This window comes from Sphingomonas sp. NFX23 (assembly GCF_049887795.1).
Classification (GTDB): Bacteria; Pseudomonadota; Alphaproteobacteria; order Sphingomonadales; family Sphingomonadaceae; genus Sphingomonas.
The window spans coordinates 230,687-566,969 of record NZ_JAGEKH010000005.1; the positions used below are offsets into that span (position 1 = coordinate 230,687).

Genomic DNA, 336,283 nt, shown 5'->3' on the forward strand with positions numbered 1-336,283 from the left:
TCGACGGCGTGTTGATCGTCTCGCCCTTGAACACGCCTTCGGTAAGCTTGCCCTTCGAGACCAAGCGGAACACCTTCGGCAGCGGCCAGGCCGGCGTATAGCTCTCCAGCCGCTCGACCGCACGCGGCCCAAGGATCAGCACGCCGTGCGCGCCCTCCCCGCCGAGCACCTTCTGCCACGAGAAGGTCGCCACATCGATCTTGGTCCAGTCGATATCGTACGCAAACACGCCGCTGGTCGCATCGGCGAACGACAGACCCTCGCGATCGTCCGGGATCCAGTCCGCGTTCGGCACGCGCACGCCGCTGGTGGTGCCGTTCCAGGTGAACAGCACGTCGTTCGACCAATCGACCGCGTCCAGATCGGGCAGCTGGCCGTAATCGGCGCGCACCACCGTAGGGTCGATCTTGAGCTGCTTCACTGCATCGGTGACCCAGCCCTCGCCGAAGCTTTCCCACGCCAGCGCGGTGACGGGCTTGGCGCCGAGCATTGTCCACATCGCCATCTCGTACGCGCCGGTGTCGGAACCGGGGACGATGCCGATGCGGTGCGTGTCGGGGAGCTTCAACAGCTCGCGCATCAGGTCGATGCTGTACTGGAGGCGGGTCTTGCCGATCTTCGAGCGATGCGAGCGACCGAGCGAATCGGTGGCGAGCTTGTCCGCGGACCAACCCGGAGGTTTCGCGCAGGGACCGGAGCTGAAAAAGGGACGTGCCGGCTTCGTAGCGGGCAGCGCAGGCGCATCTGTAGCGGGTGCGTAGGTCGTATCAGTCATGTATCTCTCCTCACAGAGAGCACGCGCGGCGTTGGGACCGCGTGGCCCGTCGCCGGCCCTAACGGCGTTCGGCGGGGTGTCAACCGCGTTCGATTGCAAGCGCGCGGCGGCGGGACTCGCCCCACCGTGCGCCAAACTCGCTCCGTCACCCCGGGCTTGTTCCGGGGCCCACCGTGCCGCACGGCCGTCGGCATGGGGGACAAGATTGCAAGTGAATGCCGGAACGAGGCTCTCCTGAGCGTGGCCGAAGGGCCCGGCATGACAAAGTGGTTGGGGCTCGTGTGCCTGGCCCTCACACTTGCCGCCTGCGGACGTGCCGATCGCCCCACGGCGCCAACCAAGACCCGCCCCAACCTCTCCGTTCCAAGCAACCGCGAGACCGCGCAGTGCCTCGCCGACCTGCGCGAGCTCCACGTCTCGTTCCAAGTCCTGCCCGACCGCGAGACCGGCCCCGGATGCGGCCTGAACGGCACGGTGAAGCTCGTCGATATCGGCGTGCCCGTCGCCAATCTCACCGCGGTCCGCTGCGGCGCGGCACGTGCGTTCATCGGCTGGACGCGCAACGCGGTGGCGCCCGCCGCGTACCAGATGCTCGGCAGCGAACTCGCGCGGGTCGACAGCATGGGGAGTTACGCCTGCCGCAACGTGGTCGGCTCGGCGCGCAACGTCAGCCGCCGCTCGGGCCACGCGATCGCGAACGCGATCGACGTCGGCGGGTTCGTACTGAAGGACGGGCGGCGAATCACCGTGCTCAACGACTGGAACTCGTCCGACCCGCAGGTCCGCCAATTCCTCCAGACGATCCGCGCCTCGGCGTGCAAGCGGTTCGGCACGGTGCTCAGCCCCGACTACAACGCCGCGCACCGCAACCACCTCCATCTCGAAGACGATCACGCCAATTTCTGCCGCTAGCGCACCGCTCTAGCCCTCCCCTCGCGTTTCCTCTAATCGCGCCTGAATGACCGATACACGAGTACCATCGCGCGTTTTTCCGAACGCCAGCCAGGATGCCGAGTCCGCCCGCGACTCCGTTTCTACCCCCCAGACGCAGCACCCGCATTACCGGCTCGCCTTCCAGGACATGGACTTCCTGTTGCGCGAAGACCTGCGGCCGGTGCGGTTCCAGCTCGAACTGCTGAAGACCGAACTCGTCCTCGACGAGGCGAAGATCGGCTCGACCTTCGTATTCTACGGCTCCGCACGCATTCCCGAGCCGTCCAAGGCGCAGGCGTTGCTGAAGCTCGCGACGGACGAGAAGTCGAAGAAAATCGCCGAGCGGCTGGTCGAGAAGTCGAAATATTACGACGTCGCGCGTGAGCTGGCCGCCAAGGTCAGCGTGCTGCCCCGCGACGAGCGTGGCTGGCGGCAGTTCGTAGTGTGCTCAGGGGGCGGTCCGTCGATCATGGAAGCCGCCAACCGCGGCGCGGACGACGTCGGCGCCGAGTCGATCGGTCTGAACATCGTCCTGCCGCACGAGCAGGCGCCAAACCCGTACGTCACGCCGTCGCTGTCGGTGCAGTTCCACTATTTCGCGCTGCGCAAGATGCACTTCCTGCTGCACGCGCGCGCGCTTGCCGCGTTTCCGGGTGGGTTCGGGACGTTCGACGAACTGTTCGAGCTGCTGACGCTGATCCAGACGGGCAAGATCCAGCCGATTCCTGTGCTGCTGTTCGGGCGTCAGTTCTGGGAGCGGGTCGTGAACTTCGACGCGCTGGTCGAGGAAGGCGTCGTCAGCGAGAAGGACCTGGGGATCTTCCGCTATGTCGAGACAGCCGACGAGGCCTGGGACGCGGTGCAGTCGTTCTATCGCGAGCGTGCCGAGAAGGAAGCGGCCGAGGGCTGAGCCTTCCGGAGAGGGGAACCTTCTGCTCCCTCTCCCCCTTCCGGGGAGAGGGCTGGGGTGAGGGGCTGTTCCAGGCGCCGCACTGCTTGGCAGCCCCTCACCCCGACCCTCTCCCCGCAGGGGAGAGGGAGAAGCGGCTACTTCTCCGAGCGGGCGCCCTTGCGAGCGGCTTCGGGATCGACCGACGGCGCGCCGGAGGCGGGTGTGCCGGTGTTGGCGATGTCCGCGGTGGGTGCACCCTTCGTTGCCGCTGCCTCCGCCGCATTCGCGGTCGCGGGCTGATCCTTCGCCGCGGCATCCTTGCCGGCCGCCGGAGCAGCGCCAGCCGCAGGAGCCGCCGGCAACGGCAGGTTCGAGCCCTGCTGGTTCAGATACAGGATCACGTTTGCGCGATCCTGCGCATTCCCGAGCCCCGCAAACGTCATCTTCGTCCCCGGCGCGAACTTGCGCGGCGAGGTCAGCCACGCGTTCAGCTTGTCGAAGTCCCACTTGCCGCCGACCCCTGCCAGCGCCGACGAGAAGGCGTACCCGGCCTTGCCCTTGGCGATTTCCTCGCCGACCGTGCCGTACAGGTTCGGGCCGACGCCGTTCGCGCCGCCCTGGTTGATGGTGTGGCAGGCGGCGCACTTCTTGAACACTTCGGCGCCCTTGGCGGCGTCGGCGGTCGGCAGCAGCGAGGCGATCGGCACTTCGGCGGCCGCACCCTCGCCGCCCTCGGCGACGACGCCCTCGATCGCATAGCCCATCTTCTCGGGGCGCTCGCCGTGGAACATCATCCCGCCGACGATCGACAGCCCGAGCGCCGCACCACAGCCTGCGAGCACCCAGCCGGCGATCGTATTGGTCCGATTGTCCATCTTGTGCATCCGCCCTGTTCTGTTTGGGATAGCCATAGAAAACGCGAGCGCGCACCGCAAGCCGCGCTTGAAGGGCGGGTATATGGCGGGCGGCGGCGCTTTACGCGGCTTGAACAGGCAGGCAGCGCGCTTTAGGCGCTCGGCGCATGGAAAACTTCGCCGCACCCGCCCGCCCGATCGTCGCGCGGATGACCGACGCCGCCGCCGCCGAGCCCGCGCGCGCCGTCGCGTTCCAGGGTGCACCGGGCGCGAACAGCCATGTCGCCGCGGTCGAGGCGTTCCCGGACGGCCTGCCCCTGCCCAGTTTCGATTTCTCCGACGCGATCGACGCCGTGAAGGACGGCCGCGCCGATTGCGCGATCATCCCGATCGAGAATTCGCTGCATGGCCGCGTCGCCGACATCCACTTCCTGCTCCCCGAATCGGGCCTCGTGATCACCGGCGAGCATTTCCTGCCGATCCGCCACGCACTAATGGCCTGCGGCCCGCGCGACGGCATCCGCAAGGCGATGAGCCATCCGCAGGCACTGGGGCAGTGTCGGCACTGGCTGAAGGCGCACGGGATCGAGCCGGTGAGCTATCCCGACACCGCAGGCGCCGCGGCAGTGGTGGCGGAGTTGGCCGACCCCGCGATCGCCGCACTCGCACCGCCCGCTGCTGCGGCGCTGTATGGTCTCGAACTGCTCGCGACCGACATCGCCGATGCGGACCACAATACGACGCGGTTCGTCGTGCTGGCGCGCGGCGGCAAGCCTCCCGCGGCACAGGAACCGGTTGGCGGCGAATGGATGACGACGCTGATCTTCGAGGTCAGGAACGTCCCCGCCGCGCTCTACAAGGCGGTCGGTGGGTTCGCGACCAACGGGGTGAACATCACCAAGCTCGAAAGCTACCAGCGCAACGGCAGCTTCTCCGCGACGGAATTCTATGCGGATGTCGTGGGGAAGCCGGGCGACGCGAACCTCGACCATGCGCTGGAGGAACTGGGGTTCCACTCGAAATGGCTGCGCGTGCTGGGGACGTATCGGCAGGCGCGCTCGCGGGGGTGACCATACGGGGGGAGTTCTAAACCCCCGTTCGTCCTGAACGAAGTCGAAGGACATGCCCAAAACGACGGTGCTTCGACTTCGCTCAGCACGAACGGAAATTAGGCGTTTGACGGGCCGATTTAATTAGCTGCTGGCAACCTCAGCCGCACCAGCAACCCACCAAGATCCTCGCTCTCCTCAAGCGCGACCGTCCCCTCGTAGATCTCCGCCACGTCCCGCACGATCGCCAGCCCCAGCCCGGTCCCCGGTTTCCCCGTATCCAGCCGCACACCCCGATCGAAGATACGCACCCGCTCCTCTTCCGGAATGCCGACGCCGTCGTCCTCGACCAGGAACTCGACGAAGCCCGACTGCGCGCCGACCGTCACGAACACGCTGCCGCCTCCGTACTTCGCCGCGTTCTCGATCAGGTTGCCGAGCATCTCGTCAAGATCCTGCCGCTCGACATGGACCTGAAGCCCACGCGGCCCGGTCACGTCGATCCGGACATGCCGGTACAGCCGACCGACAGCCCGCTCGACCGACTCCAGGCTCGGCCAAACATCCGCACGGCTATGCGCAGACCCACGACGCCCTACAGCCCGCGCCCGCGCGAGGTGATGGTCGACCTGCCGCCGCATCGTCCGCGCCTCGCGGATGACCGTGTCGGCCAGATCGTCCGACTGCGCCGTCGCCGCGTTCATGATCACCGTCAGCGGCGTCTTCAGCGCGTGCGCGAGGTTGCCGGCATGGCGTCGCGCCTCCTCCGCCTGCCGCTCGTTATGCTCGATCAGCGCGTTGAGTTCCTCGACCATCGGCGCGACCTCGACCGGCATCGCGCTCGACACGCGGTTCGACTGGCCCGCCCGCATCCGCGCGATCTCCTCGCGCACCCGCCGCAGCGGCCACAGCCCGTAGAACGTCTGCAGCGCCGCCATCACGATCAGCCCGAGCGCGAGCAGCGCGAAGCTCCGCACCAGCGTCCGCCGCAACGTCGTGATCTGCGCATCGAGCCCGTCGCGGCTCTGCGCCACCTGGAAGCGCCAATGCACCTTCGACCCGGGGATCACCGCGTCCCGCTCGACGACGCGAAGCTTCTCGTCCGGAAACTGTGTGCTGTCGTAGAAATGCGCGTTGCGGTCGTCATGCGTCCCGCCGAACGCGAGCCGCCGATCCCACAGCGAACGCGACGGGAAATCCTCGCGACCCTTGCCCGACACCTGCCAGTACAGCCCTGAATACGGCTCGACGAAGCGCTGGTCGGCCGCCGCCTCGCGCGAGAAGATCACCTCGCCGTCGGGGCCGATCTCGGACGAATTAAGCAGCGACCGCAGCACATATTCCAGTTGGTCGTCGAAATTGCGCGTCACCGCCGCGGACAGCACCCGGTCGAGCGCGAACCCACCGCCGCTGAGCAGCACGCCGATCCACACCGCCGCGATCAGGATCATCCGCCGCGACAGCGATCCCTTGACCGCGGCAGGCACGCGGATCGGCCCGTCCGCTATCGGCGTGTCTGTGACCGGCGCGCTGTCCATCGTCAGCCGATCAGGCGTCCGGATCTTCGAGGCTGTAGCCAAGCCCACGGATCGTCGTGATCACGTCCTGGCCAAGCTTCTTGCGGATGCGCGTCACGAACACCTCGATCGTGTTCGAATCACGATCGAAATCCTGGTCGTAGATATGCTCGATCAGCTCGGTGCGGCTGACGACCTTGCCCTTGTGGTGCAGCAGATAGCTCAGCAGCTTGTATTCCTGCGCCGTCAGCTTCACCGGCTCGCCGGCGCGCGTCACCTTGCCGCTGCGCGTGTCGAGGCGAATGTCACCCGCAGTCAGCTCGGACGAAGCATTGCCCGAAGCACGACGGATCAGCGCACGAAGACGCGCGATCAGCTCCTCGCTCTGGAACGGCTTGGCGACGTAATCGTCCGCGCCCGCATCGAGGCCCGCGACCTTGTCCGACCAGCTGTCGCGCGCGGTCAGCACCAGCACGGGCATCGTCTTGCCCTCCTTGCGCCAGCGATCGAGCACCGTCAGCCCGTCGATTTCCGGCAGGCCGAGGTCGAGCACGACCGCGTCGTAATTCTCGGTCGAGCCGAGGAAATGCCCTTCCTCGCCATCGACCGCGAGATCGATCGCATAGCCGGCCCCTTCCAGGGTATTCTTCAATTGCTGGCCGAGATTCGGCTCGTCCTCGACGATCAGAACGCGCATGACAATCCTCTCGATTACAGTGTTCAGCGACCCGTGCGGCCGACGATCTGGCCGTTACGGCCATCGACGTCGACCCAGATGACGGTTCCATCGCGCAGGAATTTCAGCGTGTAAATGGCGCTGCCCGAATCATAGTCCGAGCCGAGATACTGCGCGCCCCGCATCGTCGGGATCACACGCGACTCGATCTCGCGCAAAGACGGCGCTCCGGTCTTGCGCGCCTGCAACGCCGACATCTGGTCGCTGCGGCGCTGCGGGGGCTCGCCCGCCAGCATGGGTGCGGCACCCATCAGAAACGGCGCAGCGGCCAGGGTTGCAAGGAAAAGCAGCATCTTCATGGCGGTGGCATAGGCCTCCCGCATTGAACAGCCTGTGAATGATCGCGACAGGCCGCCGACAGCACGATGCCCGCGCGGTGTAACTTGCCTGCATCACTTCGCCCCCCTACGTGGCGCGAACATGGCAGCACCAATCTTAGCATTCGAAGGCCTCGGACTCGTCCAGGGCTCGGGATGGCTCTTTCGCAATCTCGACATCCATATCGGACCGCGCGACCGGCTCGCGCTGATCGGCCGCAACGGCGCCGGCAAGACGACCTTGCTAAAATTGCTCGGCGGCAGCGTCCAGGCGGATGAGGGCCGCAGGACGATCGTCCCCGGCACTCGCGTCGTCATCCTCGAGCAGGAGCCCGATCTGCGCGGTTTCGCCACGCTGCGCGATTACGTGATGGCGGGCGACGATGCGCCGGTGAACTACGAGGCGGATTCGATCGCCGACCAGCTCGGCATCGACCTGTCGCGCGAGGCGGCTTCCGCGTCAGGTGGCGAGCGGCGCCGCGCGGCGATCGTCCGGGCGCTGTCGCAGGACCCCGACGTGCTGCTGCTCGACGAGCCGACCAACCATCTCGACATCGGTGCGATCGAATGGATCGAGGACTGGCTCAAGCGCTTCCGCGGCGCGTTCGTCGTGATCAGCCATGACCGCACCTTCCTGACCCGCCTCACCAAGCAGACCTTGTGGCTCGATCGCGGTGCGATCCGTCGTGCGGAGATCGGCTTCGGCGGGTTCGAGGCCTGGACCGAGCAGGTCTATGCCGAGGAACAGCGCCAGGCCGAGAAGCTCGACGCGCGGCTCAAGCTCGAGGAGCATTGGCTGCTCCGCGGCGTCACCGGCCGGCGCAAGCGCAACCAGGGCCGCCTCACCAAGCTGCACGAAATGCGCGCCGAACGCGCCTCGATGATCGGGCCGCAGGGCTCGGCAAACCTGACGACCGCCAGCGACGACACCAAGTCGAAGGTCGTGATCGACGCGAAGAACGTCACCAAGGTATACGGCGACCGCACGATCATCGGCGACCTGACGCTACGTGTGACCAGAGGAGACCGCATAGGAATCGTCGGCCGCAACGGTGCGGGCAAGTCGACCTTGCTCAAGCTGCTGACGGGCGAGATCCAGCCCGACAGCGGATCGATCAAGCTCGCGCAGACCCTGGACGCGGTGGTGATCGACCAGCAGCGCAGCCTGATGGCACCCGAGAAGACGGTCCGCGAAGTCGTCGTCGATGGCGGCGAATGGATCGACGTGCTCGGCGTTCGGAAGCACATCCACGGCTATCTGAAAGACTTCCTGTTCGACCCTAACATGGTCGACGCGAAGATCGGCTCGCTGTCGGGTGGTGAGCGCTCGCGGCTTTTGCTGGCGCGTGAGTTCGCCAAGCCGTCCAACCTGCTGGTGCTCGACGAGCCGACCAACGACCTCGATCTCGAGACGCTCGATTTGTTGCAGGAGGTGATCGGCGATTACGACGGCACCGTGCTGATCGTCAGCCATGACCGCGACTTCCTTGACCGCACCGTGACGATCACGCTCGGTCTCGACGGTTCGGGCACGGTCGACGTGGTCGCGGGCGGCTACGAGGATTGGGAAAAGCGTCGCGTGTCGACGACGACCGGCAAGCGTGCTTCGAAGAAGGTCGCGGCGACCGCCCCCGTCGCTGCGGCGCCCCGCGCGAAACTGACCTACAAGGACCAGCGCGACTACGAGATGCTGCCCAAGCGAATCGAGGAACTCGACGCGCAGATGGCAGCCGATGCGGTCAAGCTGGCGAAGCCCGACCTCTACATGCGCGACAATGCGACGTTCGCGAAGCTGACCAAGGCCATGGATGCTGCGCGCGCCGAAAAGGAGGCCGCGGAGCTGCGTTGGCTCGAGCTTGCAGAAATGGTTGAGGGAACTTCTTGAACTAGATTTAGCTGGACGTTTCCCTCTTCGGTCAATACGGGAACCACGGTGCGATTGCTGCGTTGCGGCAGTTCTGTTTGTTTAATGCGGAGATGTATATGAAGCTCAAGGCCCTTACCGGCGGCGCACTTGCCGTTGCAATGATGACCACCTCGGTTGCAGCGTCGGCTGCTCCTGCCAGCCTGTCGGTTGCGAACGCACGCGTTGGCTCGGCAACGTCCGGCAAGAACGAGCTCGCAGGCGGCGGCGGCATCTTCGCCCTCCTGATCGTAGCTGGCGTTGCAGCGATCGGCGTTATCGCCATCGTCAACGACAACAACGACGATTCGGACAGCAACTGATGTTGCCGGGCCGGTGCTTCGGCACCGGCCCACCGTTTTGAGATTACAACGCCTTGCCGGCGCGACCGGCTAGATCGACGATATATTGCCACGCGACGCGGCCCGAGCGGCTGCCCCGACGTGTAGCCCAACCGATGGCCTCGCCCGGTTCGAACTCCAGATCATGTGTCGCCGCATAGGCCGCAACGATCGCAAGATACCCTTCCTGATCAAGTGCATGAAAGCCAAGGCTGAGGCCAAAGCGATCCGATAGCGCCAGATGATCGTCCGCCGAATCGCGCGGATTGATCGCACGTTCCTGTTCGGCGAGGTCCCGCGGCGCCAGATGCCGTCGATTGGCGGTCACCAGCAATCGGACATTGGCAGGCCGGGGTTCCGCCCCACCCTCCAGCATTGACCGAACCGCCCGCGCCTCGGCCGGCACGTCGAACCCTAGATCGTCGACGAATACGACGAACGCGCGCCTCACCTGCGTCAAGGCTGCGAACAGCGTCGGCAGTCCGGCAAGCTCGGTGACCTCGACCAGCGCAATGTCGCCGCCCGAACCCTGCACGTCAGCCACCGCACTTTTAACGAGCGCCGACTTGCCGGTTCCTCGCGCGCCCCACAGCAGAACGTCCTGCGCGGCATGCCCCGCCGCGAGATGGCGCAGATTGGCCAGCAGCGACGCCTTCTGGCGATCGACACCGATAAGCATATCGAGCGGCAGCGGCGCAAACCCGCGCGCCGGCTGGAGCACCCCGCCACGCCAGACATACGCAGGATGCGCGCGCGGATCGGCAGCCGGCGGCGGGGGCGGCGACAAGCGCTCAAGCGCGGCGGCGATGCGGTCCAGCGGATCGGTCATGCGCGGCTTCTGACGATACGCCTTCCCAGAGGCAAGGGTTCCGAAGGCAGGACCGGTAGCGTTCAGCCGAGTTGTCGGCGATGGCCCGCGATCGCAGCGTCCCCCGGCGCGAGTCGGACGGCCTTGTCTAGCAGTTGGCGCGCACCATCACTATTCCCGCTCGCGGCAAGGGCGACGCCGTAAGCATCCGCCGCGGCCGCGTTCATCGGCGCGAGGCTGTACGCAGCCTTGCCGTAGCGCACCGCGATGGCGCCATCGTCACTGCCCGCATAGGCAAGCGCCAAATCGATTAAGACGCCGCCATCGCGATTGCCGACCCGTCGCCGCACGCCTTCCAGCGTCTCGATCGCCTTGTCCCAATCCCCCGACGCAACCTGCCAATGCCCGAGCAGACGCAGCCCGGTCAGGCTTTGCGGGTTCTGCGACAGATACAGCGCCAACGAGGCCGCTGCGTCCTGCGCGCGCTCGGCTCGACCAAGCGCATCGACCAGACGCAGCATCGTCGGTTCGTCGAACGACAGATCCGCGGCACGCGCATAGACGCCGGCCGCCTCGGGATAGCGCCCGGCAACGACCAGTGCGTCCCCAAGTGCCAGCTGCGCGGCCGGCGCACCGGGGCCCGCCGCGACGAGCGCACGCGCCCGAGCGATCGCGCCGGCAGTATCCCCACGCGCGATCTGGCCGCGGATCACCCCCAGCACATAGGTCGGGTCATTCGACGCAGCATCGGCCACGGCCAACAATGCGCCGACCGAATCGTCCGTACCGAAGATCGCAGAAGGCGCCGTCCGCCCCCCCGTTGCACGATCAAGGAATTGCGCCGCGGTCGAGGTATCCCCGGTCGCCTCGAACGCCCGCGCGATCACCGTCAGCGCGTAACTGTCCGCATCGGAGCGCAGCCCGATCGGCCGCAGCACGCCCAATGCCCCTTGCGCATCCCCCGACCGGAGCAGCGCCGCGCCCAGCAGTCGGCGCGCGGTCACGTTGAGCGGCTGGATCGCGACCAACTGTCGCCACGTGACCGCCGCCTGTTCGAACTTCCCCTCCGCATAGTCGAGACTGCCCGACAGCAGCATAGCACCCGGCAAGCCGGCAACCGCGCCGCCAGTTCGTTGCAGTAGCCCGCGCGCCAGATCGACGCGTCCCGCGCGTGCTGCCAATACCGCCTGGAGGTACAACGCCTGCGGGCTGCCCGGCCGCGCCAGCAGCGCGCGACGCGTCGCCGCCAGCATGTCGGCATTCCGCCCTGCCTCGCCCAGCGTCGCGGCATATTCGATCAGCGCGGGGTGATAATAGGCGTCGCGCTGCAACGCCGCCTCGAACCACGGCAGCGCGGCAACCAGGCCGTAGCGGCTGCGGATCACCTCCCCCTGCAACGTCAGCGCCGCCGGTTCGCCCCGCGCCAGCGTCACCGCGCGCGCCGCAGCGACCGACGCACCGCCGACATCGCCCGCCGTCAACCGGATACGGCCAAGATCCGTCCACGCCGCGCCATCGTTCGGCACCCGATCGAGCAGCGCCCAAAGCACCGCCTGCGCCTCTACCGGCTTGCCTTGCGACGCGAGCGCCCGCGCCTGGATCCGCGCGGCGTACCCGGCATACCGCGGTTGCGCCTGCGCCGCCTCGTCGATCGCGCCATCGGGGTCGCCCTGCAGCAATCGCGCATGTGCCTGAAGTTGATGCAGGCGATCCGCGGGCAACCCCGCGTCGGTCGCCCGCGCCAGTTCCGCCTCCGCCGCAAGCCCGTCGCCCAGTTCGAGATACGCGCGCGCCAGCACCGCATGCGCGATCCCCAACGTCGGGGCAGCCTTGATCGCGGCCTGCGCGTTGGTCCGCGCGGCACTGTAGTTCCCTGCTGCCAGCGTCGTCAGGCTGTCGACCAGCGACCGGCGCGCATCTGGCCGTGGCGGACGGGTCGCGAGGGCGATCGCGATACCGACGATCAGCAGACACAGGACGCCGATCGCAACCAAGCGTGTATATCTCGCGGTAACGACGCCGCGCATTTTCAGGCGCCGACGCCGGCCCCGGCTCAGCAACGGATAACGATGCGTGTGCGTCGCCGCGGATCCGGTCTCAGGCATGGAGATCATAGCTTTTCAGGAGGTCGTACAAGGTCGGACGGCTGATCCCAAGCAACCGCGATGCGCCCGAGATATTGCCGTCGGCGCGCGCCAGCGCATGGCGGATCGCCTTCCGGTCGGCAAGTTCGCGAGCCGCACGCAGGTTGAGCGCGGCGGCCTCCTCGCCCTTGCCGTCGAGGTCGAGATCGGCCGCCGTGACGAGCTTGCCGTCGGCCATGATGACCGCGCGCTTGATCCGGTTCTCCAGCTCGCGGACGTTGCCCGGCCAGCCCCAGCCGTCGATCGCGGCGCGCGCATCGGGGGCAAGGCCGGTGACGACGGGGTTCATCGTCCGAGCATAGCGCGTGACGAAGTGCCGCGCGAGCAGCACCGCGTCGCCGGTCCGCTCGGCCAATGTCGGTATCCGCACGACGATCTCCGCGAGCCGGTAATACAGATCCTCGCGGAACCGTCCGTCCGCGACCATCGCGTCGACATTCTGGTGAGTCGCGCAGACGATGCGCGTATCGACAGGGATCGCTTTGCGCCCGCCGACCCGCTCGATCACGCGCTCCTGGAGGAACCGCAACAGCTTCACCTGCAGCGCGAGCGGCACGTCGCCGATCTCGTCGAGGAACAGCGTCCCGCCCCCAGCCTGCTCGATCTTGCCCTCGGTCGTCTTCACCGCGCCGGTGAACGCGCCCTTCTCATGACCGAACAGCTCGCTTTCGAGCAAAGTCTCGGGGATCGCCGCGCAGTTGATCGCGACGAAATTCCCCCGCGACCGCGGCGACGCATCGTGCAGTCCACGCGCCAGCAGTTCCTTGCCGGTGCCGCTCGCCCCGAGCAGCATCACCGAGACATTGGCGGGGGCGACCCGCTCCAGCGTGCGCGTGACCACCACCATTTCGGGCGAAGCGCTGATCAACCCGCCGAACCCGCCCGCGTCGATCCGCGCGGCAAGCCTGCGGTTCTCGGTCTCAAGCGCATGGACATGAAACGCACGGCTGACGATCATGCCAAGCGCGTCGATGTCGATCGGCTTAGCATAGAAATCCCAGGCGCCGTCGGCGATCGCCTGCAACGCACTGTCGCGCGCGCCGTGCCCCGAGGCGACGATCACCTTGGTATCCGGCTTCATCGCGAGGATGTCGTGCAGCGTGGCAAACCCTTCGGTGACTCCGTCCGGATCGGGCGGCAGGCCGAGATCGAGCGTGACGACCGCAGGCTCATGCGCGCGCACCGCATCGAGCGCCTGCGCCCGATCGCTCGCGACGACGATCTCATAGCCCTCATACGCCCAGCGCAATTGCCGCTGCAACCCGAGGTCGTCCTCGACGATCAGCAGGACGGGGCGCTCGTTTCCGCTCACGCCGCCACCTCCAGCGCCGCAACTGCGGGCAACAGAATACGGAAGCGCGTGCCCTCACCCTCCCGGCTCGCGACGTCGAGCGCGCCACCCATCGCGTGCACCAGTTGCCGCGCCTCGAACGCGCCGATCCCGAAGCCGGCGGGCTTGGACGACACGAACGGCTTGAACAGCTGGTCACGGACGAAGCCCGGCGTCATGCCATAGCCCTGGTCGATCACGTCGATCGCGACCTGTTCGCCGATCTTCTCGACCGTCAACAGGATGGGCGCATCCGCAGCGCTAGCCTCGACCGCGTTTTGGACGAGCTGCCCTAGCACCTGTTCGAGTCGGGCCGCGTGCCCCAGCGCGCAGGCGGGACCGCCGCGCGCGACGATCGGGTGCTGCGCCTTTCGGCCGGTCGCGACCCGCTCGACGATCGCGGTGACGTCGAGCGGCTGGAGCGGTTCGCCCCGGACGGGTCCGTGCTGCGAAAGGCGGGCGAGCAGCGCGTTCATGCGATCGGACGAGTCCTTGAGGGTGGCGACCATGTCGACGCGGAAATCGGGGTTGTCAGCGTGCCGCTCTGCGTTGCGCGCAACCAGCGTCAACTGGCTGACGAGGTTCTTGATGTCGTGCAGGATGAACGCAAACCGTCGATTGAACTCATCGAACCGCGCCGCATCCGCCAGTGCCGCATGCGCGCGATCCTCGGCAAGGTAACTCGCAGCCTGCCGACCCGCGACTCGGAGCAGGTCGAAATCCTCCCAGTCGAGCGCCCGGTCGACCGGTGGGCGCGCCAGCACGATCGCGCCAACCAGCGTGCCGCCGTGCACCAGAGGCACGATCGCCCACGCCTCGGGACAGTCGCGGAGCCAGCCCGGAACGCTCGTCACGTCGCCGCCTGGCGCGGTACCGGCGCGGACGCGGTCCAGTTCGACGATCCGCGCGTGCTGCGCGAGATACCGCGCCAACGTCTCGTCACGCGGACCATCGGCGATGCCAATCCAGTTCCACGTCGCGCCCGGCCCCAGCGACGCTCCATCGGGCACCAGCAACAGCCCCCCGGGCGAGTCGGTCAGGTCGGCGATCGACTTCACCACGCGACAATCGAGCGACTCCGCGCCGGAATCGGGTCGGCCCAGCGTATCGGTGAAGCGCTGCCACTCGGCACGGTAGTCATAGCGGTGGCGAAACAAATGCTTGGCCACCTTCACCTTGGCCCATGCCCGCAACCAGGGCGTCGAAAGCAGCGCCACCACCATCGCCGTCGCGCCGAACACGATCGCCGTCTGCGCCACCCGCGCATAGGGCCCGGCAAGGCTGGCGACGACGGCAGTCGCTAGCGCAGTGATGCCCGCGTAGAGGACCAGCGCGATCGCCGACAAGGCTCGCACCGCGATCGGTCGCGACAAGGCGAGCGTCCACTCGCCGCTGCGGTGCACGCCGACGACGAGCAGAGCCGCGACACCGATCATCACGACGCCCCGCGCGACGAACGCGATCGGCGCCGCCACCGTCGAGGCATAGGCCAAGGCCGCCACCAACAGGTCGACGCCCCACATCGCGGCAAGCGCCAGCATCACCAGCCGCACGCCGCCCCGCGATGCCGGCGCGGCCTGATACAGGTGATGCGTGAGGACCAGCGCGCTCACCGCCCCCATCATGCCAAGCATCGCGCGCGCGGATGCCACCGCGGCGAACGCCTCGTCATGTACCACGGCCATTTCCACGAACGCGAGCAGTGCCGCCGCACCGGCGAGCGTCATCACCACCAGATACACCGCGTCCAGCGCCCGGTTGCCCGTACGGTCGCGCCGCACCATTGCCAGCATGAACCCGAGCCAGGCGACATCGCGAACGCTCGCCGCGACGCGAGTCGCGATGTCCTGCGCCCCGATCCCCGCGACTGCGAGCGCCCACAGGCTCGTCGCGACCAGTGCCGCCAGCAATGCGCGATGCGGCCAATGCCCGCTCGGCCGCCGCATCTGCCCAAGCGCCACCGCGCCGAACAGCAACGCGGCAAGCGCATGGCTCCACAGGACCAGGGTCGCGATCACGCGCGGTCAGCTACGAAAATCACCGCGCCCCCGCCGGCCACAACACCACGCGGAGAGTCTGCAACAGGATCAGCATGTCGAGGAACGGCGAATAATTCTTCGCGTAATACAAATCGTATTCAAGCTTGTGCCGCGCATCCTCGATCGACGCGCCATAAGGATAATTGATCTGCGCCCAGCCGGTGATCCCGGGCTTCACCATATGCCGCTCGGCGTAGAACGGCAGCTGCTCCTCGAGCTGCTGGACGAACTGCGGGCGTTCGGGGCGCGGGCCGACGAAGCTCATCTCGCCCTTCAGCACGGTCCAGGTCTGCGGCAGTTCGTCGATCCGCACTTTTCGGATGAAGCGACCGATCCGCGTGATCCGCGGATCGTCCTCCGCCGCCCAGACCGCCTTGCCCGCGACCTCGGCGTCCTGCCGCATCGACCGCAGCTTCAGGATATCGAAGCCCTCGTTGTAGAGCCCGACACGGCGCTGGCGATAAAAGGCTGGCCCCTTCGACTCGAGCTTGATCGCGATCGCGGTGAGCAGGATGATCGGCAGCGTGACCACCAGCAGCAGCCCGCTGGCGACGATGTCGAACGCGCGCTTGAACACGCTCGACAGCATCCGGCTGGAGGCGAACCCGTCGGAGAAGATCAGCCAGGACGGGTTGACGCTTTTCAGGTCGATGCGTCCCGTCTCGCGTTCGAGGAAGCTCGATATCTCGCTGACCTGCACGCCGGTGGTGCGGACGCGGAGCAGATCCTTCATCGGCAGGGCGTTGCGGCGTTCGTCGAGCGCCAGCACGACCTCGCTCGCATTCTGGTCGACGATATGCGCAGCGAGATTGGGGATGTCGGCGCGCGGCATCGCGCCTTGGACGACCGGGTCCGCCTCGCCCATCAGGACGAAGCCTGCGACGACGAAGTTCACGCCCGGTTGCGCAGCCAGCGTCTCGATCCGAGCGGCGCGCGTCCCGGCGCCGAGCACGACGATCCGCCGCTTGAACGTCTCGCCGCCGAGCGTCTTGCCGAGCACCGCGCGAACCGTGACGAGCAGGACGGTCGCAATCACCGTCGCGTACAGCAGGTTCGATCGCCACAGCGCGAGCGGGGGGACGAGGAAGAAGATCAGCGACAGGAACATCACGCCAAGCGACAACGCCACCGCCAGCCGCGCGGCGGCAAAGCGCAGCGACAGGAACGACGCGACGCCGTACGCCCCGACCGCGACCAGCGAGACCTGCAATGCGAGCGCGAACGTCAGCAACTGCGCGATCCGGGTGTGGATCGGCCCGACCTCCATGCCGATCTGGTGTGCGCGGACGATCCAGCCGATCTCCGCCGACGCGATCAACAACACCGCATCGACAAGGCCGAGCAGGAGGACCGCATAGGGTACGTAATGCTTGAAGAGCCGTATCATCGTCCGCTATCCCGACGCACCAGTGTAAACGCTTCCGACACCTGAACGCCACGTTTCGCAGTAAAACACCAAAAAAGCCTGAAGACTGCATGCCAATCCGATCATTCGGCGATTGGCGCGCGAAATTGCCACGTTATAGCTCGGCGCCAGCAGGAGGCTTCATGACCGCACGTAAGATCGTTCCCGTTATTCTTTCAGGCGGTTCGGGCACGCGCCTCTGGCCGATGTCGCGCCCCGAAATGCCCAAGCAGATGCTGGCGCTGACCGCAGACGAGACGATGCTGCAGCTGACCGCGGGCCGCGCGTTCGGCGATCGCTTCGCCGCGCCGATCGTGGTCGCCAATGCGCGTCACGCGGACCTCGTCGAGCAGCAGCTGGCCGAGGCCGGCGCAACCCCGCAGGCGTTGATCCTGGAGCCGATCGGCCGCAACACCGCGCCCGCCATCGCGCTCGCCGCGATTGCCGCGGGTGGCGGCGGCGACGCGTTGCTGGTGATGCCATCGGACCACGTCATCGGCGACATTCCGGCCTTCCATGCCGCGATCGAGGCGGCGATGCCGCTCGTCACGCAAGGCTGGCTCGTCACGTTCGGGATCGCACCCGATGCGCCCGAAATCGGCTATGGCTGGATCCAGATCGGCGATGAGCTTCAGCCCGGCGTCAACCGCGTCGCGCGGTTCGTCGAGAAGCCCCCGCTCGACAAGGCGCAGTCGATGCTCGCCAGTGGCGATCACGCCTGGAACGGCGGTATCTTCCTGTTCCTCGCCGACGCCTATCTCGAGGCGCTCGCGCAGTTCGATCCGGGCATCCTGACCGCCACACAGGAGGCGATGGACAAGGCGCGTACCGAAGGGACTCGCATCTACCCCGACGCGGTCGCGTTCGCCGCCTCACCCGACGATTCGATCGATTACGCGGTGATGGAAAAGGCCGACCGGGTCGCGGTCGTGCCGGTCGCGATGGGCTGGAACGACGTCGGCAGCTGGGACGCGCTCCACGCGATCAGTGACACCGACGGCAACGGCAACGCGCACCGCAGCCACGGCGACGGCGATGTGCTGGCGATCGACACGAAGAACTGCTTCGTCCGCAGCGACGGCGTCCGCGTCTCGCTGGTCGGCGTCGAGGACCTGATCGTGGTCGCGAGCGGCAACGACGTCCTGATCATGCCACGCGGCCGCAGCCAGGAAGTGAAGAAGCTCATCGAGGCCATGAAAACCGCTGCGAAGAACGCCGCGCCGACAACCTGAGGTCAGGACATAGAATCGGTCCGGCTCCACGCCGGGCCGATCGAACTACGGTTTCCTGCGGGTCTTCGGCACCTGTGACAGGCGCGTGAGCAGCGTCGGGATGTCCTCGGTGATCATCGTGTCCGTGGGAGTCTGCCAGGACGAGCGCAATCTTTCGCCGACATCGTGCAATCGTGCGCCGGCTTCACGCCTGCCGGCTTCACGCCTGGATGTCTCGTCTCGCACGTCTACCTCACCTACGCATACACCCGACGGCATCCTTCGGGGGGGTAAGGACACCGCCGGGCTCTCGGGTCAAACCGACGATATCCGCGCTTGTTCCGGCAGTTTCCCGCGGTTTCGCCATATGCGCGTGTTTCGCGCCGGTTCCGGCCGCAGACGCGTCGAGATTCCGATCCCGGAAGCGCTGGCGATCCGCGCGCCGATACGCTTAAATGCGCCAAAGTTCACGGGAGAATTCGTCATGGATCGTCGCCAGTTCCTCGCATCGGGGGGCGTCGCCGCGCTCGCCACAACGCTGCTGCCGTCGTCGGCCTTCGCGCAGTCGAGCGGCGATACCGCGCTCAACGCCGATTTCGAGCGGATCTTCCAAGCGAGCGTCGCGCGGTCGCCCGAGCTCGCGACGTCGCTTGGCCTCGACAAGGGACCGATCGCACGCCTGAAGGGGCAATTGTCGCCACGCACACCCGACAAGCGTGCACGCGACGTCGCCGAGACCAAGGCCGCGCTCGCCAGTCTCGCTCGCTACGATGGCGCGGGCCTGTCGCCCGCCGCCAAGCTCAACCTCGAAGTCGTGCGCTACTCGCTCGCCACGCAGATCGCCGCGCCCGAGAAATTCGGCATGGACAGCCCGATCCGCCCCTACCGGATCTTCCAGCAGGGCGGCGCCTATTTCCAGGTGCCCGACTTCCTCAACACCGCGCATACCATCAACGCCACCCCGGATGCCGAAGCGTATCTGTCGCGGCTCGACCAGTTCGGCACGGTGCTCGACCAAGAGAGCGCAATGCAGCAGGCCGAGGCGGCACGCGGCCTGCTCGCACCCGGCTGGTCGCTAGACCTGACGCTCGGCCAGATGCGGAAACTGCGCAGCCAGCCGGCGGCCACGTCAAGCATTGTCCAGTCGCTGGTAAAGCGTGCAGCGGCGAAGGGCCTCACCGGCGACTGGCAGACCCGCGCCGCCAAGATCGTCGACGCGAAGGTTTATCCCGCGCTCGATCGCCAGATCACGCTGATGGAACGGCTGAAGCCGACCACCAAGCCCGGCGACGGCATCTGGCGCGTGCCCAATGGCGACGCGATCTACGCGATGGCACTGAACCAGGCGACCACCACGACGATGAGCCCCGACGAGGTCCACCGCATCGGCCTAGCGCAGGTGGCGGAGATCACCGCGCAGCTCGACACGATCCTGAAGTCGCAAGGGTTCACTACCGGCACGGTAGGCGAGCGCTTGGCGAAGCTGAACGTGACGCCGGACCAACTCTACGCGAACACCGCGGAGGGCCGCACCGAGCTGATCGCCGGCCTGAACGACGGCATCAAGGCGATGTACGCCAAGCTGCCCCAGGCCTTCTCCGAAGTGCCGACGCAGCCGCTCGAAATCCGCGCGGTCCCGGTCGAGATCCAGGACGGCGCATCGAACGGCTATTACAACCGCGCCTCGCTCGATGGCAGCCGCCCGGCGATCTACTTCGTCAATCTGAAGGACGTCGGCGACTGGCCGAAATACACGCTGCCGTCGCTCACCTATCACGAGGGCGTGCCGGGACATCACCTCCAGATCAGCGTCGCGCAGGAATCGAAGGACATCCCGACGCTGCGCAAGATCGGCTTCTTCTCGGCCTATTCGGAAGGCTGGGCGCTGTACGCGGAGCAGCTCGCAGATGAACTCGGTGCGTATGCGTCGCCGCTGGAACGCGCCGGGTATCTCCAGTCGTTCCTGTTCCGCGCAACGCGTCTGGTGGTCGACACCGGCATCCATGCGAAGCGCTGGAGCCGCGAGAAGGCGACCGATTACATGGTCGCGACGACCGGCTTCGCCCGGCCCCGTACGCAGCGCGAGGTGGAACGTTACTGCACGCAGGCCGGGCAGGCGTGCAGCTACAAGGTCGGACACATGGCGTGGACGCGCGCACGGATGAAGGCGAAGGCGGCGCTAGGCGACAAGTTCGACCTGAAGCAGTTCCACGACATTCTGAAGGAAGGCGCAATGCCGCTCACGATCCTGGAACGCCGCGTCGACGAGCGGATCGCGGCAATGAAGGCGCGGGGATAACCGAGCGCCCTTATCCTCCCCCGCAAGGGGGAGGTGGCGCCGAAGGTGACGGAGGGGGAGGACACGCAACCCCGGTGATTCTTTACCTCCCCCTCCGTCTGGCAAGCGCCAGCCACCTGCCCCTGGCGGGGGAGGATCAGGTAAATCGATCGGGATCGCTTCCACCCTTCCCTCTCCCAACGAGAGAGGGGGACGAATACGGTACGACGTAAGGGGGGTATTCGCCTGGCGACGGCCTTCACCCTATGCCGCTTTCCGGCAGCGTCGCCTCACCCGATCTGCGTCGAGTCAGGCACACCGCTCCACACCCGTTCGTGCCGAGTAGAGACCGAGTAGCCCTCTTGGGCGTATCGAGGGCTCGTATCGAGGTATAGGTTCCGCGCGACACCCCGTCCCTCAATACGCCGTCTCGATACGCTCCTACGAAGCTACTCGTCGCCTACTCGGCACGAACGGGCGAGCCCTCACTTCCCCCCACGATCCAGCGTCTGCGCCGCAACCCGCACCGTCACCGTCTGCACGACATCCGCCGCCGACGTCGCCAGCATCACCTTGTAGTCGCCGCCAGCGATCTTCCACCCACCGCTCGCGACATCGAACGTCGCCAGCAATCGCGGATCGATCGTCACCGAAACAGCCTGCTCGGAACCCGGCGCGAGATCGACCTTGCGGAAAGCCCCGAGCCGCTTGGGCGCCTCCCAGCCCGCACCCGACACATAGACCTGCGCGACAGCCTTGCCCTGCACTGCACCCGTGTTCTTCACCGAGAACCCCGCCTTGATCCCCTTGCCCTGAGGCGCGGCGGTCAAACCACCCATCGCGAAATTCGTATAGGAAAGCCCATAGCCGAACGGGAACAGCGGCCTCGCGCCGGTCTTATCGAACCACTTATAACCGACCGCGGCGCCCTCGATGTCGTAATTGCCCATCGGATGCGAATCGCGGTCGAGCTTCGGATCGCCCTCGAGCTTGGGCCGCGGCAGCTGTGCGAGCGAAGCGGGGAAGGTCGCGGGCAGATGCCCCGACGGATTGACCTCGCCGGTCAGCACGCGCGCAATCGCCTCGCCGCCCGCCGTGCCCGGGTACCACGCCTCCAGCACTGCGCCGACCTTACCGAGCCACGGCATCACCACCGGCCCGCCGGTTTCGAGCACGACCACCGTCTTCGCGTTCGCCCGCGCGACCGCATCGATCAGCGCGTTCTGGCCAGCCGGCAGGTTCAGGTCGGGCACGTCGAACGACTCGCCGGTCCACTGCTCGCCGAACACGACGACGACGTCCGCTTTCCGCGCCGCCGCGGCAGCCGCCTTGACGTCCTTACCGTCGAGATACGTCACGGTCGCACCGGTCAGCGCCTGCAACGCCTTCATCGGCGGCGACGCGTGATACGTCTTGGGACCCGGGAAGCCACTCGGGAACTCGTCCGCCACGATCAAGCCGTTGGTCGGCGCATTGTGCGAATAGACCTGGCTCGAACCACCGCCCGACAGAACGCCGACATCGGCATGCGCGCCGATCAGCAGGATCGACCTGGCCGTCTTGGCGATCGGCAACAGCCCCGCGGTGTTCTTAAGCAGGACGATGCCCTCCTCCGCATCCGCGCGCGTCACTGCAGCATGGGCGGCGTAATCGATCGTCGTCGCACGATCGCCCGCCACGACCTTGTCGAACGCTCCTACGGAAAACATTCCCCACAGTACGCGCCGCGCCATATCGGTCGCGCGCGCCTCAGTCACATGCCCGTTGTTGACCGCCTCGCGCAGCGCATCGGCAAAATACGCCGAGCGATCGAACGCCCAGCCCGATTGCTGGTCGAGCCCGGCATTGGCCGCCTCGCTGGTCGAATGCGTCGCGCCCCAGTCGGACATGACATAGCCCTTGAAGCCCCAGTCGCGCTTCAGCACCGTGTTGAGCAGCCAGTCGTTCTCGCACGCATAATGGCCGTTCACGCGGTTGTACGAGCACATTACCGAGCCGGGCTGGCCGACCTCGTTGGCGATCTCGAACGCGAGCAGGTCGGACTGGCGCGCAGCCTGTTCGCCGATCTTGTGATCGATATTGTTGCGGTTCGTCTCCTGCCCGTTGAAGGCGTAATGCTTCATCGTCGATACGACGTGCTGCGACTGGATTCCCTTGATCTCGTGCCCGGTGATGACGCCCGCCAGCAACGGATCCTCACCGCCATATTCGAAATTGCGGCCATTCCGCGGTTCGCGCGTCAGGTTCATCCCGCCCGCAAGCTGCACGTTAAAGCCCGACAGGAACGCCTCGTTGCCGATCATCGCGCCTCCGGCCTGCGCCAGTTCGGGGTTCCAGGTCGACGCGGTAGCGATCCCGGAGGGCAGCGAGGTGCGCAGGCGCGGCGTCGGCCCCCGCTGGCTGGCGACACCGACGCCGGCATCGGTCTGCCACTGGCTGGGGATGCCGAGCCGCGGGATACCCGGCACGATCCCGGCGGAAGCGGCCAGCCCGTCCTTCGGATAGACCCAGTTCTTGACCGGCGTCTTCAGCCAGTCGGCATTGGTTGCAAAGTACCCGAAGGTGAGCTGCAGCTTCTCGTCGAGCGTCATCTCTTTGAGGAGCAGATCGACGCGCGCATCGGCGCCCAGCGCAGTGTTCATCCACGGCTGCGCCTTGGGAGCCTCGGTCCGCGCCGCCGCCGCACCGGGTGCGTTGTTGGTCGTCTGCGCCACGGCGGGCGCTGCGATCGCCAGCACCGATCCCGCGAGCAAGCGGGCGAACAGGGCGCGGGAACGGGATGCGGTCATGGGCTTCACTTTCAGGCTGATCGAATGCCGTGTGTGCCGCGTTCGTCGCGTTACCGCAACCAGCCGTCGCAAGGTCTCCCCTCCCTGAAAGGGAGGGGTTGGGGGTGGGTCGGTTTCCGGATCGTGGAACGTCCACGACCCAAGCCGGCCTACCCACCCCCGCCCCTCCCTTTCAGCGAAGGGGGGCAGAAGGAGGCGCAATGCTCTACCGAACGTCGGCAACCGCCTCCGCCATCAGCCGAAAGTCCTTCCCCGCGTGGCGCGAGTGCGATCAGGCCTGACGGAAGCCACCCCCGCCGGGCGTCTCGATCACGAACACGTCGCCGGCGTGCATGTCGACCTTGGCAGTCGAGCCAAGCCGTTCGACGCCGCCATCCGCGCGCTCGACCGATGCCGAGCCGAGTCCGCCACTGTCACCGCCGGCCATCCCGAACGGCGGGATGCGGCGGCGGTTGGCGAGGATGCAGGCAGTCATGTCCTTGAGGAACCGGACTCGTCGCGTCGCGCCGTCGCCGCCGTGGTGCGCGCCTGCCCCGCCCGAGCCGCGGCGGATCGAGAATTCCTCCAGCAACACCGGGAAGCGCGTCTCAAAGATTTCCGGGTCGGTGAGGCGGCTGTTGGTCATGTGCGTCTGGATCACCGACGCGCCGTCGAAGCCGGGGCCAGCACCTGCTCCTCCCGCAATAGTCTCGTAATATTGGTGCGTGTCGTTGCCGAAGGTGAAGTTGTTCATCGTCCCCTGGCTCGCCGCCATCGCACCGAGCGCACCGAACAGCGCGTCGGTGACGACCTGGCTGGTCTCGACGTTGCCGGCGACGACCGCAGCCGGATATCGAGGGTTGAGCATCGAGCCCTCGGGCACGCGGATCGTCACGCCGCGCAGGCAGCCGTCGTTGAGCGGCACGGCCTCGTCGATCAGTGCGCGGACGACGTAGAGCACGGCCGCGCGGACGATCGAGACGGGGGCGTTGAAGTTGGTCGGACGCTGCTCGCTGGTGCCGGCGAAGTCGATGACCATTGTCCCGGCCTCGCGGTCGACTCGGACTGCCACGCGGACGACTGCGCCGTCGTCCATCTCATAGGCGAACGCGCCATCGTCTAGCGTTGCGATCAGGCGGCGGACTGCGGCGTCGGCGTTGGCCTGCACGTGCTCCATGTACGCTGCGACGACGTCGGCACCGTACTCGTTCGCGAGCCGTGTGAGACCGGTCGCGCCGCGCGTACAGGCGGCCAACTGCGCGGCGAGATCGGCTATGTTCTGGTCGATATTGCGCGCGGGATAAGGGCCGGACGCGAACACCGCGCGCAGTTCCGCTTCGAGGAAACCGCCTTCGTCGACCACCAGCACGTCGTCGAGCAGCACGCCCTCTTCCTCGACCGACCGGCTTTCGGGGGGCATTGATCCTGGGGTGATGCCGCCGACGTCCGCATGATGACCGCGGGCTGCGACGAAGAAGGCTGGGGCGTCGTTATCGTCTGTGAAGACCGGCATGATAACGGTGATGTCGGGCAGATGCGTGCCGCCGCGATAGGGGGCGTTGAGCGCGTAGGCGTCGCCGCGGCGGATACCGCGGCCGTCCGCGCCGCCGCCTCGCGCGTCGATGATCGTGCGGATGCTTTCGCCCATCGAGCCCAGATGGACCGGGATGTGCGGCGCGTTGGCGACGAGTTTGCCGTGCGCGTCGAACAGCGCGCAGCTGAAGTCGAGGCGTTCGCGGATGTTGACCGATGCGGCGGAGCGCTGGAGCGCGGCGCCCATTTCCTCGGCAATGCTCATGAACAGACCGGCGAAGATTGCGAGGCGCACCGGATCGGATTCAGTACCGATACTCGCGCCGACACGGGGCGCGATGCGGTCGAGGATCAGATTGCCGATCGGATCGACGCGCGCGCGCCAGCCGGGCTCGACGATGGTGGTCGAGACGCTGTCGAGAATCAGTGCCGGGCCATCGATGGCGTGGCCGGCGGGGAGGCCTGCGCGAGCCAGGACGGGCGTGTCGTGCCATGCGCCCGCCATGTAGACGGGGGCGACGGACAGGGGCGCGGCTAGCTCTTCGGGGAACGCGACCAGCGCGGCATCGATCGGCGGGCTCTCGGCGATCGCCTCGGCGACGATCCGGTCGGCGACCAGCGGTGCCTCGCTGGCGAAACCGAACTGCGCGATGTGCGCGGCATCGAATGCGGCGATCATCGCTGCCGGTTCGTCGAGATCGAGTTCGATGGTGTGGTCGGTCTGGCCTCGACGCAGATGCACGCGGCGTTCGATCCGAACGTCGTCCGCCGTGACACCCTGCGCCATTAGCGCGTCGCGCGCTGCTTCCGCCAGACTGTCCAGCGCCTGCGTGATCCCGGCATAGTCCGCGAACGCCGCCCCCGACGTCGCTTCGCGGAGGACCCGGCGATCGGCGAGCCCCATGCCGTACGCCGACAGCACGCCGGCCAGCGGGTGGATCATCACTCGGTCCATCGCCAGCGCATCGGCGACGAGGCACGCATGCTGCCCTCCGGCTCCACCGAAGCATGCTAGCGTATAACGCGTTACGTCATGCCCGCGCGCGACGGAGATCGTGCGGATCGCATTCGCCATGTTCGCCACCGCGACCGCGACGAACCCCTCCGCTGCGACCTGCGGATCGAGCGGCAGCTCCGCAAACCGAGCGGCCACCGCCTCCGCATCAAGCGGCTGGTCGCCCGCCGGTCCGAACAGCGCCGGGAAGAACTCTGGCCGCACTTTCCCCAGCATCACATTGCAGTCGGTCACCGTCAGCGGCCCACCGCGGCGGTAACACGCCGGCCCCGGCACCGCGCCTGCGCTCTCGGGGCCGACGATCAACCGCTCGCCATCGAACCAACAGATCGAGCCGCCGCCTGCCGCCACCGTGTGGATCCGCAGCATCGGCGCGCGGATGCGGGCGCCGGCGATCAGCGTCTCGGTGTCGCGCTCGTACGTCCCGGCATAGTGCGACACGTCAGTCGAGGTGCCGCCCATGTCGAAGCCGATGACATGCTCGAACCCGGCCTCGCGCGCGGTCGCGGCCATGCCGACGATGCCGCCAGCGGGACCCGACAGGATCGCGTCCTTGCCGCGAAAGCCTGCGCCGTAGACCAGTCCGCCCGACGACTGCATGAACAGCGCGCCCTGCCCCAGAGCGTTGCTCAGGCCCGCGACATAGCGATCGACGACCGGCGACAGATACGCATCGACGACGGTCGTATCACCCCGCCCGATCAGCTTGATCAGCGGCGCGACGCGGTGGCTTACCGAGATTTGCGTGAAGCCGATCTCGGCCGCGATTGCCGCCAGGGCCTCCTCGTGCGCGGTGAAGCGGTAACCGTGCACAAGAACAATCGCGACGGCGCGCAGTCCGCTATCAAAAGCAGCCTGTAAGCCCGCGCGCGCCGCATCGCCGTCGAGCGGCCGGAGCACATCGCCCTTCGCCCCGACCCGCTCGTCGATCTCCACCACCTGCGCGAACAAAGGCGGCGGACGGTTCACGTCGCGCGCGAAAATATCGGACCGCTCCTGGTGGCCGATCAGCAGCGCGTCGCCAAACCCGCGCGTGATCGCGAGGCAGGTCGGCTCGCCCTTGCGCTCGAGCAGAGCGTTGGTCGCGACCGTCGTGCCGATCCGCAGTTCGAGCGGCACATCCGCCCCGTCGGTCAACCGCCGGATCGCCTCGACCGCCGCATCACCGTAGCGCTCGGGATCTTCGGACAGCAGCTTGGCCGTGACGATCCGCCCGTCCGGTTGCCGCGCGACGACGTCGGTGAACGTACCGCCACGATCGATCCAGAACTGCCATGTAGTCATTGGTTACTCAGCCCAGAAATTGCGTCATCCGCGCCGCCGCTCCGGTCCACGCGACCCCGCGATCGTCGAGCCATGCGTCGTCGTAATAGGTGCAGCCATAGCGATCGCCGCCATCGCACAACAGCGTGACGATGCTGCCCGTCTCGCCCGCCGCCGCCATCTCCTCGACGATCTGCGCGCAGGCCCAGAGGTTGGTCCCGGTCGAGCCGCCGACGCGCCGGCCGAGCCGGTCGGACAGCGCGCGCATCGCACCGATGCTGTCGGCGTCCTCGACCGCGATCATCCGGTCGATCACGCTCGGCACGAAGCTCGGCTCGACCCGCGGCCGTCCGATCCCCTCGATCCGCGACGCGCACCCCTCGGGCAACGCGACCACCGAGCGATCCTCGAAATAGCGGTGAAACACCGAGTGCACCGGGTCCGCGACGCACAATTTGGTGTCGTGGCGGCAGTATCGGATGAAGCGCCCGATCGTCGCCGACGTGCCGCCGGTCCCCGCGCCGCAGACGATCCAGGACGGGCACGGATGCTCCTCCTCGGCCATCTGCGCGAAGATGCTTTCGGCGATGTTGTTGTTGCCGCGCCAGTCGGTCGCGCGCTCGGCATAGGTGAACTGGTCGAGGTAATGCCCGCCGGTTTCGGCCGCGAGCCGGTGCGAGACCGCGTAGACGGTGCGCGGATCGTCGACCATGTGGATCTCGCCACCGTGAAAGCGGATCGCGTCGAGCTTGGGCTTGGCGGTGGTCGCGGGCACCACCGCGATGAAGCGCAGCCCCAGCATCCTGGCGAAATACGCCTCCGACACCGCGGTCGATCCCGACGAGGATTCGATCACCGTCGTCTCGGGCCCGATCCATTCGTTGCACAGCGCGTACAGGAACAGCGACCGCGCGAGCCGGTGCTTGAGGCTGCCCGTCGGATGCGAACTTTCGTCCTTCAGGTAGAGGACGATGCCGGGATACCGCGGCAAATCCACCCGGATCAGATGCGTGTCGGCGGATCGGTTATAGTCCGCCTCGATCCGCCGCACCGCCTCCGACAACCAGCGCCGGTCGACGCGCTTCGTCACCCTTGCAGCCCGTGACGGACCAGCATCGCGGTCGGCTCGGGATCACGCCCACGGAACGCGCGGAAGCTGTCCGCCGCGGGCCGCGTCGCCCCGCGCGCGAGCACTTCCTCGCGGAACCGGTCGCCGGTCTTGCGATCCACCAGGCCCGCCTCCGCGAACGCCTCGAAGCCATCCGCCGCGAGCAGTTCCGCGTAGAGATAGCTGTAATAGCCCGATGCATAGCCGCCCGCGAAAATGTGGCTGAACGCGTGCGGGAAGCGGTGCCATGCAGGCGGGCGGATCACCGCCACCTCGTCGCGCACCGCCTCGATCACCTCGATCGGATCGCTGCCCATCGTGCCGAGATGCAGCAGCAGGTCGAACAGCGCGAACTCGACCTGGCGCAGGATGAACATCCCCGCCTGGAAATGCCGCGCCTTCACCATCCGCTCGAACAGGTCGGCGGGGAGCGTCTCGCCGGTCTTGTAGTGGCCGGACATGCCGGTCAGCACGTCCTTGTCCCAGGCGAAATCCTCCATCAGCTGGCTCGGCAGCTCGATCGCATCCCACTCGAAGCCATTGGTGCCGGCGATGCTCGGCCGGTTCACCTTGGTGAAGAGCAGGTGGATGCAGTGGCCGGTCTCGTGCAGCAGCGTCGTCACGTCGTTGTGGCTCAGCAGCGACGGCGTCTCGCCGCCATCGGGTGCGAAGTTGCAGACGAGATACGCGACGGGCACCGTCACGGTATTGCCGTCGTGCAACCGCGGCCGCGCTTGCGCCATCCACGCACCGCCACGCTTGCCGGTACGCGCGTGGAGATCGAGATACAGGCCGGCGAACACCGTTCCGCTCTCGTCCACCACATCGAAGAACCGCGCATCGTCATGATACAGCGACACGTCGTCGCGCTCGACGAGCTTGATGCCGAACAGCCGCTGCATCAGCGTCTGCCAGCCCTCCATCACGCGCTCGACCGGGAAATACGCCTTCACCACCTGCGCATCGACCGCATAGCGATCCTGCCGCAACCAGTTCGACACGAAGCCCGCATCCCAAGGCTCGAAATCGGCGATCCCGAGTTGCTCGGCGGCAAACGTCTTCAGCTCGGCCAGGTCGCGCTCCGCCGCCGGCTTCGCGCGCCGTGCCAGATCGCGCAGGAACGCGATCACTTCGGCACCGTTGGGGGCCATCTTGGTCTCCAGCGACCACGCGACCGGATCGGTGAAGCCGAGCAGCTTGGCGCCCTCGTGCCGCAGTTCGAGGATACGCGCGATCCGCGCACTGTTGTCGAACTCGCCCGCGTTCGGTCCCTGGTCCGACGCGCGCGTCGCGAACGCGCGGTACATGCGGGCGCGCAACTCGCGGTTCTCCGCGAAGGTCAGCACCGCGTTGACGCTCGGCTGTTGCAGCGTGACCAGCCAGCCCGCCTGCCCCTTCGCCTTGGCGGCATCCGCGAACATCGCCTTGTCCGCATCCGAAATGCCAGCGAGATCGGCCTCGTCCGTCACCAGTTCCGACCACGCATCGGTCGCGTCGAGCACCGCGCTGCCGAACTCGTTTGACAACCCCGACAGCTCGACCGAAATCTCGCTGAACCGGTCGCGCGCCTCGGGCTCCAGTGCCACGCCCGACAGCGTGAAGTCACGGATCGCCTGCTCGACTGCTACCCGGTCTTCATCCGACAGCGACGCAAACTCGGGCGACACGCTCAGCGCCACGAACACCTCGTACAAATCGCGGTTCTGCCCGACCTTCATGTCGTTCTCGACGAGCCGCTTCTGCCCCTCCGAATACGCCGCGCGCAGTTCGGGCGTATCCGCGACGCCGTGGAGATGCGACACCGCCGACCAGATCGCACCGATCTCGGTATTCGCGCGCTCATACGGCAGCCACGCGCCGGCGAAATCGGTCGGCCGCGCGGTCGTCAGCGCCTCGACCATCGCCTCATGCCGCGCGATCGCCTCGTCGAGCGCAGGCGCGATCTGATCGGGCGAGAGCTCCGCGAAACGGGGCAGCGACAGCGTATCGAGAAGCGGGTTCGTCGGGGCAGTCATGGGAAAATCCTTCAGCATTCGACGACGTTGACGGCCAGGCCACCAAGCGACGTCTCCTTATATTGCGAGCGCATGTCCTCACCGGTCTGGCGCATCGTCTCGATCACCGCATCGAGGCTGACGATATGGCGACCGTCCCCCCGCAGCGCCAGATACGCGGCGTTGATCGCCTTGATCGCGCCCATCGTATTGCGCTCGATGCAGGGGATCTGGACCAGCCCGCCGATCGGATCGCATGTCAGCCCGAGGTTGTGCTCCATGCCGATCTCGGCAGCATTCTCGATCTGTTCGTTGGTCCCGCCGAGCGCCGCGACCAGCGCGCCAGCGGCCATCGAGCACGCGACGCCGACCTCACCCTGGCACCCCATCTCCGCCGCCGAGATCGACGCGCGCTTCTTGTAGAGAAACCCAATTGCCGCCGCGGTCAGCAGGAAATCGTGCGCGCCCTTCGGCGTCGGATCCTTGGTGAAGGTCTCGTAGAAGCGCAGCACCGCGGGCAGCACGCCCGCCGCGCCGTTGGTCGGCGCGGTCACGACGCGGCCCCCCGCAGCATTCTCCTCGTTCACTGCGAGCGCATACAGGCTGACCCACTCGAACACCGCGGAGGGATCGGCCGCGGTATCGCGCGCCTGCAAGCCCTCGAACAGCGCCTTCGCCCGACGCGGCACCTTCAGCCCACCCGGCAGGATACCCCCCTGCCGACAGCCGCGATCGATCGACGCGAACATGGCACCACGGACGGCATCGAGGAACGCATCGGTCTCGCTCTCCGGCCGCCACGCGATCTCGTTCTCGCGGACGATGTCGGCGATCGTCATCCCCGTCGCATCGCCGGTCGCGAGCAGCTCCGCCCCCGACGAGAATGGCCGCGGCAACAGGATGTTCGCCTTCACCGGCCCCGAGCCCGCCTCGACGATCGCCCCGCCGCCGATCGAGAAATAGGTCCGCTCGACGCTGCGCCCGTCACCGAACGAGGCGGTGAAGGTCACCGCATTGGGATGCCCCGGCAGGAAGGTCTTCGAATGAAACAGAAGGTGCTGGCTTTCCTCGAACCCGATCTCCACCCGTTCGGCGAGCATCAGCCGCCCGCTCGACCGGATCGCCGCCAGCCGCACCGGGATCAGGTCGGGATCGATCGTCTCCGGCTGCGCACCGCTCAGGCCCAGCATCACCGCGCTGTCGGTCGCATGCCCCCGCCCGGTCAGCGCCAGCGAGCCGTAAAGATCGACGCGCACCGCCACAGGCTTCTCGTCCGCGACCAGATCCGCGAACAGCCACGCCGCGCGCATTGGCCCGACGGTATGCGAACTCGACGGCCCGATCCCGATCGTGAACAGGTCGAGGATGCTGATCGCCTGGTGGCAATCGGGGCGAGCGCGAGTCTGCTCGTCCGGGCGATCAAAGGTCAGCGGAGTCATGCATCGCCGTTACGAGACTATACCCCGCGCCGTCCATCCGAAGCTGACGCAGCGCCTATTCCCCCGCCCATTCCTTGAGCAGCGTGTACGCGATCGCATAGGGCGGCGGCGCGACGAACGGCCCCTCCTCTCCGCGCAGCACCGCCCGCACCATCTCGCGCGGCACCCACATCGCATCCTCGAGCTCGTTCACATCGAGCGTGATCGCATCGTCCTCGGCCTCCGCAACGCATGCCATCATCAGCGACGACGGAAACGGCCAGGGCTGGCTCGCAACATACCGCACCTTGCCGACCCGCACGCCCGACTCCTCGAGGATCTCGCGCGCGACCGCTTCCTCGATCGACTCGGCCGGCTCGACGAAACCGGCCAGCGCGGAATACCGCCCCGGCGGCCACCCCTTGCCACGCCCGAGCAGCGCCCGCCCGTCATGCTCGGCGATCATGATCACCACCGGATCGACGCGCGGGAAGTGCTCGGTCCCGCAGTTCGGACACTTCCGCGCCCACCCCGCCCGGAACATTTCGGTCGGCGAACCGCACTTCGCGCAAAAACCATGCCGGACATGCCAGTCGATCACACTCCGCGCACCAGCGTACGTCGCCGCCTCACCGGGCGCGAGCGCTGCCAGTACCGCCATCAGCGCGGGCGAACGCATCGCCGGCGCGTTGTCGACGCGCATGCCCGCCAGCAGCGCCGCGAAATGCGGCCGTCCGCTGTCGTCGAGTCCAAGCAGGATCGGCTCGGCATCGTCGGGCATGTCCGCCATCGACGTCCAGGCGAGATGCCCGTCATCGGTCGTGCCCGGCAATAGCCCGTCGAGCACCAGCAGCCGCGCACGCCAATCGCGCTGCGCCGCCGCCAGCCCTTCCGGATCGTGACGCAATGCATCCGACCGGTCGAGCGTCCCACCGGTAAACCCAGGTGCCTCCATCACGCTCATCGGCGCAACCTCGCCGCATCTTGGAGCAGCGCCGCGACCACCTGCTGGCGGAGCGGTATCCGGTCCGCCGGGAAGTAATTGACCATCACGTTGCCGCGCGAATGCCTCGACGGATCGACCCACGCGATCGTCCCCGCCGCACCGCCCCAGGCATAGGTGCCCTTGCCCGGTCCGTTCGGCGTATCCGCGAGCACGACGGAACCGCCCGCGCCGAAGCCCATGTTGCTCCCCTGCGTACCCCCGGTGCCGCCACCGACTCCGCCGAATACCACGCCCGCCGGCAACAGGTTCGACGTCGCCAGCGCGATCGTCTCGGGCTTCATCACGCGCACGCCGTCGAGCGTGCCGCCGTCCTGGATCATGTGCAGGAACCGATCGTAATCGCGCGCCGACATCACGAGACCAGCACCGCCATACGGAAAGCTCGGCTTTTGCAGGAACACCGACGTCGCCGCCGGATCGAGCGGCGTCCGCGTGTCGCCGACGAACGCATAGTTGGTCGCGAGCCGCCCGACCTCGCTCTGCGGCACCTGCCAGAAGCTCGACCGCATCTTGAGCGGATCGAACAGCCGCGTCTGCACGAACCGCTCGAAGCTCATGCCGCTCGCCACCTCGATCACGCGGCCCATCACATCGAGCCCGATCGAATAGCTCCACTTGGTGCCAGGATCCGCAATCAGCGGCAGCGTCGCGACGCGGTTCGCGAACTCCTCGAGCGATTTCGGCCGGACGGGCCGCATCTTCTCTTCCATCGCCGCGCTGACCGACAGCGGCAGGATACCGAGCCGCTCATATTCCTTGAGCAGCGGCCCCTTGGTGACGATCGTGTAGCCGAGCCCGGCGGTGTGCGTCAGCAAATTGCGGATCGTGATCGGCCGCACGGCGGGCCGCGTCGCGAGCGACGTGTCGGGGCTGGTCGCCACCTTCATGTCCTTGAACGCCGGGATATATTTGCTGACCGGATCGTCGAGGTTGAGCTTGCCGTCCTCGACCAGCATCATCGCCGACATCCCGGTGATCGGCTTGGACATCGAATAGACGCGCCACAGCGAATCGGGGCCTGCCGCCGGAGCATTGGGGGCGTCGCTGATCTTCCCCGCGGACGGGAACAACGTCGGACCATCACCAGCCCCGAACGCACCGACGATCCCCGGCATCTTGTTCTGTGCGACATAGTTGTCGAACAGCGCGGACGTGGCAGGCAGGAGCGCGTTGACCGGGATCGTCATCCGCGGCGTAGGACGAGCCTGCGGGCTCACCTGCGGACGCGGCTGCGCCTGCTGGGCATAGGCCGTGGCAGCGGCCAGCGCGGCAAGTCCGCCCGTCGAAATCCAGTGCACCAGTTTCATGCAGCTCTCCGTATGGTCTTGCCGGCCTTGGCGAAAACGGTCGGGAGCCCGGCGGTATCCAGCTCGTCGATCGGCCACCATTTGCTTGCCGTTGGAACGCGCGGTTGATGCGCCTCGACCGCCGCCACCGCAAGCGTCAGTTGCAGATCGAAATGCGTAAATCCGTGTGCGACGGTTGCGTCCAGCATCCGCCAATCCGCCTGCGCCGGCGCGTCATCGAAACCGGGGGGAACATCACCCCAAGGCCCGGTCGGAAACGCGCGCATCCCGCCGAGCAGCCCCTTGTCCGGCCGCCGCACCAGCAACACCTGCCCGTCGCGCTCCAGCCAGAAGATCGTCCCGTACCGCCGAGGCTTGGCCGCCTTCTTCGCCTTCACCGGCAACCGCTCGGGCGCGCCCTGAGCAAAGCCCTCGCAATGCGCGCGGATCGGACACAACAAGCACTTCGGCGCGCGCGTCGTGCAGATCCCCGACCCCAGATCCATCATCGCCTGCGCGAAATCACCCGCCCGAGCATCCGGCGTGATCAAATCCGCCGCCACCCGAATCGCCGGTCGCGCAGCCGGCAAAGGCGTCTGAATCGCAAACACTCGCGCGACCACCCGCTCGACATTCGCATCGACCACCACCGCGCGCTCGCCAAACGCGATCGCCGCCACCGCCGCCGCTGTATAAGCGCCGAGCCCAGGCAAAGCGCGCAACTCCACCTCCGTCCGCGGAAATTCCCCGCCGTGATCTGAAACCACGGCCTTTGCCGCCTTCACGAGATTGCGCGCTCTCGCGTAATACCCAAGCCCAGCCCAAGCTGCCATCACATCGGCATCGTCCGCCGCAGCCAGACTCGCGAAATCCGGCCACCGCGCGGTCCACGCGAGGAACCGCGGCGTCACCGCGGCCACCGTCGTCTGCTGCAACATCACCTCGGACAGCCACACCCGGTACGGATCGACCGCCTCGCCCGGCTTCGCGCGCCACGGCAGGTCGCGACGATGCGCGTCATACCAGTCGAGCAGGGCCCGAGAGACCGAAGAGCGCTTGGCGTTCACGCGTCGCCTATGGCATGGGTTCGCAGATGAGCAAGCCGCCCGTTTCTGTGCCCAAACCTGCGACGCCCAAGCCGGCGACGAAGCGCATTAAAGGCAGGACCGACCCAGACGCCCCGCGCGAGAACCGCTCACGCGCGGTCGCCGAGCTGCTGCCCGCGATCGGCGGCGCGGCGTTCCGGCGATTCGGCTTCGTCCAGTCGTCGATCGTCAGCCGCTGGCCCGAGATCGTCGGCGCCAAACTGGCCGGTGCGAGCATCCCCGAATCGATCCGCTTCCCAGTCGGCAAGAAGCAGGACGGCGTCCTGACCCTTACCGTGCGCGGCGCACACGCACCGATGATGCAGCACATCGCGCCCGAGATCATCGAGCGCGTGAACCGCTTCTTCGGCTACGCCGCGATCGTGAAGGTAGCGATCCGCCAGGGCGAGGTCGCCGCGCCCGTCCCACGCAAGGCGCCCCCTTCGTTGCGCCCAGTCCCCGTCGATCTCGGTATGAGCCTGAAGGGCATCGCCGATCCGGAACTGCGCGCCGTCCTCGAATCCCTCGCCGCCGGCGTCGCCTCGACGCACGGCCTTCCCAGGATCAACTGATGCGCGTCTTGCTTGCCGTCTTCGCCCTCTTCCTGCTGACCGGCGCCGCGCCCAAGCGCGACTGGTCGCAGTCCGCGCGCATCCTCCCCTCGGGCGCCTACCTGATCGGCAACCCCGCCGCGCGCGTGAAGCTCGTCGAGTATGCGAGCTACACGTGTTCGCACTGCGCCGACTTCTCGGTGAAATCCGAACCCGTGCTGAAGCGCCAGATGATCGCATCGGGCTCGACCAGCCTCGAAGTCCGCCACTTCATCCGCGACCGGCTCGACCTGTCGGCGGCGATCCTCGCCCGCTGCACCGGCCCGAAAGGCTTCTCCGCCACCTCGTCCGCGATCTTCGCCGCACAGCCGCAATGGCTCGAGCGCGGGATCGAATACCAGCAAGGCAACGCCGCGCGCCTGAACATGTACCCGGCCGCCGCCCAGATCCGCGCCAACGCCGACGGCTCCGGCCTGACCGCGTTCGTCAAGGCGCGCGGGCTGTCGGACGCGGCCATCAACGCGTGCTTCGCCAACCAGCCCGAGATCGACCGCATCGTCAAACTGACCGCCGACGCGCCGAAGGAGATCGACTCGACGCCGACCTTCTACCTCAACGGCAGGCCCTTCCCGCACGTCGGCTGGGAACAGCTCGAACCCGCGCTCCGCAAGGCCGGCGCCCGTTAATTCACGTGATCCACTGGAGTAACCCGATGAAGTTCCTGACCACGCTCGCCGTCCTGCCGCTCGCGCTCGCCGCCTGCTCGAAGAACGATTCGACCGGTAACGTCGACCAGCCCGCTGCCGCGCCGGTAGCAGCCGCCGCAGCCCCCGCCGGCCAGAACTGGACCGAGACGGTCGTGAAGACCCCCGAGGGGTACCTGATGGGCAACCCGAACGCGCCGATCAAGCTCGTCGAATACGGCGCGCGTTCGTGCCCGACCTGCGGCGCATTCGGCCGCGAGGCGTACAAGCCGCTGACCGAGAAGTACGTCTCGACCGGGAAGGTCAGCTTCGAATTCCGCGACTTCCTCGTCCACGGCGCACCCGACGTGGCGCTGACGCTGCTTGGCCAGTGCGGCGGCGTCGCGCCGTTCTTCCCGATCCTCGAGCAGATGTACGGCAACCAGATCGCCTTCCTCGACAAGCTCCAGGCGATGACCCCCGACCAGCAGAAGGCGCTCGCCAACCAGCCGCCGACGGTCGTCGCGACCAAGCTCGCCGAACAGATGGGCGCGATCGATTTCGTCAAGCAGCGCGGGATCCCGGAAGCCAAGGCGCGCGCGTGCCTCGCGGATCAGAAGCAGCTCGAAGTAATGGCCAAGCCGACCGAGAACGCGATGCAGGCGGGCACCGTCACGGGCACGCCGACGTTCCTGATCAACGACAAGAAGCTCGATCAGGTCGTGAGCTGGGATCAGATGGAGAAGGCTCTGAAGGCCGCTGGGGCGTAAGCTAATCGCTCCACAAGTAACTACCCCGGCGAAGGCCGGGGCCCAATTGGAAAGGTGGAATTAACGAAGCGCAACCTTCGTTAGCGCCGTCTCCCAATTGGGCCCCGGCCTTCGCCAGGGAGGTGCAATGTTGGCGCACTCAGTCGAATGGCAGCACCGCCTTCCTTGTTCTCCCGCGAAGGCGGGAGCCCAGTCTGGGTCCCCGCCTTCGCGGGGAACCAACAGCGCAACGGTCCGGGGTAAGATCCAACTTTAGTCGTCGGGGGGCGCCAAGAATGCAGATCAAGCGCCTCCGCATCACCGGCTTCAAGAGCTTCGTCGACCCCGCCGATCTCCGCATAGAACCCGGCCTGACCGGCGTCGTCGGCCCCAACGGCTGCGGCAAGTCCAACCTCCTCGAAGCCCTCCGCTGGACGATGGGCGAGGCCAGCGCGAAATCGCTGCGCGGCGCCGGCATGGAAGACGTCATCTTCGCCGGCACCGCCACCCGCCCGCCACGCGACTTCGCCGAAGTCTCGATCCTCGCCGAAATAAGTGGTGACGAACGCGAGATTGTCCGCCGGATCGAGCGCGGCGCCGGCTCCGCCTACCGGATCGACGGCCGCGACGTTCGCGCAAAGGACGTCGGCCTGCTCTTTGCCGACGCCGCCACCGGCGCGCACTCGCCCGCGCTCGTCAGTCAGGGCAAGATCGGCGCCGTCATCGCCGCCAAACCCGCCGACCGCCGCGCCATGCTGGAGGAAGCCGCCGGCATTGCCGGCCTCCACGTCCGGCGGAAAGACGCTGAAGGCAAACTCCGCGCCACCGAAGCCAATCTCGCCAAGCTCGACGAGATCATCTCCGACCAGGACGCGCGCGCCGCCACGCTGAAACGCCAGGCCCGCGCCGCCGAACGCTATCGCCTCATCTCCGCGCAGATCCGAGTCGCCGAAGCGCGCACGCTCTTCGCCCGATGGCGCGAAGCCGCCACCGCAGCCGATGCCGCCAAGGCCGAAGCCGCCGCTGCCGAAACCCGCGTCCACGCCACGACCGAAGCCGAACGCGCAGCCGCCGCAAACCAGCACCGCGCGATCGAAGCCGTCGCCACCGCCCGCACCGCAGCGCTCGCCGCGCGCGACCTAGTCGGCGATCTCGCCCACCGCCTCGCCGCGCTCAAGACCGAAAAGGCCAGCGTCGAGCGCAGGATCGCCGACCTCGCCGACGCCCGCGCCCGAATCGCCGACGACCGCGCCCGCGAAGGATCGCTCGCCAGCGACGCCGCCGCCGCGCTCGCCCGCCTCGCCGAAGAGGCCAAGACGCTGGACACCGCGATCGCCGACGCCACCGCCGCGATCCCCGACCTCGACGCCGCACTCGCCGAAACCGAACGTCGCGCCCGCGACGCCGAAGTCGCGCTCGCCCAGGCCCTCGCCACGCAAGCCCGCGACGCCGCCGAAGTCCGCGTCGCCAGCGCAGCCCTCGCCGCCGCCCGCACCCGCGCCGACCGCGCCGATCGCGACGCCGCGCAGATCGCCGCCGCTCTCCGCGCCCTCGGCGACCCCGCGCCGCTGGCCGCAGAGCGCGAGACCGCCGCCGAAGCCCGACGCACCGCGACCGCCGCCGCAGAGTCCGCCCGCCAGGCCATCACCCAGGCAGACACCGACGAAGCCGCCGCGATCAGCGCGCGAGACGCCGCCGAAACCACTCGCGCGACCGCCCGCGCAGACCTCGCCGCGATCGACAGCGAAGTGACGGCGCTCACCAAGGCAACACAGCGCAGCGGTCGCGACCGGCTGCTCGACCATGTCTCGGCCAGCACCGGTTACGAACGCGCACTCGCCGCCGCACTCGGCGACGATCTCGAGACCGGCCTAGACGCATGGGCAGGCGCCGCGCCCCGCGAAGACGATCCCGCCGCGCCCGCCGACGCCGAACCGCTGGCAAAGCATGTCGACGCGCCCCCCGCCCTCGCCCGCAGGCTGGCGCAGGTCTTCGTCGCCGACACCGACGGCCAGCAACACCTCGCCGTCGGCCAGCGCATCGTCACCCGAGACGGCCGACTCCGCCGCTGGGACGGCTTCACCGCAACCGGCACCGGCGCGGCCGCCGCCGAGCGCCTCGTCCGCCGCAACCGCCTCGCCGCGCTCCAGGCTGCCCGCCCCGCCGCAGCCAAGGCGCTGGACGACGCCGAACGAACCCGCGCCGCGATCGACGAGCGGATCGCCCAGGCTAGAGGCCAGTCGCAAACCGCCCGCGCCGCCCTGCAACGCGCCGAAACCGCCGCGCGCGACGCCCTCCGCCAGGAAGACCGCGCCGCCGCCGCGCTCGAACGCCTCGCCACCCAGCGCACAGACCTCGACATCCGCGCGCACCGCATCGCCGACGACGTCGCCGACGCGCATGCCGACCGCACCCGCGCCGAAGCCGCGATGGCCGCCGTCCCTGACGGCACCGCCAACGCGCGCAAGGTCGCCGCGCTTCAATACGACGCCGAAAATGCCCGCGCCGCCGTCGCGCAGGCCCGCGCCGACCGCACCACGCTCGACCGCAGCATCGCCACCCACCGCGAACGCCTGTCCGCCGCCCAAGCAGACACCCGAAGCTGGCGCGCGCGCGCCGGTGAAGCCGCCAAACGCATCGCCGCCATGGACGCGCGCGAAACGACGCTGGGCGCCGACCTCGCCGCCATCGCCGCACGCCCCGCCGCCCTCGACGCTGAAATCGAGACGCTCGACGCCGAACACCATGACGCGCGCACAACCGCCGACGCGCTCCTCGCCACCGAACGCGCCGCGGAAACCGCCGCCCGCACCGCCGACGACGCCCACCGCGCCGCCACCGAAGCGCTCGCCGTCGCCCGCGAAGCCCGCGCCGGCGCGATCGCCCGCGTCGAAAATCACGAAGCGCGTCGCCTCGATCTCGGCCGCCTCTCAGGCGAGCGCTTCCAGTGCCCCGCCCCCGTCCTCCCCGAACGCCTCGGCTTCGCGGTCGCCGACGTCCGCGCGCCAGCCGAGGAGTCTGCCACGCACGACCGCCTCAACACAGATCGCGAACGCATCGGCCCGGTCAACCTCGTCGCCGAAACCGAACTCGCCGAACTCGAAGAGTCCGCGCGGGGCAACGCGGTCGAGCGCGACGAACTCGGCCAAGCCGTCAACCGCCTGCGCGGCTCGATCGGCACGCTCAACCGCGAAGGCCGCCAGCGCCTGCTCGCCGCGTTCGAAGCGGTGAACGGTCATTTCCAGCGCCTCTTCACCACGCTGTTCGACGGCGGCGCCGCGCATCTGGAACTGATCGATTCCGACGACCCGCTCGAAGCCGGCCTCGAGATCATGGCGCAACCACCCGGCAAACGCCTCCAGTCGCTAACGCTGCTGTCGGGCGGCGAACAGGCACTCACCGCGGTCGCGCTGATCTTCGGCCTGTTCCTCACTAACCCCGCGCCGATCTGCGTCCTCGACGAGGTCGACGCGCCGCTCGACGACGCCAATATCGAGCGCTTCTGCGACCTGCTTGACCGCATGTCGCGCGACACCGAAACGCGCTACCTCGTCGTCACGCACAACGCCGTCACGATGAGCCGCATGCACCGCCTGTTCGGCGTGACGATGATCGAACGCGGTGTCAGCCGCCTCGTCTCGGTCGATCTGCAGGCCGCGACCGGACTCATTGCAACCGCGTAGGGAGACAATCCCCGTTCGCGACGTTGATCCTCGATGTTCCTCGACGAATCCAGCATCTGGCCGCGCAAGGAGGACCTGCCTCCCCGCAAGCCCGTGTATCGGCACGAGAAGGCGCTGACCCGCCTGATCTTCGTCTATCTCGTCCTGTTGCTGCTCCTGCCCGTAAGCCTCGGCGGCATGGTCGACCTGATCCGCTATCTGTTCGGCTGATTTTCGGGTGTCCTACACAACCCGGTCCTGCCACCGTCGTGAATCCGCAATCGTCCACGTCTGGGCCTAAGTGCAGACATCGGAAAAATGCTCCCAGCGTCTGCACTTTGTGCACTTCCAGCATCGGGGCCGACCCGAAAGGTGGCCAGTACAACGACATAGCAACAAGTTGATCTCCATCACTCGACACCCCTTTTCGCGGAACGTAAGACGAACGAATGGCCCAACTCGACACCCGTGAAAAGCTCGAGATCCTCGCCGACGCGGCCAAATACGACGCGTCGTGCGCGTCGTCGGGCACGACCAAGCGCAATTCGAAGGACGGCAAAGGGCTCGGCTCGACCGAAGGCATGGGCATCTGCCACGCCTATGCGCCCGACGGCCGCTGCATCTCGCTGCTGAAGATCCTGCTGACCAACAGCTGCATCTTCGACTGCCATTACTGCATCAACCGCAAGAGCTCGAACGTCCGCCGCGCACGGTTCACGGCGAAGGAAGTCGTCGACCTCACCATCGCCTTCTACAAGCGCAATTATATCGAGGGGCTGTTCCTCTCGTCGGGCATCATCGCCTCGTCGAACTACACGATGGAGCAGATGGTCGAGGTCGCGCGGTCGCTTCGGGAAGACCATCATTTCCGTGGCTATATCCACCTCAAGACAATCCCCGACGCCGATCCCGAACTCGTCCACCAGGCCGGGCTGTACGCTGACCGTGTCTCGATCAATGTCGAACTCCCGACCGCAAACGGCCTGAAGCGCCTCGCCCCCGAGAAGGACGGCGTCCGCATCGAGACCGCGATGGCCGAGGTGAAGGCCTCAATCATCGACGGCAAGGACGCCAAGGCCAAGTACAAGTCCGCGCCCCGCTACGCCCCCGCCGGCCAGTCGACGCAGATGATCGTCGGCGCAGACGCGGCGACGGACGGCGATATCGTCCGGAAGGCGTCGACCTTGTACGACCGCTTCGGCCTGCGCCGCGTCTATTATTCCGCGTTCAGCCCGATCCCCGATGCGAGCGCCGTCCTTCCGTTGCAACGCCCGCCCTTGATGCGCGAGCACCGGCTGTACCAGTCCGACTGGCTGATGCGCTTCTACGAGTTCCAGCCGCACGAGGTGGTCGCCGCCGCCGACGACGCGACCGGGATGCTGCCGCTCGACATCGACCCCAAGCTCGCCTGGGCACTCAAATTTCGCGGATCTTTCCCAGTAGACGTCAACCGCGCCCCCCGCGAAATGCTCCTCCGCGTCCCCGGACTTGGCGTAAAGGCAGTCAACGGCATCCTCACCAGCCGCCGCTGGCGCCGCCTGCATTTGGCGGACATCGCCCGCTTGACCGTGTCAGTCGCCAAGCTTCGCCCCTTCATCATCGCCGAGGACTGGCGCCCCGTAGCACTAGCGGACAAAGCCGAACTCCGCCCGATCGTCGCCCCAAAACCCAAGCAAATGGAAATGTTCGCGTGAGCCCCGCACATTCCTCCCCGGCACGGGGAGGGGGACCAGCACAGCTGGTGGAGGGGGGCTTCTACGAGCGTATCATTGGTGGTGAACCCCCTCCACCACGCCGCTACGCGTCGCGGTCCCCCTCCCCGTGCCGGGGAGGATTATGCGCGTCGTAACCCTGTCCGAACCGGACGACTTCGACGGCTGGCGCGACGCTGCGCGCGGCCTGATCGCCGAAGACGTCCCCCCCGACGACGTCGTCTGGCAAGTCGGCGACGAGCCAGTCGACCTGTTCGCAACCGTCGCCGAACCCGCCCCTGCCCCGCCCCCCGGCGCGTTCTCAGTCCCCCGCGCCTTCATCGACCTGGCCCGCAGCGCCATCCTCGGCAGCGACCCAGAACGGTTCGCCCTGCTCTACACGCTGCTTTTCCGCCTCCGCCGCGAACCCAAACTGATCGAGGATCGCGCCGATCCGCTCGTCCGCCGCCTCGACCGAATCGCCAAGGACGTCCGTCGCGACATCCACAAGATGCGCGCCTTCCTCCGCTTCCGCGAAGTCGAGGAAGACGGCGGAATCCGCTTCGTCGCGTGGTTCGAGCCCGATCATCACATCGTCCGCGCGAACGCTGCGTTCTTCGTCAACCGCTTCGCCAGCATGCGCTGGTCGATCCTGACGCCCGGGGTCTCGATCCACTGGGACGGCAAGGCGCTCAGCGAAGGCCCCGGCGCGAGCAAGGCCGACGCCCCCGATGGCGACCCAACCGAGGAAGTCTGGAAGACTTATTACGCCAGCATCTTCAACCCAGCGCGCGTGAAGATCGGCGCGATGCTGAAGGAGATGCCGAAGAAATACTGGAAGAACATGCCTGAAACCGCGCTGGTGCCCGGCCTGCTGGCGGCGGCACAGGCACGGGAGAGCGGGATGATCGCGAAGGCGCGCGACACGGTCGGCGGCAACAGCCTGATCGCATGGGAAGCGCTGCGTGACGAAGCTGCCGGCTGCACCCGCTGCCCTCTGTACAAGCCCGCGACGCAAACCGTGTTCGGCGAAGGCCCGGTCGACGCGCCACTAATGTTCGTCGGCGAGCAGCCGGGCGACCAAGAGGATATCGCCGGCCGCCCGTTCGTCGGCCCCGCCGGCCAGATGTTCGACAAGGCGATGACCGAAGCCGGCGTCGACCGCTCCCGCGCCTACGTCACCAACGCGGTGAAACACTTCAAATTCGAACAGCGCGGCAAACGACGCATCCACGCCAAGCCCGGCGCTGGCGAGATCGACGCATGCCGCTGGTGGATCGAGCAGGAGCAGATGCTGATCAAGCCAAAGGTGACGGTGGCGCTGGGCGCGACGGCGGCGCGGTCGCTGTTCGGCAAGGTAATGACGATCGGGCGCGAGCGTGGGCGGGCGTTGCAGTTGCCGGATGGCGGCGAGGCTTGGATCACGGTGCATCCGAGCTATCTGCTGCGGCTACCGGACCCGGCGCAGGCGGCGGAGGAATATGCGCGGTTTGTCGAGGATTTGCGGGTCGTAGCCGGGCGGATCAGCTGATTTTCTGCGACATCGTTGCCAGTTGAACTTGCCCCGCCCGTCCTCCTGACGAAAGTCAGGACCCAGAGCCGTAACCGCTCTCCCTCGTAACCCTAGGTCCTGACTTTCGTCAGGAGGACGGGCGAGGCTGGATAGCCATATTCACCGATCACATCGAGTTTGGTTCTGGTCCCAACCGGCCAGCAGGGTCGTCGAGCGCTTCGATCGCAGCCATGTCCTCGTCGTCCAGCGTCAGATCCAACGCCGCGAAATTGTCAGCGAGATGCTCCGCATCCGACGCCTTCGGGATGACCGAAAAACCATTCGCCAGATGCCACGCCAGGATAACCTGCGCTGTACTCCAACCATGCTTGTCGGCGATCCGAACGATCGCGCTGTCCTGCAACAGCGTCTTGCCCTGCCCCAACGGGCTCCAGCTCTGCGTTATGACGCCATGCGCTTCATGATACGCACGCTGCTCGCGCTGCTGGAAATTCGGGTGGAGTTCGATCTGGTTGACCGCCGGGGTCACGCCGGTTGCGGCGACGATCGCATCGATATGCTCGGGCAGGAAGTTCGACACGCCGATCGACTTGGCCTTCCCGGCATCGCGCAGCGCGATCATCGCCTGCCAGGCTTCGATATACTTGTCCTGCTTCGGCACCGGCCAGTGCATCAGGTACAGGTCGACCGACTCGACACCGAGCAGCGCAAGGCTCTCGTCCATTGCTGCCTCGGCGTCACCCTGCCGATCATTCCACAGCTTGGTGGTCAGGAACGCATCCGAGCCCTTGTAGCCATCGCCGACACCGCGTTCGTTGTCGTAGATTGCGGCGGTGTCGACCAAGCGGAAGCCGATATCGAGCCCGGCGCGGACGATCGCCGCGGCTTGACTGTCGGGGATCTGCCATGTGCCCATGCCGAGCTGGGGCATCGTGCGGCCGTCGTTGAGTGTGAGATCTGTCATGCCGCACCAGCGAACGAACCGCGTGCCGGTTCCGATTGGCTCTTCCCTTCGTCGCCCGGTTCGCGCAATCGACCGAGCCATGTTCGAAAAGATTCTGGCCGTGCTGGCCACCTTCACGATCGGCGTCATCTCGTCGGGTGGCTATGTCGGCATCGCCTTGCTCATGGCGATCGAGAGCGCATGCATCCCGCTGCCGTCCGAGATCATCATGCCCTTCGCCGGCTATCTCGTCTCGACCGGGCGCTTCGACCTATATCTCGCCGCGACCGCGGGCGCGATCGGGTGCAACCTTGGCTCGATAGTAGCCTACGAAGTCGGCAAGCGCGGCGGCCGACCGATGGCCGAGCGCTGGGGTCGCTTCGTCCTGATCGGACCGGGCGAGCTTGACGCAGCCGACCGGTTCTTCGCACGCTGGGGCTCGATGGCGGTGCTGATCGGCCGCCTGCTCCCGGTGATCCGCTCGTTCATCGCCTTCCCCGCCGGAGTCGCGCGGATGAAGCTGGTGCCGTTCCACGTCTACACGTTCATCGGGTCTTGGCCGTGGTGCTTCGGGCTGGCGTGGGTCGGCATGAAGCTCGGCGACAAGTGGGACAGCGATCCGCGCGTCAAGGCCGCGTTCCACAGCGCCGACCTGCTGATCGGCGTCGCCCTGATCGCGCTGGTCGGCTTCTATGTCTGGCACCGGGTACGCGGTCTGAAGCGTCACTCGTAACCACGGAGCTTTGCTAACGCGCGCAGATCGTCGTCGCGGGTGGGAACGATCGACTGCATGCGGCGCTGATACGCCGCGACGATCTTGGGACCGGCCTTGGCGGGTGAACCGCTGTCGAATGGCGGCGCGGGGTCATATTCCAGACCGAGTTGCACCGCTCGAGCATGTGCCTCGCCACGGATCATCGCGGTCAGCGTCAGTGCGAAGTCGATCCCTGCGGTGACACCGCCGCCGGTCACGCGGTTGCGATCGACCACGGTCCGCGCGTCGACCGGGATGGCGTTGAACAGAGTCAGCATGTCGCGTTGCGCCCAGTGGCAACTGGCGCGGTAACCATGGAGCAACCCCGCCGCGCCGAGAATCAGCGAGCCGGTGCACACGCTCGTAACCCACGTCGCTTCGGCGCCGACCGTCTGGACCCACGCCATCGCCTCGTCGTCGGCGATCACGCCGTTTATGCCGAAACCGCCGGGCACGCAGAGAATGTCGGCATACGGCACGTCCGCAAAGGTCGCGGTCGGCAGGATCGAGAAACCGGCGTCGGTCGGGACCGGCTCCAGCGTCTTCCAGACAAGATCGAGCCGAGCGTTGCCGAGCCGCGACAGAACCTGCGCAGGGCCGGTCAGGTCAAGCTGCGTCACGTTCGGGAACAGCAGGAAGGCGATGCCCAGCGGCTCGGTCATGTGATTGCTCCTTGCGATAGGTTCTTACGATCAAGCATCGCGAAATCGCTCCGAATCGGCCTAACTCGCTGAAAAACAGCGCGAGTCCGGCAACGTGCAATGATCGCGCTCGCCCGAAGTGCAGAAAGTGCAGACGCTGGTGCAGTATTTTCGGTTGCGCCCGACGCACCGTAGGGGGCGGTTTTAGCGAATGCACTCCGGATGGCTGCCGACGTCATTCGCGCATCATGCCACTCCATCCGCCTGTAGGACAGTTACGTCTAAAACAGCGCGCGCGGGTGTCAGGCGAACAGCCACGTCCCGAGCATCAGCGCGGTCATGACGGCGGCAAGAAAAATTGCAGAGTAGGCGAGAAGTCTTTTTCGTAACCATCGGCGCGGATCGGGCGGGGACGGTTTTCGATTTCCGGATGTTAGCCCATCCGTTTGCCCCCTTTTGTGCGCCAGGGGGACGGTAAGCGGTGCGAAAAGCCGACCCACCCCTGCCTCTCCCTTTCAGGGAGGGGGGAAGTAATGGCGTTGTCGTTTACGACGGGTTTACGGGAGGACGGGGACTTCTGCCGCGCGCGTCTTGTTCTCAAGCCGCGATTCTCGCACCCGCTGACCGAAGCAGCCGGTGGCGCCGCCTGCGCCGACCGCCGAGCAGCTTCCGATCGTGCTGACGCCCGACCCGGCGTCCATCGTGCCCTGTGCCTTGGTTGCCCAGCTTGCATTTTCGGGCGTGACGACGAACTCGCGGAGTTCCTTGGGGACGCGGTATTGCTCCTGCGCGCTGCGACGGACGCAGACGACGATCTCTTCACCGTTCTGGTTGGTCGGGCAGCGCTCGTTGCCGAATAGCGTCAGGACGCCGTTGACAGGCGCACTGCGCGAGACTTCGCCGGGGGCGGAAATCGGTTTGGCCTTGCCGGTAGCACCGGGCAGAGCCGGTGCCAGCGTCGGTCCCTTGGCGGGTATCTGCGCCAGCGTTGGCGGCGCTACAGGGCGAGCAGATTGCGCCGTCTGCGCCGCAACGGGTCCGGCGACGAGCAACGCCGTCGCAAAAAGCATTTTCATACGCATCACTCCCACAATCCGTACTTCAGTCACTGGCCGTATCTCATTGTATCGGCCGCATCTCAGATCCGCTTGGCAGTCGCGATCGCAACCTTGCAGCCGAGCCGGATCGCGGCACTCAATACCGGATAACCCGGCGTCTCCTCCGCCCCTGCGGCGATCGCGGTGGCCTTGTGCTCGAGTTCCTCGGCCTGAAAATCGAGAATGGCTGCCGATAGCTCGGGGTCGCTGGCGCCAAGCTGAACGAGTTGCTCTTCGTAATGCTTGTCAATTTCAGTCTCGACCGCCGCCGTGCACGCCATCGCCGCTCGTGGGCTGATCGCCGCGGTCACCGCGCCAAGCGCGAAGCCAGCGACTTTCCAAATCGGCTGCAGAACGGTCGGCCGCACGCGGCGATCGACGATCATCTTGTCGAAGAAAGCGCGGTGGCGTTCCTCTTGCTGCGCCATGTGATGGATCGAGCGCGACGCCGGGTGGCGGTCGCCAAGCACAGCCAACTGACCCGCATAAATGCGGATCGCGCCGTACTCTCCGGCCTGGTCGACCCGGATCATTGAGTCCGTCGCCCGCTTGGCGTCTCCTGGCTTCCAGCCGCTCATCTCGTCTTCCTCATGAGTGCGAATATGGTGAACGCACCGACGAGGGAAAAGATGGCGTTGAAGCCGGCGAGCGAGATTCCGAGCAGTTTCCACTGTGGCGAATCGCAGCGCACCATCGGCGCATTCATGATCGCGGCGAGTCGCTCGGCGGCGGTCGTGCCGGCCATCGAGACGGTCGTGGTGCAGGCGGTGAAGCCGTTCCACCAGTAATATTCGACGCCGGCATGCGCGACGCCGATCAGACCGCTGAGGCCGATCAACAGCCCGGCGATGATCACCAGCGACGCCCGCAGCGAACGGCCGGGGACGAAGAACGTCGCGCCCGCGATCAGCACCGCGGAATAATGCGGCCAGCGCTGCCAGTGGCACATCTCGCACGGATACAGCCCGCCGAGATATTGCGAGCCGAGCGCACCGAGCAGCAGGAACGCCGGCAGCAGGAGCGCGATGGCACGCGCGATCTCTTCGTTCTTGGTCATGCCCAACCCGCGACGCACGCTCACTTGGTGGCTGCCTTGGCGGCGTCGGCATCGGGCTTGATCGGCCGCGGCTTCGTCGCGGCGGCGACCTGCACCGGGCCACCGAGGCGCGCGACGGTCTTCAGCGCGTAATAGAGCTGGAAATCGTCGATGCCCTGCTTCTTCAACTGGTCGGGCGTCTGCGAGAAGCGCGGATCGGTCTTGGTATCCTCCTCGAGCACCGCGTTGTCGGCCTTCACCTCGTTGATCAGGTGTTTCCGGAGATCGGCCTCGCGGAACACCGGGCGCGACTTGTAGTCGGGGTCGGTGAGCTGCGGCACCTTGATGTCGGGCTCGATCCCGCCCTCCTGCACCGATCGGCCGGACGGCGTGAAGTAGCGCGCGGTGGTCAGCCGCAGTGCGGTCTCGGGGCCGAGCTGGAGCACGGTCTGGACCGAGCCCTTGCCGAAGCTGCGCTCGCCCATGATCAGCGCGCGGTGGTGATCCTGGAGCGCGCCGGCGACGATCTCGGACGCGGACGCGGTGCCGGGATCGGTGAGGACGACGACCGGCAGGCCGTGCGCGTCGTCGCCGGGCTTGGCGTAATAGCGCTCGATATCGGTCTTCTCGCGGCCGCGCTGCGAGACGATCTCGCCATGATCGAGGAACGCGTCGCTCACCTCGATCGCCTGGGTCAGGAGCCCGCCGCCATTCTCGCGGAGGTCGACGACATAGCCGAGCGGGCGGTGGCCAAGCGACTTGTCGATCGCCATGATCGCCGCGCGGGTGTCGGCGCCGGTGTTTTCGCTGAACGTGTTGATGTTGATATAGCCGACGTCGCCGCGGACTTCCCACTTCACCGGCTTCTGGACGATGATCTCGCGCATCATCGTCACGTCGAGCGGCTTGTCGCGGCCTGGGCGGACGAGGCCCAGCGTGATCTTGCTACCGGGCTTGCCGCGCATCTTGCCGACCGCCTCGTCGAGCGAATCGCCGTAGATCAGCTTGCCGTCGATATGCGTGATGTAGTCGCCGGATTTGACGCCGGCGCGGGCAGCGGGGGAATCCTCCTGCGGGGCGACGACCTTGATCGCACCGTCCTCCATCTGCACCGTCAGCCCGAGACCGCCGTAATTGCCCTCGGTCATAATCCGGAGGTTTTCGTAGTCGAGCGCATCGACATAGCTGGAGTGCGGATCGAGGCTGGCGAGCATGCCCTGGATCGCGCCCTTGATCAGCGTCTTGTCATCGACCTTGTCGACATATTCCGCCTTCACGCGGTTGAAGACGTCGAGGAACTGGTCGAACTCGCGGTACGTGTCGGTGTCGACTGCCGCCATCGCGGAGGTGGCCAATGGGATCAGCGTCAGCGCGCCGACGATCGCAGTCGCGGCAAGGAACGGGGTACGCAGTATAGGACGAGGCATCGATGGTCCTGCAACCTGAGAAAAGACGTGTCGTACGGTCGTGACGGCGTAGCGTAGCGGAACGCTGGCGGCAACGCGCGCGCGGAGTGAAGGCGCGTGGGGGTTAATGAGGGCTGACTGGGGGGGCTTTCGATCCTCCCCCGCCAGGGGGAGGTGGCTGGCACTTGCCAGACGGAGGGGGCGGTAAGAGATTACCGCTGCTCCGTGTCCTCCCCTTCCGTCACCTTCGGCGACACCTCCCCCTTGCGGGGGGGGATCGAAAGCTGCGCCCATCGGATTTGGCTGATCAGCTGGGTCCTATCAACGAAGCGACATCGACCGGGCGACCCCGGCGGCGGAGTTCGACGGTGATGCGCGGGTCTTGGCGGGGGGCGGTGCCGAGCGGGGCGCCCATCGTGACACGGTCGCCGGGCTTTGCGGAGGTTGCCGCGAGGCCGGTGACGAGGCTGGTCCAACCATCGGCGTGGTCGACGATGACGATAACCCCGTAGTCGCGAAAGCGGCGGGCGTAGCGGATCGTCCCTGCAGCAGGCGCGACGACGCACGCACTGGGAGCGGTGGCGAAGGTCAGGCCGCGCGATCGGACTCCGGCGTCCGAGACTTCGTCGAAACCGGTGACGAGCCTGCCCGCTACCGGCGTGCGGTACACCCCGCTCGGTGGCGCCGGGGGCGTCGTACCGGGCGCGATCGGGCGGGGGAGCGGACCGGGGAGCGCGATCAGGCTGGCTGCGGTCGCCTTGGCGTTGGTGGTGGCGGCCATCCCGTCGACCAGATCGCGCGCGCGTTCGCCGAGCGCCAGCGCGCGATCGGACTCGCTTAGCGCGCCGCGGCCGAGCGACTGGCTGCGCTGGCGATGACGCGCCTCCAAGGTGGCCAGCGCGATGCGATCGTTCTCCAGACGCGCACGGCCGTCGGCGAGCGCCTTGGCGGCGAGCGTCGCGCTGGCCTGCAACCGCCGCGTCTCGGCGAGTTCGGTGCGAACGGCCTCGGTACGCTGGCGCACCACGGGAAGCGCGCTGCCGAGCACTGCGCGGACATGGACGAGGTCGTCGACCGATCCCGGCTGCGCGACCGCGACGATCGTCGGGCGGCGGGCCAGCGATTCCAGCGCCGCGAGTAGGCGGGCGACGGGGGCTTGCGCGCGGCCGAGCTTGGCGCGCTGATCGGACAGGAGGCGGTCGACTAGCGCCACGCGGGCGCTGGCGGTTGCGAGGTTCGCTTCGGCGGCGGTCACGCGTGCAGCGAGCGCCAGTTCCTCACGGCGCGCCTTGTCGGCCGCGTTGCGTTCCCGCGTGGCCGCGGCGACGAGTTTGGCGGCATGGGCAGTGGCGATTACCGCATCGCGTTTGGCAGCGACCAGGCGTTGCTGTTCGCTCGCCAACTCGGGCGCGTCAGTCTGTGCAGTTACGCCCGCCGCCGCGAACAGCGCCGCGATCGCGAGAACGCCCCCCATCCTCATGCATCACCCTTCGCGGTGATAGGGGTGGTTGGCAAGGATGCTGGTGGCGCGGAAGAGTTGTTCGGCGAGCATCGCGCGCGCCAGCAGATGGGGCCAGGTCGCGCGGCCGAACGAGAACAGCAGGTCCGCCTCCTCGCGCGCCGCGTCGTCGAAGCCGTCAGCCGCCCCGATCATGAACCGCGCCTCGCGCACGCCGTCGTCGCGCCAACGCTCGAGCTTTTGCGCGAACTGCGTCGAGGACAGCGTCTCGCCCTTCTCGTCGAGCAGGATGCGCCTAGTCTGCTCGCCGACGAGCGGAATCTTGCCGCCGGTGTCGGGGAGCTCGCTGACCTTGGTCGGCCAGACGATCCTCTTCAGATAGCGGTCGACGAGGTCGGCCTCGGGCGAGCGCCCGATCCGACCGCGGGCGACGATGTGGAGCAGCATGATCCGACCTGGGGCCGCCTCGAAGTCAGTTTAGTCTTCGTCGGTGAAGGTCGGCACGGGTGGCGGCGCCGGTGCGTCGCCGAATGCCCACATCCGCTCCAGATTGTAGAAGCTGCGGACTTCGGGGCGGAACAGGTGGACGATTACGTCGGTCGCGTCGATCAGCACCCAGTCCGCGGTCGGCAGGCCTTCGATCTTAACCGGGCGCTTAAACTCGGCCTTGATCCGCTCGGCCAGCTTCTGCGCCATCGAGGCGACCTGGCGGGTCGAACGACCGCTGGCGATCACCATGTAATCGGCGATGCTGGTCTTGCCCGCGAGCGGGATCGAGATGGTCTCGACCGCCTGGTCGTCGTCGAGCGACGCGAGGATCAGGCGATGCAGCGCCTCAACCTCTTCGGGGTCGGTCGCGCGAGGGGCAGTAGGGGAAGTGGCCAAGTCAGCTCCTGGGTAAGACTACCGAGCCAGCAACGTGCTGGGCCCAGTCGGGATTTTCGGCGCGCAGGCCGGTTGCGGAGGTCGGGTCGGGTCGGAAGCGCAACAGCACGAGGGCCGGCAATCTCCACGTCGTCCAGCTCTTCGCATGGTCTGTGCGCCGTTGGAAGCGCCGCAGCCAACCCATCGCGGGGGCCGCGAGTGCGCGCCCGTCATATCCCGGACGCGCGATTACCGCAATCGGAACCTCGCGGGCGATCTGCCGCCAGTTCTTCCACCGATGGAAGTCGGCGAGATTGTCCGCCCCCATCAACCAGATGAACCGGATCTTGGGGTAGCGCCGCTTGAGCTTGCGGATTGTGTCGAGCGTGTAGCGGGTGTGGAGCCGCGCCTCGATATCGGTCGCGCGGATCGGCGCGCGGCGAGCCATCCGTCGCGCCGAGGCGAGACGCGCGGCGAGCGGCGCCATGTCGTTCGCCGCGTCCTTGAGCGGGTTGCCGGGCGACACCAGCCACCACGCCTCGTCGAGCGCGAGCGCGTCGAGTGCTGCCAACGTGATGCCGCGGTGGCCACGGTGTGCGGGATTGAACGACCCGCCGAGAATGCCGACGTCGGTCAAAGCTGGAAAGGCCGGTCTTGCTTGGCGTGCATTAGGCGAACCACGTCGACGCCGGTCGCCATCGGACGGTAAAGAATCAGATACTCCGTTCCACGGATCGACCATTTCCTGAGATCGCCGTTAGCGACTGGCCCCAGATACGGGTTGTCAGCCAACAGACGTACCGCAGCGACTGCCATGCCGCCGACGCGGCGCGCATGATCCGCCGAATACTCTCGAAGATACCGATCGACTTCACCGAGATCCGCGAGCGCCGACGCGGACCAGATCGCACGCCTCACTCGGCCGCTATGTCGCGGTGACGCGCCTCGAACCACGATTCGACTTGTTCCTGGGTGTAGGAACGACCGGCATCGATATCGTCGATACCTTCCTGCACAAAGGCTGCGAGCTGGATATCCATTTGCGTGGCGGTCTCGACGACCGACTTCACATACGCATCGACCGTCATGTCGCGCCAAGCAGCCGCGGCCTTTAGCGAAGCCAGCGAAGCCGTGTCGAGTTCCAGGGTCAGCGAAGCACCTTCCGTCATGCGGCGAGGATATGCCTCTGACCGGGCTTTATCAACCGCGCACCTGGCCGGTGCCGCGGCCGATCCATTTGTAGGTGGTGAGGCCCTCGAGCGCGACCGGACCGCGGGCGTGGAGGCGGCCGGTGGCGATGCCGATCTCAGCGCCGAGGCCGAACTCGCCACCGTCGGCGAACTGGGTGGAGGCGTTCCAGAGGACGATTGCGCTGTCGATCGCGGCGAGGAAGCGCTCGGCGACGGTCGCATCCTCCGCGACGATCGCATCGGTGTGATGCGAGCCGTGGCGAGCGATATGCGCAACCGCCGCGTCAATGCCGTCGACGATCGCGACCGAAGCGATCGCGTCGAGATATTCGGTGTCCCAGTCGGCGGCATTGGCGGCTGCGATCTCGGGAACGAGGGCGCGCGCGCTTGCGTCGCCGCGGACCTCGCAGCCCGTTGCTGCAAGACGTCGAATCAAGGCGGGTGCGTTGGCATAACCCCGGTCGATCAGGAGCGTCTCCATCGAACCGCAGACGCCGGTGCGGCGCATCTTCGCGTCGACGACGACGGCCTCGGCCATCGCCGGGTCCGCCGACGCATGCACGAAGACATGGTTGATGCCGTCGAGATGCGCGAGGACGGGGACGCGTGCTTCGGCCTGGACACGCGCGACGAGACTCTTGCCGCCGCGGGGGATGATCAGGTCGATCACCCCGTCCGCCTTCAGCATCGCGCCGACTGCCGCGCGATCGGTGGTCGGCACGAGTTGCACCGCGTCGACGGGCACCCCGCCCGCCTTCAGCCCCGCGACCAGTGCCGCGTGGATCGCGCGATTGCTCTTCACCGCTTCCGACCCGCCGCGCAGGATCGCCGCGTTACCGGCCATCACGCAGAGCGCGGCAGCGTCGGCGGTGACGTTGGGGCGGCTCTCGTAAATGATGCCGATGACGCCGATCGGCACACGGACGCGCGAGAGCTTCAGGCCATTTGGGCGCGCGCTCGAGCCAATAACCTGCCCAACCGGATCCACCAGCGCTGCCACGGCCGCGACGCCGTCAGCCATCGCCGCGACCCGCGCTTCGTCAAGCCGCAAACGATCGAGCAGCGCACCCGACAGACCTGCCTCGCGCGCGCGCGTCATGTCCTCGGCGTTCGCCGCAACGATCTCAGCAGATGCCGCCCGGATCGACTTTGCCGCCAATGCGAGCGCCGCGGCTTTAAGCGCCGACGATATCGCTGCCAGAACCAGCGCGGCAGAGCGCGCGCGTGCGCCCATTTCGGCGATCATTTCGGTCGGATTTTCTGCGTCGGCCATGCCGCACGCGGTACCATGCGAAGCCTCTCGCGCCAACGTCGCGAACTCGTTACGCTGCCGATATTGCAGGGGGACGCATGACTGGGGATATCGGGGCAGCGGCGGATGTCGCCACGGGTACAATCGTCGGGCGCGCGTTCGAACCGAGCGCGGGGGAAGCCCATGGCACGCATACGGGCCATGGGCCGGCCGATGCGCTGTGCCTGAATTGCGGGACGCGGTTGTTGGGCGAGCACTGCCACGCGTGTGGTCAATCGGCGCATGTCCATCGCTCGCTCGGCGGGATCGGGCATGAGATCGCGCACGGGGTTTTCCATTTCGAAGGCAAGATATGGCGGACCTTGCCGTTGCTGGTGCTGCATCCGGGTGCGCTCACGCGGCGGTACGTCAATGGCGAGCGGGCGCGGTTCGTTTCGCCGCTGGCGCTGTTCCTGTTCACCGTCTTCCTGATGTTCGCGACGATCGGCGCGGTCGGCGGGGAAATGACGAAGGACTTCATCCGGGACGAGCGAACCGGCAAGACGTCCGACTATGCACACGAGGCCGCCAGGGCTCGTCTCGCGCTGAACAAAGTCGAGGCGCAGCAGCAGGTTGCGAAGCGTGCACCCGCCAAATATTCGGGGGAACAGCTTGCGACGCTCGATCGTCAGGCGAGCGCGCTGCGTACCACTGTCCGAGCGCTCGGGGTCGCCGCGGATATGCAGAATGGCGGCGCCAACGGTACGCTGGTCGACCTGGGCGACTTCAAGACCGGCTGGGAACGGCTCGACCACGGGATCGCCAAGGCGAACGGCAATCCGGGCCTGATGTTCTACAAGCTGCAGACCAGCGCGTATAAATACAGCTGGGGCCTGATTCCGTTATCCGTGCCATTCATGGCGCTTCTTTTCCTCTGGCGACGCCAACATCACCTTTACGACCACGCTATCTTCGTGACCTATTCGCTAGCGTTCATGATGCTGCTGACGATCGTGCTGATCATCGCGGGCGTAATCGGCGTCGCTGAGGGCTGGATAGTGATGGCGGCGATGTGCGTGCCGCCAGTCCATATGTTTGCGCAGCTTCGTGGGGCGTATTCGCTGCGGAAGCGGTCGGCGGCGTGGCGGACGGTCGCGCTGCTGACGTTCGCGTTTACGGTGTTGCTCGCGTTTATCGTGCTGTTGTTACTGCATGGGTTGACGGACTGAACGTTATCAGGCGAGCTCTACCAACTCCCGTTCGTGCTGAGCGAAGTTGAAGCGCCTGCGTGCGGGGCATGCCCTTCGACTTCGCTCAGGGCGAACGGATGAAAGAAGACCTCTTCAACCTCCCCCACCCACCTCAGCGGCAGGGGTAGAGGTTCGCCAGGACGCGGGCGTAGCCGTCCTTAAGCGGGCGCTTCTGGTAGCTGGCGGGGAGTTCGTTGAGGCCGTCGAGCATGTCCATGATGCCGACGGACTCGCCTTCCGGAACGCAGGCGATCGGTGGCTTGCCGGCGGCGGCGCGGGCGGCGCGTTCTGCCTTCAACTGATTGGTTGCGGCCTTGGCTTCGGCCTTCAGTGCGGGAAGGTCGGGTGACATGAGCGCCATCGGGCCCTGGTCACGCAACGCGTTGGCGCGGGCCAGGAAAGTGCCGACGGTCATCGCCGCGCTTGCCGGCATTGCCGCGCCGACCATGAGCAATGCTGCGACGACAGCCTTGGAACGCGAATACGACATGGGCGGCCTTTCCGAGAAAAGACCGCCCATAGAGCTACTTAGGTGACTGCCCGGTGAACCGGATCACGCCCCTAACGGTGTTGGCGTACCGAACGGACCCGAGGGGCGCCGGGTCTTGGGGATCGACGTACCCGCACGCGGGACGGTCGACGCCTTCGCACCCGGATCCGGACGATCGAGATCTTCGCCGGCGATCAGCTTCTTGATCTCGTCACCGGTCAGCGTCTCGAATTCGAGCAGGGCGCCGGCCACGGTGTGAAGCTGGTCGACATGATCGCTCAGCACCTGCTTGGCGCGGTCGAGACCGCCTTCGACGATCCGCTTGATCTCGTCGTCGATCAACTGCGCAGTCTGGTTCGACATGCGCGACGGACGGCTCGACGAGTAACCCAGGAACGACTCGCCCTCGGGCTCGCCGTATTCCAGCGGGCCGACCTTGTCCGACATGCCCCAGCGCGTGACCATGTCGCGTGCCAGACCTGTGGCGTACTGGATGTCGCCCGAGGCGCCGCTCGAGACCTTGTCGTAGCCGAAGATGACTTCCTCGGCGACCCGGCCACCCATCGATACCGCGAGGTTCGCGTACATCTTGTCGCGGTGGTAGCTGTACGAGTCGCGCTCCGGCAGACGCATGACCATACCCAGCGCACGACCGCGCGGAATGATCGTCGCCTTGTGAATTGGATCCGAAGCAGCCTCGTGCATCGCGACGACCGCATGACCGGCCTCGTGATACGCGGTCATCCGCTTCTCGTCGTCGGTCATGACCATGCTGCGACGTTCTGCGCCCATCATGACCTTGTCCTTGGCCTCCTCGAACTCCGCCATCGCCACCAGACGCTTGCCCTTGCGCGCGGCGTGCAGCGCCGCTTCGTTGACGAGGTTGGCGAGATCGGCACCCGAGAAGCCGGGCGTACCACGAGCGATGACTCGCGCGTCGACGTCGGGCGCGAGCGGCACCTTCTTCATGTGGACTTCGAGGATCTTGATGCGACCCTCGATGTCCGGCCGCGGCACGGTGACCTGGCGATCGAAACGGCCCGGACGTAGCAGCGCGGGGTCGAGCACGTCGGGACGGTTGGTCGCGGCGATGATGATGATGCCTTCGTTCGCCTCGAAGCCGTCCATTTCGACGAGCAGCTGGTTCAGCGTCTGCTCGCGCTCGTCGTTACCGTTGCCGAGACCGGCACCGCGATGACGACCTACAGCATCGATTTCGTCGATGAAGACGATGCACGGCGCGGACTTCTTGGCCTGCTCGAACATGTCGCGGACACGGCTCGCACCGACGCCGACGAACATCTCGACGAAATCGGAACCCGAGATTGTGAAGAACGGCACGCCAGCTTCACCCGCGATCGCGCGGGCGAGCAACGTCTTGCCGGTACCGGGCGAACCGACCAGCAGCGCGCCCTTGGGGATCTTGCCGCCGAGGCGTGCGAACTTGGTCGGATCCTTCAGGAACTCGACGATCTCCTCAAGCTCTTCGCGAGCCTCGTCGATGCCAGCGACGTCCTGGAAGGTGACCTTGCCTTCCTTCTGCGTCAGCATCTTCGCGCGGCTTTTGCCAAAGCCCATCGCGCCCGAGCCAGAGTTCTTCTGCATCTGCTTCAGGACGAAAAATGCGATGCCGAGGAACAGCAGGAACGGCAGCGACTGATAGAGGAGCAGCGCCAGCATCGACGGGCCCTCTTCTGGCTTCGCGCTGATCGATACGCCCTTCTCGCGCAGCTTTGGCACGAGCGTCGAGTCCGGAATCGGATACGACTTGAACTTCTCGCCCGAGGACAATGTCCCCGAGATGATATCGCGCGAGATGTTGACGTCCTTGACGGTGCCCTCATCGACCTTGTCGAGGAACGCCGAATACGCGATCGTATTGCCACCCGACGCCGCGGTGCGGCCGTCGAACATGGTCACGAACAGCGCCAGCGCGAGCAGGATGCCGACCCAGATCAACAGGCTCTTCATCCAAGGATTGCCGCCGCCGTTCTCGGGGCCGCCGTTTCCGGGGCCCTGGGGCTTCTGACCGCGGTTGTCGTTGTCGCTCATGGGTGCACGATACCTTTCACCGCACAAGATAAGCGTGCGCAGGTTAATGGCAATGGAACAACGCGCGACTTGCGTTGATCAGTGTGAACGGACGGGCGCGCTAAGCGGTTCTGCGCGGTGGTGCCTCGCGGAAGCGCCAGACGTCGCCGCGACCGCTGGCGATGATACCGGCTTGAGTGGTCCGTTTGCCGGCCATCAACGAGTCGAGGAGGCTTTCGATGTTGGCGGCCTCGGTCCATTCGGGCGCCACGATGCCGGCGTCGGTGCGGACCGTGCCGATCGCGCGACGGGCGAGGCGGCGGAGGATTTCGCGGGGCAGCTTCTCGACCGCGAGCTTCACTTCGCTGCCGCCGACCTTCGCGCGTTCGGTCCAGATCCAGTCGACCATCGCGCGGACGTCGGTGTCGGTCTCGGCGAGCGCGGCGGCGGCGCGCGCGAGGTTGGGCGTGCCGAGCCATTCGTTCTGGTCGAGCAACCGGCGGAAGCGGGTGCGATCGTGGCGGTCGTCGTGGTTCGAGGGATCGTCGAAGAACGGTACTTCCGCACGGCGGACGATCGCGCGGAGTTCGGCGCGGCGCCAGTCGAGCAAGGGGCGGATCACGGTGACGCCGTGGACTTCCGTGCGCGCTCGGACCCCAGCCAAGCCGGCTAACCCTGACCCGCGGGCGGCGCGCATGAGGAAGGTTTCGGCCTGGTCGTCGGCGTGATGGCCGGTGACGAGCGCCCCTGCCCCGATCGCGCGGGCGTGGTCGGTGAGGAGGGCGTAGCGGGTGGTGCGGGCCTGCGCCTGGATGCTGGCACCGGTGATCGGTTCGCTGGGGGCGAGCGTGGCGTGGGGGATGCCGAGCGTTGCGCAATGCGCGGCGACCATCGCGGACTCCTCCGCCGCTTCGGGGCGGACGCGGTGATCGATGCTCGCGACCGTGAAGCCGGGAGGGAGTGCTTCGTGCGCAAGCGTGAGCATCGCCATGCTGTCGGGGCCGCCGGAGACGGCGAACAGCGGGTTGGTGATGTCGCTTGCGAGGCGCGCGAAGTCGGCGGCGAAGCGGCGGCCTTCTTCTGTCATGCGGTGGGGGCCGTGACGAGGATGCTGATCCTCCCCTGCAAGGGGAGGTGTCTGGCGCTTGCCAGACGGAGGGGTGATCCGCTCTCGATGGCGCGATACCCCTCCGTCAGCCCGATGGGCTGCCACCTCCCCTTGCAGGGGAGGATTTCAGAGGGACTGCTATTCATCGAGGACCTGCTTACTTGCACTTCGCCGCGCTGCGCCCGGCGGCAACCTGCCCCTTCATCGCCGACGCCATCTTGGCGCCGTAGACGTCGTTCAGTTCGTCATACACCTTGCACGCATCCGCCGGCTTGTTGAGCTTGGTCAGCGCCTGGCCGAGATACAGCAGGCTGTCCGGCGCGCGCTCGCCTTCGGGCATCTTCTTGTAATTGTCGTAGAACGCCATCGACGCGAGGCTCGGCTTGCCTTCGTCGAGATACGACCGGCCGAGCAGGTTCTGCGCATAGCTGGCGCGCTTGCTCTTCGGGTATTCGGCGACGACCTTCTTCAGTTGCGCCTCGGCCTGCGGATATTGCTTGGCCGCCCAGAGGCGGTAGCCGTACATATACTCGTCCTCCGCCGGATCGCCGGTCGATGGCTTTTCGACCGAGACCTTGGTCGGTGTGGCAGCGCCGGGCTTGCTAGCGGCTTCGGGGCGTGTGGTCGGGCGTGATGGACCACCTGACTGGTCATCGGATTCGATCGGACCACCAGCCCCCGCCCCCGTCGCGATCGGTGCAGGGCCGGTCTCAAGCGTCTTCAGCCGCGCATCGTTCGAACGGCGGTAATTGTCGAACGCGTCCTGCAGCTGGCGGGTGCGGTTCTGGTTCTGCTCGATCTGCTCGGTGAGCGAGGTCATCTGCTGTTCGAGCGAGGTGACGCGCTGGTTCACGTCGGCGAGCGCGCTGGTCGCGGGCGAGCCAGGTCCGGGGCCCTGCTCGCTCTGTGGTGCGCGGACTTCGGGCTGGAGCATCTGGCCCGCGCCACCGGGGAAGACCTTCCGCTGGACCGCGCGCATTTCGCTTTCGAGCTTGCCGACGCGGCCCTCGACATTTTGTGCCTGTACGGCAGCGGGCAACAGCGCCGCGAGGCAGACGCCGACAAGAATTGACTTACGCATGGGCCACACCCCCCGGTGGATTGGTTAATCGTCCGGGTATAGCTGCACTACCCATCCTGTCGCCAGCCTTAAGACCCTGGCGCCTTAGACCTTGGCGGTCCGCCGCCATCACGGATTGGGCGTTGCCGTAGCGGCGGGTGGTGGATTGGCGGCTGCGTCCAGATTGGCGCGCTGCGTTTCGCTCAACGGACGACGCGGCGTGCGGGGACGGTTGGCGGTGCGCGACCGCTCCGGCGACCGCGTCGGCGTCGGCGTCGCTTCGGTCGCGGTCGGCGTGGCCTGAGGCTCGGGCGTGCCGGCGATCCGCGCGGCGATAGCCGGCGCACCCACGGACACGTCCTTGATCGCGCGTTCGCCGGTGCCGAGCGCAGGAGCCGCGGCGCCGTTGAGCGTAACCGCAAGCTTGTCTGCACGACCGATGTTGATCTTCGGATCCTTGGCATCCTTCGGCACGTCGAACTTCTCGCCGGGCTTCATCGTGCCCAGGTACAGCGTCTTGTTGTCGGCATCGTAGACTCGCATCCACACCTCGTCCGAGGCAGTCAGCGTGACCTGCCCATTGGCGGGCGTGGCCGGCGCAGGGACCGGTTGCGCGGTCTGGGCGGCGGGGTTCGGCGCGGTCTCGGCGATCGGCGTCGTGATCGAGGCGTTGTTCGAACCGCGGAACATGTCGGTGCCGTACCACAGCCCGACCAGCACCAACACCGCGATCGCGATGCCCAGCGCGACGATCGCGAGGCCACGCGAGGGCACGCGCGACGGATCGGTCATCTCGTACGGTTCGTATTCGGGCTTCTTGCTGCCCAGCTTCGCAACGTCGCTACGGACGATGTTGGCGATCTGCACCTCGTCGATGCCCATTGCGCGCGCATAGGCGCGGCTGAAACCGACTGCGTAGGTCGAGGACGGCAGCGTGGAATAATCGGACGCCTCGATCGCTTCGAGATGACGCAACGGCACACGGGTACGCGTCGCGATATCCGCGACGGTCAGGCCCTGCGCCTCGCGCGCCTTGCGGAGAATGTCGCCAGCACGCTCTGGTTGAGCGGGTGCTGCGTTCTGGCCGGTTTCGACCTCGTCCATTCTTATCTCCGAGCGCGGGCGCGTAGCGTTGCCCGCCATGGCACCCGTCTTTCAGAGGCCCTTAGCCGTGTCAACGCACCGAACGTCTTAACCGCAGCTTTCCGCCGATCAGACGATTTCGACGCCGTTCTCGGTTGCCCAAGTGGTCAGCGCACCGCGCATATCGCGCGGCGGGTTGGCCAGCAGTCCTGCCATGTATGCGGTGAGCGCGGCGCGATCTAGCGAGCGCGTCATCGCCTTGATCGGGCCGACGGCGGCGGGGGTGATCGACAACCTCTCAATGCCGAGCCCGATCAGCGCCATCGCCTCCAGCGGACGCCCCCCCATCTCGCCGCAGACCGCCAGATCGACCGACGCCGCGCGAACCGGTGCGACCAGCCGCGCGATGAAGCGCAGGATCGACGGGCTGAGCCAGTCGTAGCGCTCGGCGAGCTTGGGGTTGGCGCGATCGGCGGCGAACAGGAACTGCGTGAGGTCATTGGTGCCGATCGACAGGAACTCGATCTTCGGCAGCAATATGTCGAGCATCTCGGCGAGCGCCGGCACCTCGAGCATCGCGCCGTAGCGGATCGCCAGCGGCATCTTCCGACCGCGCCCTTCGAGCCAGGTCCGCTGCGCCTCGAACAGCGCACGCGCCTCGTCGAACTCCCACGGCTCGCTGACCATCGGGAACATCACGTTGAGCGTGCGGCCGGCGGCGGCTTCGAGAAGCGCGCGTGCCTGCACCTTCATCAACCCGTCGCGCTCCAGGCCGAGGCGCAGTGCGCGCCAGCCCATCGCCGGATTCTCCTCGTCGGAATCCTCCTTGTTGAGATACGGCAGCGCCTTGTCGCCGCCAATATCGACGGTGCGGAAGATCACCGGGCGATCGCCGGCCGCGTCGAGCACTTCGCGGTAGAGGCGCTGCTGGCGCTCGCGCTGCGGCAAGGTCGCGGAGACGAGGAACTGGAATTCGGTGCGGAACAGGCCGATGCCGTCCGCGCCGGTCACGTCGAGTGCGGCCACGTCGTCGCGGAGGCCTGCGTTGACCATCAACGTCAAGCGGTGGCCGTCCTTGGTGATCGGCGGGACGTCGCGCAGCGCCGCGAACGCCGCCTTGCGCTTCTGGCGCATTGCCAGCCGCGCCTCGAACGCCTCCTCCATCGCCGCGGAGGGCCGCGCGACGACGTTGCTCTCGGCGCTGTCGAGCAACAGCATGTCGCCCTCTGCGACCAACCGGCGGATGTCGCGAACGCGGCCGAGCACGGGCACGCCCATCGCGCGCGCGACGATCGTGACGTGTGCGGTGAGCGAGCCCTCTTCGAGGATCACGCCCTTCAGCCGGCGCTTGTCGTATTCGAGCAGTTCGGCAGGGCCTAGATTGCGCGCGATGAGGATCGTGTCCTGGCGAAGGCCCATCTGCGCGGCGGTGCCCATCTGGCCCGAGACGATGCGGAGCAGCCGGTTCGACAGATCCTCGAGATCGTGCATCCGGTCGGCGAGCAGCGGATCGTCGATCTGGCGCATGCGCTGGCGGGTACGTTGCTGGACGCGCTCGATCGCTGCCTCTGCGGTGAGGCCGGAGTCGATCGCCTCGTTGATGCGCCGCGCCCAACCCTCGTCGTACGCGAACATCTTGTAGGTCTGGAGCACCTCGACATGCTCGCCGCCGACACCGAATTCGGCCTCGCGGGTCATCCGGTCGATGCCTTCGCGCATCTTGTCGAACGCCGCATAGACGCGGTGGCGCTCGGCATCGGTGTCCTCGGCGACGGTGTGCTCGATATGGATACGCGGCTGGTGGTAGACCGCGAACCCCGCGCCCATGCCGTCGACCAGCTTTTGGCCGGGGATGCGCATTGCCGCGGTCGACTGCGGCCGATCCGCGCCGCCGCCGGTCGTGTCGATCAGCCCGGCATTGGCGATCAGTTCGGAAAGCACCATCGCCACCGTCTGCAACGCCTCGATCTCGACGTCAGCATATCTGCGACGGTCGGTGTGCTGGACGGCCAGGACGCCCACGGAGCGTTCGCGGCGGATGATCGGGACGCCGGCGAAACTGTGGAAGCGGTCCTCGCCGGTCTCGGGCTTGTAGGCGAAATCGGGGTGGCTGGCGGCTTCGTCGAGGTTGAGCACCTCGACGTCCTCGGCGATCGTGCCGACGAGACCTTCGCCGAGCGCGAGCTTGGTGACGTGGACGGCGGCCTGATCGAGCCCGCGGGTTGCGAACAGTTCGAGCACGCCTTCGCGCAACAGGTAGATCGAGCAGACTTCGCTGTCGATCGCGGTGGCGATGATGCCGACGACGGCGTTGAGCTTGGCTTGCGCGGACGTGCGCGACGCCATCACGTCGTGAAGGCTGGTGAGGATTTCGCGGGCGGAGGCGGCGGCCGAAAGGGGCATTCGCGTTGGCTATCAGATGAAACGCTTGGGTGCCACGCAACAAAAGCAGTGTTGGGGTGAAGTTCGATCGATCTGAAGGTGTGGATTCTTACAAAAGGGATTGGTGCGGATCGCGGCGCGTAAATCTCATCGGCTACGGTTGCCCTCTCCTTCTTGTTCTCCCGCGAAGGCGGGAGCCCAGTCTGGGTCCCCGCCTTCGCGGGGAAACACGGTAGCGCGTACGCAACCCGTTACGCGTCGAACAAGCCGTCCTGGCTGCCGGCTGGTGGGTTCAGACCCAGGTGTTTCCAGCCGCCGGCATTCAGGAACCGGCCGCGTGCCGTTCGCGCGATCAGGCCGAGCTGGATCAGATACGGCTCGATCACTTCCTCGATCGTGTCGCGCGGTTCGCTGAGGCCCGCCGCCAACGTCTCCACGCCGACCGGGCCGCCGCGGTAGATGTCGGCGATCATCATCAGGTAGCGGCGGTCCATCGCGTCGAGCCCAAGCGAATCGACCTCCAGCCGGTTGAGCGCCGCATCCGCCGCGCGTGCATCGACCGTTTCGTGCCCTGCGACGTTGGCGAAATCGCGCACTCTTCGCAGCAACCGCCCGGCGATGCGCGGCGTACCGCGGGCCCGGCGCGCGATCTCCATCGCGCCGTCCTTGGCGATGCCTAGCCCGAGCAACCCCGCTGCGCGCGTAACCACGCGCTCCAGTTCCTCGACCGTGTAGAATTGCAGCCGCACCGGAATTCCGAAGCGATCGCGCAGCGGCGTCGTCAGCAAGCCCTGTCGCGTGGTCGCGCCGATCAGCGTGAACCGCGGCAGGTCGATCCGCACCGACCGAGCGGATGGTCCCTCGCCGATCATCAGGTCGAGCGCACGGTCCTCCATCGCCGGGTAGAGCACCTCCTCGACCGCGGGCTGCAACCGGTGGATCTCGTCGATGAACAGCACGTCGCCATCCTCGAGATTGGTCAGCAGCGCGGCGAGATCGCCCGACTTGGCGATCACCGGGCCGGAGGTGGCGCGGAACCCCACCCCCATCTCGCGCGCGACGATCTGCGCGAGCGTCGTTTTACCGAGCCCCGGCGGCCCGAAGAACAGCACGTGGTCGAGCGCATCGCCACGCGACTTCGCCGCCTGGATGAAGATGCGCAGGTTCTCGCGCGCGGCCTTCTGCCCGACGAATTCATCGAGCGTCTTCGGGCGCAGCGCGGCGTCGACGTCTTCGGGACGCTTGGCGGCAGTCAGGATGCGGTCTGTATCGGTCACACCCTGCGATAGCGCGCTCGCGGTGAAGGGGGCAAGGCGGCTATGGGTGTGGGATGACCAACGACACCTCGCACCCCGATTTGTATCTGCTGGGCGGAGTCTCGCCCGCGTTGGAGGCGACGCTTGCCGAGCGCTTCACGTTGTACCGCGAGGATCCGCCGGCGACGACGCGCGCGATCGTGGGTGGCGGGAGCAGCGTGGTCGATGCGGCGTTGCTCGACCGTTTTCCGGCACTGGAGATCATCGCGATCCACGGGGTCGGCTATGACGGAATCGACCTCGCCGCTACCAAGGCGCGCGGCATCGCGGTGACGACGACGCCCGACGTGCTGACCGACGACGTCGCGGACCTGGCGATCGGGCTGATGCTGGCGGTGCAGCGGCGGATCGTTGCGAACGATCGTGCGGTGCGGGACGGCGGGTGGCAGGTCGATCTCGCGCGCCGGGCTAGCGGGCGGCGGATCGGGATCTTCGGGCTGGGACGGATCGGCAAGGCGATCGCCGAGCGCGCTGCGCCGTTTGCGAGCGCACTTCATTATACCGCACGCTCCGCCAAGCCGGATTTCGCCGGCGTATTCCAGGCCGACATCGCCTCGCTGGCGGCGGCGTGCGACGTGCTGATCATTGCCGCGCCTGGTGGCGAGGCGACGTCGCATATCGTGGATGCGGGGGTTCTCGCGGCGCTTGGCAAGGACGGTATCCTCGTCAACATCGCTCGGGGTAGTCTGGTAGACGAACCGGCTTTGGTGGCGGCGCTTCAGAACGGGACGATCGCTGGGGCGGGGCTCGATGTGTTCGCCGACGAACCTGCGGTTCCCGACGCGCTCAAGGCGATGAACCAAGTAGTCCTGTCACCGCATCAGGGAAGCGCGACGGTCGATGGGCGGGCGGCGATGGCGGCGTTGGTGATTGCGAACCTTGATGCGCATTTCGGCGGGAAAGCGCTGCTCACCCCGCTTTGAACCGAGCTGGATAGCAATCCTCCCCCGCCAGGGGGAGGTGGCACCGCAGGTGACGGAGGGGGAGGCACGCAACAAACGTGTCGCGTGCCTCCCCCTCCGTCTGGCAAGCGCCAGCCACCTCCCCCTTGCGGGGGAGGATCGTTAGATACGCGACCTGCAATTTGCGCCGACTCTAAGTCTTAGACGCCTTGCGCAACGCCAGCCGCACCAGCGCATCGAGCGAAGCCCCCGGCCCCAGCTCCTCGTCCGCCGCCGCCACCGCGACGCTTGCCTCGTTCGGGCGGAACCCAAGGTTGAGCAACGCCGACACCGCATCCGCCGATGCGCCCGGCGCGGCGTTGACCACCGCCGGCCCGAGCCCGAGCGCGATGCCGCCGACCTTGTCCTTCAATTCCATCACGATACGCTGGGCGAGCTTCGGCCCGACGCCGTTGGCGCGCGCGACCATCGCCTTGTCGCCGCTGGCGATCGCGCGTGACAGGTCGACCGGCTCCAGCGCCGACAGGATCGCGAGCGCAACGCGGGCGCCGACCCCCTGCACGCCCGTCAGCAACCGGAACCAATCGCGCTCGTCTGCGCTGGAAAACCCGACAAGCCGCTGGAAATCCTCGCCTACCAGCAGTTCGGTGAACACCGTGCAGGCCTCGCCGATCGGGCCGAGCGCCGACAGCGTGCGCGCCGAGGCGCCGACCAGATAGCCGACGCCGCCGACGTCGATCACGGCATGGTCGATGCCGGTCGAGTCCAGCCGTCCTTTGAGATGCACGATCATTGGGCCACGCGGTAGAACATCGACGGCGCGGCGTCATCCCGTCAAAATACGGGCTTTCCGGCTCGATCGACGCGCAGGCCGGTCAGGCGTTTGGTTGCGGACGACCCTGCTCGCCCGTCGGACGGTTCTGGACGGGCGCAGCGGCCTTCGCGGTTTCGTGCAGCGCTTGGGTCGGCGCGCCGATCACCATCGCGCGGGCACGCAGGCTGGCGCGCAGGAATACGGTGTCGGACGCGATGAAGCGGCGCGGGGTCGTACTGAGGAACGTGCCGGCATCGCGGAGGAAATGCGAGGCGTCGAAATAGCTGCTGTCGATCTTCGAATAGTCCGCCATGCCGTCCGTCCGGATCAGGCTGATGAACGAGCGCAGGAACCGTGCGCGCCTCAGCAACAGCTTTGGCGGCATGCCGAAATGGCGCGTCGCCATGCGGCGCAGTTCATGCGTCGGGATGTCGAGGCGGTCCGCGACGTCCTTCATCTCGATCACACCGTCGGTGACCGTCAACGCGGTGAACGCGCGGATCAGGTCTTCGCGCGGATGCGGGCGAGTGAAAAACGCAGCGAACACCGCATCGAGCAGCGGCTTGATCATCGTGTCGTCGTCGAGCGCGTCGAGCCCTTCGACCAGCCGCGCGGAAAGGTCCGATCCCAGCGCCGAACCGAGCGGCACGACGCGGTTGTGGAATTCGCCCGCCGACCGCGCGGTGAGCCGCGACCAGCCGAGCGCGCTGAGGCCGATGCCGACGGCGATCCCGCCACGCGTCTCGGTCCGGAAGGCACGGCTGGTCGGACCGTAGAAGCTTGCACGATCGAGCGGGCCGAAGCGGTGGTTGCCGACCGACACGGTCAGCGGCCCGGCGTCGACCAGCACGGAGATCATCGCCGGTGCCGGCAGATACCAGTTGAGCATCGGCGCGCGGTCGTTCGAGGCGTAGATCGCGTACCCCGTCAAATACTCGGACAGCGCCGGATCGGGCAGGTCGTACCGCATCGTCATGCCCGCGGGCATCGCGAACGCCGAGGCCGGAACATTGTTGCTGTTCGTTCCACCTCGTACGTGTTCGACAAGCATCGCGCCGCCTTTAATCTAAATTAAAAAATCACGGGCGGCGCTGCCACAGCAATGCAGGCTTGGCTATCAAAACTTGATTGAGGTGTAATTATAGCGCTCAGGCGCCGATCTCATTCAAAATGAACCAAGTTTTGTCCGAGCGGATATTGGCTAGGGTTGAGATTTGTGACGCGGCTAGCCGTGGTGCGCGTCTTCGGATGCTACGCCGGAGAAACGGCGTTACCTCGCGTTAGTCGGATCGCCGGAGAGGTCAGGCGCCTACGCCGCTGCGTCGTGCCAGGGCGGCGGCGCTGGCAACGTGATGCGCATGCGTGATCGCGACGGCCAGCGCGTCGGCGGCGTCGGGGCCGGCGAGCTTGGCGCCTGGCAACAACACGGCCATCATCGCCTGAATCTGCTTCTTGTCCGCGCCGCCGGTGCCGACCACGCCTTTTTTGACGGTCGAGGGGTGGTATTCGCCGATATGCAGCCCTGCGCCCGCCGCGGCGAGCAGCACGACGCCGCGCGCTTGCCCGAGCTTCAACGTCGACTGCGCGTTGGTGTTGCCGAGCACTTCCTCGACCGCGGCGCCGTCTGGGCGTTCGGTACGGATGACGTCGATCAGCGCGTTATACAGTGCGGTGAGGCGGCGGGGGAGCGCCATCGACGGGTCGGTCTTGATCTGGCCGTTGGCGATATGGCTCAGGCGATTGCCGTCGGCGCGGATGACGCCCCAGCCTGTGGTGCCGAGGCCGGGGTCTAGGCCGAGGATGATCATGAGTAGGTAGAAGAAGGTTGGTTCGCGCGGAGACGCGGAGACGCGGAGGGGGCGCGTTCCTGGCGATCGTCTCGCGCTAGCGGGACTTTCAGTTCTCCGGGCTGGCCGACAGAAATGAGGCCGCTGACGCGGAGTACGTAGGCACTAAGCACAGCTCTCCGCATCTCCGCGTCTCCGCGTGAACCAACCTTCTTCATCTCAACCGAGCGACTCCATGATCTCGTCGGAGATCTCGTAATTGCCCCACACCGTCTGCACGTCGTCGTCGTCGTCGAGCGCATCGATCAGCTTGAACAGTGTCGCCGCATCGTCCGCACCGACCGCGACCATCACCTGCGGGCGCCAGGCGAGCTTGGCGCCTTCGGCCTCGCCGAGCTTCGCTTCCAGAGCCTTCGCCACCTCGTGCAGGTCGCCTTGCGCGGTCCAGACTTCATGCCCGTCCTCGCTCGACGTGACGTCCTCGGCACCAGCCTCGAGTGCCGCTTCGAACACCGTGTCGGCATCGCCCGCGCTCGCCGGATACGAGATCAGCCCGACGCGATCGAACGCGTGGCTGACCGAACCGCCCGCGCCCAGATTGCCGCCGTTCTTGCCGACCGCGACGCGCACGTTGGTCGCGGTACGGTTGCGGTTGTCGGTCAGCGCCTCGATGATCAGCGACACGCCGCCGGGGCCGAAGCCCTCGTAGCGGATCTCTTCGTAATTCTCGGCATCGCCGCGGCTAGCCTTGTCGATCGAGCGCTGGATGTTTTCCTTCGGCAGCGACGCCGCCTTGGCCGCGTTCACCGCCGCGCGCAGGCGCGGGTTCATGTCGACGTCGGGCAGGCCCATCTTGGCCGCGACCGTGATTTCCCGGCTGAGCTTGCTGAACGCCGACGAGCGCTTCTTGTCCTGCGCGCCCTTGCGGTACATGATATTCTTGTATTTGGAATGGCCTGCCATCGGTGCCTCTTTAGCTGATGGCCCCGCTCTTAGGCGTCAGGCGCGGATTTCGCCAGACCGTCGGTTTCCAAGCCCGCAAGGGCGTCGATCTTCGCTTCGATCGCGTCGAGCCGGGCCAGCACCAGATGATCGATCTTGTGATGCACGCGCAGGATGTCGAGCTCGGCGCGCAGGTTGGTCTCGTAGTCGAGGCTCGCGGCCAAGCGATCCTTTGCGGATTGCCGGTTCTGGCTCATCATGATCACCGGCGCCTGGATCGCGGCCACGGTCGAGAGCAACAGGTTGAGGAAGATGTAGGGATACGGATCGAACGCGCGCCCGAAATGCGCGAGGATGTCCGAATTCAGCAGCATCCAGCCGATCAGCACCGCGCTGAACGCGATGATGAACCCCCACGACCCGCCGATCGCCGCGACACGGTCCGACAGCCGCTCGCCGAACGTCGATCGCTCGTCCGAGACGTCGGCAGCGTCGCGGCTGACCGTGGTGCCAGCCTGGATGCCGGCGAGGACGCGGCGCTCCTCGTCATCGAGATCGCTCGGCGCCTTGCCGAGCAGTCGCTGCGAAAGGTCGGCGAGCAGGGATTGTTTCGTGGCCATGAGTCGCGCCCTAGCCCGGATTGCGGATTATTCCAGCGCAAAGCCCCGCTTGCGACGCAAGCCGCAAAGACTCCTTGCTCCCACACGCCCGCACCTGCCAAACGCGCGGCATGACGGTTAGCGTGAATATGGGCACCGACGGCAATGGTACTGCCGTCGGCGTCGACCTGGAGGAACTACTCGCCACCCGCCTGTTGGTGCAGGGCAATTCGGGATCGGGAAAATCGCATCTGCTGCGCCGACTGCTCGAGCGATCGGCGGGGCATGTCCAGCAGATCGTGATCGATCCGGAGGGCGACTTCGTAACGCTCGCGGGGCCGCATGGTCATGTCGTGATCGAAGCCGGCGACTATAGCGAACGTGAGATTGCGCGGATCGCGACGCGGTTGCGCGAACATCGGACGTCGGCTGTGCTGAGCCTCGAAGGGCTCGAGGTCGAGGGGCAAATGCGCTGTGCCGCGTCGTTCCTCTCAGCGCTGTTCGATGCGCCGCGCGAGCATTGGTATCCGGTGCTGGTTGTGGTCGACGAGGCGCAGATGTTCGCGCCGGTGACCGGCGGCGAAGTGTCGGAGGAAGTCCGCCGCGCATCGCTGGCGGCAATGACCAACCTGATGTGCCGCGGGCGTAAGCGCGGCCTCGCCGGGGTGATCGCGACGCAGCGTCTGGCGAAGCTTGCGAAGAACGTCGCGGCGGAAGCGTCGAACTTCCTGATGGGCCGCACCTTCCTCGACATCGACATGGCCCGCGCGGCCGATCTGCTCGGGATGGAGCGGCGCCAAGCCGAAGCGATTCGCGATCTCCAGCGCGGCACGTTCATGGCGCTCGGACCGGCAGTGTCGCGCCGACCGATCACGGTGAAGATTGGCGACGTCGCGACCTCCGCACGCAGTGGCAGCCCCAAGCTCACCCCCCTCCCCAGCGCCGCGCCGATGGACCTGCAGGACCTGTTGTCCGAGCCCGTGGTCGACGCGCCCGAACTCGGCCTGATGTTCGATTCGCGCCCGCGTCGCGTGCCGGCTGAGGAACTGCTCGACGGCATCGCCCGCCCGCCCGAGCCGCGCACCGCCGCACCGCCTCCGCCCGAGAAGACCGACGACGAGGTCGAGGCGGTCTACGCGGACGTGTTCCGCGCGATCGTCGAGGATCCTGAGTCGACGCTGCGGCCGCCGTCGGTGCTGTTCCAGGATTTCCAGGTGCGCTGCCGGATGGGCGGCCTCGCCAAGCCGCCGCTCGATTTACCCGGTTTCGTGCGGCGGCTGAGCTGCGCCCGCGCCGGTATTTTCGACATGACGGACGAGGCGTGGACGGCGGCACTCGACGTGGCGAGCGGCCTCCCCGACGACATGCTCGGCGCGTTCCTTTTGGTGGCCCGCGCGGCACGTGAAGGCGAGCCCTGCCCGTCTGACGCGCGCATCGCAGCGACGTATGGTACGAGTTCGCTTGGCCGTGTGAAGCGTCTGATCGGCTATATAGAGAGCCGCGAACTGATCGTGTGCCGCACCGATCTCGCCGGCAAGCGCTCGATCACGATCCCAGGGCTGGGCTGGACGACGCTGCCGGCGGAGGCGGCGTAGATCGTCATCCGCGGATCGGGGTGAACTGCAACGACACGAACTGCCAGTCGCCCTTGATCCGTCGCGCGACGAAGCCGGCCCGCAGCGCGCGCGTCTGCATCTGGCCGTCTTTGCCGGGCATGGTGTAGGCGATCCGCATCGTGACGACACCGATCGTGCCAGCGGGCCGCGCGACGGTTTCGGTGATCGTCATCGGCGGTGCCGCCGATTTCTTGTCGGCTGCGTAGAACCCGATCAAGCGTTCGCGGGAATCGACCTCGCCGACCGGAGACACCTCCTGGTATTCGGGTGCCATCATCGCGATCATCGCCGCCTGATCGAACTGGTTGCGGACCCGGACGAACGCCTCGGCCCGCTGACCGAGTTTTTGGGTATCGACCTCAACCGATTGCGCCGCGACGGGAGCACTAACCAACGCCGCCGCCGCTATCCCCAAAAATACCCGCATGCTTGCCCCCGATGCAATGTTGCATAACGGCAATACACCTAAGCTTCGGGTGCAGCAATGACGCTGCCGGTTGCCGAACCTAGAATGCGAACGCGATGGCGAGACCTGCGACGACGCCAACTTGTACCATCGCGATGAGCTGGAGCCGACCGACGAATGGTTGCTTCCGTGTCTTGTGCCGGTAGCGATTGCGCGCCCAGAACGCGCCCGGGCCGCCGCCAAGTGCGGCGAGCCAGAGCAAGCGGGATTCAGGAATGCGCCAGGCGCCAGTCGATGATCGCCGCTTGTCGAGCGCGAACGCGGCGACCGTGATGACGTTGACCAGCACCAGCAAGAGGACGCCCATGACGACAGCAAGCGCACTATTCGGCGCGGTCAACGGTCCTCGCAACGGATCCGCATTTTAACCATGCGGACCTCTGCACGCTCGCCCGGATTCGCGCGCATCTTGACCATGTGGTCTTTCACACCAATCTGGAATTCCGCCGGCCCGGTAACAGTGCATACCATCCCGTTGGCGATGCTGGCACACGCATCGACATATTGGCGTGCGTTAGTGATGACCGAGTCTTCAGCCGGACCGAGTCCCATCGAAACATAGCTCGATCCACCGAACAGCGCGGTACCAAGGCCGCCGAGCGTCTTCAGCTCCCATGCGGCGTGGCCGTCAGACGGTTTCGCCGTCTTCATACCGAGCTCGGTCGCGATCCGCTGGCAGAAGCTGGCGTTGGCCGCCCCCTCATCCGACTGGGCGGGGGCGGCCATAGTGGCCAGCACGAGGGCGGCGAGAAAACGGATGTTCATAGTCGGATACTAATCCGCAACCGATGACAGTTCTGTTAAACGCGTCAAAACCGACGCGTTTGGCCGTCTCACCGCCCTGGCGAAACTCAGATCATCCCCAGCGCCTGGAGATACACCTCGAGGATCGCCTCCTCCTCCTGATACTCTTCCTTCTTCTTCTTCCGGATCGACAGGATCTTACGGATCGCCTTCGGATCGTAACCGCGGCCCTTGGCTTCGGCCATCACGTCCTTGATGTCGTCCGAGATACCCTTCTTCTCTTCTTCGAGACGCTCGGCGCGCTCGATCAGCAGGCGCAGTTCGTCCGCTGCGACCGCGCCGCCGCCCATGCCGTGTTGCCGTTCGTCAGACATCGAAAATTCCCCACTCGCCAGCGCCCACGCGCCGGTCAAAAGCCAATCAAGATACAAGCCCGCACCGGTGATCGCCGTCCGGAGACGTCCTGAATCATGCCGAATTGGGTGCGGGCCAGCGTCTAGGCGTTTACCGTGTTCGGCTCAAGCGACCCTGCGGGGGATCGTCGCGAATCAATTGCAGCCGTTCTCAGACCACCGCGTTCTTCGCGACGCTCGCCTTCATCCGTTCGAGCTGCTCGGGCGTCGCGTCGCCTTGGTGATGCGCCTTCCACTCTGCGTACGGCATCCCGTAGACCGTCTCGCGTGCGGCATCCTTTGACAGACCGCCCGCTTCCTCGACCCAGTCGGACAGGCAGTTGCGGCAAAAACCGGCGAGCCCCATCAGGTCGACGTTCTGCGCGTCCTCGCGGTGGCGGAGATGACGGATCAGGCGGCGAAAGGCCTGTGCCGCTACGGCATCGTCCAAAGTATCGAGGCGATCGGGGTTCATTACTATGCTCCGTGGTTGATCCCGCGGAGATAGGGTTTAAGGCCCGTCGCGGCAAAGACCTCCCCCAGGAAACGCCGAGGAAGACGCACCGCATGACCAAGGCCATCGCACCCCGTTCGCGCAAAGTCCGCATTCTAGCGACGCTCGGCCCTGCCAGCAGCACCCCCGAGATGATCGCTACCCTCTTCCGTACCGGCGCGGACGCATTCCGCATTAACATGAGTCACGGCGACCAGCAGTCGAAGATCGCCGTGATCCAGGCGATTCGCGCGCTGGAGCAGGAATATGGTCGTCCGTCGACCATCCTTGCCGATCTCCAGGGTCCGAAGCTGCGTGTCGGCAAGTTCGACGGCGGCCGTACGGTGCTCGAGACCGGTTCGACTTTCGTGCTCGACCGCGATCCGACGCCAGGCAATGCGACCCGCGTCGAACTGCCGCACGACGAGATCTTCGCAGCGATCGAGCCGGGCGCCCGCCTGTTGCTCGACGACGGCAAGCTCGTGCTGCGCGTCGTGTCGCACAGCCCGCGCGAGATCACGACGCGGGTCGAGGTCGGCGGCGCGTTGTCGAACAGCAAGGGTCTGAACGTCCCCGACGTCGTGCTGCCGATGGCGGCACTGACCGAGAAGGATCGCAGCGATCTCGACTTCGCGGTCGACCAGGGCGTCGACTGGATCGCGCTGTCGTTCGTCCAGCGCCCGGAAGATCTTTGGGAAGCGCGCAAACTGATCGGCGGCAAAGCGGCGCTGATGGCGAAGATCGAGAAGCCGGCGGCGATCGAGCGGCTCGAGGAGATCGTCGAGGCGTGCGACGGCGTGATGGTCGCGCGCGGCGATCTTGGCGTCGAGCTACCGCCGCAGCAGGTACCGCCCTTGCAGAAGCGCATCGTTGAGGTTTCGCGCCGGATGGGCCGCCCGGTGGTGGTCGCAACGCAGATGCTCGAATCGATGATCACGTCGCCTTCGCCGACGCGCGCGGAAGTGTCCGACGTCGCGACCGCGGTGTATGACGGCGCGGATGCGATCATGCTGTCGGCGGAGAGCGCGGCGGGCGCGTGGCCGGTCGAATCGGTCGCGATGATGGATGCGATCGGCGTGTCGGTCGAGGCCGATCCCGAGCACGGCGACCGGATGCACTTCACCGTGATGAAGCCCGATCCGACGACCGCGGACGCGCTCGCCGAGGCAGCAAAGACCATCGCCGCGACGGTGTCGGCGGTGGCGATCATCTGCTTCACGACGTCGGGCTCGACCGCGCGCCGCATCGCGCGCGAGCGGCCGTCGGTGCCGCTGCTGGTGCTGACGCCGAGCCAGGAGACCGCGCGGCGGCTCGGGCTGCTGTGGGGGACGCATGCGGTGCATACGCGCGACGTCGAGTCGTTCGAGGACATGGTCGCGAAGTCGAAGCGGATGGCGTTGCGGCATGGGATGGCCAAGGCGGGGGATCGCGTGATCGTGCTGGCGGGCGTGCCGTTCCGGACGCCTGGGTCGACGAACGTGCTGCATGTGGTTCGGATCGTGGGCGATGAGCTGAAGGGGCATCATTCGCAGGTTTGAGTTTTTGGCGACCTGAACTGGCGGTGCGCGCGGATTGTCGATCACTGCCACGCAGATGCAGTCCTGTGATGGGTAAAGTGGGCCCCGCCCCAACCGTTCCCCCGCGAACGCGGGGGTCCAGGGTACCAAAGCGCTACGGTATTTAGCTGTGCACCCGCGTCCGCGGGGGAACTGCCTTGGTTTAGGTCGCGTCCGCCTCGTGTCGGCACTGCATTCAGGCCGGAGCACCAACGAACGCCACCCCTGCCCCGTCATGCCGGGCCCGCTCCGCATGCTCGCCGCCCCGTGAAGTATGCGGAACGGTGGGCCCCGGCGTCCGCCGGGGTGACGGAAGAGAGGTGTATGTCGGGCTTTAAGTAAGGTGCCTCATGGTCTCGCGGCACTTTAATCAGCTCGCTATTCCGACGAGTTTGCCAGAACCGTATTACTTATCACCAACCATCGGCTCCACCCCGGCGAAGGCCGGGGCCCAGTTGGGGGACAGTGATGACGACGCTCTCCGCTCCGTTACTCCGACCTTTCCAACTGGGCCCCGGCCTTCGCCGGGGTGAAGCATCACCGGCGGTGCGCAGCTCGATCTAGGCTAGCGCTCGCCCCCCGAATACGCGATGCCGCGCAGAACGGACCGCACGGGAGGGCGAACGCTATGACTTTACGCGAGAAGATCGGTTGGGGCGCACTGGCCCTGCTCGCGGCCTGCGCGCTCGCGGTCGTCGCGTTCGAGCGTGGCGAGCATGTCAACGCGCTGTGGATCGTCACTGCCGCCGTGTCCGTCCAGCTGATCGCGTACCGCTTCTACGCGCGCTACATCGCGCGGCATGTAATGCAGCTCGATCCGTCGCGGCCTACCCCGGCGCTTCGCCGCGCCGACGGCCTCGATTACGTCGCGACCGACCGCAACGTCCTGTTCGGCCACCACTTCGCCGCGATCGCCGGTGCCGGACCGCTGGTCGGGCCGGTGCTCGCTGCGCAGATGGGCTATCTTCCCGGCACGCTATGGATCCTCGCCGGCGTCGTCCTCGCGGGTGCGGTGCAGGACTTCATGATCCTGTTCATCTCGATGCGGCGTGACGGGCGGTCGCTCGGCGAGCTTATCCGCATGGAGATGGGTGCGGTTCCCGGCGTGATCGCGCTGATCGGTGCGTTCGCGATCATGGTCATCATCCTCGCCGTGCTCGCGCTGATCGTGGTGCGTGCGCTCGCCGGGAGCCCGTGGGGGCTGTTCACCGTCGCCGCGACGATCCCGCTGGCGTTCCTGATGGGCATCTATACGCGCTGGATCCGCCCCGGGAAGGTTGGCGAAGTCTCCGTGCTGGGCGTCATCGGGCTGCTTGCCGCGATCGTCTATGGCGGCACCGTCGCCGCCTCGCCGACGCTCGCGCCGCTGTTCACGCTGACGCCGGTGCAGCTCTGCGTGCTGATGGTGGGATACGGCGCGGTCGCGTCGGTCCTGCCGGTGTGGCTGCTGCTCGCGCCGCGCGATTACCTGTCGACCTTCCTCAAGATCGGCGCGATCGTCGCGCTGGCGATCGGCATCGCCGTCGTCGCCCCGCCGCTGCGGATGCCGGCGCTAACCCCGTTCATCGACGGTAGCGGCCCGGTCTGGTCGGGCGGGCTGTTCCCGTTCCTGTTCATCACGATCGCATGCGGCGCGGTGTCGGGCTTCCACGCGCTGATCGCCAGCGGCACCACGCCGAAGCTGATCGCCAGCGAAGGCGACGCGCAGTTCATCGGCTATGGCGCGATGCTGATGGAGAGTTTCGTTGCGATCATGGCGTTGGTCGGCGCGTCGATCCTCGATCCGGGCGTGTATTTCGCGATGAACAGCCCGGCGGCGGTGGTCGGTACCGACTTCGCCTCCGCGGCGACCGCGGTGACGGCGATGGGCTTCCCGATCACGCCCGAGCTGCTCGCGCAGACCGCGAAGGACGTCGGCGAGACCACGATCGTCTCACGCACCGGCGGCGCACCGACGCTGGCGGTGGCGATGTCGGAGATCTTCAGCCACCTCGTCGGCGGGCAGGCGATGAAGGCGTTCTGGTATCACTTCGCGATCCTGTTCGAGGCGCTGTTCATCCTGACGGCGGTCGATGCGGGGACGCGTGCCGGGCGGTTCATGCTGCAGGACCTGATCGGGCTCGCGGTGCCGTCGTTCCGTAATGCCTCGGCGATCGTGCCCGGGCTGATCGCGACCGCGCTCTGCGTGATCGCGTGGGGCTTCTTCCTGTACCAGGGCGTTACCGACCCGTTGGGCGGCGTGAACACGCTGTGGCCGCTGTTCGGTATCTCGAACCAGATGCTCGCGGCGGTCGCGCTGGTGCTGGCGACGGTCGTGCTGTTCCGGATGAAGCGCCAACGGTACGCGTGGGTGACGATCCTGCCCGCCGCATGGCTGTGCCTGTGCACGATCACCGCCGGGCTGATGAAGCTGTTCGCGAGCGATCCGAAGGTCGGCTTCCTCGCGCATGCCTCCAAGTTTTCGGACGCGGCGGCGCGGGGCGAACTGCTTGCGCCCGCCAAGACGATGGCGGAGATGCAGCGGATCGTGTTCAACGACCGGATCGACGCCGGGCTGTGCGCGCTGTTCCTAGCGGTGGTGCTGTCGATCGTGTTCTTCGGCATCCGCACGTGTCTGACGGCGCTGAAGATCGACCGGCCGACGGTGACCGAAGTCCCGCCGCAGTTGGTGGCCGCAGAATGATCCGGACACTCTACGCCAAGGTTCGTGAGACCGCGCTGCTGATGGTTGGCGTGCCGTCCTACGCGGCCTATTGCCAGCACATGGCCGAGCGGCATCCGGACCACGCACCGATGGACGAACGCGCGTTCTTCCGCGATCGGCAAGAGGCGCGCTATGGCAGCAAGGGTGGGGGACGCTGCTGTTGACCAAGGCGAATACCACGGTCGCCCGCCTGCGCGCGGCAACCGCGAGCGATCACGATGCGGTCGATGCAGGGTTCGGGCGCTATGACCTGACCGACGCGGCCGACTATCGTGCGTTCCTGATCGCGCATGCCAAGGCGTTGCCGGCGGTCGAGGCTTGGCTGGCCGCGATTCCGGGGCTGGCGGCGGTTCGGTCGCGGAGGGCAGCGCTGGCCGAGGATCTTGCCGCGCTGGGTGAGGATATGCCCGCGCCGATGACGTTCGACGTCCCTGCGAGCACGGCCGCCGCTTGGGGCGCGATGTATGTTGTCGAGGGGTCGCGGCTCGGCGGCATCATGTTGTCGCGGTCGGTGCCCGAAGGGATGCCCTCGGCCTATCTCGGGGCGAAGCATCTGTCCGGCGAATGGCGCGCCTTGCTCGCCGCGATTGATGACGAGCCTGCCGACGAAGCCTGGATCGAGCAGGCCATCGTCGGCGCAAAGGCGGCGTTCGACCTGTATCGACGCGCGCCTGCCTGAGGTCAGCGCAGGAGCTTTGGGGCTTCCTTGCGGATCATGTCCTGCACCTTGCCTGCGAACAGGCCGAGGATGCCGGGCAGGTCGACGACCGCGTGGACGTTGGTCTCGAACACGGTGACCGCGCTCGCGATCGTCTGGCCCATCGCCTGGACGGTGAAGTGCAGCGTATCGCCCTCCCAGCGCTGCTCGGTCACCGACCCGCCGGGGATCTTGTCGCTGATCTTGCCGATCCCGCCGTCGAGCCGCGCGCGGACCGCGGTCTTGCCGAGCTGATGGGGGACGTCGACGGTGATGGGGGTGCCCATGTCTATTCCTTAAGTCGCGAAAATCATGTCGTCGTTGGCGAACGCCTTGAACTCGAGTGCGTTGCCGCTGGGATCGAGAAAGAACATCGTCGCCTGCTCGCCAGGCTCGCCCTTGAAGCGGATGTACGGCGCGATGCCGAACTGGACACCGGCTGCGGTGACGCGTTCGGACAGCGCGGTCCAGTCGTCCATCGTCAGCACTACACCAAAATGCGGGACCGGGACGGCGTGGCCATCGACTGCGTTCTCGACCGCGACGGGTTTCGCTGAGGGGTCGAGGTGCGCGACGATCTGGTGGCCGAACAGGTCGAAGTCGATCCAGTGGTCGCTGGAGCGGCCTTCACGACAGCCGAGGGTGGCGCCGTAGAAGGTGCGTGCGGCGGCGAGGTCGTGGACCGGGAAGGCTAGGTGAAAGGGGCGTAGGGTCATTTGGGGAAGATAGATCGGGCGATCCGGTTCGTCACCCTTGGGTTTATGAGCTTTGCCTGCGGTACGTGGGACAGCCCTTCCTTGTTCTCCCGCGAAGGCGGGAGCCCAGACTGGGCTCCCGCCTTCGCGGGAGAACAAGGTTTGTCGTGGGCGCCGTTCATACACTGCACCACCCCGGCGAAGGCTAAGACATTGCCCGGCCCCTTCCGCCACGCCATAGCGCGAGCGTGAACCGTTACCCCGCCCTCGCCTGCCTCGTTCTCGGTGCGCTTGCCGCGACCGGGTTCGCTCCGCTCGATCTCTGGCCGCTAACGCTGATCGCGTTCGCGGTGTGGATGAAGATTGTCCACGACGCAGAGACCCTGCGCAGCGCACTGTGGCGCGGGTGGGTGTTCGGGGTCGGGCATTTCACCGTGAACAACAACTGGTTCCAGCACGCGTTCGACTTTCAGGATGCGATGCCGCCGGTGCTCGGGTACTTCGCGGCAGTCGGTCTCGCGCTGTATCTGGCAGTGTTCCCGATGCTTGCAGGAGGCTTGGCATGGCGGATCGCACGACGGCCCGGCACCCCCGACGCGACGTTCGTGTTCGTCTTCGCCGCGGTTTGGATCGCGACCGAGTGGCTCCGCGCGACGCTGTTCACCGGCTATGCCTGGGATCCGCTGAGTGTCGTCTGGCTCCCCGCGATCGGCGTCGCGCGGCTGTCCGCATGGATCGGGACCTACGCCCTGTCGGGAGTGACGATCCTTGCCGCGGGCGCGTTGCTGATGCTCGCGGTACGGCGCTGGACACTGCCAGCCGTCGCCCTTCCAGCGCTCGGCCTCGCCGCACTGTCCGCGCTCTGGACGAATGCGCCGCCCCCCGCCCCCGGCACGCCTCTGGTCCGCGTGGTCCAGCCCGATATCGGCCAGGAAGACCGCAGCGAGACCGACGGCGAGCGCGTGCTCTCCGCACTCGAAAAGCTTAGTGGCCAAGGTGGCACCACCCCGCGCCTCGTCGTCTGGCCCGAGGGCGTAGTCCGGGACTACGTCGAGGATGGCTACCCGTTCTACGCCTATGGTTGGTCGAGCCCGCTCTACCTCCGCCGCCGCATGGCGCGGTTGCTGGGCCCAGAGGACATCCTGCTGATCGGCGGCACTGCGCTCGAGTTCAACGCCAAGGATCAGATCTCGGGCGCGGCGAACTCGGTATTCGCGCTCGACGCACAAGCGCGGTTGCGCGGCCGCTACGACAAGGCGCACCTCGTGCCGTATGGCGAATATCTGCCGATGCCGTGGCTGCTGAAGCCGCTCGGGCTTGCGCGGCTCGTCCCCGGCGACATCGACTTCACCTCGGGCAAGGGCCCTGCGAACCTGACGCTGCCGGGCTTCGGTTCGATCGGGATGCAGATCTGCTACGAGATCATCTTCTCGGGCGAGGTCGTGGATCGCGCGCATCGTCCGCGCATCCTTTTCAATCCCTCGAACGACGCGTGGTTCGGCAAATGGGGTCCGCCGCAGCATCTCGCCCAGGCCCGGATGCGCGCGATCGAGGAAGGGCTGCCGATCCTTCGCGCCACGCCGACCGGTATTTCCGCGATCATCGCTGCCGATGGTCGCCTCGTCGCGACCGTCCCGCACGAGACCGCCGGTGCGATCGAGCAGCCAATGCCGTCCGCGCTGCCTCCCACGCTGTTCTCGCGCGTCGGCAACGCGATGGCGGCGATCGTCGCCATACTCATGCTCGTCACTGCGGTTGCCCTGCGCCGTCGCCAGCGCTAGGGTCATATAAAGCTTTCCTTATATGACGCTCGCTCCAGAGCATGGCAAAGAGGCCCGCATGCGCAAGTCTTTCCTCTTCACTTCCGAATCGGTCTCCGAAGGCCATCCCGACAAGGTCGCCGACCAGATCAGTGACACGATCGTCGACTTGTTCCTCGCCAAGGACCCGCAGGCACGCATTGCCTGCGAGACGCTGACGACCACGCAGCTCGTCGTCCTCGCCGGTGAAATCCGCGGCAAGGGCATCTACGAGAACGACCAGTGGGCCGACGGCGTGCTCGAAGAGATCGAGGCGGCTGTCCGCAACACGGTCAAGGAAATCGGCTACGCGCAGTCGGGCTTCCACTGGGAGACCTTCCGCTTCGAGAACAACCTCCACGGCCAGTCCGCGCACATCGCGATGGGCGTCGACGAGAGCGGCAACAAGGACGAGGGCGCCGGCGATCAGGGCATCATGTTCGGCTATGCGACCGACGAGACCCCCGGCCTGATGCCCGCGACGCTGTATTACAGCCACAAGATCCTCGCCAAGATGGCCGAAGATCGCCACTCGGGTGCCGCGCCGTTCCTCGAGCCCGACGCGAAGAGCCAGGTCACGCTGTCGTACGAGAACGAAGTGCCGGTCGGCGCGACTGCGTTGGTCGTCTCGACGCAGCACGCGCCGGGCTATTGCGAGAAGGGCGACAACGCCGATCCCGCCAAGTACGCCGTGCTGCGCGACTATGTCATGGGCGTGTTCAAGGATGTGCTGCCCGACGGTTTCATCACCGACGAGACCGCGATCTACATCAACCCGACCGGCCAGTTCGAGATCGGTGGCCCCGATGGCGACGCTGGTGTGACGGGTCGCAAGATTATCGTCGATACGTACGGCGGCGCGGCGCCTCATGGTGGCGGCGCGTTCTCGGGTAAGGATCCGACGAAGGTCGATCGTTCGGCGGCTTATGTGGCACGCTATCTGGCGAAGAACGTCGTCGCTGCCGGCCTCGCGCGTCGTTGCACGATCCAGCTGAGCTATGCGATCGGAATTGCGGAGCCGCTGTCGGTGTATGTCGACACGCATGGCACCGGTACCGTCGAGGAAGCCAAGCTCGAGGCGGTCCTGCCGAAGCTCGTTCGCCTGACGCCGAAGGGCATTCGCGAGCACCTGAAGCTGAACGCGCCGATCTACAAGAAGACGGCGGCGTATGGGCATTTCGGTCGCGAGCCAGAGGGTGATACGTTCACCTGGGAGAAGACCGATCTGGTCGATGCGCTGAAGGCTGCCGTCGCCTGATAGCGACGCCTTTGGGGTTACGAAAAAGCCTCCCGCGGACCAGTCCTCGGGAGGCTTTTTTAGCTGATCTTCCAGTCCCTCGCCCCGTCGGGGAGAGGGAGGGAGGAGCCGCTTGGCGACGGAAGGGTGAGGGGTTTGGGGGAGAGGGTCCGAGCCTCACTCCCCCTCACCCTCCCACCCGGCTTCGCCGTGCGGGCCCCTCCCTCTCCCCGGGGGGAGAGGGTTATCAAGGACGTGTCGCGTTCCGCTTGCCAAGCTGTCCTTCGATACGCTGCTTCGACAGGCTCGGCAGCTACTCGGGACGAACGGGGGAAATCTGGGCATGCCGCTGCTCGGTCAGGATCTGCCACGCGGTCAGGAACAGCGCCGCGACCAGCGGGCCAACGACGATACCGCTTAGCCCGACTACCTCGATCCCGCCCAGCGTCGTCACCAGCACGATATAATCAGGAATGCCGGTGTCACGCCCGACCAGGATCGGCCGAAGGATGTTGTCGGCAAGACCGATCACCACCACGCCCGAGACGATCACGACCACGCCCTGCCAGATCGCGCCCGTCGCCAGCAGGTACACTGCAACCGGCACCCACACGATCGCAGGCCCGAGCGCAGGCAGCAGCGACGTCAGCGCCATCAGCAGGCCCCAGAGCAGGGCCGCCGGCACGCCGACGATCCAGAAGGTCAGGCCCCCAAGCGCACCCTGGACGAGCCCGACGATCACCGATCCCTTGATCGTCGCGCGCACCACCGCGACGAACTTGTCGACCAGCTTCGCCGCCACCGAATGCTCGAACGGCAGTGCGCGGCGGATCGCGGGACCAACCTTGTCGCCGTCGCGGAGCAGGAAGAACGTCACGTACAGACCGACGCCGAACGACAGCAGGAACGCGGCCGCGTTGCGGCCGATCGACAGTGCCTGCCCCGCGATCGAGCGGACGCTGTTGCCGAGGATGTTGGACACCCGCGACTGCGCCTGTTCGAAGCTGTTGAGCCCGGCCTTGTCCAGCGCACCCTGGATCCGGTTCGGCATCGCATCGTGGATCTGCTGGAAATACGCGCCAAAGTTGATCTGGCCGCTTTGCAGCTTCGCATAGACCGAGGCGGACTGGTCGATCATCAGGCTGCCGATGAACAGCGTCGGGATGATCACCGCGACGAAGATGATTAGCAACGTCAGCGCGGCGGCGAGATTGCGGCGGTCGGGCCAGCGCTTGAGCAGCCACTGGTACAGCGACTGGAACAGGATCGCTGCCAGCGCGCTCCACAGCAACGCCGCCGCGAACGACGACACGACTACGCACAACGCGATCGTGATCGCCACCAGGAAGGTGATGAAGCCCCCCGTTTCCAGTCGACGCCTGTCGATCATTGCCGTGTCCCCCGTCATAATAGCGGCCGGTCGAGCCGGTCCTTTCAAAACGTCAAAGCCGCCCCCCGGTGTGTACCGGAAGGCGGCCAAGACGCCGGCGCTGGTGTGCGCCTAGAAGATCAGCGGAGCTTTTCGCTGCCGTTGACCAGTGCGTCCTTCTGCGCCTGCGGCATCGCCAGCGCGTTCACGTCGGCGTCGTCGATCGCGTCCGACTGGCGATCGCCGTCCTTGCGGACTGCCTTGGCCTGCTCTTCGAGATTGTCGGCGGTCGCTTCGAGTGCATCGGCGCGGTTGTCCGCGGCCTTCTCGACCTGGCTGCCGAGCTTGTCATCGCCCTTGCCGCCGCATGCTGCGAGCGAGACGGCCATGGCGGCGAGCGTGACGGCGATGGAAAGCTTCTTCATGGGGATAGTCCGTTCTGGTTACGATGCGGTGGCAACCGTCACGCGGGCGTAACGGTTCCGCTATCCCCTTGCCGATCCTTACAAATATCGATTTCGCCGCAATCTGTGGTCAACGGGTAACACTCGGGTTGCGTCAAACCGCTCAGGCCTTGGCATGCTCGATCAGCAGGGGCGCCTTGCTGGCCACCGCAGTCTCGACCACGGGCGCGACCCGGTCGAAGACCGCGCTGACGAGCGCTTCGGCGATCCAGCCGACCGCGGCGCCGACGACGAGATCGGAGAGGTAATGCTTCCCGTTCACGGGTTGCGCCGCCGCGACGGCGCCGGAGATCAACGCTGCCGGACCACCGGCGCCCGTGATGTCGCGCGACGCAGCACGCGCAACCGCGACCGCGCCGGCAGTGTGACCCGACGGGAACGAGGTCTGGTCGTGATCGTCGCTCTTGCCGGGCTCGAACCGCGCCTTGCCGTCCTCGATCGCCTTTTCCGGGCGGGTACGGTCCACCGACGCCTTGATCGCCGACTTGACGAAGGTCGCCGCCGCATGCGCCGCCAGCATCCGCACGCCGCCACGGATCACGTCCGGCCTGCGCGCGATCAGGCCGATCACGACCGTGCCGATCGACGTCGCCACGAGCTGCGGCTGGTCGCCAATCTCGGCGAGGAACCCGGTCGCCTTGACCAGCGGCTGGTCGCGGTGCTCGGCGGCCTTGTGCGTCGCCTTGCGGTCCGCCTTCTCGACGGCCTTCGCGGCGTCCTTGGTCTTGCCCATCAATTTTCGCCCTGTCCGTCCATTTCACCGCGCACCTGTGCATGCGCGAGCAAGGCGAACAACCCCGCACCGCCCAGCAAGTTGCCGAGGATCGCCGGCACCATCAGGCCGCCGAGCGCCTCGGCGACGCCAACCTTACCCGAAAACAGCAGCAGCCAGGCCTCCACCGATCCGACGATCGAATGGCTGAACGCGGCGATCGCGACGACATAGGTGATCGCGACGATCACGAGGAACGACTGTTCGCGCGCATTCGGCAGCGACCAGGCGAGGATCGCGATCATGAACCCGGCCGGGACCGCGTTGACGAACGTCGCACCGGGCGAGAGTTCGGTGATCGCCATCGACACCTCGATCATCGCGGTACGAAGCTCGCTGCCGCCGAGCAGGCCCGCCGCGATCATCCCGCCGGCGAGCGCCGTCCCGATGAGGTTGGCGACCAGCACCACGCTCCAGAGCCGCAAGGTGCGCCGCAATGCCCAGCCCGACGGCTTGGTCACCAGCGGCAACATCGCGGTGATCGTGCTCTCGGTGAACAACTGCATCCGCCCGAGGATCACGACCAGGAACCCGATCGGATAGCCGAGCGAGACGATGATCGTCCGCCACGGCGTATCGGGCAGCGCGTGGTGCAGCGCGCCTTCCGCGATCAGCGAACTGGCGATCGCCATGCCCGCGGCGAGCCCGGAAAAGAACAGCGACGATACCGGACGATCGAGTTCTTCCTCGCCCTCCTCGCGAACCGCCTTGTGCAGGTCCTGCGCATCGGCGGCCTTGAGATCCTCGACGTCTTCGCCGGGCGGATTGGAAGCGTTATCGACCATTACGAGAGTGCAACGGTCCGCGTCGCGCTTTGCTCCGGCGCAATCGCCCGCTAGAGCGCGCGGCGATGAACGATCCTTCTGTTATCCGCCGCCTCTATGGCCGTCGCCAGGGCCACAAGCTGCGCCTCGGCCAAGCCGCGCTCGTCGAGGAAACGCTCGCCGACCTGTCGGTGCCCGAAGAAGGGCCGATCGATGCGATGACGTTGTTCGGCGACAACCGCCCGCTGCACGTCGAGATCGGCTTCGGCGCAGGCGAGCATCTGGCGGGACAGGCCGCGATGAACCCCGACGTCGGCTTCATCGGCTGCGAACCGTTCCTCAACGGTGTCGTCGGTGCGCTGGCGCACATCCGCGACGGCGAACTGACCAACGTCCGGCTGCACATGGGCGATGCGTTGGAGGTGATCGAACGCCTGCCCGACGCGAGCCTCGACCGGCTGTACCTGCTGCATCCCGATCCTTGGCGGAAGGCGCGCCATGCCAAGCGCCGCATGGTCAACCACGGCCCGCTCGACACGATCGCCGCCAAGCTGAAGCCCGGCGCGGAATTTCGGCTTGGTACCGACGACCCGACCTATTGCCGGTGGTCGATGATGATCATGAGCGCACGTAGAGACTTCGAATGGCAGGCGAAAACGCCGCATGACTTCCTGACCCGTCCCGACGACTGGCCCGAGACGCGGTACGAGCGCAAGGCGCGGCGGCAGGGTCACGAGGTCTGGTATTATCGCTACCTGCGGGTCTGACCCCGCGGCGGCGGTTCGATAGTCAGGTCGCGATACCGCCGCCGATCGCGCGGACGGTGTCGACCGCGATCTGTAGCCGCGTGCTCTGCACCTCCAGCAACAGGCGTTGCGCGTCGAGCGCCGCGGTCTGTGCGGTCACGACGTCGAGATAGTCGGAAGCGCCGTCCCGGTAGCGGATGAGCGCGAGATCACGCGTGCGTTCGGCGGCTCGGGTCGCGGCCAGCTGGTCGCGTTCTTGATCCACCAGCGCGCGCGAACGAGCGAGGTCGTCCTCGACTTCGCGGAAGGCGGTGAGGACGGTCGAGCGGTAGGATGCGGCCGCCTCGTCATATTGCGCGCGGCTGATGCGGACGCGGGCGCGCCGTGCCCCGCCGTCGAAGATCGCGAGCGCGGCGGATAGCGGCCCGAGTGCCCAGAAGCTGTTCGAGGCGCGGAGGATGTTGCCGTTGCCCGCCTCGAACCCGCCCGAGCCGCCTAGCGTGAGCGACGGGTATTGGGCCGCGCGGGCGACGCCGATCTGGGCGTTGGCGGCGGCGATCCGGCGCTCGGCCGCGACGATGTCGGGGCGGCGTTGCAACAGTGTCGAGGGTACGCCGACGGGTATCGCGGGCGGACGCTGCAACGTGTCCGCGACGGGGATCGCGAAGGTCGAGGGGGTCTCGCCGACCAGCGCCGCGATCGCGTGCTCGAACGCCGCGCGTGCGCCGGCGACCGCCGACAGTTCCGCGCGTGCGCTCGACAGCAACGCGGCCGAGCGGCTGACGTCGATTCCCGAGGCTATGCCGCCGGTGTGGCGCGTATCGGTGAGGTCGTAGGCGCGCTGGAACGCCGCGACGGTCTGGCGCAGCAACACCGTACGCGCATCGAGACCGCGCATCTGGAAATAGGAATCCGCCAGTGACGCCTGGAGCGCGAGACGAACCGCGACGACGTCCTGTGCGCTGGCCTGCGCCGAGGCGGCATCGGCGCGGACCGAATTGCGGACGCGGCCGAACAGGTCGATCTCGTACGCCAGCGACGCGCCGACCGAGAGATTGTTGTAGGTCGCGGCGTTACCCGGAGAGAGCGGCCGGCCGGCGGATACGCGCGAACGGCCGCCGTCGGCCCCTACCGATATCGACGGCAGTAGCGCGGCACGGGACTCGCCGAGCAGACCGCGCGCCTGATCGTAGCGGGCGACGGCGGAAGCGAGGTCGGGATTGCCCGCCTCGATCCGCGCTTCGAGCGCGGTCAGCGTCGGATCGTCGAACGCGGTCCACCACGCAGCGGGGAGCGACGTGTCGGTGGCGGCTGGCTGCCAGGGCCCCTGCCCTTGCGGTCCGAGTTCCTTGTACGCCGCCGCGGCCGGGCTCGGCGGGATGCTGTACGGCGGCGCGAGCGAGCACCCGGCCAGGCTTGCCGCCGCCGCCGCCATACCCAGCCTAGCGCTTCGCACGGGCCGGTCCTGTCGAAGGCGCGATCCGGACCGGGTCGCCGGTCTGGAGCGAGTCCGGCGGGCTGTCGATCACGCGATCGCTGGCGCTGAGCCCTGCGCTGATCGCGACGCTGTCGCCATCGTCGCGGCCGATCGTGATCGTCTTGAGATGCGCCTTGCCGTCGCTGCCGACGACCGCGACCTGCGTGCCCTTCGCGCCGATCACCAGCGCGCTCGACGGCAGCCGTACGCCGGTGCCGCCCGCACCGACCGGGAACTTGACCTGCGCATAGGCGCCCGGCTTCAGCGCACGATCAGTGTTCGCCGCCTGCAACTCGACCAGAACGGTGCCTGACTGCGGATCGACCGCGTCGGCGCTGCGGGTCAGCGTCACGTCGAAGGCGCGTCCCGGATATTCGGGCACGGTCAGCGTCGCGTGCATCCCCTGCCGGGTCTGTCCCGAATAGGCCTGCGGCACGCGGACGTAGATCCGCATCCGGTTGACGTCGGCGATCGTGAACAGCGGGGTGGACGCGGCCGTCCCTGCGGTCACCAGTGCGCCGACCTGCGTCGAGCGGCTCGTGACGACGCCCGAGAACGGCGCGGTCAGGCGGGTGAAGCCCTGCAACGCGCCGAGCCGGCGGACGTTGGCGGACGCCGCGTTGGCGATCGCGGACTTGGCGGCGAGGTCGCCGATCTTCTCGTCGGTCTCCTGCTTCGACACCGCATCCTTGGCGAGCAGATCGCGCCAGCGGGTCGCGGTCGACGCGGCGAGCGACCGGTTGGCGCGCGCGGTCTGGAGATCAGCCTGCGCGGCGGCAACCTGCTGGTCGACTTCGGGGGCATCGAGGATGGCGAGCGTCTGGCCGGCGCGGACCGGATCGCCGATGTCGACGAACCATTTGCGGATATAGCCCGTGGTCCGCGCATAGATCGCGGCGCTGTTATACGCCTGGACGTTGCCCGGCAGCGTTAGCGCGTCGCTCGCGCCCTCGGCGGTCGGGCGGATCACGGTGACGATCGGCGTCGACTGTGCGGTCGTCCAGGTCGCGAGTTGCGAGTCCGAGCGGTGCCGCGTGAAGATGCCGAACGCCACCAGCGCCAGCGCGATCACCGCCGCGACGATGCCGACTTTCTTGAGCGACCCGCGCTTCGGCTCGGTGGCGACGGGATCCGGATGAACGATCTCAGACATGCGCTTCCTCTAAAATCTCGTCGCGGCGGGCTTTGGCGGCGGCGCGCTCTGCGTCCTTGCGGTGCACGAGGCTGAAGATGACGGGCACGAACATCAGCGTCGCGAACGTCGCGACGATCAGCCCGCCGATCACCGCGCGGCCGAGCGGCGCGTTCTGCTCGCCGCCCTCGCCGAAGCCCATCGCCATCGGCAACATGCCGATGATCATCGCGAGCGCGGTCATCAGCACCGGGCGGAAGCGAGTCATCCCCGCCTCCATCGCCGCCTTGTGAGAATCCCCGAGTTCGGCGAGTCGCTCGCGCGCGAAACTCACCACCAGGATCGCGTTGGCCGTCGCGACGCCCATGCACATGATCGCGCCGGTCAGGGCTGGCACGGACAGCGGCGTTCCGGTCAGGAACAGGATCCAGACGATCCCCGCGATCGCGCCGGGCAGCGCGGTGATGATGACGAACGGATCGAGCCAGCTTTGAAAGTTCACGACGATCAGCAGGTAAATCAGCACGATCGCGCCGATCAGCCCGAAGAACAGGCCTGAGAACGCGCTGTTCATCGTCGCATACTGGCCGCGCAACGCGACCGTCGTGCCCTTCGGTGCGGAGGCCTTCGCATCGGCCAGGACACGCTTGATGTCGCCCGCCACCGCGCCGAGATCGCGGCCGTTGGGGGTCGCATAGATGTCGATCGCCTGCGCGATGTTGTAGTGCGAGACGACGGCGGGCGAGGTGCCGCGGACGACCGTTGAAAGCCCGCCGAGCACCTGCGACGTACCGCCCGCATTGGTGCCGGTGACGGGGATGTTCGACAGGTCGCTCATCGAGCCGACGCGGTATTCGGGGGTCTGCGCGACGACGCTGTACGACACGCCGTTCTCTGGGTTGAGGTAATAGACCGGCGCGGTCTGGATCGTGCCGGCGAGTGACGATCCGACACTGGCGGTGACGTCGCGCTCGGTGAGGCCCAACTGCCCGATCCGGCTGCGGTCGATGTTGACGCGCAGTTCCGGGTAGCGCGCGGATTGCTGGATGCGTGCATCGGCGACGCCGGGGATCGCCGCGATTTTGCGCAACAGCGTCCGTGCGTAGGCGTAGTTGCCCGCCGCATCCTTGCCGGTGATCTGCACGTCGATTGGCGCGGGCGCACCGAAGTTCAGGATCTGGCTGGTGATGTCGGCGGGCAGGAACGAGAAGGTCGCGCCGGGGAACGCACCGGGCAGCGTCTCGCGCAGTTTGCGCACGTAATCGGCGGTCGGTGCGTGCTCATGCGCGAGCTGGATCAGGATGTCGCCGTCCTGCGGACCGATCGTGCCGGAGTTGTTGTAGGTCGCGTTGATCGAGCTGACCGGCAGCCCGATGTTGTCGACCACCGACACGAGTTCGTTCGCGGGGATGATCTGGCGGACGCGACGCGCGATCCGGTCGAACTGTGCCGACGTGCTCTCGATCCGGCTGCCGATCGGCGCGCGGACGTGCATCGTGATCTGGCCCGCATCGACCGCGGGGAAAAAGTTTTGGCCGAGGAACGGGATCAGCAGCATCGACAGCGCGACCACCGCGAGGAAGCCGAGCAGGAACGGCTTGCCGGTCGCTAGCGCGCGTTCCAGCAACCGGCCATAACCGCCACGAAACCGTTCGAACCGCGCCTCGAAACCGCGCTGGAACCGGACGAGCGGGTTGCGCGAGGTCGGCGTTCCTGCAGCATGGACGTCGCCCGCGTGCGGCTTGAGCAGGTACATCGCCATCGTCGGCACCAGTGTCCTGGAGAGCACGAACGACGCGATCATCGCGAACACCACCGACAGCGCGAGCGGCACGAACAGGAAGCCCGCGACGCCCGGCAGGAAGAACATCGGCACGAACACGATGCAGATGCACAGCAGCGACACGAACGCCGGCGTCACGATCTGCGCGGCGCCGTCGAGGATCGCCTGGCGGACGCTCTTGCCCTGCTCCAGATGCCAGTTGATGTTCTCGATCGTCACCGTCGCGTCGTCGACCAGGATGCCGACCGCGAGGCTGAGGCCACCGAGCGTCATCACGTTCAGCGTCTGGCCGGTCGCCGACAGCGCGATGATCGCGGCGAGGATCGCCAGCGGGATCGAGATCGCGATGATCACGGTCGAGCGCCACGATCCGAGGAACAGCAGGATCATGAGGCTGGTCAGCGCGGCGGCGATCGCGCCTTCCTTGACGACGCCCTCGACCGCCGCCTTCACGAACAGCGACTGGTCGCCGATCGGCACGATCTTGAGGCTGTCGGGCAAGGTCGCCTGGATCGCGGGCAGCGCATCCTTGATCCCCTGGACGATCGCCAGTGTCGAGGTCGATCCGTTCTTGAGGATCGTCATCACCACCGACCGCGACCCGTCGACATGGACGACGTTGGTCTGTGGCGCGCTGCCGTCGCGGACATGCGCCACGTCGCGCATGTAGATCGTCGCGCCGTTGACGACCTTCACCGGCAGGTTGTTCAGCTCGTCGATCGAGCCCGGCGCGTTGTTGAGGCGGACATTATACTGGAAGCCGCCGATCTTCGCGAAACCGGCCGGGTTGATCTGGTTCTGCGCGGCGATCGCGAGGCCGACGTCCTGCGCGGACAGGCCCTTCGACTGCAGCGCCTGCGGGTCGAGATCGATCTGGACCTGACGCTGGCGGCCGCCCGACGGATACGGGATCGCCGCCCCCGGCACGGTGACCAGGCCCGGACGGATCTGGTTGACGGCGGTGTCGAACAGCTTGCCCTCGGACAGTCCGACGCCCGACAGCGCGAGCTGCAGGATCGGCACGGTCGAGGCGCTGTAGTTGAGGATCAGCGGCGGGGTGACGCCCGGCGGCAACTGGCGCAGCACGGTCTGCGACACCGACGTGACCTGCGCGGTGGCGGTGCGGATGTCGGCGCCTGGCTGGAAATAGATCTTCACGACGCCGATGCCCGGCATCGACTGGCTCTCGATATGGTCGATGTCGTTGACGGTGGTCGACAGCACCCGCTCGTACGGGGTGATGATGCGCCCCGCCATGTCGTCGGGCGACAGGCCCTGGTACGTCCAGGCCGCGGCGATCACGGGCACCTTGATGTCGGGGAAGATGTCGACCGGCGTCCGCACGGCCGCGAGCACGCCGACGACCGCGATCAGGATGGCCATGACGATGAAGGTGAGCGGGCGCGATAAGGCGACCCTGACGATACCGATCACGGAGAAACTCCAATCCGAACGCGGCACGACTGGTGGCGACTCCCGGAGCCGCCAGACCTGCCCGACGATTCCCCTTTGCGGCAGCGCAGCAGGGAAATGCAAGGGTCAATGTTGCTTACGTTTCTACCGTGATGTCCGCGAACGCACGCGTGATACTCACAGCTGGTGCGGTTCGACGATTTCGGTCGGGGGTTGGAGCGGGTAACGGGAATCGAACCCGTGTATTCAGCTTGGAAGGCTGCTGTACTACCATTGTACTATACCCGCATGCTATTGAAACCGTTGGGTTTCCAAGCAGGCTCCCGGTAGTGTTCCAACCCGGGAGCGGTGCGGCGATAGCGCGGGCGGGTGATCGGTGCAAGCCGCTAGCCGTCGCGGCGCGCCACATACCGGTCGACGACCGGCGCGCGTCCTGTGCTAGATCGTCCGCTCAATCCTGAACCGGAGCGCTGCCATCGTCGGGCCAAGTGTCATCGTCGCGATCCTGACCTATGGCGCGTTGCTGTTCGGGATCGCCTGGATCGTCGACCGGCGCGGGCTGTCGGCGCGGCTCCAGCGGATCGCCTATCCGCTGTCGCTGGCGGTGTATTGTAGCAGCTGGACGTTCTTCGGCGGGGTCGGCACGGCGGCGACGCGGGGATGGGATTACCTAGCCATCTATCTCGGTCCGGCGCTGGTGTTCCTGCTCGCGCCGAAGTTTCTCGCGCGACTGGTAAGGTTGGCGCGCGAGGAAGGGTCGAGTTCGATCTCCGACTTCATTTCCGCGCGCTATGGGCGGAGCCGGGGAACCGCGGCGATCGTCGCTGGCACGGCGTTGCTCGCGTCGGTGCCGTATATCGCGCTGCAGTTGCGGTCGGTGACGCTGAGTTTCGGCGCAATCGCGGGCGTGGGGAGTTCGGCGGAGGTCGGCACGCTCGTCGCGTTGCTGCTCGCGGTGTTCGCGATCGTGTTCGGCGCGCGGCGGTATGAGGTCGCCGGGCGCAACCCCGGCGTTGTTGCGGCGATCGCGGCAGAGTCGCTGATCAAGCTGTTGTGTTTCGTGGTGCTCGGGGTGGTGACGGTGGCGCTGCTCGCCGACGTGCCGGCGGAGATGCTGGCGCCGCCGATGGCGCGGCTTCGGTCCGGCTTCACCTGGGACGCGCTGACGTCCGATTTCTGGGTTCGGACGCTGCTGTCGGCGCTCGCGATCCTGTGCCTGCCGCGGCAATTCTATGTCGGGGTGATCGAAGCGCAGGGTCCGGAGCCGGTCGCCAAAGCGCGCGGGCCGTTCATCGCGTACATGATAGTGATCTCGCTGCTCGTGCTGCCGCTGGCGCTCGCCGGGATGACGCTGTTGCCGGGCGATGCCGAGCCCGATCTGTACGTGCTGGCGGTGCCCTTGCAGCAGGGACATCACCTCGTCGCGCTGCTCGCGTTTCTCGGCGGGTTTTCGGCGGCGACGGCGATGGTGGTGGTCGAGACGATCGCGCTGTCGACGATGGCGACCAACGACCTGCTCGCGCCGCTGTTGCTTCGGCGGCACGGCGAGGCGGGCGAAGGCGAGCTTGGTCGACGGATGCTGCGCGTGCGGCGGGTGATCATCGCGGCGATCGTCGCGGTCGCGCTGGTGTATGGACGGAGCCTCGGCGCGGACCTGCCGCTTGCGTCGATCGGGCTGATCGCGTTCGCCGGGGTCGCTCAGTTCGCGCCTGCATTGATCGCAAGCGTGGGGTGGAACTTCGCCAACCATACGGCGGCACGCGCCGGGCTGATCGGAGGCGTGATCGTCTGGATCTACTGCCTGTTGCTGCCGTCGATCGGCGAGGGTGTTGGGCCGGCGCTGGCGCAGTTCACGCGGGGGTGGCTCGATCCCGACGCATTGCTTGGCTGGCGGATCGGCTCGCCGTTGGTCAACGGGACGGTGTGGAGCCTTGGCGTCAATGTCGCGCTGATGGCCGGGCTTCACATGCGCGAGCGGCATCGGGGGAACGCTGCGCTCGACCACGTCACCACGTTGGCCGAATTGCGAATGCTGGTCGCGCGGTTCGTTGGCGACGGCGAGGCGGAGGCGATCGGGGTGGCGTCGGTGGATCTCCGCGCGCCGATCGATGGCCCCGCCGCGCGCACCGCCGAGCGGCTGATCGCAGGCGTGATCGGCGCACCGTCGGCGCGGAAGATCGTCGCGTCGAGTATCGCCGGGTCGGCGATCGACGTCAGCGACGTGGTGCGCCTGCTCGATCAGCGCGGGCGATCGCTGCGGTTCTCGCGCACGCTGCTGTCGGCGACGCTGGAGACGATCGACCCGGGGGTCAGCGTGATCGATGCGGACTTGCGGCTGGTCGCGTGGAATCCGCGCTATGTCGAGATGTTCGATTATCCCGAAGGCTATGTCGTGGTCGGGCGCTCGATCGCCGACCTGATCCGCTACAATGCCGAGCGCGAAGGCATCGCAGGCGATATCGCGGCGCATGTCGGGCGGCGGGTGGCGCACCTCGCGCGCGGCACGCCGCATAGTTTCGAGCGGCAACGGCCATCGGGGCGCTGGATCAAGATGGTCGGGCGGCCGATGCCGGGCGGCGGGTACGTCCAGAGTTTCACCGACATCACGGCGGAGAAGGAGGCGCAGGCCGATCTCGAGGCGCGGGTGGCGGCGCGGACGCAGGACCTGGCGCGGTCGAACCACATGCTCGGCGAGGCGCGCGCGATCGCCGAGACCGCGACGCGCGACAAGACGCGGTTCCTGGCGGCGGCGAGCCATGACCTGTTGCAGCCATTGCACGCGGCGCGGCTGTTCTGCGCGGCGCTTGCGGAAGACAGGGCGCCGCATCAGGCGGAACTGGTGCGCGCGATCGATGGTGCGATCGGGTCGGCGGACACGTTGCTGCGCGCGCTGCTCGACGTGTCGCGACTCGATGCGGGGGGCGTCGTTCCGAAGGTCGAGCGGTTTGCGCTGGGGGCGTTGATCGACGAGCTGGCGGTGCAGTTCCGGCCGTTGGCGAGTGAGCGCGGGCTAGTGCTGGCGGCGCATCCGGGGGCGTTCAGCGTGGCGACGGATCGGTCGCTGTTGCGCTCGATATTGCAGAATTTCCTGTCAAACGCGGTGCGCTATTCGGCGGATGGGCGGATCTGGATCGGCGCGCGGCGCAGGGGCGACGATGTGCTGATCGAGGTGCGCGATAACGGGCCGGGGATCGCGGCTGGGGACCGCGAGCGGATCTTCGAGGAGTTCGAGCGGCTGGAAAGCAAGGGAAGCGCGGGCGGTGGCGTCGGGTTGGGGCTGGCAATCGTGCGGCGGATTGCGCGGTTGCTCGGGGCGGCGGTGGAGTTGCGGTCGGAATTGGGGCGGGGGACGACGTTTGCAGTGCGGGTGCCGCTGGCGCCGGCCGGGCTGGACGTTTTGTTGCCGACGCCCCTGGCGAGCCGTGCGTTGGTGCCGGGCTTGCGGGTGCTGTGTCTCGACAATGATGCGACGATCCTCGCGGCGCTCGATGCGGCGTTGCGGGCGCGGCGGTGCGTTGCGTTGCTGGCGGCGACGATCGCCGAGGCGATGGAACTGGCGGCGGACGAGGAGCCGGATGTGGCGCTGGTCGACTTCCACTTGGACGAAGCGGAGGATGGGCTGGATGTGGTTGCGCGGTTGCGGGCGATGGTGCCGGCGCCGGCGATCGCGCTGGTGACGGCGGATCGTGCGGTTGCGGAGGATCCGCGCTGTGTTGGGTTGGTGGTGTTGACTAAGCCGGTGGTGCCGGCGGATTTGTGGCGGTTTGTCGAGGATGCGTCTGCTGCCGCGGCGCTGGGAAGTTGAGGCTTCTCGATCCTCCCCCGCAAGGGGGAGGTGGCTGGCTCTTGCCAGACGGAGGGGGAGGATAGGGAAACGGGCGTTGTGGGGGCCGCCCCCTCCGTCGCCTTCGGCGCCACCTCCCCCTGGCGGGGGAGGATTGAAATGGGGGCAGCATTCAGCCGGAGTGGCTGCCTGTCGGAACCAGTCAGTATTCGACCTTTCGAGCAAGGCATGTTTCCCCGCGAAGGCGGGGATCCAGACTGGGCTCCCGCCTTCGCGGGAGAACAAGGAATTATGTGCTGCCGTTGGATTGCGGACTGGGTCTTGTCCGAGTGGCATGATCTGCCTTAGTCCGCGAAGTGGATGTCCATTGCCCGCGCCGCGAGGACGGCTTGCGTGCGGTTCTGGACGCCGAGTTTTCGGAGGATGGCGGTCATGTGGCCTTTGACCGTGCCTTCGGAGATGCCGAGGTCGAACGCGACTTGCTTGTTGAGGCGGCCGGCCAGGACGCCGAGGAGGACTTTAAGTTCGGTTGGGGTGAGGCTCGCAACACGCGTCGCCATGTCATCGACGGAGGCACCTTCGATCGGCGCGTCGCGTTCGCCGGCGAGAGCTCGGGCTACGGCATTTTCCAGCGTGGCGAGGTCGGCGGTTTTCGAGACGAAGCCGATTGCGCCATAGGCCCTCGCACGGGGTGCAGCTTCGGCTTCGTCGGCCGATGAGATCACCATGATCGGCGTATCGGGGCGTTCGGCGTGGAGCAGCGCGACACCCGCGAACCCTTCCGAGCCCGGCATGCGCAGGTCGAGGAGGATCAGGTCGAGCCGTTCCGCCCCCCGCACCGCATCGACCGCTTCGCAGAGCTGCCCCGCCTCGATCACCACCGCGTCGGGCGCAGCGCGGCTGACCGCCAGTTTTAGCGCCTGGCGGAACAGCGGGTGATCGTCGGCGATGAGGATCGTGCGCGTCATGCCGGTACGGGAATAGCCTCCTCGCGGCCGGCGATCAGCGCGTCGACCACCGCGGGATCGGCGAGCGTCGAGGTGTCTCCGAGCTGGTCGAGCTGGTTCTCCGCGATCTTGCGCAGGATGCGGCGCATGATCTTCCCAGAGCGCGTCTTGGGCAGCGCGGGTGCGAACTGCAGGATGTCGGGGGTCGCGATCGGCCCGATCTCGCGGCGGACCCATTGGACGAGTTCCTTGCGCAATTCCTCGCTCGGCTCGGCGTTCGCGTTCAGGGTGACGTAGGCGTAGATGCCCTGGCCCTTCACGTCGTGCGGCATGCCGACGACCGCGGCTTCGGCGACCTTCGAATGCGCGACGAGCGCGCTCTCGACTTCGGCGGTGCCCATGCGGTGGCCGCTGACGTTGATGACGTCGTCGACCCGACCGGTGATCCAGTAATAGCCGTCCTCGTCGCGGCGGCAGCCGTCGCCGGTGAAATACTTGCCCGGATAGGTCGAGAAATACGTCTGGAAGAAGCGCTCGTGATCGTTCCACACGGTCCGCATCTGGCCGGGCCAGCTGTCGGCGATGACGAGGTTACCCTCGACCGCGCCGTCCAGCACCTTGCCGTCGGCGTCGACCAGTTCCGGCATCACGCCGAACAGCGGCTTGGTCGCGCTGCCGGGCTTGAGTGCGGTTGCGCCCGGCAGTGGCGAGATCATGTGGCCACCCGTCTCGGTCTGCCACCAGGTGTCGACGATCGGGCAGCGGCCGTCGCCGACGACATTGTGATACCAGTTCCACGCTTCCGGGTTGATCGGTTCGCCGACCGAGCCGAGCAAGCGCAGCGACTTGCGGCTGGTGCGCGTCACCCAGTCGTCGCCCTCGCGCATCAGCGAGCGCAGCGCCGTCGGTGCGGTGTAGAGGACGTTGACCTGGTATTTGTCGACGATCTGCCAGAAGCGGCTGTGATCGGGATAGTTGGGCACGCCCTCGAACATCACGGTGGTCGCGCCGTTCGCGAGTGCGCCGTACAGCGAATAGGTGTGGCCGGTGACCCAGCCGACGTCCGCCGCGCACCAGAAGATCTCGCCGGGGCGGTAGTTGAAGACGTATTCGTGCGTCATCGACGCCCACACCAGATAGCCGCCGGTCGAGTGGAGCACGCCCTTGGGCTGGCCGGTCGAGCCGCTGGTGTAGAGGATGAACAGCGGGTCCTCTGCGTTCATCGGCTCGGGTGCGCAGTTGGTCGACTGGCCTTCGACGCACTCCGCATACCAGCAGTCGCGGCCTTCGGTCATGGTGACCTTGCCGCCGGTGCGGCGGACTACGATGACAGTCTCGACCGCGAGATCGCCGTGGTCGAGTGCTGCATCGACGTTTGCCTTCAACGGCACGGTCTTGCCGCCACGCAGGCCTTCGTCGGCGGTGATGACGATGCGGCTGTCGCAGTCGTGGATGCGGTTGCACAGGCTCTCGGGCGAGAAGCCGCCAAACACGACCGAATGGATCGCGCCGATCCGCGCGCAGGCGAGCATCGCGAACGCCGCCTCGGGAATCATCGGCAGGTAGATCGTGACGCGGTCGCCTTTCTTGACGCCCTTCGCCTTCAGCGCGTTGCCGAGCTTCGACACTTCGTCGCGGAGTTCGGCATAGCTGATCTTGCGGTCGTCGGCGGGGTCGTCGCCTTCCCACAGGATCGCGACCGCGTCGGGGTGCGCGTCGGCGTGGCGATCGACGCAGTTCGCGGCGACGTTGAGCTGGCCGTCCTCGAACCAGCGGATGTGGAAGTCGCTCTCGTCGAACGACGTATCCTTGATCTTGGTCGGCGGCACGATCCAGTCGAGGCGCTTGGCCTCCTTCGCCCAGAACGCGTCGGGATCGGTCGCGGCCTCGGCATACATCCGGTCATAGGCGGCGGCGTCGATCAGGGCGTCCTTCGCCCATTCCGCGGGGACGGGATAGCTTGCCTCGGTCATCTGGCTCTCCTTTTGCCGCGCTGTACGCGGTCGTGTTCGGGCGATCATCCCTAACCAAAGTAAGGGATGGACGCAGGTTCGCAATGCGCCATGATGACGGCGCTGCTATCCACGCGTCAGATCAGTGGAAGAGAGCAGAGACGGGGATGACACGTATGGCGTTTACGAAACGGCTGGCCTTGACGGCCTTGTTGGCTGGTACCGCGCTGGTGCCGGGCATGGCGCAGGCGCAGACCGCGCGTGAGGTCGAACTCGAGACGCGGTTGAAGGCGCTGGAGGCGGCGGTGCAGGATTTGCGCGGCGAGCTGAACGCGGCGCGGGCAACGGCGGCGACCGCGCCCCAGCCTGCTGCTCCGGCGACATCGACCTCCGCACCGACCGCGGTCGCGTCCGCGCCGAACGATCTGCATCCGACCGCGCCGATGGGCCCGACCGCGCCGACCGCGCTTGCCGAAGCGAAGGCACCGGGCGCGGCGCCATCGACCGACGGGTTCAAGGTCGCCGGGACGACGGTCAAGCTCAACGGCTTCATCAAGACCTGGGCATCGGTCAGTCGGTACAGCGGTGGCAACATTGCCCCCGAGTCGGTCGGTCGCGATTTCTATTTCCCGAGCATGACCCCGGTCGGTGGCCGCAACGAAGGCAACAGCGTCGAGGCACACGCCAAGCAGACCCGCATCGTACTGGGCACCGAAACGCCGATCGCCGGGCATACGCTGAAGGGTCTGCTCGAAGTCGATTTCCAGGTCGTGCCGGGGACTCAAGGCAACCAGCGCGTCGTCAACGGTTACAACCCGGGCCTGCGCCGTGCGTTCTTCACGTTCGATAACTGGCTGTTCGGGCAGGAGTGGACCAACTTCCAGTATATCGGTGCGCTGCCCGAGACGACCGACTTCATCGGACCGTCGGAGGGCACCGTGTTCGTCCGCCAGGCGCAGATCCGCTACACGCGTAAGCTCAACGACACGCTGTCGCTGTCGGTCGCGGCGGAGAATCCGGAGACGGCATCGACCAGTCTGGCTTCGGCGACGATCGTCGAGAATGCCGACGATCGCCTGCCCGACGTCACCGCACGGCTGAACTACAAGACCGAGTTCGGCGAGTTCTCGCTGGCTGGCCTCGCGCGCCAGCTGACGATCGATACGGGTGCGCTCAAGGACAGCGCCACCGGCTGGGGCGTGTCGTTCGCGGGCAAGGTGCCGCTTGATACTAAGGGCCGCTCGGATATCCGCTTCATGGTGACGCACGGCGACGGCATCGGGCGCTATGTCGGTCTGGATCTCGCCCCCGACGCGGTGTTCGTGCCGGTGGTCGGCGCGCGGCTGTATACGCCGAGCCTGACCGCAGGGTTCGCGGCGTTGAAGCTAGGCTGGACCGACAAGCTGCGCTCGACCTTCATCGGCAGCGTCCAGTCGATCGATTACCCGACCGGCGGCGAGCCCGTCGGCGCGAGCGACTCGGCGTGGAGCGCATCCGCCAACCTGTTCTACTCGCCGATCAAGAACATCGATCTCGGCGTCGAATTCCGTCACGCCGAGCGCGAACTGGTCGACGGGCAGGTCGGCAAGATGGACCGCGGCGAGCTTGCGGCGCGGTACTCGTTCTAGCGCATGATTTCACGATCCTCTCCCGCAAGGGGGAGGTGTCGCCGAAGGTGACGGAGGGGGAGGATGCGGAACAATGGTCATCGCGTTCCTCCCCCTCCGTCAGGCTAGTGCCTGCCACCTCCCCCTGGCGGGGGAGGATCAGCGGGCCGCCAATCGGCATTTTTTCGCGTTCATAAGTCGGCGGAGACCGGCTGTTCCACCCAATTTTCCTTCTGAGAGGATACTGCCATGGCGACTACAACAGGGGATGCTTCGCCCCTCGGGCACGTGAAGCAGAGCCAGCCGCTCATCATCATCGCGTCGTCGCTCGGCGCAGTGTTCGAATGGTATGACTTCTATCTCTACGGCCTGCTCGCGACGATCATCACCGCGCAGTTCTTCTCGGGCGTCAACGAGACCACCGGGTTCATCTTCGCGCTCGCGGCGTTCGCGGCGGGGTTCGCGGTGCGGCCATTCGGGGCGCTCGTGTTCGGGCGGATCGGCGATGTCGTCGGGCGCAAGAACACGTTCCTCGTGACGATGGCGATCATGGGCCTGTCGACCTTCCTGGTCGGCCTGCTTCCCAGCTACGCCTCGGTCGGCGTCGCCGCGCCGATCGCGCTGGTCGTGTTGCGCCTGTTGCAGGGCCTGGCGCTCGGCGGCGAATATGGCGGCGCTGCGACCTATGTCGCGGAGCACGCGCCCGACAAGAAGCGTGGGCTGTTCACCAGCTTCATCCAGACCACCGCATCGCTCGGGCTGTTCGCGGCGCTGTTGATCGTGATCGGCGTGCGGACCCTGGTCGGCGAAGAGGCGTTCGCGGCCTGGGGCTGGCGTATCCCGTTCATCGTCTCGATCGCGCTGCTCGCCGTGTCGCTCTGGATCCGCATGCAGCTCGAAGAGAGCCCGGTGTTCCAGAAGATGAAGGACGAGGGCAAGACCTCGAAGGCGCCGCTGACCGAAGCGTTCGGGCAGTGGAGCAACCTCAAGGTTGTGCTGATCGCACTGTTCGGTGCGGTCGTCGGCCAGGGCGTCATCTTCTATACCAGCCAGTTCTACGCTTTGTTTTTCCTCGAGAAGAACCTGCGCGTCGACGGGCCAACCACCAACATCCTGATCGCGATCGCACTCTTGATCGCGACGCCGGCGTTCATCTTCTTCGGCTGGCTGTCGGACAAGATCGGGCGCAAATACATCATCCTGACCGGCTGCGCGCTCGCTGCGCTGACCTACATGCCGCTGTTCCATGCGCTGTCGAAGGCCGCCAACCCGGCGCTTTATGCGGCACAGGCCAATTCGCCGGTGAGCGTCGTCGCCAATCCCGACGAATGCTCGGTGCAGTTCGATCCGGTCGGCAAGAACAAGTTCGACAGCAGCTCGTGCGACATCGCCAAGGCGTATCTGGCGAAGGCCGGCATCTCCTACGCGAACGTGATCGCACCCGCGGGCACCGTCGCGCAGATCCACATCGGTGGCACGACCATCCCGGTCGTCAACCCCGCGGTCGTGTCGGGCCCTGACAAGGCAGCGGCGATCAAGGCGTTCGGTGCCGAGGTGAAGACCGCACTGACCGCGGTAGGCTACCCCGAAAAGGCGGACCCGGCGCAGATCAACAAGCCGATGGTGATCGCGATCCTCGTCCTGCTCGTGCTGTACGTGACGATGGTCTACGGCCCGATCGCCGCGCTGCTGGTCGAGTTGTTCCCGACGCGGATTCGCTACACTTCCATGTCGTTGCCTTATCATATCGGCAATGGCTGGTTCGGCGGGTTCCTGCCGACCGCGGCGTTCGCGATGGTCGCGGCGACGGGGGATATTTACTACGGCCTTTGGTATCCGATCGTCGCCTGTGCGGTGACGGTGCTCGTCGGGCTGGTGTTCCTGCCCGAGACGTTCCGTCGGTCGCTGCACGGCTGAGGTCTTCGGCCTGTAGTTGAACGACGAAGGGGTCGGTTTGGGTGAACCCAAACCGACCCCTTCGCTATTCCGACACTGTCACACCCGCCGCCCGATACGCTGACGGCAAGGATCATGACGGCGTCGTTCAGTAGGTCGTCGAGTTGGTCGACGACACCGAACCATAGCGGCCACGCTCGGCAACGACTTCGTCGCGCGTGTACGCGGGCGCTGCCTCGTCGAAGCGCGTCCAGCCGTCCTGGCGATACGCTGCACCGCGAGTCGTCGCGTCGACCGAACGATGACGATCGAGAACCGCTTCGGCCTCGGTCGCGAGGCTGTCGTCGACGCGTGCGCTGAGCAACGTGCCGCCGCGACGGACGCCTTCCGAATAGACATGCGCCTCGTCATCGGTGTGACCGGCGTCCTTCAATGCGCCGACGATCGTGCCGGTGGCGGCACCGCCTGCTGCACCGATACCGGCACCGACGACGGTCGACGCGAGCCAGCCGGCCGCGACGATCGGCCCCAGGCCTGGGATCGCTAGCAGGCCAAGACCGGCGAGCAGGCCGCCGACGCCGCCAACTGCCGCACCGGTCGAGACACCGCGGCTGACATCGCCACGATCGTTGACGTCGTCCAGCGACGTGTCGTGATCGCCATGCGCGCCATCGGCATTGTTCGCGACGATGCTGATCGAGTCATGTGGCACGCCGAGACGCTCGAGATCGTTCAACGCCGACTTCGCATCCGAATAGTCGTCGAACAGGCGGGTAAGGGTCTTGGTCATCGTTTCTCTCCTGGAAAAATGGATCAGCGTGCGGTCACGTTGCCCTTGTAGTCGAGCCCGGCATTGACCTTCTTGCCGGCCTTGGTCGCGCTGCCACGCCAGACGCCGTCCTTGTCCTTCGCCAGGCGCGAAACCGACTGGTAGCCGGCCTTGGTCAGGCGACCACGAGCCTGGTCCTCGGAGAAGGAATTGGCGCCCTTGGCCGGTGCCGCGACATGGGCTGCATCGTTGTTCTTGACGGCGGGGTTGTGCGCGCCGGCATGCGTTGCGGTCTGCGCGACGGCGCTGGAGGCCAACAGCATTGCGCCGCATGCCATGAATGCTCGAACGGTCATGATACTCTCCTGAGTTTCTGGTTTTGGAAACGGGGACGTTCGCGGGGTGGGAGGCGGCATGTGAGCCACGCCGCCTCCCGGTCGGATCAGCGAACCGTACCGCGACGAAACATGTTGACGATCGCGAGCAGGATCACCGCGCCGACCAGCGAGATCAGGATCGACTGGATGTTGAGCGCGCCGTCCATGATCGATGCGCCACCGATCAGCGGCGTGATCAGGAAGCCGGCCAGCAATGCGCCGACGATGCCGACGACGATGTTGAGGAAGATGCCCTGCTGCGCATCGGTGCGCATGATCATGCTGGCGACCCAACCGATGAGCCCGCCGACGACGAGAAGAATGATGAGGTTCATGATGAGGCTCCTGGACGATGATGATACTGGGTGATGGTACAGGGGGCTCAACAGTCGGGATCGCCGATCCGTTCAGTTTCGGCGCCGCGCCCGGATTTTCCGATTGGTGCTCACATACCGGTCGTATTGGTACAAATGTAGCGCCAGGCACGGAACCCGAGCCCCCTTTTGGTCGCTGGACAGGCATGACCAAGACCAACGGCAAGCCGCTCCACGCCCCGACGCTGCATCACCTGGAACAGCTCATGACGGGGTTGCTCGAAGGGGTGATCCTGATGGATCCGACCGGCATGATCCTCAGCGCGAACCCGGCGGCGTTGAAGATGCACGGCGTCAAGGCGTTGGCCGACCTGGGCGAGACCGCGGACGATTACGCGGCGCGCTTTCGGCTGCGGTACCGTGACGGTCGCAAGCTGCCGCGCCGCGAATATCCGTTGATGCGCCTTCTTGCCGGCGAAAGCTTCCCCGACCTGATCGTCGAGGTCTCGTCACCGGATGCGGACGAGCCGCGCTGGGTTCATCAGGTCCGCGACATCGTCATGGACGAGGATGGCGGCGATCCCGATTGCCTGGGTATGGTCATCAACGACGTCTCCGAACGGTTCGACGCGGAGGACCGGTTCCAGGCCATGTTCCACGCGAACCCCGCCCCTGCCCTCATCATGCGGGTCGCCGACCAGCGCTATGTCCTGGTCAACCAGGGGTTTCTCGACCTGTCCGGCTACGACCGCGACCAGATCGTCGGCAAGACGCTGTTCGATCTCGACTTCCTCGCCGAGGTCGAGCGCAAGCCGTTCGTCAAGGAACGCGTCGCCGCCGGCAAGACCGTGCCACAACTGGAGGCGGAACTGCCGCTTGCGGGGGGCGACAAGACGCTCGTCATCCTCGCGGGCCAGCCGATCGAGCTCGCCAACGAAGACTGCCTGCTGTTCACCTTCGCCGACTTGGAACCCCGACGGCGCGCGCAACTGGCGTTGCAGGCCAGTGAACGTCACTTCGCCTCGGTGTTCGAGATGGCCCCCGTCGCGATGGTCATCACCAAGGGCGACGAGAACCGCATCGTGCAGGTCAACGCCGCGTTCAAGAGCCTTACCGGCTACACCGATCACGCGGTCGTCGACCGGATCGCCGACGATCTCCAGCTGTGGAACGACGCCGCGCAGCGGGTGGAGCTGGAAACCGAGATCCGCGAGCGGAACGGCATTCGCGGCCACGATGTCCGCCTGCTCCACAAGAATGGCGAAACGCTGGACTGCCTGGTGTCCGCCGAACGGATCAGCGTCGACGGCACGCCCTGCGTCCTGTGGCTGTACCAGGACATCACGGCGCGCCGCCGCGGCGAACTCGAACTCGTCGAAGCGATCGACGCGGTGATGAAGGACGCCAACTGGCTCAGCCGGTCGATCATGGACAAGCTGGCGACCTTGCGCAATCCACGCGCCAGCTCGGGTGCCACGCCGCCCAGTACCGAACTCAGCAAGCGCGAGCGCGAGGTGCTCGAACTGATCTGCCAGGACCTCGACGATGCGGCGATCGCCACCCGGCTCGACCTGTCGCGCAACACGGTGCGCAACCATGTCGCGCGGCTTTACGCGAAGATCGGCGTCAACCGGCGCAGTGCCGCGATCGTGTGGGCGCACGAACGCGGCGTGGGGGCGTAACGCGTATCAGGCCTTGTGATGCGCGTGGAACAGCTTGCCGCCTTCGACCACATACACCACCGCCAGCACGCCCAGCCCGATCGCGAGATAACCGATCGCCAGCGGATAGGTCGTGCCGTTGTACGACTGGCCGATCAATGAGCCGACGATCACCGCGCCGACGCTGGTGATGAACCCCTGGATCGACGATGCGGTGCCGGCGATATGCCCGACGGGCTCCATCGCCATCGCGCCGAAATTGGAGCCGCACAGGCCGATGCACGTCATGCTCAGCGCCTGGAACAGCATGTAGGTCCAGAGCGATTCCGACCCTGCGGCGATCACGCCGATATGGACTACCGACAGCGCGATCAGCCCCAGCACCGCGGCCTGCGATATGAGGCGCGTGCCGAGGCGCTCGACCAGCCGGCTGTTGGCGAACGACGCGCACCCCATCGAAAACGCGCAGACCGCGAACAGGATCGTGAACCGCTCGCCCGCATGGAACTCGTCGACGAAGATCTGCTGCGCGGACGAAACGAAGGCGATGATCCCGCCGAACGTCATCGACGCCGCGACCGCATAGCCTGCCGAGTACCGGTTGGTCAGCGTCAGCGTGTACGCCTGGCGGAGCGACGCGAACGACAGTGGCGACCGGCGCTCGACCGGCAGCGATTCCCGCAACCGCGTCACTGACCAGGCAAGGACGAACGCCGCAAAGCCGGCCAGCGCGTAGAAGATGAAACGCCACGGACCGAACTGGAGCAGCACCTGCCCCAGGCTCGGCGCCATGATCGGCACCAGGAAGAAGATCATCTGCGCGACCGACAGCGTGCGCGCCATCTGGCGACCCGAATACCGATCTCGCACAATCGCGACCGCGAGCACGCGGGTCGACGCGGACATCAGCCCCTGCAGAACACGGGCACCGAGCAACGCCGCGAACGTCTGCGATCCGGCGGCGAAGATGCTCGCCGCGACGAAGCCCGTGAGCGTGACGAGCAGGATGATCCGGCGGCCGTAGCGATCGGCGAGCGGCCCGTACACGAGCTGCCCTGCGCCGAAGCCGAGCATGTACGCGGTGATGATCCACTGGCGATGGTTCGCGGTGGCAATGCCGAGCTGGTGGCCAATATCGGCGAGTGCGGGCAGCATCAGGTCGACGCCGAGCGCGTTGACCGCCATCAGTGCGGCGATGAAGGCAACGAATTCGCCTGGACGCATCGATGGGGCAGCAATTTTGTCGTTCATCGACGTCGCTTAGGACTGTCCCGGCTCGAACGCCATGCCCGAGCGCTGGACTCGATCGCGATGACGGAAAGGTGATGGCGACTGATCGAACGACGAGGATGCCGCCGACCAGTCGCCGATGCGCTTAGGGCTTCTTGAACTTGTAGACGAACTGGTCGGTCGTGCCGCGGATCGCGGGGTCGAATACCGGCTTGGTGTGATCGTCGGCCGGATTGCGCAGTGCGGTGGACTCGCCAACGAACTTGAACCCTGCCGCCTGGACCTGCGCCTTTACCGCCGCCGGGTCGATCCGGTGCCGTGTCTCGGTCCCGCTCAGGCCGCTGCCGGGGGCATCCGCATGATCGATCACGACGTAGATGCCGCCGCGCTTCAGCATGTTGAATACCGCCTTGTCGAACGCCTTCAATGCGCCCTCGCCGCCGCCGTTATTGGCGATGTCGTGGTAGTTCTGCACGGTCCAGAACAGGTCGACCGGCTTGGGCGAGGTCGGCAGGTTGGTGGTCTGGACGACGGCGGTGACGTTGGCGAGGTTGCGCGCCTGAAGTGCCGGCAAAGTCTTCTCGGCGTATTTCGCGCCGGCCGCTGGCCAGACCGCGTAGACATGGCCCTTGGGTCCGACCACGCCAGTGAAAATGCGGGTCCAATACCCCGCACCCGGCAGGTAATCGACGACGACGTTGCCCGGGCGCACGCCGGAGAAGGAAAGGACGTCGGCGGCCTTGCGGCGGGCATCATCGCCTTGCTGGTCGGCGCGCGCCGGATCGGCAAGCGCGCTGGTGACCGCGGGGCTGACCTTCTGTGCCTGCGCGGCCGTTGTGCTCGCCGCGATCGTCATCGCCACTGCAACGCTCGTCCAGATCGTTTTCATCATCCGTCTCCCACCGTCCGGACGACAATGCCGGCTCGGTGGGGAGGATCGACCCGAAGCGGCCGCTAGTCCAGATCGTTTTCGCTGATGACGACGATCTCCTGGTCGGGATCGCGCGCCAGTGCGACGACGCCGAGCTCTGCGATCTCTTCGGCATGCTGCTTGAAGATCGCCACGGCGTCGCCTTCGGGCGATACCGTGCTCAGTGCTTCGAGCACGTCGTACTGGACCGCGAACTGATAGCGCTCCTCGCTCACTTCGGCCTCGAACTCGACCTGACGCAGGTCGCTATTGTCCTCGAGGGTCTTGGTATCGATGTTCAAACGGTCTTCGGCCATGTCTTCGCTCCTGCTATGCGCCGACAACAGTCCGGGGGCGGAATCGAGCCATTCCACCCCGAAAAGTGCGGTTGCTTAAAGCCCGATCTGAAGGTTGGCGCGCAACGACAGCGCGACGCGGCCCTGTTGCTGCTCGGCGTTGAACTCGCCGCCCATCCGGAAGATGCCGTTGCCGCCGACGCCGCGCAGCTTGCCGACCCAGCCGCTGGTACGCTTGTCGGGGGTCAGCGTGAACGACTGGCCACCTTCGAACGACGCGGTGGTCGCGCCCAGACCACCACCGACGATCTGGCGGCGCCCGCCTTCGGCTTCGACGCGGAACCAGCCATTCTCGAACTTGGGTCCGCCGAAGTTCAGCCCGAGTGCGCCGCTGCCGGTGACCGCCAGCTCGTCGCTGGTCCGCGACCGCACGACGAGGTCGATCGCCTTGCCGCCGCCGGTCTCGCTATAGCCGTCCTCCTTGAGCTTGTAATAATCGATCGCAAGGACCGGGCGGAAGGTGAGCATGCCGGTGCCGGCCTCGTACGACAGGCCACCGGACGCCGCGTACAGCGTGCCGTCCCAGTTGCCTTTGGCGGTCCGGGCAACGGCCTCGGCACCGATCGCGCCGGCGAACTGACGGACACCGTCGAACTTAACCTTCGCCCCCGACGCACGCGCGTTGGCCTGGAGGCCGCCCCAATGCCCGCGCCAGTATCCGGCCAGCTCATACTGGTCCGAATTCACCTCGTTGTCCGTGCCGTCGTCGGCATCCTGGCCGTGCAGATAGGCGAGCGAGGTCCCGAAATTGCCCACGCTCGTCTTGTATTCCGCGCCCGCCGAGACGCCCCAGCCGCTGATGTCGTAGCCCGCCGTATCGGCGACGCTTTTCGACGTGCCCCACGCGACCTGCGTCACCCAATACCCCCATTTGCCTTCATCCTTGAACGGGCCGTGCGGGTCGGCGAGCAGGCGGGCGGTGGCGCGCGAGCCCATCGTCACGGTCTCGAACGTGCCGCCGGCATGGTCGGGCAGCATCTGGCGGACCGAGCCGCGGAACGCGTCGGCTTCGGTGATGTTGAGGAACGCGCCACCGACCTTCGAGTCGTTGCCGAGCGCCTTGTAGATCGCGTCATACGCCGACGCCTGCGAGCGGTTGAGCCCGAGTTCGGTCGACGATTTGCGCGCGATGTCGACGGCCAGGTCGTTGCCCGTACCGGTCGCGATGCTGCCCTTGTAGAGGAACGGAAGCGTCGTCGTGGTCGCGGTCAGGTTCGCGGCACCGGTCAACGTGCCCGCGCGCAGGACCGTGTAGCGGCCCTCCGCATCGACGACGCTGGTGAGCTTCAGGGCAAGCTTCGAGTCCTTGTCGAACGATGCCGTGCCCGCGACCTGGATCGCCGTGCTGGTGCCGCCGGTCTTGTCGAGTGTCACGGCGAGGATACCGCCGCCGCCGACCGACAGCGACGCGATCGACGCAGCCTTGGTGATGTCGAGCGTGCCGCCGTTGACCGCGACCGCGAGGCCGCCCGAATTGGCGAGCGTGCCGGAGAAGCGCGACGTGCCGCCGAGCGTCAGCGTGTCGGTACCGCCGCCGAAGTCCGCCGCGCCGCTGAACACCGAAGTTCCCGCGAGCGTGAGCGCGTCGTTGCCAGCGCCGAACACTGCGCCGCCGGAGAAATTGGCATCGCCCGACAGCGCGAGACGGTTGTTGCCGCTGCCGAAGCGCGCGGTGCCGGTGACGGTACCGTCCGCGACGTCGAATACGTCGTTGCCGCTGCCGAAGCGGATGTCGCCGACGATCGCGGGCGACGCGATGCCGGTCGCGACTGAGGTCTGGCGAACGATCGTGCCGGTGGTGTTCGCCGAAAGGTCGATCGCGACGTTGCGCTCGGACGTTGCCAGTGCACCCGATGCGCCGATCCCGCCGCTGTTCTCGACCAGCGTAACGGTGCCCGAGCGATCGAGGATGGCGATCGCGGTACCATCGGCGGCCTGCGCGGTCGCCTTGATCGTGCCGCTGTTGCGGATCGTGGCGACGGATGCGCCGGTGTCGACCAGGACCGCCGTCGAACGCGATGCGGTCGTGCCGCCGCCTGCCGCGGCGATCGTGCCGGCGTTGCGGATTTCAGGCGTCGACGCACCTGTACCGAGCTTCAACGCGGTCGCACTCGCGCCGTTCGCGGCTGCCGCTACGGTGCCGTTGATGCCGATCCCGCCTGCGATCGTCACTGTGCCGCCAAGGCCACCGATCGCCAGGCCATTGCCCTCGACGCCGCCATAGACGCCGCTGCCCGCGATGCCGCCATCTACGATCAGGCCGAAGCCGGTGCCTGTCCCCGCAACCGCGCCGATGGCGACGGCGCGCGTGGCCGATCCGATCTGCACCGCCGGGGCCGCGCCGAACGTGGTGATCGCGGCCGAGCCTTCGGTGGCGTCGGGAAGACCGTCCTTGTCCTCGTCAGTGTCGGTCGTGCTCGCGTCCTTCGGCGGGACCGCGAAGATGATTCCGCCCGATACGTTGCCCGCGACGATCAATGCCGAGCCACCCTGCAACAGGTCGTCGGCGTCGAGCTTCGAGACGTCGGCGGGTGCCGTCGCATAGCGATAGCCGGTCGAGCCGAGCGCGCCCTGCACCACCAGCGCACCCGCGATGTCGCCATCGACGCGTGCGGCGACCGCGCCCTGCCCGATCGCCGCGATCGTGCCCGCGAGCCGGACGTTGCCGGTGACGTCGGCGATCCGCACGCCGGTCGATCCGTTGCCGGTGACCGAGGTCTGGCCGTCATGCGTGAAGGCGCCGGTCAACGGTCCGCCGAGCCAGATACCGGCGGAGTTGTTGCCCTTCACCGTGATCGCGCCGCTGTTGACGATCGCGCCCGTGTACGCGCCCACGGTGCGGATGCCGGTGCGTCCGGTGCCCGCCGCAAACGGGCCGTCGAGGTCGCCGTCCTTGTCCGTGTCGGTCGCGACATAGCTTTCGTCGATGATGATCTTGCCGGTCGTCGTGTTGGTGATCCCGCCGCTGGTGCCGACATTGGCGAGGATGCCAGTCGAGCCGTCGGCGTTGGTGACCTGGATCGTGCCTTCGTTGGTGACCGAGTTGACGCTGTCGACGGTGACCGCAGTGCCGGTAGTCGGCGTCACCGAGCCGGCGGCGGCGATGCGGATATTGTCGGGGGCGCCGGCCTTGATCGTCGAGGTCCGCACCGTGTCGGTCCGCTTGGTGTCGATCACGGTCTGCGCCTGGGCGCCCGTCGTTACCGCGAACAGGCAGGTGGTGGTCAGCAGGAGACGACGCATACGGAACCCTTTTCGATGTGTTTTCGAGAAGAGGACGGAGACGCGGCCTGCGAACCTTGAAGCGCGCTATATTATCGTGCGGCACAATGACCGAGGCGGCGCGTTGTGCGGCGGATATCTTCAGGGAAATGCCAGCATGATCACCACCATCGCCGAACTCGACCGCATCCGCGACGACAGCAAGCGCCTCGTCACGACGCGCTCGATGATGTCGGCGGGCGCGGCGGTCGTGCCGATCCCCGGCGCGGACATCGTCGCGGACATCGGCCTGCTCACCAAACTGCTGCCCGAGATCAGCAAGCGCTTCGGGCTCGATCACGAGCAGGTGAAGAAGCTCGAGCCGCAGCTTGCGCAGCAGGCGCTGGTGATGGCGTCGAGTCTCGGCAACACGATGATCGGCCGGATGGTGACGAAGCGTATCGTCGTAGCGCTCCTCCGCCGCGTTGGTGCTCGCATCGCGGTGGGGTCGATGGCGAAGTTCGTGCCTTTTGCGGGCTCGGCGGTGGCGGCGACGATCAGCTTCGGCGCGATGAAGCTGGTCGGTAATTCGCACGTGGAGGATTGCTACAAGACGGCGCTGGCGTTGTTGCCGGCCGATCAGCGGGCACTGGTGAACGCGAAGGGGTGAGCGTCGGGACCTTCTAGCTCCCCTCCCTGGAAGGGAGGGGCTGGGGGTGGGTCGGCCCGCCTGAGCCACCATTGTTCGAACACGCGGAAGCCGACCCACCCCCGACCCCTCCCTTCCAGGGAGGGGAGAAGTTAGAAGGCGGCGTCCAGGCCGATGCGGATGGTCCGCGGACGCTGTGGCGTGATCTGCCCGCTCTCGACTTGGAACGGCGTTCCGAGCGCGAACCGGTTGCCGACGCTATCCGTCAGGTTCGTAACCCCGAGCGTCACGCCCAACGATGGCCGCCCGATCCGTGCAGTAAGCGCCGTATCGAGATAATCGCCCTGCTCCTCGCCCAGCACCGGCCCGACACCCAATCGCGACCGCCCGACATAACGCGCCCAGCCATACACCCGCAGCTCCAGATCCCGCCCGATATCACGCCGGTAATCCGCCCCCAGCCGCCCGGCATAGCGCGCGATGTTCGGCACCTGGCTCATCCGCGCGAGCGCCACGAACAGCGCAGCACTCGGTTCGGTCACGCGGCTGTCGTTATAGGTAAAGCCCGCGTCGAGCGTCAGCCCGGCGATCGGTTTCCACCCGCCCGCCGCGCTGAACGTCCAGATCCGCCCGTCGCCGATGTTGGCGGTGCTCGGCAGGCCGGTCGCGTCGATGAAGTCCGCCTGGATATCCTGCCAGATCGTGTGCGACACGCTCGCCGTCAGATAGGCGCGATCGACCCCGGCGAGCCCGACGCGCACGCCGGTCTCCAGCGTCCGCACGCGATCATTCTCGAACCGCCGCACGAAATCGCTCTCGATCGCAAGCCCGCCGGGCCGAAATCCCTGCTGGTAGCGGCCGTATAGCGACACCTTCGGCAACACTGCGGCGATCAGCGAGGCGGACGGCAGCACGCTCGTCTCGATCCGGTCCGCCGTCACGCGCGCACGGGCCAGCGCGACCGCTTCCAGCCGTGCCGGTGCGATATCCTCGCCGGTCCCCGCGAGCGACGCCCGCGTGACCCGCGCGCCGGCGGTGGCGGTCAATCCGCGCACCAACTGCACGCTCCCCTCGCCGTACAGCGTCGCCTCGTCGATGCTGTTGGTCACGCCCGTCACCGGCGCGGGCGCATCGACCGGGCCGAGCGAGCGCGATAACCGCGTGCGATTATGCGTGTAACTGCCGCCGACCACCCAGCCGAACCCGTTTCGCATCGGCCGCCATACCCGCGTCTCGTTCGCGATCATGTCGGTCGCGTTGCGCTGGGCGAACACGCGCGGACTGCCCGCGGCCGCCGTCAGGGGGCTGCCGAATGCAGGCCAGTTGGTAATCGGTAGCGTCGGATCGACGGCCGGCAGGGTCGCGTCGTACCGTTCGGTCAGCGTCTGGCTGACGATCCCGGTCGAGGACTTGACCTTCAGCCCGCCGATCGTGCCCGAGACGACGACCTGCCCCATCGTGTAATCCGCGGAGAACCCCTGCACGATGGCGCTCGACCGCGTCAGCGGCGGCGCGTCGCGGTCGGCATATTGGCTGTCGTCGCCCTTTGTCCATTGCCCGATCCCGCCGAGATCGACCGTCCAGCCATTCCCCGCATCGAGCCGTAGCGCCGCTCGCCCGCCACCGATCCGCGTCCGGTTCACGTCACGGCGGTCGAGCACCGGGTTGTCGATATACCCGCCCTCGCTCACGCCGTAGCCGACGACGCGCAGCGCGACCCGCTCGCCGAGCGGCATGTTCAGCGTCGCGCCGAGATCAGCCCCCGGATCGCCGTGCCACGTCGCGGAGAGACCGCCCGCGATCGACGCCGACACCGCGCCCAGTTCCGGCGCGTTCGGCACGGTGCGGATGATGCCGCCGAGCGACCCCGCGCCGTACAACGTCCCCTGCGGCCCTTCGAGCACTTCGACCGAGGCGACATCGTAGAGCCGCAGATCGGGATCGGGCGCATTGTAGCTCAGCCGCAGGTCGCCGAAATACTGGCCGACGGTGGTCTGGGTCGGTCCGGTAAAGCTGGAGTCGGCGATGCCGCGGATGAACAGCTTGTTGCGGCCGGCGCCGAGATGCGTCGACGATACGCTGGCCAGCCGCGCGAGGATCGCCTCGGTCCCGCCCGCGCCGCCGAGCGCGAGGTCGACGCCATCGAGCAACGCGACCTGGCCTGCGAAATCACGGAGTCGCACGTCGCGCTTGCTGCCGGTGACGACGATGTCCGCACCCTGTACCGCCGGCGGTGCGGCGATCGGCACGACCTTCGGCCGCTTCACCCGAACGACGCGGGGCGTGCGGGCAGTCAGGCGCCACCCGAATGCGCCCGCCGCGACGACATCGGCATTCGCCGCAGTCGCCAGCCGGTCGAGTGCCTCGCGCGCGCTCATTCGTCCGCGTACCGCGGGCACGCGCCGCGCCCACAAGGCCGGATCGCCGACGACGATGCTCGTCCCCGACTGCCGCCCGAGCGCCAGCACCGCATCCCCAAGACGCCCCGGCGGCAAGTCGACCGCCCCCTGCCCCGCCTGCGCAGGAGCGGCGACGGCGAGCGCCGCGACGACCAGACATCCGCGCATCCTCACGAGCGCGAGGACATCACCCAGTGACCGCCACGCTTGCGGATCGCGACACCCAGCAACGGCGCGGCACGCCGGGGATCACCCGACAGCTTGGCCGTCGCGATGCTGCCGCTGAACGCGCGCTTTGCGACGCCCGGATCGGCGCGCAGGTCGACGCCGAGTGCGCGCGACAGGTCGTCCGCGACCTCCGCCAACGTCACGCCTTCGTACGCCAGCACGCTGTCGCGCCACGATCCGACGCTGGCGACATCGACCGCGGTCACGGTCGCCTTGCCGTCGCGCACCACCAGCCCCTGCCCCTTCACGAGCCGGATGCCGTCGCGGCCCGGATTATAGTCGACCGCGCCTTCCGACACCGCGACGCGCGTTTCGCCGCGCGCACGCTTCACGTCGAACGCGGTGCCGACATCGACCAGCCGCGCGCCGCCGACGCTCACCTCGAACGGATCGCTGTCGTCGTGCCGGACGACGAACATCGCCTCGCCGCGCTCGAGCGTCGCGACCCGCGGGTCGTCGCGATCGAGCAGCAGCCGCGTCGCGCCGCCCATCGCGATCGTGCTGCCATCGGCGAGCCGAACCGTCCGCATCGCGCCCGCCGCCGTCTCGACCGCATAAGGATGCGCGCGCGTTTCGATCGACTCATACCCTACGAACAGCGCGAGCGACGCGGCGATCGCTCCACCGGCCCAGACCGGCCAGCGCCTCCGCGGAGGCTGCATAACGATCGGCGCGGCCTGCACGGGCGGCACCGTCGCCGCCATCTCCTCGATATCCATCGCCATCGCATGATACGCAGCCGCGTGACGCGGGTCCGCCTCCAGCCAGGCGTGGAACGCCGGCCAGTCGTCGAACGCATCGCCGCCGGTCCGGACCACCCAGTCCAGCGCGGTCTCGTTCAGCGTGCGTGCTTCGATGTCGTCATGCTCCGCCATCATGGCCTCCTATAGCCGAAGACGGAGACGTTGCGATCAAGCCTCATCGTAACGTCGCTTTGCATCGATCATCGCACGATAGGCTTTGCGCAGGTCGCCCTCGACCGTGCTGAGGCTTACGCCGAACTCCGCCGCGACCACACGCTGCTCGACGCCGTCGATCCGGTGCCGTCGGAAGATACGCGCCGCCCGGTCGCCAACCGACTGCAACGCCGACTCCGCCAAGGCCGCCTGCTCGCGGGCGATCACGACGCGTTCGGCGGAGGGCTCCTCGGAGCGGTCGAGCGACGGTCCCCCCGTCGCCTCGGTCCATTCGCGATCACGCTTCTCCGCCTGCCGTACCGCGCGGTGGCGATCGAGCATCAGGTTGTTCGCCATCCGGTAGAGATATGACAGCGGCGACGCGATTGGTCCGGTCGGGGCGGTCTGGATCCGCACCCACAGTTCTTGCAGCAGATCCTCCGCATCGCCCGCGCCGAGCGAACGGATGAACCGCAGCAGCGTATCGCGATTTGCTAGGAAAACGGCCTCAAGGCCCGAGGAGTCCATGTCATGCCCGTGTCGATAGGCCGCCGATCGGCGCTCGGCGGCACCGTGTTCCCGGCGGGACGTACAGCGCTTGGCGGGGAGACACAATCAGCGCGCCCCGTACCGGGTTACTGGTGCAACAGCGTCCAGCCCTGCGGCAGGTAGTCGGTCGACATATAGTAGTAGAAGAGGCACGTCCCGTCGCGGCGGTAGGTGCCGCCCTTGACGAGGCCCAGCGCGGTGCTGCCCTCGAACACCGGCGCGCCGCTGTCGCCGGCCTTGCACGTCGGCCCCTCGACCGCGACCCAGGTCGGCAGGCACGCGCCACCGCACAGATCGCCCGCCGGTGCGAAATCGACCATCGCGATCACCGCACAGCTATAGCCGGTACGCTCGCCGCGATGACACACGAAGTCGCCCGCGCGCGTGCTCGTGCGGTAGCGCCACGTGGCGACGGGCCGCGCGAGCGTCTTGGCGGTATCCGCGTAGAACAGCGGTGCGTAGCCGACGTCAGGCGCGGTCGCGACGTTGACTTGTACGTCCTGATACCCCCAGCCCCATTGCCCGACGAACGCCAGCGGCCATTCCTCGCGGCTGCCGTCCGAAGGGCGCTTGCCGACGTAAGAGAGCGTGTCTGGGCAATGCGCCGCGGTGACCACGCCGTTCCGCACCCCGTCGGACACGACGAAGCCGGTCGTGCAGGCATAGCGCTTGCCATCGACCGTCCCGACCACGCGTCCGCCACCCTCGATCGCGCCACTGCCAACCGGGGCGGGTATGAGCGTGGGGACTGGAACGACCTGATCCTGCGCCATGTTGACTGGCGGCTTATCAACGGCTTCGATCCGCACCGGAACGCCGGTCATCGTCGCAATTCGGGTGCGTAGCGCGCCATCGCGGTCGAGATCGGCATCGCCCGACGCGATCATCACGACCAGTTCGCCGGTCCGCTGGTCGACACCAAGCCCGGGCGGGTGCGGGAGGGACTCGCGGATCTTGGCCTGATACGCCGTGATCGCGGCGAGCACCGCCTCGCGCGTCGCAGGTGCGCCAGTGCGGAAGACGATCGGCACGACCATCCCGCCCGCCATCACGGATTGGTCCGCGACCGGATCGGTGCCGGTCAGCAGCACGACGATGCGGTAATTCGGCTGATGCTCGATCGCGACGCCGGCCCAGCGATCCTTGTAGGTCTCGCGGAGCGCGTCGGTCGTCGGCACGGTGGCGCCCTGCGCGCGCATCCGCCGCAGCGCCTCGTCGAACGAAACGCCGAACCGGGTCGCATACTCTCCCGCGTCCTGCATCAGCGCATCGACCGGCAGTTGCACCTGCGCCGCCGATGCCGGCCCCGCCCCGAGTAAGAGCAACGCCGCCGCCAGAAGCCATCGAACCGAAATAGTGAACATGAACGACGAAATCCTGGGCGCGCGGGTATTCTGGGGCGTCATACCGTCATGATCTGAACCAGTGCTTTCACGCAAGCGATCGAGGTGATTGCGCGCGATCTCGCAAGCGTCCTATCAAGCACGCCATGAAGATCATGCTCTCCGCCAGCCTCGCCGTGCTCGCCTTTGCGAGTGCCCCTGCCGCCGCCCGGCAACTCACCATCGACGACGTGACGATGCTCAGCCGCGTCGGTGCGCCGACCGCGTCGCAGGACGGGCATTGGCTCGTCTGGGCGCAGCGCGAGACCGATCTCGCGGCGGACAAGGGACGCTACGATCTCTGGCGGCTCGACTTGAGCAAGCCGGGCGCGACGCCGGTGAAGCTGCTCGCCGATCCGCAGGTCAACGAGAACGACCCGCAGATTGTCGGCAACACCGTGTATTTCACGTCCGACAAGAGCGGCGAGGATGCGGTCTGGTCGGTGCCCGTTACCGGCGGCACACCGCGCAAGCTGACGAGCTTCAAGGGCGGGTTCAGTGGCTTCAAGGTCGCGCCGACGGGCGACAGGCTGCTCGTTTGGGCGGACCGCAAGCCCGGCGCGCCGAGCCTCGAGCCGGCGATGGTGAAGAAAGATCCGAACGCGGGCGCCGGGCGGACGTACGACCAGCTGTTCGTGCGGCATTGGGATACGTGGGCGGACGGCACGCGCTCGCAGCTGTTCGTGTTGCCGCTGACCGCCGCGGGTGCAACCGGGAACGGCGTTCCGCTGGTTGGCGCGCTGGTCGGCGATGCGCCATCCAAGCCGTTCGGCGGTGCCGAGGAAGTTTCTTGGAGCCCAGACGGCCGCACCGTCTACTTCGCGCTGCGCGAAGCCGGCCGGATCGAGTCGCTGTCGACCAACCTCGACATTTTCTCGGTCCCTGCGGACGGCTCGGCGGCACCGGTCAACCTGACCGCGACGAACAAGGCGACCGACAACCTTCCGACGGTATCGCCCGATGGCCGCACGCTCGCCTATTTCGCGATGCGCCGGCCGGGGTTCGAGGCGGATCGCCAGGTGCTGACGCTGCGCGATATCGCCACCGGCAAGACGGCGTCGCTGACCGAGCGCTGGGACCGGTCGGTCGGCTCGATCGCGTGGGCGCCGGACTCGAAGTCGCTCTACGTGACGGCGGACGACACGCAGGAGACGCCGCTGTTCCGTGTCGATGCGACCACCGGCGCGGTCACGCGGCTGACGCAGGAGGGGCATGTCGCCGCGGTTGCGATTACCCCGCGTGGTGCAGTGGTGGCGATCGACAGCCTGACCGCGCCGGACGATTTCTACCGTGTCGCCGGGTCCGGTGCGCCGCAGCAGCTGACGCAGGTCAACGCCGCCAAGCTCGCCGGGATCGACATGCCGACGGTCACGCGGTTCAACTTCAAGGGCGCGAACGCGGACACCGTCTGGGGCTATGCGGTGAAGCCGTACGGTTCCACGGGGAAGGTGCCGATCGCGTACATGGTCCACGGGGGCCCGCAGGGATCGAGCAACAACAGCTGGTCGTATCGCTGGAACCCTGCCGTGTTCGCCGGTGCGGGCTACGGTCTGGTCGCGGTCGATTTCCATGGGTCGACCGGGTACGGACAGGGCTTCACCGACGCGATCAGCAACAACTGGGGCGGCTGGCCGCTGGAGGATCTGAAGAAGGGGCTGGCGGCCGCGACCGACAAGTTCGCGTGGCTCGATGCCGACAACGCGTGTGCGCTCGGTGCGTCGTACGGCGGCTATATGATGAACTGGATCGAGGGGCAGTGGCCCGATCGCTTCAAGTGCATCGTCCAGCATGACGGCGTGTTCGACGCGCGCGCGATGGCGTACGAGACCGAGGAGCTCTGGTTCGACGAATGGGAGCATGGCGGGAAGGCCTATTACGAGGACCCGCAGGCGTTCGAGAAATGGAACCCGGTAAATTATGTGGCGAAGTGGAAGACGCCGATGCTGGTGATCACCGGCGAGAAGGACTTCCGCATTCCGTACACGCAGGGGTTGGCGACGTTCACCGCGTTGCAGCGACGCGGGATCCCGTCGCGGTTGCTGGTCAACCCGGGCGAGAACCACTGGGTGCTGAAGCCGAAGAACTCGCGGCAATGGTATGGGGAAGTGTTGGGCTGGATGGGGAAGTGGACGGCTAAGTAGGGGCTGCCTCTTTCAGCCTCAAAAGCACCACCCCGGCGAAGGCCGGGGCCCAGTTGGAAAGGTCGGAGTAACGGGGGACTATCCGCCGTTACCTCTGTTCCCCAATTGGGCCCCGGCCTTCGCCGGGGTGGTTGCGCGAGGTGACGGTTTCCTCTGGCTTACCTTGTTTCCCCGCGAAGGCGGGGACCCAGACTGGGCTCCCGCCTTCGCGGGAGAACAAGGTTAGAGCGGGCAACGCTCTCCCGGTCAGTGCGCCTTCGGCTTCTTCACCGCATGCAAGCCCAGCGCGATCGCGCCGCCCAGGATCAACCCGACGGTCCCCGAGAAGAACGCATTCATCACCCAATTCACCGCGCCCTTGGCGAACGGCACCGCATGCGAAGCTGCCTCCGCCGTATCGTGGATCCAGTGCGGCAAGGCGGTGAACCCGAACTCCTCAATCCCGTGAACGATGATCTGCCCCCCAACCCAGACCATCGCCGCCGTCCCGATCACCGACAGCGCCGACATCACGATCGGCATGCCCTTCACCAGCCCACGCCCGATCGCCTGCACGACCGCGCTGCTGCGCTGCGCCAGATGCAGCCCGATATCGTCCATCTTCACGATCAGCGCGACCACGCCGTAGACGCCGATCGTGATGACGATCCCGACCAGCGCCAGCACGATCGCCTGCTCCCAGATCGGCTTGGTCGCGACATCGGACAGCGCGATCACCATGATCTCCGCCGACAGGATGAAGTCGGTGCGGATCGCGCCCGAGACCTTCTGTGCCTCAAGCGTCGCTGCGTCGACCGGCTCGGCGACGACCTCCTCGGCATGACCGCCGCCGAACGCCTCGAGGATCTTCTCCGCGCCCTCGAAGCACAGATACGTGCCGCCGATCATCAGCAACGGCGTCAGCAACCACGGCGCGAACGCGCTCAACGCCAGCGCCGCGGGCAGGATGAAGACCAGCTTGTTGCGGAACGATCCTAGCGCGATCTTGCCGATCATCGGCAGTTCGCGCTTGGGCTCGAACCCGACCATGTAGCGCGGTGTAACGGCGGCATCGTCGACCACCACGCCGATCGCCTTGCTGCCCGCCTTGCCGGTGGTCGCGGCGATATCGTCGAGGCTGGCGGCGGCGAGCTTGGTGATCCCGGCAATGTCGTCGAGCAGTGCGACCAATCCTGTCGGCATCGATGGTGTCCTTCGCGTAAGTATCGGCGCTCGGTAACGTGACAGGATTGTCATGCAACGGCTTTCGCACTTGCGGTAGTGCGTGGCGGGCGGAATGGTTGCAGCCGACGCAGCCCAAGCGACAGGACGGATCATGACCCCCTCCCCGAACGACGACTTCATCACGAACCTGCCAAAGGCCGAACTCCACCTCCATATCGAGGGCAGCCTGGAGCCGGAGCTTATGTTCGCGCTCGCCGACCGCAACAAGGTCGCGATCCCGTTCAAGAGCGTCGAGGACGTCCGCGCGGCGTACAGTTTCACCAATCTTCAGACCTTCCTCGACATCTATTACGCGGGCGCCGCCGTGCTCCAGACCGAGGAAGATTTTCGCGATCTCGCAGTCGCCTATTTCGACCGCGTCGCGCAGGACGGCGTGGTGCATGCCGAGATCTTCTTCGACCCCCAGACGCACACGCACCGCGGCATCCCGTTCGACGTCGTCGCGCGCGGTCTGTTCGCGGGGATCGACGAGGCGCAGGCGAAGCACGGCATGTCGGTCGGGCTGATCATGAGCTTCCTGCGCCATCTTGACGAGGAAGACGCGTTCAAGACGTTCGCGCAGGCCGAGCCGTGGCTCGACCAGTTCATCGGCGTCGGGCTCGATTCGTCCGAGGTCGGCCATCCTCCGTCGAAGTTCGCACGCGTGTTCGCGGCGTCGGCGGATGCCGGACTGATGCTGTGCGCGCATGCCGGCGAGGAGGGCCCGCCCGCCTATATCCACGAGGCGCTCGACATCCTCCAGGTGGACAGGATCGACCACGGCAACCGCGCGCTGGAGGACCCGGCACTCGTCGCGCGGCTCGCGCGTGACGCGATGACGCTGACCGTGTGCCCCTTGTCGAACGTGGCGCTCCGCAACGTCGACCGACTGGAGAATCATCCGATCGACCGGATGCTCGACCTCGGCCTGCGCGCGACGATCCATTCGGACGATCCGGCCTATTTCGGCGGCTATATCGGCGAGAATTTCCGCCAGACCGCACGCGCGAAAAACTTGTCGCGCGAGCAGGTCGTGACGCTGGCACGCAACAGCTTCCTCGGGAGCTTTCTCGACGACGACGCGCTGAGCGGCCATCTCGCGACGCTCGACGCCTATGTGAAGGCGCATCCATGATCGGGCGGTTCCTGGCGGTCTTCGAGCCGTTCATCCTGATGCTGCTCGGCACCGTCGTGCTGGCGAGCCTGCTGCCGGCACGCGGCGAGATGGCGACGATCGTCGGTTACGCCGCCGATATCGGCATCGTCCTGCTGTTCTTCCTGCACGGCGCGAAGCTGTCGCGCGATGCGATCTGGGCGGGGCTGCGCAACTGGAAGCTGCATCTGGCGGTGCTGGCCATCACCTTCGTCGCGTTCCCACTCTTCGGGCTCGGGCTGACCGCGTTGCCGTTCGTCACCGGGCCGCTCGCCGCCGGGTTGTTGTTCCTGACGCTGCTCCCCTCGACCGTGCAGTCGTCGATCGCCTTCACCGCGATTGCGCGCGGCAATGTCGCGGCGGCGGTGTGCAGCGCGTCGTTCTCGAACCTGCTCGGCATCCTCGTCACGCCCGCGCTGGTCGCGCTGCTGATGAACACTTCGGGCAGCGGCGGGATCTCGATCGAGAGTATCGAGGCGATCGTGCTACAACTGCTGGTGCCGTTCGTCGCCGGGCATCTGTTGCGGCCTTGGATCGGCGCGTGGGTGACGCGCAACAAGAGCCTGCTGACCGTGGTCGATCGCGGTTCGATTCTGCTGGTCGTCTACAGCGCGTTCGGCGCCGCGGTGGTCGAGGGGCTTTGGACCAAATTGTCGCTCGGCGACCTGATCCTGATCGGGCTGTTGTGCGCCGCGCTGCTCGCCTTCGTGCTTGGGCTGACGTTTGCCGTTGCCCGGCTGATGAAGCTGCCGCGCGAGGATGCGATCGTGCTGCAGTTCTGCGGTTCGAAGAAGAGCCTCGCGTCGGGCGTGCCGATGGCGGGCGTGCTGTTCCCGCCCGCGCAGGTCGGCGTGATCCTGCTGCCCGTCATGCTGTTCCACCAGTTGCAGCTGATCGCCTGCGCGGTGATCGCGCGCCGCTATGCCGAGTCCGCACCGCGCGATATTGCTTCAGATTAATATCGTAACCCGCTGCGGGTATTTGCTTTGTTCCGCCGGGGGCTGCATGATCGAGGCTCGATAGGAGAGTTTCGGGTAGATGAACGCGTCGAGCGATATTGCCGGTTCCACCGATGGCGTGGGGCTGGACCTCAATGCGTGCGACCGCGAGCCGATCCACATTCCCGGTGCGATCCAGCCGCATGGCCTGCTGCTCGTCGCCGATGCGACCAGTCTAGCGGTGGTCGCGGGTGCGGGCGATCTCGAGACTCGCCTGACTCCCGACTGGCTTGGCAGCGACCTGTCGACGCTGTTGGCGCAGGACATCGATGCGACACTCACGGCCAATGACACGGTCGCCGGCGTGGCGCTTGCCGGACTGCCGGTAGCGGGCCTGACCGAGCGGTTCGACGTCACCCTCCACCGCAGCGCGGAGCATGTGCTGGTCGAACTCGAGCCCGTCGAAGCGGAGCCCGTCACCGCGGCCGGCATGCTCGGTCGGCTCAACGCGATGGCGATGACGTTCGAGCGCGCGAGCAATCTCCAGACGTTGTGCGAGCGCGCCGCGACCGCATTCCGGCAGTTGACCGGATGCGACCGCGTCATGGTCTATCGCTTCCTCGACGACGAGGCGGGTCGCGTGATGGCGGAGGACAAGGCGACGGGGCTCGGCACCTTCCTCAATCACCATTTCCCCGCGTCGGACATCCCCAAACAGGCGCGGGCGCTGTACGTGCGCAACCGGACGCGGACGATCCCGACGATCGCCTACGCGCCCGCGGTGCTCCGCCCGGCCGGGTTCGAGACGCTCGACCTGAGCGACGTGGCGCTGCGCAGCGTGTCGCCGATCCATCTGCGCTATCTCGCCAACATGGGCGTGGCGGCGTCGGCGTCAATCTCGATCGTCAAGGACGGGCTGCTCTGGGGCCTGATCGCCTGCCATCACGGCTCGCCGAAGGGCCTCACCCCCGACATCCGTGCGGCGTCGGCGACTCTGGCGGGCGGGCTCGCGCGCCAGATCCGCGCAAAGGAAGAGGCGGAGACGTACCGCGAACGGCTGCGGCTGCGCGCGGCGGAGGATGCGGTCATCCCCAAGCTCGCGACCGAGCCGGCCCCGCGCAGCATCGTCGCTGCGTTGCGCGACGATCTCCGGCGGATGCTCGACGGCGACGGCTTCGCCTATGTCGAGGGCACGATCGTCGATACCGACGGGCCTTGTCCCGGCAAGGACGACATTCTCGATCTCGCCGCATGGGCTCGCACGAGGGCCGTGATCGAGCCGTTCACGACGCATGAACTGTCGGCACTGTTGCCCCGCGCCGAAGCTTACCGTGCGCAGGCGAGCGGCCTGCTCGCGCTGCCGCTGGTCGACGAGGGGGCGGTGCTGTTGTGGTTTCGTGCCGAGCAGATCGAAGAGGTCGAATGGGCCGGCAATCCGCACAAGGCGGTGTCGGTCGATCCCAATGCGGTGCTGACGCCGCGCACGTCGTTCGAATCCTGGACGCAGGCGGTCAGCGGTCGATCGCGGCGCTGGACCCGGGAAGAGATCGAGGCCGCGCACCGACTGCGCCGCGCGTTCCATGACGCGCATATCAACCAGCGCCTGCGCCTGCTCAACGCCGACCTGCAACGGACGCTCGCCGACAAGGACGCACTGATCGCGCAGAAGGACGTCCTGATGAAGGAGGTCAATCACCGCGTGCAGAACAGCCTGCAACTGGTCGCGGCGTTCCTGTCCTTGCAGGCGAAGTCGTCCGACGACGCGAAGGTGAAGGAGCATCTTGCCGAGGCGCAGGCAAGGCTCGCCGCGGTCGCGCTGGTGCATCGCCGCCTGTACCGCGACGATCAGGTCGAGTCGGTCGACCTGTCGCGCTATATCGAGGAACTCGCGGGCGACATGCAGACCTCGCTCGGCGAGGAGTGGGCGGCACAGATGACGCTCGATCTCGCCCCCGTGCTCGTCGCCACCGATCGCGCGGTGAACATCGGGCTGGTGCTGACCGAACTCGTCATCAACGCGAGCAAATACGCCTATCGCGGCGATGCCGGCCCGATCCACATCATCCTCGAACAGCATCGCAACCGACTGCGGCTGATCGTCGCGGACCAGGGCGTCGGCAAGTCGGGGACGCGGATCGGCTTCGGCAGCCGGATGATGAACGCCATCGTCGCCGGGCTGTCGGGCACGATCGAGCAGGACGACAACATGCCCGGCTTGCGCGTGATCCTGACAGCGCCGGTAGACGACGTCCGCTGATCACCAGTTGAAGCGGAGCGATCCGACGACGGTGCGCGAGGCGCCGAAGTAACAGCTGTTGACGAAGAAGCAGCTCGCGATGTGCCGCTTGTCGAACAGGTTGGCGACGTTCGCAGTCAGGCTCAGGCCCTTGAGCGACTCGTCGAACTTGCCGAGATCGTAGCCGAGCACCGCATCGACCAGCACATAGCCCGGCGACTGGAACCGCGTGGTGAGCGTCTGGTTCGCCTCCACGCGGGTCGCGGTGCCGTCGGACTTGCCGACATACCGCACGCCGCCGCCGATATTGAACCCGGACAGCGCGCCGCCGCCGGTACGTGACAGGTCGTAGTTGACGAAGCTCGACGCGCTCCACTTGGATATGCCGAGCGGCTTGGTGCCCGTGACGCCGCTCAGCTGGTCGCCGGTGCCGACGACCGGCGTACCTCGCGTGACTTCGGGGACGGTATAAGTGCCGGCGACCGTGACGGTCAGGCCCGGCGTGATCTCCCCTCGCCCATCGAGTTCGATGCCCCGCACCGCGACCTCGCCGATCTGAATCGAGAAATTCGCGTTGGCGGGATCGGTCGTCGGCACGTTCTGGCGGCGCAGGTCGAACGCGGACAGCGTGAACAGCGCGTTGGTGCCGCGTGGCTGATATTTCAGCCCTGCCTCGTACTGGCGGCCGGTGACCGGCACGAACGATGCGCCGTCGAAGCCGGTGCCGGTCTGCGGCTCGAAGCTTTCCGAATAGCTGACGAACGGCGCGAGGCCGAACTTGGTCTCGTACAGCGCGCCGAGGCGTCCGGTGAACGCGGTCTGGTGGAGCCGCGTCACCCCGCTCGCCGCCCCTGCCGCGGCGTTGCGGTTCACCGTCGTCTGGTCGTACCAGTCGTAGCGGCCGCTCGCGATCAGTTGCAGCCCGCCGATCGCGATCTGGTCCTGCACATAGGCGCCGACCTGGTCGATCTTGCGGAAACTGCGCGTCTGGGTGAGCGGGAAGTTCGGCTGCACGCCGCCATAGACGGGCGCGAACAGGGTCAGGTTCGGGATGCTGGTCGCCGGATTACCCGTGACGCCGGTGTTGAACTGCTGGTCGTTGTTACCCTCGTTGTTCTGCCAGTCGACGCCCGCGAGCAGCGTGTGCTGCAACGGTCCGGTCGCGAACTTGGCGGTCGCGTGGTTGTCGATCGTGATCGTCCGGAACGACTCGTCCGACCCACCGCCGCCGCGCACGATCGTCGAGAAATCGGTGTTGCGATTGGCGCCCGTACCGGTGGTCGCGAACGCGGAGAGGTATATCTGGCGATAATGGAGATCGACGTCGAGGTAGCGCGCGCTGGTCGCCCAGCTCAGCCGGTCGTTGAAGTCGTGGCGGAACAGCAGCGTGGCCGATTTCTGCTTGCGATCGAACGCCTCGTACGCCGGCTCGCTCACGTTGAAGTCGGTCGCGAACTGGCCAAGCGGATTGGCGAGCGCCGAGCCGTAGACCGGCACGCCGCTGTACGACGCAGATTCCGGATCGCGCTGGTAATTGAGGATCAGCGTCACGCTCGTCGCCTCATCGGGCGCAAAGGTCAGCATCGGCCGCGCGTAATAGCGCCGATTGCCGGTCATCGCGACGAACCCGTCCGATCGCTCCGCGCCGGCGATGACGCGGAACAGCCACTTGTGATCCTTGTCGAGCGGCTGGTTCACGTCGATCGCCGACCGCAACAGGTCGAAATTACCGCCCGCCAGCTCGATGCGCCCACCGGACTCCGCATAGGGGACCTTGCTGGTGAGATTGACCAGTCCGCCCGGCGTCGAGTTGCCATAGAGGACCGAGGCCGGGCCCTTGATCACGTCGACGCGCTCGACGAGGTGGAAGTCGATCTGCGGCGTGGAATAGACGCCGCCGAGCAGTCGCATCCCGTCCATATACTGGCCGGGCGCGAAGCCGCGGACGTAGAGCTGGTCGTAGCGCGTGGCGACGTTGCCGCGCTGGTTGGGCGAGACGCCCGCGACATAGCCGAGCGCCTGGTTGATCGACAGCGCGTTGCGGAGCGTCAGTTCCTTCTCGTCGATACTGGTGATAACCTGCGGCGTGCGGATCAGCGGCGTCTCGGTCTTGGTACCCGTGCTGCCGGTCTTGCGGATCCGCTCGCCGTTGACGACGATCTCGTCCTTGCGCGTCTGGATATCATCCTCCGCCATCGCGGGTTCGACCGTGGCAACGACGGTGGGAGCCGGCACATGCTCGGCCGCGAATGCCGGCATCGCGATGCTGCCCAACGCTGTCCCCAACAGCATCCCGACCATGAAACGTCCCCGCATAAGCGATACCCACTTTGATATTGATAATGACTCGCAAAGCCCGCTAAAGGCGGTTTGGAAGCGCGGCAAGGAAAAATGACAAAATGTTCATGCACGGCCGGATCCTGAAAGCCGGCCCTTTTCCCTCGGGCCGAAGAGTGCGCCCGTTCGTCTGGAGCATGGCGTTCCGAAGCCTTACGGCACTGGTCGGCGGCTATGCCGCGGCGGCCGTGCTGGCGACGTTGATTGCGCGCCTGCTGCCCATCGCGCGCGTCGAAGCGACGAGCTGGGGTATGATCCTGTCGTTCCCGATCTATGCCGGCATCGCCTTGTGGTGCTTCCACGAACATCGGCTTTCGCGAGTAGCGGCCGCAGTGTGGGGCGTCGCGATCTCCGGCGGCGGCCTGCTCTGGTTGCTCGGCGTTCGTCCATGACCTCGGCGGTCGGAACTACGCTGCGCCAGAGCATGGCGTGGATCCACGGCTGGCTAGGGTTGCTGGCGGGATGGATCCTGTTCGCGATGTTCCTGACCGGCACCGCGAGCTATTTCCGGCCCGAGATCACGCAGTGGATGCAGCCGGAATTCCACGCGACGCCTGTGTCGACCGCACACGCCGCGCAGACTGCGGTAACGCACCTGCAACGCGTCGGCGCAGACGACCTGCAATGGTATATCTACCTTCCCGATGCGCGGACTGCGGTCACGCGGATCTTCGAACAGCGCAAGCCGGACCCGAAGGCTGCCAAGCGCCGTGCACCCGAGATCGTGCTCGATCCCGCGACTGGCGACGACGTGCACGCCCGCGAGACACGCGGCGGGGAGCATTTCTATCGCTTCCATTTCCAGCTGCAATTGCCGCATCCCTGGGGACGCTGGCTGGCCGGGCTGTGCGCGATGTTCATGCTCGGCGCGATCGTGTCGGGCGTGATCACGCACAAGCGCATCTTCGCGGACTTCTTCACGCTGCGCTGGAACAAGGGGCAGCGTAGCTGGCTCGACGCGCACAACGTCTCGGCGGTCCTCGCGCTGCCGTACCACGCGATGATCACCTATACCGGGCTGATCACGCTGGTGGCGATGTACATGCCGTGGCCGGTCGTCGCGAACTACGCAATGCCTGCCGATTTCGCGCAAGCCGCGTTCGGCACGCCGACCGAGCGCGAGGCAACGGGTACGCCGGCTCCGCTGGTCGCGATCGGCCCGCTGGTCGCCGATGCGGAGCGGCGCTTCGGTGCGCCCGTGGCGACGGTCGTGGTGCGCAACCCTAACGATGCCGCGAGCACCGTCACGCTGTACCGTCATTCGAGCGCGTCGCTCAACGGACGCGGGCCGTCGGTCACCTATGCGGGCAGCGACGGACGGTTCCTGGAGGGCGCCGCCGATGTTGGGCCCGCGCTCGCCACTGCGGGCGTGATGCTCGGGCTGCACGTCGCGCAGTTCGCGGGCCCGGCGTTGCGCTGGGCGTATTTCGTGCTGGGGCTGACCGGCGCGGCGATGGTCGGAACCGGGCTGCTGCTGTGGACCGCCAAGCGTCGCAAGCCGGGTGCGACGCCGTTCTTCGGACTGAAGCTGGTCGAGCGGCTGAACATCGGCGTCATCGCCGGCCTGCCGATCGGGATGGCCGCCTATCTGCTCGCCAACCGCCTGATCCCGGCCGACGCCGCGAACCGCGCCGACGCCGAAGTCGCGACGATGTTCTGGCTATGGGGCGGCGTTGCGGTCCTCCAGTTGCTACGGCCGGCGCGCCGCGCGTGGACCGAGGGGTTCGCGATCGGCGCGCTCGCGTTCGCGGCGATCCCGGTGGCCGATACGCTCACCACATCGCGTGGGCTGCCCGGATCGATGCTGTCCGGCGACACGCTGTTCGCAGCATTCGACGTCGCCATGCTCGCGGTCGCCGCGCTGCTGGCGCTCGGTGCATGGCGCTCGGCCCGGAGCAAGCCCGTCGCAAAAATCCGCAAGACACTCTCGGAGACCGTACATGCTTGAAGCCACGATATTGTGCTTCTTCGGCTGGTTGCTGCTCGCGGCGACCGCGTTCAAGTATCGCCGCGACCTCGGTATCGTTGCCCCCTCCGCGATCCGCTCACTGCGAATTGTCGCGGCGCTCGTGCTCGCGGTGGCGCTGTTCCACTGTGGCGCGCCGCTGACCGGCGAGCGGTTCGTGCGGTTCCTGGGTGCGGCGTCGATCGCTGGAGTCGCGCTGGTGATGCTGCTGTCGTTCAAGCCGGTCGAGACGATGCAGCCGGTCCGTATCGCGCTGAAGGTCGCGCGCGTTCGGCGTTGACATCACAGATCGGAACGGGCGCGATCCGCTGACGTTTCAGGGAGATAGCGTCCCGTCGGCACATCCTCCCGAGAAGGACATCACCGTGCGCCGAACCAAAATCTTCGCTCGCCTCTGCACGATCGCCCTTGCGGCATCGGCCCTCACCGCCGGATCCGCTACCGCGCAGACGATCGCGCTGACCGGCGTCCGATTGATCGACGGGCGCGGCGGCGCACCGGTGGACGATGCGACGATTGTGATCGCGAATGGACGGATCGTTGCGGCGGGCAAGGTCGCGGTGCCGGCAGGCGCGGAACGGCACGACTATCGAGGGCGGACCGTGATCCCCGGCCTCGTCTCGGACCATAGCCATGTCGGCCAGGTGAGCGGCACCGAGACGGGCGCAAAGAACTATACCCGCGCCAACATCGTCGCGCAGCTCGCCCAGTATCGCCGCTACGGCGTGACGACGGTGACGGCGCTCGGCAATAACGGTCCGGCGTTCGTCGGGATACGCGCAGACGCGCATGCCGGGCGGATCGACGGCGCGGACCTGTTCGGCGTGATGCAGGGGATCGGCGTTCCCAACGGCGCGCCACCGCAGGCGATGCTGAAGGTCGGGCCCGACCAGCTGTTCCGTCCCTCGACGCCCGAGGAAGCGCGCAGGGCGGTCGCGATGATGGCAGCCGAGAAGACCGATCTCGTGAAGCTGTGGCTCGACGATTTCGGCGGCAGCGTACCGGTCAAGATGAGCCCTGCCATCTACCGCGCGGTGATCGCCGAGGCGCACGCGCGCGGGCTGCGGGTGGCGGCGCATATCCACGATCTCGCCGATGCGGAGGCGATCGTCGCGGCGGGTGCGGACATCATCGCGCACGGTATCCGTGATACGCCGGTGCCCCCTGCGTTCGTCGCGACGCTGAAGGCGAAGGGCATCTGGTACATCGCCACGCTGCAACTCGACGAGGCGACGTTCGCCTGGGCCGATCGCGCACCGTGGACGCAGACGCCGTTCGCCCGCGCCGCGCTGTCGCCTGCCCTCGCGCAACAGGTCGACGATCCGGCGTGGCGTGCCAAGATACTGGCCGACCCGAAGACGGCCGATGCGCGGAAATCGCTGGCGATGAACCTGCGTAACCTGAAGACGCTGTACGACGCCGGCGTGAAGATCGGGTTCGGCACGGACAGCGGAGCAAGTGCAGTGCGCGTGCCCGGCATCGCCGAACACCGCGAACTCGCGCTGATGGTCAAGGCGGGACTGACGCCCGCGCAGGCCTTGCGGGTTGCCACGGCTGCGGGTGCGGACCTGCTCGGATTGCGCGATCGCGGCGTGATCGTGGCCGGAACGCGTGCCGATTTGCTGGTCGTCGATGGCGATCCATCCCGCTCGATCGCCGACGTCGACAAGGTCGTGGAAACTTGGGTCGCAGGACGCGCTGCACCGTTCTAATACGATAGAGAGCGACTTCGGCGGTCAAAAACACGTGCGAAAAGCGTTGGTTACGTGAACCTGCGGGAACGGAAACCCGATCACGCGGTTCTAAGCGGCGAGTGGGGGCACTCGAAACAGGATACCATACCGCATGACCAACCGTTCATCGCGCACGCTGATGGCGCTCGCCACCGCGACCTTGATCACGACATCGGGTATCGCCCTGACGAGCGGCGCGATTGCGCAGTCCGCACGGTCGGTCGATGCGCCACCACCGCCGCCGCCCGCACCGACTGCGACCCAGCCGGCAAAGGCTGCGCCCGACATGCAGGCCGTGCTTGACCAGCTCGCCGCGCTCGGTGGCAAGCCGATCGAGACGCTCACGCCAGCCGTCGCGCGGATGCAGCCGTCGGCAGCCGATGGCGCCAAGCAGGTCATGATCAAGCATGGCCTGTCGGCGACGCCCGACGCGACCGTGACGACGCGCGACGTGCCCTATGGCAGCGACGCGAACCAGTTCGCGCGAATCTACAAGCCGGCATCGCTTGCCAACGCCAAGAACCTGCCGGTCGTCGTCTATTATCACGGCGGCGGCTGGGTGATCGCAACGGTCGACACCTACGACGCGGCACCACGTTTGCTCGCCAAACAGCTCGGCGCGATCGTCGTGTCGGTCGAGTATCGCCATGCACCGGAGTTCAAGTTCCCGGCACAGCATGACGATGCCGCGGCGGCGTATCGCTGGACGCTGCAGAATGCGGCGAGCTGGGGTGGCGATCCACGCAAGATCGCGATCGCAGGCGAGAGCGCCGGCGGCAACCTGGCGGTCGCGACGGCAATCTACGCGCGCGACAATCGCCTGACCACACCGCTGCACATCGTGTCGGTCTATCCGATCGCGAACAGCAGCATGACGCTGCCGTCGCGGATGGATTCGGCGAACGCGAAGCCGCTGAACGGCGCGATGCTCAAGTGGTTCGGCTATTATTACCAGACCACTCCTGCCGATGCTCAGGACCCGCGGTTGAACCTCGTGAAGGCAAACCTGCGCGGCCTGCCGCCGACGACGATCATCAACGCGCAGATCGATCCGCTGCGCTCCGATGGCGAGACGTTGGCAGCGGCTATGCGCGCGGCTGGCGACAAGGTCGAGCAGCGCACCTTCCCGGGTGTGACGCACGAATTCTTCGGAATGGGCATGGTCGTCCGCGGTGCGCAGGATGCGAACATGCTGGCGATCGTGCGGCTGAAGGCAGCATTCGCTGCCAAGCCTAAGCGTTGATCGAGATGGGCCGGGGTGAAGCGGATCACCTCGGCCCTTTTGTTGCTGCTCCGCTCAAGCCGGTTGGCCAATTGCGAACATCCGCAAGTTACCCGCACGACTATTGATAAGTACCCGTTATCAACGACTTTCGACTCATCAAGCTCGTTGATGTAGGATAGTTTTATCTACATAACCCGGTTAGTTGATATTTCTCTAATATCGGTATTCCGCCAATATTAGGACAGCTTACTCAGAGAGTTACGTCTTAACTTGAGCATGAAGCACAATTTAATTACAAATCGGCCTGATATTTGATACTCAGTCTATTGGAAGCGGGGCCGATAGATGAACGTTCAAGTCATGGTTGCGGGCGTTATACTCGTTGCCGCCATTGCAGGCGTGGTGCGGTGGCAACAAAAGCTTGCGCGTACCAGACGTTACGGCGCGCGGCGCCATCGGCATCGCAAGCCGATCAAACGCGACAACTGGGCAACGAAACTGCTGCGGGAAAATCCCGCAAGACGCCTGATGGAGCGACGCCATTACCGGTCGCCGGGCAAGACCGACCAGACATTGTAATCTTGCAACCGCGGCCGACAAGGGTCGAAGACTTCTAGCAGCCGTAGAAGACCTTGCCGGCCGATCCGGTATCCTACCGCTCGCGTGTCGCGGCGAAGCGGATCTTAGCGTAGCGCTCGGCAATATAGTTCACTTCCCAGGCGCTCTTGGCGAGGAAGACGGGGTTGCCGTCGCGGTCCTTGGCCATCGCGCCGCGGTTGATCTCGGCGAAGGTCTTGAGTTCGAGCGGATCTTCCGCCGATATCCAGCGGGCGGTCTCGTAAGGGGCAGGTTCGAGGCCGGCAGCCACCTTGTATTCCGCGTCGAGGCGCGAAAGCAGCACTTCGAGCTGCAGCTGGCCCACCACGCCGATAATCCAGTTCGAGCCGATGTCGGGATAGAACACCTGCGTGACCCCCTCCTCGGCCATGTCGTCCAAGGCCTTGCGCAACTGCTTTGTCTTGGTGAAGTCCTTGAGCACGACGCGACGCAGGATTTCGGGCGCGAAGTTCGGCAGGCCGGTGAAGCGGATCGTGGCCTTCTCGCTGAGCGTGTCGCCGACCCGGAGCGTGCCGTGGTTGGGGATGCCGATGATGTCGCCGGGGAACGCCTCGTCCGCCAGCTCACGATTCTGCGCGAAGAACAGGATGGGGGAATGGACCGCGATCGGCTTGCCGTGGCCGGTCGGGGTGAGCTTCATGCCGCGCTTGAACACGCCAGAGCATAGCCGCATGAACGCGATGCGGTCGCGGTGGTTGGGGTCCATGTTCGCCTGCACCTTGAACACGAAGCCGGTGACTTCGGGCTCGTCCGGCGAGACGGGCGCAGGCTCGGCCGGCTGCGCGCGCGGGGGCGGGGCGTAGTCGGCGAGCGCGGCGATCAGTTCGGCGACACCGAAGTCCTTCAGCGCGGACCCGAAATAGACCGGCGTCAAATTGCCCGCACGATAGGCCTCGGGGTCGAAGCTCGAATAGCCGCCCTGGGCGAGTTCGGCCTCGTCGTTCAGGCGGATCATGGCTTCGGGGCTGAGGATCTTGGCGAGGTCGGGATCAACGATGCCGGTGAACGGGATCGCCTTGCCCATGAATTCGCGGCTGTCGCCTTCGGGGCGGCTCAGCGTGTTGGCGTAGAGATCGTAGACGCCCTCGAACTCGCCGCCCATGCCGACCGGCCAGCTCATCGGGCACACGTCGAGCTGGAGCATCTCGGCCACCTCGTCGAGCAACGAGAACGGATCGCGGCCCTCGCGGTCGACCTTGTTGACGAAGGTGATGATCGGCACGTTGCGCAGGCGGCAGACCTCGAACAGTTTCCGCGTCTGCGGCTCGATGCCCTTGGCGGCGTCGATCACCATGACCGCCGAGTCGACTGCGGTCAGCGTGCGATACGTGTCCTCGGAAAAGTCTTCGTGGCCCGGCGTGTCGAGCAGGTTGAAGGTGATGCCCTGGCGCTCGAACGTCATCACCGACGACGTGACCGAGATCCCGCGCTGCTGCTCGATCTTCATCCAGTCCGAGCGCGCGCGACGGGTCTGGCCGCGCGCCTTCACCTCGCCGGCGAGATGGATCGCGCCGCCGAAATAGAGGAGCTTCTCGGTCAGCGTGGTCTTGCCGGCATCGGGATGCGAGATGATCGCGAAGGTGCGGCGGGGGAATTGGGTCATGGCGTGGGTCCGGTGAGCCGAGTCGTCGGACTTGGCTGGGAAAAGAAGGTTAGGCCGGGTTAGGCCAAGATGCAGTCCGCGCGAGGTACGGCGGGATGCAGTGGGAAAACGCGGCGGGCTTGGCGCCGCTCTTGGCAGATGTGAGGCGTGGAGGACAGAGGGGCGTGCGAGCGAGGCTGTGTTGCCGTGCGGCGCGAGCACCTCTTGGTGTCCTATAGGGAACGCTAGGTTTGCCCGAACCGGAACGCTCTCCCCTCCCTGAAAGGGAGGGGTTGGGGGGTGGGTCGGTCAGCTTTGACCGCGACCGTGCCGTGATACGGAAACCGACCCACCCCCCGCCCCTCCCTTTCAGGGAGGGGAGTTCGTCAGTGCTCCTGGACCAGCGTCACGCTCATTTCGATGCGCTTCGTGCCGCCGGCGGGGATCTCGAACACGCCGGGTTTGTCGCGATAATCGCCGGTATAGCCTTCGGGGTCGGCGATACCGTGCCAGGGTTCGACGCAGACATAGGCCGCGCCGGGCTTGGTCCAGATGCCGAGCTTGGGCGTGTCGGGGAAGGCGATCCTCAGCTGCAGGCCGGACTCGGTGCCATAGGAGACGGCGTCGGAGTGGACCGGGTCCCACACCAGCGCATCCTTGGCGAACAGTTCGTCGCGCAAGGCGATGACGCGGTCCTCGACCGGTGAGGGGCGTTCGTCGACCGCGATCTGGCCGTCGGGGCTGATCGCCTTCAGCTTGCCCGGTTCGTCGGCGTCGAACGTGATGCGGTGGTCTGCGCGCGGCTCGCCGTAGGGGAGCGGCCAGGCGAAGGCGGGGTGGAAGCCGAAGCTTGCCGGCATCGCAGCGTCGGTGCGATTGAGGATATGCGCCTCGAGCGTCAGCGTCGCGCCGTCTAACGTGAAGACGATGTCGAGGGCGAACGCGAACGGGTAGGCCTTCCGGGTTTCCTCGCTGTCGGTGAGGCGGAAGGTGGCGGAGGTTTCCGACTGCGCGATCACGTCGAACGTCGAATGACGCGCGAAACCGTGCTTCTGCATCGGGTAGGCCTGGCCGTCGAGGCGGATGACGCCTTCGTTGACGACACCGACGACGGGGAAGAGGATCGGGGCGTGACCGGTCCAGAACGCCGGGTCGGCGTTGGTCATCAGCTCGCGGCCATCGGCGTCGTGGAGATGGGTGAGCTCGGCCCCGTGCGGGTTGATCTGCGCGGTGAGGTGGTCGTTGGCGATCGTGATCAGGTCGGTCATGGGGTTCCTTCCTTCGAGTGTCGTGCCCTCACCCTCGCCGCCTTCGGCGTCTCTCCCTCTCCCCTCGGGGGAGAGGGAAGGGGCCCGCGGCTGCTTAGCCGTGGGAAGGGTGAGGGCACGCTTATGCGCGCAGGCTCGCGCCTTGCTTGGCTGCCGCGGCGACGACCTTGTCGGCAATCGCCTTGATTTCTTCGTCGGTGAAGCTCTTGGCGGTCGGCTGCAGGACGATCTCGACCGCGACCGACTTGTGGCCGTCCTCGACTCCTGCCCCGGTGAACACGTCGAACACGCGGGCCGAGACGATCGCGACCTTGTCGGCGCCCTTGACCGCTCGGACCAGCGTGTCGGTGGCGAGCGCCGCCGGCACGAGGAAGGCGAAGTCGCGGCGGACGGCTTGCAGCGCCGGCGGCGTGTAGGCCGGACGCGCGAAACCGGTGGCGCGCTTTGGCGGGATCGCGTCGAGGTAGACTTCTACCGCGGCAACCGCGCCGTCGAGGTCGAATGCTTTCAGCACCGACGGATGGAGCATGCCGAAGCTTGCCAGAACCGTCTTCGGCCCGAGGCGTAGCGTGCCGGACTGGCCGGGGTGCCATGCATCGCCGGCCTCCCCCATCACTTGCAGGTTATCGACCGGCGCGCCCGAGGCCGCGAGAAGCGCTAAAGCTTCGGCCTTGGCGTCATACGCATCGAAGCTCGCCGCCTTGCCCTCGCGCCAACCGCGCGGGCGGCGGTCGCCGGCGAGGACTACGCCTAGCGTCGCGCGCTCGGCGTCGGCCAGGTAGCGGCGGCCGATCTCGAACAGGCGGACGCTCTGCTGGCCACGCTTGAGGTTGCGGCCGGTTGCTGCGAGCAAACCAGGGAGCAGCGATGGGCGCATGACTTTCAGGTCTTCGCTGATCGGGTTGGCGAGCGTCCACGCGCCGCCGCCGAACGGTGCGGCTTCGGCTTCGGAAAGGAAGCTCCACGTTACCGCCTCGTCGAGCCCTCGGGCGGCCGCCGCGCGCCGCGCCCTACGTTCGAGCTTCTGCTCGGGCGTGGCGGTCGGCTTGGCGACGCCGGGCATGCGGGGGAGCGGCGTCGAGGGGATATTGTCGATGCCCTCGATGCGGACGACTTCCTCGACGAGGTCGGCGGGGCCGTCGACGTCGCGGCGCCACGTCGGGACCGTGACCGGCCATTTGCCCTCGATCGTCGAGAACAACGCGTCGCTGAACGCGTCGGCGGACTGGATCGCGCCGATCGTAAAGCCGAGCGACAACAATGTGTGCGCCTGGCGTTCGGGGGCGACGTGGAGGCCGCCGAGGTCGGCGCTGAGGCGGGGGTCGTAGTGGATTACGCGCGGTTCGAGCGGGGGTTCACCCGAGCGGGTGACGTCGCTGGCCGTGCCGCCGCAGATGTGGAGGACCAGCGCGGTAGCGATCGCGAGGCCGTCTTCGAGGAAAGCCGGATCGACGCCGCGTTCGAAGCGGCTGCGCGCGTCGGAGGTGAGCGTCAGCTTCTGGCCGGTGCGGGCGATGTGGTCGGGATCGAAATACGCGCATTCGATCAGGACGTCGGTGGTGTCCGCCGAGACGCCAGAATGCTCGCCGCCCATGATGCCGCCGATGTCATGCACGGCCGCGGCGTCGGCGATGACGGTCATGGTCGCGTCGAGCGTGTAGGTCTTGCCGTTGAGCGCGACGACCTGCTCGCCGTCCTTTGCCTTGCGCGCGACGAGGCCGCCGGAGAGCTTCGCGCGGTCGTAGACGTGCAGCGGGCGGCCGAGGTCGATCATCAGATAGTTGGTGATGTCGACGAGCGCGGAGATGGGCTTCTGGCCGATCGCGAGCAGGCTGCGGCGCATCCACTCGGGGGAGTCGCCGTTGGTCACGCCGGTGACGGTTTGCGCGAAGAACGCGGGGCAGCCGGCGGTGTCTTTGGTGCGAACGTCCGGAGCTGCGCCCTCACTCGTGAACGCGTCGAACGTCAGCGGCGTAAGCGTGCCGAGGCCGGCGGCGGCGAGGTCGCGCGCGATGCCACGGACGCCCATGCAGTCCTGCCGGTTCGGCGTGATCGCGACGTCGATGACCGGGTCGGTGAGGCCGGCATAATCGGGGTAGGCGGTGCCGATCGGCGCGTCGGCGGGCAGTTCGATGATGCCGTCGTGATCCTCGCCGAGTTCCAGTTCGCGCGTCGAGCACATCATGCCGTTCGATTCGACGCCGCGGATGCTGGCCAGCTTCAACGTCACGTCGAGACCGGGGACGTACGCACCGGGCGCGCCGAACACGCCGACCAGGCCGGCGCGGGCGTTGGGCGCGCCGCAGACGACTTGCAGCGGACCGTTACCGGCATCGACCGACAGGATCTGGAGCTTGTCGGCTTGCGGATGGCGTTCGGCGCTGAGCACCTTGGCGATCTTGAACGCGGCGAGCTTCTCGCCGGGGTTCTCGACGCCTTCGACCTCGAGGCCGATGCGGGTCAGCGCTTCGACGATCTGGTCGAGCGTGGCGGTGGTTTCGAGGTGCTGCTTGAGCCAGCTGAGGGTGAACTTCATGCGCCGACTCCGCCGGACAAGGTGGGGACGTCGAGGCTCGAAAAGCCGTAATGCTTGAGCCAGCGGATATCGCCGTCGAAGAACGGGCGGAGGTCGTCCATGCCGTATTTGAGCATCGCCAGCCGGTCGATGCCGCAGCCGAACGCGAACCCCTGCCATTCGTCGGGGTCGAGCCCGCAGGCTTCGATGACCTTGCGGTGGACCATGCCCGAGCCGAGGATCTCAAGCCAGCCATCGGGCTCGGCGCCGCCGACGACGCGCTTGCCCTTCACCAGTGTGTAGCCGACGTCGATCTCGACCGACGGCTCGGTGAACGGGAAGTAGCTGGGGCGCAGGCGGAGCACGATGTCGTCGCGCTCGAAGAACGCCTTCACGAAGGTTTCGAGCGTCCACTTCAGATGGCCGAGCGTGATGCCCTTGTCGATGACGAGGCCCTCGACCTGGTGGAACATCGGCGTGTGCGTCGCGTCGGAGTCCGACCGGTAGGTGCGGCCGGGGGCGATGATGCGGATCGGCGGTTTCTGGCTCAACATCGTGCGGATCTGGACCGGCGAGGTGTGCGTGCGGAGCAGAGTCCGCTTCGTGCGGGCCGCGTCGTCGGCAAAGCCGTCGCCGTCGGACGACGGGCTTTGCCCGTCGCCGGCCGTTCTCGGTTCCTCGAAATAGAAAGTGTCGTGCATCGCCCGCGCGGGATGCGTCTCGGGGATGTTGAGCGCAGTGAAATTATGCCAGTCGGTCTCGATCTCGGGCCCCGTTGCGACCGCGAAGCCGAGGTCGGCGAAGATTTCGGCGAGTTCGTCCATAACCTGGCTGACCGGGTGGATCGTGCCGGCGGGCGTGGCGTCGGCGGGGAGTGTCATGTCGAGCGTTTCGCTGGCGAGGCGCGCGTCTAGGGCGGCGCGTTCGAGCGTGGCCTTGCGCTCGGCGATGCCGTTGGCCACTGCCTCACGCAGCCCCTGGATCTGCGGGCCCTGCACGAGGCGTTCTTCCGGCGTCATCTTGCCGAGCGTCTTGAGCAGCGCGGTGATCGCGCCCTGCTTGCCGAGCGCCTCGACCCGGCACGCATCGAGCGCATCGAGCCCGGATGCGGCGGCGATCGCCGTCAGCATGTGGTCGCGCATCTGGTTCAGGTCTTGCGTCACGTCATACTCCCAGGGCGGGTTCGGTTAGGCGGGGCAGCCCGAGGCCGATACCCAGATCGTCCCAATTTTCGTTGCGCGTTTCGATCAGCTCGATCTTCCACGCTCTTCGCCAGTCCTTCAGCCGCTTCTCGCGAACGATCGCGGCCTCCATCGTGTCGAACATCTCGTAATAGGCGAGACGCTTGATGCCGTACCGGCGAGTGAAGCCGGGGATCAACCCCTCTCGGTGCTGAACGAGGCGTGCGAGGAGATTCGATGTCACGCCGATGTAGAGCGTGCCGTGGCGGCGGGAGTGGAGGATGTAGACGCACGGCTGGAAGGTTTCGCGCATTTTCGTGCTCCCCTGTGCCCGTGTGCCGGATCGTTTGATCCATCATCAACACCCCCGTCATCCCGGCGGACGCCGGGACCCACGGTAGCGGGCCGGGTGATGGTAGCACGTTATTGCCGGGTCCGCCGTAACCGTGGGTCCCGGCGTTCGCCGGGATGACGGATAGGGGGTTGGGGACCACGGAAGTTCGGGAACTCAGGTATTTACCCACCCCAAACGCAGAAAGGGCGCCGGTGGTCTCCCACCGACGCCCTCCCGAAACTCAACCTCAGTCGCGAATTACGCGGCTTGTGGCAGAGCCGCCTTCACCTGGGCGACGATCGCGCTGAATGCAGCGCCCTCGTGCATGGCGATGTCGGCCAGGACCTTACGGTCGAGTTCGATCCCTGCAAGCTTCACGCCGTGCATGAACTGCGAATACGTCAGACCCTCGGCGCGGACGCCGGCGTTGATGCGCTGGATCCAGAGGCCACGGAACGTGCGCTTCTTAACCTTGCGGTCGCGGTAAGCGTACTGTCCGGCCTTCTCGACGGCCTGACGGGCGATGCGGATGGTGTTCTTGCGACGGCCATAATAGCCCTTCGCCTGAACCAAAATACGCTTGTGCTTGGCGCGGGTGGTAACACCCCGTTTTACGCGTGCCATTGTCTAATTCCTTCTCAGCTCAACGCAGGCCGTAAGGCGCCCAGGCCTTCACTGCTGCGGTATCGGCCTTCGACAGCAGCTTGGTGCCGCGGTTCTGACGGATGTACTTGCCGTTATGATGCGCCAGACGGTGACGCTTGCCGGCGACGCCGTGCTTGAGCAGGCCGGTGGCGGTGAGCTTGAAGCGTTTCTTGACGCCGCTCTTGGTCTTCAGCTTGGGCATTTTTATCCTTTCGGTTACGAAGGAGGACGCTGAAATCGCCGCGGCAGCCCACACTGGCCGGGCGATTCGTCGAACGCGTTCCCTTCGAGGAAGCGGGGCCGATAGCTGCATTGATCGGGAATATCAACCGCTGTGGAACTGCCGCCGCAGCCATGCGATAGGGCTTGCATGGACGACAGCCCGACGCAGCCGATCGACGCCCCCTCCCCGGCACCCGAACCCGTCGACTCGCAAAAACGTCGCAAGCGGCGGATACTGCGCAACATCCTGCTCGGGATCGTCGCGGTCATCGTCGCGATCTGGCTCGTGCTGTACATCACCAAGGGGCGCTTCCTGAAGCATCCGTTCGAGCGCGTCGTCGGCTCGCTCACGCACCGGACGCTCACCGTGCGCGGCGATTTCCAGCTGTACTTCGCGCCGTTCCGTATCAAGCTGTACGCGGAGAACTTCACGCTCTCGAACCCCGACTGGGCGAGCAGGCCGAACCTGTTCCAGGCGGACAAGCTGGACACGCGGATCGCGCCGCTGTCGCTGATTTTCGGGAAGCGGCGGCTGTACTGGCTCGACCTCGTCAACGGCGCGGTCGATCTCGAGTGGAACGCGGCACATTCGGCCAACACCTGGACGTTCTCGAACAAGAAGGGCGGCAAGCCGCTGGAGTTTCCGCGGATCGACGTGGCGACCGTGACGGGCACGACGGTGCGCTATCTCGATCCGCGGATGCGCGTGCTGGCGGACCTCAAGGTTGCAGACATCCGCTCGGTCGATGCGACGATCGGCCGTGCGGTCGGGTTGACGGGCAAGGGGCGGTTGCGCGAGACGCCGTTCACCGTGACCGCGCAGTTGCTGTCGCCGGACGCGACCGCCAATCGCGGGCAGAACAAGCTGGTTGCGCGGGCGCGGGCGGCGGGGAACATCATCGACGTCGCGGGCACGCTGCCGAGCATTGCCGATGTCGAGAACGTGCCGCTCGCCGTCACCGCGCGCGGCGCGAACCTGTCGACGCTGCTGGGGGTGATCGACGTCGCGATCCCGAATACGCGGACCTACAAACTGCGCGCGCAGCTCATCAAGCAGGGCGACGAATACGCCTTCACGCACCTGCGCGGCTTTGCGGGCCGGACCGATCTCGCGGGCAAGCTGACGATTACCAACGGCGCGCGCATCCATCTCGATTCGGTGCTCACGACCAAGAGCCTCGACATCATCGATGCGGCACCGTTCATCGGTTTCAATCCCGACATCGTCGAAACGAAGGGCGCGGTGGCCGCCGCCGCCGCGACGGGCGCCGCACCGCAACGCCTGTTGCCCGACGGTAACCTGCCGGTCGCGACGATGCAGATCTTCGATGCCGACCTGAAATGGACGATCGGCACGGTGAAGTCGCGCAACCTGCCGATCTCGAACATCGACCTAACGCTCGACCTAGAGCGGGGGCGGTTGGCGCTGTCGCCGCTGACCTTCTCGATGGCGCGCGGCAACGTGGCCTCGGACGTCATCTTCGATACGCGCGCACGGCCGAGCGCGGTGTCGTACGACATCCGGCTTGCGCCGACACCACTGGGGCGGCTTCTCAAGGGCTATGGCCTGACCGAGGCCGGGACGACCGGGACCGTAAAGGGTCGCATCAAGCTCGACGGACGCGGCGACTCGATCCATGATTCGCTGGCGTCGTCGCGCGGACGGATCGCGTTCGTGCTGCCGTCTGGCGCGCTTTCGGTGCGCAACGTGCAGCTTGCAGAACTCGACATCGGCACGTTCGCCCAGCGGATGTTCCAGGGGAAGCTGGACGAGCCCGTACAGATCAATTGCGGGCTGATCGGCTTTACCGTGCGCGGCGGCGTTGCGGCGGCGGACCCGATCCTGATCGATACGCGCAAGAACGTGATCGTCGGCCGCGGCGGTTTCAGCTTCCGCAACGAAGCGGTCGACTTGGCCTTCCGTGCGGATTCGAAGAAGTTCAGTCTGTTTGCGGGGCAGTCGCCGGTCGGGGTCGGCGGTTTGTTCGCGGCGCCGAAGCTCAACGTGATCTCGAAGGACCTGCTTGCGCGGGTCGGCAGCGGGCTCGGGCTGGCGCTGGTGGCGACGCCGGTCGCGGGAATTCTCGCGTTCGTCGATGTCGGCGATGCGAAGTCTACCGCGTGCGGGCCTGTCCTCTCCGGGGCTACGGCGGCGGCGCAGCGGACGACCAAGGGCCAGCCGCGTGATGACGTAGGGCATGGGACGACCGCCAAGGCTGAGGACGGGAAGACGAATGCTGCGGAGAAGAAGGGACAGCGGAAGAAGTTTTTGGGGATCTTCTGAGGGCGCGGGGAGATGGTACGCCCCCCTTCCCTAGCTCGCTTTTTCTAGCGTCACGCGAGCGCCGGCTCGATGGCTGGGCGCTTTTAAAGGGCTAGCGTTGTGTGTCCGTGGGTCCCGGCGTCCGCCGGGATGACGGATGGGGGTGTGAGCGGAGCTCGGTGGTGGACATGCGGGTCGGATGTTGCCCGTGGTAGGTTGTTGCCGGTGCCCGTTGCTGCCTGTGGCCGGTTGCAGCCTGTGGCCGGTTGCAGCCTGTGGCCGGTGTCGCACGTAGGTGTGAAATACATACGCTGCTGGAGCTGGATAGCGGCTTGGCTACGACGCAGCCGTCGCTCAGCACTTACTCCTCACCACACCAACCCCGTCACCCCGGCGGACGCCGGGGCCCATGGTTGGGTCCGCTCAGAGGGCTAGCGCTCCGTGTCCGTGGGTCCCGGCGTCCGCCGGGATGACGGATGGGGGTGTTGATGTGGGGGCGTTGCGGTTTGCGATGACGCCTTTTTGATCCCTTCCCACTTGCGAGAAGGACTGATCGCGTGCCGGACGCCGGTACGTACGTCGTGCCCTCCCCTAGCCCCTCCCGCAGGTGGGAGGGGAATCCTTATCCGTGGTCGTGGCCGTCATGCGCATCGTGATCGTGTGCATCCTGCAACCGGTGCATTGCCTCGAGCACGTCGTCCATTCTCGCAGGGTCGCCGATCGCGAGCACGTGACCTTCGCTGTCTGCGGTCAGCGGGTCGCCGTTCCAGTCGCACATCCGGCCGCCAGCGCCTTCAACTACCGGCACCAAGGCCGCAAAGTCGTAAAGCTTCAGGCCTGACTCACAGATCACGTCGAGATGCCCGCTAGCGAGCAGACCATAATTGTAGCAGTCGCCGCCATAGACGGGTCCCTGCCGCGGGTTGCCGCCCGAGATCGCGGCCACGAGTGCCAAGTAATGCGGCACGTCGATTTCGTCGAACAGATGCGGGCTAGTGGTGGCGATCGTCGAGCCTGCCAGTTCGCGGCAGGTGCGGGTACGGACCGGTACGCCGTTCAAAGTCGTCGGACGCCCCGCGACACCGACCCAGCGTTCGCGCTGGATCGGCTGGTCGATGATCCCGAGTACGGGCCAGCCATCCTCGACAAGCGCGATCAACGTCCCGAAGATCGCGCGCCCCACGGTGAAGCTGCGCGTGCCGTCGATCGGGTCGAGCACCCATTTACGGTTGGTGACGCCCGTCTTCTCGCCATACTCCTCGCCGACGATGCCATCGCCCGAGCGCTCGGCGTCGAGCAGCCGGCGCATCGCCGATTCGGCCTCGCGGTCGGCGCGGGTGACGGGGGACTGGTCGTCCTTGATCTCGACGCCGTGCTCATGGCGGAAATAGGGTCGGATGACGTGGCCCGCAGCATCCGCGAGGCGGTGCGCGAGATCGATATCGGCTTGGGTTACTGGCATATTTCCAGCCTATCGAGCGCGGACGTCACGGGCAATGGACGGATCGTTCGTGCCAGCGTAGGTCATTGCAATCCAACCGGAGTATCATCCATGCGCCTCGTCTCGACACTTGCCACTGCCGCTGCCCTCCTCGTCGCGGCGCCTGCGCTGGCGGCCCTCGCGCCCGGCGCCAAGGCTCCGGACTTCACCACGCGCGGCGCGATCGCTGGCAAGGTGTTCACCGTCCACCTCGCCGAACAACTGAAGAAGGGCCCGGTCGTGCTCTACTTTTTCCCGGCGGCATACACCGGCGGCTGCAACGCCGAGGCACATGCTTTTGCGGAAGCAATCCCGGCGTTCACAAAGGCGGGCGCGACTGTGATCGGCATGTCGGCCGACAATGTCGAGACACTCAGCAAGTTCTCCGCCGAGAAGTGCGCGGGCAAGTTCGCGGTCGCCAGCGCCGGGCCGAACGTGGTCAAGGGCTACGACGTCGCGCTCGGCAAGCAGATGGCAGGGCGCGACATCACCAAGCGCACCAGCTACGTCATCGCCAAGGACGGCCGCATCGCGTTCGTGCATGACGAGATGAACCCCGAGGCGCATGTCTCGACGACGCTTGCTGCGGTCCAGAAGCTGACGGGCAAGTAATCGATCGAAACCGGACCGGCAAATACCTGCCGGTCCGGTGACATTATGATAACGCTTTCGGGTCTATCGCTTTGGCGGGGACGCGGGGGATGACATGCGCGACGTACGAGTGGCCGGATCGATACGGGGCGCAAGACCTGACACGACGCTGTTTGAGCGGATCGGCGCGTTCCTCGACGAACAGAAGCTGAGCCCCGATCCCGCGCATTACGCGTTTGCCTATGCCGTGATGTCGGCACCTGGGAGCGATTTGGCCGCGCAGGTTGCTGCGCTGACGCAGGACGGCGTTCGTCTCACCCGATCGGATATCGAGCGACTCGGGGGAACGGTCGTCGACGAGCCCCCGTCGGGCCGATCGCGGCGGACCAACGGCGCTGCAGACACCAACCCCGATCAGACACCCGATACCGCGATTGCCCTCGTGATCGAGACGCAGCAGCAGGTCGATGGCTTCGTGCAGATCGTGCGGACGATGCAGGCCGAGACGCATGGCTTTGGCCGCGAATTGGCCAGGAGCGCGGCATCGATCACGCAATTGGCGGAGATCGACGAGATCGCCGAAATCACCAGTGCGATGATCGCTCGGATCCACGACAGCGAGGTGCGGCTGGCGGCGGCGACCGCAGAGACGGATTCGCTGCGGTCGAAGCTGATCGAAGCGCGCGATACGGCGCGCCGCGACGTGCTGACCGGCCTGCCCAACCGCCGCGCGTTCGAGGAAGCATTCGCGACGCGCGACCGGAACGCGGGGCCCTATTGCCTGGCCTTGTGCGACATCGACAGGTTCAAGCGGATCAACGACCTGCACGGCCACGGGGTCGGCGACCGGGTGCTCACCGCGATCGGCCAGGCGATGACGGCCGAATGCGCCCCGCACCTCGTCGTCCGCCACGGAGGCGAGGAGTTCGCGGTGTTGATCGGCGGGATCGCCTTGGCCGAAGCTGCCGACATGCTCGATGCCGTACGCTCGACGGTCGCTGGCAAGCGCTTCCGCAACCGTGAGACAGACACTGCGCTTGGCGTCATCACCGTCTCGGCGGGCGTGACCGCGATCCATGCCGACGAAGCCGCCGAAACCGCGTTCCAGCGCGCCGACCAGTTGCTCTACACCGCGAAGAAGGACGGTCGCGATCGGGTCTGCGCGGGTTAATCCCTAGAGTTGGCGCAATTTCCGACGAAGACATGGTGCGTTCCGCCAATTCAAGCTTCGCCCAAACAAGAAATCGCGAAAAATCAACAATTTAAGAAACTGGCACGCGCCATGCAATTCATTCGATATCGGCAGCCGGATGGTCCGGCGCCCGACCATCGAAGGACTATTTCATGTCGATCCGTTTCGAAACCGCTCAGCGCATCGCCTTCTCGCTCGTCGGCGCATTGTTCTTCGCAGCCATCGCAGTCGGCACTGCCGTCCCGATCATCCCCATCGCCTGATCAGGACGCTCATCATGAACCGCGGCATTCTCATCGGCCTTATCGCCTTTTCCACCACCATCCTGCTGATTGCGACACAGGCCGGCGGCGCGCTCGCCTGACCGACGAGACGCCTGCCGAACGTCACGGTCAGGCGGTCGAAGTCAGTCCCACCGGCCCTACGGGGGCCTCTTCTTCACGCGAATAGGTCCCGATCAACAGCCCTGCCGCCAGCACATGCCCGGTAATGGCCTCGATCACCGCAGAGCGCCCAGGTGTCGCGCCGACATCCCCTGCGCCTGCGCCGATCGCGAAGACCTGGAACGCATAGCGATGCTCGCCGTGTCCGCTGGGCGGATCGGGCGGCAACCAGCCTTCGCGTAGATAGGAATTACGACCGACATCGCGACCTTTCGCGTCACCTTCACCGTCCGCAACGATCGCGCCTTCAGCTAGCTGGCCCGCATCCGCTTCGAGTCCCCAGATGATTGCGTGCACCAGGGGTTGCGGCGCCGGAGCATCGGCATCCTCGACGATCAATACCATGCGCTCGGTCCCGACCGGCGGCTCGCTCCACACGAGCGGTGGCGACACACCCTCCCCGTCCGCAGTGAAGCGAGGCGGCATCCGTGCTTCGTGCGCGAACGCCGGACTGGTCAGGGTCAACGTCTCGAAGTTCTCGCCGAGCTGGACGATCGCAAGCTTGTCGATCCCGGCACGCAAGCCGCTCATCGCGTGGCCAAGCCAGGCGGGGATGTGTTCGAGCATGGCTTATCCTTCCGACGGGCAGGTTTCGGCACGACGGGCGGGGGCTGCGCCGTCATACCAGTCGCTCTGCGGACCCATCTTGGCTGCGTCATGGTAGCAGACCTGTGTCTTGCCGCGCTTTGGGTCGACGATCACCGTCCAGTTGTGGTCGCCGCAATTATGCTCCTCGCAGCCCCAGGAGGCGACGCGGTCGCCCATCTTGAAAACGGGCGTTGCAGGCCCCGATCGGCCGCGGATCATCTCGCGCAGCTTTGCATCGCCGACCGCGTTGACGAGGCCGGTCGCGACATCAGTGCGATCGAAGAAATCCACGCCGTCGACCGCATCGTGCGGGTATTTACCGACATAGGCGGTGATCGGCGTTGTCTGCGCCTGGCCTGCTATCGGGGCGGGCGCGCGCGTTTCGGGCGGGGTGAAGCCGCTGGGCGCGGCGGTCTTGGTGGGATCGTCGTTGCGACCGCATCCGCCGACGAGAAGCGGCGCCGCGAGCAACGCGACCGCGATTGCCGTCCTCATGATCGCACCGTCGTCATCACCTGATCTCCTCAACCCCCTTTGCAACGCATCGACCGGCATCGTGGTTGCGGAGGGGGGGCGATGCGACCATCTCGGGTCCATGGAGCATGATCTCGATCGTTTCGTCGCGGCGCAGGACGGCGTCTATCCGCAGGCGCTGGCGGAGTTGCAGCGCGGGGCCAAGCGCACCCACTGGATGTGGTTCATCTTCCCGCAAATCGCCGGACTGGGCCAAAGCGCCATGGCGCGAACCTACGCGATTGCCGGGGCGGACGAGGCTCGGGCGTATCTCGCGCATCCGGTACTCGGGCCGCGACTGATCGAGGTCACGCAGACGGTGACGGCAGCGCCCGGATCTGCCGAAGCGATCCTGGGCGGGATCGACGCGGTGAAGTTGCGGTCGTCGATGACGCTGTTCGCCGCGGTTGCCGACGAACCGGCACCGTTCCGCGCGGCGCTCGACCGGTTCTTCGGCGGCGAAGACGATCGTGTGACCCTGGAACTGCTGCGCCGGACGCCGAACCGATAAGATAGGAGTATTGGCGGCAACGCGTGTAGTGTGACCGCGGGGCCTTCCGCCCCATGAGGTGCCGTGATGGCGAAGAGCCAGAAGAAATCCAGCAAGGAAGTCCGCAAGCCCAAGGCCGAAAAAGCGCCTAAGGCGAACGCGTCCAACCCAACCACCAAGGGCAAGCCCGTCGAGATGACGACGCTGAACTGAGGCGCGCCGGGGCGGGTATCGCGCCGGCAAGATCTTCGACCGGGCGATAACGGGGCGCCCTCCGTTGTTCCGGTCGATCGGGCGCAATGCCGTCTGGCCGAGACAAGCATGCGTCCGGCAGCACAAACCTGCTGCCCGACCACCGGATCCGGGTCAGCCGGCCGCGGCGATCTGGCGTAGCGCCTGTTCGAAGACCTCGACGGGCTGGCCGCCCGAAATAAGATGCCGGTCGTTGATCACGATCGCCGGCACTGCATTGATCCCGCGAGCACGCCACAGTTCCTCCGCCGCACGAACGTCGTCCGCGTAGCGTCCCGACCGCAGCACTTCTTCGGCTGCGACCGGATCAAGGCCGGCCTTTGTCGCGGCATCGACCAGCACGCGGTGATCGCCGGGATCGACATTATCAGTGAAATTGGCGGTGAAGAGCGCGTGCTTCAGCGCCGCCTGTCCCCCTTCGATCTGCGCCCAGTGCAACAGCCGGTGCGCGTCGAACGTGTTGTAGATCCGGCTCGTCTCGGTCATCGCCATCGTGAAACCGAAGTCGCGCGCGCGATCGACGATCATCGCGCGGTTCGCCGCCGACTGCTCGCGGGTCGATCCGTATTTCTCCGCGATATGCTCGCCGATATTCTGGCCGCCAGCGGGCATCGCCGGATTGAGTTCGAACGGCTGGAAGACGATCTCCGCGTCGAGCGCATCCGCCGCGCGGGCCAGTGCCTCTTCCAGCGCGCGCAGGCCGATGATGCACCAAGGACAGGCGATGTCCGATACGAAATCGATCTTGAGATGGGCGGTCATGTCAGTCTCCGGCTAGTGCGCTCCGCGGTAGATGGCGGCGGTCGGATGAGCAACCGCGGGGCTTTCGGCTGGTCATGGCCGCCCGCCTCGTTACATCCGCTCGATGGCCAATCCGACCGCAGACCTTTTCGGCACCCCCGTCCTGCCAGGGCTCGAATATCGCGACGCGCTGCTCAGCCAGGACGAGGAGGAGGCGCTGATCGCCCGGATCGACGAACAGGACCTGGCGCCGTTCCAGTTCCAGGGTTGGCTGGGCAAGCGGCTGACCCGGTCGTTCGGCTGGCATTATGATTTCGACACGAGCCGGTTCGGCGAGACCGATCCGTTGCCCGACTGGCTGCTGCCGATACGTCAGCGCGCCGCCGCGTTTGCGAGACTGCCCGAGGAGGCGCTCGTCCAGGCGTTGCTGATCCGGTACGATCCGGGTGCCGGTATAGGCTGGCACCGCGACCGGCCGGTGTTCGAGCATGTCGTCGGAATTTCGCTCGGTGTGCCGGCGGCGATGCGGTTCCGGCGGCGCAAAGCAGGCGGCTTCGACCGCGCCGCCGTCCCGCTGGCGCCGCGGTCGGTGTACCATCTCAGCGGGGAGGCGCGGCATGATTGGGAGCACAGCATCGCGGAGATGGAAGTGACGCGCTGGTCGATCACCTTCCGCAGCTTTACCGACCGCGCACAGCAGGATCGGCGCTGACGTTTCTGCGGTTCGGCGCGGTGAAGTTCACGGCGTACGAGGCTGGCGGCATCGCTCCGTTTTATCGAACACCGTCCGATCGGGGTATCACTTGCCCTATATGCTTCGCGCACATATGAATCTCGCGATGGATAGTCCTCGAGATCGCAATGTCTTCGGCGCATTCGCGCTCATGATCAGCGACGACATCGTGCGTGCGACGTCTTCGCAAGCGCCGGAAGCTGGCCCTGCGGCGTCGGCGCTCGCGTTGCTCGCGCACCAGCCCGGGCTCTCGATCCGCATGCTGGCAATCGGAGTCGGCCTTTCACATGCAGGGGCCGTTCGCCTGGTCGATCGGCTGGCGAACGAGGCGTTGATCGAGCGTCGGGAGCATTCGACGGACGGCCGTACGCGTTCGCTCTACCTTACGCCCGCTGGCAAGATCTCCAGCGACAAGGTCTTGGCCTCCCGCGATCAGGTCATTGCCGAAGGGCTGACGATCCTCACGCCGGACGATCTGAAGATCCTGTCCGACATCGCCGAACGCGTCCTGCGCGACCGCCTCGAAAACCTCGATCACTCCTACCGCATCTGTCGCCTGTGTTGCCACGAAGGGTGCACGAACTGCCCTATCGATGCCGAATTGCTCGAGCGAGGCGTAGACCGCGAGGCGTAGGACGAAGCGCAGGAAGTTCGCGATCATGCCCGCTTGATGCCAGCTATCGAAAAATAGCGAGGAACCCGCGCATGTCACTACGCCAATAATATATATGCGCCGTGCATATAGCGATGGCCTCGAACCACAACTATATGCCTCAAGCATACTTATACCGGCTTCTTACCGACGGCGCACTCCGAGGACGAAGAAGCAGTCAGGCTGAGGGGTCGACGCTATGGAACTCAATCAGGTCCGCTACTTTATCAACTTGGCCGAGACGCTCAATTTCACGGCGGCAGCACGGTTGAGCAGTGTGTCACAGCCCAGTCTGACCCGTGCGATCCATCGTCTTGAGGAGGAGCTCGGCGGGAAACTGATCCACCGCGACGGGAAGAACAGCCGCCTTACCGGCCTCGGTCAGGACGTCGAAGCGGAATTCAGGCGCATGGCGGCGGCGGTCAGGAGCGTCCGCGATCATTCCGAGAACTGGGCGATGGGACGGCACCGCGTATTGGACGTCGGCGTCGCGCCAACCGTCGGACCAAAGGAGTTCTCGGCGTTTTTCGAGAGCGCGCTGGCGGAAGTTCCGTCGGTCGAGATCAAGCTGCATTCGCTGCAGTCGAACGAGGACGCATCGGAGGTGCTGTCGGGAAAATACCATGCCTGCATCCTGCCGCGTGAAACGCGGCCCGACCTCAAGTTGAGCGTGCACCCGTTATTTCGCGAACGCTTCGTCCTCGGCTGTTCCGCGACCCATCCCCTGGCAGCCGGCGATATCGTGCGCAGCGAAGACCTGGTCAGGTTCCCGTTCGTCGACCGCCTGAAATGCGAGTTTCGCGACGAGATCCGCGATCACTTCGCGCGACGGGACGTGCTCGTGCAGCCCCGCTTTCGATCCGACCGCGAAGACTGGGTGCAGCGGGTCGTCGCCGACAGCGACGCGATATGCATCCTTCCGGAACGATCGGCCACGGCGCACGGCCTCGTCACGCGCCCGATCGACGGGTTCGTCCTGGAGCGTGAAGTCGTGATCGCGACGGTCTCCGGCTCCACCGCGCCAGTCGAAATACGCAAGATCGCGCAAATGGCGGCCCGGTACGCGTGGAATTGAGTCACGGCATGAACAGTATCGGTGGTATGGAAACTATACGTTCGGCGTATTGGATAATTCCAGGGGGTACTGCGATACACTGCATGATGACGAATACTATTTTCTGAACGTAGATCCTTCGTTCCTCTTGAAAAGTATTGAGTGATATCATGAAGTTTGAAAGATCGCAGGACGCAGTCGATCGGCTGACCCCCGAGCAACGCCGGGTCACGCAGCACTCGGGTACCGAACGGCCCTTCACCGGGGAGTATGACGGCAACAAGGAGCCCGGCATCTATGTCGACGTCGTATCGGGCGAGCCGTTGTTCGCTTCGACCGACAAATACGAGTCGGGCTCCGGCTGGCCGAGCTTCACCAAGCCGATCGTGCCCGCAAACGTGAACGAGGTCCGCGACACCACGCACGGGACGGTCCGGACCGAGGTCAGGTCGGTGCACGCCGACAGCCATCTGGGCCACGTGTTCCCGGACGGTCCCGCCGACCGCGGCGGCCTGCGCTATTGCATCAACTCGGCGTCGCTTCGCTTCATCCCGCGCGATGAGATGGAGAACGAAGGCTACGGCGAATATCTCGATCAGGCAGAGGAGGCTTAATATGCACGAGCGCGCCATTCTCGCGGGCGGATGCTTCTGGGGCATGCAGGATCTGATCCGCAAGCGGCCCGGTATCGTCTCGACCCGCGTCGGCTACACCGGCGGCGACATTCCGAACGCCACCTATCGCAACCACGGCACGCATGCCGAGGGGATCGAGATCGTCTTCGACCCGGCGGTGACGAGCTACCGGGCCATCCTCGAATTCTTCTTCCAGATCCACGATCCCACCACCAAAAACCGCCAGGGCAACGACATGGGGCTTTCCTACCGGTCGGGCATCTATTTCGTCGACGACGCGCAGAAGCGCGTTGCCGAGGACACGATCGCCGACGTCGATGCCTCCGGGCTGTGGAATGGCAAGGTGGTCACCGAGGTCGTGCCGGTCGGCGCATTCTGGGAAGCCGAGCCGGATCATCAGGATTATCTGGAGACGCGGCCGAACGGCTACACCTGCCACTTCGTGCGTCCCGGCTGGGTGCTTCCGAAGCGCCAGACGGCTGGCGATGCGCAGCCCGCGACCGGGATCGCCGCGGAATAGACGCCACCACCGTTCAGCGCGGGTCTGGTCCGCAATCCTCCATGACCGCAGCACCAGGATCGCAGATCATGACATACCTCTCGTCCTTCCCGATCACGCAGCGCTGGCCGGCATCACATCCCGATCGCATCCAGCTTTACGCCACGCCCACCCCCAACGGCGTCAAGGTCTCGATCATGCTGGAGGAAACCGGCCTGGCGTACGAGCCGCATTTCATCGACATCTCGAACAACGAGTCGAAGGACCCGGCGTTCGTGGCGCTCAATCCGAACGGCCGCATCCCGGCGATCATCGATCCGGCGGGGCCCGACGGGAAGCCCTTGGCGCTATGGGAATCCGGGGCGATCCTTCTCTACCTCGCCGAAAAGACGGGCCAGTTCATGCCCGCCGACCCTGCCCGACGGTACGAGACGCTTGCCTGGGTCTTCTTCCAGATGTCGGCGATCGGCCCGATGTTCGGTCAGCTCGGTTTCTTCCTGCGATTTGGCGGCAAGGATTTCGAGGACAAGCGGCCGCGACAGCGCTTCGTCGACGAGACCAAGCGCCTCCTCGGGGTCCTGGATCGCCAGTTGGAAGGCCGCGACTGGATCGTCGACGACTATTCGATCGCGGACATCGCGACGATCGGCTGGGTGAATGCGCTCGGCGCGTTCTACGCTGCCGGCGATATTCTTGGTCTCGAGGACTATGCGAACGTCCAGGCGTGGCTCGCACGCGCGCTGGCGCGACCCGCGGTGCAGCGCGGACTGCACATCCCCGCGAAGCCGGCATGAGCGTAATCGCCGCCTATTATTACCACGAAGGCAAGCGAGTGCGGGCGATAGCGCTCGATGAAAGCATCGAACTGGGCGAGGATCGCACGGGCTTCTGCTGGATCGCGCTCGGCGAGCCTACCGACGACGAACTCAGCAAGCTCCAGGCGACGTACAACCTCCATCCGTTGGCGATCGACAACGCGATGCACCCGCTGTGCCCGCCCAAGCTCGAAGTCTACAATGATGAACTCTACATCGTCGCGCAGACCGCGGCGCTGGTGGGCGACCGGATCATCTACGGCAAGATGGCGATCTTCACCGGTCACAATCATCTCATCACCGTGCGGCACGGCACCGCGGGCGCGCTCGGCAACCTTCGCGCGCAACTCGAGGGATCGACCACCTTGTCCCGAAAGGGTGTCGACTATGTCCTGCACGCCATCCTGCACCGCATCGTCGACCAGTATCTGCCGATCTTCGAGATGATCGAGGATGACGTCCTGGCAATGGAGAGACGGTCGCTCGACGACTTCCTCGAGCGGGAAGACGTCGTCCGCATCTTCGAACTGAGATCCGAACTCACGCGGTTCCAGCGCACGCTCGGCGCCATGGGGGAGCTGGTGGGAAAGCTCGTCCGCGGCCATTTCCCCTGCATCAGCGCCGACGTGACGCCCTATTTCAGCGACGTCGCGGACCATCTGCACCGTGTCCAGTCGATGGTCGACGGCCTCCTCCACGTCCTGTCCACGGTCTTCGAGGCGAGCAGCCTCCTGGAGGCGCAACGGATGGGCGTAATCACCCGCCAACTCGCGGCATGGGCGGCGATACTGGCGGTCCCGACCGCGATCGCCGGAATCTACGGCATGAATTTCAAGAATATGCCGGAGCTAGACGCGACCTACGGATACTTCATCGTGCTCGGCGTGATCGCGGTATTCTCCCTGCTGCTGTTCATGCGCTTCAAGAAGGCCAAGTGGCTATGACGACCCAACTAACCGACATCCTCGAAGCGGTGCTGGCGTTCGTCGCCAAGGGCTACGATCACGAGTACCGCGTCAAGGACAGCAACCTCGTCGATCTCGAACTCGGATCGACCGTCGAAGCCTGCACCATTCGCGTCGACGCGGCGCTGCGGCTCGAAAGCGGCGATGATGGCGAAGACGCCTCCAATATCTACGCGATCACCGACCCGGCGACCGGGCACCGCGGCCTGTTAATCGACGCGTTCGACGTGTTCCACGAAATCTGTCCCCGCGACCTGTCCGAGCGGCTCGTCGCGGATCGGGAAACGGTGGCGGCACGCGACCGGGACGCGCCGACCAAGCACGGACTGCGCAAGGTCTTCAAGGACGAGTTCCACCGCAATCCCGAACGCTACGTTCTGCGGGAGGGCTTTCCGGACTTCCCTTCATGCCCGTTCGGCGGCGGTTTCAGCATCCTCGGCTTCGACACCGCCGAGCAGGACTATGTCTGGCTCGTCACGAGCATCATCCGGGATCCCCGGCTGATCCGCGTCCCCTACCAGGGCGAAGACGTCAACAGCGACGAGTAGCGGCGTCGCCGAGCACAAGTCCGCCGAACCATCGAAGCACTGTAACGCAAGGACGTCATCATGGACTGGAACAAGGCCCATATCCGAGAGACGATGCTCTCGCTGGAGACCGCAGCGCTGCAGAGTGCCCGGGAAAACTACCTCGACTATGTCTTCACCGCCAAGGTCGATCAAAGCGAACCGGTCGAGAACGACGAACTGGCGCAGGCCGAAATCGCCAGCGACTTGGCCGAAGCGCTCGACGACACGCTGCACGATTACGCCGACAAGATCGACAAGCTCCGGATGATCGATTTCGGCCCCAAGACGACCGTCGAGGAAGGTGCCGTCGTCAAGCTGTCCGGCCGCTACTTCGCGATCGCCGTATCGACCAGCAGGTTCACTTGTCAGGGACGTGAAGTCATGGGGATTTCGACGATGGCACCGATCTTCGAAGCGATCGAAGGCGCCCGGGCCGGGGAGACCGTGCAGTTCAACGGCCGCGGCCTCGTCGTGGAAGACGTGGAATAGGGTCTGGCCACCGACCAACGCGCCAGTCCCGAACGCCGTTTATTTCATCAAAGGCAAGCTCATGACGACACCGTCGTTCTTCATCACCCCCGGCTACGGGACCCGCCTGCACGAGGCGCTGCATTACTCCCAGGCAATGCGCATCGGCGACCGCGTGGATATTTCCGGACAAGGCGGCTGGAACGACGATCTCGTCATTCCGGAGTCGATCGAGGAGGAGATCGCGCAGGCGTTCGAGAACGTCGAACGGACGCTTGCGACAGCCGGGGCAACCTGGCGGCACGTCGTCCACGTCAATTCCTATCACGTCGGCGGCTTCCCTCCCGTCATCAACGAGACGATGGCCAGGCTATACCGCCACTACATGCCCGACCGCGCGCCGATCTGGACGCAATTGGGGGTAGAGGCGCTGGGGCTTCCCACCATGCGCATCGAAATTCGCGTGACGGCGATCATAGCGTGATCCGCCTTTGATCTGTGGCGCGACGCGTATCTCAAAAATTTCACAATTTTTATCGAAGCACACAGTCTACGGGAGCACTTCATGTTCGAAGCCGAAGCACGCATCGCCACCATCGATAGCAGCCGTTATTTGACCGAGATCGCCAAGGCGTGGGTGCACACCTATCCGGTTCGCTACGATGCGCTGACCGCGGAGATCGAGCTTCCCGGTGGCCAGCTTATCATGACAGCCGATGGTGATAGCTTGTCGCTCCGGCTTGTGGGCACGGATCAAGGTCCTTTCGATGCCGCAAAGGAGGCCGTGGCCAAGCACGTAGATCGTGTGGCTGAACACGATACCGGCGTGCGCTGCGTCTGGCATGAGATTTCCTGATCGCAAACGGGACGGTCGAATCGCCCAAAGCTAGCAGTCAGGATTGAGCCCTCGCTGCATAAGCTATGCATGACCCAAGTCTGCGATGAGCGTGTCCGCGTCGAGATGGAAATCCGAGAAGACGATACGGCCGCCTTCATCGATTACCGTAAACCAGGGTGTTCCTCGCGTGCGGTAGTCTTCCATGAAGGTCGGCAGCACCTGCCCGGTCGGTGGCTCATCGTGACCGAAAGCGAGGGGAAGGTCATATTTGAGCTGGTTCATGCGCAACGTCTCGAATGTGTTCTCGTCAGCGCCTTCGAAGACGGTCTGGATCACCGCAAACCCCACGCCCTTGGGGCTCAACGCGCGATGTAATTTTTGTAGCGTCGGAAACCCGTGGAGATGGCAACCGGGGCACCAATGCTGGAACGCGAACAGGATCTTTGGGCCGGTCCCGAGGTCCGACAGCGTAAGCGGCGCGATCGCTCCTCCGTCGTGGTCGATCCATTTCTGCACCCGCAGCTCGGGGGCTTGGCGTTGGTCGATGCTCATTTGCTGCTCCAATTACGATGCGGATCGTCGGCTTGGCGGTCGTCAGGCCGGTAGCTCGAATCCGATTTTCTCGAGTGCCGCGACGCAGGCATCCTGATCCTGCTGATAATTACCCCCGGAGATGCCGATCCCACCGATCAACTTCCCGTCCTCCAGGATCGGATATCCGCCGCCGACCGCCACCATCCGCGGGCGATAGGCCAGCGGCGCCACCTTCGGATCGTTGGTCACATACTCGTTCCAGACATGCGTCGGGAACCCGAACGAGGCGGAACTCCAGGCCTTGTCGATGGCAACGTCGACCGTGAGAAACGGCGCGTCGTCGGTGCGCTCGAATGCGCGCAGATACCCGGTGGCGTCGACGACGGCGACGGCAGCCGGGATGCCGATTGCACGGGCCGCGGCGATCGCCGCGTCGATGAGGGCGACCGCGGTTTCGAGGTTGATCGACGCGGTGGCGATGGATTTGCTCATGGGATTTCCTTCGCCGAGGCGCGATCCGTCAGCATTTGTGAGGTTGGAAATGAGTTTCTCGGCAACGATCGTTAGTCTACGACTATGGCTGCGTGGCTAGCGCAATTCAAATAGCTTCTGCGTATAGTTTCCATAGAGAACGACTTGGCATTTACCAGATCAACTTCGATGCGTATCGGCCGAATAATTCAGAACCGACCGATCGATCGTAAGACCCGCCCCTAGCCGTGCACATGACAAAACTACCGAAACGTATGAAAACTATAGTGACAGGGTATTGGATAGTCAGGCTGGGTGGGCGCTAAACCCCATTTGCAATCATCGGGCGTCATAGCAGGTCAAGATCATGGCCATTCCATCAGGCCGTCCTGCTTATTCTCGAGTCAAACAACTCGTTCGACAGTTGCAGCCACAAGGATGTAGCATCAGCTTCTGAACTCAAGCCCGATCCGTTCCATCAGCCAACCCAAGGGATTCATCATGGTCACCAGAGGATTCTCCGGCCGCGGTTCAAGCGGCGATGACTCCGGTCGAGTTCCGCCAGGTCAGCATCTCGTGGAAGATTTTCCCGTCCTGTCCGCTGGCCCTACGCCGCACGTGGAGCCTTCCGATTGGAAATTCACGGTCAAGATCGGTCCGAAGCCCGTCAAGGTCTGGAACTGGACTGAGTTCAACGCCCTGCCGAAGACGAAGGTGACCAAGGACATTCACTGTGTCACCTCCTGGTCCAAGTTGGATACCGCCTGGGAGGGTGTACTCGTCGAAGACATCCTTGCCGATGCTGGGCTCGATCCGCCCACCGATTTCGTCCTGGCGCACTGCTACGATAAATATTCGACGAACGTGCCCTTGGCGGACCTTCTGTCGGGCAAGGCGATGGTCGCCCTCACCTATGCGGGCAAGCCGCTTCCGCGCGATCACGGCGGGCCCGCGCGCCTCCTGGTCCCGCACCTCTACTTCTGGAAGTCCGCCAAATGGGTGAACGCACTGCAGTTCACGACGCGCGACGAACCCGGATTCTGGGAAGGTCACGGCTACCATATCTACGGCGATCCATGGCGCGAACAGCGATACACCAATGACTGAGGGTGGCGCGAAAGCCGTGCCGTGGCAGTCATGCGTGATCGAGGACATCGTCCAGCAGACACCGAGCATCAAGAGCTTCTTCCTGCGATTGAGCAAACCGTTCGCGCACATTGCAGGGCAGCATGTCGATGTCCGGCTGACCGCGCCCGATGGCTACAGCGCGATGCGCAGCTACTCGATCGCGTCCGCGACGACGTCGTCCCCGATTCTCGAACTTGCGATCGAGCGACTGCCGGACGGTGAAGTCTCGTCGTTCTTTCACGACGTCGCGGCGATCGGCGACGATATCGAGCTTCGTGGTCCGCTTGGGGGTCATTTCCTGTGGCCGGATCCCGCCGTGGACGCGGTATTGTTGATCGGAGCTGGCTCCGGCCTCGTGCCGCTGATGGCGATGATCCGGCATCGCCGCACACTGTCCCAGACCGTCCCGACGGCGCTCCTGTTGTCCGCACGCACCGAGGCGGACGTTCTCTTCTCGGAAGAGCTGCATGCCACCGAAACTGGCGATGCAGCTTTCGTCCTAGCGCTGGCGATCACTCGAGAAGCCCCGGTCCGCCCATCGGACTTCGGAAGACGGATCGACGGCGCGATGGTTCAGGATGTCGTGGCCCGGCTTAACCGAAAGCCCAGCCACGTCTTCGTTTGCGGGTCCAACGGCTTCGTCAACATCGCGACCGAGGGCGCACTACTGGCCGGCCTGCCCCCCTCCATTATCAAGACCGAGCGCTACGGTGGCTAGTGATTGTGGACGTGCAGCCCAGACTTGGTTTAGTCGGCCGCCGGATCCGCTTTGTTGGTAGTTATCGAAACTATAGCCTGTGGTCATTGGACATCGTCCGGCGATCAACTCATCCTCCTTCAGCGCTACTTGCGGAAAACCGGTGCCGGCTGCCGCGCGAGTCACGATTGAGGAAACCGACCGATGACGAACGCCCATGTTGCCGCCAATCCGACACCGTCCGACCTCGACGAATGTGCGACCATGACTGTCGCCGACGCCCTGAAGATTATATTGGCTGACAGCTATGCAATTTACCTGAAGACGAAGAACTTCCACTGGCACGTCTCCGGACCTTATTTCAGAGACTATCACCTGCTTCTCGATGAGCAGGCCGCACAGATTCTCGCTGTCACCGACGCGATTGCCGAGCGCGCCCGAAAGACCGGCAACACGACCATCCGGTCGATCGGCGATATCGCGCGGCATCAGACCATAAGGGACAATGATGCCGAGTTCGTGACGCCGCAGGACATGCTGAGCGAACTCCGTGCCGACAATCTTCTTCTGGTCGAGTCGCTTCGCCGTGCCAAGGACGTCGCGGACGTCGCCAGAGACAATGCGACGTCCGGCCTGATCGATACTTGGACCGACGAGGCGGAACGCCGTGCATGGTTCCTCTTCGAGGTCAGTCGCTAGGTCCGCGCTCCATGCTCCGCCCCATGCTCGCGACCGGCATCCTCACCGGCGTCGAATCGTCTCCATGGTCGTGGATGATGAGGCTCGAGCTGGGTCTGGGGTATCGCCGGAGCACTGATCGCGGTGCCGCTGGCCACGGCAATCGTGATGATCTGCGGCCAGTTCGATCGTAGCCGCTGGATTGCCAAGCCGTTGTCGTCATAATGATCGTGGATAACGACCGTTTGAGGGACGCAGCATGAGGCAATGGTCGTGGATCCTGAAGCGGATCATCCGGCAAATCTGGTTCCGCGCGGCCATCATCAGCCTGCTCAGCGTTGCGCTGGCGATCGTCGCCGGGCTCGTCACGCCGTATCTACCCTACTCGTTCGATGCGGATATCGGGCAGCGATCGGTCGGTACGATCCTTCAGATCATGGCCTCCAGCATGCTGGCGGTCACGACCTTTTCCCTGACCGCGATGGTCAGCGCCTATTCCTCGGCGACGCAACTCGCGACACCGCGCGCGACTCAGCTGATGGTGAGCGATCCGACTTCGCAGAACGCGCTATCGACGTTCCTCGGCGCCTTCGTCTTTTCGATGGTGGGTATCGTCGGGCTGAACACCAGCGCCTACGGCCATGACGGCCGGATCATCCTGTTCGCGGCGACGGTGCTGATCATCCTGCTGGTGGTCGGCACGTTGTTGCGCTGGATCGGGCATATCACGGCCTTCGGACGGATGGCCGACGTGATCGACCGCGTCGAGGAGGCTGCGACCGAGGCCATGCTGGATTTCGCCGCGCATCCGTATCTCGGTGGGCGGGCTCCTGTCGCCATCCCCGTCGACGCCGTGGCACTGAGTGCGCCGCAGACCGGCTACATCACGCATATCGACGTCGCCGCGCTCGGCACCATCGCCGACCGCCACGATCTGACAGTGTATGTCGACGTCCTGCCCGGCACGATGATGCACCCTGCGCGTACGCTGCTGCAGATCAAGGGGGAGGCGAACGATGCGGTCCGGTCCGCCCTGGTCAAGACCTTCACGATCGAGCGACATCGCTCGTTCGATCAGGACCCGCGGTTGGGCTTGATCGCGTTGTCCGAGATCGCGAGCCGCGCGCTGGCCCTGGCGACCAACGATCCGGGTACGGGTATCGAGGTCCTCAACGCCTTGCTTCGTGTGTTCCTGACGCTCCGGCCGGGCTCAGCAAGCGTCGATGACGAGGTCGAAACCTATCCCGTTCACATCGGCAGACCGACGATGGACGACATGCTGACCGATGCGTTCGGGCCGATCCTGCGCGAAGGCGTTCAGGAGATCGAGGTATCGCTGCGGCTGACAGCAACGCTGGCGGCGCTGCACGCGAGCCTGCCTGGTTCACATGCCGCGATCGAAAGCTGGGCGCACCGCCACGCAAAGCGGGTGGCGACGACGATGGCGGATCCGGATGACCTGACGACATTCGACACGGCCTATAGAAAGCTCTGGCGTGCTTGAGGCTTGGGCATAATCCCCGATTGTCGCGCAACCTGCTCGAAATACGGCGTCACAAGCAGATGCGGCATCGCCAGTGCCGCGATGCCGGCAAATTGCGCGCGAACGCCCAAGGGGTCCCACCGCAGCAGCAGCCCGCTCACGATCCCCACCATCATCATGGCCGCGATGAGGACTGGCGCGGTGGCACGGAGGTACGCGGTGGTAGTGACGCACTGCAGGCGATCACGACGCTCTTTCGTCTTTGGCACCGCGTGCAGCATCGGGAACCCGACCGAAAACCCAACGAGCGGGGGCAGAATAAGAAGTGCTGTCGTACCGATCAGGAGACGTCGATCATGACGCGCCGCGCCGATGGAACGCCCAGACCGATGCCGGATCGGTGATCAACTTCAGACCTTCCGGCCCGACCAGGAAAATAAGGTTCTTGCCATAAACCGTGCCGAACGCCGCACCGCGGCTGAGAGCCTGTGACCGCAATGGACTCCAGAGCAGATACAGGACGCCCAGAAACGCGACGCAGGACCATCCGTACCAGATCCACTTCGCCATCGGCTGGGCGGCAAGCGACAATATCAGGCTGGTGACGATCATCAGGACATCGAGGACGATGACCGATGTCAGATACCCGCCAACTTCACCCGTCTCCCGTGCTCATGAAAAGCCAGCAGCACCAACCCCGCCAACAATATCGGCGTCGTCACCGACTAATCGACATAGCGTGCCAGCGGCAGAGCATTTCCCAGAAATCGACGCAGCGTGAGATAGTAGCGATGCCATTCGCTAGTTTGTGCGTTGCATCGCCATGAGTAACTCGAACCATGACCGCTATGACTACCGCCCCATCACCGACCGGCCGGACTACGACTGGCCGGTCGGACGTCGCCTCGCAATCTATCTCGGCGTAAATTATGAGGTCTTCGACTTCGGTGGCGGTTTGGGGCCAAAGTTAGCGCCGTCCCAGACCGAACCCGACGTGATGAACTATGCATGGCGCGACTATGGCAATCGCGTTGGGGCATGGCGGCTTTTTGATCTCTTTGATCGATTGCAGCTGCGTACCACCGCACTCCTGAACGCTGACGTGCTCGAGCGTTGCCCCGGCCTGGCAGAAGCATGCCGTGATCGTGGCGACGAGATTGCGGCTCACGGCAGCAGCAATGCGAAGGCGCAGGGGAACATGGTCGGCCTGCGCGAGGATAGCTTGATCGCAGACGTTACCGAGAGACTGGCGACACTCGGCATACGGCCGTCCGGCTGGTTGGGGCCTTGGATTTCGGAAAGCCAAAACACGCCGGATCTGCTGGCCAAGAACGGCTATCGCTACGTTCTCGATTGGGCGCACGATGACCAGCCCACCCGACTGTCGACCAAACATGGCGGGCTTCTCTCCGTTCCTTACTCCCAGGAGATCAACGACCTCCCCGCGATCATCGAGCGCCACCAGGAGGCAGAGACGTTCGCGGCCATGATACGCGCAGGCGTGGAACAGCTGTTGTCCGAATGTGATCGACGGCCGCTCGTCCTCGGTATCGCGCTTCACCCCTTCATCATGGGGCAGGCACACCGCGTTCCGGCACTCGCCCGCGTCCTGACGGAGCTTCGGGAAGCAGACGACCCACGTATCTGGTGGACGACCGCCGGCGATATCGCCGCCCATGTCGAAGCGAATGGCATGGCAGTCTGACCCGCCCGTATCGAACTAGCTGACGACACGCGCGTCGAGTGCTCGGACCTCGTCAGCCACATCTGGCGGTGGACTAGGCCCCGCTGCGAACACACGATTCGAACTGAAAAACGATGGACCTTTATTGCAACGCATCCTGCAAAAACTGCAGGATACGTTGCAATGAGGTGCGGCTCAGACGTCGAGGTTGGCGACGTTGAGCGCGTTGTCCTGGATGAACTCGCGGCGGGGTTCGACGACTTCGCCCATCAGCTGGGTGAAGATCTCGTTCGCGCTCTCGGCGTTGACCGCGGTGACGCGGAGCATCGAGCGGACCGACGGATCGAGCGTCGTTTCCCACAGCTGTTCCGCGTTCATCTCACCGAGACCCTTGTAGCGCTGGATCGCGAGGCCCTTCCGCCCCGCGGTCAGGATGGCGTCCAGTAGGTGGCTCGGGCGCGAGACCTGCGTCGAGCCGCGTGCGGCGACGGCGGTAACCGAGCCGATCACACCGGCGCCAGGTTCCGCACCCTCTTCAGCCTCGGGCTCTTCGGCCGCCGATGCCTTGCTGGCGGGGACGAGATTCGAGGTGTGGGCGTAGCTTTCGGCATGCTCGCCCGACAGCGCATGGAGCTTGCGCGCCTCGGCCGAGACCAGGAAGCTGGCCTCGATGATGTGGTGGTCGGTGACGCCGCGCCACGCGCGCTGGAAGTGGATGCCGCCGTCTTCGGTCAGCACCGCGGTCCAGCGGGCATCGCCGTCGTCGAGTTCGAGACGCCGCGTGACGATCTCCAGACGCGAGGTGCGATCCTCGACCGACGCTTCCGGATCGAACACGCCGCCGAGTGCCAGCGCCTCGATCATACCGGCGTCATAGCGCTTGGGGACGTAGCGCATCAGCGTCCGCATCCGGCGCGCGTGATCGACCAGATCCTTCAGATCGCGGCCCGAACGACCGCCGCCGGGGCCGTCGAGCACCATCGTATTGACGCCCGCATCGACGAGATATTCGTCGAGCGCCGCGTCGTCCTTGAGGTACACCTCGGACCGGCCCTTGGTCGCTTTGTAGAGCGGCGGCTGAGCGATGTAGAGATAGCCGCCCTCGATGATCTTCGGCATGTGACGATAGAACAGAGTCAGCAACAGCGTGCGGATGTGCGCGCCGTCGACGTCTGCGTCGGTCATGATGACGATCTTGTGGTAGCGCAGCTTGTCCGCGTTGAAGTCGTCGCGGATGCCGGTGCCCATCGCGGTGATGAGCGTGCCGATCTCGCGGCTCGACAACATGCGATCCTCGCGCGCGCGCTCGGTGTTGAGGATCTTGCCGCGCAACGGGAGGATCGCCTGGAAATGGCGGTCGCGGCCCTGCTTCGCCGAGCCGCCTGCCGAGTCACCCTCGACCAGGAACAGTTCGGACTTGGCGGGATCGCGCTCCTGGCAGTCGGCGAGCTTGCCGGGCAGCGAGGCGATGTCCATCACGCCTTTCCGACGCGTCAGTTCGCGGGCGCGCTTGGCAGCCTCGCGCGCGGCGGCAGCGTCGATGATCTTCGCGACGATCGCTTTCCCGTGTGCGGGGTTTTCTTCCAGCCATTCCGCCATCTTGTCGGCCATCAGGCTTTCCAAGGGCTGGCGGACTTCGGACGAGACGAGCTTGTCCTTGGTCTGGCTGCTGAACTTCGGATCGGGCAGCTTGACCGAGACGATCGCGGTCAGGCCTTCGCGCATGTCCTCGCCGGTGAGCTGGACCTTTTCCTTCTTCAACATGCCGGATTTCTCGGCGTAGTTGTTGAGGGTACGCGTCAGCGCGGCGCGGAACGCGGCCATGTGCGTGCCGCCATCGCGCTGCGGGATGTTGTTGGTGAAGGCGAGGACGTTCTCGTAATACGAGTCGTTCCACTGCAGCGCGACGTCCATCGTGACGTCGTCGCGGGTGCCGCTGATCGCGACCGGCTCCGGCATCAACGGCACCTTGGCGCGATCGAGGTACTTCACGAACGCAGCGATCCCGCCTTCGTAATAAAGTTCGACGGTTTTCATTTCCTCGTGCCGCGCGTCGGAGAGGAATAGGCGGACGCCCGAGTTGAGGAAGGCCAACTCACGGTAACGATGTTCGAGCTTGTCGAAGTCGAAATCGGTGATCTTGAAGGTGGCGGGCGATGGGAAGAAGGTGACGCGCGTCCCCTTCTGGCCTTCCGTCGCGGGGCCGACGACCTTGAGCGGCGCGACCGCGTCACCGAACGCAAAGCGCATGTAATGCTCCTCGCCGTTGCGCCAGATCGTCAGGTCGAGCCATTCGCTGAGCGCGTTGACGACCGAGACGCCGACGCCGTGGAGTCCGCCCGAGACCTTGTACGCGTTCTCGTCGTTGGTGTTCTCGAACTTACCACCGGCGTGGAGCTGGGTCATGATGACCTCGGCTGCGGACACGCCTTCCTCGGTGTGAATGCCGGTCGGGATGCCGCGACCGTTGTCGGTGACGGAGACCGATCCGTCGGCGTTGAGGACGATGTCGATCCGGTCGCAATGCCCCGCCAGCGCCTCGTCGATCGCGTTGTCGCTGACCTCGAACACCATGTGGTGGAGGCCGGAACCGTCGTCGGTGTCGCCGATATACATGCCGGGGCGTTTGCGGACCGCGTCGAGGCCCTTCAGGACCTTGATCGAGTCCGCGCCATAGTCGCCCATGTTCGGGAGGTTGGGATTGTTGGTTTCGGGGTTGGATGCCATGCCGAGTATATAGGCATTCGGGGGCCGAAACGGAAGCGAAATGGCCTTTGGGGCCGGAGCGTGCCGCGCCGGAAGTGCACGAAGTGCAGACGCTGGGAGCGTTTTGCGGCGTGTGTGCACTTCGTGGGTTGGGCGGGCTGGTTTCGAAGGGGTTGGGATCGCTATGCGGGGATGGTGACAGGGGTGGGCTGTGTAGGACAGCGCGCGCACCCTAGCACCGCGCCGGCGAAGGTAGCACCGCCCCGGCGAAGGTAGCACTTCCCCGGCGAAGGTAGCACCGCCCCGGCGAAGGCCGGGGTCCAATTGGAAAGGTCGCAGTAACAACGAACTGCGCTCAGTCAGCAATGTCCCCCGATTGGGCCCCGGCCTTCGCCGGGGTGGTACAGGTTGAGTCGGGCCGGTCCCTCTCCCCTTGGGGAGAGGGAGGGAGGAGCCGTAGGCGACGGAAGGGTGAGGGGTAGTTGGGATCAGCGTCGCGAGCCTCACTCCCCTCTCCCTTCCCACCGCAAGCGCGGCGGGCCCCTTCCCTCTCCCCGGAGGGGCGAGGGAGACCGGCTTCAGAAGCGGTCGGCGCGCTGGCCTAGCAGGGTCACTTCGACGCGGCGGTTGAGGCGCATGCCAGCCGGCGTTGCGTTGGTCGCGACGGGCTGGTTCTCGCCGTGGCCGACGACGCTGAAGCGGGCGCGGACGACGTCCATGTCGTCGAACGCCTGGCGGACGCTGGCCGCGCGACGCTCGGACAGGTCCTGATTATGCGCGTCCGTACCGCGCGAGTCAGTGAAGCCGTCGATCGCGACGCGGACACCGGGGTTGCCGCGCAGATAGCGGGCGAGCGGACGCAGCTTCTCGATCGCGCCGGGACGCAGCACGTCGCTATCGGTGCGGAACAGCACGTCCTCCTGCAGGGTCAGCGTCGCGCCGCGCGGGGTCTGGCGGAAGCCGTAGTTGCGCATCGCGCCACGATCCCAGGTGGTCGTGGTCTCGACCACCGTGGTGGTGCCGCGGTCGCCGCGATAGCCACCCGGGTCACGGCCATACGCATCCCAGTCGAACCGGTCGCGGCGGGGGCCTGCAATGCGCGCGAATTCACGGTTGGCATCATCGGCCTCCCGCGGGCTGATCCTACCATCGCCGTTCGCGTCGAAGTTCGGCATCACGAACGCGATGCCGCGCCGCGTATTGCGCAGTTCGGGGAAGAGCACCGGCACGCCTGCGCCTTCCAGACGATAGCCGGGACGCGACCAAGGCGCGCGGCTCATGTCGTAACGCCCCTCTGGCCGTCCGCCGTCACGGACCTGCGCGAAAACGGGGGCGGTGGTGGCTGCGACCATCAGGACGCCAAGGGCTGCGCGCGTGAAATTCCGGGTCATCATGATCTCTCCGTATCGTCGATGGACGGAGCTTTGCCCGCGCCCGCTTGAACGCGCGGTGAGCCTGCTCGACAGCGCGCGTTCAGCCTAACGCCCGACCGCGATGCGCGTTGCCTGTGCGCCGATCGCATCGAACAGCGCGTCTTCGGTGCCGGTCATCCACACCTGCCCGCGGCCTGCGAGCCGCGCGAACAGCGCCGCGCGGCGGGATGGGTCGAGATGTGCGGCGACCTCGTCGAGAAGCAGGACGGGGGGCTGGCCGGTGCGTTCGGCGACGAGGTCGGCGTGGGCGAGCACTATGCCGAGGAGGAGCGCCTTCTGCTCGCCGGTCGAAGCTAGCGAGGCGGCTCGCGCCTTGTCGAGGTGCGTGACGATGAGGTCGACTCGGTGGGGGCCGCTGAGCGTGCGCCCGGCAGCGGCATCGCGCGCGCGGCCCTGGGCGAGGTCGGCTTGCAGGCGCGTGGTGTCGCCGGCCCAGCCTTCAAGCGTCAGGCCGGCGCGCGGAAACGGGCCGTCTTCTTGTTCCGTTAGTCGTGTTCCGAGCAGCGTCACCGTCTCACGCCGGGCAGCATCGACGGCGGCGCCGTGCTCGGCCATCTGTGCTTCAAGCGCTGAGAGCCAGTCGCCGTCGGGGCGGCCTTCGTCGGCAAGCAGGCGGTTTCGCGCGCGCATCGCCGCGTCGTAGCGCGCGGCGTGGTGGGCGTGGCTCGGGGCGAGCGCCAGCGTGAGGCGGTCGAGAAAGCCGCGGCGCTCGCCGGCGGGGGCGACGAAGAGGCGGTCCATCGCGGGGGTGAGCCAGAGGATCGTGAGCCACTCGGCGAGTGCGTTGGCGGTGGTGGTCGCGCCCTGGATGCGGACGATGCGGCGTTCCGGGGCGGAGGCGAGTGTACCGGTTGCGACGTCGACTTCGGCTGGAGCCTGTATCTGCCCCTGTGCTTCTGACTCCCCTTCCGCTTGCGGGAGCGGTTGGGGGAGGGGCGCGTTTTCCTCGACGCCGGACGCCAGTACGTACGTCGTGCCCTCCCCTGACCCCTCCCGCAAGCGGGAGGGGAATTCTGTTGCGCTCTTCTGCGAGCGCTCTGGAAACAGCGTGGCTGCTACGCCGAAGCCACCTGCCCCGCCTTGCCGCGCCATCTCGCCCAGCGCCGCGCGTCGCAACCCGCGGCCGGGCGCGAGTAGCGATACCGCCTCCAGAATATTTGTCTTGCCCGCGCCGTTCTCGCCGGTCAGCACGACGAACCCTGGTCCCGGCGTCAGCGTCAGGTCGGCGTGATTGCGGAAATCGGTGAGGACGAGACGCGACAGCATTGCCTCGGCCTTAGAGCAGTTTCGAAACCGATTGCATCGCCGTTTTCCGTTCGCCGCGGGCGAAGTCGAAGGGCACGGCACGAGCACCGGTGCTTCGACTTCGCTCAGCACGAACGGGGTAAGGCACCAATCCGATCACAACCGCGCTAGCGACACGTCCGGTACGCTACCGAGCAGCGCGTCAGGCGGCGATCCGCTCCGGCGCGATCGCGGGTGCGGCTGCCGCGGTCGCCGCCTTCTGCGTGCTAAGATACGACGCGAGTGCGGGTCCAAGTTCGCGCTGCGCGTGCAGATACGCGACCGGCGTGACGATGCCGAGCCGTTCGCGCGCGGCCTCCAGCGGTTCGTGGAGCAGTTCGAGATAATCCTCGCCCGACACCCACTTCGCCTTGCGCCCGTTGCGATAGCCTTCCCAGACCGCCTTCGCGAACAGCTTGCTGCCGGTCACCCGCATGCTCTTCAACGCCGCAGCCGAGCCGATCAGCGCCCAGCCGAGCCCGCCGACCTGCGCGTAGCTGAACGCGACGAGCGCCGCTTCGCCCATGCTTTCGTCCGCCTTGTAGCCGGTCAGCACGTGCCAGATGTCGTGCGTGTCGCGCACCCGCCGGCCGAACCACGCATAGGGATGCGCCATGTCGTCCTCGCTCGGCGTAAGCCGCGAGACCTCGACGAGGCCATCCGCGGAATAGCCCGTCGTCTCGAGAAAATTGCGATACGCCGCCCCTACCGTGCTGGGCGCGAAGCTCGCGACGAACGCGGGGTCGGAGAAACGCTGCGCCAGTTCGACCCGGTCATAGGCGATCCGCCCGCCCTGCTCGGTGGCGATCAGCCGCGCGTAATTCATCGGCGCATTGCCGACGTTCAGCGCGCGCATGATCCGGAACACCTGCGTCGTATCGTCGCCGTTCGCGAGCAGTTTCTTGATCGCATCGAACGCCGTACGCCAATCGCGACGACCGGTCGTACCGGGAAACGGAGGAAGCTTCGCCATCGAGTCGACTCCTTACTGACATTACTGTTAGTATTGAGCGCTGGGCGTGGAGTCAATCAGGACGGATGATCTCGGCTGAACGAACTAACCTCTCCGCCAGCAGGTCACCTCGTTCGATCCGCTCTTTGTCAGATCCGATATGACGAATCCGCTGAAGCGAGCTTTCCTTGAAAACGTGGATCAAACCCTAGCGCTTTGCAGCGCATCCTGAATGTCTCTCGCCCGGTTAGCGAGTGAGGCGCCGTCTCGCGTCGCATCGAAAAACGAAGGATCGTCTGGGACGATTTGTGTCAGGGACACCGCAGTGCCTGTCATGCACACCATCAACATGGCACGCTGGCCGCCTACTTCAGCGTAATCGACATCTACGCCAAGAACCGCATTGCCGCCTTGCTCGATAGCTTGGGCCCGCAGTGACGCTTTGCATAGGTTTTCGCCGTCACGCAATTTTGCGTTATATGCGCCAGATTGAGTGCCAAACAGATCGGTAAAGGCAGACGCAACGTCCGAGAAAATGCCCGTCCCGGTCACTGTTTGCGCGGTAATTATTCCAAGCGGCTCATAGGTCCAACCCATCGGCTGTTGCAATGAGACGATAGGAACATGCGACAGAATCGCTGTTAGCTTGGCGCGGAGTTCGCGTGACTCCAATTCCAGCGCTTCCGTCGCATCTCGATACGATGGATCACCGCACTTGTTGCACGCAGCATCGAGATGCTCGGAACTTGCCAAGTTAATCACGCGGAGCCGCCCGGGAGACAAAGGTTGATTTGACGAAATCATTCCAACCTTGAGCACGGCTCCGCAATTTGAGCAGGTATCGCTCACACCCGCATCGGCATCAGTACGTACAACGCGGGCGACTTATCGTTCTCGCGGATCAGCGTCGGGGCGGCGGCGTCGGCGAGGTGCACCTCGACCATGTCGCCGTCGATCTGTGCGAGGATGTCCATCAGATAGCGGCTGTTGAAGCCGATCTCGAACGGGAGCGCGACGTAATCGCCGGGGACTTCCTCCGCGGCGGTGCCGTTTTCGGGCGAGGTCACCGACAGCGTGATCTTGTCGCGGTCGAGCGCCATCTTCACGGCGCGCGTCTTCTCCGTCGCGATCGTGGAGACGCGGTCGACGCCTTCCATGAAGCTTTTCGGGTCGATCTTGAGGATTTTGTCGTTGCCGGTCGGGATTACGCGGCTGTAATCGGGGAAGGTGCCGTCGATCAGCTTCGAGGTCAGGATCGCCTGGCCGAGGTCGAAGCGGATCTTGGTCGGCGACAGCGAGACGCCGACCGAACCGTCGACCTCGTCGAGCAGTTTCCGAAGCTCGCCGATGCATTTGCGCGGCACGATCACGTCGGGCATCGATTCGGCGCCCTCGGGACGCGGCAGCGTGACGCGCGCGAGGCGGTGGCCGTCGGTCGCGGCGGCCTTCAGCACCGGGTTCGAGCTGTCGCCGTCCGCGACGTGCAGGAAGATGCCGTTGAGATAATAGCGAGTCTCTTCGGTCGAGATCGCGAAGCGCGTCTTGTCGATGATCTGCTTGAGCGTCTCGGCGGGCAGTTCGAACTGAGTCGGCAGTTCGCCTTCCGCGATCACCGGGAAATCGTCGCGCGGCAGCGTGCCGAGCGAGAAGCGCGCACGGCCGGCGACGATGCTCATCCGGCCTTCCGACGCGGCGAGCTGGACTTGGCTACCCTCGGGGAGCTTGCGGGCGATGTCGAACAGCGTGTGCGCGGACACGGTAGTCGCGCCGGGCTGGTCGACCGCGGCTGCAATCGATTCGTTGATCTGGAGATCAAGATCGGTCGCCATCAGCTTGAGCGTGCCCTCGGCGGTCGCCTCGATCAGCACGTTCGACAGGATGGGGATGGTGTTGCGCCGCTCCACCACGGACTGGACATGGCTCAGCCCCTTGAGGAGCGTTGCGCGTTCGATCGTCGCCTTCATCGTAATTCCCCCCGCCACCGCAGCCGGACTCGGGGCTGGGGGCAATCCGCAGATGGCTTACCCAACAACAAAGGGTCGGAGCAAGCGCCCCGACCCTTCTTTGATCACGGTAAACGTCGCGTTAAAGCGATCAGAAGCGGAAGCCGTAGCTCGCCACGACCTGATGGCGGTCGGTATCGACGTCGAAGCGGCTGCTGGTGCCGCCGGTCGCATAGTCGATGTTGCCGCGCTCATAGTTCGAATAGCGGTATTCGAGCTTGGCGTAGCTGTTCGGGCCCATCGCGTGCTCGGCGCCCGCACCGACGCGCCAGCCGTCGAGCTTGAAATTATTGTCGGTGGTCTGGCTGGTGCTGCCGGCGAGCACTTCGAGCTTCGAGTTGGTGTAGCCGCCCTTGACGTACAGCATCGTCGTCGGCGCGACGACGTAGCCCGCGCGTGCGCCGACATAGATGTCGCGGCCCTGCTTGACACGGCCATAGCCGAAGTCGCTGGTGTAATCGTTGCGATCGCTCTTCGCGGTCGAGCCGGTCAGTTCGGCTTCGGCACCGAGCACGATGTTGTCCGAGGTTGCGATATCGTAGCCGATGCCGCCGCCGTACAGCAGGCCGTCGATCTTCTGGTCATCGCGCCCGTTGTTGTTGGACACGCTGCTGCCGGCGCCGGTGTGATCGTAGCCGAGCGTGGCCTCGACGCGAGGGCCGGTGAAGGTCGGGTTGGTCTGCGCGAGGGCGGGGGCGGCTACTGCGGTGGTAGCGAGCAGCGAGACGGCGATGAGCGTACGCATTGGGTTACTCCTTACTGATCTGGCGCCCCATTACGCGGGGCGGACCGCTCCAATGGACCAACCGCGCGGGCGTTGCATGAACCCCAGATAAACACGGAAATCCGTTGCTTTTGCGCCACAGGGGGTTGAAATACGGGCCATGATTCCAAGCCAACGGCAGGGTGACGTGGACGCCCGATCAACCGATATTTCAGCCATTCGCAAGGGTCGCGATTTCGTCGCGCGGCACGGCGAAACCGTGTTCAATGCGGCGCATCGGTTGCAGGGGAATGCCGCGCATACGCCGTTGACGCGCGCTGGGTTCGCGCAGGCGGACGAGCTTGGGCGGGCGTTAAGGGAACTGCTGGGGGTGAAGCCGGCGCTGACGCTGTGGTCCTCCCCAACTGGGCGAGCCTTGCAGACGTTGGCGGTGATCTGCGAGCATCTGGAGCTGGACTGGCATGACGCGCAGACCGATGCGCGGCTAGTCGAGATCGACATGGGATCGTGGGGCGGCCGTTATTATGCGGACGTTATCGACGAGGTCGGGCCGGTGATGCTGCCGGGTGGGACGCTGAAACCTTCACCGGATGGCGAGACCTATGCGGAGATCGCGGCACGAGTCGGTGGGTGGCTGGCGGATACGGCGGAGGATCCGGGCGACCGGCTGGTGATCATGCACGGGATCTCGAGTCGGGTGATGCTCGGCGTGATGACCGGTGCGGCGGTCGATCCTGTGCTCGACGCGCCGGTTGCGAAGGGGTTGCCGCAAGGATCGGTTACGCTGGTGGAGAACGGACGCGCGACGGTGCCGCATCTGGGTACAGGGTTCGCTCCGGCGTGAGTTGGAGCCGGGGCGAAGGTCTCAAACCCAAGTTGTCTACTTCCGCCCCCCTCCCTGGAAGGGAGGGGTTGGGGGTGGGTCGGTTTCCCCGTGTTCGAACCGCTGGGGCTCGATCGGGCCTACCCACCCCCTGCCCCTCCCTTCCAGGGAGGGGGGTTCTGTGGCGTTTGGTTTTGGCGGTGGCGGTGTTTGCGATTGCTGCTCCGGTAGCGGCGCGTGACACGATCGGCGTCTACCAAGGATGGGGTGCGTTCCGGGACGCTACGCCCCCGCGGTGTTACGCGATTGCTCGGCCGGTGATGGCGGGGGGGCGTGCTTCGGGGTTTGCCAGCGTTGCGACGTGGCCGAAGCGGGGTTTGCGCGCGTCCTTGTATGTGCGGCTCAGTCGCGAGCGGGATCGGTCGGCGGGGGTGACGCTGACGATCGGCGAGCGGCGATTCGCTTTGGTGGCGAACGGGCTGGATGCGTGGGCTGGTGATGCGCCGAGCGATCGCGCGATCGTGGCGGCCATGCGGTCGGGGCGGAGCATGAGCGTGGAGGCGGTCGGCGTCGGGGGGCGACCGTTTGTCGATGTGTATGCGCTGTCGGGGGCGGCGACAGCGATCGATGCGGCTGTGTTGGCGTGTAGCGGGGGGTGACGGTTTGCTGCCCCGCGTTTCCAATAGACGTTCCGAACGAACCTTCACGATCCTCCCCCGCAAGGGGGAGGTGTCGCCGCAGGTGACGGAGGGGGAGGACACGGAACGAACGTGGGCGCAGGCCTCCCCCTCCGTCAGGCTACGCCTGCCACCTCCCCCTTGCGGGGGAGGATCGGAAGGGTGTCTACTTCCCTCTCTCGCAGCCAGTAGAAAAATCACGAAAATTCCGCTAAGGGCCGCCCCATGCAGACCGCCGCGAACCTCATGCCCATTCCGGGGCACATCGATCCCGTGCCCGTTCCCCGCAGCTTCGTGCCGCGCAGCGATGGGCGGATCGACCTGCTCGGGCTGTCGCTCGCCGATCTGCGGATGGCGCTGGAGACGTCGCAGCTCGAGGAGAAGCAGGCCAAGCTTCGCGCGAAACAGCTCTGGCACTGGATCTATAATCGCGGCGCGACCGAGTTCTCGGCGATGACCGATATCTCAAAGACGATGCACCCGTGGCTCGAGCAGCGTTTCGTGATCAGCCGGCCCAACGTGGTCGAGGCTCAAGTGTCGACCGATGGCACGCGAAAGTGGCTGCTGCGGTCGGACGACGCGCAGGATTACGAGATGGTGTTCATCCCCGACGCGGATCGCGGCACGCTGTGCGTGTCGAGCCAGGTCGGCTGCACGCTGAACTGCACCTTCTGCCACACCGGCACGATGCGGCTGGTGCGCAACCTGACGCCCGCCGAGATCGTCGGCCAGGTAATGCTCGCGCGCGACTCGCTGGGCGAATGGCCGAGCCAGCCGGAAGGCCGCATGCTTACCAACATCGTGATGATGGGGATGGGCGAGCCGCTCTATAATTTCGAGAATGTCCGCGATGCGCTGAAGCTGGTGATGGACGGTGCGGGCCTCGCGCTCAGCCGGCGGCGGATCACGTTGTCGACGTCGGGCGTGGTGCCGATGATGGCGCGCGCGGGGGCCGAGATCGGCGTGAACCTCGCCGTGTCGCTGCACGCGGTGACCAAGGAGGTGCGCGACGAGATCGTGCCGCTCAATCGGAAGTACGGCATCGAGGAATTGCTGCAGGCGTGCGCGGACTATCCGGGCACGAACAACGCGCGGCGCATCACGTTCGAATATGTGATGCTGAAGGACAAGAACGACTCCGACGACGATGCGCGCGAGCTGGTGCGGTTGCTGCGGAAGTACGAGCTGCCGGCGAAGGTGAACCTCATTCCGTTCAACCCGTGGCCGGGTGCGCAGTACGAGTGCTCGACGCCCGAGCGGATCAAATCCTTCTCCAGCATCGTGTTCGGCGCGGGGATCTCGGCGCCGGTACGGACGCCGCGTGGGCGCGACATCGATGCGGCGTGCGGGCAGTTGAAGACCGCGTCGGAGAAGAAGAGCCGCGCGCAGATCGATCGCGAGGCCGCCGCCGAGTCCGACGCTTTTGCTTGAGTGGACTGCGGTCGCGCTGGCGGCAGGGGCTGGGGTTCTTGGCGGTGCGATGAACGCGCTGGCGGGCGGTGGCAGCTTCGCGACGATGCCGACGCTGATCGGACTCGGCGTGCCCTCGACCTTCGCCAACGCCACCAGCAACGTCTCGCTCCAGCCGGGTGCGATGGCGAGCGCGTGGGCGTACCGGCATGGGCTCCAGCCGATCTCGGGCGTCAGCATGAAGACGATGGCCGGGATCACCTTCGTCGGCGGGCTGGTCGGCAGCCTGTTGCTGGTGGCGACGTCGGCGCGCGCGTTCGACCTGATCGTGCCGTGGCTGCTGCTGTTCGCGACGCTGGCGATCGCGTTTGGCACGCGCGCGTCGCTGTGGTTGCGGTCGCGGGTCGAGATCGGGCCGAAGTCGCTGGTCGCGGTGCAAGCGTTGCTGGGTGTGTATGGCGGGTATTTCGGCGGCGGCGTCGGGTTGATGCTGACCGCCGCCTGGGGGCTGCTGTCGGGCGCGACGCCCGCGACGCTCGCGCCGCCGCGGACCTTGATGCTGGCAGTCGCCAACCTCGCGGCGACGATCATCTTCATCGCGACCGGGATGGTGGTGTGGGCGCTATGCGTGCCGATGCTGATCGGTGGGATCGTCGGCGGGCATTTCGGTGCGAAGCTTGGCCTGCTGCTGTCGCCGCAGGTGATCCGCGTGTGGACGCTGTTGGTGACGATCGCGACGACGATCGTGTTCTTCTACCGCGCCTATTCCTGAAGCCCGGTCTTCGCAGCGAGCCATTTCGCCGCGGCCTCGGGCGTTTCCTTGTCGGCATCGCGGTCGACCCGGTAGTTCGCGGCGCGCATCGCCTCGACCGGGATACGGCCGACCATCGGTTTCAGCGCGGCGAGGAACTTGGCGTCCCCTGCCCGCTTCGGCGCGACCATCAGGATCGCGTCGTAGCCCGGGATCGCACGGCGGGGGTCGGTCAGCACGGTAAGCCCGTCCGCGGCGATCCGGCCATCCGACGAGAAGGCCGAGATGACGTCGACATTGCCGCTCTCCAGCGCGCGGTACATGAAGGTCGGGCTGTACGGCGTCGTCTTTGCAAATCTCAGCGGATAGGCGCGCTTCACCGCGGCCCATTCGGGACGTTCGAGGAATTCGAGATCGCTGCCGAGCGTCATGCCGGGCGCGGCCTTCACCAGATCGTCGAGGCTGGCGATGCGCTTGGACTTTGCCGCGTCGCCCTTCATCGCGAAGGCATAGGCGTTCTCGAACCCGAGCGACCCGACCAGGCCGACATGATGCTCGCGCCTCGCCCAGTCGGCGATCGCGGCGACCATCGCCGGGCGTTCGGGGACGTCGTTGCGCTTCATCTCGTTCGCCCAGATCGTCCCGGCATAATCGACATAGACGTCGATATCGCCGCCGGAGAGCGCGCCAAAGACCACAGCCGAGCCGAGGCCGTCACGATACTCGACGGTGTAGCCCGCATGTTCGAGCCGGTCGCCGATCAGCCGCGCGAGGATATATTGCTCGGAAAAGTTCTTCGCGCCGACGACCACGGTTCGGTCTGCGCCGCCCTTGGGCCATAGCGGGGCGGTCGCCGCCGCGGTTCCCATGACCAGCACCACCGCGCTCACGATCCATAGCCAGCGGCGGCGCGCGCGGATGCCGTATTCGATCGCGCCGATCAGTGCGTCCACCGCCAACGCGAGTGCGGCCGCCGACACGCAACCGGCGAGCACCAGCGCCCAGTTCTGCGTCTGGAGTCCGGCGAAGATCATATCGCCGAGGCTCGGCTGGCCGACCGTCGTCGACAGCGTCGCCGCGCCGATCGTCCAGACCGCCGCGGTGCGGATGCCGGCGATCAGCACGGGCGCGACCAAAGGGGCCTCGACCAGCCGCAGTTTCTGCGCGGGCGTCATGCCGACCGCGTCCGCCGCCTGGATCACGGCGGGATCTATGCCATGCAGGCCGGCGACTGCATTCCGCAGGATCGGAAGGAGGGCGTACAGCGTCAGCGCGATCAAAGACGGGAGGAAGCCGAGCGCAGGGATGCCGCCGCCGACCAGCGCGGAGAGGCTGAGCAACAACGGGTAGAACAAGGCGAGCAGCGCGAGGCTCGGGACGGTCTGGACGAGGCTCGCGAAACCGAGCGACATGCGCGCCACCGTCGCGTTGCGCGCGGACCAGATGCCGAGCGGCAGGCTGATCGCGATGCCGAGCAGAAGCGCCGCCGCGGAAAGCAGGACGTGGTTGGCGAGCAGCGGCGGCACGCGGCCGAGCGCGTCGAGGAACGCGCTCATGCGACTAGCGCCTGCAAGCGTTCGGCCTGCGCGCGCGGCACCTGGACCAGTGCCTGCGCGTCGTCGCCGCCCTTGCCGGCGACGAGGTCGGCTGGCGTGGCATCGGCGACGATCCGCCCGGCCTTCATCACCAGCACGCGGTCGGCGAGCAGCAGTGCCTCCGCCATGTCATGCGTGACGAGGATGGTGGTCAGCCCGAGCCGGTCGTGGAGTTCGCGGATCCGCGTGCCGAGCGCATCGCGCGTGACCGGGTCGAGCGCGCCGAACGCCTCGTCGAGCAGCAGCAGTTTCGCGCCGGGTGCGAGCGCGCGGGCGATGCCGACGCGCTGGCGCTGGCCACCCGAGAGCGCGTCGGGCATGCGGCTCGCAATATCGCGGGGCAGGTCGACAAGATCGAGCAGTTCGCCGACCTTGGCCTCATCCGTGCGGCCGGCGATGCGCAGGCCGATCGCGATGTTCTCGGCGATCGTCATGTGCGGGAACAGGCCGATGTTCTGGAAGACGTAGCCGATCCGGCGGCGGAGTTCAGGCGCGGGCTCGGCGGCGACGTCGGCACCGTCGATCGTCACGCGGCCTTCGCTCGGCTCGACCAGGCGGTTGAGCGTCTTCAGCAGCGTGGACTTGCCCGAACCGGACGTGCCGACGAGCGCGACGAAACTGCCGCGTGCGATCTCCAGCGAAACGCCGTCGACGGCAATCGTCGTGCCCCCAGCGCCTGGGTATCTTTTGGTGACGCGTTCGAAAGCGAGCGCTGGGGAATTGTCTGGCATCTGCGCGCAGGATGCGGGAAACATACCGGAAAATCAAATGGAGAGGGTATGAGCCAGCAGGGCATTTTCATCACCGGCGGCGGATCGGGGATCGGCCGCGCCACCGCGATATTGTTCGCGCGGAAAGGCTGGCGGGTCGGGCTCGCCGACGTCAACGTCGCAGGGCTTGCCGAGACCGCCGCGCTGCTGCCCGCGGGGATGGTCAGCACCTACCAGATGGACGTGCGCGACCGCGATGCGTGGGTGGCGTCGCTCGATGCGTTCGTCGCGACCACGGGCGGGCGGCTCGACGTGCTGTTCAACAACGCCGGGATCGGATCGGGCGGACCGCTCGCGGAGACCGACTTCGCCGAGATCGACCGGGTGATCGCGATCAACCTGGTCGGGGCACTGAACGGGGCGCGGATCGGCCATGCGTATCTGAAGCGGACGCCGGGATCGTGCCTGCTCAATACCGCGTCGGCGTCGGCGATCTACGGATCGGCGGGGCTTGCGCCCTATTCCGCGACCAAGTTCGGGGTGCGCGCGATCACCGAGGCGCTCGACGGCGAATGGGCGGCGGACGGCATCAAGGTGCGCTCGATCGTACCGAGCTTCATCGACACGCCGCTGCTCGATTCCGCGGCGGGGAACACGAACCACTCGATCCGCGAGACGGTGACGGGGGCGGGGCTGGAGCTGACCGGGGTGGACAAGGTTGCGGAGGCGGCCTGGGAAGCAGTGCACGGCGACAAGGTGCACACTTTTGTGGGGAAGACCGCGCACCGCATGGCGTTCGCCGCGCGGTGGATGCCGGGCGCGCTGCGCAAGCGGATGCGGCGGGATATGCGGAAGTAGAAGTTGCGGAATTTATTTGAGCACCACCCCGGCGAAGGCCGGGGTGGTGCTCAAAATGCCTTCAGCTCAGGCGTCGCCGACGATCGCGTCGATCGCTTCGGCCATCTCGATATCGCGCGGTGAGAGGCCGCCTGCGTCATGTGTCGTCAGCAGGATTTCCACGCGGTTCCAGACGTTCTTCCACTCCGGATGGTGGTTCGCGCGCTCGGCGATCAGCGCGACCTGCGTCATGAAGCCGAACGCCTCGACGAAATCGGCGAACACGATCGTCCGCGTGATCGCGTCGCGCGCATCGTCGTAATCCCACTCGTCGAGCCCATCGAGCGCCTCGGCCCGCTCGGTATCGTTCAGCGCTTCGATCATCGGGCTCTCCCTTGCCGCAACAGTTCGCCGACGCGTATGGCTGGCGGCATGAGCGGGCAAGCGACAATATCCGGGGAAGCCCCCGACGCCGACGCGATCGAGGCCATCGCGCGGGCGACGATCGCCAAGCTGCCGCAGCAGTTCGCGGAGCATCTCGGCGACATCGTGTTCGCGGTCGAGGAGTATGCCGACGACGAGACGCTGGCGGCGCTGGGGATCGAACACCCGCTCGACCTGTCGGGCCTGTATCACGGCCGTCCGCTCGGCGAGAAATCGTCGATGGACGTCGCGCCGATGCCCGACCGCATCGTCCTGTACCGCCGCGCGATCCTGGAGGAATGGATCGAGACCGGGTTGCGCCTCGACGACCTCGTCGCGCACGTGACGATCCACGAGATCGGCCATCATTTCGGGCTGAGCGACGACGACATGCACGCGCTGGAAGACTCCGTCGAAGATCGGGCCACGTGAGCCTCGCGTTTCGCGACGTCGCGTGCGTGCGGGGCGGGCGGATGCTGTTCTCGGGCGTGTCGTTCGACCTGGGGCCTGGCGACGCGGCAATCGTCGCCGGCCCCAATGGCGTCGGCAAATCGAGCTTGATCCGTATCGCCGCCGGCCTGCTCGCACCATTCGAAGGCGCCGTGACGTGTGACGCAGACAAGGCGCTGCTGACCGAAGCGAGCGCGCTCGACCCGGATCGCACGCTGATTACGGCACTCCGTTTCTGGGCTGCGTTGGACAATGCCCCCGCCCACGATACCCGGATCGCGCAAGCGCTGTCCGCCCTCGATCTCGACGCGCTCGCGGACATTCCGGTCCGCTTGCTGTCGACCGGGCAACGCCGCCGCGCGTCGATCGCGCGCGTTGCCGCCAGCGGGGCGCCGGTCTGGCTGCTCGACGAACCCGCCAACGGGCTCGACACGGTGTCGATCGCTCGACTGGAAACGCTGATCGCCGAGCACCGCGCCACCGGCGGCATTGCGCTGGTCGCCACGCATCTGGCGCTGGCGATTCCCCACGCGCAGGAGATCGCGTTGTGATCGCGCTGATCCGCCGCGATCTGCGCCGCAGCGTGTCGAGTGGCGGCGCGACGCTGGTGATCGCGTTCTTCCTGCTGGTGGCGACGCTGTTCCCGTTCGCGATCGGCCCCGACGCGGCGCTGCTCGCGCGGATCGGTGGCGGGGTGATCTGGACGGCAGCGCTGCTCGCCGCCCTGTTGCCGGTCGAGCGCCTCGTCGGTCCCGATCTGGAGGCGGGCGTGTTCGACCAGTTCGTCGTCCGCGGGATGTCGCTCGCGCTGGTCGCCTTCGCGAAGACGATCGCGCACTGGTTGAGTTTCGGCCCCCCGCTGATGCTCGCCGCGGTGATCGCCGCCGGCCTGCTCAACCTGTCGGCCGACACGCTGCTCCGCGTCGAGATCGGTCTGCTGATCGGTACGCCCGGCCTCGCCGCGCTCGCGGTCGCGACCAGTGCGCTGGTTGCCGGCGTTCGCGGCGGCGGCGCGGTGACGGGCCTCGTGATGCTGCCGCTCGCGGTGCCCTTGCTGATCTTCGGCGCGGGATCACTCGACCCGGCTGGCGGCGCAGGCGCGGTCAAGCTGCTCGCCGCGGTCAGCCTCGTGCTCGTCGCGGGCGCACCGTTTCTGGCGGCGGCAGCGATCCGCGCGGGCATGGACTGAGGCGATGAGCATGACGGACGAGCAAGCCGGCCCCATACGCGTCGGGCTGATCGGCTACGGATTTTCGGGCAAGACCTTCCATGCCCCGTTGATAGCATCGGTCGCGGCGCTCGAGCTTTGCGCGGTGTCGTCCAGCGATGCCCGCAAGGTGCAGGCGGACTTTCCGGGGATGACGGTCCACGCCGATCCGCACGCGCTGATCGCGGCTGAGGACATAGACTTGGTCGTGATCGCGACGCCGAACGAGACGCACGCACCGCTCGCGAGGGCAGCGATCACGGCGGGGAAGCATGTCGTGATCGACAAGCCGTTCACGCTAGACCTCGACGAAGCGCGCGGGCTTGTCGCGCTGGCGGACGATCGGGGGGTACTGCTGTCCGTCTTCCACAACCGGCGCTGGGACAGTGATTTCCTCACCGTGCGTGCCGCGATCGACGCCGGTATCGTCGGCAACGTCACGCATTTCGAATCGCATTTCGACCGGTTCCGGCCGGACGTCCGCGACCGCTGGCGCGAGCGATCGGGGCCGGGCAGCGGGGTCTGGTACGATCTCGGTCCGCATCTCGTCGATCAGGCATTGCTCCTGTTCGGCCTGCCGGACACGGTCCAGGCGTCGATCGCGACACAGCGGCCGGGTGCGATGACCGACGATTGGGCACACGTCGTCCTGTCCTATGGCGAGCGCCGCGTGATCCTCCAGGCGAGTATGCTGGTGGCAGGCGGCGTCGACCGGTTCACCGTGCACGGCACCGCCGGCAGCATGACGAAGCACTGCGCCGACCGCCAGGAGGCGCAACTTCTAAGCGGAATGCGGCCGGGCGACGCGAACTGGGGCGAGGATCCCGATCCGCTCGTGATCCACGCCGCCAACGGGCAACGCGAACAGCGCGCGATACCCGGCGATCAGCGTCTCTATTACCGTGGAATCGCGGCGGCGGTTCGGCGAGCAGCGAAAAATCCGGTCGCGCCGATCGAAGCGTTGGCGGTGATGGCGGTCGTCGAGGCGGCGTTCCTGTCCGCAAATACCGGCGCGACGACGGCATTGGCGCTGACCGATCGCGAGCGGGACGCCGCAACCGGCGCGCTATCGTCCGCGACTGTACAAATCTGAACGATCCGTCCCGCCGTCGCGCGGGTATCGAATGCGTCGCTTGCGAAGCACCTCCGGTCGGTTGCCGATCCGGATCTTCTCTGACAGGATCGCGACGTGCCCGACCCCCTTCACCATGGCCTCAACCAATCGCGGTGGCCCAAGCGGATCGGTCGACTGATCGATGCGATCTGCCTGGTGGCGCTGATCGTGGTGATCGTCACGGTCATCTACGGCTTCTGGCTGCGCGCGATCTGGGCACATGGTTATTATCTGGCGGTCGCGGTCGCGGTGCTGGGCGCGTTCGTCATCCTGATCGGGCTTGCGCAACAGGCGATCGCCGCGCGCGACGTGGCGACCTGGCGCGACATGGCCGAATGGCAGATCCGCGCGGCGCGGGCGGCGGCTGGACAGGCCGGCGCGACGCAGGCGGATCCCGACGACGAGATCGAGGCGAATGCCGCCGCCTATTACGAGATCCTGATCGGGACGCTGGTGGCGCATGCCGAACAGGACGAACGGAGCATCGTCGATGAGCGGTGATCCGCATCTCGAACTGGGCGAAAGCCTGCCGCGGTTCCTGTCGCACTGGCTGGCGGCGTGCTTCGGGCATTTCCTGATGGTGCTGCTGCCGCTGATCACCGACTGGGCGCATGTGAAGAACGCGACCTGGCCGAGCTGGTGGTCGCTGCTGCTGTTCGCGGCGTCGACCTCGCTGGTGGCGGCGATCATCAACGCCAATTTGCCGGTGACGCCGCGCGAGATGATCAAGAGCGTCGCGCTGGGGTTCGCGCTGAACGCGACCATCGTCATGCTGCGGCTGGCGTGATTGGCGCGCGCGTGCCGCTGGTTTCGCGGCTGATCTCGCGCGATGCGGCGCTGGACCGCGACCAGATAGCGCCGCTCCAGCTGCTGCGCGGACTGGCGGCGTCGGGTGTCGTCGTCGAGCATTTGCTGGAGCGCTATGTCCGGCGCGGTGCGATCATCCACGACCTTCCCGATTTCACGACTCGGCTCGGCCAGACCGGCGTCGCCACCTTCTTCGCGATCAGCGGCTTCATCATGGTCTATATCGCGCTTCGGGAGGACCGGCCGCCGCCATCGGGCTGGTCGTTCCTGCGCAACCGGTTCCTGCGGGTCGCGCCACTCTATTATCTGACGATGCTGATGATCGTGGCGTTCGGCTGGCTGGCGCAGGCGATGGGCGCACGGACCATTGTCGCGGCGCGCCTGCCGAACGTGGCCGAATTCCTGTTGTCGTTCGCGTTCATCCCCCACCGCGGCGCCAACGGTTTGATCCAGCCGATCTACGAGCTGGGGTGGACGCTGCATTACGAGATGTTCTTCTACCTGCTGTTCGCGGCGGGCCTCGCAGTGCTGGCGCGGCGCGGCGCGTTCCTCGTGCTGACGGTGCTGGGGCTGCTCGTCGCGGTGGGGACCGGCATCGATGCGCCACGCGACCAGGTTGGAGTATCGATCGCCGCCTATGTCTTCACGCGGCCGATCATGGCCTATTTCGCGATCGGGATCGTGATCGCGCTCGTCCGCCACCGGATCGGCGACCGCCTGCCGGTGCTGCCGATGTCGGTCATCGCGGTCGTCGCCGTGGCCGCGCTGGGAGTCGCCACTATCGACCCGAGCCAGATCGTCGCAATGGCGGCGATCGCAGGAGCGGTGGCCGTAACCGTGCTCACGACGCCCGCGACGACGCGGCGGTCGGACGGGTTCGCGGCCTTCTCGCGTGCGTTCGGCAACGCGTCCTACAGCATCTATCTCACGCACAGCTTCGTGCTGGGCGCGTTCGCGTCGGCAACCGTATCGATCGTTGCATACGGCCTACCGGCGCTGCTCGCGATGGCGGTCGTCGCCTGTGCAGTGTGCTTCGGCGTGGGGTGGCTGTCATGGCGGTTGATCGAGCTGCCGATCGCGGAAGCGTTGCGTGGACGGCGCCCGTCCAGGGCCGAACTCGTCGCCCCCTGAGGTCAGTTGGCGGTAGGCGATACCGGCAGGACGCGGCGCTCTGGAGTCGGCGGCGAAGCGCTGGTGTCGCCGACTTCGGGACCACGCGGCAGCACCCGCCGTTCGCCAAGGCTGACGGTCGGCACCGGGGAATCGTCGGGCAGGCTGGCGCGATAGCCGCTGAGGACGGGCCGCTCGCTCGGGGCGACCGCGCCGGATGCGGTGGCCACCGTCGCCGCTGCATCCGTCGCCGTCGGGGCAGCGACGGTTGCGGGCAGCGTCATTGCCGGTTCGTTACCCGCATAGACGCCGCGGAATGCGCCACCGCGTCCGGCCGGGCCGTTCCAGCGGTAGAAGATGTGCGCGCCGATCGCCGCGACCTTTTCCAGGCTCGATGCCCAATACGGCACGACATAATTGGCGTGATAATGCGTCGCCCAGCCCACCGGCGCGAACACCGCGCCGCCCAGTGCCGACGTCGCGATCCGCGAGGCGCGCAGCCAGCCCTTCTGCGACGGTAACCGGCCCAGCGCGCCGTCGCAGACGAAGGTGAACTGGCAGCCGGTCCTGCGTTGCGATCCGTCGAGGACGACACCGCACACCGTCTTGGGATAGGCGGGATGGCGGACGCGGTTGAGGATGACCTGCGCCACCGCGCGCTCGCCATCGTCCGATTCGCTGCCCGCCTCGTAATAGACCGCCATCGTCAGGCATTGCAGCGAACGGCTATAGTCCTCCGCCTTGCCGGTCCGCAGCGCAAAGGTGGACGCGGATTCGACGCGCTTCGCCACGGTCGGCGCGGCGGCGTTCCAGGCAACCGCCTGCTCGGGCGTCAGCGGCCGCATCGTCTTGGGTGCAAACGGTGCCTCGATTCGCGCCGTGCTCGCCCAGCGCGTGCCGCCGGTCGCGTCGAACGTCTTGTCCGGCGGCGTCCCGAGGCTGACGACTGCGACAATGATCGATCCGCCGATCAGGATCAGCGCCAGCAGGGCGGGCACGATCACGCCCAGGTGAAACCGACGCACCGGCGGCAACGACGAAACGGTGTTCGGATCAAGGATCAGCGTCGAGGGCGCCGGCTCGTGCGACGCGGGCGCCTGTCGCCGGATAAGGTCGAGAAGAGCCATTGCTTCGTCGGGTGTTAGTGAATTGAAGCGCACCGCGCCAGCGCGTAACGACGGGCGATCATGGTCATGCCCCTCGTCCTGCTGCTCGCCGCGCCGCTGTTGGTCCAGTCCCAGAAACCCAATGGGGCGGTGCCGCAGGCTGCCGCCCCGCAAGCATCGACCTCGCAAGTATCCGCGGGGCCGCTCGCCGGGGGATTGTTCAGCGCTGGGCAGTTGCGGCAGCGCTGTTTGTCCAACGTGCCGGCCGACGCGTCCTATTGCTTCGCCTATATCACCGGCGTGCATGACACGGTCCGCGCGTACGAGGCGTGGCTGAACCAGCGCGAATTCTGCGTGCCCCGGCATGTCCCACAAGGCGATTTGCGCCAGGCGTTCATCGACTATCTGCGCGACAAGCCCTCCGACCTGTCGGGCGAAGCGGCCTCGGTCGTCGTCGTCGCACTGAAGATTCGCTATGCCTGCGGTAGCGGCGCGCGCGGGACGCCGCCTGCCCCGTCTCGGAGCGGCAAACCCTGACGTGCGCTAGCTGCTCCGGCCCAAGCCGGAGCAGCGGTTCGGCTTATTTCGACGCGTCGTCGTAGCGATAGCGGTAGTAATCGTAGGACTGGCCGAAGCCCGCCTTCTTGGCGTTGTACTTGGTCATGACGCAGCCGATCACGGTGCCGCCGGCGCGGAGAAGGCGGGACACGGCGTTGCGGGCCTGGCCGAAATGCGCGCTCGAGGCTTCGGCGACGAACACGGTGGCCTGTGCGGCGGCCGTCAACTGTGCCGCATCGGCGAGTGCAAGGACCGGCGGACCGTCGACGATCACGACGTCGTAATCCGCTTCCAGCGCGGCGAGCAGATCCTGCATCGCGGTCCCCGCGAACAGGGTCGCGGGATCCGGTGGCAGTCGTCCGCTCGGCAGGAAGCTGAGCCCGGGGAACGCGGTCGGCAGGATCGACGCGCCGCGTTCTGTCATCCGCGCGAGGACCGACGAAAGACCGATCTCGGGCAAGGTGATTCCCAGCGTCCGGTGCAGCGACGGGCGCCGCAGGTCGGCATCGACCAGCAGGACGCGGCGGCCGAGCCCGGCGAAGTCGCGCGCGAGCGCGAACGAGGTGGTCGACTTGCCTTCCGACTTGCTGCTGCCGGTGACCAAGATCGACCGCGGCGGACCCTGGTTCGACGATAGCTCGATCGACGTCCGGATCGCGTGATACGCCTCGGCGATCTCCGACTTCGGATTGTTGAGCGCGTCGAGCGGCGAATCGCCCCGCGTGTCGGGCACGACGCCGAGCAGCGGGATGTGCAGCTTCTGCTCGACATCCTGCGGATCGCGGATCGAATCGTCGAGATAGTCGCGACCGAACGCATACAGCATCGCCAGCGCGAGCCCGGCGATCAGCGCGAGCGCGACGTTCAACAGCGGCCGCGGCGACGTCGGACGACGGGGCTGCTCGGCAGTATCGACGCTGGAGACGTTGTTGGTCGTGATCCCCGCCTCGGCGCTGACTTCCTTGTAGCGCTGGAGCAGGCCCTCGTAGAGCTGGCGGTTGGTATCCACCTCGCGGCGCAGGATATTGTAGCGAACGCTGCGGCCCTGTTCGGCGAGCGTGGCGCCCTGGAGCGCGGTAACCTGCTGGATGAGCGCGCGGTTCTGGCGTTCGGCGGTCAGATACTGGTTCTCGATCGACTTGCGCGTCACCTCCGCAAGCTGGCGGATCTGCTGGTCGAGCGTGGCGATTTCGGCAAGCGCCTGGATCACGACCGGATGATCCGGCTTCAGGCGGCGGCGGACTTCGCTGAGACTGGCGATATCTTCCGCGCGCTTCTGCGACAGGCGCTGGACCGCCTCGTTCGCCTGCACTTCGGGCAACGACATCAGCGGCGCACGACGCGCCTGTTCCCACCGCGCACGCGTCCGCAGGCGGTTGGCCTCCGACGTCGCCGAATCGGCGTTGAGCTGGATGAGGTTGGCGGTGACGAGCGAGCGCGGCGCGTTGTCCGCTTCCTGCTGGCGCGCGCCCGCGCTGGCATCGATCAACCGCGCGGACCGGGCATAGGCGATCAGGTCGCGCTCCGATCCTTCGAGGCGGGTCTTGGCGAGGCCGAGCTGGTTCTGGAGGAACCGGCGGGAATAGGACGACGCGGAGAATTTCCGCTGGATGTTCCCCTCGATGAAGTTGGTCGCGTAGCTGTTGGCGATTTCGGCGGCGAGCGCGGGGTCGCGGCTGGTGAAGATGATGTGGACGACGCGCGAGTTGCGGCGAAGGTCGATCGTCAGGTTCTTTTGCAGGACGTCGACGACCTGGTCGGCAAGGCTGGCATCGCCCGGCTTGATCTCGATCTGGCGCGCGCCGGTCATCCGCTTGAGGAAGTCGTCGTTCGCACTCAGCGCGAGGCTGTCCGAAACGCGGCGCGCGATCGCCCGGCTGTTGAGCACGTCCGCCTGCGTCTGGAGGAAGCGATCGGCGTCACTGCCGGCGACCTGCGGCTCCGAATCCTCGGTGCCGAGAACCTTGGCGACCTGCTGGTCGATCTGGATGCTCGACTGCGCCGTATACTTGCGCGGCATCAGCAACGCGGAGGCGATGCCGAGCATCAGCGCGACGCCGACAATCGCGATCATCATGTAGCGATTGCGGAAGATCGTCGCCCAGACTGCGCGAAGATCGATCGCCGGTTCGTCCCCCTCGCCCTCAGGCACGGAAAAGTCCTCGCGCTCGGCGAAATTCGACCCAGGGGCCGAACCGAAGTTCCGCCGGTCGTTCGGCGTGAGAGCGCCCTGAGAGACGTCGACACTCCCCATGAGTCAGTTCTCTTCCTGTGATCTTAGAATTGCGCGAAGACGCCGAAGCCCGCGAGCAACGGTGCCGCGCGCAGGATATCATGCCAGGCCGATTTGCCCGTCGAATGGCCGACGATGATCGTGTCGCGAGCCGCGATCGCGGGATCGGCATCGTCACCGCGGCGGATCCGCTTCAGATCGAACACCGCGCCCATCCGCTTGCCGTCGATGTAACGGATCACGATCACCTCGCGCAACGACGCGTCCTCGCTCTCACCCTTGGCGAGCGCGATCGTGTCGAGCAGCGTGGTCGGCCCGGAGATCGGATAGATGCCCGGCTCCTTGACGTCGCCCTGCACGGTGACACGCTGCGCGACCGAACTGGCGACGGTGACCGTGACTTGCGGATTGACGTAGAACCGCTCGGCCAGCTTCGCGGCGAGCAGGTCGGCGAGCTGCGTGCTGGTGTTGCCGGCGGCCTGGATCCGTCCGATCAACGGCATCGATATGACGCCGGCGGCATCGACGACGACGCCGCGGGTCGAGATGTCGGCTTCTTGGAACACGACGATGTCCAGCGTATCGAGCGCGCCGATACGATAATCCTGCACCCGTGGCTCACCCACCGGCGCCGGGATCGTCTCATACGCGGCTTCGCCGGTTCGGAGGTTAGGGCCGACATTATCGTCGGCGCACGCGCCGAGCATGGCGCTCAGCGCGACCACCCCTATCAAGGTCGCTCGCATCCGTTGATCTTGCCCCTTTGGAATGACGAACCCTCGCACTACCCGGTGCACTCGGTCAAGCGTCTAACCTGTGTTACCGGCACCTGCACGACGTCACTGCCCTGCCGCGGCGGCGATGCGGACCGAATCGATCCAGAACACGCCGGGCTGACCACCACGCTCGCGGAGGTTGAGACCCAGGATCTGCACCGGACAGCCGGTTCCGACCGTGACGGCACCAGCCATCTGTCGCCAGCCCGCCCCTGGCCCGTCGAGCGCGATGGCGTCGGTCGAGATCGTGGCCGGTCGACCGGCGCATGTCAGCGAAAGCGTGGCCGGAACGTCGGCACCGCGAACCATCGCGCTCACCCGCCAGCGGCCCGGCGGCAATGTGATCGCCTGCGCCAGCGCGGTGCCGCTCGACAGGCCGTCCGAGACGATCTGCAGTGCGTGGCCGCTGCCGTCCGCGCCGCGATCCGCCGGGATCACGCGTACGCCCGGCAAGCTCGGCGCGCCCCAGGCATAGGGGATGACCCCACCCGGCAGTGGTGACGGCAACGCCTCGAACCCGCCATCCGCGACCAGCCCGCGGCCACCGCTCGCGAGCCAGACCCGACGCGCGCCGGCCACGTCGCCCCTGTCACCGAGCTGCCAGCGGATCAGCGTGGTTTCCAGCGGAGTCGCGGCGACGCCCGTCTTCTGCAGCTTGCCGAGAAACTCGAGCGTGCGCGGCACCGATTCGGCAGCGTCCTTGGCGATCAGGTTGAAGAACCCCTGCCGCCATTTGGGCGCATCGCCGAGGCGCGCGACGACGGCGTCGACGCCGCCGGGCGACAGATAGGTCCGGCGCATCTGGGGCATCAGCGCGTCGGGCAGCTGCGCGCGGCGCAACAGTGCGTCGATGCGCTCCGCGGCGACACCCGTGCTGCCGACTTCCAGCGCGCGCTCCGCCAGCCACAATTGCATCAACGTATCGCGCCAGCCCAGCGCCGCGCCCGCCTGTAGCAACGCGCTGCCGCGAACCGGCTGGTCGAGCGCGAGATCGGCATAGCCGTGCGCGCGGACTGCCCCCGCGTCGATCGGGTCGATCGCCAGCGCACGGGCCGCAGCAGCGCGTGCCGCGGCTGGCTGGCTGGCGAGTTGCTCGACATTGGCAAGCGCGGACCAGGCGCTGGCCGACCATGGCGAGACCGCCGTCGCGGCCGCGGGCTGGCCTCGCAACGTCAGGAAGCGACCCGCCGCATCGCCACTCGCCGCCAACCCGACAATGGCCGCGACGATCGTGATCGCTATGGTCGAGGACGTCCAGGCGAAGGACGCGGTCGTGCGGGACTGCGGACGACCGACCGCGGCGATCAGGCCGAGCGCGGCGCCGAACAGGCCTGCGATTCCCGCCATGCGCAGCGGGTAGTCGACCAGCGAGAACAGCAGGATCAGCGCGATCGCCGCCCCGCCCGCGACCAGTGTCGCGCGCTCCTGACGCGTGCCGGCGTGGCGATCGCCGCTCTGCCGGTCGCTCGCGCCGCGATCACCTGCGTGGCGCCAACTCGATACGAGCGCGACGATCAGCACGATCAGCCCTGCCGCGATCAGGATCGCTGCGGGCAGCCCCCCTTCGAGGACGAGTTCGAGGAAATCATTGTGCGCGTGATTGACGCTCAGCGGCGAGACCTGCCCGAGCGGTTCGACGCTGCGATAGACTCGTTCGAAGCTGCCGAATCCGGTGCCGAACGGGAACGTCTCGCGGACGATGTAGAGTGAGTTCTCCCAATATTGATAGCGCAGCTCTTCGGCGACCGTGGTGAAGCGGGCGAACAGGCGCTGCACCAGATCGGTGCGCGACAACAGGAGACCGCCGACGACATAGAGCGCGGCGGCCGCGGCGACCGACTTGCCGGTGCGCCGGACGTCGCCGACCAGGGCGAATGCGACGATCAGGGAGATCGGTAGCAACAGCAACGCGGTGCGCGAACTGGTCGCGAGAATGCCGAGCGACAGGAAGCCGATGATACCGAGCATCCCGAGCCGACGCGCCGCGCCCGTGCCCATCACGCCCGGCACCGCCGCGAAGACGATCGACACCAGCAGGAACGTCGCCTGATGATTGCGGTTGACGAAGAACCCGACGCCGAATCCGCGATGCGCGGTTTCGTAGAGGACCGGCGCGCTGCCGCCGGCCGCGACCTGCAACGCGGCGAGCACCGTCGAGATCACTGCGGCGATGACGATCAGCCTCAGCATCGTCACGCGCGACTGGAGTGGAAGTCCCGCCACCGTCAGCATCGCGGCCAGCGGCACGAGCAACGTGAGCAACGCGGTAAACGTCGTATCGGGCGTCATGCTGAAGGCGTGCCACCGCGTCGTCCAGCCGAGCAGCGTGTAGACCTGCACCGCCGTCTCGCGCGCCGGCAGGCCATGCCACCAGCTCGCTGGCAGCGGCACCAGTTGCGCCACCAGCAGGAGCGCCGCAGCGGCGAACACCAGCAGGAAGCGGCTCAGTGCGGCCGATCTCGTAGCGGTGGTCGCGGACGCAAGCGTATTGATTTCGGAGGGTGTCGGACGCGCGGCGCGGACGATCAGAACAAGTGCCAGAATTTGCGCGGCGAGTTCGATCAGCGGATAGCCAGTGCCCGCGCCCCCGCCGAACAGCAGGACGATCAGGAACGCCATCAACGGCGCATGGCGCCGCCATGGCGCCGACAAACCGAACCTATGAGTGCGAGACCGTCCGCTCGACCGCCCGCCGGACCGGCCACTCTCTCTTCGAGAGCCGCGACGCTCGTTCATGCCGCTCATGCGGAACGCCCCCACGCACCGTAGCGATGATGCTCGCTGCGGCACGGCTTGACGATGGCGTCCACCGGGTCATGCGATCCCGCGCCTGCCGTCAGCGATCGTACGTTACGTAAAGCCATCGGTGGACCGCTTCGATAAGGACTGGGACAGGCAGGTGAGCCAGCCAGGCGATCGATCGTCGCGCTCGGCCAGGACGATCATGCCGATTCGTCGATCAACGGCAGTTGGCGAAGATCACGCCACCAGTCGGTAAGTCGTCGACGTCGCCACCCGGACGCTTTTGACGTTACCGAACGCGACCGTGGATCGAAAACCACTGAAAGGCACAAAAAAGATAAAGGCGAAGCACTCGTTCGAATGCTTCGCCTCAATAACTCTCGCGATCGCGTGCCTAGCGAGGCAGCATCAGCCGATCAGTTCGGGCTGGAGTCGTCGTCACCACCGCTGGCAACGACCGCAACCACTGCAACCAGGGCAACGACACCGAGCAGCGGCAGCAGGAATGGCGCGCCAGCAAGATCATTCTTGCGCTTAGCCGACGTTCCGATGCGCATCGGCGAACCGGCGGCATCGACCATCTTTACGCTGTCGAAGCTAACTGCTTGCGGACGCGCCGGTGCTGCATACGCGGTACCGATGAAAGCCTGGCTAGCGAGCGCCGCTCCAAGAATGATCTTTTTGAACATGATTTCCGACCCCTGAATACGGCGGTTCCGCGCCTATACTTCAGTTACTCACGTGCTGGCAGAAGAGTCAAGTACAGGGATCGCACCACTAACCTGGATCAATTGCCTAAATTGCATGTTCCTTACAATAGGCCCGTTTGTTTTTTACAATTTGCTGCAGTTGCTCACTCTCACGAGTTCACATTGGCAACGAGACAGCAAGTATGTCCCTTTTTTCACCTTCCAAGTAGATCGCACTGAGAACGCCTGTTCGATACGCACCGGTATCGATACCAATCCGGTTCTCGCGGACATCGACATCGGGGGTAATGCTATGTCCGTGGACGACGACCGCGCCGAAGTCGCGTTCGGACCGAAGGAACTCGCCACGGATCCACAGCATGTCGTCGCGTACCTGCCGCGCAAGCGCGACACCGGGACGAACACCCGCATGGACGAAGTAATAGTCTCCGGACTGGACGCTGAGCGGCAATTGACGAAGCCAGGCTAGCCATTGCCGCGGGATCGCGCGGCGCGCGCCGTTCATATAGTCGCGTGGGTCGTCGTCGATGCGCAGCGGCGCGATGCCGAAGCTGGCGAGCGTCGCATCGCCGCCCACCGCGAGCCATCGCCGCAATGCGTCCGGATCGCCGTCGAGCGCCTGAAGCATCGCCTCTTCATGATTACCGAGCAGGACGATGACGCGGCTGTTCTGGCGCTGGAGACCATAAAGCATCGCCAGCACCTCGGCGCTTTGCGGTCCCCGATCGACGACGTCTCCGATCAAAACCACGTAGAGCGAGCGGGCCGGCGGCAAGCTTGCAGAATGCTCGCCGATCCGCGCGATCAACATCTGGAGAAGGTCGTATCGGCCGTGGATGTCACCGATGGCATATATTCGGTCACCAGAATCGGTGCTTGGCAACGCAACATCTCCGGTATAGCGTTTCCCGCAAGGTCGTGGGGGAAGCGCGGCGATCTAACTTGAATATGCCATTGCGATCAATTGGTTCGATTGCTGGAATATCAAAGTCTGCGATAGTGGAGCACTGCACATCCCATGGGCTGGCCGATAATTGAAGAGCGCCAGTCACGGACGGTATGCACCAAGTCGAGCATGATCCCGATGGACTGGTGGCGCAAGATGGGGACGCGACAAAGTGGCTGAGGTCGGATCAACGTCAGCCCGTTCCCTGCCCGAGCGGTTCTTCGTGAACCCGGGCAATGACAGCGATACTGCCACATCCTCAGCGGAATCTACGCCGCGGCGAACGAATACACCCGTTGCATCGATCGATCATTTGCGCTTCCCGGTAAATCCGGATAGCGGCACCCCAATGCGCGTCCTGCTTGTCGCCTCGGCCGGTGGGCATTGGATCGAACTTCACCGTCTTCGCGCGGCGTTCGTCGGCGCCGACTGCCAATTCGTCAGCACGTCCAAAGGCATGACGCCCCCGCTCGGCGACCGCGAGGTTCTTGAAATCGCCGACACCGCGCGGGATTCGGCGTGGGCGATGGCACCTACCCTGCTTGGCTTGCTGCGAGTCTTCCGCGCGTTCGATCCAGACCTGGTCGTGTCGACCGGTGCCGCACCGGGCGCGCTGGCGCTGATGATCGCCAAGATGTTTGGCGCACGAACGATCTGGATCGACAGCATCGCCAACAGCGAAACATTGTCGCTGTCGGGGCGCCTCGTGAAGCCGTTCGCCGATCTGCGAATCGCGCAGTGGCAACATCTCGCCGACGAGAACCCGTCGCTGCGTTACCTAGGGCAAATCCTGTGATCCTAGTGTCCGTCGGTACGCAATTGCCTTTCGATCGCCTGATCCGCGCGGTCGACGGATGGGCGGTCGACCATGGTCGCTCCGATGTGATCGCGCAGGTAGGGCCGACCCGCTATCGCCCGGTCGCCCTGAAGAGCTTCGCGCACGTCGCCTACGACGTCTTCCGCGATCTGCAGAAGGAGTGTCGCGTGATGGTTTGCCATGCCGGCATGGGATCGATCATCACCGCGATGGAATTCGGCAAGCCGATCATCGTGATGCCGCGAAACCACAAGCTGGGCGAACATCGCAACGGCCACCAGTTCGCGACCCTGCGGCAATTTGGCGATCGCCCCGGCATCTACCCCGCGGACACGGAAGTCGAACTGCGCGCGCTGCTCGAGCGGGTCGATGACCTGACTGCGTATCCGACGCTCAATACCATCGCCTCGGATGCGTTTGTCGAGCAATTGGCGGAGATCGTTCATCAGCCCGCCAAGACCTCCAAGATCCGACAACTACGGCATTTTCTCTCCGGCAAACGGGCCGGTGAGCCCGACAGACCCGGTCTCCGATAGATACCGCGATGCAACAAATTACCTTGATGCTTTATTGTCGGCATGTTAGCCAAGAACTGACAGTGTAAATGGGGGTTTGCGTGAAAAATAGAGCGGCTTTTGTCTTGCTAGCCGCCTTTGCGCTTGCCGGATGTTCGAAATCCGGCCCGCCCCCTATTTCGAGCGGTGAACGCTATGCCGAGGGCGCAGCGAGCGACGACATCTACAAACTAGGCGCTGGCGACAAGATTCGCGTCATTGTTTACAATGAACCGCAATTGAGCGGCGACTTCTCGGTCAGCAGCGACGGCGAGATCTCGCTGCCGCTGATCGGCAACGTGCAGGTCGCGGGCAAGCCGATCGAGCGTGTCACGCAGGAGGTGCAGGCGCGCCTGTCCGATGGCTATCTGCGCGATCCGCGCGTGAACATGGAAGTGGCGACCTACCGCCCGTTCTTCATCCTCGGCGAAGTCCGCTCGCCCGGCCAATATCCCTATCTGAGCGGGCTGACCGCTTTGAATGCGATCGCCACGGCACAGGGCTATACGCCCCGCGCGCGCAAGGCGACCGTCCGCATCCGCCGGTTCGGTGATCAATATGAACAGGAATATGTCCTGACGCCCAACCTGCGAATCTATCCGGGCGACACGATCCGCCTGACGGAGCGGTTTTTCTGATACCGAGCACGATCCGGTCAGGCCGGTCGATACGCTATCGCTTGTTTTCGACGAGCCGGACCTGGGACGCGGACGATATGACGGGGGTACGCAGCATCACGCAGACGCGCGCCGCGTCGAGGCACCGGACAGCCGCGCTGTGGCTTCGCGGTACACTGATCGCAGCGTCCGCGCTTACCCCGGCCGTTGCCGCCGCGCAGACCAGCAGCCTGTTGCTCCCGCCAGCGACAACCAGCGGTGACGACTATGATCGCGGTCACAATGTAGGTGTCGTCGAACGTGGGCGGCCCGAATACGACGCGCTGGGCGTCCGGCTGGGCAGTTTTATCGTAAACCCGCAGCTGAACACGTCGATCGGTTACAGCGACAACATCTTCAACGACAATACGAACAAGAAGTCCGACGTCTACACGTCGTTCGAACCGTATGTGAACGTGGCGTCCGACTGGTCGGTGCATCAGTTGCGGCTTACCGGCGCTGCGGACATCCGGCGTTTCGCCAAGCAGACCATCCGCAATCAGGATGCGTGGAACGTCCAGGGCAGCGGTCGCATCGACGTGACGCGCGACCTGACGGTGCGGCTCGACGCACAGGCAGACCGAACGTACGAGTCGCCGTTCTCCGCCGACGTCGTCGCGAATCTGATCGAGCCGTCGCGGTATCTGCGCACGTTCCTGGGGACCCGGACGTCGTACGATTCCGGCCGGTCGCGCGTGATCGGGACGATCGATCGCACCTCGTACGAATTCAGTTCGGTGCGCTTTGCGGACGGGTTGATCCGCGACCAGCGGTATCGCGATCGCGTCACCTATGCCGGCACCGGCACGTATGAACTCGGTTTCAGCCCCAGCTTGTCGCTCTACGCGCGGCTCGAGGCCGACCGGAACAACTACGGTCTGGCGCAGGCGTTCGGCGCACCCAACCGCGATTCGAACGGTTATCGCGGCGTGTTCGGATCGAATTTCGATATCGCCGGCGTCGCGCGCGGCACCGTCGGTATCGGCTATAGTTATCGCAAGTTCGACGCGAGCCAGACGTATCGCACGACGAGCGGCCTGTCGGTCGAGGCACGCGCGGACTGGTTTCCGAGCGAACTGACGACGGTCGGCATTCTCCTGCAACGCCGGTTGATCGACGTCGACTTGTCCAACGCGGGTAGTTCCTGGGACAACCGGATCCGAGTCACGGTCGATCACGAACTTCTGTACAATCTGATCGTCACGGTCGGCGGCGAAGTTAGCAAGCGCGAGTATCCGGAGCGGTCGAGTTCCACGCAAGTCTATCGCGCGGAAGTCGGCAGCCGCTACCAGATCACGCGATGGCTCGGTCTCGATGCGAACATCGGCTACGGATCCAACAAACCGAGCGGCGTCGGCCTCGGCAATCCTTTTGACGAGTTGCGTGCACGTTTCTCGATCCGTATCAGACGATAGGACGCAACCATGTCTCAACTGAAGAACAACGGCCTGTCCGCCAGATACTTAGGAAAATCCTGACATGAAGGTCGTGAACGCGGCAGAGCCCGAGACCCGGTTGAGCGACGTGATCCGCACGGTGCGCGACGTCATCCGCCGGCGCATCCTGATCCTCCTTGGCATCACCGCGGTGGTCGCTGCGATCGGCATCATCCTGACGCTGCGGATCACGCCGGTCTATCAGGGCGTGACCCGCATCCAGATCGATCCGAGCCGCAACCCGCTGGCGCGCACCGCCAACGATGCGCAGGCGCAGCTCGCCAGTGAGGCGATCGAGACCGAGGTGTCGGTGATCCGCTCGCTCGACCTGGCGCGCGTCGTCGTCAAGCGGCTCAACCTGCTCAACGATCCGGAATTCAGTGGTGGCCCGCCCCCCGAAGGCAAGCCTGCATTGTCGCCGGCGGCCAAGCTCGATGTCGTCGCGCGGTCGGTCAACAGCCACCTCGACGTCGCGCGCGATCGCCTGACCTATATCATGGCGATCCGCTTCAATTCTGAATCCGCCGACAAGGCCGCACGCATCGCCAATGCGTTCGCGACCGGCTATCTCGATACCAAGGTCGGCAACAAGATCGGTAGCGCCGAGCGCCAGACGGCGTGGTACCAGAAGCGCATGGACGAACTCGCGGCCGACATCCGCGTCGCCGACGAGCGTGTCGCGCAGTACCAGGCGCAGGCCGGTATCGTCCGCGGTGCCTCGAACCAGACCGGAACGATCGTCGACCAGCAGGTCGCACCGCTCTCCGTCCAGTTGGCTAGCGCGGAGTCCTTCGCCGCCGAAGCACGCTCCAAGGAACAGTCGGCTCGCCAGCAGGTCAGCCGCGGTACGCTCGACGCGATTTCCGACGTTCGGCAGTCGGCGACGATCCAGGATCTCCGCCGTCAGCGCGCAGTCTTGTCGCAGACGATGGAAGACGTACGTGGCCGGTACGGCGAACGGCATCCGGACTTCATCAAGGTCCGCGATCAGGTCGCGGGCATCGATGCCGAGCTGAACAAGGAAATGGGTCGTGTCGTGCGGTCGCTCGGCGCTGATGCCGGGGCCGCTGACGCCCGCGCCGCGAGCCTTCGCGGATCGATGACGCAGCTTGAGCAGAAGCAGTCCAACAACGCCCGCGCCTCGGTCATCGCGGCCAGTCTCCAGCGCGACGCCGACGGCAAGCACGACGCGTACGAAAAGATTTCGCAGATGGCGCTCGAATCGCGTCAGGCTGCGCAGAACTCGATCGCGCAGGCGCAGATCATCGACAATGCCGAGCCGCCACAGTCGCCCAGCTGGCCGAACCGCCCGCTGCTGTTCCTGTTGTCGCTCATCGCCGGGTTCGGCGTCGGCATCGCGGTCATCGTGACACAGGAAATGCTGGTCACCGGCATGCGCAGCATCGACGAAGTCGAAAGCGAGCTGGGCGTGCCGTTGATCGCGGCGATCCCGAATATCCGGCAGGATCACCCTGCCGATATCGTGGTCGACAAGCCGACGTCGCAATATTCCGAAGCGTTGCGCAATGCCCGCGCCTCGCTGCTCGGCGTCCGTGGCCAGCCTCGGCCGAAGATCATCGCGCTTACCTCGGCCCTGCCGGGCGAAGGCAAGACCACCACCGCGCTGGCACTGGCGCGCGTGATGGCGATGAACGGCGACAGGACGATCATCGTCGATGCGGACGTTCGGCGCGCGCAGTTGCGGATGATCACGCAGACCAAGGCGGATGGCGTCGGCCTGGTCGAACTGCTGCACGGCGACGTGACGCTCGACGAGGCGATCGAGCCGAGCGGGTTGCAGAATCTCGACCAGATTATCATCCACAAGCCATTCTTCTCGTCCGAGAATCTGTTCGGCAACGACCTGATGCCGAAGATCCTCGAACAGCTGTCCGAGCGCTACGACACGATCATCCTCGATCTTCCGCCGCTCGTCGGTCTGGCGGATGGTCGCTTCCTCGCGGCCCTGGCCGATGCGGTCGCTCTCGTGATCCGCTGGAACAACACGCCGAAGCACGCCGTCACCTCGGCCGCCGCATGGCTGAAGTCGGATGGCGCCAACCTGGTCGGCTCGATGTTCACGATGGTCGACACCAGCTCGCAGGCAGTCGGTTCGTATTATTACTATTCGAAGCAATATTCGGAATATTACCAGGAAGCGTAATGGCGCCGGGCCGTTGGTGAAGGCGATTGGCGGGCTTCACCAACGGCGTTCGAGCGCGGAGCTACCACCGCTAAAGGTGGACCATCGGTCCGCGACCGATTTGGCGGAGACAGACGCTGACGCAGCGTTCACGACCGCGACATGCAGGTCCGATCGCATTCCAGCGAACAGTCTAAACTCGCCTCTCACGAACACTCTCGCAGTCCCGCGCTGCAAAGTGAGGAAGACCGTGGGCCGCGCGGCTTACCGAGCTCAGTCGTGATACGCCGCTAGTCTACCATCGCCTTGCAAACGCTCAACTTATCGCGAACCGGCCAACCTCTGAACGCCGCAAAACTGGCAAAACGACGCGCATATCGGCGAAGCCCGGCGCGTGGTTCCCGACGTATAAGCCGCACGTCTCGACTAAAATCGATTGTCGTGCGCCGCTGGCGTGGGATGGATGATGCGATCCACGTTCGGAGAGGTGAGTATATGCGTTCCAATCTTCCTAAATTTACCACGGTCGCGCTGATCCTGGTCGGCGCCACGGGCCTTGGCGGTTGCGCCACGAAGGGCTTCGTCCGGGAGCAGATCGCTACCGTGAACACCCGCATCGACGGCATGGACGGGCGCCTGCGTACCGTCGAGGGCACGTCCGGCCAGGCATTGGCACAGGCTCAGGCTGCTGCCGGTCAGGCGCAGCAGAACGGTCAGCGGATCGACCAGATCAACGGTCGCGTCGATGGCATGGAGCAGCAGATGCAACAGCGGCAGCGCAAGCCACGCGGCTAAGCGCAGCATCGCGCACTCCGGTTGCCTGAAGGGACAAATCTGCTGAACAGGACCGCCGCCGTAGACGGGCCGTGCCGTATCGCCTCGCGTACTGGCATAGCCGCGGTGCTCATGATCGCAGTGCTTGCAGCGCAACCGGGTTTCGCCACGGCCCCCCCGTCGCACGCGACCGACCGCAAGGCCGTATCGCACACGCGCGACCGCAAAGCCGTGGCGAAACCACGTCCGAAAGCCGTTCCGGCCGAGGACGTGACCCAAGACCCGGAACCCATGCGATCGGAAACGGCCAACCGCATGATCGCATGGGTGACGGCCGCCCACGACAATGGGACCCTGCCCTACGTCGTCATCGACAAGCCGACGGCGACGTTGTTCCTGTTCAGCGCCAAGGGCGACTATCAGGGACAGACGCCTGTCCTGCTCGGCGTCGGCATAGGCGATGATTCGACGCCCGGCGTCGGCGCGAAGAACCTTGCGGAGATCGGTCCGGCCGAACGGACGACGCCCGCGGGCAGGTTCGTCGCGAAATTCGGCAAGGCGCTGGGCCGCCAGCGAGTCCTCTGGGTGGATTATACGAATTCGGTGGCACTGCATGCGGTGATCACCACGCACAAGTCGGAGCATCGCGTCGAACGGCTGCTGTCTCCGACGCCGGACGACAATCGGATCAGCTTCGGCTGCATCAATGTCGGCACCAGTTTCTATACGAAAAAGCTTCGCCCGCTGCTGCAGCGAAAAGGCGGCGTGGTCTATATCCTGCCCGATACCAAGTCGCTCGACGAGGTGTTCCCCCGCGTGCGCCTGCTGCCGTATCTGAATAGCGTGGCGAGCAAGTAGGTGTATCCAGGCTGGCCATCGTGGCTTTGCCGATACGCAGGAACAGTGGCGGACCCCGGTCGGGGCGACGTCGAAAGGGACGAAGACGATGATATTGGCGCTTGCCCTGCTTGCTGCCGCGGCAGACCGACCGGTCGTCGTGAGCGCGCTCACCACCGATCAGCTCGTCGAACAGTGTCGCGGCAAGGACAACGACCCTGCGCCGACATTCTGCACCGGCTACATCCTGGCGGCGTTCGACACGCTCTCACTGGCCCGCCAGATTTGCCCGTCGCCGACGCGCTCTTCCAACATCGAGGTCATGGCGACCGCGCGTAAATATCTGCGGACGCGGGGCAAGAAGGCGACCGGCGCACCGTCGTTCGTGGTGCGCGACGCACTGCAGCGCGCGTTCCCGTGCAAACGAAAGTAGCGCCGGCTACGATCTCGGACTGACGCTAGCGGGCGGGGAGCGTCAGTCCGCCTGAACCGCTCCCGCGCCCACGGAACTATCCTTTAGCGAACCGACGAGCATTGCCGGTCCGCGAGCGGACGATAGGCGGCAGGTTTGCACGGAGCAGGCTCGCCCCATATCCAGCTCGAGCCGACATAACCGAGATACACCCGGCCGAAGACGTCGGGATCGGCGCCGACCACGCTGACCTGATCGAGCGTACCGACCGGGAAGTCGGTGAGTTGCTGCCAACTCGCGGCGTCGTCGACCGAGCGCCAGATGCCGTATTCGCCGGCCACGCGCCCCGACAGGAACAGCGTCGGATAGGTCTTGCCCTTGGCCGCCTTGCCGAACGCGATGTCGTCGACGCGGGTAACGCCGGTGACGGTTTGCCAGGTCTTGCCGCCGTCGACGCTGCGACGCAGGCCGGTATCGCTGGTGTGCTCGAAGGCGGAGGTGAAGAACAGGTTGCCGGGATGGCCAGGCACCGACCGGAGCTTTGCCGCGAGTTCGCTCGACGGCGCGAGTTCGCCGTCGAACACCTTGTCCCAGCCGACGCCGCCATCGGTCGTCCGCCACAGGCCCTGGAGACCGGCGTTCGCGCCACCGCCGCTATGATAGAGGTAGAAGGTGCCGGGGACGGCCTTGTCCGCGGTCAGCGTCTTGCGCTGCATCCACTGCGCCTGGAACGATCCGGGGGTGTCACCGCTCGCGCCGGGCAGGCGGACCGGTGTCCAGCTGCGGCCGCCATCCTTGGTGTAATAGGGCTGGCGGTTGAACGCGGGTGCCCAGATGATGTTCTGCGGATCGCCGGACGAGACCGCGATCGTCCCGAACGACATTCGCCAGGGATCGTCGTCCTTGGTGCCAGGCGGTGTCGGTAGCGTCGGGAACTTGGCCCATTTGCGGCCGCCGTCTGTGCTGGTGCCCGCCATCACCGCGTTGCCGTCCTCCGAACAGCAGCCCATCCGCGCATCGGACGCGTTGCTGACGACGAAGCCGGGCTTCGCCGGCGTCCAGTCGAGCTGCGGGACGGTCATCAAGGCACGCTCGCCGGGGCCGAACGTCGTCGAATAGGCGTTGAGATCGTCCTTCACGTGGATACCGAAATCCCAGCCGGCAAAGATCGGCGAGCCGCCGGATGGCTGGATCACGTCGTTGGCGACGAGTTCCTCGATCCCGCGAGTCTGGCTGACCCAGTCGAGCGCGCCCGTGCCGGGCGGTACGTCGGCGTAGAACACGCCCATGCCCGCCGCGACCCAGACCCGGTTCGGGACGACGGGATCGAACATCATGTCCGCGGTCGTGAAGAACGGTGCGTTGGCGACGCGGAGCCAGGGGGGATCGCCCGCCCCGGCCTTCGCGCTGTGCGATACGCTGTTCCAAGTCGCGCCGCCGTCGGCGCTGGCATAGCCCTGCCCGCCGCGATCGACGACGATCACCTGGTCGGCATGGGGATTGGCGACGACCGCGGCATATTCGCGCACGGTCAGGCCGAGGTCCGCGGTCAGATCGCGCCAGCGTCCGTCGCGGTACGACCAGATCGACTTGGTCAGATCATCGACGCCGAAGAACGTGCCGCGACGATCGAACGTACCGCGCTGGAGCGTCATTGGCTGCGACCCGACCGCCGGAAGGGGGCGGAACGTCGCACCCGCATCGCTCGACACGAACATGCCGGCACCCGACGCGAGCGCGAACAGCCGCCCGGTCGGCTTGCCGCCGGCGGGTCGTTCGAACCACAGCATCGTGCCGGGTGTCTGCGCGCCCGCATCGGGCTTGCGATCCTTGCTGACCGGGACCGAGCCAACATGGGCCCACTGTGCGCCGCCATCGGTCGAGCGCCACAGCCCGGTCGCGGGGGTGCCGAGCAGGACGATGTCCGGATTGGTCGGATCGACCGCCATGAACGGACCGTGCAGGCGGAACTCGCTGTTCGCGTCCCACACTATCGGGAAGGGATTGCCGGCATTGGGCTGGACCCAGTGCCTGCCGGTATCGTCCGAGCGATAGACCCGGCCCTGCAACGCCATGTAGATGCGTTGCGCGCGCGAAGGGGCGACGACGATCTCGTACGCGCCCGCGGCGGCGCCGTTCTGCGTGCGAATGCTGTCGGGCATCGATGCCGCGGTGACGAGCTGGCTCCAGCGGTTCGCCGACGCGTCCCAGATATACGCGCCATAGACGTCGGTGCGCGCGACGAAGGTCTCGCCCGACGCATCGCTCGACAGGCCGGAGATCATGCCGCCGCCGCCGATCGCGACGTGCTTCCACTGATAGGCTTCGGATGCGACCGGGCCACCCGCCTGCGACAAAGCGGGCGGCGCGGCGTGCGCCTGGTGATCGCTCCCGAACCAGAAGGCGGCGATCCCGGCGGCGAGCGCGAGCAGCATCACGACGCCCAGGATCCACGGCCAGCGACGGCGGCGGGGCTGGACGAAATCCTCGTAGCGGACGGTGCGGCGTACATGTGGTTCCATCGAACTCCCTGCCGATCCCGGCCCCGCGCGAGGGCTGTCAATCATGCGTTCTGGTTGCCAGATAGTAGATCGCGACCGGACTTGTCACGAGATAGCGCCAACCGAGCCGCACCGGTTCGCGCGCGGCACGGTAGAGCCACTCCAGCCCGGTCGCCTGCATCCATGCCGGCGCGCGCGATACGCCGCCTCCATAATGGTCGAACAGCCCGCCACAGGTCCGGATCCACGCGACCCCGCCGAGCAGATGGCGGTTGTCGACCGCGAACCGCTCCTGCGCGGGGCTGCCCATGCCGATCCACAACACGTCGGCGCCGGATGCGCGAACCTTCGCGCAGATGTCCGGGATCGCGCCCGCCGAGAAGAACCCGTGGCGTGTGCCGACGACCTTGAGGCCGGGGAAGCGGCTGCGGAGATGTTGCGCGGCGCGGGCCGCGACGCCCGGGCGCGAGCCGAGGAAGAAGAAGCGGATGTCATCGCGCGCGGCGATGGTCGCCGCGTCGAGCAGGAAATCGGTGGTGGCGATGCGCTCCTCGAGCGGTTCGCGGCACAAGAGCCGGCTGGCGAATACCAGCGGCATGCCGTCCGCATCGACGATATCCGCGCCGTCGATCAGCCGTCGATACTCCTCGTCGCGATTATAGGCGGCGATGACGCTGCCATTGGCCGAGGTGACGATGCGCGGTTCCGCCAGCGTCCCGGCCCGCGCGCGCGCTGTGTCGGCCAGCATCAACGCCGCGAGTTCGTCGCGCCGCAGCCGGGCGATCTTCATGCCGCCGATCATCGCGGTCCGCACGCGGCTTTCATCGACAACGGACGCATCGACGGCGTTCGGCGCAGTACTGTGATGATCGCGTTCGAACAGCGGCTCGTCTCCCCGTCCAGATCTTACAAGACCGCAAACGTCTGACCTGTATTGAGGATGCTATGCGCGAGCCCACCAAGGCATGGCAAGCCCGCGACGGTAATTGCGGATGTTACGGTGCAAGTCGATACACGTCATATACTTCATCGCCCGACGCAGTCCGCAGTGTCGCGAGCTTGGTCGTTGCCGCGCGGAACTTGGCGATGTCGTCCGGATCGAGGATCAGCGGCCCGAACGTGCCGCGATCGATGACCGTGCGCTGCCCGATATCGTCGAGCGACGCGGAGAGCAGGATAACGACCGGCCTGCGCGTAGCCGCGGTGAGGCGCTTTGCAGTCGCGAGCAGCCGACCCGGGCTCATCGGCGCGGTCTCGGCCAGCGTCATCGGCACGAGCGACGTGAACCGATCGCGCCGCACGGACCAGGTCGGATTCGCGCCGTAATAGGCGATGCTCTCGATCAGGAAGTCCGGATCTGCGATCACGGCCGACCGGGACAGGCCCTTGGTCGCGAGCAGGTCGACGAGCGCTTTCGCCTCGCCCTGCGGCTGCGCCTTCGCCGCCTGGACGACGGCGCGCGCGGTCGCGGGAAGCTGCGCGGCGAGCAGAGCGAGAAAGGCTATCCGGCCGATCCGCTCTGCGCGGCGGGTGAATACCGTGTCGTGCCAGCCGCCGAACCCCTTCGCCGTCAGCCAGTGCAACACGACGAAGAACACAATCAGCAACGCGTCGTGGCGATAGTGGCCCGGGTAGACGAACACGAACAGCAGTTGCAGCCCAGCCAGCGCCGCGATCGCCGCGACGAGGGCGGCGGGGCGGCGCGCAAAGGCGGCGACGCTGCCGGTAACGAGCACCGCCGCCAGGATCGTGACCGGCAGGCTCGCGTTGAAATTGCCGAAAATCCGCTGGAACTCGACGCCGGGTATGAGGTGGAGCAACGTCTGACCGAAACTCCGATGCACGGCGGCGGGTGCGTCCTCGACCGACGGATAGACCGACACGAACGCGAGCAACGCCCCAGCGGCGGCGACGATCATCGCGGTGAGCCATTGCCGCTTCGCCCGGCTCCAGCCCCATCCCTCCTGCACGATCAGGTCGCCTAGCCAGAAGATACCGAACGCGCCGGCCAGCACGACTGAATGGACGTTGGCATTGCACAGCAGGAACAGCAGGCCGCCCAGGATGAGCGTCGGATAACGGCCGCGCTCCCGAACCCGTGGATAAGTGCAGGCGACGAGCAACAGCAGCAGCATCGCGAGCCCGTAGTTCCGCGCCATCACCACATAGTCGAACGTCGCGAACCCGCCGAACAGCGTCAGGATCATCACCGGCAAGGACAGGCGGGCGACGAACACCAGGATCGCCGCGGCAACGATGCCGATCGCCAGCGCGAGGCCGGGCAGGACGAGTTTCGTCCCCAGCAGGTCGGTGCCGAACCGGAGCAGCACATGCCAGAGCAATGGATGCCCGTAACCGCGCGCCGCCGCCGGCATGTCGAGGATCGACGCCCCTTGCGTCGCGAGGCTGAGAGCGCGGACCTCGTCGCGCCACATCACATGATGCGCGACCAGGAACGCGACGAGCGCGAGCCAAATGATGAAGATCAGGAGGCGTAGCGGCCAATGGCGTGCCGGCGGTCGCGCGGCGCTATCCTCTGCGGGAAACAGCCCGTCCGCCAGTCCCCACAATCGCGCCGAACCGATCGCGCGGGCCATCAGCGGCGCGACAGCCGGGCCGGCCTCCGCAGCAACCGCGTCATCCGCCCACGCAGCGCATGATGCGCGCCAGGGCTAGCATCCGACTCGCGATAGGTGATCGCGATCGCGATCAACAGGAAGACTTCGACGAGCGACGCGGTGTTCAGCAACGTGGATTCGGCCAGATTATGCCCGGCGCAGAAGATGATGATCGCCACCAGCAGCGATCGCCGCGGCTTGCCGATCGACTGGCTGAGCAGCAGCCGCAGCAACGGCCAGACGATCATCACGACGATCGCCAACACCAGGCCGGGCAGGCCGATCGTGACGAGCAGGTCGAGAAAGCCGTTATGCCCATGCGCGGCATAGACCGCGACCCAACCACTGGTCAGCGTCCAGATCGGACTGTCCGGGCCGATCTGCCAGAACGAACTGAAACCGGCGCCGGTCCAGAGATGCTCGCGCGCATATTCGAACAACAGCGGCCAGATCGCGCCGCGGCCAGTCAAGGCACCGGGATCGTTGACGAAATCGCTCAACGCCGTGAGGTTTACGAACAGGATCTGCAACGCCAGCCCGACGACCATCGCCAGGCAAATCCCGACGGCGAAGCGGTGGCTGGCATCATAGGGCCGGATCGCAAAACCCATCGCCAGCGCAAGGACGAGCGACAATTCCGACGTGCTCGAATGCGTATAATACAGGAAGATCGTCGCCGCCGCGATCACCAGCGCGGAAACGATCCGCGGGAACTGCCGGTTGTCGAACGTAAAGAACAGCACGGTGAACGCGCACGCTGCCCCAGCGACGTTCTTGTGCGGGATGATTCCGCGCCAGTCACCGACCACCGACGATTCCTCGCCGAACACTTCCGAATGGATGCCGTACGGCGTCAAGAACACCATCAGGTAATTGATGATCAGCACCGCGATCAACACGTAGCGAATGAGCTTCAATGCGCGTTCGGTACCGAGATCGTTGATCTGCCGGAACGTCACCCAGACCACGAGCGCGGTCAGCGTAATCCGCCGGAACGAGATGAACGGCGCGATCGCCCAGGTCACCGAGAAGAAGCAATAGGCGAGCAACAGCGCAAGTCCGAGGGGAATGCAGAACAGTTGACGCTTGCTCGGCATGCCGCTGCCCGCGAGCAGCATCACGAAGATGACGACGTGCAGCACCTGGTTGGCCGCGTCGCCTTGGCCGATCGCCCCGGAAAACGCCCATTCCTGGAACGCCGACGTGCCGACCAGCACCAGCGCGAGGAACACCACGAAACACGCATTGGCGATGGCATAGCGCCGCCGCGTACGCAGGCGCGTCGCGCGTTGCTGGGGCGTGATCGGCCCCGCTGCGGGTCGTCGCGCTACGTTGATCGCCGTCGCCATGACCTGTTCCTATCGCGCCGGTGCCGCGGGAGCCAGTACCGCCTCGTACCGATCCAGCATTCGCGCGTTCGACGCCTCGGCGCCCAGCCGCGCGGCGAGATTCGCCCAGTGCGCCCGGCGTGCGGGATCGTCCTGCAATCCCCGAAGCGCAGCCGCCAGCGCGGCCGGGTCGTCGAGCGGCACGACGATCCCGCACCGCGTTCCGTCGCGGGCGGTGATGCCCTCGACCTGCACCGGCACGTCCGACACGACCAGCGGCAGGCCTAGCCGCGCCGCCTCGATCAACGCGAGGCTGTGTCCTTCGTAGCGGCTAACCTGGACGAAGACGTCGGCGGACGCAGCCTTGGCGAGCGCGGCGTCGCGCGGGATCAGGCCGGCGAACGTCACGCGGTCGCCGAGGTTCAGGTCCGCGACGAGCGTGCGCAACACCGCCTCGTCCTCGCCGCCGCCGACGATCTCCAGATCCGCGCCCGGCACTTCAGCCATCGCGCGGATCAGCATCGGATAGTTCTTCTGGTGTGACAGCCGCCCCAGCGCGACGACGCGCAACCGGTCGCCCGCCGCCTTTGCCCGAGGCAAGGCGTCGAGGACGCGTTCGACCCGCTCCGACAACGCGTTGTGGATCGTGAGCGTCCGCGCGCGATAGGTCGCGGGCTTGTGCGCCAGCGTCGCGCCGACCGCGTCCGACACGCTGATGATCCCGGCGACGCACGGTAGGCTGCCGGTCCAGCCGTCGATCCGGTCGAGCAGGCGGTTATGCGTATCGGTCGGCGAGTGATGCGACAGGAACACCCGGGTGCGCACGCGCGCGATCGTCACCGCGAGCGGGAGCAGCACGTTCGCGGCAGGCATCGCCGACACGACCGCGGCAGGTCGCTCGCGGCGCAGATAGCGGACCAGCGCCGCGAACGTGCGGATCGCGGCGAGGACCGATCGCGGGCGGGCGTCGACGACATGGTGCCAGACCGCCATGTCGACGCCTTCGCCCTCCGCATCGGCCGGCGGATAGAGGACGAAGCGCTTCACCGGATGGCCGCGTGCGATCAGTCCCTCGGCGATGTCGTCCCAGAGTTCGCGCAAGCCGCCGGCCGTCGAATGCGTCATCGTAAAATGGATAGCGCCGGTTCGAGCCGTCATGCCGGCCCGTTCAGTGCCGCGACGGTGTGCGCCGACAGCCAGGCGCGATCCTCGGCATCGTCACGCACCCAGCGATCGATCATCTCGCCCCATTTGACCGGGTTCTGCATCCGGTGCCACGCCGCCGCCGACCCTTGCGACACCCGCGCATACAGCGCCGGATTGGTCATCAGCCGCGCGATCGCATCCGCCAGCGCGCGTGGCTTGCCGGCGGCGAACACCAGCGCGCTCTCGCCGTCCTCCAGATGACCGCGGAACATCGGATGGTCCGACGCGATCACCGGCGTGCGCGAGGCGAGCCCTTCGAACAGCGTCAGCGGCAGGCCTTCGGGGAAATTGTGGCGGCTGGGGACGACTACGGCGTCGGCGTCTTGCATCATCGCCGGGATCGCACCGTTTGGGACGAGCCCGAGGAACCGGACACGGTCCGCAACGCCGAGGCGTGTCGCGAGCGCCGCGAATTTCTCCGTTGCGCCGAGGCCCGCTACGTCGAGCCGGACGTCGAGCCGGTCCTTCAGCAACGCCACCGCGCGGACCAGGTCGCCGACGCCCTTCTTGGCGCTGATCGAGCCGACGAACAGCAGCGTGAAGGGCGGTCCCGACGCATGTACTTTGCTGGCCTGAGTCTCGGGCGTGCGATCGTGCGGGAAGTCCCACGCCAGCACCTTGTCCGCACGCAAACCGATCCCGACCAGCGCCCTCGCGGCGTTGGCACCGTGATTGGCGACCAGCGTCACGCGGGGATCGTTGAGCAGCTTCGGCAGCCGCCGGAACCTGACCCAGCGATAATAGAGATTGGCGAACGAATCCGCCATGATCACGCCCAGCCGGACGTCGTGCTCGATCCCCCAGCGGATCAAATGCAGCATCGGCCCGAACACGATCAGGTGGCTTGGCGCGAACCGTTCGATCAACGCCAGCACCGGTGCGGGATCCTGGTCCGGGTTGGTATCCGCGCCGATCACCGTCACGCCGCTGTCGAGCGTCTCCCAATAGGAGGGCGCGAGCGAGCACAGGAACCCGACCGCCTCGTACTGCGCCTGCCACGCGGCGAGCTGGTCGAGGACATAGCCGTGGCCGTAATAGGTCTCGCCACCGGTGGCGCGGCGCAGGCGATCGGCCTCCCGGTAGTCGCCGGCATAATGGACGATCAGCAGCCGGGTCATCCGATCCTCCCAAGGCCCGCCAGCGGCGTGCCGAGCCCGAGTTGCCAACGTGCCGCCAGCATCACCGCGAATACCGCGCAGGCCACCCCGATCGCGAGCGCGTCCTGCCGCCAGAAGCTCATCCGCACGCGGTGCAGGCCGACCGCGATATAGCCATATTGCAGCAGCTCGGTGACCGCGACCGCGACGACCGCGCCGGGAAAGCCCGCCAACCGGTGGCCGGTCGGCAGCAATATGGCGAGCGTCGCAAGCCGCATCATGTTCGCGACGCTCGCATAAAAGGGCCGCCCCGCGCTGAGCAGCAACGCCTCGTTGAGGTTGGACAATACCGCGAATACCGCACCGCCGAGCAGCACCGACAGCATCCAGCTTGCCGCCTGGTAGCGCGGGTCGTAGATTACCAGGATCAGGCCGTCCGCTACCGATGCCGCCAGTGCCAGTGCCGCGCAGACGCCGAGCGTGAACACCGCGCGCGAGCCGGCGATCGCCGCCATCTGCCCCGCCCGGTCGCCTTCGGAGACGCTGGCGAGTGCGGGGAAGATGATCTGATAGCTCATCCGCCGCGCGAGCGTGGTCGGCAGCTCGGCGATCGCGCGCGCGATGCCGTAGATGCCGAGCAGCGCGAGCGGCGCGACCCGGCCGAGATACAGCCGGTCGAGATTGGTCGCGGCGTACATCACCAGCGAGGTGATCGCGATCCACTTGCCGAAATGGACGATCCGCCGGACGATTTCGCGGTCGAACCGGAGGCGCTGGCCGGGATCGGGCAGCAGGTAGCTCAGCGCCGAGCGGATCGCGACCGCGAGGACGAGGCCGATGACCGGCGCCCAGACCGAGCGTAGCCATGCCGCCAGCGCGACCTGCACCGCGAACGCCAGCGCCTCGCACGACAGTTCGAACAGGTTGCGGCGGCGGACCTCCATCTGCTTGACCAGCACGAAGATCGCGGTCGAGTGCGCGCCACCGATCATCGGCGACAGCGCCGCGACCAGGAAGATGCGGACGTCGATGCCGTAAGCGTGCGCGAGGAACGGCGCGGCGATCAGGAAGACCAGGCTCAACAGCACGCCGCGCAGCAGTTGCAGCGTCCAGGCGGTGTCGCGGAACTGGCGGCCGAGCCCGTCGCGGTGGTGGATGATGTTCTGCTCGATCCCGACATCGGTCAGCAATTCGACGCCGAGCCGGATCGCGTTGACGACCACCATCACGCCCAGGATTTCCGGCGCGAGCAGATAGGCAAGGACGATGTTGAGCCCGAACTTCAGCCCGGCGGACACGACGAAGGTGCCCGCGGTCCAGACGAACTTGCCGAGATAGCCGGACGCGGTGCTCATCGCTCCGGCGCGGACAGGTCGCGCGCGGCAACGGGCGCACCGGCGGGGCGGCGGGCTCGTACGAGGCCCTGAAGCATGCCGATCGCGATCACGTTCCACGTCACCAGCGAGTAGATCCCGACTCGCAGGCTCCGGCGGCGCATCGTCAGGAACGCCAAGGGCAGCAGCACGACCGCAAGCAGGGCGATCCCCTGCCCCATCGCCAGCGCGACGAGCATCGCCAGCCACCAGCCATAGACGATCACGCTGTAGCGCAATTGGGCGAACCCGCGCAGGACCTGCGCCCAGTGTGGGCGCCCCCAGGCGGCGCGGATCACTTCGCCCGGCCCGCCGGCATAGCCGGTGCGCAACCGTCGCCACATCAGCTGGTAGCCGCCGGTCGCGTGCCCGTGATGCTCGACCGCGGGCACGTCGATCCGCGCCAGTCGCCAGCCGTCAGCGCGCAACCGGGCGCCGAGCTCGTATTCCTCGAACGCGTGGAGGTTGCGGTCCGCGAAATGCCCGACGCGCTGCACGGCGGCGACGCGGTACAGACCGCCGCAATCGAGCCGGTCGACATCGCCCGCCACCGCGCTTCCCTTCACGCGATCGTTGCGCGCGCGCAGTTCGAACTCGATGCTGTCGGTGTTGACCTCGCGCACCCGGCCACCGACCGCGGCGTGGCGGGGTTTTGCATCGAGGAAGGCGATGCCCGCTTCGAGGAAGCCGGGGTCGAGGACCATGTCGCCGTCGAGCAGGTAGAAATAGTCGACGCCGGGGGTCTCGGACGCAGCCTGGAACGCGAGTTGTGCCCCCGTGCCGCAGGACCGCTCGGCAGGATCGGCGAGCTGCGCGATCCGCGTGCCGGGATGTGCCTGCGCCAGTTCTATCGTCGCGTCGGACGATCCGCTGTCCGCGAGCACAACCAGACCGCCGCCGACACGGTCGAGTGCGGCGCGCGCGCTGCCGATCGCGGCGTCGATATGCGCCGCCTCGTTCAGCGCCTTGATCCCGATTGCGACCGTCACTCTGCCCCCGTATCCCCACGCGAGCGATAGCGTGCCAGATACGCGGACGCCATCGCCTCTGGACTGAAGCTGCGGGCGAGGTCTGCGCCGTAACGTGCCGCGGTCTCGCGTGCGGCCGCGGGATCGTCGATCACCGCCGCCAGTTGCGCGCCGATCCCCGCGACGTCGTCGACTGGGGCCTTGAACGGATAGTCGGCCGGGATCGCCTCATCGAGGCCTGGAGCGTCGGTCGTCACCAGCGCGATGCCTGCCATCAATACCTCGAGTGGGAGCAGCGCGAACCCTTCGAACCGCGACGGCAACAGGACCGCGTCATACTCTTGCAGGCGTTCGGACAGGCGCTCGATCGGCACAGTCATCCGAACGTCCCAGCCCTCCAGGCCCTCCGCTAATCCTTGCGCCACCGCGTCTCGCATTGCGCCGGAGCCGGCGATCGTCACCACGACGTCGCGGCGCATCGTTCGCGCGTGGGCCTCGCGGAGGATGGCAGGCAGCAGGTCGGCGCCCTTCTGGTGGACGAGCCGTCCCGCGAACAACAGGCGTACCGAGCCCTCTTCCCGCACGATCGGAAAAGCCGCCGGTGGCGACACGCCGTTGTAGATGACGTCGGCGAGCGGTCGGCGCCCGCGCGTGACGATCGCCGCGTCAGCGTTGGCGGCGTTACGCGACACCGCCACCGCATCGCCCTTGGCGAGACGCTGCGTCACCCATCGGCCGATGCCGCCCCAGGCGATCCACAACTCGCTATTGTGGACGGTGCGCAGCAACGGCGTGCGGCGGACACGCCGCGAGATCAGCCCCGCCACCGCCAGCGTCAGCTCCGGTATCTCGGTATGGACATGGATCAGGTCGGGCCGCTGTTCGGCGACCGCACGCGCGAGCGAGCGCGCCGCAAAGACCACGCCACCCGACTTGAAGCCGCGCGCCGTGCCGAACCGGAACGGCACGCCCCAGCGCGCCAGCCGCTCGACCATGTCCTGCCCGACCTTGCTCAACGGCGACTGGCGCAGCACCGCGAACAGCGAGAACTCGACCCGGTCGCGCAGGGCATCGATCAACCCCAGCGCGACGTTCTCGGCACCGCCCATGTCGAGATGCGTGATGACGTGCATCACCCGAAGGCGCGGCGCACCCGCCGCTTGCGAAGGCTCGTCGTTCGTACCCGTCACCAGATGATCCGCCCCCCGCCGCCGTCTGCGCGTAGCAACGCCCGGCAGGCACGTCCATGCCGGCCCTAGCAGCATGCCGCCACCCGCTATAGACCGACGGCGCAAGTGGGGGCGTCGGTACAGGTGAGCGAGAGCATAGCGACAGGATCGGCTGCGACCGCAGGCACGCGAACGCCCGCGCCGCAGGACGGACGCGCGCTCCGCTATCGGCCGGATATCGACGGACTGCGCGCGCTCGCGATCCTGCCCATCCTGCTCCTGCACTGCGGCGTGACGAAGTTGCGGGGCGGGTTCGTCGGGGTCGACATCTTCTTCGTGATTTCCGGGTTCCTGATCACCGCGATCATGGTGCGCGACATCGCCGAGGAGCGCTTCTCGATCGCGCGCTTCTATCGCCACCGGATCGTCCGCATCCTGCCTGCGCTGCTCGTGATGATGACCGTCACGCTGGCGCTCGGCTGCGTGCTCCTGCTGCCCAACCAGTTGCGCGATCTCGGACGCAGCGCGGCGGCGACCAGCGTGTTCGGGTCGAATTTCTATTTCTACCTGACGTCGGACTATTTCGCGGCGGCGTCCGACGCCAAGCCGCTCGTCCATACCTGGTCGCTCGCGGTGGAGGAGCAATTCTACCTGCTCTACCCGCTGCTTCTGTGGTCGCTCCGGGGGCTCTCCCGGCAGCGTCTCGCGCAGGTCATCGCCAGCCTCGCACTCGCCTCGTTCGCGATCGGAGGATGGCTGGCGACGACCTACCCTTCCGCTGCGTTCTTCCTGCTGCCCGCGCGAATCTGGGAATTGTCGCTTGGCGCGCTGGTCGCGCTTGGCGCCGTACCGACGATCGCGAACCGATCGATCCGAGCGACCCTGTGCATCCTCGCCATCGCAGTGATCGCCGCGAGTTGCATCGCGATCAGCAGCGGCTGGCCGTTTCCCGTGCCCTTCGCGCTGCCCCCCGCGGTCGCGGCCGCGGTGCTGCTGGCGTATGGCGGCGAGGGTCCGACGGCACGACTGCTCGGGGCATGGCCGCTGCGGGCGATCGGATTGATCTCCTATTCGGCGTATCTCTGGCATCGCCCGATCATCGCCTTCTACTCGATCCGGCATGGCTCGACGCTCGCGCCGGTCGAGACTTTCGGACTGCTCTGCGCATCGCTTGGCGCAGCTTGGCTGAGCTTTGCGCTGATAGAGCGCCCGGCGAGCAGGCGTTGGCGTAGTGGATCGGGGCTCGTCCCGCATGTCGTCGCGGTCGTGCTGCTTGCGGCGCTGGCGATCGCCGGGCTGACGATCGCCGCCAGGGCCGACGACATTCGGCCACTCTCGCCGCGTCAGGCGCTGGCCGCCAGCTATCTCGGCTGGGACTCGACGGAGGCGGGCAAACGGCAATTCAGCACCGATCGCTGCTTCGTCCTGCCGACCGGCCGCGGCTTCTCGCCCGATTGCCTGCGATTATCGGCGACCAAGCCCAACATCGCGCTGTTCGGCGACAGCCACGGTGCGCATTTCTCGCAGGCGCTGCACACGCTGCTGCCGAGCGCGAACATGGTGCAGGTGACCGCGGCGGGCTGTCGGCCGCTACTGCACGGGAAGGGCCTGCCGACCTGTCGCACGACCATGGATGCCGCGTTCGGCACACTGAATTTCAAGCGGATCGACACGGTCGTGCTGTCCGCACGGTGGCTAGACTTCGAACAGCCAGCGTTGCTCGATACGATCCGCTGGCTGCGGACGCGAGGAACGCGGGTCCTGGTGATCGGGCCCTCGGTCGAATACGACGCGGACCTGCCTGCGTTGATCGTGCGATCGGACGCGGACGGCGACCCGACGCTCGCGGACGGGTTTCGACTGATGGACCGTATCGCGCTCGATCGCGCGATGGCCGGGCCGGTCCGCGCAGCGGGCGCCGATTACGCCTCTGCCATCGACACGGAGTGCACCGGCACGACCTGCCGCCTGACCACCGCTGACGGCACGCCGCTACACTTCGATCATTCGCACTTCACGCCGGCCGGCGCACAGGCTGCGCTGGCGACGATCCTCGCACGTCACCCGGTCATTCGCCCGCGGTAAGCACCGGGCGATGCTTGCGCTTGCGGCGACGCAGTTCGCGCATGACGTCGTCGCCAGCCTGCTTCACCGGCGCCGTCCGCTTGTCGTCCATCGTGCAATAATGCGCGAGCGCGACCGCGAAGAAGAAGATCGTGCTGACGATGCCGTCGCGCTCGAACAGGCCGCTCTCGGTGATGTTGTGGCCGATGCAGAACATCAGCATCGCCGAGATCATTGCGCCCCGCCCCTTCGCGACGTCCGCGCTCGCGAGCAGCCTCCCCAACGGCCACACCGCCATCGCGAAGACCATCAGCAGTACGCCTGGAATACCGACCGTCACGAGCTGGTCGATATACCCCGAATGGCCGACGGTGATCTTGGTGACATAGCCATGGCCGTATTCGAACACCGGGCTGCTGCCCTCGATGTTCCAGAACGACCCGAAGCCTGCGCCGAGCAGGGGATGATCGCCGGCATAGTTCAGCAGCGCCCCCCAGATCTGGCCGCGGCCGGTAAATGCCTTTGGCTGGAGGAAGTTGGACTGGACCATGTCGGCATAGGCGCTGGTCAGGAACCAGAAAACCGACCCGACGATCATCAGGATCGGGATGATGTAGCGACGCAGGCGGATGCTGACCGTCTCGAAGACGATGCCGCCGACCGAGGCGAGCACCACCATGCCGCCCGACGTCTTCGACTGCGACCGGAACAGGAAATATCCCGCCACCAGGATCGCGAAGATGCGGATCGTCGGTCGGATCCGCTTCGCATCGAACAGGAACATGATGATGCACAACGCACACACCGCGCCGGCGAAGTTCTTGTGGCCGAGAAAGCCGCGCCAGTTGCCGATCAGCGCCATCGCCTGCTCTTCGCCCGCAAGATGAATGCCTACCATCGGATCCAGCACGACCACGAGATACGAGATCAGGATCGCGGCGAGCAGCGAATAGCGAAGCAGGTCGACGTTCAGTTGATAGCCGCCGTGCCGGACGAGACTGAACACCATCCACGCGACCAGCGTCGTCAGGAATACACGGCGGAATGCGGTGCCCGGGTCGAGCGCCCAGGATACGCTGATCCAGCACCATGCGAGTGCCAGCAGCATCGGCCAGGTGAACGCGACCAGCGACTTCGGACTCGCCGAGGGGCGGATCGCGAAGATCGTGCCGGCCAGGATCGCGAGATAGCCGATCTGTCGTATGGCGCTCCCGTCGCCGCCATTGCCGCCCTCGACATTGGTCATGATCGGACCGAGCATCACCAGGGAAATCAGCGCGATGATCGCGATCCGCAGCGGCATCAGGCGATCGCCGACGCTTCTCAGCATCGGCGCGTCGTCGTCCGCATTGCCCTTGCCGAGCTTGGCGAGCCAGTCGCTGCCCGAATAGGCGTCCGCCTTCGACAGCGCCTTCGCGGTCCCGCCCATGCCGGAGGATCGGTTCGCGCGTTCGGATCGGTTCGCGCCGTCGGGACCTGAAAGCATGCGGAAACTCTCTCGATAGGATGCATCGCAGCTACGACACGTGCCGAACAGGTTGCGCGATAGCTATCGACGCGGCCGACGATACGCACGCGACCGTCACCCGAGTTCTATCCGCCGCGACGACAGGCGTCCAGCCGTCAGCGCCCGATGATATCTTCACTGTGCTTGCTTTGTTCATGCTCGGAAACTTGAATTGCGAGCAGCCAAAATGAACCGATCTTCAACCGTTCGCGCTTCCAATGTCGATTTTTACAATTTAATGTGCTGAAAACGTATCTGGATGGTTGAACCCAATGTCGCACGCCGTTACGGCGTCCGCAGACAATGGAGTATACTATGGCCGAAGATACCACCGACCTGTATGCCGTCGAGCTGGCAACAGAATTGACGATCGCATGGCTCGGCAACCCGAATACCCGGAGTTCGGCTGATGACGTTCCCGCGTTTCTCGGCAAGATGCATGAGACCGTCGCGACGTTGCTCGGCACCACGATCGAAGCTGCTCCGGTCGAAGCTGCCGCGGAACACACGCCTGCCGTAACGGCACGCAAATCGCTCGCGTCGAAGGATCACATCATCTCGATGATCGACGGCAAGTCGTACAAGACCTTGCGCCGTCACCTCGCGACGCACGGCATGACGCCGGCCGAGTACCGCGAACGCTACGGCCTGAAGCCCGATTACCCGATGGTCGCCGAGAACTACTCGGAGAGCCGTCGTGCGATGGCGAAGAAGATCGGCCTCGGACGCAAGCCCGGCCCGCGCAAGACCGAATCGGCGCCTGCCCAGCAGACGACGACACGCAAGCGCAAGACGGACACTGCCGCCGCCGCCGAATAAGCGACGCAGCCAGTGACGACAAAAAGGACCGGCGCCTCGCGGCACCGGTCCTTTTTTGTTGCGCCTACCGTGGGAACGCGGCGCGTTACTTGGCGAAGATCCCTCGCCTGTAGAGCAACGTGATCGCAACGCGGCGATTGCGCGGGTCGGCAGGGTCTTTCACGATCAGCGGTTCGCGGTCGGCGACGCCTTCGATCCGCTCGAACCGTTGCTCGGGCGTACCACCCGACAACAGCCGCCGCCGCGTTGCCTCGGCGCGGCCTGACGAGAGCATCCAGTTGTTCATCGCGCGCGGGTCGCCATACGGCACGCTGTCGGTATGGCCGCGGATCATGATCGGGTTCTGCATGCCCTGCACCGAGCCTGCGATCATGCCGATCAACGCCGACGCTTCCGGATCGAGCGCGGTCGTGCCGAGCGCGAACATCGAATAGTCCGCGTCGTCGACCAGATCGATCCGCATGCCGTCTTGGGTCGGCACGAAGCGGACATGGTTTTGCAGGCGCGACAGTTTCGCATTGCCCGACATCTCGCCGAGCACGCGCCGACGCAGCGCCTGGAAGTTTTTCTGGTCTTCCTTGGTCAGCGCATCGCGGCTTTTCAGCGAACCCTTGGGCCCCGTCCCCGCCGATGGCCCACCGAGCCCCGCATCGGGGATCGCAAGCTGCGCCATGCTGGTCTGTCCTGGCTTCGGCCCGATGCGATTCTTGTCGAGGATCGATTCGCCACCGAAGAGCCCTCCGCCGCCGATCCCTAGCGACCGCGTGTTGAGAATGGTCGGCGCGAAGTAATCGGCGATGCCCTTGCGCTGTTTCTCGGTGGTCGCACCGACGATCCACAGCAACAGGAAGAACGCCATCATCGCGGTCACGAAATCGGCATAGGCGACTTTCCACGCGCCGCCGTGATGGCCGCCATGCCCCTCGATATAGATCTTCTTGACGATGACCTTGGGCGGCTGGTTCGTCCCATGAGGCGCACGCGCGGCCACCGGATTACTTGCCCCTCAGCCCGTCGAAGACTTCGGCGAAGCCCGGCTGGTTCTTGTGCGCGATGCCCGAGCGTGCGGCCTCGATGACCAGCGGCTGCGGATGGCCGTGCAGCGAGGCGATGATGATCTGCTTCACGACGTCGTAGATCGACGCGTCGGCATCGAGCACCTGCTTCAACCGATTCGCGAGCGGCGCGACGATACCGTAGGCGAGCAGCACGCCCATGAACGTGCCGACCAGCGCCGAGCCGATCATCGCGCCGAGGATCGACGGTGGCTTGTCGATCGAGCCCATCGTCTTCACCACGCCGAGCACCGCCGCGACGATGCCGAGCGCCGGCAGCGCATCGGCGAGGCTGGCGAGCGTGCCGTGCGCGGCCTCCTCCTCGTGATGATGCGTCTTGATCGAGTGGTCCATCACCTCCTCGACCGCGTGCACGTCGAGCGTCCCCGACGACACCACCACCAGGCGCAGCGTATCGGCGATCAGGTTGACGAGCGCCTTGTCCTTCAGAAGCTTCGGGTATTCCGCGAACACGGCGGAGGACTGCGGATCCTCGACATGCGGCTCGAGCGCGATCGGCCCATCCATCCGCAGCATCTTCATCAGCTTGCTGACGAGGAAGATGACATCGAGATAATCCTGCTTCTTGTACTTCGGACCCTTGAAGACCTTCCCCAGGCCAGCGCCGAGGCCCTTCAGCTCCTTGCCCGAATTGCCGATGATCAGCGCGCCGGCCGCGGCACCGCCGATGATCAGCATCTCGTGCGGGATCGCCTCCATGACGGGGCCGAGCGCGCCGCCGGTGAACGCGAATCCGCCAAACACCATGACGAGCAGGACGACGATGCCGATGACCGGAAACATGGTGTTCGAAATTCCCCCAGGGCCGACAGCGGCACTTGCGTCGCCACAGAATTAACCGCCTTTGGTAGCCAACCGGTTACCAAGACGACGTCGCGCGCGATTAAATTCGGATCAGCGCAGATAATCGAACAGCGACAGCGCCGAGAGCTTCGAGAAGCTCGCCTGCGTCGCCGACAGGATCGTCATCGTCTTCTGCAACTCGACCACCGTCGTGGTGATGTCGGTATCTTCCAGCCCCGACCGGGTCGCCTCGCGGTCCGCCGCGACATCGGTCAGCCGCGATGCCTCCATATCGACGCGCGCGGCACGCGCGCCGAGCGAGGCCTGCACCGTCGACACCTGGTCCGACGCGGCGCCGATGTCGGCGAGCGACGTATCGAGCGAACTCGCCTTGAAATCGTCTGATTGCAGCGCGGTCGCGATCGCCGAGAGCATGGCGAGCGTATTGGTGCCGCCCTCGATGCTGCCATCGGGCTTGGCCTTGCCGCCAACGGTGAAGATGCGCGCGGCGGTTTCGTTTGCCTGGACGGTCTGGCCGTCGCCGATCGGGATGCCCGATACCGGCTTCGAGGCGAGCGCGTAGCTGCCGCCCGCAGCGACTGCAGGCGCACCGTCGGCGCCGCCAAAAAGCGCCTGCCCGCGGGCGTCTTTGGCGTTGGCGAGGTTGGTCAACGTCGCGACGAGGCCGGCGATCTGCTCGCCGATCGCCTTGCGGTTCGCCGCGTTCAGCGTGCCGGTCTTCGCCTGCGTCACCAGCTCGGTCGCGCTCTGGAGCTGGTCGGTGATCGCGGAGAGGCTGGTGTCGCCCTGCTTCAACACCGATTCGGCGGTGCCGAGATTGGCGGCATAGGCCTTGTCGTCGACGGCATCGCGCTTGATCCCGGCAAGCCGCTGATACGCGGCGCTGTCCGACGACGGCGCCGACAGCTTGGTCCCGGTCGAGATCTGGTTCTGCAACGACTCCGCCTTAGCGCCGAGCGAAGTCATCGACGCCGAAGCGCGGTCGTAGAAGAGGCGGGTCGCGATCTGCATGGGCGTTACCGTAGATCGAAGATGGTCTGGAGCGTGTCGCGCGCGGTCTGGATCACGCGGCTCGACGCCTGATAGGCCTGCTGGAAGCGGAGCAGGTCGACCGCTTCGCTATCGAGATCGACGCCCGACGCGGATGCGAGCGCGCTGACCGCACCGTCGCGGATCGCGGTCTGCGCATCGGCGACCACCTTGCGCTGTTCGAGCGCGGCGGCGTTGCCGGCGATCAGCGTCGTTGTGCGCGTTTCGAAGCCACCGCTGGAGCGGGCTACCTGCAACACGGAGAGATTGGACGCATCGCGCTTGCCGCCGGTGGCGCTCGCCGCAGCGATCCCGCGTCCGTCGGCGAGTGAAACCGAGAGGTCGGTCGGCGTGCCACCGGTGGCGAACATCGGAGCCCCCGCATTGCCGTCGAGGTCGCGACCCTGCGCCTGCACCGCGTTGATCTTGCTCGTGAAGTCGGTGGCGATCGCATTGAGCGACCCACGCGCCGCGGCGATCCGCTGTGCGCCTTCCGCGAACCCGGCAAGCGCGCCGCCGGTTGGCGACAGCGCAGACGTGACGTTGCCGCGCGTCACCGCGAACTGGACCGCGCCCTCGTCGTTGCGCGCATAGGACGCTTGCGCGCTCTCGCCGCCCGCGACGAAGACCGAGCCCGCCGCGCCACCGAGCCGGACTGTCGTACGCCCGAGATCGTCGAACGACGTGGTGATGTCGGTGATCGTGCTCATCTGCTCGAGCATCTGGTCGCGCTGGTCGGCGAGTTGCGCCGCTGTCGACGAGCCCGGCGCGGTGCGCGCGATGCCGTCGTTGATCTTGGCAAGCGCAGTGCCGAGCGCATTGAGCGACTGCACCGCCTGCGATGCGGTCGAATCGAGATCGGCCGCCGCTGTATCGAGCGCCGCGCCGGTCGCGCTGAACGCCGCCGCCGCCGTGCCGGCCGATTCGAGCATCACCGCACGCGCCGGCTCCGAGGTCGGATCGGCGGCGAGCTTCTGCGCGGACGTGAAGAAGCTGGTGAGCCGGTCGCCGAGCTGGTTGTTGCCCAGCGCCGTCTCGATCCGGTTCATCCAGGTGACGCCGGCCTCGGTCTTGGCGAGATCGGTGCCGGCCGAGCGGACCGCCTGCGACCGGTATGCATCGGCGCTGCGGCCGATCCCCGTGACCGTGACGCCGTTGCTGCTGACCGACTTTTGCGCGTTCAGCCCGCCATTGACCGACGACACTTCGGAAAGCGTGGTCGTCCGCCGGGTATAGCCCGCATTGCCGGTGTTCGCGATGTTCTCCGACACCGTGGACAGCGCGGTCTGGTACGCGCGCACGCCCGAGGCGCCGATCGAGAGGAGATCGCTCATGGCGGCGAGTCTGCCGCGCCCTGGTTAAGATCGGATTGAGACTTGGCGAGAAAATCGGTCATCGCCTTGCCGATGCCGAGCGGCGTGTGCTCGGCCATCGACTTCGCGATCAGCCCGTCCTGCATGTCGGTGAAGGTGTCGATCGCCTTCGAATCGAACAGCGGATCGGCGAGTTTCGCCTGGCGCATGCTCTTCAGCATCATGCCGGTAAAGACCGCCTCGAACTTCTCCCCCGCCTTGTCGAGATTGTCCTTCGACTTGAGGCGGCTCGTGTCGGTCGAGATCCCGGTCGTGGGCGCGGCTGCGGGTGCGTTGAGCGGGCTCACAGGACGATCAACTCGGCCTTGAGCGCGCCGGCTTCCTTCAGCGCCTCGAGGATCGCGACCAGATCGGCCGGCGAAGCGCCGATCGCGTTGACCGCCTTGACGATGTCGGCGAGCTTGGGGCCGGGGTTCAGCAGGAACATCGGGCGACGCTCCTCCTCGACCGCGACGCGGCTGTTCGGCGTGATCGCGGTCTGGCCCTGGCTGAACGGCGCGGGCTGGCTGACCTGCGGCTTCTCGTCGATCCGCACCGTCATCTTGCCGTGCGTGATCGCCGCAGGCCCCACGCGGACCGCCGAATTGATGACGACGGTGCCGGTGCGCGCGTTGACGATCACCTTGGCGGATGGTTCGGCAGAGACGACGTCGAGATTCTCGATCGTCGACATCAGCGTCGCGCGGATGTCGGCACCGATCGGTGCACGCACCGCGACGGAGACCGCGTCGATCGCCTGCGCGCTGCCGAAGCCAAGCTTCGAGTTGATCGCACCGGCGACGTTCTGCGCGGTGGTGAAATCGGCGCGCGCGAGATTAAAGGTGAGAGTCGGCGCGCTGTCGAACCCAGTGGCGACCGCGCGTTCGACGGTCGCACCCTCGGGAATGCGCCCGGTCGAGGGCACGTTGACGACGATCTTCGACCCATCCGCGCCCTCTGCACCCAGCCCGCCGACCGCCAGGTTGCCCTGTGCCATCGCGTAGATCTGGTTATCCGCACCGAGCAGCGGCGTCATGATCAGGCTGCCGCCGCGGAGCGACTTGGCCTTGCCCATCGAGGCGACGGTGATGTCGAGGCGCTGGCCGGGCTTGGCGAACGGCGGCAGTTCGGCGGTGATCATCACCACCGCCGCGTTTTTCATGCCGGGGTTCGCGGACGGCGGCAGTTGCAGGCCGAAGCGCGATGCGACGGCCTTCAACGACTGCACGGTGTATTCGAGATTGTCGTCGCCGGTGCCGGGCAGGCCGACGACGATGCCGTAGCCGGTCAGCTGGTTCGAACGGATACCCTGGAACCCGCCGAGGTCCTTGATCCGGTCGGCCGAGGCCGGCGCGGCGATCAGGCAACCGGCGAGGATAGCTAAGAGAAAGCGGATCATGGGAAACCTCAAGCCGGAACGCGTGCCCTCACCCTTCGCCGCCTTCGGCGTCTCTCCCTCTCCCCTGAGGGGAGAGGGAAGGGGCCCGGCCGGCGCTTGCCGGGTGGGAAGGGTTAGGGCACGCCGGACCATCAGAACGGGCTGACGACGGAGAAGAAGCGGCTGAGCCACCCCTGGCGGCCGGCGCGGGCGACGTCGCCCTTGCCGGTGTACGAGATCTGCGCGTCGGCGACCCGCGTCGACAGCACGCGGTTGTTCGCGTCGACGTCGGCGGTGCGGACCAGGCCCTTGATCTTGAGGAACTCGTCGCCGCGGTTGAGCGTGACGCGCTTCTGGCCCTGCACCAGCATCGTCCCGTTGGGATAGACTTGCGCCACCGTGACGCTGACTTCACCCGACAGCGAGTTGGTCTGGTCGGCCGCGCCTGTGCCGTTGAAACTACGCCCGCCGCTGAGCGTCGCGTCGCTCTTGTTGAACAGGTTGAGGAAGCCGGTGGTCGGCGGCGTGATGCTGCCCGAGCCATTGCTGTCGAGTTTCGACCCCGACGACTTCGACGCGGCGGTGCGCTCGACCAGCACGATCGTCAGCGGATCGCCGACTTTACGCGCGCGCCAGCCTTCGTACAGCGCGGCATAGCCGTCCTGCGCCTGGAAGATCGAGCCCGTCGCGACGACCGGCACCGGCTGGACCGGCAAGGGCCGCGCGACCGAGAAATCCTCGGGCGGCGCCTTCTTGCCGAACAGGCTGGCATCCACTGGGGACGCGCCGAGCCCGGCGATGAGAAGCGTGCCGACGAGCGCGGCGATAGGGGCGTTACGCATCACAGGTTCTGGTTGACGTATTTGAGCATGTCGTCGGTCGCCGAGATCATCTTCGAATTGACCTCGTACGCGCGCTGCGTCTCGATCATGTCGACCAGTTCCTCGACGACGTTGACGTTCGACGCCTCGAGCATGCCCTGCTTGATGCCGCCGCGCCCGTCCTGGCCGGCGACGCCGACGTTCGCCGCGCCGCTGGCCGCAGTCTCGACGAGGTAATTGTCGCCGGTCGCCTGGAGCCCTGCCCCGTTCGGGAAGCTGGCGACCTGGATCTGGCCGATCTGCGACGCCTCGGTCTGGCCGGGGACCATCGCCGACACGGTGCCGTCGCGGCCGATCGTGATCCCCGTCGTCCCCTCGGGCACGGTGATGCCGGGCTGCACCTGATAGCCTTCGCTGGTGACCAGCAGGCCTTCGGCGGAGCGCGAGAAATTGCCGGCGCGGGTGTAGCCGAGCGTGCCGCCGGGCATCTGCACCTGGAAATAGCCGTCGCCGTCGAGCGCGAGGTCGAGGCTGTTGCCGGTCGTCTGCATCGCGCCCTGCGTGTCGATCCGCGCGGTGCCCTGGATACGGACGCCGGTGCCGAGGTTGAGCCCGGTCGCGTATTTGGTCTCGGCGGTGCTCTGCGTGCCGGGCGTCGTGACGGTCTGGTAGGCGAGCGTCTCGAACGCCGCACGGTCCTTCTTGAAGCCCGTGGTGTTCACGTTGGCGAGATTGTTCGAGATGACGCGCATGCGCATGTCCTGGGCGTCGAGCCCGGTGCGCGCGATATGCATGGCTGCGGATGACATTCGTCTGTTCCTTCTAGCTCGGCAGGCGCATCAGCGATGCACCGCTCTCGTCGATTTCCTTGGCGGATTTCATCATGTTGGCCTGGACTTCGTAGCTGCGCTGGTTCTCGATCATGTCGACCAGCGCCTGCGTCATGTTGACGTTCGATCCCTCGATCGCGCCGCCCTGAACCTTGGCGTCCATGTCCTCGGGCAGCGCCCCGCCGCCGCGCACGCGCAGAAGGTTGTCGAGGCCCTTGACCGTGTCCGACCCCTTGGTGTCGGCGAGCTTGAGCTTGTCGATCACCTGCGTATCCTTCGCATCGCCACCCTGCGGCACGATCGAGATCGTCCCGTCGGCCGAGATCGTCAGCGACTGGTAGGGCGGCAGGGTGATCGGCCCCCCCGAACCGATCACCGGATGCCCGTCGCCGGTCTGCAGCACGCCCGATGGCGCGACCTCCAGGTCACCGCGGCGGGTGTACGCCTCCGATCCGTCCGACGCCTGCACCGCCAGCCACGCATTGGTGCCGGTGATCGCGACGTCGAGCGGACGCCCGGTCAACTGGATCGCGCCGGGCGATCGATCGGCGTCGGTCACCTCTTCCGAGGTCGGCGCGCGCGCCTCGATCGTCGAGCCGTCGCCCTTCAGGTTGAGCCGGTCGAACACCACGCGATCGGCGCGGAAGCCGGTGGTCGACGCGTTCGCCATGTTGTTGGCGATCGCCGCCTGCGCCGCCATGTGCGCGCGCAGGCCTGTCGCCGCGGTGTAGACCAGCTTGTCCATTCAGAATCCCCTGCTCGCTCTTGCTTAGCTGCGGATGTTGAAGATGGTTTCGGAGATCTGGTTGGCGGTATCCAAGGCCTTCGAGTTCGCCTGGAAGTTGCGCTGTGCCGCGATCAGGTTGACCAGCTCCTCGGTGATGTCGACGTTCGATCCCTCGATCGTCCCCGACATCAGCTTGCCGAAGCCGTTGGTGTCGGCCGAACCGAGCTTCGCCGAGCCGGAAATGCCCGTCGACTGCCAATAGCTGCTGCCGAGCTGTCGCAGGCCTTCGGGGTTCGAGAAGTTCGCCAGCATCACTTGCCCCAGCACTTGCGTGTCGCCGTTCGAGAAGCTCGCATTGACGAGGCCCTTCTCGTCGACCGTCACACCCTGGATCTGGCCGACCGCCTTGCCGTCCTGCGTCCGCGAGGCGACGTTGAACGCGCTCGACAGCTGCGTCGTGCCGCTGCCGAAGGTGAAGGCGATCGCCTGCGGATCGGTCGAGTTCGCGGTGGTGAACTGGTCGAACTTGATCGCGGCGGTCGGCGCGGTCATCTTGCCGGTCGGGTCGAACGTCATCGCCGTCCCGGCGGTGCCGTTCGTCGTCAGCTCCTTGTCGCCGACGAAGCTGTGGACTTCCCAGGTGCTGTTCGCGTTGGTGGTCGTCGGCGCCGAGGTGCGCTTGAAATAGTTAGTCAGCGTCATCGCGTTGCCACTGGCATCGTACACCGTGGTCTGCGCGGACTGGTTGTAGCTCGACGGATCGAACCGGTCGAACGTTGCCGTCGTCGGCAGCGCCGAATTGGCGTTGAGGTTGAGGGTCATCGTAACCGCCGAAGTCGGCACCGGCGTCCCGCTCGTCTCCGGCAGGCGCAGGCTGACCGCGGAATCGGAGCCGGTCGCGACCACCGCGCCCGAGCCGTCGACCGGGAACACCTGCAGATGCGAGCCCTGCGAGTCGACGACATAGCGGTTCGAGTCGACCAGGAAGCCGCCGTTGCGCGTATAGTTGATCGAGGCGGATTCGATGCTCGGCTTGACCGCGAAGAAGCCGTCGCCCGACACCGCGAGATCGAGGCTGTTCGAGGTCTGGATCAGGCTGCCTTGCGCGAACTGCTGGCGATTGGCCTGGACGATCGCGCCCGAGCCGATCTGCTGCGACGGCGCGACCGACACGCTCGACGCGATCACGTCGGCGAATTCGGTGCGACTCTTCTTGAAGCCGTTGGTCGCGACGTTCGCGAGATTGTGCGAGATCGTCGACATCTCGGCTTGCGAGGCCTGAAGACCCGAGAGCGAAGTATAGAAGGACATGGCGATTTAGCTCCTGGAAACTCTGGGTTCAGCCGATCTGGCGGACGGCGCTGGCGGGGATCTCGCCGAGGCCGGGAAGCGTGAGGATGGCGGCGCCGGTGGTGGTCGACACCGACTGGACGGGGGACCAGACCAGGCCGGTCGCGCCGACCGTGGTGCCGGCGTTCTGCGCGGCGACCTGAACCGTGAACGGGCCGTTGCCGGCGTCCGCACCGGCGGCGTCCCTGCCGTCCCAGTCATAGCCGATCGTGCCCTTGGCCTGCTTGCCGAGCGACATGGTCTTCAAGACCGCACCGTTCGCATCACTGATCGTGACGTTGACGTCGGTCGCGGCGCCGGCGAGCTCGACCGAACCGGCGATGCCGCCGGCTGCGCGACCATAGGCGGTGCTGCCCGGGGTCAGGACGGTCTTGCCGACATAGCCGAGCGCCTCGCCAGTGCTGGTGACGCCCAGCTTGTCGGCGATCGCCTTCATCGTCGTGTTCATCTCGGAGATGCCCGAGGTGGTCGAGATCTGCGCCATCTGCGCGACCATCTGGGTGTTGTCGACCGGATTGAACGGGTCCTGGTTCTGCATCTGCGCGGTCATCAGCTTCAGGAAGTCGGACTGGCCGAGCGACGTCGACGACTTGGTCGTTGTGGTCGCCGCGGCGGTCGAAGTGCGCGTGATGCCGAGGTTGGACAGCGTGGTATCGAACGATGTTGCCATGATCAGCGGCCTAGCTTGAGGGTATCGATGATGAGCGACTTGGCCGTGTTCATCACCTCGATGTTGTTCTGGTAGCTGCGGGCGGTCTCCATCATGTCGACCATCTCGCGGGTTTCATCGACCGCCGCCTCGAAGATGTTGCCATCCTTGTCGGCCATCGGATTGTCGGGGTCGTAGCGCTTGGTCGGCGCTTCACCGGCGGTGACGACGCGCTCGACGTCGACCGTCGACATACCGCTGGCGGCGTCGAAGCTGGTGCGGAACACCGGCTTCATCGTCTTGTACGCGGTCTCCGCGGAGCCGGTGGTGCCACCGGCATTGGCGAGGTTCGACGCCGTCGTGTTCATCCGGACGAGCTGCGCGGACATTGCGCGGCCGGCGACCTGGAAGATCGTCATGGGCTGGTTGGACACGGCTTACTCCCCCTTCAGCGCGCGGGTGATCTGGCCGATCCGCCCGTTCAGGAACGACAGCGTCGTCTGATACTGGACGGCGTTCTCGGCGAAGGCGGTCTGCTCCTGGCTCAGCTCGACGGTGTTGCCGTCCATCGAGGTCTGCGTCGGGATGCGGTATTTCGTGGCCGCATTGGTGCTGCCGTCGTTCTCGACCGAGGCGAGCGCGGACTGGAAATCGATGTCGCGCGCCTTGAAGCCGGGCGTCGAGGCGTTGGCGATGTTCGACGCCAGCACACCCATGCGCTGCGACCGCACCTCGAGTGCCGCCCCGTGAACTCCGAAAAGCGTGTCGCCTGACACAAGCCCGTCTCCTGGCGCATCATTGCGCAACCGGACACAAGCAATGGGCGTGCCAGTTTTGGTGGCGAGGGTGGGGGATGGTGGTTTGCCGGGCGGTGGCGGGCTGGCGGCAAGGTGAGCGGCAAGAGGTTGCCGGTGTTGCAGGGGTGGGCGGCAAAGAGGTTGCCGGTTGGCGTGTTTGGGGCGGCAACCGAACCACTGCCTCCTGCCTCACTATGTTTCCCCGCGAAGGCGGGGACCCAGTCTGGGCTCCCGCCTTCGCGGGAGAACAAGGAAGCGGGTGCTGCTGCTCACCCACTGCCACCACCCCGGCGAAGGCCGGGGCCCAATTGGAGAGGTCACAGTAACGAAGCGCCCCCTCAGTTAGCCACGTCCCCCAACTGGGCCCCGGCCTTCGCCGGGGTGGCGGTTGAGTGGCCACCGGCATCACCCTTCTTCCCCCCTCCCTCGTGAAGGGAGGGGGGAAGAAGGGTGGGCTACTTGGCGAACTCCGCGGCCTGTAACGAGCCCACCCACCCCTAGCCCCTCCCTTCACGAGGGAGGGGAACAGAAAATTACGCCAATCCGGCACACCCCTTGCATCATCCCACGCACATGATCACGCTCGCCCAACTCCTCGACCCCGCAGCACTCGCCATCGTCGGTGGCGGGACGACGCTCGCCGTCGTCCTCCGCACCCCCCTCCGCGACCTCGGCCGAGCACTCGCCGCCGTGACCACGCTCGGCCGCGGCCGGTTCGATGCCGAGCCTCTCCTTCTCCAGATCACCGCCCTCGCCCGCATCGCCAAGCGCCACGGCGTGATGGCGCTCGATCGCTCGGTCATCACCGACGCCGACGTCGCCGCGGGGATCGCCGCGATCGTCGACGGCGCCTCCGCGACCGACGTCGCGACGCTTGTCCAACATCGCCGCCGCGCCCGCATCGAGCGCCACGTCGCCGCCGCCGACGTCTGGGCCGGCGCCGCCGAGGTCGCGCCGGCGATGGGCATGGTCGGCACGCTGATCGGCCTGGCGCAGATGTTCGCGACGATGAGCGATCCCGGCGCGATCGGCGGCGCGATGGCGGTCGCGCTGCTCGCCACGCTGTACGGCGCGCTGTTTGCCAATTTGCTCTTCATGCCGATCGCCAACCGCCTCCGCGCGCAAGGGCGTAACGAGGCGTTCGAGCGGGCACGGATTGAAGCGCCACTGGTAGCGCTTGCCGAACGCGAGACGCCGCGCGGCTATGTCGCGCCCAGTTCGCCGCCGACGCTGGCCACTGTCGCATGAACGCCAACGAATATCCCGACGCGCCAACCGGCAAGCCGCTCTGGCTGATCACGCTCGCCGACCTCGCCTTGCTGCTGGTCGGCTTCCTCGTGCTCCTGCAAGCCACGCAGCATATCGGCGGCAAGGATCTGGCCAAGGGTATCCGCGAAGGCTTCGGCGCGAACGACACCGAGCCGACGCCGATGCCCGTCGCCGCGGCCGGCATCCTCGATTTTGCACCCGGATCGGCGATCCTGCCGACCACGCCGGGCGCGCTCGTCGCCTGGGCGCGCGAGGCGGCGCGCGATCCCCGCGTCATGCTCACCGTCACCGGATCGACCGACGGGACGGCCGCCGATATCGACCGCGTCACCGGCAGCGCCGCGATTCTCGCCGCCGACCGCGCGCGCACCGTCGCCGCCGCGCTCGCCGCGGTTGCACCGTCTCGCGTCGCGATTGTCACCGCCACCAAGCCCGGCCGCCGTGCCGCCATCGTCTCCGTCGCCTTTGTCGGCGAAGCCCCAAGGACCGCTCAATGATCATCCCGTTCCTGCTCATGGCCGCAAGCTTCCAGGATACCGCCGCGCTCGACGCCTCGGTCGCCGCGTTCACCGGTCGCCCGACCGGCGCCGAGGGCGGCGCGCGCACGCCGGTCGATGCGCGGTTGCGGCTCGCGACCTGCTCGACGGTGTCGCTGTCGTGGCGCTCCGAACAGCATGACGCGGTCGTCGTGTCGTGCGCGGGGCCGGCGTGGCGGATCTTCGTGCCCGTCATCCGCCCGGCCAGTGCGCCTGCCGCAATCGCCGCCTCGTTCGCCCCCGCCGCGAAGGCCCCACCCGTCATCAAGCGCGGCGATCCGATCGTCATCGAGGCCGGCACCGAAGGCTTCTCGATCAGCCGCGAAGGCGTCGCGATGGGCGATGCCGCGCCCGGCGGGCACTTCATGGTCAAGGTCGACGACACCCGCACCCCGGTCCAGGCGATCGCGGTCGACGCCGGTCGCGCGACGCTGCCCGGCTGGTCGAACTAAGCCTGATCGAACTAATTTCAGACGAACAGATTAATTTTGCTAAAGGTTTTGCCGGTGCGGCCGTTTCTCCTGATGTCAGCGCAAACCAGAGGATGCGGACATGGTGGACTCGATCGGCGCGAAGCCGTCAGTAGCAGGAGATCGCTCCGTCGCGCGCATCGCCGCGGCAGCACCGACGACGGTCGTTCAGACGCCGGCTCTGCCCAGGCAGACGTCGGTGGAGCCGGAATCGATCGCGCTCGCCAAGTCGATGGCCGCCTCGCCGCCGATCGATGCGAGCCGCGTCGCCGCGATCAAGAAGGCGATCGCGACGGGCACCTTCCCGATCCTCCCCGCGACCATCGCCGATCGCCTGATGGCGCTTCGCCTGGACTGGAATTCGAATGAAACGGCGTGATGCCCTGATCCGCGTGATCGACGCGCTCCACGCCGAGATCGCCGCGCTGAAGTCGAACGACGTCGCCAGCCTGGAGCGTGCGACCGCGGACAAGCTCGCCGGGATCGAACAGGTCGCGCTGCTCGGCACCGGGCCTGCGGGCACCGAGATCCGCGAGCTGGCCGACGAGGCGAACCGGCTCAACGAGACGTGCCGGATCTACACCAACTTGATGGCGGCAAATGTTCGCCGCCGCCTGCAAACCCTGACCGGCGACGGTGCCGTTGCCGGGTATCGGCCGGGCCTGCGCGCCGCGTACGCTTAAGTAGCGCGCTTACACTTCCCATCTCCGTCATCCTGACGAAAGTCAGGATCCAGGGTAAAAGGGGCGGCGCCACATGGCTCTGGATCCTGACTTTCGTCAGGATGACGGCGCTACGGGAAACAAATACCGGAAACTGGCACGACCCTTGCTCAGCATCCCCTGAACCAGGGGCACCGCACACGGGCATGACCGTCAATCCTATCACTACCGGCCGGATCCAGTCCGCGATCGCGCTTGCGAGCAGCAAGACGGGCGTGGATTTCGACTATCTGCTGGGCCAGGCGAAGCTCGAGAGCGGGCTCAACGCCAATGCCAAGGCCGGCACGTCGAGCGCATCCGGCCTCTATCAGTTCATCGAACAGAGCTGGCTGTCGGTCGTCAAGAAGCACGGCGCGGAGCACGGCATGGCGTGGGCCGCGAACAGCATCGGCCAGTCGTCGAGCGGCCGCCTCTCGGTCGGCGATGCCGGCACCAAGGCGGCGATCCTCGCGCTGCGCAACGATCCCAATGCCGCGTCGCTGATGGCCGCCGAATACGCGTCGGACAACAAGGCCTCGCTCGAAGGCACGCTGAACCGGCCGGCCTCGGGCACCGACCTGTATATGGCGCACTTCATGGGGCTCGGCGGCGCGACCAAGTTCCTCAAGACGATGCAGGCCAATCCGCAGGCGAGCGGCGCCGCGCTCTTCCCCGCCGCGGCGCGCGCGAACCACAACGTCTTCTACGATTCGAACAACCAGCCGCGCACGCTGTCGGCGATCTACGACCGGTTCGCCGACAAGCTCGGCGGTGCCGCCGCCGGGGCAAGCGCGACCGCAACGCCCGCCAACTACGCCGCGCAGGCGCTCGACATGAACGGTAGCACGGTCATCACCGGCAACAACGAAAGCGCGGACGACGCGCTCGCCTGGGCGACTACCGCGATGGGCAGGTTCACCGGCAAGACGACGCAGGCCGCCGCCAACATCCTGCGCCCGACGCCCGATACCGCGCGGCTCGCGTACATGATGCTCGCACGGTTGGGCGGCTAAGCGATGAACCGCATTCTCTCCAACGCCCGCGCTTCGGTCCTGCCGCTCGCGATCCTGCTGCTCGTGCTCGTCATGGTCGTGCCGATCCCGGCGTTCATGCTCGACATCTTCTTCGTGGCGAACATCGCGATCAGCCTGGCCGTGCTGATGGTCGCCTTGAACGCGCAGAAACCGCTCGACTTCTCCGCCTTCCCGACCGTCCTCCTGTTCGCCACCCTGTTCCGCCTCGGCCTCAACGTCGCCTCCACCCGCATCGTGCTGGTCCACGGCCACGAAGGCGAAAGCGCGGCGGGTCACGTGATCGAGGCGTTCGGCACGTTCCTGATCGGCGGCGATTACGTCGTCGGCATCTTCGTCTTCGCGATCCTGATGATCATCAACATGATCGTCGTGACCAAGGGCGCCGGCCGCGTCTCCGAAGTCAGCGCCCGCTTCACGCTCGACGCTTTGCCCGGCAAGCAGATGGCGATCGACGCCGACCTCAACGCGGGCCTCATCACCCCCGACGAAGCCAAGGCGCGCCGCGTCGAAGTCTCGACCGAAGCCGATTTCTACGGCTCGATGGATGGCTCGTCTAAGTTCGTGAAGGGCGATGCGGTCGCGGCCATGCTGATCCTCGCCGCCAACATCATCGGCGGCCTGATCCTCGGCCCCGTCAGCCACGGCATGACGATCGCGGATGCCGCGCACAACTACATCCTGCTCGCGATCGGCGACGCGCTGGTCGCGCAGCTACCGAGCCTGATGCTGTCGATCGCCGCCGCCTCGATCGTCACGCGCGTCACCTCGGACAAGGATCTCGCCGGCCAGATCGGCGGCCAGTTCGGGTCGCCCCGCACCTGGACGCCGGTCGCGGTCATCCTCGCGCTGCTCGGCATCCTGCCCGGCATGCCGCACATGGTGATCCTGCCGGCGGCCGCGATCGCCGGGTTCGCCGCGTGGAAGCTGCGCCAGATCGAGCGCCGCCCCGCCCCCGTTATGGTCGTCCCCGTCGAGACGATCGACCAGTCGAAGATCGGCTGGGAGGAAGTCACCGACGGGATGCAGGTCAATCTCGACATCGGTTACGGCCTGGTCCCGCTCGCCGACGAGCGGCGCGGGTCGCCGCTGATGGGCCGGATCACCGGTGTGCGTCGGCAGCTGTCGAAGGAACTGGGCTTCGTCGTGCCGCAGGTCCGCGTCCGCGACGACATCAACCTCGCGCCATACGTCTACCGCATTCTCGTCAACGGCGTGGTCGTCGGCGAGGACACCGTGTCGCCCGACGAGATGCTCGCGCTCGACACCGGCCAGGCGTTCGGCGACCTGTTCGGCAAGAAGGTCAAGGATCCGACTTTCGGGCTCGACGCGACCTGGGTCGACGCGGGCGACGCCGATGCCGCGACCGGTGCGGGTTATCTCGTGGTCGATCCCGGCACCGTGATAGCGACGCATCTGAACCATCTGCTCGGCCAGAACGCGTCCGACCTGCTCGGCCAGGACGAAGTGCAGGCGCTGCTCGACGGCCTCAAGGAGCGCGCCGCGCAGCTGGTCGCCGCACTCGCACCGCTGCCGATCACGACGCTGACGCAGGTGCTGAAAGGCCTGCTCGCGGAGAACGTGCCGCTCAAGGAATTCCGTCGCATCGCCGGCGCGATCGCGGTCGCGGCGCAGCGTACGCAGGACGCCGAGGAGATCATCGAGACGATCCGTCCCGAACTCGGCGCGCTCATCATCCAGAAACTGTGCGGCGTGCGCGAACCGCTGCGCGTCATGACGTTGGAGGGTCAATTGGAAGGTCTGCTCGGCCAGGCGATGCGCGCCGATCAATCGCGCCGCCACGTCATCGAACCCGATCTCGGCCGCCGCATCGTCGAGGCGCTGCAACGCGCCGCCGAACCGCTGATCGCCGAGGCGAAACCGTTCGCGCTGGTCGTCCAGCCGACCATCCGCATCGCGATCCGCAAGCTGGTGCGGACGTGCCTGCCCGACACTCCGGTGATGTCGTTCTTCGAAGTGCCCGAGGAGAAGGCGGTCGAAGTCGTCGCGGTCATCGGTGCTTCCCAGCCGGCGCAAGCCGGAAACTTCGGGCAACAGGCGCTCGCAGCATGAGCGCGCTCCCGATGCGCGGCGCCTTCGCCGATGCCCAACCCCTCACCTACCGCCCGCACCAACGCCCCGGCGGCGACGCGGACCAGCTTGTCAAACAGCACCTCCCGCTCGTCCGCCGGATCGCGTGGCACGTCCACGGCAGCATGAGCAGCAGCGTCGAGGTCGAGGACCTGATCCAGGTCGGCCTGGTCGCACTGGTCGAGGCCGCCGCGAATTTCGACGAACGCGGGCTTCCGTTCAAGACCTACCTGATCACGCGTTTGCGTGGCAGCATGATCGACGAACTGCGCCGCCAGGCCACGTCAACGCGCGGCGCGATGCGTCGCCGCCGCCAGTACGCCGAGGCGATCTCGACGCTAACCGCCCGCACGGGCAAAGCTCCCGGAGAAGACATGATCGCAGACCATATCGGCGTGACGATCGAGAAACTCCGAACCGACTACGTCACCGCCGACTCGATCCGCTTCGACTCGATCGACGAGCTGTACGCCGACGACCTGCCCTGGTTCGCCGACGACACGCCCGACGCGTTCGAGCAACTCGCCGACAGCGACATGCGCGAGGCGCTTATCGCCGCGATCACCGCGCTCCCCGAACGCGAGGCGCAGGTGATCCAGCTCTATTACGTCGAAGAACTCAACCTCGAGGAGATCGGCGAAGTCTTCGGCGTCGGCTCTGCGCGAGTGTGCCAGATCAAGGCGTCCGCGCATGCGAAACTGAAGAAGGCACTCGCCCGAGCGCTATAGAGCGACTGATGGGCAAAGCTTCAAAGCATGCCCCTTCACGCGCTCCAGCCGCCGTCGATGGTATATACCGCGCCCGTGATGAACCCCGCTTCGTCCGATGCGAGATAGGCGACCAGCCCGGCCACCTCGTCGGGCGTGCCGTGCCGGCGGATTGCAAGCGGCGCCCTGTTCGCCTCTGCATTGGGGCCGTCGGCAGGATTGCGTTCCGTGTCGACCGGTCCCGGCTGCACCAGGTTTGCGGTTATGCCGCGCGCGCCGAGGTCGCGCGCCAGCCCCCGGGTCATGCCAGCAAGCGCCGATTTGCTGGCGGCATAGAGCGTAACGCCCTCGCCGGGCGCACGGTCGGCGACGATGCTGCCGATCGTTATGATGCGTCCTCCGGTAGACATCGCAGCTGCAACTCGCTGCGCGGCGATGAACGGTGCGCGCACGTTGACCGCAAACACTCGGTCGAACGCATCGTCGGCATAGCTCGCGAGCGTGCCGTTTTCCGACATGCCGGCGACGTTCACCAGGATATCGATCGTGCCGTAACGCGCAATCACCGTGTCGATCGCAGCGCGCAACGCGGCGGCATCGCTCACATCGGCCTGAACCGAGACGATCACGCTTCCACCGTCCTCGATCCCGCGAACGAACTGCCGTGCATCCTCGGCACGCGATCGATAGATAACCGCCAGCGACGCGCCATCGGCAGCGAGGCGGCGCGTGATCGCGGCCCCTATGCCGCGCGTCCCGCCGATCACCAGGGCGATCTTTCTGCGCAATGCCGTCATCGCTCTTCCCAACCAGCCTATGCTGCGACGCCGGTGGTGGCACGCGCAGAAGAGGGTAAAGTACGCCTGCTCCCCACGTGCAGACCAGCTGCACTGTATTGGGCCACGATAACGCCTTTCCTCGATCGCCCGCAAACATGCAAAAACCCCGGCAGCTTGCGCCACCGGGGTCTTTCCCGCTCGCGCTTCAGGGAAGCGAGGCGGGTCCGACCGGCACCGTCACCCTGCGGGGGGCTGGTGCCGGTGCCGGTCCGGATTAGCCCAGCAGCTTCAGCACGCTCTGCTGGCTCTGGTTCGCCTGGCTCAGCATCGCGGTCGATGCCTGGCTCAGGATCTGTGCCTTAGCGAGCGCGGTGGTCTCTGCCGAGAAGTCGGTATCTTCGATGCGGCTCTTCGCGTCCGACAGGTTGGTCGCATTCGAGGTCAGGTTGTTGACCGCCGACTGCAGCTGGTTCTGCGACGCGCCAAGCGATGCGCGACGGTTCGAGACGAGCGAGATCGCCGTGTCGTAATCCGCGAGCGACCCCTTGGCGACGACCGCGCTCGGCGTCGTCGAGTCGACGACCGAGCCGACACCACCGGTCGGCGGCGTGCCAGCGGTAGCGGCCAGCGTCAGATCGGTGCCCAGGTTGAGATCGATCGAGTCGCTGGCGTTCGCGCCGGCCTGGATCTTCACGACTGCGCCGGTGGTCGGGGCCGTCGCGGCGCCTGCCTTGCCGTCGAACAACTTTACGCCATTGAAGCTCGTGTTGGTCAGTACATTCGAGATCTGCTTGGCGAGCGCATCCTGCTCGGTCTTGATGTTGGCGATGTCGCTGGTCGAATAAGTGCCGTTGCTTTTCTGCACTTCCAGCTCGCGCATGCGCTGCAGGTTGTTGCTGACCTCGTCGAGCGCGCCTTCGGCGGTCTGTGCCATCGAGATGCCGTCGTTCGCGTTGCGGACGCCCTGATTCATACCCTTGATCTGCGACGTCATCGACGACGAAATGGCGAGGCCGGCTGCATCGTCCTTGGCCGAATTGATGCGCTTGCCGGTCGACAGGCGCTCCATCGAAGTCGCGAGCAGGTTCGAAGCCTTGGTCGATGCATTGGTCGCGCGTAGCGCGGAAACGTTCGTGCCGATGACAGTCATTGTGAAACTCCAGTGATCTTCGGCGATCCCCGCCGCCCCCGTGGCGAAGGGCCGTGCCGCCATAAGGAGTAACGGCGCTATCGCATCGAACTTAAGCGCGACCGGCCAAATTCTGCCGCTTTTTCTTATGGTTTACAGTATCTTGCAGGGCAACGCGCTGTGCCGAACGGACGAAACCCCCGACAGCGGATGCTGCCGGGGGCTCTCACGCGCATGATGCATGCGGCGACGTCTATCGGCGCCGTCACCCAAGGGGGGGGCGGTGCCGGCGCCGAAAGCTGGATTAGCCGAGCAGCTTCAGCACGCTCTGCTGGCTCTGGTTCGCCTGGCTCAGCATCGCGGTCGATGCCTGGCTCAGGATCTGTGCCTTGGCGAGCGCGGTCGTTTCAGCCGAGAAATCGGTGTCTTCGATACGGCTCTTGGCGTCCGACAGGTTGGTCGCGTTCGACGTCAGGTTGTTGACCGCCGACTGCAGCTGGTTCTGCGAGGCGCCGAGCGAGGCACGACGGTTCGAGACATTGGCGATGGCCGTGTCGTAATCGGCAAGGCTCGTCGACGACGATGCAGCGGCCGTGGAGCCGGTCACGACAGCACCGACACCACTGGCACCTGTGAGATTCGAGCCCAGATCGAGCGTAATCGCGTCGGTCGCATTGGCGCCCGCCTGGATCGAGACCTTACCAGTGCCAGCGACGTAGTCGCTCGACGCGGCGACTGCAGGATATTGCGGGCTACCTGTGGTGCCAGTGCCGACCACCGCATCCTTGGGGCCAGTACCCTTCTGGCCAGCGCTGCCGTCAAACAGTTTCACCCCGTTGAAGGTGGTGTTGCCGAGAACGTTGGTGATCTGCTTGGCCAGCGCATCCTGCTCGAGCTTGATGTTCGAGATATCGCTCGACGAATAGGTGCCGTTGGTCTTCTGCACTTCCAGCTCGCGCATCCGCTGCAGGTTGTTCGTCACCTCGTCGAGCGCGCCCTCTGCGGTCTGCGCCATCGAGATGCCGTCGTTGGCGTTGCGGATGCCCTGGTTCATGCCCTTGATCTGCGACGTCATCGACGACGAGATGGCGAGGCCGGCGGCGTCGTCCTTGGCCGAATTGATGCGCTTGCCGGTCGACAGGCGCTCCATCGAGGTCGCGAGCAGGCCCGATGCCTTGGTCGAAGCGTTGGTCGCGCGCAGCGCCGAGATGTTGGTACCGATGACAGTCATTGCGAAATCTCCGTGATCTTCGACGATCCGCGCCGCCCCCATGGCGAAGTGCCGATCCGTCAATGTGGGTAACGGCCGGTTCGGGACGGACTTAAGCGAAAAAATGCAGCCGGGGCCGGGCCTCGCACGCGCCCGTACGAGAGCCCGTGCGCGCGTTCGTGTGCGCAAACGCGCGCCAGTGTGCCCGCGGAGACGCGCCCGGAAATAATCTGCCGGGGGCGGCAGGGTTTAACCGCGCGTTTACCACCAATGCTGCATTCCCCGAATCGTTCAGGGGGAACTCCATGCGTTCAATTTTTCCATCGGCTGCAGTCACTTCGCGGAAATACGCGCTTGTTTCGTCATTGCGTGCGCAGGGCTTCGGCGTGGGCTCGTTCGAGACTGCACAGCCCGGCGCGAACGACCTGTTCCTGGTCGCGGATGGCGAGGGCATCACCGCCCCTGCCCGCACCGTGGTGATCGGTTGCGAAGGTCGCGAAGTGACGCCATCGCGTGACGGTGCGCCGGCGCGGATCAGCTTTGCCGCGGAGGACACCGCGGTCGGCAACGGCTTCGCCCGCGCCCTGATCGGTGGCGCCGACATGCCGACCGCCGCCGATCCCGAATCGCTCGCGCTGCTCGCCCTCGCGGAGCGCGTTGCCGCCGCCGACATCACGGTGCTGATCAACGGCCCGACCGGCACCGGCAAGGAAGTTCTCGCCCGCGCCATCCACAATGGCTCGGCGCGCAAGGACAAGCCGTTCATCGCGATCAACTGCGCCGCGCTCCCCGAATCGATGCTTGAGGCGCTGCTGTTTGGTCACCAGAAGGGTGCGTTCACCGGCGCATCCTCGGGTGGCGACGGATTTTTCCGCGCAGCGAACGGCGGAACGATCCTGCTGGACGAGATCGCCGAGATGCCGCTGCAGTTGCAGGCAAAACTGCTCCGCGTGTTGCAGGAGCGCGAGGTCGTGCCGCTGGGCGCCTCGGTGCCGCAGCCGATCGACGTCCGCGTGATCGCGTGTGCCAACCGCGATCTCCACGCCGAAGTCGCCGCCGGCCGGTTCCGCGCCGATCTCTATTACCGCCTCGCCGTGTTCCCGCTCGCGACCAAGTCGCTGGCTGAGCGCCCGCAGGATATCCCCGCGCTCGCCGCGACGCTGATCCTGCGTCATGCCGGCAACCGCAACGTCATTCCCTGGCCGAGCCACGCAGCGATCGAGCAGCTGATGCTGCACGACTGGCCGGGCAACGTCCGCGAGCTGGAGAACGTGATCCAGCGCGCGCTGCTGTTCTGCGGCGGCGATACGATCGAGACGAACCACATCGTGTTCGACCGCCCGGTGACGATGACGTTTCAGCGCACGGCTTCCGTTACACCGATCGCGCCCGTCGCGGTGCCTTCCGAGCCGGAGACGCTCGGCAACATCGTCCAGATGAGCGAGTTCGCCGCAATCCGCGAGACGCTCAAGGCGTGCAACGGCAGCCGGATCGAGACCGCGAAACGCCTTGGCATTTCCGAGCGCACGCTGCGCTACCGCCTCGCCAAGGCGCGCGAGCAGGGCGACGACATCGGCAGCGTCCATAACTGGGCGGCCTCGGCATGAGTGGCATCTCAAGCATCGGTGGCGGCGCGATGAGCGTCGACCGCGTCATGGCGCTTCGCTCGCAGATACTCGAACGCAATCAGGCGCTCTCGCGCGCCGGTGCCACCGGGAACGTCGCGCCGACCGAGACGGTCAAGCCGACCAGCTTTGCGGACACGATGGAAACCGCGCTGAAGGGCGTCAACGAGGGCCAGACCCAGGCCGCCAAGCTCAGCGAAAGCTATGAGCGCGGCGAGACGGTCGACATCGCGAAAGTGATGCTCGCCCGCCAGCAGGCGTCGGTCGGGTTCGAGGCGACGTTGCAGGTCCGCAACAAGCTGCTGTCCGCTTACAAGGATATCATGAGCATGCCGGTCTGACATGAGCACCGCACTCATCCCTTCGCCCGGCGGCACCGAACGGTTCGCCAATCCCCTCCAGCAGATCAAGGGCGCGTTCGCGCAGCCTGCGGTCCGTCGCTCGTTGCCGATGGCGCTGATGGTCGGCCTGATCGCCGCAGCCGCGCTTGCGTGGATGAGCCTGTCGACGCCGACGCAGAAGACGCTGTTCAGCGGCCTGCCCGATTCGGACAAGGCTGCGGTCACGTCCGCGCTGACCACTGCCAACATCAAGAGCCATATCGACGAGGGCACCGGCGCGCTGACCGTCGGCGAGGACGATTACAGTCGCGCCAAGATGCTGCTCGCGGGTCAGGGCCTGCCGAAAGCGGCGCCCGGCGGCTATGCGATCCTCGACCAGTTGCCGATGGGCGTTTCGCGCGCTGTCGAAGGCGAACGCCTCCGCCAGGCACGTGAATCTGAGATGGCGAAGTCGATCGAGGAGATCGACGCGGTCGCGGAGGCACGCGTGCATCTCGCCATGCCGGAAGCGTCGGTGTTCGTCCGCGACAATGCTGCGCCATCGGCGTCGGTGATTCTGAAATTGCAGGGCGGCCGCTCGCTGAGCGACGCGCAGGTCAGCTCGATCATCAACCTCGTCGCCTCGTCGGTGCCGGGGATGAAGCCCGAGGCAGTGACGATCGTCGACCAGATGGGCGCGCTGCTCACCAAGGCCGGCGGCAACGAAGGCGCTGGGGCGGCCAGCGATGCGCGGATCGATATCCAGCGCCGCGTCGAGGACAAGTATCGCACGCAACTGATTGCGTTGCTGACGCCGCTGGTCGGCGCGGGCAATTTCACCGCGGAGGTCCAGGCCGACGTCAATCTCGACGAGAGCCAGGCGACGCGCGAAAGCTATGAGAAGCAGGGCGTGCTCCGCGCCGAGACGGGCAACTGGACCGGCAACCAGAAGGACGGCACGGCTGGTGCTCCGGGCGGTATTCCGGGTGCGCTGAGCAACACGCCGCCCGCCGCGAGCACCTTGTCGACGCCGCAAGCCGCTAACGGCGCGTCGGGCAGTGCGCAGCCGGTCGCTGGCGGCGCGGCACCCAATGCGATGAAGCAGTCCGACCAGTATCAGCGTGCCTACGACCTCGGCCGCGAAGTGTCGGTCACGCGCGCTACGCCGGGTGGGGTCAAGCGTCTCTCGGTCGCCGTCCTCCTGCGCGATCCTGAAAAGGGCCGCCGCACCGCGATGGAGATCAACCAGATCAGCGATCTCGTGAAGAGCGCGGTCGGCTTCGATCAGGCGCGCAACGACAACGTAACGGTCATCAGCCGCAAGTTCGCGGGCGCCGATGCAACCGCGACGAGCGGCCCGGCCTGGTACGACAACGCCTGGCTGCCGGTACTTGCGCGCAACGGCACCGCGATCCTGATCGCGCTGCTCGTGCTGCTGCTCGGCGTCCGCCCGATCGCCAAGGCGCTGATGAAGAAGCGCGAGGATGCCGGCACGCGTCCTGCGCTCGGCCAGCCGATCGGCGTCGCGAACGGCGACGGCATGGCGGTCGCGGCACCGGTGAGCCTCGACCAGCTCGAGAACACGCGCGGCTATGACGACCGGATTGGCGCGGTCCGCGGCTTCACGCGCGACAATCCGACGCGTGCAGCCCTTGCCGTGCGCGACATGATCAAGGCCGACGCCAAGTGAGCGAAGTCGCCATCCGAACCTACACCGGCGTCGAGCGTGCCGCGGTGCTGATGATGCTCGTCGGCGAGGAGGAGGCCGCGGCCATCCTCCAGAAGCTGGAGCCCGAAGAAGTGCGCCAGCTCGGCGCGGCGATGTTCAAGGTCGCCGACGTCAGCGAGCAGGAGGTCGAGGACGTGCTCGACGATTTCGTTGGCCGCGCGCGAGAGCGGACCGCGATCGGTTTCGACCCGCGCCCGCAGATCGAGGCGGTGATGAACCGCGCGCTCGGGCCTGAGAAAGCGGAAAGCGTGCTCGCGCGCATCACGCCGCCCGAGGCCGCCTGCGAACTCGAACTGCTCGACTGGCTCGACGCACCCGAAATCGCCGCGATGATCGAAAAGGAGCATCCGCAGATCGCCGCGGTGCTGATCGCCAATCTCGACGCGTCGATCGGCGGCCAAGTGCTCGAACTGCTGCCCGATGCGGTGCAACCCGACATCCTCCACCGCATCGCGCGGCTGGGACCGATTACGCCCGAGGCAGTCGAGACGTTGAAGATCGTACTCGCCAACCGCACTACCGCGGCGCCCGGCTCGGTCGGCGTCACGCTCGGCGGCACGCGCGAGGCGGCCAAGATCCTGTCGGGCGCGCGCAAGGCAACCGAACAGCGCGTCATGCCGAAACTGTTCAAGATCGACCGCGAAGTGGCGAAGGCGATCGAGGAGGCGATGTTCGTCTTCGACAATCTGCTCGCGCTCGACGACAAGAATCTGGGCACGCTGATCCGCAACGTCGATAGCGAGATCCTGACCAAATCGTTGAAGGGCGTCGACGAGACGATCCGCAACCGCTTCCTCGGCTGCATGTCGGCGCGCGCCGCCGACGGCATCCGCGACGAGATGGAAGCCCGCGGGCCGATGAAGCTGGCCGAAGTGCTCGAAGCGCAGAAGGCGATGATCGCGATCGCGCGCGGCCTTGCGAAGGACGGCACGATCCAGATGGGCGGGGGGGAAGACGATTATGTCTAACGGCTTCACCGCGGGCTTCGCGTCGCGCCACACGACGACGGCCAACATTCTGGCGAGCGCATTCGCCCCGCCCTCGGGGTTCGCGGCTGCGGATATTCGCGAGCGTGCGACGGTGCGGCCCGCGAACTTCGCGTCGCCGAACTTCTCGTCGGAGCCGAGCACGCCACGCCACTTCAGCCCGGCGGACAAGGACGTGAACCCGACCGCCGGCTGGGATCCGCTCGATCCGGTCAGCGAATCGTCGTTCATCGACCCGCTCGCCGACCCGCTCGCCGACGCGCATGCCGCCGGCTATGCGGAGGGTCTCGCCGCTGCGGCCGCCGCGGCACAGGAAACGGCCACACGCGACGGCGCGCTGCTCGGCGACCTTGCCAGCGCGCTCGGCAACGATCGGATCGACCGCGACCGCGTCGCCGCCCAGCTCCGCCAGACGGTGTTGTTCCTCGTCTCGAAACTCGTCGGCGAAGTCGGCATCGCGCCTGACGTCCTTGCCGGTCGCATCGAGACGGCTGCCGAGCTGCTATCCGACTCCGCCGAATCCGCGCTGCTCCGCGTCCACCCCGACGACGTCGCGCTGCTCGAAGGCCGACTGCCGAAGACGATCTTCGCAGCAGGCGATCCGGGCGTCGCGCGCGGCAGCTTCGTGCTCGAAAGCGCATCGACGATCGTCGAGGACGGTCCGGAACTCTGGCTCGATCAACTCGCGCAGGCGATCGACCGCGTGCCGGTGCCCAAATGCTGAACCGCTTTACCGCCGATTATCTCGAAACCCTCTCCAACGCAGATTTCGTCGCCAAGCCAAAGGTCTCTGGCCGCCTTGCCTCGTTCGACGGCCTGCTCATGGAAGCGGTCGGCCTGACGCTACCCGTCGGCACCGTCTGCCAGGTCGGCGAAGGCGTGGCGAGCGTCGAGGCGGAAGTCATCGGCTTCCGCAACGGCCGCACGTTGATGATGAACCTCGGCGGCGCCGCGGCCCTTCTTCCGCGCGCACCGGTCAAGCCGATCGGTGCGCCGGGAGAGGCCGAAGTCGGGGCAGCCATGCTCGGTCGCGTCGTCGACGGTGCCGGCAAGCCGATCGACGGGCTCGGCCCAATCCGTGGCGCCGGGCGCTGGCCGCTCGCGGGGAAACTCCAGTCGCCGCTCGATCGCGGCCGTGTGCTCGAACCGCTCGACGTCGGCGTCCGCGCGATCAACGGCCTGCTGACGATCGGTCAGGGCCAGCGTGTCGGCATCATGGCGGGCTCGGGCGTCGGCAAGTCGGTGCTGCTCGGCATGATCGTCCGCGCCGCGCAGGCCGACGTGATCGTCATCGGCCTGATCGGCGAGCGTAGCCGCGAAGTCGCCGACTTCCTCGAAACCAAGGTCGCCGGCGCAGCGCGCAAGCGCTCGGTCGTCGTCGCGGTCCCCGCCAACCACTCCCCGGTCCTCCGCATCCGCGGCGCACTCCGGGCCCACGCGATCGCCGAATCTTTCCGCGACGAAGGCAAGAAGGTCCTGCTCATCATGGATTCGCTCACCCGTGTCGCGCACGCCGGTCGCGAGATCGGTCTCGCACTCGGCGAGCCTGCATCCGCGCGCGGCTATCCACCCAGCGCCATCGCGATGCTGCCGAACCTGATCGAGCGCGCTGGCGTCGACGTCCACACCGGCGGCTCGATCACCGCGATCTACACGGTGCTGGCGGATGGCGACGACGGCAACGACCCGGTGGTCGACTCCGCCCGCTCGATCCTCGACGGCCACATCGTCCTCAACCGCCATCTTGCCGAGCGCGGTGTTTATCCGGCGATCGACATCGGCCCGTCGGTCAGCCGCGTGATGACCGACATCGTGCCCGCGCACCACGCCAAGGCTGCGCGGACGCTCCGCCGCCACCTCGCCACCTACGAGGAAAACCGCGATCTCGTGCTGATGGGCGCCTACCGCCACGGCGCCGATCCCGCGATCGACGCGGCGATCGCCTGCCACCCCGCGGTCATGGAATATATCCGCCAGGACGCCGATGAGAACGTGTCGTTGAACGATGCGGTCGCCGAGCTGACCGGCGTGTTCGGCGGCTGAGATGGCGGATGCCCGCAGCAAGACGCTGGCGCGCATCCACCGCGTCCGCACGCTCCAGCTCGGCCTGACCCGCGCCGACGAGGCGCGCGCGCATGACAAGTTCGCCAGCGAACAGGCGTTGTCGGGCCGTATCGCGCTGCTCGCCGAAGCCGTCGCGCCGGTCCACGAAACGCAGGTCGCCGTCTCGCTCGGCGCCGCCGCGCACTACCGCGACCGCCTTCAACAATCCGCCAACGCCGCCGTAGAACGCGTGCAGGCCGCCGAATATCACGTCGAGCGCGCCGCCGAGGCAACCCGGTCCGCTAAGCGCGACCAGAGCGCGGTCGAGAAGCTGCTCGCCCGCGCCGACGCCGATGCGGTGCTCAAAGCGATCCGCGCGATGGAGGAGGCACCCGCCTTCCGGAAGGTTCGGCACGATCCTTGCTGAGTGCGGGGCAGACGCCCGAACGCGAGTGCCCGAATGATCCAGACCGCGACCCTTTCCCGTACCGTTCCCCTCCATCCTCGCGCCTCTGCCGCGAAGAATGGCAGCGATTCGGGCGATTTCACGGGCGCCTTCGAACAGGTCCGTGACGACGCGAAACCCGAACCTTCCGCCGCAGCGCCGGAAGATAAGCCCCGGCAGGACGACGCCGCGACCGGCAACGCCTTGCCGCTGCCGGTCATCGTGCCCGACCCCGCGTTCGTATGGCAGCCGATCGTCGCGACGACTGCGCCAGCTCTGCCAGTTGCACGCATCATTGATGCAACCAGCATGCAACCAACTAGCGTGCAGCGACCGACCTTCGCGCAATCGCAACCGCAGGCCGCCACTCCCGCTCCGATAGAGCCTCAACCACACCTGCCCTCCGCGCCCACCCAAGCTGGCGGCACGCCCGCAACGCAGCTCGCCGCCGCGATCATGGCTGCGATGCCCCCGGCAAAGACGGCCGTGCAGACGCCGGTGGACACGACCGACGCGCCGCGTTGGGCGACGCCCGATACGGCGCCCGTCACCCTCGCCGTCGCGCAACCCGATGTCGTCCAGCCGCAACCCGGCACGGTCGCGTCGGCCGCGATGGTATTCGGCGCAGCGATCCAGGCGGCAACCAAGAGGCGTGAAGAGCCGGATACCCTCGCAGCGCCTTCCGACACGCCGCTGACCCCGATCGGCGCGACCACAACGCATGAGATTAAGGTCGCCGACGCGCAGCAGGCGCCGCTCGACATGCGGCAGGAGCGCTGGCCGCACGCGATGATCGAGCGGATCGAGATGCTCCGCGACGCCGCCGACGCGGTCGACACGCGCATCCGCCTCGTCCCCGATGCACTTGGCGCGATCGACGTTTCGGTGAAGACCGACGGCGATACGGTGCGCGTTCACTTCAATGCCGAGCAGGCCGCGACGCGGACGTTGCTGGCGGACGCGCAGCCACGGCTCGCCGAACTCGCCGAGGCGCGCGGGTTGAAGCTTTCGCAAGGATCGCTCGGCGACAGCGGCGCAGACCAGCAGCAGCGCGCACCCGCGGCGCCACAAACCCCGAATCGCCCCGCGCCGGTCTCGACCGTGATCGCGAACACGCCCGACGACATCCGAATCGCTTGAACCGAAGGACCCTGAAATCATGAGCGACACAAAAGAAACGCCCGACGCCGCCCCGAAGAAAAAGGGCAAGATGAAGACGATCCTGATCGGCGGCGTCGCGCTGCTGGTGCTGGTCGGCGGTGGTGTCGGCGCAGGCGTCTATGCCTCCAGTGCCGGGCTGATCGGCGGCGGCGGTCACGCAGCCGAAGCCGAGGATGGCAAGCCCAAGCTCGTCCCCAAGAGCGAGCAGAAGCATGCGTCCGAAGGCGGCGAAGGCGGCGGTCACGGCGGCGAGGAAGCCGCGCCCGAAAACCACGGGATGAAGCCCCCCGCAGGGCAGGGCGGCGACAAATACGCCTCCACCTACTACCCGCTGGAGAAGGATTTCACCTCGAATCTCCAGGACTCGGTGCACTTCGTCCAGGTCGGCGTCGCGGTCTCCACGCCGTACGACGACACCGTCATCACCAACCTGAAAACCAACGATATCGCGGTCCGCTCGGCGATCCTGATGGCGCTCGGCGACACCACCGAGGAGCAGGTGATGAGCAGCGACGGCAAGCGCCAGCTGCAGGTCCGCCTCGCCAAAGCGATCAACGATACGCTCAAGCAGAAGGAAGGATTCGGCGGCATCGGTAACGTTTACTTTACCAGTTTCGTCGTTCAGTGAGTCATGGTTAACGAGGCCTCAGCAAAGACGCGCGAGCGACGCGACCGGGACCGCTCCGGCGCGCCCAAGGAGGGCGTGCTGCATCAGGGCGTGCTCGGCGGGGCCAAGCTCAATCCGTTCGGCGACCTGCACTCGCTCCAGCATTTGTCGGCGCGGTTCGCGCGCGGTTTGCGCGGCGTGTTCGAGCCGTTGCTGCGCCAGGAAGTGCGCTGCTGGGCCGAGCCGCTGGTGGTCCAGCGCTTCACCGATTACCGGGCGGAACGCAGCGATGCGCTGACCGCGTGGTTGCCGCTGATCATGACGCCGGGGATGGCGCAGGCGCTGTGCATCATGGACGGCAAGTTCGTACTCGAGATGCTCGACATGTTCTTCGGCGGCACCGGTGCCGCGCCGCACACGCTGCCAACGGAGTTCTCGCCGGCCGCCGAGGCGATGGTCGCGCGGATCGGCCAGATGATCGCCGCGCCGCTGAAGACCGCATGGGAGCCGATGGCGCGGTTCGACTTCCTGCCGACCCGCGTCGAGGTGAACCCGGCGATGATCGCCGATCTCGACGGTGAGGACGCGATGATCGTCACGCGCTTCGGCATCGCTGCGGGCGCCGCGAAACCCGTGTTTCTTGACCTCGTCTACCCCGTCTCCGCGCTGAAACCGCATGCGCCGTCGCTGACCGCCAAGGTCGTCGGCAAGTCGGCCGAGCCCGATCCGGCCTGGCGCACCGAGCTGACGCGGGCCGCGATGAACGTGCGCTTCCCAATCCGCTCGGTGCTCGCCGAGCCGGTCGTCAAGCTGACGATGCTGATGGACCTGAAACCGGGCGACGTGATCCCGATCACCATCTCGGGCGACGTGCCGGTGATGGTCGGCAACAACCGGCTCGGCTGCGGCACGGTCGGCACGTCTAACGGCTTCGCCGCCATCCAGCTCACCTCGATTACAAGTTTCGACGAAGGATTTGCAGCATGAACGACATGACCGGAGGCTTCCCCGTAGATGCTGCCGTCGCCGCCAATTTCCGGCTGCTCCAGGATGTCGACGTCAAGCTGACCGTCGAGATCGGCTCGACCAGCCTGACGTTGCGCGAGTTATTGGCGCTCGGCGAGTCGAGCGTGATAGAACTTGATCGCCAGGCCAACGAATTGCTCGACGTCTTCGTCAACGGCACCCTGATCGGCCGCGGCGAAGTCGTCACGGTCGGCGAACGCTTCGGCGTGCGGATGACCGAGCTCGTGTCGCCCGACAAGCGCGGCTGATCCGATGCTCTGGACCTATATCCTCAAGCTCGTGATCCTGCTGCCACTCGTGTGCGGCCTGATGTTCGGCTGCCTGTACCTGTGGCGCAAGTTCGAGAGCCGGATCCCGGGCAAGCCCTCCACGCGGCTGATCGGCGTCAAGGAAACGATGATGATCTCGCCGGGCCTGCGCCTCGCGGTGATCGATTTCGAGGGCCGCCGGCTGCTCGTCTCGGTCGGCCGTGGCGGCGTGCACCTGATCGACAAGGTCGACGCATGAGCGCGGTCGCTCGTCCGACGGTGACGCGGAAGGGCTCGGGCCCTGCCCTGTTCGCCGCATCCTCCGCCAAGCCGTTTTCCCGCGTACGCGGGGATCCAGGAGCCAGGCGCGCGAACGCGTGGCTGTGGATAGGCCTCGCCATTCTACTAGCCCTCTTCCTCGCGATGCCCGCCTTCGCGCAAGGCGTCCCCGCCCCGACCAACCCCGCCGTCGGCGACGCGGTCGATCGCGCGCTCGGCCAGCTTGGCGGCCAGGCGGCGGGCAATACCGGGCAGAGCGGCTCGCTGTCGCTGTCGCTGCAAGTCCTCATCATCATGGGGCTGCTCACGATCCTGCCGGGGATCGTGCTGATGATGACCAGCTTCACGCGGATCATCATCGTGCTCGCGATCCTGCGCCAGGCGCTCGGGCTTCAGCAGACGCCGCCGAACCAGGTGCTGCTCGGGCTGTCGCTGTTCCTCAGTTTCTTCATCATGGCGCCGACGATCAGCCAGATCAACACGACCGCGATCCAGCCCTATGCTGCCGGACAGCTCGCCGGCACGCAGATGATCACGACCGCCGGCGTCCCGCTGCACGCGTTCATGGTCAAGCAGACCCGGATCAAGGACGTCACGATGTTCGCGCAGATCGCCAAGTCCGGCCCGTACGCGACCCCTACCGATATCCCGTTCTCGGTGCTGCTTCCCGCGTTCGTCACGTCCGAGCTTAAGACCGCTTTCCAGATCGGTTTCCTGATCTTCCTGCCGTTCATCGTCATCGATCTCGTCGTTGCGACTGTGCTGATGTCGCTCGGCATGGCGATGCTCAGTCCAACGATCATCTCGATGCCGTTCAAGCTGTTGCTGTTCGTACTGGTCGATGGCTGGGCGCTGACGATGGGCAGCCTCGCCAACTCGTTCGCGACTTGAGAGCATGGACGCGCAATATTTCCTGACCGTCGCCAACCAGACGATGTGGGTGCTGGCGCTCGCCAGCGCGCCGATCCTGATCCCGGCGCTTCTGGCGGGGCTGATCCTGGGGATGATTCAGGCGGCGACATCGATCAACGAGCAGACGCTGTCGTTCGTGCCCAAGCTGGTGGTGGTCGCTGTGTCGATCCTGATCTTCGGGAGCCTGATTCTGGGCTTGCTGAGCGATTTCACGATCGGGATCTTCGAGCGCATTCCGGATCTCGTAAAATGAGCGCACTTGTTGCTCCCCTCCCGCTTGCGGGAGGGGTCGGGGGAGGGGTGTGCCCCACCGACCGGACGCCGGTACGTACGTCGCGCCCTCCCCTGACCCCTCCCGCAAGCGGGAGGGGGATTTTACAGTGCTAGGCTTCGGGCTCAGCATCGAGCCACAGCTCTGGGCGCTCGTGTTCGTGATGATCCGCATTGGTGCGACGTTCATCGCGGCGCCGGTGTTCGGCTCCGTCTCGGTCCCGCTCACCGTGCGCGTCACGCTGTCGGGCGCGATCGGGTTCCTCGTGCTTGCCGCGCATCCGATCGTCCCGCCGCAGAACATCTTTGCGGTCTCCACGATCCTTTCCGCCGCCGCGGAAGCGCTGGTCGGCCTCGCGCTAGGCTTCGTCCTTCAGATCGCGTTCGCCGCACCGATGATCGCGGCCGAAGTGATCGGCGGCGCGATGGGGCTCGGATTCGCCTCCTCGATCGACCCGCAGAACGGCAAGACGTCCCCTGCCCTCGGCCAGTTCTTCTCGATCATGCTGACGCTGCTGTTCCTGTCGGTCGACGGGCACCTGATCCTGATCGACCTGCTGGTGAAGAGCTACGACGTGCTCCCCCCCGGCGCCGCGTGGATCGGCGTCGAACGGCTTAAGGCGATCGCGTTCTTTGGCGGCTATGCGTTCCTCGCCGGGCTGCTGCTCGCGTTGCCAGTGGGTTTCCTGCTGCTCTGCCTCAACATCGTCGTCGGCATGCTGAGCCGCGCTGCGCCATCGCTCAACCTGTTCGCGGTCGGCCTCCCCGCCAGCCTCGCGGTCGGCGTCGTCACGCTCGCGATCGCGTTCCCGACGATGGGCGACTACATGCTCGTCATCGTCCGCGAAGGCCTCGCCGCCACCGAAAACCTGGCACTCGGCTGATGTCGGAGGATTCGGGCGAAAAAACCGAAGCACCAACCGCCAAGCGCAAGAAGGATGCGGTCGAGAAGGGCGACATCCTTAAATCGCGCGATTTCGCGACCGCGCTGAGCATGCTCGCCGGGGTCGCCTGGCTAATCTACGCCGGCCCGACGCTGATCTCGGCGTGCAAGGCGATCATGAGTTCGAGCTTCCAGTTCACGCACGCCGATGTCGAGGACTTCTCCCCCTGGCGTCCGCTGATGAAAGCCGGCGGCAAGCTCGCGCCATCGCTCATAACCCTGTTCATCGTCAGCATCGGCGCCGCGATCTTGAGCCAGGCAGGGCTCGGTTCGCTGGGCTTCAACGGCGGTCTGCTCGCACCCAAATACAGCCGCGTCGATCCAGCGGCTGGACTCAAGCGCATCTTCGGCGCGAACGGCTGGATCGAACTCGGCAAGTCGCTGCTGAAGGTGATCCTGCTCGGCACGATCGGCGGCTGGATGCTGTGGAACGCGGCGCATTCGACGATGGGCCTCGCCTCGTCGGCCGATCTCAACCAGGCGCTGTCGACGCTCGGTGGGATCTTCAAGGGCATCCTGATCGCGATGGCGTTCGGGCTGTGCGCGATCGCCGGGATCGACCTGCCGATCCAGATCATCCGGCGTCTCGGCAAGATGCGGATGTCGAAGCAGGAGGTGAAGGACGAGCACAAGTCGACCGAGGGCAATGGCGAGGCGAAGGGCCAGATGCGCGCGAAGATGCGCGCGATGGCCAGCGGTGGCCTGCGGAAATCGGTCGCGGAGGCGCATGTCGTGCTGACCAACCCGACGCACTTCGCCGTGGCGCTGCGCTACGATCGCGGCAGGGATCAGGTGCCGGTGGTGGTCGCCAAGGGTCGCGGCGCGACCGCGCTGGCGATCCGCGAACTGGCTGGCGAAGACCGCGTGCCGATCCTCGAATATCCGACGCTCGCCCGTGCCGTTTATTACACCAGCAAGGAGGGGCAGGAGGTCCGCGACGACCTCTACACCGCGATCGCGACCGTGCTGGCGTTCGTGTTCGGGCTCAACGCGGCGGCAGGTGGGACCACGCCGGGAGTCCAGCCGTTCGTGACCGTGCCGAAGGATGCGCGGTTCGACGAAAACGGCATGAAACAGGCCTAAACATTCGCGCCGCATGGCCGTTCTAACAGACGAGCGCGCACGTGCAGGGATTTCACGATGGTAACTTCGACCACCAGCACGACCGCCACGCCGACTCCCACACCCACACCAACCGCGCAAAGTGCCGTCAACGACGCGACGCAGGCACTGCTGAAGGGGCTGAGCGCGGGCTCCGGCGTCGATACCGGCACATTGGTCACCTCGCTCGTCTCCGCGCAGTTCGCCGCACGCACTGCCGCATTGAAGACCAAATCCGACACGATCACCGCGCAGATTTCAGGCGTGAGCACGCTCAAGAGCACGATGACCGGCTTTTCGACCGCGCTCGCCAATCTGGTGAAGGGCGGCAGCTTGCAGACTCAGCCGGCCAGTTCGAATGCCGCCGTCCTGACTGCCACCGCAGCGTCGGGCGCAAAATTGTCGGGGCTGTCGTCGAGCATCACGGTGACGCGCCTCGCCACCGGGCAGGTCGCGCGGACGACGACCGCCGTCGCCGCCAAGGATCGCGCGACATCGCTTGGCACCGGCGCGCTGACGCTGACCATCGGCGGCAAAGACACCAAGATCGACGTCGGCGACGGCAGCATCGACGCGGTCGCCGCAGGTATCAACGCGTCTAAGACCGGCGTCACCGCCTCGGTCGTGACCGACGCGAACGGCGGCGCGTATCTCTCGGTCAAGGGCGCGACCGGCAGCGCCAACGCCTTCACGCTTAAGGGAGAGAAGGGCGACGCGCTCGACATCGGCGGCAGCACGGCGACGAAGACCAGCCTCGTCTCCACCGCGCAGAACGCGCAGCTGACCGTCGACGGGATCGCCGTCGAGCGCCCGAGCAACACCGTCAGCGACCTGGTGACCGGCGTGACGCTCCAGCTCAACGGCATATCCACCGTCCCCGTTTCTCTCACCAGCACGCCCCCGACCGACGCGCTGACGCAAGCGGTCAACGATGTCGTCACGACCTATAACGAGGTCCTGAAGACGATCACCGAACAGACCGATCCGATCACCGGCAACCTTCGTGCGGATCCCGCCGCGAAATCGCTGCTGCGGTCGCTGCAGGCCCTGGTATCAAAGCCACTGGTCGGTGGCGCGATCGCCGGGCTTCCGCGATCGCTGTCGGAGATCGGCGTCGCCACCAACACCGACGGGACGCTGCGGGTCGATTCCGCGCTGCTCGCCAAGCAGCTTGCGGCGAACCCCGACACGATCGAGGCGATGTTCGCTCCGTCCGGCACCAATGCGCTCGGCCTGTCCGCGACGCTGACGGCGTTGACCACCAGCGCGACCAGCACGGTGACCGGTCTCGGCGCATCGACCGTGCGCTACACCGCGGCGGAGGCCGATGTCGCCAAGCAGCAGGACAAGGTCACCGACCAGTCCGCGCAGTTGACCACGCGCCTGACGCAGCAATATGCCAGCATGAATTCGCGCGTGTCGGCGTATAAATCGACGCAGACCTTCCTCACCAACCAGATTGCCGCGTGGAACAAGGATTCGTGACCTACGCCAGCACGTTGATGCGCGACCCGTTCGCGACCTATCGCCAGATCGACGCGGTCGGCCAGACCGCTACCGCCGACGGCCCTGCGCTCGTCCAATTGCTCTACAAGGAACTGGTCGCCGCATTGCGCGCCGCCGCCTGGGCCTGCGAAAAGCGCAAGTTCGCGATCAAGAGCGAGCGGATCACGCGCGCCACCGCGATCCTGTTCGCGCTCGAAGCCGGGCTCGACTTCGAGAAAGGCGGGCAAGTCTCGGAAACGCTCGCGCGACTATATGGCGGCGCGCGGAAAACCGTGATCAACGCCTCGCTCGGCCACGACCCACAGCCATTCCGCGACTCTGCCGACATGCTCGACGAGATCGCGCAGGCGTGGCGGACCGCCAGCGCCGCATAAACGCTACCGCTTGAACCAGTGTCGCATGGCGAAATAGGCCACGACACCAACCGCGATCAGCACGCACGCTCCGGCGATCGCATCGAATGCCCACGGCTCCTCGGCATAGGGCAGACCCTTGACGTTCATGCCGTACAGACCGGTCAGGAACGTCAGCGGCAGGAACACCATCGCGGCGATCGAAATGATCAGCGAGCGGTTGTCGATCTGTTCGGCGCGCAGATCCGTCAGCGTCTCGTGGATCAGCGCCGAGCGTTCGCGGATCGATTCCAGCTCCTCCGCCATCCGCGCGGCGCGGTCCGCCGCCGCCGCCAGATGCAGCCGATCGTCGTCAGCGAGCCAGTCGCCGGGTAGCGCGGCGAGCTTCTCGAGCGCGGCGCGTTGCGGACTGAGGAAGCGTTTGTAGCCGATCGCCGCGACGCGCACCTTGCTGACCGCGCGGCGCAGTTCGAACACGCGGTTGGCGTCGAGCTGTTCCTCGCAATCGTCGAGTTCGTCGCCGAGCGTGGCCACGTCGGGATCGAGATCGGTGGTGATCGCGGTGGCGAACGCGGCGATCAGGTCGCCTGGATCGCGCACCTCGTGGCGTTCGACCATCTTCTCTACCTCGGCGACCGCGATCAGCGGCTTCCGCGTGACCGAATAGACGCGGCCCTTCACCGCCCAGATCCGCACCGACGCGAGCAAATCGGACGTGTCGAGCTCCTCCTTCGATCGCCCGCGCAAATTGAGGAACGCGCCATCGCCAACTGCCTCGCAGCGCGGCCGGGTCTCGGTCGCGGTAAGCGCATCGACGACATAGTCGAGCAGCTTGGCCTCGTCGCGCAGCCATGTCTGTGCATGTTCGGCGGTGGTCGACAAATGCACCCAGACGAGGTCGGCGGTGCAGGTGAGCGCTTCCTTGACGTCGACGCGGGTCGCTTTCCCATCGACGATCCGGAATGCGAAACCGCTCATCGTGCCATCTCGACTTCGACCGACAGGCCGGTGCCGGGATTGACGGGCATCGCCTCGCACAGTCGTGCAGCATCAGCGCGGGCGCGGTCGAGGATCGCCGCAGGGGCATCAGCGCCGTGATAGACCCGGTCGGCGCTGGCGAGCGCGCGCGCCTGGCGGAGCGTCAGGTCCTCGGGATCGTCGGACAGCAGAACGAGCGTTATAGCCACGTCGCGCTTTGCAGCGGGCTCGGCTGTCGGGGCCAGCCATGCCTCCACATCGTGTGTCGGCGACAGCGGATCGAGCAGACCGCCCGCCCCCATCGCCGTGGCGAGTGCCCGGCGACGCTCCCCCATATCGGGCCAGCGCTTTCGCAAGGCCCCCCGCGCGGCCTGCAACGCCAGCGCGAGCTTGCCGAGATCGGCGGGGATCAGTGCCTCCAGTCGCTGCCGCAACGCCGCCGCCAAGCCGGCCGACACGCCGCTGGTGCCGATCGCGATGAGCACCGGCGCGCGATCGACGATGGCGGGCAGCGTGAAGTCACACAGCGCCGAACGATCGACCGCGTTGACCAGGATGCCGCGCGCCTTAAGCCGCGCGACCGCGGCCAGCGCTTCCTCCTCGTCGTCGATCGCGACGATCGCGAGCGAAGCGCTAGCATCCTCGCCGACGACGTCCGCCCCCGCACGATCGAGCAACCGCCGCTTCGCATCCGCCGCCTCGCCCTCGCCCAGCAGAATGACCGGGCGCCCTGCCAGCCTCACGAACAGCGGCAGGCTCTGGAGTATCACCGCTTGAGCCATTCCGGCACGCGCTCGGCGGCCAGGATCGTCTCGGGGTGGATGCGGTCGGCGACCACCGCGAACCGGTCGCCGTCGACCAGCACCTCGGGCACCAAAGCGCGGCTGTTGTAGGTCGAGGCCATCGTCGCCCCGTACGCGCCGGCGGTGCGGAAGATGCCGAGATCGCCCGACTTCACCGCGTCGATATCGCGGCCCATCGCGAAGGTGTCGCCGGTCTCGCACACCGGTCCGGCGATGTTGGCGGTCATCCGATCGCCGCTCGGCTCGACCGCGACAAAGTCGTGATACGCGTCGTACATCGCGACGCGCGCGAGGTCGTTCATCGCCGCATCGACGATCACGTACGGGTTCACGACGCCCGGCTTTACCCAGATTACTTCGGTCAGAAGCACACCGGCATTGCCTGCGATCACGCGACCGGGTTCGAACATGAGTTCGACGTCCCAGTCGGCGGTCGCGCGGGCGACCATCGCGCCATAGTCGGCGGGGCTCGGCAGCACGTCGTCGGGCTTGTACGGTACGCCGAGACCCCCGCCGAGATCGACGCGGCTGATCGTGTGCCCCGCCGCGCGCAGTTCCGCGACCAGCTCGCCGATCCGTGCATAGGCGGCCTCGAGCGGCGCGAGGTCGGCGAGCTGGCTGCCGATGTGGATCGCGACGCCGCGCAGGTCGAGGCCGTCATGCTTCGACAGGCGGTCGAACATCGCCACAGCCTGGTCGATCGCGACGCCGAACTTGTTCTCCTTGCGCCCGGTTGAGATTTTCGCGTGCGTGCCGGCATCGACGTCGGGGTTCACGCGCAGCACCGCCGGCGCGCGTTCGCCGCGCGCATGGGCGAGCGCGGCAAGGACTTCGCCCTCCTCCTCCAGCTCCAGATTGAACTGGCCGATCCCGGCGTCGAGCGCCTGCGCCAGTTCGCGCCGCGTCTTGCCGACGCCCGAGAACACGATGTCCGACGCCGGAATACCCGCCGCCAGCGCGCGCTGCATCTCGCCCGCGGAGACGACGTCGGCGCCGTATCCCTCGTCGGCGAGAACGCGCAGCACAGCGACGTTGGGGTTCGCCTTGATCGCATAGGCCAGATGGACGCGCCCGGCGCCCTTCAGCGCGTCGCGAAACACTTGTGCGTGACGGCGGAAGGTGGCGGTCGAATAGACGTAGACGGGCGTGCCGACGGCCTCGGCGATCGCCGGCAGGGCGACGTCCTCGGCGTGCATGACACCGTCACGATAGGCGAAGTGATCCATGATTCAGGTCTTCAATTCGGCGGCGGCAGGTCGAACTCGTCGCTGCGGCGCGGCTGGGACGTGGTGAGCAGCTCGTCGCTGCGCTGCGGGCGTTGCTGCGTGGTGGGGGTCAGCAACTGCTCGGGAGTCGGCGGCGTTTTCGCGCCGTAAGGCGCGATCGGGAGCGTCTTACCCTCCGCCGGAACAAGCCCGTCCGCGGCGCCGCAGCCCGATAGGGCGAGTGCCAAACCCACGATGCCAAAAAGCCGTTTCATGCCGTTTCCCCCCGAGCTGCACGGATCGCAGCGCGCACATTGTCGGGCGCAGTGCCGCCGAAGCTGGTCCGGCTGGCGACCGACGCATCGACCGAGAGCACGCCGTACACGCGTTCGTCGATCCGCGCATCGATTGCCTTCAGGTCCTCGATCGGCAGCGCATCGAGCGCGACTTTGCGCTCCTCGGCCAGTTTGACCGCGCGACCCGTCACATGATGCGCCTCACGGAACGGCAACCCAGCCTCGCGCACTAGCCAGTCGGCCAGATCGGTCGCGGTCGCAAAGCCGCTCTCGGCCAGCCCGCGCATCCGATCGGTGCGGAACGTCGCGCTCTCGACCATCCCGGTCATCGCCGCGATCGACAGCGCGAGCAGGTCGTGTGCCTCGAACACCGGCGGCTTGTCGTCCTGCATGTCCTTCGAATAGGCGAGCGGCAGCCCCTTCATCGTCACCATCAGCGCGGTCATGCACCCGAGGATGCGCCCGGCATGCCCGCGCACCAGCTCGGCCGCATCGGGATTGCGCTTCTGTGGCATGATCGAGCTGCCCGTTGACCATTGATCGCTAAGCGCGACGAAGCCGAACGGCTGCGACGCCCACAGCACGAACTCCTCGGCGAGTCGCGAGAGGTGGAGCGAGGTCTGCGTCGCGGCGGTGAGATACTCGATCGCGAAATCGCGGTCGCTGACGCCGTCGAGCGAATTGGTCATCGGCCCGTCGAACCCGAGCGCCTCGGCGGTCATCGCGCGGTCGATCGGGAAGCCCGTCCCGGCAAGCGCGGCCGACCCGAGCGGCGACCGGTTCATCCTTGCTCGCGCATCCGCAAACCGGCCGACGTCGCGCGAGATCATCGCGTGATACGCCATCAGGTGATGCCCCAGCGTCACCGGCTGCGCCGACTGCAAGTGCGTAAAGCCCGGCATAACGCTCGCCGCATGCTCTTCAGCCCGCGCGAGAAGCGCCGCCTGGAACCCGGCGAGCGCCGCCAGCGCCTGGTCGATCGCATCGCGCACCCACAGCCGAAAATCGGTCGCGACCTGATCGTTGCGCGAGCGCGCGGTGTGCAGCCGCCCCGCAACCGGCCCGATCGCATCGGCCAGCCGCGCCTCGGTCTGCATGTGGATATCCTCAAGGACCAGATCCTCCGCGACGCCGTGCTCGGCATAATGCGCCGCCACCGTGTCAAGGCCTGCCGAGATCGTCGCCGCGTCCTCGGCCGAAACGATGCCCTGCTTGCCGAGCATCGCGACATGCGCCTTCGATCCGGCAATATCCTGCTGCCAGAGCCGCTTGTCGAAGGGAATGGAGGCGTTTATCTCGCGCATGACCGCTGCCGGCCCTTCGGCGAACCGCCCACCCCACATCGAATTGGAACCGTCCATGGTCTTGCGTCCTGTGTTCACTTCGCGCCCAATCGTCTGTCTTGTGGGAATGGGCCTGCTGGTCGCCGGCTGCGATAGGAAATCGCCCGCGCCGGAGCAAGCAAACGTCGTCGCCGCGAACACCGTGTCCGCCGACGAGGTCGCGTCCGGCCCCACGCCGGACGAAGCCACCGGCCCTGCCGCCAGCACCGAAAAGCTCGACCGCAGCCACAAGGGCGAGACCGGCCCGACGGTCGCCTTCACCGCGCCAGACGGCAAGTCGGTCACGCTCGCCTCGTTCAAGGGCAAGCCGTTGCTGCTCAACATGTGGGCGACCTGGTGCGCGCCGTGCGTTGCCGAGATGCCGACACTCGACGCCGCCGCCAAGTCGATGGAGGGCAAGGTTCAGGTGATCGCGGTCAGCCAGGACATGCAGGGCGCGGAGAAGGTGACGCCGTTCTTCGCCGAGAAGAAGTTCACGACGCTCAAGCCGTATCTCGATCCGAAACTCGGTCTCAGCCTCGCCTACCAGGCGAACCTTCCGACCACGATCCTGTACGATTCGGCGGGCAAGGAAGTGTGGCGGATGACCGGCGGGTATGAATGGAACACGCCCGCCGCCGCAAAGCTGATCGCGGAAGCTTCGTAACGCGTTGATCCGGCTCGGGGATCTTGAACAGGGTGTGCCGACCCGCCTTGGTGACGAGCCAAAGGTTGATGGCGAGCCGGCACACCCCTCTAACGCGTCCGGCTGTGCCAAAGGTGTAAACAACATCGAAATGCGATGAACTGAGTACGCCCATATTGGCGGCCGAGCGCATAAGAGTCGTCGTGCGCCGACCTACCAGTAGCGGCTACCGGGCACGCCCTTGAACGGTCCGGCGAGATCGGCGGTGATCCAGCCGCCGTAAAACTCGCCGGGCTGTGGAATGACGCGGTTGCCATCGACGAAGCACCCGTCGAACGGGCCTGCATAGAACGCTATGTGGTCGCGCAGGGCGGCAAACGCGGGCGTCGGCGACGGATAGTTCCAGGCAACATCGCGCAGGACATTGCCCGCAATCTCGACATCGTAATAGGCCGCGTTGCCCTTCCATTCGCAGAAGGATTGCCGCGTGGAACGCCGGAGCGCCGACATCGGGATATCGGAGGGCGGGATGTAATAGCTCGGCGGATGGCTCGTCTCGATCGTGCGGACGCTGTGCCGCGTGTCGGCGAGCGTCACCCCGCGGTGCTCGATCAGGACATGACGATCGCTGCGCTGCGCGATCGCCGGACGCGGATAATCCCAGACGCTTTCCTGGCCCGGTCGCGCGGTATCGGGAACGACCGGCCTCATGCGGTGCGATCCACCTTCCGGGCGAAAGACTGGAGGCGAGGCCGGACGCGGAGGAACGCCCGATACACCCGTTCGAGGCCAGCCAGGACGACCGGGTTGCGCGCTGCCAACCCCAACGGTCGCAGCAGCGGGATGGCGCGCCACATCGCTGCGAAGGCCGCGGCGCCGGACAGCATCCGGTCCTCTTCGCGCGCATGGAACCGTGCCAGCATCGCAGCTCGATCGATCGGACAGCTCGTTTCGCCGTTGCTGGCATCGACGAAATCGATCGCGCCGCGGCGATCGAGGCGGCGCATCAGCGCGATCTCGCGTCGGCATAGCGGACATCCGCCATCGTGCCAGACCGTCAGCCGGGTCATGCCTTGCCCGGGCCGTCGGACCGGTTCCGCTCCCAGATGCGCTCGGCAAGCAGAGTCGCGAAACCCAGCCAGGCTACGAACGGGACCGCAGTGGCCGCCGCGGTACGATCGACCTTGGCCGCGGCCGCGACATAGCCGGCACCGCTGGCGATCATGGCGCCCGATGCGACCGCGCTGGGGCCGAGCGCCTTGCGACGGAAGAACAACTCGGTCCAGCCGCCGACCATCCCCGTATTTAGCAACCAAAGTCCGACCGCGAGGTTGCGCGGCGCGTCGGCGGGGCGGCGCAACAACCGATAGCCGCCGACCGCGAGGCCGGTTTCGAGCACCGGCCATACCGCGCCGAACGCCGCATCGGGCGGCGTATAGGCAGGTTTGTCGAGCCGTTTGTACCAGCGGCGAATACCGGGATGCGACGGGTCGGGCGCGTTGCGGCGCCCGAGCACCGCGCTCGCGCCGAGCACCGCCACGACCACCGCCAGCGCAGCCGGACGGGACAGGCCACCGCGACGTTCGTCCGTGATCGCATCGCTCGGTTTCTGGGTCATGCTCGCCGTCCTCATCCCCGGGCACGCCGCCCGCTGACATCACAGCGAAGCAGCAGCCACGACGTTCCGTGGCCAGCGCGGCGATCGTTACCGTCGCAGCGTCACGGTGCCGCAGCTTGCCCTCTTCCCGTTCGGACTCAATGCGATCTACGCTGCGAACTCTTCCGGCAGGAAGCGGTCGGCGACGATCTCGAAATGGTCGCCGTCGACCAGGACCTGTGGGCTGAGCGGGCGGCAATTGTAGCTCGACGCCATCGCCGCCCCGTACGCGCCGGTCGCATGGAAGACAGCGAGATCGCCGCGGCGAACCCGGTCGATATCGCGGGCGAGCGCGAACACGTCGCCGCTTTCGCAGATCGGTCCGGCAATGTTCGCGACCATGCGTTCGCCGTCCGGCGCGACGGCTTCGAAGCGGTGGAAGGCATCGTACAGCGCTGGTCGAGCCAGGTCGTTCATCGCGGCATCGACGATGACGAAGGGGCGGTCCGCCCCGGGCTTTACCCAGATCACCCGCGTCATCAGGACGCCGGCAAGTCCTGCGACGACCCGCCCAGGCTCGAAGATAAGGTCGACATCCCAGTCGCGCGTCACCCTAGCGACCATGGCGGCATAGGCGTCGAGCGTCGGGACCACGTCGTCGACACGGTAGGGAATGCCGAGGCCGCCGCCGAGATCGACTCGGGTTATGCCGTGGCCCCGCGCGCGCAGGTCGATCACGAGCGAACCGATGCGCTCGTACGCGGCCTCCAGCGGAGCAAGATCGTGGAGCTGGCTGCCGATGTGGAGCGCGACCCCGACCAGATCGAGGCCACCGAGTCGTGACAGGCGATCGTACATTGCGGGCGCATCGGCGATCGCCACGCCGAACTTGTTCTCGCGCCGGCCGGTAGAGATCTTGGCATGCGTGCCGCCATCGACGTCGGGATTGACGCGCAAAACCGCGACCGCCCGCTTGCCACGCGCCTGGGCAAGCGCGGCGAGCACCCGCCCCTCCTCCTCGAGCTCGAGGTTGAACTGCCCTATGCCGGCGTCGAGTGCGTCGGCGAGTTCCCGATCGGTCTTGCCGACGCCGGAGAAGACGATGTCCGATGCGGCGATACCGGCTCCGAGTGCGCGGCGCATCTCTCCGCCCGAGACGATGTCGGCACCGAAGCCGCAGCCGGCCAGCAGATGCAGCACCGCGCTGTTCGGGTTTGCCTTGACCGCGAACGCCGTCCGCGTCCGCGGCAGGATCGACAGCGCGGCTGTGAAACGCCGGGCCGCGTCGCGCAGTGCAGCCGCCGAATAGACGTGGACGGGCGTACCGACGGCTTCGGCTATGGCCGACAACGGCACGCCTTCGGCACACAGGACACCGTCCCGCCGATCGAAATACATCATGATGATCCTGGAGGCTCGAGGTCAGAGATGCGGTTGGTCGAGTCGGCGGCGATAGCGACGGACGCGGACGGCATGGATCACTTCGGCGGTTCGTGCATGACCGCAGCGTTCGGCGCGAAGTGCGATGATGACCCGCTTGCCGTTGATCGCCAGTGTCAGGCCCAGCAATGCGAAGGGGAATACGAACATCGCGCGTGCCGAGCCGTCCATTGCAACCGCGACGCTGCACGCGCCCACGCACAATGCCAAGCCGATCCCCCGCCATAGGATGTCACGCTTCGTCATGCTTCGGTACCGACGGCATGCCACGTCGCGTAGTTGCCGATGACGATCCGCGCTGCATTCCCCAACGCCGACGCCACCTCCGGCCGCCGGCCTTTCGCCATGCCGTGACAGATCACGAGATCGGCTGGCAGGTCGTGCTCCTCCAGCAAGGCGGTGACCATGTCCGCCACCTCGAACGTCGTGCCGATCGCAAGGTTGGTGCAACGGCTCGCCGCAGCTCGAGCGCGACCGATCAGCGCAGGCGATCCGTCGATCCCGCGCCCTTCAATCGCCGTGAAACCGAGCGACCGGGCATGATGCACCGCTTGCAGGAGGAGCGAGCCCGCGCCGCAATCCGCATCGACGATGCGGACCGCGTGGCGACCGTCTTCGCGCAACGTTGCAAGGGCGGCAGCGACGACCGGCCAACGCGGATCGTGGGTCGCGGCTTTCGACCCTGGCGTCGTGGTTTTGGTCGCGATCTTCGGGCTTGGGCCGGGGTGAAGACGGTTCAGGCGAGTTTCTGTGTTCATTGCCATCGCGTCCGTCATGCCGCCCGCGGCAGTGCGCGCTCGTCGCGCCCGACGGGGGCGAACGAAATGACCGGGACCAGCGGCGCGTTGGCGATCTCGACGCTCGCATGATAGATGTCGCGCTCGGCCTGGGCGTAGCTCATCGCCGCGCCGTAGGAGATGAAACGCCCTTCGAGATTGCGCCTGCTGTCCTGCACGAGCCAATGCCCTGCGCGATCCTGGCCGACATAGATGACGAGCCCGGCAGGATCGGGTTCCGATATGGTTTCAGACGACATGTCGCCTCATTGCCTTTCGTATCGCGAGCGTCGTGCCCGCGCTCATGATCTACGAGCCGCGACATAGCGCTGCGAGATCGATCCCCGCGGATCGCATAGCGCGGGCATAGTGTTGCCCTCGCTTCACCGCGTTTCGGATGTATCGAGGTACTTGAGCCTGATAGCTGGGCAGTGGCCTGCTGGTCCTGACGAGGGTTGGCTCAAACCGCCGCGCGTCTCTTGGCGATCGACGCGATAGAGCCTGCCGACTGCGCGTTGCCGAGGGATCGCTACGCCATTGCACGCGCTACGTTTTCCGGCAGGCAATGCCGAAAAGCCAACTTCCAGCGACCTCATTAATGCGCGTCGCCCCGTCGATAGCGAACGCCCATGCCGTACGTGAACTGTCGTCTACGTCGGATTTCAGCTGCGCCCGCGATTGCCGTTGCCGGGTAGCTAAATCAGCAATTCAACCAGATCCTGCTCCAGTCGCCCGGCGTCGCGCAGGACGGTTGCGGCAAGTTCCACGTCCGCCACGACCATAACGTCCCGCAATACCGCATCAACGGCAAGGACGATCGCCGGCCCCAGCCCCGACTGGATCATAGTCGGCCCACCTGTCCAGTTCAGTCGTGATTGGATTCGCGACGTCATGGTTTCTCACGACGGAGTCCACTCCAGATCTTCTCGCCACGAAAACACCTGCTCAGCCGTCGGGCTTCGCAGCGTCACTTGGCGACATACAAACGGGACCGTTCGGACACGTTACCAGCTCGAGCCGGCGCCTATAGGCCGCGCCATGCGAGTGGGTGTGGCAGGACGTCAGCGGAATAGTCGACCTGGAGCACGCGGCGTCGCCGCGGCTGGTCGGCAGGGAGCGATGCGCGGACGATAGGCGTAGCGTAGAACCAGGGCGTGTCGATCGGAAGCGCGGCCAACGCAGTCTCAAGGCGAACGAGCGCAGGTTCGTCCAGCGCCTGCGGGAAGAATTCGGCGCTGTATTGGTCGAGATTAAGATCGAAGGGTTGATCGAGCCTTTCAAACATGTCGATGCGGGTAGCCGAGGCCGCCGCCGCGGTCGACCTGACACCGCTTCTCGACAGCTGCTGCCCGAAAGTTCGCGTTTACTACACGTCCAGACGGTGCACTCTTGAGCGTACCCGAACAGATGATTTTGGAAAACGGGTTGATGGAGGGCGACATAGACATGCCAAGATCTAGCCAAATGATATCGATGGCTCGGTAAAGCCCAGTAGCAGGGTACTTGCGACGGCGCGTGCGTCAGGGCCGAGCGCCTCGTCAGGCAGTTCGCCGGCGCTCCAGAACGACAGGGCGCCGCGAAACCCTAGGGCGAGTTGCCTCGGCAGGCAGTCTAGCGCGTAGGTCCGGCAATTCTCCGGGATGCCCTCGCCCGCTCCCAGCGCGAGCGTCCACAATGCGGTCGAGCGCGCCCAGGCCTGACCCGCCGAACCACCGGTCGTGCCGATCCAGCTCATCACGGCGCGGTTCACACCGGGTTCCTCCAGCATCACCGCGACGGCCGTGTCGACAGCGAGCAGCACGCGGGATGCTGCGTCAGTCGGAAGCCGCGCCTCGGCGAAGCGCCTTGCCATCGTGTCCGTCCGACGTTCGGACAAGGCGTGCATGATCGCCCCCTTGCTTCCGAAATGATTGAACGGCGTGGCGAAGCTGACGCCGGCTTCGGCGGCGAGGTCGCGCATGGAGAAGTCGGCCTTGCCACTCCGCAGCAGTCGTTCCGCCGCGTCGATCACCCGTTGGCGCACGGGCTCACCCCGGATCGCGATGTTCTCCCGTGTCTTGTCCCGTGCCATATCGCTATCTATATCATGATATACAAACCTAGTATAATGGAGTTAGCCCGTGGCAACCATCACCGCCAAGACCTTCCTCATCACCGGCGTGAGTTCCGGCCTCGGCCGCGCGTTTGCCGAGGGTGCGTTGGGCGCCGGCCACCGCGTGATCGGCACCGTGCGGAACGAGGGCGACGCCAATACGTTCGCTGCGCTCGCAGCGCGCCGTGCATATCCCCTGATCCTCGACGTGACCGACTTCGCAGCGATCCCAGCCGCCGTGGCCGAAGCGGAGCGGCACGCCGGTGCGGTCGAAGTGTTGGTGAACAATGCCGGATACGGTCAAGAAGGTGCGTTGGAGGAATCGTCGATGGACGATCTTCAGCGTCAATTTGCGGCCAACGTGTACGGGCCGGTAGCGATGATAAAAGCCGTGCTTCCCGGCATGCGCAAGCGTCGTAGCGGCCACATCGTCAACGTGACCTCGATGGGCGGCTTAATCACGATGCCGGGGATCAGCTTCTACTGCGGTAGCAAGTTCGCGTTGGAAGGCATCTCCGAGGCGCTTGGCAAGGAGGTGGCGGATTTCGGCATTCGGGTGACGGCCTTGGCACCCGGCCAGTTCCGGACGGATTGGGCAGGACGCTCGATGGATCGCACCCCGCGCAGTATTTCCGACTACGACGCCGTGATGGACCCGATCCGGGCCGCGCGCCAGGCCAAGAGCGGCAATCAACCCGGCGATCCGGCCAAGGCCGCACAGGCTTTGCTCGCGATAGTCGATGCCGCGACCCCACCGGTACGCCTGTTCCTGGGCGAGGACGCGCTGGGCGTGGTCCATCAGAAGCTTGATGCGATGAAGGCCGAGATCGCCGCATGGGATGCGCTCTCCCGTTCAACCAGCTTCGCATCGTGACCGCCTGAGCGCCGGTGGGTTAGTCGGAGGCGCTGTTTGAGGATGGAACTTCGGCAGAGCCACCCGCCTCAGCTGTCCGGCACCGTCTTCCGGCAAATGTCGATCACGGTCTCTCGCAGCCAGCGGTGAGCGGGATCGGCGTCCATCCGTGGATGCCAGATCGCCGACACGGCAATCTCGGGGGTAGGAACGGGAAGCGGGAACGTGCAAATTCCTTCCGCACCCGGTGCTTTGCGACGAAAACCCAAACCGGGCACGAGCGCGATCAGGTCCGACTGCCTGGCGATCCGCAAGGCGTCGGAAAAGCCCGGCACGACCACCATCGTGTCGCGGCTCAGCCCCAGGTCGGCCAGCGCGGCATCGACCGGGCCGGTGAACGCGCCACGGCGGGACGCGGCGACATGCCGGCAGGCTGCGTAGCGCTCTGGCGTGATCGCGCCCGAGAGCAGCGGATGCCCCGTTCTCGCCGCCCCGACAAACCGGTCGCGGAAGATGAGCCGCGTGCGCATTTCGGGCGCGGAAACGCCGATTACGCCGACTTCTAGGTCGATCTGCCCCGCGCGTAGCGGCTCTGCGTTCTTATCGGGCTTCGGCGCGAAGCGCAGGCGGACACGGGGCGCCGCCGATGCGATGCCGGCCACCAACGGACCGCAGAACATCTCGACGAAACCCTCGCTCGCGCGGATGGTGAAGACGCGGTCGAGTTCCGCCATGTCGATCTCGCCAGTTGACGGCTTGAGGACCGTTCGAACGTCGCGCACGAGTGCGTGAACGACATCGCGCAGCTCGATCGCCCGCGGCGTTGGCACCAGGCCACGTCCTGCTCTAACGAGGAGCTGATCGCCAGTAGCGTTGCGAAGCCGCGTCAAGGTCCGGCTCATCGCCGACGCGCTCAGTCCCAGCTTTCGCGCGGCCCCGGTCACGCTCCCCTCGGACAGAAGTGCGTCGAGTGCATCAAGCAGGTTCAAATCGAGGTCGGTCATGCTGCAACCATGCGTGATCCATCTGCGCCACGATAGGCGCCTGGTGCAATTATACTGTGCATCCACTGCGTCTGGCGCATTCATCGTGGCCGAGTAGATATCGCGCCGACACACTTCGGAGCATCCCATGACCCAAGACATCTCCAATCCCGGCACAATCCTGCTGATCGGCGCATCGCGCGGCCTGGGTCTCGGTTTGGCCGGTGAGTTCGCGAAGCGCGGATGGCATGTCGTGGCAACCGTGCGCGCGGGCGCCCGAACCGAACTGCACGATCTGGCCGAGGCACATCCCGATCGTATCGAGATCGAGACCGTCGATATCGCGCAACCGCAACAGATCACTGCGCTGCGCGACCGTCTCGCCAGCAGGGTGTTCGACCTGCTGTTCGTCAACGCCGGCACTGCGAACATGGAGGACGAAATCGCCGGCGAGATCGCGACCGAGGAATATACGCGCGTGCTCGTGACAAATGCGCTCGGTCCCATGCGCGTGATCGAAGCCTGCCGGAATCTGGTCGCAGCCGACGGGCTGATCGGGGTCATGTCCTCGGGCCAGGGCAGCATCACCAATAACACCAACGGCCGTCACGAGGTCTATCGCAGCAGCAAGGCGGCGCTCAATCAACTCGTACGGAGCTACGCCGCGCGCCATGCAGAAGATCGCCACGCGCTGGTGCTGATGGCACCCGGTTGGATACGAACCCGGCTCGGCGGGCCGAAGGCGCCGTTTGGCGTAGACGATAGCATGCCCCTGATCGTGGACGTGCTGCTCGGCCGTCAGGGCAAGCCGGGTCTCGCCTTCCTCGATCGCGACGGGAACACGGTGCCATGGTGACCGAGCCAACAACGACGCTGATCGGCATCGAGGAACACTTCCTGACGCCGGCGATCGAACACGCATGGCATGCAATCGGGCTGGAGGCGGCCGATCCGAGCGTCGGCTACCATCAAGGCGCGTTCGGACGGCGTCTCGTCGACCTCGCAGACGAAAGACTCGCGCTGATGGACGAAACCGGCCTCGACGTTCAGGTGCTGTCGTTGACCACCCCCGCGCTGCACGATCTGGGCTCGGAAAGCATGGAGTTGGCACGGCGCACCAACGACGCCTTGGCCGATGCGGTCGCACAGCACCCGACCAGGTTCCAGGCGATGGCGACCCTGCCGGTGTCCATGCCTGACGAAGCCGCGATCGAGCTTGAGCGCTGCGTTTCGACGCTAGGCTTCAAGGGCACGATGTTGTGCGGCCGGGTTGGCATGCGCCACCTCGACGACCAGGCATTCGCGCCCGTTCTCGATTGTGCAGCAGCACTGGGCGTGCCCGTGCTGCTGCACCCCCGCACACCACCAGCGCCGGTACGCGAGGCCTATTACTCCGGCTTCTCGCCGATCGTGGACGCCGCCTTCGCGACCGTGGGACTGGGCTGGCACTATGATGCCGGCATCCAGTTCCTACGCCTCGTCCTGGCGGGCACATTCGATCGCTTGCCGAACCTTCAGGTGATCCTCGGCCATTGGGGTGAACTTGTCCTCTTCTATGCGGAGCGGCTGGCGGTCATGGACCGCGTCGCGGACCTGTCCAACCCGATCGCGCACTACCTGCGACACAACCTGTACGTGACCGCCAGCGGCATGTTCCTGCCCCACTATCTGGAGCGAGCGATGGCGGTCGTCGGCTCGGACCGGCTGCTGTTCTCGACGGACTATCCTTACCAATACCGCGAAGGCGGCGACGCACGTCGCTTCCTTGCAGGCTGCGGTCTGACCGATGCTGACAAGGCGGCGTTCGCGCATGGCAACTGGCTCCGGCTGACGGGCGATGCGGCTGCATTACGTTCCTGATGCCACCCATCGCGCAGACCAAGGATCACGACCCTGTGGCCGATTTCTAGGTGCCCTGAGCCGGGTGTTCGCCCGCATGATCGCCCATCGCGCAACGGTCGTCTCGACAGAGAAGCTTGCAGATGATCTCTTATCGATAACGGTCGAGGCAACCGGATTTAAGCGTGACGTGGATACCCGGCGAGAAAGTAGCAATCGCGACGCACTTGGTATTCGAAACGCACGCGTACACACCATTCGAAAGAGATGGGGACCTGGACCGACTCCGAACCTAAGGCTTCCTGCGTAGTTCCGGGCCAGGATGCGCCTGACCGCGCTCAGTAAGGGCCAGTGACACCTGCGACGTTCTTGGTGCCTTTCAGCGGTTCTGATTGCTTGCCGGGGTATCGAGGTCTGGGCGCTAGCCGACCGACAACGGTCTGGTTACGAATACCCATAAGCGGGCGCTCGCAAGCTATCTACTGAACCTGTCCGGCAGTCCTTGTTCTTACGCTCTGACCGTCTGCGATCATCGTTTAGATATCCGCTCAAACGAACAAAAGGTGTCGAGGGGGCGCTTAGCCACCCTTGCGCCGGAGCAGGCATTCGACCCCTCTCGTGAGGCTACATCATAGCTTCATTATAGTGGCGTCACGCGTCCGAAACAAAGGTGACGCTCAGCCGTCATCGAGGATGCGCATAACGCCCCGGACAAATCGGTTACAATCCGATCCACTACAGGGGTTCATGTTCATGCGTACCATCACCATGCTGCGGGCGACCGCGGCATCGCTGGTCATTCTGGCCCCTGCATCCGTCGCTCATGCCCAGTCGACGCCCCTGACGGAATCGACGCTCAGAGAAACCGACGATGCCACGAACGCAGGCGATGAGATCCTGGTCACCGGACGCCTGGGCACGGTAGCGCAGAAGAAGGTCGATGCGAGCTATTCGATCACCACGATCAGCGAGAAGGACCTGCGCGAGCGCGCAATCGGCAACCTGGCGGAGGCGATGCAGCAGATTCCGGGCGTCTGGGCGGATTCCTCGGGCGGCGTCGGGGCGAACAACACCCGCGTCCGCGGCATCCCGCGCGGCGGCTACGAATCGCTTGCGGTGTACGAGGACGGCCTGCCGATCCAGCACGATCCCGGCATCAACTGGATCAACGTCGACCAGTTCCTGCGCATCGACGAGACCTATTCGGGGATCGAGGCGGTTCGCGGTGGCCCCTCCTCGATCTTCGCCGCCAACGCACCCGGTGGCCTCGTCAATTTCATCCCGCGCAGGGGTACGCCGCAACTGAGCGGCCTGCTCAAGCTGACGACGTCCGATTACGGCCAGATCCGCGGCGACGCGTGGCTCGGCGGGCCGATCGCGGACGGCTGGCGCTTCTCGGTCGGCGGCTATTACAACAAGGACCAGGGCATCCGCGATCCGGGGCCGGCCGCGAACAACGGCGGCCAGGGTCGCGTGCTGATCTCGAAGGACTTTGCGCGAGGGAGCATCTCGTTCGGCGTGAAGTACATGGAGGATAATAACTTCTTCTTCGACGCCATCCCGCTGGTGCGCAACGGCGACGACCTGAAGCCGCTCGCGCCGTTCAACGGCCATGACGACACGCTGACCGGACCGCAGGACGGTCGCGTCCAGATCAAGACGCCCGACGGCATCCGCAAGGCGCAGTTCAACCTGTTCAACCAGACCAGCGACCTGCAGTTCACGCTAAAGGGCAATACCGAGTTCGACGATGGAACGACGATCAGCGGCGGGTTCCGCTATCGCGACTCCACCACCGATCGCAATGCGCGCGGATTGAACAGCCTCAACACGCAGGCTGCGCAATTGTCCTCGGTCCGCGCCAACGCGGTCAAGGCGTTCGCAGGCCGCGGCGCTACCGACGTGCGGCTGGTCTATAACGACGACGGCAGCGCGTACGGCGCCAATGCGAACGGCAACGGCCTGGTCGGGGTCAACACCTTCCAGTCGATCCAGAACCCGATCAAGGAGACGATGGGCCTGATCGAACTCGGTCACGTGTACGAGACCGGGATCGGTCGCCACGACGTGAAGCTCGGGCTGTACGGCACCACCGCCGACTGGGCGCACGATCGGAACGACGGCGTCGGCCTGACCGAGGTCGCGCCGAATGCGCGCCTGCTCGATATCGTCGCAGTCAACGCGGGCGGTCAGGTCGTCGGGCGCGTCACCGACACGGGCATCCAGCGGTACGAGGCCCGGTTCGCGCATTCCTATGGCGGGTATGAGGACGTCGCGTTCTACATCTCCGACGAATGGCAGATCACGCCGAAACTGCGCGTCGATGGCGGCTTTCGCTACGAGACGATCTGGATCCACGGCTATTCGGAAGGCGTGAAGAGCTTCAATCTCGGCAATCCCGATACGCTGGCCGACGACAACGTCCTCTACGGCTCAGACGTGTTCAACCGCTTCGACCCGAAGTTCAGCGACCACAGCTACACGATCGGTGCCAACTGGCAATTCATGCCCGAAGCCGGCATCTTCGGCCGCTACACCAGCACCTACCGCCTGCCGCAGATCGGCCAGTACCGCGACAACGTGCTGCCGACCGGCATCCGCAGCCAGTCGATCGAACAGGCCGAGGCGGGCGTGAAATTCCAGATGCCCTGGGGCAGTCTGTACGCCACGCTGTTCTACAATTCGTTCAAGGACGTGCAGTTCACCAACACGTATATCGACCCGGCATCGCTGCGGATCGTCCAGGAGATCAACTATGGCGACGTCAGCACGACCGGCGTCGAGCTTGAGGCGAACCTGAAGCCGGTGCGCTGGTTCGACGTCTCGGCGACCGCGACGTACCAGGAGGCGAAGTTCAAGAACTATACCTACAACACGATCGTCGCCGGGGCGCCCGTCACGACGTCGTTCGACGGCAACCGCCCGTCGAGCATGCCGAAGGTAATGGCGAGCATCCGGCCGCGCGTATCGTTGATCGGCGGACGTCTGCGCGTGCTGGGCGAATGGCGGTATGAGGGCGACAAGTTCAACGACGATTCCAACCTCGTGAAGCTGCCGGCGTTCTCGGTGTTCAATGCCTCCGCGGAGCTGGACGTGACTCAGAACGTCACCGTGCAGGTGAAGGGCACCAACTTGTCGAACGCGCTTGGGTTGGGCCAGGGCGGCGGGCAGCAGTTGGTGCCGGGCGCGGCGGACGGTGCGGTGATTCTGGCGCGACCGATCTTCGGCCGCGCGGTGCAGGGTTCGGTGTTGTTCAAATTCTGATCGGGAGAGTAGCTGTGAAGCGATCGATCGTGGCGGGGCTGAGCCTTGGCCTTCTCACCCAAACGGCAGTGGCGCGCGATACCGCGCCGCCGCTGCGGATCAACGACGTGGCGGTGATCGGCACGCATAACAGCTACAAGCAGCCGATGTCGGCCGCGACGATGGCGAAGGTGCGTGCGGTCGATCCGGCGATGGCGGATGCGCTCGATTACGCGCACCGCAGCCTGACCGAGCAGCTCGACGCCGGTGCGCGGCAACTCGAGATCGACGTGAACTACGATCCGCAGGGCGGCCATTACGCGCGCGGTTCGAACGATCCGAAGCTCAAGCGGGCGGGCTTCAAGGTGCTGCACATCCCCGGCATCGACAACGCATCGAGCTGCGTCCTGCTGACCGAATGCCTGACGATCATCCGCGACTGGTCGGCGAAGCATCCGCGGCATGTGCCGATCCTGCTGATGTTCAACGCGAAGGACGAGCAGAACGCGGCGCGTGGCGGGATCGATGCGCTGCCGTTCGACGCGGCGGCGTATGATGCGCTCGATGCGGAGATCCGGTCTGTGATGGCAGCCAGCAAGGTGATCGTGCCTGACGACGTGCAGGGCCGCTATCCGACGCTGCGGGAGGCGGTGCTCGCGGACAACTGGCCGTTGCTGGAACGCTCGCGTGGGAAATTCCTGTTCGCGCTGGACGAGCCCCCCGCCAAGGTCGCGGTATATCGTGGCAAGCGGCGCTCGCTCGAAGGCCGCGTGTTCTTCATCAACACCGACGAAGCCTCGCCCGCCGCCGCGTATCTGACGCTCAACGACCCGGTCCGCGATGCCGATCGCATCCGCCACGATGTCGCCGCCGGGTTCATCGTTCGCACGCGTGCCGATGCCAACACACGCGAAGCCCGTGCGAACGATACCGTCCCTCGCGACACAGCGCTCGCGGGCGGCGCGCAGTTCGTATCGACCGATTATCTCTGGCCCGATCCGCGGCTACCCGGCGGCTATCACGTCGCTCTGCCCGGTGGCGTGGTCGCTCGCTGCAACCCCGTGCGCCGTCGGAAGGGCTGCGGCGATCTCGACAAGGGTGGCAAGTGATGCGGACGCTCGCCCTCATCGCCGTGCTGGCTCTGGCGACCGGCGCGACCGCGTCGACGGATTATCTGCGGAACCAGCCGATGCCGGACCTGATGAAGGTTCTCCCCGCGCCGCCTAAACCCGGATCGCCGCAGGATCTCGACGATCGCGCGACGTTCCGCGAAACCAGGGCGCTGCTCGGCACCCCGCGTGGCGACATGGCGACGCGCGACGTGACCGACGATCGCTTCACCGTTTTCGCGTGCGCGATCGGCCGCAAGCTTGACGCGAAATCGTCCCCCGCCCTCACCCGCATCTTCGCGCGGATGGGCGACCAAAGCATGGTCGGCCGCGCCAAGGATGGCTTTGCCGTCAAGCGTCCGTATCTGAAGGACGATCTGCCGATCTGCGAACCGAAGACCGAGCATCTCGCAAGCAATGGCGATTACCCCTCAGGCCACACGACTTCGGGCTGGTCCGCCGCGCTGATCCTCGCCGAACTGATGCCCGACCGCGCTACGCAGATCCTGCGGCGCGGACGTCAATATGGGGAAAGCCGCTACATCTGTGGATCGCACAGTCGAAGTGCGGTCGAGGCGGGGTACATGGCGGGATCGGTGCTAGTCGCGATGCTGCATGGCTCTGCCGAGTTCCGACGCGACATGGAGGCGGCACGAGCCGAACTCCTGCATGGGGAGAGCTCGGCGCCCGACACGGCGCAATGCACCATCGAGGCTGACGCCGCGTAGCAGAGACATACCGCCCCTCCTCGTACGTATGGCAGCACGCCGTCCGCGCCGTTGCCGGCGCGGACGTGGAGTTCAGAAACTGGTCGTCACGCCGAAGGTGAAGATGCGGCCGCTCCGGGTGTAGACGAGCGTCCGGTCGGTCGAGAGATCGGTGAACTGCTCGATCGGCCGGTTGGTGACGTTGATCCCCTCGACGACGAAGCGCAGGTTCTTGACCGGGCTGTAGCGGACCTGGAAATCGACGTTGTTGGTCGGGCGGATGCCGTCGCCGACATTGGCATTGCCGCCTGCCCCGGTCAGATACCGGCTGCGATAGGCAGTCGAGACCCGCGCACCGAAGCGTTCGGTCTCGAAGTACAGCGTCGCGTTGGCCGCCCATTTCGACAGATTGTAGAGCGGGATGCTCTTGACGACACCGTTGTAGACCGCGGTCTGGTCGCCATCGATCCAGGTGCCGTTCGCGACGATGCCGAACCCGTCGAACGGCGCAGGCAGGAAGGTGAAGTCGTGCTGGAACGCCGCCTCGATACCCTTGATGCTGGCCCCGTCCCCGTTGATCGGACGCGTGTAATTGTACGGCGTCGTACCATCCTGGCCAGGCAGCAGCAGCGAGACCGGAAAGCCCGTCGCGCTGTAAGGAACCTGCGACGTCTCCGACGTGATGAAGCTGTTGAGGTCCTTCCAGAAGAACCCGACCGACGCGAAGCCGTTGCGATCCATATAATATTCGAGACCGGCCTCCGCCGAAGTCGACCGGAACGGCTGGAGATTGGGGTTGCCGACGGAGACGGACCCGCCGAACGGCGCCACGGTCAGCGTCCCCGCCGCGGCAAGTTGAGGGAGGCCGGGGCGATTGACGTTGCGGCTGGCGGATGCACGCGCGATCAGCTTCGGCGTGATGTCGAGTGCGACGTTGAGCGCGGGCAACCAATCGTCGTTGCTGGTCCCGACCGTCACCGGTTGAAGCGTGGTCACGCCGTTGGTCGCAGTGGCCAGCGACCCGCTCGAGACCAGGTCGGTGTGATAGTAGCGGACGCCTGCATTACCGCGCAGCCGCATCGACCCGATATCGGTGTCGAGATCGAGCTGCGTGAAGCCCGCCCAGGTCTTTTCCCGAATGCGAAAGTCGCTGCCCGCGGTCAGGTTGGCGGCGGTCAAATCCCGGTTGTTGCCGAGCAGCGCGTAGATCCCGGCAATGTCGCCGCCGATATACGGGAGCAGACTATCGCGGTTGATGACGTATTTCAGCGCGTCGGGTATCGCGCGATCGCTGGTCGCCGCGGTGCCGTAGAAGATGTTGGTGAGATACTGATACCCGCTGTTGGTGAAGCGCTTATACTCGCCGCCGACCTCCAGCTTCAGGATCGGCGTGAGATCGTAGACCGCCTGGAGCTGACCGTTGAGATAGTCGCTCTTGATCATGTTCTCCTGCGTGACCAGCCGCTGGACGTTCCAGTTTGCGGGGTTGGTGAGGTCGAAGCCATAGGTGTTCACCGGGATCGTCGGCTGCATGTCGAAACTGAACGCGGTGTTGCGCGCCTGCAGGAAGATCTTGTCGAACGTCGGCTGGACGAAATTCGACTTCTGGTAACCGCCCAGCGCGGTCAGCTTCAGCCGATCGCCGACGTCCCAGCTCACATTCGCCACCGCCTGATAGAAGTCGGTCTGGTTCTCGACGCGGTGATGCTCGCTGCGCTGATCGATGCCGGTATAGCTGGCGGCGACGAGCGAATTGCCCTGGATCGTCGCTGACCGGATCACCTGCGTACCACTGACGTTGCCGGTCAGCGCGTTGTATCCGCCCGCCGCGATCGCCCAGTCGTCGCGCTTGTCGGCGAGGTGTCCGTAGAGCAGGTCGACATCGATCTTGAAATTATCACCGGGATGATATTGCAGCGCGCTGGTGACGCCGATCCGTTCGCGATCGGTGTACCATGTCGACGGCGATTGCGCCTGAGGGGCGAAGATCGTGCCGCCGCGCAGCAGCGCCCGCGTCGGCGCGTCGATCTCTGGGCCGATGTTGTTCGCGCCGTAGGTGACTTTGCCCCAGTTCCAGTTGCGATAGCCATATTCGTTGTTGCGAACCTTCGAATAGGCGACCGAGACGAGCGCACCGAAATCGCCCTGGCGCTGCGAGAACAGGCCGACGAGCCGCGGGGTGACGCCGCTGGTCTGGTCGTTGGTCTGGGCCTTCGCAGACAGCACGATCTTTTGGCCGGCATAGTCGAACGGCTTGGCGGTGAAGAGCTGCACCGTGCCGGCGATGCCGCCCTCGTCCTGGTTGGCGGCATAGCTCTTCTGGACGCTCACGCGGTTGAAGAGCTCGGAGGCGAACAGGCTGAAATCGAAGCCGCGGCTGCGGCTGACGTTGCCGCGATTGTCCATGCCGGAGGCGGTGTTGCCGAGCACCTCCATGCCGTTGAGCTGCGTGCGCGTGAAATCGGGGCCCAGACCGCGCAGGGCGATCTGGCGGCCCTCGCCCGTGTCGCGCGTGATCGCGACACCGGGCACGCGTTGCAGCGCCTCGGCGAGGTTCATGTCTGGAAATGCGGCGATGTCGGACGCGACGATATTGTCCTCGGTCCCGACCGCGCGACGCTTCAGGTCTTGGGCGGCCAGCAAGCTACTACGATAGCCGTTGACGACGATGTCGTCAGTGGCCTCCGGCGTTTCGCGCGCGATCGTGGTCGCCTGAACCGCAGCCGCCGCGACGACTGGTACGCGTGTGCCGAGCGTGATCGGCACCGGCTGTGCCTGGTCGCGGCGGAGGATCGTCACGCCGTTGCTCTCGACTGGACGTAGCCCCGTCCCGCGTAGCAGCATGGCGAGTGCTGCCGATGTGGTAAGCCGGCCGCTGGCCCCCCTGGTCCGCTGCCCCCGAATAAGTGCGGGCGCGGCGATGACTTGCATGCCGGTGACGCTCGAATAGGCCGAGAGCGCCCGAGCGAGATCGCCCGCAGGAATGGTGAATATCCGTACGCCCGTCGATTGCGCATCCGCAACCGTCGGTGCGGATAGAGCGAACGCTACCAAGGCCAGTGCCGACGTTCCGTGAAACCGCGTCATCATATTCCCCCGTCTTGGCGCCATCAGACGCCACCCGTTGGGAAGACGGTAAAGGCCGCCAAATCCGGACAGTGTTTTTCGTCAGTCCGCAGTTTTAAGCGTCAACGCCCCCTGCCGCTCGACAACCGTGAAGCCGAACCCGCTGCCGATGGCCTTCAACAGCTGGTGCGGATGATCCGTGCGGAACCGACCGAACACAGTCGTCGACGCCAGCGGTTCCGTCGGACGTGCGATCCGGCCCCCCCCCTGGCGGTCGAGGATCTCGACCAGATCGTCGAGGCGCATGCCCGCCGTGTCGATCCAACCTTTACGCCAGTCCGGCAACACCGTATCGAACTTCGTCGGCGCTGCCGCAACGCCGCCGCGTACGGCGCTGCGGTACCCGGCCCGGACCACGACGCCGCGCGGCGTCCCGACCGGATCGAAGCCGACCGCGCCGCGATAGACCGCCAGCGCAACCTGTGTCCGGGTCAGGTCGAGGTCGAACGCGGTGCCGAGGACGCGTGTCTCGCTGGCGCCGGCGCGCACGACGAAGGGGCGCGCCACGTCGTGCCGCACGTCGAAGAACGCCTGTCCCGCGAGTAGCTCGGCACTGCGCTGCCCGTCGCCATAGACAATTCGAAGCCGCGTCGCGCCATTGAGTGCGACAGTCGAGCCGTCCGCCAGTGTTACGTTCGAGCGTTCCCCGGCACGGGTGGCGAACATGCGCGTCGCAACCCGCGGCGCGGTCGGTGTCCCGACGAACCCGTCACTGGCCATGAACAGCAGGACGATGGCGACCGGGGCGGTCGCGACGGCCGCGGTGGCCGATCGCCGCCGACGCCTGAGGGACCGGACCTGCTCGTCCGACAGTCGGCCGCATCGCGTCGCCGCAGTTTGCAGTGCATCGGCAAGCGCGGCTTCGCTCACCGGTGTTGCACCACCCGCTGCGGTCATGCACCCGCCTCCATCGTGAAGCCGCGCTTGGCCAGCGCGCCGCGGAGGTCCTGAAAGGCGCGGACGACGTGCTTCTCCACCGCCGCCATGCTCATGTCCAAACTCTTGGCGATCGTGTCTGTCCTAAGTCCGTCGAGCCGTTTGCGCAGGAAAATCTCGCGCCGTAGTGGCGGCATACGCTCGAGCGCGTCCGCCATGATCACCACGGCACGACGGAAGGCCAGCACTCTGTCGGCCGTCGGTTGCTGGCAGACGATCGCGTCATCCAACTCGACATGTGCGGAGCGCCGCGCGGCGCGGTGATGATCGAGCAGCAGGTTGCGCGCGATCGCAAAACACAGCGCCTTCATGTCGTTGACCCGCGCGGTCGCCTGGTACGCGAACAGCCGCAGATAGGTCTCCTGCACCACGTCGTCGCCATCGGCATGGTGATCCAATCGGCTTTGCACGAACCGACGCAACGCCCCCGCCAGCGCCGCGTCCGGATATTCCAGCGTCAGGGCATGCGCAGGCGACGGCTCTTCGCCGAGAGATCCTCTGCTGCTCACCAAGCCCCCATGTGCCGTTCTGGAGCGTCTTATGAGGCGATCGTGAAGGCAGCATGACAGCACCGGGATGGTTCCGCATGATCGGACTTGGCGTCCAGATCGTCAGGCTGGTTGCGGACCAGGCTGCTTGGGATCCACGACGAATTTGGCGATCGTCGCAATCGTGCCACCCGGCCGATCGACCTGATCCACGGCCTTCACTTCGGCGAGCCAGCGATCCGGCGTCACGGTGAAGAGCTGATAGCCACGCTGGTTGTTGAGCAGGCTGACGTTCGGATTATTGTCCAGCGCGCGGCTTTCTCCCGCATAATGCGCACCGCCCGTGCCGCCCGACGAAATCGACGTCGCCAGGAATTCCGTCGCGATCGCTGGCCCGCCGACGTCTTCCATCTTTCGCGGCACGTATCCGACGACATGCTGATGCAAGTCGCCGCTGCCGATCACGACGTTGGTCAGGCCCCGGTGGGCGATGCCGTCGACGAGCCGTTGGCGTGACAGCGGATAGCCGTTCCAATTGTCCTTGCCGATGACGGGCGTGGAGGCGCCGTCCTTGCGGGCGTCGTACGGCATGAACAGCACTTGTTGCGCGATGAAGTTCCAGCGCGCGTCGTTGGCAAGTCCGCGATCCAGCCAGCTCTCCTGCGCGGCCCCCATCATCGTGCGCTCTGGCCGATCGACGGGAATACAGGCGTCGAGTTCCGCGCGACCTATACCGGGACGTTCGCAAAGCTGATCGCTGCGGAACGAGCGCGTGTCGAGCACGTGCATGCGAACGAGATTGCCATAATCGAGCCGGCGATAGGCAACCCCCGCCCCGGGGCGTTGCGCGCGGCGAACGGGGACGTGTTCGTACCAGGCCTGCATCGCGGCCGCCTTGCGCAGCGCGAACACATCGGGCCGGTTGCCGTCCTTGTCGAATTCGCCCGCCCAATTGTCGTCGATCTCGTGATCGTCGAACGACATGATGAACGCGACCGCGGCGTGCGCCGCCTGGAGGTCAGGATCCGCCTTGTACTGAGCGTAACGGCGGCGATACTGATCCAGCGTATAGGTCTCGGCGCCGAGGTGCTTACGCGGGCTGGGTTCGGTCCGCGGGGCCATCTCGTAAATATAGTCGCCATAGTGGAACACCGCATCGAGATCGGGCTCGCGCGCGACATGCGCATAGGCGGTGAAGAACCCCGTCTCGAAATCCTGGCAGCCCAGCATCGCCAGCCGCAGCCGGTCGAGCGATGCGCCCGCCGCAGGGGCGGTGCGCGCGGTGCCGACCGGGCTTGATCCGGCGCCCGCGACAAGGAAGCGATACCAATAGGGGCGATGCGGCCGCAGCCCGTCGATCTCGACATGGACCGAGTGTGCGAGCTTGGCTTCGGCCATCGCCGGACCTGTACGAACGATTTTCTGAAAACCGGGATCTTCGGCGACTTCCCAGCGGACCGCGACATCGTGCGGTGGCATGCCGCCATCGGGCGTCTGCGGCTCGGGCGCCAGCCGCGTCCAGATCACGAACCCGTCGGGCAAGGGATCCCCCGAGGCGACGCCGAGCGTGAACGGATCACGCGTGAACGTCGCGCGCGCGCGCAGGCGGGGGGCGCTTCCCAGCAACGCGAGCGAGAAGCCAGCCTTGACCAGATTGCGGCGATCGAACTGAGGCACAAGGACACTCCCTCACGGCAGGCGCGGGTCGCGACCACGTATGCCGGGAAGACGGAGCAGCCGGGCGAAACCCGACAGGCAAAATGACGGGACTATCGGTTTTCCACGTTGCCCGCGGGACGGATGGCGATCGTCTTTGCCCCATAAGCGATATCGACGTGATAGGCGGTCTCCACCGCCTTCAGCACGCGGTCGGTATCCGAAATATGGAAGCGGCCGCTGATCGGGAGCGCCTGTAGGGCGGCATCCTGCAACAGGATCGGCCGCGCCGAATACCGCTGCACCTTGCCGATCAACACGCCGAGCGGAATATCGGACGCCTCGAACCATCCGGACTTCCAGTCGGGCGCGCTGACCGCGATACGCGGTTGCGCCGTGACATGGCCGTCGACGACGCGCGCGCCGTCGCCCTTGCGCAGCACGAGGTCGGCTTCATCGGCCACGCCGACCTCCACCGCGCCGCGATACACTGCGACGGCGGTCCGCGTCGGCCCCTGGCGATCGACGTTGAACGCCGTGCCCAGGACGCGCACCGTGGTGGAGCCGCTCTCGACCCGGAACGCTCGGGCACTTTCATGGCGAACGTCGAAATACACTTCGCCTCGCACGAGCTCGGCGTTGCGTTTCCACGGCAAGATCTGCACGCGAAGTTCGGTATCGCCGCTCATGTCGACGCGAGATCCGTCCGCCAGAACAACGGATCTGCTCTTGCCGGCCAGGGTACGATAAGTCGTCGTCGACAAGGCTGGCAAGATCAGTACGATCGCGAGCACCATCACGCAGGCCGCGGCCGCGAACTGCGGGAGGGTGCGCCACGCCCGGGGTCGCGCGCCCGATGCCGGCGGCGCGAGCCCTGCGACGGGTGCGCTCTCAGCGTGGTCTAGCGCCTCGACTAGCGCTTCGGACTGCCACAATGCCTGCAGATCGGCAAAGACCTCCCGATGACGCGCCGACGCTGCCATCCAGACATCGAAGGCTGGCCCCGCAGCGGCGTCGAATACCGGCTGGTTGATACGGTCGATCCAGGCGGCTGCTTCCTCCGCGATCTGGCTATCGCGGTTCATCGCACATTTCCAGAAGCGCGCGCCTCTCCCGGCATCGCCTTGTGGAGGTCTGCCAAGCCACGCGTTATGTGCTTCTCTACCGCCTTCGGGCTCAACCCCAGTTCCCTCGCTATCGCGGCACAACTCTGCCCCTGCAATCGCCGACGGACAAGCACGTCGCGGCGCAGCGGCGGCATCGCCGCCAGTGCTTGCCGCAAGATCGCGACCTCCTGCCGACCGACCAGCACCCGATCGGGCAACGGCGCATGGCTGACGGGCTCTTCCTCGCGTTCGGCGACATAGCGGCTGTCGCGGCGATGATGGTCGATCAGCAAGTTCGCAGCGATCCGGAAGCCCAACGCATAGACGCTCACCAGTGTTTGCACGCGACTCTGGTGCACCAGCCGCGACAGTGTCTCCTGCACGACGTCCTCGACCACGTCGGTGCGGTTGGTGCGCGCCCTCACGTACCGGCTCAACGTCGCAGCGATTGCGCGCCAATCCTCAGAAGGAGCTCCCTTACAGCTCTTAATCTGGTGCAGTATGGCGGGCATGGAGTATCCGGGTTGCTGGTCCCGCCGACCTAGACCGCGTTTGTGACAATCTCGGTGAGATCGGAAGAAGTGCGACAAGTACACCGTCGCGTTTGCAGACCCGTGAGTAAGCAACTGGATTGCAACATCCATGTAACATAAATGAAATTAAATAGATTATCGGGTTTATCGCCCGAGGCTCGTCTTTCTCGCAAACCATCTGGGGGAAGACATGTTCCACAAAATTCGATGCTCGCATCTTTTGCTTAGTTCCGTCGCGCTGTCCGTCTTCGTCAGCACCCCTGCTGTCGCGCAGGCGGCGTCGGCGCCGCGCCAGTTCACGTTCGATATGCCGGCTCAGGACCTCGGCAATGCGCTGTTGGCCTTTTCGCGCCGAACTGGTCTGCAGCTCGCCTCGTCGCCGTCGCTGCTGAAGGGCGTCCGTGGCCAGCGCCTGCGCGGGCGGATGACCGCCGAGGAAGCCCTCGCGCAGCTCACAGCGGGTAGCGACCTGGACGGCCGGATCGTCGACGGTACGGTAACGGTGGTCCGTCACATGCGCTTCGCCACGGCGGGGGCGTCCGTCCCTGCCGTGGCACTTGGCGGCGTGGCCCCACAGGTAACGAGCGCGTCGGACGTGCAGCTCGAGAACAGCACCGATATCGTCGTCACGGGCTATCGCGAGAGCATCGCCAAGGCGCAGCAGATCAAGAAAGCGGCGACCGGATCGCAGGACGTCATCCTGGCGCAGGACATCTCCGCCTTTCCCGACCAGAACCTCGCGGAAGCGCTGCAGCGCATTCCCGGCGTCGCGATCACGCGAGACAGCGGCGAAGGCCGGCAAATCTCGCTGCGCGGGCTCGGCGCGGATTTCACGCGTACCCAACTCAACGGCATGGAGGTGCTCACCAACACCTCGTCGGGGCTCGACAGCCGATCGTCGGTCAGTCGTTCGCGGTCGTTCGACTATAGCATCTTCGCGTCCGAACTCTTCAACAAGGTCGTGGTCGAGAAATCCTACGCGGCCGAGCAGGATGAGGGCGGCATCGGCGGTACCGTCGGGCTGCACACGGCCAAGCCGTTCGACTATGCCGGGCTTACCGTCGTCGCGTCCGCCAAGGGGCAGACGAACCAATATACCAAGGATGTCACGCCGCGGCTGGTAGGGCTGATATCGGACCGCTGGGGAGATTTCGGCTTCTTGGCATCGGTCGCGTACAGCACTGCGGACACGGTCGAATTCGGCTATCGCAACTGGAACTGGTCGCAGATCAATTTCGGCGCCCGCAATGTCGGGCCGACCGTCTCGGCGGCGGACCGCGCGTTGCTGGTCGGTGCGACCGGCGCCAACCGGGTCTGGAACAGCCGCGCGCAGACCTATGCGACCTTTTTCAACAAGCGCGAGCGACTGGGCCTGACCACCGCACTGCAATATCATCCCGACGACCGCACCGATGTGTCGCTCGATGTGCTGTACGGTAAGCTCAACAACGATCGTACCTCGGGCGTGATCGGCGCGGCGGGTACCAACGGCATCGCCGCCAACAACGTGACCGGCACGCAGGTGCTGACCGGTGTGACCTTCGACGATTACAACGACATCGTCGGCACATCGTTCGATCATGTCGACATGCGGACCGAATCGAAGGTCACGCATGACCAGACGACCTTCTGGCAGGCGGCGCTGAACGGCCACACCGATCTCAGCAGCAACCTGACGGTCAATTTCCTCGGCGGCTGGTCGAAATCGACGTTCGATTCAGACTATGCCCAGGTGTTGCTGGAGTCCGTCGACAAGAGCTACTCCTTCTCAGGCCTGAACACGGGGTCGCCACGGACCAGCTACGGCTTCGACACGACCGACGCGTCGCAATGGGACCTGCAGGGCCTCGAAACCCGCGCCGATCGCATCACGAGCGAATTCTACAACAGCAAGGCGGAACTCGCTTGGACCGTCGGCTCGGGCTCGACGATCAAGGCGGGAGCCGGGTTCAAGCGTTTCACGAACAGCGGCTGGCAGCGCAAGGTCAACCCGAACTACGAGGACAGGCCGGGCAACCCCGACGTACCGACCAGCATCCTGTCGAACAGCACCCTCGCCCCTTACATTATCGGCGACGTGGCGGAGACCTACGCGCTGCTCGGCCAGAGCACGACCGTGGATGCGACCCGCACCGTCACCGGCACCGCCTACGACCTGCTCGAGAAAACCTATGGCGCCTATCTGCAATACGACCTCAAGACCCAGCTCGGCAGCATCGGTCTGCGCGCCAATTTCGGCGTGCGCTATTATCATACGGACCTTGGTTCGTCGGGAACTGCGCTGGTCGGCGGCGTGCTCGTGCCCGTAGACGTGACCAACAGCTATGACGGCTTCCTGCCTGCGGCGAACCTAGCGTTCGACATCAGCCGGTCGCTGGTCTTCCGCCTGAGCGGCAACCGCAATTTGAGCCGCCCCGCGTTGAACGACATGCGCGCGGCGGGCACGCTCAACCTCGCCACGTTCGGCGGCACGGTCGCTGCCGGCAACCCCAACCTCGCGCCCTTCAAGGCGGATTCGGTCGAGACCTCGCTGGAATATTATGACGGCCAGCGCGGCTCGCTCGCGATCGGCGCGTTTTACAAAAAAATGGACTCGTACATCACCTCGGAGACGCGGCTCGTCGCCTACGACACCACGGGCTACCCCGCCGCGCTGCTGCCCCCCGGCATCAGCCCCTCCGTACTGGTGAACTACACCCGTCCGATCAACGGGCCAGGCGCGTCGATCAAGGGCATCGAGATCGCGGCGAAGCGCGACTTCGACTTCCTGCCCGCGCCGTTCGACAAGCTCGGCGTGCTCGGCAACGTGACCCTCGCCAGAGGATCGAGCGACGTGTTTTACTCGGGAGTCGCGGTCCGCCTGCCCTTGCCGACGCTGTCGAAATTCTCGTCCAACGCGACGCTCTATTACGATACCGATCACTGGGGAGTGCGCGGCTCCCTGGCGACGCGGTCGCGCTATCGCTGGGGCGATGGCGGCAACGGCAATATCGGCGAATACATCAAGGGTACGACGAACCTGGACGCGTCCGCCTATGTCAATTTGACGCGGCAGTTCAAGCTGTCGCTGGACGTGATCAACATCACCGACGAGCCCATCGTCCAATATGCCGACGGCACCGCCAAACGCGTGATGACCAATACGGTGAGCGGCCGCACGTTCGCGTTCGGCGGGACCATGCGGTTCTAGCGGAATACGGGAGGGGGCGAGCGCCGCCGCGCGCCGGCTTGCCCCCTCCAGCTGGCAGTTCGTCCATCACTCCTCGGTGACGCTATCGCCTGGCGAGCCTTTCCGCTGCGGACATCCCGTTCCTTCTCGTCAAAGGTTTCGCATCGTTTGATGGGCAGCAATCGTTCGGGGCGAGTTCGACGAAGAAAATGTGATCCTACGCCTGCAAATCACTAAGAGTTTCATGACCCGGTCAGCAGCCCTTACAACATTCGATGAAGAACATCGGTGTCGCGCTCACGATCGAAAAAGCGATGTTTGACGACGCCCAATATATGCAGCGTGATGAGCGCGAGCATCGTGTAAGCCAGGGTCTTGTGTACCCACTCAAATATTGCAAAGGCATCGTCGCTCTTAGCTAAAATCTCCGGCAAATTGATGCCGAAAAACGGAACGCCGTCGCTCTGACTGAACGAACTGGACATTGCGTAACCCATCAGCGGAACGACCACCGCCAGCGTCAACATTGCATATTGGACAATGGTCGACAGCATATTCTCCCAGCAGCTCAATTCGGCGGGATGCGGGGGCAGCGTCGAACGCGTTCGCACTACCAGCGCTGTGAGGCCAATGATGAACGCGAGGACCCCGAATTCCTTGTGAACGGGATACATCCAGTCGAATTTGACGGCGGTGCTGTCGGGTAGCGAGGTCATCAGCCATCCGAGCGCGATCAGCCCGATGATCAAGCCAGCGCGGGTCCAGTGCAATGCCCGCATCGGCACGGTATAGCGATCGCGACCATTCATTGCTCAATCCTTGCAGCTTGGGGCCGATCGTCGTGCTGGACGAAGAGTGTCCCCTGTCGCACTGTTTTTTCCATCAGCGAGGCGGCACGTTCGACATCGATCGGTAATTCGTTTTGCCGCGCGCCTAACACGCACGATCCGTAATCCTATACCCGCAATCTGGAGCCAGGATATATGATGATAGAAACGGAGCGCTTGATCATCAGACCGTTTAGGATCTGAGCCGCGGATGATCTGCTTGCCTATCTTCACTAGCCATCCGCACGATGTTTTTCTGTCACTAGGCCTTTCTGACAGGATCGCAGCGAACGCCGAGGCGTAAAAGAGATCTTACAGCGACGACTAGTCGGTAGCGCACCGTAGCCAGCCCCGACACGGCACGCGTGCGGTCCAGCGACGGCCGAGGCTATGGCCGGGCATTGTTTAGTCCGTGGTTTGGACGCCGACCACGCCATCCTCATCGGATATCGGCACTCCCGTAACGGTTTCCGCTAAGGGGACCAAGCCGACGAACCGGATTGGCGCAACGAACGATAAAGTCTGTCCAGGTTTGCCGAGCGTAATCCGCTGCTCGACTTCAACCCCGGTCACCTTATGATCGGTGCCCGTCTCTGGCCGCAGTATCACCGTTAGTGAAGACAGGGATCCAGACCCGCCCTTGCTATTGTCGCAAGCGATTAAAACCGGTGCCGGTAAAGCTGTCAGCAATCGCCAACCGCGGCAATGGAATCAGTCCCAGTTTCGCGCGGCAGATCGTCCTGTTGAACGTTTCAGTGCGGTTGCCGCGCTCCAGCCTTTCGTTTCCGGGACAACCAAGGCAAAGCGGCCGCATGGAGACGATCGGCAAACCGGTTCGCGAATGGCACGGCGTCACGCGGCAGATTTTCGAGACTGAGGTCGTACCGATGGGTGAACCAGCGGTACTCCGCGGTCTCGTGGCGGATTGGCCGGCAACCATCGCTGGCAGCCGTACGGGCCGTGAACTGGTCGCATATTTGGCGTCCCATGACTCGGGCGCGCCGCTGTCGACCTATGTCGGCGCACCCGCCATCGCCGGCAGGTTCTTTTACCGGGAGGACATGAACGGCTTCAACTTCGACCGCGGGACAGCGCCGTTTCGCGCCGTAGCCGATATGTTGCTCGGCGATCTTGCTACGGGTGCGGGTCCGGCGATCTACAGTGGCGCTGCATCCGCGGTGGAACACTTCCCGACATTCGCCGCCGACAACCCCATGCCGTTGCTCGATCCGACGGCGACACCCCGGTTGTGGATCGGGAATGCGGTGACGGTATCGACGCATTACGACACCGCCGACAACATCGCCTGCGTGGCTGCAGGCCATCGCCACTTTACCCTGTTCCCCCCCGCACAGGTCGCCAACCTGTATGTCGGGCCTTTGGAAAACACGATTTCCGGTCAACCCGTCAGCATGGTCGACCCGTTGGCGCCCGACCTGGAGCGCTTTCCACGCTATGCCCTGGCGGCGGAGACTGCGCGGTCGGCGGTGCTTGCGCCCGGCGACGCGATCTATGTGCCGACGATGTGGTGGCATCACGTTCGCTCGACCGAACGCCTCAACCTGCTCGTCAATTACTGGTGGAGCCCGCCGAACGATGCGTCCGCGTTCGAAGCGCTGATCTATGCGATGTTGGCCGTTCGCAACCGGCCGGCAGTGGAACGCCAAAACTGGCGGGCGTTTTTCGATCACTATGTGTTCGATGCTGACGCTGCCGACGCGGAACATCTGCCCGAACATGCACGCGGTATCCTTGGCCCCAGCAGTCCTGCAAGAACGGCGCTCATGCGCGAGTTTCTCCAGCGTGGATTGGGACGAAGGTCTTGAACGACCGGCGACACGCTAGGCTGACGGTCAGTCTGTCAGGTACGAACCTCGAACGGGCAGCGGACTATAACCAGCGCGTGGTATTGCAGGCGATCCGCTTGCGAGAGGTGACCACACGGCAGGAGCTCGTCGCGGTGACGGGTCTGACGCCGCCGACCATCGCAACGATCACGCGGCGCCTGATCGCCGCTGGCCTGGTCCAGATCGTCGGACGGCTGCAACAGGGACGCGGGCAGCCTGCCGTGCAATTAGGGATAGATCCCGACGGTGCGTTCGGCATCGGGGTCAACATCGATCGCGACCATTTAACCTTGGTCATTCTCGATCTGGCCGGAAATGTCCGCGCGCGCGTTTCCCAGGACATTGCCTATGCCCTTCCCGAACACGTGCGCACATTCGTCGCCGGGGCGGTGAAGACCTGCTGCGAAAACCCTCGCGTCATGGTCGATCGGATAGTTGGCGCGGGCATCGCGGTGCCCGAACCGTTCAGCAAGGCCGGCTTTCACGATCAACCGGCCGGCTATTCGGTATGGAATGATCTCGACGTCGCAGGCTTGCTGTCGGACCTGATGCCTTGGCCGCTGCATGTCGACAACGATGCCGCAACGGCCGCGCTGGGCGAGCTGGAGTTTGGGTCGGGCCGCAATTGCCACAATTTCTTCTACCTGCTGATCGGTGCGGGTCTTGGCGGCGGCCTAGTGATCGATGGAAGCTATTATAGAGGCGCGTCTGCTAGAAGCGGAGAAGTCGGGTACATTTTGAGCCGGGTTCCTGCATCGAGCGGAAAGTCCATCGAAAGCCGCGTTTCGCTTTCCGCTCTGTACGATCGCCTGTCGGACGCTGGGTGCGCAAGTGGGACACTCGCCGCACTCGGCCTGGACGACGGTCGTACCAAAAGCGTCATCGACGCCTGGATTGCCGAAGCTGCCGAAATGCTGGTCGATCCGATGATCGCGATCAATTGCCTGATCAATCCGCAGGCTGTGCTGGTGGGAGGCCGGTTGCCCGAACCGCTGATCGATGCCCTGGTCGTGGCCTTGACGAATGCGCTCGCCGAGCACGCCGCAGATATGCCTTCGGTTGCGCCGATCAGGCGTGCGGCCATGGCCGCCGATGCACCAGCGGTTGGTGCGGCGCTGTTACCGTTCAGCGATCTCATGCTGCCCTCGGACGCTATCCTGATGAACGTCGGACGCGACTGAGCGCATTTTGTGAAAATCAAAATCAATATTGATTGACGAGACCTCCCGAGTGGTTTGAAACGCTGCCAATCCCGCAAGGCGGGAACCGGGGAGAGAATGATGAAGACGAAGCTTTCTGTTGCCAGCGTCCTGGCGTTGCTCGGTGGCGCCACGGCGATGGCGCAGACCGCGCCGACCTCGCTTTCCCCCGTCGCGCATCCCGAGACATGGCCAAAGGTGGCTGCGAAGCCGGCGCTCGATCCAACGCTCGAAGCTAAAATCGGCAAGATCCTTGCTGCCATGTCGATCGAGGACAAGGTCGGGCAAATCATCCAGGCCGATATCGCGACCGTGAAGCCCGAGGACCTCAAGACATACAAGCTTGGCTCGGTACTGAACGGCGGGAATTCGGCGCCCAACAACGATGAACTGGCACCGCCGGCGGAATGGCTGAAGCTGGCCGACGCGTTCTACGACGCCTCGATGCAGCGCAACGATGGTCGGCCGAAGATCCCGACGATCTGGGGCACCGACGCGGTCCATGGCAACAACAACATCGTCGGTGCCACCCTGTTTCCGCACAATATCGGGCTGGGTGCGGCACGGGACCCCGCGCTGATGGAGAAGATCGGCCGCATCACGGCACGCGAGACGGCCGCTGCCGGACTCGACTGGAGCTTCGCGCCGACACTGGCGGTCGTGCAGGACGATCGGTGGGGGCGCACGTACGAGAGTTATTCGGAAGAGCCCTCCGTGGTGGCCAGCTATGCAGGTCCGGTCGTCACCGGAATCCAGGGCAAGGTGGGTTCGCGCGATTTCATGACGCCCGGCCACGTCATCGCCACCACCAAGCATTTCGTCGGGGACGGCGGCACGGGTGGACGAGATCAGGGCGATACCAAGGTGTCGGAGGTCGTGCTGCGCGACGTTCACGCGGCGGGATACCCGCCCGCGATCGAAGCTGGCACCCTGACCGTGATGGCCAGCTTTTCGAGCTGGAACGGCGAGAAGATGCACGGCAACAAGACATTGCTGACCGACGTGCTGAAGGGCCGGATGGGCTTCAACGGCTTCGTGGTCGGCGACTGGAACGCACACGGCCAGATTGCCGGATGCACCAACGAAAGCTGCGCTGCGGCGATCAACGCCGGTCTCGACATGTTCATGATGTCGGGCGATTGGAAGGCGTTATACCGCAACACGCTGGCGCAGGCCAAGTCGGGCGAAATCGTGCCGGCGCGTCTAGACGACGCGGTTCGTCGTATCCTGCGCGTAAAGATGCTCGCCGGTACCTTCACGGCGGGCAAGCCCTCGGCGCGACGCTATGCCGGGCAGTTCGGCCTGATCGGATCGCCGGAAGGCCATGCCATCGGACGTCAGGCGGTTCAGGAATCGCTCGTGCTGCTCAAGAATAACGGGGGTGTTCTGCCGCTCAAGCCCAAGGCGAATATCCTCGTCGCGGGTATCGCTGCCGACGATGTGGCGCAGCAGGCCGGCGGCTGGTCGATCACCTGGCAGGGGACGGACGTGCCGAAGCGCGGCTTTCCCAATGCGACATCGATCTGGAGCGGCATCGACCAGGCCGTTCGCGCTGGCGGCGGAACTGCCACCTACTCGCCGACGGGCGCGTATTCCGCGAAACCCGACGCTGCCATCGTCGTGTTCGGCGAGACCCCTTATGCCGAGTTCATGGGCGACCGACCGACGCTGGAATACTCACCGGGCGACAAGAACGATGTCGCGCTGCTCCGCAAACTGAAAGCGGCGGGCATCCCCGTCGTCGCCGTTTTCCTGTCGGGCCGTCCGATGTGGGTAAACGCCGAACTCAACGCTTCGGATGCTTTCGTCGCGGCGTTTCTGCCGGGGAGCGAAGGCGCGGGCGTCGCCGACGTGCTGTTTGCCGGCAAGGATGGCAAACCCGTTCATGACTTTCGGGGCAAGCTGTCCTTCTCTTGGCCTAAGCGTCCCGACCAGTATGTCTTGAATGCGCGTGATCCGAATTACGACCCGCTGTTCAAGTTCGGTTACGGCCTCACCTATGCGGATCGCACCTTGGTCGGCACGCTGGACGAGACCCGTCCCGCGGGGATGGCGGTAGACGCAGGCGGCGTCTTCTTCACGAAGGGGCGCGTACCCGAAGCGTGGAGCCTGTCGCTCGGCGAAGGCGACCGGGGATCGACCCGCATCGTCGGCAACAGTGGCCGGAGCCCGGGTGGCGCGCTGACGATCGCCGGTATCGATCGCAATGCCCAGGAAGACGCCCGACGCTTTACCTGGACCGGCACGCGCGAGGCGGACGTCAGGATCGAGGCCAATGCGCCGCTCGACATCGCCCGCGAGGCCAATGGCGAGCTGAGCATGATCGTCCAGTTCCGGATGGACGCGAAGCCCGTGTCCGCCGTTGCTCTCTCGATGGCCAGCCCCGGCAAAACCGCTGCGGTGCCGATCACCGGCATTTTACAGGCGGCACCGATCGGCGAGTGGAAGTCGATGGCGATCCCACTCAAGTGCTTCGTTGTCGCCGGGGTCGATCCGCACAAGGTCACCGAGCCGCTCGTCATCTCGACTCCGGGGAAACTGACGCTCTCGATCTCCGATGTTCGTCTGGCGCATGCCGACGGACCGGTCGCGGCGTGCCCGAGCCGCTGAGGTGACGATCGCCGCGATCCTCCTCGTCCTGCCGATGCAGACTTTGGCGGCGACCAATTATCAAGTCGCCGCCCCCATGCCTGCGCCGTCGACCAGGCCGAGTTGGGCGGACGAGTTCACAACGAAAGCCATCGACCAGACGAAGTGGCGGTTCGATACGGCCAATAACAAGACCGGCTGGTTCAATCACGAACGGCAATATTATGCTGCCGATCGCCCTGAAAATGCTCGTATCGAAGACGGCGCGCTCGTGATCGAAGCACGGCGTGAAAGCCTGCCGGACAAGCCCGACTGGGGCGGTCAGACCTACACCTCCGCCAAGCTCGTGAGCCGCGTATCGCACGATTATGGCTTCTACGAAATTCACGCGATGCTTCCGTGTGCGCGGGGTACATGGCCCGCACTATGGCTGTTGCCGCGGACCGGAAAATGGCCGGACGCCGGCGAGATCGACGTCATGGAGATGGTGGGCTGGCAACCGAACATCGTCCACGCCACGCTCCACACCGCTGCATTCAATCACGCCAAGGGTACCCAGCGCGGCGGCCAGATCGATGTCCCGACGGCCTGCACCGCCTATCACCGCTATCAACTCGACTGGCGCCAGGACTCGATCACCATCGGCGTCGACGACAAGGCATACATGCGCGTCGCGAACGATCGGCGGGGTGGAGCCGATGCCTGGCCCTTCACCCGCCCCTATGACCTGATCCTCAACCTCGCCATCGGCGGCGATTGGGGCGGCGTGAAAGGTATCGACGACGCGGCCCTGCCCCAGCGAATGCGGATCGACTATGTCCGCTACTGGAAACCGGATCGGCGCATCAGATAGCGGCGCAGTGTGCGCGGATATAGTCCGATTGCGACGGCATCTGCGCGATCGTCTGGCGGATACCCAGCCGCATCCGCTCCACCGCCTCCACGAGTTTTCGCTCGTCGAGCCCGTCGACGATCGGGTCGTACCCTTCGGGCGTAACGCCCTGCCCCAACATCACCGCGACCCAGCTCGCCAGCGAGAACAGTTCGTCGTCATAGCGGAAGAAGCGGCCCTTCGCCTGAAACAGTTCGGTCTTCCGGCGCAGGCTGTCCGGCACGGTCATCGTCCGCACATGGTTCCAGAACGGCGAATCGTCCCTCGTCGTCGCATGATAATGCAGGATGATGAAGTCGCGCACGCCATCATAGGCGCTACCCATCAGGCGGTCATATTCGCCGGCCTCCACCTCGAGAAACCGTCGATCCGGGAACAGGGCGAGAAGCTTGGCGATCCCGGTCTGGATCAGGTGGATCGAGGTCGATTCGAGCGGTTCCAGAAAGCCGCCGGAAAGGCCAAGCGCGACCACGTTGCGGTTCCAGAACCGCTTTCGCCGCCCCGTCGCGAACGCCAGACGTCGCGGATCGGCGATCGGCGGCCCCTCGACGGCCGCGAGCAGCGTCGCCTGCGCGTCCTCGTCGGAGATATGCGCGCTCGAATAGACATAGCCGTTGCCGGTGCGGTGTTGCAGCGGGATGCGCCACTGCCAGCCGGCGCTTCGGGCGGTCGCGCGGGTGAACGGTACGGGGTCGCCGATGTTCGCCGTGGGCACCGCGACGGCGCGGTCGCACGGCAGCCAGTGGCGCCAATCCTCATACCCCGTCTTCAGCGCGCCTTCGATCAGGAGACCGCGGAATCCCGAGCAATCGACGAACAGCTCACCTTCGATGCGACGTCCGTCCTCCAGCGTCAGCGCCTCGACGAATCCGTCTTCGCCGCGCAATCCGACATCGACGATCCGCCCCTCGATACGCTCGACGCCGCGCGCTTCGGCATAGGAGCGCAAATATCTCGCGTAGAGCCCGGCGTCGAAATGGAACGCGTAGGGCAATGATCCGAATGGCGATCGGGGATCGGGCGATTGCCTAGCAAACCGCCCCGCCGCCGCCGCCACTGCGCACGGCGCGTAATGCCAGATGTCGGCGCACCGGCCCTGCTGGGCGAGCTTGAGGAAGAACTGATGGAAGTTCAGCCCTTCGATATCGTGCCCGAACTGGCCGAAGGGGTGAAAATAGCGTTCGCCGATTTTGCGCCAGTCGACGAACTCGATGCCGAGCTTGAACGTGCCTTGCGTCTGCGCGACGAAATCATCCTCGTCGATGCCCAGCATCTGATTGAACGTCGCGATCGTCGGGATCGTCGCCTCGCCGACCCCGACTGTGCCGATCTCCTCGCTCTCGATCAGGCGGATACGCGGCTGCCCCTGCTCCTTGCCACCGCCAAGGAATTTGGACAGCGCCGCCGCCGCCATCCAGCCGGCGGTGCCGCCGCCGACGATGACGACCTCGCGGATGGTGTGTTCGCTCATGCGTTGGTCCTCAGACTTGCCAAATACGCGCGGTGTGTCGGGGCAGCGGCGACCGCCTTCGACAACCGCGCTCGAAAATCCGCCATCGCGGCGCGCGCCCGCTTCGGATCGATAGCTGCGGTAAGCACGTCGCCACGTTGTGGCAGGATACCCTGCCCGAGCAGCACCGCGTACCAGCTGTCCCGATCGAAGCTCTCCCCATCGCGGATCGGCAAACGTCCCCGTTCGCGAAACAGCGTCAGCGTCTCTGCCAGCAACGGCGGCAGAGTTGCGTTACGTGCCGCCTGCCAGAACGGCTCGGGACGATCGGACGTCGCGTAGTGCAGGATCAGGAAATCACGGAGCCGGTCCGCCTCCTGTCCCGTCTCGCGGTTATAATAAGCGAGTTCGACCTCGTCGAAATCTCGATCGGGCAGCGACGCGACCAGTCGATCGATCTGCGTATGCAACACGTGCAGCGGTGCGGCTTCCAGCGGTTCGACGACGCAATCAGCCTCGCCGATCGCCACGACGTTGCCGATCCAGGCGCGCGATCGCCTTCCGCTCCGGAACCGCCGAACGTCACCCGGCTCGGCGCGCACGCCGCTTGCATAGACGATGGTCGTATCGGTTCTGCCGGGCAGGCACGACGTCAGGCGCCACCCGCCATCGATCGCCTCGACACGCTCGAGAGGTGACAGGAACGGATCGGGAAGCGCGGCATCCGATGGCCTACGCATCTGGACGACGCTGTCGCATGGCAACCACGGCGACCAATCCTGCCAATCGTCGCCGAACTGGGTGATAAGGTGCGCATCGGCGTTGGTCGCGTCGATGTAGAGGTCCGCCTCCAGACGCCCTCCATCGTCCAGGTGAAGTGCCGTTACGCGATCACCGTCCGTCTCGGCTTTTCGCAGCCCGCTGGCAGTCACCACGACGCCCAGATGTCGGGCATAGGCTTCGATGAACCGGCGATAGACGGGCTGATCGAGCTGTAGCCCGTTGGCATAGCCACCGAGTATGTCCGCGCGCGGCGGTACGAACCGACCCGCTGCCGCCAACGCGGCCGCCGGTGCAAAGCTATCGAAGGCCTCGGTGCCGCCCAGGCCTGCCCACAGAGTGGCGAATGGTACACCATCGATCGGCATCCCAGCGGGGCCATAGGCGTGGGTATAGTCGCCCCCGCTCCACCTCACGAACCGGGCGCCGAGCCGGATGCTCGCGCCGGTCCGCGTCAGGACATCGCGCTCGTCCAACCCGATGTCCGTGTGGAACTCCCCGATCGACGGCGATGCACCGCCGAACAGGTCGACGAAGCCGGGACGCAGTTCCGCGACCGGGATCAATGCGACCGAGATACCGGGGACACGCGCCTTCAACGCAGCCGCGGCGCTCCAGCCCGCAACGCCGTCGCCGACCACTGCGATCGTCCTGATGCGCATATCGCTCATGCAGCCGCCGCCCCCGATTGCGCGATATAGGCGGCGTGGTCGGGCATGGTCATGACAGCGTCCCGCGTTTCGGTGCGCAGCCGTGCCAGCGCCTGGACCAGCGCGGCATCGGACGGCCGGTCCGCACGCTGGTCATATCCTTTCGGCACCACGCCCTGCCCGAGATACACGGCGATCCAGCTCGGCTCGAGGAATACGCCTTCGCGGTAGGTCATCACGCGCCCCCGCTGGCGGAACAACGTCATTTTCTCCGCGAGCGTGTCGGGTACGTCCATCGTCCTAACATGATCCCAGAACGGTGAATCGTCGCGCGTCGTCGCATGGTAATGCAGGATCAGGAAGTCGCGGATACGGTCGTACTCCAGATCAACCACCCGGTTGAACGCATCACGATCGATCGGCGAGATCGGCGTGGCGGGGAACAGTTCCAGCAGCTGCGTGATCGCCAGCTGGATCAGATATATGCTCGTCGATTCCAGCGGCTCGAGGAAGCCACCGGCAAGCCCTACGGCGATGACGTTCCCGACCCAGCTGCGCGCTCTCCGGCCAGCCTTGAAACGCAGCATGCGCGGGTCCGCCAGCGGCGTGCTTTCGATCGACCGCAACAAAGCGTCCTGCGCCGCGCCGTCGTCGAGATGCGCGGACGAGTAGACATAGCCGTTGCCGACCCGGTGCTGGAGCGGAATACGCCATCGCCAGCCGGCAGGCATCGCGGTTGCCGTGGTGTAGGGCTTCAGCGTTCCCGCGTCGGCGCAGGGCACCGCGACTGCACGGTCGCACGGCAGCCAATGCGACCAGTCTTCGAACGGCTCGCCCATCGCCTGTCCGAGCAGCAGCGAGCGGAACCCCGAGCAGTCGATGAACAGGTCGCCCGTAATTCGTTGGCCGTCGTCGAGCATGACCGCCACGACATCACCCGTGGCGCTCTGTTCGACATCGACCACGCGTCCTTCGGTTCGCGCCACCCCCTGCCGCTCGGCCCGCGCACGGAGAAACGGAGCGTAGCGCGTCGCGTCGAACTGATACGCGTAGCCAAACGTCGACAACAACGAGCGCGGATCCTCCAGGGGCGGCGCGAACTTCGCGTGGCGGGCGGCGACGACCGGCAGCGAATAATCCGGAAGCGTGGCAATCTGTCCGGCACGGCTGAGATAATGGTGGAATCCTACCCCGTCGACATCGTGTCCGAAGGCGCCGAACGGATGGATATAGCTGTCGCCGATCCGCGCCCAGTCGCAGAACTCGATGCCGAGCTTGAACGTCGCGCCGGTCGCTCGCATGAACTCCGCCTCGCCGATGCCCAGACGCGTGTTGAACGCGCGGATATGGGGCAGCGTAGCCTCGCCGACACCGACGATGCCGATCTCTTCGGACTCGACGAGGTGGACCTCCGCAACCGATCGACCAGCAACGGCCGCAAGCGCAGCGGCAGTCATCCAGCCTGCGGTACCTCCGCCCACGACGACAACCTTGGTAGGAGTGCGCGAAGCCGAATTGATAGCGATATCCTCTCCAGTTTGGCCGGTACGGTTATGCCGATCTCAGCGACTGTGACCTGTAGGCAACATATGAATGAAAATCAAAACAGTTATACCTCAAGACCACACGTCAACCATTGTCCCGCCGCCGGAACGCGAGCTACCGAGCACCATCACTCGCGTCTTTGCGAGAAAGAGAGTCGGCGCACATTCGTAGCTCGACCTCGGGGGAGAAACTGAATGCACGTCATTGCCTCGCGTAGCGCGCACCTATCTTTCGTCCGCTCGCTGGGTATCGGTGTGTCCGCATTGGCACTCACGTCCGGTGTGCAAGCCTTCGCGCAGACGGTGACGCAGCCGACCGCGCCCACGACCAATTCCCAGGACGGCGGCATATCGCGGTCGACCGATCCCGTAGTGTCCGGCGCCGCCGCACCCGACGCGCAGACGGGGACGCCGGCTACGGGGCAGGATCCCGTTGCAGCCCAGACCGACGCAGCAACCGGTGACGAAATTGTCGTTACCGGCATCCGCGCCAGCCTGGCGAACTCGCAGGGTATCAAGCGCGATGCCGACACCGTCGTGGACGCGATCACTGCCGAAGATATCGGCGCCCTGCCGGACCGCTCGGTAACGGAGGCGCTCCAGCGCGTTCCCGGCGTCTCGATCAGCCGCTTCGCAGCCGGCAACGACTCCGATCACTTCTCGGTCGAGGGTTCCGGGATCGTCATTCGCGGACTGAACTACGTCCGCTCCGAATTCAACGGTCGCGACAGCTTCTCGGTCAATGGCGGCCGCGCGCTCAACTTCCAGGACGTCTCGCCCGAATTGCTCGGCTCGGTCGAAGTCTACAAGAACATGACCGCCGACCAGATCGAGGGCGGGATCGCCGGAACGGTCGTCCTCAACACGCGCAAGCCTTTCGATAGCAAGGAACCGGTCGTCTACGTGTCCGCGGACATGAACTACGGCGATTTCTCCAAGAAGGGCTCACCCTCCATCTCAGGCCTTGCGTCGAAGAACTTCGACACGAGCATTGGTCGTTTTGGCGTGCTCGTCGGCGGGTCGTATTCGCAGCTCTTCAGCCGCGCAGACGGCCTGCAGGTCACGAACTACCAGGCCCGCTTCAACGGTTCGCAGGACATCAACGGCGACGGGGTAAACGAAACCGACACCCTGGCAGGGCTTGCCCCGGGCCAGGTCGCGTACGCGCCAGTGGGCGCCGGCGTACGGACGCAGGAGTTCAACCGCGAGCGCATCGGTGCGGCAGGCGCGCTGCAGTTCGAATCGAACGACAAGTCGCTGCTCGCTACGCTGCAATTCGTGCGCAGCGACGCGCGCCAGACCTGGGGCGAGCGCACCGTGGAAACCGTGTCCGACGGCATCGACCGCGCCACCGCGCCGCGGCCGGGGACCAACTATACCTTTGGCGACGACGGCCTTTTCGAAACTGGTACGATTTCGCTCGACCGCGGTTACGTACCGGCCGGTGGGCAGCAACGCGGCATGGTGACGCAGCTTTCGAATCGCGGCGTGAAGACGCGTGCAGTGACCAATGATTTTGGCGGCAACGTGAAGTGGCAGGCAACCGAAAAGCTCTCCTTCAACTTCGATGGCCAGTACGTAAAATCGACCACGAAGCAGACGGATCTTTCGGTCTATGGATCGACGTTCTCGGACGTCGCGCTCGACCTCACCGGCAACACGCCCGACATCAGCTTCCTCGCCCCTAACGGCGCCAACAGCCAGGCGTATTTTGCGGATCCGGCGAACAGCTATTATCGCGCTGCGATGGACCATTTCGAGGACAACAAGGGCCATGAATGGGCGTTCAAGGCGGACGCGACGTATGATTTCGGCGACGACAGCTTCCTGAAGAAGGCCAAGGTTGGTGCCCGCTATGCTGACCGCGACCAGACGGTGCGGTATTCGCTGTATAACTGGGGCGTGCTGAGCGAAGTCTGGGATGGGTCCGGCCCGGTTACGTTCGCGGAAACCAACTCCAACAGCTATGGCCTTTTCAGTTTCGACAACGTGTTCCGCGGTGACGGTCCATCCGGACTCGGCGCGAATTACATCAACGGCAACCCTGCCTCCAGCTACGATGCCGTCACCGCACAGGCGCAGGCCGTCAATGCGATCTGGCGTAACCAAAAGGGCTCGACATCCGGCGGATGGACGCCTGCCGGCCAGCGCGCCGGCGTGGTCGCCGGCACCAGCTTCCTGCCGAGCGAGGTTTACACCAATTCCGAAGAGACCAAAGCGGCGTACGCCCGGCTCGACTTCGGTACGCAGGGCAACGACCTGTTCGGAGGCCTGAAGGTCTCGGGTAACGTCGGCCTCCGCTACATCCAGACGACGGACAAGGCGAACGGCTTCTTCACGTTCCCGACGCGCAACCAGATCATCGGCAGCGCTGCCAGCGTCGCGACCTTCTGTGGCCAGCCCGCACAGACGAGCCCGTTCTGCGGCCTTACATCGGCGCAGCAGCAGGACGTTCTGACGTTTTCCAATGGAACCGCGATCAACCAGACGACGCGCAACCGCTTCGATCACTTCCTGCCGAGCTTCAACCTCAAGGTTGGCATTACGCCGAACCTGATCTCGCGCTTCGCCTATTCGAAGGCGATCTCGCGGCCGGGCTTCGAGCAGTTGCAGAGCACCACCCTGATCGCACCGACCAGCGGGCTTTCGGTGTTCCAGCTCGAAGGCGGCAGCCGGAATTCCAATCCGTTCCTGAAACCCGTCGAGGCGAACCAGTTCGATCTCACCGCGGAATGGTATTTCGCAAAGGTCGGGTCGTTGACCGCGGCGGCGTTTTACAAGGATCTGTCGAACGTCATCGTCGCGAACGTGGCGCAAACCCGCTCGATCACGAACAACGGCATCACCCAGAACGTGTTGTTCGTGGCGCCACAGAACGCGGACAGCCACAGCAACGTGAGGGGCTTCGAACTCGCCTATCAGCAGACCTATGATTTCCTTCCGGGGCTGCTGTCTGGGCTCGGCGTGCAGGCCAACTATACCTTTGTCGACCCGTCCAACATCCCGCAGGGCCGTGGCGCACAGGCCACTTCGCCGACCACGACGATCGACGTCTCTCGCCTGCCGCTCGAAGGGCTTTCGCGCCATACGATCAACGGCACGCTATTCTATGAAAAGGGACCATTGTCGTTGCGCGCTGCGTACAACTGGCGATCGAGGTATTTGCTGACGATCCGTGACGAGATCGCGCCATTCCTGCCGATCTATGCCAGTGCGTTCGGACAGCTCGACGGGACGATCCTGTACTCGGTCAACGACAACTTCAAGATCGGCTTCCAGGGGGTAAATCTCCTCGACAGCACGACGAAGACGGAATCGGTCGTCAATGCCGAGGGGCTGCGCGCGCCGCGCAGTTACTTCAAGAACGATCGTCGATTCTCGCTGACCACACGGCTGAAGTTCTAACCCAGGCGCAGGCCTGACACCGTCGTCAATGCTGCAGCTTCCTGTCATTGCCTTCGCAACAGGGCGCTGCAGTTTGCGATACGTTATCGAAAGGAAGACATCCGTGCTCTTCAGATATATGTTGGGTGCGGCTGTAGCCCTCGCCGCTCCGACGGTCGCTTATTCGCATGACGGCGTCGCAAAAGCATCGATACGGACATCCGACAGTCCGGCGACGGCGACCGGGCCGGCATGGCGCACCGCGTCGCGCCTGCACCGCGGCGTCAACATCATCGGATACGATCCGCTGTGGGACGATCCCCAGAAGGCACGGTTCAAGCCGCGTCATTTCCGGATCATCAAGCAGGGCGGGTTCGATTTCGTCCGTGTCGTGCTCCAGTCCTTCAAGCATATGGATGCCGGAAACCGCCTCGATCCGAAGTGGCTCGCAACGCTCGATGGTGTCGTCAAGGACGCGACCGCCGCCGGTTTGAGCGTCATTCTCGACGAGCACGACTTCAACCTGTGCTCGGAAGCGCCGGACGCGTGCGAACCCAGGCTGATCGCGTTCTGGCAGCAGATCGGGGCACGCTATCGCGACGCGCCGGACAGCGTTCTGTTCGAATTGCTGAACGAGCCGCACGCGCCTCTGGATGGTCCCCGGTGGAACGCGATGCTGAGCAGGCTCATCCCTGCTGTACGCGCGACCAACCCGGGTCGGACGTTGGTAGTGGGGCCGACCCGCTGGAACAATCTGGAAGAACTGCCCGGACTCGAACTGCCCAAATCCGACCGGAACATTCTCGTCACCTTCCACTCGTACGAGCCTTTCCGATTCACCCACCAGGGGGCACCTTGGTCGTCAGAAACCGCCGGACTGAAGGACGTGCCCTTCACAGCCGCCGACGAGGCCAGGATCAAGGCCGATTACGACAAGGTCGGTGCATGGTCGCGCGCGAACGACCGTCCCGTACTGATGGGCGAGTTCGGCGCGTATGAGAAAAGCGGCACGCCGATCGAGGCTCGCGCCCGGTACACGGCGACCGTCCGCCGCGAGGCCGAGGCGCATGGCTTCCCATGGGCGTATTGGCAGTTCGACAGCGACTTCATCCTGTACGACATCGACAAGGGTCGTTGGGTAGAGCCGATACGCAAGGCGCTTATACCCGAGCGACGGTAAAGCATTCGTCCGGAGCGGTATCAAGCCGACATGGGTCTGGCCGGGAGCATGATCGTCCCGTTGCAGGCGCATGACGTAAGAATTATCGCGACACACGGCTCTGGCAGGCGTGGGCGGCGCGGCCCGCATCTGCACGGTCAGCCTTTGCATGGCCCGCCTCTGCACGACAGCGCAGGGCTAGCATCTTTCTGCTCAGCGACTTCATCGACTAGGATGAGGGCCGCGATGGGTTAAATCTCGCGCGGAGCGATGACGACTATGTATTTACGCCGCTTGAGAGCGGGCGGGGCTTCGCAAAATCCGAGGTCGGGCAGGACAAGCTGATGCGGGATCCGCAACGGTTGCAGGGCACGGACAGCGATTGGGGCAAAGATGTCGCGGTGCCAGGAAAAATGCATCGCACCTGATCGTGTCTATTGCCGCGCGTTGCAGTGATGTTACCGGTTGGTGACGCATCCGGGTCACACGGATCGACACAGGAGGATGTTCGAAGCCCAAGGGGGGACCATCCATGATTCGCTTGCCCGTTCGTACGTCTGCCATCGCCCGCCTGCTCGCCGCCAGCGCGCCGCTGCTCGTTTTCGCGGTGCCCGCCATCGCACAGGAACACGTGCCGGCTGCACAAGCCGTGAGCGATCCGGCGAGCGACCAAGGCGTCGGTGAGATCGTCGTCACCGCGACCCGCCGCCGGGAATCGTCGAAAGACGTGCCGCTCGCGGTCACCGCGATCAGCGGCGAGAAGCTCGACGTGCTCAATTCGAGCGGCCTCGACATCCGCTTCCTTGCTGGCCGCACGCCGAGCCTCCAGGTCGAATCCTCGTTCGGCCGGACCTTCCCGCGTTTCTACATCCGCGGCCTCGGCAACACCGATTTCGACCCCAATGCCGCGCAGCCGGTGTCGGTGGTATATGATGACGTCGCGCTCGAAAACCCGATGCTGAAGTCGTTCCCGGTCTTCGATCTGCAGAGCGTCGAAGTGCTGCGCGGGCCGCAGGGCACGTTGTTCGGGCGCAACACGCCGGCGGGCGTCGTGAAGATCGATTCCGCCAAGCCGAACCCGGACAAGGTCACGGGCTATGCGACCGGATCCTGGGCGACCTACAACACGATCAACGGCGAGGCGGCGCTCAACCTGCCGATCGGCAACGGCTTCGCGTTCCGCGCGTCGGGCATCATCCAGTCGCGCGACGATTGGGTTAAGAACGATTCCACGACGGGCAATGCGGATCGCAAGCTCGAAGGCTATCGCGACGTCGCCGGCCGCTTCCAGCTCGGCTATACCAGCAGCGACTTCAACGCGTTGCTGAACGTCCACGTCCGCGACCTGACGGGCTCGCCGCGTATCTTCCGCGCCGGTTTGTTCAAGCCGGGCACCAACGACTTCAACACCGGGTTCGACCCCAAGCACGTCACGCTCGACGGCTATACCAGCCAGAGCCTGACGCAGTGGGGCACCAACCTGCGGCTCGACTATCACCTCGACGGCATCGGCACCTTCTATTCGGTGACCGGCTACGAGCAGGCCAAGGTCGAGAGCACCGGCGATGTCGACGGCGGCAACAACTACACGTTCCTCGGCGGTACGATCGGCGCGATCGGCGTCGGGCTGTTCCCGTCGAACACCGGCGGCCTGACCAAGCCCAAGGAGTTCAGCCAGGAACTGCGCTACGCCAGCGAGGACATGAACGGCATCCGCCTGCAGGGCGGGCTGTATTATTTCCACCAGACGTTGCGCTATCACCAGTACGACTATGCGTTCGGCGGCACCGGTTCGCGCGCGACCGATCTCGACCAGGATATCTACCACGACAACCGCAACGAGAATTACGGCGCGTTCGCCTCGATCGAGGCCAAGCCCGTCGACTTGCTGACGCTCCGCGCGGGCGTCCGCTATTCGCACGACTATCGCAACGACCTCGTGACCGCACCGATTCCCGGTACCGGGATCAGCGACACGCTGCCCGCGCGCGCGGTCGTCCGCGGCTCGAACGTGACCTGGGACGCGAGCGCTACCTACGAACTGACGCCCGCGATCAACGTCTATACGCGGCTCGCGACCGGCTATCAGGGCCCGGCGATCCAGGACCGCGTGACCTTCGGCAGCGTCCAGAGCACTGCGCCCAAGCAGACGACGTTCTCGGGCGAGAGCGGGTTCAAGGGCACGTTGCTCGATCGGAAAGTGAACTTCTCGCTCGACGCCTATTGGTACAGCACCAAGGACCTGCAGATCACCGCGGTCGGCGGCAGCAGCAATTCGGCACGCCTGATCAGCGCGAACAAGGCGATCGGCTACGGCGTCGAGGGCGAGTTCGAGGCGCGGCCGCTTCCCGAACTGACACTGACCGCGAGCGGCAGCTATAACTTCACCGAGATCCGCGACCGGGGCATCGGCGTCGGGGTTTGTGCGACCTGCACCGTGCTCGACCCGATCGTGAACGGGTTCGCGGTGATCGACGGCAACGATCTTCCCCAGGCGCCGCGCTGGATCGCCAACTGGACCGCACGCTATGGCATCCCGCTCGCGAACGGCGGGGAAGTCTATGCCTATACCGACTGGGTCTATCGCAGCCGCATTAACTTCTTCCTGTATGAAGCGGTCGAGTTCACCGGCAAGTCGTCGCTCGAAGGCGGGCTCAAGGTCGGCTACAAGTCGCCGCAGGGATATGAGGTCAGCGCGTTCGTCCGCAACATCACCAACCAGTATCGCAGCATCAGCGCGATCGACTTCAACAACCTGACGGGCATGATCAATGAACCGCGGATCATCGGTGGCCAGTTCAAGGTCGCATTTTAAGATGAGACGCCGAATTGGGCGTCTTACGGTTAATCTTGGTTCGCAAGCGAGCCAAAGGCGCTGTCGTCTGACGTAATACCATGGTGGCCGGTGCTTCGGCACTGGCCCTAACCTTGGATCCACTGTCGACAAGGGCGTCCCTAGAAAAAAGCTTCCAGTCGGACTTGATCACGGACATCTGACAAAGATTTCCGGCGTTCTGACTTCTGCCATTCGTTCATTTGGTGAATTGCGCTTCGCAGCCCCCGCCCAGCACTGGCTCCAACTCACCAAAATGCGGTAAAAATGCAACATTGTTGCAGATGCGTGACGACGTACGAAGTTTTCGATTGCTAGAACACGTCCGTTGTGGCCGTTTGGTGCACGATGACGATGCAGTGAAATGACACCGTCACGACATTCGCAGGGCTGGTCAAAAAGCGTTTCGATACGCCGAACACAATCGACGATCGAGAACGGGAACATCTGGAGAAGACTTTTGAAGAGCTAGGTTTTCCAAGGGGGTTTTAGATGATCAGATACACGACTTCGACCGTCGCACTGGCGGTTGCACTACTATCGTGCCCCGCCGCCTTCGCAGCCGAACGAGATACCATACAGGACGCGGCTACAGGCTCCCCTCAGGACACCACTCCCCAAGGGGTTGCGCCCGTGGAGACCGAACCAACGAGCGAGATCCTCGTACTCGGTACGCGCCGTACCGATCGTACGCTGGCCAACTCGCCCTCGCCCGTCGACATCATCAGTGCGGATGACCTGACCACGCAGCCTGCCGCCAACATGATCGATGCGCTCAAGAACATCGTACCGTCCTTCTATGCCGGCCAGAACTCGATCTCGGATGCATCGACCTTCGTTCGCTCGCCATCGCTTCGTGGCCTGTCGGGTGACCAGGTCCTCGTGATGCTGAACGGCAAACGCTACAACCGGTCGGCACTGGTGCAGGTCTACGGCGGCAGCGATACCGGGCTTGGTCGCGGCGCTCAGGGCCCCGACATCTCGGCAATTCCGTCGCTGGCGATCGGCAATCTCCAGGTGCTGCGCGAAGGCGCCACCGCGCAATATGGCTCGGACGCGATCGCCGGCGTTCTGAACTACGGCCTGCGCCAGGATCAGGGCATCGAACTGGTCGGTCGCACCGGGCAATATTATGCGGGAGACGGCGAAAGTTACCAGATCGCGGGCAATGCGGGCCTGAAGGGCGACTGGGGCTTCATCAACGCGACCGGCGAATATGTCGACGAGGGGCAGACCAGCCGTGGTCGAACCCGCCCATCCGCGGCGAACTTCGCGCAGAACTTCCCGGCGCTCGCGACGCAGCTACCCAATTTCCCCGGCCCCGTGCAGATCTGGGGCAATTCGCCCTCGCATGGCTTCAAGTCGGTGCTCAACGCGGCGATCAACGTCACCCCCGACAGCAAACTCTATTTCTTCGGCAACTTCGCGCAGAGCAAGGGCAACCAGAGCTTCAACTATCGTGCGCCCGTGAGCAGCACCGCAGTCGATTCAGCCGGGGTGGTCCGCAATCAGGGTGCGAACGGCGCGTTCAACAACACGTTCTTCCTCACCCCCTGCCCGACCGGCAGCGCGACCTGCAAGGCGGGTGGCTTCGTGCGCGACGGCAACACCTTCAAGTTCAACCAGCTCTATCCGGCCGGCTTCACCCCGCGCTTCGTCGGCAAGAGCCAGGAACTCTACGGCGTGCTCGGCTACAAGGGTACCAGCGGCGAGTTCAGCTATGACCTGTCAGGCACGCTGGCGCGCAACAAGCTGTCGTTGTCGATGTATAATTCGGCCAACTTCTCCTACGGTCCGGCGACGCAGACGAGCTTCGATTTCGGCGACCTGATCCAGAAGGAAGTCAATTTCAACGCCGACTTCACCTATGCGGCGGATCTCGGCCTCGCCGCGCCGCTGACCATCTCGGCCGGCGGCGAGTTCCGCAAGGAAACCTACGAACAGACCGCGGGCGATACGCAATCCTATGCAGCCGGTCCCTACGCCATCGCGCAGCAGCTCTACACGCAGACCGCGCCCGGCGTGTACGTCGATTCCGGCACGACCGCGGCGCAGGGCGTCGGCGCCAGCGGCTATGCAGGAACCAGCCCAGCCACAGCAGGCAAGTTCGACCAGAAGGCCTATGCCGCTTATGTCGGCCTCGAAACCGATCTTACCGAAGCGCTGACGGTCGGGGCGGCCGGCCGATACGAGCACTACAACACGTTCGGCGATGCCTGGGTCGGCAAGGTCAACGCACTCTACAAGTTCGTCGAAGGCTTCTCGGTCCGCGGCAGCTTCGGCACCGGCTTCCACGCGCCGTCGCCAGGTCAGTCGAACGTCTCGATCGTCACGACCTCGTTCAACAACGGCAACGCGTTCCAGGCCGGCACTTATCCCGTCAACAGCGCACCCGCGCAATATTACGGCGCCGAGCCGCTGACCCCGGAAAAGTCGACCAACTACGGCGTCGGCGTCATCCTGGAGCCGGTCCGCGGCCTGACGGTCACGGTCGACGGGTATCAGATCGATTTGCGCAATCGCATCGGCCTGACCTCGCCATTCATCGTCAATGCCATCGCGATCGCGGCGCAACCGGCACTGCAAGCCGTTGGACTCGACGGCCAAGTGCAGTATTTCACTAATGGCTTCAAAACGCGCACCCGTGGTATCGACGTGGTCGGCACCTACCGCACGAAGCTCAGCGATGCGCAGTTGAACTTCTCGTTGGCGTACAACTACAACAAGACCAAGGTTACCGACTACGACTCCCGTGTCATCAATCTTCCCATCCTCATCGATGCGGAAAACCTGGCGCCGAAGCACCGTATCGTCTTCAACGCCAATTGGTCGCTGGATAATCTGAGCTTCAATGTCCGCGAGAATTACTACAGCTCGTTCACCGCGGCGCAGGATTACGGCGTCACCAACATCCTGACCAACGGCATCGTGACCGGGGCGACGCCTAACCAGGTCTTCGGCGGCAAGTTCGTCACCGATCTCGAAGTAAGCTATGTCTTCGCCGAGCATTTCACCCTGTCGATCGGTGCGCAGAACTTTACCGACGAACATCCCGATCGCCTCGCGGCGAACGGAACGGTGCAGATCTATCCCCTGACCGGCGGCACGTCCGACGGCCAGGTCTACCCGCGCGGTGGTGGCCCATTCGGCTTCAACGGCGGCTTCTACTACACGCGTCTTCGTGTAAAATATTGAAATGGACATGGGGGCGCGAGTGCGTCCCCACGTTTGCGTTCAGCGACGTAACGAACAGACAAGACCATGACTTTAAGTCGTTACATCCATTCCACATCAAGCTTTCGGCGCTCATGCCTACGAACTGCTGTTTCAAGACGAGAAGCCGCGAACATCCCTTTATAGACACCAGCTTTCATCGCTGACTGAGCCTCACGATACGAAATCTGCGACCGCAATGTCTTTGCCGACTACACGACGTGCCGGTGGAAAAACCCCGTCCTACCTTCGCGCTTGACGCCAACGTGGGCGGCTCAGAAAGTTGGCATAATGGCAGCCACCCCGAACCATCGTTGGCCGAGCGACCTGATGCAGGCCGCGCTCGCGCTCCACGACAACCAGCTTCACGTCGCCGAACCGCTGCTGAAGGCGTATCTCAAGCGCGATCCGTTCGATGCGCGGGCGATCCGGATGCTGGCCGAACTGGCGGGGCGGATCGGGCGGTACGGCGATGCGGAGGCATTGCTGCGCCGCGCGGTCGAACTGGCGCCGGGCTTTACCGCAGCGCGCGCGAACCTCGCGCTCGTTCTGTACCGCCAGAACCGCGCGCCCGAAGCACTGACCTTGCTCGACGCGGTGATCGCCGACGAGCCGGACAATCCCGGGCATGCGAACCTGAAAGCAGCGGCGCTCGGGCGGCTTGGCGGGTTCGAGGATGCGATCGCGCTGTATGAAAAAGTGTTGCACGATGCGCCGGGCCAGCCGCGCGTGTGGCTGAGCTACGGTCACATGCTCAAGACGGTGGGGCGTCGCGACGACGGTATTGCTGCCTATCGCCGCGCGTTGGCGCTGTTACCGACCCTCGGCGACGCGTGGTGGAGCCTCGCCAACCTCAAGACGGTACGGTTCGACGATGCCGATATCGCATCGATGGAGGCTGGCCTCGCTCGGGATGATCTGGATGACGAGGACCGCTTCCATCTCGATTTCGCGCTCGGCAAGGCATTCGAGGATCGCCGAGAACCGGTGCAGTCGTTCGCGCATTACGCGGCGGGTAACGCACTCCGCCGGACCCGGATCGTGTACGACGCCGACGAAACGCGCATATTCGTCGACCGCAGCATCGCGCTGCTTACGCCCGATTTCCTGGACGCGCGCCGCGGCCAGGGATGCGAGGCACCCGACCCGATCTTCGTCCTTGGCATGCCGCGTGCGGGTTCGACGTTGATCGAGCAGATTCTCGCCAGCCATAGCCGCGTCGAGGGCACCACCGAACTCCCCGACATGCCCGCGCTCGCCCGCCGCATCGCCGACTATCCGCAGGGCATCGCCACCCTCTCTGCGGATGCACTGCGCGAAATCGGCGAGGAGTATCTGCGTCGTGCCGCGATCCAGCGGCGCACCGATCGCCCGTTCTTCATCGACAAGCTGCCCAACAACTGGGCGCATACCGCGCTGATCCACCTCGCCTTGCCCAATGCGCGGATCATCGACGCGCGGCGCGACCCGCTCGACTGCTGCTTCTCGAACTTCAAGCAGCATTACGCGCGGGGGCAGACGTTCAGCTATTCGCTCGACGATCTCGGCCGCTATTACCGCGACTATGTCCGGCTGATGACGCATGTCGACGCGGTGCTGCCGGGCCGCGTCCACCGCGTCGATCACGAAGCCCTGCTCGAAAACACCGAGGTCGAGGTCCGTGCGCTGCTCGCAGCGTGTGGCCTCGACTACGAACCCGCATGCCTCGCCTTCCACGAGACCGAGCGCGCGGTCCGCACCGCCAGTTCCGAACAGGTGCGTCGGCCGATCAACCGTGACGGCGTCGATGCCTGGCGGCCGTACGAAATGTGGCTCGACCCGCTGAAAACCGCACTTGGCGACCTGCCACGCGCATGATCCGTGGCAAAAACGTCACGCTCACGTAATAAAGCTGCAAAATAGGCCAGCTTCGTTTGACGTTCGCTGCACTGCACCACAGTCTCTGCGCATAATCGCTTGGGGGCTCGCGCATGCACATATTCGATCGTCGGTTGTTGATCGGCACGCTTTTGGCCTCTTCGGCGATAGTGTCTTCCGCTCACGCTCAGACCGGCCCTGCCGCGGCACCAGCACCTGCCGAGCAAACCGCCCCTGCCGCGCAGACCGCTGGCGAGTATGAAGGCGACATCGTCGTCACCGCGCAGAAGCGCGATCAGAACATCCAGAACGTCCCGATCAGCATCCAGGCGATCGGCACCAAGCGGCTCGACGATCTCAACATCTCGAACTTTAACCAATATACGCAGCTACTGCCGTCGGTATCGTTCCAGACGACGCAGCCAGGATCGACCGTCGTCTACATGCGCGGCGTCGCATCGGGTGGCGATGGCAACCATTCGGGCCCCCTGCCCTCGGTCGGCACTTACCTGGATGAGCAGCCGGTGACGACGATCGGCGGCACGCTCGACGTCCACATCTACGACATCGCCCGGATCGAGAGCCTTGCCGGGCCACAGGGCACGCTGTACGGCGCGTCGTCCGAAGCAGGCACGATCCGGATCATCACCAACAAGCCCGATACGAGCGACTTTTACGGCCGCGTAGATGGCGAGGTGAACAGCGTCAGATCCGGCGGCATCGGCAGCAAGGTCGAAGGCATGCTCAACATGCCGCTGTCGCAGTCCGCAGCGCTACGCGTGGTCGGCTTCTATCAGCGCGATGCCGGCTACATCGACAACGTCGCCGGGTGCCGCAGCTACCTCCCAGAGCCGACCCCGACCTCGTGCACGTCGGCGAATGGCGGGGTCGTCGTCGACAACGCCGCGTTCGTGAAGAAGAACTACAACCATACCGAGACCTATGGCGGCCGCGCGGCGCTGAAGGTCGATCTCGACAGCAACTGGACCGTGACGCCGACCGTCCTGTACCAGGAACAGCGCAACCACGGCACCTATGGCTACGACCCCAAGGTCGGCGATCTCCAGGTCCAGCATTTCTTCCCCGAGTTCCGCCGCGACCGGTTCATCCAGGGCGCGCTGACGATCGAGGGCAAGGTCGGCAACTGGGACGTCACCTATGCCGGCGCGTATCTCGACCGGAAGACGTACACGTCGAGCGACTATACCGATTACGCCGAAGCCTATGACTCGGCCTATTCCTCGGTCGGGGGGCTTGCCGGCTATTTCTACTACCAGGACAATGCCGGCCGGACGATCGACCCGCGGCAGAAGATCATCGGCACCGACCATTTCAAGAAGACCAGCCAGGAACTGCGCGTCGCGTCGCCGGTCGAGGACCGGTTCCGGATCGTCGCCGGCGCCTTCTATCAGCGCCAGACCAACGCGATCTTCCAGGATTACCAGATCGCCAATCTCGGCACCGCGGTATCCGTCAACGGATCGCCCGGCACGCTGTGGCTGACCAAGCAGGAGCGCGTCGACAAGGATTACGCGATGTTCGGCGAGGCGAGCTTCGACATCCTGCCGAACCTGACCGCGACGGCGGGTGGCCGCGCGTACATCTACGACAATTCGCTAATCGGCTTCTACGGGTTCGGGCGCAATCCCGCGGTCGATCCGGACGATGGCCGGCCCTACACCGCCACGCCGTTCAATGCCGCGGGCAGCAGCCAGACCGGCGTCGCGGGCTGTTATCTGGCGAACGGCCAGACCTTGCGGGAAGCCTATCTGAGCGGTGGCGACACCTCGACGTTGTTGCCCGCAGCCGTGTCGGGCTCGCCGTGTACCAATCTGGCGACCTACACGACCACCGGCCTGATCCCCAAGAAAACGCAGGGGCAAGGCGCGACCTACCGCTTCAACCTGACGTTCAAGCCCACCGACAAGGTCATGGGCTATGCCACCTTCTCGCGCGGTTTCCGACCGGGCGGGATCAACCGCCGCGGCGACGTCGCGCCCTATGATGCCGATTTCCTGACCAACTACGAGCTCGGCTTCAAGACGACGCTGTTCGATCGTCTCCGGTTCAACGCCGCGATCTATCAGCAGGCCTGGGACGAGTTCCAGTTCTCGTTCCTCGGGCTCAACAGCTTCACGATCATCCAGAACGGCCCGAACGCGCGGATCAGGGGCGCGGAGGCGGACGCGAACTTCTCCACGGGCGGCCTGTCGCTCACTGCGGCGGCGTCCTACACCGATGCGAAGACGCGCAACGACTTGTGCGCGACGCAGACCTGTAGCGGCACTGGCCTCGACGTACTTGCGCCGAAGGGCACGCGCCTGCCGATCACGCCACGCTTCAAGGCAAGCGGGACCGCGAGATATAGCGTCCCGGTCGGCACAGCGAAGGCGTATATCCAGGGGCTCGTCGCGCATCAGAGTTCGGCGTCCGCGGACATCCGGACGTATCAGGCTGGAACGCTCGGGCGACTCAAGGCCTATACGACGGCGAACGCGTCGATCGGCGCGGACCTGTCCGGCTACACGCTCGAATTGTTCGTCCAGAACCTGTGGGACGAACGCGCGCAATTGTCGCGGTTCCAGCAGTGCGGGACGTGTTCGCAACGCACCTACATCGTCAGCAGTACGCCGCGGACGATCGGCTTGCGCGCGGGAGCGAAGTTCTAGGGATTGGTTCGTCGCGATCCTCCCCCGCAATGGGAAGGATAAGAATTCTCCGAGGAAAGATGATGATGACGTCCAAGCTCAAACTTCTACTAGCCTGCACAGCCATAATGGTCGGCATCCCGGCCTCCTCGCAGACGCCAGCCGCCACCAACGGTCTCGAAATCGCGAAGAAGATGATCGCCTTCCGCAGCGTGCGCGGCCCCGGCAACCAGACCCCGCAGCTTGCCGCCTATCTGAAGCAGACGCTGGTCGCGGGCGGCTTTGCGGCTGCAGACGTGACGATCACGCCGGTCGACGATACCGCCTATCTGATCGCGACATGGCGCGGCAGCGATCCGGCGCTGAAGCCGATCGTCGTCTCCGGACATATCGACGTCGTCGAGGCCAAGCCCGCCGACTGGCAGCGCGATCCGTTCACTGCGGTGGTCGAGAACGGCTATCTCTACGGCCGTGGCGCGACCGACATGAAGCTCGACGCGGCGCTCGCGATCGCCACGCTGCTCGACATGAAGAAAGCGGGCTACACGCCAAAGCGCGGCATCGTCCTCGCGCTGTCCGGCGACGAGGAAACGGTGATGAAGACCTCGTCGCTCATCGCCGAAAAGCTCAAGGCCAGCGAGATGGCCCTCAACATCGACGGCGGCGGCGGACTGTACGACGAGGCCGGCAAACCCGAGTATTTTACGATCGGCGCGGCCGAGAAGACCTATGCCGACTTCCAGCTCGAGGTGACCAACGCCGGCGGTCATTCGTCCGCGCCACGCAAGGTCAACGCGATCAACGAGCTGTCCGCCGCACTGGTCAAGATCGGCGCGTATCGCTTCACGCCGCAACTGTCGCCGATCACCAAAGGCTATTTCGAGGGCGTCGCCCCGCGTCAGACCCCCGAACTCGGCGCCGCCATGCGCGCATTCGTCGCCAACCCGGCCGACCAGAAGGCGATTGAAACGCTCGCTGCCAACACCGGCTATGTCGGCCAGATCGGCACGACCTGCGTCGCGACGATGGTCAGTGGTGGCCACGCCCTAAACGCGCTGCCGCAGCGTGCGACCGCCAACATCAACTGCCGCATCTTTCCCGGCGTGAAACCCGCGACGGTGATGGCCGAACTCGCCAGGGTCGCCGCCGATCCGGGTGTGAAGTTCAGCGACGTCACCGAAGGATCGAACCCGACAGACGCCTCGCCGCTGCGCGCTGACCTGACCGGCGCAGTCAAGGCGGCGATGGGCAAGATCCGTCCAGGCGTGCCGGTCTTCCCGAGCATGTCGGCGGGTGCGAGCGATTCGATGTGGTATCGCTCGGTCGGCGTGCCGAGCTACGGCGTCAGCCCGATCTTCATCAAGCAATCGGACGACTTCAGCCACGGCCTCAACGAGCGCACCCCGATCGACAACATCCCGCTGGCGATCACCTATTACCGCTCACTTTTCACAGATCTGACGAAATAGCGCACAGGGCACCGGGATCGGCCGTTGCGCTGCACGACCGATCCCATTTTTTAGCTTCGCATGTTTGGCATGAGTATTCTTGAGAAGACTCGCCTGATCTTACGGGTTTCGACTTCCCAATCCGATCCTAATGGCATCGTTCGGCTGTCGGTTTTCGGCTGATTTCATCCGGTTCTGGTCTTTGCAGGACGCTGCCGCTCTGGAGTTTTAATTTATTGGTCGGCTTCTGCTGAGGGCTGTGTTGAAATCTCCATGAGTGCGGAGTTTCTAGTTGGCGCCCCGGACACGCGGTAAGGTTGCTTCGAGCGTCACCTAGCTGTTTGCAGCGGAGCCAGGTGTGAAACTAGCAGCCGGGAAAATGTAGTCGCGGGACACAATGGGCTCGCGCAACCTGGGATCTTGAGCGCGACGAGCGAAGCGGATTGCCCAAGCCCACGGAGGGTCTCGGGCGACTGGGTGCGGTACGACACCCGCACGAACCGGGCATCGGTGCTTGCGTCACGCAGGCGTTCGATCAGCAGCGCCCCGCCCGGCGGAACGTCGTTGGTAGCATAGCCCGGCGCTTTCAAATCGACCCGAAGCGCGGCGGCCAACGCCGTGATGTTGGTGTCATGCCCCATGAATACCGTCAGCCGCGGTCCCGTCGAGGACAAGGACGCCAGCACCTCGCGGCCGAGCACGGCGGCTTGATGCGCGGCCATATAGGGCGGGTGCGTGTACACGGCGAACAGGGCGGCATGCAGCGCGCCGACTTGCTCGATAGTCGCAGGATTCGCGCGGCCCCAGCCAATGCTCTCGCGTGGCAGACCCTCGACCTCCTGCAGCAGCAGTACCTGCGCAATACCGGAGGCGGCGCGGATCGGCCCCGCCAGCACGAGATCGTGGCCATCGGCGCTTGCGCTGACCGCCGGCGTGCTATCAGGGACGCATCCCCGCTCCACCGACGTGCAGCCAAGCACTTGATCGAGGCGCGCGAGCGCAGCGCCGTGACGTCGGACGAGTGCCGCCATGCCGCCCGTCTCATGGTTGATAGATGCAATTGCTGCGCGCGCGTCGAAAGCCGTCGCTCGTGCACGCAACGGCTCGAAGATCGAGTCCGTGGTACCGAGCGGTTTGTGCTCGATGGCGAGATCGCAGCCGGGCGCAAGACCCTCCGCATAGGCCTGCCCGCTCGCGATCGTCCGATCGGAACTGTTCGATCTGATCCGTGATGAGTAAAGCGCTGAGGATGCTTAGGAGCAGATCGCCTGCCTGCCGTGGCGATATAGGTCGTTTGAGGTCTGCGGTTGGAGGCGCACTAAACGCAGAACGATGATGCGGCCGCTCCTTGACGCTTGATGTGTTGTCGGCAACCTACAGCAAAAGGTGTAAAGTGATGCGGATCGTCGGTAGTTTGATTTTCCTCCTCTCAGCGGCGGGCTACGCTCAGGCGGCTCCGATGCAGGCGGAGGCTTCAAGAGGAGCCGCCGAGGGCGCGGTTGGCGCATCTGCGATCACCGCCATTAAGGTTTCGAACGTTCCTGAAGAGTACAAGATTGCACGAAAGATGAAACTTCGCGTGCTGTCTCAGTCGTTGGTGACTCAGGATCGATCTTACGATGTACTGAATTGCTTGGACAAATCGGGAAAGCCGCGCGAGCTCTGGTTTGACATTAGTAGTTTTTACCCCGGATCGTTGGGGGCGCAGTGAATCGCGAGGGGCTGACGGTATGACACCGCGACTGACGATGTAATCAATGAAACTTAATTCATTGCAACAGTTATAAACTAGTAAATATCTCGCCGGCGGATCTAGTTGCGGCATATGCTAGGGCCCTAGTGTGCCGATGCCGCCGCCCGGACGCTGCCATTAAAACTATAGTTGAGCCGGCATCGCAGTTTCAAGGCAAGATATGCTAACAGAGGGCGGTGCAGCACCGCTGAGATTTTTGCCACCACCGATTTGCTTTATGATTGCAGTGGCTACTTCAACGCCATGACTGAAGCAAAGACCTAAGTGTGCACATTCGTCGGATACAAGGCTTTTTCGATCTCTGCCGCTTGGTCATCGGCATCGTCACCAACGATAAATAGAAACGGCCGTGTTACCTTCTTTGATGTACGCCGTAGCATCAACTCTACACCGTGGAGATAATCGATGAGTTACTCGTCGTTAGATCCAGCTATCCATGAACTCCGCCCCCGGAAAAGGGCCGTGTGCAGGTCGCAAAGCGCTCCCTCACACCACAGCAGGTTTGAGACATTCGCTCTGGCTTGACCAACACAGGCGCTTCCAGAACCGGGCGCTCTTTGACGTCGCGATCGACAGCAAACTGTACGGCTGCGATGTCGTCAAGGTTCGCATCGGCGACATCGTTACCGGCAGCAGCGTCCGGGATCGTGCCGTCTTAGTCGGCAGAAAACCAAACGACCCGTGCAATTTGAAATCGTCGAGCAAGCCCGCAAAACCTCGCCCGCTGGCTAGAGCGTCGCGGCGGCACGTTAAACGACTTCATCTTCCCCCACCCGCAACGATAATATGGCACTCCCTCGCTTCGACGCACGATGGCATCAATCATTTACAAGCTGACAAGAAATCTACGCGGAATGCAGATTTTCCTTGGTCATGCGAAAGAGAGCACGGGCCACTACCTTGGCGTCGATGTCGAAGACGCGTTGGGGCTTTGAAAGCGGACGGAGGTCTGAACCATTAGCGGCCATCCCGAACGGCCTGCCCACCTCCCAACTTCCGCCATTCGTTCATGGGATTCTGAACATATCCACGACGCTGGTCGGCGCGTCCGATCCGAAGAAGCGGGACAGGTTTCTCGCACTGAGCTGTGCAATCGGTTGGCTGCGTACGAACAGGTCATGCTCGTAAATGCCTAGGGCCCTTTCGTTATCGCCGTGATGGTCGATCAACGCACGCGCGAGCTCCGCTCCATCGAGCATTGCCAGATTTGCGCCTTCCCCCGCGAACGGCGACATGAGGTGCGCGGCGTCGCCCAGCAGCGTCGCGCCTTTTACGCGCGGCCAGGTCAGCAAAGGCGGCAGCGCGTAAATGGGGCGCACAACCGGGACCTTCTCCCCGTCGGTGATCAGGGCACGTAGCGATCGCGACCAGCCGTCGAACAAGGCCTCGATTCGGGCGGCCGTGATCGGCAGGGCTGCGGCCAGCCACTCCTCGGGCCGATTGACAGCCACATAGATATGGATGCTGCCATCGGCGTTCCGGTGCGCGAGGATGCCTTGGCCAGGGGCGACCGCCATCAACGTGCCCGAGCCGATAACCGCCGCGGCGGGGGCCGCGCGCGGATCGTCCGCGTCGCAGTGAAGCTCGAGAAAGCAGGTGCCGGTATAGGCAGGCTGGGCGTCGGTCACGAGTGGGCGTACGCGCGACCAGGCACCATCCGCCCCGATCAGCAGTGTCGTTTCGACCACGGAGCCGTCGGTGAATGCGACCGCGTGGCGACCACGTCCCGCACCTTGAACCGACGCGACCTTGCGGCCCCACTGCACAATCTCTGGCGGCAAGGCATCCAGCAGCAACCGGCGCAAGTCACCACGGTCCACCTCGGGGCGGGCGGTGGCGGCATCGCCCGGTCGATCGAGCAACACCGTGCCATGCCGGTCGACGACCCGCTTGGCATCCTCGCCCGGCCGGACCAGCTTCAGGAATGCATGGTACAGTCCGAGCGTATGCAGTGCCTGCTGACCGCTATGCTCATGCAGGTCGAGCAAGCCGCCCTGGGCCCGCGCGTCCGGCGACGGCTCGCCTTCATAGACGACGACCCCGATGCCGCTGCGATGCAAGGCGCCGGCGAGCACCAAGCCGCCCAGGCCCGCGCCAATGATGGTAACGTCTTCTCGCATTTGTTCGCGCTCCTAGCCGGCGCAGGTCAAGCCTGCGCTGCCATTGATGGAGCCGCTAACCAGCTATCAGCCGGCGTGCGCGCGATGGGGGTGTTGACCACACCATCGTTTTTCGCAGCACGGGCTGTCTAAGATAAGATCGTTTGTCACGCAACATCGAGGCCGCATGACGCCCTGCCCACTTCCCGACGTTCGGCTGCCCTACCCGACGTTTCTACGTCGACGCTCCTTCACTTCGTAATATGATCGCTTTGCCTCGGTATGTCGGAGATCTGACGCGAACACCCCGGTTGAAGTGTGGGCCTTTTGATTGAGGTCATCATAAGATTCACATTTTCCTCGGCGTTGTCACATGAATCGTACACTGTATGCCTACGCGATGTTTGTCGGCCTTATACGGGACGCATCGCGATGGCTTTGGGGTAGCAGAATGGCGATTGGTCGAAGAGCCTTCCTAATCGGTGCATCGAGCGCGGCCGCCGCACCACCAGGGGCAGCCAGCACTTTACGGCGTTCGGTTGCGCGTGGCTCGATCATGGACGTCGAGCACGTCGTGATCCTGATGCAGGAAAACCGGTCGTTCGATCATTATTTCGGTACGTTGCGCGGCGTCCGCGGCTTTGCCGATCCACGGCCTGTGACGTTGCCCGGCGGCCGATCCGTCTGGGCGCAACGCGGCGCCGACCGCGATGGCGGGCGGATCACCTGGCCGTTCCGGCTCGACTACAACAGCAGCAACGCGCGCTGTTTCACCGGGCTCGACCATAGCTGGAAGGACAGCCAGGCGCGCTGGCGCAACTGGGACGTATGGGCGGAGCAGAAGGGCCCGCTGACCATGGCGCACCTGACCCGCGCCGACATTCCGTACTACCATGCGCTGGCGGACCAGTTCACGATCTGCGACGGCTATCACTGCTCGTTGCAAGGCCCGACCGGCCCCAACCGGCTCTATCACTTCAGCGGCACGAACGGCCTGAGCGTCGGGCAGGAAGGCGCCTATTGCGTCACCAACGGCGGCACGGATGCCAACCCCGGCGCGGACATGGCCAAGGATGACGCGACTGGGGGCCTGCCATGGCGCACCTATGCCGGCCGGCTCGAGGAGGCGGGTATTCCCTGGCGCGTGTACCAGGAGCTCGCCAATTATTCGGACAATCCGCTCGGCTATTTCAGCGAGTTCCGAAAGCTGGACCGGTCGTCGCCGCATTACCGGCGTGGACGGGCCTATGTCGACTGGATCGACGGCGTGGCACCAGAAGATCCCGAGAAGACGCAGGCCAGGCACCTCATCGCCGCGTTCACCGCCGACGTCGCCGCCGACCGGCTTCCCGCGGTGTCGTGGATCGTGCCGATGATGCAGATGAGCGAGCATCCCGACGCGCCCGTGCCGTTCGGCGAGGTGCTGATCAGCAGCGTGATCGCGGCGCTCGCGTCCAATCCAAAGGTCTGGGCGAAGACCGCGCTGATCCTCAACTACGACGAGAATGACGGCTTCTTCGATCACGTTCCCGCCCCCGTTCCCGGAATCGCACCGCGCTACGGTGCGAGCAACGTCGACGTCCGCAGCGAGACCTATCGGGGCGAGCCGGTCGGCCTGGGCCCGCGCGTGCCGATGACCGTGATCTCGCCGTGGACGCGCGGTGGATGGGTCAATTCGCAGCTGTTCGATCATACGTCGGTGTTGCGATTTCTGGAGAGGCGCTTCGGCGTTGCCGAGCCGAACATCTCGCCGTGGCGGCGCGCGGTGTGTGGCGACCTCACTTCGATCTTCGACTTCGACGTGCCGCACAGCGCACGGCTCGACACACGCTGGGCGGCGGCGCTTCCGTCGGTCGCCGGCTATGTCGAGGAAACCGAGCGACTGTGCGCGACCGCACCTGCCCCGATCATTGCCAAGGGGGACGGCGTACCCGTGCAGGAACCGGGGACCCGGCCTGCGCGAGCGCTGCCGTACCGTTTCGCCGTCCAGCCGGTTTGGTCGGACGCGGCGCTTACGCTGAATTTCGTCAACCAGGGTCCGGTCGGGATCGTCTTCTGCGTCCAGGACGAAGTGAATTTTCCGGGTTGGCGCTACTTCACCGTGGCGGCGAACTCCCGTCTGAGCGAGACTTGGCCGATCCGTGCGGACCAGCCGCACGCGCTGGTCGTTCGGGGACCAAACGGGTTCCAGCGCGACTATTGCGGCCAGGCGGGGAGCGCAGGGATCGAGGCAGTGGCACTATGGCGTGAAGACGGCACGGCCGGCACGGTACAGCTTCGCAACAGCGGCCATGCGCCAGTGACGATGGCGCTGCATTGCGCGCATAGCGGCGAGCGACGCGAGATCGCGCTCGCCGCCGACGCCACGGCAAAGGTTCCGATCATCTTGGCCGACCATCGCTGGTACGACCTGTTGCTGACTTCCGCGAATGGCGTTCAGCTGCGCCTGGCGGGGCATGTCGAGACTGGGCGGCCCGGCATCAGCGAGCCCGCCGCGGCGTTTCCGCACCCCGCCTGAGCCGCTCTTACTGTCATGGCCGTGTCGCGAAGCCCGCCTAGTTGCGGCGCTTGGCGAGGGCGGACGCAATGCGAAGAGACGGCGCGGTAGAAGGCGAGCGCTTGCTGAGCGCGGGCTTTCTGTCGCTCGCGACGATGGAGTTTCTCGAACGCTTCGCCGTCTCAGGCGTGAAGTCGGTCCTGGTGCTGATCTTCCTGGACCGGGTGCTCGTCGGCGACGTGTCGCGCGTCGTCGGCGTGACTGCCTTCAGCGAGACCAGCGCGGCGATGTTCGGGCCCTTGTCCGCCACCGGACTTGCCTCGCAGCTTTACGGCTATGCCAATGCGCTGATCTATTTGGCGATACCAATTGGTGGCTTGATCGGCGACGTGATTGGAAGCCGGCGGACGATGGTCGCGGCAGGTAGTGTCGGGATGCTGCTCGGCCTGACACTGATGCTTAGAGATCCGACATTCCTTATCGGCCTAGTCCCGTTCGCGATCGGCGCGGGGGTGCTGAAGGGCAATCTGTCCGCACAGCTCGGCGCGCTGTTCCAGGACGAAGCCCAACGGCGACGGGGCTACGCGGTCTATCTCGGCTTTCTCAATGCGGGCGTGATCTGCGGACCGCTGGTCTGCGGAGCGCTCGCCGCGTTTGCCGGTCAGGACTATGCGATTGGCGCAGCGGCCGCTGCCGTCGCACTGGGGCTGGCGATCTACGCGATGACCGGCCGCGCGGCACCAACGGCGACCTCCGCGACATCGGCGGTATCGGCGCACGTCCCCGCTAGCTCGACTGCGCTGCTCGTCGTTGCCCTGGCCGCCGTGTACCTCTGCTATTCGGCCTATGATCAGCTCGGCAACATCTTCCTGGTGTGGGCGCGGACGCGCGCCGACCGGCATGTCTTCGGCTTGACCATGCCGGTGGCGTGGTTCCTGTCGCTAGACGGAGTCTTCACGCTGGCGTTGATCACGGTGTCGCAGGTCGCATCGCGGGCGCTGCAACGGCGGGGCATTCGGATCGGCGCCGTGACCCAAATATTCCTCGGCGGAATGCTATGTTCGGCGGGCTATCTCGTCCTTGCGCTTGGCGACGCGACCAGTGGCGGCGCACCGCTCGCGCTACCCTGGACGCTGGCCTATCTGGTCCTCATCGATGGGGCGATCGTGCTGATCTGGCCGTCCGCGCTAAGCCTGATCGCGGGCAGCGCGCCGCGCCATCTCGTCGGCTTCTGGATGGGGCTGTTCTACCTCCACGGAGTCTTCGCGAGCTTGTGGGCCGGGTTCAGCGGCGTCTTCTACGAGCGGATCGCGAGCCCGGAATTCTGGTTGCTCCACGCCGCCGTCGCAGGCGCCGGCGCGCTCCTGATCCTCGTCGTCGCGCCACCGCTGATCCGCGCGGCGCGGCGGCGTCAGGCGATCACCACTTCTGCGTGAGCGAAGGCGCGGGCGTAGTCCTCTTCGAGCGGCTTGTCGGTCACCAATATGCCGACATCGCTCAGTGCCGCCGTCTGGATCAAGGCGTACCGTCCGAACTTCGAAGCATCCGCCGCGAGCAGCACCTGCTTCGACGTCGCATAGGCGATCCGGCTCATCGCCGCCTCTCCGGGATGAAAGTCCATCAGCCCGCGCTCGAGGCTGATGCCGCCGACCGACAGGATCGCCAGATGCGGCGTGAAACCGCGGACATAGTCCTGCGCGACATGATCGGAGAATGCGCGGTAGTCATAGTCCATCTGCCCGCCGGCGAGGAACAGGCGGTTGTTGTTGATCCCGCCCAGATCGCTCGCGACGCGCAGCGAGTTGGTGATGACGGTGAGCGAGCGCCGGTCCGCCAGATGCCGCGCGATGAAGCAGCTCGTCGTACCGGAGTCGATGAACACGATCGCGCCGTCCTGCACGAACTCGGCCGCCGCGCGTGCGACGCGGATCTTCGCATCGGCATTCTCCTCCATACGCTGGTGGAGTGGTCCCTCGTGCACGGGCGTCGTCATCCGCGCGCCGCCATGCTCGCGAATGATGACGCCGTGATCCTCGAGCGCGCGCAACTCGCGGCGGATCGTCTCGTCCGAGACCGCTAGATCGGTGGCCAGTGCGGTTACCGACAGGGTTCGGCCGCCGCGCAACCGCGCCATGATCTCGCTCTGCCGCTGTGATCGTTTCTCTATCGTGCCCTCCATCATAGGCTTCGTCGGTGAACCCGCGTGGGCGAGACATGCTCCATGCCTCGCTCCACGCGCAAGCGATGCCTAGAAGCCCACCACTGCCGTCAACCGCACCGAGCGCGGCGTCTGGTAATTCACTGGTGCGCGGTAGTCCGAATTGGCCGATCCGTCGCTCAACTCGCCGAAATTGTTGTACGACGTGACCGCCGAACTCGCGAACAGGTTGAACACGTCGAGCCGGAGCGACGCCTTGAGATGCGGGATCGGCAGGTGGACGACAGCGCTGACATCGACCTGTGCCAGCCAGTCGCCAGTGAACGCCGTACCGCGCGGGATCAGCTGACCTTGGCAGTAATAGCCATAGCCGTGATAGGTGTTGGCATAGGCGTCGACCGCGAGCGGCACCGCGCCGATGCAGCTGTAATGCGGCGCCGATTGCACGAGCATGTTGGCGCCGAGGTCGAGGGCTTCGAACAGGCGATAGCTGCCGTAAGCCTTAAAGCTGTGGCGGCGATCGTTGGGCAAATAGCCGTATGCGCCGTTGACGAAGCCGGGTGAATCGAAGTCCGCGGTGCGGTTGATCGCGAGCTGGCCGTTCTCCGACCGCACGCCGCCTTCGTAATTCCCCTTGTCGAACGCGAGCGTGTAGGAGGCGGACAGGCTCCACTTCTCGTCGAAGCTGCGATCGAAGGTGAGCGTCAGCGCGTTGTAGTTGCGGCTCGGTGCGGGATAGCCGAGATCGTCCTTCTTCAGCGTCACGGTCGGGGTCGAGCCGTCGGGCAGCTTGTTGATCTGCGTCGTGATGTCCTTGCCCGGGTTACCGATAACGAACTGGCTGCCACCCGGATACGCCGATAGACACGCCGCCGCGGTGAAGCCCTTGCCGACGCAATAGGCGCGCGCGCCGGCATCGATCGAGACGTCCTCGATCACGTTGGTCAGTTCGCGGTGCGTGAAATAGGCACCGATCCGGATGCGGTCGCTGAACTGGTGCTCCGCGCCGATGATGAACTCCCGATCCGACTGGGGCTTGATGTTGCTCGCGATCGCGCCCGCCGGGTTGAACGCCGAGCCGTCCGCTGAGACCTCGCAATTCTTGATGCCGGTGTCCGGGCAGTTCGTGGTGTTGACGACCGACAGAAGCGGCGTGCCCGCGACAGGGACGCTGCCCGCGCCGCTGACGCCGTTGAAAAGGTTATAGCGGGTGTACGTGACCAGGCTGCCTGCGACGTTCAGGTTGATGTCCCCCGCCATCGGCAGGAAATATTTCGAATAGGATCCGAAGATCTTTGTACGCCCGTCGCCCACCGGATCGAACGCGGCACCGAGGCGCGGCGCCCATTGGTTGCCCGATTTGAAGAACGATTTACCGTTCACGCCCTGGTTGCTGAAGCGATCGTTGCGCACGCCGAGATCGAGGCGGAGGCGGTTGTCGAGCAGCGACCACTGGTCCTGCACGTAGAAGGCTTCGTTGCGGACGTGCGCGACGCCGCTCTGCTCATAGACACGCGTCGTGTAATATTGCGTGCCGACCGGCGCACCGATCCTTGCGGCGGACTGCGCCGTGACGTTGAAGATCTTGTAGGCGCCGCCGCCGATCGTCTCGAACGTCTGCGACTGGGTGTTCTTCTCGTGATCATAGCCGAAGCGGACATGGTGCGCGCCGAGCAACTGGAACTGGAGATCGGCGTCGACGCGGTAGAATTCGCGCTCGTTGTCGGTGCTGCTGAACGCGTCCGTCACCTTGTTGGCGCCGATCTGGATACCCGCCGGATCGGTACGGTAATCGATTACCTGAGGGTTGGTGACGTCGAGCGGGACATTGCCCGAGCGCAGCTTGTTCACGCCGTACGCACCCGACAGCGTCAGCCACGGGGTAAAGGTACCGGTGTAGCGACCGACATAGTTGATCCCGCCCGCCCGCGCATTGGTGCCGCCGGTCTTGTCACCGAGTTTGTGGTCGGTACGATCCCAATTGTAGCTGCGGTTGCGCGTCTCGTTCGTGGTGTCGAAATAGGTGAATTCGAAATGGTGGTCGCCATTGATGTAGCCATCGACCTTCCCGCCCCAGAACGGGCTGGTGTTCGCCACGCCCGTCGCGTTGTTCTGGTTGGCCTGCGGCGTCAACGTACGGATTTCACGCATGTTGTAGAGGCCGTAGACGAACAGATGGTCCCTGATGATCGGGCCGCTTGCCTGGAACACCAGTTCCTTGCGGCTCGCGGTCGCGTGGCGATAATCGACGGTACGGGTGGACGGCGCGCTGCCGCGAAGGTCGTCGGACTCGAAGATGCCGGTGACGCTCGCGTGATAGTCGTTGGTGCCGGACTTGGTGGTGGCGACGACGTAGCCGCCGGTCGCGCGACCGAATTCCGCGGGGGCGCCGCCGGTCTTCACTTCGACCGTCTGGTAGAAGTCGAACGGCACTTCGGCCGGCTGTCCGCCCGACACGAAATCGGTCACGTTCAGGCCGTTGATATAGAACGCGTTCTCGGTGAACGCCGCGCCGCCGATCGACACCTGATTGGAGAAGCCGCCATTCGACGGCGATGAGCCCTGGACCGCGCCGGGAGTCAGCAGCATCACGTCGCGCAAGGTGCGCCCGATCGGCACGCGCGTCGTCAGCGAACCGAGATTGATCGTGCTGCCGACCGTGGTGTCCTGGAAGTCGGCCGTGCGCTGGCGGGTGCCGACGACGACGATGTCGCCGCTTTGCTCGGCGGAAACCAGGCGGAAGCTGTTGGCACCGCCGGATTCGCGCGTGAGCGGAATGCCCCGCTCGCCATAGGTTGTGAAACCCGGTGCGGTGATGGCAACGTCGTAATTGCCGGGCGGAAGCTGCGGGATGGTATAGCTGCCCGTCGAGTCCGTCGCGGCGACGCGGCTGACGCCTCGGTCCGATGAGGTGATCTTGACCTGCGCTCCGGCGATCGGGGTCCCGTCCTGCCCTGTCACGCGACCGGACGCGGCGATGTTCGTATAGTCCTGGGCTTCGACCGATGTCACACCGATCATCAAGGCCGGGGCGGTGGAGCCGAGCATCAACAGCGCGCGCAGAACTGCGCGCGACGAAAGTCGCATGGAACGAAGCATCGAAACCCCTTTTAAGAGCGCGGCATGCACAACCGCGTCGCTAAAGACCTCCTATCTCCATCATGTGGATGTTCTGTGACACATCCACAGAATATCAACTTTCATCGAAGCCGAATTTGAGTGCGAAGCCGCAGGTCGCGTCTGCTATCTGGCCAACCTTGAGACACATTCCCGGTCGCCCGGGGGCCCTTCCCCGCTTCTCAACTTCAGACACTCATGCACAATCCGTTTCGACAGTCATCGCTAACGCTCGAATTGCCCTCCGACGTGTACCATTAAACAGGCCGCCACGCATGAGGTGACCCGCGGCACCTCAACGCCACCCAAGCGCTGGCGCGACGTGGGTCAGGATGGATTCGAGCACATGCGCGTTGTAGTCGACACCGAGTTGGTTCGGCACCGTCAGCAACACCGTGTCGGCTTCGGCAATGCCCTCGTCGGTGCGGAGCTGCTCGATCAGCTGGTCTGGCTCAGCCGCATAGGAACGGCCGAACACGGCACGCATGTTGTCGATCACCCCGATCTGGTCGCTGCTCTCGCCGCGCCCAAAATAGGCACGGTCGCGATCGTTCATCAGCGCGAAGATCGAGCGCGATACCGACACGCGCGGCTCCCAATCATGCCCCGCATCCTTCCAGGCCTGGCGATATAGCCGGATCTGCTTGGCTTGCTGGACGTGGAGCGGTTCGCCGCTCTCGTCCGCCTTCAGCGTCGAGCTTTGCAGGTTCATGCCGTTTTGCGCTGCCCAGACCGCGGTGGCGTTCGACGACGAACCCCACCAGATGCGCCGCCGCAAGCCTGGCGCATGCGGTTCGAGGCGCAACAACCCTGGTGGATTGGGAAACATCGGGTTCGGGCTCGGCTGCGCGAACCCCTCGCCCTTGAGCAGATCGAGCAGCACCTCGGCATGCTGGCGGCCCATGTCGGCGTCGGTCTCACCTTCGGCGGGCGCGTAGCCGAAGTGACGCCACCCTTCGATCACCTGCTCGGGGGAGCCGCGGCTGATCCCGAGCTGCAAGCGGCCACCGCTGATCAGGTCGGCCGAACCCGCATCCTCCGCCATGTAGAACGGATTCTCGTAGCGCATGTCGATTACGCCGGTGCCTATCTCGATCCGGCTGGTCCTGGCGCCAACCGCGGCCAGCAACGGGAATGGCGATGCGAGTTGCTGGGCAAAATGATGCACGCGGAAGTACGCGCCGTCGGCGCCCAATTCCTCGGCAGCGACGGCTAGGTCGATCGACTGCAGCAACACGTCCGAGGCGGACCGCGTCGCGGATTGGGCCGATGATGACCAATGACCGAACGAAAGGAACCCGATCTTCTTCATGGCGCAATCCTGATGTTCATCGCCGTCGAGGCTGGTCGCGGCGAGCTGGCTTCGTACCGTCTAGATAGGGTCTCGATGACGCCACGTCGCGGCAACGGCGAGAAACGGAGCTATTCTGGTTTGGCGGCGACGAGCGACCACGCTGCGTGACCATCTCCGCTCATTTGCCGTACGCGCGGTCCATCACGGCAGACACACCCGCGCCGCCATCGGCAGGTTACCGCGAGCCGTGCAAGGCCAGCCCCGCCGCCCGCATCGAACAGAGACGATCGGGCGAGGACATCGACAAGCTGTTCCAGGCGAACGCGGAACGGGATGCCGCGCCATCGGACCAGATATGCTGCGCGACGATCATCATCTCCTCATGCGTAGGCGCCCTCCCCTCGCCCATGCAATCGATCACGGCATCCACGAACAAGGGACTGGTCGATCGCGACATGCTGAGGCACCTCAATGAGACTGGTATCCGATGTAGGCCTCGCGGGCTTCACCAACATGGCCGGCCGCCCGATACGCGGCAGACGGAACATGGCGCGCGCCAGACAGCGCGACCGCTGTATCTCCCCACGCCGCATCGGCGTATACTGCGACGTCGCCATCACCCTTGCCGCGAGCACGGTGACGATAGAGAGCTGGATCAGCTTCCGCCCGCAGTGCCGAGTGCCTGCCATGCCAAACGTTCAAGATTACGACATCGCCTATAGCAAGAAGCGCGAACAAGCCGAGCGACAGGCGTCGGCTCTGGCGAACGACAGGTGCGCCAAAGCCGTCCATCGATCCTTGGCGCTGCTCTATGGCGATCGTGTCATCTCTGCCCGGCGCGCGATCAATGCCAGCGGTTTAAAGTCATAGCGTAAGCGTTTGGCACGCGCGGAGGCTCGAAGCGCCATCGCCGAGGCCTTGGCGGATCACGGTGTTGCCGACGTCGACGTAACGAGCGTCACGCTTCACTTGCAGACCGTGCTGCAGAGCGGCTTCGTCGTTGCCGAGGCTGCCGGCGACCCGCAACCGCTCACGATAGTCGGCGGCGCCTCAAGCGTTATGTGATCCTGATTTGCCGAGGAGACAAACAATGAGCAATAGCCGCGAACTCAGCGTCGAGCGACGCATCGCCGCCCCCGTGGAGGCGGTCTGGCGGACTATGACGAACCGCTTCGAGGAGTGGTTCTGTCCGCGACCTTGGCGCGCAGAAGCACGCGATATCGACTGGCGCCCTGGTGGTCGCAGTCTGGTGGTTATGCACGGACCCAATGGCGAGGAAATGCCTAACGAAGGCGTGGTCCTAGAATATGAGCCGAACCGCCGCTTCGTGTTCACCGACGCCTTCACGGCCGGCTGGAAGCCCAGCGGACCGTTCATGGTCGGCCTGTTCGAGATCGCGCCGGACGGCGGCGACACCCTCTTCACCGCCACGGCGCGCCACTGGACCGACGAGGCGCTGGAGCAGCATCGCTCGATGGGCTTTGAAGGCGGCTGGGGCGCGATGGCCGATCAACTCAAGACGCTTGCCGAGGGAGGCACACTGTAACCGCCGCCTCTATGGAATTGCTTGCTCCGGCCTGAGGACCGTCGGGCATCAATCGCCCGATACTGACATTCCCGCCAGGAGCGGCGCGTAGGCGGCTAGCCTGCGGGAGACGTGGTCCGTGAACAGCCGGACGCGCTTTGTTTTGCGCGTGTCCCCCTGCGTCAGGACCCAGAGCGTTCCGTACGGGTGCAGGTCGGTGCCCGGCACTCTTTCGAGCAGCGGGTCGGCATCGCCGACGAAGCATGGCAGCGTCGTGATGCCGAGCCCTTGCCGGACGGCGGCGATCTCCGCGCCTGCGTCGGTGACCCTGAAGGGAACCGCGGTGGTGCGGACATCGCCCTCACTCGCCCAATCGGGAATACCGTGCGTGCTGATGACGATCCAGCGAAGGGGGTCGGACGCGCCCCCGCGCCATGCAACCAGCCGATCGCGGGCGATGTAGACGCCGCCGAACAGCTCCGGTCCCTTCAATCCGTGCAGATTGAGCGGCAGGGTCTTGCGATCGTAGACGACGCGGACCGCGACGTCGGCCTCCCGGTTGGTCAAATTTGCGAGGTCGCCGGAGGACTGGATTTCCATTTCGATGTCCGGATGCCGGCGCGCGAAATCGGCGAAATCCGGCAGCAGAAGGTGCGTTGCAAGGATCGGGGTCAGCGTCACTCGCAAGAGCCCGCGTACGCTCTGGTCGCGTCCGAAGACCCTCGTCTCCAACTGGTGTGACGAGGATTCCATTTGCAGCGCGAATTCGAGAACCTCCTCGCCCGCCGTCGTCAGGCGGTAGCCCGAAGGCAGCTTTTCGAACATCTGCGTGCCAAGCCGCTGCTCTAGCTGCGCGATGCGTCGCAGCACGGTCGCGTGGTTCACCGCGAGGCGCTTGGCCGCCGCGCGCACCGACCCCTCGCGCGCAGCGGCCAGAAAGTAGCGAACGTCGTCCCAGTCGATCATGGTGCATTCCCGCGCCGCAAGCTGCACGCTCCTCATAGCACGAGGGGCCGGGATCTGCGCATGACGTGTTCGGCGGATCGTTTCCGCACCACCGAAGTGCGGAATTCCACAGTCCCTGACTGACTTTGCCGAGCCCATGTTGAGGCTCGCGGGGGGAACATCCCCGGACGGCCGGACACCCGGTCGGCGAACAAGGATGCACGACATGACCAGATTAGACGGAAAGACCGCCGTGATCACCGGCGGCGCGACCGGTATCGGCCTCGCCTCGGCAAAGCGGTTCATCGCGGAAGGCGCCTTCGTCTTCATCTATGGGAGGCGACAGGATGCGCTCGATGCCGCGATGGCGGAGCTCGGGTCGCATGCCCGCGCGGTGAAGGGCTCGGTCGCCGACGAGTCCGACCTCGACCGGCTCTACGCCGCGGTGAAGGCCGAGCGCGGAACGCTCGACATCGTCTTTGCCAATGCAGGCGCGGGAAGTCCGCTTCCGCTCGGCCAGATCACCGCCGAACACATCGACGAGACCTTCGACACCAATGTGAAGGGGACGATCTTCACCGTCCAGAAGGCGTTGCCGCTGATGCGCGAGGGCGGTTCGATCATCCTGACCGGATCGAGCGCGGGCACCACGGGTGCCCCGGGGTTCACCGCCTACAGCGCCAGCAAGGCGGCCGTGCGCAACCTCGCGCGAAGCTGGGCCGAAGACCTGAAGGGTACCGGGGTCCGCGTGAACGTCCTGTCCCCCGGCGCGACGGCGACGGAACTCGCCAAGGCGGCGCTCGGCGAGGAGGGCCAGAAGGCCTACGGCGCGATGACCCCGCTGCTGCGCATGGCCGACCCGGCCGAGATCGCGGCAGCGGCCGCCTTTCTCGCATCGTCAGACAGCAGCTTCATGACGGCCAGCGAACTCGCCGTCGACGGTGGCCTCGCACAGCTCTGACGCATCCCACCCGCCGATCGCTCGCGTGATCGGCACCTGCACCCAAGCACGAAGGAACATCCTGTGGACCATCCTCTCAAAGAAAAGACCGCCCTCGTTACCGGGGCATCGCGTGGCATCGGCCGCGCGATCGCCGAACGTCTCGCACGCGACGGCGCGACGGTCGCGCTGACCTACAACGCCAGCAAATCCGGTGTCGACGAAGCGGTCGCAGCCATCGAGAAAGCCGGTGGCACTGCGTTTGCGATCCAAGCGGACCTGGTGGATCCGGCAACCGTGCCAGTCTTGTTCGACACGCTCGACCACGAGTTTACCAAGCGTAACGGCAGCAAAACACTCGACATCCTGGTCAACAACGCGGGCAATGCCGGCTGGATCGGCTTCAAGGACGCGACGCCCGCAAGCTGGGACACGCTGATGGCGGTCTACCTGCGCGCACCGTTCTTCATCGTCCAGGCAGCGATGGATCGCCTCGCCGATGGCGGGCGGATCATCAACATCTCGTCCGCCGCCGCGACGAAGCCGGTAACGACGGCGCCGATCTACTCGATGGCCAAGGCCGCGATCAACACGCTGACGCATGCGCTCGCGTCCGAACTGGGGCCGCGCGGGATCACCGCGAACGCCGTCGCGCCAGGCTTCACGCGGACCGACGCGAACGCGGCCTTCCGGGAGAATCCGGCACTCGTGAAGGCGGTCGAGGCCGACATCGCGCTGGGACGCTTTGGCGAGCCTTCGGAAATCGCCGCCGTCGTGGCGTTCCTGGCATCCGACGATGGCCACTGGGTGACCGGCCAGACGATCGAAGCAAGCGGCGGCTACAAGCTGTGACCGTCCGAAACCCCAAGGAGACTATCATGACCTATGCAATCATCGGGTTCGGCGAGATCGGCCAGACCCTCGCCAAGACGTTCGCCCGCAAGGGGATCGCGGTATCCGTCGCAACGACGCGCGATCCGGAAAGCTTCGCATCGACCGCGGTAGCGATCGGTCCCGGCATCACGCCCACGACGCTCGCCGAGGCGGTCGAGGCGGACGTCATCTTCCTGGCCGTCCGTTTCCAATCGCACCCGGATGTCGCGAAGGTGCTGCCGGACTGGCAGGGCAAGATCATCGTCGACGTAACCAATGCGTACGGCGTGTCCACGGAGGACATGGACGGACGGCCCTCGGCCAAAATCGTCGCGGACGCGTTCGCCGGCGGCAGGGTGGTCAAGGGCTTCAACCATCTGGTCGCTGCCGTGCTCGACCAGGATCCGGCCCTACAGGGTGGCAGGCGCGTCGTGTTCCTGTCGAGCGACAACGAGGATGCTGCAGCACAGGTCGGCGCACTGGCGGAAGATCTCGGCTTTGCGCCGATCCAGCTCGGCGGACTTTCGGAAGGTGGGCTGCTCGTTCAGGCGCACAACAAGAGCTGGGGCCGGCTGATCTTCAAGGACCTGGTCAGGTTCGGCTGACGGACGCTGCAACCGTGAAGGACTTCTTCGCCGCGATCGGTCGCGGCGACAAGAAGAGCCTGCTGACACTGGTCGCCGAGAAAATCGATTGGATCATCCCGGGAAAGGACTGGCCGCTGGCCGGCACCTACCGGGGAATCCGGGATTGGCATATCTGCTCGAGACGGCAGCAAGGTCGATCGAAACGTCCACGGAACCGCGCGAGTTCATCGCGCAGGGCGACCGGGTCCTGGCCGTCGGCTTTGCGACGGGAAGGATCAAGGCCACGAACAAGACGTTCGAGGAAGACTCGGTTTTCGCAATTACTGTCCGGTGTGCCAAACCGACCAGCATCCGGAAGTATGCAAGTTCCGCCTTGCCGATTTCGGCCCTGCGTGTCGGCACAATGTCACGCAATATGTTACAAACCTGCTTTAGTTTTTGAAAACCGCGTCCCAATCACGTCACTATTGCTGATGTCCGCGATCGATAATGCTGGACGAAGACTGGAGCGATAACGTCAGTCACCCACAATCCATAGCCGACGAAATCCCGGTAAGACCCATCGCCGGACATCCGGAACCAGATCGCCACTTCCCGATCTCGCCCATCTTTCTCAGCACCCGCCGACCGCTGAATAGTTATTCGCTCGATTCTGACAACTATTGTACAGAATTGATGATGACCTGCTCTTACTAAAAGCTCCAAAATGTCGCTTATTTCCGAATCCGAGTCCGCAGATTGATTGCCGCCTAAGCGATAGCCTTCATACAGGCGTTAATACTGAAAGAGATCAAACCACGATGGATCATGTTTTTCTCGGAGTTACTCCTGAGATGATATCATCCACCTCAAGTCTTGAAAGTATTCTACTGGGGAAAAGATCATGGGCAGCGCCAAAATATATCTCCAAAATAATACTGACTCTTACGCCGTTCTTTCGCTCTATCACTATAGTACGAGCCATGGCTCGACGGGAATCACCCAGGGTAACGTGCCGCCCGGGGGCAAGATTGGACCAGTCACGGTCGACTGGAATACCGCGACGCCGGCCGATTTTTGGTATGCGTCGGTCGCACCTTCAGGCGGCAGCCGTCCCGGTGTCTATGTCAGCAACGTTCCCGATGATGTGTTGCTGCCCTATTGGAAGGAATGCATGCTGATCGGCGAATGGGGGCTCAAGGACGACGGATCATCACCAACCTTCACCGTCGATTGGGACAATTTCGCGATCAACCTCAAATCCGGGCATTGCGGTGCGAGCATGATTCACACCGGCGATTACTCGGCCATACAACATGTATTCGTGCTGATGTTAGAGAATCACTCCTATGACAACATGTTCGCCGCGCTCGGTAGGGCACCGGCGGCGAACAGCAATAGCTACAACGGGCAGACCTACACCGTCAGTGACACCTCGACCCCGACCGGCATGCCGACCGATCCCGGCCACGAGTTCGCTGATGTCCTTGAACAGCTTGCCGGTCAGGGGGCGACCTACACCGCGCCCAATTATCCGAAACCGCAGATGTCGGGATTTGCAGCGAATTACGCTTACAGCACTTCGGAGAAGACAGGCACGCCAACCGCCGACGAGATCGGCGACATCATGAAGTGCCTTGCCCCGGCACAGGTTCCCGTCATCACGCAGCTAGCCAATCGCTATGCGCTGTGCACCAATTGGTTCTCGTCGTTGCCCGGTCCGACTTGGCCCAACCGCTTCTACGTCCACGGCGCCTCCTCGGCGTATCAGGACGGCGGCGGCTATACGAGCCTAGACAGTAGCCCATCGAATTTGCAGATTGCCCAATGGGAGACGGTGAGCGGCTTTACCTATCGCAACGGATCGATCTTCGACGCACTCGACGCCAACGGCATCCCCTGGCGAATCTATCACGACGACACCCTCGACGTCGGGGGTTCGATTCCCCAAGTCACCGCGCTCAAGGGCATCTCGCTCGCGCAGCCCTTGGCGGTGAAGAGCATTACCGCGTTCGCCAGCGACGTAGCCAGCGGCTATCCCTACCGGTATACCTTCATCGAGCCGAATTACGGCGACATCGCCGGCAACACCTACAAAGGCGGCTCCTCACAACATCCTGAGGACGACGTGTCGGGCGGCGAGAACCTGATCGCTAGGGCCTTTAACGCGATCGCGTCGTCGCCGCTCTGGCCCTATAGCATGTTGGTTATCACTTATGACGAGCATGGCGGCTTCTATGATTCCGTCGCCCCCGGCGGCACGGTCGAACCCGACACGCAGGACAGCCCGGGAGACAACGGCTTCGTCTTCAACCAGTTGGGCGTGCGCGTGCCGGCGGTTATCGTGTCCCCGATGGTGAAGTTCGGGGTCGACCCGACGCCATACGACCATAGTTCGGTTCTCGCGACGCTCGAGCGGTTGCTGGGATTCGGCGCGTTAACTGCGCGCGACGCGGCGGCGAACGATTTCATGCATCTATCGACGGCGGCGACGCCGAGGCCGGCGCCGAGGCGCGCCCGGCGCCCACGCTTGCAACCGGACGCACTCCCTTACCAGTGTCGCCATCCGCCGTCGCCAAGCGCGCCGCGCTGATGAAGACACCGATCCAGGAAAAGGGTAATCTACCCGGTTTCCTGCACTGCGCGCGCAAGACCGACATAGAATTGTCCGCCGCGGCTCCGATCACGACGATCGCCCCCGAGGAACTCATCACACCCCTCCCCGCGCCTTCCGTGAGTGCGCCAATGCCTTCCTACGGCGAGGTGGATAGCTATTTCCGCAACGTCATGGCCCGGGTTCAGCAGCGCCGCGCCGGGCATGAGGCGGCTCTTCGCATGCGGCTAGCGACGCCGGGCGCGAAGAGTCGCGACGCCGAGGCCTGAATGTTTGGTCTCGACATCTAGTGGATCGATTTGCCGCCCCGGCTAGCGTCCAGATCCGGGCGGAAAGGGATGGCGGGGATTGGGGCACGAATGTACTCCGCCCCCGCTTCCGGTGCGATCCACAACCAGACACTGGCGGTCGGCTTGTCGCCCCCCCCAACTCCGACCGTTGGTGATGTAGGTAAATCGTCGCTAACGGCGCCGCATGGATGTCGAGAAGTGGGACGAAACCACCTTCCAGAGAGACGGCCGTGACTGTCCGGCTTCTGATGAACGGACGTTCGCAACACTTTGATATCGGCTCAGCAAGCTCAAGAAAGCAATTGCGCTGGTTTAAAACCAAGGACATGCCCAATTTTAAGCCATCAACATGGCTAAGGGGCTCAGTGTCTGCGTCAGTCCTTTACATGGTCGACCATCGTCCGCAGCTTGATGCGAGATGACGCCGTTTTGGGTAGAACAGAAAAGTCCGGGGAGTGACGGACATAACAGGTCGAATCCCGTTCGCAACCGACTATTCTCTTACCGCGGCGCGAACGTCTCTTCCATACCGGCCGTCAGGCATGCGCCAGCAAGGGCCATCCCGGCCATCAAATCTATGCCGTCGGTGGTTACTTCCCGGTCGACAGCGACGGCGAGTCCAAGCACTCCCTTCGAGAGTTCCCAGCGGTAAGGCGCAACATCGGCGGAGGATCGCCAGCCGATACACAGGTGCTGCGTTAAATCGCGCGAGTGAAGCGGCGTTTCCGCTGCCGCCATATAGGCCCGCGCGGCGACGACGATCTGGCGTTGATCAAAGCCGACCTCAACCGCGATTATGTCCGTGCTCAACCACTTCGCCCAGGCGGGCCCCAGCGTCTCAGGCGCCTGCGACGATATCGAAGTCTTCATCGGTCACGAGAATGTCAAGCTGGAGACACGGGTGTGCTGTACGGAACGATGCAAGCAGTTCGCCTGACAGAAGATTTTCAGCGATGGAAGACACTGCTAGGTGCAGCACACCAGTCGGTGGGCACTGACTATGCGACGCCGCTTCTGTTTCCGCGTGTATCTCGGCAAGCGCAGGTCGAGCCGCTCCAGGAACGCGTCGCCTCCCTCGTTCTTGGCTTCGTACATCAGCCGGTCGGCAAGGCTGACATGGTCCTTGTGGATGGCATTGTTCGACCGTCTCAGGTTTCGCGGCGTCCTCCTGGCGACGCGCAAGGAGGGCATAGTCACGCCGCTGCACATCGGCATGATCGGTACGATCAACGCCGAGCAGTTGAGCGCCAACAGCGACAAGATGCGCGATGCGCTGGTGGGTCATCACGCGATGGGAAAGAACCCCGGCGGCTCTGCGTACGGCTATGAAAAGCGCATCGAGTCCCCGGCGCTCGGCATCGTGCCTCTAGAGCTGTGGGACCGGGTCAAATTCCGCCAGGCTACGCTCGCCCGCACAGCGAAACCGCGTACCGAGATGGCTGGCCTGCCCTTGTTCGCGCAGCAGCGCCCGCGGTATCTGCTGACTGACAAGATAACCTGCGGGAGCTGCGGCGCGAGCTATGCCAAATCGGGCAAGACCAGGTTCGGCTGCCAGGGCGCCGCCAAGAAAGGACCGACTTGGTGCGGCAACCGCCTGACGATCCGCCAGGACGAACTCGACGCACGCGTGCTGGCAGGCCTGGCGAGCGAGATGCTGCGTGACGACGTCGTCGCAGCGTTCCTTGAGGAATACGAGGCAGAGACCCTTCGTCTGACCGCGGAAACGGTCAGTGCCCGCCCCGAGCGCGAAGCCGAACTGGCCAATCTCGATCACCAGCTTGCGCGCGCCAAGGCGGCTATTCTCAAAGGCGTGGATGCGACGGTATTTGTTGACGAGATGAAGATCTGGACCGAGCGGCGCAAAGTCCTGCTCGTCGAACTGGAACTTGCCGACCAGGAAGCCACAGAGACGGTTTCCCCGGAGCCCGAGCTGCTTACCCCGGATCTGGGCCGCGTGTACGGTGAGAAGATCGAACAACTTACCGCGGCGTTCGAGGACGACGCGCTAAAGGCGCAGGCGTTCGAACGGTTGCGCGCGCTCATCGTGGCTGTGGTGCTGACGCCGAAAGGCGACGATCTGTCCATCGATCTGCGCGGCGAGCTTGCCTCGATGCTGTCGCAATGTGCTGGAGCGGAAACGCAAAAAGCCCCCGCGGGTGTTCCCTCGGAGGCATTGCAAGTAAAGTGGTTGCGGGGACAGGATTTGAACCTGTGACCTTCAGGTTATGAGCCTGACGAGCTACCGGGCTGCTCCACCCCGCGACACTTCGCTGATGCGAAGGGGGTATGGGACGTTGTGAATGGGTTTTGGA

General features: G+C 65.7%; 306 protein-coding genes, 2 tRNA genes and 1 pseudogene (1 of these 309 only partly in view). 143 read left to right on the forward strand and 166 right to left on the reverse strand.

Features of this window, described 5'->3' with window-relative positions:
* A protein-coding gene (locus tag J4O76_RS14750) for a phosphoserine transaminase (RefSeq protein ID WP_426282587.1) crosses the window boundary here: on the reverse strand, window positions 1–775 show its 5' portion. 380 nt of this gene lie to the left of the window's left edge; only the first 775 of its 1,155 coding nucleotides appear in the window; its start codon is at window positions 773–775; its stop codon lies beyond the left edge, outside the window.
* 258 nt (window positions 776–1,033) lie between these two features.
* On the opposite strand from J4O76_RS14750, the gene J4O76_RS14755 reads away from it, so the two are divergent.
* Entirely contained in the window at window positions 1,034–1,687 is a 654-nt protein-coding gene (locus J4O76_RS14755; protein ID WP_426282588.1) for an extensin family protein, read from the forward strand.
* A gap of 46 nt (window positions 1,688–1,733) precedes the next feature.
* Window positions 1,734–2,618 carry a TIGR00730 family Rossman fold protein gene (locus J4O76_RS14760; RefSeq protein ID WP_056484830.1) on the forward strand — a complete coding sequence of 295 codons (885 nt, stop codon included), beginning with the start codon at window positions 1,734–1,736 and terminating at the stop codon, window positions 2,616–2,618.
* Between the two features lie 137 nt (window positions 2,619–2,755).
* Here J4O76_RS14760 and J4O76_RS14765 read toward each other — a convergent pair whose 3' ends face one another.
* A complete protein-coding gene (locus J4O76_RS14765) occupies window positions 2,756–3,475 on the reverse strand; it encodes a c-type cytochrome (protein WP_426282589.1) in 720 nt (239 codons plus the stop codon).
* 146 nt (window positions 3,476–3,621) lie between these two features.
* Between J4O76_RS14765 and J4O76_RS14770 the strand changes: the two genes are divergently transcribed.
* Window positions 3,622–4,524: a prephenate dehydratase gene (locus J4O76_RS14770; protein WP_426282590.1), complete on the forward strand. Its 903-nt coding sequence runs from the start codon at window positions 3,622–3,624 to the stop codon at window positions 4,522–4,524.
* Window positions 4,525–4,643: 119 nt separating this feature from the next.
* Here J4O76_RS14770 and J4O76_RS14775 read toward each other — a convergent pair whose 3' ends face one another.
* From J4O76_RS14775 to J4O76_RS14785, 3 genes are all read right to left on the reverse strand, one after another.
* Window positions 4,644–5,954, reverse strand: coding sequence for a sensor histidine kinase (locus J4O76_RS14775; RefSeq protein ID WP_056485281.1), 1,311 nt, complete (start codon window positions 5,952–5,954; stop codon window positions 4,644–4,646).
* Between the two features lie 97 nt (window positions 5,955–6,051).
* The gene (locus tag J4O76_RS14780) at window positions 6,052–6,717 is read right to left on the reverse strand and encodes a response regulator transcription factor (RefSeq protein ID WP_056061146.1); all 666 of its coding nucleotides are present in this window, start codon (window positions 6,715–6,717) and stop codon (window positions 6,052–6,054) included.
* A gap of 23 nt (window positions 6,718–6,740) precedes the next feature.
* Complete coding sequence (locus J4O76_RS14785; RefSeq protein ID WP_056061812.1) at window positions 6,741–7,055, reverse strand: hypothetical protein; 315 nt, start codon at window positions 7,053–7,055, stop codon at window positions 6,741–6,743.
* Window positions 7,056–7,176: 121 nt separating this feature from the next.
* Between J4O76_RS14785 and J4O76_RS14790 the strand changes: the two genes are divergently transcribed.
* Complete coding sequence (locus J4O76_RS14790; protein ID WP_136189230.1) at window positions 7,177–8,958, forward strand: ABC-F family ATP-binding cassette domain-containing protein; 1,782 nt, start codon at window positions 7,177–7,179, stop codon at window positions 8,956–8,958.
* A gap of 98 nt (window positions 8,959–9,056) precedes the next feature.
* On the forward strand, window positions 9,057–9,299 hold the full coding sequence (locus tag J4O76_RS14795) for a hypothetical protein (RefSeq protein WP_082452997.1): 243 nt from the start codon (window positions 9,057–9,059) through the stop codon (window positions 9,297–9,299).
* A 43-nt stretch (window positions 9,300–9,342) separates the two neighbouring features.
* On the opposite strand, the gene J4O76_RS14800 is transcribed toward J4O76_RS14795, so the two are convergent.
* The 5 genes from J4O76_RS14800 to J4O76_RS14820 form a co-directional block, all read right to left on the reverse strand.
* Window positions 9,343–10,146, reverse strand: a complete 804-nt coding sequence (locus J4O76_RS14800; RefSeq protein WP_426282591.1) for a DUF815 domain-containing protein — start codon at window positions 10,144–10,146, stop codon at window positions 9,343–9,345.
* Between the two features lie 62 nt (window positions 10,147–10,208).
* Entirely contained in the window at window positions 10,209–12,119 is a 1,911-nt protein-coding gene (locus J4O76_RS14805) for a tetratricopeptide repeat protein (protein ID WP_426282592.1), read from the reverse strand.
* A 103-nt stretch (window positions 12,120–12,222) separates the two neighbouring features.
* Window positions 12,223–13,581 (reverse strand): PEP-CTERM-box response regulator transcription factor, encoded by a 1,359-nt coding sequence (gene prsR, locus J4O76_RS14810; protein WP_426282593.1) that lies wholly within the window; start codon window positions 13,579–13,581, stop codon window positions 12,223–12,225.
* Window positions 13,578–15,617: an XrtA/PEP-CTERM system histidine kinase PrsK gene (prsK, locus tag J4O76_RS14815; protein WP_426282594.1), complete on the reverse strand. Its 2,040-nt coding sequence runs from the start codon at window positions 15,615–15,617 to the stop codon at window positions 13,578–13,580. Before prsK ends, prsR begins: the two co-directional genes overlap by 4 nt.
* Before the next feature lie 19 nt (window positions 15,618–15,636).
* Window positions 15,637–17,025 (reverse strand): TIGR03013 family XrtA/PEP-CTERM system glycosyltransferase, encoded by a 1,389-nt coding sequence (locus tag J4O76_RS14820; protein WP_056484844.1) that lies wholly within the window; start codon window positions 17,023–17,025, stop codon window positions 15,637–15,639.
* Window positions 17,026–17,186: 161 nt separating this feature from the next.
* Between J4O76_RS14820 and J4O76_RS14825 the strand changes: the two genes are divergently transcribed.
* Window positions 17,187–18,275: a mannose-1-phosphate guanylyltransferase/mannose-6-phosphate isomerase gene (locus J4O76_RS14825; protein ID WP_426282595.1), complete on the forward strand. Its 1,089-nt coding sequence runs from the start codon at window positions 17,187–17,189 to the stop codon at window positions 18,273–18,275.
* 45 nt (window positions 18,276–18,320) lie between these two features.
* On the opposite strand, the gene J4O76_RS14830 is transcribed toward J4O76_RS14825, so the two are convergent.
* A complete protein-coding gene (locus J4O76_RS14830; protein WP_156362224.1) occupies window positions 18,321–18,500 on the reverse strand; it encodes a hypothetical protein in 180 nt (59 codons plus the stop codon).
* Window positions 18,501–18,738: 238 nt separating this feature from the next.
* Between J4O76_RS14830 and J4O76_RS14835 the strand changes: the two genes are divergently transcribed.
* Window positions 18,739–20,553 (forward strand): DUF885 domain-containing protein, encoded by a 1,815-nt coding sequence (locus J4O76_RS14835; RefSeq protein WP_426282596.1) that lies wholly within the window; start codon window positions 18,739–18,741, stop codon window positions 20,551–20,553.
* Between the two features lie 464 nt (window positions 20,554–21,017).
* Here the strand turns inward: J4O76_RS14835 and J4O76_RS14840 are convergent, their stop codons facing one another.
* From J4O76_RS14840 to J4O76_RS14875, 8 genes are all read right to left on the reverse strand, one after another.
* A complete protein-coding gene (locus J4O76_RS14840) occupies window positions 21,018–23,321 on the reverse strand; it encodes a glycoside hydrolase family 3 C-terminal domain-containing protein (RefSeq protein ID WP_426282597.1) in 2,304 nt (767 codons plus the stop codon).
* Window positions 23,322–23,592: 271 nt separating this feature from the next.
* Window positions 23,593–27,132: a hydantoinase B/oxoprolinase family protein gene (locus tag J4O76_RS14845; RefSeq protein ID WP_426282598.1), complete on the reverse strand. Its 3,540-nt coding sequence runs from the start codon at window positions 27,130–27,132 to the stop codon at window positions 23,593–23,595.
* Between the two features lie 7 nt (window positions 27,133–27,139).
* Window positions 27,140–28,201, reverse strand: coding sequence for a PLP-dependent cysteine synthase family protein (locus J4O76_RS14850; RefSeq protein ID WP_426282599.1), 1,062 nt, complete (start codon window positions 28,199–28,201; stop codon window positions 27,140–27,142).
* Window positions 28,198–30,234: a M3 family metallopeptidase gene (locus tag J4O76_RS14855; RefSeq protein ID WP_426282600.1), complete on the reverse strand. Its 2,037-nt coding sequence runs from the start codon at window positions 30,232–30,234 to the stop codon at window positions 28,198–28,200. Before J4O76_RS14855 ends, J4O76_RS14850 begins: the two co-directional genes overlap by 4 nt.
* Window positions 30,235–30,245: 11 nt before the next feature.
* On the reverse strand, window positions 30,246–31,652 hold the full coding sequence (locus J4O76_RS14860) for an L-serine ammonia-lyase (protein ID WP_426282601.1): 1,407 nt from the start codon (window positions 31,650–31,652) through the stop codon (window positions 30,246–30,248).
* A 55-nt stretch (window positions 31,653–31,707) separates the two neighbouring features.
* Window positions 31,708–32,586, reverse strand: a complete 879-nt coding sequence (nudC, locus tag J4O76_RS14865; protein ID WP_426282920.1) for an NAD(+) diphosphatase — start codon at window positions 32,584–32,586, stop codon at window positions 31,708–31,710.
* A gap of 5 nt (window positions 32,587–32,591) precedes the next feature.
* Window positions 32,592–33,944 (reverse strand): serine hydrolase domain-containing protein, encoded by a 1,353-nt coding sequence (locus tag J4O76_RS14870; RefSeq protein WP_426282602.1) that lies wholly within the window; start codon window positions 33,942–33,944, stop codon window positions 32,592–32,594.
* A complete protein-coding gene (locus tag J4O76_RS14875; protein ID WP_426282603.1) occupies window positions 33,941–34,990 on the reverse strand; it encodes an A/G-specific adenine glycosylase in 1,050 nt (349 codons plus the stop codon). Before J4O76_RS14875 ends, J4O76_RS14870 begins: the two co-directional genes overlap by 4 nt.
* 26 nt (window positions 34,991–35,016) lie before the next feature.
* On the opposite strand from J4O76_RS14875, the gene J4O76_RS14880 reads away from it, so the two are divergent.
* From J4O76_RS14880 to J4O76_RS14910, 7 genes are all read left to right on the forward strand, one after another.
* On the forward strand, window positions 35,017–35,580 hold the full coding sequence (locus J4O76_RS14880) for a DUF721 domain-containing protein (protein ID WP_426282604.1): 564 nt from the start codon (window positions 35,017–35,019) through the stop codon (window positions 35,578–35,580).
* Window positions 35,580–36,245 (forward strand): thioredoxin domain-containing protein, encoded by a 666-nt coding sequence (locus tag J4O76_RS14885; RefSeq protein ID WP_426282605.1) that lies wholly within the window; start codon window positions 35,580–35,582, stop codon window positions 36,243–36,245. The genes J4O76_RS14880 and J4O76_RS14885 overlap by 1 nt, the downstream gene beginning before the upstream one ends.
* Before the next feature lie 26 nt (window positions 36,246–36,271).
* On the forward strand, window positions 36,272–37,012 hold the full coding sequence (locus tag J4O76_RS14890; RefSeq protein WP_056051660.1) for a thioredoxin domain-containing protein: 741 nt from the start codon (window positions 36,272–36,274) through the stop codon (window positions 37,010–37,012).
* Between the two features lie 275 nt (window positions 37,013–37,287).
* Window positions 37,288–40,674: a chromosome segregation protein SMC gene (gene smc, locus J4O76_RS14895; RefSeq protein ID WP_426282606.1), complete on the forward strand. Its 3,387-nt coding sequence runs from the start codon at window positions 37,288–37,290 to the stop codon at window positions 40,672–40,674.
* A 33-nt stretch (window positions 40,675–40,707) separates the two neighbouring features.
* Complete coding sequence (locus J4O76_RS14900) at window positions 40,708–40,884, forward strand: hypothetical protein (protein ID WP_426282607.1); 177 nt, start codon at window positions 40,708–40,710, stop codon at window positions 40,882–40,884.
* Window positions 40,885–41,102: 218 nt separating this feature from the next.
* The gene (locus J4O76_RS14905; RefSeq protein WP_426282608.1) at window positions 41,103–42,347 is read left to right on the forward strand and encodes a putative DNA modification/repair radical SAM protein; all 1,245 of its coding nucleotides are present in this window, start codon (window positions 41,103–41,105) and stop codon (window positions 42,345–42,347) included.
* 142 nt (window positions 42,348–42,489) lie between these two features.
* Complete coding sequence (locus J4O76_RS14910; protein ID WP_426282609.1) at window positions 42,490–43,875, forward strand: UdgX family uracil-DNA binding protein; 1,386 nt, start codon at window positions 42,490–42,492, stop codon at window positions 43,873–43,875.
* A 148-nt stretch (window positions 43,876–44,023) separates the two neighbouring features.
* On the opposite strand, the gene J4O76_RS14915 is transcribed toward J4O76_RS14910, so the two are convergent.
* Window positions 44,024–44,821, reverse strand: coding sequence for an aldo/keto reductase (locus tag J4O76_RS14915; protein WP_426282611.1), 798 nt, complete (start codon window positions 44,819–44,821; stop codon window positions 44,024–44,026).
* 79 nt (window positions 44,822–44,900) lie between these two features.
* Here J4O76_RS14915 and J4O76_RS14920 point away from each other — a divergent pair, with 79 nt between their 5' ends.
* The gene (locus tag J4O76_RS14920; RefSeq protein WP_426282613.1) at window positions 44,901–45,533 is read left to right on the forward strand and encodes a DedA family protein; all 633 of its coding nucleotides are present in this window, start codon (window positions 44,901–44,903) and stop codon (window positions 45,531–45,533) included.
* Here the strand turns inward: J4O76_RS14920 and J4O76_RS14925 are convergent.
* From J4O76_RS14925 to J4O76_RS14980, 12 genes are all read right to left on the reverse strand, one after another.
* Window positions 45,524–46,216: a DJ-1/PfpI family protein gene (locus J4O76_RS14925; protein WP_426282615.1), complete on the reverse strand. Its 693-nt coding sequence runs from the start codon at window positions 46,214–46,216 to the stop codon at window positions 45,524–45,526. The two genes, J4O76_RS14920 and J4O76_RS14925, sit on opposite strands and share 10 nt — an antisense overlap.
* A gap of 536 nt (window positions 46,217–46,752) precedes the next feature.
* Complete coding sequence (locus tag J4O76_RS14930; protein WP_426282617.1) at window positions 46,753–47,271, reverse strand: hypothetical protein; 519 nt, start codon at window positions 47,269–47,271, stop codon at window positions 46,753–46,755.
* 62 nt (window positions 47,272–47,333) lie between these two features.
* A complete protein-coding gene (locus tag J4O76_RS14935) occupies window positions 47,334–47,870 on the reverse strand; it encodes a demethoxyubiquinone hydroxylase family protein (protein ID WP_056051676.1) in 537 nt (178 codons plus the stop codon).
* A complete protein-coding gene (locus tag J4O76_RS14940) occupies window positions 47,867–48,349 on the reverse strand; it encodes a disulfide bond formation protein B (protein WP_426282619.1) in 483 nt (160 codons plus the stop codon). The genes J4O76_RS14935 and J4O76_RS14940 overlap by 4 nt, the downstream gene beginning before the upstream one ends.
* Before the next feature lie 20 nt (window positions 48,350–48,369).
* The gene (locus tag J4O76_RS14945) at window positions 48,370–49,755 is read right to left on the reverse strand and encodes a S41 family peptidase (RefSeq protein WP_426282621.1); all 1,386 of its coding nucleotides are present in this window, start codon (window positions 49,753–49,755) and stop codon (window positions 48,370–48,372) included.
* 286 nt (window positions 49,756–50,041) lie between these two features.
* Window positions 50,042–51,214 carry a murein hydrolase activator EnvC family protein gene (locus J4O76_RS14950; protein WP_426282623.1) on the reverse strand — a complete coding sequence of 391 codons (1,173 nt, stop codon included), beginning with the start codon at window positions 51,212–51,214 and terminating at the stop codon, window positions 50,042–50,044.
* A 3-nt stretch (window positions 51,215–51,217) separates the two neighbouring features.
* Window positions 51,218–51,640: a 23S rRNA (pseudouridine(1915)-N(3))-methyltransferase RlmH gene (locus J4O76_RS14955; protein WP_426282625.1), complete on the reverse strand. Its 423-nt coding sequence runs from the start codon at window positions 51,638–51,640 to the stop codon at window positions 51,218–51,220.
* A gap of 30 nt (window positions 51,641–51,670) precedes the next feature.
* The gene (gene rsfS / locus J4O76_RS14960) at window positions 51,671–52,078 is read right to left on the reverse strand and encodes a ribosome silencing factor (RefSeq protein WP_056061225.1); all 408 of its coding nucleotides are present in this window, start codon (window positions 52,076–52,078) and stop codon (window positions 51,671–51,673) included.
* 1 nt (window position 52,079) lies between these two features.
* The gene (locus J4O76_RS14965; protein ID WP_426282626.1) at window positions 52,080–52,694 is read right to left on the reverse strand and encodes a nicotinate-nucleotide adenylyltransferase; all 615 of its coding nucleotides are present in this window, start codon (window positions 52,692–52,694) and stop codon (window positions 52,080–52,082) included.
* Window positions 52,691–52,975 (reverse strand): type II toxin-antitoxin system RelE/ParE family toxin, encoded by a 285-nt coding sequence (locus J4O76_RS14970; protein ID WP_426282628.1) that lies wholly within the window; start codon window positions 52,973–52,975, stop codon window positions 52,691–52,693. Before J4O76_RS14970 ends, J4O76_RS14965 begins: the two co-directional genes overlap by 4 nt.
* Entirely contained in the window at window positions 52,972–53,226 is a 255-nt protein-coding gene (locus J4O76_RS14975; RefSeq protein ID WP_426282630.1) for a hypothetical protein, read from the reverse strand. Before J4O76_RS14975 ends, J4O76_RS14970 begins: the two co-directional genes overlap by 4 nt.
* Before the next feature lie 31 nt (window positions 53,227–53,257).
* The gene (locus J4O76_RS14980) at window positions 53,258–54,520 is read right to left on the reverse strand and encodes a glutamate-5-semialdehyde dehydrogenase (RefSeq protein WP_426282632.1); all 1,263 of its coding nucleotides are present in this window, start codon (window positions 54,518–54,520) and stop codon (window positions 53,258–53,260) included.
* 77 nt (window positions 54,521–54,597) lie between these two features.
* Here J4O76_RS14980 and J4O76_RS14985 point away from each other — a divergent pair, with 77 nt between their 5' ends.
* The gene (locus J4O76_RS14985) at window positions 54,598–55,707 is read left to right on the forward strand and encodes a DUF3667 domain-containing protein (protein ID WP_426282634.1); all 1,110 of its coding nucleotides are present in this window, start codon (window positions 54,598–54,600) and stop codon (window positions 55,705–55,707) included.
* 133 nt (window positions 55,708–55,840) lie between these two features.
* On the opposite strand, the gene J4O76_RS14990 is transcribed toward J4O76_RS14985, so the two are convergent.
* The 7 genes from J4O76_RS14990 to ruvB all read right to left on the reverse strand — a co-directional run bounded on the left by J4O76_RS14990 (window position 55,841) and on the right by ruvB (window position 65,159).
* Window positions 55,841–56,218 carry a hypothetical protein gene (locus tag J4O76_RS14990; protein WP_235518258.1) on the reverse strand — a complete coding sequence of 126 codons (378 nt, stop codon included), beginning with the start codon at window positions 56,216–56,218 and terminating at the stop codon, window positions 55,841–55,843.
* Between the two features lie 63 nt (window positions 56,219–56,281).
* Window positions 56,282–58,270 carry an ATP-dependent zinc metalloprotease FtsH gene (ftsH, locus tag J4O76_RS14995; RefSeq protein WP_133018508.1) on the reverse strand — a complete coding sequence of 663 codons (1,989 nt, stop codon included), beginning with the start codon at window positions 58,268–58,270 and terminating at the stop codon, window positions 56,282–56,284.
* A gap of 100 nt (window positions 58,271–58,370) precedes the next feature.
* The gene (gene tilS, locus J4O76_RS15000; RefSeq protein ID WP_426282637.1) at window positions 58,371–59,336 is read right to left on the reverse strand and encodes a tRNA lysidine(34) synthetase TilS; all 966 of its coding nucleotides are present in this window, start codon (window positions 59,334–59,336) and stop codon (window positions 58,371–58,373) included.
* A gap of 178 nt (window positions 59,337–59,514) precedes the next feature.
* Window positions 59,515–60,438 (reverse strand): tetratricopeptide repeat protein, encoded by a 924-nt coding sequence (locus J4O76_RS15005; RefSeq protein ID WP_426282639.1) that lies wholly within the window; start codon window positions 60,436–60,438, stop codon window positions 59,515–59,517.
* A 108-nt stretch (window positions 60,439–60,546) separates the two neighbouring features.
* Entirely contained in the window at window positions 60,547–61,521 is a 975-nt protein-coding gene (locus J4O76_RS15010) for a helix-turn-helix domain-containing protein (RefSeq protein ID WP_426282640.1), read from the reverse strand.
* A gap of 108 nt (window positions 61,522–61,629) precedes the next feature.
* Window positions 61,630–63,903 (reverse strand): phosphoenolpyruvate--protein phosphotransferase, encoded by a 2,274-nt coding sequence (gene ptsP, locus J4O76_RS15015; RefSeq protein ID WP_426282642.1) that lies wholly within the window; start codon window positions 63,901–63,903, stop codon window positions 61,630–61,632.
* 230 nt (window positions 63,904–64,133) lie between these two features.
* On the reverse strand, window positions 64,134–65,159 hold the full coding sequence (gene ruvB / locus J4O76_RS15020) for a Holliday junction branch migration DNA helicase RuvB (protein WP_056061260.1): 1,026 nt from the start codon (window positions 65,157–65,159) through the stop codon (window positions 64,134–64,136).
* Between the two features lie 53 nt (window positions 65,160–65,212).
* Between ruvB and J4O76_RS15025 the strand changes: the two genes are divergently transcribed.
* Window positions 65,213–66,121, forward strand: a complete 909-nt coding sequence (locus tag J4O76_RS15025; protein WP_426282644.1) for a 2-hydroxyacid dehydrogenase — start codon at window positions 65,213–65,215, stop codon at window positions 66,119–66,121.
* A gap of 172 nt (window positions 66,122–66,293) precedes the next feature.
* Here J4O76_RS15025 and ruvA read toward each other — a convergent pair whose 3' ends face one another.
* The 5 genes from ruvA to J4O76_RS15050 all read right to left on the reverse strand — a co-directional run bounded on the left by ruvA (window position 66,294) and on the right by J4O76_RS15050 (window position 70,263).
* Window positions 66,294–66,893: a Holliday junction branch migration protein RuvA gene (ruvA, locus tag J4O76_RS15030; protein ID WP_136189194.1), complete on the reverse strand. Its 600-nt coding sequence runs from the start codon at window positions 66,891–66,893 to the stop codon at window positions 66,294–66,296.
* 82 nt (window positions 66,894–66,975) lie between these two features.
* A complete protein-coding gene (locus tag J4O76_RS15035; RefSeq protein ID WP_426282646.1) occupies window positions 66,976–67,965 on the reverse strand; it encodes a hypothetical protein in 990 nt (329 codons plus the stop codon).
* Between the two features lie 250 nt (window positions 67,966–68,215).
* Window positions 68,216–68,722: a crossover junction endodeoxyribonuclease RuvC gene (ruvC, locus tag J4O76_RS15040; RefSeq protein ID WP_056484899.1), complete on the reverse strand. Its 507-nt coding sequence runs from the start codon at window positions 68,720–68,722 to the stop codon at window positions 68,216–68,218.
* 198 nt (window positions 68,723–68,920) lie between these two features.
* Entirely contained in the window at window positions 68,921–69,664 is a 744-nt protein-coding gene (locus J4O76_RS15045) for a YebC/PmpR family DNA-binding transcriptional regulator (protein WP_056477859.1), read from the reverse strand.
* 29 nt (window positions 69,665–69,693) lie between these two features.
* A complete protein-coding gene (locus tag J4O76_RS15050) occupies window positions 69,694–70,263 on the reverse strand; it encodes a DUF1003 domain-containing protein (RefSeq protein ID WP_426282650.1) in 570 nt (189 codons plus the stop codon).
* Between the two features lie 110 nt (window positions 70,264–70,373).
* On the opposite strand from J4O76_RS15050, the gene J4O76_RS15055 reads away from it, so the two are divergent.
* Window positions 70,374–71,837 (forward strand): ATP-binding protein, encoded by a 1,464-nt coding sequence (locus J4O76_RS15055; protein ID WP_056061281.1) that lies wholly within the window; start codon window positions 70,374–70,376, stop codon window positions 71,835–71,837.
* A gap of 4 nt (window positions 71,838–71,841) precedes the next feature.
* Here the strand turns inward: J4O76_RS15055 and J4O76_RS15060 are convergent, their stop codons facing one another.
* From J4O76_RS15060 to J4O76_RS15080, 5 genes are all read right to left on the reverse strand, one after another.
* The gene (locus J4O76_RS15060) at window positions 71,842–72,285 is read right to left on the reverse strand and encodes a nuclear transport factor 2 family protein (RefSeq protein WP_426282652.1); all 444 of its coding nucleotides are present in this window, start codon (window positions 72,283–72,285) and stop codon (window positions 71,842–71,844) included.
* A 79-nt stretch (window positions 72,286–72,364) separates the two neighbouring features.
* Window positions 72,365–72,664: a DUF1294 domain-containing protein gene (locus tag J4O76_RS15065; RefSeq protein WP_426282654.1), complete on the reverse strand. Its 300-nt coding sequence runs from the start codon at window positions 72,662–72,664 to the stop codon at window positions 72,365–72,367.
* Window positions 72,661–73,089 carry a hypothetical protein gene (locus J4O76_RS15070; RefSeq protein WP_426282656.1) on the reverse strand — a complete coding sequence of 143 codons (429 nt, stop codon included), beginning with the start codon at window positions 73,087–73,089 and terminating at the stop codon, window positions 72,661–72,663. The genes J4O76_RS15065 and J4O76_RS15070 overlap by 4 nt, the downstream gene beginning before the upstream one ends.
* Before the next feature lie 86 nt (window positions 73,090–73,175).
* Window positions 73,176–73,418 (reverse strand): DUF2312 domain-containing protein, encoded by a 243-nt coding sequence (locus J4O76_RS15075; protein WP_197942503.1) that lies wholly within the window; start codon window positions 73,416–73,418, stop codon window positions 73,176–73,178.
* A gap of 214 nt (window positions 73,419–73,632) precedes the next feature.
* Window positions 73,633–73,935, reverse strand: coding sequence for a DUF1244 domain-containing protein (locus J4O76_RS15080; protein WP_056061291.1), 303 nt, complete (start codon window positions 73,933–73,935; stop codon window positions 73,633–73,635).
* A gap of 92 nt (window positions 73,936–74,027) precedes the next feature.
* On the opposite strand from J4O76_RS15080, the gene pyk reads away from it, so the two are divergent.
* The 4 genes from pyk to J4O76_RS15100 all read left to right on the forward strand — a co-directional run bounded on the left by pyk (window position 74,028) and on the right by J4O76_RS15100 (window position 78,892).
* Window positions 74,028–75,491, forward strand: coding sequence for a pyruvate kinase (pyk, locus tag J4O76_RS15085; RefSeq protein ID WP_426282658.1), 1,464 nt, complete (start codon window positions 74,028–74,030; stop codon window positions 75,489–75,491).
* A gap of 646 nt (window positions 75,492–76,137) precedes the next feature.
* Window positions 76,138–78,192, forward strand: coding sequence for a carbon starvation CstA family protein (locus J4O76_RS15090; protein WP_426282659.1), 2,055 nt, complete (start codon window positions 76,138–76,140; stop codon window positions 78,190–78,192).
* On the forward strand, window positions 78,189–78,377 hold the full coding sequence (locus J4O76_RS15095; RefSeq protein WP_426282661.1) for a YbdD/YjiX family protein: 189 nt from the start codon (window positions 78,189–78,191) through the stop codon (window positions 78,375–78,377). Before J4O76_RS15090 ends, J4O76_RS15095 begins: the two co-directional genes overlap by 4 nt.
* Window positions 78,374–78,892 carry a biliverdin-producing heme oxygenase gene (locus J4O76_RS15100; RefSeq protein WP_426282663.1) on the forward strand — a complete coding sequence of 173 codons (519 nt, stop codon included), beginning with the start codon at window positions 78,374–78,376 and terminating at the stop codon, window positions 78,890–78,892. Before J4O76_RS15095 ends, J4O76_RS15100 begins: the two co-directional genes overlap by 4 nt.
* 2 nt (window positions 78,893–78,894) lie before the next feature.
* Here the strand turns inward: J4O76_RS15100 and J4O76_RS15105 are convergent, their stop codons facing one another.
* Both J4O76_RS15105 and J4O76_RS15110 read right to left on the reverse strand, forming a co-directional pair.
* Entirely contained in the window at window positions 78,895–79,197 is a 303-nt protein-coding gene (locus tag J4O76_RS15105) for a polyhydroxyalkanoic acid system family protein (RefSeq protein WP_136189183.1), read from the reverse strand.
* A gap of 9 nt (window positions 79,198–79,206) precedes the next feature.
* Window positions 79,207–79,626, reverse strand: a complete 420-nt coding sequence (locus tag J4O76_RS15110) for a VOC family protein (RefSeq protein WP_426282665.1) — start codon at window positions 79,624–79,626, stop codon at window positions 79,207–79,209.
* 227 nt (window positions 79,627–79,853) lie between these two features.
* Between J4O76_RS15110 and lnt the strand changes: the two genes are divergently transcribed.
* Both lnt and metK read left to right on the forward strand, forming a co-directional pair.
* Entirely contained in the window at window positions 79,854–81,386 is a 1,533-nt protein-coding gene (lnt, locus tag J4O76_RS15115; RefSeq protein WP_426282667.1) for an apolipoprotein N-acyltransferase, read from the forward strand.
* A gap of 58 nt (window positions 81,387–81,444) precedes the next feature.
* A complete protein-coding gene (gene metK / locus J4O76_RS15120) occupies window positions 81,445–82,662 on the forward strand; it encodes a methionine adenosyltransferase (RefSeq protein WP_136189180.1) in 1,218 nt (405 codons plus the stop codon).
* Window positions 82,663–82,954: 292 nt separating this feature from the next.
* On the opposite strand, the gene J4O76_RS15125 is transcribed toward metK, so the two are convergent.
* The 4 genes from J4O76_RS15125 to J4O76_RS15140 all read right to left on the reverse strand — a co-directional run bounded on the left by J4O76_RS15125 (window position 82,955) and on the right by J4O76_RS15140 (window position 86,031).
* The gene (locus J4O76_RS15125; protein ID WP_426282669.1) at window positions 82,955–84,031 is read right to left on the reverse strand and encodes an AI-2E family transporter; all 1,077 of its coding nucleotides are present in this window, start codon (window positions 84,029–84,031) and stop codon (window positions 82,955–82,957) included.
* 119 nt (window positions 84,032–84,150) lie between these two features.
* Window positions 84,151–84,435: a hypothetical protein gene (locus tag J4O76_RS15130; protein ID WP_426282671.1), complete on the reverse strand. Its 285-nt coding sequence runs from the start codon at window positions 84,433–84,435 to the stop codon at window positions 84,151–84,153.
* Between the two features lie 142 nt (window positions 84,436–84,577).
* Window positions 84,578–85,207, reverse strand: a complete 630-nt coding sequence (locus J4O76_RS15135) for a phosphatase PAP2 family protein (protein ID WP_426282672.1) — start codon at window positions 85,205–85,207, stop codon at window positions 84,578–84,580.
* A complete protein-coding gene (locus J4O76_RS15140) occupies window positions 85,207–86,031 on the reverse strand; it encodes a formate/nitrite transporter family protein (protein WP_426282674.1) in 825 nt (274 codons plus the stop codon). The genes J4O76_RS15135 and J4O76_RS15140 overlap by 1 nt, the downstream gene beginning before the upstream one ends.
* 65 nt (window positions 86,032–86,096) lie before the next feature.
* Between J4O76_RS15140 and trmB the strand changes: the two genes are divergently transcribed.
* Window positions 86,097–86,777 carry a tRNA (guanosine(46)-N7)-methyltransferase TrmB gene (trmB, locus tag J4O76_RS15145; RefSeq protein ID WP_133018484.1) on the forward strand — a complete coding sequence of 227 codons (681 nt, stop codon included), beginning with the start codon at window positions 86,097–86,099 and terminating at the stop codon, window positions 86,775–86,777.
* Between the two features lie 22 nt (window positions 86,778–86,799).
* Here the strand turns inward: trmB and J4O76_RS15150 are convergent, their stop codons facing one another.
* From J4O76_RS15150 to J4O76_RS15165, 4 genes are all read right to left on the reverse strand, one after another.
* Window positions 86,800–88,212, reverse strand: a complete 1,413-nt coding sequence (locus J4O76_RS15150) for an efflux transporter outer membrane subunit (protein WP_426282676.1) — start codon at window positions 88,210–88,212, stop codon at window positions 86,800–86,802.
* On the reverse strand, window positions 88,199–89,386 hold the full coding sequence (locus tag J4O76_RS15155; protein ID WP_426282678.1) for an efflux RND transporter periplasmic adaptor subunit: 1,188 nt from the start codon (window positions 89,384–89,386) through the stop codon (window positions 88,199–88,201). The genes J4O76_RS15150 and J4O76_RS15155 overlap by 14 nt, the downstream gene beginning before the upstream one ends.
* Window positions 89,379–92,582 carry an efflux RND transporter permease subunit gene (locus tag J4O76_RS15160; protein WP_426282680.1) on the reverse strand — a complete coding sequence of 1,068 codons (3,204 nt, stop codon included), beginning with the start codon at window positions 92,580–92,582 and terminating at the stop codon, window positions 89,379–89,381. The genes J4O76_RS15155 and J4O76_RS15160 overlap by 8 nt, the downstream gene beginning before the upstream one ends.
* A gap of 193 nt (window positions 92,583–92,775) precedes the next feature.
* Window positions 92,776–92,849 (reverse strand) — tRNA-Gly (locus tag J4O76_RS15165).
* 232 nt (window positions 92,850–93,081) lie between these two features.
* On the opposite strand from J4O76_RS15165, the gene J4O76_RS15170 reads away from it, so the two are divergent.
* Window positions 93,082–96,366 carry a hybrid sensor histidine kinase/response regulator gene (locus J4O76_RS15170; protein ID WP_426282682.1) on the forward strand — a complete coding sequence of 1,095 codons (3,285 nt, stop codon included), beginning with the start codon at window positions 93,082–93,084 and terminating at the stop codon, window positions 96,364–96,366.
* A 323-nt stretch (window positions 96,367–96,689) separates the two neighbouring features.
* Here J4O76_RS15170 and J4O76_RS15175 read toward each other — a convergent pair whose 3' ends face one another.
* On the reverse strand, window positions 96,690–97,313 hold the full coding sequence (locus J4O76_RS15175) for a response regulator transcription factor (protein WP_133029685.1): 624 nt from the start codon (window positions 97,311–97,313) through the stop codon (window positions 96,690–96,692).
* Complete coding sequence (gene acs, locus J4O76_RS15180; protein WP_426282684.1) at window positions 97,310–99,265, reverse strand: acetate--CoA ligase; 1,956 nt, start codon at window positions 99,263–99,265, stop codon at window positions 97,310–97,312. Before acs ends, J4O76_RS15175 begins: the two co-directional genes overlap by 4 nt.
* Before the next feature lie 155 nt (window positions 99,266–99,420).
* Between acs and J4O76_RS15185 the strand changes: the two genes are divergently transcribed.
* Window positions 99,421–100,872 carry a DcaP family trimeric outer membrane transporter gene (locus J4O76_RS15185; protein WP_426282686.1) on the forward strand — a complete coding sequence of 484 codons (1,452 nt, stop codon included), beginning with the start codon at window positions 99,421–99,423 and terminating at the stop codon, window positions 100,870–100,872.
* A gap of 228 nt (window positions 100,873–101,100) precedes the next feature.
* On the forward strand, window positions 101,101–102,768 hold the full coding sequence (locus tag J4O76_RS15190) for an MFS transporter (RefSeq protein ID WP_136189170.1): 1,668 nt from the start codon (window positions 101,101–101,103) through the stop codon (window positions 102,766–102,768).
* 127 nt (window positions 102,769–102,895) lie between these two features.
* On the opposite strand, the gene J4O76_RS15195 is transcribed toward J4O76_RS15190, so the two are convergent.
* The 3 genes from J4O76_RS15195 to J4O76_RS15205 form a co-directional block, all read right to left on the reverse strand.
* Window positions 102,896–103,537 (reverse strand): general stress protein, encoded by a 642-nt coding sequence (locus J4O76_RS15195; RefSeq protein ID WP_120299540.1) that lies wholly within the window; start codon window positions 103,535–103,537, stop codon window positions 102,896–102,898.
* Between the two features lie 23 nt (window positions 103,538–103,560).
* Window positions 103,561–103,872 (reverse strand): hypothetical protein, encoded by a 312-nt coding sequence (locus tag J4O76_RS15200; RefSeq protein ID WP_426282689.1) that lies wholly within the window; start codon window positions 103,870–103,872, stop codon window positions 103,561–103,563.
* Window positions 103,873–103,958: 86 nt separating this feature from the next.
* On the reverse strand, window positions 103,959–104,228 hold the full coding sequence (locus J4O76_RS15205; protein ID WP_056061356.1) for a GlsB/YeaQ/YmgE family stress response membrane protein: 270 nt from the start codon (window positions 104,226–104,228) through the stop codon (window positions 103,959–103,961).
* A gap of 185 nt (window positions 104,229–104,413) precedes the next feature.
* Here J4O76_RS15205 and J4O76_RS15210 point away from each other — a divergent pair, with 185 nt between their 5' ends.
* Window positions 104,414–105,889, forward strand: coding sequence for a PAS domain S-box protein (locus tag J4O76_RS15210; RefSeq protein WP_426282691.1), 1,476 nt, complete (start codon window positions 104,414–104,416; stop codon window positions 105,887–105,889).
* A gap of 6 nt (window positions 105,890–105,895) precedes the next feature.
* On the opposite strand, the gene J4O76_RS15215 is transcribed toward J4O76_RS15210, so the two are convergent.
* The 4 genes from J4O76_RS15215 to J4O76_RS15230 form a co-directional block, all read right to left on the reverse strand.
* Window positions 105,896–107,092, reverse strand: coding sequence for a multidrug effflux MFS transporter (locus J4O76_RS15215; protein WP_107952523.1), 1,197 nt, complete (start codon window positions 107,090–107,092; stop codon window positions 105,896–105,898).
* Window positions 107,093–107,243: 151 nt separating this feature from the next.
* Window positions 107,244–107,990: a class I SAM-dependent methyltransferase gene (locus J4O76_RS15220; RefSeq protein WP_426282693.1), complete on the reverse strand. Its 747-nt coding sequence runs from the start codon at window positions 107,988–107,990 to the stop codon at window positions 107,244–107,246.
* Window positions 107,991–108,052: 62 nt separating this feature from the next.
* Complete coding sequence (locus J4O76_RS15225) at window positions 108,053–108,325, reverse strand: DUF1488 family protein (protein WP_056061362.1); 273 nt, start codon at window positions 108,323–108,325, stop codon at window positions 108,053–108,055.
* Between the two features lie 75 nt (window positions 108,326–108,400).
* Window positions 108,401–111,607, reverse strand: a complete 3,207-nt coding sequence (locus J4O76_RS15230; protein WP_426282696.1) for an autotransporter outer membrane beta-barrel domain-containing protein — start codon at window positions 111,605–111,607, stop codon at window positions 108,401–108,403.
* Window positions 111,608–111,743: 136 nt separating this feature from the next.
* Between J4O76_RS15230 and J4O76_RS15235 the strand changes: the two genes are divergently transcribed.
* Complete coding sequence (locus tag J4O76_RS15235) at window positions 111,744–112,235, forward strand: hypothetical protein (RefSeq protein WP_426282698.1); 492 nt, start codon at window positions 111,744–111,746, stop codon at window positions 112,233–112,235.
* A 131-nt stretch (window positions 112,236–112,366) separates the two neighbouring features.
* Here the strand turns inward: J4O76_RS15235 and J4O76_RS15240 are convergent, their stop codons facing one another.
* From J4O76_RS15240 to J4O76_RS15255, 4 genes are all read right to left on the reverse strand, one after another.
* Window positions 112,367–114,781, reverse strand: coding sequence for a TonB-dependent receptor (locus J4O76_RS15240; protein WP_426282700.1), 2,415 nt, complete (start codon window positions 114,779–114,781; stop codon window positions 112,367–112,369).
* A 2-nt stretch (window positions 114,782–114,783) separates the two neighbouring features.
* Window positions 114,784–115,719, reverse strand: a complete 936-nt coding sequence (locus tag J4O76_RS15245; protein ID WP_426282702.1) for a FecR family protein — start codon at window positions 115,717–115,719, stop codon at window positions 114,784–114,786.
* 33 nt (window positions 115,720–115,752) lie between these two features.
* Entirely contained in the window at window positions 115,753–116,265 is a 513-nt protein-coding gene (locus J4O76_RS15250) for an RNA polymerase sigma factor (RefSeq protein WP_426282704.1), read from the reverse strand.
* 107 nt (window positions 116,266–116,372) lie between these two features.
* On the reverse strand, window positions 116,373–117,650 hold the full coding sequence (locus tag J4O76_RS15255) for a hypothetical protein (protein ID WP_426282706.1): 1,278 nt from the start codon (window positions 117,648–117,650) through the stop codon (window positions 116,373–116,375).
* Between the two features lie 125 nt (window positions 117,651–117,775).
* Here J4O76_RS15255 and J4O76_RS15260 point away from each other — a divergent pair, with 125 nt between their 5' ends.
* Window positions 117,776–119,809: a prolyl oligopeptidase family serine peptidase gene (locus tag J4O76_RS15260; protein WP_426282708.1), complete on the forward strand. Its 2,034-nt coding sequence runs from the start codon at window positions 117,776–117,778 to the stop codon at window positions 119,807–119,809.
* A 246-nt stretch (window positions 119,810–120,055) separates the two neighbouring features.
* Here the strand turns inward: J4O76_RS15260 and J4O76_RS15265 are convergent, their stop codons facing one another.
* Complete coding sequence (locus J4O76_RS15265) at window positions 120,056–120,991, reverse strand: DUF808 domain-containing protein (protein WP_426282710.1); 936 nt, start codon at window positions 120,989–120,991, stop codon at window positions 120,056–120,058.
* Between the two features lie 133 nt (window positions 120,992–121,124).
* On the opposite strand from J4O76_RS15265, the gene J4O76_RS15270 reads away from it, so the two are divergent.
* From J4O76_RS15270 to J4O76_RS15280, 3 genes are all read left to right on the forward strand, one after another.
* Window positions 121,125–122,147 (forward strand): adenosine deaminase, encoded by a 1,023-nt coding sequence (locus J4O76_RS15270; protein ID WP_426282712.1) that lies wholly within the window; start codon window positions 121,125–121,127, stop codon window positions 122,145–122,147.
* Window positions 122,144–123,124: a bile acid:sodium symporter family protein gene (locus tag J4O76_RS15275; protein WP_107951846.1), complete on the forward strand. Its 981-nt coding sequence runs from the start codon at window positions 122,144–122,146 to the stop codon at window positions 123,122–123,124. Before J4O76_RS15270 ends, J4O76_RS15275 begins: the two co-directional genes overlap by 4 nt.
* 79 nt (window positions 123,125–123,203) lie before the next feature.
* Window positions 123,204–125,360, forward strand: a complete 2,157-nt coding sequence (locus J4O76_RS15280) for a histidine kinase dimerization/phosphoacceptor domain -containing protein (RefSeq protein ID WP_426282713.1) — start codon at window positions 123,204–123,206, stop codon at window positions 125,358–125,360.
* Here the strand turns inward: J4O76_RS15280 and J4O76_RS15285 are convergent, their stop codons facing one another.
* Window positions 125,361–127,655 carry a TonB-dependent siderophore receptor gene (locus tag J4O76_RS15285; RefSeq protein WP_426282715.1) on the reverse strand — a complete coding sequence of 765 codons (2,295 nt, stop codon included), beginning with the start codon at window positions 127,653–127,655 and terminating at the stop codon, window positions 125,361–125,363.
* A 158-nt stretch (window positions 127,656–127,813) separates the two neighbouring features.
* Between J4O76_RS15285 and J4O76_RS15290 the strand changes: the two genes are divergently transcribed.
* The 6 genes from J4O76_RS15290 to J4O76_RS15315 all read left to right on the forward strand — a co-directional run bounded on the left by J4O76_RS15290 (window position 127,814) and on the right by J4O76_RS15315 (window position 133,179).
* The gene (locus J4O76_RS15290) at window positions 127,814–128,068 is read left to right on the forward strand and encodes a hypothetical protein (RefSeq protein WP_426282716.1); all 255 of its coding nucleotides are present in this window, start codon (window positions 127,814–127,816) and stop codon (window positions 128,066–128,068) included.
* Window positions 128,065–129,624, forward strand: a complete 1,560-nt coding sequence (locus J4O76_RS15295) for a PepSY-associated TM helix domain-containing protein (RefSeq protein ID WP_426282717.1) — start codon at window positions 128,065–128,067, stop codon at window positions 129,622–129,624. The genes J4O76_RS15290 and J4O76_RS15295 overlap by 4 nt, the downstream gene beginning before the upstream one ends.
* A complete protein-coding gene (locus J4O76_RS15300; RefSeq protein ID WP_426282718.1) occupies window positions 129,617–129,922 on the forward strand; it encodes a hypothetical protein in 306 nt (101 codons plus the stop codon). The genes J4O76_RS15295 and J4O76_RS15300 overlap by 8 nt, the downstream gene beginning before the upstream one ends.
* Before the next feature lie 85 nt (window positions 129,923–130,007).
* On the forward strand, window positions 130,008–131,354 hold the full coding sequence (locus J4O76_RS15305; protein ID WP_426282719.1) for an amidohydrolase family protein: 1,347 nt from the start codon (window positions 130,008–130,010) through the stop codon (window positions 131,352–131,354).
* A 133-nt stretch (window positions 131,355–131,487) separates the two neighbouring features.
* Window positions 131,488–132,618: an alpha/beta hydrolase gene (locus J4O76_RS15310; RefSeq protein ID WP_426282720.1), complete on the forward strand. Its 1,131-nt coding sequence runs from the start codon at window positions 131,488–131,490 to the stop codon at window positions 132,616–132,618.
* A gap of 327 nt (window positions 132,619–132,945) precedes the next feature.
* Window positions 132,946–133,179, forward strand: coding sequence for a hypothetical protein (locus tag J4O76_RS15315; protein WP_136189153.1), 234 nt, complete (start codon window positions 132,946–132,948; stop codon window positions 133,177–133,179).
* A gap of 73 nt (window positions 133,180–133,252) precedes the next feature.
* Here J4O76_RS15315 and J4O76_RS15320 read toward each other — a convergent pair whose 3' ends face one another.
* The 7 genes from J4O76_RS15320 to rpmI form a co-directional block, all read right to left on the reverse strand.
* A complete protein-coding gene (locus J4O76_RS15320) occupies window positions 133,253–134,821 on the reverse strand; it encodes a peptide chain release factor 3 (RefSeq protein ID WP_426282721.1) in 1,569 nt (522 codons plus the stop codon).
* A 365-nt stretch (window positions 134,822–135,186) separates the two neighbouring features.
* Entirely contained in the window at window positions 135,187–136,068 is an 882-nt protein-coding gene (locus J4O76_RS15325) for an aldose 1-epimerase family protein (RefSeq protein WP_426282722.1), read from the reverse strand.
* A gap of 121 nt (window positions 136,069–136,189) precedes the next feature.
* Window positions 136,190–138,604 (reverse strand): phenylalanine--tRNA ligase subunit beta, encoded by a 2,415-nt coding sequence (gene pheT, locus J4O76_RS15330; protein WP_426282723.1) that lies wholly within the window; start codon window positions 138,602–138,604, stop codon window positions 136,190–136,192.
* Window positions 138,601–139,725 (reverse strand): phenylalanine--tRNA ligase subunit alpha, encoded by a 1,125-nt coding sequence (pheS, locus tag J4O76_RS15335; protein WP_426282921.1) that lies wholly within the window; start codon window positions 139,723–139,725, stop codon window positions 138,601–138,603. The genes pheT and pheS overlap by 4 nt, the downstream gene beginning before the upstream one ends.
* A 22-nt stretch (window positions 139,726–139,747) precedes the next feature.
* On the reverse strand, window positions 139,748–140,077 hold the full coding sequence (locus J4O76_RS15340) for a GIY-YIG nuclease family protein (protein WP_426282725.1): 330 nt from the start codon (window positions 140,075–140,077) through the stop codon (window positions 139,748–139,750).
* Between the two features lie 279 nt (window positions 140,078–140,356).
* A complete protein-coding gene (rplT, locus tag J4O76_RS15345; protein ID WP_056054375.1) occupies window positions 140,357–140,722 on the reverse strand; it encodes a 50S ribosomal protein L20 in 366 nt (121 codons plus the stop codon).
* A gap of 19 nt (window positions 140,723–140,741) precedes the next feature.
* Window positions 140,742–140,945 (reverse strand): 50S ribosomal protein L35, encoded by a 204-nt coding sequence (rpmI, locus tag J4O76_RS15350; RefSeq protein ID WP_031395289.1) that lies wholly within the window; start codon window positions 140,943–140,945, stop codon window positions 140,742–140,744.
* A 168-nt stretch (window positions 140,946–141,113) separates the two neighbouring features.
* On the opposite strand from rpmI, the gene J4O76_RS15355 reads away from it, so the two are divergent.
* The gene (locus J4O76_RS15355; RefSeq protein ID WP_426282728.1) at window positions 141,114–143,249 is read left to right on the forward strand and encodes an AsmA family protein; all 2,136 of its coding nucleotides are present in this window, start codon (window positions 141,114–141,116) and stop codon (window positions 143,247–143,249) included.
* Between the two features lie 601 nt (window positions 143,250–143,850).
* On the opposite strand, the gene J4O76_RS15360 is transcribed toward J4O76_RS15355, so the two are convergent.
* Window positions 143,851–144,690 carry an inositol monophosphatase family protein gene (locus tag J4O76_RS15360; RefSeq protein WP_426282729.1) on the reverse strand — a complete coding sequence of 280 codons (840 nt, stop codon included), beginning with the start codon at window positions 144,688–144,690 and terminating at the stop codon, window positions 143,851–143,853.
* A 90-nt stretch (window positions 144,691–144,780) separates the two neighbouring features.
* On the opposite strand from J4O76_RS15360, the gene J4O76_RS15365 reads away from it, so the two are divergent.
* Window positions 144,781–145,320: a peroxiredoxin gene (locus J4O76_RS15365; protein WP_056061405.1), complete on the forward strand. Its 540-nt coding sequence runs from the start codon at window positions 144,781–144,783 to the stop codon at window positions 145,318–145,320.
* A gap of 94 nt (window positions 145,321–145,414) precedes the next feature.
* Complete coding sequence (locus tag J4O76_RS15370; protein WP_426282730.1) at window positions 145,415–146,470, forward strand: diguanylate cyclase; 1,056 nt, start codon at window positions 145,415–145,417, stop codon at window positions 146,468–146,470.
* Window positions 146,471–146,883: 413 nt separating this feature from the next.
* Here J4O76_RS15370 and J4O76_RS15375 read toward each other — a convergent pair whose 3' ends face one another.
* Window positions 146,884–147,501, reverse strand: a complete 618-nt coding sequence (locus J4O76_RS15375) for a YbhB/YbcL family Raf kinase inhibitor-like protein (RefSeq protein WP_426282731.1) — start codon at window positions 147,499–147,501, stop codon at window positions 146,884–146,886.
* Between the two features lie 3 nt (window positions 147,502–147,504).
* On the reverse strand, window positions 147,505–148,017 hold the full coding sequence (locus tag J4O76_RS15380) for a hypothetical protein (RefSeq protein WP_136189144.1): 513 nt from the start codon (window positions 148,015–148,017) through the stop codon (window positions 147,505–147,507).
* Window positions 148,018–148,117: 100 nt separating this feature from the next.
* Here J4O76_RS15380 and J4O76_RS15385 point away from each other — a divergent pair, with 100 nt between their 5' ends.
* Both J4O76_RS15385 and J4O76_RS15390 read left to right on the forward strand, forming a co-directional pair.
* Window positions 148,118–148,546 carry a DUF1810 domain-containing protein gene (locus J4O76_RS15385; protein WP_426282732.1) on the forward strand — a complete coding sequence of 143 codons (429 nt, stop codon included), beginning with the start codon at window positions 148,118–148,120 and terminating at the stop codon, window positions 148,544–148,546.
* 66 nt (window positions 148,547–148,612) lie between these two features.
* Window positions 148,613–148,738, forward strand: coding sequence for a hypothetical protein (locus J4O76_RS15390; protein ID WP_259457500.1), 126 nt, complete (start codon window positions 148,613–148,615; stop codon window positions 148,736–148,738).
* A 153-nt stretch (window positions 148,739–148,891) separates the two neighbouring features.
* On the opposite strand, the gene J4O76_RS15395 is transcribed toward J4O76_RS15390, so the two are convergent.
* Complete coding sequence (locus tag J4O76_RS15395; protein WP_426282733.1) at window positions 148,892–149,539, reverse strand: DsbA family oxidoreductase; 648 nt, start codon at window positions 149,537–149,539, stop codon at window positions 148,892–148,894.
* Between the two features lie 103 nt (window positions 149,540–149,642).
* On the opposite strand from J4O76_RS15395, the gene J4O76_RS15400 reads away from it, so the two are divergent.
* The 11 genes from J4O76_RS15400 (at window position 149,643) to J4O76_RS15450 (ending at window position 156,764) form a co-directional block, all read left to right on the forward strand.
* A complete protein-coding gene (locus J4O76_RS15400; protein ID WP_426282734.1) occupies window positions 149,643–150,230 on the forward strand; it encodes an alpha-ketoglutarate-dependent dioxygenase AlkB in 588 nt (195 codons plus the stop codon).
* Window positions 150,231–150,345: 115 nt separating this feature from the next.
* Entirely contained in the window at window positions 150,346–150,885 is a 540-nt protein-coding gene (locus J4O76_RS15405) for a MarR family winged helix-turn-helix transcriptional regulator (RefSeq protein WP_426282735.1), read from the forward strand.
* A 250-nt stretch (window positions 150,886–151,135) separates the two neighbouring features.
* Window positions 151,136–151,978 (forward strand): LysR family transcriptional regulator, encoded by an 843-nt coding sequence (locus tag J4O76_RS15410; protein ID WP_426282736.1) that lies wholly within the window; start codon window positions 151,136–151,138, stop codon window positions 151,976–151,978.
* A gap of 149 nt (window positions 151,979–152,127) precedes the next feature.
* A complete protein-coding gene (gene msrB, locus J4O76_RS15415) occupies window positions 152,128–152,571 on the forward strand; it encodes a peptide-methionine (R)-S-oxide reductase MsrB (protein WP_426282737.1) in 444 nt (147 codons plus the stop codon).
* A gap of 1 nt (window position 152,572) precedes the next feature.
* Complete coding sequence (gene msrA / locus J4O76_RS15420) at window positions 152,573–153,112, forward strand: peptide-methionine (S)-S-oxide reductase MsrA (RefSeq protein WP_426282738.1); 540 nt, start codon at window positions 152,573–152,575, stop codon at window positions 153,110–153,112.
* 68 nt (window positions 153,113–153,180) lie between these two features.
* Entirely contained in the window at window positions 153,181–153,885 is a 705-nt protein-coding gene (locus J4O76_RS15425; RefSeq protein WP_426282739.1) for a glutathione S-transferase N-terminal domain-containing protein, read from the forward strand.
* Window positions 153,882–154,850 (forward strand): magnesium and cobalt transport protein CorA, encoded by a 969-nt coding sequence (locus tag J4O76_RS15430; RefSeq protein WP_426282922.1) that lies wholly within the window; start codon window positions 153,882–153,884, stop codon window positions 154,848–154,850. The genes J4O76_RS15425 and J4O76_RS15430 overlap by 4 nt, the downstream gene beginning before the upstream one ends.
* A complete protein-coding gene (locus J4O76_RS15435) occupies window positions 154,847–155,419 on the forward strand; it encodes a hypothetical protein (protein ID WP_426282740.1) in 573 nt (190 codons plus the stop codon). The genes J4O76_RS15430 and J4O76_RS15435 overlap by 4 nt, the downstream gene beginning before the upstream one ends.
* 60 nt (window positions 155,420–155,479) lie before the next feature.
* On the forward strand, window positions 155,480–155,929 hold the full coding sequence (locus J4O76_RS15440; protein WP_426282741.1) for a hypothetical protein: 450 nt from the start codon (window positions 155,480–155,482) through the stop codon (window positions 155,927–155,929).
* 61 nt (window positions 155,930–155,990) lie between these two features.
* Complete coding sequence (locus J4O76_RS15445; protein WP_426282742.1) at window positions 155,991–156,392, forward strand: RidA family protein; 402 nt, start codon at window positions 155,991–155,993, stop codon at window positions 156,390–156,392.
* 81 nt (window positions 156,393–156,473) lie between these two features.
* Entirely contained in the window at window positions 156,474–156,764 is a 291-nt protein-coding gene (locus J4O76_RS15450) for a DUF2218 domain-containing protein (protein WP_426282743.1), read from the forward strand.
* A 63-nt stretch (window positions 156,765–156,827) separates the two neighbouring features.
* On the opposite strand, the gene J4O76_RS15455 is transcribed toward J4O76_RS15450, so the two are convergent.
* Both J4O76_RS15455 and J4O76_RS15460 read right to left on the reverse strand, forming a co-directional pair.
* On the reverse strand, window positions 156,828–157,298 hold the full coding sequence (locus tag J4O76_RS15455) for a peroxiredoxin family protein (protein ID WP_426282744.1): 471 nt from the start codon (window positions 157,296–157,298) through the stop codon (window positions 156,828–156,830).
* A 42-nt stretch (window positions 157,299–157,340) separates the two neighbouring features.
* On the reverse strand, window positions 157,341–157,772 hold the full coding sequence (locus J4O76_RS15460) for a GlcG/HbpS family heme-binding protein (protein WP_426282745.1): 432 nt from the start codon (window positions 157,770–157,772) through the stop codon (window positions 157,341–157,343).
* A gap of 480 nt (window positions 157,773–158,252) precedes the next feature.
* On the opposite strand from J4O76_RS15460, the gene J4O76_RS15465 reads away from it, so the two are divergent.
* The 4 genes from J4O76_RS15465 to J4O76_RS15480 all read left to right on the forward strand — a co-directional run bounded on the left by J4O76_RS15465 (window position 158,253) and on the right by J4O76_RS15480 (window position 161,758).
* The gene (locus tag J4O76_RS15465; protein WP_426282746.1) at window positions 158,253–158,858 is read left to right on the forward strand and encodes a sulfite oxidase-like oxidoreductase; all 606 of its coding nucleotides are present in this window, start codon (window positions 158,253–158,255) and stop codon (window positions 158,856–158,858) included.
* Window positions 158,851–159,597, forward strand: a complete 747-nt coding sequence (locus J4O76_RS15470; RefSeq protein ID WP_426282747.1) for a ferredoxin reductase — start codon at window positions 158,851–158,853, stop codon at window positions 159,595–159,597. The genes J4O76_RS15465 and J4O76_RS15470 overlap by 8 nt, the downstream gene beginning before the upstream one ends.
* A gap of 183 nt (window positions 159,598–159,780) precedes the next feature.
* A complete protein-coding gene (locus tag J4O76_RS15475; protein WP_426282748.1) occupies window positions 159,781–160,275 on the forward strand; it encodes a Dps family protein in 495 nt (164 codons plus the stop codon).
* A 238-nt stretch (window positions 160,276–160,513) separates the two neighbouring features.
* Window positions 160,514–161,758, forward strand: coding sequence for a DUF2254 domain-containing protein (locus J4O76_RS15480; RefSeq protein ID WP_426282749.1), 1,245 nt, complete (start codon window positions 160,514–160,516; stop codon window positions 161,756–161,758).
* On the opposite strand, the gene J4O76_RS15485 is transcribed toward J4O76_RS15480, so the two are convergent.
* Both J4O76_RS15485 and J4O76_RS15490 read right to left on the reverse strand, forming a co-directional pair.
* Window positions 161,734–162,135 carry a Brp/Blh family beta-carotene 15,15'-dioxygenase gene (locus tag J4O76_RS15485; RefSeq protein ID WP_426282923.1) on the reverse strand — a complete coding sequence of 134 codons (402 nt, stop codon included), beginning with the start codon at window positions 162,133–162,135 and terminating at the stop codon, window positions 161,734–161,736. The genes J4O76_RS15480 and J4O76_RS15485 overlap by 25 nt on opposite strands.
* A complete protein-coding gene (locus J4O76_RS15490; protein ID WP_426282750.1) occupies window positions 162,092–162,349 on the reverse strand; it encodes a bacteriorhodopsin in 258 nt (85 codons plus the stop codon). The genes J4O76_RS15485 and J4O76_RS15490 overlap by 44 nt, the downstream gene beginning before the upstream one ends.
* A gap of 196 nt (window positions 162,350–162,545) precedes the next feature.
* On the opposite strand from J4O76_RS15490, the gene J4O76_RS15495 reads away from it, so the two are divergent.
* A complete protein-coding gene (locus J4O76_RS15495) occupies window positions 162,546–163,442 on the forward strand; it encodes a polysaccharide deacetylase family protein (protein WP_426282751.1) in 897 nt (298 codons plus the stop codon).
* Between the two features lie 174 nt (window positions 163,443–163,616).
* On the opposite strand, the gene gyrB is transcribed toward J4O76_RS15495, so the two are convergent.
* From gyrB to J4O76_RS15530, 7 genes are all read right to left on the reverse strand, one after another.
* Entirely contained in the window at window positions 163,617–166,148 is a 2,532-nt protein-coding gene (gyrB, locus tag J4O76_RS15500) for a DNA topoisomerase (ATP-hydrolyzing) subunit B (RefSeq protein WP_426282752.1), read from the reverse strand.
* Window positions 166,149–166,705: 557 nt separating this feature from the next.
* Window positions 166,706–167,521 carry an OmpA family protein gene (locus J4O76_RS15505; protein WP_426282753.1) on the reverse strand — a complete coding sequence of 272 codons (816 nt, stop codon included), beginning with the start codon at window positions 167,519–167,521 and terminating at the stop codon, window positions 166,706–166,708.
* An 84-nt stretch (window positions 167,522–167,605) separates the two neighbouring features.
* A complete protein-coding gene (locus J4O76_RS15510; protein WP_426282754.1) occupies window positions 167,606–168,826 on the reverse strand; it encodes a DNA replication/repair protein RecF in 1,221 nt (406 codons plus the stop codon).
* A 181-nt stretch (window positions 168,827–169,007) separates the two neighbouring features.
* Entirely contained in the window at window positions 169,008–169,817 is an 810-nt protein-coding gene (locus J4O76_RS15515; RefSeq protein ID WP_426282756.1) for a Coq4 family protein, read from the reverse strand.
* A 180-nt stretch (window positions 169,818–169,997) separates the two neighbouring features.
* The gene (locus J4O76_RS15520) at window positions 169,998–170,645 is read right to left on the reverse strand and encodes a YbjQ family protein (RefSeq protein WP_426282757.1); all 648 of its coding nucleotides are present in this window, start codon (window positions 170,643–170,645) and stop codon (window positions 169,998–170,000) included.
* The gene (dnaN, locus tag J4O76_RS15525) at window positions 170,642–171,760 is read right to left on the reverse strand and encodes a DNA polymerase III subunit beta (protein ID WP_056017955.1); all 1,119 of its coding nucleotides are present in this window, start codon (window positions 171,758–171,760) and stop codon (window positions 170,642–170,644) included. Before dnaN ends, J4O76_RS15520 begins: the two co-directional genes overlap by 4 nt.
* Window positions 171,761–171,890: 130 nt before the next feature.
* Window positions 171,891–172,544 carry an outer membrane protein gene (locus J4O76_RS15530; RefSeq protein ID WP_107951824.1) on the reverse strand — a complete coding sequence of 218 codons (654 nt, stop codon included), beginning with the start codon at window positions 172,542–172,544 and terminating at the stop codon, window positions 171,891–171,893.
* Window positions 172,545–172,683: 139 nt separating this feature from the next.
* Here J4O76_RS15530 and J4O76_RS15535 point away from each other — a divergent pair, with 139 nt between their 5' ends.
* The 4 genes from J4O76_RS15535 to J4O76_RS15550 all read left to right on the forward strand — a co-directional run bounded on the left by J4O76_RS15535 (window position 172,684) and on the right by J4O76_RS15550 (window position 176,205).
* Window positions 172,684–173,367 carry a histidine phosphatase family protein gene (locus tag J4O76_RS15535; RefSeq protein ID WP_426282758.1) on the forward strand — a complete coding sequence of 228 codons (684 nt, stop codon included), beginning with the start codon at window positions 172,684–172,686 and terminating at the stop codon, window positions 173,365–173,367.
* A 179-nt stretch (window positions 173,368–173,546) separates the two neighbouring features.
* The gene (locus tag J4O76_RS15540) at window positions 173,547–174,005 is read left to right on the forward strand and encodes an invasion associated locus B family protein (protein WP_426282759.1); all 459 of its coding nucleotides are present in this window, start codon (window positions 173,547–173,549) and stop codon (window positions 174,003–174,005) included.
* Between the two features lie 243 nt (window positions 174,006–174,248).
* Complete coding sequence (rlmN, locus tag J4O76_RS15545) at window positions 174,249–175,454, forward strand: 23S rRNA (adenine(2503)-C(2))-methyltransferase RlmN (RefSeq protein ID WP_056061442.1); 1,206 nt, start codon at window positions 174,249–174,251, stop codon at window positions 175,452–175,454.
* Window positions 175,447–176,205: a sulfite exporter TauE/SafE family protein gene (locus J4O76_RS15550; RefSeq protein ID WP_082441379.1), complete on the forward strand. Its 759-nt coding sequence runs from the start codon at window positions 175,447–175,449 to the stop codon at window positions 176,203–176,205. The genes rlmN and J4O76_RS15550 overlap by 8 nt, the downstream gene beginning before the upstream one ends.
* Here J4O76_RS15550 and J4O76_RS15555 read toward each other — a convergent pair.
* Together J4O76_RS15555 and J4O76_RS15560 are read right to left on the reverse strand one after the other, a co-directional pair.
* Entirely contained in the window at window positions 176,196–177,740 is a 1,545-nt protein-coding gene (locus J4O76_RS15555; protein WP_426282760.1) for an ABC transporter permease/substrate-binding protein, read from the reverse strand. The two genes, J4O76_RS15550 and J4O76_RS15555, sit on opposite strands and share 10 nt — an antisense overlap.
* Window positions 177,737–178,510 carry an ATP-binding cassette domain-containing protein gene (locus J4O76_RS15560; protein WP_426282762.1) on the reverse strand — a complete coding sequence of 258 codons (774 nt, stop codon included), beginning with the start codon at window positions 178,508–178,510 and terminating at the stop codon, window positions 177,737–177,739. Before J4O76_RS15560 ends, J4O76_RS15555 begins: the two co-directional genes overlap by 4 nt.
* A gap of 48 nt (window positions 178,511–178,558) precedes the next feature.
* Here J4O76_RS15560 and J4O76_RS15565 point away from each other — a divergent pair, with 48 nt between their 5' ends.
* Entirely contained in the window at window positions 178,559–179,347 is a 789-nt protein-coding gene (locus J4O76_RS15565) for an SDR family oxidoreductase (RefSeq protein WP_426282763.1), read from the forward strand.
* Between the two features lie 66 nt (window positions 179,348–179,413).
* Here J4O76_RS15565 and J4O76_RS15570 read toward each other — a convergent pair whose 3' ends face one another.
* A complete protein-coding gene (locus tag J4O76_RS15570) occupies window positions 179,414–179,710 on the reverse strand; it encodes a 4a-hydroxytetrahydrobiopterin dehydratase (protein ID WP_055881974.1) in 297 nt (98 codons plus the stop codon).
* Window positions 179,711–179,758: 48 nt separating this feature from the next.
* Here J4O76_RS15570 and J4O76_RS15575 point away from each other — a divergent pair, with 48 nt between their 5' ends.
* The 7 genes from J4O76_RS15575 (at window position 179,759) to J4O76_RS15605 (ending at window position 184,458) form a co-directional block, all read left to right on the forward strand.
* On the forward strand, window positions 179,759–180,181 hold the full coding sequence (locus J4O76_RS15575) for a metallopeptidase family protein (protein WP_426282764.1): 423 nt from the start codon (window positions 179,759–179,761) through the stop codon (window positions 180,179–180,181).
* A 41-nt stretch (window positions 180,182–180,222) separates the two neighbouring features.
* On the forward strand, window positions 180,223–180,750 hold the full coding sequence (gene ccmA / locus J4O76_RS15580) for a heme ABC exporter ATP-binding protein CcmA (protein ID WP_426282924.1): 528 nt from the start codon (window positions 180,223–180,225) through the stop codon (window positions 180,748–180,750).
* Complete coding sequence (locus J4O76_RS15585) at window positions 180,747–181,388, forward strand: heme exporter protein CcmB (RefSeq protein WP_426282765.1); 642 nt, start codon at window positions 180,747–180,749, stop codon at window positions 181,386–181,388. Before ccmA ends, J4O76_RS15585 begins: the two co-directional genes overlap by 4 nt.
* 10 nt (window positions 181,389–181,398) lie before the next feature.
* Window positions 181,399–182,499 (forward strand): oxidoreductase, encoded by a 1,101-nt coding sequence (locus J4O76_RS15590; RefSeq protein ID WP_426282766.1) that lies wholly within the window; start codon window positions 181,399–181,401, stop codon window positions 182,497–182,499.
* A 96-nt stretch (window positions 182,500–182,595) separates the two neighbouring features.
* Window positions 182,596–183,021, forward strand: coding sequence for a hypothetical protein (locus tag J4O76_RS15595; RefSeq protein ID WP_426282767.1), 426 nt, complete (start codon window positions 182,596–182,598; stop codon window positions 183,019–183,021).
* Window positions 183,011–183,307, forward strand: a complete 297-nt coding sequence (locus J4O76_RS15600) for a hypothetical protein (RefSeq protein ID WP_056061473.1) — start codon at window positions 183,011–183,013, stop codon at window positions 183,305–183,307. The genes J4O76_RS15595 and J4O76_RS15600 overlap by 11 nt, the downstream gene beginning before the upstream one ends.
* A gap of 11 nt (window positions 183,308–183,318) precedes the next feature.
* On the forward strand, window positions 183,319–184,458 hold the full coding sequence (locus J4O76_RS15605) for an acyltransferase family protein (RefSeq protein WP_426282768.1): 1,140 nt from the start codon (window positions 183,319–183,321) through the stop codon (window positions 184,456–184,458).
* Window positions 184,459–184,460: 2 nt separating this feature from the next.
* On the opposite strand, the gene J4O76_RS15610 is transcribed toward J4O76_RS15605, so the two are convergent.
* A complete protein-coding gene (locus J4O76_RS15610; protein WP_426282769.1) occupies window positions 184,461–185,564 on the reverse strand; it encodes a cell wall hydrolase in 1,104 nt (367 codons plus the stop codon).
* A gap of 60 nt (window positions 185,565–185,624) precedes the next feature.
* Between J4O76_RS15610 and J4O76_RS15615 the strand changes: the two genes are divergently transcribed.
* Window positions 185,625–186,080 carry a Rap1a/Tai family immunity protein gene (locus J4O76_RS15615; protein ID WP_426282770.1) on the forward strand — a complete coding sequence of 152 codons (456 nt, stop codon included), beginning with the start codon at window positions 185,625–185,627 and terminating at the stop codon, window positions 186,078–186,080.
* Window positions 186,081–186,123: 43 nt separating this feature from the next.
* Here J4O76_RS15615 and J4O76_RS15620 read toward each other — a convergent pair whose 3' ends face one another.
* The 5 genes from J4O76_RS15620 to J4O76_RS15640 form a co-directional block, all read right to left on the reverse strand.
* On the reverse strand, window positions 186,124–188,355 hold the full coding sequence (locus J4O76_RS15620; RefSeq protein ID WP_426282771.1) for a GumC family protein: 2,232 nt from the start codon (window positions 188,353–188,355) through the stop codon (window positions 186,124–186,126).
* Window positions 188,356–188,378: 23 nt separating this feature from the next.
* A complete protein-coding gene (locus J4O76_RS15625; protein ID WP_107951814.1) occupies window positions 188,379–189,080 on the reverse strand; it encodes a polysaccharide biosynthesis/export family protein in 702 nt (233 codons plus the stop codon).
* 93 nt (window positions 189,081–189,173) lie between these two features.
* A complete protein-coding gene (locus J4O76_RS15630) occupies window positions 189,174–191,729 on the reverse strand; it encodes an O-antigen ligase family protein (protein ID WP_426282772.1) in 2,556 nt (851 codons plus the stop codon).
* Window positions 191,730–192,268: 539 nt separating this feature from the next.
* A complete protein-coding gene (locus J4O76_RS15635; protein ID WP_136189106.1) occupies window positions 192,269–192,541 on the reverse strand; it encodes a hypothetical protein in 273 nt (90 codons plus the stop codon).
* Between the two features lie 178 nt (window positions 192,542–192,719).
* A complete protein-coding gene (locus J4O76_RS15640; RefSeq protein WP_426282773.1) occupies window positions 192,720–193,445 on the reverse strand; it encodes a metallophosphoesterase family protein in 726 nt (241 codons plus the stop codon).
* Between the two features lie 412 nt (window positions 193,446–193,857).
* Here J4O76_RS15640 and J4O76_RS15645 point away from each other — a divergent pair, with 412 nt between their 5' ends.
* From J4O76_RS15645 to J4O76_RS15680, 8 genes are all read left to right on the forward strand, one after another.
* Entirely contained in the window at window positions 193,858–194,304 is a 447-nt protein-coding gene (locus J4O76_RS15645) for a hypothetical protein (protein ID WP_056061499.1), read from the forward strand.
* Complete coding sequence (locus J4O76_RS15650) at window positions 194,301–194,861, forward strand: glycosyltransferase (protein WP_426282774.1); 561 nt, start codon at window positions 194,301–194,303, stop codon at window positions 194,859–194,861. Before J4O76_RS15645 ends, J4O76_RS15650 begins: the two co-directional genes overlap by 4 nt.
* Before the next feature lie 80 nt (window positions 194,862–194,941).
* The gene (locus J4O76_RS15655; RefSeq protein WP_426282775.1) at window positions 194,942–195,517 is read left to right on the forward strand and encodes a polysaccharide biosynthesis/export family protein; all 576 of its coding nucleotides are present in this window, start codon (window positions 194,942–194,944) and stop codon (window positions 195,515–195,517) included.
* 41 nt (window positions 195,518–195,558) lie between these two features.
* On the forward strand, window positions 195,559–196,950 hold the full coding sequence (locus J4O76_RS15660) for an outer membrane beta-barrel protein (protein ID WP_426282776.1): 1,392 nt from the start codon (window positions 195,559–195,561) through the stop codon (window positions 196,948–196,950).
* A 64-nt stretch (window positions 196,951–197,014) separates the two neighbouring features.
* The gene (locus tag J4O76_RS15665) at window positions 197,015–199,135 is read left to right on the forward strand and encodes a GumC family protein (RefSeq protein WP_426282777.1); all 2,121 of its coding nucleotides are present in this window, start codon (window positions 197,015–197,017) and stop codon (window positions 199,133–199,135) included.
* Window positions 199,136–199,609: 474 nt separating this feature from the next.
* Entirely contained in the window at window positions 199,610–199,909 is a 300-nt protein-coding gene (locus J4O76_RS15670) for a hypothetical protein (RefSeq protein WP_056061514.1), read from the forward strand.
* Between the two features lie 111 nt (window positions 199,910–200,020).
* Window positions 200,021–200,746: a hypothetical protein gene (locus J4O76_RS15675; RefSeq protein ID WP_426282778.1), complete on the forward strand. Its 726-nt coding sequence runs from the start codon at window positions 200,021–200,023 to the stop codon at window positions 200,744–200,746.
* 88 nt (window positions 200,747–200,834) lie between these two features.
* Window positions 200,835–201,158 carry a Rap1a/Tai family immunity protein gene (locus J4O76_RS15680; protein WP_333961211.1) on the forward strand — a complete coding sequence of 108 codons (324 nt, stop codon included), beginning with the start codon at window positions 200,835–200,837 and terminating at the stop codon, window positions 201,156–201,158.
* Window positions 201,159–201,241: 83 nt separating this feature from the next.
* Here J4O76_RS15680 and J4O76_RS15685 read toward each other — a convergent pair whose 3' ends face one another.
* The 9 genes from J4O76_RS15685 to J4O76_RS15725 form a co-directional block, all read right to left on the reverse strand.
* Window positions 201,242–203,659: a WD40/YVTN/BNR-like repeat-containing protein gene (locus tag J4O76_RS15685; RefSeq protein WP_426282779.1), complete on the reverse strand. Its 2,418-nt coding sequence runs from the start codon at window positions 203,657–203,659 to the stop codon at window positions 201,242–201,244.
* A gap of 37 nt (window positions 203,660–203,696) precedes the next feature.
* Entirely contained in the window at window positions 203,697–204,452 is a 756-nt protein-coding gene (locus J4O76_RS15690) for a WecB/TagA/CpsF family glycosyltransferase (protein ID WP_426282780.1), read from the reverse strand.
* Between the two features lie 181 nt (window positions 204,453–204,633).
* Window positions 204,634–206,235, reverse strand: a complete 1,602-nt coding sequence (locus J4O76_RS15695) for a hypothetical protein (RefSeq protein ID WP_426282781.1) — start codon at window positions 206,233–206,235, stop codon at window positions 204,634–204,636.
* On the reverse strand, window positions 206,235–207,605 hold the full coding sequence (locus J4O76_RS15700; protein ID WP_426282782.1) for an O-antigen ligase family protein: 1,371 nt from the start codon (window positions 207,603–207,605) through the stop codon (window positions 206,235–206,237). The genes J4O76_RS15695 and J4O76_RS15700 overlap by 1 nt, the downstream gene beginning before the upstream one ends.
* A gap of 9 nt (window positions 207,606–207,614) precedes the next feature.
* Complete coding sequence (locus tag J4O76_RS15705) at window positions 207,615–208,709, reverse strand: glycosyltransferase (protein WP_426282783.1); 1,095 nt, start codon at window positions 208,707–208,709, stop codon at window positions 207,615–207,617.
* Window positions 208,710–208,738: 29 nt separating this feature from the next.
* Window positions 208,739–209,908: a glycosyltransferase gene (locus J4O76_RS15710; RefSeq protein WP_426282784.1), complete on the reverse strand. Its 1,170-nt coding sequence runs from the start codon at window positions 209,906–209,908 to the stop codon at window positions 208,739–208,741.
* Window positions 209,905–211,242, reverse strand: a complete 1,338-nt coding sequence (locus J4O76_RS15715; protein WP_426282785.1) for an oligosaccharide flippase family protein — start codon at window positions 211,240–211,242, stop codon at window positions 209,905–209,907. The genes J4O76_RS15710 and J4O76_RS15715 overlap by 4 nt, the downstream gene beginning before the upstream one ends.
* Complete coding sequence (locus J4O76_RS15720) at window positions 211,239–212,249, reverse strand: glycosyltransferase (protein WP_426282786.1); 1,011 nt, start codon at window positions 212,247–212,249, stop codon at window positions 211,239–211,241. The genes J4O76_RS15715 and J4O76_RS15720 overlap by 4 nt, the downstream gene beginning before the upstream one ends.
* On the reverse strand, window positions 212,246–213,418 hold the full coding sequence (locus J4O76_RS15725) for a glycosyltransferase family 4 protein (RefSeq protein ID WP_426282787.1): 1,173 nt from the start codon (window positions 213,416–213,418) through the stop codon (window positions 212,246–212,248). The genes J4O76_RS15720 and J4O76_RS15725 overlap by 4 nt, the downstream gene beginning before the upstream one ends.
* A 123-nt stretch (window positions 213,419–213,541) precedes the next feature.
* Here J4O76_RS15725 and J4O76_RS15730 point away from each other — a divergent pair, with 123 nt between their 5' ends.
* On the forward strand, window positions 213,542–215,482 hold the full coding sequence (locus tag J4O76_RS15730) for an acyltransferase family protein (protein WP_426282788.1): 1,941 nt from the start codon (window positions 213,542–213,544) through the stop codon (window positions 215,480–215,482).
* Here the strand turns inward: J4O76_RS15730 and J4O76_RS15735 are convergent.
* A complete protein-coding gene (locus J4O76_RS15735; protein WP_426282789.1) occupies window positions 215,466–216,947 on the reverse strand; it encodes an O-antigen ligase family protein in 1,482 nt (493 codons plus the stop codon). The two genes, J4O76_RS15730 and J4O76_RS15735, sit on opposite strands and share 17 nt — an antisense overlap.
* Window positions 216,948–217,283: 336 nt before the next feature.
* Between J4O76_RS15735 and J4O76_RS15740 the strand changes: the two genes are divergently transcribed.
* Window positions 217,284–217,787: a MucR family transcriptional regulator gene (locus J4O76_RS15740; protein ID WP_426282790.1), complete on the forward strand. Its 504-nt coding sequence runs from the start codon at window positions 217,284–217,286 to the stop codon at window positions 217,785–217,787.
* Window positions 217,788–217,872: 85 nt separating this feature from the next.
* On the opposite strand, the gene J4O76_RS15745 is transcribed toward J4O76_RS15740, so the two are convergent.
* From J4O76_RS15745 to J4O76_RS15805, 13 genes are all read right to left on the reverse strand, one after another.
* Window positions 217,873–218,778 carry a flagellar motor protein MotB gene (locus J4O76_RS15745; protein ID WP_056061553.1) on the reverse strand — a complete coding sequence of 302 codons (906 nt, stop codon included), beginning with the start codon at window positions 218,776–218,778 and terminating at the stop codon, window positions 217,873–217,875.
* Between the two features lie 4 nt (window positions 218,779–218,782).
* Window positions 218,783–219,646 (reverse strand): flagellar motor stator protein MotA, encoded by an 864-nt coding sequence (motA, locus tag J4O76_RS15750; RefSeq protein WP_056061555.1) that lies wholly within the window; start codon window positions 219,644–219,646, stop codon window positions 218,783–218,785.
* 111 nt (window positions 219,647–219,757) lie between these two features.
* Window positions 219,758–220,678 carry a flagellin gene (locus J4O76_RS15755; protein ID WP_426282791.1) on the reverse strand — a complete coding sequence of 307 codons (921 nt, stop codon included), beginning with the start codon at window positions 220,676–220,678 and terminating at the stop codon, window positions 219,758–219,760.
* 5 nt (window positions 220,679–220,683) lie between these two features.
* Window positions 220,684–222,030, reverse strand: a complete 1,347-nt coding sequence (flgK, locus tag J4O76_RS15760; RefSeq protein WP_426282792.1) for a flagellar hook-associated protein FlgK — start codon at window positions 222,028–222,030, stop codon at window positions 220,684–220,686.
* Complete coding sequence (locus J4O76_RS15765; RefSeq protein ID WP_426282793.1) at window positions 222,027–222,356, reverse strand: rod-binding protein; 330 nt, start codon at window positions 222,354–222,356, stop codon at window positions 222,027–222,029. The genes flgK and J4O76_RS15765 overlap by 4 nt, the downstream gene beginning before the upstream one ends.
* Entirely contained in the window at window positions 222,353–223,447 is a 1,095-nt protein-coding gene (locus J4O76_RS15770; protein WP_426282794.1) for a flagellar basal body P-ring protein FlgI, read from the reverse strand. Before J4O76_RS15770 ends, J4O76_RS15765 begins: the two co-directional genes overlap by 4 nt.
* 131 nt (window positions 223,448–223,578) lie before the next feature.
* Complete coding sequence (locus J4O76_RS15775) at window positions 223,579–224,268, reverse strand: flagellar basal body L-ring protein FlgH (protein ID WP_426282795.1); 690 nt, start codon at window positions 224,266–224,268, stop codon at window positions 223,579–223,581.
* Window positions 224,268–225,056, reverse strand: a complete 789-nt coding sequence (flgG, locus tag J4O76_RS15780; protein WP_056061573.1) for a flagellar basal-body rod protein FlgG — start codon at window positions 225,054–225,056, stop codon at window positions 224,268–224,270. Before flgG ends, J4O76_RS15775 begins: the two co-directional genes overlap by 1 nt.
* A 13-nt stretch (window positions 225,057–225,069) precedes the next feature.
* Complete coding sequence (gene flgF, locus J4O76_RS15785; RefSeq protein WP_426282796.1) at window positions 225,070–225,822, reverse strand: flagellar basal-body rod protein FlgF; 753 nt, start codon at window positions 225,820–225,822, stop codon at window positions 225,070–225,072.
* A 24-nt stretch (window positions 225,823–225,846) separates the two neighbouring features.
* Complete coding sequence (locus J4O76_RS15790) at window positions 225,847–227,115, reverse strand: flagellar hook protein FlgE (protein WP_056061578.1); 1,269 nt, start codon at window positions 227,113–227,115, stop codon at window positions 225,847–225,849.
* A 28-nt stretch (window positions 227,116–227,143) separates the two neighbouring features.
* Window positions 227,144–227,824 carry a flagellar hook assembly protein FlgD gene (locus tag J4O76_RS15795; RefSeq protein WP_426282797.1) on the reverse strand — a complete coding sequence of 227 codons (681 nt, stop codon included), beginning with the start codon at window positions 227,822–227,824 and terminating at the stop codon, window positions 227,144–227,146.
* Between the two features lie 2 nt (window positions 227,825–227,826).
* Entirely contained in the window at window positions 227,827–228,222 is a 396-nt protein-coding gene (gene flgC / locus J4O76_RS15800; RefSeq protein ID WP_107952494.1) for a flagellar basal body rod protein FlgC, read from the reverse strand.
* 18 nt (window positions 228,223–228,240) lie between these two features.
* Window positions 228,241–228,579, reverse strand: coding sequence for a flagellar basal body rod protein FlgB (locus J4O76_RS15805; protein ID WP_279628692.1), 339 nt, complete (start codon window positions 228,577–228,579; stop codon window positions 228,241–228,243).
* A 594-nt stretch (window positions 228,580–229,173) separates the two neighbouring features.
* On the opposite strand from J4O76_RS15805, the gene J4O76_RS15810 reads away from it, so the two are divergent.
* The 8 genes from J4O76_RS15810 to fliA all read left to right on the forward strand — a co-directional run bounded on the left by J4O76_RS15810 (window position 229,174) and on the right by fliA (window position 235,426).
* A complete protein-coding gene (locus tag J4O76_RS15810; RefSeq protein ID WP_426282798.1) occupies window positions 229,174–229,848 on the forward strand; it encodes a motility protein A in 675 nt (224 codons plus the stop codon).
* Window positions 229,845–230,366, forward strand: coding sequence for a hypothetical protein (locus J4O76_RS15815; RefSeq protein WP_426282799.1), 522 nt, complete (start codon window positions 229,845–229,847; stop codon window positions 230,364–230,366). The genes J4O76_RS15810 and J4O76_RS15815 overlap by 4 nt, the downstream gene beginning before the upstream one ends.
* Window positions 230,363–230,857 (forward strand): flagella basal body P-ring formation protein FlgA, encoded by a 495-nt coding sequence (locus tag J4O76_RS15820; RefSeq protein ID WP_426282800.1) that lies wholly within the window; start codon window positions 230,363–230,365, stop codon window positions 230,855–230,857. The genes J4O76_RS15815 and J4O76_RS15820 overlap by 4 nt, the downstream gene beginning before the upstream one ends.
* A 100-nt stretch (window positions 230,858–230,957) precedes the next feature.
* Window positions 230,958–231,254: a flagellar biosynthesis anti-sigma factor FlgM gene (gene flgM, locus J4O76_RS15825; protein ID WP_426282801.1), complete on the forward strand. Its 297-nt coding sequence runs from the start codon at window positions 230,958–230,960 to the stop codon at window positions 231,252–231,254.
* Entirely contained in the window at window positions 231,241–231,558 is a 318-nt protein-coding gene (locus J4O76_RS15830) for a hypothetical protein (protein ID WP_055881695.1), read from the forward strand. Before flgM ends, J4O76_RS15830 begins: the two co-directional genes overlap by 14 nt.
* Before the next feature lie 185 nt (window positions 231,559–231,743).
* Complete coding sequence (locus J4O76_RS15835; protein WP_426282802.1) at window positions 231,744–232,589, forward strand: lytic transglycosylase domain-containing protein; 846 nt, start codon at window positions 231,744–231,746, stop codon at window positions 232,587–232,589.
* A 3-nt stretch (window positions 232,590–232,592) separates the two neighbouring features.
* On the forward strand, window positions 232,593–234,680 hold the full coding sequence (gene flhA, locus J4O76_RS15840; RefSeq protein WP_426282803.1) for a flagellar biosynthesis protein FlhA: 2,088 nt from the start codon (window positions 232,593–232,595) through the stop codon (window positions 234,678–234,680).
* Window positions 234,677–235,426: an RNA polymerase sigma factor FliA gene (gene fliA, locus J4O76_RS15845; RefSeq protein WP_426282804.1), complete on the forward strand. Its 750-nt coding sequence runs from the start codon at window positions 234,677–234,679 to the stop codon at window positions 235,424–235,426. The genes flhA and fliA overlap by 4 nt, the downstream gene beginning before the upstream one ends.
* A gap of 35 nt (window positions 235,427–235,461) precedes the next feature.
* On the opposite strand, the gene J4O76_RS15850 is transcribed toward fliA, so the two are convergent.
* The 3 genes from J4O76_RS15850 to J4O76_RS15860 form a co-directional block, all read right to left on the reverse strand.
* On the reverse strand, window positions 235,462–236,202 hold the full coding sequence (locus J4O76_RS15850; RefSeq protein WP_426282805.1) for an SDR family NAD(P)-dependent oxidoreductase: 741 nt from the start codon (window positions 236,200–236,202) through the stop codon (window positions 235,462–235,464).
* Between the two features lie 256 nt (window positions 236,203–236,458).
* Window positions 236,459–237,334, reverse strand: a complete 876-nt coding sequence (locus J4O76_RS15855) for a flagellin (protein ID WP_426282806.1) — start codon at window positions 237,332–237,334, stop codon at window positions 236,459–236,461.
* 283 nt (window positions 237,335–237,617) lie between these two features.
* Complete coding sequence (locus J4O76_RS15860; RefSeq protein WP_426282807.1) at window positions 237,618–238,544, reverse strand: flagellin; 927 nt, start codon at window positions 238,542–238,544, stop codon at window positions 237,618–237,620.
* Window positions 238,545–238,828: 284 nt separating this feature from the next.
* On the opposite strand from J4O76_RS15860, the gene J4O76_RS15865 reads away from it, so the two are divergent.
* The 18 genes from J4O76_RS15865 to J4O76_RS15950 all read left to right on the forward strand — a co-directional run bounded on the left by J4O76_RS15865 (window position 238,829) and on the right by J4O76_RS15950 (window position 254,098).
* Window positions 238,829–240,130 carry a sigma-54 interaction domain-containing protein gene (locus J4O76_RS15865; RefSeq protein WP_426282808.1) on the forward strand — a complete coding sequence of 434 codons (1,302 nt, stop codon included), beginning with the start codon at window positions 238,829–238,831 and terminating at the stop codon, window positions 240,128–240,130.
* On the forward strand, window positions 240,127–240,489 hold the full coding sequence (gene fliE, locus J4O76_RS15870; RefSeq protein ID WP_426282809.1) for a flagellar hook-basal body complex protein FliE: 363 nt from the start codon (window positions 240,127–240,129) through the stop codon (window positions 240,487–240,489). The genes J4O76_RS15865 and fliE overlap by 4 nt, the downstream gene beginning before the upstream one ends.
* Before the next feature lies 1 nt (window position 240,490).
* A complete protein-coding gene (gene fliF, locus J4O76_RS15875) occupies window positions 240,491–242,158 on the forward strand; it encodes a flagellar basal-body MS-ring/collar protein FliF (RefSeq protein ID WP_426282810.1) in 1,668 nt (555 codons plus the stop codon).
* Window positions 242,155–243,165: a flagellar motor switch protein FliG gene (gene fliG / locus J4O76_RS15880; RefSeq protein ID WP_426282811.1), complete on the forward strand. Its 1,011-nt coding sequence runs from the start codon at window positions 242,155–242,157 to the stop codon at window positions 243,163–243,165. The genes fliF and fliG overlap by 4 nt, the downstream gene beginning before the upstream one ends.
* Window positions 243,158–243,907: a FliH/SctL family protein gene (locus tag J4O76_RS15885; protein ID WP_426282812.1), complete on the forward strand. Its 750-nt coding sequence runs from the start codon at window positions 243,158–243,160 to the stop codon at window positions 243,905–243,907. Before fliG ends, J4O76_RS15885 begins: the two co-directional genes overlap by 8 nt.
* Window positions 243,901–245,226 (forward strand): FliI/YscN family ATPase, encoded by a 1,326-nt coding sequence (locus J4O76_RS15890; RefSeq protein WP_426282813.1) that lies wholly within the window; start codon window positions 243,901–243,903, stop codon window positions 245,224–245,226. Before J4O76_RS15885 ends, J4O76_RS15890 begins: the two co-directional genes overlap by 7 nt.
* A 1-nt stretch (window position 245,227) precedes the next feature.
* Complete coding sequence (locus J4O76_RS15895; RefSeq protein ID WP_426282814.1) at window positions 245,228–245,653, forward strand: hypothetical protein; 426 nt, start codon at window positions 245,228–245,230, stop codon at window positions 245,651–245,653.
* A gap of 33 nt (window positions 245,654–245,686) precedes the next feature.
* Entirely contained in the window at window positions 245,687–246,811 is a 1,125-nt protein-coding gene (locus J4O76_RS15900; RefSeq protein ID WP_426282815.1) for a flagellar hook-length control protein FliK, read from the forward strand.
* Between the two features lie 19 nt (window positions 246,812–246,830).
* A complete protein-coding gene (locus tag J4O76_RS15905; protein WP_426282816.1) occupies window positions 246,831–247,460 on the forward strand; it encodes a flagellar basal body-associated FliL family protein in 630 nt (209 codons plus the stop codon).
* 3 nt (window positions 247,461–247,463) lie between these two features.
* Entirely contained in the window at window positions 247,464–248,426 is a 963-nt protein-coding gene (locus J4O76_RS15910) for a flagellar motor switch protein FliM (RefSeq protein WP_426282818.1), read from the forward strand.
* Window positions 248,423–248,713: a flagellar motor switch protein FliN gene (gene fliN / locus J4O76_RS15915; RefSeq protein WP_056054132.1), complete on the forward strand. Its 291-nt coding sequence runs from the start codon at window positions 248,423–248,425 to the stop codon at window positions 248,711–248,713. The genes J4O76_RS15910 and fliN overlap by 4 nt, the downstream gene beginning before the upstream one ends.
* A gap of 4 nt (window positions 248,714–248,717) precedes the next feature.
* Entirely contained in the window at window positions 248,718–248,972 is a 255-nt protein-coding gene (locus tag J4O76_RS15920; RefSeq protein WP_056054129.1) for a flagellar biosynthetic protein FliO, read from the forward strand.
* A complete protein-coding gene (fliP, locus tag J4O76_RS15925) occupies window positions 248,969–249,883 on the forward strand; it encodes a flagellar type III secretion system pore protein FliP (protein ID WP_426282819.1) in 915 nt (304 codons plus the stop codon). The genes J4O76_RS15920 and fliP overlap by 4 nt, the downstream gene beginning before the upstream one ends.
* Window positions 249,884–249,887: 4 nt before the next feature.
* Window positions 249,888–250,157, forward strand: coding sequence for a flagellar biosynthesis protein FliQ (gene fliQ / locus J4O76_RS15930; RefSeq protein WP_055874447.1), 270 nt, complete (start codon window positions 249,888–249,890; stop codon window positions 250,155–250,157).
* Between the two features lie 127 nt (window positions 250,158–250,284).
* Window positions 250,285–251,058, forward strand: coding sequence for a flagellar biosynthetic protein FliR (gene fliR, locus J4O76_RS15935; RefSeq protein WP_426282820.1), 774 nt, complete (start codon window positions 250,285–250,287; stop codon window positions 251,056–251,058).
* On the forward strand, window positions 251,058–252,200 hold the full coding sequence (flhB, locus tag J4O76_RS15940; RefSeq protein ID WP_426282821.1) for a flagellar type III secretion system protein FlhB: 1,143 nt from the start codon (window positions 251,058–251,060) through the stop codon (window positions 252,198–252,200). Before fliR ends, flhB begins: the two co-directional genes overlap by 1 nt.
* Before the next feature lie 57 nt (window positions 252,201–252,257).
* The gene (gene fliD, locus J4O76_RS15945) at window positions 252,258–253,703 is read left to right on the forward strand and encodes a flagellar filament capping protein FliD (RefSeq protein WP_426282822.1); all 1,446 of its coding nucleotides are present in this window, start codon (window positions 252,258–252,260) and stop codon (window positions 253,701–253,703) included.
* Entirely contained in the window at window positions 253,700–254,098 is a 399-nt protein-coding gene (locus J4O76_RS15950; RefSeq protein WP_082441390.1) for a flagellar protein FliS, read from the forward strand. Before fliD ends, J4O76_RS15950 begins: the two co-directional genes overlap by 4 nt.
* A gap of 3 nt (window positions 254,099–254,101) precedes the next feature.
* Here J4O76_RS15950 and J4O76_RS15955 read toward each other — a convergent pair whose 3' ends face one another.
* Genes J4O76_RS15955 through argH form a run of 5 tightly spaced genes read right to left on the reverse strand, consistent with a single transcriptional unit; the run spans window position 254,102 to window position 258,702 of the window.
* Complete coding sequence (locus tag J4O76_RS15955; RefSeq protein WP_426282824.1) at window positions 254,102–255,055, reverse strand: zinc transporter ZntB; 954 nt, start codon at window positions 255,053–255,055, stop codon at window positions 254,102–254,104.
* Window positions 255,052–255,825 carry an NAD(P)-dependent oxidoreductase gene (locus tag J4O76_RS15960; RefSeq protein ID WP_426282825.1) on the reverse strand — a complete coding sequence of 258 codons (774 nt, stop codon included), beginning with the start codon at window positions 255,823–255,825 and terminating at the stop codon, window positions 255,052–255,054. Before J4O76_RS15960 ends, J4O76_RS15955 begins: the two co-directional genes overlap by 4 nt.
* Window positions 255,822–257,084, reverse strand: coding sequence for a diaminopimelate decarboxylase (lysA, locus tag J4O76_RS15965; protein WP_192975319.1), 1,263 nt, complete (start codon window positions 257,082–257,084; stop codon window positions 255,822–255,824). The genes J4O76_RS15960 and lysA (J4O76_RS15965) overlap by 4 nt, the downstream gene beginning before the upstream one ends.
* A gap of 11 nt (window positions 257,085–257,095) precedes the next feature.
* Entirely contained in the window at window positions 257,096–257,338 is a 243-nt protein-coding gene (locus J4O76_RS15970) for a hypothetical protein (RefSeq protein ID WP_056061645.1), read from the reverse strand.
* Entirely contained in the window at window positions 257,335–258,702 is a 1,368-nt protein-coding gene (argH, locus tag J4O76_RS15975) for an argininosuccinate lyase (RefSeq protein ID WP_426282925.1), read from the reverse strand. The genes J4O76_RS15970 and argH overlap by 4 nt, the downstream gene beginning before the upstream one ends.
* A gap of 67 nt (window positions 258,703–258,769) precedes the next feature.
* On the opposite strand from argH, the gene J4O76_RS15980 reads away from it, so the two are divergent.
* A complete protein-coding gene (locus tag J4O76_RS15980) occupies window positions 258,770–259,348 on the forward strand; it encodes a TlpA family protein disulfide reductase (RefSeq protein ID WP_426282826.1) in 579 nt (192 codons plus the stop codon).
* Between the two features lie 192 nt (window positions 259,349–259,540).
* On the opposite strand, the gene J4O76_RS15985 is transcribed toward J4O76_RS15980, so the two are convergent.
* The 10 genes from J4O76_RS15985 to J4O76_RS16030 all read right to left on the reverse strand — a co-directional run bounded on the left by J4O76_RS15985 (window position 259,541) and on the right by J4O76_RS16030 (window position 265,211).
* Window positions 259,541–260,038, reverse strand: coding sequence for a DUF427 domain-containing protein (locus tag J4O76_RS15985; RefSeq protein WP_426282827.1), 498 nt, complete (start codon window positions 260,036–260,038; stop codon window positions 259,541–259,543).
* Window positions 260,035–260,397, reverse strand: a complete 363-nt coding sequence (locus J4O76_RS15990; protein WP_426282828.1) for a thiol-disulfide oxidoreductase DCC family protein — start codon at window positions 260,395–260,397, stop codon at window positions 260,035–260,037. Before J4O76_RS15990 ends, J4O76_RS15985 begins: the two co-directional genes overlap by 4 nt.
* Window positions 260,394–260,945, reverse strand: a complete 552-nt coding sequence (locus J4O76_RS15995; RefSeq protein WP_426282829.1) for a TspO/MBR family protein — start codon at window positions 260,943–260,945, stop codon at window positions 260,394–260,396. The genes J4O76_RS15990 and J4O76_RS15995 overlap by 4 nt, the downstream gene beginning before the upstream one ends.
* Window positions 260,946–261,092: 147 nt before the next feature.
* Window positions 261,093–262,325, reverse strand: coding sequence for a diaminopimelate decarboxylase (lysA, locus tag J4O76_RS16000; RefSeq protein WP_426282830.1), 1,233 nt, complete (start codon window positions 262,323–262,325; stop codon window positions 261,093–261,095).
* A gap of 21 nt (window positions 262,326–262,346) precedes the next feature.
* Window positions 262,347–262,610 carry a hypothetical protein gene (locus J4O76_RS16005; RefSeq protein WP_426282831.1) on the reverse strand — a complete coding sequence of 88 codons (264 nt, stop codon included), beginning with the start codon at window positions 262,608–262,610 and terminating at the stop codon, window positions 262,347–262,349.
* Window positions 262,607–263,122: an SAM-dependent methyltransferase gene (locus J4O76_RS16010; protein ID WP_426282832.1), complete on the reverse strand. Its 516-nt coding sequence runs from the start codon at window positions 263,120–263,122 to the stop codon at window positions 262,607–262,609. Before J4O76_RS16010 ends, J4O76_RS16005 begins: the two co-directional genes overlap by 4 nt.
* A 14-nt stretch (window positions 263,123–263,136) precedes the next feature.
* Window positions 263,137–263,400 carry a hypothetical protein gene (locus J4O76_RS16015; protein WP_426282833.1) on the reverse strand — a complete coding sequence of 88 codons (264 nt, stop codon included), beginning with the start codon at window positions 263,398–263,400 and terminating at the stop codon, window positions 263,137–263,139.
* Between the two features lie 435 nt (window positions 263,401–263,835).
* Window positions 263,836–263,985: a hypothetical protein gene (locus tag J4O76_RS16020; protein ID WP_426282834.1), complete on the reverse strand. Its 150-nt coding sequence runs from the start codon at window positions 263,983–263,985 to the stop codon at window positions 263,836–263,838.
* A 179-nt stretch (window positions 263,986–264,164) separates the two neighbouring features.
* Window positions 264,165–264,425 (reverse strand): hypothetical protein, encoded by a 261-nt coding sequence (locus J4O76_RS16025; protein ID WP_426282835.1) that lies wholly within the window; start codon window positions 264,423–264,425, stop codon window positions 264,165–264,167.
* Window positions 264,426–264,596: 171 nt separating this feature from the next.
* Entirely contained in the window at window positions 264,597–265,211 is a 615-nt protein-coding gene (locus J4O76_RS16030; protein WP_426282836.1) for a TetR/AcrR family transcriptional regulator, read from the reverse strand.
* Window positions 265,212–265,260: 49 nt separating this feature from the next.
* On the opposite strand from J4O76_RS16030, the gene J4O76_RS16035 reads away from it, so the two are divergent.
* Window positions 265,261–266,106, forward strand: a complete 846-nt coding sequence (locus J4O76_RS16035; RefSeq protein ID WP_426282837.1) for an oxidoreductase — start codon at window positions 265,261–265,263, stop codon at window positions 266,104–266,106.
* A 68-nt stretch (window positions 266,107–266,174) separates the two neighbouring features.
* Here J4O76_RS16035 and J4O76_RS16040 read toward each other — a convergent pair whose 3' ends face one another.
* A complete protein-coding gene (locus tag J4O76_RS16040) occupies window positions 266,175–267,089 on the reverse strand; it encodes a LysR family transcriptional regulator (RefSeq protein WP_426282838.1) in 915 nt (304 codons plus the stop codon).
* 127 nt (window positions 267,090–267,216) lie between these two features.
* On the opposite strand from J4O76_RS16040, the gene J4O76_RS16045 reads away from it, so the two are divergent.
* From J4O76_RS16045 to J4O76_RS16065, 5 genes are all read left to right on the forward strand, one after another.
* A complete protein-coding gene (locus tag J4O76_RS16045; RefSeq protein WP_426282839.1) occupies window positions 267,217–267,924 on the forward strand; it encodes an SDR family oxidoreductase in 708 nt (235 codons plus the stop codon).
* On the forward strand, window positions 267,918–268,928 hold the full coding sequence (locus J4O76_RS16050; RefSeq protein ID WP_426282840.1) for an amidohydrolase family protein: 1,011 nt from the start codon (window positions 267,918–267,920) through the stop codon (window positions 268,926–268,928). The genes J4O76_RS16045 and J4O76_RS16050 overlap by 7 nt, the downstream gene beginning before the upstream one ends.
* 732 nt (window positions 268,929–269,660) lie before the next feature.
* Window positions 269,661–272,171: a TonB-dependent receptor gene (locus tag J4O76_RS16055; RefSeq protein ID WP_426282841.1), complete on the forward strand. Its 2,511-nt coding sequence runs from the start codon at window positions 269,661–269,663 to the stop codon at window positions 272,169–272,171.
* A 14-nt stretch (window positions 272,172–272,185) separates the two neighbouring features.
* Entirely contained in the window at window positions 272,186–273,259 is a 1,074-nt protein-coding gene (locus tag J4O76_RS16060) for a Ca2+-dependent phosphoinositide-specific phospholipase C (RefSeq protein WP_426282843.1), read from the forward strand.
* A complete protein-coding gene (locus tag J4O76_RS16065; RefSeq protein ID WP_426282844.1) occupies window positions 273,259–273,987 on the forward strand; it encodes an acid phosphatase in 729 nt (242 codons plus the stop codon). Before J4O76_RS16060 ends, J4O76_RS16065 begins: the two co-directional genes overlap by 1 nt.
* Before the next feature lie 72 nt (window positions 273,988–274,059).
* Here the strand turns inward: J4O76_RS16065 and J4O76_RS16070 are convergent, their stop codons facing one another.
* From J4O76_RS16070 to J4O76_RS16095, 6 genes are all read right to left on the reverse strand, one after another.
* Window positions 274,060–277,056 (reverse strand): TonB-dependent receptor, encoded by a 2,997-nt coding sequence (locus tag J4O76_RS16070; RefSeq protein WP_426282845.1) that lies wholly within the window; start codon window positions 277,054–277,056, stop codon window positions 274,060–274,062.
* Between the two features lie 78 nt (window positions 277,057–277,134).
* Window positions 277,135–277,989 carry a FecR family protein gene (locus J4O76_RS16075; protein WP_426282847.1) on the reverse strand — a complete coding sequence of 285 codons (855 nt, stop codon included), beginning with the start codon at window positions 277,987–277,989 and terminating at the stop codon, window positions 277,135–277,137.
* Window positions 277,986–278,537 carry an RNA polymerase sigma factor gene (locus tag J4O76_RS16080; RefSeq protein ID WP_426282849.1) on the reverse strand — a complete coding sequence of 184 codons (552 nt, stop codon included), beginning with the start codon at window positions 278,535–278,537 and terminating at the stop codon, window positions 277,986–277,988. Before J4O76_RS16080 ends, J4O76_RS16075 begins: the two co-directional genes overlap by 4 nt.
* A gap of 102 nt (window positions 278,538–278,639) precedes the next feature.
* Entirely contained in the window at window positions 278,640–280,193 is a 1,554-nt protein-coding gene (locus tag J4O76_RS16085) for an alkaline phosphatase D family protein (protein WP_426282851.1), read from the reverse strand.
* A gap of 92 nt (window positions 280,194–280,285) precedes the next feature.
* Window positions 280,286–281,257, reverse strand: coding sequence for a FecR family protein (locus J4O76_RS16090; RefSeq protein WP_426282853.1), 972 nt, complete (start codon window positions 281,255–281,257; stop codon window positions 280,286–280,288).
* Complete coding sequence (locus tag J4O76_RS16095; protein ID WP_426282854.1) at window positions 281,254–281,922, reverse strand: RNA polymerase sigma factor; 669 nt, start codon at window positions 281,920–281,922, stop codon at window positions 281,254–281,256. The genes J4O76_RS16090 and J4O76_RS16095 overlap by 4 nt, the downstream gene beginning before the upstream one ends.
* Window positions 281,923–282,031: 109 nt before the next feature.
* Between J4O76_RS16095 and J4O76_RS16100 the strand changes: the two genes are divergently transcribed.
* The gene (locus J4O76_RS16100; protein ID WP_426282856.1) at window positions 282,032–285,001 is read left to right on the forward strand and encodes a TonB-dependent receptor; all 2,970 of its coding nucleotides are present in this window, start codon (window positions 282,032–282,034) and stop codon (window positions 284,999–285,001) included.
* A 242-nt stretch (window positions 285,002–285,243) separates the two neighbouring features.
* Here J4O76_RS16100 and J4O76_RS16105 read toward each other — a convergent pair whose 3' ends face one another.
* Window positions 285,244–285,789, reverse strand: coding sequence for a cytochrome b (locus tag J4O76_RS16105; RefSeq protein ID WP_426282857.1), 546 nt, complete (start codon window positions 285,787–285,789; stop codon window positions 285,244–285,246).
* 830 nt (window positions 285,790–286,619) lie between these two features.
* On the opposite strand from J4O76_RS16105, the gene J4O76_RS16110 reads away from it, so the two are divergent.
* The 4 genes from J4O76_RS16110 to J4O76_RS16125 all read left to right on the forward strand — a co-directional run bounded on the left by J4O76_RS16110 (window position 286,620) and on the right by J4O76_RS16125 (window position 292,295).
* Window positions 286,620–287,633, forward strand: coding sequence for a cupin-like domain-containing protein (locus tag J4O76_RS16110; RefSeq protein WP_426282859.1), 1,014 nt, complete (start codon window positions 286,620–286,622; stop codon window positions 287,631–287,633).
* A gap of 77 nt (window positions 287,634–287,710) precedes the next feature.
* The gene (locus tag J4O76_RS16115) at window positions 287,711–288,835 is read left to right on the forward strand and encodes an ROK family transcriptional regulator (RefSeq protein ID WP_426282926.1); all 1,125 of its coding nucleotides are present in this window, start codon (window positions 287,711–287,713) and stop codon (window positions 288,833–288,835) included.
* Window positions 288,836–288,934: 99 nt separating this feature from the next.
* Window positions 288,935–291,463, forward strand: coding sequence for a glycoside hydrolase family 3 N-terminal domain-containing protein (locus J4O76_RS16120; protein ID WP_426282927.1), 2,529 nt, complete (start codon window positions 288,935–288,937; stop codon window positions 291,461–291,463).
* Entirely contained in the window at window positions 291,426–292,295 is an 870-nt protein-coding gene (locus J4O76_RS16125; RefSeq protein ID WP_426282861.1) for a glycoside hydrolase family 16 protein, read from the forward strand. The genes J4O76_RS16120 and J4O76_RS16125 overlap by 38 nt, the downstream gene beginning before the upstream one ends.
* Here the strand turns inward: J4O76_RS16125 and J4O76_RS16130 are convergent.
* The 3 genes from J4O76_RS16130 to J4O76_RS16140 are packed head-to-tail and all read right to left on the reverse strand — an operon-like array spanning window position 292,288 to window position 296,695.
* Window positions 292,288–293,805 carry a tryptophan halogenase family protein gene (locus J4O76_RS16130; RefSeq protein WP_426282863.1) on the reverse strand — a complete coding sequence of 506 codons (1,518 nt, stop codon included), beginning with the start codon at window positions 293,803–293,805 and terminating at the stop codon, window positions 292,288–292,290. The two genes, J4O76_RS16125 and J4O76_RS16130, sit on opposite strands and share 8 nt — an antisense overlap.
* On the reverse strand, window positions 293,802–295,235 hold the full coding sequence (locus tag J4O76_RS16135) for a tryptophan 7-halogenase (RefSeq protein WP_426282864.1): 1,434 nt from the start codon (window positions 295,233–295,235) through the stop codon (window positions 293,802–293,804). The genes J4O76_RS16130 and J4O76_RS16135 overlap by 4 nt, the downstream gene beginning before the upstream one ends.
* Complete coding sequence (locus J4O76_RS16140) at window positions 295,232–296,695, reverse strand: tryptophan halogenase family protein (RefSeq protein ID WP_426282865.1); 1,464 nt, start codon at window positions 296,693–296,695, stop codon at window positions 295,232–295,234. The genes J4O76_RS16135 and J4O76_RS16140 overlap by 4 nt, the downstream gene beginning before the upstream one ends.
* 258 nt (window positions 296,696–296,953) lie before the next feature.
* On the opposite strand from J4O76_RS16140, the gene J4O76_RS16145 reads away from it, so the two are divergent.
* The 7 genes from J4O76_RS16145 (at window position 296,954) to J4O76_RS16175 (ending at window position 313,321) form a co-directional block, all read left to right on the forward strand.
* On the forward strand, window positions 296,954–300,163 hold the full coding sequence (locus J4O76_RS16145) for a TonB-dependent receptor (protein ID WP_426282866.1): 3,210 nt from the start codon (window positions 296,954–296,956) through the stop codon (window positions 300,161–300,163).
* A gap of 103 nt (window positions 300,164–300,266) precedes the next feature.
* Entirely contained in the window at window positions 300,267–301,322 is a 1,056-nt protein-coding gene (locus J4O76_RS16150) for a glycoside hydrolase family 5 protein (RefSeq protein ID WP_426282868.1), read from the forward strand.
* 511 nt (window positions 301,323–301,833) lie between these two features.
* Window positions 301,834–304,116, forward strand: a complete 2,283-nt coding sequence (locus tag J4O76_RS16155; protein WP_426282870.1) for a TonB-dependent receptor — start codon at window positions 301,834–301,836, stop codon at window positions 304,114–304,116.
* Between the two features lie 510 nt (window positions 304,117–304,626).
* Window positions 304,627–307,329 carry a TonB-dependent receptor plug domain-containing protein gene (locus J4O76_RS16160; protein ID WP_426282872.1) on the forward strand — a complete coding sequence of 901 codons (2,703 nt, stop codon included), beginning with the start codon at window positions 304,627–304,629 and terminating at the stop codon, window positions 307,327–307,329.
* Between the two features lie 309 nt (window positions 307,330–307,638).
* The gene (locus J4O76_RS16165) at window positions 307,639–309,204 is read left to right on the forward strand and encodes a sulfotransferase (RefSeq protein ID WP_426282874.1); all 1,566 of its coding nucleotides are present in this window, start codon (window positions 307,639–307,641) and stop codon (window positions 309,202–309,204) included.
* A gap of 113 nt (window positions 309,205–309,317) precedes the next feature.
* On the forward strand, window positions 309,318–311,873 hold the full coding sequence (locus J4O76_RS16170; protein WP_426282876.1) for a TonB-dependent receptor: 2,556 nt from the start codon (window positions 309,318–309,320) through the stop codon (window positions 311,871–311,873).
* Between the two features lie 65 nt (window positions 311,874–311,938).
* Complete coding sequence (locus J4O76_RS16175) at window positions 311,939–313,321, forward strand: M20/M25/M40 family metallo-hydrolase (protein WP_426282877.1); 1,383 nt, start codon at window positions 311,939–311,941, stop codon at window positions 313,319–313,321.
* Between the two features lie 308 nt (window positions 313,322–313,629).
* Here J4O76_RS16175 and J4O76_RS16180 read toward each other — a convergent pair whose 3' ends face one another.
* The gene (locus J4O76_RS16180; RefSeq protein WP_426282878.1) at window positions 313,630–314,331 is read right to left on the reverse strand and encodes a histidine-type phosphatase; all 702 of its coding nucleotides are present in this window, start codon (window positions 314,329–314,331) and stop codon (window positions 313,630–313,632) included.
* A 365-nt stretch (window positions 314,332–314,696) separates the two neighbouring features.
* Here J4O76_RS16180 and J4O76_RS16185 point away from each other — a divergent pair, with 365 nt between their 5' ends.
* Entirely contained in the window at window positions 314,697–315,011 is a 315-nt protein-coding gene (locus J4O76_RS16185; protein ID WP_426282879.1) for a hypothetical protein, read from the forward strand.
* A gap of 447 nt (window positions 315,012–315,458) precedes the next feature.
* Window positions 315,459–315,988 (forward strand): annotated as a pseudogene (locus J4O76_RS16190) (integrase).
* A gap of 72 nt (window positions 315,989–316,060) precedes the next feature.
* On the opposite strand, the gene J4O76_RS16195 reads toward J4O76_RS16190, so the two are convergent.
* Complete coding sequence (locus J4O76_RS16195) at window positions 316,061–317,173, reverse strand: FAD-dependent oxidoreductase (RefSeq protein WP_426282880.1); 1,113 nt, start codon at window positions 317,171–317,173, stop codon at window positions 316,061–316,063.
* 430 nt (window positions 317,174–317,603) lie between these two features.
* Between J4O76_RS16195 and J4O76_RS16200 the strand changes: the two genes are divergently transcribed.
* Complete coding sequence (locus tag J4O76_RS16200) at window positions 317,604–319,670, forward strand: phosphocholine-specific phospholipase C (RefSeq protein WP_426282881.1); 2,067 nt, start codon at window positions 317,604–317,606, stop codon at window positions 319,668–319,670.
* A 68-nt stretch (window positions 319,671–319,738) separates the two neighbouring features.
* Entirely contained in the window at window positions 319,739–321,085 is a 1,347-nt protein-coding gene (locus J4O76_RS16205; RefSeq protein ID WP_426282882.1) for an MFS transporter, read from the forward strand.
* Here J4O76_RS16205 and J4O76_RS16210 read toward each other — a convergent pair.
* From J4O76_RS16210 to J4O76_RS16225, 4 genes are all read right to left on the reverse strand, one after another.
* On the reverse strand, window positions 321,061–321,831 hold the full coding sequence (locus J4O76_RS16210; protein WP_426282883.1) for a DeoR/GlpR family DNA-binding transcription regulator: 771 nt from the start codon (window positions 321,829–321,831) through the stop codon (window positions 321,061–321,063). The two genes, J4O76_RS16205 and J4O76_RS16210, sit on opposite strands and share 25 nt — an antisense overlap.
* Window positions 321,832–321,897: 66 nt before the next feature.
* Window positions 321,898–324,906 (reverse strand): TonB-dependent receptor, encoded by a 3,009-nt coding sequence (locus tag J4O76_RS16215; RefSeq protein WP_426282884.1) that lies wholly within the window; start codon window positions 324,904–324,906, stop codon window positions 321,898–321,900.
* Window positions 324,907–325,219: 313 nt separating this feature from the next.
* Window positions 325,220–326,236: an LLM class flavin-dependent oxidoreductase gene (locus J4O76_RS16220; RefSeq protein ID WP_426282885.1), complete on the reverse strand. Its 1,017-nt coding sequence runs from the start codon at window positions 326,234–326,236 to the stop codon at window positions 325,220–325,222.
* 217 nt (window positions 326,237–326,453) lie between these two features.
* Window positions 326,454–326,675: a hypothetical protein gene (locus J4O76_RS16225; RefSeq protein ID WP_353464753.1), complete on the reverse strand. Its 222-nt coding sequence runs from the start codon at window positions 326,673–326,675 to the stop codon at window positions 326,454–326,456.
* A 14-nt stretch (window positions 326,676–326,689) separates the two neighbouring features.
* On the opposite strand from J4O76_RS16225, the gene J4O76_RS16230 reads away from it, so the two are divergent.
* From J4O76_RS16230 to J4O76_RS16240, 3 genes are read left to right on the forward strand one after another with little or no spacing between them, the layout of a single operon-like run.
* On the forward strand, window positions 326,690–327,088 hold the full coding sequence (locus J4O76_RS16230; protein ID WP_426282886.1) for a hypothetical protein: 399 nt from the start codon (window positions 326,690–326,692) through the stop codon (window positions 327,086–327,088).
* A 48-nt stretch (window positions 327,089–327,136) separates the two neighbouring features.
* Window positions 327,137–327,283 carry a hypothetical protein gene (locus tag J4O76_RS16235; RefSeq protein WP_426282887.1) on the forward strand — a complete coding sequence of 49 codons (147 nt, stop codon included), beginning with the start codon at window positions 327,137–327,139 and terminating at the stop codon, window positions 327,281–327,283.
* Window positions 327,284–327,308: 25 nt separating this feature from the next.
* Entirely contained in the window at window positions 327,309–327,764 is a 456-nt protein-coding gene (locus tag J4O76_RS16240) for an SRPBCC family protein (protein WP_426282888.1), read from the forward strand.
* Between the two features lie 48 nt (window positions 327,765–327,812).
* Here J4O76_RS16240 and J4O76_RS16245 read toward each other — a convergent pair whose 3' ends face one another.
* Window positions 327,813–328,709, reverse strand: a complete 897-nt coding sequence (locus J4O76_RS16245; protein WP_426282889.1) for a LysR family transcriptional regulator — start codon at window positions 328,707–328,709, stop codon at window positions 327,813–327,815.
* A 205-nt stretch (window positions 328,710–328,914) separates the two neighbouring features.
* Between J4O76_RS16245 and J4O76_RS16250 the strand changes: the two genes are divergently transcribed.
* The 6 genes from J4O76_RS16250 to J4O76_RS16275 all read left to right on the forward strand — a co-directional run bounded on the left by J4O76_RS16250 (window position 328,915) and on the right by J4O76_RS16275 (window position 333,950).
* A complete protein-coding gene (locus tag J4O76_RS16250) occupies window positions 328,915–329,649 on the forward strand; it encodes an SDR family NAD(P)-dependent oxidoreductase (RefSeq protein ID WP_426282890.1) in 735 nt (244 codons plus the stop codon).
* Between the two features lie 63 nt (window positions 329,650–329,712).
* Window positions 329,713–330,480 carry an SDR family NAD(P)-dependent oxidoreductase gene (locus tag J4O76_RS16255; protein ID WP_426282891.1) on the forward strand — a complete coding sequence of 256 codons (768 nt, stop codon included), beginning with the start codon at window positions 329,713–329,715 and terminating at the stop codon, window positions 330,478–330,480.
* A 26-nt stretch (window positions 330,481–330,506) separates the two neighbouring features.
* Entirely contained in the window at window positions 330,507–331,106 is a 600-nt protein-coding gene (locus J4O76_RS16260; RefSeq protein ID WP_426282892.1) for an NADPH-dependent F420 reductase, read from the forward strand.
* A 145-nt stretch (window positions 331,107–331,251) separates the two neighbouring features.
* Window positions 331,252–331,530, forward strand: coding sequence for a nuclear transport factor 2 family protein (locus tag J4O76_RS16265; RefSeq protein WP_426282893.1), 279 nt, complete (start codon window positions 331,252–331,254; stop codon window positions 331,528–331,530).
* A gap of 441 nt (window positions 331,531–331,971) precedes the next feature.
* The gene (locus J4O76_RS16270; RefSeq protein ID WP_426282894.1) at window positions 331,972–333,660 is read left to right on the forward strand and encodes an alkaline phosphatase family protein; all 1,689 of its coding nucleotides are present in this window, start codon (window positions 331,972–331,974) and stop codon (window positions 333,658–333,660) included.
* On the forward strand, window positions 333,660–333,950 hold the full coding sequence (locus J4O76_RS16275) for a hypothetical protein (RefSeq protein ID WP_426282895.1): 291 nt from the start codon (window positions 333,660–333,662) through the stop codon (window positions 333,948–333,950). Before J4O76_RS16270 ends, J4O76_RS16275 begins: the two co-directional genes overlap by 1 nt.
* Before the next feature lie 522 nt (window positions 333,951–334,472).
* Here J4O76_RS16275 and J4O76_RS16280 read toward each other — a convergent pair.
* Window positions 334,473–334,841 carry a LysR substrate-binding domain-containing protein gene (locus tag J4O76_RS16280; protein WP_426282896.1) on the reverse strand — a complete coding sequence of 123 codons (369 nt, stop codon included), beginning with the start codon at window positions 334,839–334,841 and terminating at the stop codon, window positions 334,473–334,475.
* A 259-nt stretch (window positions 334,842–335,100) separates the two neighbouring features.
* Here J4O76_RS16280 and J4O76_RS16285 point away from each other — a divergent pair, with 259 nt between their 5' ends.
* The gene (locus J4O76_RS16285; RefSeq protein WP_426282897.1) at window positions 335,101–336,186 is read left to right on the forward strand and encodes a recombinase zinc beta ribbon domain-containing protein; all 1,086 of its coding nucleotides are present in this window, start codon (window positions 335,101–335,103) and stop codon (window positions 336,184–336,186) included.
* On the opposite strand, the gene J4O76_RS16290 is transcribed toward J4O76_RS16285, so the two are convergent.
* Window positions 336,157–336,233 (reverse strand) — tRNA-Met (locus tag J4O76_RS16290). The genes J4O76_RS16285 and J4O76_RS16290 overlap by 30 nt on opposite strands.
* Window positions 336,234–336,283 lie beyond the last annotated feature (50 nt).

What these genes read in the sequence shown, in the direction of transcription:
- J4O76_RS15270 (WP_426282712.1), top strand. Translation starts at nt 121,125, where the DNA reads ATGACCCCCTCCCCGAACGACGACTTCATCACGAACCTGCCAAAGGCC.
- J4O76_RS16135 (WP_426282864.1), bottom strand. Translation starts at nt 295,235, where the DNA reads ATGAGCGATATGCGCATCAGGACGATCGCAGTGGTCGGCGACGGCGTT.
- J4O76_RS15645 (WP_056061499.1), top strand. Translation starts at nt 193,858, where the DNA reads ATGCGCGTCCTGCTTGTCGCCTCGGCCGGTGGGCATTGGATCGAACTT.
- J4O76_RS15375 (WP_426282731.1), bottom strand. Translation starts at nt 147,501, where the DNA reads ATGCTCGAACACATCCCCGCCTGGCTTGGCCACGCGATGAGCGGCTTG.
- dnaN (WP_056017955.1), bottom strand. Translation starts at nt 171,760, where the DNA reads ATGAAGGCGACGATCGAACGCGCAACGCTCCTCAAGGGGCTGAGCCAT.
- J4O76_RS14975 (WP_426282630.1), bottom strand. Translation starts at nt 53,226, where the DNA reads ATGACGGAAGGTGCTTCGCTGACCCTGGAACTCGACACGGCTTCGCTG.
- J4O76_RS15400 (WP_426282734.1), top strand. Translation starts at nt 149,643, where the DNA reads ATGGCCAATCCGACCGCAGACCTTTTCGGCACCCCCGTCCTGCCAGGG.
- J4O76_RS16015 (WP_426282833.1), bottom strand. Translation starts at nt 263,400, where the DNA reads ATGTCGTCTGAAACCATATCGGAACCCGATCCTGCCGGGCTCGTCATC.
- J4O76_RS15275 (WP_107951846.1), top strand. Translation starts at nt 122,144, where the DNA reads ATGATCGGGCGGTTCCTGGCGGTCTTCGAGCCGTTCATCCTGATGCTG.
- J4O76_RS14795 (WP_082452997.1), top strand. Translation starts at nt 9,057, where the DNA reads ATGAAGCTCAAGGCCCTTACCGGCGGCGCACTTGCCGTTGCAATGATG.
- J4O76_RS15140 (WP_426282674.1), bottom strand. Translation starts at nt 86,031, where the DNA reads ATGGTCGATAACGCTTCCAATCCGCCCGGCGAAGACGTCGAGGATCTC.
- J4O76_RS16095 (WP_426282854.1), bottom strand. Translation starts at nt 281,922, where the DNA reads ATGGATGTTGCAATCCAGTTGCTTACTCACGGGTCTGCAAACGCGACG.
- J4O76_RS14885 (WP_426282605.1), top strand. Translation starts at nt 35,580, where the DNA reads ATGCGCGTCTTGCTTGCCGTCTTCGCCCTCTTCCTGCTGACCGGCGCC.
- J4O76_RS15280 (WP_426282713.1), top strand. Translation starts at nt 123,204, where the DNA reads ATGAACGCGTCGAGCGATATTGCCGGTTCCACCGATGGCGTGGGGCTG.
- J4O76_RS15705 (WP_426282783.1), bottom strand. Translation starts at nt 208,709, where the DNA reads ATGACGCATTCGACGGCCGGCGGCTTGCGCGAACTCTGGGACGACATC.
- J4O76_RS15630 (WP_426282772.1), bottom strand. Translation starts at nt 191,729, where the DNA reads ATGGCGTTCCTGATCGTCCTGCTGTTCGGCGGGGGCGCGGGCACTGGC.
- J4O76_RS15295 (WP_426282717.1), top strand. Translation starts at nt 128,065, where the DNA reads ATGACCTCGGCGGTCGGAACTACGCTGCGCCAGAGCATGGCGTGGATC.
- flgF (WP_426282796.1), bottom strand. Translation starts at nt 225,822, where the DNA reads ATGGACAAGCTGGTCTACACCGCGGCGACAGGCCTGCGCGCGCACATG.
- J4O76_RS16025 (WP_426282835.1), bottom strand. Translation starts at nt 264,425, where the DNA reads ATGTTTGAAAGGCTCGATCAACCCTTCGATCTTAATCTCGACCAATAC.
- fliE (WP_426282809.1), top strand. Translation starts at nt 240,127, where the DNA reads ATGAGTGGCATCTCAAGCATCGGTGGCGGCGCGATGAGCGTCGACCGC.
- J4O76_RS16225 (WP_353464753.1), bottom strand. Translation starts at nt 326,675, where the DNA reads ATGTCGCGATCGACCAGTCCCTTGTTCGTGGATGCCGTGATCGATTGC.
- J4O76_RS15535 (WP_426282758.1), top strand. Translation starts at nt 172,684, where the DNA reads ATGATTCCAAGCCAACGGCAGGGTGACGTGGACGCCCGATCAACCGAT.
- J4O76_RS15435 (WP_426282740.1), top strand. Translation starts at nt 154,847, where the DNA reads ATGACGACCCAACTAACCGACATCCTCGAAGCGGTGCTGGCGTTCGTC.
- J4O76_RS15035 (WP_426282646.1), bottom strand. Translation starts at nt 67,965, where the DNA reads ATGCTTGTCGAACACGTACGAGGTGGAACGAACAGCAACAATGTTCCG.
- J4O76_RS14860 (WP_426282601.1), bottom strand. Translation starts at nt 31,652, where the DNA reads ATGACTCCGCTGACCTTTGATCGCCCGGACGAGCAGACTCGCGCTCGC.
- J4O76_RS15130 (WP_426282671.1), bottom strand. Translation starts at nt 84,435, where the DNA reads ATGAAGAAGCTTTCCATCGCCGTCACGCTCGCCGCCATGGCCGTCTCG.
- J4O76_RS14915 (WP_426282611.1), bottom strand. Translation starts at nt 44,821, where the DNA reads ATGACAGATCTCACACTCAACGACGGCCGCACGATGCCCCAGCTCGGC.
- flhA (WP_426282803.1), top strand. Translation starts at nt 232,593, where the DNA reads ATGAACCGCATTCTCTCCAACGCCCGCGCTTCGGTCCTGCCGCTCGCG.
- J4O76_RS16215 (WP_426282884.1), bottom strand. Translation starts at nt 324,906, where the DNA reads ATGCTTCGTTCCATGCGACTTTCGTCGCGCGCAGTTCTGCGCGCGCTG.
- J4O76_RS15340 (WP_426282725.1), bottom strand. Translation starts at nt 140,077, where the DNA reads ATGCGCGAAACCTTCCAGCCGTGCGTCTACATCCTCCACTCCCGCCGC.
- J4O76_RS16270 (WP_426282894.1), top strand. Translation starts at nt 331,972, where the DNA reads ATGGGCAGCGCCAAAATATATCTCCAAAATAATACTGACTCTTACGCC.
- J4O76_RS16020 (WP_426282834.1), bottom strand. Translation starts at nt 263,985, where the DNA reads ATGATCCAGTCGGGGCTGGGGCCGGCGATCGTCCTTGCCGTTGATGCG.
- J4O76_RS16175 (WP_426282877.1), top strand. Translation starts at nt 311,939, where the DNA reads ATGACGTCCAAGCTCAAACTTCTACTAGCCTGCACAGCCATAATGGTC.
- lysA (WP_192975319.1), bottom strand. Translation starts at nt 257,084, where the DNA reads ATGGATCACTTCGCCTATCGTGACGGTGTCATGCACGCCGAGGACGTC.
- J4O76_RS15675 (WP_426282778.1), top strand. Translation starts at nt 200,021, where the DNA reads ATGATCGCAGTGCTTGCAGCGCAACCGGGTTTCGCCACGGCCCCCCCG.
- J4O76_RS16040 (WP_426282838.1), bottom strand. Translation starts at nt 267,089, where the DNA reads ATGACCGACCTCGATTTGAACCTGCTTGATGCACTCGACGCACTTCTG.
- J4O76_RS15740 (WP_426282790.1), top strand. Translation starts at nt 217,284, where the DNA reads ATGGCCGAAGATACCACCGACCTGTATGCCGTCGAGCTGGCAACAGAA.
- pheT (WP_426282723.1), bottom strand. Translation starts at nt 138,604, where the DNA reads ATGAAGTTCACCCTCAGCTGGCTCAAGCAGCACCTCGAAACCACCGCC.
- J4O76_RS15560 (WP_426282762.1), bottom strand. Translation starts at nt 178,510, where the DNA reads ATGCCAGACAATTCCCCAGCGCTCGCTTTCGAACGCGTCACCAAAAGA.
- J4O76_RS15260 (WP_426282708.1), top strand. Translation starts at nt 117,776, where the DNA reads ATGAAGATCATGCTCTCCGCCAGCCTCGCCGTGCTCGCCTTTGCGAGT.
- J4O76_RS15175 (WP_133029685.1), bottom strand. Translation starts at nt 97,313, where the DNA reads ATGACGCGCACGATCCTCATCGCCGACGATCACCCGCTGTTCCGCCAG.
- ccmA (WP_426282924.1), top strand. Translation starts at nt 180,223, where the DNA reads ATGCTGTTCTCGGGCGTGTCGTTCGACCTGGGGCCTGGCGACGCGGCA.
- J4O76_RS15060 (WP_426282652.1), bottom strand. Translation starts at nt 72,285, where the DNA reads ATGCGGGTATTTTTGGGGATAGCGGCGGCGGCGTTGGTTAGTGCTCCC.
- J4O76_RS14780 (WP_056061146.1), bottom strand. Translation starts at nt 6,717, where the DNA reads ATGCGCGTTCTGATCGTCGAGGACGAGCCGAATCTCGGCCAGCAATTG.
- J4O76_RS15310 (WP_426282720.1), top strand. Translation starts at nt 131,488, where the DNA reads ATGACCAACCGTTCATCGCGCACGCTGATGGCGCTCGCCACCGCGACC.
- J4O76_RS16260 (WP_426282892.1), top strand. Translation starts at nt 330,507, where the DNA reads ATGACCTATGCAATCATCGGGTTCGGCGAGATCGGCCAGACCCTCGCC.
- J4O76_RS15900 (WP_426282815.1), top strand. Translation starts at nt 245,687, where the DNA reads ATGATCCAGACCGCGACCCTTTCCCGTACCGTTCCCCTCCATCCTCGC.
- J4O76_RS15455 (WP_426282744.1), bottom strand. Translation starts at nt 157,298, where the DNA reads ATGAGCATCGACCAACGCCAAGCCCCCGAGCTGCGGGTGCAGAAATGG.
- J4O76_RS16050 (WP_426282840.1), top strand. Translation starts at nt 267,918, where the DNA reads ATGGTGACCGAGCCAACAACGACGCTGATCGGCATCGAGGAACACTTC.
- J4O76_RS15770 (WP_426282794.1), bottom strand. Translation starts at nt 223,447, where the DNA reads ATGATCCGCTTTCTCTTAGCTATCCTCGCCGGTTGCCTGATCGCCGCG.
- J4O76_RS14955 (WP_426282625.1), bottom strand. Translation starts at nt 51,640, where the DNA reads ATGCTGCTCCACATCGTCGCCCGCGGTCGGATCGGGCGCTCGCCCGAG.
- J4O76_RS16005 (WP_426282831.1), bottom strand. Translation starts at nt 262,610, where the DNA reads ATGACGAAGCGTGACATCCTATGGCGGGGGATCGGCTTGGCATTGTGC.
- J4O76_RS14935 (WP_056051676.1), bottom strand. Translation starts at nt 47,870, where the DNA reads ATGAGCGGCTGGAAGCCAGGAGACGCCAAGCGGGCGACGGACTCAATG.
- J4O76_RS15865 (WP_426282808.1), top strand. Translation starts at nt 238,829, where the DNA reads ATGCGTTCAATTTTTCCATCGGCTGCAGTCACTTCGCGGAAATACGCG.
- J4O76_RS14900 (WP_426282607.1), top strand. Translation starts at nt 40,708, where the DNA reads ATGTTCCTCGACGAATCCAGCATCTGGCCGCGCAAGGAGGACCTGCCT.
- J4O76_RS15430 (WP_426282922.1), top strand. Translation starts at nt 153,882, where the DNA reads ATGAGCGTAATCGCCGCCTATTATTACCACGAAGGCAAGCGAGTGCGG.
- J4O76_RS15990 (WP_426282828.1), bottom strand. Translation starts at nt 260,397, where the DNA reads ATGACCCGGCTGACGGTCTGGCACGATGGCGGATGTCCGCTATGCCGA.
- J4O76_RS15890 (WP_426282813.1), top strand. Translation starts at nt 243,901, where the DNA reads ATGCTGAACCGCTTTACCGCCGATTATCTCGAAACCCTCTCCAACGCA.
- J4O76_RS16205 (WP_426282882.1), top strand. Translation starts at nt 319,739, where the DNA reads ATGCGAAGAGACGGCGCGGTAGAAGGCGAGCGCTTGCTGAGCGCGGGC.
- nudC (WP_426282920.1), bottom strand. Translation starts at nt 32,586, where the DNA reads ATGGAGGCACCTGGGTTTACCGGTGGGACGCTCGACCGGTCGGATGCA.
- metK (WP_136189180.1), top strand. Translation starts at nt 81,445, where the DNA reads ATGCGCAAGTCTTTCCTCTTCACTTCCGAATCGGTCTCCGAAGGCCAT.
- J4O76_RS15460 (WP_426282745.1), bottom strand. Translation starts at nt 157,772, where the DNA reads ATGAGCAAATCCATCGCCACCGCGTCGATCAACCTCGAAACCGCGGTC.
- J4O76_RS16110 (WP_426282859.1), top strand. Translation starts at nt 286,620, where the DNA reads ATGGAGACGATCGGCAAACCGGTTCGCGAATGGCACGGCGTCACGCGG.
- J4O76_RS16195 (WP_426282880.1), bottom strand. Translation starts at nt 317,173, where the DNA reads ATGCGAGAAGACGTTACCATCATTGGCGCGGGCCTGGGCGGCTTGGTG.
- J4O76_RS15555 (WP_426282760.1), bottom strand. Translation starts at nt 177,740, where the DNA reads ATGAGCGCGTTCCTCGACGCGCTCGGCCGCGTGCCGCCGCTGCTCGCC.
- J4O76_RS15860 (WP_426282807.1), bottom strand. Translation starts at nt 238,544, where the DNA reads ATGACTGTCATCGGTACCAACATCTCGGCGCTGCGCGCGACCAACGCT.
- J4O76_RS15025 (WP_426282644.1), top strand. Translation starts at nt 65,213, where the DNA reads ATGACCAACGACACCTCGCACCCCGATTTGTATCTGCTGGGCGGAGTC.
- J4O76_RS15815 (WP_426282799.1), top strand. Translation starts at nt 229,845, where the DNA reads ATGAACGCCAACGAATATCCCGACGCGCCAACCGGCAAGCCGCTCTGG.
- J4O76_RS14945 (WP_426282621.1), bottom strand. Translation starts at nt 49,755, where the DNA reads ATGCCTCGTCCTATACTGCGTACCCCGTTCCTTGCCGCGACTGCGATC.
- J4O76_RS15080 (WP_056061291.1), bottom strand. Translation starts at nt 73,935, where the DNA reads ATGAACCCCGATCGCCTCGATACTTTGGACGATGCCGTAGCGGCACAG.
- smc (WP_426282606.1), top strand. Translation starts at nt 37,288, where the DNA reads ATGCAGATCAAGCGCCTCCGCATCACCGGCTTCAAGAGCTTCGTCGAC.
- J4O76_RS15045 (WP_056477859.1), bottom strand. Translation starts at nt 69,664, where the DNA reads ATGGCAGGCCATTCCAAATACAAGAATATCATGTACCGCAAGGGCGCG.
- J4O76_RS16010 (WP_426282832.1), bottom strand. Translation starts at nt 263,122, where the DNA reads ATGAACACAGAAACTCGCCTGAACCGTCTTCACCCCGGCCCAAGCCCG.
- lysA (WP_426282830.1), bottom strand. Translation starts at nt 262,325, where the DNA reads ATGATGTATTTCGATCGGCGGGACGGTGTCCTGTGTGCCGAAGGCGTG.
- J4O76_RS15715 (WP_426282785.1), bottom strand. Translation starts at nt 211,242, where the DNA reads ATGAGCACCGCGTCCGGCTATCTCGGCAAGTTCGTCTGGACCGCGGGC.
- J4O76_RS15590 (WP_426282766.1), top strand. Translation starts at nt 181,399, where the DNA reads ATGACGGACGAGCAAGCCGGCCCCATACGCGTCGGGCTGATCGGCTAC.
- J4O76_RS14835 (WP_426282596.1), top strand. Translation starts at nt 18,739, where the DNA reads ATGGATCGTCGCCAGTTCCTCGCATCGGGGGGCGTCGCCGCGCTCGCC.
- J4O76_RS15240 (WP_426282700.1), bottom strand. Translation starts at nt 114,781, where the DNA reads ATGCGCGGATGTCTGGTCGTCGCGGCGCTCGCCGTCGCCGCTCCTGCG.
- J4O76_RS15445 (WP_426282742.1), top strand. Translation starts at nt 155,991, where the DNA reads ATGACGACACCGTCGTTCTTCATCACCCCCGGCTACGGGACCCGCCTG.
- J4O76_RS14790 (WP_136189230.1), top strand. Translation starts at nt 7,177, where the DNA reads ATGGCAGCACCAATCTTAGCATTCGAAGGCCTCGGACTCGTCCAGGGC.
- pheS (WP_426282921.1), bottom strand. Translation starts at nt 139,725, where the DNA reads ATGCGCGACCACATGCTGACGGCGATCGCCGCCGCATCCGGGCTCGAT.
- J4O76_RS15570 (WP_055881974.1), bottom strand. Translation starts at nt 179,710, where the DNA reads ATGATCGAAGCGCTGAACGATACCGAGCGGGCCGAGGCGCTCGATGGG.
- J4O76_RS14990 (WP_235518258.1), bottom strand. Translation starts at nt 56,218, where the DNA reads ATGTCGTATTCGCGTTCCAAGGCTGTCGTCGCAGCATTGCTCATGGTC.
- J4O76_RS16070 (WP_426282845.1), bottom strand. Translation starts at nt 277,056, where the DNA reads ATGATGACGCGGTTTCACGGAACGTCGGCACTGGCCTTGGTAGCGTTC.
- J4O76_RS15200 (WP_426282689.1), bottom strand. Translation starts at nt 103,872, where the DNA reads ATGACCGTTCGAGCATTCATGGCATGCGGCGCAATGCTGTTGGCCTCC.
- trmB (WP_133018484.1), top strand. Translation starts at nt 86,097, where the DNA reads ATGAACGATCCTTCTGTTATCCGCCGCCTCTATGGCCGTCGCCAGGGC.
- J4O76_RS14800 (WP_426282591.1), bottom strand. Translation starts at nt 10,146, where the DNA reads ATGACCGATCCGCTGGACCGCATCGCCGCCGCGCTTGAGCGCTTGTCG.
- J4O76_RS16275 (WP_426282895.1), top strand. Translation starts at nt 333,660, where the DNA reads ATGAAGACACCGATCCAGGAAAAGGGTAATCTACCCGGTTTCCTGCAC.
- J4O76_RS15195 (WP_120299540.1), bottom strand. Translation starts at nt 103,537, where the DNA reads ATGACCAAGACCCTTACCCGCCTGTTCGACGACTATTCGGATGCGAAG.
- ruvA (WP_136189194.1), bottom strand. Translation starts at nt 66,893, where the DNA reads ATGATCGTGCATCTCAAAGGACGGCTGGACTCGACCGGCATCGACCAT.
- motA (WP_056061555.1), bottom strand. Translation starts at nt 219,646, where the DNA reads ATGTTTCCGGTCATCGGCATCGTCGTCCTGCTCGTCATGGTGTTTGGC.
- J4O76_RS15470 (WP_426282747.1), top strand. Translation starts at nt 158,851, where the DNA reads ATGACTGAGGGTGGCGCGAAAGCCGTGCCGTGGCAGTCATGCGTGATC.
- J4O76_RS15105 (WP_136189183.1), bottom strand. Translation starts at nt 79,197, where the DNA reads ATGGGCACCCCCATCACCGTCGACGTCCCCCATCAGCTCGGCAAGACC.
- J4O76_RS15530 (WP_107951824.1), bottom strand. Translation starts at nt 172,544, where the DNA reads ATGCGTACGCTCATCGCCGTCTCGCTGCTCGCTACCACCGCAGTAGCC.
- J4O76_RS14760 (WP_056484830.1), top strand. Translation starts at nt 1,734, where the DNA reads ATGACCGATACACGAGTACCATCGCGCGTTTTTCCGAACGCCAGCCAG.
- J4O76_RS15210 (WP_426282691.1), top strand. Translation starts at nt 104,414, where the DNA reads ATGACCAAGACCAACGGCAAGCCGCTCCACGCCCCGACGCTGCATCAC.
- J4O76_RS15425 (WP_426282739.1), top strand. Translation starts at nt 153,181, where the DNA reads ATGACATACCTCTCGTCCTTCCCGATCACGCAGCGCTGGCCGGCATCA.
- J4O76_RS16240 (WP_426282888.1), top strand. Translation starts at nt 327,309, where the DNA reads ATGAGCAATAGCCGCGAACTCAGCGTCGAGCGACGCATCGCCGCCCCC.
- J4O76_RS15700 (WP_426282782.1), bottom strand. Translation starts at nt 207,605, where the DNA reads ATGGCGACGGCGATCAACGTAGCGCGACGACCCGCAGCGGGGCCGATC.
- fliF (WP_426282810.1), top strand. Translation starts at nt 240,491, where the DNA reads ATGAGCACCGCACTCATCCCTTCGCCCGGCGGCACCGAACGGTTCGCC.
- J4O76_RS16200 (WP_426282881.1), top strand. Translation starts at nt 317,604, where the DNA reads ATGGCGATTGGTCGAAGAGCCTTCCTAATCGGTGCATCGAGCGCGGCC.
- J4O76_RS15220 (WP_426282693.1), bottom strand. Translation starts at nt 107,990, where the DNA reads ATGATGAAAACGATCTGGACGAGCGTTGCAGTGGCGATGACGATCGCG.
- J4O76_RS15405 (WP_426282735.1), top strand. Translation starts at nt 150,346, where the DNA reads ATGAATCTCGCGATGGATAGTCCTCGAGATCGCAATGTCTTCGGCGCA.
- J4O76_RS15385 (WP_426282732.1), top strand. Translation starts at nt 148,118, where the DNA reads ATGGAGCATGATCTCGATCGTTTCGTCGCGGCGCAGGACGGCGTCTAT.
- J4O76_RS15250 (WP_426282704.1), bottom strand. Translation starts at nt 116,265, where the DNA reads ATGGACTCCTCGGGCCTTGAGGCCGTTTTCCTAGCAAATCGCGATACG.
- J4O76_RS14845 (WP_426282598.1), bottom strand. Translation starts at nt 27,132, where the DNA reads ATGACTACATGGCAGTTCTGGATCGATCGTGGCGGTACGTTCACCGAC.
- J4O76_RS15515 (WP_426282756.1), bottom strand. Translation starts at nt 169,817, where the DNA reads ATGGCGAAGCTTCCTCCGTTTCCCGGTACGACCGGTCGTCGCGATTGG.
- J4O76_RS16280 (WP_426282896.1), bottom strand. Translation starts at nt 334,841, where the DNA reads ATGAAGACTTCGATATCGTCGCAGGCGCCTGAGACGCTGGGGCCCGCC.
- J4O76_RS15135 (WP_426282672.1), bottom strand. Translation starts at nt 85,207, where the DNA reads ATGGGCAAGACCAAGGACGCCGCGAAGGCCGTCGAGAAGGCGGACCGC.
- J4O76_RS15695 (WP_426282781.1), bottom strand. Translation starts at nt 206,235, where the DNA reads ATGGCCCGCGCGATCGGTTCGGCGCGATTGTGGGGACTGGCGGACGGG.
- J4O76_RS15985 (WP_426282827.1), bottom strand. Translation starts at nt 260,038, where the DNA reads ATGAGGCCGGTCGTTCCCGATACCGCGCGACCGGGCCAGGAAAGCGTC.
- J4O76_RS15090 (WP_426282659.1), top strand. Translation starts at nt 76,138, where the DNA reads ATGACTTTACGCGAGAAGATCGGTTGGGGCGCACTGGCCCTGCTCGCG.
- J4O76_RS15360 (WP_426282729.1), bottom strand. Translation starts at nt 144,690, where the DNA reads ATGCCAGTAACCCAAGCCGATATCGATCTCGCGCACCGCCTCGCGGAT.
- J4O76_RS15465 (WP_426282746.1), top strand. Translation starts at nt 158,253, where the DNA reads ATGGTCACCAGAGGATTCTCCGGCCGCGGTTCAAGCGGCGATGACTCC.
- J4O76_RS15125 (WP_426282669.1), bottom strand. Translation starts at nt 84,031, where the DNA reads ATGATCGACAGGCGTCGACTGGAAACGGGGGGCTTCATCACCTTCCTG.
- J4O76_RS15910 (WP_426282818.1), top strand. Translation starts at nt 247,464, where the DNA reads ATGGTTAACGAGGCCTCAGCAAAGACGCGCGAGCGACGCGACCGGGAC.
- J4O76_RS14785 (WP_056061812.1), bottom strand. Translation starts at nt 7,055, where the DNA reads ATGAAGATGCTGCTTTTCCTTGCAACCCTGGCCGCTGCGCCGTTTCTG.
- J4O76_RS16155 (WP_426282870.1), top strand. Translation starts at nt 301,834, where the DNA reads ATGATTCGCTTGCCCGTTCGTACGTCTGCCATCGCCCGCCTGCTCGCC.
- J4O76_RS16130 (WP_426282863.1), bottom strand. Translation starts at nt 293,805, where the DNA reads ATGAGCGAACACACCATCCGCGAGGTCGTCATCGTCGGCGGCGGCACC.
- J4O76_RS15895 (WP_426282814.1), top strand. Translation starts at nt 245,228, where the DNA reads ATGGCGGATGCCCGCAGCAAGACGCTGGCGCGCATCCACCGCGTCCGC.
- J4O76_RS15610 (WP_426282769.1), bottom strand. Translation starts at nt 185,564, where the DNA reads ATGGCTCTTCTCGACCTTATCCGGCGACAGGCGCCCGCGTCGCACGAG.
- rplT (WP_056054375.1), bottom strand. Translation starts at nt 140,722, where the DNA reads ATGGCACGCGTAAAACGGGGTGTTACCACCCGCGCCAAGCACAAGCGT.
- J4O76_RS15810 (WP_426282798.1), top strand. Translation starts at nt 229,174, where the DNA reads ATGATCACGCTCGCCCAACTCCTCGACCCCGCAGCACTCGCCATCGTC.
- J4O76_RS15225 (WP_056061362.1), bottom strand. Translation starts at nt 108,325, where the DNA reads ATGGCCGAAGACCGTTTGAACATCGATACCAAGACCCTCGAGGACAAT.
- J4O76_RS15665 (WP_426282777.1), top strand. Translation starts at nt 197,015, where the DNA reads ATGAAGGTCGTGAACGCGGCAGAGCCCGAGACCCGGTTGAGCGACGTG.
- J4O76_RS15615 (WP_426282770.1), top strand. Translation starts at nt 185,625, where the DNA reads ATGGTCATGCCCCTCGTCCTGCTGCTCGCCGCGCCGCTGTTGGTCCAG.
- J4O76_RS16220 (WP_426282885.1), bottom strand. Translation starts at nt 326,236, where the DNA reads ATGAAGAAGATCGGGTTCCTTTCGTTCGGTCATTGGTCATCATCGGCC.
- J4O76_RS14880 (WP_426282604.1), top strand. Translation starts at nt 35,017, where the DNA reads ATGAGCAAGCCGCCCGTTTCTGTGCCCAAACCTGCGACGCCCAAGCCG.
- ruvC (WP_056484899.1), bottom strand. Translation starts at nt 68,722, where the DNA reads ATGATCATCCTCGGCCTAGACCCCGGCCTCGGCACCACAGGCTGGGGC.
- J4O76_RS15920 (WP_056054129.1), top strand. Translation starts at nt 248,718, where the DNA reads ATGCTCTGGACCTATATCCTCAAGCTCGTGATCCTGCTGCCACTCGTG.
- J4O76_RS15370 (WP_426282730.1), top strand. Translation starts at nt 145,415, where the DNA reads ATGCGCGACGTACGAGTGGCCGGATCGATACGGGGCGCAAGACCTGAC.
- J4O76_RS15885 (WP_426282812.1), top strand. Translation starts at nt 243,158, where the DNA reads ATGTCTAACGGCTTCACCGCGGGCTTCGCGTCGCGCCACACGACGACG.
- J4O76_RS15995 (WP_426282829.1), bottom strand. Translation starts at nt 260,945, where the DNA reads ATGACCCAGAAACCGAGCGATGCGATCACGGACGAACGTCGCGGTGGC.
- J4O76_RS15735 (WP_426282789.1), bottom strand. Translation starts at nt 216,947, where the DNA reads ATGCTTTCAGGTCCCGACGGCGCGAACCGATCCGAACGCGCGAACCGA.
- J4O76_RS15320 (WP_426282721.1), bottom strand. Translation starts at nt 134,821, where the DNA reads ATGACCCAATTCCCCCGCCGCACCTTCGCGATCATCTCGCATCCCGAT.
- J4O76_RS15850 (WP_426282805.1), bottom strand. Translation starts at nt 236,202, where the DNA reads ATGACGGCATTGCGCAGAAAGATCGCCCTGGTGATCGGCGGGACGCGC.
- J4O76_RS14905 (WP_426282608.1), top strand. Translation starts at nt 41,103, where the DNA reads ATGGCCCAACTCGACACCCGTGAAAAGCTCGAGATCCTCGCCGACGCG.
- J4O76_RS14950 (WP_426282623.1), bottom strand. Translation starts at nt 51,214, where the DNA reads ATGAGGATGGGGGGCGTTCTCGCGATCGCGGCGCTGTTCGCGGCGGCG.
- J4O76_RS15855 (WP_426282806.1), bottom strand. Translation starts at nt 237,334, where the DNA reads ATGACTGTCATCGGCACGAACGTTTCCGCGCTACGCGCGACCAATGCA.
- J4O76_RS16075 (WP_426282847.1), bottom strand. Translation starts at nt 277,989, where the DNA reads ATGACCGCAGCGGGTGGTGCAACACCGGTGAGCGAAGCCGCGCTTGCC.
- J4O76_RS14920 (WP_426282613.1), top strand. Translation starts at nt 44,901, where the DNA reads ATGTTCGAAAAGATTCTGGCCGTGCTGGCCACCTTCACGATCGGCGTC.
- J4O76_RS16160 (WP_426282872.1), top strand. Translation starts at nt 304,627, where the DNA reads ATGATCAGATACACGACTTCGACCGTCGCACTGGCGGTTGCACTACTA.
- J4O76_RS15325 (WP_426282722.1), bottom strand. Translation starts at nt 136,068, where the DNA reads ATGACCGACCTGATCACGATCGCCAACGACCACCTCACCGCGCAGATC.
- J4O76_RS15490 (WP_426282750.1), bottom strand. Translation starts at nt 162,349, where the DNA reads ATGATCGTCACCAGCCTGATATTGTCGCTTGCCGCCCAGCCGATGGCG.
- J4O76_RS14755 (WP_426282588.1), top strand. Translation starts at nt 1,034, where the DNA reads ATGACAAAGTGGTTGGGGCTCGTGTGCCTGGCCCTCACACTTGCCGCC.
- J4O76_RS14910 (WP_426282609.1), top strand. Translation starts at nt 42,490, where the DNA reads ATGCGCGTCGTAACCCTGTCCGAACCGGACGACTTCGACGGCTGGCGC.
- J4O76_RS15505 (WP_426282753.1), bottom strand. Translation starts at nt 167,521, where the DNA reads ATGATGACCCGGAATTTCACGCGCGCAGCCCTTGGCGTCCTGATGGTC.
- tilS (WP_426282637.1), bottom strand. Translation starts at nt 59,336, where the DNA reads ATGACAGAAGAAGGCCGCCGCTTCGCCGCCGACTTCGCGCGCCTCGCA.
- J4O76_RS15205 (WP_056061356.1), bottom strand. Translation starts at nt 104,228, where the DNA reads ATGAACCTCATCATTCTTCTCGTCGTCGGCGGGCTCATCGGTTGGGTC.
- J4O76_RS15010 (WP_426282640.1), bottom strand. Translation starts at nt 61,521, where the DNA reads ATGGACGAGGTCGAAACCGGCCAGAACGCAGCACCCGCTCAACCAGAG.
- J4O76_RS15970 (WP_056061645.1), bottom strand. Translation starts at nt 257,338, where the DNA reads ATGAAACGGCTTTTTGGCATCGTGGGTTTGGCACTCGCCCTATCGGGC.
- J4O76_RS15315 (WP_136189153.1), top strand. Translation starts at nt 132,946, where the DNA reads ATGAACGTTCAAGTCATGGTTGCGGGCGTTATACTCGTTGCCGCCATT.
- J4O76_RS14985 (WP_426282634.1), top strand. Translation starts at nt 54,598, where the DNA reads ATGACTGGGGATATCGGGGCAGCGGCGGATGTCGCCACGGGTACAATC.
- J4O76_RS15005 (WP_426282639.1), bottom strand. Translation starts at nt 60,438, where the DNA reads ATGCGTAAGTCAATTCTTGTCGGCGTCTGCCTCGCGGCGCTGTTGCCC.
- acs (WP_426282684.1), bottom strand. Translation starts at nt 99,265, where the DNA reads ATGACCGAGGCAAGCTATCCCGTCCCCGCGGAATGGGCGAAGGACGCC.
- J4O76_RS14775 (WP_056485281.1), bottom strand. Translation starts at nt 5,954, where the DNA reads ATGATCCTGATCGCGGCGGTGTGGATCGGCGTGCTGCTCAGCGGCGGT.
- argH (WP_426282925.1), bottom strand. Translation starts at nt 258,702, where the DNA reads ATGTGGGGTGGGCGGTTCGCCGAAGGGCCGGCAGCGGTCATGCGCGAG.
- J4O76_RS15355 (WP_426282728.1), top strand. Translation starts at nt 141,114, where the DNA reads ATGGACGACAGCCCGACGCAGCCGATCGACGCCCCCTCCCCGGCACCC.
- gyrB (WP_426282752.1), bottom strand. Translation starts at nt 166,148, where the DNA reads ATGGCATCCAACCCCGAAACCAACAATCCCAACCTCCCGAACATGGGC.
- msrB (WP_426282737.1), top strand. Translation starts at nt 152,128, where the DNA reads ATGAAGTTTGAAAGATCGCAGGACGCAGTCGATCGGCTGACCCCCGAG.
- pyk (WP_426282658.1), top strand. Translation starts at nt 74,028, where the DNA reads ATGACCAAGGCCATCGCACCCCGTTCGCGCAAAGTCCGCATTCTAGCG.
- J4O76_RS15215 (WP_107952523.1), bottom strand. Translation starts at nt 107,092, where the DNA reads ATGCGTCCAGGCGAATTCGTTGCCTTCATCGCCGCACTGATGGCGGTC.
- fliQ (WP_055874447.1), top strand. Translation starts at nt 249,888, where the DNA reads ATGGACGCGCAATATTTCCTGACCGTCGCCAACCAGACGATGTGGGTG.
- flhB (WP_426282821.1), top strand. Translation starts at nt 251,058, where the DNA reads ATGTCGGAGGATTCGGGCGAAAAAACCGAAGCACCAACCGCCAAGCGC.
- J4O76_RS14840 (WP_426282597.1), bottom strand. Translation starts at nt 23,321, where the DNA reads ATGACCGCATCCCGTTCCCGCGCCCTGTTCGCCCGCTTGCTCGCGGGA.
- J4O76_RS14870 (WP_426282602.1), bottom strand. Translation starts at nt 33,944, where the DNA reads ATGAAACTGGTGCACTGGATTTCGACGGGCGGACTTGCCGCGCTGGCC.
- J4O76_RS16285 (WP_426282897.1), top strand. Translation starts at nt 335,101, where the DNA reads ATGGCATTGTTCGACCGTCTCAGGTTTCGCGGCGTCCTCCTGGCGACG.
- J4O76_RS15050 (WP_426282650.1), bottom strand. Translation starts at nt 70,263, where the DNA reads ATGGCCACGAAACAATCCCTGCTCGCCGACCTTTCGCAGCGACTGCTC.
- J4O76_RS15625 (WP_107951814.1), bottom strand. Translation starts at nt 189,080, where the DNA reads ATGCGAGCGACCTTGATAGGGGTGGTCGCGCTGAGCGCCATGCTCGGC.
- flgK (WP_426282792.1), bottom strand. Translation starts at nt 222,030, where the DNA reads ATGAGCGATCTCCTCTCGATCGGCGCCTCGGGCGTGCGCGCGTACCAG.
- J4O76_RS15830 (WP_055881695.1), top strand. Translation starts at nt 231,241, where the DNA reads ATGAAACGGCGTGATGCCCTGATCCGCGTGATCGACGCGCTCCACGCC.
- J4O76_RS15255 (WP_426282706.1), bottom strand. Translation starts at nt 117,650, where the DNA reads ATGTTCACTATTTCGGTTCGATGGCTTCTGGCGGCGGCGTTGCTCTTA.
- J4O76_RS16125 (WP_426282861.1), top strand. Translation starts at nt 291,426, where the DNA reads ATGCCGACGGACCGGTCGCGGCGTGCCCGAGCCGCTGAGGTGACGATC.
- J4O76_RS15075 (WP_197942503.1), bottom strand. Translation starts at nt 73,418, where the DNA reads ATGGGCGGCGGCGCGGTCGCAGCGGACGAACTGCGCCTGCTGATCGAG.
- fliP (WP_426282819.1), top strand. Translation starts at nt 248,969, where the DNA reads ATGAGCGCGGTCGCTCGTCCGACGGTGACGCGGAAGGGCTCGGGCCCT.
- J4O76_RS15290 (WP_426282716.1), top strand. Translation starts at nt 127,814, where the DNA reads ATGGCGTTCCGAAGCCTTACGGCACTGGTCGGCGGCTATGCCGCGGCG.
- J4O76_RS16245 (WP_426282889.1), bottom strand. Translation starts at nt 328,709, where the DNA reads ATGATCGACTGGGACGACGTTCGCTACTTTCTGGCCGCTGCGCGCGAG.
- J4O76_RS16030 (WP_426282836.1), bottom strand. Translation starts at nt 265,211, where the DNA reads ATGGCACGGGACAAGACACGGGAGAACATCGCGATCCGGGGTGAGCCC.
- J4O76_RS16065 (WP_426282844.1), top strand. Translation starts at nt 273,259, where the DNA reads ATGCGGACGCTCGCCCTCATCGCCGTGCTGGCTCTGGCGACCGGCGCG.
- fliN (WP_056054132.1), top strand. Translation starts at nt 248,423, where the DNA reads ATGAACGACATGACCGGAGGCTTCCCCGTAGATGCTGCCGTCGCCGCC.
- flgG (WP_056061573.1), bottom strand. Translation starts at nt 225,056, where the DNA reads ATGTCATCCGCAGCCATGCATATCGCGCGCACCGGGCTCGACGCCCAG.
- J4O76_RS15565 (WP_426282763.1), top strand. Translation starts at nt 178,559, where the DNA reads ATGAGCCAGCAGGGCATTTTCATCACCGGCGGCGGATCGGGGATCGGC.
- J4O76_RS16090 (WP_426282853.1), bottom strand. Translation starts at nt 281,257, where the DNA reads ATGAACCGCGATAGCCAGATCGCGGAGGAAGCAGCCGCCTGGATCGAC.
- J4O76_RS14980 (WP_426282632.1), bottom strand. Translation starts at nt 54,520, where the DNA reads ATGGCCGACGCAGAAAATCCGACCGAAATGATCGCCGAAATGGGCGCA.
- J4O76_RS14855 (WP_426282600.1), bottom strand. Translation starts at nt 30,234, where the DNA reads ATGACTGCCCCGACGAACCCGCTTCTCGATACGCTGTCGCTGCCCCGT.
- J4O76_RS15575 (WP_426282764.1), top strand. Translation starts at nt 179,759, where the DNA reads ATGAGCGGGCAAGCGACAATATCCGGGGAAGCCCCCGACGCCGACGCG.
- flgC (WP_107952494.1), bottom strand. Translation starts at nt 228,222, where the DNA reads ATGACGATCTTCCAGGTCGCCGGCCGCGCAATGTCCGCGCAGCTCGTC.
- J4O76_RS15365 (WP_056061405.1), top strand. Translation starts at nt 144,781, where the DNA reads ATGCGCCTCGTCTCGACACTTGCCACTGCCGCTGCCCTCCTCGTCGCG.
- J4O76_RS16250 (WP_426282890.1), top strand. Translation starts at nt 328,915, where the DNA reads ATGACCAGATTAGACGGAAAGACCGCCGTGATCACCGGCGGCGCGACC.
- fliA (WP_426282804.1), top strand. Translation starts at nt 234,677, where the DNA reads ATGAGCGCGCTCCCGATGCGCGGCGCCTTCGCCGATGCCCAACCCCTC.
- J4O76_RS15185 (WP_426282686.1), top strand. Translation starts at nt 99,421, where the DNA reads ATGGCGTTTACGAAACGGCTGGCCTTGACGGCCTTGTTGGCTGGTACC.
- J4O76_RS15790 (WP_056061578.1), bottom strand. Translation starts at nt 227,115, where the DNA reads ATGTCCTTCTATACTTCGCTCTCGGGTCTTCAGGCCTCGCAAGCCGAG.
- J4O76_RS16185 (WP_426282879.1), top strand. Translation starts at nt 314,697, where the DNA reads ATGCGGATCGTCGGTAGTTTGATTTTCCTCCTCTCAGCGGCGGGCTAC.
- J4O76_RS16145 (WP_426282866.1), top strand. Translation starts at nt 296,954, where the DNA reads ATGCACGTCATTGCCTCGCGTAGCGCGCACCTATCTTTCGTCCGCTCG.
- J4O76_RS16165 (WP_426282874.1), top strand. Translation starts at nt 307,639, where the DNA reads ATGGCAGCCACCCCGAACCATCGTTGGCCGAGCGACCTGATGCAGGCC.
- J4O76_RS16105 (WP_426282857.1), bottom strand. Translation starts at nt 285,789, where the DNA reads ATGAATGGTCGCGATCGCTATACCGTGCCGATGCGGGCATTGCACTGG.
- J4O76_RS15440 (WP_426282741.1), top strand. Translation starts at nt 155,480, where the DNA reads ATGGACTGGAACAAGGCCCATATCCGAGAGACGATGCTCTCGCTGGAG.
- J4O76_RS16180 (WP_426282878.1), bottom strand. Translation starts at nt 314,331, where the DNA reads ATGGCGGCACTCGTCCGACGTCACGGCGCTGCGCTCGCGCGCCTCGAT.
- J4O76_RS15390 (WP_259457500.1), top strand. Translation starts at nt 148,613, where the DNA reads ATGGCGAAGAGCCAGAAGAAATCCAGCAAGGAAGTCCGCAAGCCCAAG.
- J4O76_RS14890 (WP_056051660.1), top strand. Translation starts at nt 36,272, where the DNA reads ATGAAGTTCCTGACCACGCTCGCCGTCCTGCCGCTCGCGCTCGCCGCC.
- J4O76_RS14930 (WP_426282617.1), bottom strand. Translation starts at nt 47,271, where the DNA reads ATGAAAATGCTTTTTGCGACGGCGTTGCTCGTCGCCGGACCCGTTGCG.
- J4O76_RS15775 (WP_426282795.1), bottom strand. Translation starts at nt 224,268, where the DNA reads ATGCGTAACGCCCCTATCGCCGCGCTCGTCGGCACGCTTCTCATCGCC.
- J4O76_RS16230 (WP_426282886.1), top strand. Translation starts at nt 326,690, where the DNA reads ATGAGACTGGTATCCGATGTAGGCCTCGCGGGCTTCACCAACATGGCC.
- J4O76_RS15265 (WP_426282710.1), bottom strand. Translation starts at nt 120,991, where the DNA reads ATGCCGACAGGATTGGTCGCACTGCTCGACGACATTGCCGGGATCACC.
- J4O76_RS15905 (WP_426282816.1), top strand. Translation starts at nt 246,831, where the DNA reads ATGAGCGACACAAAAGAAACGCCCGACGCCGCCCCGAAGAAAAAGGGC.
- J4O76_RS15795 (WP_426282797.1), bottom strand. Translation starts at nt 227,824, where the DNA reads ATGGCAACATCGTTCGATACCACGCTGTCCAACCTCGGCATCACGCGC.
- J4O76_RS15755 (WP_426282791.1), bottom strand. Translation starts at nt 220,678, where the DNA reads ATGCAGATCGCGACCCGCCTCTTCTACGACCGCGCTTCGGCGTCGATG.
- J4O76_RS14925 (WP_426282615.1), bottom strand. Translation starts at nt 46,216, where the DNA reads ATGACCGAGCCGCTGGGCATCGCCTTCCTGCTGTTCCCGAACGTGACG.
- J4O76_RS15710 (WP_426282784.1), bottom strand. Translation starts at nt 209,908, where the DNA reads ATGACCCGGCTGCTGATCGTCCATTATGCCGGCGACTACCGGGAGGCC.
- rpmI (WP_031395289.1), bottom strand. Translation starts at nt 140,945, where the DNA reads ATGCCCAAGCTGAAGACCAAGAGCGGCGTCAAGAAACGCTTCAAGCTC.
- J4O76_RS15635 (WP_136189106.1), bottom strand. Translation starts at nt 192,541, where the DNA reads ATGTTCAAAAAGATCATTCTTGGAGCGGCGCTCGCTAGCCAGGCTTTC.
- J4O76_RS15285 (WP_426282715.1), bottom strand. Translation starts at nt 127,655, where the DNA reads ATGCGGGGACGTTTCATGGTCGGGATGCTGTTGGGGACAGCGTTGGGC.
- ptsP (WP_426282642.1), bottom strand. Translation starts at nt 63,903, where the DNA reads ATGCCCCTTTCGGCCGCCGCCTCCGCCCGCGAAATCCTCACCAGCCTT.
- J4O76_RS15475 (WP_426282748.1), top strand. Translation starts at nt 159,781, where the DNA reads ATGACGAACGCCCATGTTGCCGCCAATCCGACACCGTCCGACCTCGAC.
- J4O76_RS15670 (WP_056061514.1), top strand. Translation starts at nt 199,610, where the DNA reads ATGCGTTCCAATCTTCCTAAATTTACCACGGTCGCGCTGATCCTGGTC.
- fliD (WP_426282822.1), top strand. Translation starts at nt 252,258, where the DNA reads ATGGTAACTTCGACCACCAGCACGACCGCCACGCCGACTCCCACACCC.
- J4O76_RS15155 (WP_426282678.1), bottom strand. Translation starts at nt 89,386, where the DNA reads ATGTCTGAGATCGTTCATCCGGATCCCGTCGCCACCGAGCCGAAGCGC.
- J4O76_RS16170 (WP_426282876.1), top strand. Translation starts at nt 309,318, where the DNA reads ATGCACATATTCGATCGTCGGTTGTTGATCGGCACGCTTTTGGCCTCT.
- J4O76_RS15955 (WP_426282824.1), bottom strand. Translation starts at nt 255,055, where the DNA reads ATGAGCGGTTTCGCATTCCGGATCGTCGATGGGAAAGCGACCCGCGTC.
- J4O76_RS16120 (WP_426282927.1), top strand. Translation starts at nt 288,935, where the DNA reads ATGAAGACGAAGCTTTCTGTTGCCAGCGTCCTGGCGTTGCTCGGTGGC.
- msrA (WP_426282738.1), top strand. Translation starts at nt 152,573, where the DNA reads ATGCACGAGCGCGCCATTCTCGCGGGCGGATGCTTCTGGGGCATGCAG.
- J4O76_RS15685 (WP_426282779.1), bottom strand. Translation starts at nt 203,659, where the DNA reads ATGGAACCACATGTACGCCGCACCGTCCGCTACGAGGATTTCGTCCAG.
- J4O76_RS15235 (WP_426282698.1), top strand. Translation starts at nt 111,744, where the DNA reads ATGATCACCACCATCGCCGAACTCGACCGCATCCGCGACGACAGCAAG.
- J4O76_RS14940 (WP_426282619.1), bottom strand. Translation starts at nt 48,349, where the DNA reads ATGACCAAGAACGAAGAGATCGCGCGTGCCATCGCGCTCCTGCTGCCG.
- J4O76_RS15095 (WP_426282661.1), top strand. Translation starts at nt 78,189, where the DNA reads ATGATCCGGACACTCTACGCCAAGGTTCGTGAGACCGCGCTGCTGATG.
- J4O76_RS15980 (WP_426282826.1), top strand. Translation starts at nt 258,770, where the DNA reads ATGGGCCTGCTGGTCGCCGGCTGCGATAGGAAATCGCCCGCGCCGGAG.
- J4O76_RS15245 (WP_426282702.1), bottom strand. Translation starts at nt 115,719, where the DNA reads ATGATGGCGGAGCATGACGACATCGAAGCACGCACGCTGAACGAGACC.
- J4O76_RS15680 (WP_333961211.1), top strand. Translation starts at nt 200,835, where the DNA reads ATGATATTGGCGCTTGCCCTGCTTGCTGCCGCGGCAGACCGACCGGTC.
- J4O76_RS15190 (WP_136189170.1), top strand. Translation starts at nt 101,101, where the DNA reads ATGGCGACTACAACAGGGGATGCTTCGCCCCTCGGGCACGTGAAGCAG.
- J4O76_RS15380 (WP_136189144.1), bottom strand. Translation starts at nt 148,017, where the DNA reads ATGAGGACGGCAATCGCGGTCGCGTTGCTCGCGGCGCCGCTTCTCGTC.
- J4O76_RS15450 (WP_426282743.1), top strand. Translation starts at nt 156,474, where the DNA reads ATGTTCGAAGCCGAAGCACGCATCGCCACCATCGATAGCAGCCGTTAT.
- J4O76_RS15230 (WP_426282696.1), bottom strand. Translation starts at nt 111,607, where the DNA reads ATGCGTCGTCTCCTGCTGACCACCACCTGCCTGTTCGCGGTAACGACG.
- J4O76_RS15480 (WP_426282749.1), top strand. Translation starts at nt 160,514, where the DNA reads ATGAGGCAATGGTCGTGGATCCTGAAGCGGATCATCCGGCAAATCTGG.
- J4O76_RS14765 (WP_426282589.1), bottom strand. Translation starts at nt 3,475, where the DNA reads ATGGACAATCGGACCAATACGATCGCCGGCTGGGTGCTCGCAGGCTGT.
- J4O76_RS16055 (WP_426282841.1), top strand. Translation starts at nt 269,661, where the DNA reads ATGCGTACCATCACCATGCTGCGGGCGACCGCGGCATCGCTGGTCATT.
- J4O76_RS15620 (WP_426282771.1), bottom strand. Translation starts at nt 188,355, where the DNA reads ATGGGGAGTGTCGACGTCTCTCAGGGCGCTCTCACGCCGAACGACCGG.
- J4O76_RS14825 (WP_426282595.1), top strand. Translation starts at nt 17,187, where the DNA reads ATGACCGCACGTAAGATCGTTCCCGTTATTCTTTCAGGCGGTTCGGGC.
- ftsH (WP_133018508.1), bottom strand. Translation starts at nt 58,270, where the DNA reads ATGAGCGACAACGACAACCGCGGTCAGAAGCCCCAGGGCCCCGGAAAC.
- J4O76_RS14770 (WP_426282590.1), top strand. Translation starts at nt 3,622, where the DNA reads ATGGAAAACTTCGCCGCACCCGCCCGCCCGATCGTCGCGCGGATGACC.
- J4O76_RS16045 (WP_426282839.1), top strand. Translation starts at nt 267,217, where the DNA reads ATGACCCAAGACATCTCCAATCCCGGCACAATCCTGCTGATCGGCGCA.
- J4O76_RS15300 (WP_426282718.1), top strand. Translation starts at nt 129,617, where the DNA reads ATGCTTGAAGCCACGATATTGTGCTTCTTCGGCTGGTTGCTGCTCGCG.
- flgM (WP_426282801.1), top strand. Translation starts at nt 230,958, where the DNA reads ATGGTGGACTCGATCGGCGCGAAGCCGTCAGTAGCAGGAGATCGCTCC.
- J4O76_RS15600 (WP_056061473.1), top strand. Translation starts at nt 183,011, where the DNA reads ATGAGCGGTGATCCGCATCTCGAACTGGGCGAAAGCCTGCCGCGGTTC.
- J4O76_RS16210 (WP_426282883.1), bottom strand. Translation starts at nt 321,831, where the DNA reads ATGATGGAGGGCACGATAGAGAAACGATCACAGCGGCAGAGCGAGATC.
- J4O76_RS15110 (WP_426282665.1), bottom strand. Translation starts at nt 79,626, where the DNA reads ATGACCCTACGCCCCTTTCACCTAGCCTTCCCGGTCCACGACCTCGCC.
- J4O76_RS15835 (WP_426282802.1), top strand. Translation starts at nt 231,744, where the DNA reads ATGACCGTCAATCCTATCACTACCGGCCGGATCCAGTCCGCGATCGCG.
- J4O76_RS15395 (WP_426282733.1), bottom strand. Translation starts at nt 149,539, where the DNA reads ATGACCGCCCATCTCAAGATCGATTTCGTATCGGACATCGCCTGTCCT.
- J4O76_RS15820 (WP_426282800.1), top strand. Translation starts at nt 230,363, where the DNA reads ATGATCATCCCGTTCCTGCTCATGGCCGCAAGCTTCCAGGATACCGCC.
- J4O76_RS15070 (WP_426282656.1), bottom strand. Translation starts at nt 73,089, where the DNA reads ATGAACATCCGTTTTCTCGCCGCCCTCGTGCTGGCCACTATGGCCGCC.
- J4O76_RS15055 (WP_056061281.1), top strand. Translation starts at nt 70,374, where the DNA reads ATGACGGTTAGCGTGAATATGGGCACCGACGGCAATGGTACTGCCGTC.
- J4O76_RS14820 (WP_056484844.1), bottom strand. Translation starts at nt 17,025, where the DNA reads ATGATACGGCTCTTCAAGCATTACGTACCCTATGCGGTCCTCCTGCTC.
- J4O76_RS15510 (WP_426282754.1), bottom strand. Translation starts at nt 168,826, where the DNA reads ATGCTGTCGCGTCTCGTCCTCACCGATTTCCGCAATCACGCCGACCTG.
- rlmN (WP_056061442.1), top strand. Translation starts at nt 174,249, where the DNA reads ATGCAGACCGCCGCGAACCTCATGCCCATTCCGGGGCACATCGATCCC.